The following is a 461,373-nucleotide window of genomic DNA, read 5'->3' on the forward strand; positions in this document are numbered from 1 at the left end:
CGATATGGAGTCCGGTATGAAATTACTGGGGGAATTAGTCCGCGAACTGGCTTAACAAGCTGCATTTTATTGGTGCTCAGAATTAATTTTCAATTTGCTCTAAAATTGCCGCCACTCTTCAATCAAAAGCATGAGGCTGGTACTTTCAAATCAGCCTGACGTCTGTTGTTGGAAGTTCATTGTTATGGGAATTCAAGCTTCCCCAAATCGAGGTCAGTAATGCAATCATCGCCAGCAAATTCGGACGCAACAAGGTCGAAATTAATTCCAACCTCAGCAGACAATTCAGTCCTCAGTCACGAATTACCGCTGATTAGTACCTGGATGACCTTTTTAATTGCCACTGCCTGTGGCTTGATTGTGGCCAATCTCTATTATGCACAGCCGTTGATTGGACCCATCAGTCAGGCATTGGGGTTGGACCCGAAAGCCTCGGGTTTGATCGTGACCTTAACGCAAATTGGGTATGGGCTGGGATTGCTGCTGATAGTTCCGCTCGGTGATTTGATTGAAAATCGCAAGCTCATTCTTGGTACCATGGTGCTCGGTACCTTGGCACTATTGTGTGCTGCGACTGCCAGTACGCCTCTGGTATTCTTGACTGCAGCTTTTTGCATTGGAGTCGGGTCGGTCGCGGTACAGATATTGGTTCCATTAGCTGCCCATATGGCGCCGGAGGCATTTCGCGGTCGTGTAGTTGGTAATGTTATGAGTGGTTTGATGATGGGTATCATGCTGGCACGACCTGTCGCTGGCTTTATCACGCAAATATCGTCATGGCATGTGGTGTTTTATGTGTCGACCATTGTAATGATCGGATTGGCGCTGGTCTTGTCTAAGGCCCTGCCGCAACGCCTTCCGGTAGCGAAATTGCGTTATAGCGAATTACTCAAATCCATGTGGTATTTGGCACTTCATACACCGCCTTTGCGTCGTCGCTCGATTTATCATGCGCTTATGTTTGCTAGTTTTAGCATGTTTTGGACAACGACGCCATTGTTGTTGGCAGGCCCAGAATTCCATTTATCACAAGCAGATATTGCGCTATTTGCTTTAGCAGGTGTCGCTGGAGCAATCGCTTCGCCGATCGCAGGTAGGGTCGCTGATAAAGGCTGGACACGGCCTGCGACTGCTGTCGCGATGCTGTGTGCTGCTACAGCGTTTTTGCTGACACACCTTGCACCTTATGGTTCACATTGGGCCTTGGGTTTATTGGTTGCCGCGGCAATTTTGTTGGACTTTGGCGTCGCTGGTAATCTGACTTTGGGGCAGCGTACTATTTTCTCGTTAGGGGCAGAACATCGCTCACGCCTCAATGGCATTTATATGGCGACTTTCTTCATGGGTGGTGCTGCTGGTTCCGCAATCGGTGCCTGGGCCTTTGCTTACGGCGGATGGTGGTTGGCTTCTTGTTTCGGTTTTTGTTTACCGATCCTGGGTTTATTATATTTTCTTTCTGAGCCTAAACAGTAATGGTAGGCTTAGCTCTAATGTTGCGATGCTGAAGGCTGATGCAACGACTGCGGCGCGGGTTGCTGAGGCCAAAGCGGACGGGGTGACACTAAATGCCTGTCAAAATACGATGGCTGGCATGAAACTTAAACCAGAAGATATGAACCCGGTAGTGACTTACGTGCCGTCTGGTGCTGGCGAGATTGTCAAGAAACAGCATGTGGGATATGGCTATTTCCGCCCGTGAATTTGCTACGTAATGACTGCTGTTGATCATAAAAAACGTTTAGAAATGGCAAAATATTGGGTGGAATCTAATCCCATGCAAATTCTGGAATTTTTCCAAGGCCTTTAAACACTGGTTTAGAGAACCAGTATCCCTGCATCAATTCGATGCCTAAACTCCGTAAGAAATCTCGTTCCGCGCGGGTTTCTATTCCCTCAGCAAGTACCTTGATGTTTAATGACTTACAAATGTGTACTATGCCACTTACAATAGCTTGTCTCGGCCGATTGGTATCGATACCTCGCACTAAATCCATATCAATTTTGACGATATCTGGTTGATACTCTGATAGTAAATTTAATCCTGCGTAACCAGCGCCAAAGTCATCAATCGCTGTATGAAACCCAAATCTTCGGTATTCCTTAAAGATATTGACTAAATGCGGGCGATCCTGGACACGTTCGCCTTCGGTTACTTCGAAAATGATTTTCTCGATTGGAAAATTAAATTTTTTTGCTGCCTCAAAAGTACTTCGAATACATACTTCCGGGCGATAGACTGCATTCGGTAAAAAATTAATAGAAAGAAACTCCTGCATGTTTAGCCGTGCAGCACCTTCTACCGCTTTGGAACGACAAAGTTGGTCAAAACGGTACCTATTATTATCGTTAATTTTAGCCAGAATACTAGCCGCAGATTCGCCATTTGGTCCGCGCACCAAAGCCTCATATGCATAAATATTCCGTGTAGCAAGATTCACGATAGGTTGGTACGCATATTCAAACTCGAACTCAAACGGTTCATCATTACGACAAGCAGTGCATACGTTGGTCTCCGCCGCATCATGTGGAAGACTGTCTGCTTTACCTCGATATGCCGTATTTTCATGAATTTGAATCATTGAAGCCTCACTAAATTTTCCAATAGAGCCAATATAGTTAATTTTAATTCTAGTTGCAGGCTGATTTAAATTGCAATGTTTTTATAAGATCATAAAGATGGTTCACGTACCTTTAATAAATTTTTCTCTACGCTGCAGCGAGTATTTAAAAATACCTGTCTTTGAAGTGACCGGGGTCACTTTTCACATTTATTAAATAAATTGATAAATGTGAAACTTCGCACTATATTGAAATAGTGAGTTTATATAAAACAGATTAATTTGTAAAAAGTTAACTCTATTGTTGTGTATAAAGAGAATTCCCCGTCAGTTCTAATAGTTAAAAAAGTTAAGCGGCGCGTAAAAGATCGCAGATCAGTTTCTCTTTAAATTATCGAATAAATTAACGAGCGATTCCCATGCAACGATTTGCACGACCTATATACGTTTCACAATTCGCTGATTTTCACATCGATATTGTGGCAATGTTCGATTCAAATTTGCGCCATACCTACGTCAATTCAGCGATCGAAAACTACACCGGTCTTAAACCACAAGATTACGTTGGAAAAACGAATTATGAATTAGGAATGCCAAAAGACTTGGTCACTCAATGGGACGAAGCACTGGAGCATGTGTTTCGTACCGGTGAATCAAGAGATCTTACATTTACATTTCCTGGCGTCGAAGGTAACCGTGATTTTCATTCTCGTTTGGTTGCAGAAAGAGACTCTTCAGGAAATGTTGCTTCAGTGATTTCTTTTGCTCGAGACGTTACTGAAGCTGAGCTCTGTTTTAGATCAGATATGGTCAATAAGTATGAGACCGGGCTTATACAAGCTATTCTTGACTCAGTGGATGATGCCGTCATTGGTAAGACATTAGATGGAGTGGTAACAAGCTGGAACGGTGCTGCCGAAGCTATGTTTGGCTACAAGGCAGAAGAGATGTTGGGAAGATCCATTTTGCGTTTATTTCCCCCAGACAGACTCGATGAAGAAAAATTCATTCTTGAAAAACTACAATACGGTGAAAAAATCGACCATCTTGAGACGGTACGTGTTCACAAAAGTGGACGCTTGATACACGTCACCGTCACAACGTCACCCATTCGTAACCTGGACGGAAAAGTTGTTGGCGCGTGCAAGATAGTTAAAAATGTAACGCCATTAATCGTTGAACGGCAGCGACTGGAACTAGCATTACTTGCAACCAATAGCGGACTATGGGATTGGGATCTTATCAACGGTACAGTGTACTTGTCTGACCTCTATCTTAAAATTACCGGTAGCGACAAACAACAGGAGATCCACGATTTTGATCACTTTAAACGAACTATCCATCCCAACGACTTAGAGCAAACGCTAAAAACCATCGACAAATATCTGGAAGGTCATACCGAACATATCGAGTTCGATTATCGCCTGGCTGCAAATTCGGGTCCCAAAGAAAGTTGGGTAACAACTCAAGCCCAAATTGTGGAACGTGACTTGCTCGGAAGGCCATCGCGTTTGGTCGGTACCATAACAGACACCACGGAAATCAAAAAGACCTATTCAAATTTGCTCGACCGTGAAAAACGTCTGACCCGTGTGATTGATGGCTCCGACCAAGGTTATTGGGACTGGAACATCCAGGAAAACTCCCTCGAAGTAAGCCCACGCTGGGCTGAAATGCTAGGCTATACGCTCGAAGAGGTTGATGTTGCCAATGGTGGCTATGAGAAATTGGTTCATCCAGACGATCTCGTTTCTGTCATGGAAACGGTACTTAAACATATCCAGGGCAAATTACCAAATCTTGAGCAAGAAATTCGTTGCCTCACCAAGACTGGCGAATGGAAATGGATATTAACTCGTGGTCGAGTTGTAGAATGGGATGACGGTAGAAACCCACTCATGGTATCGGGCACCCACACCGATATTACTGAACGAAAAAAATTAGAAATGTCCTTGCGGGAAGCGGCAACAGTTTTTGAGAATAGCTATGACGGTATTGTCGTAGTCAACACAGATGGGTTGGTTTCCCGCACAAATCCCTCTTTTAGCCGGATCACCGGATTTACTGCAGAAGAAGTAATTGGAAAATCGTACCAATCGCTCTTCGCCACTCCACTGAAGCGACGATTCTATGAACAATTATATTTATCGTTGAACAAACATAAATATTGGACTGGTGAATTGTGGGGACATCGAAAAAATGACCAAACCTATCCGTTATTACTTTCGATTTCTAGCGTGGTCGACGATAAAAATGGCATAGAACATTACATAGGAATTTTTTCAGATATCAGTCATTTGAAAGAACATGAAGCAGAGCTGGATCGAGTTGCTCATTACGATCCTTTAACTGGCACACCAAACCGAAGACTGTTGTCTGATCGATTGCAGCAATCGATAGTCAGAGCGGATCGTCAAGGTAAATCCCTAGCAGTATGCTATCTCGACTTGGATGGATTTAAATACGTCAATGATCATTTCGGGCATCAGGCTGGCGATGATCTACTGGTTGCGATTGTTAATAATCTTAAACAAGTACTGAGGGCGGAAGATACCCTTTCACGTCTTGGTGGCGATGAGTTTGTTTTACTTATCAATGGCTGCGAACGACCCGAGGAGTGTTCAATCATATTGGATAGAATATTAAACACCATCAAGATACCAATTACGATAGACAAGGCAGTTATCAGTGTGTCTGCAAGCATAGGTGTGAGTCTCTATCCTAACGATCATTCGGATGCTGACACCTTATTACGTCACGCAGATCAAGCAATGTACCGTGCCAAAGAATCAGGTAAAAATCGCTATCATCTCTTTGATCCGGACAGCGATCAAAAAGCGCAGCGACAACGTGAAATTATTAGTCGACTGCACAACGCGTTACAAAACGATGAATTGACATTGTACTTTCAACCTAAAGTTGATTTAAGAAACGGTGCTGTGGTTGGTGTCGAAGCGCTTATCCGCTGGCAACATCCAGAGCGCGGTTTACTTAGTCCGGCAGCCTTTCTGCCGCAGGTTGAAGGAAGCACCGCTGAATATCCTATCGGTAAATGGGTTATTTCCACCGCTATCCGTAAAGCTTCGCAATGGCTAATAGAAGGATTTCCATTAAAAGTCAGTGTAAATATTAGCGCGAATCAATTGATGCACCCAGAATTCTTAAATGATCTGCGTTTAGCTCTTGCCGAACACCCTGAGGTACCTGCATCGCATCTGGAATTAGAGGTACTTGAGAGTGTGTCAATCAGCGATGTAACGAGAACAGTTGAAATACTCGCTGAATGTCATAGGATTGGAGTGATGGTATCGCTAGATGATTTTGGGACTGGGTATTCATCATTAACTTACCTACGAAAATTACCGGTCGATACACTCAAAATCGATCAAAGTTTTGTTCGTGATATGCTGACTGATCCCGAGGATCATGGAATTGTTAACGCAGTAATCAACCTTGCAAAGTCTTTTAATAGACAGGTTATTGCCGAAGGTGTAGAAACGCTCGCGCATGGTAATGAGCTGTTGAGAATGGGTTGCCATTTAGTGCAAGGTTATGGGATTGCCAAACCAATGCCAGGCGAGGAAATTCAAACTTGGATCAAATACTGGCTCGCTCAACGAAATTGGGAGTGCATATAACCAGTTAATTACCATGTTTTTCAAAAAAAGCATCTTTTCAAGCATCGATGTGTGTTTATATGCGCTGATAGTCGGGCAAATGAATGTGAACCGTCAGGTTCGTATTAGCAGCCTGAGAAATTGAATTGCTCAAGCTTTCATAAATTTCTTTTTTATTCTAAGTACGCGTTTCCATATCCAAGGTATTTCACGCTTTGCTTTTTGTTCGGCATCGTTATCGTTGATTCTTTCGGTGGCATCAAGCAAAGTAACGCCTTTTACCGAAACTTCGTCAGACTTGAATTTCCCAGGTGTTTTGTCAACCTCGTCTTTAAGTATGCCATTGCTTAGCTGGTAAGCAGCAATAGCGGCTGCAACGGCAGGGTTGCTGCCTGTTTCGGTTGCGTAGTCCATTGAGTTGATCGTTGCTATCGCTGCATGGTCCACTGGCGGTGATATTGTGATGTGTGTTGTGTAAATTTGCACGGACTGCGCTGCCGTGTTAGTAGGATTAATAATATTGCCTGTTGTTGCTGAAATTGACTGCGTGATACTTGGACTGGTGACTACGGTGTTCGGGGTGGTGATAGCATTGGTGTTTACTTCATTGAGAACACTAGCATGACTTTCAGTGTTAATCGCGTCAATGAAGGCTTCGTTATTTAGTGTGGATTTTAGTTCAGCGTTGAGCAAGGCTTCGGTAGTATCGAATGTCGCAGGAGTGCGTTGATCGATGACGCTTCGATTATTGCTGGTATTGGCATTTGTCGAGGCCGCAAGACTTTCAAGATGTTTTAGCGCATTTTCCTGAGTGCTATTTAACGTGATAATTTGTTTTTGTACTGATAGTTGTTGTGTGTTTTGTTGTAGGGCAAGGGTCGACAACTCAACAATGCTATCGCCTGTCTCGGTTGTGTTCACTGCACTTGCTTGTTCTACAGCATTGGGGTTGAGTGTCACAACGCTGGCTTGTTCCGGTGCAATTGCCGGTGCAACTGGGGGCAATGGTGGTATAGATGAAATGCTCATTTGAGATTCTCCGCAGACACTACTGTAACGGTTAACGGCAATCGTTGCTGATAGTTGAACCGGCTTGCCAAAAACATTCAGGTAACGTCGTTTGTGATTAAAAATGGCGGTCAGCGTGCTGCGATTTTAGCTGCTTGAATGATAGTCGGTTGAAATTATTTCTTACTTAAATCTGGTTCGTTTTAGCCGATTTTGAGCATGCATAATTCACATTGCGTGCAACTTTTGGTTCGGAATTCTTTGAAAAGCCTGATTGTCGCGAGTTCTTCGTGAGCGTTGAGCGTTTTGGCAGTGGGTGACCCGCCGATGATGACTGATGATTCGGGAACGTCAGGCAATGGCTATTGGGAGGTGAGCGTCGCTACTCTGATGAATCATGCCGGGCAAACAAGCATTTATCAGTTGCCTCTGATAGATGTCAACTTAACCGCAAAGTGAGTTCATTTAAATGTTGGTGCTCACTATGATTTAAGCGAAAACAATACTTTGTTGCTTGCAGGGGTGCATGACTTGCACAATACTCAGGCAGCACAAAGTTCGGTAATGACTTATCTTGGCTTGCAAATGCAGTTTTGATTTGATGTTATCCGCTGGACTCCATACCTAGGTAGTCAAAAAAATCAAATAGCGGACTTATTTTTTATTTTTGCCAGCAGGCCGGTTCTCGACATTGACTTCTTGAATCGCTTCAGCGAATTCAGAAATATCTTCAAAGCTCTTATAGACTGAAGCAAAGCGGATGTACGCGATTTTGTCGAGACGTTTGAGTTCGCGCATCACCAGTTCACCGAGTTGCACTGACATGATTTCACGTTCACCGCTGGCGAGCAGTTTTTCTTCTATGCTTTGTACGGCGTTATCAACTGCTTCGGCCGATACCGGACGTTTGCGCAGAGCCAGCATCAGGCTGGCGCGTAATTTGGAAGATTCATACTCGCTGCGGCTGCCATTTTTTTTAACTATGACGGGCATGATCAATTCTATGCGTTCATAGGTTGTGAAGCGCTTATCGCAATGAGCGCAGCGGCGGCGGCGGCGCATAACATTGCCTTCTTCAGAAACGCGAGTATCGATCACCTGGGTGTCGTCGTTATGGCAGTAGGGGCATTTCATGTAGGTACGTTAGTCTCTTTAATTGTTGTGTCGCATGTTACTTAATAAAACGCCACTCATCGAGTGGCGTTCATCAGTGACGAATTGCTTTACATTATTTTACTTCGCGTAGACCGGGAAAGCACTAGTCAGTTTTTTAACTTCTGCTTTAACGCGTTCGATTGTCGCTGCATCGTTAGGATTGTCCAGAACATCAGCAATCAAATGACCAACTTTGATCGCTTCTGCTTCTTTAAATCCACGTGTGGTGAACGCTGGGCTACCAAGGCGAATGCCAGAAGTGACCATCGGTTTTTGTGGGTCGTTAGGAATGCCGTTTTTGTTGCAAGTCATGTGAGCAGAGCCCAAAATCGCTTCTGCTTCTTTACCGGTCAAACCTTTTGGACGCAAATCAACCAGCATTACGTGAGATTCAGTGCGACCAGAAACGATACGCAAGCCGCGTTCTGTCAATGTTTGCGCCAGTGCTGCCGCATTTTTGACGACTTGTTCCTGGTAGGCTTTGAATTCTGGTGTGAGCGCTTCTTTGAACGCCACTGCTTTACCAGCAATCACATGCATCAATGGACCACCTTGCAAACCCGGGAAAATCGCAGAGTTGATTTTCTTTGCAATCGCTTCGTCGTTCGATAAAATAATGCCGCCGCGTGGGCCGCGCAAGCTCTTGTGTGTCGTGGAAGTCACAACGTCAGCAAATGGGACTGGGTTAGGGTACACGCCAGCGGCGATCAGGCCTGCATAGTGTGCCATGTCGACCATGAAGTAAGCGCCGATTTCTTTGGCGATTTTGCTGAAACGTTCAAAATCAATACGCAGGGCAAATGCGGATGCGCCAGCGATGATCAATTTTGGCTTTGTTTCGCGTGCCAGTTTTTCCATGGCGTCGTAGTCGATGTCTTCATTTGCATCCAGGCCATAAGAAACGACATTGAACCATTTACCAGACATATTCAATGGCATGCCATGAGTCAGGTGACCGCCTTCAGCCAGGCTCATGCCCATGATGGTGTCGCCCGGGTTGAGTAATGCAAAGAAAACGCCTTGGTTGGCTTGTGAGCCAGAATTTGGTTGTACGTTAGCAAAATTTGCACCGAACAATTGTTTCAGGCGGTCGATCGCCAATTGTTCTACAACGTCAACGTGTTCGCAACCGCCGTAGTAGCGTTTGCCTGGATAACCTTCAGCGTATTTGTTCGTCAGTTGGGAGCCTTGGGCTTCCATGACCGCTGGTGAGGTGTAGTTTTCGGATGCGATCAGCTCGATATGTTCTTCCTGGCGATGGTTTTCCAGTTGAATGGTTGCGAACAATTCCGGATCAATATTGGCGAGGGTATGATTTTTGGCAAACATGGCTTTCCTGATTTTCCTGTTAATGTAAAAAACTAGATCGGTGATTGTTTTCTATGAGGTGTCAGTCGGACGTGGTCGTAGAGTGGCAGCCTCACAAATTTACCATCAGGCTACCCAGGCGCACGGCTGAGGTCTTACGACCCCGAAATCTCACGCTTCCCGATGGATCTCCATCTTTTGTTGACGATCAGGTAATAGGTCAATCAACGGTTTCGCCAGTCACGTGAGACGAAATGGTGCGCAGATTTTACGTGATGCCTTATGAATCGGCAAGCGGGTAGACCTAACTTTTGTTTAGTTGTGGAATCTACTTATCCAAGTTGACGCAAAATCGCCCCTTAACCATTTTGGCGTTGCTTAGGTCGAGCAGAAGTCCTGCTGTGATGCACAAAAGCACTTAGAATAGAGGGCATCGTATTTCAGAGGATTTGCACGTTACTATCGTGTAAGTTTACTTTGCTGGTTGCTTATTGTCTTAAAGGAAATTGTATGATCGTATTAGTTACTGGTGCAAGTTCAGGTTTTGGCGAGGAAATAGCAAGAAAATTCGTGCGCGAGGGACATAAAGTCATCGCTGCAGCGCGCAGGGTGGATCGTCTGGCTGCACTACAAGCTGAGTTGGGCGAAAATTTAATGCCTGTTGAACTCGATGTGACTCATAAAGCATCGATCACGAAAGTCTTGGCAGAGTTGCCAGCCACATGGAAAAATATCGATGTTTTGGTCAATAATGCTGGCTTGGCTCTTGGTACTGAGCCAGCGCATCTGGCATCTCAGGACGAATGGGATACGATGATAGACACCAATTGTAAAGGTCTGGTGACCATGACGCGCGCAATTTTGCCTGATATGGTTGCCCGCAATGCTGGCATGATCGTCAATATTGGCTCTATTGCAGGTTCGACAGCGTATCCCGGTGGCAATGTGTACGGCGCAACCAAGGCATTTGTGGATCAGTTCACTAAAAACCTGCGTGCCGACATGGTCGGTACTGGCGTCAGAACCACCAATATCGCGCCTGGTTTGTGTGGCGGCACCGAGTTTTCGAATGTGCGTTTCCGTGGCAATGATGAAGCGGCTGCCAAAGTTTATGAAGGTACAGTGCCCTTGACAGCGATCGATATCGCAGAAACCACGTATTGGATCGCCACTTTGCCTTCGCATGTGAACATCAATTACATAGAAATGATGCCGACATGTCAGGGTTTTGGTCCTTTGAACATTAAGCGTCAGCCAGTCTGATTGTTAAATTCATCCCCAACGAGTGAATGATTTTTCCTTATACTCAAGGGAGTACCCTTAAACTTCTGGCGATCGCTCCAATATTTACAAGGGCGAAAGAAGTAAAATGCAGGATACTCCCGTCAAATGAATAAATAATGCGAGAAAATTTTATCTGGAATGCCAGGGTGTATTATGAAGACACCGATGCTGGTGGTATCGTTTTTTATGCCAACTACCTTAAATTTTTTGAACGTGCCCGTACCGAATGGTTACGTGCCTCAGGCGTTAATCAACAACAACTGGCGCAAGAATTTGAGGTGATGTTTGTCGTTAAAGCAACTGCAGTCGATTATCATGCACCAGCGCGTCTTGATGATGAACTAAGGCTCACGGTTGTGGTCGAAAAGCTGGGACGTGCTTCCGTGCAATTTATTCAGGAAGCATGGTGCGGCGATCGTTTGTTGGTTTCAGGCAAAATTAAAGTCGGATGCGTTGGTGCTACCAGTTTGCGTCCAGCTGCAATTCCTGATGTTATATTGGCAAAGATTTCTGTATAGTCGCTACGCGCGCTGGAAATTCGCTGATCTTTTTTGAAACTGCGATGTTCCGCCATTTTTACTTTCATTTGTTTTTAATCTGATTTTATGACCGCTACACAAGACCTTTCATTCTTAAGCCTGATTAGTAACGCATCCATTCTGGTGCAATTGGTGTTGCTGCTGTTACTCGGTGTTTCGCTGACCAGTTGGACGTATATTTTCAGCAAAATGTTTGCGATCAAAAAGGCCCGCGCTCAGACTGAACACTTTGAACGTAATTTCTGGTCGGGCGGCAATCTGGTTGAGTTATACCAGGAAGCGGCGAATAGTCGACGCAATGCAAGTGGCAAGATGGGGGCTTTAGAGAGAATTTTTGAAGCGGGTATGAGCGAATACCAGAAGGTCAAAAACGCCAATAAGGCTTCACTCGATGCCAGTGCTATGCTCGATGGTGCTCGCCGTGCGATGCGTGCTGCCTATCAGCGCGAAATGGATATGTTGGAATCGCACTTGTCTTTCCTTGCATCGGTTGGCTCGGTTTCGCCTTACATCGGTTTGTTCGGTACCGTGTGGGGGATTATGAATTCTTTTCGTGGGCTGGCGAATGTGCAACAAGCGACACTGGCCGCGGTAGCGCCTGGTATTGCTGAGGCCTTGATTGCGACAGCGATTGGTTTGTTTGCTGCGATTCCTGCAGTTTTAGCATATAACCGCTACTCGCATGAAATTGACCGCCTGGCGATACGCTTCGAAACTTTTATCGAAGAATTCTCCAATATTCTGCAACGTCAGTCACGTTGATCATTGAGGCAGCATGAGTTCTCTGCGTGGCGAACGTAAACGCAAATTTAAAGCCGAGATTAACGTCGTTCCTTATATTGACGTAATGCTGGTATTGCTGATCATTTTTATGGTCTGCGCACCGATGACGAACCCAAGTGTGATTAATTTGCCGACGGCAGGTCAATCGACGCAACCGCCATCTTCGTATATTGAAATTTCTATTGCCAAAAATAATACGTGGGCAATCGGAATTAAAAGTAAGGCTGATGGCAGTGGTAGTAATCCTTCTGACGATAAAGAGGAAACATCGGATCGTGATAAATTGATGCAAAAACTGCGTGAATATCACGAAGCAAAACCTGATTTGGCTGTATTGGTTTCGGCAGATAAAAAGGTCGAATACGACAATGTGGTCCAGGTAATTTCTGACGCGAAAAAGCTTGGCTTCAATCGCGTTGGTTTGGCTACAAAATAATCAAGGATGGCTGCTTCTTTTTTCCCCCCGCGTTTCACTTTGCTGCTGATGAGTATTGTCAGTGGATCAGGTTGGGCGCAAGAAGCCGCCATTTTGGAAAAAACGCAAACTCTTGTTAGCAACGCTAAAGAAGTAGTTGTTTCAGGTGGTGCTTCTAACAGCGCTACTAATGATGCGACTGATCAGGCGAAGGCTGATGTCAGCAGCGATGCTCTAGTTGATGAAGCCGGGAAAACCTCACCTGGCAAATCCTTACGTATGAGTGGTAGTTTTCGTTTGGTGACGGAAAAAAATGAGTGGTCGGTTCTTTTGCGTGAACATATTCCTGAATTTGTAAGCAATCCTGAACCGCAAAATATTACTCCATCATTGCTCCGCAGGATGCGTCAGGATATCGGCGATATTCTGGCGACAGAGGGTTATTTTTCTCCTCAAATTCAATTTGAAAATCTGGATGAAGTAGCGCTCAGGGATGCCAGATCCAGTGCCGAAAAAGTGATTAATGTGCATATTGATCCCGGCCCAAGGACGAAAATAACAAGCGTCAATATTCAATTTACCGGCGCCTTGAATGATGCCGTTCAAGCGCAAGATCAGAGTGCAATAGCGCGCCGTGAAGAAGCCTTGAAAACCTGGAAGTTGACTGTTGGAAAGCCATTTACTGAAGATGCCTGGAGTCAATCCAAAAATCTTTTGACGGAAAATTTGCGCACCAATGTTTATGCTTCAGCGAAGCTGATTGATAGTGAAGCAAATGTTGATGCTGATGCCCACAATGCTGATCTTGTTTTGGAAGTTGATAGTGGTCCTGTTTTTACTTTTGGGGCGCTTCAGGTTACTGGCTTGAAACGTTATCAACGTTGGATATTAGATCGTTATCAACCACCGCGTGAAGGTGAGTTGTATTCACGTGCGCGGTTACTTGAATTTCAGCGGGCTTTGCAGAACTCACCTTATTTTGCGTCGGTTGCAGTAGCCATAGAAGCTGACCCTGAAAAGGCAAAAAGTGTTCCCATTGAGGTCAACCTCGTTGAGCGTAAGCCGCGTGATTTGAGTTTTGGTCTCGGTTATAGTTCTAACACAGGGTTTCGAGGTGAGATCGCGTATCGCGATCGGGATATATTGGGACGGGCATGGGATTTGCGAAGTGCAATCCGGATAGAGCAAAAGCGTCAGGTTGGCTTCGCGGATATTTATTTACCCCCTTACGATAACAAACTTGATTCGTTTGGTGTCATTTCTGATCGTGAAAATGTTTCTGACGTACTGACAGTTAAAAATGCGGTGGGTATTAAACGTACATCAACCAATGGTCATGTTGAACAACGGTTGGGGCTTAATCTGGTTCGGGAAAAAGTATCGATTGAGAGTGAACCAACACAAATTAATCGAGCGCTGGTGGCAAGTATAGGCTGGACCTGGCGCGATGTGGACGATACATTTGCCCCGCGTAAAGGTGAAATTTATCAACTTGATTTAGCTGGTTCGGAAAAAGCCGCCCTGTCTGACCAGCGATTCTTCCGGGTCTATGGAAAATATCAACGTTGGATACCTGTTGGCACAGCAGATAGCATTATTTTACGTGCAGAAGCCGGGCAAGTGTTTTCAGACAGTATTGAAGGTATTCCGGAAGATTATTTGTTCAGGACGGGCGGCAGTTCTACCGTGCGCGGTTACTCTTATCAGAGCCTGGGAATTCAGCAGGGACTAGCGGTCACAGGCGGTCGCGTTATGTCCGTTGTCAGTGCAGAATACGTGCATTGGCTGGATCGCACCTGGGGCATCGCTACCTTTGTTGATGCGGGTGATGCCTCAGATAGTTGGCGCGACCTGAAGATGTATCAGGCATTCGGGGTAGGTGGCCGTTATCGTACGCCTGCTGGTCCGATTGCCCTGGATCTCGCTTATGGTAAGCAGACTAAGAAATTACGTTTAGATTTTTCTATTGCGATTGCTTTCTGATATGGAACAAAAAGTGTCTCCGCAAGCGCCTGATAATGAGTCCCCAATTGCTGGGCGCAGACGCTTTTCTGTTCTGAAATTACTATTCGCGACATTTTTTTTAGTGCTCTTATGTTTGAGTATATTGCTGGCCTGGGCAATTAAAACTGAAAGTGGTACTCAGACCTTATTTTCTGTCGCGCATTCTCTGAGCGCAGGATCTTTGCAGGCCACTGGTGTCAAGGGCTCAGTCGGTGATGAGCTGGAATTCGAGAAGTTATCATATCATTCAACTGATTTAAAAATTGAAGCGAGTGGTGTTCATTTAATCTGGCGGCCTTTCGCTCTGTGGCATAAACAGGCGTTGATCGATCGACTGCATGTCAGCGCATTGCTTATTGCCACGGTACCAAGTAATTCCCCCGCTAGTCTGCCAAATGACTTGCACTTGCCGCTCAGCTTATCAGCAAAGGATCTTGCAGTAGGTGAATTGCTGATTGCTGATTTGACGCCTGGTGGCAAGCAAACTGATAGTCTGAAACTGAGTGCTCTAACCGGAGAAATGAGTTTTGATCTACACCAGTATCAGGCCAGGCTGGCATTCAATTCGCCATGGGGGCGCATCCAGTCTGACTCTTTGAACCTAAATGCGCAAAGACCGTTTGCGCTCAAAGGTAATGCCAATTTGCAGGGTCAGGTCACCCCTGAGATTCCGGCAATGTATGTGCTAGCGAATGCAAGTGGTAATTTGCAAACGCTAAAGCTCTCACTGCAGGCGCAACTCAACGAACAAACGAAGCAGCCGGATGGTTTATCTGCTGCCGTATCTGCCGCAGAATCTTCTGCATTAACTGGCCATGCAAACGCAACCATCGCACCATTCGATGAGCAAGTTTTGAAGCAATTGCAGATTGATGTTGAACACTTTAATCCGGCGGCTTGGCATGCCAGTGCACCAGTCGCAGATTTGCGGATTTGGGCGGATGCACATCCTGATCTCAAGCTAAAAAAACAAACTGATGATCTGATTGGATCACTGCGTGTGACTAATACAGCGGTTGCCACTTTAGATAAAAATGCCTTACCAATAAAAGGCATGAGTAGTCAGTTTGAGTGGCGCGGCACGCGTTTGCGTCTCCCTGATTTGCAAATCCAATTTGACGGTGATGGTGCTGCACGCGGTGATGCGCAAGTCAATTGGCATGCAAAGCAACCCCAAGCCGAAGCGCGAATTCAATTGTCGAATATCGACTTGCTGAAAATCGATCAACGTTTACGCCATACCCAGATCAATGGCGAAATTACTGCGCAAACCAAGGAGAATATTCAGGTTCAGGCACAATTGCACGACAAAGGAACTCTGCTTAATTCGGAGTTGAATTACGATATTCAAAAGCAGTTGCTGACCCTTAAACAAATTAAGTTGGCATCGCAAGATTCGCATGTTGAAGGGCAGGGTGACATCTCATTTGCTGGCAATCAGCCATTTCATTTTAAAGGAAGTCTGGTTAATTTTGATCCTTCAAAATGGATAGATGTGCCTGCTGGTCATCTCCAAGCGGAACTCACCACCTCAGGTCAACTACTGCCACAACTCCAGGTTGCATTGAGTTTGCCGCACTTACAAGGGCAATACGCAGGGCAGACCGTGCAAGGAACGATGGGTGTGCAGTGGCAAACCGCCCAACTAAAAGTGCATCAGATGGATTTACGCTGGGGTAGCAATCATCTGAATGCACAAGGGGCTTGGGGCAATGTAAGTGATGTGCTTAAGTTACAGTTGGATGCGCCGCAATTAAACGAATTGAATGCATTGCTCGCGAATCAGCAGATGACAATCAATGGTGATCTTAAGGCGAATGTTGTTTTAGAGGGGAAGTTTTCTGAGCTTGCTGGTCAGCTTAATATGCAATCTGGAAAACTTCAGTTTTCAAAAAAGCAGCAGGAATATTCTCTCGAAAATTTACTTGGAAAATTGAGCTTGTCGCACGCCAGTAATGGTGTTTTTGATGGCGAAATCAGTGCACACCATGTGAGATCAGATACAAAGCTGACCTCGGAATCTGAAGATAAAATTGAACAGATCAAATTGGGATTAAAAGGTCGCCGCGACGCACATCAAATTGCTTTACAGTTGCAGTTGCCGGGGCAGCAGAACGTACAAGCACAAATCAATGGTGGATTGCAGCCACCACAGCACGGTAAGGAAAGCCCGTGGGGCTGGACTGGCCAATTACAGAGTTTGGGATTAAATGGACAAACCAGTGCTCGCTTGCTGAACCCAGCGCCGGTCACTATTTCTGCACAGGCGGTGCACGTGGGCAATGTCCAACTCGAGAGTGGCCTGGTTAATGTCGAAATGGAGCAGTTTGACTGGACGCCAGATTCATTGAAAACAAGAGGACGAATTTCTAATGCAAAAGTGACTGATTTACTCAACTTCATTAAACCTCAATACGCTGTTACTGGCAGTCTGAAATTAAATGCTGATTGGAATATCCAGCTTGCTGATACGGTACATGGAGAAATTAATCTACAAAAGCAAAGCGGAGATCTGCGTTTTAACGATCCTGACGGCACCGGAACACCGATTCCATTAGGTATTCAGGACTTGAAAATGCAGGTACGCATTGGAGGTCTGGTTGCGGGTACAGATGGGCAACGTATGAGTTTGAGTTTGAATGCGGATGGAACTCGCTTAGGTCAAGTTCGGATGCAGGCCGATTCTCTCTTGAGCAGGCAAAATGGTCTGTGGAGTGTTTCGTCTGCTGCGCCGCTGGGCGGCACCATTAACGCGGTTGTTCCCGATCTTGAATGGGTAGGTTCCTTGATCAATCCGGGTTTGGTGTTGAAAGGTAAATTAAATCTTGACGCCAAATTGAGTGGAACTTTGAGTGCGCCGCATTATCACGCTAACGTTGCTGGTAAAGAGCTGGAAGTGGCATTTGCGTCTGAAGGACTGTTACTGCCGAATGGTGTGTTAGATGCACAAATCGATGATGCCCATTTAAAACTGGCGCGCTTGCAGTTTTCAAATACAGTAACCATGCTGCCACAACATGAACAGTTCAGGGACTGGGATGCGATTGGTAAGCGCGGTGAATTTAATGCTAGTGGTGAGCTAGATATTGGCAAGGAAACCGGCTCAATCAAAGCGGAATGGAAGCAATTTCCAATGTTGCAACGTAAAGACCGATGGCTGCAAGTATCGGGTCAGGCCAGTATAGTAGAAGCAAATAATGTCTGGAGTCTGAATGGCAAGGTTGTTGCTGACGGTGCTTATTTTAAACTACCTAAATTGCCGCCTCCAAGTTTGTCGAGTGATGTGAACGTTAAAAGAAAATCTGATAAGCCAACTGACAGAGAGGCAGCAGCCAATGCCTCCAAAAAAGGTTTAAAAACCCGCATTGACGTTAATTTTGATATGGGGCCTCGTTTTGTATTTGTTGGACGGGGTTTGGATACCGGATTAGCCGGAAGTTTGCGGCTGCGTTCATTTGATGGAAGTCCATTACAAGCGACCGGATCCATCAATACGGTAAAGGGCGCTTACGAAGGATATGGACAGCAGTTGACAATAGATCGTGGCAATTTGAATTTTCAGGGGCCACCTGCAAATCCCGGCTTGAATATTCGTGCCTTGCGGAAAGGCTTACCAGTTGAGGCTGGGGTCGAAGTAGTCGGTACCGTAGTGGCGCCACAGGTGCGACTGGTTTCCGAACCTGATGTGCCAGACACAGAAAAATTAAGCTGGCTGGTCTTGGGTCGCGGTTCTGATCAGTTGGCTGGTGGCGATGCTTCGCTATTAATGTCTGCGGCGACCGCGATATTTGGCGGTGATGGCAGTCGTAATGTTCCTAAAGACATTGTACAGGGTCTGGGTTTTGATGAGTTTTCGATTGGAAATTCTAGTGGTGCACCTTCATCGCATGTTCCGGGGCAGACCGTCGCAGGAACAACTTCAACTTCCACTAGTTCGTCGGGTAGCGACCAGGTAGTGAGTGTCGGTAAACATCTGATGCCAGGTTTGGTATTGGCAGTAGAACGTGGTCTTGGTGATGCCAGCGGAGCGGTCAAACTGAGCTGGCAACTCACGCGTAGAATCACGATAGTTGGCCGTACCGGTAGTGAATCTGCAGTCGATATTAACTACACATTCTCATTTAATTGATCGCGACACAAATGCGGTGTTAATTTGGCGTAAATGCGACAAATTATGGCTAGATGTCGCAATAGTGACGTGCAATTTTTCTCTACACTGCGTGCATATGTTCGAATCAGTTCTTCGTGATTGATTCGCTTCCATGGTTTCCCTTACTTTTAATGACGACTATGCAAACAGCAACGAAGCAATTATCTGCGGCACCCGGGGCGGAAGATGTTACCGGTTTCCGTGTATTGGGGGCGATCAGCTTTGCCCATTTTCTTAATGACATGATCCAGTCGCTGATTGTGGCGATTTATCCACTTTTAAAGGGGAATTTCAATCTGAATTTTGCTCAGATTGGACTGATCACTTTGACGTATCAGATCACGGCATCAATTTTGCAACCGGTGGTTGGGCTTTATACCGACAAACATCCTAAACCTTATTCACTGGCATTGGGGATGGGCTTTACTCTGGTCGGCTTACTATTATTGTCGGTTGCGCCGAACTACGGGTTAGTGCTGCTGGCTGCAGCCTTGGTTGGTACTGGTTCATCAATTTTTCACCCCGAGTCTTCACGCGTTGCGCGCATGGCTTCCGGTGGACGTCATGGTCTGGCGCAGTCTATCTTTCAGGTGGGGGGTAATGCTGGTAGTTCTATGGGACCGTTGTTGGCAGCGTGGATCATTATTCCACGTGGTCAAGCCAGTATTGCGTGGTTCTCAGTGGCAGCCATGTTGGCGATAGGTATCTTATGGCAGATCGGTAACTGGTACAAACGTAAGCGTCAGGAAGCCAAAGCCAGGCCAGCCCAGGCATCCCATTCACACGTCATCTTGGCGCGCAACAAAGTGCTATTTTCTATTGCGATTTTAATGCTGCTCATCTTCTCAAAATACTTTTACATGGCAAGTTTAAGCAGTTATTTTACGTTCTACCTGATGAGCAAGTTTCACTTGTCGGTACAAGACGCGCAGATCCATTTATTTGTGTTCTTATTTGCCGTGGCAACAGGCACAGTGCTTGGTGGCCCGATAGGGGACAAGGTGGGACGTAAGCTGGTGATCTGGGTTTCTATCCTTGGCGTGGCACCATTCACCTTGTTGTTGCCCTATGCGAATTTATTTTGGACTGGCGTGCTGTCGGTTGTCATTGGTTTGATATTGGCATCGGCATTTTCTGCCATTCTGGTGTTTGCGCAAGAACTGGTGCCAGGGAAAGTAGGTACGATTTCTGGTTTATTCTTTGGTTTCGCGTTCGGTATGGGGGGGATAGGCGCAGCCGCCTTGGGTAAGTTGGCGGATATGACTGACATATATTTTGTGTATCAGGTCTGTTCGTTCTTGCCTTTGTTAGGATTGGCAGCGGCCTTTTTGCCTAATCTGGAGAAACTACCGCACAAGGTAAGTTGAAGATTGAAGAGCTCAGTCGCTAATTAAAAAGCGATGTTGTAGAATCAAAACGTGTTGTGGGATTCCACTGCACGTTTTTTATTTGTCTCTATAGAAAGCAAAAAATGTCCATTGCATGGAACGTGTTTACCCCGTGGTCTGCTTTGATAGGCGGGGTTGTGATAGGGCTCGCCGCCGCCGCATTGATCCTGCTGAACGGAAAAGTTGCCGGTATCAGTGGCATCTTGGCGGGCGTATTGAAACCATTTAATCGTAATGGCTACTGGCGTATCAGTTTTTTGCTGGGACTGTTGATTGCACCTATCGTATATAGCTGCTTCGCACCATTGCCGATACTGCAGATAGACGCTAGTGTGGGACGTTTGTTAATAGCGGGTTTTTTAGTCGGGATTGGGACGAGGTATGGCGCGGGCTGTACTAGCGGTCATGGTGTGTGCGGGCTATCTCGCTTATCTTTACGCTCTCTCGTAGCGACCACGACGTTCATGGCCGCTGGATTTGTCACTGTGTTTGTGATCCGTCATGTATTGCATAGTTGAGAAAATTGAGAAAAGAAAATGACTTATTTCACTTCCTTATTTGCTGGACTCCTGTTTGGTTTAGGTTTGATTGTTAGCGGTATGGTTAATCCCGGTAAGGTACTAGGTTTTCTTGACCTGGCGGGAGCCTGGGATCCGTCCTTAATGCTTGTCATGCTAGGTGCTATTGCTGTTGGATTGTTTGCATTTGTGATCGCAAAAAAAAGGGTGGTAAGCTTTTTTGGAGAAAAAATAGATTTGCCTACGAATACTGCAATAGACCTGCGTTTAGTTGGAGGTAGTGCATTGTTTGGTATCGGTTGGGGACTTGCAGGCTTTTGTCCCGGTCCAGCTTTGGTTGGACTTAGTATGGGATTGCCCTCTGCTTTGATTTTTGTCGCGGCCATGATTGCTGGTATGTTGTTGTTTGAATTCATAGAAAAAATACGTGCACCTCAATAATCAAGGCACGCACTGTCATTTCCGGGATAAAAAAAGAAGAAGGAGATCGTATGAGCAGACTGGATTTTCATATTGCTGATCCAGTTGCTGACCGTGCCAGTCTGATTCAAATCAATATTGAATATATGGAATGGGTGGCAGCGAGGATGCAGGAGGTCTGTGGTGTTTCTCTCGTCGTTGTCAGCGGGCTGTCGATTCCAGATTACGTGGAAAGCGCTCTGGATAAGATTTGTTTTGAAAAAGCGCCACGTAGCGTTTTTTATTTGGTTAAGCAAGATGAGATAGTTGTTGGCATGGTCGGTTTGCGTTCGCTCAGTCTGGATGTTGCTGAAATCAAGCGCTTATATATACGTGGGGCTTTTCGGGGTCAGCATTTTGGAAAACAATTGTTGAATAAAGTGGTGAGCGATGCTAAAGAGTTTGCTTATGCTAAGCTAAGACTTGATAGTGCGCCGTTCATGAAAAACGCGCAGCAACTTTACCGTTTAACAGGATTTATTGAGCGCGGACCATATCCCGGAACTGAAGTTCCCGAAGCCTTGCACGCGCATTGGCATTTTTTGGAATTGAATTTATTGGGCAAAAAATGAATGTAGAAATCATTGACTTCCCAGAGACGTTAGTTGCCGCTATCGAACATCGCGGCTCGCCCGATCTTGAACATGAGAGCGTGCGCCGTTTGATCGCGTGGCGGATTGAGTATCGTTATCCGCCAGAACGCTATCGCACGTTCGGTGTGCATTACGACGATCCTTTTACTACAGCGCCAGATTTATACCGCGCCGATTTTTGCATTTCGGTGGAACAAGAAGTACCACTGAATTCATATGGTGTCGTCAATAAAGTTATTCCTGGTGGGCGTTGTGCAAAGGTGCGTCATGTTGGTTCGCGAGAAAACATCGGTGCAGCACGATATTTATCTGAAACCTGGTTACCAGCAAGTGGTGAATCACTAAGAAGTTTTCCGCTCTTTTTTCATTATGTTAATGTGGGTCCAAACGTGAGTGAATCAGAGATGGTGACGGATGTCTATCTTCCTCTACGCTGAATTTTAATGTTGGTATATTGCACCTTAGCGTGCCCAAGTTGAGTCACTCAAATGTTCGTCCATTGCTTTACCAGGCGCGCATTCTGCGGAAAAATAAGAGCCAGCGAGGCCGCCAATTGCACCGCGTCTTTGGTATTCACCGAGATAGTAGTTTAAGGCAGTTTTCTTTGCGGTTTGATCTGGAACACCCAATAGTTTTGCCGCACGATAATTCCTTTGTACCGCTTCACATTCCGTTTTTGCTTCATTGTACTCACCGCGTACATGCATGCTTTCATGCGTAAAAATATTGAGGCTAACGATTTCTTCGCGATTTGCTTTTTGCGGATGGTGCAAGTAATCCATTAGACGATTACACCATGGATATTGGAAAACGATTTTCCCGGTGTGAGGATCAGCATGACCAGCTGCAAAATAATTTTGATCTACAAAGGTGTCAAAAATAGTGTTGCAATGGACTTTTGCTGGATGGAAGTCGGCTATTTCCGTTGCTTTGATTGATAGCAAACGTTCAAAACGCCAGTATTGAAATGGTTGCCAGGCAAATGCTAAAGCTAGTGTGCCATACAGAATTAAGAACGGAATCGATATCTTGCTTGAAATCGGGTGATCATAACCAGTAGGTGTGATTAAGGTGCTTAAACATTCGCGCACCATCATCCAGCAAAAGAATAACGAGCCAGCTATCCACAGCATGTTTTTCTTAACCTTTATATATGGCTTATTTATCTATGCACTTGACTTAAATAGTAGATCGATAAATTTATTATAGATCGTGGACGGGCGCGGATAAAAATATTAATTTATACTTTTAAAATATTAATCGCTGGCTATTTGCGTATTTGACATATGAGCATTTGCAAGGCAAAGTAAAGAAATCCTTTTTTCGTCGATCTAAGTTAGACAGGAGTCAGACATGCCCGTATATCGTTCACGCACTACCACCCACGGCCGCAATATGGCGGGCGCACGCGCTTTGTGGCGTGCCACCGGCATGAAAGATGGTGATTTTGAAAAACCAATTGTTGCGGTGGTGAATTCATTCACACAATTTGTTCCTGGTCACGTGCATTTGAAAGACCTTGGGCAAATGGTGGCGCGTGAAATCGAAGCAGCTGGTGGTGTTGCCAAAGAATTTAATACCATTGCCGTCGATGACGGGATCGCGATGGGACATGGAGGTATGTTGTATTCCTTGCCATCACGCGAATTAATTGCTGACTCGGTCGAGTATATGGTCAATGCACATTGTGCAGATGCGATGGTGTGTATTTCCAATTGCGACAAAATCACCCCTGGCATGTTGATGGCGGCGATGCGACTGAATATTCCCGTTGTGTTTGTTTCTGGTGGCCCGATGGAGGCAGGTAAAGTGTTGGAAACACTGCATCCAAAACAAACCGGCGAACAAAAAATCATGAAAATCGACCTCGTTGATGCCATGATTAAAGCAGGTGATTCTAAGGTCAGCGATGAGGAAATTGGTAGAATCGAACGTTCTGCTTGTCCGACGTGCGGTTCTTGCTCCGGCATGTTTACGGCTAACTCTATGAACTGTCTGACAGAAGCACTGGGCTTGTCTTTGCCCGGTAATGGCACAATTTTGGCAACGCATGCTGATCGTAAAGAGTTGTTCTTGCGTGCTGGCCGTCTGATTGTGGAGTTGGCGAAGCGTCACTACGAGCAAGACGATTATTCCGTCTTGCCGCGCTCGATTGCTAACAAGGCGACCTTTGAAAATGCTATGGCGCTGGATGTGTCTATGGGGGGCTCAACCAACACCGTCTTGCATTTGCTGGCAGCCGCCAATGAAGCAGGTGTTGATTTTACGATGGCAGACATCGATAGAATCTCACGCAAAGTACCGTGCCTTTGCAAAGTCGCGCCGATGACTGACAAGTATCACATTGAAGACGTGCATCGTGCTGGTGGCATTATTTCTATTCTTGGTGAACTGGCGCGTGCTGGATTGTTGGATACATCCAGACCAACCGTACATAGCACAACGATGGCAGATGCTATTGCAAATAATGATATTGCGGTCACAGATGATGCTGCAATAAAAACCTTATTTATGGCGGCGCCAGGTGGCGTGCCTACTCAGACCGCATTCTCGCAAAACAAGCGTTTTGATAGTCTTGATACAGATCGTGAGGCAGGCTGTATTCGCGATAAAGCCCATGCCTATTCGCAAGATGGCGGGTTGGCGGTGTTGTACGGCAATCTGGCTGAGAAAGGTTGTATTGTCAAAACAGCGGGCGTTGATGAAAGTATTTTGAAATTCACCGGCAAGGCGCGTGTATTTGAAAGTCAGGATTCTGCAGTCGAAGCGATTCTTGGCGATACCGTACATGAGGGTGATGTCGTTATTATTCGCTATGAAGGACCAAAGGGCGGTCCAGGCATGCAAGAAATGCTGTACCCAACGTCGTACATCAAATCTAAAGGTCTGGGTAAGGCGTGTGCTTTGTTCACCGACGGTCGTTTTTCAGGCGGCTCTTCTGGTTTGGTTATTGGTCATGCTTCGCCAGAGGCAGCAGAGGGTGGGGCGATTGGATTGGTAGAAGAGGGCGATATCATCGAAATCGATATTCCTGAGCGTCGTATCCATTTAAAAATCAGCGATGCCGACTTGGCCGCACGCCGTGTCGCAATGGAAGCGCTTGGCGATGCTGCGTGGCAGCCTGTCAATCGTGAACGTTATGTTTCTCAAGCCTTGCAAGCCTATGCTGCCTTGGCGACATCTGCTGATCGAGGCGCAGTGAGGGATATTACGCAATTGAAACGGAAATAAGTACGGTTGAATAACGTACATTCATCCATCTTTAGTGCATGTGGGCGAAGTAACCTTAGGGCGGGTGTAATCCGCCAAATCAATGCAATCACTATCACAGCGCAGGTTGCCCTCACCCTGCCTGTGATGTGCATCATTTGAGCTTTTCAGATTGAATTGGAAGCAATTCTCAGGCAATCCGGTAAGATTTGCGCAGGTCGTTTATACTTCTTCTTTTGGTGATATTTTTTTTGTCATCCTTACTATTTTTAATACTAACAGCGTATTGTTAGCCCGTCACTTGGAACATTTGCCACAATTTGTCAGTGACTTGCGTGCCGCAAGGCTGTTTAAAAGAAGAATTCGCGAGAACCGTATGTTAAGCAACAACCCGCCTGCAGAAAACCAAGAGCAGGTTTTGGAATTTGTCGATTCCTGTCAATTGCCTACAACCTGGGCTAATTTTCATATGCATGCTTTCTTTGAACCAGCAACCGGCAAAGAGCACATTGCCCTGACGCTGGGTGAGGTTGCTGATGGGCAGCCAGTATTGGCGCGTATCCATTCAGAGTGTTTGACTGGTGATGCCTTGTTTAGTCAGCGTTGTGATTGCGGCCCGCAGCTGGAAATGGCTTTGCAAAAAATCGCACAAGAAGGTCGTGGTGTTTTGCTGTACTTGCGTCAGGAGGGCCGTGGTATCGGCTTGCTCAATAAAGTACGGGCCTATCACTTGCAAGATGATGGCGCTGATACCGTTGAGGCAAATCAGCTCTTAGGTTTTGCCGCCGATTTGCGCAACTATGGTTTGTGCGACCCTATGCTTAAACATCTGGGTATTCAATCTTTGCGTTTGATGACAAATAATCCGCGTAAGCTGGCTGCGATGGCAGGCTTAAATGTGACGGTGGCGGAACATGTTCCTTTGATTATTGAACGCAATCAATACAATAACCGTTACCTCAATACCAAAGCTAATAAGCTGGGTCACTTGATTCAGCCAGATTTATAGTCCGAACAGCTAACTTAATATTAAAAGCCAGTTCAAATTTGCTGGCTTTTAATATTTCAAAATGGGGTAGCCGACTTCTGAATCTGTTTAAAGTTTTGCGTCAGATCTCTATTTTTTCTTGCAGTTCCTGAAATTCTTTACTGGCTTCCGCTAAGACCTGATCGAGTGACTCCTGAGTTAGTCCCAGACTCTCCCAGGACAATGCGGTAATTTCAGGAGTGCTGTGATCGGGTTCGGCATTGCCATTCAGAACATGTGCAATACCGTTGGCGACATGGACGATGGTTGCCAAAAATCCCTGACCGGGTTTTTCGGGGTGATGATGTCCTGCAATCGCAAGGATCATTTGTTCTGAAAAATTCCACTGGCGTGCCAGTGCTTCGCCGACCGCGGCATGATCAATTCCTATCACATGTTTTTCGGCTTTATATTGCGTGCATTGATGTTCTGCCTGCCAGGCAAGTACTTGCTCGAAGTCTGCGCCATGGTATGTTGCCAGCACTAAGGTGCCGACATCATGCAAAAGACCGGCTGTAAATGCCACGTCCTGATTGAAACTCAGGCGGCGTGCCAAAATTTTGGCGATGATTGCGACAATGTTGGAATGTTTCCAAAATTCTTTGTGACTAAATCCAGCGCAATTGTTTTCCGGAAAGCACCCGGTTAGTGCCGAGGTGACGATGATTTGTCTTACTGTACTCAGACCGAGCAAAGAGATCGCCTGCTGTATCGTCGTGACCTTGATCATCGTCGAGTAGTAAGCGGAATTGGCATAGCGCAGGGTTTTTGCCGTTAGAGCAATATCATGCGTAACTTTTTGTGCTAACTCATGGGTATCGACATCTTCTTTGTCGATATTGTTCAAAATTTCCATGACTACAGCAGGCAGGGTGGGTAAATCTTTGACTTCTTCGATGATTTGTTGAATGGCAATAATCGGCATGTCTTACTCCTTGATGTACATGCCTAGTATTGCCTAAAATGTTCTATAGGTGATGGTTGTGTAGTTTTTACTACATGCTCTTGACAGCGCTGTGAGCTTATTTTTTATACTTTTGAATCCAGACGTTTCTCGCTAATACTGATTTTGGCTCTTTCTAACATATCGATGGCTGCTGGTCCGCGTAATAAGGTAACGGCTACCGCAAGAGCATCAATGTAGGTTAAATGAGCGAGGCGTGAGGTCATTGGCGTGTAGATGTCAGGGTCTTCTTCCACATCAACACTGATGTGGACATCTGCATATTCAGCTAAGGGGCCGCCGCTGGCGCAGAGTACTAAAATTTTGGCACCAGCTTGTTTTGCCAGTTGTACGCTATTAATCAGGTCGCGCGTGCGACCAGTGCGCGAAAAGGCGACGACCACGCAATCACTATTGAGCAGTGACGCCGATTGTGCTTGCAAATGGGCATCGCAAAATACCGTCGTTGGAATGCCGAAGCGGAAAAATTTGAGTTGTGCATCAATTGCCAGCGCACCAGAGTAACCGAGCCCATAGCATTCAATTCTTCGAGCGCGTGCCAGTAAGCTGACCGCAGCTTCAAAAGTTGCGGTGTTAGCGTTGTTGCGTGCCTCCATCAATGTGGCAATAGTGCGGTCGAATACCTTTGGCAAAACATCTTTTACATGGTCAGCCTGATTCACATCCAGATGCAGATAGGGAATACCTGTGGCTAAACTTTTGGCGAAAGCTAATTTAAAAGTTTTAAAGCCGTCAAAGCCAAGGCTTTGCGAAAAACGCGCAACGGTCGGTTCGCTGACATCGCAAGCTTGTGCCAGAACCCGTATCGACATTTCGAGCGCATCGTGCGGCTTTTGCAACAGAAATTCTGCCACCTGGCGCTCAGCGCGGCTTAAGGCTGTGCTAGCGGTGCGGATACGTGCCAACAGCCCTTTTTCAGAAGGGGTGTTTGAGTTCTTGTCGGAAAAAGGATTTGCCATGGTGTGAGTTTCGCGATCAGGACTAATTCAACAATAAGCGATTGGCTGCGAATTGGCGCTAGCCCTGATGCTGCTTAGTTACATCAATAGTTACATCAATAGTTACATCAATAGTTACATCAATTTTGTACAAATTAAGGTGCTAATTATGGGCACCAAAAAACGTCAATGGTACAGCCTGCTTCACGCAATAAAGCAGCCACTGGCAAATTATTTTGTGTTGCATGCTCTAGCACCTGACGTTTCTCTGCACCAGTGATGACCAACCATATTCTTTGCGTATCCAGCAGTCGCGGCAGAGAGAGTGACATGCGGCTCTGACGCGTTTGTGGATGGACGGCTGCTAGACAAGTCAAGTTGTCGTGTTGCGTAGGTGCGCCAGGAAACAGTGAGGCAATGTGGCCATCAGCGCCCATACCCAGCAATACCGCACTGAAAGCCTGTGGTAGCTGTGTTTGCAGTCTATCATCGATAGCAGCGGTCGCTACTTCTGGCGAGGTACTGGCGTTTTTTAACGATACTAACTGCCAGTTTTTTTTCTCGGCTGACTTTTGCAGGCAACGGCGAAACAAGCCTTCATTGCTTTGCTGATCCGCGTCGCTGACCCAGCGTTCATCGGTAGCTACCAATTTGATTGGATGACGTTGGCTTGTTTGCGCCAGCAAATCATCCAGGCGTTGATAAATGGGCGCCGGTGTGGAGCCGCCAGCCAGCGCAAAACAAGAGCCTTCAGGTGCAGCTTGAATGATGTCTAACCATTGCTGGCTGAGCGCATCACTGAGCGCGCTGAAGTTATCAAAAGTGTGAAAATTCATATTGGACATATTGATCAATTCTCTACGTATTCTTCGCCCCAGGCGGCACCGTGTTGCGCTAATAAATAGCTGGCAGAAGAAGGACCCCAGCTACCTGCGATGTAGGATTTCAAACCTTCATGGTCGTTTTGCCAGGCATTCATGATTGGATCTATCCATGCCCATGCCGCGCTCAATTCATCATCACGTACAAACAGCGTCAGATCACCATGCATCGCATCGAGTAACAGGCGTTCATAAGATTCGACGCGGCGGGAATTCGATGCTTCTGCAAAGTCCAGATTCAGTGCGACATCAGACAAACGAATGCCTTCGCCAGGCTCTTTGGCTTTCATAAACAATTGCACGCTTTCTTCTGGTTGCAAAGAAATGACCAGACGATTCGAGCGCATAGGTCCTTGTGATTGGCCAAAAATGGAATACGGAATTGGTTTGAAATTAATCGTGATTTCTGCGCTGCGGGTTGCCATACGTTTGCCAGTACGCAGATAAAACGGCACGCCAGCCCAACGCCAGTTATCAATCTCGGCGCGGATCGCGACAAAGGTTTCAGTGCGACTGGCTTGTGGTACGCCAGGCTCAGTCTGATAGCTTATCACTGGTTGGCCATCGACTGCGCCAGCGCGGTATTGTCCACGCACGGTTTTTTTACTGACTTCGTCCGGAGTGAATTTATGTAAGGCTCGCAGCACTTTTACTTTTTCATCGCGGATCGCATCTGGGTTCGCGTTGACTGGCGGCTCCATCGCAACGATGGAAACTAATTGCAGCAAGTGATTTTGCACCATGTCGCGCAGAGCGCCAGTGTGGTCATAAAAGTCGCCGCGTGATTCGACGCCAACTTGTTCTGAAATTGAAATTTGTACGTCTTGTATCCACTTGCGGTTCCATAATGGTTCGAGGAACGAATTTGCAAAGCGTAATGCCAATAAGTTTTGCACCATCTCTTTGCCGAGATAGTGATCGATACGATAAATCTGGTTTTCGTTCAGATAATTACGCAGAGACTGATTGATTTCTTTGGCGGATTGTGCGTCTCTGCCTAATGGTTTTTCAACGACGACGCGCGCATTGCCTTCGACCAGACCGTGTTTGGATAATTGCTCAACGACAGGAATAAAAATATCTGGACCCGTTGCCAGATAGAACAAGGTTGCATTTGTGTCGGAGGTGTTGAGCGAAGACTTCAATGATTGAAAATCTTCCGGCACCCGGGCATCGATCTTTGTGTAATGTGTCAATGCCAGAAACGCCGTCAGTTTTTCAGGCGTAGAACCACTCACTTTGGACGCATATTCGCTAATGCTGTTGCCAACACGTGAGCGATATTCATCATCTTTCAGGCCTTCACGTGCCGCGCCGATAAATTTGAAATCCTCATCCAGTCGGCCATTGACAAACGCGCTGTATAAAGCAGGGATGATCTTGCGCTTAGCGAGATCGCCTGTGCCGCCAAATAAAACAAATGTGGTCATACTGACTCCGTGATGTGTTCTAAGTTGTTCTGTTTTGAATCCAGATGTTCTTGCTATCGAAAGAGCGGATGACCGCTATTTGATTACCATTATTCACACTGCAAAAGGACGTGGCAGAAACTATTTCTCATTCTCCCAGCGTTTTGATTATGCCAGAAAAACTTCAGAAATGTAGTTTCATTACGATAAATTTGATTGTTTTGCATAAAAAAACAGCTATTAAATAAATTTCTGAAAGTTTGTTACGAAAAATACCTAATTATGCTATCTTTCTACCCATCGTATAAGTATTTTTGACAAGCTTTATTATTTCAACCCCTCAGGGGTATAGGTGAGTTTATGACAACATCTCCTTCCGTCGCGTTGCACCCGGTCATCAACCAGGTCACACAACGTATTATTGAGCGCAGCAAAACCCTTCGCAGTGCTTATCTTTCCCAGTTAGAAAAAATGCGTGGCCGTGGCCCGCGTCGTGCCAGTTTGTCTTGTGCCAATCAGGCGCATGCAAATGCGGCGATGGATAGTGGTACTAAAATTTGGCTGAATCAGGCACAAAAACCTAACATCGGCATCGTTACCGCCTACAACGACATGTTGTCTGCGCATCAACCCTACGAGTCGTATCCGCAACAAATCCGTCAGACTGCGTTGCGCTTTGGTGCAACCGCGCAGGTGGCGGGTGCGGTGCCAGCGATGTGCGATGGCGTGACGCAAGGTCGTCCTGGTATGGAATTGTCCTTGTTTTCCCGTGATGTGATCGCGCAGGCGACGGCGGTTGCTTTGACACATGATGCTTTTGACGCGACCTTGTGTTTAGGTATTTGCGACAAGATCGTGCCGGGGTTGTTGATCGGTGCTTTGGCGTTCGGACATTTGCCAACCATTTTCATCCCCGCAGGTCCGATGGGTTCTGGTTTATCGAATAAAGAAAAAGCTGCTGTGCGTGAGCGCTATGCGCAAGGGAAAGCCACCAAAGAAGAATTATTGGCGGCTGAAAGCGCGGCTTATCATAGTGCAGGTACCTGTACTTTCTACGGTACGGCAAATAGTAATCAAATGTTGCTTGAAGCCATGGGCTTACATTTGCCGGGTGCGGCTTTTGTTCATCCTTCAGATCCATTGCGTCAGGTATTGACCGACGCCGCCGTCGAGCGCGTCTTGCAAATGACCGAGCAGAGCGGCAATTACAAACCTATCGGTCAATTGGTGAATGAAAAAACTATTGTCAATGCTGTCATCGCATTGCTGGCAACTGGCGGCTCCACCAATCATACAATTCACTGGATTGCCGTTGCTCGCGCTGCTGGTATTCTCATTGACTGGCAGGATTTTGATGAATTGTCATCTGTCATTCCTTTGCTGACACGTATTTATCCAAACGGCACTGCAGACGTGAATGCATTTGAAGATGCAGGCGGGCCAACTTTTGTGATTCGCGAATTGCTGTCCGCTGGTTTGATGCATGGTGATGTGATGACCGTGTATGGCGATCATGGTCTGCATTCACATACCTCGCGTCCAGTCCTGACTGAAAATAATCAAGTCCAATGGCAAGCTTTGCCAGCGCACTCAACCGACACGTCGGTTGTACGTAATGTGACTGAGCCATTTGCCGCTACCGGTGGTCTGCGCTTATTGCAAGGCAATCTGGGGCGCGCAATCGTCAAAGCATCGGCAGTGCCTGAAGAAGCGTGGATAGTCAAAGCGCCAGCGAAGATTTTTGAATCGCAAGATGCACTGGTCAAAGCATACAAAGCCGGTGAATTGAATATAGATTTTGTTGCGGTCGTGATTTTCCAGGGGCCGCAGGCGAATGGCATGCCTGAGCTGCATCAATTCACACCTATCCTCGGAAGTTTGATGTCGGCCGGTTATAAAGTTGCCTTGGTCACAGACGGTCGCATGTCTGGTGCTTCCGGACGTATTCCGGCAGCTCTGCATGTGAGCCCGGAAGTTGCTCAAGGTGGGCCATTGGGCAAAGTACGTGATGGTGACTTGGTTGAATTGAATGTCCACACCGGCGAATTGCGTGCCTTGGTCGATGAGCAAGAATGGGATCAACGCACGGTAAGAACATTAAGCAAAGACGAAACTTTTGGTTATGGTCGCGATTTATTTGCAGCGCAACGTCGCGTAGTAACAGCGCCTGAACATGGTGCTTCGACTTTGTTTATCGATTAATTTTGGAGAGATTATTATGGCATTCACGAAACAAGACATCATCACTCAACTGGACCAAATCCGTGTATTACCAATTTTGGTGACCGATGACGTGGATCAGGCAATTCGTTGTGTGACTACCTTGGCAGAAAATGGTTTGCCAGCGGTTGAAATTACTTTACGCACACCAAATGCGATGACAGTGCTGCGTGAAGTGGTTAAGGCGTGTCCAACCGTCACCGTTGGTGCAGGTACGATTTTGACCCAAGCACAATTGGATGCCGTGAAAGAAACTGGCGCCGCCTTTGGTATTAGCCCAGGCATTACGCCAGCGCTGGCAAAAGCGGCGGCAGAATCAGGCTTGCCTTATTTCCCGGGTGTTGGCGGTGCGAGTGATTTGATGTTGGCACTGGAGCATGGTTTTGATGTAGTTAAATTGTTCCCGTCCGATATCGTCGGCAGCACCAAAATGGCAAAGGCGTTGGGTGGTCCATTCCCTGATGTACGTTTCTGCCTAACTGGCGGCGTGACCGTGGAATCAACGCCTGCTCTGTTGCAGCAACCAAATGTCTTGTGTGTTGGTGGTTCCTGGATGTGTCCGGCATCGCTGATCAATGCTGGTGATTGGACTGCGATTGCGACGCTGGCAGCTGCGGCCGCACAAGCAGGTAAGAAATAAACTTATTTGTCATTTTTGTTCGTCATTTTTTATCCGACCTGGGTGGAATATTTTTAAGAGACGCCGTTAGTTAAGATTCCAAAGGGTAATCCTGGCGATGACGGCAATATTCCTCCCATTTTTGCAAAAACTAAAATTCAAAGTGTAAAAGCAAGATCATGGCTACTTCCGTTTCGCGTACTCCGATTTGGTGTTTGTTGCAGCAACGTGCAACCAATTTGCCTAATTTAAAAGAATTATTTCGCGCTGACCCGCAACGCTTTACGCATTTTTCGGCGTCAGCATGCGGGATTATGCTCGATTATTCTAAGCAGCGAATTGATACGACGGCGAAGCTGAATTTGCTGGCACTCGCGCGGCAGCAGGATGTTGAAGCGAGACGCGATGCGATGTTGCGTGGTGAAGCGATTAACCATACTGAGAATCGCGCAGTGCTACACACGGTCTTGCGTTTGCCGAAAGGTGAGTCATTTGATTTGAATGGCGTCAACATTGCGGCGGATGTCCATCAAGTGCTGGCGCAGATGCGCACCTTCAGTGATGCGGTGCGCGAAGGGCGTTGGCTTGGTTATACCGGCAAAGCGATACGCACCATCGTCAATATTGGGATTGGTGGTTCTGATCTGGGGCCGCAAATGGCATGTATCGCCCTGGCACCTTGGTCGCAAAAAAACCTGTCCTTGCATTTTGTCTCGAATGTCGACGGTCGTCACGTTGCAGACGCCCTCGCTAATGCTGATCCGGAAACAACCTTGTTTGTGGTTGCATCAAAAACCTTCACGACGATGGAAACGCTGACCAATGCGCGTACCGCACGTGATTGGATGCTGGCGCATGGCTGCCCTGTAGATCAAATTCGTCAACACTTTGTTGCATTGAGTACCAACGTGCAGGCTGCTTCTGAATTTGGTATCGCCCCTGAAAATGTGTTCCCGTTCTGGAATTGGGCGGGTGGTCGTTACTCGATGTGGAGTGCGATCGGTCTGTCGATTGCTTTGTACGTTGGCGCAGATCGTTTTGAAGAAATGCTGGCGGGTGCGCATGAAATGGATTTACATTTTGCGCAAGCGCCGTTAGAGCAAAATCTGCCAGTGTTAATGGCATTGATTGGGGTCTGGAATATTAATTTCCTGGGTTTGCAAGCGTTGTCGATTGCACCCTACCATCAACGTATGACGCGCTTACCGGCGTATTTGCAGCAGCTTGAAATGGAAAGTAACGGCAAGTCGGTCACGCGTGAAGGTCATCGCGTTGATTACACCACGTCACCTATTCTATTTGGCGAAGCAGGGACTAATGGCCAACATGCTTACTTCCAGCTATTGCATCAAGGTGCAACGATAATTCCGACTGATTTTATTGTTGTCGCCGATGATGACGCTGGTTTGCCTGGGCACAATCAAGCCTTGCTGGCAAATTGTTTTGCACAATCCAAAGCCATGGCTTGGGGCAAGAGTATGGAAGAGGTTCGTGCAGAATTGGGTGATTTGCCAGAAAAAATGCTGGCACCGCGCGTATTTGAGGGCAATCGGCCAACCTCAACGGTACTCCTCAATGAATTGACGCCGCGTAGCCTTGGTGCTCTGATCGCGCTGTATGAGCATAAGGTGTTCGTGCAATCCGTGATCTGGGATATCAATGCGTTTGATCAGTGGGGCGTCGAGTTGGGCAAATCACTGGCGCAGCAATTGATTAGTCTTGATCCTGCCGCAGTCAAAGAAGAATATGATAGCTCAACCAAAGGCCTGCTCATGGCGGTTAAGCGTAGTCAAAAGTATAAAAACGCTGCGTAGATGCCCATATCATCCAATCTCATTGCATAGCTGCGTGGGGAACGGAAAGTCGGTATTTGAACGACTTTCCGTGGTCTTCTTCACCTGGCGTGTTCTGTGATCTGTGTCGTTTGTTGTATTAATTGTTGTATGTAAGCCTCACGTCAATTCACGGTTTTATCCTGGGATGCCTGAGGAAATTGCGTGCGCAATGTAATGCATCAAGAATTTTCATCTTTCCTTGATTACTCCTACCGTAGAATTTCGTCAGCATGAATACTCACCTCCAACCTCAACACAAAATGAACGATAAAGACGACGATAAAGACCAAAGCTTGCGCGAAGATATTCGCCGCCTTGGGCGCCTGTTAGGTGATACGGTAAGAAATCAACACGGTGACGAAGTGTTCGATTTAATTGAGCAAGTACGACAAAACTCGATCCGCTTCCGACGTGATGCGGATGAGGCGGCGCGGACCGAGCTGGAGTCGACCCTGGATAGTCTGACCAATGATCAGACGACACAAGTGATTCGCGCATTCAGCTATTTTTCGCATTTGGTGAACCTGGCAGAAGATCAGCATCATATTCGCCGTACCCGTGCCCATCAGATTGCTGGCTCTGCACCGCGTGCGGGTAGTCTGGCACATACGATAGAAGCACTTTATAACACCGGACACACCACGCAGCAGCTCGTTGACTTTTTTCAGACTGCACAGGTTGTGCCGGTATTGACCGCGCATCCGACCGAGGTTCAGCGTAAGAGTATTTTGAATTGCCAGATGGTGATTACGCGATTGCTTGACGAGCGTGACCGTATGCAATTGACTCCAGAAGAAGCGGCAGCGAATGAAGAAGCATTAGGGCGTGCGGTACTTACGCTGTGGCAAACCCGCATGCTACGCACTTCCAAATTGTCCGTGCTGGATGAAGTAGAAAATGGCTTGAGTTTTTACGACTACACGTTTTTACACGAATTACCGCAGTTGTACGCCGGTCTGGAAGATTTGCTGGTCAGTAAAGATCCTGCATTTAAGCAGACAGAGTTGCCGAGTTTTATGAAAATGGGTAGCTGGATCGGTGGTGATCGTGACGGTAACCCGTTTGTGACAGCGACAATACTCGAAAAAACACTGGCGATGCAAAGCACCCGTGCATTTAAATTTTACCTCGATGAATTGCATACCTTAGGCTCTCAGTTATCGATGGCGACTTTGTTGGTTAAAGTGTCTGACGCGTTGCAGGCCTTGGCGCAGCGTTCCCCCGATCACTCTCCACATCGTTCTGATGAACCATATCGCCTGGCGATCAGCGGCATTTATGCACGTGTTGCAGCGACGTATACGCATTTACTGGGTTTGTTGCCAACGATTGCGCCTAGCGGTGATGCGCCGGTGTATGCGACAGCCGAAGAGCTGGCAGCGGATCTTGATATCGTTCACCAATCTTTGTTGGAGCACGGTTCTGCAGCGATTACGCGCGGCCGTCTGCGTCACTTGCGTCGTGCTGTAAGAGTATTTGGTTTCCATTTGGCACCTGTCGATTTGCGTCAGAATTCTGATGTGCATGAGCGCGTCGTCGCTGAATTATTGCAAGCAGCGAATCCAGCAGTAAGTTATCTGGCGATGTCGGAAGAAGAGCGTATTGCGGCCTTGATTGTTGAAATCAGTTCTGCCCGACCATTGGCTTCGCCGTATCTGGTGTACTCCGAAGAAACGCAATCTGAATTAGCGATTTATCGCGCAGCAGCAACCGCAAAAAAACGTTACGGTGATGGCGCAGTTCCAAATTGCATTATCTCCAAAACCGACGGCGTGTCGGATATGTTGGAATTAGCGCTATTGCTCAAGGAGTCTGGCTTACTGCATCCGGCAGAAGGGCGTCTCGACGTCAATATTATCCCGCTTTTTGAAACGATTGAAGACTTGCAAAATAGTGCGCCAGTAATGGATAGATTGTTTGCTATTCCTGCTTACGCACGCCTGCTGGCTAGTCGTGACAATGCGCAGGAAGTGATGTTGGGTTATTCCGATAGTAATAAAGATGGCGGTTTTCTGACTTCTGGCTGGGAATTGTATAAAGCTGAACTTGATCTGGTGCAGGTGTTTTCCCGTCATCAAGTGCGACTGCGTTTATTCCATGGTCGCGGTGGTTCTGTAGGTCGTGGCGGTGGCCCCAGCTATCAGGCGATTCTCGCGCAACCCGCGGGTGCAGTACAGGGGCAGATTCGCCTGACTGAACAAGGCGAAGTGATTACCGCTAAATACGGTAATCCGGAGGTAGGCCGTCGCAATCTCGAAGTATTGGCTGCTGCCACGATGGAAGCCAGTATGCTTGCAGATGCTGAACAGCCGCCTAAGCCAGAATTTTTATCAGCAATGGAAGAGCTGTCTGCGCATGCATTTAAAGCCTATCGCGATCTGGTTTATGAGACAGAAGGTTTCGAGCAATATTTCTGGGAGTCGACAGTGATTTCAGAAATTGCCGGATTGAATATTGGCAGCCGTCCGGCATCACGAAAGAAATCGACTGCGATTGAAGATTTGCGGGCGATCCCTTGGGTATTTAGTTGGTCGCAATGTCGTTTGATGTTACCGGGTTGGTTTGGTTTTGGTGCTGCCGTTCAGCATTACTTAAAAACACACCCGGAAGATGGCCTGCAAACCTTGCAAGCCATGTTCAAAGAGTGGTCGTTCTTCTCGACCGTATTGTCCAACATGGAGATGGTGTTGGCGAAGAGTGACATAGGGATTGCGAGTCGCTATGCGCAATTGGTCAAGGACGATGCTTTACGCGCACGTATTTTCCCGCGCATGGAAGCAGAACATGCGTTGACAATCGAGGTGTTAAAGGCGATTTCTGGTCAGGATGAGTTGCTGGCTGCGAATCCATTGTTAGCACGTTCTATCAGAAATCGGTTCCCTTATCTTTCACCATTAAATCACGTGCAAGTGGAGTTGTTAGAGCGTTTCCGTAACGGTGATGAGGATGAGCGCGTTCGTCGTGGTATTCATTTATCGATTAACGGTATCGCTGCCGGTTTGCGTAATAGTGGTTGAGGCTGGGTATTACGTTTCTCAATCTCGTCAGACGAAAAAACCGCAATACTTTAGTGTTTGCGGTTTTTTTTTACATCGTAAAAATTTAGAAACCTGCTTGCAGACCAACACTAAAATTGTTTGCGGTGGTGCTGGTAGTGGTAGTCATATCCACTTTGCGAGATGAGATTTCTGCTCTTAATGCCATGCGCGGAGTGATTGCGTATGTGGCCCCAAAGCCAAAGACAGGTTTAGTTGAGTTCAATGACCCGTTGATTGGCCACCCACCAGCGTAACCGTTGGTCTCTGCCTTTGTAAATGCAATGCCAACTTTAGCAAAACCTTCCACTTTTTCCATGATCTGGTGGCGATAGACACCAGAGAGATCAAATCCTTTCGCCTTGATCGACGCAGCAGCTGGACCGGTTGCTGTGTAGCTGCTTGCGTGAATAGTGCCTAAAGACGTGTAGCTGGCTTCTGTGCCCCAGTTCGCGTTGAAATGATAGCCGCCTAACACTGAGAAAGAAGTGTCATAGGTATCGCAAAAACTTGCTTGAGAGCAGCTGGTTTCCCAGCGTGCCTGACCCACTGTACCGCCTACGTATGCTTGTGCCATAGAATTGGCACTGAAAGTGAATGCGACGAGCGCAACGACGGCGGACATGGTTTTTGTGTTGAACATGGTAGACCTTGTGTAATAAGAATTTTTCCCTGAGAGAGCTCTTGATTGAAATAGTCGTAATCGTAAAATCTCAGGCGGGTTGCATTGTAACAAATTGGTTTTTTTATTGCACGAACGTTCGTTTCTTTAATGAATTGTGCTGACGTAATCATTTATTGTTATTTATGCAATAAAGATCTGTTATTTAGAATGATTGCGTAATTGCGCTTGCCGTAAAAATTTAAATGTAATTTTTGAGCAAAATAAATTAAAGAAGCAGTTAAGGCTTGCCGTTATCACTCATATAGATAAGGGGAATTGTCATGGAAGTTACTGATATTGCTAATGTTGCAACAACACTGGCACAAGTAGGAACGAGTGATGCCGTCAATATTGCCGTGTTAAAACGTGCTAACGATATTGAGGCGCAAAATGCTGCTGCGTTGATTTCTGCAATTCCAACCCCAACCCCGGTCGCAACGACGCCGTCGGTCTCTAATTTACCTCTTAACTTGGGGCGAAATGTTAATACAACGGCCTAAGCTGACAGCTACCTTCAAACTTTACATCCGGGTAGTAAAGCCAGTTAGCTAAACATGTTATTTTTTATGCAGCGCACTTTTGTGCGCTGTTTTTATTTCTAGAATGATTTTGAACAAGCAAAGTTTTTGTTGTTCGGCCATAATCTTGGCACTTTATAGCAAGAGGAAAAAATAATGAGTCAGGAAACATGGTCTTGGTCGGATCGACTGAGTTTGAATTACGAACCGATGGACGATACCCACAGAGAGTTTGTGCAACTGTGTGGGGCACTGGCTGAGGATAATCCCCCCACCTTTATCCAACGACTCGATGCCCTGATTGAGCATTCGATAGCACATTTTGAGCAAGAAAATAATTGGATGACTGAGACCGGATTTCCACCAGCTGGTTGCCACAAGCAAGAGCATGATGCGGTGTTGGAGGTGATGCGCGAAGTACGTCAGCGAGTACTGGACGGAGACACTGACTTGGCACCTCGACTGGCAGAAGAATTGCCGCATTGGTTTGAGCACCATGTCGACACCATGGATAATATGCTCGCCAGATTTATGGCGGCGAATCCTGAGAAATTGTCGGAATCTGAAATCGTAGAAAGCAGTCAGTCAGTCTGAGACAGGATCGTCTGATACGAATTATGCGGCGGTGACGGTGATTTCTATATCGCCTAGCTGTACAACTTGTCCGGCACGAATTTTTGCAGTTTTGCGTAATTCTTGCTGACCGTCAACGCTAACGTCGCCGCTGGCAACGATTTGCTTGCCAGCGCCACCACTTTCGCAGAGTCCAACCAGCTTTAAAAGTTGGTTTAATTCCACAAATTCACCTTCCAGGCTGAAGTCTAATTTTTGCATGGTCGCTCCGACAGAATATTAAAAAAGGGCGAAGAATACACCAAAACACATCGCTTAGTCGCTATCTTTTGGCATCTTTCGGTCAACGGAGGATGAATCTCAGTCTCCAGGTATGTTCACTGCACGCGTGTTTTAGCTGAAGGCACGGCACACACTCAGTGCATCAAAACTCAGATATGTGTGATCATCATAGGTAAAACCTAACATAGCGCTTGAAAATTTACCCAATCCTAGTACGATGCAGATGCAGTATCTGCAAAAATGAATCTAAGCTAAAAGTTTTTGCGTATATATCATTGTTGGGCAAAACGTATTTTTTTTGCGATGCGTGTAAGTTTATTCGTTTTGCTTCGACTATAGAGTGTAGTTGGCGTGTTTTTTAATATGTTATCTATCAAATCTATTTAATCTATCTCATCTACTCAATTTACGGAGAATCAAATGAATAACAAAGCAATGATCGCAGTCGCACTGGCAGGCTTGGTTGGATCTTCTATGGCAATGGCAGCAGATGCACCAAAAACAGAAAAATGCTACGGCATCGCCAAAGCCGGACAAAATGATTGCGCCACTAAAACTGGTTCGCATTCTTGTGCAGGTCAAGGCAAGAAAGACAATGATCCAGCTGACTGGAAAAAAGTACCTGCAGGCACTTGCGAAAAAGCTGGTGGCAAAACTGACACAGCTAAAGCTTCTTAATATCAGCTCTTTGGTGAATGTCTTTCCAGACTATTAATCTCAGTCGCCCCCACCAGGCTCTTTCAGGAGCTGGCGTGGGGTTGCGAACACCGCATTATCGTGAATTTCTTGATTTATCTGTCGCTGTGGATTGGATCGAAGTTCATTCCGAAAACTATTTCGGTGAAGGCGGCTACGATTTATTTGTACTTCAAACGTTGCGCCAACAATATCCGGTAAGCCTACATGGTGTTGGTCTCGGGTTGGGGTCGGCGCAAGGCTACCGCCAACAACATATTACAAAGTTAAAACGTCTTATTGAACGTATCGAGCCCAGTTTGGTGTCTGAGCACTTATGCTGGGGAGCGATTGCAGGTCGTAGCTTGAATGATTTGCTCCCGTTGCCATTGATGCGCTCTGCCTTGGATCTGGTTTGCGAACGGATCGACGATCTGCAACATCAATTGCAAAGACAAGTCTTGATCGAAAATGTCTCAACCTATGTGCGGTTCGCACAAGATGAAATGTCAGAGGCAGAATTTTTGCGGCAACTGGTTAAACGTACTGGTTGCGGCGTTCTGCTCGACATCAATAATTTATATGTGAATGAAGTCAATCACGGTGAGGATGCACGTGCAGCCTTGCAATGTATGGCGTCACTACCTGCGGGAACAGTGGGCGAAATTCACCTTGCAGGTTTTTTGGAAACGGACGACTGCCTGGTGGATAACCATGGTAGTGCCGTCAGTGCACCTGTCTGGTCTTTGTTTTCTGAAGCGTGTGCCTTGCTAGGAAATGATATTCCAGTGCTGATTGAATGGGATACAGATATTCCCGCTTTATCGGTGTTGTTGGCAGAATCGGAAAAAGCACGTCAATTTCAATTGAACGCGCAGCAGCCGTTGACGGCGACGGCATAAAATGATGAAGTTAGAACAGATACAAGCCGATTTTGCGCAAGCATTGATGGATCCCGACTTCATGGAGAGTTTGGCCCCGCAACTTCAGGTGTCAGCACGTCAGAGCGAGCGTTTCGCTTATTACCGCGGAAATATGGCTGGCATCTGGGCTTCTGCATTAAAAAATGCTTACCCGGTTTTGTTGCAGCTCGTCGGTATCGATTTTTTCGAGGAAATGGCGAAAGCCTATGGGCGTGCTTATCCTTCGCAGTCAGGCGATTTAAATCAATTTGGCGCACAGTTGTCTGATTTTCTGAGTGATAGCGATTTTATTTCTGATTATCCGTATTTCGAAGATATCGCCCGGCTTGAATGGCAATTACATTGCGCATATTATGCGGCGGATGCGCAGGTGCTTAGTCTGCGCGATGCGGTCATGGCTGCTGAACAATCGGGGCAGGATCTTGCGTCTGCGATTTTAATACCGCATCCGGCGGTTGGTCTATTCGTGTCGCCCATGAGTGCCGTGGAGATATGGCTTGCGCATCAGGAAGGCGAATCGATGGAATTCCCAGCTGTCATGCAAAAAGAAAATTTCGCTTTGATATCGCGCCCGCAATGGCAAGCGTTGGTGTCACCTTTAAGCAAGGCTGATTATCTTGCCCTGCAATCCTTATTTCAAAAAACAAGCGTTGGGGATGCTTTAGAGCTGGCGCTGAGTGAGGATGCTCAATTTGATATTGGTGCAGCTTTGCAGCGCTGGTTTTCGGACGGTAGTTTTACACAAATTAATTTTTTATCAGGTCTATGAATTGAATGTAAGAATTTAGTGACGAAGCCGACTCAATAATATCAATCAACTTGGAGAATCTGATGCACTATTTTTTACGCTTACATGCACTTAGCCAGCTATTTGATGAGCAAATACAGCGCTGGGGCGGAAGTCTGGTTAGCTTAGGTTTGCGACTTTTTATTGGCTGGCAATTCTTTAAAGCTGGTTTGATAAAAGTATCGGATTGGTCTGTCACGCTTTCCTTATTTAGTGACGAATATACAGTGCCAGTTTTGCCACCGGAGGTTGCTGCAGTGATGGGGGCGGGTGGTGAGCTATTTTTTCCGGTATTGCTAGCGTTAGGACTTTTCTCACGTCCAGCTGCCTTGGGTTTGTTGGCAGTTAATGTGATGGCGGTGATTTCTTACCCGCAGTTATTTCAGTTCGAATGTCCCGCTGCTATCAACGATCACTTTTATTGGGGAATTTCTTTGCTGGTTTTAGTGGCATTTGGTCCAGGTAAATTTAGCCTTGACGAGTTTTTTAAAGCTAAACGTACTTAAGCTTAGTTAGATTAGATCGCAGATCTGACTTAGAGCTAATATGCCGTAGATAAGCAGTTACGCGGTCGACGCCTGCATGGCTTGCAGATTTTGTTCAAATTTTTCTAAGCCTTCGATTAATGTAGCATGGAGTTCAATCGCTTTATTTAAATTGGATTCCTTTCCTGCTATTTCCATGTTCTCACCGATCATCGCAATGACTGATATACCTAAATTAGCGCTTGCGCCTTTGATCTGATGTCCAAGTGCCTTCACTTCAGCGAAATTTTTTTGATTAATTGCCACTTGTAAATGGTTTGTCAGTGGTCGCGTTGTTTCTAGAAACAGATTTAAAATTTCAATGTGCATACCTTTATCGTCGCCCAACATATCGACTAATCTGCTTTGATCAATCATGGGGGCGGCTTGAGCCGGTTTACCTATCACTGAATGTTCGGTGGAATCTACATCAGATATGATATTTGTTGTCCTCAAATATCTTGTTAACACAGCTTTTAATTCAGATTTATTGACTGGTTTTGATAAGTAATCATCCATTCCAGCTTCTATACATTGCGGCTTTTCTTCGCGCATTGCATTTGCCGTTAGTGCAACGATAGGAATGTGTTTCCCGCTATTACTTTCAATTTTGCGGATGCGTCGTGTGGCTTCAAAGCCATCCATGATTGGCATGTGGCAATCCATGAGTATCAACGCATATTTTCCTGTGCGCGACATTGTCACGCCTTCTTCACCATTGTTTGCAATATCAGACCGGTAACCTAATTGCTCCAGGATACTGACGGCTACTTTTTGATTGATTAGATTGTCTTCGACGACCAGAATTTTTTCACGGTAATTTTCGATGATTTTGTTAGTAAAAATTTGGTCTTCATTTCTTCGTAAAGGCGTTCCTGGTATTGCACGTTGCCTACGGTTTTGCCCCTGCTGAATAGCGGCAAAGAGGCTGCTGTATTTTATAGGCACCGGAAGTGACGTCGCATATTCCGGTCCTTTAATATGAAGATCTTGAATACCTTCACTATCTAGCAGAATGATATAGGTGTCTGGATGTTTTTGTTTGAGTTGTTCAAGGAGAATTTTGTTAGTTTCGATTAGTTGAGAGTCAAACAGACAGACATGAATCTCCGAAAACTCCTGTATGTGCTGAGAAAATTCCTCTGGATGCTCGGCTATTGCTGCCGATATGCCATAAGACATGAGATATGCTTTGACGCCTTGGGATAAGCCATCGCCACGACAAAACGCAAGGACCTTGATTTCTTTTTGCTGACGATGGCGTTGCGAGATAGTTTTGCTATTAACACTCACTAACGGAATGTCAAACCAGAACCGGGAGCCTGAGCCTGGCTGGCTTTCAACACCAATTTCACCATCCATTAATTCGACGAGACGCTTGCAAATAGATAGGCCTAAACCTGTACCACCAAAACGTCGTGTGATTGAGTTGTCTGCTTGCGTAAATGGCGTGAATAGGGTGGGGAGTATTTCTGGTGCTATGCCAATACCAGAGTCGATAATTTCGAAGCGAATCAAATGGGTGCTGAGCGTTTTTCCTTGAGAAGTGACATTGACAGTGATGTCCCCATTTTCTGTAAATTTGATCGCATTTCCGATCAAATTTAACAAGATCTGGCGTAGTCGACCCGGGTCGGTGCTGACGATTTCAGGTAGCGTGGGTTCGATAAAACTAATGATGCGAAGATGTTTTCTTTTGGCTCTTTCTAACAAAACTTCAACGCTGGCTTCAACGACATTGAGCAAGTCACATTCGGTTTGCTCGATTTGCATTTTTCCAGCTTCAATTTTTGAGAAATCTAAAATGTCATTAATGATCGCCATCAGCGAGTTGGCAGATTCATCAATAACTTTAGTAAATTCTCTTTGCTTGGGATCGAGTGCGCTGTCTAGCAATAAATTGGTCATGCCGATGACGCCGTTCATTGGTGTGCGAATTTCATGGCTCATGGTGGATAAAAATGCGCTCTTCGCATGATTGGCTTGTTCAGCACGAATTTTAGCAATTTCTAATGCGGATTCATAATGATCACGAATACGCATCAGCCAAGTGAGCAAAGCTGCACAGACCAGAACGAAACACGCGAGTGCAATACCGGTCCATTTTAAGTTGCGTGAGCTTTCGTACCATTTGGCGATGGCATAGGTTTCTGATATGGCGCTAATGGCGACGATGGGGTAGCTGTGGGGCGAGCGGAAATTGATGATATAGGTGTTTTGCGACGAAAAGCTGTCTGATATTGTTAAACGGACTTGCCCATATTCCGTTTCGCTTTGTAAAAGCTTGAATATCGGTAAGTCGGGGTAAGACTTGCCGAGCGAAAAATGTTCATTTGGTGTTGTGTTGAGTACTTTGCCGCTGTAATCGAATATCGTCACAAAATTGATTTTTGCGCCTAGCATGCTATTGAAATCAGCCAATAAATATTGTGGGTTTACCATGGTGAGCATGATGTAATCCTGCCCTTTGACCGTGACTTGCTTGGCAAAAGGAACGCAATGCGTGCCGTTCAGGTTTTCTTCTTTGGCGACGCCATTGGCGTCTAGCTCATGAATGTCACGGATGAAGACTGGTCGTCCTGCTTCCAGCGCACTGCCAGGGGTATCTTTAAAACCCATCCATTGAAGGTCAATATGTTTGCCCAATTCAGCACGGTTCGAGCTGGCTAAAACTGTTCCGTCTTTACTTAAAATGGATATCGATCGCAGATGCGTGGAGTTGTTGACCGTTGCGTCAATAATTTTTCGTACTTCCATGTCGCTAACACTGGTACTGGAAGCTTGCCCACTATTTTTGAATATGCCAGCAATGACGTTTAAGGAATTATCAATTGACGATAAAGTTCTGGTGAGATGACTCTCCAGCATCTTCGCCAATAATTCACCGCGAACATTGGTTTCCTGGATTGCGAGTGCTTTGTCGTGATTCAGTAAATAGATCGTAGCAAATAAAATGCCGACACTGAAAATCACACCGGAAATCATCCATAAAGGAAATTTGCGTAAGATGCGAAGTATCTGTGTGTTGGCTTGCATTTTTGGTTATTCGTTTCGTAGATAGAACTTGCGCAAATTGCCTCGACCAAGAGTGGTGAAGAACACAGTAAACATGCACTATGTTGAAAACTCAGAGCCACAAGGTTGCGAATCCCAGTTTTGTGTGCCCCGTACTTAATTGGTCACGACGATGGGATCCAATTTATGCTTGCTCGCTATGGAGTGTAATCTACCATCTCTTTTAATTTTATCAATAAAAGAATTGATGCGGGCTAAGAAGGCTGGATCACCAGGGGCGATAGCGTAGGCATAATCCGTCATGTGAAATGGCTTACTTGGAGAGATCATTCTTGCCCAGTCAGTGGTCTCCAACATCCGGCGGCTATAAGGGAAGTCCGTCATAAAGACATCTGCACGTCCTGATTCGACTTCCTGCTCGCGCGTGAGCGGGGGTGCCACGACTAGTAACTTTGCTTGCTTCAGCGTTTTTTGCATGATGGATACCATCAAGGTGCCATCCTGAGCGGCAACGATGCGCCCTGGCTTATCAATGTCATCCCAGGATTGGATCGTGTCGTTGGCTTTTGATTTGATCGCATATATGTCGCTACGCAAATAGGGTTGCGAGAATTCAAGCTGTGCAATTCTCGCTGGTGTAATGCCCACTGCGTGCATGGCGATATCACATTTGTTTTTTAACAGATTGTCGATCAGCTCCGGAAATGAACTGTCTATGTATCTGATTTTTACACCGAGATCTTTTTCAAGTTCGACGGAGATATCGATGTCGATACCGGTCAAGGTTTTGGTTTTAGGATTCTTGAAGGTAATACCGTAATAGTCAGGCCAAATGCACACCTTGAGTTCGCCTGATTGCAAAATTTGCTGTAGCTTCGTTTTTTGATAGTTTGGTTGCCCGGCAAGGGAAACACAACTTATTGCACTTAACAGGGTCGCGATAATAAAAGCTGGAAGATTTGTTTTCACGGTGCTGGCCCTAATGGAGTCAAACAAAGATAAGCGTGGTAAGCATTTGATGTGAATGCTTATCAAATAAGTTCAGTGTGACGACAAATTGGTATGATGTGCAATTAAATTTTGGTTAAATACATGCAATTATCTAACTTGTTTTACAGAAATTCTCATTCTTAACATTGTTGCAGTAAAGATAGAAAAAATTACTTACTGCTGAGCCTGAAGGCTGATAAACAAAGTGAACGTGGATTTGCCGAGGTTCACTTTGTTATTGCTGTCTAGTTTGACATAGCCTCAATGACTACACGATTAAACGTGACTTTGGTGAATAGCCACCTGATGTACCGCCGGAACTGGCCAGCCAGCCTCAGCGCAGGCTGCTGCAATGGCTTTGTTTGTATCAAAGTAGACTTGCCAGTAATCTTTGTTGTTGCAGTACGGACGTACGGTAATCAGGCTGCCAGCTGCATTGAATTCCAGAATTTCTATCGTCGGTTCTGGTGTGCCGGTGATGTTGGTGACTTTCGCAACGTGACGTTTTAAAACCTCAATTGCCTCTAACGGATTGACGCCATTGGCAATCTGACATTTCAGATCGACGCGGCGATGTGGGTTGGAAGAGTAATTCACCAGGTTGTCGGAGAAAATTTTGCTGTTTCCGACGTAGACACGCAAGTTGTCACCGGTTGTCATGGTGGTAGAAAACAAGCCAATTTCTGTGACTTCGCCAGTCTGGCCGCCTGCACTAATTGCATCACCGACTTTGAACGGGCGCAAAATGACAAGAAAAATACCCGCAGCGAAGTTCGATAGCAAGCCAGACCACGCGACGCCAATCGCCACGCCACCAGCAGCGATCAAGGCCGCAAAAGATGTCGTTTGAATTCCGCACACATCCAGAATAGCCATGACCAAAGCAATGCGCAAAGCGACACGTAATGATGATTCGCTGTAGCTAATTAATGTTGGATCAACTTTACGCAGTGTCATTGCCCGGCGTAATAAATTGGTCAGCATGCCGATGACGATGCCACCGATAATCCAGATCGCGAGTGCGGACAGGATTTTTATTCCAAACGGAATGAGATACATATTTACAAGTTGTTCGGCTTCGATGTTTGGCATGGTTGTCCTTTTAAAAAATGGATCTGAGAGATATATTAATATCGGTTTTTGTGAATTTATTGTCAATGTAAAATATGTAAAGCATTGATAAAAACAATATTAATTTGCACTACCTGAGTGGGTATGACTATGTGTATATTTTGTAGGTGAGCGCACAATGTTATTCTTAAAATATATTGATTTTTTTATTTCAATGTTTTTCAGCTATTGATTCGATAGCTAAATACCATTGGGAAACCCTGGGTAATAGGTGCAAACTTGTCTCATTCCAGAGAGTTGCACTGGACAGATTACTAAGGAGTTCAACATGGAAACGATGAATAATTTACCTCGCCAGAACAGTATCGACATTGGCATCAATGATGCAAACCGTATGCAAATTGCCCAAGGGCTGTCAGTTTTGCTGGCTGACAGTTACACCTTGTATCTGATGACGCATAATTTTCATTGGAATGTCACTGGGCCGCACTTTAATACGCTGCACACCATGTTCATGGCGCAATATACTGAGCAGTGGAATGCGCTGGATTTGATCGCTGAGCGCATCCGTTCATTAGGTCATCACGCGCCAGGAACGTACAAAGAATTCGTTCGCTTGTCATCCATTGCAGAAGTGGAGGGCACACCAAAAGCCATGGATATGGTGCGCTATCTGGTGAAAGCGCAAGAAGCGACGGCAAAAACAGCGCGAAACCTTTTTGGGTTTGTGTCAGAGGTCAATGATCAACCAACGGCAGACTTGTTGACCCAACGTTTACAGGTGCATGAAAAAACTGCTTGGATGTTGAGAAGTTTGCTTGAAGATTAATCTTTGTTTCTTGGGATGAGGCGATATTTAGTCTGTCAAATGTCGACGCATCCATAAGCTTAGAGCGTCGACCATCGCCACCAGAATCAGCATAGCGATAATGACGGTGGCGGCGGTTGGCATTTGAAAAAGAGATAGATGATATTTAAGCATTTGCCCCAGGCCGCCGGCACCTACGACACCTAAAATGGCCGCAGCACGGATATTATTTTCCCATCGGTATAGCGTGTAAGATAGAAGTTGTGGAAGGGCCTGAAATAAGCTCGCGTACAAGAAAGCCGTGGTAGCGCTGCTACCATTGATGCGCAGCGTGCTTTCACATTCTTTTGGTAGGTTTTCCAGGGTTTCGGCAAATAAGCGACCTAGTACTCCTGATGTATGTGCTGCCAGTGCAATCGTTCCGGCAAACGGACCTAGGCCCGCTGCGATAAGCATGACCGATGCCCACACCAATTCCGGTACCGCTCTAAAGAAATTCAAAAATAAACGAGTACCATGTTTTGCGATAATTCCAAAGCGACCGCTAGCGGGAACTGCCAGAGCCAGTCCAAACGCTGCAGCAATCGCTGTGCCTAAGGCTGACATCGCCAGTGTTTCTAAGGTGGCTAACGATACCTTGTTTAACAGGTTTGAGCTAAGATCTGGCGGCGCGAACCCAAGCAAGAATTCTTTGCTGCTCCGCATTGCTTCGTTACTGAATAAGTTGTTCCAGTCAATATTCACACTTAGAAAGCTGGCGACTGTTAAAACAATCAGTGCCAGTAGCGCTAGCGCAGTTTTTAGCTCAATCATTGCTGGAGGCTGCGGCATATCTGCGTACTCGTTGAAGTTGGAGTTAGTATGCTTCATTCCAAACCTCTGCGAAATAAGTAGCTAATGATATCGGCAACTCCAACTAGCAACACAAATACGATGAGTATGGTTGATACTTCACCACCTGCCAACATTTTCATCGATTCATCCATGCGTTGCCCTAGCCCTCCAGCGCCGACAAATCCCATCACAACCGAGCCTCTGATGGCACATTCCCATCGGTAAATCGTGTATGAAATTAGCTCAGGCGCCGCATTCGGTAAGGTGCCATAGAAAAAAGCCTGCATACGCGAGCAACCATTTTCAAGTAAAATTTTAGTTGCTCGAGGTTCGCTAGCTTCGATAATTTCTGCATATACTTTTCCCAGCATGCCGCTATAAGTCAGCGCGATGGCCAGCACACCGGCGGTAGGGCCGAGGCCAACAATGCGGACGAGCAGTAGTGCCCAAACCAGTTCGGGCACGCTGCGCAATAACACCAATATCCAGCGCACAATTTGCCTGATTAAACGTGCAAGCCAGTGCGTCTGATGTCTTCCCAGACTCGAAATTGACAATTGCTCATTGACGATGAAAGTCATTGGAATTGCTGCCAACATCGCCAACACACTGCCAGTAGTGGCCATCGCGATGGTTTGCCAGGTGGAACTGATGACCACATCTAAAAATTCAGGATCATGGGCGGGCGGGAAAAAATTCCCTAAAAATCGACTCGTCGCATAAATACTTTGTGCATCAAGTAGTAACCAAGGTTTAAATTCAGTCAATACCAATGCTGGCCACAGTAGTATGGTAAAAACCAATCCAGTCATCACGCGAGAACGCCACGCAGGATCATTAAAAAGGGGGGGGTGCCGCTTTAGCTGGTTATTTTGCATGAGTTTTTAGCTTCAGTAGCACACTGGCTTGTCTATGTGACTGACTAAGGGATATGCATCCGTCTTCATTTCCGGCAGCGTGTTCTGATACAAGTCAGCAATCATTTGGTCGGTAACCTGACGACTGTCGAATTGAATTTTTCCTTCACGCAAACCAATAATTCGGGTGAATTTGTTGCGGGCGTGGTCAACCTGATGCAAGCTGCAAATGAGGCTTGCATTTCGTGTGCTGGCTTCCTGTTGCAGTGTCTCAAGCGTTTGTGCGGCGAGTTGTGGGTCAAGCGCGGATAGTGGTTCATCGACTAATAGAAGCTGAGCGTTGGACAACAGCAAGCGTGCAAGTCCACAACGTTGACGTTCCCCGCCGGATAGTTTGTCGACCCGTGCATATAGCTTATCTTGCAGATTAAAGCGCGATAACGCCTGATAGGCCTCAAGCGGCGCCACGGGTTTGATGAGGTTTCTGAGTGCTGTTGCAAATGACCACTGCGGAAGTTTGCCGGCCAGTATCGCAGTGACGACGCGTTGGCGCGCTGGCAGTGGTGGTGTTTGCGGCGCTAAAAATAATTGTCGCCGCAAATCGTGGCGCTCGCTGCTTGACAGCTCCCAGGGTGATTTCTCGTTAAAAGTAATCACCCCGGAACTTGCCTGATGTGCAAAGGCCAGGGTGTGCAGTAGGGTGGTTTTTCCTGCGCCAGACGGCCCTATAATGGCAATTTGCTCACCGCGTGCTATCGTTAAATTGATATCATGAAGAGCAAACTTGCTATTATTTTTTAACGCTGGTTGCTTACCTTCAAAAACTGCGGCAACCGCATCTGGATGCTGAACAAACAGGTTTTGCAAACGCAGTTGTGGCGCTGTCATTACTTTAGCAGTCCGGCATTATGGGCGGCAGCCTCGATCGCTTTGTAGTTCTCTGTCTTCGTTGGAATGAATCGTTTGGTACGCTGTAGTTCCAGAATTTCTTTGTCTTGTGGCGAAGCCGGGTTCAGTGTTAAAAATGCTTCCGTAATTTTCTTTTGCATTTCAGATGGCATATCTGCACGTACCGACCAGTTGTAATCAAAGTAACCTGGGGTGGTGTAAAACACGTGTACTTGCTTGGTGTCGATTTTGTTTTGTGCGATGAGTTTTTCCCAGACGGAGATATTCAATGCGCCCGCATCTACCTTGCCACCTGCGACTGCTGCAACCGTGGCGTCATGTGCGCCAGAAAATGCAATGCGTTTTAAATCAGTGTCGGGATTAATTTTTGCCGCCAACAAATACGAGCGCGGCATTAAATGTCCTGATGTGGAAGATTCAGAGCCAAAGCTGAATGTTTTACCTTTCAGATCCTCTAGCTTGTTAATATCGCCTTTACTGGTAATAAAGACAGATTGAAACTTCTCATCTTCCTCTCGCTGTACCAGGGGCACGATCTGTCCTCTGCTACGTACGTTAGCCTGAACGAAGGTAAAGCCGCCAAACCAGACCATATCTAACTTGTGATTAATCAGGCCTTCAACTGAAGCGGCATAGTCGGTTACTGGGATAAATTCGACTTTGACGCCTAATTTTTTCTCCAGATAAGCGCCCAAGGGCTTAAATTTTCTTTGTAATTCTGTAGGCGCTTCGTCAGGAATCGCGGAAACGCGCAGCACTTGCTGCGCCATGCTCAGGTTGCAAATGAGCCCGCAACTAAGCAATGCAGCAGAAATAAGGGAATGAAAACGTCGACGCGGCATATTGGCGTTTGGCATGGTGTGTCCGAGTTGAGATTAAAGTAGAGAGTTTATCTCGAAATTGACGAGCATGAATACCGATGGTCAAATTGCTCGGATTGATTGCTGTGAATTGAATGAGAAGCGGCTGTGACTAAGGAATGGTTGCTTTTTGTTCTTCTAAAGGCTGGTAGCTCAAAAAAACGGATCTGTTTCTGCCACTACGTTTAGCGTTGTATAAAGCATTATCGGCAGTGTCTAAAAGGGCATGTGGGTCGCAAGTATCGGTGCCAGAAAAAGTGCTGTAACCGATACTGACAGTCACTTGCTGATCAATGTCAGATTCTTCGTGAAGAATATGTAGATCCCATATTGCTAGTCTTAACTTCTCTGCAAATTGTGCTGCAGATTCTTGCTGCATATTTGGCAGCATTAATACAAATTCCTCACCTCCGAAGCGTGCAACCACATCACTCACACGCTGTAGCTGTTTTTTTAAAGCTGTTGCAACCGCTATTAAGGCTTTGTCACCTGCAATATGTCCGTAGTAATCGTTGAACTGTTTGAAAAAATCAATGTCGACCATGAATATTGATATTGAACTGCTTTGTCGTACGGCTTGGGCGAGCGCCATCTTATAATGTTCGTCAAAAAAACGACGATTGTAGATGCCAGTTAGTCCATCGGTAGTGGCTTCTTTTTTAAGTAATTCAGAGTGAGTTCGTAGAATTTTTTCGCGTTTTATCGAAGTTGACGAATCTGCGACCTGAATAAGACAGTGCCGTTCCTCGCCAATATTGATAGGAGTGAGCGAAATAGATTGCTGTATGCGTTTATCACGTTGTTCGAAATTGCGCTCATATAACGGCAAGGGAGAGCGATGTAGTGCATTCGATAATACAACTGGTAAACCATAATTAATTGCATTGGAAATAGCAGAAATTAATGCTGAACTTGGTGGCTCAGAAAAAGCCATAGAAATATCTTTACCTAAGGCGTTTATCGAGGGGACTCCACTGTGCTTTTCAACCCAGCCATTCCAGAGAGTAATGGTTTGTTGTCTATTAACAACAATTAGCCCTAGATTGATTGAGTCGAATATCTCTTTGATGTCCGTTGATGAATTTGAGAGCAAATCGGACATTAAATAGCTCCTAAAAAACGCTCTATTTCTACTACTAGTTTCGCTAAGGATGTAGAGCCTAAAACAAAAATCAAATGCCCCTTGGAGCGGCGTTTTTCGATCACGAGATCGATATGCAGCAGCAATAAGTAAGCATCATCCTCTCCAGCGTTAATACGCTGAACGATCTCGTCAATTGTCGAGACAGAATAATCAGGTAAAGAACAATCCATCGGTATGCTTAGCATATCTGCCATGGCTGAAAGGCATGCATTGAGGATGATATTGCCTAATTCACACATGGCTTCTTGTTCAAACTCGGCCAGATCTTCTATGCTGATTTGTGAATTCATCATGTCGCGCACAATTTCTAGCGCATGGTCTTCGGCAAATAGTAATATTGCCTCTGCCTCAAAGACACCGGTAAAGGTTTGATGTACGGCACCAAACCTATCAGTGTCTAAGCCAATTACTTCTTTATTAATTTCGGACGATTTGCGAATTTCAACAGAGGGGACAGAGAGTTGTACTTCATCTCCGACAATTTCCGAGAGACTGGCCGCTGCTCTTCCTGCGCCCACGTTGAACACTTCGGCTAACGCGTCAAGATGAAGTTCGCTTAAGGAGTCCATTATTAACTCATAAAGTAGTTGACGACGATAGAAATAGATTTATCCGTAACTGGCTTAGCTACAAAAATTGAACCAATGGAATTCGCACGCGTTTGCATTGTGTCTTGCACGTTGGCGGAAAAAATTGCGATGCGCATATGAGGATGCAGTTGCAATATCTGTTCTGCTGCATCGGTACCAAGTATTCCAGGCATATTGATATCCATCGTGCAGAAATCCAGATGTTGTTCTTGGGTCATTTTGATCGCATCCTCTCCGCAACCGGCTTCAAAAACTTCCCAATCAGGTTGCACTGCTTTGATATGGGCGCGGATTACCATGCGTGAAACTTTGCTGTCATCAACAATGAGTAATTTTTTCATAATATATTGCGATGTTTTATAGATTGTTGTTAGTGTTATCAAGTTTTATCTGAGTCATTCTACCTCACAGCTTCGACATTTCAACATGTAAAAATCTTCAATTAATGTTTCTTGAGTTTGCGCCATAAGGTTGTCCGGCTGATTCCGAGATAGGCAGCTGCGGCTTCACGGTTATGATTGAATCGTTCCATTACTTGTTCTATGGAAATATTTTCCTCAGAAGAGGTTTTTTTGTCTGAAAACTCGTTCTCAGTGTTGACCGACGAATAGCTCGATGAAATCAGTTCCGGACAAGTTTTTCGGACAAAGTTCAAAGTCAGTGCCTGCAAAGGTTCTGCGCTCAGAAACAGCGCTAGTCTTTCCATCATATTTCGTAATTCTCTGACGTTGCCAGGCCATGAATATTGTTCCATTAGCGGTCTGCAAGTGTTGATTTCTGCATGTAGATTGACATGCGGGCGTGTTCCCAGATTTGCCAGTGCCTGCTTGAGCGACCATTCCGCCAAAGGCAGGATGTCTTCATGGCGATCTCGCAGTGGGGGCAACTGTAATCGCAAAATCGCCAGACGGTAGAATAGGTCAGCTCTGAAGCGACCTTCTCGAATGCGGCTTTCCAGATCACAATGGGTCGCGCTGATGACGCGAACATCAACGGGAATGGGGCGTACCCCCCCAACTCTGACGATCTCTCTTTCCTCTAGCACCCGAAGCAAGCGTGTTTGCAAATTGATGGGCATTTCGCCGATTTCATCTAAAAATAGGGTGCCGCGATGTGCTGCCTCTAATAAACCTGCATGACCACCGCGACGTGAACCGGTGAATGCACCGTCTTCATAACCAAATAACTCTGATTCCAGCAAACTCTCAGCGATAGCGCCGCAATTAATGGCGATAAAAGGAAACCGCGTCCGAGGGCTTTCTTTGTGAATTGCTTGCGCTGCAAGTTCCTTGCCAGTTCCGGTTTCTCCCTGGAGCAGAACGGTGCTCGTTGAACGGGCATAGAGTTCGATTGCGCGTCGAGTGGCTTGCATCGCCATTGAGTCGCCACGCAAGTCTTTGATGCCATGTCTGGCACGCGGCGCATCGGTGGATGGGCGGCGACCTTTGGCAGATTCTAAGGCAGTTAGTCGCGCCAATTCCAGCGCGTCGTCGAATGCCTGGCGTATTGAGCTCGCGGAATACATAAAAATGCCCGTTAGTCCGGCTTCTTCCGCCAGATCGGTAATTAAACCAGCACCAACAATAGCTTGTATACCGCTCGCTTTCAGCTCACCGATTTGCGCTCTGGCATCTTCTTCGGTGACATAGGTTCTTTGCTCGATATTGAAGCCAAAGGTGGTTTTGAAATCAGCTAGTTCGGGCATGGTTTCCTGGTAAGTGATAATGCCAATCTCGCTTGACACTTTGCGTGCCCTTGCTAAACCTTGCATGACATCAAAACCACTGGCTTTTGCAATAACAACCGGTACCGGTAACCGGTTTTTGAGATACGCACCATTTGAACCCGCTGCAATGACCACGTCGCAACGCTCGGTTTGCAGGCGTTCGCGGATGTGTTGAACGGCGTCTTCAAAGCCCATGTGTAAAGGGACGATGTTTGCATTGGCGTCGTATTCCACCATGATGTCCCGAAACATATCGAACAGGCGTGAGATCGATACTGTCCAGATGATGGGTTTGTCTTGGGGATCGCGTTGGCTGGTGGGATGCTTCATGTTAAATTTGTCGGCGTAAAAGGCGTTGTCAGATATGTTTCATTATATGTTTCATTTTATGTTGCATTTTATGTTTCGTGAAATTTATATGAAACGCTAACTGAAACATTAAGTGAAACGAAATATCCAGTTTATCCAGCTGGTAGCGTAGAGAATTTAGATATAAGTCCTTGATTTTTATAATCCCACGCCTATTCTACGGCGCAGCATGCTGTGCTTGGCACGCAGATTGCATTAAGAGCACGGAATTCTGTTCATTCATTGAGGTCAATGTTCTGAAACTGGTAGGACGAAACCTAATTAACCTGAAAGATAATCACACTATGAGCAACTACTCCGCAGGTGCTGCCTTCCGCAAGGCGATGCAAGAAGAATCTCCGTTACAAGTGGTCGGCGCGATTAATGCAAACCATGCTTTGCTGGCGAAACGCGCTGGTTTTAAAGCGATTTATTTATCTGGCGGCGGTGTGGCGGCAGGTTCGCTGGGGTTGCCAGATTTGGGCATCTCTAATCTGGATGACGTGCTGACTGATGTGCGCCGTATTACTGATGTGTGTGATTTACCTTTGTTGGTCGATGTTGACACAGGCTTTGGATCCTCCGCGTTTAATGTTGCGCGTACCGTCAAATCGATGATCAAGTTTGGCGCGGCAGCAATGCACATAGAAGATCAGGTCGGTGCAAAGCGCTGTGGTCATCGCCCGGGCAAAGAAATTGTTTCTAAGCAAGAAATGGTTGATCGTATTAAAGCGGCCGTTGATGCACGTACTGACGAGAACTTTGTGATTATGGCACGTACTGATGCCTTGGCAGTCGAAGGTCTGGAAGCCGCGATTGAACGCGCGCAAATGTGTGTCGAGGCGGGTGCTGACATGATTTTCCCGGAAGCGATTACGCAGCTCGATATGTACAAGCAATTCGCGAACGCCGTTAAAGTGCCTATTCTGGCTAATATTACAGAATTTGGTTCCACACCTTTATATACCGTTGAAGAATTGAAGTCTGCTGATGTTGGTTTGGTGTTGTATCCACTCTCAGCGTTCCGCGCGATGAATAAAGCCGCTGAAAACGTTTATACCGCGATTCGTCGTGACGGCTCGCAAAAAAATGTGGTCGATACGATGCAAACCCGTATGGAATTGTATGAGCGCATTAACTATCACGATTTCGAACAAAAATTAGATGCCTTGTTTGCGCAGCAAAAAGCGAAGTAATTTTCAGATGAGCATGCTCATTGAAGAGATGTGTGTTGGCATCTTCTCTTTTGAGCGTAAATAAAGATACATCCTTGGCCTCTGAGTCTCTGTGTTGAGAGGTTTATTTAAAATTTGGAGATAGTTATGACAACCGAAACTACAAGCACATTTAAACCAAAAAAATCCGTTGCCTTGTCCGGCGTGACAGCAGGTAACACTGCTTTGTGTACCGTTGGTAAAACGGGTAACGATCTGCACTATCGTGGTTACGATATTTTGGATGTGGCAGATGCTTGCGAATTTGAAGAAATCGCTCACTTGCTGGTGCACGGCAAGTTACCTAATGCTGCTGAGCTGGCAGCTTATAAAACAACGTTAAAAGCCTTGCGCGGTTTGCCAGCAAATTTGAAAGCTGCATTGGAAACTTTGCCAGCGTCTTCACACCCTATGGATGTGATGCGTACTGGAGTTTCCGTTCTGGGTTGCACTTTGCCAGAAAAAGATGATCATAACTTGCCTGGCGCACGTGATATTGCCGATCGTTTGATGGCGTCCCTTGGTTCTATGTTGCTGTACTGGTACCACTTCAGCCATAACGGCAAGCGTATCGAAACTGAAACTGATGATGATTCTATCGGCGGTCATTTCCTGCATTTGTTACACGGTAAAAAGCCGGGCAAATCGTGGGAAAAAGCGATGCATACATCCCTGATTTTGTATGCCGAACATGAGTTCAATGCATCCACATTTACTGGTCGCGTGATCGCTGGTACGGGTTCTGATATGCATTCCGCTATCACTGGCGCGATTGGTGCTCTGCGCGGTCCTAAACACGGTGGTGCGAACGAAGTAGCATTTGAAATTCAAAAACGTTACGACAATCCGGATGAAGCAGAAGCGGACATCAAAAAACGCGTAGAAAACAAAGAAGTGGTGATTGGTTTTGGCCACCCTGTGTACACGATCTCTGATCCACGTAATAAAGTGATCAAAGAGGTGGCGCGTAACTTGTCTGTTGAAGCTGGCTCTACCAAAATGTTTGATATCGCTGAGCGCCTGGAAACAGTGATGTGGGACATTAAAAAAATGTTCCCGAATCTGGATTGGTTCTCTGCCGTTTCTTACCACATGATGGGCGTGCCAACAGCGATGTTTACGCCGTTGTTTGTGATTGCCCGAACTTCTGGCTGGGCTGCGCACATTATCGAGCAACGTATCGACAACAAAATCATTCGTCCAAGCGCCAATTATGTCGGTCCTGAAGATTTGAAATTTGTACCGTTGAACGAACGTAAATAAGTAAAAATATCTCATCTCAACCGCAGAGCCCCTGGCGATACTAATTGACGGGTTGCCTCTGCGGTGTCATTGGTTTCTATCGTCCCCATAGTTTCCATAGCCTCATTACTCTGAGCGAGCACAATATGAACACACAATTCCGTAAGTCATTACCTGGTACTAAGCTCGATTATTTCGATGCGCGCGCCGCTGTCGAGGCGATTCAGCCAGGTGCGTTTGATACCTTGCCATATACGTCCCGCGTTTTGGCTGAAAATTTGGTACGTCGTTGCGATCCCGCGACCCTGACTGACTCTTTAAAGCAACTGATCGAACGCAAACGTGAGCTGGATTTCCCATGGTTTCCAGCGCGCGTTGTTTGTCACGATATTCTCGGTCAGACAGCGTTGGTTGATCTGGCTGGTTTGCGCGATGCCATCGCTGATCAGGGTGGGGATCCGGCGCAGGTTAATCCAGTTGTGCCAGTACAATTAATTGTTGATCATTCACTGGCCGTCGAATGTGGCGGTTTTGATCCTGATGCGTTTGAAAAGAACCGCGCGATTGAAGATCGTCGGAATGAAGATCGCTTTCACTTCATTAATTGGACTAAGCAAGCGTTTAAAAACGTTGATGTGATCCCGCCAGGCAACGGCATCATGCATCAGATCAATCTGGAACGCATGTCGCCAGTGATTCACTCACAGCAAGGCGTGGCGTTCCCGGACACCTTAGTTGGTACGGATAGTCATACACCGCACGTGGATGCGCTTGGCGTGATTGCGATTGGTGTCGGCGGTCTGGAGGCAGAAAACGTCATGCTTGGTCGCGCGTCATGGATGCGTTTGCCAGACATCATTGGTGTTGAATTAAGCGGCAAGCCGCAGCCAGGTATTACCGCGACTGATGTGGTGTTGGCCATGACTGAGTTCTTGCGTAAATCCAAAGTGGTCGGTGCATACCTTGAATTTTATGGTGCTGGCGCAGCTGCATTGACCTTGGGCGACCGTGCGACGATCTCCAACATGGCACCCGAATATGGTGCAACTGCGGCGATGTTCAGCATCGATCAGCAAACTATTGATTACCTGAAATTGACAGGTCGTGAAGATGAGCAAGTGGCTTTGGTTGAAACTTATGCCAAGGTAGCTGGCTTGTGGTCTGATACTTTGTTGAAAGTAGAATACGAACGCGTATTGACGTTTGATCTGTCAACCGTCGTCAGAAATATGGCAGGCCCATCGAATCCACACGCACGTGTAGCGACGGCTGATTTGGCTGCAAAAGGCATTGCGGCCGCATGGGAAAATGTACCAGGCCAAATGCCTGACGGTGCGGTGATTATTGCGGCAATTACCAGTTGCACGAATACATCCAATCCGCGCAACGTGATCGCCGCGGCTTTGTTGGCAAGAAACGCCAATCGCCTTGGCCTGACGCGCAAACCTTGGGTCAAGTCTTCTTTAGCGCCTGGATCTAAAGCAGTCACGATGTACCTGGAAGAAGCGGGCTTGATGACTGATCTCGAAAAGCTGGGTTTTGGCGTTGTTGCCTATGCCTGCACGTCTTGCAATGGGATGTCGGGTGCTTTGGATCCGGTGATCCAGCAAGAAATTATCGATCGCGATTTGTACGCAACGGCAGTCTTGTCTGGTAACCGTAATTTTGACGGTCGTATTCATCCTTACGCAAAACAAGCTTTCCTGGCGTCGCCGCCTTTAGTGGTTGCCTATGCGATCGCTGGTACGATCCGTTTTGATATTGAAAAAGATGTGTTGGCTGTTGTTGATGGCAAAGAAATTCGTCTCAAAGATATCTGGCCTGCTGATGAAGAAATTGATGCTATCGTTAAATCCAGCGTTAAGCCAGAAATGTTCCGCAAAGTGTACGAGCCTATGTTTGCGATTCAGGCAGCATCTGCAAATACCGTGAGCCCGCTGTATGACTGGCGTCCACAAACCACCTATATTCGTCGTCCGCCATATTGGGAAGGTGCCTTGGCAGGCGAGCGTACCATGAAAGGCATGCGTCCTTTGGCGGTATTGGGCGACAACATCACGACCGATCATTTGTCACCATCGAATGCGATTATGCTCGATAGTGCTGCAGGTGAATATCTGGCGAAAATGGGCTTGCCAGAAGAAGATTTCAATTCTTACGCAACCCACCGCGGTGATCATTTGACAGCGCAACGTGCCACGTTTGCGAATCCTACGCTGAAGAATGAAATGGTGCGCGATGCTGATGGCAAGGTCAAAGCAGGCTCTTTGGCGCGTATTGAACCAGAAGGTAAGGTAACTCGCATGTGGGAAGCGATTGAAACTTACATGGAACGCAAACAGCCATTAATCATCGTCGCTGGCGCTGATTATGGCCAGGGTTCTTCACGTGATTGGGCAGCTAAAGGGGTGCGTCTGGCGGGTGTGGAAGTGATTGCAGCGGAAGGCTTTGAACGTATTCATCGCACGAATCTGATTGGCATGGGCGTATTGCCACTCGAATTTAAGCCAGGTGTGAATCGCCTGACATTAAATCTCGATGGCTCTGAAACGTATGACGTCATTGGTGAGCGTAAGCCACGTCAAGATCTGACCTTGGTTATCCATCGTAAAAATGGTGAACGAGTTGAAGTAGCAATGACCTGTCGTTTAGATACCGCTGAAGAAGCGTCGATTTACGAAGCAGGCGGCGTGTTGCAACGCTTTGCTCAGGACTTTTTAGAGTCAACCAAGGCTGCTTGATTTGGTATCGGGAACGATGTTTTCAGTTTTAAAATACGAAAGATGAAAAATGGCTCATCCAGCTCAAATTAAAATTCCTGCGACATATATTCGCGGCGGTACTAGTAAGGGTGTATTTTTCCGTTTGCAGGATTTACCGCTTGCAGCGCAGGTGCCGGGCTCTGCACGTGATGCGATGTTGTTGCGGGTAATTGGTAGTCCCGATCCTTATGGTAAGCAAATTGATGGCATGGGAGGGGCGACCTCGTCGACAAGCAAAACAGTGATTTTGTCGAAAAGCACGCGCGCAGATCACGATGTCGATTATTTGTTTGGTCAGGTAGCGATTGATAAAGCATTTGTTGACTGGAGCGGTAACTGCGGCAATTTATCTGCCGCGGTTGGTTCTTTTGCGATCAGTGCTGGTTTGGTAGAGGCAGATCGTATTCCGCAAAATGGCGTGGCCGTGGTACGGATTTGGCAATCGAACATAGGCAAAACAATTATTGCGCATGTTCCCGTCACCAATGGCGAAGTGCAGGAAACGGGCGACTTTGAACTGGATGGTGTCACTTTTCCCGCGGCCGAGGTACAACTTGAGTTTATAGATCCGGCTGCAGACGAAGAGGGGGCTGGTGGTTCTATGTTCCCGACCGGAAATCTGGTCGATGACTTAGATGTGCCAGGGGTTGGGGTATTGAAGGCAACGATGATTAATGCAGGTATTCCGACTATTTTCGTCAACGCAGAAGCGATTGGTTACACTGGCACCGAGTTGCAGGATGCGATCAATGGTGATGCTAAAGCGTTGACCATGTTTGAAACCATCCGTGCGCACGGCGCAGTACGCATGGGTTTGATCAAGCATATTGATGAAGCAGCACAACGTCAGCACACACCAAAAGTCGCGTTTGTAGCGCCTCCTGCGGATTACGTATCTTCAAGTGGTAAAGCGGTTTCTGCAAACGACGTTGATTTACTGGTTCGTGCCATGTCTATGGGGAAATTGCATCATGCCATGATGGGTACGGCAGCGGTAGCCATTGGCACTGCTGCGGCGATTCCCGGCACCTTGGTCAATCTGGCGGCGGGCGGTGGTGAGCGCACAGCAGTACGTTTTGGCCATCCCTCAGGAACTTTGCGGGTCGGCGCGGAGGCAACCCAGCTCAACGGTGAATGGGTCGTAAAAAAGGCGATCATGAGCCGCAGCGCACGGGTTCTGATGGAAGGTTGGGTAAGAATTCCTGCTGATAGTTTTTAGTTCTGGTAATCACGGAATATTACCAATCAGATCGCTCGCGAACATCGCTCTAATTTGGCGATGTTCGCTTTTTTTGCGGATTGGGGTTTTGTTGCTTAAGCTTTCAAAGTCGCCAGTGCCGCTTGTAATTGTTGTTTTAATTCAGGATTGCTGAGCTCGCCGGTAGCAGTGTCGAAGTTGCTGTGGAAAGATGGGATCGATAAGCTAGCTTTTACCGTTGCACCAAAATACGGTAAAGAAGTCGTTGCGGCTTGCAACACTGATTTTGCACCGCCAGGACCAGGCGATGTTGACAGCGCAATCACTGGTTTTTCATTGAAAACCTTTTGTTGTATGCGTGAAGACCAGTCAAACAAACTCTTATACGCAGCGGTGTAAGAGCCGTTGTGTTCAGCGAATGAAATCAGGAGCGCATCTGCACCATTGATTTTTTCTAAGAAATTTTTAGCTTGCTGCGGATGTCCGTGCTCAGCTTCGTGATCCTGGCTATAAATCGGGGCAGCAAAGTCGTTCAGATCCAAAACTTCAACTTCGGCACCTTCGATCAGTCCTGCTGCGTGCGTGACAAGCTTTTTGTTGATAGATTGGCGACTGTTTGATGCTGCAAATGCAATGATTTTCATGAGCTTTCTTTCTGCTGCTACGTTGCGTTGAAATGATTGATATCTGACATTTCTGTCAGTAACTAATCATATCTGGCTATTATGGCAAGTAGAAGAATACCCCTGAAAAAATTAGGGTCTTTCATTTTCTACGCTAATTAGCAGTACTACATACTCATTAGCTGCATTAGCTCATCAATGCAGCTGTTAGTGCGCGAAGTTCTTCGTCAGATTCTTCGAGTATGCTGTTCAGCGTTCCATCACCAACGACAAAATCAATTTCTGAGCTGAAACGTTCTGATTCAGAATAAGAATTGAAATCCAGTGGAGATTGTGTGCTTGCCAGTTCATTTGCTAGTAATATCGTGTCACCTAAGGTTTCTGGGGGCATCGCACGTAAGCCAAACCACATTGCTTCCAAGGCCTCAATGACGGGAACGGGTACATACAGATTCTTAATGACGGCACGTCCGATCACTGCTTCTGTTGATTCTAAGTCAATAATAGTGTCCGAAAATTCAGGTAATTGTTCATCTTCGTCAAAAGAAGAGTCTTGCTCTAACAACGATGGAAATTCTTCGGCTCGTGATAACAGGTAAAAGTTTCCTACTTCATGAACGATGCCGATAAACATCGCAGTGTCGGCGTCCAATTTCGTAATACGGCGTGCAATGACTTGCGATAGCGCGGCAACTTGTGCAGTATGTTCCCACAACTTATTGGTGATGTTTCTGATGTTGCGATCTTTACTCGTGCCTGCTAACTGCCTGACGATCACTGTAGCCACAACCGCGCGGAGAGACCGAAAGCCAAGTCGATTAATGGCAGCTTTGACATTGGTGACATCGCTACCCCGGTTATAGGCGGCTGAATTGGCAATGGCCACCACGCGCGCTGCAAGCAAGGGTTCATTCATAATGAGCTTGGTTGCGATGTCTACTGCGCAATCAGGGTCATCTAATGCTTGCTGAATTTTGAGCGATGCAGCGACATTGGTCGGAAATACCAAATCGCCTCGGTTTGCCTGTTCGACTATGCTTTTGAGCGCTTTAGATCTGTTCATTGCAGAGGTCTGTCTAAGTTGGGTTAAGCATCGCTGAGGTTCTGTGCATTTTTTCTAAGAACCCCTCTCGAAGAAAATGTGTCCCTTCGTTGCTCATTGCACATTCTGAAAAAGAAAAATAGTCCGCCTTTATGCATCTACTTTAAAGAATGCGCCTGACTGTTTCATTTTGCTCGACTTAACCTATAAGGTCAATCGAGCATCAATATAAATTAAATCAGAAGCTTATTTTGTGGATTGTTGTTGTTCGGCAATCCATTTCAACATTTTAGTCTCAAGTAAAGATAATGGAAGGGTACCGTCACTAAGAATTGCATCATGGAAATGACGCAAGTCAAATTTGTTGCCCAAAGCCGCTTCTGCCTTATGGCGTAGTTCCATTATCTTCAGCGAGCCGATCTTGTATCCAAGTGCCTGTCCTGGCCATGCCATGTAGCGTTCTATGCATTGGCGAGACACGGCTTCACTATAGCCCAGTGTTTCTTGTAAATACTGAATACCTTGCTCACGGGTCCATCCCTTGGCGTGCATGCCAGTGTCGACGACGAGGCGGGTTGCGCGTAGCATTTCATCACTCAAATGACCGTAATAGGCGCTTGGGTCATTTTGGTAAATACCCATATCTGTTCCAAGAGTCTCGGCGTAGAGTGCCCAACCCTCAGTGTAGGCGTTATTACCACCAACTTTGCGGAATTTTGGCACGTCCAATTCTTGCAAGGTCGCCAGATGGAAGTGATGTCCTGGTTGTCCCTCATGCAAGAACAGCGTTTTCATACCAGTCGTTGCATAATCAGCGGGATTGTTAATGACTGCCCAGAACACACCCGGGCGGGAACCATCAATGGCTGGTGCTGAATAATGGTCTGATGCGGTTTCACGGCTGATTTCGGGCTCAGGGCGTATATCTAAGGGAGCCTTGGGAATGTGACCGAATAATTCCGGTAACTTTTGACGAACCTGGGCGTCAATTGCGCGGTAGGCGTCAAGAACTTCTTTTTCGGTTTTAAATGGACGATGCTGTGTTTGCTGCTCCATCCAGGCTGGCAAGCCTTTTGCGTCACCGGTATAGCCCAGACGTGGACCGAGCGTGACATATTCGCTTTGAATGCGGGCGACTTCTTTAAGGCCAATTGCGTGAATTTGCTCTGGCGTCAGTTGCGTGGTTGTCTGATCTTGTACCCATGCCTTGTACCATTGGTCGCCATTTGGCAGTGCTCCCCAGCCAGTGCTGGTGCGGGCGGCAGGCAGGTATTCATTGTTAAGGAATTCGTTAAACTTGCGTAAAGCTGGCAAGGCGAGTTGTTCGATAGCATTGCGATATTGTTCTCTAAGACGTGTTTTGTCTTTTTCAGTGAAGCTTTTTGGGAAATTTTTGATTGGTAGGTAATAAGCCTGATCTTCGGCTTTGTCTGCCAGTAGTTGTTTGTATTGTGGAAGTGTTGAAATCACCAACGCTTTTGGTAAAACAATCCCGCGACGCATACCAACACGCATGTTGATCGTTGCTTGTTTTAGCCACGCAGATAGTTGTTTCAGGCGATTTAAATATGCTTCATAGTTGGCTACGGTGTTGAGTGACTGCGCACTTTGTCCACTGGCAAACTGTGCCAGTGTTAAAGGAATACTATCCATTTGATTGATAGGCATCAGTATGTCGTCAAACTTTGCCATCTCGATGGCACCTTCGACTTCATGCTTAAGACAATCGTAGGTTACTTTGTCATTAGCGCTCAAACTTCCGTAATTGATCTGGCTTAATTGTTTTGCGATATGTCGCAAAACAAAGGTGTGTTTGGCTTTAACCGCTGGATTCAATGTTTGTGGTAGGCGGTCATCGTAACGATTATCGCCATTGTAGGTAGACGAAATAGGCTCAAATTCGGATTGCTGGTCGTAATAGTAGGCGGCCAGTTTGAGTAATTCCTGGCTGTTTGCCTGCGAAACGGTATGTGAGCTCGCTTTGTTGGATAATTCTGATGTTGCATAAGCCTCCAACTGTACACCCGCGTTCAGTATTAAGCTTAATACTAGTGGATTAAAGAGTGTAATTACAGGGCGAAGACGGCCAGTTTTGCTCATTGCTTGTTCCGTAAAATAAGATGGTGCCATGTCGCGGCAAAAAGTGTGGCGCTATTTTACGCGAGACGGATTAAAAATGGATGGCGTCGTGACGTGTGGCACTACACATCGGCACAGTGCAGTGATCGCACTGTGCCGATGTGTAGTGAAAGAGGGGGGCGTTGAGGTTAGTTTTTAACGAAAAATTAAAACTCTTCCCAATCATTGCCTTCAGGTGCAGCTTGTTTGACATTCGATTTGTTGCTTAATTGCGGGGTGCTGGCAGCCTTTTTATGATTCACCGATTTAGCGGGTGCTTTTTTTGTTAGTGTTCCGGTGTTGTTATCTGGACGATTTGCTGGCGTTTGCAATATATTGGTGAGCTTAAAGATGCTGACTGCCTGAGCCAGAGCGCCGGCTTGTTCTTGCATGCTTTCAGCGGCGGCAGCAGCTTGTTCAACGAGGGCCGCATTTTGTTGTGTCATCTCATCCATCTCGGCAATGGCAAGATTGACTTGTTCAATACCTGCGCTTTGCTCCTGGCTTGCCGCCGTTATTTCACTCATGATATCGGCAACATGTTTAATCGATGTCACAATTTCTTCCATCGTAACGCCCGCCTGACCGACCAATTCATTACCAAAATTCACTTTTTCGACAGAATCATCAATCAAACCTTTAATTTCTTTTGCTGCGCTGGCGCTGCGTTGAGCCAGATTGCGCACTTCGGTAGCAACGACCGCAAAGCCACGTCCTTGCTCCCCAGCACGGGCGGCTTCTACGGCGGCGTTCAAGGCCAGAATATTAGTCTGGAATGCAATGCTGTCAATAACGCCGATGATATCAACGATTTTTCCCGAGCTATCTTTAATTGAGCCCATCGTCGTTACTACCTGGCCTACTATGCTGCCGCCTTTGATTGCTACGTCGGATGCAGAGATCGCAAGCTGATTAGCAGTTTTTGCATTATCTGCATTTTGTTTGACAGTGGAGGTCAGTTCTTCCATAGAGGAAGCGGTTTCTTCGAGAGAGCTGGCTTGATTTTCTGTTCTGGAAGAGAGATCTGCGTTACCGGCAGCAATTTCTCCGGATGCAGTGGAAATCATTTCAGTACTTCTGTGTACCTGGCTGATAGTCATGACCAGATTATTATTCATATCTGCCAGGGCGCTAAGCAGCTGTCCGGTTTCGTCAGATGAGTTGACTTGAATTTTTCCTGTCAGGTCGCCGTCTGCCACTTTTTTTGCAACAGATACTGCAGCGTCCAGAGGGCGTGTGATTGAGCGAGCAATCCAAACTGCAAATGCACTGCTGATTGCCAAGGCAGCCAAACCTAAAATTAACATCAGGTTGCGTGAAAAGCTGATATTGCTCTTAATCTGATTGCCATTTTCTGTCATGGCAGCTTTTTGGATATCGCACAGATGGGCAATGTCGTTTAATGCTTGCCTTAAAGCTGGGAAAGTCGTGCTTTGCATCATTGCTGTCGCATCATCTTTTTGATCTAATTCGATGAGGTCAGCCGTTTTGCTAAATGCTGTGACAAAGCCTGCCATTGAGGTTTTGAGCTTTTCCAGGGATTTTTTCTCTTCGTCGGTCTGCGCTAATTGGCCGATTGTTTCGAGAAGTTCATTGATTTTCTTTTTGTTGGTATCAATCGCTGTATATAGTTTTGTGCGGCCGTTTTGATCCGAAGTTAAGATCATCTCAAGGGTGCGGCTCCCATTTTCCTGTATCAGAGAGGCAATTTCTAGCCCACTGGCAACACTGACCGCGTTATTGTCTAAAATTTCTTGGCTGCGCCGCGAAATTTCATTGAGCCGGACAATGCTGACGATTACCATGATGAGCATAATGATTAAGGTAAGACTAAACCCTATGCTAAGTCGTTTGCCTATGTTGAGATTGTTGAAATTCATAGTAATTTGCCTTCTGTCGTAGATGTTAAATCCGTTGATTCTGTTGAATCTGTTGCTTATATCTCAAATGCAAGCAACAAATTAGGTAATGAATCCATAGTCGAAGTATCAGCATCAAACTTTACAGTGAAATTCAAACTTCTGTTCATGTAAAATCATCAAGCTCTCGAAAAATAAGGAAATGTATGAAGCTTGCAACTTTAAAAGATGGCTCACGTGATGGTCAGTTGATCGTGGTCTCCCGTGACTTGAAGACCGCATGTATTGCCAATGGTATTGCGCCAAGCTTGCAGCGCGCCTTAGATGACTGGAACTTTATTGCTCCTCAATTGGATGAATTATATACGCGTCTGAATGCTGGCCGTGCGGTCAATAGCTTTGATTTTGTCGCTGAAAAATGTATGGCACCTTTGCCAAGGGCATATCAATGGGCAGATGGTTCATCCTATGTGAATCACGTAGAGTTGGTGCGAAAGGCACGCAATGCTGAAATGCCCGAGAGTTTTTGGCATGATCCCTTGATGTATCAGGGCGGTAGTGACGATTTTATTGGTCCCTGTGACGACATTGTGTTGGCGTCTGAGGAGTGGGGTATTGATTTTGAAAGTGAAATCGCTGTTATTACTGGTGATATCCCAATGGGAGAGAAAGTGCAGTATGCCGGTGAACATATTCGTTTGCTGATGTTGGTCAACGATGTTTCGCTGAGAAATTTGATTCCGTCAGAATTGGCAAAGGGATTTGGCTTCTTCCAATCGAAACCCGCTTCCAGCTTTTCGCCCGTGGCGGTAACGCCGGACGAGTTAGGCGAGTTTTGGAAAGACGGTAAAGTTCATTTGCCACTGCGCTCGACTTGGAACGGCAATCTGGTTGGGCAGCCAAATGCCGGTGTTGATATGGTGTTTTCATTTCCGCAGTTGATTACGCATTTATGCAAAACTCGCAACGCGCGCGCTGGTACCATTATCGGCTCTGGCACCGTGTCCAACAAGGATGCGAGCAAAGGTTTTAGTTGCATTGCTGAAAAACGTGCTCTGGAAATGATCGCGACGGGTGAGCCGGTAACGCCGTTCATGCGCTTTGGTGATACGATCAAAATTGAGATGCTCGATAAAAATGGCAAATCGATTTTTGGCGCGATTGAACAGAGTGTTGTTGAGACCGACTCCGTAAATTAATTAAACCATAACTTCGTTGCCGCTTGGCTTTAGCGGCACGAACGTCGCTTTAGTATTTGCGATCATGATTAATGAATTGTCCGACGTATTTGCGAATTAAGTCGCCGTAAAAATGCTTTTTTCCGGAGCCGCTTACATGCTTAAGGTGTCTCGTCAGGTTGTTTTTTTGCCGCTAGTTTTCGTCAGTACATCCGTGTTGGCGCAAATTAAGGTCGGTGTTGACTTGTCCATGACAGGCGCGGCGGCTTCCATTGGTTCCTCATCAAAAAAAGCAGTCTTACTTTGGCCTAAAGAAATTGCCGGCCAGAAGCTTGAGTACATCATTCTGGATGATGCCAGCGATCCCGGAAATGCAGTTCGCAATGCGCACAAGCTGATCAATGAAAATAAGGTCGATATCATTGTTGGTCCTAATTTGACTTCTGCGTCTTTGGCAATGCTTGACAGTCTGGCTGAAAGTTCTACACCTATGATTACCTTGGCGGCTGCTGCTTCTATCGTTTCTCCCATGGACGAGAAACGAAAATGGGTTTTCAAAATGCAGCAAAACGATAGTCATATGGCATCATTACTAACGCAAAATATGGCAGAGCGAGGTTATAAGCGTATTGCTTTTATTGGTTTCGCTGATGCGTATGGCGAGAGTTGGGCGAATGAATTTTCTAAATTTTCGGAGCTAAGAAAAATCAGTATTGTTGCCAATGAGCGTTATGCAAGAACAGATGCCAGTGTAACTGCGCAGATTTTAAAAATTATGACAAGTAAGCCGGATGCCGTTTTAATTGCCGGATCGGGTACGCCAGCAGTCTTGCCGCAAAAGACCTTGAAAGAGCGCGGTTACTCAGGACAGATTTATCAGACGCACGGTATTGCGAGTCAGGAATTTTTGAACCTTGGTGGTAAGGATGTTGAAGGAACCTTATTCCCAACCGGGCCAGCGGTTGTTGCGTCGCAATTACCAGCAAGTAATCAAGTAAAGAAAGTAGCGCTGGATTTTTCGAGCCAATTCCAGGCTGCTTATGCGAATGAACATAGTGTGAACAGTCTGAATCAGTTTGCTGCTGACGCTTGGGGTGCCTACATGCTGATGGCACGGGCAATCCCTGATGCCATTAAGTTGGCGCGCCCAGGTACGAAAGAATTTAGGATTGCATTAAGGAATATGATTGAAAACACGCATGATTTTGTTATCCCGCAAGGTGTTGTGAGCATGTCTGCGACAGATCATGTGGGGCTTGATCAGCGTTCGCGAGTGATGGCGCGGATACAGAATGGAAAGTTTGTGTATTTGAGCGGTGGCTAAGCTATCTGACATGTGATAGCTTAGCCACCAAGGTACACAAGCTGGTTATTGTCGGCCCATCTGGAAAAACACACTTTTCGCGCCACCTTGACCCACTGCAAAACCCAAGTAAATCGGTCCCATAAAGCTATTAAATCCAGCAAACAGACTCAGACTTTTTCGTAAAGAAGGAATCGAGATATCTTTGCCTGTATCCCAGACATTGCCAGCTTCGAATGATGATCCCAGGAAGAGACTTTGGCCCGCCATTTCAAAATTCACTGCACGCAATAAATAAGTGGCACTACCGTAAAGCATGTAGTTTCCACTGAACTGATCCTGTTGATAAGCCGATAGTTTTTGGAACCCGCCTAAGGTTGAGCCTATGCCTTGCAACGCGGTGCTTGACTGAAATAGGCCGGCGGCGCTCAATTTTAAATTAACACTGTGGCTACCGAAACTTTTCGCCCACTCCGTTGTGAACGATGTTTCCTGATAATTGTGGTCACTCTTATTTAAGCCAAAAAACACATTGCCAGCGACTTTGTAGCCATCCCTTGGAAAGCTAGGGTCACTCAATTGGTCAATGACAATCGATGTTTTGATACCTAATTGTTGCAAGCTACCAGATGGCAAATTGATGTTCGTCAGGGAATTATCGGAATTGAGCAGGAAGCCACCTAATTTGGGATGTATGTTGTACCGATTATAGTTAATGCCTATTCGAGCCTCTCCTAATTTACTTTCATCGCCAAGTCTGAATGCTATGTCTGTACCGGCTTTTTCGGAGCGTAAATCGTATTCGGCTACGCGCGTATTGTCCACGTATTGATTAACCGTCGTGTCGTTAAATTCGATATATGGCGAGATAAACATACCCTCGCGCTCAAACAGCGGTTGCCGCAATTCGGTATGTAATCTGGTTTCATTTCCAAAAGTGGCATCTGTTCGCCATTCTAGTCCGCTCTCGTTTAGCCATGGGCGTCGATGACCGACTTGCAAGCGAAATCCTCCGGCACCATCGAAGCCACTGGATAGATTTAGGCCGAAACGCAAAAAATGCGGGCCCCAATTACGGCCTCGCGCGTCCACTCGCACCCCATATTCATTGTCGCGTTGTACTAGCTCATGGCTGATGCTATCAAATTCGCGGGCGTTATTTAAAATGGCCAGCTTTCGATTAATCTCATCAGCGTTGTAGATGCTGCCGATTGGTATTCCTAATTGTCGTCGGATATCAACTGATGGAATTTGACTATTGTTATCTATATCGACAAAGCCTATTGTTATCGGCGGTAATTGCGGATGGGTACGCATATGTTGCGCGCTGACAAATACCGCGGTCGGTAAGGATAGAGCTTGCAATTGTGTCCGCATTTTTTCTGCAGCCTTCTCACCAATCAATGTGGCTTCTTCGGAGCGACCAAAGTCCATAAAGCCGATGTTGCCCAGATCCGGTTCAATCAGAATATCCTGCCGCTGGAGTAAGGCTTTTTGTGCCTGTACATTTTGTTCAGTCAAGATGTTAACCATTTGCTGACTGACGTTGAATAAAGTTTGTAGCTTATCTCTCGGAAGTAAAGGTGTTCCAATATTGACTGCAATAACGACGTCTGCCCCCATACTGCGAGCGATATCGACAGGCAGATTGCGTACCAGTCCACCATCGGACAGCAGGCGTCCGTCTATCTCTGTTGGCGCGAATACGCCGGGCGCGGCCATGCTGGCACGTATTGCTTTATGTATCGAGCCTTTGTTGAAGACCACCATTTCACCTGTCTCGAGGTCAGTTGCTACTGCGCGAAATGGAATTGGCAATTGATCAAAATTGATGTCCGAAGGTAAATGGGCGGTCCAATTTTGAATTAATTCTTGAAATTGGCTCGCTTGAACGACGCCGGCTGGGAGCCGTACGCCATTTTCACTCAAGCCTAAAGTGGCGCCTAGTGGGTACCGATCATCGTCCTCTCTGACTGATTGGGGAAGCGCTCGACGCTCGACCCGATCAAGCGCGATATCGTTGAGTTTTAGATTCTGCAATTTTTGCTCGATGTCAGAGGCTGAAAGACCAGAGGCATATAAACCACCAATAACCGCGCCCATGCTTGTGCCAGCGATACAATCAATGGGAATGTGCATGGCTTCGAGTTGTTTTAGTACTCCAATGTGGGCAAAGCCGCGTGCACCGCCGCCAGAGAGGACGACGCAGACCTTGAGTGGTTTGGTTTGCGTTTGCGGTGGGTTCAGTGTTTCTGATTTTGCGATAAATGCATATGAAAATAGTATGAAAATAGTCAAAATCTTGAAAAAACTGCTTTTCATGTGACGGTATTTGTGATTGAGCATAGAATTCTTGTCGTGGTCTCTATATACTGCTATATGTATATCAACTAAGCTTTACCGAAGTTTAATGGTATAAGCCAATTTACTCTCGCTACCTATGAACCTACATCAATTACGCTTTGTCCGGGAAGCAGTCAGGCAGAATTTTAATCTGACTGAGGCCGCAAAAGCTTTATTTACTTCACAACCTGGTGTTTCTAAGGCAATTATTGAGTTGGAGGAGGAATTAGGGGTCGATATTTTCACCCGACACGGCAAGCGTATCCGTGGGCTGACCGAACCTGGGCGTGCCGTTTTGAAGTCGGTTGAACTGATTATGCAGGAAATTGATGGTTTAAAACGCATTGGTAAAGAATATGCGGCGCAAGATAGCGGTAGTTTTACCATTGCTACGACGCACACCCAGGCGCGCTATGCCTTGCCTAAGGTGGTACAGGCGTTTATGCTGAAGTACCCCAAGGTGCGACTGTCTCTGTTGCAAGGAAATCCTAAACAAATCGCTGAAATGGTAATGCGCGATCAGGCGGATCTGGTGATTGCGACTGAATCAATTTCCGGCTTTGATGGTTTGATTTCACTCCCTTGTTATCAGTGGGAGCATGTGGTTGTAGTACCTGTAGATCATCCTTTGTTGAAGTTGAAAAATATCACACTGGAAGAAATTGCCCACTATCCATTGGTGACGTATGACGCGGCTTTTGCCGGGAGAAGTAAAATTGATCATGCGTTTCAGGTCCGTAATTTGAAACCAGATATTTTGTTGGAAGCGATCGATGCCGATGTGATCAAGACTTATGTTGAATTGGGTATGGGAATAGGGATTATTGCTGGCATGGCTTTTGATTCTGAGCGTGATAAGAATCTGCGCGCTATTCCGGTCGGACATTTATTTGGTATGAATGTGTCGCGCGTTGCGATTAAACAAGGGGCATATTTACGAAGTTACATTTACACCTTTATTGAGCTCTTGAATCCTACTCTGAATCGCAAGATGGTTGATAGTGCTTTGCAAGGTAACAAAGATAATTACGATTTATGAGCATGCAGCGTTTGCGTGATTGGCCGCGGACTGAGCGTCGCCGACTGAAAGTCATCCTAACCGATATTGACGATACGTTGACAACAGCAGGTAAGCTGAGCGCAGCAACGCTGCAAGTGTTGGATAGAGCCAAGCAGGCTGGTTGGTTGCGGATTGCCGTGACCGGCAGACCGACTTACTGGACTTTACCCTTACTGCGTTTGTGTAATTTTGATGCGGTAATTGCCGAGAATGGGGCGAGCGCATTCTGGCTTGATGAAGCAGGCAAACAGCAAGCAATGTTTTATGCGGAAGCAGAACTACGTCAGCAACATCGTCAACAGTTGGAGCAATTTGCGGTGATATTGCAAGCGCGTTTTCCAGAGGTGAAGGTTGCATCTGATGCACCTCAGCGCATCGGTGACCTGGCGTTTGATATAGGTGAAGAAATAATGCCTTTACCATTAGCCAGAACGGCAGAAATTGCGGACTTCATACGAGAGCATGGTTTGTATGCAACGACCAGTAGTATCCATGCGCATGCATCTGTTATGCATTTTTCTAAGCAGACCATGGCGCAGAAATTGTTGGCAGAAGTGTTTGATATTGCAGATCATCACGCGCGTGAATGCTGTGTGTTTGTTGGCGACTCGCCAAACGATGCAAGTATGTTTGCCCATTATCCATGGTCGGTGGGCGTGGCCAACGTGAAAAAATACCTGGACAGATTTGATGCACATCCGCTCTATGTTACCGAACAAGCGTGTGGTGCCGGATTTGTCGAATTGATTAACTTTTTATTAGATGAAGAAAATGACTGAAGAAACGATGCGCGAATATTATGCTCAACGCGCGCAAACCCTGGAGCAAGTGTATCAACGACCAGAACGTCAGGCAGATTTGCAAGAGATGCAGCAACGCGTCTGCGAATTACTGAAAAATCATCAGGTGCTGGAAGTCGCTTGTGGTACTGGTTACTGGACCGAGAAATTTGCGCCTCATGCGCAATCGGTGTACGCGACAGACATCAATCAACCTATGCTTGACTTGGCGCAAGCTAAAAACTATCCGGATGTCAAACCTGAATTTGCACTGGCAAACATTTATGATTTGCCAGATGCCAAAGAGGGGCAATATTCAGCTTGCTTTGCAGGATTCTTTTGGTCACATGTGAAGCGCGAAGAACAAGCCGCCCTGTTGGTAAAGTTAAGTAAGGGGGCGGGTAAGGGTAGTTTGTTGGTATTGATGGATAATAATTATATTGAAGGTAGCAGTACCCCTATTGCCCGTACAGATGCAGAAGGAAATACCTTTCAGTTTCGCATACGCGCCGATGGTGAACGGGTTTTGATCGTCAAAAATTTCCCGACTGATAGTGCTTTGCGTAAAAAATTCGGTCCATTGGTCAGAGATATCAGGGTCGTGCGGAACGAACATTACTGGTTATTGACCTGTATTCTGAAGTAAGTTGAGCTCAGTTTAATTGGTAATTTATTTTCAATCCTAGGCGTCTAGTATTGTTCCTCGAAACCGAGACGTGCTACATTGCTTGGGTTTTTAAACTTGGATAGAAGGAGTAGACATGGATTTGCAAACATGCACAGAGACAATTCGCACTAAAGTTGGTGATGATAGCGGTTTGAATGCCACCCTGAAATTTGATTGTGGTAGTGATGGCGTGGTTTTTGTCGATGCGACAGCGACGCCAAACACGGTATCCAATGAAAATAAAGAAGCTTCCTGCACAATTACCATTTCTTTGGAAAACTTGGCAGCTTTGTTGAAGGGTGAATTGAACCCTATGAATGGATTTATGATGGGCAAGTTGAAAGTTGCTGGCGATATGGGCGTTGCAATGCGCTTGCAAACAGTAGTCTAAGAACTTGTTACTTCAAGCCAGAATTCAAATCTGAATTCTAAAGCCGGAAAAAAACCGCAGAAATCTATCGATGCTGCGGTTTTTTATTGGAAAATGCTAAACCAGCGACATCGCGCCAACAATCAATGCAGAGGTGCCATCCGGGTATAGTGCATCAAAGCAACGGGTGCATGAATTGCAGAATAAATGCGAACGTTTGACGTGTTTGTAACGTAAGACCAATTGCAATTGTACCGTGATACAGTAAGGGCAATGTTCGCGCATCTTGCCTACCGATTGCACATCTTCAGCATAAAATCCGCCGTCTACAATGGCTCCATCGACCACATCTCTGGGGTCTACTTCTAGCAGGGTGAATTCTGGTGCGCGTTGATTTCTGCGTTCGCTGGAGAAGTGTGGCTGTGCTTGTATCACAGTGCTGCTAACATGATTCATGTTGAACTCCTGAAATGTTACTTGCGCCCTGACTTTGAGAATAATCCGGAGGCGCACCTCAATTTAGTAAAATTCGGATGGAATAACAAGGGATGCTTTGAAACTCATGGAACAAAGTAATAATGCTAAGGAATTACTTGTGCTGCCGCAAAGGTGGTCCTGCCAGATTCCTTCGGGGCAAACTATATTAGAGGCTGCGTTGAACGCAGGCATACGCTTACCGAGCTCGTGCCGAAACGGTGTCTGCCGCGCTTGTATGTGTAAGTTGCTTGAGGGAACGATTCAATATCGTATTGAATGGCCGGGCTTAAGTGCGGAAGAGAAAGCAGAAACCTGGATTTTGCCTTGTGTAGCGGAAGCGAACGGACACCTGGTCATTCAGGCGCCGCTTGCCATTAATGAGTTGGATGCGGATTAATGTCGATTAATGCGGAATAAATCGTGTTTCCGCATTGCTACACTGTTGTATTGCCTCACCCTTGCCATGCCAGCATGGCGTCATAGCCTCTTTGTCGGGGTAGGGAATCCCGTCATCGTTGAGTCTTGCCAGGCGTGTATCCCATGCATTAACGCCCGAAGTGCTCACCTCTAGCCTCACTATCCAACCACGGGTTTGTGGTTCATTATCAAGCGAATCGATCATGAAGTTACCAATGCTGTATATGATAGGTTTGCCTTTATATTGTTCGGTATCCTGAGTTACATGCGGATGTCCGCCTATCACTGCGTCGGCGCCCGCATCAATCATGAGATGAGCAAGCTGGTGTTGCCGCTCTCCGGATAATGGTTCATTTTCCCAGCCCCAATGCATGAATGGAATAACTACGTCGGCATGGTAGGTGAGGCGGGCATTTTTAATATCGCGGACCACCTGTTCATCGTCTTCACTCCAGGCGACGCCAGCTTCCGTTGCTGTTGCTTCAAAACTGCGCGGCATGAATTCGTCGTAACCTAATAGGGCGATCCTGATTCCTTTGCGTTCAAGTATCAGTGGCTTATGCGCTGCTTTTAAATTTCTGCCACCGCCAAAATAGGAGAATTTTTGTTGTTCTAAATGCCCTAACATTTCTGTGAAAGCGGCGCGACCAAAGTCTCCTGAATGATTGTTGGCGAGTGACACGGCATCAAAATGCTGATGAATCGTTGGTAGGGCGATGGGATTGCCGCGAAAAGTAAAAATTTTCTCCGCTTTGTCACCCGTTGTTGCAACTACACACTCCAAATTGCCAATACGGATATCAGTGCTCGCTAAGATGGCAGAATAAGCCTCTAGAGGATCTTTTTTTTCTGCGATCCACTGCGCTGGCACTCCGTCTAGAACAATGTCTCCAGCGAATAACATGCTGACTGTAGGTTTTGGTGTTTCGGCGCTGATGGCGAGGGTTGTGTTGCTTGTGACAATAAAACTTGAAACGATGACCAGTAGTCGTGCGGTTTGTTGCAGTGTTGAGGTAAGTTTCATATTATTTGTCCTGCAAAGTGCAATGATATTGTAGCTCGCGCTCTAGTGGCCCTGCATATAGGCGATTGAATGGTGTTAAGACAGATTCTTCGTTGCGTCGTTGAAAAGGCGGGTAATAACTTGCTTCGTGGATGGGGACGTCGCCGTGCGAGGTTTGAAAGTAAGCGTAAATTTTGATGTAGTTAATGGCATTCTGCTCGCCGTTCATTTCCATCTTTAATTTAAAGCGGCCACCGATATCAACTGGTTCAATTTGATAGGGATTGTCGGAGGGGTGCGCTTCGATAATCTGTGTCTCTCCCGCATATGTGGCGTAACAGCGCAGAAGTGGCGCGGCCTGTGCCGTACTTTGTAGGCCTGCAACACTCAAGGCTCCAAATAAGAGAAAATTCTTGATGGCAAAATTGAAGATTGCTTTTGATAAAGGAATTTGCATACTCGTACACGCGAGAAAATGTGGGTGCCGTATCATAACGCCAACTCAGTCTTCTATATGTTGGGTTTGTGAGAAATTGCTACTCATATTGTTAATTTTTCGCGATTGAAGCTTTGTCCGTAAGTCCTGAAATGTAGTGCCGGTCTAGAGGTTTTCGTCCAGATGTTGTCGCAGTGTCTTTTTCTTTTGTTTATTTCGGGTACAGTTTATCGTCTTGCCAAGCGTGTCCTTTCTAATCCCCGACCTTATTGGCATTCATCCACGATAGAAATTTTTTAAATGGTCAACGAATGAAACAAGAGATGGTGAACAATCCAGAATTTCAAACTTTGCTGACGCAGGTGTTAGAAGAAAAAATCCCATTTTGTCACTTGTTGGGCGTAAAGGTTGCCAGTCTTGATCCGGATCGTCCTCGACTCCAGTTTGATATGCGTGAAGAATTACTTGGTAATTTTGCGCAAGGCATGTTGCATGGCGGAGTGATTGCCTCAGTGCTCGATAGCGTTGCTGGCATCGCGATTCTGTTAAAAATGGCAGCGTTACATCCTAAAGAAGATGTCTTTTCTCAACTAAGAGAATTTGGCCTGATGAGCACGATCGATTTAAGAATTGATTATCTGCAACCAGGGAAGGGGGCGAGTTTTACAGCCAATGCAGAAGTGACGCGATTGGGTAAGCGTGTCGCGAATGTCTTGATGGATTTGCGAAATGAAAAAAACGAGCGTATTGCAACCGGTGCTGCTGCATTTATGTTGCACGGACGTACTTAAGTAAGATACCGCTTGGCTGTGCGCACCTTTGGATGCGCTCATGGAAATGCCTTATAGCTAACATTTAGTATCGATTTGATGCAGATGAGGTCGCCAATTTGGCTGAAATTGGACAAGTTGCGCTAAAAGTTGAATATATTTGTAGATATCTTCATTTTTTATTTACTTTCTCTTGCAGATTGTGCGTATAATCAACTAGTCGTTGAGATTCAAAGTGGTAGTGCAGTATCAGTCTGTCATTTCTTACTTGGTTGAAACGATCTATCGGGCAAATGCCCAAATTAACTGAAATAGGAAATAGTAATGGCAACAGGTATTGTTAAGTGGTTCAATGATTCTAAAGGTTTTGGTTTCATTACTCCTGATGAAGGCGGCGAAGATTTGTTCGCTCACTTCTCCGCAATCGTATCTTCCGGCTTCAAATCTTTGAAAGAAAACCAACGCGTTTCTTTCGAAGTAACGACAGGCCCTAAAGGTAAGCAAGCTTCCAACATCGCTCCTCTGTAATTAGAGAGTTGATGGGCTGATATAACAGCCTTGCAATAAGAAATCCCCGATTTGTCGGGGATTTTTTTTGGTCGTTGTAAATGTGTCTCGCACTTTTTAATAAAACAACTTTATACTGCGTAGCACATGGATGAAATCTTGAATAGTGAAGATGATGCCTTGCTGAAACATTTTTTACTTATTCTTGTTTCTGATCAATACCAATTTTTTTGATATTTGTACGCTGGCGTATTTGAGAAAAACTGATTGAGAGGGTAGTGATGATGAATTTAACGATCAGGCTGAGGTTGATTGGTACCATGACCTTTATGGCTATCATGCTGACTATTGGTGGCTTGATGGGTATTTACGGTGTACGTAATAGTAATGCAGTCATCCAGGAGCTATTCACAAATCAGTTACCTTCGGTCGATAGTTTAGAGCAATCCAGGGTCTGGCTATTGAGTTCCAGAACCGCACTTGATAGGGCGATTGCCCATCCAGATGCTACAGATGTATCGACAACGATAAGTAAGTCGGAAGAGTTCGTTGTTAAGTCTGATGAAAGTTTTAAAAAATATCTTGCTTTGCCGCAGGATGAGGCAGAAAAAAAATTAGCAACGGATCTTATTTCACTTCGTGATACCTATTTAAAAGAAGCTCACCAACCTATGTTGGCGGCAATTAAGGCGGGTAATAAAGAAGAAGCTGATCGGATTAATACTGAGGTTGTTCCGGTTAAATTTTCTATTTACTCGGCAAAAATTGGCGAGCTTGCCGAGCATCAGTTTGCAAGTTCAGCAGACTTACTAAAAAAAAGCCAAAGCGACTTCACGATTTTTATGTGGGTTGATATTTTAGGCGTCATCGCAGGCTTGACGGCGGTTTTTATATCCGCACATTTCTTGTTGCGTGCCATTTCTCATCCTTTGCAGCAGGCATTGGTTCAATTTACTGCCATTGGTGATGGCGATCTGACAAATCAATTGAAACCTGAGTCTAATGATGAAATGGGGCAGTTGGTCTCTGGCTTGGAAAATATGCGCCAGAGTCTGGTGCAAACTGTGACGATGGTGCGTCAAAGTAGTGGTTCTATTGCTATTTCAGCAGAAGAGATCGCCGCTGGTAATATGGATTTATCCTCCCGTACTGAGGCTCAGGCAGCTAGCCTCGAAGAGACCGCATCCTCTATGGAAGAATTGACATCAACCGTGCAGCAAAATGCAGATAATGCGCGGCAGGCGAATACTTTGGCGTTGACAGCGTCCGATGTCGCAAGCAAAGGTGGCCGGGTGGTTGGTGATGTTGTGCATACCATGTCTTCGATTAAAGAAAGCTCCAGAAAAATTGTCGATATCATCGGCGTCATCGATAGCATTGCATTTCAGACCAATATTCTGGCGTTAAACGCTGCGGTCGAGGCTGCCCGCGCGGGCGAGCAAGGTCGCGGTTTTGCAGTGGTTGCAAGTGAAGTTCGCAATCTTGCTCAACGATCAGCTGGTGCAGCCAAGGAAATTAAAGAGCTGATCAGTAACTCGGTAGATAAGGTAGAAGAAGGCTCGCGTCTGGTGGATGATGCTGGTAAAACCATGGATGAAATCGTGGTATCCATTAAAAGTGTTGCCGATATCATGGCTGAAATTACGGCTGCCAGCGCTGAGCAAAGTGATGGTATTCAACAGGTCAATCAGGCAATCACCAAGATGGATGAAGCCACACAGCAGAATGCGGCTTTGGTCGAAGAGGCCGCCGCTGCCGCAGGTAGCATGCGTGAACAGGCAAATAATTTGAATCACGCCGTGGGAATTTTTAAAGTGCAGGCGAGTGAAACTCATGTGCGTCAAGTGAATTCGACGCCAGCACCAGTGATCAAGCACGTGGCGAGTCAGTCTAAATCCGTAGCGAAACCAGTAACGGCGATTGCCAGATCAGAAGCACCGAAGACTAAACCGCGTGAAGTAAAACCAATGAAATCCAGCGGTGATGGTGATTGGGAGGAGTTCTGAGTAGAGCTATACAGAGCTATAGACCGAACAAAAGAACGGGCTGCGGCCCGTTTTTTTATGGATAGGAAGTTCAAACGACTATTTTTTCTTCCAATAGTAAGGGTTGCTATACGCTTGACGTAAGAAGTCAATGAACGCACGAATCCGCAAAGGAAGATGTCGTCGTTGCGCAAAAATGGCATAAATATCATTGCCTGGTGCGGTATATTCGTCCAGCACGGTGATGAGTTTTCCCGATTCAATTTCAGAGCCAACTTCCCACATCGAGCGCCACGCCAGTCCTTTGCCTGCCATCGCCCAGTCGTGTAAGACTTCGCCGTCATTGCAGACCATATTGCCATCGACTTTGATGGTCACGTTTTTGCCATGTTGGCGGAAGGTCCAGCCTCGTTGGCTGCCGTCACTACTAAAGGCTAAGCAGTTGTGGTCGCTTAATTCATCGATGCTTTTTGGTGCGCCATAGCGCTTAAGGTAGTTCGGTGCTGCGACCACCACGCGCTTGTTATCAGCTAATTTAACGCCAATTAAATTCGAATCAGTCAGCGACGCGATGCGGATGGCAACGTCAATGCCCTCTCCGATGAGGTCAACCACCCGGTCATTCAAACTCAGGGTCAATTTCAGATCTGCATGTTCGGTCAGAAATGAAGGAATTAAGGGCGCGACGTGTTGTCTTCCAAAGCCTGCCGGTGCTGAAACTGTCAGCGTGCCGCTCGCATGCGCACTACGCTCAGAGACCGAGGATTCGGCTTCTTCCAGATCGGCCAGTATTCGCATGCAATCATCTAAAAATGCAGCGCCTTCATTAGTGAGGGCAATTTTTCGCGTCGTTCTTTGTATGAGTTTGACCCCTAATCTCGCTTCCAGTGCGTCAAGACGACGACTGATCATCGCTGGCGCAACACCTTCTGCGCGGGCTGCAGCGGATAGGCTGCCGCGATTCGCCACTTCAGCGAAGGTGCTGATTTGTTTGAATTGATCCATGTTTTTCTCTGAACTTGTAAGTTGATCAATAATTGCTGCTCATTGTCGCTAATGTTGATAGTCTATACGGTTGATTGTGTGTCTATTTTTAACTAAAAGTAAAAGATAAAGTGATAAAACTAAGTATTTATGTTGGTTTTTATTGAATACACTACAGCGTATTGTCTGTATTGTCTGCATTGCCAAATTGAGGGATAAAAAATCATGGCTATCCATGCGATTGCTTTTGATGCGTACGGTACTTTGTTCGATGTGTATTCGATTGCTCAACTTGCGGAAAAATTTTTTCCTGGGCGTGGCACTGAGGTAGCGCAAATGTGGCGCAGTAAGCAGATTGAATATACCCAATTGCGTACCATGTGCAGTATGTACAAGCCATTTTGGGAAGTAACCCAGGATGCTTTGGTCTATGTTTGTAAAAAACTGGGTCTGAATTTAAGCCTGGATGCGCAAAATAGTTTGATGGGGCAATATGCACGCCTCGAGGCGTTTCCCGAGAATTTGGCAGCCTTGAAAACGTTGCGCGCTTCCGGTTTTAAATTATCTATTTTGTCGAATGGTACGACGCCGATGTTGCAATCAGCGGTCGATGCAGCCGGAATGCAGGGTATTTTTAGTCATTTGATGTCGGTAGAGGTAGTGCGCAAATATAAAACAGCTCCTGAGGCCTATCAATTGGGACCTGACGTGTTTGGTGTGCCAGCTAAAGATATTTTATTCGTATCGAGTAATGGTTGGGATGTATGTTGCGCCACCTGGTTTGGTTACACCACTTTTTGGGTGAACCGCGCAGGTGCGCCTTTGGAAGAGCTGGGTGTGGTGCCCCATGGTATTGGTAGCACATTGACTGATGTGATTGATTTTGTGGAAAAGTTTCGTAGTTAGAATTTAGTTTTCATTTTTATTCTTATTTTTAATTTTCGCTTGGAGATGGATATGACGCAATTGAACTTACCTGCAGGTATGCAAATTACTGGTGAAATCAAACCAGGTTTTGAGCAAATTTTGACGCCTGACGCGTTGACATTGGTAGCGAAACTGAGCCGTGCATTTGAACCGCGCCGTCAAGAGTTACTGGCAGCACGTGTCGAACGTGCAAAGCGCCTCGATGCTGGTGAGCAGCCTGACTTTTTGCCAGAAACTTTGCATATCCGCGAAGGCGATTGGAAAATTGCCCCTATTCCTAAAGCACTTGAATGCCGTCGCGTAGAAATCACTGGTCCGGTTGAACGCAAGATGGTCATTAATGCGTTTAATTCAGGTGCAGATAGTTATATGACTGACTTTGAGGATTCCAATACACCAAATTGGGATAATCAGATCAGCGGTCAGATCAATATGCGCGATGCAGTTCGTCGTACGATCAGCCTGGAGCAAAATGGCAAGTCCTACAAACTGAACGACAAAATCGCCACTCTCGTGGTACGTCCACGCGGTTGGCATCTCGATGAAAAACACGTGCTAGTCGATGGCAAACGAGTTTCAGGCGGTATTTTTGATTTTGCTTTATTCTTATTTCACAATGCCAAAGAACAATTGGCTCGCGGCGCTGGCCCATATTTCTATTTGCCAAAAATGGAATCACATCTGGAAGCGCGTTTGTGGAACGATATTTTTGTGATGGCACAAAATGAAATCGGCATTCCACAAGGGACGATCAAGGCAACTGTTTTGATCGAAACTATCGTCGCTGCATTTGAGATGGATGAGATCTTGTATGAACTGCGTGAACATAGCTCGGGTCTGAATGCGGGTCGTTGGGATTACATTTTCTCTTGCATTAAAAAATTCAAAAACGATAAAGACTTCTGCCTCGCTGATCGCGCTAAAGTCACGATGACAGCGCCATTTATGCGTTCTTATGCTTTGCTGTTGTTGAAAACATGCCACAAACGTAATGCGCCAGCAATTGGTGGAATGGCTGCGTTGATTCCGATCAAAAACGATCCTGAGAAAAATGAGATCGCCATGGGTGGCGTGCGTAATGATAAAGCACGTGACGCAACAGATGGTTACGACGGAGGTTGGGTTGCTCATCCGGGTCTGGTCGAGTTGGCGATGACGGAATTCAAAAAGGTGTTGGGTGATGCACCTAACCAAATTTCGAAACAGCGTCCTGACATCGAAGTGACAGCGAAAGATTTGTTGAATTTCCAGCCTGAAACGCCAATCACCGAAGCGGGTTTGCGCTACAACATCAACGTCGGTATTCATTATCTCGGCGCATGGTTGGCCGGCAATGGTTGCGTACCTATCCATAATTTGATGGAAGATGCAGCGACTGCTGAAATTAGTCGTTCACAAGTATGGCAATGGATACGTTCTGCCAAAGGTAATCTGGAAGATGGACGTAACGTGACAGCGGAAATGGTGCGCGCCATGATTCCTGAAGAATTGGTGAAGGTCAAAGAAGTTGCGGGTGATGGCCCAACGTATGACAGAGCTGCCGTCATTTTTGAAGAAATGTCGACTTCCGAAAACTTTGCAGAATTTTTGACTTTGCCTTTATACGAAGAAATCTAAAATATTTCATTACTAAAGTTAGTCAGTATCAATAAAAACAGCCCGAAAAAAACGGGCTGTTTTTATTGGTGGTGGCATACTGTCGTTTTATTTTCTACACTGTGTTGCGACGTCTTGTCCTGCAGTTTTTTGAAAGCGTATTGATCATGCCTCAGTCCACACCTATTTCACCAGAAACTGTCATTGCCCATACTGAAGAATGGCTGGAAAAAGCGGTTATCGGCCTCAATCTCTGTCCGTTTGCTAAAGCGGTACAAGTAAAAAAGCAAATCCGCTATGTGGTCAGCGAAGCGACGACACCAGAAGCTTTGCTGGAACAATTGCACAGCGAGTTGGAATTGTTGGCTGAAACGAGTTCGGAAAAGATTGATACGACGTTATTGATTCACCCTCAGGTGTTAACAGATTTTTTGGATTTTAATGACTTCCTCGACGTTGCTGATGGTTTGCTGGAAGAGTTGGAGCTGGATGGTATTTTGCAGGTGGCGAGTTTCCATCCTGATTTCCAGTTTGATGGTACAGAAATTGATGATATTGAAAACTATACTAATCGTTCGCCTTATCCTGTGATGCATTTGTTGCGTGAAGAAAGTATCGATAGGGCGGTAGAAGCGTTTCCTGATGCTGGCATGATTTATGAGAAGAATATCGAAACCATGCAAAAACTTGGTTTTGAGGGTTGGGATAAATTGGATCTTTCTTACTTGAATAAATAACCGCTATCAGTGCCCAGGCCGCGGTATTTCTAAGGTCGCTTTGATTTTTTTTGGGATTCGTTCCTGAAGTAGGTCTTGGACTCGAGTGATTTACGCGTTTGCAGCAAAAAAAGAATAGGGTTGCCACTTTTCTGCAATTAATTATTTATATCGATATATGAAAAAGTCATGTAGTGATTCTTGTTTTTTTGTAGTCGCCTTATCGTGATAAGCGATTTGTCACAAAATTGATTTTGAGTAGTAAATATTGGCAACTGGATTTTGTACTGAGGGGGAGTATAATTTTTTACCCTTATATATCAATGAGATATGGCGATAAATTAAATATACTCCCTGATTTTTATGTGTTTTTACACTCGTCGCAACGTACAAGATCTGTTTCTTGTGGACGCTGATGTGCGCGGATTGCTGCCGTCAGGCATGTTTTTTGTCATGTTGATTTTCAGTTTTCTTATTTGTTTGCCTCATTTTCTGTGGAAAATTCGCTTTGACTCTGAGCAATACCACGGATTCTTCAGAAATTTTGCCTAAAAGCTCCTTGTTATTTTGCAGGGCAGCATGTACAGTAAGAGGTTGATTTACCTCATTTCTCACCCTTAGTCTTCTATATCTATGGCTTTAATCGTCCACAAATACGGCGGTACTTCGATGGGTTCAACAGAACGCATCAAGAACGTCGCCAAGCGCGTCGCCAAATGGCATGATGCCGGTCACCAGATAGTTGTGGTGCCTTCGGCAATGTCTGGCGAAACAAATCGTATCATCGGTCTCGCTAAAGAAATTATGGCGCAACCTGATCCACGTGAACTCGACATGATCGCCTCGACAGGCGAACAGGTTTCCGTTGGATTACTGGCAATGGCCTTGCAGGCTATTGGTAAGCAAGCTGTGTCTTATGCCGGCTGGCAAGTTGCCATCAAGACCGACTCTTCTTACACCAAAGCACGCATTGCATCGATTGATGATGCAAAAGTAAAAGCTGATCTGGATGCGGGCAAGATTGTCATCATTACTGGTTTTCAGGGTGTAGATGAGCAAGGCAATATTACAACACTGGGGCGCGGTGGTTCCGATACATCGGCTGTGGCCGTTGCGGCCGCATTAAAGGCGCAAGAGTGCCTGATCTACACCGACGTTGACGGTGTCTACACTACCGATCCGCGCGTGGTCTCAGATGCACGTCGTCTGAACACGGTAACCTTTGAAGAAATGCTGGAAATGGCATCCTTAGGTTCCAAGGTTTTGCAAATTCGCTCTGTGGAATTTGCTGGTAACTACCGTATGCCTACCAGGGTTTTGTCATCCTTGACTGACCCATTAATGCCGCTGGAAGAAGAAGCAAAATCCGGCACACTGATTTCGTTTGAGGAAGATACACACATGGAACAAGCTACCATCACTGGCATCGCGTTTAACCGTGATGAAGCCAAAATTACCGTTCTGGGCGTGCCTGATCGTCCAGGTATTGCTTACCAGATTCTCGGCCCGGTTGCTGATGCAAATATCGAAGTTGATATGATCATACAAAACCAGTCGGTAGAAGGAAAAACCGACTTCACTTTCACTGTTCCACGCGGCGAGTACCAAAAAGCGATGGAAGTGCTCGAAGGTAGTGTTAAAGCGCACATCGGCGCAACCAGTATCGTCGGCGATTCCAAAGTGTCGAAAGTCTCCGTGGTTGGCGTAGGTATGCGTAGCCACGTAGGTATCGCATCCCAGATGTTCCGCACCTTGTCGGAAGAGGGTATCAATATTCAGATGATTTCTACATCTGAAATCAAAATCTCCGTTCTGATCGACGAGAAATACATGGAGCTTGCAGTGCGTGCATTGCATAAGGCATTTGGTCTGGAAAACTCTTAATCCTTACTTGTAACCGCGATCAGATCGATAGTTGGCGGTTTATTGCTACTGTAGTTTGAAAAAAACTATTTTTGTTGGTCGCAATAGTTGACCAAAGGCAGTTGAACCGCTATTATCTTGATCTCGATTACTACCGAGCTCTAGGGCAAGGTTTGTAATAGTGTGGAGGCGTGGCCGAGTGGCCGAAGGCACTTCCCTGCTAAGGAAGCATATGGGCTTAAACCTGTATCGTGAGTTCGAATCTCACCGCCTCCGCCAGTAATTCTGATTAAGCCCCTGATTCGTCAGGGGCTTTTTCTTTTTCTGCGTTTATCGGTATGCCGTTTAGTATGTCATCTTGCTATAGCTTTAGATGGACAGGATTGGACGGGTTTGGAGAGCCCTCAATTTTTCTTTCGAAATCAAATAGCGGCCTAGTAATCTCAATTGCCCACCATTCGAAAATTCCTCTCATTTCAATCTCCTCGTAGTCGCACCAGTTTTAACTATTTTTCTTTCCAAGAATCTTAAGGGCTTTAGATTCTGTGAATTTACATTTTTCAACCAGCTTAAAAAAATATTTGAAATCATTTGGATTTGTTGTTGATTCGTGGAATTTCCTTACTAGTTCTGCAATTTTCGTTTCACGTTCCTTCGAGTCACGCTTAGATAAATTCGGAAAAAGCAGCGATTTTTCATTATGACCTTTTGTTTCTTTCGGTTTTGCTGGGGTTGATTGCTCTACGTAAATATATGAGAAGGTAGCTGGACAGACGTTGCCATGTCAGGCCTGGCAGCAGGTTTTGGTGCAAGTATTGGCCCTGCTACAAGCGGTTTGCAAGGTTTTGATAAAGCTGCAGCCATTGCAGGGCGTGCAGCGATTGCCAACACGCTGACCCAAGGCGTTGCCATCGCAGCAGGCACCCAAAACAGCTTCAATTGGAGAAACGTCGCCGCTTCAGCGGTAGGTGCAGGTGTTGGTGCGCAAGCAACCAATATGTTAGGCTCAAGCTTTGGAGATTTAGACCAATTTGGTGGTAACGTGGCACGTGGCACCATCAGTGGTTTTGCAGCAGGCCTGACCAGCAGCGTCATGCGTGGAGGGCATATAGAGCTTACCCAAGTAGCGACGGATGCGTTTGGCAATGCGCTGGGGTCTAGCTTGGCGAACGGGAGCTTGAGTGGATCTGCGACGAGCAATCGCGGCGACTCCATCACTGGTTTGAATAGTGATATCAGTACCTACAACGGCATGACGGCGCAAGGGGCGTTGAATAGTTTAGATCCAATCGCATTGAACGCATCAAGCAGCCAAAGAATCTATCCTGGTTACGACTCTTCTGAATTGGCACGTTCAGGCTACAACGGCCGGTCAGTCTTCGTTGATACTCCGCTGGATAGAAACGGTTACTGGCGCTGCCAATTCTTGCTTTTAGAGGTCCGGCAGATCCGATGGTTTCTGAGGGGAAACTATGCGCGTGGAAAGCTGAAACGAGTAGGGACTGTCAGCTTTATACGCTGTCTGGCGGGCATTTTTTTGAATCTCAAAGCACTGAGGAAATGATTTTTCATATTCAGAAAGCGTTATTCTCGGTGCCAGAGGTAAGCTTAATTTCTGACGAATAATATTTCAATCACCAACGTTGGTTTATAGGATGCTGAATTTCCCTCTTTTACATGTTTGAACGAGTGTCATTTGGTAACTGATTAGTGTCATTGTCTGCGTCAATATACGGCGCTTCTATTGGTAAGATTAATTTGAATGTGGTGCCATGGATCCCTTGGTCGCTTAATACGCTGATTTTTCCACCAAGTAATCCAGTGACCAGATTGTGTACAATGTGCAACCCCATCCCTGACCCACCTTGACCCAGGCGTGTTGTAAAAAAAGGCTCAAACACTCGCCGTAAATTGTCGGGATGAATTCCTTTTCCGTTGTCCTGTACCTCAATTATGGCATGTTGATCTTCGGTAAAATTTGCCGAAATGCTGATCATGCCTGCGTAGTCTGAATCAAAGCCATGAACAATTGCATTATTGATCAAGTTGATCAGGACTTGCCCCAGAGCGCCAGGGAAGCTATCGAGAATAATGGCGTCGTTGACCTCCGTCTGTATGGTGCATTTTTTCTTTGACAAGGTTGGATTCATTGTCAGTAAGATTTCTGAAGTTAATTCTGCCAATGAAAATCTACGTCGTTTTGAGCTGGTCCGGTCTACGGCCACATGTTTGAAGCTGGTGACCAGATCACCTGCACGCATAAGATTGCGAGTCAGAATATCGGTAGCCATACTAATTTCTGAGACAAATTTCTTTAAGTCCGAACGTTTTAGACCCGTATCGATTTGCTCGACGAGTCTGTTTAGCATTTCTTCTTGTGTGCTTGCTACCGTTAAGCTGTTGCCTATTGGTGTGTTTAGCTCGTGAGCAACGCCTGCGACCAATGAGCCTAAGGCGGCTAATTTCTCCGATTGTACCAACTGATCTTTTGCTATGTTCAGGGTTTCAAGTGCGCTCTTGAGATCGAGATTAGCGGCTTGCAATTCTGCGGTTCGTTCTTCAACACGACGTTCCAGATTGGTATTCAGGTTCAAGATTTCCTTTGTTGCAGCGCGTAACTCAGTCACATCGTGAAGCACAGCTATCATCAGTTCATCGCCGCGCGATTCAAACAATGTGCAGTTAATCAGAATATCTCTGGTCTTGTTGTGCCCTAATTTTATCTGTGCAGGGTAATCGATGACCGTTGCGTTTTGTCTTAATAGTGAAACTAACTTACTTCTGTCGTCAGCAGAATTCCATACATTTAAATCCTGCGCCGTTTTGCCAATAATATCTTTTCGATGCATTCCCATCGCTTTTTCAAATGCACTATTGACCTCGATATAGGTACCGTCTTTCAGGCGCGATATCGTCATGCAATCAGGCGTGAGGCGGAACGCAGCGCTGGATTGTTCTGAGGCGATTAATTGATCAGTAATATCACGTGCGATCCAGACTGCGTGAGAATTGACATTGCCTTTGAGCGCGATTAAGGCGCAATTCACCAGACAGTCACGAATGCTGCCGTCTTTTGTTCTCATTTTTGCCAGATAGTCGCGCGCGTGACCTTTGGCCATGAGTTCTTGAACTAGTTCAACACGTTGTTCCGGAACTGCCCAGACGTTAAAGTCCTTGATTGGGTGTCCAATGACTTCATCGCGACTGTAACCGCTGATTGTTTCGAAGCCAGCGTTGGCTTCAACGATTTTACTATCGCTAATTCTGGTGATCACGATCCAGTCCGCACTGGTGTGGAAGACGCGCGTAAATTTTTCCTCACCATCGCCAAGTTCGGCAAGAATCCAATGTTTGAATGCTGGAGGCATAAAGCGAGAGAGAAGTCCCATATCTGATCTTTACACTTCTATAAATGAGGTTTCATTTCAGATGATCAAATCTTCATGAAAGATAAAGGTCGCAAGAAAATATTACTTAATAGTTTTGGAAATAATTTCCCGTGAGAAATGGCGAGTATGGATTGGATGCTTTATTAAAATTTCAAGCAAGTTTAGTCACTTATTTTATATAAATAAAAAAATACTGATGAAAAAAATTGTGAACCCAGTTTTCGCATCTTTTTAAAACTACCTACGCATCAGTAAAAACTCCGTTAGATTGTCATGGTGTTAGCGGCAGTGTTAGCCAAGTTGTATTCGTCAGTGGTATGATCGGGTTATTAAGGCATGCAGTATTTTTGAATGTATGCCTTGTTTTTTGGCGTTTTGTAACACTGCAATGCTTTAGTATTTGCAATGGTAAAAGCCTTATCTTGTCACAAAAGGCAAGTTCAGGAAGATAGCGCCGTATGCGAAGCTGTTGACCAAATACAAATGTCACCGGTTGAAGATTGAATTTGATGAGTGCACAAAATGCGCTCATTTCGTTATTTTGTGCAAATGGCATGAGATTTCGGTGATGGTCAGATGGATTCAGAGAATGAAGTTGTGTGTAAATAATAAAAATATCAGGGTTTTGTTTTGCGTATTGGCGTTGATTTTCTGCCCGCCAAGTTTTAGCGGGGAAAAAACGCAGCTGATATTTACTGACATTGTTGATCAGCTTCCCAGTTCAATTGTTGCCCAACGAGTTTTGCGTGCTGCTTATCAGCGTATGGGGATAGGCATTACTTTTCTTCTGGTTCCAAACCTGCGCACTAAGACTTTGCTCGAGAATCACGAGGTGGATGGGATGAGTTATCGTTTTTCTGATGCCCCGATCCAGAATTTAGTCAAGCTATCGGTTCCGATAACTAGCGAAGACCTTTGCGTTTATACGGTCGACAAAAAGTTTGTTGTGAATGGATACCAGAGTTTGCGTCCGTATTCGATCGGATATCTGAACGGTGCCCGTATTTTTGATGATAACCTCAAAGAGATGCGCACTGAAACTGCACCTAGTGAAGAATCTTTGTTAAGAAAGCTTTCAGCAGGTCGCACCGATCTCGTGGTTGAGTCGCGAGCCAGCCTTTGCACTGCAAAGAAATTAGGGCTCAACAATGTTGTTATGTTGGAGCCGTCACTTGAAAGTGTTCTGGGATATCATTGGCTGAGTCCCGCACATCAGAATTTAATTCCTAAATTGGAGCAAATTTTAAAAGAGATGGCGCGAGAGGGTACGATCAAGAAAATCCAGAGACAAGTTTGGGATGATTACAACGCTGATTGTGCTAACGTGAAGTAAATTTCGGTGATTTGATCATACCGGACTCAATGCAAAACGGGGTGATATTCACTCCGTTTTTGCATTGATGGATATACTGAGTTATTTACCGAGTTATTTAAGCGACTGCTTTGAGTGTGCCCGCAACCTCTGACATCGTACCCGTTTCGCGATAGCGGGTGTGCCACGCATACGCTTTTTCCAGCACGTGAGGCGTGTGTCCGCCGCGTAATTCCGCTTCCGCAAGATAGTCGAAGAGCATTTGTTTGTAAGGTTCGGCGACACAATGCTGGATAATTTTTTGCGCGCGTTCACGTGGTGCTAAGCCGCGCAGATCTGCCAGGCCAATTTCTGTGACGATAATGTCGACGTCATGTTCTGTGTGGTCAACATGCGTCACCATAGGGACGATGCTGGATATTTTCCCATCTTTGGCAATCGACTTTGTTGCAAACACAGATAAATAGGCATTGCGAGCAAAATCACCAGAGCCACCAATCCCGTTCATCATATGCGTACCAAGCACGTGTGTGGAGTTGATGTTGCCATAGATGTCCGCCTCGAGCGCAGTATTGATCGTTATCAGGCCCAGGCGGCGTATCACTTCTGGGTGGTTGCTGATTTCTTGTGGCCTGAGAATTAAGCGATCTTTGTATTTGCCGATGTTGTTGAAAACTTCGCGACTTTTTTGCGAAGAAAGTGTAATCGACGAACCAGATGCAAAATCAAGTTTGCCCGCATCAAATAAATCAAATGTCGAGTCCTGCAATACTTCAGAATACATCGTCAGATGTTCAAACGGGCTATCTATAAAGCCACTCATAACAGCATTGGCGATGGTGCCTATCCCAGCCTGCAATGGCATCAAGCTGTTGGTCAGGCGACCATCTCGTACTTCATCTTTGAAAAAATTGACCAGATGGCTCGCGATTTTGGCTGTGTCATGATCGGGAGGAAGTATTGTGGATGCGCTATCTGATTTTTGTGTGATAACGATGGCGACGATTTTTTCTGGCGGGATGGAAATCGCTGTGCTGCCTATGCGATCACTGACCGACATGATGGGAACTGGTTCGCGTCGTGGACGATGTTTTGGGATAAAAATATCGTGCAGTCCTTCGAGTTCCAGTGATTGTGTCAGATTGATTTCGACGATGACCTGATCTGCGAGAATTGCAAAGCTGGCGCTGTTGCCCACTGATGTGGTGGGGATGATGGCACCGGTTTCCGTGATGGCAATTGCTTCGATAATAGCCACGTCAATGGCATTGATCTGGCGCGTTCGTAATTGTTCTACGGTTTCAGACAGATGCTGGTCAACATACATCACTTCACCACGATTAATCGCAGCACGTAGTGTCGGATCGGACTGAAATGGCATGCGGCGACTCATTGCTCCTGCTTCAGTTAAGGTTTTGTCCACGTCGTTGCCCAACGAGGCACCAGTCATCAAGCTAATTTTTAAATGCTCTGTCTTCGCACGTTCAGCGATCGCTAATGGCACGACCTTGGCATCGCCTGCGCGCGTAAATCCGCTCATACCTATCGTCATGCCATCTTCTATCCATAAGGCTGCATGTTCTGCGCTACATACACGCTTTCTTAATTCCGGCAGGCGTATTCTTTGCTCTTGAATTTCCCGTGCTGTTTGTGTTAATCCGGTGTGTTGCGATTGCGTAGCTTCAGGCATTTTGCTTCCTTTGTATCTGGAAATCGATAGTTTCTTCACGGCTGATTGTTGATCTATTGTTTGTTGTTTGCATCTGTTTGATGTGCTTACGTCAGACAGTAATTAATCGGTATTAAAGCTTCAGGAATTTCGCTGTCTTGTAGAGATTCACGTAGTTCAATTTCTATGGTGCGACAAATGGCATCTAACGGAAGATCGTTTGTTTCGAGTCCAAATGGTTCTTCGATTTCATCACCTAAAGCATCGAGGCCAAAAAACGTGTACGCCACAATTGCCACCACAAATGGCGTCATAAAGCCGATGGAGTCGACCAGACCGAACGGTAGTAAGAAGCAATAAATGTAGGCAGTACGGTGAAGAAGTAGTGTGTATGAAAACGGTATAGGTGTATTGCGAATTCGTTCGCAGGCTGCGCCAGCAGCGGTAATGGCTGATAAGGTAGCATCCAAATTTGCAGCAAGACATCCATCGATACGATTTTCTTTTAAGCTCTGGCGCAAATCTTTTCCCATATTTAACATGAGTAAATCAGGTTTGTTTCTGGCCTTTGTTAGCTGATGCATTTCATCGGGCTTGAGCCATTGCTGCATTTCGCTTTTGATTTCTTGATTGCGCAAAAGATCTCTCAATGCATGGCAGTAAGCAATCGAGCGGAACACCATGCGCACGCGGATGTCATTGAATCCGTTGCTGGCGACCGCTGGGTCGGGATAATCAATCAAACTCTGGCATTGGCGCGATAAGTTGCGACTGCGCAGAAGTAGTTCCCCCCATAACTTACGTGCTTCCCAAAATCTGTCGTAAGCAGCGTTGTTCCGAAAGCCCAGAAAAATAGAAATTGGTAAGCCGATGAGGGTGAATGGAATCGTAGTGAGCGTGATTTTTAATTCGAACAGGTCACCATGAGACAGGGTAACGAGGGTGGCAATGAAGATGTTGATGATGAGCGCAGGAAGTATGCGTGGCAATACTGATCCGCGCAATAGTAAAAACAGGCGAAAGCCTGAGGGTCTGTCCCGGACGATCATGCTGCGCCCATTTGTATGATGTGGTTCAAATTCGCCCCGGCTATTACTAGCATATTAGTGAATTAAATCACTAATATGTTAGTAAGTCAAATCGTACGCTAGTTCAGTATGTACAATAGCGGTGTTGAAGCTGATATTAAGATTGATGCTAATGTCATCAGATTGAGTTGTTGAGAAAGCCAGGAGTCGTAATGAGTCACAAAATTGCATACCGCAATTTGCCACAATTGTTTTTAAAAGCGCGTGGAAATTTGATGGTGCATTTCAAGCCCATCCTTGGTCATTTTGGCCTCACAGATCAGCAATGGCGCATCTTGCGGGTGTTGGACGAGTACGGGCAACTGGAGCCACGAGAGCTATGTGATTTGTGCCAGATTTCCAGTCCAAGCATGGCTGGCGTGTTAAAGCGCATGGAGGAGTTGGACATGATACGGCGCAGCCCAGTCAGTGGCGATCAGCGCCGCGTTTCCATAGGATTGTCTGCTTCGGGAGATGTATTGATGACTGAAATGGCGCCACTGATCGATTTGCAATACAAGCACATAGAGCAAAGCTTTGGTCTGGAAGCAATGAACGAATTGGTTGCGACGCTGGAGAAGTTTAATGCAGCAGCTGAGGAAACGGTTGAGCATGTGGAGCTCAAGTAAATAATTTCATTTTAGAAATTTCCTCCGGAAGTGTCATTTGAGCGGGCGCAAGGATCCACGCGAAGCAGTGTCGTAAAAAGCAAGATTTTGTGAGATGCGTACGGGGATGGATGGACATCAGGAGTAAAAGGCACTACATTAGAACTTATGCAAGAAAGCCCGAACTGGCTCGAATAGATGTAAGCGCCAATCTATGGGTTGCACGTGTTTTGCTTCAAGTCTTGCCTGAGCCTTGCTCAAAAATCTGCGAAATTCTTATTGTTTTTGCGTGCCACTAACTGCCAGGGGAATATTATGTCTACTGAAGTTAAGAAGTTCCGACTCATTACTCGCAGTGACTTTGACGGATTGGTTTGCGCCGTGCTGTTAAAGCACCTCAATATGATTGACGAGATCTTGTTTGTCCATCCTAAGGATATGCAGGATGGTAAGGTCACTGTCACCAGTAACGACATTAGTACCAACTTACCTTACGTTGCAGGCGTTCATATCGCCTTTGATCACCACTCATCTGAAACCATCCGCAATAGCGGTGAGCGCACTAACCATGTGATTGACCCTGACGCACCTTCTGCTGCGCGGGTCGTTTATAACTATTACGGCGGTTTAAAGGCCTTCCCAAAATCTTGGGATGAAATGATGGCTGCAGTCGATAAAGGTGACTCAGCCCAGTTTAATCGCGAAGAAGTCCTGCATCCCAAAGAATGGGATTTGTTGAATTTTTTAATGGACGCCCGCACGGGGTTGGGGCGTTTTCGTGAATTCAGAATTTCAAATTATGCCTTGATGATGGAATTGATCGACCTATGTAAGTCGCAATCCATCGCTGAAATTATGCAACATCCCGATGTGAAAGAGCGGGTGGATTTGTATGCAGAGCACCAGGAAAAATGCAAAGAGCAGATTTTGCGTTGCTCGAAGATCCATCACAATCTGGTCGTTTTGGATTTACGGAACGAGCCGATTATTTATGCTGGTAACAGATTTTTAATCTATGCGCTTTTCCCTCACATTAACATCTCCATTCATGTCCTGTGGGGATTGAAAAACCAAAATACCGTCTTTGCAACTGGTAAATCAATACTAAATCGCAGTTCAAAAACCAATATTGGCGCGTTGATGTTGGAGTACGGTGGTGGTGGGCATGAAAATGCGGGTACTTGTCAGATCGAGAATGATTTGATGGAAGATGTTTTGTCGGCACTGGTCCATAGGATCAATGCGGATGGGTAGCGCGCTTGTTGTTTTTTTGGACGGGAGGGGGCGTTGATTGTTTAGCGATTGCGATTGTTTTGTGTTTGCTCGCAGAATCAATTTTTTGTCGATATATTTTATTATCACAAAAGTGCTTGTAAAAGTATTGAAGTGTTGTGTAAAAATTCTATAAAGAGTTTTTTTGTTAAGTACTATTGAAATTGATGTCAGATTCGCCTACTGTGCAATGCAACAAAAAACAATAAGGTATGCAATTGGAAAATCATCAGGATCACACTAAAAGCAGTCTCGCTGCTTTATCACTTGCCGCTATCGGGATCGTTTATGGCGATATTGGCACTAGTCCTCTCTATACAATAAAAGAAGTATTCTCCCCGGAACACGGTCTCGAGCTCAATGAATTCAACATCTTCGGTGTTATTTCATTGATCTGTTGGGGGCTAATTATCATCGTAGCATTGAAATACGTTACGCTGATTCTGCGAGCCGATAATCGAGGCGAAGGCGGTATCATGGCGCTGACAGCGTTGGCGCTTGAGTCGGTTGGAAAATCTTCAAAGCTCCATTTAACCCTATTTGTACTTGGTTTGTTTGGCGCAGCCTTGTTTTATGGCGATGGCGTGATCACGCCGGCCGTCTCTGTGCTCTCTGCGATTGAGGGGCTGGAGGTGGCGACCCCGGCTTTTGGCCCTTATGTGGTACCAATCACAGTAGTGGTCATTGTTGCGTTGTACGCAGTTCAGTACAAAGGTACTGCCGGGATTGGAAATTGGTTTGGCCCGATTATGTTGATTTGGTTTATTGCGCTGGCGGTGATGGGTGTTTATAACATCGCGAAAGATCCGGCGATTATCGGTGCTTTAAACCCCATGCATTCGATACGCTTCATGCAGGTGCATGGTTGGGTTGCATTTTTGGCTTTGGGTGCTGTTGTGCTGGCGTTTACTGGCGCTGAGGCGCTGTACGCGGATATGGGCCATTTCGGTAGTCAACCTATTCGTACCGCATGGTTTTTCGTGGTATTTCCGGCGCTGGGTTTGAATTATCTGGGGCAGGGGGCTTTGTTGATTGTTAATCCTGCTGCAGTGAGTAACCCGTTCTACCAGCAGTTGGGGGCTTGGAGTATTTACCCCTTAGTCGTCATCTCTGCGGTAGCGACGGTGATTGCTTCTCAGGCGACGATTTCCGGGACATTCTCAATGACAAAGCAGGCGATTTCTCTTGGAATTATGCCGCGTATGCAAATCATTCATACATCGGCGAAAGAAATTGGCCAAATTTATATTCCTGCAGTTAACTGGGCGCAGTTGGTCGTCGTTGTTGCCGCGGTTATTGGATTTGGTTCTTCTTCAAATCTTGCGTCTGCTTACGGTATCGCAGTGACTGGCACAATGTTAGTAACCTCGTTGCTTACTTTTTTTGTGATTCGCTACGGTTGGAAATACAATCCACTGTTGTGCTTCCTGGCGACTGGCTTTTTTGTGATGATTGATTTGGCGCTGTTTTCAGCCAATGCTTTGAAAATCTTTCACGGTGGTTGGTTCCCGCTGGTTTTGGGTGTGGTCATGTTTGTTGTGATGATGACTTGGAAGCGTGGTCGTGAATTGGTGTTTAACAATCTCAAAAAGCATGCGATTCCTTTGAATGACTTTTTGGAATCCTTGTTTGTTTCGCCACCGCAGCGTGTCGCGGGTACCGCTATTTTCTTGCGCGGTGAAGCTGATGGTGTGCCACATGCTTTACTGCATAACTTATCGCACAACAAGATTTTGCATGAAAGAGTGATTTTCTTAACTTTGCATAATCAAGAAATCCCTTGGGTTCCAGTGGCTGATCGTGTGCAGTTGACTGATCTTGGACATAATTGTTTCCAGGTGGACGTGAAATATGGCTTCAAGAATGAGCCTGATATTCCAAAAGCGCTGGATCTTTGTGCATCCAAAGGCTTAACATTCGAGCCGCTTGAAACTTCTTATTTCATTTCCAGACAGACTATCGTTTCCAAACCAGAGCGCGGCATGGCATTGTGGCGCGAGTGGTTGTTTGTGACCATGTCACGCAATTCGCGTGATGCCGCGGACTACTATCGCATTCCAACTAATCGCGTGATTGAAGTGGGTTCGCAGGTCGAAATCTAAAACTTTGGTATGGGGGCTTATCAAATCAAAACCCCTGTGCTATAATTTTGTTTTTCGCGGCTGTAGCTCAGCTGGATAGAGTACTTGGCTACGAACCAAGGGGTCGTGGGTTCGATTCCTGCCAGCCGCACCAGATTCAAGGGACTAGATGCAAATCTAGTCCCTTTTTTCTTTTTGTGTTTTTGATTTCCGTATTTGTGATCCTTTGCTGAGAGTATTTGCGAGTCGGTTGCTTCTTGCTGGTGCTTTTGTATAAATATTTTGGTGCTGTTTACTTAAGTGTTTCCAATCCTTTTGAGGTTTCAGTAAGCTTTTCCAAAGTTTTTGCGCTAAGGGGCTTCTCACGAGTGCTTGGGTTTGCTATAATTTTGTTCTTCGCGGCTGTAGCTCAGCTGGATAGAGTACTTGGCTACGAACCAAGGGGTCGTGGGTTCGATTCCTGCCAGCCGCACCAGATTCAAGGGACTAGATGAAAATCTAGTCCCTTTTTTCTTTTTTAGTTCAGAATTAAACGGGGCAATAAAAAGCCGCCAAAGTGTCATTGGCGGCTTTTGTTTTTAAGTCGGAGGTAGTGTTCATTCGGTCAAGATTAGTTGCCTGAGACTCCAATCCTCTGGCGCTTCCTGATTGAGTGCGCTGCGCTTGATTGGACCAATTTTGATACTGTCATCGAGTGAGTTAATCAGTCTGTGCAATTGCATCGTATCTGGGAGCATCGTGCCCAGAAAAGCAACTTGATCGAGATGTTGTATCAAAATGGTAGGGAAGTTTTCAATTTCTATTTCTTCTACCAGATGCGCACAGTCTTCTATATCTATCCAGGTAAAACATTTATCCGGATGTTGTGCCGCTAATTGGTTGAATGCGGAGCGATAAGCGGTGCAGGTGTCGCACCAGGCAGCGCACAGGCAGGCGACCAGCCAATTTTTGTTGGCGAGTTGGGTTTGCACCTGTTTCAGGTCATCGGAGTGGGTATAAGCAGTCATTTTTCAATTTTAACCTATCCAAGCGCTTGAGAATTCAGCCTTGTTGAGCGGTGAACACGGTAAAATACGTTCATGACTACGATTTTAGCAATAGAAACTACGACAGAACTCGCTTCAGCAGCTTTGTTTGTTGAAGATCAGATGTTCGTACGCGAATTATCCGGCGTTCAGACACATTCTCAGGGAATTTTACCGGCACTGCAAAGTCTGCTCGCAGAGGGGGGTGTTGCTTTAAGCGATTGCGATGCGATCGCCTTTGGCTGTGGGCCTGGTGCTTTCACTGGTATACGAACCGCCTGCGGGGTTGTGCAGGGTCTGGCATTTGGCGCAGATATTGGCGTGATGCCGGTGGTGAGTCTGCATGCAATGGCTTTAGCGGCGGCTGAAAACAGCAGCGTGAACGATTTCGTGTGCGTGCTTGACGCCCGTATGAGCGAGGTATATTGGGCGCATTACCAATTGAATGGCGATGCCTGGACAGAAATGAGTCCACCTACTTTATCGAAGCTCGACGATATTCAAGTCTCTGAGCAGCATGCACACGCCCTCGTGGTGTTGGGTAATGGCTTGGTGTTGCCATCGCAATTACAATCACACACTTCTGTGCAATTAATGCCGCATGCAAGACAAGTAGCGCAATTAGGCTTGCGGGGTTTTAAGGCGGGTTCGTGCGTCTCGCCTGAAGACGCGCAGCCTTTGTATTTGCGTAATAAAATTGCATTGACGACCGCCGAACGGGCAATTGCAAAAGAAGCGCAGTAATCGAATTATTTATAGAACAGAACTGACGTGAAAAGATCGAAAGTGGTGATTTTCCGGTGGAATATATATGCATGAATTTGTAAGGCTGGGATTTGCAGATATTGATCAGATTCTCTCTATTGAGGAGGCGGTTTATTCGCACCCTTGGACGCGCGGTAATTTTTCAGATTCCTTGATGAATGGCCATGACGCGTTTGGTTTGCGTGATGAGTCCAGTCAGATCATCGCCTATTTTTTGGTGATGCCAGTGGTAGACGAGTTGCATCTGCTTAATTTTGCGGTCAGAACGCAAAATCAAAAACAAGGTTACGCAAGTGCGATGCTGAAATACATGCGTGAATATGCAATTGAGCATGGATATGGGTCTATCTTGCTGGAAGTAAGGCGCAGCAATTATCGCGCCATCGAAGTCTATTTGAGTGATGGTTTTGAAGAAATTGGCCGTCGCAAGGGTTATTACCCGTTGGAAGGTGATGCGCGAGAAGACGCCATAGTGATGCGGAGATTATGTTAATGCACTCGAACCAAGCGACAGTTCGGATCAAAATGTTGACTGAGATGGGAATCGGACCTGTTTGGTTGCCGCGCTATGCGGAAGCGAGCGACGAGGTGGGCGGGGTTTCTGTATTAGTTGATGCTGGACCTGTGCATATTGAGAAGTCGTCTTTTGCGGCTGTGGTAGAGCCGAGTATTGATGCAGGTGGCGAGACAAAAGTAAATGGAGCCGCATGGCTTGATGAACTCCCAACTCCTGATGCGTCAGCATTGCCATTGTCCGTGGTGCAATCAGTGTCGGAGATGGGCTGGGATGATTTAGAGCAAGCAGTCACATCATGCCGTGCTTGTGGCTTATGCGCGGGACGACAAAAAACTGTATTCGGTGTCGGCGCACGTACGGCAGCGTGGTTGTTTGTAGGTGAAGGTCCGGGATCGGAAGAGAATATTGAGGGTGTACCGTTTGTCGGCGCTGCCGGACAATTGCTCGACAATATGTTGCTTTCACTCGGTGTACGCCGTGGTGATCGCACTTATATAGCGAATGTGGTCAAGTGCAGGCCAAACGATCAGAATGGCAACGATAGGCCTCCAGTCGCTGATGAAATTGCTTCTTGCTTACCGTATTTGCAGCGGCAAATCGCTTTGATTCAACCACAAGTGATTGTGGCTTTGGGTAAAACTGCAGCGATTGCTTTAACGGGATCTGATCCTGATACGCCCGTTACACAATTGCGTAATAAAGTACATATCGTAGCCGGGATTCCTATGGTAGCAACTTATCATCCAGCGTACCTGTTACGCAAACCAATGGAGAAGAGCAAAGCGTGGCAGGATTTATGTCTGGCTCAGCAAGCACTTGATGGAAAAGCCGCGTGACTTTCACCGTGCAACAGCAATTTCATATTGAGTGGGGTGGGTTACGCGATCCGCATGTGCGCGCCTTGGCATGGTTGTTGAGCTCACCGCATCTGCTTAATAACGATACGCCGATCTGGAATGGCGCGAATATTGCGCCGGCTTTGCCGGGTGCATCTGGTTTAAGTGATTTTTTGTATGCGCTTGATCGAGATCCTGCCGCTTTGTATGCGGCCTTAGCCCTACATCCAACCAGGCGTTTGGGCTTATATGCTGAAGCACTGTTAGCTTTTTATCTGTCGCAGTTGAGCAATTTGTATGCGCATGGCTTGCAAATTCACGATGAAAAATCGCGGACGATCGGCGAGTTTGATTTTTTGGTGCAGAACGGTCAAAGTCTCAGTCACTGGGAGCTTGCGACTAAATTTTATCTCTTCTTTCAAAACGACATTTTCGAGTCCGATAGCAAACATGCGGATTTATTCGATTATCTAGGCCCAAATCTAGCCGATACGCTAGGTGCTAAGATGCACAAGATTGTGAATCAACAATTGCGTCTGAGTGAGCACCCGCAAGCGCGCGTTCAATTGCCATTTCCTGTTGCTACTGCTCAAGCTTTGATCAAGGGCTGGTTGTTTTACCGTAAACCCTTAGCACTTGATGTAGCAAATCTGGTGGATGGCGTCGCAGCGGATCATTGTCGTGGCTACATCTGGCAAATGAGCGATTTTTACGATATGAAGGATTTTTCTGGTGTCATACTTGATCTCCTGATGTGGCTGGCGCCGGTTCAGCTCTCTGCCCACAAAGTTTTCAGTAAAGACCAGTTAATTGAACAAGTTGGAGTGCAATTTACGCTCGTTAAAACACCAGTCGTGCTGGCGATCACCGAAATGCAAAATGGCTATGCGAGAGAGGTTTGCCGCGGCATGGTTGTGCCTGATAATTGGTGGCAGCAGGCGGTTGATGCAAGAAAGCGCTTAGCGCCTCTTGCTTGACTACGCTTTGAAACGTTAATGCTTGTGTTCACCAATTAAGGCAATGGAATCAAATTCACGCTGGTTGGCCTGGTGCTTTTTCATTACCATAAACATCGTGCTCATTACAAATCCACCGAACAACACGATCACAACTTGAATATTCAGGTTTAGTGAAATCATGATTGCGTACACCGTCAACATCGTTAGTACGGATAAATTTTCATTAAAATTTTGTACAGCGATGGAATGACCAGCGCTCATCAAAACATGACCACGATGCTGCAAAAGAGCGTTCATCGGAACCACAAAGAAACCTGATAACGCACCTACTAAAATGAGCAATGGGTAAGCAACTTCTTTGCTATGAACAAAAATCATGGTCATTACTACCGCGCCCATCGCGATACCCATAGGCATGACTGATAATGATTTTTTGAGCGGTACAAATTTGGCGGCAGCACATGCGCCGATGGCAACTCCAACGGCGACGATGCCCTGCAAGATGGCTGCCTGGTTTAGTGGCATGTGCAATGAGGCTTCGGCCCATTTTAAAACGATGAATTGCAAGGTCGCACCTGCACCCCAAAACAGAGTCGTGACAGCGAGAGAAATTTGACCCAGCTTGTCTTGCCAAAGCTTCATGAAGCAATTCGAGAAATCAGCAATCAATTGCAGGGGTTGATGTTTTTGATGCGCATAACGTGCGCCGGTGTCGGGAATTCTCAAATTAAAAATCGCAGCCAGACCATAAAACCCGGTAATGACCGTCAATGCGGCTTCCATAGCGGTATTGATGGGTAAGTGAATCAGGGGCGATTTCATACTGAGTAGGATATCTGTCACATGTGGCGTTACTAACGCGCCACCGAGCACGGTTCCCAGAATGATAGAGCTGACAGTTAAGCCTTCAATCCAGCCATTGGCTGCTACCAAGTGTTCGGGTGGGAGTAGCTCTGTCAGGATTCCGTATTTGGCCGGTGAATACGCTGCGGCACCAAAGCCGACCACGCCGTAGGCAATCAGCGGGTGCACATGAGCAAACATGAGCGCGCAACCGGTAACCTTGATCATGTTCGTGATGAACATCACTTTCCCTTTGGGGAGTGCGTCGGCAAAAGCGCCAACAAAGGCAGCCAGCAAAACGTATGACAATACAAAGAATAACTTGAGGAGTGGGGTCATCCAACTCGGCGAGTTCATGCTTGCAAGTAAGGCCATCGAAGTGATGAGCAATGCGTTGTCGGCCAGCGATGAAAAAAACTGTGCCGCCATAATCGTATAGAAACCGCGTTTCATGCTTATGATTTGCCTGTTACAAAGTGTTATCGGTCAGCTTTATACCATGAAAAACTCAAAAACCATGTGAATTAGCACAAGCTTATATTTGAATACTGAGTAAAATACCAGTGTTTACTCGGTTTTTGGAAAAATATGGCGAAAGCAAAAACAAATTACACCTGCACTGAATGCGGTGGCATCGTTAATAAATGGGCGGGACAGTGCCCATCTTGCGGGCAGTGGAATACCTTGGTCGAAACGGTGATTGAGGCTGCAGGTAATCGTTTTTCTGGAAAACATCAAAGCCTGGCGCAAACGGCGCCTGTGCTGAATTTATCTGATATCGAAGCGTCGGACGTACCGCGCTTTGGCACCGGTATTGAAGAATTCGATCGGGTGTTGGGCGGCGGCCTGGTGCCAGGCGGCGTGGTGCTCATTGGTGGTGATCCTGGTATCGGTAAGTCAACCTTGTTGCTGCAGGCGCTCTCCAATCTGGCCAAGATCAAAAAAGTTTTGTATGTGAGTGGTGAAGAATCTGGGGCGCAAATTGCTTTGCGTGCGAATCGGCTTGGTCTTGATACCAAGGGTTTGGCTTTGCAGGCGGAAATTCAGCTCGAAAAAATTCTTAACACGCTGTCGGATCATAAGCCGCAAGTTGTGGTGATAGATTCGATACAAACCTTATATTCGGATGCATTAAGCTCGGCGCCCGGCTCGGTGGCACAGGTGCGCGAATGTGCGGCGCAATTGACGCGTGTCGCAAAGACCATGGATATCACCATGATTCTGGTTGGTCATGTGACCAAGGAAGGCGCGCTAGCTGGGCCGCGCGTACTTGAGCATATTGTTGATACGGTGTTGTATTTTGAGGGAGATACCCATTCCAGTTTCCGTCTGGTACGCGCCATTAAAAATCGTTTTGGCGCGGTCAATGAGTTGGGTGTATTTGCCATGAGTGAGCGGGGTTTGAGAGGTGTGTCAAACCCCTCCGCCTTATTTTTATCGCAGCATGATGCGCAAGTTGCAGGCTCATGCGTGATGGTGACGCAAGAGGGAACCCGTCCGTTGCTTGTAGAAATTCAGGCATTGGTGGATAGTTCCCACGCGCCAAATGCACGTCGCTTATCCGTCGGCTTAGAACAAAACCGGCTGGCAATGTTGTTGGCAGTCTTGCACAGACATGCGGGAGTTGCGGCATTTGATCAGGATGTGTTCATCAATGCGGTTGGCGGGGTCAAAATTGCTGAGCCTGCGGCTGATCTGGCAGTTTTATTGGCGATTAACTCGTCCATGCGCAATAAGCCTTTGCCGCGCAGTCTGGTCGTGTTTGGTGAAGTTGGTTTGGCGGGTGAGATACGACCAGCACCACGCGGTCAGGAGCGGCTCAAAGAGGCTGCAAAACTGGGCTTCACCATTGCCATGATTCCCAAGGCGAACGCCCCTAAGCAAAAAATAGAAGGCCTGACCATCATTGCGGTTGATCGTATTGATGAAGCAATGAGCAAAATACGTGATGTTGATGATGCGAATTAGCGTCTTTTGATTGGTGGTATGTCGGTCATTATTGCAATCGTTTGGCGGCAGAAATGCCGCTTCTTACTGCCGCTTCGATAGTGGCGGGGTAATCGCCAGCAGTATAATCGCCCGCTAACAATAGACCCGCCTGATCGGTCGTGTTTGTCGGGCGAGTAAGCGCAGGTGTGCAACTGAACGTTGCCCTTTTTTCTGTGATGATCTGATGCCAGAGCGGTAGTTTTAATGCAGGCAACTGAAAACTCTCAGCCAACTGGTTTGCAATCGCACTGGCAATCTTATCGTGTTCGATAGAGTTGGGGTTTTGTGGCGCACTGATTACGACTGCCAAGAGGCCAGCATGCTCAATGTGCAGATAGCCGCGATCAAACACATATTGCCCCCATTTTTCCTGTTGAGGCGCATCGCACAAGGCATACATCGCACCTGGTAGCCGTATATCGGCCGCGTACTTCAGGTAGCAGGTAGTAATCGCTTCAAATTCAAATTCTGGCAAGACGGTATCGCTGTTCGCTGACTTCAGCAGGCGTTTTGCGTTGCTGCAGTCGGTGGCAATGATAATGCCATCGTAATACGCATGCTCGTCTGATGTTTCTTGTTTGCTTAAATTGAGTTGCCATTTACCCGGCATACTCGCATGTTGACTTACCCCTGTGACTGCTTGTCCCAGACTCAGCTTACTGCCTTTACTCTGGATAAAAACTGCGGCTTGCTCGGGAAACAGTGCGGATAAATTCAACTGTGGAATCAACATGTCGGATGCTGCACGCTTGGCACCAAGACTATCTCGCAAAACGTTCAAAAATACCTGCGCTGATGCGCGTTCAGGTGGTGTATTGAGAGCAGCAACGCATAAGGGGTTCCACATCAACCGGCATAAGCGTTCGGTTTGATCAAAACGTTGCAGCAACTCGCTGACGCTGCAGTCTTGGTATAACTTCCAGCCCATCCAGCGTGCCGTCGACGAGAAGCGAGCGAGTGCTAGTTTGTCGGCTTTCTCTAATCCTTTTGATTGCCACAAAGCGATCATTAAATGCAGCGGGGCAGGGATGAATCCGGATTTTGGCGCAATGAATTGCATGCCATCTTCATGAGATGGGTAAATCATTTGCAAGGGCAGGCGTAAGCACGATCGCTCCATATCGATACCGACTTCGCGCATTATTTGCAGACTTTGCTGATAAGCGCCAAGTAGAATGTGCTGACCGTTGTCGACTTTGAGTCCATTTACTTCAACCGCGCGTGCACGTCCGCCGAGCGTGCGTGACGCTTCAAATAAACTAACCTGGTGTCCTTGCTTAGTTAATTGGACCGCGGCCGCACAACCTGCCCAGCCGCCGCCAATGACTGCAATGTGCTTACGTGAGGATTTAGCCACGGACGTAGGTTTTCCAGGCGAGCCACAGTTTCCGGATCGGCGTTAAGGAAATACGTTGATTTAGTACCTGAAAATGATCGCGCTGAATTTCTATTAAAAGAGTGCGATATATGGATGACATAATCAGACTCGTGCGCTGTGCGCGGCGATCTTCTGCTGGTAGTAAAGCGAGCGCTTCGTCATATAATTTTTGCGCACGTTCGTATTGAAATTGCATCAATGCCTCAAATTGCGGACTGTGTTTTGCATTCAAAATATCAGCGGCGGTGACTTTGAATTCTTGTAACTCGTTGACCGGTAGATATATCCGGCCTTTACGCGCATCTTCTCCAACGTCGCGGATGATGTTGGTCATCTGGAAAGCCAGCCCCAATTTTTCCGCAAATTCGCGGGTTTTGGGGTTGGTTATACCAAAAATGCTTGCGGACAAAATACCAACAACGCCAGCGGCATGCCAGCAATATTTTTGTAATCCGGTGAAATCCAGGTATCGCGTCTGGTTGAGATCCATTTCCATGCCGTCTATGATGGCAAATAAATGTTCTGACTGTAGCTGGTAGGTTGCCATATGCGGAAGCAGGGCTTTGGTTACCGGGTGAGTTGGCGCATTTTCCAGCATAGCTTGAAGCTCTTTTCGCCACCAGGCCAATTTTGTGCGAGCGAGCATATCATCGCTGCTTTCGTCGACGGCATCGTCAACCTCGCGGCAAAATGCGTAGAGTGCCGTGATGGCTTTTCTTCTTTCTGCTGGCAGAAACAGAAAGCTGTAATAAAAACTGGAGCCACTCTGGGCTGCTTTTTGTTGGCAATATTCGTCTGGAGACATGCTTTTTTATGTAAGTAATCGGCACAAAGCCGAGTAAAGTCGATATGCTAACAAACTTTGTGCAAACATGAAGTACTTGCCATGACATGGCTAAAATAAGTATCTTAATGTAATCGGATCGCAGAATTATGAATCCAAAATGCGCTAGCTCGTATAATAGTGGGCGCATTATATTATTGCTCAGATAAAAATGAGCTTGCTTTTGGTACAAAACTCTAAATTTGGACAAATATCTTGAATAAATCGAAAATTGCTGGAATTTTAAGCGGTGTGGCTATTGTACTCGCTGGCTGTGGTGGCTTCGTCTATACGACTGTTGGTGGCACTGTAACTGGTCTAGGCACGAGCGGTACAAATACCGTGGGCTTGAAAAATGAGGGTAACTATACGCAAGTCCTGAGTGCAGATGGTTCTTTTTCATTCACAGAAGCGAGTAACGCTCAATATACTATTTCTGTGTATCAGCAGCCTCGTTACGTGAACTGTTCTGTCGCCAACGGTACTGGTACCATGAACAGTTCTACTGGTGTTGCGAATGTCGCTGTCACTTGCGTTCCTAATGTTCAAATTAACGGCAATTTAAGTGGTCTGGCAGATGGTAGCAAACTGTATTTGATTAATAATATTACCAATCCGGCGACAAATGTGAGTACAAGTGCTGACAATACCCCAGCTGGTGCGATTTCTGCAAACGGAACTTTTGTTTTGCCAACCTGGGTTGTTAGTGGGTACAACTACAATGTCACGGTAGCACTGCCCCCGCCTGGGCAGTATTGTACCGTGGCAAACGGAACGGGCGTTGCTGACAATAATCCGAAACTCTCCCCCCCCTTGATCGGCGTTAACTGTGTTACTGCTGTTCCGGTAACTTTCACGGTAACTGGTTTGACAGCGGGTAATTCTGTCACTTTGACGAATACTTCAATCGCACGTAAGGAGGGCGATCCATTAACTGTTTCTACGATTGGTACTTATAATTTTTCCTGGAGTTTGTTAACCGGGATGAACTACTCTGTGGCAGTCACAACTCAGCCTAATGGTCAGACTTGCACGGTGCAAAATGGCAATGGTACTGCAAACTTAGCGAATCCTGGTGCATCTGCAAATATTGCAGTGACTTGTCAGTAGTTCTTAGTGTGTATGGTTCCGTTGTTTTACGGGACTAGTATTTATAATAAAAAACCGGACTATCAGCACATTGCCGCTAGTCCGGTTTTTATTTATCTATTTTTCAGACCGTGTTGGTTGAGCGTTAGCAGAGACTCTTAGAGCTCCTCTAAAACACCTTGGTCGTTAAAGTAGAAAATGCCTTCGTTTTTGAATCCCCATTTACCACCTTTGAGTCTGATGAAAGGCTCAAAGCTGAAAAAAGGAACATCAGCCAACAATGTCGTGTTATTGGTTTCAATAAATTGTCGTTGATCCCTGTCGGTGGCAATGCTGTGGCCAACATTGTTTCTATAGTCAAGATTGACAAATCCATTTTGTCGGATCCGCATATTTGCCCAGTCAAACAACTGGCCAAAAGTGGTTTGTGGTCGCACCAATTTCAGCATTTGCGCGTGCATTTGTTCCAAGAATCCTAAACCGTTCTTGAATTCAAGCAACTGGGGAGTTTTGGTTACTTTACCATTTTCGATGGCAAAGGAGCGTGCGCAATCACCCCAAGCCTTATTGTGAACTGGACTTAAATCAATGGTGATCAGATTTGAAATGCCAACGGGTTCGTCTCGCGGTTCGTATTCTCGACCTGAGATGGATACGCAACTGCGAGAGCCTAGTAGTACCAATGCAGGGCAGTTGTAGTACCAGGTATCTGGGTAGCCCTGTTCTGCCAGGAGTTCTTGTGCTTTCCTGGCGATACTTTTTTCGGTATCGTCAGCCGTAATGAGATTCTCTAGTCGTGCAAGAGTCGATTTTGCAGCAGTTTGCACCTGGCGGTGCTGAGAAATCTCGAGTTCAGTTGGCATGATGTTTTTTGTGTTTGACCTTTGCTTGCGCAGTGGCAATTATTTGCCGCTTCCTGCGACTGCGCCAACGCCTGCTTTGGTTACGTCGACGGCAGTACCAACAACCGCGCTTCCTACGTGCACAGTGGTTGAGACTGCGGCATCAGCGATCGCTAGCACTGTACAAGCGTTGAGGGATAGGATGCATGCCAAGAGGGGGAAAAGTTTCGCACGAGCGCGCATGGCAGTAGCCTTGTTTTGTTAAATTAAAAAAGTTGAGGTCTTGCTATAAAAATATAGTGATAGCGATATAGTGTTAGTGCTGTTTTCTTGGGGTGAAAACTCACAGAACTAGGTTGAACAATTTATGGCTGCTATTATGCTTTAAATTGGGATTAAGAGCATGATTCTTGTTCTTTTGATTGTGTTGCCACGCAATATGATTCTCCATTAACGAATTCTTGGCCTAAGTAATGCCAACTTTTTTCTTTCCTTTGCTTAGATTTTGTTTAGTTTTAAATGGACGGATGTTATGTGCCTGTCTCGGAGCAATAAGAGGTTATTTTTGCTACATGAAAATGGCGCGCCAGCACAAAATAAACCAGTCGCGCTTATCTAATTTTGGGCGGTGCCGGAAAACGTCCGCATTGACCTGGTCGGATTTTTCGGCAATTCTTAAACCTCCCTGTACGACCAGCCTTAATTCCCAACCAAGCCTCGTTGGCAGGCGCTTGCACAGGCTACTACCGGATAGCATTAGCTCTCTTGCACGTTGCGTCTGGAATTGCATAAGATGTTGCCATTGAGTGCTATCAGGCTTATGCCCGATTGACTCTGGGGGGATGCCAAAGCGCTTCAAATCTTCTTGGGGTATGTATATACGTTGCTTTTCCCAATCGATGCCGACATCTTGCCAAAAGTTAATCAGTTGAAGTGCGCTACAAATTGCGTCTGAGTCCTGCAGATTTTTTACATTTGCGGCGCCATATAAATGCAACATGAGATTGCCAACAGGATTGGCTGAGCGACGGCAATAGTCAAGCAAATCTTCGTAAGTCGCGTAGCGCGTTGTTGTTACATCTTGCTTGAATGCTGACAGTAAATCTCTGAATGGTTGTAGCGGCAATTGATGCTCTTTGATAGTTTCTGCTAAACGTTGAAAGACCTGCGACTTGCTCGGTAGATTTGCTTCTATGGCGTTAATCTCCCGCTCGTATCCTTCTAATGCCTCAATGCGCTCTTCTGGTGTCGCATTTCCTTCGTCGGCAAAATCATCTGCGGTGCGTGCAAATGCGTATATATTTCTTACTGCCGACCTCAGATTGGCGGGTAATAATAAGGATGCGACTGGAAAATTTTCGTAGTGTTCTACTGTCATATTCAGCGTTTAAATCAGAGTTTAATTATTAATGACTGAAAAGTCATTGGCAAAAAAGAGGTGCTTATCTATAATAACTAACTATTGAGTCAGTTATTTTGGTTTTCTGTCATGTTGCTCGAAAGTACTTCGACATCAACAGCCTGCATAGTAAAGGAAATTCCCGTGTCAAGACTACAATTCCCCTCGCGTGTCAGTGAGATTTTTTTTGCGCAAAAATCCTTTGCCTCCCAATGGTCACGCGCAGGGCTGGTACTGACAATGATTGCCACGCTGGCAGCTTGCTCAAAACCGACAGAAAAGACAGAAGATATTCGTCCGGTTCGGGCGATTGTGGTCAAAAGTGCCACCGCGGAAGCTGCAATGGAATTATCTGGGGAAGTGCGCCCAAAAGTCGAATCGCACTTGGGTTTTAGAGTTGGTGGCAAAATCATTAGTCGTAAAGTAGATTTGGGTACAGTTGTAAAACGCGGGCAGCTCCTGATGCAATTGGATCCGCAAGACTTGGCTCTGGCGCAGGTGCAGGCCAAAGCTGGTTTAGTTGCTGCGGAAAGTAACCGTGACCTGGCGCTGGCTGAATTGAAGCGCTATCAGGAGTTGCGTACTAAAAATTTTGTGGCAGCGACAGTATTAGATGGAAAAGAGGTCGCATTTAAATCTGCGCAATCAAGTTATGAGCAGGCGCTTGCTGCGTATAAAAATCAAAGCAATCAAACCGGTTACGCTAGTTTGGAGTCTGATGTTGATGGAGTGGTAACCAGTGTTGATGCCGAAGTCGGTCAGGTGGTGGCGGCTGGTACGCCGGTAGTTCGTGTCGCGCAGGCGGGTGATATGGATGTGATAGTCGGTGTCCCTGAGAATAAAATCAATGCTATTCGACAAATGACGGATATAAACGTCAGCTTGTGGGCGCAACCAAATAAACTCATGTCTGCTAAGTTGCGCGAGCTGTCGCCGATCGCCGATCCAGTCACGCGCACCTATATTGCTAAGGTGATTTTGCCTGCCGATGCTACTGATGTGCGTCTGGGGATGACTGCTACGGTCCGCTTTATTGCTCGCAACCCTAATCAAGTCATCAAAATACCGATGACGGCTTTATTGCAAAATAAAGGAAATTCCTCGGTGTGGATCGTGGAGCGGGGCGCAGTGAAGTTGGTGCCAGTGCAGATTGCGGGTACATCGGGCGAAGATGTCTTGATTGCAGCCGGTGTTTCCGGTGGTCAAACTGTGGTTACTGCTGGTGTTAATTTCCTTAAGCCAGGTCAACGTGTGACTATTCTCGGCGCTGATCTTGCGTCAGCAAATGACGTCAGTGCTTCTGCAGCTGGAGCGTCCAAATGAGTGAAAAATCTGGTGGCTTTAATTTATCTAAATGGGCTTTAGAGCATATACCACTCACGCGCTATTTGATGGTGGCGCTGTTATTGGGTGGAATATTTAGTTATGGTCATTTAGGGCAGGATGAAGATCCGCCATTCACGTTTCGCGCGATGGTGGTAAAAGCCATATGGCCAGGTGCGACCGCATTGCAAATGGCAGATCAGGTGACAGATAAGCTGGAAAAAAAGCTTCAGGAGACGCCCTATATAGACCGCATTCGTAGCTACTCAAAGCCAGGCGAAACCTTAATTACGCTGGAATTGCGAGAGTCAACCCCACCCAAGGAAGTGCAGCAGGCCTGGTATCAGGTACGCAAAAAAATTGGCGATATTCGTAGTACGCTACCGCCAGGGGTTATTGGGCCGATTTTTAATGATGAGTTTGGCGATACCTACGGTTCAATCTTTGCCTTATCAGGCGATGGATTCACGTATGAGCAAGTGAAGGAGTATGCCGATTTTGTACGTCAGCAATTCTTGCGCATCCCTATGGTATCGAAGGTCGAGTTATTCGGTGTTCAGGATGAAAAGGTCAATATCGAATTTTCGCAAAAGAAATTCTCGCAATTGGGTATTTCGTTTGATGCCATCGTATCTCAAATTGGTTCGCAAAATGGTATTGAAGCTACCGGTATATTGACCACCTCATCCAGTGATTTGCAGGTCAGGATTTCTGGCGCCTTAATGGCGGTGAAAGATCTGGAAAATCTGCAACTGCGTGCCAACGGGACGACTTTCCGATTGGGTGATTTTGCAACCGTAAAGCGTGAATATCAAAATCCGCCGCATGACAAAATGCGTTTCAACGGAAAGGATGTTGTTGGTCTTGGTATCTCCATGGAAAAAGGTGGAAATATCGTTGAGTTGGGTAAGAATTTACAAGCTACCGTGGCGCTCGTTAAAGCGAAATTGCCAGTCGGCATACAACTGGAACAGGTTACTAATCAGCCTGATGCGGTCAAGGCCTCAGTGGGTGAATTCATTCATACTTTAATTGAGGCTGTTGTCATTGTTTTGGCGGTAAGTTTTCTGGCTTTAGGTTTGCATACCAAGCCATTCCGTCTGGATGTCTGGCCTGGCCTCGTGGTCGGTTTAACCATCCCTTTGGTATTGGCGATTACGTTTTTGTTTATGCACATTTTAGAGATTGATTTGCATAAGATCTCTCTGGGTGCTTTGATTATTGCGCTTGGTTTGTTGGTGGATGATGCCATTATTGCGGTTGAAATGATGGTGCGCAAAATGGAAGAGGGCTTTTCTCGTTTTGACGCGGCAACTTTTGCTTATACATCGACGGCAATGCCGATGTTGACTGGCACGTTGATTACTGCAGCCGGATTTTTGCCAATTGGTTTGGCGAAATCTGCGGCTGGTGAATATACCTTTTCTATGTTCTCGGTCAATGCGCTGGCATTGCTGATCTCTTGGTTTGCAGCGGTTTTATTTACGCCTTACCTTGGTTATTTGTTATTGAAAGTGAAGCCGCATGCCGAAGGTGGTGAGCCCCATGAATTGTTTGATACGCCATTTTACAGTCGCTTCCGCACCGTGGTGTCGTGGTGTGTTGAGTGGCGCAAAACAACGATAGTGATTACGCTGGGTATTTTTGGTCTGGGTGTGTTTGGTTTTAAATTTATCGAACAACAATTTTTCCCGGATTCCAGTCGGCCAGAATTGATGGTGGAGATGTGGCTTCCTGAAGGCTCATCATTTAAGGCGACCGAGACGCAAACGAAGAAATTTGAAGCCTTCATTCAAAAGCAGGACGGGGTGGAAAGCGTTACTAGTTATGTTGGTAATGGTAGTCCTCGTTTCTATTTGCCACTCGATCAAATTTTGCCGCAAACCAATGTGACGCAAGTCGTGGTGTTGGCGAAAGATTTGAAGGCTCGAGAACAATTGCGATTAAAAATCACGCATATATTCAAAGTTGATTTTCCTGAGGTGCGTGGTCGAGTTAAGTTGTTGCCAAACGGCCCCCCAGTTCCGTATCCGGTGCAGTTCCGCGTTACTGGATTGGATGTCGCAGGTGTGCGTGCCATTGCTGACCAGGTCAAACAGGTAATGCGTACCAATCCCAATACGGTGGGTGTTAACGATAACTGGAATGAATCGGTCAAGGTCGTGCGTATCGATCTCGACCAGGATAAGTTGCGCGCACTTGGTGTTACTTCTCAAACCGTGATGCGGGCGGCAAATACCATTTTGACTGGTACCACAGTTGGTCAATTCCGCGATGGTAATAAATTGATTGATATGGTTGTGCGTCAGCCAATTGATGAGCGTTCAACGATTGAGGCACTTAGCAATGCGAACATGCCGACAGCTAATGGTAAATCGGTGCCCTTGTCGCAATTGGCGACCATTAAAATGGTGTGGGAGCCTGGTGTGGTCTGGCGTGAGCGCAGGGAGTGGGCGGTGACTGTGCAGTCGGATGTGGTTGATGGTATTCAGGGTCCGACCGTCTCCGCTCAGATCATGCCTCATCTAAGTAAAATTATTGCGAATTTGCCCCCCGGATATAAAGTTGAATTGGCCGGCGCTGCTGCCGATAGCGGCAAGGCGCAAGATTCTATCGCTGCAAATGTGCCTTTGGTGATCTTCATTATTTTCACTTTGCTGATGCTGCAATTGCATAGCTTCTCAAGATCTTTGCTGGTCTTTTTGACTGGGCCCCTGGGTGTTGCTGGTGCAGCAATGGCATTATTGATTTTGCAGCGGCCATTTGGTTTCGTTGCGCAATTAGGTGTCATTGCCTTGTTCGGTATGATTATTCGCAATTCCGTCATTTTGATTGATCAAATTGAGCATGATATTGGTGCTGGCGTTGATCCTTGGAATGCGGTAGTTGAGTCTGCGGTAAGACGTTTCCGTCCAATTATTCTGACGGCAGCGGCAGCCGTATTGGCGATGATACCGTTGTCGCGCTCTGTGTTTTGGGGGCCGATGGCGGTGGCGATTATGGGGGGCTTAATTATTGCGACTGGTTTAACTTTGTTATTTTTGCCAGCTTTGTATGCCGCTTGGTTTAAAGTGAAAAAGGGTGGGCATTCAATCTAGTTGGCTTGAATTCCAATGTGTTGCTTTCATGTTAAGCGCAGATCGAATACTTCAAAATCAGTCATTTATGAAAATTTTGGAGTATTTCTTAAAAAGCGTTAAAAAAATAAGACATATTGATTCAAAATCCAGTAGAATATCGGGCTGGAGTTGTAATGCCACATGCATAAGTTTCGGGCGACGATAGATGTTCGGGTCGCCCTTTGCTTTTGTACCGGCCTTGTCGTATGTATGCCGGTATGTAACATACTCATCCCGCGAGGATGGCGAAATTGGTAGACGCACCAGGTTTAGGTCCTGACGCCAGCAATGGTGTGGGGGTTCGAGTCCCCCTCCTCGCACCACAGAATTTTTACTATTTGGACGATTTTCATGGCAACTGCAGTCGAAACTTTAGATAAATTGGAGCGCCGCCTCACGATTTCTTTTCCAATCGCTGATGTGAAATCAGAAGTTGAAAAGCGTTTGAAGGTACGTGCACGTACAGCAAAAGCACCAGGCTTCCGCCCAGGCAAAGTGCCAATGAAAATGGTCGCTGCGCAATACGGCTATCAAGTCGAAAATGAAGTGTTGAATGATAAAGTTGGTCAGGCATTTGCTGCTGCGGCTAACGAAAACAACCTGCGTGTAGCGGGTTATCCTAGTATAGAGCCAAGCGCAAACGAAGGCGTAGCTGAAGGCACTTTGGCTTTCAATGCAACTTTTGAAGTGTATCCAGAAATCGTTGTTGGCGATTTGTCGGCTGCTGAAGTTGAGCAAGTTAAGTCAGAAGTGACTGATGCCGAAATCGACAAAACGATCGACATTCTGCGTAAGCAACGTGTACATTTCCACGTTAAAGGCGAAGAGGGTGCGCACGGTAATGGCGGTGCAGATCAATCTGCTCAAAATGGCGATCGCGCTACAGTTGATTTCGTCGGTAAAATCGACGGTGTTGAGTTTCCTGGTGGTAAAGCTGAAGGTTTTGCTTTTGTATTGGGCGAAGGCCGTATGTTGCCAGAATTTGAAGTGGCAACCATCGGTTTGAAAGCTGGCGAATCGAAAACATTCCCATTGTCGTTCCCAGAAGACTATCACGGTAAAGACGTAGCTGGTAAAACTGCTGAATTTACAATTACTCTGACAAAGTTAGAGTGGGCACATTTGCCAGAAGTTGACGCTGAATTTGCAAAAATGCTCGGCGTTGAAGATGGCGATTTGGTTAAAATGCGCGCCGATATCAAGGAAAACCTTGAGCGTGAAGTAAAAGGTCGTGTTAAAGCTAAGACTAAAGAAAGCGTCATGGACGCGTTGGTAAAGGCAGTTGCTTTTGACGTGCCAAAAACTTTGGTTGCGCAAGATGGTGAGCGTCTGGCTGAAATGACTCGTCAAGATATGGCTCAACGTGGTATGAACGTCAAAGACGTACCATTCCCGACCGAACTGTTTGCGGCACAAGCTGAGCGCCGCGTTCGTCTGGGTCTGATCCTGGCTGAATTGGTGAAGGCAAACAATTTGCAAGCAACTGCAGATCAAATCAAAGCGCAAGTTGAAGATTTTGCTCAAAGCTACGAAGATCCACAACAAGTTGTAAAATACTACTACAGTGATCGTAATCGTCTGGCTGAAGTTGAAGCCCTTGTATTAGAAGAAAACGTCGTTAACTATGTGTTGGGCAAATCAAAAGTGACAGAAAAAGTTCTGCCATTTGATGAGTTAATGGGTAATAACGCACAAGCTTAAGTTTAAAAAGGAAAACACATGACAGGCATCATCCGTAATTCGGCGTTGGATACAAATATGCTGGGCATGGTGCCTATGGTGATAGAGCAGAGTGGGCGTGGTGAACGCTCTTATGACATCTATTCCCGTCTCTTGAAAGAGCGTGTGGTTTTTCTGGTTGGTCCGGTCAATGATCAAACGGCAAATCTGGTGGTAGCTCAGTTGTTGTTCCTTGAGAGCGAAAACCCAGACAAAGATATTGCTTTGTACATTAATTCTCCTGGTGGTTCAGTTTCTGCTGGCATGGCGATTTACGATACGATGCAATTTATCAAGCCAGATGTATCAACGCTGTGTACTGGCTTAGCGGCTTCGATGGGTGCATTTTTGTTGGCTTCTGGTGCGAAAGGCAAGCGTTTTTCGTTGCCTAACTCTCGTATCATGATCCATCAGCCACTTGGTGGAGCGCAAGGTCAGGCATCTGATATTGAAATTCAGGCACGCGAAATTTTGTATTTGCGTGAACGTCTGAATGGTATTCTGGCTGAAAAAACTGGTCGTAGTCTTGACCAGATAGCAAAAGATACTGATCGTGATAATTTCATGTCAGCAGATGCAGCAGTTGAATACGGTTTGATTGATAAGGTGCTGACTCATCGCGCTTAATTGCTCAGAATTGGATGAACGCCCGCTCCTGAACAGGTCGGGCGTTTTTTTATTCGTTTCTATTATTTGGGAATTGTTTGCAAACTTAGTTCATGCAATGACTAAAATTGTTTTTGCAGGTAATATGCTTTCCATTCCGATCTAATTCATTTTGTTTTTTTCATATTCGCACTATGCCCGATAAAAAATCCTCCAGTGGTGAAAAGCTGCTCTATTGCTCCTTCTGTGGCAAGAGTCAACATGAGGTTAAAAAGCTGATTGCAGGGCCTTCAGTCTTTATTTGCGATGAGTGCATAGACTTATGTAACGATATCATTCGCGATGAAGTGTCTGAAATTGACAATATTGCCAGTGCAAAGACAGAGTTACCAACCCCGCAAGAAATTACCGATTTGCTGGATCAATATGTTATCGGTCAGGTCAATGCGAAGCGTATTCTTGCCGTCGCCGTGTATAACCACTACAAGCGCCTTAAGCATTTGGGTAAAAAAGACGACGTGGAATTGGCTAAAAGTAATATCTTGCTGGTAGGTCCTACTGGTTCAGGTAAAACCTTGCTGGCGCAAACTCTGGCCAGAATGCTGAACGTACCGTTCGTGATCGCCGATGCAACCACGCTGACTGAAGCTGGTTATGTGGGTGAGGACGTAGAAAACATCATTCAGAAATTGCTGCAAAACTGCAATTATGAAGTTGAGCGTGCCCAAAAGGGTATTGTTTATATTGATGAAATTGATAAAATTTCACGTAAATCTGACAATCCATCAATTACTCGTGACGTTTCAGGTGAGGGCGTGCAGCAAGCCCTGCTGAAATTGGTTGAAGGTACGATGGCGTCTGTGCCGCCACAAGGTGGCCGTAAGCACCCAAATCAAGATTTTATTCAGATTGATACCACCAACATCATGTTTATCTGTGGTGGCGCGTTTGATGGCTTGGCGAAGATCATTTCTGATCGCTCAGAGCGTAGTAGCATAGGCTTCTCTGCAAGTGTGAAGAGCCAGACTGAGAAAAGTGCAAGTCAAGTCATGCAAGATGCAGAGCCGCAAGATTTGATTAAGTTTGGTCTGATCCCCGAATTGGTTGGCCGTTTGCCAGTGATTGCCACTTTGAACGAATTAGACGAGGCAGCCTTGATCCAGATTTTGGTCGAGCCAAAAAATGCCCTGATTAAGCAATATGCCAAATTGCTTGAGATGGAAGGTACTGAATTGGAAATCCGTCCGGCGGCGTTGCAGGCGATTGCTAAGAAGGCGATTGCGCGTAAGACTGGCGCGCGCGGTTTGCGTTCTATTCTTGAGCATGCCTTGTTAGACGTCATGTACGATTTGCCTAGTCATCAAAACGTTGAAAAGGTCGTCATCGACGAAGGCACTATTTCAAACGGTGCTAAGCCATTGTTGATCTATCAAGATAAGCCAAAGGTATCCGGCGCGTAATTGTTGGCCGAGATCACTTAAATTTGTTAAAAAAAGGGGAATATTCCCCTTTTTTTTATGGTTATTGTGCGATTTAATTTGAATCGCAGTAGAATAAACTCAAATAAATTATAGCTTCAATCGCAAAGCTACCCGGAGATCCCCTCTGCGTGGCTTTTTTTATTGTTTTTCCAAAAGATGGGCTTGTGTTTTAGCCTTGTGCGCCAACATTAACAACTAGTATTTACGAAAGGTGCGCCATGACGACTACTCTGAATCCCGAGCAAATCCAACTGCCTCTGCTGCCGTTGCGTGATGTGGTTGTATTCCCCCATATGGTTATTCCGCTGTTTGTCGGACGTCCAAAGTCAATTAAAGCTTTGGAAGCAGCGATGGATCAAGGTAAAAGTATTATGCTTGCTGCGCAAAAAGCAGCGGCAAAAGATGAACCATCGGCTGATGACATTTACGAAATAGGCTGTGTTGCCAATATTTTGCAAATGTTGAAATTGCCAGATGGTACGGTAAAAGTTTTAGTGGAAGGTGCGCAGCGTGCACGTATTCATAAAATTCATGACTCCGACTCACATTTCACTGCTGATTTGACGCCTGTTGCTGCGGTTGAGGAAGATGATTCCGAAGTTGAAGCAATGCGTCGTGCCATTGTTCAGCAGTTTGATCAATACGTTAAGTTAAACAAAAAAATCCCACCAGAAATCCTGGCATCGTTATCAGGTATTGATGATGCAGGGCGTCTTGCGGACACAATTGCTGCTCACCTACCGCTTAAGTTGGAGCAAAAGCAAGTCATTCTGGAAATTTTCAGTGTTGCCAAACGCCTTGAACACTTACTTGGTCAACTTGCGGGCGAATTGGATATTCTGCAGGTCGAAAAGCGTATCCGTGGGCGTGTTAAGCGCCAGATGGAAAAATCGCAGCGCGAATATTATCTGAACGAGCAAGTCAAAGCGATTCAGAAAGAATTGGGCGAAGGTGAAGAGGGCGCTGATATCGATGAGCTTGAGAAAAAGATCATTGCTGCCAAAATGCCTAAAGAAGCACGTGATAAGGCTTTAAACGAGCTTAAAAAGCTGAAAATGATGTCGCCGATGTCTGCCGAAGCAACGGTCGTACGCAACTATATCGATACCATCGTCGGTTTGCCTTGGAAGAAAAAATCCAAGGTCAATAACGACCTCGCGAACGCCGAAAAAGTGCTTGAAGACGAGCATTATGGACTGGATAAGGTCAAAGAACGCATTCTGGAATATCTTGCAGTTCAACAACGTGTTGATAAGCTGAAAGCGCCAATCTTGTGCTTGGTTGGTCCTCCGGGTGTGGGTAAGACGTCGCTGGGTCAGTCGATCGCGCGCGCAACGAATCGCAAGTTTGTTCGTATGGCACTCGGTGGCGTACGTGATGAAGCTGAGATTCGCGGTCATCGTCGTACTTATATCGGCTCTATGCCAGGAAAAATTTTGCAAAGTCTGGCCAAGGTAGGTGTGCGCAACCCCTTATTCTTGCTCGATGAAGTTGATAAAATGGGTGCCGATTTCCGCGGTGATCCTTCTTCTGCTTTGCTGGAAGTGTTGGATCCTGAGCAAAATCACACGTTCTCGGATCACTACATTGAAGTGGATTTCGATTTGTCTGACGTAATGTTCGTGGCGACGTCGAATTCCTACAATATCCCAGCGGCATTGCTGGATCGTATGGAAGTGATACGTTTGTCCGGTTATACAGAAGACGAAAAAACCAGCATCGCACAACGTTATTTGTTGCAAAAACAAATTAAAAATAATGGTCTGCAAGAGGCTGAGATTAGCATTGCAGAAAGTGCGATTCGCGACATCATTCGTTACTACACCCGTGAAGCAGGTGTGCGATCGCTTGAGCGTGAGATTTCCAAAATTTGCCGCAAAGTTGTGAAAATGCTTTTGCTCAAGAAGAATGAGAAAAAAGCCACAATCACTTCAAAAAATCTCGACAAATACCTCGGTGTTCGTCGTTACGATTTTGGTGTGGCAGTCAAAGAAAATCAAATCGGGCAAGTGGTTGGTCTGGCCTGGACTGAAGTGGGTGGCGATCTGTTGACGATTGAGGCTGTAGCAATGCCAGGTAAAGGTGGTGTGATACGTACCGGTACTTTGGGTGACGTAATGAAGGAATCAATCGAGGCAGCTCGTACTGTGGTTCGTAGCCGTGCTAAACGACTAGGTATCAAGGCAGATGTTTTCGAGAAAAGTGATATCCACATTCACGTCCCTGAAGGGGCAACGCCAAAAGATGGACCATCGGCTGGTATTGCGATGACCACTGCATTGGTGTCCGTGTTTACGGGTATTCCAGTTCGCGCAGATGTGGCAATGACGGGTGAGATTACCTTGCGTGGCGAAGTATTGCCAATTGGTGGTCTCAAAGAAAAGTTGCTGGCAGCACATCGCGGCGGCATCAAAACGGTATTGATTCCAGAAGAGAATGCAAAAGATCTGGCAGAAATACCTGATAACGTCAAAAACAAACTGGAGATCGTGCCAGTGCGTTGGATCGATAAAGTGCTCGAAATCGCTCTCGAGCGCCAACCTGAACCACTGCCGGAAACTGAAGCAGAAGTGGCGGCTGCTCCGGCGGTTGATGCAACTAAAGATTTAACGGTTGTGAAGCATTAATTAACCACGAATATCTTTGTGAAGTCTAAAAGCGCCTGAATATATTTCGGGCGTTTTTATTTTCAGAATTTGTTTCTGTAACTGTGACTATTGGAAAAACTGCATCTGAGATACATTGGGTGTTTCTAACTTATAGGGCTATCCCAACTAATCAGCAGCTTGCTGTAAGGTGATGTGCATTAGTTTAAATCCGGCGATGTTGTGTTTTTGAGTTGCACACATTTATCAGATTTTCAGTATTGATGAGTTAGATGTCGGACCGTATGCAAACATTGAGCGTCAACTATGGGTGCGCTGCCGAGTAATTAAGTTATTATATAAGCTATAAATTACGACCAACAACAGGCGGTGCCAGCAGGTGAAGTTATATCAGCCAAAGAAATCATGAATGTAAAACACGCTCTTCTTTTTGTTATGCTCTTGTTAAGCGCAGCTTATGGTAAAGCTAACGAAATTTACCAGGAAGCTTCGTCCGAAAAAAATGAGACGCCTCCGAACATTGGTTGCTCTTCGCAACCTGGTGCAAACAGGGTAATACACAAGATTTTGCTCGGCCGACATGTGGATGGGCCGTTTTTTTATCACATTTGGTCTCAGTACGTTATTATTATTTCTCCGTCAATATTAATTCAGCATATTAAATCGCAAGTCGAAAAATATCCAAACGCTGGTTCATACTATGACTCGCTTCTTAAGAAGGTTGAAGCTGACATGCCGATCAAGGAAGATACGCACATAGAAAAGTATCTTCTTCAAGATTCTAATGTTATTAATGAAATTCAAGACATCATATTTGGACTCTTGAGTGAGGGTAAAGTGCAAGTGCGTATTCTCACATCCGCGTCAAAAGCACCGCTTCCGTTTATTCATGCGGTAGATAATAGGGTGGGAGACTGGATTTTTCGTTCATTTTGCACTCCAGACGGTGGTGAATTCTTCAATCACCTCTCTGGGAGCCCTACGATTAACTAGAGTTTTCAAACCTGTTGGCGTCGGCTCGTCAATATTCACTGAGAGTCAACACCTTAACCTATTCAGGTTCGTCAACGTCAGCAACGGGTGCAACTAAGTCGGTCAACATAAAAAATTATTGTCAATTTAGCTTCCGAAGTTAGTTTGTTGAGTAGGTGTAGTACGTGCCGCAATGCTGTTTGGGTGAATTGGATGGGGTGGTGTGTCAATCTTGTGATGATCAGTATTGAACTTAGTAAATGCCGCGGAATACCGTACGTTTAATTTTAATGTGTCGAAAAATTTCCGTACGGATACTTCCGATTTGACTTGGTGTATTTTTTTTTGTGACTTAAACCCAGTTCCGCATCAAACCAACAGCTAGACCTTCCAATGAAAAATCTGCTTCATGATCACTGATTTTAATGGTGGAATAATCGGGATTTTCCGGGATTAGCTCGATTTGGTTGCCGGTTTTTTTGTAGCGTTTAACGGTGACGTCGTCCCCCAGTCTCGCGACGATAATTTGGCCATTGCGGGCGCTGTCGGCTTTTTTGACAGCTAGTAGATCGCCATCCAGAATGCCGGCATCACGCATAGACATGCCGCGTACCTTGAGTAAAAAATCTGGTTTAGCTGAGAATAAAGCCGGGTCTACCTGGTAGCTTGCTTCTATGTGTTCGCTCGCCAAAATTGGTGAGCCCGCGGCTACACGCCCTACGAGTGGCAAGCTAAACTGTATGCTTGCAGGGTGCGGTAGGTTGAAGGATGGACCGGTGATGTGGTTCGATAATTCCGACTCTAACAGGCGTATCCCGCGCGAGGTGCCAGCGGCAATTTCTATTACGCCTTTTCTGGCGAGTGCTTGCAAATGTTCCTCTGCTGCATTGGTGGAGCGAAATCCTAGCTCAGTCGCAATTTCGGCGCGGGTCGGAGGGAAGCCGGTGTTCTGGATGGCGTCCTTGATGAGGTTCAGGATCTGCTCCTGGCGGGCGGTGAGCTTTAGCATGGGATGTGCCGCGCCGTAATAGCGCTGTATGTATAGACAGTCTGTATTTTTATACAGTGGAGCAATATGTGCAAGGGAATTTTTGATTTAATTGAGATTTAAGCAAAAATTCTTCAACGGTGTTGCAGCGCTTCTTATTGTGCTTGGTTTTATTTTCAGTGCGTACAGTGACTGTGAAATGTTGCATATATTCTAAAAAAGCCATGTTTTATGTGCTTTTACGATCTATGTGCCTGAATTAATTGAATAAATCAAAAAAGTGAGTTATTATCATCGGCTTTCCTCTTCCTGCACTCGTCTTGACGCCGAGGCAGGCTATTTTATTGTCCACAAGGAGAATATATGCGTCATTATGAAATCGTATTTATCGTACATCCCGATCAAAGCGAGCAAGTTCCTGCGATGATCGAACGTTACAAAGCTAGCGTTGTTGCACGTGGTGGTCAGGTTCACCGCGTTGAAGACTGGGGCCGTCGTCAACTGGCTTACATGATTCAAAAATTGGCTAAAGCACACTATGTTTGCATGAACATCGAGTGCGATGCAGAAACATTGCTTGAGCTGGAAACAGCATTCAAATTCAATGATGCTGTTCTGCGTCACCTGACAGTCAAAATGAAAAAAGCTGAAACAACTCCATCTCCAATGATGAAAGCTGTTCAAAAAGAAGACGCAGCTAAAGCACAGCGCGTTGAAGCACCAGCTGCTTAATTTTTGATTTGAAGAAGGTCGTATAAAAAGAAAGTGAACCAATTAAAACTCGTGGCGCGCATTGTTGAGAAATCAGCCTTGCGATATACGCCAGCAGGGGTGCCTATTGCAGCAGCAGTGCTGATACATGGTTCGCAGCAAACAGAAGCAAATATTGATCGAAAAGTAGAATTTGAAATAAATGCCCAGGCAGCTGGAAGTATTTCAAAACAATTTGATGATTTGCCTCTTGATGTTGAAATGGTGTTCACTGGATTTTTAGCACGTAAAAATCGCAACAGCAAAAGTCTCGTGTTTCACATTAATGAAATCGGGACGAATTTACTAGATTAGGAGCCTAAAATGGCATTCGGTAAAAAATTTGATAAAAGCAAATTGAAGCAAAAGCGTCAGCAACAAAATCCTTTGTTCAAACGCAAAAAATTCTGCCGCTTCACAGCAGCAGGTGTAGAACAAGTTGATTACAAAGACATCGACACATTGAAAGATTTCGTGCAAGAAAACGGCAAAATTATGCCAGCACGTTTGACAGGTACTAAAGCTAAGTACCAACGTCAAGTTGATACAGCGATCAAGCGCGCACGTTATTTAGCGTTGTTGGCTTACACAGATCTGCATAACGCGTAATTGACGACAAGTACTAGGAGAAAAATATGCAAGTTATTCTGATGGATAAAGTCGTTAATCTCGGCAATCTCGGTGATGTAGTTAAAGTGAAAGACGGTTACGCTCGTAACTTCTTGATCCCACAACGTATGGCTCGTCGTGCAACTGCAACTGCAATTGCTGAGTTCGAAGCGAAACGTGCTGAATTGGAAAAAGCAGCGGCAGCTAAATTGGCAGCAGCACAAGCTCAAGGCGAAAAATTGGAAGGTTCTACCGTCCAAATCACGCAAAAATCTGGTGTTGATGGTCGTTTGTTTGGTTCCGTTACTAACTTTGACATCGCTGAAGCGTTGGCAAAGCATGGCGTTACTGTAGAAAAAGCACAAGTACGTTTGCCACAAGGTCCGTTGAAGACTGCTGGTGACCACTCCGTTTCTGTTGCGTTGCATACAGACGTAGTAGTCAACGTTACTGTTTCAGTGATCGGCGAGCACGCTTAATAGCGGGTTCAATGCTTACTTTAAAAAAGCCGGGTTTTCCCGGCTTTTTTTATGAGTGTTAAAAATAATTTATATGATTTTTATGATGTTGTTTGAAAAAAACATCTCGTTATTCTCGTCATTTGTATCTAATAGTAACTCGATTTAGCAGGTATAATGCGCGCCATGAAAGCCGCTTCTGATCCACAAATTGACGCTATTCGCGTCCCTCCACATTCCATTGAAGCAGAGCAATCTGTTCTTGGTGGCCTCTTGCTAGATAATGCCGCCTGGGATCGTATTGCTGACTTTATTGGTGAGGATGATTTCTATCGCTATGATCATCGCATTATCTTTCAATGCATGGTTAAGCTTATCAATGGCTCCAAGCCTGCTGACGTCATTACTGTTTTTGAGGCCCTTAATAGCGCCGGTAAAGCGGATGATGTTGGTGGCTTAAGCTACCTGAATGCCCTTGCACAAAACACGCCATCTGCCGCCAACATTCGCCGTTATGCGGAGATTGTACGGGACCGCGGTGTGTTGCGTAAATTGATTACTGTCTCAGACGAAATCGCTGGCAATGCGTTTAACCCTCAGGGTAAAGAAGTGAAGCAAATGCTTGACGAGGCAGAGTCTAAAATCTTTGCTATTGCCGAAGAAGGATCTCGCGGCGCACAAGGTTTTCAGGCAATTCAGCCTTTACTGACGCAAGTCGTTGAGCGTATTGATGAGTTGTATAACCGGGATAACCAAAATGATATTACTGGTGTGCCGACCGGTTTCGTAGATCTAGATAAAATGACCTCGGGTTTGCAGCCTGGTGATTTGATTATTGTCGCTGGTCGTCCATCGATGGGTAAAACGGCGTTCTCGCTCAATATTGGTGAAAACGTGGCAATTGATAGCGGTTTGCCTGTTGCCGTGTTCTCCATGGAGATGGGTGGTGCCCAATTGGCGATGCGTATGCTGGGTTCCGTAGGTCGTTTGGATCAGAGTCGTTTGCGTGTTGGTAAATTAAGCGATGAAGATTGGCCACGTCTGACTCATGCGATCCAAAAAATGAACGATGCGCAACTATATATCGATGAAACGCCGGCGTTGAGTTCGATTGAGTTGCGTGCCCGTTCACGTCGTTTAGCGCGTCAGTGTGGTAAGTTGGGTTTGATTATTGTCGATTATTTGCAGTTGATGTCCGCCAACGTTGCCGGTGAAAATCGTGCGACTGAAATTTCGGAAATTTCCCGAAACTTAAAAGGTCTGGCAAAAGAATTGCACTGCCCGGTAATCGCGCTCTCCCAGTTGAATCGTTCATTGGAGCAACGCCCAAATAAACGTCCGGTGATGTCGGATTTGCGTGAATCCGGCGCTATTGAGCAGGATGCTGACGTGATTATGTTTATTTACCGCGATCAGGTTTATAACCCCGATTCGCCGGATAAAGGTACCGCAGAAATTATTATTGGTAAACAGCGTAATGGTCCGATTGGTAGTGTGCGCCTGACCTTCCTTGGCGAATACACCAAGTTTGATAATTATGTTGGTTCGTTGTCTGTCTACGGAGACAGTGAGTAATGCTGATTTGAAGCCGCTGAATTATTTGCAGCGGAAAATTTTAAGTGCATATGTATTTTTAACATGTGCAAGTTGTAACCCTATTAGTTTCTATTTTCAGTGAGAAAAAAATGTTTGGACGCTTGATGCCTACCGAAGGTAAATTCTTTGAACTCTTCAATCAGCACGGTGAATTGTGCGTTAAAGGGGCGAAGGAAATGCTTGCCTTGATGACCAATTTTGATGATCTCGAAAGTCGTGTTCATGCAATAGAAACGATTGAAAAGCAAGCAGATACGGTCACGTTCAATACAATAGAATTGCTGCATAAGACATTTATCACGCCAATCGACAGAGATGATATTCATAAGTTGATCACTAGGATGGACGATATTTTGGATCTGCTTGAGGATGCTGCGCAGACGATATCTTTGTATGACATACGTGAAATCACTCCTGAGGCGAAACGTTTGGCAGAACTATGCCTGGCTTGTGCTGAAAAAGTGAAAGCGGCAGTGGCATTGCTGCCAAACATGAGTAATTCGCGCGAAATTCTGACTATCTGCGAGGAAATTGATCGCATTGAATCTGATGCTGATCATGTCATGCGTGCAGCGATGTCAAAACTGTTCCGTGATGAGCCAGATGTGCGCAATTTGATTAAATTGAAAGCAATCTACGAAATTCTGGAAACAGTGACGGATCGTTGCGAAGATGTGGCCAATATTATTGAAGGCATTATTGTTGAGAATGCCTGATAGTGGTATCGATGTGCCGGGGTCGTACTATTAGCGATCCCGGTGCGAAGTTGTTGAAAAAAATTTTACCCTCCCATGAGGGTAAGTAAAATAGAGTTGATTTTCCCCATGCAAACCTTCCAGATCAGCATACAAGTTCTTGTTTTTTTGATTGCGCTGGCAATCTTGTTTGACTTCATTAATGGTTTTCATGACGCGGCTAATGCGATCGCTACCGTCGTATCTACCGGTGTTTTAAAGCCACAAACGGCCGTCGCGATGGCTGCATTCTTCAACGTGATTGCCGTCTTGTTTTTTCCTTTAACTGTAGCCGCAACCGTAGGTAAGGGGACGATTGATCCTGCGATTGTTGATCAATACGTGATATTTGGGGCTTTGACCGGCGCCGTGTTCTGGAACCTCGTGACCTGGTACTTTGGCATTCCTTCGTCTTCTTCGCATGCTTTAATTGGTGGTTTGGTAGGTGCAGCGGTGGCCAAATCCGGTACCGGAAGTCTGGTTGCTTCAGGTCTGGTAAAAACCATTGTCTTCATCGTGGTTTCACCATTGCTGGGCTTTGTGCTTGGCTCGCTCATGATGTTGATTGTTTCATGGTTGTTTGTGCGTTCCACGCCGATGAAGGTTGATAAGTGGTTTAGACGTTTGCAATTGTTGTCAGCATCCATGTATAGCCTCGGCCACGGTGGCAATGATGCGCAAAAAACCATTGGCATTATCTGGATGTTACTCATTGCTAGCGGCCATTTGGCACCAAATGACGGAATTCCCGTCTGGGTGATTGCGCTTTGTTATAGCGCGATTGGCTTGGGTACCTTGTTTGGTGGTTGGCGCATTGTGCAAACAATGGGACAAAAAATTACTAAGTTGAAGCCAGTCGGAGGTTTTTGTGCTGAAACCGGTGGTGCTATTACTTTATTTATCGCTACTGCAATGGGTATTCCGGTGTCGACTACGCATACCATTACTGGCGCTATTGTTGGTGTGGGGTCGGCGCAAAAAATGTCTGCCGTGCGCTGGGGCGTCGCGGGTAATATTGTGTGGGCGTGGATATTGACGATTCCTGCATCTGCTTTCGTTGCTGCAGTCGCTTGGTGGATAGGGCATCACGTACTTTGATTTTCACCTGAGCTGGCAAAAATAAAAAACCGCGTATGACGTTTTGTCTGTGCGGTTTTTTATATTGATGTTGAGTGCTTACATTTGTTTAAATAGGTGGACAAAGCTTCTCGATACCTCGAGCTTTTCGGTTGAGCCTTTGATCTGAACCAAATGCCGTCCGCGTAAGTCGCGTACCACGCCGGAAATAGCTTTGGCGTTAACTAAGGTGGAGCGATGAATTTGCCAAAATAAAGCGGGATCAAGTTCTTCTGATAGGTCTCGCACTGGTTTGCGGATCAGTGCCTCATAGCTCCCCGTTTGCACCCTGGTGTACTTTTCATCTGATTGGAAAAAGAGAATTTCTTCGACAGGGATTAAGCGTAACTCTTGTCCAATCGATGCTTGTATCCATTGCAGATAATTTGGTTTGCTGGCGATTCCCATTTGTTTCGCTAACTGGCTCAACATAGCGCTCATGTCGTTTGGCTGCGTATGACTATTCAGGCGCGATTTGAGGCGATCAACAGTTTTGCTGAGTCGATCAACATCGGCAGGTTTGAGTACATAATCAACTGCACCGTGATCAAATGCTTCTATCGCATATTGGTCATAGGCAGTGATGAAAACGATATGTGCTTTATTGCCAATTTCTTTTGCTGCCTCTAAGCCGGTTTTTACGGGCATACGTATATCCAGAAAGACCAGGTCCGGTTGGTGCTTTTCAACGAGCTGGATAGCTTCTTCACCATTTTTTGCTTCTTCTAGTATTTCCAGTTCTGGCCACACCTGTTCCAGGCGTGACTTAAGTTGGTCACGCATTAGTCTTTCATCATCAGCGAGAATTGCGGTTGGCATAGTTTTTAATTGGCTAATTCGTAAGGGATTTCTATAGTAACGCAAACTCCGCTTGGTTGATTGGGGGTAATAATCATTTGGCCTTTTTCTTTGTAAATAAGCTTCAGCCGTTCGCGAATATTTTGTAAACCAAGACCAGTACCGTTGCTAGGCATAGCGCCAAAGCCTAAACCATTGTCGCTGACGCTGACGCGTAATTTATTATGAGCAACTTCGGCGCGGAATTGTATGGTGCCGCCATCCTCTTTGCATTCTAAGCCATGCTTAATCGCATTTTCTACCAGAGATTGCAGCATCATCGGTGGGAACGAGGCGCTACGCAATCCTTCTGGCATGTTGAAATCGACATTGAGCCTCTCTTCCATACGCATTTTAAGTAAATCGAGATAAGACTTGATCATATCAGCCTCGCGGCCGAGATTCGTGGTGGTGGCATTTTCACGCATCTGTGGTAAAACGGCGCGGAGATAGCTGATCAGGCTGCGTTGCATTGCTGCCGCACGTGGTGGATCCGTTTCAATCAGATGTTCAACTGACGCCAGAGTGTTAAACAAGAAATGTGGTTCTACCTGAGCCTGCATCATTTGCATTTGTGCTTCGCTTACCTGACGCAGCAGTGATTCTCTTTCTGCTGCAAGGCCTGCTGCCTTGGCCTTTTCTTCGGCGCGGACTTTTCCACCCATCAGTACTTTCATGCCAAACAGGCCAAAAATTGCAAGGAGGACGAAGTTTACAAACCATTTGGAAGAGGTTTTTTTGTAGCTACGTACTTCTTCATCGGCTGCGTCTGCAACGGCATTGTTAATTTCGTCACCAATTTCTTTCGCGACTTCAGGGGGGAGCTTGATGTGGATATCATCTCCTGAGGTGTGTACTTTATTTGGCTCTGTTGTTGTTTCACTTGATGCTGATTCTGGTGGTGTCGCTGGCGTCGGGGGTGGGGGTGGGTCCACGCGTACTTTTGCACCGTTGCTGTCAATTTCGATTTGTTTTGCTTTGCCATCGCCATTGTTTTTTCGAATATGTATACCGGTGTCATCAATTTCTATGTTCGTGTCATCGTCCAGCGATTGTGGATTGCGTTTTTGCTTCTGAGCGTGCTTGTTGTTAGTGATAACAATGCTTTCTTTGGAGGTGAAAAGCATATCCTGGAGAATGGCACCCGCGGTCATGGTGATGATGGCAAAAAGAAAGAACTTCCACCAAGAGAGCTTAGTCACCCATGCTGCTGTTTTATCAAAACTAATACTCAGCCAAAGGCGTATTTCTTTGATAGCTTCTTTGATCGATTGCATGGTAGATGGGGTCATATCTTTTCGCCTCGTTTCTCTTGGTGCGCATAACTTATTGCTAGTTGTGAGCACCGTTGTTTCAAAAATATTATTGAATTCATTTGCCAGATGTTGTTACTGTAAATAATCAGGCTTGAATTCGCTATCGGTATGCGATAGTCGGCAAAATCTCGGGAGTAGAATGAAAAATAGGCGGCACGACTGTTGCGTACCGCCTATCTGCTCAAGCTTCAAAAGAAGTTCAGATGTTTTCTTTTTGCTTCAACCATGCATGAAGATCAGTTCTGGTGAGCGGTTTTGCATAGAAGTAGCCCTGCGCGAGATGGCAGCCGAAGCTGATCAGGGTGTCTGCTTGCATCTGATTTTCCACACCTTCTGCAATGATCGACAGGCCAAGATTTTGTCCAAGCTGAACAATCATCTTGGCAATGCTGCCTTCGTTTGTATCAAGCTGGATGTCATTGACGAATGCGCGATCGATTTTTAATTTGTCGACATCGAGTTTTTGCAAGTGACTTAAAGATGAAAAACCAGTACCGAAATCATCAATAGAAATGCTAACGCCCAATTGCTTGATCTGATGTAAGGTCTTGATCAAGAGATCGGGGTCTTTCATTGCCATCGACTCAGTAATTTCGAGCTCTACAAATTTAGGAGGGGCCTTCGTTTCTTCAAGTGCCTTGTGCAGTGTTTGCATGAACAATGGGTGGGAGAATTGCGCCTGTGATACGTTGATGGCCATTTGGAAATCGACATAGCCAAGGCTACGTAAATGAACCAGCTCATGGCAGGCACTGCGTAATACCCATTCACCAATATCAACGATCAGGCCCGAGTATTCTGCAATCGGAATAAATTGGTCGGGAGGGACAAATTTTCCGTCATCAGTTTTCCAGCGCAACAAAGCCTCTGCCCCTAGTACCTTGCCGGTGGTCATGTCGATTTGTGGCTGATAAACCAGGAATAGGCGTTCGTGTTCAAATGCGGCACGCAAAGCATGCATGAGTAGCACGCGTTCACGAATTTCTACGCCCATGTTGCGAGTGAAATATTCGTAGCCGCCACGTTGATGGGTCTTTGCCCGTTTTAGTGCAATATTGGTATCTTTCAGTGCTTCAGATGCGTCACCATCATAATCGTCAAGTTTTATCAAACCTATGGTAGCGGTGAGTTGGACGTCCTGAAGGTCGACTTCAAAAGGCGTGTTGAAAAGCGCCAATATATTTTCGGGGCAAACTTGATGCTGATCGCCCAGTAGTGCAAAGGTATCGCTACCAACGCGCGCGATTTGACACGTATTGCCAAATGCTTTAAGTAATCTCTTTGCTACTGCGGAAAGTAATAAGTCCCCGAACTGATGACCTAAGGCATCATTGGTTTCGGCAAAATGGTCAATATCGATTAGGGAGAGGGCGCTTCGTGTTTTGAGTTCCGATACCAATGTCTCATTGAGAGTTTGTAGAAGCTTCAGACGATTTGACAATCCAGTCAGCAGATCGTAGAACGCATAATTGTGTAAGCGAGAGTTCAGAACGACGTTATCCAGACCAACTGAGACATTGCTGCAAAATACATCAAGCAGACGTTTATCCATATCATTGAGATGTAATCCCGTATCCAGATATAAGGTAAAGTCTTTTTTGGCGACGTTGTTGAAGTAGAGCGCAGAAATGTCTGCCTCATACAAGCTTTTGCGTTCGTTGAGTGATCGGGTGACGATGTCGAGAATTTTTGTATCGGGTACCGCTGCAATTGGTTGATTTAGCAGGTCGGAAAATTGCGGAGTGGTCGCGATAATACGTAATTCGTCAACCTCGATATCTCTGCCGAGTGTATTTTGTTTTGCGCAGACAAAACCCTCTGCTGTTAAACCCAGTAAACCGTTGATTTGAGTTAAGACGCCAGATGCGAAGTTTTGCAATCCGTGCAATGCCATGAGTTCAGTACTGGCGTTGATAATCGTTTCTAGTCCGCGTCTGCTAGCACTAATAGAGCAAATCTGCTCGTAAGAGCGAATAGCGGATGTGACGGCTGTATAAAGCTTGGTACGGGTTAGTTCGGATTTGGTTTTGTAATCGTTGATATCGTAATCGCGGATCGCATCAATTTCCGGGGCATAACCTGGCTGGCCAGTTCTGAGGATAATGCGAACATCAGCCAGCTCTAATGTCTTTCTGATGTAATTAACCAGTTGCAACCCGGCATCTTCTTGCTCCATTACAACGTCAAGCAAAATAATTGCAATGTCGGTTTCAGTTTCCAGAATGCTGCGCGCCTCTGCGGCAGAGTAGGCGTGAAGAAAACTCAGTGGCCTATGTTGGATTTCAAGACTGCCGAGGGCAAAAGTGGTCGCCGAGTGGACATCCGGATCATCATCAATGATCATGACGCGCCAACTAGAGTCAGCCTTGGACGCAGCCGAAAACTCATCATGCTCTGGTTCGTCTAGAAAAACCAGATCGTCTTCGGAAGAGTGAATCGTTGAAGTCATCTGAAATGCTGCTCCATGCTTGGCATATATTCTGTGCAAGACCTATTTAATTGTTTCCGGTTGAACTATGACACTAAAAGTGACGGCAGCCAAGCCTCATGTATTCTTCTTTGGCAATAATAAAACACTATTTGCGCTTGAGAATACTCTACAGCACATTTATTTTTATGTCACATCTATCCCCATTGTCTCATTGCTTTGTTGGTTTGTGCATAGAGTGTTGGCAATAAGGCTGTTAAAATGATTTAAATTCCGTTTTTAATCTTGAATGCAAAATATTATGTCAGGCAACACTTTTGGTACGCTTTTTACTGTTACAACTTTTGGTGAGTCGCACGGGCCGGCGATTGGTTGTGTAATTGATGGATGTCCTCCGGGCATGGACTTGTCAGAGGCGGATATTCAGCCTGAACTTGATCGTCGCCGTCCAGGTACTTCGCGGCATGTAACGCAAAGGCAGGAGCCTGACACCGTGGAGATTTTATCGGGCGTTTATCAAGGTAAAACCACCGGCACTCCGATCGCTTTGCTCATTCGCAATCAGGATCAGCGTAGCAAGGACTATGGCAATATTACCGAGACCTTTCGTCCTGGTCATGCAGATTTTACCTACTGGAATAAATATGGCATTCGCGACCCTCGTGGTGGCGGTCGTTCTTCGGCACGTCTGACAGCGCCAGTAGTGGGTGCTGCAGCAATTGCAAAAAAATGGTTGAAGGAGAAATTTGGTACCGAGTTTAAAGGCGGGATGTCGCAACTGGGTGAAATTGTCATTCCTTTTGAGGATTGGCAATTTGCTGCTGGAAATCCATTTTTTGCGCCTACTTCAGATGCTAGTTTGATTGAGCGGCTAGAAACGTATATGGATGAGTTGCGTAAAGATGGCGATTCCATCGGTGCTCGAATTGATGTCGTTGCGACCAATGTGCCAGTGGGGTTGGGTGAGCCGATTTACGATAAGTTAGATGCGGAAATTGCGTATGCGATGATGGGCATTAATGCCGTCAAAGGCGTGGAAATTGGCGCAGGTTTTGCTTCTGTCGCGCAGCGTGGTTCTGAACATGGCGATGAGTTGACGCCGAATGGCTTCGTGACTAACAAGGCGGGTGGTATTCTTGGTGGTATTTCTACTGGACAGGATATCATCGTTTCTATGGCGATTAAGCCTACTTCATCAATACGAACACCTAAAAATTCTATCGACAAAGAAGGTAATCCTGCGCTTGTCGAGACCTTTGGTCGACATGATCCCTGTGTTGGCATACGGGCAACGCCAATTGCTGAGGCGATGCTGGCGCTGGTGTTGATGGATCATGCTTTGCGTCATCGTGCGCAATGTGCTGATGTCCCAAAGGCGCAATTTTCCTTCGTCAAATAATCGGGCCTCTTTGATTGCGGTTCTCCCTTATTGACGCTGGTCGCGTCTGTGAGGGAGTATCTTAGTTTTCGGTTTATAGATGATGATCGGTGGCGTGTTTCTAAAAAATATTAGTGGCGGTATCGGGTTCGAGAATTTTTAATTAAGCCACTTTTATTTAATTCGTGCGATCTATGTAACCAAAATAATTGTTGGTTATTTCAATTATGGCTTGAAGAAAGCCTATGAAAATTTGGTGATATTCAGCAAAGCTGATTTTTGTATTGAATAATCAAGTTCGTTTTTTGCGATTCAGCTTGGTTTTGCGTCGCACAATTGTGGCATAATCAAAAACGATTTTTTTTCTGTGAATTCTCAGGTATTCACGCAGTTCTGCCCATCCGTTTTACACTCGTTAGTATCTCTTTTCAGGCTTTAGATTATGCTTAAAACGCTTTATGATAAATTGTGGGAATCACATGTAGTTCACTCTGAAAATGACGGCACTGCGATACTATATATCGATCGTCATTTGCTACATGAAGTTACTAGCCCGCAAGCGTTTGAAGGTTTGAAAATTGCAGGTCGTAAGCCATGGCGCGACTCCGCTAACCTGATGGTGGCTGACCACAATGTGCCTACCACTAACCGTGCAAATGGCATAGATGATCCTACCTCGCGTCTGCAGGTAGAGACCCTGGACGGTAATGCCAAAGAATTTAGCCTGACTTATTTCGGTATGAACGATAGGCGTCAAGGTATCGTGCACGTTATTGGGCCAGAGCAAGGTGCCACTTTGCCGGGTATGACGGTGGTTTGTGGTGACTCTCATACTTCCACGCATGGCGCGTTTGCCTGTCTTGCGCATGGCATTGGTACGTCAGAGGTTGAGCATGTGCTGGCGACTCAGACCTTGATTGCAAAAAAATCCAAATCTATGCTCGTGCAGGTGGACGGTGCTTTGCCTGCTGGTGTCACTGCAAAGGATGTGGTGCTGGCGGTGATTGGTAAAATTGGCACGGCTGGCGGTACAGGTTATGCGATTGAGTTTGCCGGTTCCACTATTCGTAGTCTGTCGATGGAAGGTCGCATGACGGTCTGTAATATGGCGATCGAAGCGGGGGCCCGAGCAGGGATGATTGCCGTTGATCAGACTACTCTGGATTACGTCAAAGGTCGTCCATTTTCACCGGTGGGTCCGCATTGGGATAGGGCTGTTGAGTACTGGCGCACGCTGCATTCAGATGCGGGAGCGCGATTTGATATGGTTGTTACTTTGAATGCCGCTGAGATTAAGCCGCAAGTGACGTGGGGAACATCGCCTGAAATGGTGGTGGCGGTTGATAGCCGAGTGCCAGATCCGGATCTCGAAAAAGATGCAGTTAAACGCGATGCGATAGAAAAAGCGCTGGTGTATATGGCATTGACGCCGAACACCGCAATTTCAGATATCCGTATCGATAAGGTTTTCATTGGCTCGTGTACAAATTCCCGCATCGAAGATTTGCGTGCCGCTGCTACTGTTGTGCGTGGTAAATTCCGCGCTTCTAATGTGAAGCTCGCTTTAGTTGTGCCAGGCTCTGGTCTGGTGAAAGAGCAGGCTGAGCGAGAAGGTCTGGATAAAATATTCCGCGATGCCGGTTTTGAGTGGCGCGAACCGGGTTGCTCTATGTGTCTGGCAATGAATGCTGATCGATTGGAACCTGGTGAACGTTGTGCATCTACTTCCAATCGTAATTTTGAAGGACGACAAGGGCAGGGTGGTCGTACTCATTTGGTTTCTCCTGCAATGGCCGCCGCCGCGGGTATTCATGGTCATTTTGTTGATGTGCGAGCACTCGCATAATTTTTGCTAAAGGAAAAAGTAATGAAAAAAATCTTCGCAATCATGTCTTGTGTTGCTTGTGTCACTATTCTGAGCGCTTGCAATACCGTGCAAGGTTTGGGCAAAGATGTGCAAAAAGCGGGTGAAGCCGTTGAGAGTGTCGGAAAAAAATAAATCAAGCCATGGAAAAATTCAATTTACATAGTGGCTTGGTTGCGCCTATGGATAGGGCAAACGTTGATACAGATGCGATCATTCCTAAGCAATTTCTGAAGTCGATACAGCGGACTGGCTTTGGTCCGAATCTGTTTGACGAATGGCGTTATCTGGATCATGGTGAGCCAGGTATGGATAACAGCAAACGGCCATTAAATCCGGATTTTGTTTTGAATCAGGCGCGCTTTCAAGGAGCGTCAATTCTGCTGACCCGTAAGAATTTTGGCTGTGGTTCGTCGCGTGAACATGCGCCATGGGCGCTTGATCAGTATGGTTTCAGAGTCGTGATTGCACCAAGCTTTGCCGATATTTTCTTTAATAATTGCTTTAAAAACGGCTTGCTGCCTATCGTGTTAAGCGAAGTGCAAGTTGAGCATATTTTTAACGAAGTCAAAGCCTTCCCTGGTTATCGACTGACCATTGATCTGGAAAAGCAATTGGTGATTACAAATGCTGGAGTGAGCTACCCATTTGAAATCGATGAATTCCGCAAATATTGCTTACTCAATGGTCTGGATGAAATTGGATTGACGCTACGTCAATCTGACAAAATTCGCGCATTTGAAGAACGTCATATCGCGGTGCAGCCTTGGTTGGCAAATACGATCTAAAGCAAGGTTGAGGAAATAATAAGATGAAAATAGCAATTCTGCCTGGTGATGGCATTGGTCCGGAGATCGTTGAGCAAGCGGTTCAGGTTCTCAATGCTCTGGGTGAAACCTTTGAAATGGAGGCGGCGCCAGTCGGTGGCGCTGGTTACGAGGTCTCTGGACATCCTTTGCCCGATGCAACACTTAAGTTGGCGAAAGAGGCAGACGCGATCCTGTTTGGTTCAGTTGGCGATTGGAAATACGATAGCCTTGAGCGCGCTTTGCGCCCTGAGCAGGCGATTTTGGGTTTGCGTAAACATCTGAATTTGTTCGCAAATTTCCGTCCTGCAATTTTGTATCCAGAACTAGCTGAAGCCTCGACTTTGAAACCGGAAATCGTTTCTGGCCTCGATTTGTTGATTATTCGCGAATTGACTGGGGATGTTTATTTCGGTCAGCCACGTGGTGTTCGTGAGTGCCCGGATGGTCCTTTTAAGGGGCAGCGAGAAGGTTTTGATACCATGCGCTATGCAGAGGGTGAGGTGCGTAGGATTGCGCATGTAGCATTTCAGGCTGCACAAAAGCGCGATAAGCGTTTGACCAGCGTTGATAAAGCCAATGTCCTGGAAACTTCGCAATTCTGGAAAGACATCATGATTGATGTTCACAAAGAATACCCAGATGTCGCTTTGGATCACATGTATATCGATAACGCGGCGATGCAATTAGTGCGTGCTCCGAAGAAATTTGACGTTGTCGTGACTGGTAATTTGTTTGGTGATATTTTGTCTGATGCGGCAGCCAGTCTGACTGGCTCTATCGGTATGTTGCCTTCTGCATCTTTGGATTCGAACAATAAAGGTTTGTATGAGCCTTCGCATGGCTCGGCACCGGATATTGCAGGCAAGGGTGTTGCTAATCCTCTTGCAACTATTTTGTCTGCGGCGATGATGTTGCGTTTCTCTCTCGGTAAGCCAGAACAGGCAGATCGAGTTGAAACTGCGGTGAAGAAAGTATTGGCGCAAGGTTTGCGTACGCCGGATATCTATGTTGCTGGTACGACAAAAGTTGGAACGTCTGAAATGGGGGCGGCTGTGGTGCGTGCATTGGCAAATTGAGTGATTGTTGATGGGCAGGGTGGTCCTGCGTAATTAGAGGGAAACTTTAAGGGAAATATGATGAAGCTGGTAGGTTTGGTAGGTTGGCGTGGAATGGTCGGATCGGTTCTGATGCAGCGCATGCAAGAAGAAAACGATTTTGCTCATATTGAACCAGTATTCTTTTCCACATCGAATACGGGTGGTGTGGCACCTGCGATGGCAAAAAATGAAAAGACGCTGCAAGACGCAAATGATATTGAAGCTTTGAAGAAGTGCGACATTATTATTACCTGCCAGGGCGGTGATTACACCAATGACGTATTTCCTAAATTACGGGCTGCGGGCTGGAACGGCCATTGGATTGATGCAGCCTCCAGTTTGCGTATGAATGATGATGCAGTGATCGTGTTGGATCCGGTTAACTTGCCAGTAATCAAAGACGCTCTGGTAAAAGGGCAAAAAAACTGGATCGGCGGCAATTGTACGGTGAGCTGTATGTTGATGGGTGTCGGTGCTTTATATAAAGCTGGCCTGGTTGAATGGATGAGTACTCAGACCTACCAAGCAGCTTCGGGCGGTGGGGCACAACACATGCGCGAGCTGTTGACGCAATATGGCACGTTAAATGCAGAGGTAAAGCATTTGCTGGATGATCCTAAGAGTGCCATTCTGGAAATCGATCGTAAGGTGATTGCGAAACAACGTTCATTCTCTGAATCTGAAACGGCTAATTTTGGCGTGCCACTCGGAGGTTCATTGATACCATGGATCGATAAGGACCTTGGTGATGGCATGTCCAAGGAAGAGTGGAAGGGTATGGCTGAGACTAACAAGATTCTTGGGCAAGGCGTTGGTTACGGTACTGAAGCAATTCCAGTGGATGGTTTCTGTATTCGTATTGGCGCGATGCGCTGCCATAGCCAGGCATTGACATTTAAATTGAAAAAAGATGTCCCGGTCGATGACATTGAGGCAATGATTGCTGCGGACAATGAATGGGTGAAGGTTGTTCCTAATACTCGTGAAGCGAGTATCCGTGATCTGACGCCGGTTGCTGTTACCGGAACCATGAATATTCCGGTTGGTCGTATTCGTAAGCTGGCCATGGGTCCAGAATATGTTGGTGCATTCACGGTAGGTGATCAGCTTTTGTGGGGGGCGGCGGAGCCTTTACGTCGCATGTTGCGTATTTTGATCGACTAATTGCTAATTTCTGAAAAGTCGTCCTTCACTGGCTAGTTAAATTGAATAAAGGGAGGTTTACCTCCCTTTTTTTCGTCCTTATTTTTGTTGAATGAGTAATAATGTCTCAGAATTGTTAAATGGCAACAACATTTCTGGTTGCTTGAAGGCCTCTAAATGTCTGAATGTATTTACCCTGTTGTTAAATCGGGTTAAGCTTGCAGCGCTTAGTTTGTAATGCTATCGTGAAATAATATAATGCTTCATTCGGCAATACGAATAGACTATCCCAGCGAACTTTGTTCGCAAAATTCCCAATATGTCAGACAAAATGCATAAACAAAAAAGAACATCTGTGATTTCTCTGGGACACAAAGCCTTGAGTGTTGCTGTAACCTCAACTTTGCTTTTAATGTCAAATGCCCACGCCACTGGCATGGGACGACTAACTGTTCTGTCAGCTTTGGGGCAGCCTTTACGGGCGGAAATCGAGCTTACGTCTCCCAATAGGGATGAAATTGACACGCTGGTGCCGAAGTTGGCTTCTGCGGATGCATTTCGTCAGGCGAATATCGATTTCAATAATGCATTACTTTCTTTGCGTTTTGCGATAGAGCCCAAAGGTGCAGGTTACGTTATTAAGGTTTCTTCTGCCCAGCCGATCAATGAACCTTTCGTTGACATGCTGTTAGAAATTACCTCGTCTAATGGCAAATTGTTGCGTGAATATACGTTCCTGTTAGATCCTGCTGAATTAAGAAATTCTCAGTCGCCGCAGGTAACTAATCCAAATGTTGTTGTAAATAAGGGACAATTTTCCACGTCGAATCAAACGGAGGCGCGTCCGTCATCGTCTGTTGCTGCTAGTGCAAGTTCACAAGTTTTTGCTAAAAAAATTCCGTCTCAACCTGCGCAGTCAAACAAAGCGCCGTCTGACGAATATGCGGTCAAGCCTGGTGATACTCTCGGTAAAATTGCAGCCTCTTATAAACAAGATGGCGTTTCACTTGATCAAATGTTGGTTGGTTTGTACAGAGCTAATCCACAAGCCTTTGCCGGTAAAAACATGAACCGCCTTAAGGCTGGTCAGATACTCAGCGTTCCTGATGCTGAAACGGTGCGATCAACCGCTGGTGGTAATCCTGGTGCACACTCCGTCGTGGTTGCGCATGCGGCAGATTTCAATGCTTACCGTAATCATCTAGCTGACTATGTCGAGCATGCTCCTGCCGCTAAGCAGGTGCCTGAAAAGCAGAGCGCAGGTGGTGCAATTACTGCCAAGGTTAAGGAACTTCCAACGGCAACGAATGAATCAGCGGATAAATTAAAGCTTTCCAAAGCTGCCCCAAGTCCAACGGAAAAAGGTGGTAACGGTAAGGGTGTTTCTGAAGAAGAAAAGGTCGCCAAGAAAAAGGCAACTGAGGAAGCGGCCAATCGCTTGAAAGAGTTGGAAAAAAATGTCGGCGATTTGCAACGTCTTCTCGATGTAAAGAATAAAGATTTGGCGGCAAAAGAAGCTGAGTTGAATGCAAAGGGTAAAGATAAGCAAGTTGTTGCTAGTGGGGCTGCGGCATCAATGCCAGCACCAGCAGCTAAAGCTGTCGGTGCTCCAGCATCCTCTGCGGTAAATGTGGCGGCGAGTGCACCTGCAAGCTCAGCTGTCGTTGCGGCTGTACCCGCATCTGAGCCAAAAGAAAAGAGTGTGGCGAGTGCTGCTGATACTTCTGCAAGTGCCGCATCTGTCACTCCAGTGAAGCCTAAGCGTCATGTGGTTGCGCCGCCACCGCCACCGGAACCAAGCTTCTTTGATAGCATGTCTGACTGGTTATTGCCAGGCGGTGGCGTGTTGTTGGCGTTGCTTGCCGGTGCAGGTGTCTGGATGAATCGTCGTAAGAAAAAACTTCAGCAATTTGAAGATAGTATCCTGACTGGCTCCAGTATGAAGGCGAACTCCATGTTCGGCTCTACTGGTGGGCAAAGTGTGGATACCAATAATAGCGTTTTCAATTCCAATTTTGCACCGTCTGCCAGTCAGCTTGATGCGAATGAAGTTGACCCTGTCGCAGAGGCGGATGTCTATATTGCCTATGGTCGTGATTCTCAGGCTGAAGAGATTCTGAAAGAAGCGTTGCGTACACAACCTGATCGTCATGCGGTGCGTTTGAAATTATTAGAGATTTACTTTGCACGCAAAGACGCTAAGCTGTTTGAGCGCCTCGCAGGTGAGTTGTACGGGATGACAAGTGGTCAGGGCGATGAGTGGGCTCAGGCTGCCTCTATGGGGATTGTTCTTGAGCCCGGCAATCCTTTGTACGCTGGCGGTAAAGCAAAGACAGAAATGGTGTATGGAGCTGGTCTCGGTTCGCCAACCCAGCCACTTGAGGATCTTGATCCTGATGCATTGTTGGGTAACTCATTGTCTCGGGATATGTTGGATGCAATAAGCATTATCGATACTGCCTCGCACGGCGAAGCGAAAGAGTCTGAACACTCTGCTTCAGTTGCGTTGGATGAGCACGTTGCCGAAAGTCATGATGTTGGGTTAGATTTTGATTTGGGAATTGGTGAAGTCGAAGTTCCACAAATACCCGAATCACCATCGCATGATTCTACGCTGGGCGTTTCTGAGCAAATTCCTGAGGTAGATTTCGGTTCTATTGACTTTGATTTTGGTGAAAGTAAACCTGTTGATTCTGCGATAGAACAGCCAGTTCACCAATCTGCACACTTGGCATCTGATGGTGAGGATTTGCATGCGCTTGATTTTGCTGAACCTAAATCCGAAGTGCCTGCTTTTGATTCGCACTTCGAATCGGAAATCCCTGTTGTTGCTGAAGAGCTGAAATTGCCGCTTGAAGATGATCATCACGATGCACATGAGTCGATGCCAGAGGCTGCTTCCGCATTTGAGTTTGACCTGTCTGGTATTAGCCTTGATTTGCCTTCGGACGCCTCGCATGTCGCTGAAGTTGCTGCCGACCCGGTAGTTAGCGAATCTCCGGCAGTTAATGCTGAGATGGCGACTAAGCTTGATCTCGCAGTTGCTTATCACGAAATTGGTGATAAAGAAGGCGCGCGTGAATTGTTGGATGAGGTGTTGAAGGGTGGTACTGCTGAGCAAAAAGAAAGAGCTGGTACCATGCTGGCGCAAATGGCCTGAAAGTAATTGATTGCAATACTGCGGGCGCCATGTAATCGGCGCCCGTTTTTGTTTTTTGAATGAATGGATTTACTTGTGAAGCGTCTCGTTTTGGGTGTGCAATATGATGGGAGTGGTTGGCAGGGTTGGCAAACACAACCTTCGGGAAATACTGTGCAAGATGCGCTTGAGAGGGCCCTTTTTCAGTTTTGTGGAGCTGAAATTTCGACTGTTTGTGCTGGCCGAACTGATGCGGGGGTGCACGGGATTGAGCAGGTGGTCCACTTTGATACTCCACTTGAGCGTGCTTCGTATTCGTGGGTGAATGGTGTGAATGCTTTCTTGCCTGCGAGTGTGGCAGTTCAATGGGCTAAAGAGTTGGAGCTCGACGAGGATTCGCAGGATAACTTCCATGCAAGATTCAGTGCGAGAGCGAGAACTTATCATTATGTTTTGTACAATAGCACGATTCGATCGCCTATCTGGGCGGGGCGTGCTGGCTGGGCGTTTAGGCCTTTGGATGTGAGTCAAATGCGCATTGCTGCTGAGAAACTCCTTGGGGAGCATGATTTTTCTGCTTTTCGTGCATCAGGCTGTCAGGCGAAGACACCGGTTAAGCACATGTATTCGATTGAAATTCGTCAGCAGGGAGAGCTCATTGTATTTACTCTCAAAGCGAGTGCGTTTTTGCACCACATGGTTCGAAATATTGTTGGCTCCTTATTGTTTGTGGGAATGGCGCGTCGCGCACCAGAATGGTTGGCGGAAGTATTGGAAAGCAAGGATAGAAGTATTGCGGCGCCGACTTTTATGCCGGATGGCTTGTATTTGGCGAAAATCGACTATGAGGAAAAATGGGGTTTGCCTCAATCGGATATCATAGAATTGCCTGGATTCTTGTCTCTTTTGTAGTGCTTTATTGTTACTGAGCGTGATTTCTCAGATTTCCTCTCTGAAATCCGGTAAAATGATGTTTTGCAAAACCCGCACTGAAGGCGCTCGCCTGGGGACTATTGCCCAGACTGGAGCGCTTTTTTTTAGCTGGTCTTCGCCTCACCTTAGTATTTTTTTGTAATTTCAATGAATAACATCCGGAATTTTTCTATTATTGCCCATATCGATCACGGCAAATCCACGCTGGCTGATCGTATTATTCAATTGTGCGGTGGCTTGTCTGATCGTGAAATGGAAGCGCAAGTCCTTGATTCTATGGATATTGAGCGTGAACGCGGGATCACCATTAAAGCCCAGACTGCTGCTTTGCATTACAAGGCGCGTGATGGACAGGTGTATAACCTGAATTTAATTGACACGCCAGGTCACGTCGATTTTAGCTACGAAGTTAGTCGTTCCTTATCTGCTTGCGAAGGTGCGTTGCTCGTGGTCGATGCATCTCAGGGCGTTGAGGCGCAGACCGTCGCAAACTGCTACACGGCGATTGAGCTTGGTGTAGAAGTGGTGCCTGTACTTAATAAGATTGATTTGCCCTCAGCGGATCCTGAAAACGCCTGCTCAGAAATTGAAGAGGTCATTGGTATTGATGCCACTGATGCGGTACATTGTTCGGCTAAGACCGGTCTCGGTGTATTGGATGTACTAGAGTCTCTTATTGTTAAAGTACCGCCACCAAAAGGCGATCCAGAAGCACCTTTGCAAGCATTAATTATTGACTCGTGGTTTGATAACTACGTGGGTGTGGTGATGCTGGTGCGTATCGTTAATGGTACCTTGCGCCCAAAAGATAAAATTTTGTTTATGGCAACCGAGGCGCAGCATCTGGTTGAAAGTGTCGGTGTGTTTACGCCTAAGTCTTTGAGTCGCACTGAACTGTCTGCTGGTCAGGTGGGTTTTGTGATTGCCGGTATTAAAGAGCTGAAATCTGCTAAGGTTGGCGATACCATTACCGTGGCCAATAAAGCCGCCAAAGAGCCTTTGCCGGGTTTTAAAGAGGTGCAGCCGCAAGTGTTTGCTGGTTTGTTCCCGGTAGAGGCAAATCAGTATGATGCCTTACGTGACTCTTTAGAGAAATTGAAGCTCAATGATGCTGCTCTGATGTACGAACCTGAAGTGTCGCAAGCGCTGGGCTTTGGTTTTCGTTGCGGTTTCCTTGGTTTGTTGCACATGGAGATCGTTCAGGAGCGTTTGGAACGAGAATTTGATATGGATCTCATCACTACGGCGCCGACCGTCGTGTATGAGGTAGTCATGGCGGATGGTACCATTTTGATGGTGGATAATCCTTCGAAGATGCCTGATCCATCGAAGATTGAGGAGATACGTGAGCCTATCGTCACGGTCAATCTTTACATGCCGCAAGAATACGTCGGCTCTGTCATTACTTTGTGTACGCAAAAACGTGGTGTGCAATTGGATATGAGCTATCACGGCCGACAAGTTAAATTGACCTACGAAATGCCAATGGCGGAAATCGTGCTGGACTTCTTTGATCGTCTGAAATCCACTTCACGCGGTTATGCGTCGATGGATTACGAGTTTAAAGAAAATCGTGCTGCTGATGTGGTAAAGGTCGATATGCTGATTAACAGTGAAAAAGTCGATGCGTTGGCGATTATTGTTCATCGTGCCAATAGCCATTTCCGAGGTCGTGCAGTAGCCGCCAAAATGCGTGAATTGATCCCTCGTCAAATGTTTGATGTTGCGATTCAAGCTGCTATTGGCTCCAACATTATCTCGCGTGAAAACGTGAAGGCATTGCGTAAAAACGTATTGGCAAAATGTTATGGTGGCGATATTAGCCGTAAGCGTAAATTGCTGGAAAAACAAAAGGCTGGTAAGAAGCGTATGAAGCAAGTGGGTTCTGTTGAGATTCCACAAGAGGCATTTTTGGCAATTTTACAAGTGGATGAAAAATGAGTTTTCAATCAATTTTAGGAAATTTTGCTCTGATATTATTTGTGCTGACGATAAGCACAGGCATAGTCTGGTTTCTGGATACGTTTGTATTAGCTAAGCGCCGCCGTGCAGCAGCAGATGCGGCATTGGCAGCGTACGATGCGCGCAATGCAAAACTCAGTGCGGAAGGCATTAAAGTCGAGGAAAGCAAACGTCACGAAATTGAAGAAAATATTTTACGTCAACCACTCTGGGTTGAGTATTCAGGCAGCTTTTTTCCAGTTATAGCAATGGTATTCTTTCTGCGATCATTTTTATATGAGCCATTTAAAATTCCATCTAGTTCAATGCTACCAACTTTATTTGTCGGTGATTTGATCTTAGTAAATAAATTCACCTACGGTATTCGTTTGCCAATTTTGAATAAAAAGGTCATCGAAATAAATAATCCCCAACGTGGCGATGTGATGGTATTTAAATACCCTGAAGACCCTTCTGTCGACTATATCAAGCGCGTCGTTGGTGTGCCTGGTGATAAAGTTGTCTATAAAAACAAGAAATTGTTAATTAATGGCAATGAAATGACTTACCAGGCGATGCCGGAATTTCTGGATGAAGAGCATTTAAGTTATTTTAAACAATATTCCGAGAACCTGACTGGTGTTTCTCATCGCATATTAAACGATGAGCAATCCCCCGCTTTTGTAAGAGATCCGCATAATTTCCCTAAACGCGAAAATTGTACATACAATATAGATGGGTTTTCTTGTGTTGTTCCCGAAGGTGAATATTTCATGATGGGTGATAATCGCGATAATAGCCTTGATAGCAGATATTGGGGATTTGTCCCAGACCAGAATATTGTCGGAAAAGCCTTCTTTATTTGGATGAATTTAGGGAACATTAAACGGATTGGCAGCTTTCAGTAAATGACTTATTTAAACAAAATGGAGCGGATCAGCAATGAAGAAAAATCGTCATACTCAGCTTAAGTCGCAGCGCGGAATTTCCCTGATCGGATTGATTTTTTCTTTGGGGATGTTGGTGCTGGTAGCAATGGTAGCAATGAAAGTTGTACCAACTACGATTGAATATTTGTCGATAAAAAAGGCGATTGTCAGTGCAAAAGGGGCTGGTAGTTCTGCTCGTGATATCGAAAATGCGTTCAATAAGCAGGCCGAAGTGGGGTATATCACGTCAATCTCGGGCAAAGATTTAGTCATTGAGAGAAACGGTGATGATATTGATGTAAGTTTTTCTTACCAAAAAAAGATCCCTTTGTTTGGGCCAGCATCGCTATTGCTGGAATATGAAGGTACAACGGCGAAAAGTGGTATTGCCACCAAGAAGCCAGAATAAATAGATTGACGTATGAATCTTCAATTATTGCAAAAGAGGCTGGGTCACCAGTTTGGAAACCCAGCTTTATTGCAGCAGGCATTGACTCACCGTAGTCATAGTGTCGTACATAATGAGCGCCTTGAGTTTCTGGGCGACTCGGTTTTGAATTGTGTGGTTGCTTCTTTATTGTTTGATAGTTTTGCCAACATTGATGAGGGTGATCTGTCGCGCGTACGCGCCAATCTCGTTAAGCAACAGACTTTGTATGAAATTGCCCAAAGAATCGAGCTATCTCAGTTTCTTCGCCTGGGCGAGGGGGAATTAAAATCCGGTGGTTTTCGCAGACCATCAATTCTCGCAGATACCTTGGAGGCTTTGTTTGGCGGTATATTCCTTGATGCAGGCTTTGATGCTGCCAAAGCAGTTATACGTGCATTATATTCACCTATTTTAGAGTCGGTTGATCCAACCACACTGGGTAAGGATGCCAAAACCTTACTCCAGGAATTTTTGCAGAGCAGAAAAATCGCTTTGCCGCAATATAACGTGGTTGCTACACATGGTGCTGCGCATAATCAAGAATTTGAAATTGAGTGTTTGGTGCCTAAACTGGATATTCAGGTATTTGGTACAGGCGGAAGTCGCCGTGCTGGTGAGCAGGCGGCAGCAAAATTGGCATTGGAATCGGCAATTGAAGTGTTGTCCCGTACCCCGGCTTCTCGTAAAGCTAAGCCTCGTGCCGCGCAATTGAAATTGGCCGGCATTGCTACTTCGCAAAATGAAGTTGCCGTTGACTCAAAAAATGCGACTGATAAACAAAAGACTGCTGTAGACACTGACGTAATTAAAACTGCGGAAGATCTGCCAAACCCGAACCACCATCCAAAGACTGCTTGAGCACCCCATGAATGAAATTTTAGACAATCCAGATTTTCGTTGTGGGTACATCGCCATTGTTGGCCGTCCAAACGTCGGTAAATCTACACTGATGAATGCCTTGATTGGCGCAAAAGTAAGTATCACTTCACGTAAAGCGCAGACAACGCGCCATCGTATTACTGGCATTCAGACGAAAGACAATACGCAGTTTGTGTATGTTGATACACCTGGTTTTCAGACCCGTCACTCCAATGCCTTGAACCGCACTTTGAATCGTACCGTAACAACCACCTTGACCGCAGCCGACGTGATTTTGTTTTTGGTTGAAGCTGGTACTTTTGGTCCTGCTGATCAGCAGGTGATCGATTTACTGCCTAAAAATGTACCCTGTATTTTGGTGATCAATAAGTCGGATCGCGTCAAAGATAAAGCAGTGATGATGCCGTTTGCGCAGAAGATCGCCGCACTCTTTCCGTTTGCTGCGATTGTTCCGGTATCCGCAACCTTGCGTTTTCAGTTGGAAAATCTTGAAGGCGAAACAAGAAAGTATTTGCCTTTGAATCCGCCTATGTTTGCGGAAGATGATATTACTGACCGCAGCGAAAAATTTCTTGCCACTGAAATTGTTCGCGAGAAATTATTCCGGTTTGTTGGTGATGAGCTGCCCTACACCAGTACAGTTTTGATTGAAAAATTCGAGCAAGAAGGAAACTTACGCCGGATTTTTGTAGCGATTCTGGTTGATCGTGATGGCCATAAGTCGATGGTGATTGGGAATAAAGGTGCTCGATTGAAAGACATTTCTACCCAATCTCGTACCGATATGGAAAAGCTCTTTGGCGGGCCTGTATATCTGGAAATTTGGGTGAAAGTAAAATCCGGATGGGCAGATAATGAGGCCGGTTTACGGGCTTACGGTTACGAATAAGAATAACATGACTGCAGGGGAGAGCGCCGTCATTCAGATGCAGGATGCCGTATTGGATGCGGAGGACCCTACCGTTGATTCCGTCGCGCGCATCCCTGCAAAAAGGTCAATCCCCGTTTCTTCTAAATCTCCTATCCGAGAACGCCGAGTGTTGAATCAGCCAGGATTTGTTTTGCATTCCTGGCCGTATAAAGAAACTAGCGTGATCGTCGATGTGCTGACGCGCGACTATGGCCGTATCGCGTTAGTAGCAAAAGGTGCAAAGCGTCCGCATTCGCAATTGCGTAGTGTTCTTCAAACCTTTCAGCCTTTGCAGCTTGCATGGACTGGCAAATCCGAGATACGAGTGCTGACTTCTGCTGAGTGGGTTGGCGGTATGTTGCCGTTGGAAAAGTCGGCGTTGCTTTGCGGTTTTTACTTGAATGAATTGCTGGTCAAATTTCTGGTGCGCGACGAACCACATCCCATGTTGTTTGATGAGTATGTCTCGACCTTGAATCAGTTGGCGCATGATGAGCCGGCGTCGACGGTATTGCGTCAATTTGAATTATCTTTGCTGCGCGAATCAGGTTTGTTAAACGATCTCAGTTTTTGCACTAGTGCCAGGGCGCGTGTGCAGGCTGATGTCAGATACGTGATAGACCCTGAACTTGGTGCCAGGCCTGCATTGCAATCTGACGTGGTTCCTGTTGTCTCTGGGCAGACTTTAATCGACATGGTGGACGGGGATTATAGTGACCCGCAAACGCAGTTTCAGAGCAAGATGCTGATGCGTAGCTTGCTTGCCCATCACCTGCATGGTTCTTTTTTAAATACCCGCCAAATTTTGATTGATTTGCAAAATTTATGAACATCCATCAACAACGCCAATTGCTCGATTTGAGCGTGAGCCTGAATTCATTGGTGCAGGTTCGTGAAAAAATCGGCGCACAGTTTTTCGATCTTTCCCGCTTATCATTATTGGCTGAAGAAGCTGGCGCCGATTGTATTTCTTTATATGTTGATGAGTCGAACTGGTCGTCACTTGCAATGATTGTCGAGCAGTTGGCATGCCAGGTGATTAACACATTTGAATTGGAAGTGCCAGCTGCTGACTTCATGCTCAAACATTTAGAGACGAGTCCGGTGACGCATGTCTGCTTGGTTGATGTCGATGCATCTAATGCTGAGCAGTATGTTGCTCTTGATCTGGAACAGAATTTTTCTCAAGTTCAAAGTTTTGTTAAGCAACTACAAGCTCGTGGTATCTGTGTTTCAGCTTTTATTTTGCCAATACCTGCAGCGATTGCTGCTGTCGCGGAGTTGCGAATTTCTCGTGTTCGACTTGATTGTTCGTCTTATGTGGAGGCGGCAGACGACAGTCAGCGCACGCATGCATTGGCGCAAATTCAAACCGCGTTAGCTAATTGTGTTGGTCGTGGCATGGTTGTGGGTATTGAAGGTAAATTTGACTCGGCGCAGGTTCAGGCATTGGCAACAATTTCTGATATCTCCCAATTTCATTTGAATGAACTGGTCGTTGCTCATTCCTTGCAGTGTGGCTGGGAAAGTGCAATTCGCAATATCAAAGCGTCGCTGGTGAAATCGCGATTGAATCGCAGAGCTGATGGAGGTTGACGTGATCTATGGCGTTGGTACTGATATCGTTGAGGTCGCTCGTATCGAGCGTGCTTTGCAGCGTGGAGGTGATCGCTTTGCTAAAAAAGTACTGGGTGATGAAGAGTTGCTGATTTTTTTTCAGCGCCGTGATCAGGCTCTTGCGCGCGGCATACGTTATCTGGCAACGCGGTTTGCTGCTAAAGAAGCATTTTCTAAGGCCATAGGAACTGGCGTTCGTTTGCCAATGACGCTGCGAAACATGCAAACGCTCAATGGTGATCAAGGTAAGCCAGTAGTGGTCGTCAGTGATGATTTGGAAAAATGGATGTCTGTCCGAAATCTTACTGCTCATGTCTCGGTGAGTGATGAAGTTCAGCAAGTGCTGGCATTTGTCGTTGTTGAGCAAGCCGCAACAATATGAGCTCCATGGATACTGATAAATCATCATCGGAAATTCGTCAGCAGGTGGTTGATGCGGTGGCTCGATTGCCGCATTTACCCGGTGTGTATCGTTATTTTGATGCGCAAGATCAGGTGCTTTATGTTGGTAAGGCAAGGGATTTAAAAAAGCGCGTTACCAGTTATTTTCAGAAAACATTATCCAGTCCCAGAATTGCGATGATGGTGGAGAAAATCGTCCGATTGGAGACCACAGTAACACGCAGTGAAGCAGAAGCGTTGATTCTGGAAAATAATTTAATCAAGGCGCTACGCCCCCGCTACAACATTTTATTTCGCGACGATAAGTCTTATCCTTACCTGAAAATCACCTCTGAAAAAACGCCACGCATGACTTATTATCGAGGAGCAGTCGATAAAAAGCATCAGTATTTCGGACCTTTTCCATCTGGTTGGGCGGTCAAGGAATCAATGCAGATTTTGCAGAAAATTTTCCTGCTGCGTAGCTGTGAAGATAGTGTGTTCGCGAATCGCACTAGGCCATGCCTATTGCATCAAATCCAGCGTTGTAGTGGGCCATGTGTTGATTTGATTTCGCCGGAGGATTATCAGCAAGACGTCAGAAATGCTGCTGACTTTTTGCGCGGTCGTCAATTAGAAGTCATGCAGAACCTTGAAAAAAAGATGCTCGGATTCTCCTCCGAACTTAGATTCGAGCAGGCGGCTATGGTGCGCAATCAGATGTCGGCCTTATCTAAGGTATTGCACCAGCAAAGCATGGAAACCACTGGCAATGCTGATTTGGATGTGATTGCCGTAATCGTCGAAGGCGGACGAGCCTGTGTCAACCTGGCAATGATACGAGGTGGCAGGCACCTGGGCGATCGTGCTTACTTCCCTAGTCATGTGGATGATGTCAGGGCCGTAAGCGATGACACAATTGAGGCTGAGGTGGTGGCGGCATTTTTGGCGCAGCATTATGTGGATCAGTTCATTCCTTCAACCTTGGTGATGAATGTGGCTTTAGATGCGCCGGATCTGATGTTGGTACTGGCAGAGCAATGTGGTCATAAAATTCATTTATCATTTCAACCGCAAGAGCAACGCCGCGTCTGGTTGGAAATGGCAGTGAAGGGCGCTGAACTTGCTCTGGCGCGGCTTTTATCTGAGCAGGGCTCGCAGCAGGCGCGTACTCGCGCTATGGCGACCGCACTTGAACTTGAGACTGAAAACATTGATTTATTGCGTATCGAGTGTTTCGATATCAGCCATACGCAAGGTGAGGCGACGCAGGCATCTTGTGTTGTTTATCATCATCACGCAATGCAAAACAGCGAATACCGGCGTTACAACATCAAAGACATCACGCCTGGAGATGATTATGCTGCGATGCGCCAGGTGTTAACCCGTCGATATGAAAAAGTGAACGGAGAAGACCCCGCTGCACTGACAATGCCAGACGTGGTGTTGATTGATGGTGGAAAGGGACAGGTTGAGATCGCCAGACAAGTTTTTGTTGAACTGGGACTCGATACCAGTCTGATTGTCGGGGTATCAAAAGGGGAGGGACGTAAGGTCGGCTTGGAAACGCTGGTGTTTGTCGATGGGCGCGAAGAGAAAGAGTTGGGTAAAGAATCTGCGGCATTGATGTTGATTGCGCATATTCGTGATGAAGCGCACCGATTCGCGATCACCGGCATGCGTGCCAAGCGCGACAAGGCGCGACAAACCTCGCAATTGGAAGAGATTGAAGGTGTGGGGCCGAAACGCCGTCAAAGATTGTTGGTACGTTTTGGTGGTTTGAAAGGTGTCAGTGATGCCAGCGTCGAAGAACTAGCTAGTGTTGAAGGAATTTCTCGTCAATTAGCAGAAGAAATTTACAAGCGACTCCGTTAGATCAATATAATGAAGAGAAATATTCTAAATAATTAAGTCATGCCATTTAATTTTCCTATTCTTCTCACATGGTTGCGCGTAGCACTGATTCCTCTCGTGGTCGGTGTTTTTTATTTGCCTGATACGTGGCTCGATCCATTTCAAAAAGGACTTGCATCGACGCTGATTTTTATCGTTGCTGCGATTACCGATTGGTTTGATGGTTTTCTGGCTCGTCGTTGGAATCAGACGTCTTCATTTGGCGCATTTCTTGACCCGGTTGCGGATAAGTTAATGGTGGCAGGTGCTTTGCTGGTATTGGTGCAACTTGGTCGTGTAAATGCCGTGATCGCTTTCGTCATTATTGGTCGTGAGATTACGATCTCTGCTTTGCGTGAGTGGATGGCTATTATTGGTGCTTCAAAATCTGTTGCGGTTAGTTCGCTAGGTAAGATAAAAACTGCGGCGCAAATGGTGGCGATACCGATGCTATTGTATTACGACACGATTTTGGGGATCGATATGATATTGCCTGGTTCGTGGTTGTTGTTGATTGCAGCAGTCCTGACGGTGTGGTCTATGTTTTACTATCTGCGTAAAGCATGGCCTTTAATTAAAGAATCGACAGAGAATCTAAAGTAGCTTACTTGACAGTTTTTCGAAATACTATATAATTCTGGTCTTTCGTTGATGCGGGAATAGCTCAGTTGGTAGAGCGCAACCTTGCCAAGGTTGAGGTCGAGAGTTCGAGACTCTTTTCCCGCTCCAAGTTTTTTCAGCGAAATATGTAGTGTAAATGCGGGAGTAGCTCAGTTGGTAGAGCGCAACCTTGCCAAGGTTGAGGTCGAGAGTTCGAGACTCTTCTCCCGCTCCAAAATGGCGTAGTACCTGAAGTATCGGCAGTATAATGCGGGAGTAGCTCAGTTGGTAGAGCGCAACCTTGCCAAGGTTGAGGTCGAGAGTTCGAGACTCTTCTCCCGCTCCAGATTCTGAAGGGAAGCACGGCTTCCCTTTTTTGTTACAGTAGTTGATGTGCCGCGATTTAGCTTAGAGTAAGAATGTTTAAGTTAATAGCACCCCTGGCGGGGTAGCAAAGTGGTTATGCAGCGGCCTGCAAAGCCGTAGACGCCGGTTCGATCCCGACCCCCGCCTCCAGATTTAAGAAAGCGCTGTGAGCGCTTTTTTTTGAAAGAGCAAGCAATCTTAGATTGCATGTTGTAGTGATGGGCCCGAGTGGTGAAATAGGTAGACACATCGGACTTAAAATCCGCCGCTTCGTTAATAGCGGGCGTGCCGGTTCGATTCCGGCCTCGGGCACCATATCGACATCAGATGTAACGCAGAAAACCCTGCAAAGCTAGAGAAATCAAGGCTTTGCAGGGTTTTTGTTTTGTGGTTTTGTTTGTATCCAAAATATGGCGAGTTTCGCCTCCGCCTTGCTTCTCATAAATCTGCCATCTATTTCTTCTTGTGTATTATCATTCGAATAATTATTTTTTCGAGAATTTTGTTGGACCTTATTTTTGAAGCTTAAAGAGTTTTTTGTCTGTCCATAGAATGGATTGCCGTAATTTTTTTTATATCCGCGATTCGAAACAGTAACTTTTTTATTGGTGAACTCAGTACTTAATTATTCCCTGGCTGCATATTTATTAACATCCGGAGGTTAGATGGAAAGAAGTTCGAGGTTGGTATGTTGCTCATGCAATTTATCTTTTGAAATTTGTGTTGCAGAAATAAGGAGTGAGGCATGAGTTTTATGATTATTTTGGTGTCGTTGGCTTTGTTGATGATTGTTGCTTACAGGGGTTTTAGTGTCATTCTGTTTGCGCCGATTTGTGCTCTGATTGCTGTTGCTTTCACTGATGTCAGTTTAATTCCGCCGCTCTTTAATGGTATTTTCATGGAGAAGTTGGTTGGGTTTGTTAAGCTTTATTTCCCGGTCTTTTTGTTGGGGGCGGTATTTGGTAAGTTGATTGAGCTGTCTGGTTTTTCGAAATCGATTGTTGCGTCGGTGATTAAGATTGTAGGACGTGAGCGCGCGATTTTGTCGATCGTGTTGGTGTGCGCAATTTTGACTTACGGTGGTGTTTCTTTGTTTGTGGTGGTGTTTGCGGTGTACCCATTTGCGGCAGAAATGTTCCGGCAAAGTGACATACCAAAGCGGTTAATTCCGGGCACGATCGCTTTGGGTGCGTTCACCTTCACTATGGATTCTTTGCCTGGTAGCCCACAAATTCAAAACATTATCCCAACGACATTTTTTAATACGAATACCTGGGCTGCTCCGTGGTTGGGCGTCATTGGCGCTGTGTTTATTCTGGTGATTGGTCTGATGTATTTAAACTGGCGTCGTCGTCAGGCTGCGGTGGCTGGTGAGGGGTATGGTTCTGGTCATATTAATGAGCCGACTGAATACAAAGCAGAAAAATTGCCTAACGCCTTTGTTGCTGTGTTTCCGTTGCTGGTTGTTGGTGTGATGAACAAGATTTTGACAGAATTAATCCCACGTTATTACGGTGAAATTCATAGTACGACTTTGTCAGGTTCTGCTAAGCCTTTGGTGACAGATATCCACAAAATTGGCGCGATTTGGGCAGTTGAAGGAGCTCTGCTGTTGGGGATTCTGTGTATTTTGTTGTTTGCTTTTAAGACGGTGAAAAATCAATTTGCCGATGGCAGTAAAGCAGCAGTCTCCGGCGCTTTATTGGCCTCCCTGAATACTGCTTCGGAATACGGATTCGGTGGCATTATCGCTGCGATGCCAGGATTTGCCGTGATTTCAGATGCACTAAAAGCAATTCCTAATCCATTGATCAATGAGTCGATTACAGTCACAGTTTTGGCTGGCATTACAGGTTCTGCATCTGGTGGCATGAGCATTGCGTTGGCGGCGATGTCGGAGACTTTTATTAAGGCGGCAAATGCCGCACATATTCCTATGGAGGTGCTGCATCGGGTTGCGTCAATGGCGAGTGGGGGCATGGATACTTTACCGCATAACGGCGCAGTGATTACCTTGTTGGCGGTCACTGGTCTAACGCACAAGACGTCTTATAAAGATATTTTTGCCGTTACGCTCATTAAAACAGCAGCAGTGTTTGTTGTTATTGCGGTGTATTACCTGACTGGTATTTATTAAGTTAATTTATACGGTATTTCAGGTATAACTACATAGTCGATAACATCAAGTTTATCAATAGTTAAGCTGTCGGGAGCACTTCCTGGCAGCTTGGCGTTCAGTTGTGATACTAATGTGATGCTTATGTACTTTTATTGAGGGCAAGACGAAGGCAAATGATTTAATCCTTGCTTGTCAATACTGAAGCTTGCAATGCGTTTTCCTTGTGGGTCAATGGTGACTTTGACGATATAAATACTATCAAAGTCGCTGCTTTCCCATGTTGGCACGGTGGTGGGGGCGCCATTGTTTGTCGCTAAAATTTTACGCGCCGCTTCCTCTGCTAAGCGATGCTCCCACGCTACAAAAACCGTGGCATTGGCGTAAGCGGGCGAGAGTAATGCGGTCTGTAAGGCGTCGATGTCATCTAAACCAAATTGTGTATTGACTGGCATGCCAAGCGAAATTGCAGTTGGCTCTATCGTCGCAAGTGGACGGATGTAGTTGTATGGCGTGCCGCGATCGTTCTTTTGCGTGCCAGGGTTTGGTGCGAAAATCGCTGAGGGCATGTCAAATTTTTTCCGAAGAACTTCCGGCAATGCGAGTGAGCGATTCAGTCCTTGGCAATTTAGCTGACCAAGTCCAGCTTCTGGTTTTTCGCCATGTCGAATCATGACAATAGTTTCATCGGCGAAGCTGAGGTTGCTGAAAAAAAGTGCTAACAAAATTGTTGTTACGAGCGTCGTTGTTTTCATTGTTGATCCTTGAACTAGTTGATCTTCACTTGGTGTCGTCGTTTTCGCTTCGAATTATACATCTCTGCCTTTGCCCTCAAAAGTAATTAAAGTGGATCGCATAAGTGTGCATGGTTGAGCGGAAAAATAGATTCAACTCTCTACTGTTGAGCACATGTGGCGAGTTAATATGAGCAGTATTTTTTTCATTCACCGTTTACATTTTTCGTTGCTTTTTACTAATCGAGATAGTTTATGAAGTCTGACAACTCCCAGAAGCCTGAAGCTGTAGAAATTATTTGTAAGGATGGGGAGCGCCTTCAAGGACATTTTTTTAAGACGGGCAAGAGTGCTTCCGGTTTGCCGGTTTTGATTTGTCCGGCTACTGGAGTTAAGCAACATTTCTACATGCGATTTGCAAACTGGTTGTCTGAGCAGGGGCACGATATTCTCGTGTTTGACTACCGCGGTGTTGGGTTGTCATTGAGTGGCGATTTGGCTGACTCTAAAGCTAGTCTGACCGATTGGGGGCGACTGGATCAAGTCGCGGCTTTGGAATGCTTATTAAATCGTACCGGTCACGAACAGGCGGTATTGCTGGGACATAGTGCTGGCGGGCAAATGATGGGCTTGATGTCAAATCATGCGCGCATAGCGCGCGTTGTCGGTGTGTCTATTTCGACAGGATGGTTTGCTGGCTTGCGTTTAGCGTTCCGGCTTAAGGCCATGTGGGGCTTGCGTTTTTTTGTTCCTGTTGGCATTAAGCTGCTTGGTTATGGTCCGACGGCGATCATCGGTCTGGGAGAAAATTTGCCAGCGGTTGCTGCTTATCAATGGGGAATTTGGTGTGCAGCAGGAGGTTATGCGACGAATGCAACGAAAGGTAAGCCTGAGATTGATTTTCACAATCAAGTTCGTATGCCCATCATTGCATTTTATGCGGGAGATGATGACATTGCGAATGAGGCTACAGTGGACGATCTCATGCGTACGTTCCCACATGCCAGCAAACAGGTCTTTAAAATTCAACCTGCACAAGTTGGCTTAAAAAGTCTCGGCCATATTGATTGGTTTAGAAATTCTCATCAGGTGGTTTGGCCTTTATTGGCTAAGGCAATTAAAGGTGAGTAGTCACATCTGGTTGATGGCAGGCCGTCAAACTCTAATTTTTGCACGAAATCAATTACATCGCTTACCCAAGTCCGCTACAGGATTGCTGAATGTGGCGCAATTTCCTTCTTTTCATCGCTTAGTGCTGAACAAACGGGTGTTTACTCCCTTGTTCATCGCATCTAAGTCTTTCTGAATATTCAATAATCTCACCTGTAAATTTACGCAATCGAAGCGATTATTGCTTCGTGGAAATGACAGGAGTCGGCGATGGCCGAAGAAAGCGATCTCGAGAAAACTGAACCGGCCTCGTCGAAGCGCCTTGAGCAGGCGCGCGAAGAGGGGGATGTGCCGCGTTCACGCGAGCTCTCCACCTGTGCCATTTTATTTGCGGCTGGTGGCGCATTTTGGGTGATGGGCGGTGGTTTAGTCGGGCAATTGCAGCAAAGTTTGATCTCCGGACTCACTCTTGAACGTGCTGTCGCCTTTGATTTTAATTTACTGATATCTAAAGCTGCGGCGAGTTTGCTATCCGTTTTGATCGCGTTTGCGCCGGTGGCTGGGGTGTTGATCGTGGTTGCATTGGGATCGCCGGTTTTGATTGGTGGTTGGTTGTTTAGTGCAAAAGCAATTCAACCAAACTTTGGTCGCATGAATCCAATTTCCGGCTTAGGGAATATGTTTTCTGTGCGTGCCTTGGTCGAATTGCTTAAAGCTATAGTGAAAACGATTTTGGTTGGCTGGGTCGCCTGGATTGTCATTACACAACAAAAAGAAGCGATTTTTGCTTTGCCTATGGAAGATGTCTCTTCGAGCATTCCGCATGTTGGGCACATGCTGTTGATTTGTTTCATTTCTATTGTTGGTGCTTTGGTATTGATTGCGGCAATCGATGCACCTTATCAAATGTGGCAGTACGCAAATAAATTGAAGATGACGCGTCAGGAAGTTATTCAGGAATCGAAAGAAGCCAACGGTAATCCTCAAATTAAAGCCAAGATTCGTCAGCAACAGCGTGAAATGGCACGTCGTCGCATGATGGCAGAGATTCCTAAGGCTGATGTCGTTGTGACTAACCCGACCCATTTTGCGGTGGCGCTGAAATATACCGAAGGTGGAAATGGCGCACCTAAGGTTGTGGCTAAAGGTGCGGACGAAGTCGCAGCAAAAATTCGTGAGCTCGCTAAAGAGCACAATATTCCAATGCTAGAAGCCCCGCCATTAGCACGTGCCTTGTTTAAGCATACCGATCTGGGGGATGAGATTCCGGAAGCTTTGTATGGCGCGGTAGCAGAGGTCCTGGCCTACGTTTATCAATTAAGGACGTATCGTCGTGATGGCGGTTCTAGACCAGAAGAGCCGCGCGAATTAAAAGTACCAGAAGAATTAGATCCAAATAATCAGTTAGGAGTTGTTGAATGAATAGCCTGAAATTACCAATGTGGTTAAGCGGGCTCAATGGTCGGGCGCTGGCCGCACCTCTTCTGATTATCTTGATGCTGGCAATGATGATTTTGCCCTTGCCAGCATTCGCGTTGGATATCTTTTTCAGCTTTAATATCGCAATTGCGATCATCGTCTTGCTGACCAGTCTTTATACGGTGAAGCCGCTTGATTTCATGGTGTTTCCTACTGTTTTGCTGGTAAGTACCATGTTGCGTTTGTCGCTCAACGTGGCGTCTACACGTGTCGTTCTTACAGAAGGGCATACTGGTCCTGATGCGGCAGGTAAAGTCATTGAGGCGTTCGGGCATTTTTTGATCGGTGGAAATTACGCGGTGGGTATCGTTGTGTTCGTGATTTTGACCATCATTAACTTCACTGTGGTGACTAAAGGTGCAGGTCGTATTGCTGAAGTCGGCGCACGTTTTGCTTTGGATGCGATGCCTGGTAAGCAAATGGCGATTGATGCCGATTTGAACGCTGGCTTAATTGCCGAGCAAGAGGCGCGTCGTCGTCGTACCGAAGTGGCGCAAGAAGCTGAGTTCTACGGCGCGATGGACGGTGCGAGTAAGTACGTTCGTGGTGATGCGGTAGCCGGCATTATGGTGACAGTAATTAATATTGTTGGTGGTTTAGTCGTTGGTATGGTTCAGCATGATTTGGATTTTGCTGATGCGCTTAAAAACTATACCTTGTTAGCAATTGGTGATGGGTTGGTGGCGCAAATTCCTTCTTTGATTATTTCAACCGCGGCCGGTGTTGTGGTTTCTCGCGTCGCCAGTGATCAGGATATTAGTGGGCAGTTGATCGGGCAGTTATTTGCTAAACCCCAAGTAATGTTTATTTCTGCAGGGATTATCGGTGGTATGGGTATCATCCCAGGCATGCCTCATATTGCTTTTATTCTTCTGGCAGCAGTCATGGGCGGCTCTGGGTACGTAGTACGCAAGCGTATGGAGGTCGCCGCACAAGAGCCGACCAAGCAGGAGGCGCCGGTTATCCAGGCGCCGGAGATGGAAGAGGCGACATGGCAGGACGTTTTGCCTGTTGATACTTTGGGGCTTGAAGTTGGTTATCGCCTCATTCCTTTGGTCGATAAAGCGCAAGGTGGTGAATTGTTGCGTCGTATTAAAGGTATTCGCAAAAAATTTGCTCAGGAAGTTGGGTTCTTATCTCCTCCAGTACATATTCGCGACAATCTCGAATTGAAACCGTCCGCTTATAAAATTGCACTCAAGGGGGTTGAGGTTGGTTCTGGTGAGGCAATGAATGGTCAATTTTTGGCGATCAATCCTGGCATGGTGGCGGGCACTTTACCCGGTGTGCCGACAACTGATCCTGCCTTTGGTTTGCCAGCGGTATGGATTGATTCAGGAATGAAAGAGCATGCGCAGACTCTGGGTTATACAGTCGTCGATGCAAGTACTGTGATTGCAACGCATTTGAATCACTTGATCACTACCCATGCGGCTGAATTGCTGGGACGTCAGGAAGTTCAATTGTTGTTAGATCATTTGTCAAAAGAGATGCCAAAAATGGTCGAAGATTTAATACCAAAAATTCTGTCTCTCTCTACTTTGCAAAAAGTGCTGCAAAATTTATTACTGGAAGGTGTTCATATTCGGGATATGCGCTCAATCATTGAGGCTTTGTCCGAGTATGCAATGCATACGCAAGATGCGAACGAATTGACAGCACATGTTCGTGTGGTTTTAGGGCGTGCAATTGTTCAGCAAATTTTCCCCGGAACGAATGAGTTAACTGTAATGGCACTCGATAGTCGTCTTGAGCGTTTGTTAATGCAGGCACTCAATACGGGTGGTGCTGATGGTTCGGGTATAGAGCCTGGTCTTGCTGATACCTTGTCGAGCCAGGCTGAAATTGCGACCAAACATCAGGAGCAAATTGGCGTGACGCCAGTGTTGCTGGTGCCAGCGCCACTGCGCACACTTTTGTCGCGATTCTTGCGCCGTACCTTGCCGCAATTAAAAGTCTTGTCACACGCTGAATTACCAGAAACAAAAACAATTAAAGTTACTAGTCTTGTCGGAGGTCAGTCATGAACGTAAGAAAATTTACTGCCAATACGTCGCGTGAAGCGCTGCGCATGCTGAGAGAGGCATTAGGTGCCGATGCAGTAATTTTATCGAATCGTAATGTTGACGGTAAGGTCGAAATTTTGGCGATGGAAGGCGATGTGGTCAATGCTATTCCTCCGGCTGTGAGTGTTCGTAGCAGCATTGCCGAAGTGCCCGATGTGCCGCGTATTACTCCGCCTTTTCGTGCGGAGAGCAAGTCGTCTTCGGCACCTGCCTTTCAAGCAGTAATTGAGCAGCCACGGATTGCACCAGCGTTTGCCAGTGCTAATGAAATGTCAGACATGATGAGCGAAATTCGTTCTATGCGCACCATGCTTGAATCGCAATTGGCCGAATTGTCGTGGGCAAATACACAACAGCGTCAACCACAAAAAGCAGAAGTACTCAGAGAAATGCTAGCTACTGGTTTGAGTGCAAGTTTGTCGCGTTTTATGGTGGGAAAGATGCCTGATAATGAGTCGGCTCAAAGCGGCATTGAATGGATTAAATCTATTTTGGCGCGCAATTTATCTGCCATTGATAATGAGAGTGAGATTTTGGAGAAGGGTGGGGTGTACGCTCTGGTAGGTCCCACTGGCGTTGGCAAAACAACGACAACAGCGAAGTTGGCAGCGCGTTGTGTAATGCGTCATGGTCCATCAAAATTGGCATTAATCACGACTGATGGTTATCGTATTGGTGGCTATGAACAGCTGCGCATTTATGGGAAAATTCTGGGCGTGATGGTACATGCGGTAAAAGATGAAAGCGATTTGCGTATTGCTTTGTCCGAGCTCAAAAATAAACATACAGTATTAATTGATACTGTCGGTGTGAGTCAGCGCGACAAAATGGTGACAGATCAGGTTGCCATGTTGTCTGGTGCGGATGCTGAAGTAAAACGCTTGTTATGTCTGAATGCGACCTCTACTGGCGAGACCTTAAGTGAGGTGGTGCGCGCGTACCAAGGAACGGGTCTGGCTGGATGTATTTTGACTAAACTTGATGAGGCGGCGACCATAGGTGGTGCTTTAGATATTGCTATACGTCAGAAGCTGACTTTGTATTATGTTGCCAGCGGTCAACGCGTTCCTGAAGATTTACACGTAGCGAATAAACAGCACTTGATTGACCGCGCTTTCAAACTGAAGCGAGAAACTGCGGCATTTCGCTACCTGGATGAAGAATTGCCATTGTTGATGTCTGCCGCTGTTGCTACGTCTAAGGGGCAAATCTCGTCTGCTTCTGAGGAGGTGTCCTTTGGTTAATATTGATCAGGCAGAAGGTTTGCGTCGTATGTTGGCAGTACCAAAGCCGCGTGTGTTTACGTTTTTGTCAGCGCTGAAAGAGGACGATAAAAGTGCCATGTTGGTGAATTTGGGTGTCTCTTTGGCGCGCCAGGGGCAACAAATAATGATGTTGGATGCAAGATCGTCCGGAAATAGCGTCGGCGCATGGTTAAATGCGCAAAAAAGCAAGACCTTATTGGATGTCGCGCGACAACAGCGTACAATGCAAGATGCTATTAAAATAGTAGCGTCAGGACTGTCGGTAACGATGTTATCGCGTGAAGCGCATATGCTCTCTGGGTTGACGCCAGAAATTTCAAGGCAGTTAGCGAGAGTTTTTGATATCGTGACCCATCGTTCAGATTTGGTTGTTGTTGATAGCAATATTGACGCAGATGATGCTTTTCCTCTCGCTGCTTTAGATAGTAGCGAGGTGGTAATTCAGGTGTCTTCAGATCCGACGGCGATTAAAAACGCCTACGGCTTAATTAAGCGGATGAGTGGTCGATTAGGTAGGCGTTCTTTTAGTATTTTGGTTTCTGGGGTGTCCGAAAAGGAGGCAACTTTGATCTATACGAATATGGCGCAAGCTGCTAATCGCTATCTTGCCGTACCTTTGAACTATATTGGATATGTCCCGGAAGATGATCATGTCAGGAAGGCTGCCAGTTTGGGGCAGTCGGTGATTGATGCTTTTCCAAAAGCACGCGCATCGGTTGCTTTTTCTCGCTTGGCGGCACAGCTTGTTAATTCTGCTTGTTCTGTTATGTCTTTTGAGGGTGTGCCTGAGCTTGGTGTCGGTCTCGGAATTTAATTTACTATGTACACCGCTAGCGGAAAATCAGATAAAAATTTTCTCCTGAGGGAGCATGCGCCTCTGGTTAAGCGTTTGGCTTACCAGTTGAAAGCACGCTTGCCTCCGAGCGTCGAGGTGGATGATTTAGTGCAAGCTGGCATGATAGGCTTGCTAGACGCTGTTAATCGCTACGAAGATACGCATGGCGCACAATTTGAAACCTATGCGGTGCAGCGCATTCGTGGCGCAATGCTTGATGAATTACGTAATACCGATTGGCTGCCTAGAGGCGTGCGTCAAAGTATGCGTAAGATAGAAACTGCAATGAATGTCTTGCAGCAAAAACTTGGCAGACCCCCAACTGAAACAGAGGTGGCAAAATCTCTGAAATTGACGCTAGGCGAATATCAGGACATGCTAGGTGATAGCGGTGGACATCAACTTGTTTACTATGAAGACTTTCATGATGCTGATACCAAAGAACACTTTTTAGATCACTATTGCTCTGATAGCTCGGGAGACCCATTACAAGACTTGCTCAATGAGGATTTTCGGGATGCGGTGATCGGTGCGATTGATAATTTGCCTGAACGGGAAAAGCTGCTCATGGGGCTTTATTACGAGCAGGAATTAAATCTCAAAGAAATTGGCGCGGTCATGGGAGTCTCTGAATCCAGGGTATCTCAATTACATAGCCAGGCAGTTGCCAGGCTCAGGGTTTATTTAAGGGAGAAGGCGTGGACTGGGCTAGCGTAGCGGGATTTCTTCTGGTCGTGATTGGAATCGGTGCTGGCCAATTGATGGAGGGCGGTAATCTGGCATCTCTCTTGCAGCCTGCTGCATTTGTTATCGTCGTCCTTGGTACCATCGGTGCAGTCTTGTTGCAAAGTCGGATGACAACGTTTCAACGCGGCGTTTCTATGTTGCGTTGGGTTATTTCTGAACCACCAGATAACAGTCGGAAGAATGTTCAGGACGCATTGGTCTGGAGTGTTGTTGCCAGAAGAGAAGGTTTTTTAAGTCTTGAACGGTATATGGACACAGCCAAAGATCCATTTATCAGTAAAGGCTTACGTTTGGTTATTGACGGCGTTGATCCGGTGCGTCTCAAGGATATTTTGGATGTTGATATTTCTTTGTTTGAAATGGAGCAGCGTCAGGCGGCAAAGATCTGGGAATCTGCAGGCGGTTATTCTCCCACGATAGGCATCTTGGGTGCTGTACTTGGATTAATTCACGTGATGGAAAATTTAACTGATCCGGCAAAGTTGGGTGGTGGTATAGCGGTTGCTTTTGTGGCAACGATCTATGGCGTCGGCTTGGCTAATTTACTTTTTTTGCCTGTCAGTAATAAGCTCAAAGAAATTATTAGCAAAGAAATTGTTCGCAGAGAGATGTTGTCTGATATTTTCTACAGTATTGCTTTGGGTGATAGCCCTAGGGTTGTAGAAGAGCGAGTCGCTAACCACAAAAACTAGGCATTCATCCATGGCGAGAAGAAAATTTCATGAGGAACCTGACAACCATGAACGGTGGTTGGTTTCTTATGCTGATTTTATTACCTTGCTTTTTGCTTTTTTTGTGGTGATGTATGCTATTTCGTCTCTCAATGAAGGTAAATACCGTGTTTTGTCAAATTCACTCACTGGTGCATTTAGTAATGCTAAGCCAGTCTCTCCAACCTTGACGACGGCTACCCCCGAAGATTTACTCAAGCTAGCGCCGCTGCCGCTAGTGAAGCAAAGAGCGAGTGAGGCTTTGCGTAGAGAGCGCAGTCAAATGACCGAAGTTGCGCGCGATATTATGGCGGTACTGGAGCCTCTGGTCAGGGAGGGTAAAGTTCGCGTCACACAGACTAGTCGTGGCGTCACAATTGAAATTAATGCAAGTCTGCTGTTTCCCACTGGGGAGGCAAAATTAAGCGCGGACTCTATTCAGGCGTTGACCGCAATTGCTTCAGTATTGAAAATTGATACCCATGCGATACAGGTCGAAGGGCATACGGACAATATACCTATCAAAAATTCTATTTTTCCGTCAAATTGGGAGTTGTCTGCAGTCCGTGCGAGTACTGTAGCTCGTTTGCTAACTGAAAATGGCGTCGATGAAAATCGGGTAACAGCTGTCGGGCAAGGTGCAAAGCAACCGGTAGATTCAAATGACACTCCCGAAGGTCGATCTAGGAATAGGCGTGTGACCGTGACGGTGTTAGCTGTATTGCCTGAGCCTGTGGTGGATGTTCCAGTCAAATAAAAAGCCCAAATCACTTTGAGCTTTTGTATTATCGTTGCCTCGTTTTTGTTTTAGCGGGGCGCTGTGCCCTTGATGTTTGCTGAGCCTAGCGATGTCTGCCCACTTGGCCCATAAAGCGCGCCTGCGCTATTGCCGAGGCCGAGTACACCTAAAGCAGCCTGGTTTTGCGATAGCCGACGATTAATTAACAGGCCGTTGGTGCGATTGTCTTCTTTAGCTTGCTCTGAGACGCTCAATAAATCTTTCCAAAGTTGCGCCGTCGTGATGTTGTCAGGATATTTGTTCAAATAATCCTGCATTCCTTCAGGTTTATTGGCAAAACCGAGAGCGCTGAGATGGCTTCCTCGTGTTTTTTCAAGTTCTACAATGTGACGTAACAAATCACTTTTGTTTGCTGTGGTCTGATTGAGGGCGTTTAAATCGCCGTTAGATAGCGCTAACTGCTCTTTCTTGAGTAGTGCGGCAAGTGCATTCATCGCTTCGGTTTCTTCTGTCAGGCTTTGTTGGATAGCGATATCTTGTGCGCTTGCTTGTGTCATTTTTAACGTTTTCTTGAGTTGATCAAATCTTTAACAGACTCCAGAAGGCCATCGGCAACCTTTTCAGAGTTGACCTGAAAACGGCCTTCTGAAATGGCCAATTTAATTTCTTCGACTTTTTTTGTCGCAAATACAGAGCTGCTAGCTTGTGTGCTTTGCAGTGCTTGTAATTGTGATGATAGCGGCGACAACTGCACATTCGTACTTGGTGCGGCTGGTGTAGCTACCGTCGATTCTTGCGCAACATCGGCGCGCGCCTGCTGCGGACCGGTGGATGCCGGCGTCGTAGCGGTTTTATTTAGTATGTCATCAATTTTCACAGCGATACCCTCGATAGTGGGAATTATCTACTTCTACATTCGGGTTATCGGCTCGGTATTTTTAAACTTTAGTTATGTTGATGAAAAAATTGCGGCGCAGCCACTTATTTTCTGAGTTCAATTACTAATTTCAATGATTCCGCCTGCTTTTGCGACCCCACTCAGCGTAACACCATTTGCGGTTTTTGCTTTGGCTATTTGTCCTTCTGATGCATTGGTTATCGCTTGTGCATCAGTGGTTACCTCAAAGCCGTTACCTCTGCTAATGACCCGTACGGACTGTCCTTGTTGAATCACGGCAGGATTTTTAAGTGAGTCGAGGCGCAAAAGGGTGCCAGAAGATACTGATATTTGTATTGCTCTACCTATCGCTTGGTCGGGATTGTTGATAAATCCAACGGGTAAGTTTGAAATTTCGCCCTTGATTTTGCTGAGGTCGTCAATCGCCAGAACTTGTCCTTTTGTTAGGGAATGTGCTGCCACGTAGTATTCTGCCGTAATTTGAACGTTTGCTCTGAGGTAAATCGTCCATGCGCTTGGTGCAGTGCAGCGGACTCCAACGGTCGTCTTTCCCCATGCTTTGCTGCCAGTCGGCAGAAAAGGAACCAAAGCCTGGCATTCAGATAAATTCAGACGACTATCAACAGGACCGACTGAGATGTCAGCCACTCCTGGTTGTGCAGTCGATAGTTGCAGCAAATATTCACTAGCGATTTGCCTGATTCTCTCGTGATCTTGTCTGGACTCAGTCATTTCTGCTGCCATTGGATGCGAAATCGATAATGGCAAGCCAATCAGGGCCATGATGAATTTTGCTAAACGGTTCATAGTTACTTTCAGTAGTGCCAGCATTCCAACGCACTCAGTTTAGTCAATGTTACGGCGCTTGATCTAATAAATAAGGGGTATTTCTTGCCTTTGATTGTCGATTTGAATTGGTGGTGTCTCACCTATCATGCAGAGAAGAGAAAAGTATTATTTGAGTTTCTGATGAGGGAGATGGGTTGTGAGCAAGCTAGATGACTTGATGCAGTTTCAACAAACAGCCTTATCAGTTCGCGGGTTACGCCAGCAATTACTTGCATCCAATATTGCGAATGCTGATACCCCGAACTACAAGGCTCGCGATATTGATTTCAATGAAGTGCTCAAAAGCAAATTGCAAGTCAATGCGCATCAATCAGCAACTGCCTTAGCCAAAACATCAGACCAGCATTTAGATTCGACAAGGACCTTGGATGGCATTACTCCTCAGTTTCGCAATATGGTGCAGGGGAACGTGGATGGCAATACGGTTGATATGGATGTCGAGAGAAATGCATTTGCAGATAACGCGGTTCGATATGAGGCTGGCTTGACGATGATTAATATGCAAATACGCAATATGCTTGCTGCTATTCAGGGTTGAGTGGAATTAGATAAGAGTAATCGAGGATGATAAGGGGTAATTGTTATGTCGCTATTTAATGTTTTTAATGTTGCTGGTTCAGCGATGAGTGCGCAAGCTCAGCGTTTGAACGCTGTATCGAGCAACCTCGCCAATGCAGATAGCGTAACGAGTACCAACGGTACACCATACAAGTCAAAGCAGGTCATTTTTGCGGCTGTGCCTATGAGCGGAACGGCGTCTACTGGCGTTAAGGTGACGGACGTTGTTGAAGATGCAAAGCCTCCTAAATTGATGTATGACCCGTCTCATCCGCTTGCAGATGAAAAAGGTTATGTTGCATCGCCTAACGTAAATGTTGTTGAAGAGATGGTTAACATGATTTCAGCCTCCCGCTCTTACCAGGACAACATTGAAACAATGAATTCAGCAAAGGCCATGCTTTTGAAGACACTTACTTTGGGTCAGTGAGACCCATAAAGGAGATTTGAGATGTCGACTATACAGACAAATACGGTTGATCCTAGCTTGCTGGCAACCATGAATGGTGCAAAAGCACAGGCCAATTCGATTCAGACGGCACAAAATCAGTTTATGACTTTGTTAACCACGCAGTTGAAAAATCAAGACCCTTTGAATCCAATGGATAACGCGCAGGTCACTAGTCAATTGGCGCAATTGTCAACAGTTACTGGTATTAATCAAGTTAACGCTTCAATTAATGCGATGAATGCGAATTTTCAGGCGGGGCAGAGTTTGCAAGCCGCAAATATGATTGGTCATGGCGTATTGGTGCCAGGAAATTCGATTGAATTGACAAAGACAACGAATGCTGCTGGCGCGAGCACAACAGCAGGCGCTTACGGCCTCAATTTGCCGCAAAATATTTCGGGCGGAACTGTAACAATCACCAATGCTGCCGGTGCTGTAGTAAAAACAATTAATTTGGGTCAGATGTCGCAAGGCGTACAAACATTGAGCTGGGATGGTTCTACTGATGCGGGTGGCGTCGCACCAGAAGGTAAGTACAGTTACTCAGTTAAGGCGTCATCAGGGGCTTCGGCGGTCACGCCGACTAATTTGGAATTTGGCATGGTGTCGAGTGTTTCAGCTGGAGCTCAGGGGGTAAGCTTGAACTTAGCTAATTTAGGTTCTGTGGCAATGAATAGTGTGGTTCAGATTTTCTAATTGTTTTTAAATTTACGCGGTGATGTTTTGATCATTTATTGTTCCGCAGGAGAGTAATCATGGGTTTTCAACAAGGTTTGAGTGGCTTAAGTGCGGCGTCGCAGCAATTGGACGTTATTGGTAATAATATTGCAAATGCCGGAACCGTCGGATTTAAAAGCTCACAGGCGCAGTTTTCTGATGTGTACGCTAACTCGCTAAATGGTGCATCAGCGAATGCCATCGGTATTGGTGTGCGCGTAGCTGGAGTGGAGCAGCAATTCACGCAAGGTAACGTATCGACAACGAGTAATCCTTTGGATATTGCTATTAATGGAAATGGCTTTTTTCGGATGACGACGAATGGTGCGGTAACGTATTCACGCAACGGTCAATTTCAATTGGATAAAAACGGCTATATCGTCAATGCTCAAGGTTCGCAATTGACTGGCTATGCGGCAAATACGAATGGCGTTCTCTCGACCGGATCCCCAGTTCCTATCAACATTAATACCGCAGATTTAGCCCCAAACCAGACTTCCACGATCAACGCGGTGATGAATTTTAATTCCACCCTCAACGTTCCGGGGACAGTGTTGCCGGTAACGACACCGCCAGTGATTACTCCAACTGCGTTTGATCCAACTAACGCAACTACCTACAATAGTTCAACTTCAACGACGGTGTACGATAGCTTGGGTAATTCGCATGTGGTACAAACGTATTATGTAAAAGTCGATCCGATAACGATCCCAGGTGCATTTATACCGCCCACATTAACTAAGCCATCTTCTGCCTGGACAGTATATGGCACCGTTGATGGTAGTTTATTTGATAATGGTAATCTTGCTGTACCTGCAGTTAATGGTCAATTAACGAAACCAATTCCACCTTCAACCTCAATCGTTCCTGTGCCGTTGGCTACCTTGGGATTTAGTAACTTGGGAGCATTGGTTGGCGTATATGACGCTACCAACCCAGCTAATTGGGCATCCGCTTCTTTCTCTGCCACCAGTCCTAACGCGTTTAAAATGGCGGTACCGATTCCGTACAGCAGCGCTGTATCGCCGATTAACAGCGCTATTGATATCAAATTCGATTTCACCAGTAGCACGCAATATGGCTCACCCTACAGCGTCAGCACTATGAAGCAAGATGGTTTTGCCTCAGGTAAGTTGTCTAGTTTTAATACCGGCAAAGATGGCACGATTGTTGGTAGCTATACAAATGGACAAACAAAAGTGTTGGGGCAGGTTGTCTTGGCAAATTTTACCGACCCAAATGGCTTGCAATCACTAGGTGGTAATCAATGGGGGGAGACTGCAGCTTCAGGTCAGGCCTTGGTTGGATCGCCTGCGGTAGGAGCCTTGGGTACCTTGACATCTTCCGCTACAGAAGACTCGAACACTGATTTGACCGGCGACTTAGTAAGAATGATCACCGCGCAAAGGAACTATCAAGCGAACGCGCAAACCATTAAAACGGAAGATCAAGTGTTACAAACTCTGGTCAATCTTCGCTAATAGGTTATGGGATTTGATGTGCGTTTTTTTTCGCCAGTTTAAAGAGAGATTGATATGGATCGCTTAGTTTACACTGCGATGACCGGTGCGAGTCATATTTTAGAGCAGCAAGCAACAGCGTCCAATAATCTGGCCAACGCCACCACGACTGGTTTTCGTGCGCAATTTGATTCATTTCGTGCCATTCCAGTCATTGGTGGAGAATTACCAACCAGAACATTCGTGGTTGATTCTACCGTGGGTGCAAATTTCACTCCTGGACCTTTGCAGCCGACTGGTCGTGCATTGGATGTCGCTCTTCAAGGAGCCGGTTGGTTGGTCGTTGAAAAGCCAGATGGCTCAGAAGGGCTAACCAGAAATGGTAGTTTGAAGCTGGATGAAAATGGCGTATTGCAAACCCAAAATGGTTTGAATGTATTGGGTGAGGGCGGGCCGATCACTTTACCTCCGGGTACCCCGATTAGCATTGGAAAAGACGGAACTATATCGAGTATTCCTAGTGGTTCGTCACCGAATTCAATCCAAGTTATTGGTCGCCTTAAATTGGCAAATCCTCCAGCATCAAATTTGGTACGCGGTGATGATGGTTTATTCAAGACCAAAGACGGAAGCACAACTGATGCCGATCCGGCTGTTTCGGTGGCGTCTGATATGCTTGAAAGCAGTAATGTGAGTGTAGTCGATTCTATGGTGACGATGATAAATTTAGGGCGTCAGTTTGAAATGCAAATGAAATTGATTACCGATGCCGAGAATAACGCCACAAAAGCGACGCAGATCCTGACTATGGGTTAATGCATCTTCGTTGATAATGGCTTTAGACCAAATTAGCGCGGATGGCGCGCAGGAGAGTACAAATGATACGTTCATTATGGATTGCAAAAACAGGCCTTGACGCGCAGCAGACGCAGATGGACGTTATTTCAAACAACCTGGCCAACGTGAGTACGACCGCTTTTAAAGGTTCGAGGGCGGTATTTGAAGATTTGTTATATCAAACCATACGGCAACCAGGAGCTCAAAGCTCGCAGCAAACTCAATTGCCGTCAGGTTTGCAATTAGGTACGGGTGTGCGTCCAGTTGCTACTGAGCGTCTCTTTACTCAGGGTAATTTGCAGCAAACCGGGAATGCTAAGGATATTGCGATTCAAGGTGATGGTTTTTTCTCGGTCTTGATGCCAGATGGAACTACGGCATACACGCGCGATGGATCGTTTCAAACGGATAATCAAGGGCAATTGGTTACTGCAAGCGGCTATGTTGTTCAGCCAGCTATTACTATCCCTGCAAATGCTCAAACGCTTACTGTAGCGGTTGATGGTACTGTGTCCGTCACCCAGCCAGGATCTGTTGCGCCTGTACAGGTCGGATCTTTGCAATTGTCAACGTTTATCAACTCAACTGGTCTTCAGTCTTTGGGTGGGAATCTATATGCCGAGACTGCGGCGTCAGGCGCTCCTGCGACGAACGCTCCGGGATCAAATGGGGCAGGAACTCTTCAACAAAATTATGTAGAAACGTCAAATGTGAATGTGGCAGAAGAGCTGGTCAATATGATTCAAACTCAACGCGCGTATGAAATGAATAGTAAAGCAATTACAACATCGGATCAGATGTTGCAGAAATTGTCTCAAATGTAGATTTCTGGATAGGTGAAATGATGAAAAAAGCGATGTATTTATTTGGACTAATGCCTTTATTGTTGTCGGCTTGCGCAGTGACACCACCAACGATAGTGCATCAACCAACGACTTTGCCCCCGCAAACTGCAAAGCCGCAGCGCGAGGTTAACGGAGCTATTTTTCAAACTTCTACTTATCGACCTTTGTATGAAGATGTGAAGGCGCGCATGGTCGGGGATGTGTTGACAATTGCCTTGAGTGAAAAAACATCGGCAGGAAAAACATCTGCGAGTTCAGGAAGTAAAACAGGAGCCATATCCTATGCGACCCCGACCATTTTTGGTCTGCCTGGAACAACCGCAGCGCAGGGGGGCTTAAAAGTCACGACGGGTAATAAATTTGGCGAGGCAGGAGCTGAAAATTCATCGAATAATTTTTCGGGAACGATTACTGTAACAGTCATTGATGTATTGGCTAATGGTAATTTGTTGGTAAGCGGAGAAAAGCAACTTGCGTTTGATAAGGGCGCAGAGTTTGTACGATTTTCCGGCATAGTCAATCCGCAGACAATTGCGGCTGGCAATTCCGTGCCATCGACACAGGTGGCCGATGCGCGACTTGAATATCGTTCTACTTCACATGTCGACAAAGCTGAAGCAAACTCAATGTTGACTCGCTTTTTCCTGAGTTTCCTTCCAATGTAATTTGTATTGCAGAGATGAATAGGTTTTAAAATGAAATTGTTTTTTCGTTCACATGTAATTAGCTTGGTGTTGTTTTGCCAGTTGCTTTTCGGTCTGAGCTTTGCTCCCGAGTGCCGTGCAGAACGGATAAAAGACCTCGCTGGTGTGCAAGGCGTTCGGCAAAATCAATTATTAGGCTATGGTCTTGTGGTTGGTCTTGATGGTAGTGGTGATCAAACTACGCAAACACCGTTCACTGTGCAAAGTATCATCAGCATGTTGCAGCAGTTGGGGGTCGTGATCCCCACTGGTACGAGCTTGCAGTTGAAGAATGTGGCAGCAGTAATGGTGACTACATCGCTCCCACCTTTTGCTCAGCCAGGTCAAACTCTGGATATTACTGTTTCCTCGATGGGAAATGCTAAAAGCTTGCGAGGCGGTACTCTTTTGATGACACCGCTCAAAGGTGCTGATGGTCAAATTTATGCGATGGCACAAGGTAACGTGTTGGTCAGCGGCGTTGGTGCTTCCGCAAATGGCAGCAAGGCACAAGTCAACCATCTTGATGTTGGTCGTATTTCTGGCGGGGCAACGGTTGAACGTGCCGTGCCAAATGCAATTGCACAAGGGCCGACTATTCAGCTTGAATTAAATGCATCTGATTTTTCGACTGCAAGTCGAGTTGTTGACGCTATTAATCGTCGTTTCGGTGCTGATACTGCGGCAGCCATTGATGGACGTGCTATCCAGGTTAAAGCTCCGGCTAATCCTGATCAGCGAGTTACGTTTTTAGGAATGTTGGAAAGTATTGATGTCACGCCAGCACAAAATGTTGCCAAGGTCATCTTGAACGGGCGGACAGGTTCGATTGTTATGAATCAAGCGGTCACGTTGGAGGCATGTGCCGTTGCGCACGGAAACTTATCGGTCACCGTTAATACGGATAATTCTGTAAGCCAGCCAAATGCCCTTGCAGGTGGCCAAACTACGCCAGTTGCGAATTCCACCATTACGATTGCTAAAGACGCTGGTCAGTTGCAGTTATTGAAGGCTGGTGCATCGCTAGCGGATGTTGTGAAGGCACTCAATTCTATTGGCGCAACGCCACAAGACTTGCTGGCGATACTTCAGGCGATGAAAGCGTCTGGAGCATTACGCGCAGAGTTGGAAATTATCTAAGGATGAGCCATGATTCCTATTAATGATTCATCTGACAAAAGCCTGGCGATAGACAGTCGAAGCCTGGGTAATTTAAAGATGTCGGTAAAGGATAATTCTCCTGAGGCCATCAAAGCTGCGGCAAAACAGTTCGAAGCGTTGTTCATGAACATGATGTTGAAATCAATGCGTCAGGCGGGCGGCCAAAATGGTCCGTTTGATAATGAACAAACACGAACTTTTACTTCAATGCTTGATCAGCAATTGACACAAAATATGTCGAGTCGTGGGATTGGTCTTGCCGATATGCTAGTTAAGCAGCTCACAAACAATGCCGTAAGCCAGGCATTGAAGACAAATGATGAACCTCAGGGAAACATTGGAAACGCACGTGGGATCAATTCTTATCTCGATAATTTGAAGTTTGAACAACAGCCTGTACCTGCTGCAAAAAATGATTTTTCTGGCCCCGATCGTGTTCATGAGTTTCAGAAGAAATTAGAAGCGCATGCAGAAGAGGCGAGTAAAGTAACAGGAATTCCAGCCAAGTTTATGCTGGGACAAGCCGCTTTAGAAACGGGTTGGGGGAAAAAGCAAATTAAGACGGTAGATGGAAGTGAAAGTCATAATGTTTTCGGTATGAAGGCCAATAGTAGTTGGAAAGGTAAAACGGTAAGCGCAGTTACTACTGAGTATGTCAATGGCGTTCCGCAGCGTCGAGTCGAAAAGTTTAAGGCTTACGACTCTTACGGGGATGCCTTCAAGGATTATGCCAATATGTTGGTAAAAAATCCACGTTATGAAAATGTTATTGCCAATTCAAAAGATGCGACTAGCTTTGCTTATGGTATGCAAAAAGCCGGTTATGCTACCGACCCTCAGTATGCAAATAAATTAAGTCAAATTATCAAGAAAAACCTTTCAGCCTAAATGATGTTCCGGGCTGCCTGCACAAATTAAAGTTTTCTGGCTTTGTACCGAAAACCTATCAGTGACCTCAGTTTCAGCGTTTTGATAGGTTGGTAAATTTATAGGTTTAATTATGGCTGCAAATATTCTCAACCTCGGGCAATCCGCTTTGTCTGCCGCGCAACTTGGTATTGCTACGACAGGGCAAAATATTGCGAATGCGTCTACGCCGGGGTATAGCCGTGAGGTGTTAATTCAAAGCTCTGCACCATCCCAACTCATTGGTGGTGTTTATCTTGGCTTGGGCGTCAATGCCAATCAGGTTCAGCGTCAATACGATCAATATATTGCTCAACAAGTTAATTCGGCGACAACATCTAAAGCACAGGCTGATTCTTATCTTTCTCAGATTTCCGGTCTGAATAATATCGTCGCTGATCCTACGGCAGGTTTTACTCCAACCTTGCAGAAGTTCTTTACATCGATTCAAAATCTTGCCGCGAGCCCGAATGGCACAGCTGGTGCTGCGGCCAGACAAGCTGCTTTATCTTCAGCGCAATCACTGGTTGGGACACTCAATGGCTTGCAAAATCAGGTCTCGCAAATAAGTACGGACGTCAATGGTCAAATTGCTTCAACGGTGACGACCATCAATGGTTACGCTACTCAATTAGCGCAATTAAATGACTCCATTGGGAAAGCTCAGTCCACTTCAAATAGCTCGTTGCCCAATGATTTATTGGATCAACGTGATTATTTAGTGACCCAATTAAGCAAACTAACTTCGGTCAGTGTCGTTGGAGAGGGGTCGCAATATAACGTCTTCATCGGTAATGGTCAGCCACTAGTTTTGGGTAACCAAACCAATGCCTTGCAAGTGGTGCAATCGCCCACTGATCCAACTCGCAATGAGGTCGCTTATCAAGTCAAAGGCAAAGTTATACAAATTGCTGAGAATGGCTTGCCAGGAGGTACTTTAGGTGGGTTGATGGATTTTCGCGCCAACATGTTGACAGCAACGCAAAATTCAATTGGTAGGGTAGCCGTCAGTATTGCGAGTGCAATTAATCAGCAACAAGCTTTAGGCCAAGATTTGAATGGAGCAACTGGGACGAATTTATTTTCGATCAATTCAGTCGTATCAACGGCGAGTGGCTTTAATACAGGTAATGCGCAAATTAACGCCACGATAACTAACGTCTCTGCATTAACAACGAGCGACTATAGTTTGCAATTTTCTGGTGGGAAATATAGCGTTACGCGTCTGAGTGATGGAGCAACGACTACGCCTGTGGCTAACTTGCCAATTAATTTCGATGGCGTTAGTTTTCAGTTATCATCCACACCGGTTGGTGCTGCTCCCGCGAGTGGCGATCAGTTTTTAATACGTCCAACAGCAGCGGCTGCTGCTTCTATTTCTGTCGCGATTTCTGACCCCAATAAATTGGCTGTGGCAACGCCTTTTTCTACTTCTGCTCCCTCAATAAACACTGGTAACGGTGCGATCACGGCAGGCGTTATCAATTCTCCCGTAGCTTCAGGTAGCACTTCAATTAATGGGAGTATCGGTCCGGTGACGGTTGATGCGTCCTATAATAGCTCCAGTCTTGCTGGCGTCGTTAGTCTTACCTTTGCATCCCCAGCGAACACGATTTCTGGATTTCCTGCTGGTGCAAATGTTGCAGTGACAGTAGGTGGGGTAACGACGAATTACCCTAGTACTGCGCCTTTATCCACGACGATTCCCTACACAAGCGGAGCAACGATTAGCTTTAACGGAATGAGTTTTTCAATTAAAGATAATGGTACGGCGCCTGCTAATGGCGATACTTTTAAATTGGGTTCTACTATCCCAGTGGCAACTGCAAAACTGACGTTCAATTCAGCCACAAATACGTTATCTGGCTTTCCAACGCTTCCAGTTCCTGCGAACGTCACAGTGACGAACGGCGCTACTTCGACGACCTATCCTGGCGGAACAGCGGTGCCATATATAGCAGGTGCGAGCTATAGCTACAACGGTGTTACTTTTAATTTGTCTGGTACTCCTGCTAATGGAGATGTGTTTAATGTAGGGCCAAATACGACGGGTACTGGTGACAATCGCAATGCCTTATTGATGCAAAAAATACAAACACAAAATGGACTGGCAGGCGGAACTACGACTATACAGGGCGCTTTTGCACAGTTCGTCAGCCTAGTCGGGAATAAGACCAATGAAGTGAAGGCAACAAGTGCATCCGAAACGAGCATCTTAAAAAGTGCCACCGATACGCAGCAATCTATTTCAGGTGTCAATCTCGATGAAGAGGCATCCAATTTATTAAAATATCAGCAGTCATATCAAGCTGCTGGTAAGTTAATGCAAATTGCTGGTCAATTGTTCGCGACATTGCTGGCAATTGGGCAATAGGGGTAATCATGCGTATTAGTACAAATATGGTGTTCCAGAATAGTGGATCGCAAATCAGTGATTTGCAGTCCACTTTGAATCAGACGATGCAACAAATCTCTTCTGGTCGAAAAATTCTGACGCCTGCAGACGACCCGATTGGGTCAGCTCGTGCTTTGGTGATCACCCAAGCGGCTGCTATCAATGACCAATATAATATTAATCGTCAAGATTTGCAGGATAACCTAGGGGTTACTTCTGGTGTTTTGAATAATGTGGCCAACCTTCTCACTAGCTCAAAAACGTTGATCATTAGCGCTGGCAACGGCGGTTTAGCTGATAGTGATCGGGTTGCGATTGCAAATACTTTAAAATCCAATCTGGCATCCCTATTGAGTCTTGCCAACGCAACGGATGGTACCGGAAATTATTTGTTCTCGGGCTTTTCTACAACGACTGCACCTTATACTCAAACTGTCGGTGGCGCTAGTTATAACGGCGATCAGGGACAGCGATCTTTGCAGGTTGATACTGCTCGGCAGTTGCCATTGAGTGCGCCTGGTGAACAAATTTTCGGGAATATTCGTACTTCTGCAAATCAGTTTAGCGTTTTACCTGACCCATCTAACACGGGTACGGCAACTGCAACGGCGACAATTGATCCCGCGACGGCGGCTAGTTTGACTGGCAATAACTACACGATTACTTTTGATAACACTGGTGCAAATTTCAGTGTGATCAATACAACAACTGGTGGTTCCGTTGCATTGACCAATCCTATAACAGGTTTGCCTATTCCCCAGCCAGCCCCATATGTCAGCGGACAAGGTGTCAAATTTGATGGTATCAATGCGGTTGTAACCGGAGGTCCGCCATCAACGACACCAGCGCCTGGAGATAAGTTTACGATACAGCCAGGCAATCAGAATATTTTTGAAACGTTGACGGATGCTATTAATGCCTTGAATACTCCTACCGGCAATTCTGCGGCGAGAAAAACGTTAACAGCTGCGTTGACTCAGGCAAATAATAATATTGATGCATCTTTAGGAAATGTACTTAGTGTCACGGCTCAAGTTGGTTCCAGCCTTCAAGAGGTAGATAGTCTCAATAACGTTGGGGCGTCGACTAAGATAGCCTATGCACAATCGTTGTCGGCAATTCAGGATTTGGACTATGCGAAGGCAATTACTTCTTTGAACCAGCAACAGACAACCTTGCAAGCAGCGCAACAGTCATTTGTGAAAATATCTGGACTATCATTATTTAATTACATTGGCAATTAATCTCTTTAACTGGCGCCGACATTTGCACTCAGCATAGCGTATTCAGGTCGGCGCCACGTTCTTAAACTTTTTCCATCTCTTCAGAATCTAAGCCAATCACGTGGGTTTGTAATTGGCCTCGCTCATCATGCCACTCCCGAATAACGCACGGGTAGCCATCTTCATCCAAATCCACAACCTTGAAAAATTGACCGATCATTGATTCGATCAGGATTCTTTCGTCCTCCGGGAAGCTTTTAATAAATTTCGGATTTAGAGTAATGATGCGGACAATGTCGCCAACGGCAACAGATTGGTTTTTGCTATCAAGGATAGGGGAGGTCGACATGGCTTGGTATCTCAATATAAGTAGTCTGACATTGTACTGGCAATTTTGAGTCTGATGAAGAATGTGTTCTATCAGTTAATCAGGTTAATCAGGTTAATCAGATTTATTAGTTTAAAAAAAAGACTCACGCCACTTTATGTGGGGTAAGTCTTTTTAAAGTGCGTTAAGGTATCAGTGCATTGATTGGTTAGCCAAATCAGGATTGTTTAATGTTCTTTTCCCTGGCAATCCAGTAGAGCAGAATCGCAATAAACGCGTACGGAATTAAGGATAATCCGTCAGAATAAGCACCTTCAAAAAAAGGATTGTGTGCTGTCGACCAGTCACCAATTGCTTTATCGAAGTTTGTCAGAATACCAGCGGTAAATGCGATGACGATACCTGCCAATGCACCACCAGCAATATAGCCGGAAGAGAGTAAAACGCCAGAGCTGCGATCGCCAGCGGCTTGCATTTCTTCTTCGTTCAGGTTTTTGTATTGATCTAATTTGTTATTTCTGCGATCAACCAACCAACGTATCATGCCACCAACGAAAAGCGGTGCTGAGGAGGAGAGTGGCAGATAAACGCCAACTGCAAAAGCCAGAGATGGAATGCCAGCCATTTCTAATACTACTGCGATCATGACGCCGAACAAAACAAGTGTCCAAGGCAATTGGCGGTCCAAAATGCCTTTAATGATGTACGACATCAACACTGCTTTTGGTGCGTCATATTTTGTCACGCTAGTACCATCTGGACGTTGCTTGTAGGCGCCATTGATACCCGGATCGACGAGGTAGGCAACTTTGCCAGCATCATTGACCAGGTATTTACCTGCAGGTGCGCCTAGAGCGTCATTTTTATGCCAAACGCGATACGTTGCTTTGTCTTGTTCTGCTTGAGGGCCTTGCAGTTGCGCAGTTTCTGTTAATTTGGAAGCGTCAGTTGTCAGTGCAGGAGCAACTTGTGCTGCTGGAACGTAGACTGTGCCTGCGTCATTCAATTTCAGTAAAATAGGGCCGAGGATTAAGGCGGAAGATAAGGCACCAGCCAGAATCGCATACTGTTGCAGTTTTGGGGTAGCCCCCACCAGGAAGCCGGTTTTTAAATCTTGTGAAGTTGTACCTGCATTACTACAGGCAATACAAACAATCGCGCCAACAGACAAGGCTGTCACGTAGTATTTGCCCCCAGTCCAGCCCATCAATAAGAAAACCAGGCAAGTGAAGAGCAATGTTGCGACTGTCATACCAGAAATTGGATTCGATGAGGAGCCAATTTCACCAGTCAGGCGTGAAGAAACGGTAGAAAATAAAAAGCCGAACACCAGAATTAACAGCGCGCCCAGCAGGTTCATATGCAAGGGTGCCGCAAAAGTGATAACGGCAATGATGGCCAATGCACCGATTACTACCCATTTCATTGGGATATCTTGGTCGGTACGTAATACAGTGCCGCTGGTAATGCTATCCGCACCCTTTTTCAAGCCAGAGAGGCCGGCAGACATACTGCGCCAGATCGTTGGCATGGCGCGTACCAGACTGACTAAACCGCCTGTTGCAACCGCACCCGCACCGATATACAGCACGTAGGCGCTGCGAATATCGTGTGGGCTCATGTCTTTGATCAACATCGTCCCCGGAGAGAGCGGCACGCTAAGTGCATCGCCAAAGAACTTAATCATCGGGATCAGCAACAAGTAAGACATCACGCCACCTGCTGCCATGACAGAAGCAATACGTGGGCCGATGATGTAGCCTACGCCTAATAATTCTGGCGACACTTCAGCGCCTATCGAGCCACTTGCAAGAGGTGCGCCAAAAACGGTTTCCGGCGTGTCTTTCCAGCCTTTGAGTGCGACGTTCGCAATTTTGTAGATCAGACCTAAACCGAATCCGCTAAAGATAATGCGTGCGCGTTTGTTAGCATCATCTTGCGCGTGTGGATCGCTGGCTTCACCAGCAGCTTCTCTTGAGCTGTCCGTTGCGGCAGCTTTGAGAACTTCGGCGCAGGCGGTGCCTTCTGGATATTTCAGGGCACCGTGATTTTCAACAATCATCGTGCGGCGCATCGGGATCATCAATAGAATCCCCAATAAGCCACCAAGGCAGCCCACCAACATCACGCGTGAGATTTCCAGATCAAAACCCAGAATCATGATCGCTGGCATCGTAACTCCCAAACCAAATGCCAGTGATTCGCCTGCAGAACCTGCGGTTTGGGTGATGCTGTTTTCCAGAATTGTTGAGTCTTTTGCGCCTAATTTATTAAACAGGCGGAACAAAGTGATTGCGATCACAGAGACTGGAATGGACGCACTGACCGTTAAGCCAACTTTGAGCACCAGATAGAGTGATGACGCACCAAAAATCATTCCCAGAATGACGCCCATAATCAATGCGCGTGGCGTCATTTCCGGCAAATTTGCCGAGGCTGGAATATACGGCTTAAATGTTGACGGGGACATTTCTTTTGCCATGTGTGTACCTTGAATTGTTCAAAAAAGGGCGCAATCAGTTATTTTGAATGCGCCAGGCTACGTTTCGCCACTCTCGTTTCCATATCGGGGGAGTTAAGTGACAAAGTCTAAATATATTGCGGGTCGTGCATTATCCCGCTTTTAGCCGCGATTTTGCAATCAGGATTTCAGGCGTGTGGCTTTTCGTCATGCTCATGAAGTTCTGGCAGTGTTTTGATTGAGCGAATAATCGGATTTCGCCAAGCAAAAAAAGCCAGTAATAAGGCGACTATCCCCGCAAATCCTAACGAATAACGAAGCCCTAAATACTCACCCATCCAGCCACCGATCAATGCCCCGGGGCCGGCTGGGATTAAAATCAACCATCGCATAGTGCTTGTCATACGTCCCAACATAGGCTCGGGCGTGACCGCCTGCCGTAAGGCGAGGAAGTTGATGAAAATCAGCACGCCGCCAATAGAAAAGCACATCAACATCAAAGCAAAAGCTGCCACGCCCCATTGATTTTCAGGAGCCAGAGCGAGTATGCTCCAGCCTAATCCGCAAATGGCAATGCCAGTGACTAAACAGGGACCTGGTCCTAATTTACGACTGATACGATAGCCAAACACACTGGCGATAATGGTTCCGACACCCATGCCCATGTAGCTAAAGCCGACCGCTTGTTCAGATAAGCCTAATACGCGGGTCGCAAACAAAATTTGCACCACCAGAGCGGCGTTGTAACACAGTTGCCATGTGCCAACGGCGAAAGCTAGTGCAACCAGTAAGGGTTTATTGACGACAAAGGAGACACCTTCTTTTAAATCACGCCAGAAATGTGAATCTTTTTTGACGGGACGTTGTTCGATCACGTTAACGCCGCGCAATATCAGTGCGGAACTTAATAAAAGCATGGCATCAGCAATCAGTGCGAACGGCGCTCCGAGTAGTTTGATGAGTGCGCCAGCAGCAGCTGGTCCTGCGATTTCTGCGCCAGAGGTTGCTAGCGCATTTTTAGCATGTGCTTCGACCAGTCGTTCACGTGGCACAATTTGCGTCAATACAATTTGCGCAGCAGATCCGGCGGTGGTGTTGACCATGCCAATGATAAACCCGACGATGTACAGCCAGACCATATTCACCGAGCCTAGCCAGAATGCGACTGGAACACTGGCAACAGCAAGCGCGATCGCAGTCTCTCCCGCAATGTAGACTGGCAATTTTTTAACGCGATCCAGCCACACTCCTGATGGGAGTGATAGCAGCACAAAAGGGAGCGTCTCCATAAACGTCAAAATCCCCATCTGGCTGGCGCTGGCTTTGAGTAGTACCGCCGCGGTCAGGGGAAGAGCGAGCATAGTAATTTGAGCGCCAAAGGAACTGATCAGTATCGATGTCCATAAACGGCGATAAGTCAGGTCGCGCAATAAATCATTTGTTGGTACTGTTAAATGCTTCTGTAGCTTCTGTATAAAATTTGTCATATTGATGCTGCCGCCTTTTCGATCGTTAATCGACAATCTATTTTCGCAGATAATCTTGCGAAGAAGGCAATCCTATGTGTGTAGTTCTGATTGAATCGCTGACAGCGATTACAATGCGGGAGAATTTGTGCAAAACTATATGTTCGACGGCATTGAGGGTTTGCCGGAAAAGTTGCAAAAGTCTTGCGCAAATAAAGAGTTAATTTGTTTAGCCCTCTTTTAGCCCTCGAATCGCCAAAGTTCTCCATGAATAGCAAGCGAGGTCAAGGGCTAGTATGGATGGATGCCTTTTTTTAACCTTAGTTCCTCAATAATAAAAATATGTTTGCAAGACCTATTGTCATGATTGACTTTGAAACATCAGGGATGAGTCCGGAGCAGGGCGGGCGCGTCACTGAAGTGGCCGCTTTAAGAATAGCTGGTGGGGAAGTTGTCGATCGCTTTGTTTCGCTCATTAATTCCAACGTACGTATCCCGTATTACATTACTGAATTGACTGGTATTACTCAATCGATGGTCGATAGAGCACCACCGGTTTCTGAGGTCATGCCTGAGCTGTTAGACTTTATTGGAACCGATACACTGGCGGCGCATAATGCCAGTTTTGATGAGAAATTCCTTAAGGCGGAGAGCGACAGACAGGGGTTGTGGCCTGCGCATGACGGATTGGTTTGTTCGGTAAAACTGGCGCGACGGATTTTTCCAGGGATGCCAAGTTATTCGTTAAGCAAACTTGCGTCTTCGCTGGGAATCCGTTTTCAAGGAGCGGCGCACCGCGCAGAAGCAGACGCTGAAGTTGCTTCTAAGCTACTGATCTATGTTGCTCAACAAATTTCCGAGCGGTATGCTGCGGAGAGTGTGGATCCGCAACTATTGATTGAAATAAATAAGATGAGTGCTGCAAAGGTGCCATCTTTTCTAAAAAAGCAGTTTCAGCGCCAAGATTTAAACAAATCGCAAAAAAAGGTGGGCACAGTGCAAAAATTTCGACATTACAAAGGTGGCGTTTACGAATTGGTGTGCGAGGCCACCCAAGAGTCTGACCTTAGTCCTGTCATTGTTTATCGCTCACACAACGGTACTGTCTGGACTCGTCCCAAAGACGTTTTTTTTGAAATGGTTGAAGTTGATGGTGTGCGTGTGCCGAGGTTTGCACCGATAGAGATAGAATAGTCAGCGCTAGCTATAAATATTTAAATACGGAACTGATTTTACAATATTCACTTAAAAGTAATAAATCCGACAGGAGACATGCATGTCCACCAATTTAAAAGTAAACGGAAAATCCGTAACCTGCCAATCTGAAGCTGACACGCCATTATTGTGGGTGATACGCGATGAATTAGGTTTAACTGGCACCAAATTTGGTTGTGGCGCTGCTTTGTGTGGCGCGTGTACTGTGCATGTTGACGGTAATCCCGTTCGTTCTTGTCAGATCCCGTTAGCTAGCGTTGTAGATAAAAATATTGCCACAATTGAGTCACTTTCAGCGGATGCCAGCCATGCTTTGCAACGAGCGTGGATCGCGCATGATGTTCCGCAATGTGGTTATTGTCAGTCAGGACAGCTAATGAGTGCCGCCGCATTGCTGGCTATAAATAAACATCCTAGCGATGAAGATATTGATAATGCAATGAGTGGAAATATCTGCCGTTGTGGTACTTATTCCCGGATCAAATCGGCGATTAAGGCCGCTGCCGCAGAAGTCCGTCAATCTGCTTAAGTGCCTCAGATTGCACATTAATAAGTCTCGCTGCACATTTTTTACGGTTAATACTATGCATTAGCAGCAGAATTACGTACTTCTACGTCCAATTCCACGTCTTGTTTGTTGATCTTGCTTATTTGTGGTGTTGATTTCGCGTAAAATCGCATTCAAGATTAATTAGGCAGGAGATATGCATGAGTATTAAATCGGATAAGTGGATACGTCGTATGGCGGAGTCAACGGGTATGATAGAACCGTTTGAGCCTGGACAAGTGCGCGAGCAAGACGGTCAGCGTATTGTCAGTTATGGTACGTCTTCGTATGGCTACGATATTCGCTGCGCAGATGAATTCAAAATCTTCACGAACATCAATAGCACGATCGTTGATCCAAAAAATTTCGATGAGAAATCCTTTGTCGACTTTAAAGGCGACGTTTGCATCATTCCACCAAATTCGTTCGCGCTGGCGCGCACAATGGAATATTTCCGCATTCCACGCAGCGTGTTAACCATTTGCCTTGGCAAGTCCACTTATGCTCGTTGCGGCATCATCGTCAACGTCACGCCATTTGAACCTGAGTGGGAAGGCTATGTGACGTTGGAATTTTCCAATACGACACCATTACCAGCGAAAATTTATGCTGGCGAAGGCTGTGCGCAAGTCTTGTTCTTTGAAAGTGATGAGGTGTGCGAAACCTCATATAAGGATCGTGGCGGTAAATACCAGGGGCAGCACGGCGTTACGTTGCCAAAAACCTGATTTATTTCACATTAAATATAAAGAGCCCCACGTTGATCGCTTGGTAATTTTTTAAGTGATCAATCAGGGGCTCTTTATATTTTGGGCCCGATTTAAAAAAAAGCTCCAGCGTCAGGCTGGAGCTTTTTTGCAGGGAAAACTAAGATTTATTTAGTGCCGAACAAACGGTCACCAGCATCGCCCAACCCAGGAACAATATAACCGTGTTCATTCAAGCATTGGTCTATCGACGCGGTAATAATAGGTACGTCAGGGTGTGCATTTTGCATGACTTTGATGCCTTCAGGGGCCGCGAGCAAGCAAACAAATTTGATACTTGTTGCGCCACCCAATTTGAGGCGTGCAATTGCGGCAGCAGCAGAGTTGCCCGTTGCCAGCATAGGATCAACCACAATCACCAGGCGTTCAGCGATATCTTCTGGTACTTTGTAATAGTATTCAACTGGTTCCAGAGTTTCCGGATCACGGTACAAACCGATATGGCCGACACGGGCGTTTGGCAATAAATCCAACATGCCATCCAAAATGCCATTGCCTGCACGCAATACAGAAATCACACACAATTTTTTGCCGCTGATGGTCGGCGCGTCAATAGTTTGAATCGGTGTTTCGATTTTTGTAAATTCGATCGGCAGATCACGCGTCACTTCATAGGCCAGCATCTGGCTGATTTCACGTAATAAGCGGCGGAAATTGTCTGTTGGCGTATCTTTGCTGCGCATTAAGGACAGTTTGTGTTGTACCAACGGGTGTTTTATTTCTGTGACTAATTCATTCAAGATATTTCTCCAGCTAAATTTGAAGTGACCGCTATTTTACGTCTCCTAGCTAAGTTGTGGGGCTGTTTGCTTTTGAATAAGCGCGAATAGAGGGGTTTTTCTTCCTTTGCTTGCAGGATTGTTTGTTTTTTCTTCATTGATAATTAAGGGTAAGAAGTTCCGAAATGGCTAGGCCGGCTATTTTGGGGAACGGCTACCAAATCAGGAGTGAAGTATGGACAGCAATCAGACATTGTTAAACAAATTTTCTTTGGGAGGATTCTCTCTCGATCGCCTCGCCGATCAGAAAGAAGATTTCTCGTCTTCTCCTGATGCGCTTGAGTCGAATTCCCGGATAGACGTTAAAGGCATTCGCGAAGCCATTGCGCGTGTAGAAGCTGAGGCACGTGCAACCGTTGCTGCAGAAACCCGCCTTAAAGCAGAAACCCAAGCGCGTATGCTTGCTGAGTCGCGTGCGCAGGTTGAAGCGGAAACTGCAGAATTAGCTCAGAAAAAGCTTCAAATAGAACAAGAAGCTGTGCAAAGCAGTCAGGCCAGGTTGCTTGCTGAAAAACAATCCCAAACTGCCAGCGTGGCACGTATCGCCGCCAATGAGCAAGAAACACGCGACTTACAAGAACGCGCCGAAATGGAGAGCCGTGCCCGAGCGCAATCTGAGCAGCGTCAAAAATTAGAACAAGAAGCAAAAGCGCGTGCCGAGCTGCAATTTAAAGCAGAACAAGAAATCACCGCCAAGGCACAAGCGGCCGCTGTTAAATTAAGTAAGCAGACAGAAACTGCACGTTCATGGGCGGCAGAACGCGTCGCTGCGTCCGAAGACGCTCGTCAGCAAGCAGTGGAGCGCGCTCGTGCTGACGCACGTATTGCCGAATTAGCGCGTGAACGTGAACGTCGTGAGCGTGAAGCGCGCGAAACTGCCGAAGCACTGGTTAAAGTTCGTAGCGAAAGCTTACAAGTCAGTAAAGAACGCGAACAGGCCGATGCAATGGCGCTGGAATTTGCACTTAACCGTGCACCAATAGAAGCCCGTGCCCGTGAAGATGCTTTGGCTCGCGTAGCGATAGAACAAGAGCAAGATGCGATCGCTCAGGCGCGCATGGAATCTGAACGTCGTGCCGCCGAAGCAATTCAACTGCGCATGCAGGCGGAACAAGAATTGCATGTAGCTGCGACCCGCCGTGAACAAGCCGAATTAGCAGCGGCAGCTACTGCCCAGGCAAGACGTGAAGCTGAAGATAAAATTCGCCAGGTTACTGAATCACGTATTCGTGCCGAACGTGAATTGCAATCTACAGCAATGAGCCGCATAGAAAACGAACAGCAAGCGGACGCGCAAGCGCGCGCACGTATGCAAGCCGAAGCCGAGGCAGCTGAAGAAGCACGTCAGCGTCGTATCGCCGATCAGGAGGCAACCGATATTGCACGTCAGCGTGCAGCGGAAGAGCAACGCGCTGCTAAGCTCGCAAAAGAAAGAATTGAGATCGAAAAAGTCGCGATTGAAGCGGCGCGCCAGCAAGCCGATGCGGAACAACAAGCATTGAGTGCTAGTGCGTTCCAGGCTGAACTCTTAAAACGCGCCAATATTGCTTCTGAATTGAAGGCAAAGCGTGCCCAAGAACTCACCCAGGTTGAGCAAATGCGCGCCGAAGCAGAACAAAAAGCGGCTGCTGCCTTAGAGGAAAAGCTTCAGGCAGAGCGTCAAAGAACTGAAGAAGCGGAGGTACGTGCCAAAGCCGATCAAACTCATGCTGAACTCATGCGTATGCAAGAGGCTGCCGAACGTGCAGCGCGTATTGCCCAGGAAACTGAGTGTGCAGCAGAAAAAATTGCTTTAGAGCAAGCAATGGAGCAAGCCGACCTGCAACAAAAAATGGCCGAAGCAACGGTCAAACGGAGCAGGGATGTGACTGAACTGCTGCGCGTGCAACAGCAACGCGCTCAAGATGAGGCGAAAGCGATGGAGATCCTGGACGAAAAACTCGACGTTGAACGTCGTCGTGCTGACGCAGTTCAGCAAATGCTCAAAACAGCCGAGGAAAAGCTGGCGCTGGAGCAGGCTGCGCAGCTAGAAGCTGAGAACAAAAAGCGTGTTGAGGAGCAAATGAAAGCCATCGCGCAAGCCAAAGAACAGGCAGAACGCGAGCAAAGAATCGCGCTTGAAATGGCTGCAAAGGCTGAAAAAGAAGCCTTAGAACAGGCAGAAATTCAAAAAGAAATGCAACTCAAAGCAGCTTCCATGGCGGAGCTCAAAAGCCGCCAGGCGCTGGAAATGACCCGTGCAGAGCAGGTAAGAAATGAAGCCGAAAAGCAAGCTATTCGTGCAGCACAAGAAAAACTGGAAGCGGAACGCGCCACTGCTGAACAGGTCATTGCACGTGCGCACGCTGATCGCGAGCATGTGAATGTATTGCAAGCACGTCAGCAACAAGAAGCGGAAACCAGAACAACTCGTCTGGCCTTAATTCAGGCAGAACAGACACGTCTGCAAAAAATGCAAGAACATGCCGAGCTGCAAAAGCAGGCAGCGCAAGCGGCTCAAGAGAAAGTTTTGGAAGCAGAAGAGCTTGGTAAAACATTGAAATTGCGTGCGGAGTCCGAGCAAACGGCATTAACTTCTATTCGCGAGAAACTCGAAGCTGAGAAGCAATTGACAGCGGAGTTGCAAGCAAAAGCCAAAGTAGAAGAAGAACAACGTAATCAACATCTGACCTTGCTTGAAACTGAACGTAATTTGCGTGTTGCGACTGAGCTCAAGTTGGCTGAAGAGAAAAAATTAAGCGAAGAAAACGCGGCACAGGCGAAAGCCGAACAACTCGCTGCCGAAGCAGCTGCGGCCAGGGTTAAAGCGGCAGCCCAATTGACTCGCTTGGAACAAGAAAAGGCACAATCTCAACAGCAAGCAGCGTTAGCGCTGGAGCAGCAAGCCAAGTTAGAACAAGAAAAAGCAGTAGCGGAAAAATTAGCTGCCCAAGCCACCCTTGAGAAATTGGCAGCAGAAAAAATCGCCCACGCCGCTGCTCAGGCCACTGCTCAGGCTGAGCAAGAGCAAGCAATTGCAGCATCTGCCCGCGCTGTTGCAGAACAAGAGGCGAGTGAAATGGCAGCGGCAAAACTGGAGGCAGAAAGAGCGCTGCAAGCGCAAGCGCAGGCCTACGCCGCTAGCCAGCACAAAGCACATCAATTAGTAGTTGAAAAAAATCGTCGTATCGCTGAGTTAGAGCAAGTTGTTTTGCAACGTGTTGCAGATGATGCTGCGTTATTGGAAACGACAGAACAGAAACTCTCTGCTGAAAAAAGAGTTCAGCAAGAAGTAGAGAGCCGTTTGTGTAGCGAAACGCAGGCAAAAGAATTTGCTGAGGCAAACGCGCATGCAGAACATGTTGCGCGCCTCGCTGCTGATGCGACGCTTGCTGCACAACGTGCGTTGCATCAAGAGCTGGCGGCGCATGTGGATGCACAAAAATTGATGGCAGAATTGGCAAGCCAACGATTGCAACAAGAGCAGCAATTGCGTGCTGCGCAAGAAGAGCGTAATCAAGCAGAACAAGCCTTGATTGCTATGCTGGCTGAAAAGCAACAAGCCGAAGTGAACGCAATCGAGGCTGCACAAGCCCGCCTGGCTGTTGAGCAAGAACATGTCGCCTTAATTTATGCTCGTCATCAAAGCGATGAAGAAGCGAGATTAGCAGTGGACGCGTTGAATTCGGCAGAAAAACAATGGCTTGCAAAATCCGCTGAAGAGGCATTGATCAAACGGGAAGCCGCAGCAGCGCTCGAACAAAAAACATCTTTATTGCTTGAGTCTAGCCGTGCTGAACAGCAGCGCTTGGCGCTTGAGCAGCAATTAAGTATCGAACTTGATGCGAAACTTCATTCTGAATTGCAGGCACAATCCGCTGTTCAGCAACGATTAGAGGCAGAGCAGGCATTGGCTAAAGTTGTTGCAGAGCGTACCGAGCAAGAACAATTGGCGAATGCCGCCGCGCAACAACAATTAGCAACCGAACAGACGATTTTTGTGAAATCGCAGGAACACGCTGAAGCACAGCGCTTGGCGGCTAATGCAATGGAAGAAAAATTGCGTGAAACTGAAGCCTTAGCGGTTTTGGAAAATCGTCGTGCTGCAGCGGCTTTAGAAGAGTTAAGTGCTGTTCAGCAGAAAATTGTGGCTGAGCAAAAAGCACTGACAGAAGCGGAGCAGCGCCAGCAGGCGGAGCAGGGATATTTGCAATTAGCCGACATTCGCGCACAGGCTGAGCAGGACGCGAATGTTGCCATGCAGATGAAACTGAATGCTGAAAAAGAAGCGACAGAATTGGCATTGATGCACGCCGCAGCACAAATTGAAGCTTCAGAATTGGCACAAACAAAAGCAAATGAATTACTTTCATTGCAACAGTTAGAGTTGCAGAATGCTGAGCTTGCTCAGCGTGAAATCACGGCATTGGAGCAACAAAAACAGCGCGAGCAAGAAACTTTGCGTTTAAAGCAGCAGGCCTTGCAGGCGATTGAAGAAAAAATGGATGCAGAAGTATTGCTGCTTAAAGCATCCGAAGATCGTTTGCACGCAGAGGCTGAACTTGCTTTGCAGAGCAAAGAGCGCGCCCGTCTGGCTGTCGAAGCTGCAGCGTTCGAGCAAGAAAAATTAGCACTCGAACAGTCGTTAAGTATCGCCACAACGGCGCAGATAGAGCAAGCACAACAAGTAATTGCCGCCATGAATGAACGTATCGCCCAAGAGCAGGCGCTTGCGGAATTGGAAGCACAGCGATGCGCAACTGAACAAAAGTTAGCTCAGGATGTCGCCTTGCGTATTCAGGCTGAACAAACATTGCTGGCTGATTTGGCGCTACAGGAAGAACAAGAGGCCGCTTTTGCTGATATGTTGTTGCAACGTCGCGCGGAGCAAGCGGCTGCTAAACATGCACTGGAGCAAGCTCAGGAGCAATTGCAACATCAGGCAATGACAATGTCTGAAGAAGATTTGCAGCAACAAGCTTTGCAAGATCAGTTGCAAAAGCAGTTGCAAGAGCAAATTCGTCTGCTTCAAGAACAGCAATCGGTTGAAACTGAAAATTTAAAACAGCTCGCTCTCGAACAAGAATGTGCGTTGCAAGCCGAGGCAGAACAAGTGCGCTTGAAGCTTGAGGCTGAGCGTCAACAGGCAGAAAATGTGGCGAATGAATTGATCGCCAAATTGCGTCAAAAGCAGCAACTGACACAAGAATGGCGCATGCAAGTTCAGCAAATATTGGCTAATGCTCCTGTTGCTGTGGAAGATATCGATGTTCTGGCTGAGCCTGAAATAGTACAAGTTCAGGAGCGTTTCCGCTTCCGTATGCGTCCATCAGTACTTGCCGGCTTAATGATGTGTGCTGGTGTTGTTGGCGCAGTAGGGTTTGCCGGTTTCGGTAGCTATCTACCAGTTTCTTCAGCATTCGCAGTGAATGCACCAGCTCAGGTCCAACGTGCTCACGTTGTTGCTCCCTCAAAGGTCAATCCAAATATGCAATTGAGTTATGAACTGGCCGCGCCAGTGCAAGTAAAAAAAGCTGAAGTGCAGAAGTCAACCGATGAAAAATCAGTCAAAGGTAATGTAGACGAAAAAAGTAAATCAGAAGTTCAAATTGCTCTGGCTGGCTCAAAATAAACTAATGCGATCAAAGTAGGGCAAGAATAAAATCCCGTTATCGAGTGTGGTAACGGGATTTTTTTTGAATATGTTTTGAAATTTGTTGGCGCTTGCTGAAGTTTTTTGAGGCTGTTTTTAGACTCTACTTGAATTTGATTTCAGGAAAAATCATGACGGCTACGAAGCCTTTGTAGTCGTGATTGTAAATACGCATTCTACCGCGATGTCGGCGTACGATGCGGTCGACAATAGCGAGTCCGAGACCAGATCCGTTTGCCTGACTACGTGATGCGTCAGCACGTGTGAATGGCTTGAGAAGTTTGGTGAGATCATCACTCTTTGCACCTTCGCCATAGTCGCGGAAGCTAACCAGAACGCCTTGCTTTTTTCCTTTATTTTTAAGGCTGCACTGTATTTCGATGACGGTATTTAGATTGTCAGGATTTTTGCCATAGCGGCACGAATTTTCTATCAGATTGCTAAACATGCGCCGCAATTCAGTGGTGTTGCCAGAAATCATCTGGCCAGGTGCAATCGATGAATGGATGTGCAAGTAATTAACGCGGGAATACTCGTGGATTACTTGTTCCAGTAATGCGCTAATGTCGATCATGTCGAAGCGCAGACTATCAATCGGTTTTGCGTAATCCAAAAATTGGCTGATGATGGCATCCATTTGTGCCAGATCAGACTGCATTCCCGTGCGTGCCTGATCATCGAGTACTGCCATTTCGACCTCTAGTTGCATACGAGCCAAGGGTGTTCTCAGATCATGGGAAATACCCGCAAGAATGATGGTGCGATCGGTTTCAATCCTGGCAAGATCTTCTACCATATTATTAAAACTGGCATTTGTTTCGCGTATTTCTTTCGGGCCTATCTCAGGCAGTGGTTGCGGTTGCTTGCCTTGCGCCAAAAGTCGCGCCGCGTTCGTTAAGCGAGATAATGGATCGTTGATTAATTTGGATATAATCGCGGCGCCGAGCAGGGTAAAAATCAGTGTTGCTGAAGCCCAGCTAATGATTGGCAGGGTAAACGGCGGATCTAAGCGATCTTCTTCAAGTCGCAGCCAATATTGGTCGCCTTCAATGTCAAAGCTGACCCAAAAACCTTCTATTCCGTTGACTGATTTGGCAAAACGCGTTTCTTTGCCCATCTGAATTTTCATCAAATAGCTTAGCTCAGAAAAAAAAGCGCTAGTTTCTGGAGGGTCGGTTTTATCACCTTCATTTAAGGTGTAAATTCGTATGCCTTCGTTGTTTGCCAGATCGAGTAATAATTCTTTTCGTCGTTCAGGTGCCGAATGTGTGAGTGCGGCGCGAGTAATGGTGACGATGGATGTTATCTGTGTGGTAAGTTGTTGTGCGCGAGGGTAGCGCTCTAAAGTCCGGAAGCTCATAAACCAGACAGTCATGCTGGCCATCACAAGTGCAGCCAGCATGAAAAAAGTGCGCCAAAACAGACCGCTGCGTAGCCATTCAAGACTATTTAAATAGGAACGCATTTGCATCTGAAACCCGACGTTTAAGTTTTTTGTCCGTCAGGAATAAAGACGTAGCCGAGCCCCCACACCGTTTGAATGTATAAAGGATTTGATGGATCGGGTTCTATCAGTTTTCGCAAGCGAGAAATTTGAACGTCCAGACTACGGTCGAATACTTCATATTCTCGACCACGTGCTAGTTCCATGAGTTTTTCTCTGGATAATGGCTGGCGTGCGTGACGGGCAAACACCTTGAGTACAGAAAACTCCCCTGTCGTTAAAGACACCATCTCATTCTTTTTCTTGAGAGTACGTGTACTTAAATCGAGGGTAAACTCGCCGAATGTGAACGTCTGCGGGCCTTCGGAGGGTGCGCCCGGTAGTTCATCCGGCACTTTCCTCCGTAACACTGCGTTGATTCTTGCAACTAATTCTCTTGGATTAAATGGTTTAGGTAAATAGTCGTCAGCGCCCATTTCCAATCCAATAATACGATCAACTTCTTCGCCTTTAGCAGTCAGCATAATGATGGGTGTCCGGTCGCCAGCGCCGCGCAAGCGTCGACAGATTGCTAAACCGTCCTCGCCAGGGAGCATTAAATCCAACACAAGCATGTCGTAGCGCTCTCTCATCCAGAACTTGTTCATGGCTTGAGCATTCTCCGCGCCGACTACCTGAAATCCTTGTTCGGTCAGATAGCGACGTAGGAGTTCGCGCAAACGCAAATCATCGTCTACAACTAGGATTTTTGCTTTTGGGGAACTGCTAGCGGCAGTTGAGGGGGTGTCAGTAGTGGAATGATGAGTGTTCATATGAATATCTTACTGGCATCGTCCGTGCTTGGAAACCTGTTAATTGCTGGACTTACACATTGTTACATATTTTTCGATTTGTGAAAGATCAATTTAAGTCGCGTGATTTAGACTCTTGCGCCTAGCGAGACGTTTTATTTGAGTGCCTCATCTTACCTTGCTTAACGATTTTGCTCATTATTTATTGCTCTGCTGCACTTGTGTATCTAACTCTTGCATATACATAGGTAACATATTAACGAGCGGTATTTCTTTTTTAGTGGTGTGCGGTCAGCATTCTTCGGGTGTTTTTTCTTAGAATCTAGTGATGACGTAATGAATTTGCCTTCAGCCAGAATTCTTATTCTGCTAACAACTATCGTATTTTTCAACTCAGCCTATGCTCAAGAGAGTGGCTTTCGTGCGTCTGTATTGCTTAATAATAAAGAGTTAAGGGGATGGGTGCACTCTGACGACAGGAGTGCTAGGACTCGTTTTTTTTCTTCAAGAGAGTTTGGCGGGAGCTTCTTCCTTAGAGCTGGAGGTAAATCAACCGCAAATTCCCCGCAAAACGTCAAGCCTAAAGAGAAAAAAAGCAAATTGACGCCAGAGGAGCGTCGCGCGCTGCGTCAGCAGGTGCGCGACGTTGAGCAAGAATTACATCCACCTAAAAAATAAATTTGGTATGGATCGATATCCATTGAGTCCTAACGGCGGTGTTGTTTCATGATCTTCTGTTGTTCGCGCTGCCAGTCTCTCTCTTTTTCCGTATCGCGCTTGTCGTGTTGTTTTTTACCCTTGGCAAGGCCGATCTGACATTTGATGCGGCCTTTAACGAAGTGCATATTCAGTGGCACCATGGTGTAGCCAGAACGCTCTACTTTACCAATCAGCTTACTGATTTCGGCTGCATGGAGTAATAACTTCCGAGTTCGCACGGAATCTGGATGGATGTGTGTTGATGCGGTCGGAAGGGCGCCGATATGGGCGCCAAACAAGAAAATTTCACCATCGCGGACGATGACGTAAGCTTCTTTAAGTTGCAGTCGGCCTGCGCGTATAGCTTTGACCTCCCAGCCTTGTAGTACGACTCCTGCTTCGAATTGTTCCTCGATAAAGTAGTCGTGGAAGGCTTTTTTGTTATCAGCGATGCTCATTAGATGAAAATAGGTTACTTTTCCTTATCAATTTCCTCCAGGAGGATTTCGATGCGGGGATGACTCGGTTAAAATGCGAACTTGTGATTCTACCAAATGGTTACCCTGGATGGCAGTCGTACATAAAACAGTTTTTATTGGTTATAGCGCAGCGCAAATGTTTGCATTGGTGGAGCGCGTCGAAAATTACCCGGACTTTTTGCCTTGGTGTGGTGAGGTTAAGCTTCTCGAACGTACGGAAAGTGACTTGACGGCGACGCTTTCAATTAATTATCACGGCATAAAGCAAAGTTTTACGACTAAAAATATAAATCAAGCACCACATTCTATGCAAATGAATCTGGTGGAGGGACCATTTAAACAATTAAGCGGTCGTTGGCAATTCATCGAATTGCGTGCTGATGCTTGTAAGATAGAGTTTGATCTGAATTACGAATTTTCAAGTAAATTATTGGAACATTTGATTGGCCCCGTTTTTAGTAAAATAGCAAACAGCTTTGTCGATGCGTTTTGCGCGAGGGCGGAAGCAATTTATGCAGAATAACGAAATGATATCAGTTCAGGTGTGCTATTCAGATGGCGCAGGAGTCATTTTGTTAGAGGTTCGCGTGCCTTTGGGCTCTACACTACTTCATGCCGTTGAATATAGTGGTATCTTGAAACAATTACCTGAGATTAATCTGGCAACCCAAAAAGTTGGGGTTTTTGGTAAGTTGAAGTCATTGGAGTCGCAGTTGCATCCCAATGACAGGGTAGAAATTTATCGTCCTTTGCTTGCAGATCCGATGGAGGCGCGTCGTCGCCGCGCCGTAAAAAATGGGCGATAATCAGAATAGACAATCCGATTATTTAGCAACCTGAACTGGCTTTTTTGGTGTCAGCAAGCTCTTTTTCACGCTGTTCATCCGACATGTAGTTGCGTTCACCATTTTTATCTGTGGTAGAAATGCGTACGCCAGATTCTAGTGTTTTTTGATACGACTTAACCCGTTCGCAGTTTTTGCTTTTGTCGTTAGCAGCTTGCTGTGCTTCTGCCGCCTTTTTATCTTTTTCTGCTTGTTCAGCTTTGCGTTTGTTGTAATCCTCGTTTCGGCTGGCAATAGAATCAGTTTTCTGGCGAGGTGTATCAGCTGCCTTGCTGGAACTTGATGCATCGCCAGCGTCCGTATTGCTATCGATAAGATTTTTGCCTTTCAAAATACGATTTTTGGGTACGGTGGATGGTGGCGGGGTATCTGAAAACTGCTTATTCCCATGTTCGTCGACCCATACGTATTGGGCGCAAGCCGAAGCGCAGGCAAAGAAAGTGCTGATTAAAGCGAGAATTGTGCGTTGCTTAAGCATGTTGTTCTCTCGATGGTTATGAATAATGGATTAAAAGATGCAAGAGTTTTACACGTAGCGAGACGAGTTCGCAAGTTTTCTGTATAATTTGCTTTTGCGCCTATAGGAAATGCTATGCGTTTACTTCAAAAAGCACTCACATTCGATGACGTGCTCCTCGTTCCGGCATATTCGGACATCCTCCCGAAAGACACTTCGCTTGCTACAAAATTAACACGTGATATTCATTTAAATATCCCGTTAATTTCAGCGGCCATGGATACTGTCACTGAAGCACGGCTTGCAATTGCCATGGCTCAGGAAGGTGGAATCGGTATTATTCACAAAAATATGACAGCTAAAGAGCAGGCTCGCGAAGTGGCGAAGGTCAAGCGCTTTGAGTCTGGTGTGTTGCGTGATCCGATCACTATTCCACCAAGCATGAAAATCCGCGAAGTGATCGCTTTATCTCAGCAACATGGAATTAGTGGCTTTCCGGTCGTTGAAGGCAACGTTGTGGTCGGTATTATTACCAACCGCGATTTGCGCTTCGAAGAAGAGTTGGATGCTGAGGCGCGTGCCAAAATGACACCGCGTGATAAATTAGTCTACGTTGACGAATCGGCTGATTTGTCCGAGGCGAAGCGTTTGATGAATAAGCACCGCCTTGAGCGTGTACTGGTCGTCAATGCGGCATTTGAATTGCGTGGTTTGATTACAGTTAAAGATATTCAAAAATCGACTGAACATCCTTTTGCATCGAAAGACCAATTGGGTAAATTGCGGGTTGGCGCAGCCGTTGGTGTTGGTGTAGATAATGAAGAGCGTGTCGATTTGCTGTCGAAAGCTGGCGTTGATGTGATCGTTGTTGATACCGCCCATGGCCACTCTAAAGGTGTTCTGGATCGCGTTCGCTGGGTTAAAGATAATTATCCGCACATTCAGGTGATCGGTGGCAATATTGCTACTGCTGCCGCGGCATTGGCCTTGGTTGAGCATGGTGCCGATGCGGTTAAGGTTGGTATTGGTCCTGGTTCTATTTGTACTACACGTATCGTGGCTGGTGTTGGTGTTCCGCAGATTTCTGCAATCGCTAACGTGGCAAATGCACTTAAGGGTACTGGTGTTCCTTGTATCGCGGATGGTGGGGTACGTTTCTCTGGTGACGTATCGAAGGCATTGGCGGCTGGTGCATCTACTGTGATGATGGGTAGTATGTTTGCTGGTACCGAAGAAGCACCTGGCGAAGTCATTTTGTTCCAGGGTCGTAGCTATAAATCTTACCGTGGCATGGGTAGTCTCGGCGCGATGGCGGATGGTTCTGCTGATCGTTATTTCCAGGACTCTGCCAATAATGCCGACAAGCTTGTGCCAGAAGGGATCGAAGGGCGCGTTCCTTACAAAGGTAGCGTTTTGGCGATTCTGTATCAATTGGTTGGTGGTGTTCGTTCGTCGATGGGCTATTGTGGTTGCGCTTCTATCGACGATTTGCATACGAAGGCAGAATTTGTTGAAATTACTTCTGCTGGTATGCGCGAATCACATGTGCATGACGTTCAGATTACGAAGGAAGCACCAAATTACCGTGCTGACTAACATTAGCTAGCTTTGCCGGGGGTACTGCATGACGACAAGTTTGGAAGGATTCAACGCTACGACATCATTAGTGGTTAATACCGGTTTTGAACGGATGTTAACTGAAAAATTCGATGTCAAGATTGGTCGTTTTGAACGATTAGGTTTGCAGTTATTCTCGGTGGCAAATTGTTTTGTTACCTTTGGGCATGTGAGTGGTAGATCCGGCGGTAGTGGTCGCTCCATTACTGAAATGGAGGCGAGCTTTTCAGACAGTCTTCCTTTGTCCGATGAGTTTTTAGTCATTTCTGATCTTAGTGCGCATTCGTTGTTGGCGGAGCATAGGCACGTGATGGGCGACCCGTTTATCCGTTTTTATGTTTCATATCCAATCTATGGGCAAGACGCGAAATTGGTCGGTTGCATCAGGTTGTTAGATTATCAGACACGAGAGCTCACTGAAAATCAGCATTTGTTGTTGGCTGATTTTGCAACCATTATCGAGCGCGAGCTAGCACTTGGTGTAATTTATCAAAATCAAATCGAGCTGGTTAAACAAAATAGAAATTTAAAACGAGAGTCATTGATTGACCCTCTGTTGGGAACGTGGAATAAAGTTGCGATAGCCCGTTCGTTGAAGATTGAGATGGAACGGTGCAGTAAGGCACAAAAGCCGCTTTCGCTCTTATTCGTCTATCCTGATCAAATTGATGATTTGCGTGCAGTTCACGGTGCAGCATTGAGTGATCAGTTGTTAATTCGTACTGTCAGCCGGATCAGATCTTGTATTCGTCCGTTTGATGCCTTGGGACGGTTTGGCAGTGATCAATTGTTGATCGTTTTGCCTGGAGCATCACACCTTGTTGTCATGGCTGTGACGGAGCGGATCAGGTTGGCAATTATGACGCATCCAGAATTGGTAGAAAACGTAGAAACGACAATGACGATTTGCGCAGGTGTAGTGTCAACCGACACATACCCTGATGCAGATCCTGAACTATTAATCAGCCTAGCTGAAAAAGCCCTGCTATCTGCAAGGAGTGCGGGAAACAATACTGTTGTACAGGCTATGCCCGGGCAACCTGACCTGATAATTTGAATTATGCATTCTAAAATCCTTATCCTCGACTTTGGTTCACAAGTCACGCAATTGATCGCCCGTCGCGTCCGTGATGCTGGTGTATTTTCCGAAGTGCATCCGTATGACGTCAGTGATGAATTTATCCGCGAGTACGGCGCATCAGGCATTATCCTTTCTGGTGGCCCGAATAGTGTGACAGAAGGAGATACTCCACGTGCACCAATGGCGGTCTTTGACGCTGGGGTTCCTGTTCTTGGGATTTGCTATGGCATGCAAACCATGGCGGAGCAGCTGGGTGGTAAAGTGGAAAATGGCCTGGTACGTGAATTTGGCTATGCTGAAGTGCGCGCACGCAGCCACACAGCCTTATTGAACGGCATCAACGATTTCGTGACACCAGAAGGTCATGGCATGTTGAAGGTCTGGATGAGCCACGGCGACAAAGTGAATGAAATGCCGCCAGGATTTAAATTGATGGCATCAACAGACAATTGTCCGATCGCTGCGATGGCGGACGAAGAGCGCCGTTTTTACGCGGTGCAGTTCCACCCCGAAGTTACCCACACAGTCCAGGGTGAGGCTATTATTGGCCGTTTTGTGCACGAAATTTGTGGCTGTAAATCTGACTGGAACATGCCAGACTATATCGCCGAAGCCGTTGCTTCGATCCGCGAGCAAGTTGGGACGGACGAAGTGATTCTTGGCTTGTCGGGTGGTGTTGATAGTAGTGTTGCTGCTGCATTGATCCATCGCGCGATTGGCGATCAACTGACTTGCGTCTTTGTAGATCATGGTCTGTTGCGTCTCGATGAAGGCAAAATGGTCATGGAGATGTTCGGTAAAAACCTGGGCGTTAAAGTAATACACGTTGATGCGACAGCGCAATTTATGGGGCATCTTGAAGGCGTTACTGATCCTGAAGCAAAACGTAAAATCATCGGCCGTGAATTTGTCGAAGTATTTCAGGCGGAATCAGCCAAACTCAGCAATGCAAAATGGCTGGCACAAGGCACGATTTACCCTGACGTCATCGAGAGTGCTGGTAAAGGCAAAAAAGGGTCACACACCATCAAGAGCCATCACAACGTCGGTGGTCTGCCAGACACCTTGAATCTGAAATTATTAGAGCCTTTGCGTGAACTTTTTAAAGATGAAGTGCGTAAGCTCGGTGTAGCACTTGGTCTGCCACATGGCATGGTGTATCGCCATCCTTTCCCTGGTCCTGGCCTCGGTGTGCGCATCCTTGGTGAAGTCAAAAAAGAATTTGCTGATTTGCTGCGCAAAGCAGATGCGATTTTCATCGAAGAACTGCGCAATAACTTTGTCGATAAAAATGCAGAAAAGCTAGTCAGTTGGTATGACGCCACAAGCCAGGCATTTGCCGTATTCTTGCCAGTCAAATCTGTTGGCGTAATGGGCGATGGCCGCACTTACGACTACGTTGTGGCGTTGCGCGCTGTACAAACGCAAGATTTCATGACTGCACACTGGGCGCATCTGCCGCACGAATTATTAGGCAAAGTCTCTAACCGCATCATTAACGAAGTACGCGGTATCAACCGCGTGGTGTACGACATTTCTGGAAAACCGCCTGCGACGATTGAGTGGGAGTAAGGCTGTTTTTTAACCCATTGATTCTATTGAGTTAAATGAATGCCATTGATGATCTTGATTGAATCATCAATGGCATTTTTCATGGCATGGGGTCGATGCTGAATCGAAAATATAGCTGATACCATGTGACCGTTTCGGCATACGCCATGGTATCGATAACCGGGTGCATTGCAGCGCTTGTGTTGATGCCATCAATGTCCGTTTTCGGCACAAAGCTGACAGATTGCACTATTCTCACTGACGGAGATCATCTCGATTTAGGAATTCGCAAGGCATCAATAACAAGGGAAAGCGCTAGCGATGAACGACGACTTGCGTAGTAAAGGTGATATCCGGGGAAAGTGATTCCCCAGTCGTCCAGAACTGTAACCAGCCGACCTGCTGCAAGATGTTCCTGAACCATGTCCTCAGGAAGCCATGCCAGTCCGTGTCCAGCGACAGCGGCATCTGCCATGAGGTCGCTGCGGTTGAACAAAAGACGTCCCTCGACATGGACGTTAGTAATTTTTCCACCATTTTTAAATTCCCACGCCAGTAAGCCACCGTAGGTCGGTAATCGCAAGCCGATACAGTCGTGCTCACTCAGTTCCTGCGGTGATTGCGGCGGCGGATTTCGTTTTAAATAAGCCGGACTCCCTACCACAACCATGCGCATGTCCGGTGCAATTCGCAACGCAATCATGTTCTTTGCAACGTCGCCACCAAGACGAATACCAATGTCAAAACGCTCCGCCACAATATCGACAAAACGGTTGTCGCTGCTGATCTCGATCTTAATTTCCGGATAATTTGGTAGCCACGGCAATAGTCTTGGCCAAACAATAGATCGGACCGCGTGTTCAGTCGCTGTGATCCGAACATTGCCGACTGGTCTGCCTCGCATGTTGCCCAGGACGGCCAGTTCAGCTTCGATCTCGGCCAATCGAGGTTCGACAGTGCGAAATAATTGCTCTCCCGCCTCCGTAGGTGAAACGCTGCGTGTCGTCCGGTTAAGCAGCTTTAGATCAAGCCTGAGCTCTAGGGCACGGACAGTTTGACTCAGAGCAGACTGGGTAACTCCCATCTGAGCGGCCGCCCGGGTAAAACTCTTTGCACGCACGACCGCAGCAAAGGCAGCAAGGTCATCAAATCCTGCCATTAATTAGTTCTCCTAATAACTGCATGTCGTTTTAACAGTCTAGTCATTGAATGTCAACAGGCCTAAGCTTCGTGACATCAACAAATAACAGGAAAACGTCATGAAAACTCGTCAATTAGGTCGCAACGATCTTATTGTTTCTGAACTCGGTCGTGGCTGTATGGGCCTTTGTTTTAGACTTGGGCCCGCGTCGGATAAGTCTGAAGGCATTGCCATGATTCGCGGTGCATTTGAGCGCGGTGTGACCTCTTTCGACACGGCAGAAGTGTACGGACCGTTCTCGGAAGACCTTACTTCACTTGCTGATCGATAGGACAGAGAAATGACCCGTGTTCTTATCCTCGGCGCAAACGGTCAAGTCGCTCGCCACACAACGGCGCGCTTTCTTGCAAACTCGAATGCGAGACTTACTCTTTATTTGCGTCGTGCGAGCCGACTAAAGAACCCAGATCCAAAACGCGTGACGGTGGTCGAGGGTGATGTTCTTGACATGTCAGCTTTGATCAGCGCAATGCGCGATCAGGACGTGGTGTTTGCCAGTCTTGCTGGGGATTTGAACAAGCAGGCACAAAGCATCGTGGCCGCGATGGACAAAGCCGGTTTGAAGCGACTGATCTTCGTCAGCTCAATGGGCATCTATGGCGAAGTACCAGGCGAAAAATATCGCAGCATACTGGACCCATACCGCGACGCCGCTGCCGTCATCGAAGTATCAAATCTAGACTACACGGTTCTGCGTCCCGGCTGGTTTACGCAAAACCCGAAAATCGATTACCAAATCACGCAAAAGGGCGAGCCATTCCTCGGACACGACATATCGTTGAATAGTCTGTCGGATTTGATCGTCAAGCTGTCGCTGGATCCAAAGCTGTATGTCGGCTGCAGCATCGGCGTAAGTCAGTAATTCGCAGTTAAAACAATCATCGGAGAAATTAATATGCAAAAGCGAGAATTAGGTAAAAGTGGATTACAAGTGTCCGCTCTGGGGCTTGGCTGTATGGGCTTGAGCTACGGCTATGGACCAGCAACCAATACGGGAGAAGCAATCAAGCTGATCCGTGCAGGGTTCGAACGCGGCATCACCTTCTTTGATACTGCGGAAGCGTACGGGCCGTTCATCAATGAGAGCGTAGTTGGCCAAGCACTTGCTCCAATGCGTGATCAGGTTGTGATTGCAACCAAGTTCGGTTTTCGGAATGGCGATATTAGCAAAGGGCTCGACAGCAGGCCGGAACGCATTCGTGAGGTTGCTGAAGACGCCTTAAAGCGCCTACGCACAGACCGCATCGATCTGTTCTACCAGCATCGCGTTGATCCTGCTGTGCCGATCGAAGATGTGGCTGGCACAGTCAAGGAACTCATTCGTGAAGGAAAGGTGAAGCATTTTGGTATGTCCGAAGCTGGCGTTGACACTATTCGGCGCGCTCATGCAATTCAACCCATCACAGCGTTACAAAGCGAATATTCACTGTGGTGGCGTGAACCTGAGCAAGAGATTCTTTCACTGCTGGAAGATCTAGGTATAGGCTTCGTACCGTTCAGTCCGCTTGGTAAGGGTTTTCTGACGGGCGCAATCAACGGTGAAACGACATTTGGGGCGAACGACTTCCGCAATTCTGTCCCGCGTTTTGCACCAGAGGCACGTCAGGCTAACCAAGCTCTCGTCGATGCACTGGCAGGTATCGCAAAGCGCAAGGGCGTAACCCCGGCGCAAATGGCCCTTGCTTGGCTGCTTGCACAGAAACCATGGATCGTTCCTATTCCAGGCACCACCAAGCTGCATCGCCTTGAAGAAAATGCAGGTGCGACCGAAATCGAACTGTCAACCGAAGACCTGAGCGAAATTGAATCGGCAGTTTCCGGTGTTCCCATTCAAGGTGCGCGATATTCGGCGGACCGTCAAAAGCTGGTCGGTAAGTAAATTCGCCGAATTAAACCATTTCAATTCAACTACGAAGGGTTAGATTATGAACAAAGTGATTGTTGTCATAGGCGCCGGTTCAATCGGACAGGCTATCGCACGCCGTGTAAGTGCCGGAAAGCATGTGTTGCTGGCAGACCTGAAGCAGGAGAATGCGGACGCCGCCGCAAAGGTTCTTGCTGATGCTGGATTCGAAGTAACAACGGCTGTTGTCGATGTGGGCTCACGTGCATCGGTTCATGCGCTTGTTGAAACGGCTACAGCCCTCGGAAACGTAACGGGCCTGATTCATGCAGCCGGTGTTTCACCGTCCCAGGCCACACCAGCTACTATCCTGAAGATTGATCTATACGGCACCGCCCTGATTCTAGAAGAGTTCGGTAACGTAATCGCCGAGGGTGGCGCGGGAGTCGTTATTGCATCGCAATCCGGGCACCGCTTGCCTGGTCTTAGTACAGAGCAGAACACAGCGCTTGCCACTACTCCCACCGAGCAATTACTCGCGCTTCCGATGCTGCAATCGGATCAAATTAAAGACTCTCTGCATGCCTACCAGCTTTCGAAGCGGGGAAATTCTCTGCGGGTTATGGCCGAAGCAGTTCGGTGGGGAAAACGCGGCGCGCGCATCAATACCATCAGTCCGGGTATTATCTTCACGCCCCTTGCCAGGGATGAGCTGAACGGCCCTCGCGGAGAAGGCTATCGCCGTATGATCGACCTGTCTCCTGCCAAACGCGGCGGCACGCCCGATGAGGTCGGTGCCGTTGGCGCACTGCTCATGGGCGAGGATGGCGGTTTCATTACCGGTAGCGACTTCCTCATGGACGGCGGGGTGACAGCGTCGTATTGGTACGGCGAACTTGCCGCAAAATGATCGACTAAAAAAATTGGCGTTATTGAGCCAATTTTTCGTACTCAATAATGAATATATCCAATGAACCTAAAGGAAATTTCTTATGCAACTCAAACGCGTAGGCTCGCAGCCATCAATAAAAGGCCCTGAAGAATATTTCGCCGGGAACGTACGAATTGACATGCTCAATATCGCACCCGAGCCTTCCCGTGTCTCGTGTGCCAGTGTCACATTTGAACCTGGGGCCAGATCGGCGTGGCATACACATCCGCTCGGACAAACACTGATCGTCACCGCCGGATGCGGATGGACACAATGTGAAGGTGAACCGATCGTGGAGATCCGGGCGGGTGATGTAATCTGGTGCCCACCGGGTCATAAGCACTGGCACGGTGCCACGCCAACAACTTCGATGACACATATCGCAGTTCAAGAAGCACTCGATGGTAAAAATGTGAACTGGATGGAGAAAGTCACCGACGCACAATATTTTTCAGGCACGCCCACATCAGAATCGAATCCCGCTGTTTAATGCATAAATCTCCATCATCGAATTAATTTGAAAGGAATTTAAATGCAATATGTCACCTTGAACAATGGGCTCCGGATGCCGATCGTAGGCTATGGCGTTTTTCAGATTCCGGACCAGGTTGAATGCGAGCGCTGTGTTGTCGATGCCATTGGAGCCGGGTATCGGCTTATTGATACGGCAACTTCCTATATGAACGAAGAGGCAGTAGGTAAAGGGCTGAAAAACTGCGGTGTAACGCGTGATCAACTGTTCGTCACATCCAAGCTTTGGGTGCAGGATACTGGCTACCAGAATACGTTGACGGCCATCGACAAATCACTGCGCCGATTGCAGCTTGACTATCTAGATCTCTACTTAATCCATCAGCCGTATGGCGATGTGCACGGTTCTTGGCGTGCCATGGAAGAAGCCTACAAGGCAGGTAAGTTGCGCGCTATCGGTGTCAGCAATTTTCAACCGGATCGTCTGATGGATATCATCGCGTTTAATGAAATTGCGCCTGCGGTCAATCAAATTGAGATCAACCCTTTCCATCAACAGGAGGAAAGCGTGAGTTTTATGCGCGATAACGGCGTGCAGGCGGAAGCCTGGGCACCGTTTGCCGAAGGGCGTAATAATCTTTTCCAAAATGAAGAGTTGACATCGATTGGCGAAACGTACGGCAAATCAGTTGGGCAAGTCGTGCTGCGCTGGCTGTTTCAGCGCGGTGTGGTGTCACTGGCCAAGTCTGTTCGAAAAGTCCGAATGGAGGAAAATCTAGATATTTTCGATTTTGTGCTTTCCGAAGACGAAATGTTACGGATTGCAAAAATAGACGCAGCTAAAAGTAGTTTCTTTTCGCACCGTGACCCTGCAATAGTGAAGTGGATGAGCGAGCGAAGACTTGATTAAGCCAGCAAGCTGGAAATCTCCTCCGCCAGTATTTGTGGAAAATTAATGATCAGTCATATGGCACAGATGTTCTGCACAGCATTTTTGAATGTCTGCTTCGTGGGGAGTTCGATGTCCGTTGTGGGCACAAAGCTGTCAGTCGAAAAGCATTGTGCGTCGGCCGTCGCGATCTATGCCGCTTCCAGGTATTTTTGATATGGTATTTTGTATGGTATCGACACGCAGTGCAAACGCTAGCTGGTTGATTTTATAGCGTTTTAATGTGTTATTGATCATCGAGTGGGAATGAGGTTGTTTTTTAACCCATTGATTCTATTGTGTTAATGATGTGCCATTGATGATGTTGACTACATTATCAATGGCATTTTTCATGGCATAGGGCCGACACTGAATCGAAGATATAGCAAATACCATGTGACCGTATCGGCAAACGCCATGGTATCGACAACCGGGCGCATTGCAGTGCTTGTACTGATGCCATCGATGTCCGCTTTCGACACCAACCGGATGTTGGCAATGGCATTGAAACCCGTCGGCAGTTGAGTATTATATTTTTTTGATAGGACGCTTATGGCATCCCTGCCTTTTAGTCTTTGGTTATTCTTTGGATTTGCAGCATTAGCTTATCTGGCGCCCCCCCATTTTTGGAAGTAGTGAAGATCCAATTGCCGTCGACCTTTGAACAATTAGGCGAACCAAGTTTTGGCACCATATTTTCGCGTGATCCTAATAGCAGGGGAAGCTCACACCAAGGTATGCCTGCTATGCCAATTCAGGCTAGCAAAGATAAAAAAATATTCAACGCGTGATTTTCGAAGCGCGATTTGTGGCAAGCTTTATCTTATTTTTTACATTGAATGAAAGTCAACCATGGTTAGACGCCACATTGTGCCAATTGTGTGTACTTCGCTACTTTGCTCGCTAGCGCACGCCGAGGCGGACGACGGTGTTGTGCCATACCGGCCCACCGTATCCAATCCGGCGCAGTTGTCGTCTCCAGGGCAGTTGGAGCTCGAATTTGGTGGACTCAGCGCTAAGACTGGTGACGTGAGTCGCGGCAGCTTACCTTACCTACTTAAGCTGGCTTTTAATGAAAATTGGGGTGTGCTTTTAGGCGGCGAAGCCTGGGTTCGCAATGCCAACAACGGTGTCGTGGATCGTGGATTTGGTGATACAACCGCCGCACTTAAGCGGGCATTTTTGATCAGCGAGTCCACCGCGTTGGGACTTGAATTCAATGTAAAGTCGCCCACGGCGAACACGGCAATAGGTACCGGAAAGGTGGATTACGGCATCAACGGAATTGTTAGTCATGATTTTGGCCAAATTCAAATTGATCTCAACCTAAATGCGACGCACCTAGGTGGCACGGATGCTTTGGAAGGGGCTGTTCAAACCGGTTGGGCCGGATCGCTTTCCTATACCGTTGACGACAAATGGCAGTTGGACTTGGAAGTCTCAGGCACCAAACGACGCCTTGTGCCGAATACGGCACAATTTCTGGCTGCGGTGAGTTACAGCCCGACTAAACGCATGACCGTGGACATTGGTATCGTTAAAGGCTTAAATCCGTCATCGCCGGATTGGGCTATTTTCACTGGAATCGTGGTTCCAGTCACAAAATTTTGGTAGCCGCTCGATATCAGATTATTGGTCACTAGATGATTGACTAAATCATTCAAATACCAAACTTCTTAGCAGGATTTAATGTTGATAAGCATTGCTCGGTAATCTGATGTACGTTACTCGCGGCCGATTTTAGAAATAGAAACGACGGCTATTTGGAGAGAAATGGCAAAACTAATTTGGACCGCTCCGATGCGGTACTATTCAAAAAATGATGAGGCTACTTTCTTCGGACGGCTAAAATCAATCCCTGGTGTAACTGATGTTGCGGGAAGCGGTCGTGAGCTGACGATACTTCTGCGCTCCAAGCGTCTTGCGGCAGCTAGTCTTCGGGAACTGATTGCACTATATCGAAGATACGAAGGGAATATGACGGAACTTGCGCAGTTCGCGAACGAGTCCAACGCAAATTGGTTTCAGACTCTCACAGCATATTGGTACAAAGAAGTATTTGAATCTTAGTGTGGAGGTCACAGGAATCATATATACAAAAAAGAGAACAACGCAAATGAGCTGTGTCTTTCGAATTTCTGGTGAATTATTGGACATTGATGCTTTGCTGGCACAGTGCGCAATCCCTGTATGTAGAATGTGGAGAAAAGGTGAGCCACGCATCCTCAAAGGAAAATTTCATTCCGACTCCGGCGCCAACTTTATTGCAAGCGATGCTGACTTCGTTGAGTTTGACAATCAGCTTGTCGACGCAACTGCATTCCTCAAAGGGCATGCTTCGGAAATCGCGAAAATTATTGCGTTCCCTGGCCTGCAAAATGCGATTCTCGATTTTGCAGTTGCAACTAAGGATGGTTACACTACACAAAGTTCGTACTTACCACCAAAGTTTGTTCAACTGGTTGCGCGTTTAGAAATCGGTGTGGGAATTTCCCATTACCCTAGCGCTGATTAATGATAGCGAGGCCGAAGTCGGCCATGAGCAGTCATCCATTTACACCTCCGAATTGATATTGCTTTGCTAATTTTTGTATGGCAATATGCCTTTGATTCAAAAAATAAAAGGAAAGTTAATGTTGCTGGAAAATCGTAAATGGTTTCAGTTGATGGCCGGAGGAATTGGGTTGGTTGCGGCATGCCTTAGTTTTTGGGTCGCGCGGTCAGCATTTCCAGTCGATGTGTCTGAATCGGCTAAATTCGCGTTGGCTCTGCTTATGCTTGGGGCAATTTCCGGATTTTCTCGCCTGCTTACAACATTTCTACCTTTATTTCTTCCAAAAATATTTCCGAGTCTTGACTCTTAAATTAGGGCATTTAATGTTGGACAGGATGTCACCTGCCGGCCATGACCAGTCGTTCCTAGCTGCTAATCGTGTTCATTTTTAAGGACAATGCATGGCGCTGATTCATCATAAATCATTACCCGACCATTCAACTCTCTTGTCAGGGCGCGTCCCGCCCGACGATATCGGTTTCCAGTCTAACCAGCTTCAGATTTGGTACAACAATACGAATGAGAGCTGGGTTGGCGATGGAGAAGTACCCCATTGCCATACCTCAAGCGATGAGTGTTTCATTGTTCTCAAAGGGGCGATTGAAGTGGAAGTTGAAGGGGCACGAACGATTATACGTGAGCGGGAATTTTGCTGCTTCCCAGTTGGCGTATATCATGCGGTTACCAAAGTATTTCCTCCGGTCGAAACCTTGATGTTGCGAGCTCCTTCAGTCGAAGATAAGATATATCAACTTGCTCGGTCAAAGAATGGAGAGTAGATGGCTGCCTGCAGTCGGCCAAGAGCTGTCACTTACAATTATTTAGATCAATCCGCGCTTTGACGTCGGGCGTTTGCTAAACAAACGCTGATTGTGGCGGCAACGAGTAAAAGACAAACCGTGATTTCTATATTTTCGCGTCTCTATAAATGGCTCGCAGCAAATTCCTACGCTGAGTTTGCCGAGGTTAGGGCCTTTCCTCATGAACTCGCAGTAGTGTCACGAGCCACCGTCGTTAGACTCTCTAGCGGACAAAAGCATCCGCCGTCGTCGGACACATTTCAAGTCAATTTGAGGGGTGATACGCTTAGCATACCCTACCGCGTGTACTACGACAAAGAGCAACTGATTAAATGTATTGGATGTCGTGGGTCTGAGCAAATCGTTGCGCTCTGTCTCGGTAGTCGGCATTGTGATGGGTACATGCGCGAAAAATGTGTCAAAGAACTCCTCCTGCGAGATGAGTACTGGGTAGTCCCTTTCATTGTTCAACTTCTTGGTGAGTACGTAGTAGAAATCACCGTTCATATTGAGAAATTTCTACAGAGGGCAGATGATAATGAATACACAAATTTTCTTCACGAGAATACCAAATATTTTGAGAAGCTAGAACGTCGTGCCATAAGTTATTGGAACGAATATTACCGTCAACAATATCCTAAGTTGGATGAATATCCGGCGACCAGAGCAATCCGCACATTGAAGCGGCGTCACATTGCCGGTGGATAGCAGATTTCATCTCGCATTTCCCTCGGTATTTTGAATGACAGCTTTGTGGCGTAAGCGGTCACTCGAAAAACGCTTTTCGTCGAGCTGCGCGAGCTGTATAGCTTAGAGGGTTTCTTAGCATGGCATTTTGTATGGTATTGACACGCAGCGCAAATGCTAGTTGCTTAATTTCATATTGTTTTCCGGCTCTATTGATGACTAAGTGGGAGTGATTTGATGTCTGGCAACACCAGGTATTGATTGGCAGAGACACCCCAGAAGCCCGCATCGTTGCGGGCTTTTTGTGTTTGACGTGTTATGTTGATTCACGTTGGTTTAAAACTCAACCCAGTCCTTGTCAGTGTTTGCCATTTTTTCTCTTTTCTTTGGTGGCAGGGCGGGCACCATTTTGAGCTTTCTTTGATTTGGAGTGCTGGCTGGTTTAATTGCTGCCGCTTTTTTTAGTTTTAGGGGTTGTTGGCTTTTGGGATTTTTATCCAAATCATGGTTGATTTTAAATGAATGCACCAGTTTTTCGAGTTCAGCGGCTTGTTCATTGAGTGATTGTGACGCTGCTGCAGCTTCTTCGACCAAAGCGGCATTTTGCTGTGTGGTTTCGTCGATTTGGGCAACCGCCATATGGATTTGATCGATGCCGGCGGTCTGTTCCTGGCTGGCATTCGTAATTTCACTAATCACTGCTGATACACGTTGGACGCTGATGACAACTTCTTGTATCGTGGCGCCAGCTTCATCTACCATCTTCGCGCCATTGGCTACTTTTTCTACGGTGTCTGAGATCAGGGTTTTAATTTCTTTGGCGGCAGTGGCGCTGCGTTGTGCCAGGTTGCGGACTTCACTGGCGACGACTGCAAAGCCGCGACCTTGTTCTCCTGCACGTGCGGCTTCAACGGCGGCATTCAACGCGAGGATATTAGTCTGGAATGCAATGCCGTCGATGACGCTAATAATGTCGACGATTTTTTTCGATGAGTCATTGATAGCGCCCATGGTTGCGATGACGTCGCCCACCATTTTTCCACCTTTGCCGGCGACTTCAGACGCAGTGCTGGCAAGTTGATTTGCCTGGAGAGAATTCTCGGCATTTTGTTTTACGGTGCTGGTTAATTCTTCCATTGATGAGGCGGTTTCTTCCAGTGAGCTGGCTTGTAACTCAGAGCGTGACGATAATTCCATATTTCCAGTAGAAATTTCGGCTGACGCATTGGCTATTGTTTCCGCGCCGCGAGCGACTTTGCCCACAATGTCAGCGAAGTTGTCGCGCATGGTTTTGATGGCATAAATGAGACTGTTTGTTTGCGCTTTACTGACATCAATTTCTACTGTCAGATCGCCAGTAGCAATCTGCGCAGCCACTTTGTTGACGTAGCTTGGTTCTGCGCCAAGTTGGCGTAATAAAGAGCGGGTGATTAAGGTGCCTATGATTGCCGCGCATCCGATGGCAGCAAACGCCAGTAGTAGTATGAGGGAGCGCAAATTGGCGTAGGCCTCTGCCGCAGCTAATTCATCATTTTTATTTTTCTCACGTTGTAAATTGATAAATTGGTGAATGTGATCTTGCCACATGCCGGTTGCTGGATTGGCTACTTTTAATAAGAAGTCGACACCAGCTTGTTTGTCTTGTTTTGCGAGTTCAAGAAAGTGATTATTTTTGGGTCTGGCGTCATTCATGTCGCGCTCTATTTCGGCAACGAAGTCCAGACCTTTTTGATCCAGTGGCATTTTCTTTAAATCGTCAAATGCTTTGTTATATTCTTCTCTGGCGGCACCGATTTTAGCGAATTCGTGATCGTAAGTGGCCTGATCGGAAATCAGTGCCAGTGATCTGATGACGCGCGACACAACATGAACAGAATTGGACATGTCTTCAAGTAATGCCATTTTGACGGCATTGACTTCAGTGACATGTTTTAATTTATCATTGGTGACTGACATTCCATAAAGTCCGAGGGCTGAAATGATCGCTAAAAGAGCAAGGACTGACGCGTATCCGGTGATCATCTTTGCTTTGACTGTCAAGGCTGAGAATTTCATTTTTGCCACCATTGAATTAAATTAGTCGTAAGCAACTTATGATCTGCATTTCGCGACACTGCTCATGCGATGTTGCTGTATATCAATATGTCACAGGGAATGTAAAATGAAAGTGGAGAAATGTTAATTCAGTGATTGTGCAATCATCTTTTGCAATTGCCAGTGCAAAAGGTCTATGCGGCTTTGATGGGGTAGTGTCGATGGTTGAAATGTAAAATTTGATTTGCTAACTTTGAAAGTAGCAAAAAAACGCTTGATTAAAACGTTGGTGATGGAATGCTTAAACAGCACGAAAAGAAGAAGTAGGCAAGTTTGTTCTGCGGCTGTGGTATGATTCACGGTTCAGCGTAATTTATGTGGTTTTCTGGCATAAATTATTTCATCTGGCATTCATCATCCAAATTATTCCGGTTTGCATAGCAAAACAGCATTGATTTATCGTATTGGTGAGCCTGGACGGTCTTGTGGGCCATTAGATTCCTGGGAATAAGACGTGACCTATAGCGTCAAAGAAATTTTTTACACTTTGCAGGGCGAGGGCAATCATGCCGGGCGTCCGGCTGTGTTTTGCCGTTTTTCTGGTTGTAATTTATGGACTGGACGTGAAGAAGATCGTTCGTCGGCAGTGTGTCAGTTTTGTGATACCGATTTTGTAGGCACGGATGGTGAGGGTGGTGGCAAATTTAAGCAGGCGCAAGAGCTTGCGGCGACTATCAATGCTTTGTGGCCACAATCGTATCCTGCCAGTAAATACGTGGTATTCACTGGTGGTGAGCCGCTGTTGCAGTTGGATGCAGCGCTGATTGGTGCCATGCACGCTGTTGGCTTTGAAATTGCCATTGAAACGAATGGCACTTTGCCAGTACCTGAAGGGGTTGATTGGGTTTGCGTCAGTCCTAAGATGGGCTCGCAGCTTGTTGTGCACAAGGGTAATGAGATTAAAGTCGTTATCCCGCAATTTGGTCAGGATATGGCAGCATATGCTAATCTTGATTTTGAACATTACTTTGTACAGGCAATGGATGGTCCTTTGAGGGATGATAATCTGCGTCGTGCAATTGACTTCTGTAAACAGCATCCACAATGGAAGCTGAGTTTGCAGACACATAAACTTTTACAAATTCCGTAAGCTTTTCATGTTAACGATTACCCGAAAAATGGAATTCGATGCAGGTCATCGTATTCCCGATCACAGCAGCCAGTGTCGTAATTTGCACGGTCACCGCTATACCTTGCAAATTACCTTGACCGGTGAAGTGGTGCAGCAGGACGGTGAGTCCGATAATGGCATGATTATGGACTTTGGTGATATCAAGGCGCTCGCCAATAAACATCTGGTCAATTTGTGGGACCATTCCTTCATCGTCTATGAGAAGGATTACATTATCAAAAATTTCTTAGAGAAATTGCCTGGCCATAAAACGGTGGTAATCGATCGCGTACCCACTGTCGAAAATCTGGCGAAGATTGCTTTTGATATTTTGAAAGACGTTTATCAAGATCATTTTGGTCGCAACCTGAAGCTGGCTAAAGTCACTCTTTATGAAACGCCCAATTGCTGGGCTGAGATCGACGGATAATTTTGTGATGCAAGACAATAATCTGAATGCTGTTCCTGGTCATGTTGGTCATGCTGATCAGGCGGCTTCAGATATTTTTTTTATGCGCGCCGCTTGTGCGCAGGCACAGTTGGCGTGGAATGAAGGCGAGGTTCCTGTTGGCGCGGTGGTCGTGAAAGATGGTATTGTTATCGCTACTGGTTACAATAGGCCCATCGTTGATCATGATCCGACAGCGCACGCTGAAATTATGGCTTTGCGCCGTGCGGCTGAGGTGTTGGGTAATTATCGTTTACCTGGCTGCGAACTGTATGTCACGTTGGAGCCATGCGTCATGTGCGCCGGAGCGATGATGCATGCGCGATTGGCGCGCGTCGTATTTGGCGCGACTGATGCCAAAACGGGTGTTGCTGGATCTGTGCTGAATATTTTTGAGCAATCACAATTGAATCATCACACGCAGGTCAGCGGCGGCGTTTTGGCTGAAGAATGTGCGCAATTACTAAAAGATTTTTTTGCCAGCCGACGTCGTGAGGTCGCAGAAAAAAAACGTCAGGCTAAATCCGAAATTCCATCTATTTGAGTTTTCTCCATGCAAACCACGATTGCAACAGCAGCGACTCCTATTTCTCATTTAAAAATTGCCATTGTTGCGCCAAGTGGTGCGCCTCTTGATGAAGATGCGGTCATCCGGGGCATCACTTTTTTGCGTCAATGTGGCCATCAGGTTCACAGTTATTATCACCCCGAAGAAAAATTTCAACGTTTTGCAGCCAGTGATCAACTGCGTGTTGAGCAGATGCATGCGGCCGCCTCAAATCCTGATGTGGATGTGGTGATCGCTTTGCGTGGTAGTTATGGCTTTTCACGCATACTCCCGTATTTGAATCTGGATTTATTGGCGAAGAGTGGGAAGAAATTTGTTGGTTATAGCGATTTCACATTAATGCATCAGGCGATGTTGGCGCGCGGCGTGAAAAGTGTCGCAGGACCTATGCTGGGTGATTTTAGTCATTCTGATAATGTGTCCGACTATACGGTAAGCCAGTTTTTTGCCTGTTTATCTGGTACTCAACATAGCGTTGAATTTGTGAGTGAGGGTACGCCCGACCTGCAAATCCAAGGGCGTTTATGGGGCGGTAATCTGGCGATGTTGGTGCATACCCTGGGTACGCCATATTGGACGCAATTGGAAGACGGGCTTTTATTTCTGGAAGATATCGGTGAGCATCCTTACAGAGTAGAGCGCATGCTGTTGCAATTGCATTTTGCTGGTGTTCTGGCAAAACAGAAGGCAATCGTTCTTGGTGATTTTTCTGGTTATCGGTTGGCACCTCATGACAATGGCTACGACTTTGCTGAAATGTTAAAGTATGTACGCAGTATTCTTTCTATCCCGGTATTGACCGGTCTTCCATTTGGACATATTCGCGATCATGCCAGCCTGGTAGTTGGCAGTGATGTAACCCTGCAAGTTGAGCAAGAAAAAGCGACACTAACAATGCAATATTTATTTTGAACTTTTTACTTGCTTGACTATCTCAGGCTGGTAACTCATGTTTGTTTGAGGGCATATGCAAAATCGTTGATATTTTGCATATGCCCTCAATGTTTATGATCAACAATTTTTTTGCTGGCGTTTGATGCTGTCACATGATTTTCTTGAAACAACTCTATACAAAGGGACGGTTGCTTTTCGATTAATGCCTCCCCTATGATATAAGCCCTTTATTGTGCCGCGCCGTTTTGCTTGTGTGCTATTCGAGATTGCAAAAAAACGCTCTTAATATCTGCTATTTATCTGCTATTTGCTCATTTTGTTGCAAAAAAATGAAATCTACTTTTTCTGAAAAAATAATCATGTCAGACTCTAATAATAAATTTTCTCGGGGCATGCGCTATGCCGTTACTGCGGTCGTGATTGCTGGAGTTGTATCAGGTATTTGGTGGATTACACATAAGCAGCCAGCCGCAGCTGGTGGTTGGCAGGGAAAAGGCGGGATGCCAGTCGCGGTTGGTATAGCAGCGGTAGTCAAACAAGATGCGCCTTTGCAAATGGCGGCTTTGGGCACAGTAAATTCAACTTACACAGTCACAGTTCGGAGTCGCGTGGATGGGCAGTTGGAAAAAGTTCATTTTGTTGAAGGGCAGTTGGTTAAGCAAGGGCAACTGCTTGCTGAGTTAGATGCGCGTCCATATCAGGCAGCGTTGATGCAGGCAGAGGGACAGTTGCTGCGTGATCAGGCTTTATTGAAAAATGCCCAATTGGATTTGCAACGTTATCGTCAGTTATTGGCGCAAAATTCGATCGCTAAGCAACAGGTCGATACGCAAGAAGCCTTGGAGCAGCAATATCAGGGGACGGTCAAAAATGACCAGGGTATTGTCGAAAATGCTAAATTGCAATTAAGTTATAGCCGCATTACCGCGCCCGTAACTGGCCGCGTTGGTTTGCGCCAGGTGGATCCCGGCAATATTGTTCATTCTAGTGACGCGAATGGCGTGGTTGTGATCACACAAATCGATCCTATCAATGTTTTGTTCTCAGTCCCAGAAACAAGCCTGAGCAATGTTCTGGCTGCTTCACAAGAGGCAAATGGGCAATTGAAAGTGGAAGTATGGGACAGAGACAATAAACACAAAATTGCTGAAGGAATGTTATTAGCGATCGATAATCAGCTTAATACTGCAACTGGCACAGTGAATCTGAAGGCGAAATTTTCAAATGAAAAACAAAGCCTGTTTCCAAATCAGTTTGTCAATGTGCATTTGCAGTTAGGCGCCAGAACAAACGTTCTTACAGTGCCAACGCCGGCAATACAACTTGGTAAAGTTGGTAGCTATGTTTATATCGTCAACGAAGATTCCACAGTGAGTATAAGTAAAGTTGTTTCTGGCCCTGTGTCAGGTGACAACACGATTATCGAAAGCGGTTTACAGGCAGGTCAAAAAGTCGTAACCGACGGTTTGGATAAACTGCGAGAAGGCGCCAAAGTGAAGCTGGTTGACCGTAATGCCAAGCCTGATGCGGGTGGCGACGATGCATCGCGGGGGCATGGGAAGAATCGTAAAGGTGGAGCGAACGCCACTGGCAGTTCCTCTGCATCGGCTTCAGTACCTGCGGCATCCCACGCAGTATCTCAGTCAACATCAGCCCCAGTCACAAATTAAACGCAAGGAAATTGCATGAATCCTTCTCGCCCGTTTATTTTGCGGCCAGTCGCGACCACTTTATTGATGATCGCGATTATGCTCACAGGCTTGCTGGCTTGGCGTCTGTTGCCGGTCTCAGCACTTCCCGAAGTTGATTATCCGACGATCCAGGTTGTCACTCTGTATCCAGGAGCCAGCCCTGATGTGATTACTTCTTCGGTCACCGCACCTCTGGAGCGACAATTCGGTCAGATGCCTGGTTTGTCGCAAATGTCATCGTCCAGCTCCGGTGGCGCCTCAGTCATTACTTTGCAATTTAGTCTGGATCAGACACTGGATGTGGCGGAACAAGAAGTCCAGGCAGCCATCAATGCCGCAAGTAATTTGTTGCCGAACGATTTACCGAATCCACCGCTTTACAATAAGGTTAATCCGGCAGATACGCCTATCATGGCGATTTCTATCAGTTCGCCGACACTGCCTTTGACTAAAGTTGAGGATTTGGTGGATACGCGTCTGGCTCAGAAAATTTCACAGGTACCTGGTGTTGGTTTAGTGAGTATCAGTGGTGGTCAGCGGCCAGCGGTGCGGGTGCAGACAAATACGCAGGCTCTGGCATATCGTGGATTAACTCTGGAAGACATTCGTACCGCAATCTCGAATGCTAACGTCAATCAGGCCAAAGGTAGTTTCGATGGTCCGTTGCAAGCCTCGACTGTGGATGGTAACGATCAGTTGAAGTCGGCGGAAGAGTATAAAGATGTCGTCGTGGCTTACCAGAATGGTTCCCCAGTGAGATTGCGCGATGTGGCAAAGGTGGTGGAGTCAGCAGAAAACGTTCACCTCGCAGCATGGGCGGGTGCGACACCAGCGATCATTTTGAATATCCAACGTCAACCAGGTGCTAACGTTATTAAAGTAACGGATAAGATCAAGGCCTTATTACCTCAGTTGAAAGCTGGTATGCCTGGTGCTGTCGATGTCGAAGTACTGACCGATCGCACGCTCACGATACGCGCATCGGTTGAAGACGTGGAATTTGAATTGATGCTATCGGTCGCTCTGGTCGTCATGGTGATTTATATTTTCTTGCGCAATATTCCTGCAACGATTATTCCTGCCGTTGCTGTACCGCTGTCACTGGTAGGGACGTTTGGAGTAATGTACCTGACTGGTTTCTCGATCAATAATCTGACCTTGATGGCATTGACGATTGCGACTGGTTTTGTGGTCGATGATGCAATTGTGATGATTGAAAACATCGCCCGTTACATCGAAGAGGGTGAAGAACCGATGGCGGCCGCTTTGAAAGGCTCTAAGCAAATTGGTTTTACGATTATTTCTCTGACGTTTTCGCTGATTGCCGTGCTTATTCCTCTCTTGTTTATGGGGGATGTGGTAGGGCGTTTGTTCCGTGAATTTGCGATTACTTTGGCAGTGTCGATTTTGATTTCAGCGTTCATTTCTTTGACGCTCACGCCGATGATGTGCGCACGTTTGCTCAAGCATGTACCGGAAGAAAAACAGGGACGTTTTTACCATGCAAGCGGACAGTTTTTCGATAACATCATTGCGTACTACGGCAAAATGTTGCAGTGGGTATTGAATCGTCAAGCGTTGACCTTGTTGGTAGCGTTGGGCACCTTGGTATTGACAGCAGTATTGTACATATGGGTACCTAAAGGTTTCTTCCCGCTCCAAGATACCGGTGCGATTCAAGGTATCAGTGAAGCTTCGCAATCCATTTCCTTCCCTGCCATGGCAGTGCAGCAAGAGGCTTTGGCAAAGAAAATTCTGCAAGATCCAGCGGTGGAGAGTTTGTCGTCTTTTATTGGTGTTGATGGTGCAAATGCCTCTTTGAATAGTGGTCGTTTGCTGATCAATCTGAAACCGAAAGAAAGCCGTGACAATATCCGGACTGTCAATGACAGGTTGCAAAAAGTAGTAAGTGACATACCAGGCATGTCTTTGTATTTGCAACCAGTACAAGACTTGAGTATTGATGCACGGGTTAGCAGGACGCAGTACCAATTCACCTTACAAGCAACGAACCCAGAAGATTTATCCACCTGGACACCGAAACTCATTGAAACTTTGCAGAAATTGCCAGCTTTGGCAGATGTCGCCAGCGATTTGCAAGACAAGGGTTTGCAAGCCTATGTGAAGATCAACCGTGACACGGCTTCACGTTTAGGTGTGACGACGGCAGCGATTGATAATGCTTTGTATGACGCTTTTGGTCAGCGCTTGATTTCAACGATCTTCACCCAGACCAATCAATATCGGGTCGTATTGGAGGCTGATCCTGCCGCGCAAAAAGGTCCTTTGTCATTGAAAGGGATTTACGTTCCGACCTTGGCCGGTGGCCCGGTACCTTTGGATGCAGTCGCGACCATCGAGCAGCGTTCAGCATCATTAACAATCAATCATTTGGGACAATTCCCAACCGCAACCATTTCGTTCAATCTGGCGAAAGACGCATCTCTGGGCGAAGCTGTTGAAGCTATTCATCAGGCTGAGGCGCAGTTGGGAATGCCGGCGAGTATAGAAACGCGCTTCCAGGGTGCTGCGATGGCGTTCCAGGCTTCGCTTAGCAATACGCTATGGTTGATTCTGGCGGCGATTATCACCATGTATATCGTGCTGGGTGTTCTGTATGAAAGCTACATTCATCCAATTACGATTTTGTCGACCTTACCTTCCGCCGGTATTGGGGCATTGCTAGCCTTGTTGGTCAGTGGTACTGAACTGAGTGTGATTGCCATTATTGGTATTATTTTGTTGATTGGTATCGTGAAGAAAAACGCGATTATGATGATCGACTTTGCTCTGGAAGCTGAGCGTGATCATGGTCTGGCACCGCGGGAGGCAATCTATCAGGCTTGCTTATTGCGTTTCAGACCAATTCTGATGACGACGATGGCAGCATTGCTTGGTGCCTTACCACTGATGTTGGGTGGCGATATGGGGTCTGAATTGCGTGCGCCACTGGGCATCACAATGGTTGGTGGTTTGATGGTGAGTCAGGTGCTGACCTTATTTACGACACCGGTTATTTACCTGGCATTTGATCGTCTGGCGCGTCGGTTTGGTAAGGTCTCCACACCTGTTGTTGGTGATGAGGTCGAAGTATGATGTCCTCAGGACCGTTTATCCGACGTCCGATTGCCACCACGCTATTGACCTTGGCGATTTTTTTGGCGGGGATGCTGGCATTCAGATTGCTGCCGGTTTCTCCTTTGCCGCAAGTTGATTTTCCAACGATTTCAGTAAATGCGCGGCTCCCCGGTGCCAGCCCGGAGACCATGGCAGCAACTGTGGCGACGCCGTTAGAGCGTGCTTTAGGGCGGATCGCGGGTGTAACCGAAATTACCTCCTCTAGTTCCCTTGGCTCGGCGAACATTACCCTGCAATTTGATTTGGACCGTGACATCAACGGCGCGGCACGTGACGTGCAAGCGGCGATTAATGCTGCACGTTCTTTGCTGCCAACTGGCATGCCAGCCAACCCAACGTACCGTAAAGTCAATCCGGCTGATGCACCGATTATGATTATTGCACTGACGTCCGATTCTTTGACTCGAGGTCAGATGTATGACGCAGCCGATACGATCCTCGGTCAAAAGTTAGCGCAGGTGAGCGGTATTGGTAACGTGATTGTCGGAGGTGGTTCGCAACCAGCAGTGCGGGTGGCAGTCAATCCTTTGCAATTGAATCACTACGGTATAGGCATGGAGACGGTACGCGCAGCGATTACCACCACCAACGCCAATCGCCCAAAAGGTTTTATTGAAGATGAAACCCATCATTGGCAGGTGCAGGCGAATGACCAGGCAAAATTAGCGAAGGATTATTTGCCATTAATAGTGAGTTATAGCAAGGGTAATCCAGTTCGTATTTCCGATATTGCTGCCGTCAATGACTCTGTGTTGGACGTCAGAAATGCCGGTCTCTATGGTAAGCAACCAGCGGTTATGCTGATCTTGTTCCGTCAGCCTGGCGCGAATATTATCGAGACCGTTGATCGTGTTAGTGCTTTACTTCCTAGTTTGAAAGCGTCTATTCCTGCCGCGATCAACATGGATGTGGTGATGGATCGAACACCGACGATTCGTGCCTCCTTGTTTGAGGTGGAGCGGTCACTGGTGATTTCTATTGGCTTGGTAATTCTGGTGGTATTTCTGTTTTTACGAAATGGAAGAGCTACAGCGATTCCGGCAATTACTGTCCCCGTGTCTTTGGTTGGTACGTTTGCAGTCATGTATGTGGCTGGGTTCTCGCTGAATAATCTGAGCTTAATGGCGCTGACCATTGCGACCGGATTTGTGGTCGACGACACGATCGTTGTTCTCGAGAATATTAGCCGTCATATCGAAAATGGTATGAGTCCATTTAATGCCGCCATTAAAGGTGCGAAAGAAGTCGGTTTTACGGTATTGTCGATGAGCATTTCGCTCATTGCTGTCTTTATTCCTATTTTGCTGATGGGTGGCATTATCGGTCGCTTGTTCCGCGAGTTTGCGGTGACTTTGTCGGTGGCGATTCTGGTGTCGCTCATTGTTTCTTTGACGACGACACCAATGTTGAGTGCACTTTGGCTCAAACCGCATAGTGAAGCGAAACACGGAAAACTATTTCAGTTTAGTGAGCGCGTGTTTGAGTGGATGTTATCGGTGTACCACCGTTCCTTGAATTGGGCGCTAAAGCACGGTCCCATTATGATGGTGCTCTTGTTTGCCACGATTGCGTTGAACGTTTACCTTTACATTATTGTGCCTAAAGGTTTTTTTCCTCAGCAAGATACCGGGCGCCTTAGCGGTATGATACAAGCGGATCAAAGTATTTCGTTTCAGGCTATGCAGCTCAAGTTGAAACGTTTTATTGATGTCGTTGGTGCTGACCCTGCGGTTGATAAAGTCATCGGATTTACCGGTGGTGGACAAAGAAATACGGCAAATATGTTTGTTGCGCTAAAACCGCTGACCCAGAGAAGGGAAACGGCAGACCAGGTGATTGCGCGTTTGCGTAAGACTTTATCGAAAGAGCCTGGTGCGAGTTTGTTTTTGCAGTCGGTACAAGATATTCGTATTGGTGGTCGTGCCAGCAATGCGCAGTATCAATATACTTTGCAAGGTGACAGCCTGGATGAACTTCGGTTGTGGGCGCCAAAAGTAGAAGCGGCGATGCGCAAGTTGCCGATGTTGGCCGATGTGAATACCGATCAGCAAACGAAAGGTTTGCAAACGAGTTTGGTGTTTGATCGTGATGCCATGGCACGTCTGGGACTAACGCAAAATCAGGTTGATTCTGTACTCAATGATGCTTTCGGTCAGCGTCAAGTGTCGACGATTTACAATGCGCTGAATCAATATCACGTGGTGCTGGAAGTGGCACCCGAATATTGGCAAAATTCAGAAGGTCTCAAAAGCATTTATATGCAGACACCGGGTGGTCAACCGATTCCGATTTCCGCGTTTGCACGTTGGGAACCAACCACGACTTCACTAGCTGTTAATCATCAAAGTCAGTTTGCTGCGACAACCATTTCATTTAATCTGCCGCCCGGAACTTCTTTGTCAGATGCGACCAAGACAATTGACGGTGCACTGGCAGAAATAGGCTTGCCAACCTCAGTGCAAGGTAGTTTTCAGGGGAGTGCTAAAGGCTTTCAAGATTCACTCAGCAGTCAGCCATTCTTGATTTTGACTGCCCTGGTTGCCGTCTACATCGTGCTTGGCATGTTGTACGAAAGTGTCGTGCATCCGTTAACGATCTTGTCGACCTTGCCTTCTGCAGGTGTTGGTGCGCTGCTGGCTTTGATGGCAGTCGATTCAGAATTTAATATTATCGCTTTGATCGGTATTTTGCTTTTGATTGGTATTGTTAAAAAGAATGCGATCATGATGATCGATGTCGCCTTGACTGCGGAACGCGAACAGAAATTACCTCCTGAGGAAGCAATCCTGCAAGCTTGTTTATTGCGCTTCAGGCCAATTATGATGACAACACTTGCGGCATTGTTTGGCGCTCTGCCGCTTGCATTGGGGCATGGTGACGGTTCAGAAATGCGTACACCTTTAGGCATCTCAATCGTCGGCGGTTTGATCCTGAGCCAATTGCTGACTTTGTACACGACGCCGGTAGTTTATCTGTATTTAGATCGCTTCCGTCTCTGGTGTTTGTCTTTCCGTCGCGGCGGGCAAGTCGCTATTGAAAAATATTAGGATTTATTGCTATGTCGAAAAAAATGTTTAGAACAATGTGTAAACCTAAATTGATGGTCAGTCTGTTAGCGCTTGGTTTGTCAGCATGTGCAATTGGTCCTGATTACGTCAAGCCTAAAATCGATACACCCGCAAGTTTCAAAGAAGATGGCCGTTGGAAAACCGCGCAACCGATGGATGCTAGCCCACGTGATGCGTGGTGGGAGGTATATCAGGATGAGCAACTCAATAATCTGGTCAAGATTTTAAATGAACAAAGTCCGGGTATTGCTCAAGCTGAAGCACAATATCGTCAGACCAAAGAGTTGTTGAATCAGGCTGAGTCAAGTTTATTTCCGCAAATCACTGGTAATGCCGGGGCAAAGCGCGGCGTCAATGCTGGCGATGCCCCAGTGACAAAACAGTATTCAGTTGGCGTTGCGGCAAGCTGGCAAATTGATCTCTGGGGTAGTGTGCGACGCGCAATTGAGGCTGGTCAGGCCAAAGAAGAGGGGAGCGTCGCGCAATTGGCAGCGATTAAATTAAGCAGTCAGGCGCAATTAGTGACGGCCTATTTGCAGTTAGTGGTTGCCGATGTTCAGTTGAAGCAATTGCGCGACAGTGAAAACGCATTGAAAGAGACGCTGACTTTGACCAGTAATCAGTTTAAGGCTGGAATCGTTTCTGATGCCAACGTTGCGTTGGCAGAAAGCCAGTTAAAGACCGCGCGAGCAGCAACGATAGACAAGCAACTCACGCGCGCACAGTTGGAACATGCAATTGCCGCTGCCCTAGGTAAGCCTCCAGCAAGCTTCGCATTGGATGTATCGAAGTCGACACCGCATTTACCCCAATTGCCGTCGGTGCTGCCATCTCAGCTTTTGGAGCGTCGCCCGGATATTGCAGTCGCTGAACGTAACATGGCAGTTTCAAATGCGCAAATTGGTATTGCGAAGGCAGCTTATTTCCCCACCATTAGCTTATCTGCCAGTGGCGGCTATAACGGCAATGCATTTTCTGATTTGATTAGCGCTCCCAATCGTATCTGGTCCTTGGGGCCGCAATTGGTTGGTAACATTTTTGATGCAGGTGCCACCAAGTCTAAGACGGCGCAAGCAGTGGCGGTCTATGATCAAAGTGTTGCCAGTTATAAGCAAACCGTATTGACCGCGTTTCAGAACGTCGAAGACGGTCTGGTAGCCCAGAGTTTGCTTGAGCAGGAAGAGCGTTTGCAAAACGAGGCGTTGCTTGCAGCGCAACGCTCTGAGCTGATTACCAAAAACCAATATGCCGCGGGGACTGTGAGTTACATCAACGTTTTGACAGCGCAAACCACACGTATCAACGCTGAAGCAAATTTGTGGAACGTCAGAAATCGTCAGTACGCTAACAGCGTCGCATTCATTGCTGCAATCGGTGGCAGCTGGTAATCCTGAAGTTGAACTGTATTAAAAAGCCGCTTGCATTTTATCTGCAAGCGGCTTTTTTATTGAGGCTAAATTACTTTGCGGGATTAGTCACCAGCATAAATGTCGTTATCTTTTGTTTCACGGATAAACAAAGCGCCAATGACAAATGTCGTTAAGGCAATTACGATTGGATACCACAGGCCATAGTAAATATCGCCTTTGAATGCGACTAAGGCAAAAGCAGTCGTTGGCAGCAAGCCTCCAAACCAGCCATTACCAATATGGTATGGCAAAGACATGGATGTGTAGCGGATACGAGTAGGGAACATTTCTACCAGCATCGCTGCGATTGGGCCGTACACCATCGTGACATAGATCACCAGGATGGTCAGGAGCAATAACACCATAGGCTTATTGATTTGCTCTGAATCGGCTTTTGGTGGGTAGCCTGCTGCTTTAATCGCATCGGCAAGTTCTTTGGAGAATGCTTTGTCTTTCGCTGCGGCGTCTTCTTTAGATAAACCAGCTGAGCTATAAGAAGTGAAAACTTTGTCGCCAACTTTGACTGTTGCAGGTGTTCCGGCTGGTGCTACTTCATTTGAATAATTGACTGATGCTGCTGCTAATTTCGCCTTCACAATGTCACAGGAAGAGTTGAACTTCTTGGTGCCGGTAGGATTGAACTGAAATTGGCAATCTGCAGGATCAGCAGTGACCACGACCGGTGCATTTTTCAATGCTGACTCCAATGCTGGATTTGCATAGTGTGTCAGTGCACTGAAAATCGGGAAATAGGTGACTGCAGCAATTAAACAGCCTGCCAGAATGATAGGTTTGCGACCTATTTTGTCAGACAAGGTACCAAAGATAATAAAAAATGGTGTACCGATGACCAGAGAAGCTGCAATCAATAAATTGGCGGTAGCACCGTCGACTTTTAATGTTTGCTGTAAGAAGAACAGTGCATAAAATTGGCCTGTGTACCAAACCACAGCTTGACCTGCCGTTAAACCAACCAAAGCCAGAATAACGATTTTAAGATTTTTCCATTGGCCGAATGATTCGGTCAAAGGTGCTTTAGAGGTTTTACCTTCAGCTTTCATCTTTGCAAAAGCTGGTGATTCATGCATGGATAAACGAATCCATACCGACACAGCCAGCAAGAATACCGAGACCAAGAACGGCACGCGCCATCCCCATGCAGAGAATGCTTCTTCGCCGATTGCTTGACGTGTTCCCAGGATCACCAGTAGTGACAAAAATAAACCCAGCGTGGCTGTGGTCTGGATCCATGCCGTGTATGCGCCGCGCTTTCCGTGTGGTGCATGCTCGGCAACGTACGTGGCTGCACCGCCGTATTCGCCACCTAAGGCCAGACCTTGCAAAATACGTAGCGACACCAGAATCACTGGTGCAGCCATGCCTATCGTTTCAAAGTTCGGTAACAAGCCGACGCAGAAGGTTGAGCCACCCATGATCAGGATCGTCACCAGGAACGTGTATTTACGGCCTATCATGTCGCCTAAACGTCCAAACACCAATGCGCCAAACGGTCGCACAATAAAACCTGCAGCGAAAGCCAGCAAAGCAAAAATGAATGCTGTATTAGGATCGGTGCCAGCAAAGAATTGTTTGGCAATAATGGCTGCTAAAGAGCCGTAGAGATAAAAGTCGTACCATTCAAAAACGGTGCCGAGGGAAGAAGCGAAAATTACTTTTCGTTCTTCCGCGGTCATGCCACCTGACGCGGAAATAGGTGCGGTTGCCATGCTTGTCTCCTGATTATGTTTTAAAGTATGTTGGCAAAGCGTGCTTATCGAAATTATTAATCACAGTTTTTGCACAGGCTGAGTGTGCGAGTTGAAACTTACGCGATACTGTCTTGAAACTTACAGAAGCTTACAATGTGGCAATGAAACGACGCAGATTTGTGTTTATGCGGCATTTTTTAGCTCAAATAAAAAAATAAAATATTTTAGAACGGTCGTGCTATATTATGTTTTTAAGTCCAGAATCAGTTTGATGATTCGTTGGCGAAGGTGCTTTTCTGCTTTTTAAATTTACACATACTAAGATTGGAGACCCACATGTCTGATGCTGTCATTGTTTCTACCGCGCGTACTGGCCTGGCAAAATCCTGGAAAGGTGCTTTTAACATGACACATGGCGCCACTCTGGGTGGGCATGTGCTGGCCGCAGCGATTAGTCGCGCCGGGATAGCGGCTGACGAGGTTGAAGACGTGATTATGGGTTGTGCTACACCAGAAGGAGCGACTGGCAGCAATATCGCGCGTCAGATCGCTTTACGTGCCGGATGTCCGGTGACCACTGCGGGTATGACGGTCAATCGTTTTTGCTCATCTGGTCTGCAAACCATCGCTTTGGCAGCGCAGCGTATTATTGCTGGGGAAGGGGATGTCTATGCGGCGGGCGGTGTCGAATCAATCTCTTGTGTGCAAAATGAAGCCAATACGCATATGTTAGTTGAGACTTGGCTCAAGCAACACAAGCCAGAAGTTTATTGGCCTATGCTGCAAACTGCAGAAACAGTTGCTAAGCGCTATAACATTTCGCGCGAGCGTCAGGATGAGTATGGTGTCAGAAGTCAGCTCCGCGCTGCTGCTGCACAAGCGCAAGGCTTATTTGATGCCGAGATCGTACCGATGACAACAATTATGGGCGTGGCAGACAAGACTAGCGGCATGTTAACAACCCGTGAAGTGACCATTTCTTCCGATGAAGGCATTCGTGCAGACACCACTTTGGAAGCGGTTGCAAAGATTCGCTCGGCGGTTCCTGGTGGCGTGATTTCCGCTGGAAATGCGAGTCAGTTTTCGGACGGTGCTTCGGTTGCCGTGGTGATGAATAGCAAGCTGGCAGAAGCGAAAGGTTTGCAACCTTTGGGTATTTTCAGAGGTTTTGCGATTGCTGGTTGCGAACCGGACGAAATGGGTATCGGCCCAGTATTTGCGATTCCAAAGTTATTGAAAAAAGCCGGTTTAAAAGTCGAAGACATTGGCTTGTGGGAATTAAATGAAGCCTTTGCAGTACAGGTTTTGTACTGCGCAGACAAGCTTGGTATTTCTATGGATCGTTTGAATGTGAATGGCGGCGCCATTGCCGTTGGGCATCCTTACGGCGTGTCCGGTGCGCGTCTGACAGGTCATGCTTTGATTGAAGGTAAGCGCCGTGGCGTTAAATATGTGGTCGTTACCATGTGTATCGGTGGCGGGCAGGGTGCCGCTGGCTTATTTGAGGTCGTTTGATTAAATTTCGCTAAACTAAGCTGACGTGTTCATTTTGGCAGGTTCATGCAATGGCGGGCGGTCATTTTGCCTTGCATGAATCTTTTTACAGGTTTGCTATTTTCTCAATAATGCCATGCAATCAAAAATCCTTTCCCGACGCGACTTAGAATTTTTACTGTATGAGTGGTTGGATGTTGAATCATTAAACCAGCGTACCCGTTTTGAAGATCATAATCGCGAAACCTTCAATGCTGCCTTAGATACTTGCGAACAAATTGCGACAGAATTGTTTGCGACGCACAACAAGAAAAACGACCAGAACGAGCCGCATTTCGATGGCGAGGTTGTGCATATGATTCCCGAAGTAAAGCAAGCATTGAACGCGTTTCGCGATGCGGGCTTGTTGGCGGCAGGACAGGATTTTGAATATGGCGGCATGCAATTGCCGTGTGTTGTTGAAAAAGCCGGCTTTGCGTACTTCAAAGGTGCTAATGTTGGTACTGCCTCCTATCCTTTTTTGACGATAGGTAATGCCAATACCTTGCTTAAATGCGGTACGCCGGAGCAAATTAATTCGTTTGTCAAACCGATGCTGGAAGGTCGCTTTTTCGGCACCATGTGTTTGTCTGAACCGCAAGCGGGCTCTAGCCTGTCGGATATTGTTACGCGTGCTGAACCGCAAGAAGATGGTACGTATCGACTCACTGGCAATAAGATGTGGATCTCGGCCGGTGATCATGAATTATCAGAAAATATCGTTCATCTCGTCCTGGCCAAAGTTCCCGATGAAAATGGTCAATTAATCGCAGGAGTGAAAGGGATTTCATTATTCATCGTCCCCAAATATTTGCTCAATCTCGATGGCTCCAGCGGCGAACGTAACGATGTCGTATTAGCTGGATTGAACCATAAAATGGGATACCGTGGCACGACAAATTGCTTGCTCAATTTTGGCGAAGGTAAGTTTAAACCGCTTGGTAAAGCCGGTGCAGTTGGTTACCTCGTGGGTACTTTGCATCGTGGCCTTGGCAATATGTTTCATATGATGAACGAAGCACGTATTGGTGTCGGATTAGGTGCCGTGATGCTGGGATATACCGGCTATCTGCATGCGCTGGACTACGCACGCAATCGTCCGCAAGGACGTTCGCCGTTGAATAAAGATCCGTCTGCACCACAAATTCCAATTATTCAACATACTGACGTCAAGCGCATGTTGTTAGCCCAAAAATCCTATGTCGAAGGCGGCCTGGCATTGACTTTGTATTGCGCCAGGTTGGTCGACGAAGAACGTACAGCGACGACGTCAGAGGCACGTCAGCATGCAGCGATGATTCTTGAAATTCTTACTCCGATTGCTAAGTCCTGGCCTTCACAATGGTGCTTGGAAGCGAATAATCTGGCGATTCAGGTGCATGGTGGTTATGGTTACACACGTGAATACAACGTAGAGCAATTCTATCGGGATAATCGCCTGAACCCGATCCACGAAGGTACGCATGGAATTCAAGGGCTGGATTTGCTTGGGCGTAAAGTCGTCATGCAAGACGGCGCAGCACTCGAAGCCATGGGGGAATTGATGCACAAGACGTTGATGCGCGCCGCTAATCAGCCGGAACTGGTTGCGTACGGTAAAGCGCTGGCGCGGGCGTTGCAGCGTTTGGCTCAGGTCACCAAACAATTACATGCTTGTGGTGATACAAATAAAACCTTAGCCAATGCATCAGCCTACCTGGAAGTGTTTGGGCATGCGGTGGTCGCCTGGATCTGGCTGGAACAAGCGTTATTGTGCATAGGCAAAGAACACCATCACGATGCGGATTTTTATGCAGGCAAACTGCAAGCTTGTAAATACTTCTTCCATTGGGAGTTGCCTAAGGTGCATCCATTACTCGATTTGCTTGGCAACATTGATACCACAACTTACGAAATGCAAGACAACTGGTTTTAAACCTAATTAACTTAGGCGAAACTCACTTGGCAACATCTCATCACAATAACAATCGGAGAACAAGAATGAAAGCAGTCCGTACAGTTCAGGAATTATTTAGTCTTAGTGGCAAGACCGCGTTGATTACAGGCGGCTCGCGCGGCCTGGGTTTGCAAATGGCAGAAGCTTTAGGTGAGCAGGGTGCAAAAATCGTAATTTCTTCTCGCAAACAAGCTGAGTTGGATGAAGCGGTTGCACACTTGCAAAGTCGTGGAATAGAAGCGAGCGCGATCGCCGCTGATTTGTCGAAAGAAATAGCAGTAACCAGCTTAGTCGATGCGGCACTGGAAAAACTCGGACACATAGATATCCTGATCAACAATGCGGGCGCTACCTGGGGCGCCCCCGCGGAAGATCATCCTGTTGAAGCCTGGGATAAAGTCATGAATCTCAATGTCCGCAGCATTTTTTTATTGTCTCAGGCAGTTGGTAAACGTTCGATGATTCCACGCCGCTCTGGCCGTATCATCAATATTGCATCGATTGCTGGTTTGGGCGGCAACCCACCAGGTACCATGCAGACCATTGCTTACAACACATCGAAGGCGGCAGTCATCAACTTCACACGCGCACTGGCGGGTGAATGGGGTGTACATGGCATCACCGTGAACGCCATTGCACCGGGATTTTTCCCGTCCAAGATGACCAAAGGCATACTCGATCATCTGGGCGAAGAGAAGCTCGCCAAAGAAGCGCCGCTACAACGCATCGGCGACGACGAAGATTTGAAAGGCGCAGCCTTATTGTTTGCCTCTGACGCTGGCAAACACATTACTGGTCAGACGCTGGCGATTGATGGCGGTGTGTCGGCGGTGTAATGATGGAATCAACCAAGACTGTACAGGCTGATTTGCAACAGCCATCTCCAATTCTGAATCCTTTCTTGCATGATCTGGGCGTCGAATTTCTGGAAATGGAAAATGGCACCGCAAGATTATCGCTGGATCTCACAGAAAAACACATGAATAGTTGGCAAATTACTCATGGTGGTGTCATTATGACTTTGCTTGATGTCGTCATGGCGATGGCAGGGCGCTCTTTGCATGAAGATTTGAAAGGTGTCGTCACTGTTGAAATGAAAACCAGCTTCCTGCAACCGGGTGGTGTTGCCGGCGGTCGTATTGAAGCGCGTGGAAAAGCATTCTATCAATCGACCACGATGTGTTTTTGTGAAGGCGAAGTTTGGAATGGTGACCGGCTCATTGCTAAAGCGATGGGTACATTTAAATATTTACGTCGCCTCAAGTCTGGTGAGAATATGAAAAAATTATATGGCAGTGACTAATCTCATCGAACGAAAATCGACGAGTGGCTAAAGTCAACGTCAATCAACATTATCAAAATGAAAGATAAAAATGACCTCTACTTATCAACGCATTGTCCTTGCATCGCGCCCTCAAGGGCAGGTTGCCGCAGACAATTTTCGTTTAGAGACCCTGGCAATTCCTGAGATCAGCGAAGGCGAAGTCTTGATTCGCAATCATTTTTTATCCCTCGATCCTTACATGCGTGGTCGCATGGAAGATGCGAAAAGTTATGCAGCACCGCAGGCAATTGATGAGACCATGATAGGTGGCACAGTCGGCGAAGTCATCGCTAGTAAAAATCCACGCTTTGCCGTTGGTGATAAAGTTCTGGGCATGTTAGGCTGGACCGAAGTCGGTGTTTCTGATGGTGTGTTAATGCGTAAGTTAGACACGACCCATATTCCGTTGTCAGCTTACCTTGGCGCGGTTGGCATGCCGGGTCTGACGGCCTGGTACGGATTAACGCAGATCATGCAGCCTAAATCAGGTGAGACCGTTGTTGTCTCCGCTGCCAGTGGTGCGGTGGGTAGCGTCGTCGGTCAACTCGCCAAACAAATGGGTTGCCGCGTGGTTGGCATTGCCGGTGGCGCGGAAAAATGTGCCTATGTAGTCAAAGAATTAGGTTTTGATGCCTGCGTTGATTATAAAGCGGGCCAATTGCACGCCGATCTGACGGCAGCAACACCAGATGGTATCGACGCGGTTTTTGAAAATGTTGGCGGCGAGATTTTTGATGCCAGTCTGGCACGCATGAATCCCTTTGGTCGTATTGCTTTGTGCGGCATGATCTCAGGCTATAACGGAGAACAGATCAGCATCAAAAACGCACGTACCTTTTTGACCATGCGTTTGACACTGCGTGGTTTTATCGTCTCCGAACATATGGATCTGTGGCCGCAAGGATTGCAGGAATTAGGTGCGCAAGTGGCAAGTGGAAAATTGAAATTCAGAGAATCAGTTGCAGAAGGAATTGCTAGTGCTCCTGACGCATTTATCGGATTGCTCAAAGGTAAAAATTTCGGCAAGCAGTTAGTGAAACTGATTTAGTAATATCGATTTAATCTGTTCTATCTGGTGTGAGAAGCAAAGGTTTTAAGGTAAAAGGAAGTACATCAGCACGAAAATAAAATCAAACAGGAGACGCAATGCAAGTATTTAAAGACAGAGTTGCAGTGATCACTGGTGCGGCCAGTGGTTTTGGACGTGAGTTCGCTTTGATTGGTGCGCGCCTTGGCATGAAATTGGTGCTTGCTGATGTGCAGCAAGATGCTTTGGATAAAACCAAAGCAGAGCTAGAGCAGCAAGGAGCGCAGGTCTTGGCGCAGTTGTGTGACGTGCGCTATGCCGAACAAGTACAAGGGTTGGCAGATGCTGCAATGGAGCGCTTTGGTGCTGTACATCTGGTCTTTAATAATGCAGGTGTAGGATCCGGCGGTTTGATTTGGGAGAATACCCAGGCTGATTGGGAGTGGGTGTTAGGCGTTAACTTATGGGGTGTTATTCACGGCACCAGAATTTTCACTAATTTGATGTTGGAATGTGCCAAAAATGATCCTCAATTTGAAGGGCATATCGTCAATACAGCATCGATGGCTGGCTTGCTGAATGCGCCAGCGATGGGCGTCTACAATGTTTCTAAGCATGCTGTTGTTTCTTTGACGGAGACTTTATATCAGGACTTGGATTTAGTAGATGCGCCAATTGGTGCTTCTGTGTTGTGCCCTTATTTTGTACCGACAGGTATATCGCAGTCACATCGCAATCGTCCCGAAGATGTCAAAGGCGACGTGCCAACATCGAGTCAGCGTGCTGCGCAGGCAATCTCCGATAAGGCTGTGAGTTCAGGTAAAGTGACGGCGCAAGAGGTTGCTGAAAAAACCTTTAAAGCAATTAGTGATAAACAGTTTTATATCTTCTCTCACCCAGGTGCCCTGGGAAATGTTCAAGAACGCATGGAAGATATTGTCCTGCAAAGAAATCCAGGTGATCCTTACAAAGCTGCTCCGCATATTCGTGAAATGTTGCGCGCCAAATTAAAAATGTAAGCTCTGAAGTTGGGTCGAAACTTTTTATTGCGTAAGGTATTTAAAACGGAGTTGCAATGGCAGCCACAATCAATGTTGGTCAATTCGCGAAGCTGGATAATGGAATAAAATTACATTACGCCAGTGCGGGTGAGGCGGGTCGTCCTTTAATCTTGTTCGTGCACGGTTTTCCTGAATTTTGGTATGAATGGTCCGCACAATTGCCAGAATTTGGCGAGGATTATTTTGCCGTTGCACCTGATTTGCGCGGCTTTAATTTGTCGGATATGCCTACCGATCTGAGTGCGTACAAAGCCAGACATATTGTCGATGACCTGCGTTTGCTGATTGCTCATCTCGGATATGAGCAGGCAACGATCGTCGCGCATGACTGGGGTGGTGCGGTGTGTTGGAATTTAGCGATTGCCTTGCCAGAAATTGTACAAAAGCTGATCATTATTAATTCACCGCACCCGTATTTGTTTATGCAAGCACTGGCGCATGACCCTGCGCAGCAAACAGCCAGTGAATATATGAACTGGCTTCGGAAGCCTGGTTCTGAAGATGCGTTGGCTAAAGATAATTTCGCATTAATGGATGGCTTCTTTAATGGAATGGGGCAGGGGGAGGCTGCGTGGTTTAACGCGGCAACCCGTGCGGCGTATCATGCATGTTGGGCGCGAGGGTTAAGTGGTGGCGTCAATTACTATCGTGCGTCTCCCATGCATCCTGCAACGCCAAGCAATCGTGGCCCCTTACAACTTTCTCTCAATCCGGAAGATTTTCACGTCAAAGTACCGACCCGGATTATTTGGGGGGAGAACGATAAGGCCTTGCCTAAAAGCTTGTTAGATGGCATAGAGAACTTTGTCGATAACGTAAAAATTCAACGCATCGCTGATGGTTCACATTGGGTGGTGCACGAACAGCCGGAGCGCATCAACCGCTTGATACGGCAATTTCTGAACGATTAAAAAAGCAAAGAAAGGCTAGTCATGGCGCGCCAAGATTTTGCTTTTTTCCATAGCCTGCGCGTGCGCTGGTCAGAAGTGGATATGCAGGCAATTGTGTTTAATGGTAACTACCTTAATTACTTTGATGTCGCCTTGACCGAATACTGGCGTGCTACCGGATTGCCGAATGCGGTAACGCAAGCCGCCGATGGAAAGGAGCTTTTTGCCAGAAAAGCGAGTTTGGATTATTTTTCACCAGCGCGTTTTGACGATGTGCTGGATCTGGGCGTAAGGTGCAATAAATTAGGGCGTTCGTCGATGCAATTTATCGTGGAGATATTTCGGGGTGAAGCGCATTTGATTTCCGGTGAGCTTGTGTATGTCTACGCCGATAGCACTTTGCGTAAGGGCGTTGCAGTTCCAGATGAATGGCGTGAGATAATACACACTCTGGAAATCATCAAACCCTCGGGAGGAAATTGACATGACAACTTTGAATTCAGGCGTAAATATTGTCCTCGGAGATTGGAGTACTTTACAAAAAGACGCGCAGGCGGTGCGATATGCGGTTTTTGTCGTAGAGCAAAAAATACCCGCCGAGTTGGAATGGGATGTGATGGACGCACAATGTTTGCATGCCGTAGCCTATGATGCACAGCAACAATCCATAGGTACAGGACGTTTATTGCCAGACGGACATATTGGCAGAATGGCCGTGTTGGGAAGTGCCCGTAATTTAGGGGTTGGCGCAGATATTCTTCGCTTGCTGATGAGGCAGGCAAAGTTGCGTGGCGACACCGCAGTGCGTCTGAATGCGCAACAAACTGCCGAGAAATTTTATGCCAGAGAAGGTTTTGTGCGCGATGGCGAGATTTTTATGGAAGCAGGTATTGCCCATATATGCATGGCGCATCAGTTCAAATAATCAAGTTGCTTCAAATCTTTCAGGTTGATCTGATGCGTCCCTCGCTTTTCTTCGGGGAATGTCAGATTGACCAGCAGTTCATCATTCCTTTCTATGTTTATATCTGGCGAAAAGAATATCTGACGCCTTCACGTTCGCACCAGAAATTACGGCGTCGTTAAACTCAAAATCACCTTCAGTTTGAATGTTAATTCATTCTCAGTTCTGGCTTGACCTTCCTTCGTAACGATATTTTTTCCTCTTTTTGGTCATTCCATATTCATATTCGTAATATTGATATAAGAATGTTGAACACTGTGTCTTCGTGAACTATTGTTATTGGGAAAGATTCTTTTTGGTATTGAACGTCATCGAAAAAAAATTAATCGCTTGTCAAATGTGGATAGAAGAAGCGTTTTGAATGCCAGATAAATTTATTTGAATTTTTGTAACGATGTTATCAATTAAATATTGTTGTTATATAAAATTTTAGTATTATTAAATTCACTATTCTTATTTGAAACAAATTTGCGCTCATAGTTGCGTCTCTCGCTTAGGTCATAGTGTTTTGATGTGGAAAATGAATGCTCATTTGTTTGAATTGAATTACTTATTATTCTTTGTCTTACTTCTTCTGCCTTAGGATTAATCATGAAAATCGAAGATACAAAAGTGTCGACCCGCCTCATCGCAGGTTTTGGGCTAGTCCTCGGCTTTCTGCTGTTAGTACTTGGTTTAGGCATCATGAATTTGCAACAGATGCATGCGCGCATGGATCAAATCGTTAAATTTAATGATGAAGAGACCCGATTTGCGCGGGTCATGTATCTTTCCGTTACGGAGCGGGCTCTTGCGTTGCGTAATTTGATCCTATTAAAAGAAGATGAAGGGAAGAAGATAGAGCATGAGCGTATTTTGGATCAGCAAAAAAAATATCACGATGCAGCTGACCAACTGGAAGCTTTGTTGAAAAAAGACGCTGATCCAACAGCGCTGCAATTAAGCTTGCTGAAAGAAATGAAGGAGCAAGCAACCTTGTCCGAGCCTTACATCGCGAAAGGTATGGGGCTTGCTCTGGGTGGTCAACCTGAAGAGGCCTATAAGTATCTTCGTTATGAATATCGCCCAGTGCAAAAAAAGTGGTGGGATCTGATCAATGCATTTATTGACGACGAAGAAAGCCAAAATAAGGTGGCAGTCAAAGAAGCTGAGGATCAATATGTTTCTACCAGAAACACAATGCTTATCTTGGGTGTATTGGCGTTATTGGTAGGCACTTTAGCCGCGTGGTTAATCGTTCGTAGTTTATTGAAACAATTGGGTGGCGAGCCACGCTATGCAGTGCAAATTGCCGAAAAAATTGCCGCTGGTGATCTGGGTATGGAAATACGGTTAGACCATGGCGATGAGCATAGTCTGATGTATGCCATGAATGCGATGCGCAATGGTTTGTCGGATATCGTTGGCATGGTTCGCACTGGTACGGAGACTATAGCTACTGCTTCTAAGCAGATTGCTTCAGGCAACATGGACTTGTCTTCCAGATCAGAGCAACAAGCGGGATCGCTGGAAGAAACCGCCTCTTCAATGGAAGAATTAACCTCCACCGTGAAACAGAATGCAGATAGCGCGCGTCAAGCTAATCAGTTGGCGATGTCTGCTTCCGATGTGGCTGTCAAAGGTGGTCATGTTGTTAGTGAGGTTGTACAAACGATGGGATCGATCAACGATTCCTCGCACAAAATTGTCGACATCATCGGCGTCATCGATAGTATTGCGTTTCAAACCAATATTTTGGCGTTAAATGCGGCGGTAGAGGCGGCCAGAGCCGGCGAGCAAGGGCGTGGTTTTGCGGTAGTTGCTTCCGAAGTCCGAAGCCTGGCGCAACGCTCTGCCGAAGCTGCCAGAGAAATTAAGAAGCTGATTGATGATTCTGTCAATAAAGTAGCAACAGGCACAAAACTTGTCGATCAAGCTGGCGTTACTATGGAAGAAATCGTCACAAGCATACAAAAAGTGACGGGTATCATGAGCGAAATTATGCTGGCGACGCAGGAGCAAACGGCAGGCATAGAACAAATTAATGAAGCAATTGTCCAGATGGACGACGTTACACAGCAAAATGCGGCCTTAGTCGAAGAGGCGGCTGCAGCGGCTACCGCCTTACAGGATCAAGCTGACAATTTAAGTGATTTGGTCAGTACCTTCCAGTTGGCAGGTAATCAGCAAGGATCTGTGTTGGCAAACGCCACGCATGAAGCGGTCCCAAAAAGTGATGTACGTAAAGTTGTTCCTTTAGTCAAAAAAGCAGAATCTAAAGTAAAAAGTACACCACCGTTGAAACAGATTAAACGTCTTGCCAACACAAAGGCATCTAATTCTCATAATCAGGTGATGGAAGATTGGGATGAGTTTTAGCGAAGTCATTCAGTTAGATTTAGACGACTGAAAAAAACATCAGTCGTCTAAATATTAGAGGCAATGGTATAGCAACGCAATTTCAAGAAATTGACTGGAGTATTGGCCATGCAAACATCTCTCAACCTGGTAAATACTTTTGCCGATACCAAGACGGCAGAGGTGAAACGTGAGACGTTTGGTCGCTTTGTGACCAACGCCAATGCTCATACAGAAAATATCACTTGGCACAACGCCAGCGTGACTTCAGCTGTAAAACAGCATTCTTTGCAGCAAGTGTCTGTGACCTTGTGGTTGACGGGACTAAGTGCCTCTGGTAAGTCGAGTATCGCATGTGCGTTGGATGATTTATTGATAAGGCGCGGCTATCACAGCGCCGTGTTGGATGGCGACAATTTGCGACATCATCTAAACAGTGATTTAGGCTTTTCAGCCACAGACAGACGGGAAAATATCCGGCGTACGGCAGAAGTCGCACATTTATTTAATGAAGCTGGCATGATAGCTATCACCGCTTTAATTTCCCCGCATAAGGCGGATCGCGAGATGGCCCGAGCGATTATTGGTGAGCAGCGATTTTTGGAAGTGTACGTTAGTGCATCGGTTTCTAAATGTGAGGAACGGGACCCTAAAGGTTTATACGTCAAAGCGCGACAAGGAAAAATCCCTGAATTCACGGGCATTTCCGCTCCCTATGAAGCGCCGCAAGCTCCAGCATTAGAAATCAACACCGAAAACACGACTATCGAAGCCGCAGCTGAGCAATTGTTTAATTTTCTTGTGGGGCAAGCTTATCTCAAGTAGCGGAGCGCGGCCTATCATGGACAGTATTTCCGAATCTAAGCCAGTTTGTTATGACATCTTTAATGGTGATGCAGATGGGATTTGCGCCTTGCATCAACTGCGGATGGCATTCCCGCAAGAGGCCATTGAAGTTACCGGTGTCAAACGTGATATTGCTTTACTAGAAAAAATCCAGGTGCGTGCGGGTGATCATCTGACCGTACTCGATATTTCACTCGATACCAATGTGGATGCCTTGCGCCGACATTTAGACGCTGGTGCCTTCGTCACGTATTTTGATCACCATGAAGCAAAGTCAGCTTTTCAGCATCCACGTCTGGAAATGCATTGGAGTGCAGCAAGAGATGTTTGCACCAGCATTTTAGTCAGTCGTTTTCTGGAAGATCGTTATGTGATGTGGGCCATTGTTGCGGCATTTGGCGACAATCTGATTCACACTGCAAATGGCATGTGTATGCAGCAGGGGTTGACCTGGGTCGATCGGGGACAATTGCAGGAACTTGGCAAATTGCTTAATTACAATGCCTATGGTGAGCAGTTGTCCGATTTGCACGTACACCCAGCCGAGTTGTATCGCGAAGTGCATCGGTTTGCAAATCCATTCGATTTTATTCGCAGCTCTCCGCATTTTTTAGCTTTGCAATTTGCCTATGCAGAAGAGCTGACTTATTTAAATGATTTGCATCCGGTCGAAGTCAGAAAGCAAAGCATTATTTATATTTTGCCAGACGCTTCATGGTCGAGAAGAATTTCCGGACTGCTGGCAAATAAATTACATGAAGAACAGCGGGAATTTTCGTTTGCGGTGCTGACTCCTAAAACAACTGGCGGTTACGTTGTGAGCGTACGTTCCGCTCATCCCGAGGCGAAGCCTGCCAGTGAATTTTGTTCTTCTTTCCCGCAAGGCGGGGGGCGCCAATTAGCGGCGGGGATTAATCATTTAGAAGTAGCTGAGGTTGAACAGTTTTTCAGGCGTTTCTTTGAGTATTTTGAAGACATTTAGTACAGGCTGCTAAGACAGATAGCTGGCTGTGCTTTCGTTTAACTACACCATACAACGGAGTTAGTCATGCTTGATGCAGAAGTTATTACTCGTCGCCCAGAGATTGTGAACCAACAAAAAAGACCACGGCCAGTTTTGATGATACCGCTGCGGCGCTGCGGTAGCCACGCTCTACGTTTGCGCCTCAATAACAGCCCGCAATTTTATTCTCCCTATCCTTTGCATATTGTCGACTTCATGCCTTTACTGGCAAAGTACGGTGATCTTTCCGTTGACCGCCAATATTTTCAGCTTATTGTCGATGTCATCGGCTTGCAATCCGTCAGTATGGTGAAGTGGAAGGATATTGTTTTCGATCCGGTAGAGATTTTCGAAAAAATTCAGCATGAGCAGCGTAGCGTTCATCGCATATTAGGAGAGTTGTTGCTTAGGGCGGGTGAGCAACATGGTGCCTCGGTAGTGATGGATAAGTCTTTGGACAGTGTCCGCTATGCCGATGAATTACTCAGTCTCTTTCCTGACATGCTATTTCTCAACGTGGTACGAGATCCAAGGGCACAGGTGGCATCGATGAATCGCGCCATTATTCATGATTATGATTCAACCTTGAATGCTTTGACATGGGTGGAGGCACATACAATCGCGCGACAACTGGTGGTTCATTATCCTGATCGCGTTCTAACGATACGTTATGAGGATTTTTTAAATAACCAGGAAATCGTACTGCGCCGGATTTGTTTGTTTTTCGGTATCGACTTTTTGCCAGAAATGCTCGATGTATCACATTCAATGGAAGCGCAACAAATTTCGCAGTTATCGGCATTATGGGAAACCAATAGTTTTCCACCAGTGATGGCGAATAAAGATAAATTCAAACAACAATTAAGCATGCAGGAGATCGAAATTATCGAATACTTGTGTCGTGATTTTATGGAGTTGTATGGCTATGAAATGATGACCGAAGCTAAGATTCAAGTGACCGAGGGGATGGTCACTGCTGCAAAAGAGCAATCGGCCGCTGCACGTTTGCAAGCATGGGCTAATCTTAAGGAAAATAATTTTAAAGACTTCGTCTTGCGGCAATTCCGGGCAGATTATTTAGCGCAATTGCGTCTTAAACATAATTGACCACGAACGTCACTTAAGCGCACCTCTGAACTGACCGGTTCGGAGGTGCATTGTTTAAACTACTGCGATAAGAACCCCTGCAGTCAGTACAAGGGTGCCAGCGATACGTTCGGTGATCAATGCGTATTTTTCCTGCGTCGCCAGATGACTCGCCTTGCTTGCTAATATCCCGTATCCGAGTAAGATAAAAAATTCTGGAATGATAGAGCATCCGGCGAGTATCAACATTTGTATGCCGATCGGTTGCAAAGGGTCAATAAATTGCGGCAAAATCGCGACAAATGTTAGCATGCTTTTGGGATTGGTCAGCTGCAGCATCAAGGCTTTGCCAAAAATTGCCTTTCCCGATTCGGGCTGATCGTCGATACGAGAGAGCGTGATTGGCGATGGCCTGCCAAAAATCGCAGATAAACCCAGATATACCAGATAAGCCGCGCCAAGGTATTTAATCCCCATGAAGATGTAGGGAGATGCCAATAACGCGCCACCGAGACCGGTCGCCGAGAGAGTAAAAAATATCGCGTTACCGACCAGAATACCCAGCGTCACAAACAGCGATTTTTGCCACCCACGTGCAATACCATACGCCACCACCATCATCACCGCTGGTCCTGGTGATAAGGACATCGCTGCTTCGGTGGCGGTGAAAAGCGCCCAACTTTCAAATGTCATCGCCATCCGCTTACGCCTTTACAAATTGGAGTAAGGTATTGAGTACCGCTTCTGCTTGCTCTGACATCATTGAATGTCCACAGTTATCCAACATCACAGTTTTGCCGTGGGAGATGATCTTGGTCAGCGTAGCTGTCGCTTTCGGTGGCGTCATCATGTCTTTTTTGCCGATCAAAAATAAGGTCGGACATTGCACGGTTTGTGCTGCTGTTTCGCCATTTGTGTAGGCGTTGCAGGCGAAGAAATCGGTATAAAATAGTTTGTCAGGATTGATTTTGGACATTCTTTGCATCAGTCGCTGACTGCCGCCGAGCACAGAGAAACCTGGGCCGGGAAATGACGGCTTGTGTGCAATAGAAGTGTGTGACCAGATGTTGACCATATCGATCGCTGTCTGCTCCTCGTCACGCGCTGCATTGAGTAGCGTATCAGAAACTTTCATTGGATAGGCTGTCCCCAACAAGCACAAACGTTTTACGCGATCTTTCGCTTTGGCGCAGGTTTCCATAGCAATCAATGATCCCATGCTGTGCCCAACCAAGGTTGCCTCAGGGATGTGCGCTGCATCTAATAAAGCGATCAACCAGTCTGCCATCTGCTCGACGGAAGTCAGGGCAGCGCCCTTGCTGCGGCCATGTCCAGGCAGATCAACTGCAAGGACGTTATAGCCATGGTGTGCAAAATAACGGCTTTGCAGTGCCCAGACCGAGTGGTCATTTTGGGCGCCATGAATGAAGACAACAGTTGGTAGTTCTGGGTTCAGAGATTTGCCGCCAGTATAGGAATAGGCTTCTTGCTGATTGACTTGAAATAACATCTCAGGCTCCTTTCTGGGCTGCTTTCAAGCCACGGGTCAAATCTTCAATCAAATCGTCTACATTTTCTAGGCCGACGGATAATCGCATGGTACCTTCTGTAATGCCTGACGCACTGAGTTGCTCTGATGGGACACGGAAATGGGTGGTAGAGGCCGGGTGGATGACCAGTGATTTGGCATCGCCAACATTCGCCAGATGCGAGAAAATATTGAGTGATTCGACAAAGCGCTGACCTGCGGCGCGGTCACCTTTGAGATTAAATGAAAATACCGCGCCACAACCTTTTGGTAACAAGGTTTTCGCCAGTTCGTAATCAGGATGTGAAGGCAATTCTGGATAGGATACCGACGCCACTGCTGGGTGGGAAGCTAGGAACTCGACCACTTTACGGGTATTGGCGACATGTCTGTCCATGCGCAAGCCTAAGGTTTCTATGCCTTGCAAAATCGCAAAAGCATTGTGTGGGCTCATACACGCACCAAAGTCTCGCAAGCCTTCACGGCGCGCCCGTAAAGAAAACGCTGCTACGGTTGATTCTTCAGTAAATACCATGCCATGGAAACCGTCATAGGGTTCACATAATTCACCAAAACGCCCCGTTTTTTCATAGGCTTCTTGCCAGTCAAAGGTGCCGCCATCGACTAGCAAGCCACCGATGGCCGTACCATGACCGCACAAAAATTTTGTTGCTGAATGGAATACCAGATCCGCACCAAGATCAAAAGGACGAAGTAAATACGGTGTCGTAAACGTCGAGTCAACCATCAGTGGCAGATAGTTTTCATGTGCGATGGCAGCAACGGCAGGAATATTCAACACGTCTAATCCTGGGTTGCCTAAGGTCTCGGCGAATAATGCTTTGGTATTCGGACGAATTGCATTGCGCCACGCTTTCAAATCACGCGGATCGACGAAGGTAGTTTCTATGCCGAAACGTTTCAGGGTGTAAGCCAACAAATTTTGTGACCCACCGTACAAAGCACGCGAGGCAACAATATGTGAGCCTGCTCCAGCTATGGTTGACAGACCGAGATGCATGGCTGCCTGTCCGCTCGCAACGGCAATCCCGGCGACGCCACCTTCTAATGCTGCAATGCGTTCTTCCAGTACGGCATTAGTTGGATTTGAAATGCGCGAATACACATGGCCAGCACGTTCCATATTAAATAGAGACGCCGCCTGATCTGAATCCTTAAAAACGTAAGATGAAGTGAGGTAAATCGGCGTTGCCCGGGCGCCCGTTGCCGGGTCAGGTGCTGCACCTGCGTGCAAGGACAGGGTATCAAAGCCGGGATAGTGTGGGCCGCTCATAAACTGGTATCTCCAAATTGTGATGCCGCAATGCTACCATTAACGTCGCAAAATGAAATTGTGTTTTCGGTAGGAAAAAGTGTGAACATGCTGGATTTTTTGCATCGCTTACGATACATTGGAATACAGTTTCATAAAACACAGAAAACAGGAGGAGCATGCCATGAAAGTTTCTGAAATACTCCAGGTAAAGGGCAATATTCTTTTTACTATTACACCGGACACGCCGATCACTGAAGCCGTGAGTGTGATGGAAGAAAAAGATATAGGCTCTCTGGTTGTCATGGAGTACGGTGATCTCGCCGGTATTTTGACCTTCCGTGAGGTGATCCGTGCGATTCACTCCAATAATGGCGCGCTGGGGAATGGTACTGTGCGTAAATATATGGATGATCATCCGATTACCGTCACGCCCGAGACCGAAGTTAACGAAGTACGTCGCATGATGCTGGAAAAACACTCACGTTATCTGCCAGTCATGAATGCTAAAACCTTGCTGGGCGTGATTTCATTTTATGACGTCGCCAAAGCAGTGCTTGAAGCGCAAAGTTTCGAAAATAAAATGCTTAAAGCCTACATTCGTGATTGGCCAGCAGAACAGAATGAAGAGTAGCAAACAATGTTTTTTAATTGAACATAACGCCCGCACAGAGATTGTCGCGGGCGTTTTTTATTGTCTCAAATGAGGAATTACATATGCATATCGCCGTCGTAGGGGCAGGATTATCTGGTTTGACCGCAGCACGCCAATTACAATCGCAAGGTCACCATGTGACCGTCTATGAAAAAAGCGCTGGAGTAAGTGGTCGTATGAGTACCCGCCAAACTGAGTTAGGTGGATTTGACCATGGTGCACAATATTTCACGGCAAGTACAGATCGATTTAAAAAAGAAATTAGCGATTGGAAAAAATCTGGCTGGGTCACAGCCTGGGATGAGAAATTAGTTTCTCTCGATCATGGAACCGTAAAGCCTGCAGGGAAGTCAGCAACACGCTATGTCGCGACACCTGGTATGAATGCGTTGGGCAAACAACTTGCGCATGGTCTGGATGTCAGAAAAGAGCAGCAAGTTATGGCTTTAGAAGCTTATGGCGATCAGTGGCTTCTGAAAGTGCAAGCCGATACCGTTTGCATTCCTGCTTCTGCAGGTCCATTTGATGCAGTAATTCTGGCAATTCCTGCTGATCAGGCCGCAGCTTTGTTGCATGAGTTTCCAAAGTTTGAAGCGCAAGCAAATAAAGCGAAGTTGGCACCGTGCTGGGCGCTGATGTTGGGTTTTCAGACATCGCTAGACTTGCCCTATGGCGGCGCTTGGGTCAATCAATCTCGTTTGTCATGGATTGCCAGAGATACGTCAAAGCCTGAGCACAGAGCAGGGGAGCGATGGGTTGCTCATGCATCACAAGCCTGGAGCATTGAGCATCTGGAAGAAGAGCCGGAACGTGCCAAAGAAAAATTGCTCAAAGCATTTCACGAGGCAACTGGCTCCTGGATACAGCCTATCCATGCTGTCGTACATCGCTGGCGTTTTGCGCAAGCTGAACATCCATTGCCTCAAGACTGCATGTGGGATGCTAAGCGCAAAGTCGGCGTCTGTGGCGACTGGTTCGCAGCAGGGCTGGAAGGCAGTGGCCGGGTTGAAAATGCCTTCCTCAGTGCTTTGGCGTTAGCTAAAACGGTTAGCTAATTTCAATTTTGTTACATTTTTATTGCAAAATCTTGGCGAGCCCGCGTGCGGGCTTGCCAGCATCGTAGATAGTCCAGCTTTTACGAACGTGATCTGGGACATTCCAAACAGCAACCGTTCCAGCGCGGAATAGCACAGTTTCACCGGCATTGACTGTAAATTCTTTGCCTTGGTAGTTGAGGTGAACGCTGCCATCAAGAATGTAGACCGCCTCGTCAAATTGGTAATGCCATTCAAACGTCGAAGCGTCACACTCAAATATCCCAGAGCTGATTGTGCCGTCGCTAGATTTGAAAAATTCATTTGCCCGGAAATTTGGCGTACCAGACTTTACCCACGTCGGATCAACATGAAATGGCTTCAGGTGGAGTTTGACTGCTTCTGCACTTGGGGCTGGCATTTTCGACACATGACGGATTGCTTGGTAGGCGACAAATCCTGTCAGAGTAATGATGCTGCCAGCGATGGCGGCTTTGATTCTGGTCTTCATGCGCAATGTAACGAAATGTATAAACCGCGCATGATAGCGCGATATTTAATTTTTTGCTACTGCTGCAACTGTTTTTCGCCAGTCTGGAGTCGCCATAAGCTGGCATAACCAGCATTAAGTGAAAGTAATTCATCGTGTGTTCCGCTTTCAATAATGCGGCCTCCTTCCAGTAAATGGATGCAATCTGCCTGTCGAACTGTCGATAATCGGTGGGCAATGACGATCGTTGTGCGATGACGACTTACTACATCCAGACTGCGTTGTATCGCTGCTTCTGTTTCATTATCAACCGCACTGGTTGCTTCATCCAATATCAAAATTGGCGGATTTTTGAGGATGGCTCGCGCCAACGCTAAACGCTGACGCTGACCGCCAGACAATTTTTGCCCGCGCTCTCCAATCCGGGTCGCAAAACCCAATGGCAATTTGTTGATGAATTCGCTCGCTTCGGCAGCTTGTGCCGCAGCGGCAATTGCTTCGTCGCTGACGTGATCCATACCGTAAGCAATATTGTCAGCAATCGTTCCATCGGTTAAAAAGCTATCTTGGGCGACATAACCAATCACGCGCCGTAAATCTTGTAAGTTCAAGCTATCGGTCGGTATGCCATCAAGCAAAATCCGTCCATGTTGTGGTGTGTAAAACCGCAGTAGTAACTTCACCAGCGTTGATTTACCCGAGCCAGTGGAGCCAACAAAGGCAACTGTTTTGCCAGCGGGGATGCGCAAATTGATGTCTTGTAAAGTGATTTGGTCACCATAAGAAAAGCCAACATTTTCAAATCGCAGTTCGCCTTTGACCGTTGCTGGAGTCAGGTGTTGGCCTTCATAACTGATGCTGATCTTGGTATCGAGCAGATTCATAGCGCGGTCTATCGCAGACATGGACCGTTGATACATATCGGCTACATCTGCCAGTCCTGTCATTGGCCACAATAAACGTTGCGTCAGGTACACCAGAACAGAATACGCGCCGATTGCTAAATCGCCGTGCAGAGTCAGCCAGCCGCCATAGACCAGCGTAGCGGTAAAGCCAGCCAAAATCGCCATGCGAATGACAGGGGTGATTGCAGAGCTGATGGCGATGGCTCTGGCGTTTGCTTCGCGATAATTATTGCTGGCTTCGGCGATATGACTTTTCTCAAAATCCTCTGTCGCAAATGCTTTGATCGTAGCCAGACCGAGCAAATTATTATTGAGTCTGGCACTGACATCGCCTGCCGCTTCACGCACTTCCGCATAGCGAGGTGCTAAGCGCTTTTGAAACCAGAATGCACCAAACAAAATAGCCGGTACTGGCAACAAGGAAATTACTGCCAGTGACGGCTGCAGTGCAAAGAATACGGCACTCACCATAATGGAAGAACAGACGACCTGAATGATTTGATTTGCGCCGCCATTTAAAAAACGCTCCATTTGGTTGATGTCTTCATTTAAGATCGACATCAGATTCCCGGTGCGTTGATTTTCGAAATAAGCCATTTCCAACTTTTGCACATGGTCGTACGTATCAAGGCGCAAATCATGCTGCAAATTTTGCGCGAGTTTTCGCCATTTCAATGACAGCAGATACTCAAACCACGATTCGCCACCCCATATCAGAGCGTTGACGAGCCCCAAAAAAATCAATTGATGCCATGTGTCGACTATGCCGAATCCGCCTAGTACACGTTTTGCTAAAAAACTTTTATCGCCATTGACGACAATATCCACCGCAACGCCAATCAGGACTTCTGGCAGGATATCGAAAAATTTATTCAACACCGAATACAGTGCGGCAAGACGAAAGTCGGAACGATATTGCTTCGCGTAGTGAAGAAGTTTTTTCAGTGGGTGGGTTGTTGGCATAGTGGGTAGATGAAGATTCTTATTGGTGTGTTGGAAGGGTGGATTCTACCGTGACTAATACTTTGCTGCGGCAAACAGGTCTTGATGTTGGGTGAGCTGATTAACCTATATGCTAGCCTATATATCAGATTGACTTTACCGTTGATGAATGCATACTCCCCCTAATTTTTAAAAAAATGCCCACATGTCATAGAGATCATGCGGGCATTTTTTTATACAGGGTAGGAGTATGTTTTACCCTGTTTATTTTCTGCGGATTTGGCTTAGTCTTCGCGGCGCAGGTGAGGGAACAGGATCACGTCACGGATATTTGGTGAGTCGGTAATCAACATCATCAAACGGTCAATGCCGATACCGCAACCGCCGGTTGGAGGCAAGCCGTATTCGAGGGCGCGGATGTAGTCGGCGTCGTAGAACATGGCTTCGTCGTCGCCCGCTTCTTTAGCGGCAACTTGTGCCTGGAAGCGTGCTGCCTGATCTTCTGCATCGTTCAACTCTGAGAAGCCGTTCGCAATTTCGCGGCCTGTCATGAATAATTCAAAGCGCTCAGTAATGCCAGGTGTCGTGTCAGATGCACGTGCCAGTGGCGATACTTCGACAGGGTAGTCGATGATGTAGGTTGGGTTCCACAATTGTGCTTCAGCGGTTTCTTCAAACAAGGCCAATTGCAATGCGCCCAGACCTGCTGTGGCGAAAGGTTTGACGCCAAATTTCAACAATTCTGTTTTGATGAATTCTGCATCATGCAATTGTTCATTGGTGTAGTGTGGCGCATATTTATTGATCGCACCAACGATCGTCAGGCGTTCAAATGGCTTGGATAAATCCAGCTCTTTACCTTGATACGTCAATACAGCAGTGCCGTGCGCATCTTCAGCTGCTTTGCGAATGACTTGTTCAGTGAAGTCCATCAGCCATTTGTAATCAACGTAGGCTGCATAGAATTCCATCATCGTGAATTCTGGATTGTGGCGTGGCGATACACCTTCATTACGGAAGTTACGATTGACTTCAAAGACGCGATTAAAGCCACCGACTACCAGACGCTTCAGATACAACTCTGGTGCGATACGCAGGTACATTTCCATATCTAACGCATTGTGGTGCGTGATGAATGGTTTTGCAGCAGCGCCGCCAGGGATGACGTGCAACATTGGTGTTTCTACTTCCATAAATTCATGGCTGGCCATGAAGTTACGGATGGAGCTCATTGCGGCAGTACGCGCCTTGAATGTGCGACGTGTGTCTTCGCTCATGATCAGGTCAACGTAACGCTGACGGTATTTGGTCTCTTGATTTGCCAGACCGTGGAATTTATCTGGCAGAGGGCGCAAGGATTTAGTCAGTAAACGCAACGTTGTGACTTTGATCGTGAGTTCATCCGTTTTAGTTTTAAACAAAACGCCTTCGATACCGAGGATATCGCCCAGATCGTAGTGGCGGAAGGCTTCCATTTCTGCTTCGCCAGTCTTGTCGGTCGTGACGTAGAGCTGAATACGACCATCAGCACGGATACCGGATGCGTCTTGCAATGTCGCGAAAGCGGCCTTTTTACCTGCTTCACGCTTGAGCATCATACGGCCGCCAACGCTGACTTGCACGTTCAGTGCTTCTAATTCTTCACGAGCGATGTCGCCGTATTGCGCTTGCAAGTCTGCAGCTTTATGCGTAGGGCGGAAGTCGTTCGGGAAAGCAATGCCTTTGGCGCGAATGGCGTCGAGCTTGGCACGACGTTCCGCGATGATGGAGTTTTCATCAACCGGCAATTCGCTGGCAGTGCTTTGATTGTTTATTTCTGACATAAGATTTCTCTCAGTTTCTCAGTTTATTGGGCAGCTTGCCCATCGATTATTGTTGCTGGTGAGCGCGCCTGTCGCATTGATGTTTCTTATGCTGAGTGACTCGGCAATGCGCTCACGAATAGGTAGATCAAACGCCTTGCTTCAAGGATGCCGCAATAAATTCATCAATATCACCGTCGAGTACTGCTTTGGTGTTGCCTGTCTCGAAACCAGTACGCAAATCTTTAATGCGCGATTGGTCAAGCACATAAGAACGAATTTGATGACCCCAGCCGACGTCGGTTTTGGAATCTTCTAGATTTTGTTTTTCGCTCATACGTTTGCGCAATTCCAGCTCAAACAATTTTGCTTTCAACATTTCCCACGCTTCTGCACGGTTGCGATGTTGGCTGCGATCGTTCTGGCATTGCACAACAATACCGGACGGGCCATGCGTTAAACGCACCGCAGAGTCGGTCTTATTAATGTGTTGACCACCGGCACCGGACGCGCGATAGGTATCGGTACGTACGTCTGCTGGGTTGATATCGATCTCAAACGAGTCATCCACTTCTGGATACACAAACAAGCTGGAGAATGAAGTATGACGGCCATTGTTGGAGTCAAACGGCGATTTACGCACCAGACGATGAACGCCCGTTTCTGTGCGTAGGAAGCCATAGGCGTATTCGCCTTCCACTTTTAAGGTTGCGGTTTTGATACCGGCAACGTCACCATCGGATTGTTCCAGAATCTCAACTTTAAAGCCTTTGCGTTCGCAATAGCGCAGGTATTGGCGCAACAACATGGATGCCCAATCTTGGGCCTCAGTACCGCCAGCACCAGCTTGAATGTCGATAAAGCAGTTGTTTGGATCCATTGGATTGTTAAACATCCGGCGGAATTCCATGCCTTCAACCAAGCCGCGCAAATCTTGGGCGTCGATTTCGATTGCTTCTAAAGTATCGTCATCGGCTTCTTCACGTGCCATCTCGAATAAATCGTTGGCATCGCGTAAACCTGCATTGGCTTTGTTGAGCGTGTCAACAATCGCTTCTAAGGATTTTTTTTCTTTGCCCAGATCTTGGGCGCGTTTAGGATCATCCCAAACTTTAGGATCTTCTAATTCGGCGTTAACTTGTTCTAGTTTCTCTGACTTGATATCGAAGTCAAAGATACCTCCGAAGTTCAGCTTCGCGGACCGTCAGGTCGGCAAGCAGGGAGGACAGGCTATTGAGGCGTTCGGCTTCCATAATGTCGCTTTTCTAATGCAATAAAACCTTGCATTATAACCTCAGCTGCAAGGTAGTTGCCGATACTTTTGCCTATACTTTGTCAATACGCGCTGTCCTATCCTTGAAAAGAGGTGGGATTGTGTTTTACCAGAGCGAGCTGGCTACAGTTGGTTGAGCCTTTCGATGACTTTCTAGCCATTTTGCTAAATGTGTTTTAAAGCAAGAAGGGCAGATATGGTATTGCGTGATTTTGGCGGAACCGCCGCTGGGAAGGGACTCTTCCTCTTCCATTGAGATGGTGGTGTTGATTTTCTCGTGTTCTTTGTCGCTCCAGTTTTCATCCCATAAGGACTCGGCTCCACAGACATCGCAGGTAAGCTTATCGAAAACTTCTTCGGTATGCTCTAAAATCAAAACGGTTTTCATGTGTTTCATACTGCCTCCAGGTGGTAGGTGTAAAAAAATGCGTATAAACCGATCGGTTGATTTTACATCAGCAAAGCGGATGAAATATCTGCGCTTATAAAAAAAGCTGCGTCGAATGCGCAGCTTTTCATGGTGTTTTACATTTTACTCAGAACGCGTTAGTGAATCATTAACGACGCCCGGATTTTGCTGGTGCCGCTTTGGGCTTTGATGATTTGTAAGCCAGACCTGGGCGGGCGGGTGCTGTGACTGACTTTGCTGCCGTTGGCGTCTTGCCGTGGGTGACCGGCTTTTTACCAAAAGTATTGATCTTTGGCGCAGCTATCCTGCGGCCATTGGCAACGCCACTTTCTTCAATCGTGATTGGAATCACTGGTTGACGTGCCGGAATCAAATGGCGTGGGCCGCTGCCTATCAAATCGCGGCGCCCCATGCGTACCAGCGCTTCGTGGATGATTTCCCAGTTTTCTGGCGCATGATAACGTAGCAAGGCTTTGTGTAATTTACGAATTTTGCCCGAACGCGCTGTTTCTACTACCTCTGAATCTGCTGTCACTTTCTTGAGCGGATTTTTGCGTGTATGGTACATGGTGGTCGCCAATGCCATTGGGGTTGGCATGAAGGTTTGCACCTGATCCAGTTTAAAATCATTTTTCTTGAGCCAAATCGCCAGATTGACCATATCTTCATCGGTCGAACCAGGATGAGCGGCAATGAAGTATGGGATTAGATACTGTTCTTTGTTCGCTTCTTTGGAGTACTTTTCAAACATTTGTTTGAATTCATCGTAGCTGCCGATGCCGGGCTTCATCATTTTCGATAAAGTATCGGACTCAGTATGTTCTGGCGCAATCTTCAGCAAACCACCAACATGATGGGTGACCAGCTCTTTCACGTATTCTGGTGATCTGACGGCAAGGTCATAGCGTAAACCTGAGCTGATCAGGATTTTCTTCACACCGGGAATGGCGCGGGCTTTGCGGTAGATCGAAATCAATTTACTGTGATCAGTGCCGAGATTGGAGCAAATTGATGGATAGACGCAAGACAAACGACGGCATGATTCTTCGATTTTTTTTTCTTTGCAGGCCAGACGGTACATGTTGGCTGTTGGGCCGCCCAGATCCGAAATGGTGCCGGTAAAGCCTTTGACTTTATCGCGGATTTCTTCAATCTCACGCAAAATTGACGGTTCAGAGCGGCTTTGAATGATGCGACCTTCGTGCTCAGTAATCGAGCAAAACGTACATCCACCAAAGCAGCCACGCATGATGTTGATTGAGAAGCGGATCATTTCCCACGCAGGAATGCGGGCTTTGCCATACGCCGGATGTGGTGCACGTGCATAGGCGCGGTCATACACCCCATCCATTTCATCCATTGCTAATGGCAGCGGCGGCGGGTTGAGCCAGACATCACGGTCGCCGTGTCCTTGCACCAGCGCCTTGGCATTGCCCGGATTGGCTTCCAGATGGAATACTCTGGAGGCATGGGCATACATCACAGCGTCGTCTTTGACTTCATCAAACGAAGGCAGGCGGATTACTGACTTATGTTGCTTGTTCTTGAGCATCAGTTGTCGTTCTTCACGGCTCATGATGCGAATGGCTTGCTGTTGCACTACGTTGACCGCCGGGGCTTCAGACGTTACTATTTTGGCATCATCACCAGTTGCGCACTTCGCGTCTTTTTCTGGCGTCATTGCATAGGGGTCGGTATGCGCTTCGAGTTTGCCTGGAGTATCGATTTTGACCGAATTGATTTCAGTCCAATCGTCATCTGGCAACCAGCCACGCGGTACCATGAATGCAGTGCCACGTAAATCGCGGATGTCTTTGATTGCTTCGCCTTGTGCAAGACGATGAGTCAGATCAATTAATGCGCGTTCGGCATTGCCGAATAACAGAATGTCCGCTTTAGAATCAGGCAGCACAGAACGGCGAACTTTGTCTGACCAGTAATCGTAGTGCGCAATACGACGCAGGCTCGCTTCAATACTACCTATGACGACATTTGCATCAGGGAATGCCTCACGTGCGCGTTGTGCGTAAACCACCAACGCACGGTCGGGGCGCTTGGTGCGATCACCATCGGGCGTGTATGCGTCTTCTGAGCGGATTTTGCGGTCAGCCGTATAGCGATTTACCATGGAATCCATATTGCCCGCCGTGACGCCAAAATATAAATTTGGCTTACCGAGGACGCGGAAAGCATCGGCAGATTGCCAATCAGGCTGGCTGATAATACCAACTCTAAAGCCATGATGTTCAAGCAAGCGACCGATCAAGGCCATACCGAAGCTAGGGTGATCGATGTAGGCGTCACCCGTGACTAAAATAACGTCGCAACTATCCCAGCCCAGCTTGTCCATTTCGGCGCGTGACATGGGTAAGAAAGGGGCTGTGTTGCTCCCGCCGACATCAGAGCGGAAGCGCGGGAAAGAGAAAAGATTTTTTGGCAAAGGATTCATGGGCGCGATTTTACCGGAAAGCCGCTAGCCTTGCTTGCTGTATGAAGAATTTATGCTGAATAATCAAACGCTTGCGTAAGAATTTGCTCACAGCTGTGATGAAAAACCTAATTTATTTCGTAATACGTGAATGCTTTTCAGTTTTTGATATCAATATTGTTACGCATGAGTGCGTCAACCTCCGTGTTTTTATGGCGTGGGATCCATTTAAGGCGCACTGCCGGAAGCAGCGAGAGCAATGCCTGCGCCTTCTGCCTGTACTCAACGAGTCGTGCCGAAGCCTTTGCTTCTGGTCCTAAAACATCATGGATTACAACTTGACTATCACCTCTCAATAACACGCTTTCTGCTTGCGACGGGTTGACATGTTGCTTAATGAGTGTCAAGGCGGCAATCAGGGCTTGGTATTCTGCATCACTGCTGTCACCGTAGCCTATGTGTTGGGAGCGGCTAAAATGTTCGCCGTTTTTTCCTTTTAAGATACAAGCCAGGCGGCATGTACCTGGATTGGGTTTTGCTGATCCATCGAACCAGGCTAGCCAATCTGCATCTGCAAATAAATCGGCGTTCTTTAATTGTTTTGACATGACTATTTATTGCTTGTGCGCCGTTTTAATTGGCTGTCATTGGCTGTTGGTGGGCGCAAATTTTAACCGATCTGATAGAAGATGCCATATTAGCTATATTTTTTGCACCAATCAGTGCATAGTAGCTTGTATATGTCTGAAGCTTTTATCTCAAAGCGGATATTCACGCTCTATTTTTACTAGAAATATATTCTATGTTTATTCTCATTAAACAAGCATTTAAGCGATTTCTGACAAAGATTTTTGATGATGCTATTCGTGTTGAATATCAAAAAGCTGGTCTGATAAAGAAAAACATTGCGCTTGAAGGTGGTGATATATCTTACTTATGTAGTAATACTGGGTCTCTCGTAAATCAATCTGGTGGCGTGCTGTTGATGTTACACGGGTTTGGTGCGGAAAAAGACATCTGGTCTGGTTTTGCCAGACATTTGGCGACATCACTGCCTATGTTGATTCCGGATTTGCCCGGTCATGGTGAAAATAATCAGGATTTTGAGGTCGATTATTCGGTTCATAGCCAAGCCAACCGTGTGTATAAGTTATTACAGGCTCTTAATGTAAGCAAGGTTCATATTGTTGGTCATTCTATGGGGGGAGCAATCGCTTTGCGCCTCGCTCATCTATATCCAGAGATCGTCTCTTCGTTGGTCTTAATCAGTGCCGCTGGCGCTGAAATCAAGCCTGGCGTCTTAGAGAATATCGTTGATAGCCGCGATCTGAATCCTTTGGTGGATGTTAAAAATAAGGAAGATTTTCAACGCTTAATAGAATTTTGTATGAGTAAGCCGCCGTATGTGCCCAGGCCATTTTTTAATTTGCTTGCAGATAAAAAAATCGCACGTTTTGACATCGATAAAAAAATATTTGCCGATATCGCAGCAGATATTGACCAGAGTGGACATCTTGATAGTATCAAGGTGCCAGCGCTGATTATTTGGGGTGATCAGGATCAGATTTTGAATGTTGCCGACGCAGATTATTTAAATCGACATTTAACAGGAAGTTATAAAATTATATTGCCGGGAATCGGGCACGTGCCAATAATGGAGGATCCGCGCCAAACCGCGCTCCATGCGAAATACTTTTTAGAGCATCTTGCGCTTTAATCCGGTAGCACTTGTAGTTTCGTCGTTAATGGCATTTTTTTTGCTATTTTTTTCTGAATTTTGTATAACTGTGTAACAAATAGGCAATATGCCATTTCATTTTCGACGTACTACATAGAGAATGAAGCAGATCGCCATATTATTGCCTTACAAATTAGGAGTACAAGGTGTCAATTTCTTCATTGGGTGCCGGAAATTACCAGACCGTCGGTGCTTTAGGGGCAGCAACCAATACTGTATCGACTGCCACTGTCTCGCCCGCGTCTTCTGATAGCGTAGCCGCGACGTCAGCAACGTCATCATCGAGTGCAAACGGCAGTGCTTTGTCTGCTGCAATTGCGCAAGCTTTATCACAAATTAATCCAAACATTGATTTGACGACTTTATTGTCATCGAGCGGCCAGCAGTCTTCGTCTAACTTTACCAGCAGCCTATTGAACGCTCTACCGGGGTTAGCTAAACAAAATTCAGGTAATACTGATCTGTCGGCTTTGCTTGGTACTTCATCGGGTAGTACTGATAGCGTCAGTGGGGCGAATCTCGCACAGTTACTTGGTTTGTCTTCCGGACAGTCTTCTTCTGCGCCAGCACCGGTTAAGTTAGATAAGTCCAGTCCGACTTTTAGTCTGCAATCAAGCATTCAGCAATTGATTACGAATTTAGGAAATAGCGGCGGTTCTTCTGATAGCTTGTTTGGAACAAGCAATGATTCATCTGGCTCCTCAGCATCAGCATTACAAAGCTCTTTCAATAGTCTAGTGAAGAGCAGTGGTGGCAATCCTCATCAAGCTGACCTTCAGTCCTTTTTGAAATTGGTTGCCGCCAATGTTGAGGGAAGTGTTTCGATAGGAAGTCTTTTTAGTACAAGCGCCTGATTGAATGTGTTGATTGTGGCGTTGGGTTAGCTTTAGATTCTTCATTGCTTATTGTTCTTTCTTAAATGAGATAAGCCTGCAAATCTGAATTTGCAGGCTTTTTTTTGTTTTCAGTCGTCTATTTTTGATCGCGTGGTCGTGCGCAACGGGCATGTTTGTATTGAAATGCTCACTACTTTTTAGTCCTGATAATCTGACGATCACGGCTAAATTTTCAAAATATAACCGATGACTTCAGTCCCGTTAGGGATCATAATGTAATGCATTAAATATAATGATAAGGGGCAGGGTATGAGCGCATGGATGACCTGGGCGGTGCTGGCTGGTGTGGTCGTTATCTTGGAATTATTTAGCGGAACTTTTTATCTGTTAATGATTTCATTAGGCATGATTGCTGGGGCATTATCTGCCCTGATTGGTTTTGGCACTTCAGTTCAACTGATCGTGGCTGGCATTGTAGGATCAGTGGCGACGATAGCTTTGCACTCTAGTAAATATGGCTGGAAAGGGAATGTCGATGCGGCGCGAGATCCGAATGTGAATATGGATATAGGTCAGATTATCGAAGTGCCGCAATGGAATGAACAAGGAAATGGGAATTTTACGGCGCGTGCTTCCTACCGTGGAGCAATGTGGGATGTGGAAATGCATCATGGAAGTGGTGAACCTGGACAATATGTGATTCAGGAAGTGCAAGGTAGTAAATTGATCGTCAAGCTATCAACAAGATAGGTTCTTTTTTGAAGTAAGAATTTAGTCGAGCTTGGTATAAATTTCAAATAACAATAAGGTGGATATATGGAAAGTATTGGTAGCGTTGCTCTGGTGCTGTTTGTGTTGGCCGTCGTTTTTGTCTTTAAAACGATTAACGTCGTGCCGCAACAGCACGCCTGGGTGGTTGAACGATTGGGTAAATATCACAGCACCTTAGGTCCTGGTTTGAATATCGTTGTACCGTTCATCGATCGTATTGCTTATAAACATATCTTGAAAGAGATCCCTCTGGATGTGCCGCCGCAAGTGTGTATTACCCGGGACAATACGCAATTGCAGGTCGATGGTATTTTATATTTCCAGATTACAGATGCGATGCGTGCTTCGTACGGCTCATCGAATTACATCGCCGCGATTACGCAATTAGCGCAGACGACGTTGCGTTCTGTGATCGGTAAAATGGAATTAGATAAAACTTTTGAAGAGCGCGATCACATTAATACTACGATTGTTAGTGCAATTGATGAGTCAGCTGCAAACTGGGGCGTCAAAGTTTTACGTTATGAAATCAAAGATCTGACGCCACCAAAAGAAATTTTGCATGCGATGCAGGCGCAAATTACCGCTGAACGCGAAAAACGTGCTTTGATTGCAGCTTCTGAAGGCCGAAAGCAAGAACAAATTAATATCGCTACCGGTGAGCGCGAAGCGTCTATCGCCAAATCAGAAGGTGAAAAACAAGCGTCGATTAATCGTGCTCAAGGTCAGGCAGCGGCAATTTTATCGATTGCTGAAGCAAGCGCTGAAGCGATACGTAAAACAGCAGCAGCGATTCAATCACCTGGCGGTGAAGATGCGGTGAATTTGAAGGTGGCAGAACAATATGTTGCTGCTTTTGCGAATTTAGCGAAGACCAATAATTCCATCATCGTTCCTGCAAATCTGGGTGATATGAGCGGATTAATCGCAACGGCAATGCAAGTCGCCAAGTCTCAAAAAGGTGGTGTCGTTGAGGCACCAAAGCGAGTTAGCTAACGCCTTCAAATATTCAGTTGATCTGATTTTGATATAAGAAGAGCGGCGCCAGAAATTTCTGGAGCCGCTTTTTTGTATTCACTACGAGTGTTTTAGAAGTACTTAGCAGTAGTGGCAGTTATAGATCGACGCTTGAAATTGCGACAAAGTAGCATATCAAATTGACGATTTATCGGAGAATTTTTCTTGCAACTTTATAGCGCAAAAATCAGGAAAAAACGTATTTCTATCCAGTTTTTAAGCACTCAGTTAGATAGCGTCGTACATGTTATCTGTGGCCGTATCTAACTAATTCATTTTATCGCGCGCCGATTTTCGTTTCGCCAAATAAGGCTTTTTGATCACGCGGTTGAGAGCGCCAGTATTGTTTTGGTGCGTCTACTGATGCGCCAAGTTTGGCGGCAGCATGCCAAGGCCAGTGCGGATCGTACAAAATTCCACGGGCTATGCCTATCATATCTGCCTGACCATTGGCGACGATGCTTTCGGCTTGTTCGGCCTCGGTAATCAATCCGACAGCGATGACCGGCATCGAGGTGGTTTGTTTGATCTTGTCGGCAAATTCAACCTGGTAGCCAGGTATTAAAGGAATTTGCTGTAAAGGCGATACGCCACCACTTGATACATGGATGAATGAGCATCCACGTTGTTCTAATGCTTTCGTAAACACGATACTTTGCTCAACATCCCAGCCACCTGTGACCCAGTCGCTGGCAGAAATGCGTATGCCTAGCGTGTAATTTTCTGGCAGTGCAGCTTTTACAGCATCAAAAACTTCTAACGGAAAACGCAGGCGATTTTCTAAGCTGCCGCCGTATTCATCGTCACGTTGGTTGGATAATGGAGATAAAAATTCATGCATCAGGTAGCCATGTGCAGCGTGCAGCTCTATGGCGTCGATACCAAGGCGATGTGCACGAATTGCAGCATCGACAAATGCTTGCTTGACCCGATCCAACCCTGTTTTATTTAGGGCCAAGGGCGGCGTTTCAGTTGGCCCATGCGGAATTGGCGAAGGAGCTACGGTTTCCCAGCCGCCATGATCGGGAGAGATTAATTGTCCACCATCCCATGGCGCCTGGCTTGATGCCTTGCGACCTGCATGGGCGAGTTGAATCGCGATTGGCATCGTGGAATATTGGCGTATTGACGTCAATACTTTAGCAAATGCTGCTTCGGTTTCATCAGACCACAAACCTAAATCTGCGGGAGAAATTCTGCCTATCGGTTCCACGGCTGTTGCTTCAATGATTAATAAGCCAGCGCCTGAAAGAGACAGACCGCCGAGATGAATCAAATGCCAATCGGTGGCTTGGCCATCGACCGCTGAATATTGGCACATCGGGGCAATCACGATGCGGTTTTTTAATTTAAGATTTCCCAGTGAAATTGGGGAGAAAAGGGCGCTCATTGTTCATTTTCCTATCATGGTGAGGTCAATGCAGATGCTTAACAAACATTGCAAGGTTCTCACGCATCATAAGATAAATTATTTTTACGTGCTGAAGGGCGCCAATTTTGAGTGTGCCTGAGTTTTTTTGACAGGCAAGAAGAATGACACAAAAAACACGACTCAGATAACAATGGATTAACTCAAGCCCCTTTGTCCCTTTGTCCCCTCGTCAGGCAGTTGTTGAGATATTGCTGACGATGGAGAGGTTGAGGTTGTCCTGTGTCAAAGTGGCTGCCGCGGCAGGATTATTTTTAAGGGCATTTGCCCAATTGGTCGTTGTGTCAATCGAACTATTGTTTTGCGATTGTCCAATGGCGGCATATAAGGCGGCATTTGGGTTGCTAGTATTTACTGGAGTACTGATACTTGCCAAAATTGCCTGATTTTGTGCCGCTTGAAGAGATGTTTGGGTTGAAGAATTGCTATTTGTGTTCGTTGAGTTCGAGCTTGATTTTGAGGTGTTTACGCCTGCATTCACAAATGAGCTCAATAATCCAGATGCACTGTAGGTGTCATTGGACGACTGATTTCCATTAAGAAGGGAGACAATGCTCGACTCTGAAGCCAACGTGACTGCGGAATTCACTAAGCCTGCATTTGCCGTCGACGATATTGCCGCAGGCGCATTATTGGTGACAGTACTCGTCGTCGTGCTGGGCGTCGTCGCCGTGGGCGCACCCGAAGTACCCGTGCTGGCGCTGGCGAGTGGCGTTGCGGGTATGGATGAAATTGACATATACAATCCCCCTTGTCTGCCTAAATTATCGGCAACTTATTGTCCGACTTTAGCTTTTTATGCGTTTTTTTCTGAAAATCTAAAAAAAGATTTGTATCGGCTTTTTAAGTAACTGGCAAAAAGCCGAAATTGAAAAATTTGTGTTCTGCTGTTATTTTTTAACTGTGTTAATTTACGAAAATTAACGGAAATTTAGTTCTTTAGTGTTCGTTTGACGCAAATGGTGTTTATTTGCAATAAAGCCAATAGAGACAATAAAGATCTAGGCTAGTGTGGCCTACACTGTCTCCTTGATGAATTTTAAGATATGGAAATATTGGTATGAATGAAATAGTGAAGGTCATTGCTGCTCGTTTCCGATTTAGTTATGTGTGGATTATTGTTGGGATTATTTTTCTGGTTTTGCTTTCCGGGGCTGGTATCAGGGCGACACCAGCGATCATGATCCTTCCTTTGGAGCATGAATTTGGCTGGAGCCGTACAACGATTTCTTTGGTCATTTCGATCAATATTGCCTTGTATGGATTAATCGGTCCTTTTTCTGCTGCCGCCATGCAAAGCTATGGTATTCGGCGCATGATTCTGGGGGCATTAGGGTTGCTCGCCATTGGAACCTTTTTTAGTACGTTCATGACATTGCCGTGGCATATGATGCTCGCGTGGGGTGTGGTGGTTGGTGCCGGTAGTGGTGTCGTTGCAAATACCTTAGCCGCAACTATCGTCGGGCGTTGGTTTGAAACGAGGCGTGGTCTGGCGATGGGGCTTTTGACTGCCAGTGCAGCGACTGGACAAATGGTATTTTTGCCCTTGATGGCGTATATGGTTGATCACGTCGGCTGGCGTGCAGTGGCATTGATGGTGTCTGCTGTGGCGGCACTCGCGATTCCTATGGTGGCATTGCTATTGCCTGAGCGTCCTGAGGATGTCGGTATGAAGCGTTACGGCCAAGTTGACGACACGACGCAAAGTGCAATGACTGGCGGTAATCCATTCAAGGCGGCTTTCCAGGCATTGAAGCGCGCGGTCGGTATTCGTGATTTTTGGCTGTTGTTTTTCAGTTTTTTTGTTTGCGGTATGAGTACCAATGGGTACATCGGCGCGCATTTTATCGCTATGTGCAGTGACTACGGCATATTGGCTGTCGGCGGGGCGAGTATTCTGGCCACAATGGGTGTATTGGATTTGGTTGGGACAACTATGTCGGGCTGGTTATCAGATCGCTACAACGCGCGTGTACTTTTGTTCTGGTATTACGGCTTACGTGGTGTGGCCTTGATTTTTCTGCCTCAGGCGTTTGGCCTGAGCTATTTTGGCTTGCCAATTTTTGCCATTATCTATGGCTTGGATTGGATTGCAACTGTGCCGCCGACCGTCAGATTGGCTAATGACGTGTTTGGAAGAGCTGCAGCGCCCATCATTTTTGGATGGGTAGTGGTCGGGCACCAATTGGGTGCTGCAAGTGCTGCTTTACTGGCAGGCTATATGCGCAATAGTCTGGGAAGCTACACCGCCTCGTCTATCATGATGGGTGTTGCTTGCATTGTAGCTGCCGTGATGGTGTTGCGGATACACGGTCGCAAACAGGATAGTGATGATGCTATGCAAACAGCGGCCGTTGGATAAAAGTCAAATTTAAGATGTGCTTATATTTTTTTAAAATAGCACTCGTTTTTTTCTGTCGCCAAGGCGCTCAAGGTTTCATGCATTGGCGGCGAGTCTCGTTCTAGCTTAATTCTATGATCTTCGCTTGGCACACCATATCAAGCACAATGTAGCTGGCGATAATCCATGCTTGTTGCGGCTTCTCTAAGCGTTGATCTAGGGTCTTGGTAAAGAATTGCATAGAGAGTTTATCAACTCCGGCAAAGGGGTCGTCAAGCGCGATGACCGGACAGCCGACAGACAATGCGGCAGCCAACCAAACTTTGCGCCTGGTGCCCGTTGATAACATAAAAAACTGTTTTTCCAGATGTGGTGCAAGGCTTAATCCTTCGATCGCATGCTGGAGATTTTTTTCATGAAAGTCTGGATAGCTTTCTGCCAGAGTTGAGAGGTAAGTTTCTACGATCGCATTATCGAATTCGTGGCTATGCGCATCAACCCAAAACGCTTGTTTTCGGTAATCTACCGCATGTTGAATCGAATCAGTCTCAGCAATACACAACTCACCATTTGATATCGGCAATCTTCCTGTCAATAATTTGAGGAGGGTGGTTTTGCCGCATCCGTCGTCGCCTTGGATCAGCGTTATTCCTGGGTAAATTGTTGCAGACAAATCCGTAAATAATTTGTTTTCAGGATAATGAAAGCTTAGTTTGTTGATGGTCAATAGTGGTTCTTGTGACATAAGAGTGGTTTTTTATTGAAGTACAGTGTTACCTTGGTTGATAATGAAATAAGTAAAAGCTTGCGTTGTCATCGCCAGACCGATAAAGTAAATACTACATTATTGGATTGGTCTGTTTTCATATTGCTACTCATTCTTATCGCTTGTCCTTTTAATGAATTGATCGACTATGTCAGATGATATCCAGTTAATCGCAATCGACAAAGTCCGGATAGGGATGTTTGTGAAGCTTGACCTGAGCTGGTTTGAGCACTCATTCCCAATGAGCTCGTTCAAGATCACCAATCAGCAACAAATAAATGACTTATTGGCTTTAAAACTCAAGCATGTCCGGTATATCCCGTCAAAATCAGATATGGCGCAGTCTGCAAAAGAGCTAACGTTACCCCCAGTTCCAGAAACCGCAGAGGCTAAAGAACAGCAGATTAAAGTCTATGACAGTATTATCGAAGCCAAGCATGCGCGTTATGAAAAGTTAATGAAACAACGTGCCGAAATTGCCATGTGCGAGGAAAAATTTGTGCACGCGGCAACCGTCGTTAAAGGCATCAATAAGTTGATTTTTTCTCGCCCTAAAGAAACGCTTGCGGAAGCCAATAAACTGGTCGATAGCATCGCTGAGATTTTCCTAAACGCCAACGATACCGTCATGCATTTGATACAGCAGGCGGGCAATAATGAAGACGTTTATTTTCATACGCTCAATGTGTCCGTGCTCGCAATGATGCTCGCCAGCGAAATGAAATGCAACGAAAGTCAAATCAAAGAGATTGGCATTGCCGCTTTGTTTCACGACATAGGTAAAGTGAATGTGCCGGATAAGATTCTGACCAAAACAGAGCCGCTGACTAAACCAGAACAGAATTTTTTTGAATTACATCCGCAATACGGTATCGAAGTTGGCCGAAAAGCCGGTCTATCACCTTCTACGCTTGAAGTCATTGCTAATCATCATGAATTAATGGATGGTAGCGGCTATCCGCAAAGGCTCAAGGGTAATGCCTTAAGCTTGGCAACGCGCATTATCACTGTCGCCAATGTCTACGACAACCTATGTAATCCGGTTGACCTCCGCACTGCCCTCACACCGCATGAGGCGCTATCAGTGATGTACGCGCATAAACGCGGTCAATTCGATCCTGCTGTAATGGCAACGATGGTGAAAAGTCTGGGCGTATATCCACCTGGTACCATCGTAAAATTATCGAATGAGGTAATTGGCTTGGTGATGAATGTGAATATCGGCAAGCCTTTGCGTCCTTGTGTGCTGGTATACGACTCCGAAATTCCAAAGGACTCAGCAATTATTCTCGATTTGTCCGATGAAGCGAAAGATGTCAATATCAGCGGCAGCATCCGTCCTGGTTTATTGCCGCGAACCATATTTGAGTATCTGAATCCGCGTAAGCATGTAAATTATTATTTTGAGTCTAAAAACAAGCCTGCCGCTGGCGGCGCTTTGCCATCGAAACCACAATGAAAACGATGAGAGCCCGTTATGTCTGAGAATCTGCTATATCCGGAATCTGAGGGGCTATTGGGAGCTGGATTGCTCCAACACATTATTAATTATTCGCGTGAAGCAGTGATCGTCATATCATCCGAAGATTTGGCTATTTGTGAGGTAGCGCAAAAAACCTGTTCCATGCTTGGCCGCACGCGCGAAGATTTAATCGGCACACATCTGTCGACCGTTGAGTGTTCGCTACAGGATCTTTTTTTCTGGGACGACATTCGACAAACGCCAGAGTTTATTGATGCAAGAATTGCGGAAAGCGAATGGCTCACCAGTGATGGTCGCGTAATTCCTATCGAAAAACGCGTCAGCAGTTTTAATAGTCATGGTGACATTTTCTGGGTTATTCATGCCGAAGATATTACTAACAAACGTCAGGTATCCGAAGAGCAAATTCATCTTGCCTCGCAGTTGCAGAGTTCATTAGAAGCGACGGCAGAAGGGATCTTATCGATTGACCTCCGCGGAAATGTGATCAGCCTGAACCGCCGATTCATTTCAATGTGGAATATACCCGAAGAGGTTTTAATGGGGCGACGAGTAGACAACATTGTTGCTTGCATGCAGGCGCGCTGTGATGACTCAATTCATTTTTCAAGTAATTTACTGCGCTATAAAGCGGAATCTGAGACTGAAACTGCAGATCAGGTATGCCTGCTTGATGGTCGATATTTTGATGTGGTTTCTAAGCCTGAATTTTATCGTGATCAATTAATTGGCCGTGTATTTAGTGTGCGGGATATTACGGACATGAAGACGGTAGAAAATAATTTAATGCAGATGCGCGACGTGGCAGAACTCGCCAATCAGGAAAAAACCAGGATGCTGGACGCAGTACGTATCAGTGAGTCACGTTTGCGGCGTTTGGTTAATTCAAGTCTGGTTGGCATTATCGAGGGCGATAATTCAGGACAATTGGTTGAAGCGAACGATGTGTTATTGCACCTGCTTGGCTATGATCGTGAGGCGCTTGAGTCAGGGGCGTTGAATCTTTATTCCATGATACCCAATATTTACCATCACGATTATCGTTCGGCTTTAGATGAGATTGAATTGCATTCACAGGCGCAGCCTTTTGAAATTGAGTTGATAAACAGTGAAGGCGGACTGATTCCAGTCATGTTGGGAATGGCGCGTCTGGAAGGATCTGACGATGAGTGGGTAGGCTTTGTTCTTGATTTAACCGAGCAAAAAAAAGCTGACAAAATCAAGTCGGAATTTATTGCGGTAGTTAGTCACGAATTGCGAACGCCATTGACGTCGATTCGTGGCGCGCTCGGTTTACTCGAGCATAGTGTAGGCACTGATTTTCCACCCAAATTGATGCAACTGTTAAAAATTGCGCATAAAAATAGCCAACGCCTTGGTACTCTGGTTAATGACCTGTTGGATATAGAAAAACTGGTTTCCGGAAAAATGGATATCAGCATGGACAGAATAGATTTAATCAAATTGACGCAGCAAGCGATAGAAGCGAACGCTCCTTATGCGCAACAGTTCGACGTGAAATACGAATTTTCTGCGTTTCCTGAAAGCGCGTGGGCTGTTTGTGATGCAGATAGAGTGATGCAGGTGTATGCCAATCTGATGTCAAATGCAGCCAAATTTTCTCATTCCAAAAGCGTGGTATTTATTCGCATTATTGATCAGTCCGATATGTTCAGAATTGAAGTGGAAGATAAGGGGCAAGGTATTCCAAAAGAGTTTCATGATCGCGTATTTATGAAATTTGCACAGGCCGACGGTGGCAATACCAGAAAGCAAGGAGGCACCGGTCTTGGTCTGAATATATCCAAGACATTTGTAGAAAAGATGGGTGGCAATATTGGTTTTGACAGCACTGAAGGGCAGGGAACCACATTTTGGTTTACCTTAACAGCTGGGGTCAGGCGCCGCGGTGAGGGATAAGGATTTTATATTGTAGTGCCAAAAAATTTACCTGCCATAGCAGTAAACGTTAACACTAGCGCTCCCCAGAATAAAACTCGACCTGCACCGCGCAGCAGAGATGCACCTCCGCTGTAAGCTGCTAACCCGCCAAGTAATGCGAGAAAAAATAGTGATACGACTGCAATAGTCAAAATTAAATAACCTGTTGGTGCCAATAATGATGCACCTAGCGGGATGATGCCGCCAGCCATAAAACTCAAACTCGAAGCAACTGCGGCTTGTGATGGTCGCGCTGATAAGGCATCGGTAATCCCAATTTCGTCGCGTGCATGTGCGCCCAAGGCATCTTTTTCCATGAGTTGCTGCGCAACCAGGCTTGCGAGTTCATGATCCACGCCGCGATCAATGTAAATATCACGTAGCTCTGCATGTTCGGCGTCATATTCGTGTCTTAAAGCATGACGTTCAATATCGAGATCAGCTTGTTCAACATCCGCTTGTGAACTCACTGACACATACTCGCCAGCTCCCATCGACAGCGCACCACCAATGAGTCCAGCAAACCCGGCCACTATAAAGCTCTCATGACTAATATGGGCAGCGGCAACACCTAGTAGTAAACTTGATATTGATAACAGACCATCATTAGCCCCTAACACTGCAGCCCTTAACCAGCCTGATCTGTGTGTTCGATGGGTATGTGTTGTCATCGTGATTGGGTTAGGCAAAGAAACGTCGGCCAGGATGGCGAGATTTCGTACTTTAACTTTATTTGAAACTTTGCAACTTGTTATTACACAAGCTTACGAGACTTTTTATTACGCATTTGGTTCGCCTAATGCTTTGATTTCATCATGCAAAGCATTCTTTTCCAGCAAATGGGTTGGTAGGTTAACGAAGTAATGCATGTTCGCCATAATGTCTCGAAATATCTTGTGAAATATTTTTTTTTGTTCTTCTTCTGTTCCGCCTGCCTTGCTCGGGTCTTCAAATGTCCAATGTGCGGTTAGCGGGTGACCAGGCCAGTACGGGCATGCCTCCTCAGCTGTATCAGCGCAAACGGTAATAATAAAATCCATATGTGGCGCGTCAGGATTTGCAAATTCGTCCCAACTTTTGCTACGCAGTTGTGCAATTGGATATTCAGTCGTCTTGATTTGTTCAACGGCAAGCGGATGGATTTTACCGGTGGGTGCACTACCAGCAGAGTAGGCGCGAAATTTACCATGCCCCATGGTGCTCAACAATGCTTCTGCCATGAGACTACGTGCAGTGTTGCTAGTACATAAAAATAAAACGTTATAAACTTTATCGTTCATGATGAGCTCTTTGTTAGAAAATAAAATTGTTATTCATTTGTCGAGCTTTAAATGCAAGAATTTTGTTAATGCCGTTATATTTTTTACATTATCAGTGTGTTTTTTTGGCTTGCTATTCAGTGATGGAGTCGAGAAATTGTTTATATCATTGGTTTACAAGTAAATCGATTAGTCGGCTTCTCGGTATGTTTTCTTCTATAATTCCAACCCAATTTAGCATTACTGGCTGGCCAATATGAATCAGCATTATATTTGTCAGAATAATATTAAAAGATTATTTTTATATTATTTACATAATTAAAGGGAAACACAATAAAGAATTACGCTTTTATTGTAGTTCGTAAATTTAAAAAGATAAGGTTTGCAATGCGACTGCATTCTTTACATCTAATCCGGAGTGGAAATGGTTTGGCTTATTATTAAATATTTACTCACTTCGGCGGTTGTCGTTACGGTTTCAGAATTGGCAAAATGGAGCGATAAAATAGGTGGCCTGGTCGCGGCTTTGCCTTTGGTGACTCTGCTGGCTTTGATCTGGTTGCAATTAGAAAATCAATCGCAAGCAAAAATTGCTAATCACGCTTGGTACACGTTTTGGTACGTGGTTCCCACATTGCCGATGTTTTTGGCATTTCCTGTTCTGCTTCCACGCATAGGGTTTTGGGCAACTTTGCTCTCTTGTATCGCCATTGCTATCGTGTGTTTTGTTGTGTTTGCCATGATCGTCAGACGCTTTGGGATTGAACTCATGTAGTTCATTGGTATGTACGTATGTCTGCCGTTAAATTTGGTGGTTGGTGGGTATTCCATTCGGGCGGTAATGCCTCAGAACGAAGTGCGAAATGGGGTTTATTAATCACTGATTGCTTATGTTGCTTATGTTGCTTATGTTGCTTATGTTGCTTATTTTCTTATGTCGCCATGGTCACCACAGTTAATGCGGAACCATATTTTTGACAGAATTCAGGTGGCATACGACGCGCTTTGCCGGTGCTTACTTCGATGCATACCAAATGCCACTTTGCACGGAAAATCACAGCGTGGTCGGATTCTCTGACTAACTGAAAACGCCGTTGCATACTCAGTTTCTCATCGCTATCTGTCAGCCACGTCGCCAAAATGAGTTTTTCACTGAGCGTGGAGGGTAGTAAATAGTCATATTCGGCCTGACGTATCGCCATCGCTCTGTCCAGACGTTTGTAGTCAGTCAGGCTTAATCCTAAAGATTCAGAATGCGCCCATCCTATGGTTTCACACCACTGCACATAAACCGCATTGTTGGTGTGATTCAGTCCATCGATGTCTTGTAGAGCTGGAATACGTTGCAGCGTGAACGGTTGCGGAAAATCCCAATTTATCTTGGATTTACTATTGATATCTGTTGCATCCATTCACGTGTTCGCTGATGTGTTTGCAGGCTGATTAACGATTGCTTGTATTTCAATTTCAATTTTGTATTCTGGCCTGATCAATTTCGCACCCACCGTTGTTCTTGACGGGGTATGACCTTGTGGAACCCAGTCATCCCAAACAGAATTCATTGCGGCATAGTCACCGACAGAAGCTAAAAAAATTCTGGCAGAGACAATTGCAGTCTTGTCAGCACCTTCTTTTTCTAATAAACGATCGATGAACATTAAAATTTCCCGTGTCTGGCCAGTGATATCCAGCGAGGTATTTTCAGCGACTTGTCCCGATAAATAGAGTAACTTTGCCTGACCCAGATAGACGGCAGTCATCTCGCTGAAACGTGGTCCAATATCATGTCTGACGATTTTCATTTGCTCTCCGTTATTCTGAGTATATCAGGATGCTGTCTTTGATTTTTCGGGCGTCTCATTTTTACTCATCCATCCACCGCCAAGCGATTGAATCAGTGCTACGGTATCAGATAAACGATTTGCTTGTGCTTGTACCAAAGCTGACTTGGCTTGTTGATAGGCTTGTTCGGCGACCAATAAATTGGCAGTACTGATGTCACCCAGCGCAAACTGTTTGCGTGCAATGGTGACGCTCTTTAAGCTGGCTTGTTCCGACTTATACGCCGCTGCATAGGCATTAGTGTCATGTTGTATTGCTTGAAGTGAATCTGCAACGTTTTGAAATGCCCCCAAGACAGTAGAGCGGTATTGCGCTGCTGCCTGATCGTAGGCGGCCTGCGCGGCAGCTTGTTTATGTTTAAGCGCACCGCCGTCAAAAATTGGCTGGGTAATGTTGGCGGCCAGATTCCAAAATGCACCGCTAGCCTTGAACAGATCAGAGAAGTTCTCAGCAGCCGTACCATAGCTGGTTGCACCAATAGTAAAGTTCGGCAAACGATTGGCAGTAGCTACCCCAATCGCTGCACTGGCTGCATGCATTTGCTCTTCTGCAGCGCGGACGTCAGGGCGTTGCTCAACGAGTTTAGACGGCAAACTCAGCGGCAACTCAGATGGCAATTGCAAGTCAGTTAACTCAAATGTTGCGACGCGAGTGTCATTAGGATAGCGTCCCGCAAGCGCGAGAATCAAATCGCGTTGAACTGACAGTTGTTTTTCTAATGGCGGAAGTAATGCTTCGCTGGCAGCCAGTGCTGCTTCTTGTGCAGCGACGTCTGCTTGTCCAACCTGACCTAATGCCAGCTCGCGTTCAAACATTTGCAGTAATTGTTTTTGGTTGCGAATGACTTCCTGCGTTGAACGTATTTGACCACGCAACATCGCTTCTTGAATCGCTGCGTTTGTTACGTTGCTAGCCAGTGTCAAATAAGCCGCTTCCAATTGGAAACGTTGGTTTTGCTCTTGAGCAGTGCCTGATTCCACTTGACGCCTGGTGCCACCGAACGCGTCTATCGTGTACGAAACTGAAAGCGAAGCGGTTTGTACATCATAATAGCTTGCACCGGATGCTGCTGGACTTGCCAGTGGCTTTGCTACCCGTTGACGAGTGGGGGAGTATGATGCTGATACGCTCGGAAAAAACGCCGCCTCTTGCGCAGCGGTTGATTCTTTTGCAGCACGCAAAGCGGCTTGCGCTGCCTCTATCGTAGGGTTGTTTTTTAAACTCGCTGCTACCAATTCATTGAGGGACTGGTTGTGGAATAACTCCCACCATTCAGCAGGAATGTCGCGTCCCTCAACAAGTTTTTGGCTTTCCACCATATATTTGCGATTGACCTCAGCAGTGACTTTCGCATCTGAGTTTGCGGTTTTTACTAGGTAGGTCTCTGGTAGTGCTTGAGACGGACGTTGGTAGTCCGGCCCGACGGTGCATCCGCCTAAGCTACCCAAGCCAGCCACAATTGTTACGACCAAAGCCAGTTCGAGTGGGGTGCGCTTCAATTTCATGAAAGATAAAGATGTCGTCTTCATTATCGGCTCTGCCTTAAGTTTTTATGTTCTCTGCTTTCGACAAAGTGTTCTAGCGCAAAATAAAACGTTGGCAAAATGAATAAGGTCAATAGGGTGGAGATAATCAAGCCGCCAACGACGACAGTTGCCAGATCACGTTGCACGTCAGTACCAACGCCCGTTGCTAAGGCTGCTGGCAACATGCCAAAGGATGCGACCGTGGCTGTCATTAACACAGGGCGCAAACGTTCAGCTGCGCCTTTGATGACGGTGTTATGCAAGTTCAGCCCACTACCACGAACGCGGCGGAAGTTAGCGACCATGATAATGCCGTTCTGAACAGAGACACCAAACAGGGCAATGAAGCCAACCGCAGTTGCAACGTTTAGTGTTTCTCCGGTCAGGTGAATAGCGATCAAGCCACCTAGAGCAGCGAGTGGTACTACGCCTAGCACCAGGATCGCTTGGCGCAATTTGCCAAACTGGAAGAACAACAGTACACCCATCACCAGTAAAACGATTCCCAGAATGACGGTCAGTCTTTCCTGCGCACGTCGTTGGTTTTCGAATTGACCTGCCCACTCAAGGTGGACTTTTTCCTTATTGAATTTCACCTCAGCATCGATGCGTTTTTGTGCTTCTGCTAAATAAGAAGTCAAATCTCGACCACGATTGTCAATCCGGACGGTCACTTGTCGTTCGTTAAATTCATGCGAAATAGTACTTTCACCAGTTTGCATTTGTATCGTTGCTAATTGTGAAAGTGGAATTTTTGCTCCGCTGGAACTATTCAAAAACAAATTACCCAGAGACTCAATATTGGCTTTGCTCTCTTTGGGGAATCTGACTGTGACGTTATATGTTCGATCTTCCACAAATACTGGCGTAACAGGTGCTCCTCCAATGCCAGTTTGAATCAGCGCAGAAATGTCTTGTACATTGATACCAAATCGAGCGGCAGCTTCGCGATTGACTTTGATTGCTAACTGCGGAATTGGTGGCTCCTGAAACAAAGACGCAGAAGCGGTACCCCTGATTGATTGCAAAATATCGACAATCTGGTTGCCAATTCGACGATTCTCTTTGAGATCTGTTCCATAAACCCGCAGTACCAATGGGCTATGAGCACCACCGATAGCGTCGTTGACGCCATCAATAATAGGTTGGCTAATACCGATAGAAAAGCCGGGCATCTGTTCAAATCGTTTGGTGAGTCTTTCGATTAACTCTGCCTTACTTTCATGATCAGGCCATTCGTTATAGGGCTTTAATCCCACCGGAACTTCAATATGTGAAGGTGTCCAAGGGTCTGTACCTCCGTCACTTCGACCTAGCTGAGTCACGACATACGAAACTTCCGGAAATTCATGTATGGTGCGCCGCAATTCAGTTGCCATTTCATTGGCTTTGTCCAATGAAATGCCAGAAGGTAGTTGAACTTGTAACCATAAGGCACCTTCATCCAATTCAGGTAAAAATTCGCGACCTGCACTTGCACCCAAAATGACGACAGCCACCAGCGCAATAGCGGCAGCACTGTACGCAATAAAAGGTTGATGTAATAGATGATCCAGTATCGAACTATATTTGTCTGTGAGCCAGACCAATGGACGATTATGGAAAATTTTTTGCGGTTTGCGTAGTGCAGCAAACGCCAAACCCGGGATGAGTACGAGAGAGCATATTAAAGCACCTAATAGCGCATAACCAACTGTGTATGCCATTGGCGTAAATAGCTTACCCTCGGCACGTTGGAATGCAAACAACGGCAAATATGCAGTGATGATAATCAGTGTTGCAAAAAAAATCGGGCTGGCAACTTGACTCACGGTTTCTAAAATGTCTTCTTCATTGAGTTCTACGTCGGGTGCTTCCTCACGACGCCGCAAAATCGCTTCCATCACGACAATCGCACCATCGACAATAATACCGAAGTCGATTGCCCCTAATGAGAACAAGTTAGCTGGCATTTTGGTTGCGTACATGATGATGAATACGGTCACCAACGCAATTGGAATTGCCACGGCAGCAACGATGGCGCTGCGAGGGCTGCCAAGGAAGAGGATCAAGACGATGCAAACTAAGCCTATCCCTTCTATCACTGTATGCGAGACTTTGTGTACCGTTAATTTAACCAGATCATCGCGATCAATGTACGGCACAATTTTGATACCCATTGGCGTTAGACGCTTTTGCAATTCTTCGAATTTGGCATGAACCTTTTCCAGAACCTTTGAAGGGTTCTCATACTTGAGCATCAAAACGATGCCTTCTATGGTGTCAGGATTTGTATCTTTTCCTAAAATACCTTCCCGCTCTTGATGTCCAAATTGGAGTTTGCCTAAGTCACGAATTGAGACCGGCACGCCGTTACTTTGCGTGACGACGACGGAGCCCAAATCATCCAGAGAATGCACTTGACCAATGCCGCGAACGACATAGCTCTGCTCGCCACGAGAGATGCGTCCGCCACCGGCATTGGAGGTATTGGCGTTGATGGCAGTGACGACATCATTGAGAACGACGTTATACCGCTGCAGTTGGCGAGGATCAAGTTCGAGTTGAAACTCTTTGGTGAAACCACCAAAATTGTTCACATCTGCAATGCCAGGAACTTGTTTAAATGCTGGAGTTACTATCCATTTTTGCACCTCGGATAGTTCCATCAGGTTTTTTGTATCGGATTCTAATGTATAGCGAAATATTTCGCCTGCTGGACTTGATACAGGAGCGAGAGAGGCTTGGACGCCAGGAGGTAAAGTTACCTGAGCAATTCTCTCATTTACACGTTGACGGGCAAAATAATCTTCAACACCATCCTGAAAAACTAAGGTAATCAGTGAGAGCGCGAAAGTGCTGCTCGAGCGCGTGGCAGTTACTCCCGGCGTATTGCTCAATGCTCGTTCTATTGGTATTGTAATTTGCTGTTCAATTTCTTCTGCTGCTAATCCCGGCACTTGTGTCGTAACCTGCACGGTGACATCGCTAATGTCCGGATAGGCTTCAACGGCCATTTTTGTCCACGACAAATAGCCGTAAATACTCACCAATATGGCGATAACCCATGCCAGATGACGACGCCTGAAACATAAAGCGATTAACTGATTAATCATTGAGCAGCACTCCGCCACTGACGACAACTTTATCGCCTTGATTTAGTCCACTTAAAATCGCCGCTGAGTCTGATTCTTCATTGCCGAGCGTGACGGTTTTGCGAACGAAGGTCCATGGTGCCACTTCAACAAATACCGTGATGCTATCGTTGTTCATCAACAGCGCGGATGTAGGAACGCGGATTTGCTTAGCCTGAGGTATGGAAACCGAGACAGTTGCAAACATATTTGGTTTTAACAGTCCGTCTTTATTGTTGGCTTCAATACGTGTCTTATTGCGGCGCGTATCCGGCTCTAGAATGGAACTGACAACATCTACTTTGCCCTTAATGACTTTGTTAGGGTAGGCAGCGAGTCGAATATCAGTCGCCTGACCTTTTGAAATCGATTGCAATTGTGATTCTGGAACGTTGGCGGTCACCCAAACCGTCTCAAGGTTAGAGATCGTCATGATGGCGGCGGTTGCATCATTGATGTAAGCGCCGGGTGCATTGTTAAGCGCGGTGATTGTGCCTGAAACAGGTGCCGCAATATTTAATGCGCGGGACTTTTCACCTGCCTTATCAACGCCTAGCGTGTTTAATCTGTTACCAGCGCGCTTTTCTTCCGCGGCCGCTTGGGAGTAGTTACTTTGTAGTTGTTCCAAATCTTTGGCTGCGTTCGCGCCGGCGGCGTTCACGCCCTTACCGCGGTTCAACGCCTGACGTGCGAGTTCTAAAGCATCTTTAGCTTTATCGTAGTCAGAATAAGCTTGTGCCAAATCGCCTGAACTGATAACCGCAAGTAATTGCCCTTGTTTGACGGAGTCGCCCAACTTCACCTTGAGTTCCAACAGGCGCCCAGTCAAAGGTGGCAATACATTGACTGTTTTACTTGGGTTGGCTTCTACTACAGCGGGAAAATTTAATATGTGAGGGATGTCAGTCATTGTTACCGTCGCTACTTTCAGACGGGTGCGAAAAGGAGATTTTTCTGGAACGATCAGCTTTTCACCAGAGCGTACCAACATGGGCTCAGGGGTACTACCTTTATTGTTATCCGCATTTGCCGATGAGACCGCGAATATTGCACACATTGCTAATACTGGTAAAGCTCCGAGGGTGGCAACTTTTAGGGAGGTTTGACGGGGATGCGCGCTGAGTAAGGATATGGTTGTTTTTATGATTTTGATTGCAGTATTGCGCATGCAATTGCTCCTGGTTGAGTACTTAACTTCATTGTCGTTCTCTGTCGCATCAGGACAAAATGACATTGAGTTGCTGAAATCGACTATCTGCCACGGGCGGGGCGAGATGGTAAAAAATTACATTTTGTCGTTAATGTAAGTGACTTAATTTACTTGGTGATGACATAAATCGTAAGATGTAAGTGGGTAAAAATCTGAACTAACGGAGAAAATTGCCACCTATATCATTCACGGACAATCCAAAACAACAAATAAGATGATTTCTGACTGATTCAATTGAAATTGAAATAAACGTATTTGTTTTATTCGTTTTTGGCGCACATTATAGGCGAACCAATGAAGATTCTTTTAAATTAATTATCAAATTACTTTGCTCAAATAGCGCCTTGATTTGATGGTCTAAGGTAGACTTGTCGCATTTTCCCAACGCAATTAACGGTCAGCTATGAGCGATAACGTAGTTTCTAAGTTTTTTCCAAAAAAAATAGTCAGAAACCAAGAACAGATCGACATACAGATAGCAAAACATCATGTCATTTTAGTGCAGGCAAATGCCGGGGCAGCAAAAACAACCACGTTGGCACTACGGATCGGTGAAGCTTTAGCGAATAATGTGTCACCTGAAAAAATTCTGGCCTTGACCTTTACTGATGCTGCGCGTGAAGTGATGCGTTCACGACTTATTGAGCTCGGAGTAAACTATAAGATAGTTAATGAGATTCAAATATTAACATTTGAAGAATTTTCTCAAAAGGTCTTGCTTAGCATAGAAGGCGAGGAGGTAAAACAGATCGCTCAGACAAGGAATCTCAAGTTGTTTGCGTTGCAGGCCTTGGATCACGTAGCACAACAATATGGACAAAAATTCGATTTTTTACAGATAGAAACTCACAACATCGCAATCGCCCAGTTTCTGGAGGCGCAACTTAGATTAAAAGCGATGATGGTTCTGGATCCATATTTTGATCTGGATGAAATTGAAAATGTGTTCAGCCTTTGGGGCGTCACCCCGACCGAGTATCTGACCGCCATCGAATATGAGCGCATCCGCCGCGGGAAAAAAGATAGTCCGCTTTTCCGTGCAGAATTTGATGCCACCTACGATTTGGCTCAATACCTTCTCGCGTATCCAGGAATAGAGCAGCATTTACCTGATTATCGTTTGGTAATTTGCGATGAATTGCATGATTTAAATGAAGCTGCTTTTTGCATATTAAGTAAGCTGATAGCAACAGAGAGAAGGTGTTATTTTGTCGGCGCGGGGGATGAGCATCAGGTGATTCATGCAACGCTCGGAGCGAGCCGTGAATTTCTGGAAACTCGTTTTAAAGCCGCATTTCCAGCTCTAAAACATCTTCCGCTTACGATCACCTATCGCCACGACCCGCACCTGGCGTATGCAATGCGTGAATTTGCGGGAAAATCTATCGAGTCTTTTGTCACTAAGCGCACAGAAATACAGCTTTTAAATTACGGCGAACTTTCCGAATCAGCCAGTAAAACGCTGATTGTTGCGCTAAAAAAATGGGAGAAGGATGGAAACTCCCTGGAAGGATGCGCGATATTATTGCGGAATCGCGATCAATCAATAGAGATCGAAAATGCGCTGCGAATTGCAAAGATTGATTATAAAACCCCAGCCATGGCGAGTTATTTGCAATGGGAAGAGGTACTTTTTTTGCGCGGAATCATGGCAATTGTGCTCAATGATCTTTCATCGATAAAAAGTTATGAAGTGCGTAGCGGTGTGTTGGACGCATTGGCAACCTTTGGTGATTTGAGAATTCCTGCGTCTGAATTGGAAAGCGGTAAATATACGGTCGCAAAAAATCCCGAATTAATTTTTGATTTTTTCAAAAAATTTATACAGGATGCGAATGCTCTGCATATTAAGCTTTTGGCAAGTATAATTGCAGATATAAAGCAATCAGGTCCCGATACGAATGCTGCAGACGTATTAAATGATATTGTGATTCGCTTGAATCTGCAGGGGATTGCGCGGCGCTTATTTATCCGCGCCTATGATGCGAGTGTCGTTGAAAAATCCATTGCTGGCTTTATTGATGTGGCTAAACAATCAGGTTTGAATCTCAAGGATTTCGCGCAGTTATTGAATGAAGCTGAGACCTTTGCGACTCGCAAACGAGAGAAAGACTTTGTCATGCTTGATACGGTTGCGAATGTGAAGGGGCGTGAATTTGAACACGTGATTATTCCTAGCATGGAAAGCAAAGTTTTTCCTCACCTACTGTCGGATGCGAAGGATGAAAGAAATCTCTTCTATGTCGCTGCAACTCGTACTAAGTCGCGCCTTAGCTTGCTTATGCCTGAACAGGAGTCTTTGCGCAGTCCTTTCATTGCAGCGATGAATCTGGACTCCTTTAAAGCTGAGGCAAATAAAGCGTTGGCCAGAAATGCATCGCGAGAAACTTCAACAGTTGCCGGGCGACAGTATCTGAAAGTGCCTTTTCATGAAAAAGATATTGCTAAAGGACTTGGGGCTCGATTTGATATGGCGAGAAAGGCTTGGTATGTTGAAGCTGGTACCGACATCAAGCCATTTTCTGCATGGATGAAATGAAGCTGAATTGATTTAGCTGTATTAGCTCATCAAATAACTACTCATTGTTTTGGCGGGCTATACCAAAGACTGGCGTCGTTTAATGGCGTATTTTTGGGTAGAACCGGATTGCTTAGTCTTATCAATCGCCTACCTTTTAAGTTCAGCTTTTCAATCGCATTCATATTGTATTTATTGAAAATGCTGTCAAAGCTGCCATCTTTTCGCATGATTTGCAAACCTGTCTCAATGCGCTCTTTAAGTTGTTGATCTTTGAGATTGAAAAAGAAATAAACCGGAAATTGGTAATAAAAAGCTAAATTTTTTTCTATCGCGATTTCCGGATAGATTTCGTGGTAACGCTCATATTCACCCAAAAGCTCGCCAACGCCTCTGGGGAACATATCAAAGCGACGACCAGCGAGCATTTTGCTTAGTTGCGCGTAAGGAGCCTGAATAACCTCAATCCCATGTGCCTTATAGACAGGGATATCATTCCAATCGATGCCTTGACCGACCGTAAATTTTTTTAAGTCTTCTTCAGTCTTGATCTGGTCAAATTTGCTTTGATCTTCTTTTCGAATTAGAGGAATCCTGTATCCGAGTAAGCCTTTACGTAACGGGATACGAATAACCAAAAATTTTCGCTCTAATTCTTCAGAGGTAGGATTCCATATGACATTGACGCTGTGATCGTCACGTTCTAAATCTTCTACTGAGCGCTTTTTAGGGACGAAACTGCTGCTTGGGCCACACTCAAAGTCACCGTATTTTGCGCGTGTTTTTTCCAGAGCTGTGCGCAGAATCTCGATGACGTCATTGAAGCGCGTATCGTTTTCTATTTCGCCAGCAGGATAGGTAACTCTGGTCGTCGTAGCCAACACAAGCGATGGGTTGGCGAACACCAGCAAGATCAAGGTTATCTTTAGAAATCTGCTTAATGCAATCATGTTAAAACATATCCATAGATTTATTTTTGATAAAAATATCCTGGATATTTTTGAGCTAATAATTTACCTGCTATATCTCAATTATCATCAAGCGGCTTTATTCCGCTGATGTTTAGTCATTATTTATTCGCATAGACAGTTCGTCTAGTGCGGCATCCTGCCTGTAACTTATGTCATGTTGATGACGAAAGACAAGGTTTGTTAAACAATGCTGTTCAACTCTGTATGATAGCCTTCTGGTATCTTACCTGAAATATGCGTAAACACTGTTAAACAATGGGACATGATCATGGAATGTAATGGTAAAAAAGCATCTGGTTTCAATACGCAAATTATTCATGATGAATATCAGGCTCCAGCTGGGTTCGCGGCATTTACAGTGCCTATTCATCATGCATCGACGGTGCTGTTTGACAACGTTGCAGCGATGCGCGCAAGAACCTGGTTAGAAAAATCCTCATATACATATGGGCTGCACGGTACGCCAACCAGCTTTACCTTGGAAGCGCGACTAGCTCAGATTGAAGGTGGCAATCATTGCTTGTTGGCGCCAAGCGGTCTGGCAGCGATTACTTTAATTGATCTGACTTTTTTGCAAAGTGGTGATGATGTTTTAATCCCAGATAACGCCTATGGCCCGAATCGTGAATTGGCAAATTGGCTCAGTGGCAGTTTTGGCGTCAGTGCCAGATTTTATGATCCGCTGATAGGCGCTGGCATCACGGATCTGATTCAGAGTAATACCAAATTGATCTGGACTGAAGCACCTGGCTCTGTCTCAATGGAGGTGCCAGATATTCCTGCCATTTGTGCTGCTGCCCGTGAAAAAGGCGTGTTAGTCGCTCTGGATAATACATGGGCGGCAGGCGTCGCATTTTCTGCGTTTGATCATGGCGTAGATATCGTGATGCAAGCCTTGACCAAATATCAAAGCGGCGGATCGGACGTTTTGATGGGCGCGGTCATCACCAGGAGTAAAGAGTTAAATGCGCGATTGTTGACAGCACATATGCGTTTGGGTTTGGGCGTGGGGATGGACGATGCTTATCTGGTTCTGCGAAATCTGCCAACGCTGAAATTACGTTTTGATGCACATGATAGTTCCGCACGTAAGGTGGCGAGATGGTTGTCACAACGCCCTGAGATTACGAAGGTCTTACATCCAGCTTTGCCTGATTGCCCGGGGCACGATGTGTGGAAACGTGATTTTACTGGCGCTGGCGGTTTATTTTCTGTGCTGTTTGATGCCCGTTATTCGGAACAGCAAACAGATCGTTTTGTCGATCATCTGAAGTTGTTTAAGATTGGTTTTAGCTGGGGTGGGGCGCATAGTTTGTGTGTTCCTTATCGCATAGAGAAAATGCGCGGTAACTGGACTGACAAAGGCGTTTTGGTGCGATTTAATATCGGACTCGAAGATGCGGATGATTTGATTGCGGATATCGAGCAGGCACTGATGCAATTGTAGGTCAGTGATATTTTCAAAAAGTGAGGGAATTTTATTGAATTCCCTCACGTTCAATGAGGTTGTTGAGGTCCCCGCTTTTTATTAGCTGGTTTAAGCCTTGATTAAGGCTGTCGATGATTTCTTCTGCTTGCGGGTGCGTTTTGCTCACAGCAAATTGCAGAGCGTATTTGTTGGTTTCAGGGATACGTAGTATTTGATACTGCCGCTCATCAATTTGCAATAGTTCTAGCGCTGAAAAACCAGCAAAAACTTCTCGCATGTCGACCACAATATCACAGTAGGTCCTGTCAATTTTTTTGAGCAGGCTTGTGTAATTTGTGGCGCCGCTGTCAATCTTTTGGGGAGGGAGGTTGGTGTAGAGGGTTGAGGCACCATGCAAGGCGCATATTTTGTAATTATTTAAGTCGCTCAAGATTTTCAATGGCGGGGACGAAAAGCGTTTTTTTGAGTATAAATAGGATGGGGTCAGGCTCATATAGGGTTTCGAGAACAAGAAAGTTTGTTCACGATCAGGCGTCCTGAATACCGACATCACAATGTCGACATCAAGTTGCGACTGCGCCTGATAGAGGCAACGCGCCCATGGGAGAAGCTTAATATTAATTTTATTCGGAAATATATTTCTTAATATTTCTGCAGAAATTCCTTTCACGAACTGAGTTTGATTCGTCACGTACGACATTGGAGGCCAGTTATTGTCTCCTCCGCAGGCATTCAAAACCGCAGCGTTCGTCACTCCACATGTGCATGTCAAAAGCAGGCTGACAAAGATTGCGATGATTCTCATTTGAAAGTATGTGATCAGATATTACGGGTCGAGTGAAATTTCGGGTGAGCACTTTGTTATTTATTTAGTGTGCGATTTAATGATAGAGCAAGAACGAGGTACTGAAAATGTATTTCTGTTTTTGAGATGAGGTAATCGTATTAAGCTCATTGTCGCCAGAATGAAAAAAGGGGAAACTGTTTGTTCAGTTTCCCCTTTTTTTTGCATGTTTTAGCCTAACAACTACTCAACTGTTTGCTGTACGAAATATCGCGCAGCAAACACTCGATTAAGCTGACAACAATTGACGCAATACGAATGGCAGGATACCGCCATGTTTGTAGTAGTCAACTTCGATTGGTGTATCGATACGCAACAGGACTTTGACATCTTGTGTTTCGCCGTTTGCACGGTGAATTACCAGTGTGACTTCTTGTTGTGGTTTGATTTCGTTTTCGATACCTTTCAGGTCGAAAGATTCATTACCTGTGATACCTAAAGAGTCAACGCTGTCAGTACCGATGAATTGCAGTGGCAACACGCCCATGCCAACCAGGTTGGAACGGTGGATACGCTCGAAGGACTTAGCGATGACCGCTTTTACGCCCAACAGTTGTGTGCCTTTAGCAGCCCAGTCACGTGAAGAACCAGTACCATATTCTTCGCCGCCGAAGATCATGGTTGGTGTGCCTTCAGCAACGTATTTCATCGCTGCATCGTAGATTGCCATTTGTTCGCCAGTTGGTTGGAACAATGTTTCGCCGCCTTCAACACGGGAACCATCTTCCTTCGCTGGGATCATCAGGTTTTTGATACGAACGTTCGCAAATGTACCGCGCATCATGATTTCATGGTTACCACGACGTGAGCCGTAGGAGTTGAAATCTGCTTTCAGAACGCCGTTTTCTTTCAGCCATTTGCCTGCAGGGCTGGATTCTTTGATCGAACCAGCTGGAGAAATATGGTCAGTTGTGATGGAGTCACCGAATACGCCCAATGCACGTGCGCCAGTGATGCCGGTCGCCGCTGCTTTTGGCTCCATTGTGAAGTCAGCAAAGAATGGTGGTTCAGCAATGTAAGTAGATGTTGGCCAGTTGTAGACTTCGCCTTCCGCTACGCCTTTGATGTTTTCCCACAGTTTGCCTGGTGCGCCTTTAACGTCAGCGTAGTTGTCTTTGAACGTTTTGGAGTTCATCGCGAACTTCATCAGTTTTTGGATTTCTGCGCTGGTTGGCCAGATGTCGCCCAAGAAAATGTCTTTGCCTTTAACGCGACCAACTGGTTCTGTCATCAAATCTTTAGTCATGTTGCCAGCGATAGCATAAGCAACGACCAATGGAGGAGAAGCCAGGAAGTTAGAGCGAATGTTCGGGTGAATACGCGCTTCAAAGTTACGGTTACCAGACAAGACGGCAGATGCCACGATGTCGTTTGCAACGATTGCTTCGTTCATTGCTGGAGTCAAGTCACCAGCATTACCGATACAAGTGGTGCAACCGTAGGCAGTCACGCCAAAGCCCAGTTTTTCCAGGTATGGCAACAGGCCAGCTGCTTCCAGGTACTTGGTTACAACGCGGGAGCCAGGAGCCAGGGATGTTTTGATGTGTGGTGCTACTTTCAGACCAGCTTCAACCGCTTTCTTCGCCAGCAAACCAGCAGCCAACAATACGCTAGGGTTGGAAGTGTTGGTGCAGGAAGTAATAGCAGCGATCAACACGTCGCCATTTTTAACTTTAACGTTGTCGCTGTTGACGTAGACCGCTTCCAGATCTTCAGCTTTTTTGTTGAAGCCGTTTTCAGATGTTGGTTTGGAGAACAGATCAGCAAAAGTTGATTTAACGTGACCGATTTCGATACGATCTTGTGGGCGCTTAGGGCCAGCTAAAGATGGAGCAACAGTGGACAGATCCAGAGAGATTTCTGTGGTGTAGTCAATGTCGCCTTTTTTCGGAATACCGAACATTTTTTGGGCTTTGAAATAGCCTTCAAATGCATCGATTTCTGCTTTTGTACGGCCAGTGCCTTTGAAATAGTCGATGGTTGCTTCATCAACTGGGAAGAAGCCCATTGTCGCGCCGTATTCTGGCGCCATGTTAGCGATCGTTGCGCGATCCGTCAGAGACAGGGAGCGCGTGCCTTCGCCGAAGAATTCAACAAACTTACCAACTACTTTTGCTTTACGCAGCAATTCAGTAATCGTCAGAACCAGATCCGTTGCTGTACAACCTTCGCGCAATGCGCCAGTCAGGTTGACACCAACGACGTCAGGGGTCAGGAAGTAAACTGGTTGGCCTAACATGCCAGCTTCAGCTTCAATACCGCCCACGCCCCAGCCTACAACGCCGATACCGTTGATCATGGTGGTGTGGGAGTCGGTACCTACCAGTGTGTCTGGATAGTAAACTTCGTTTTTCTTCGCGTCTTTTACTTTGTGAACGCCGCGTGCCAGGTATTCCAGATTGACCTGGTGAACGATACCAAAGCCTGGAGGAACAACGCCGAATGTATCGAACGCTTGCATACCCCATTTCATGAACTGGTAACGCTCATTATTGCGTTCAAATTCCAGTTTCATGTTCAGATCGAGGGCTTTCTTTTCACGGAAATGATCGATTTGTACAGAATGGTCAACAACCAGATCAACAGGAACCAATGGCTCGATGTTTTTTGGGTTTTTGCCTTGTTTCGCAGCAACGTTACGCATCGCAGCCAGATCAGCCAGCAGTGGAACACCAGTAAAATCTTGCAGAACAACGCGAGAAACAACGAAAGGAATTTCATCGGTACGGGTTGCAGTTGCGCCCCAGTTAGCCAATTGCTTTACGTGTTCTTCAGTAACTTTTTTGCCGTCGCAGTTACGCAGAACAGATTCCAGAACTACGCGAATAGACACTGGCAAGCGAGAAATTTTTACGCCCAGATTTTTTTCCAGTGCTGGCAAAGAAAAGAATTTGCCTTTCTTTGTTTCTGAAATTTTAAAGTCTTTCAGGGTTTTGAATGCATCTTGATACGCATTTTGGCTCATGGCTGTTCCTTATTTACAAAAATCAATGATCAAAAATATGCTTACTGCTTTTATATTGAGCAATGTGTCACTCCACCGATTCAAACAACTCCTGATGTGAAGCGAGTTCCTTTGCCCGGTGAGACTTATTTTATTACTGCTCCAGCTTCGCTTGGTGCATCGGTCTGGGGTGCTGCTGGTGTTGCATCTGCTACCATTGGTACTGTGCTATGGCATTCATTGGCGAGTTGCTGACCCTTACGTGAATCGAGCAACAAACCTTTTGCCGGAATACCAATCCAGACAAATCCTGCTTTGGTGTTTTCAAAGCGATAAGCACCAGTGGTTGTGTCTACACGGTGCAATACGTAAAGGCGCTTTTTCCAGCGCATTGCGATGTTATCGATGTTGTCACCGTGAGTGTACATTGTCAGAGAGTTACCAAGCTCGCACGTGTACTCGTAGTTTTTATCCTCCTTCACGTCAGGTTCAATCTCATCTGGATCTTGTTCAACTGGGGTTGGTACAGCTTTTTTAGCTTTGCTGCTAACCTTAGTCTTAGCAGGTGCATTTTCCGCTTGAGCGGAGAGGGGTGCAAAAACGAAGCTGCTAGCGATCATCAAGCCTGCGATGCGGGATAAAAGGTGGTTCATTCGGGGTCTCCTTCAAGTAAAGCATATGCCATTTCTGGCAATGTTATTGCGCTTGATTTTGCGCGTTTCAATATCGACCAGAAATATCGGTAACTGGCGCGATCATGTAATTTTCCGGCATATTGAATTGGTGCCCACTGATTATTTTGCGCTGATAGCAAAATGTCAGTAGCTTCGCATATTTCTTTGTGCTGCGGCGCCATCGTTTGCACAATGGGTGCAATCTGGTCTGGATGTATGCTCCACATCCGTGTGTAAGCAAATTCATGTTTTGCACGAAATGCGTCATTTTCTACCACCGACAAATCCTTAATTTCGGTTGTAACGCTATGCGATGGCACTTTGCCAAAGCGGTGACATGCTGCTGCAATTTCAGTTTTTGCGCGGGCAACGAGCGGATGCTCAAATTGCCCCGGCGAATGCATCGCGGTCGATGAAATTGCGCCGAAATGAGATGATACAAAATCCATGATGCCGAACGATAAGCATTCGACCTGTGGAAGGGCGGCAATTGCCATGACGTCGGCAAGTGCTTCGTGTGTCTCAATTAATACGTGAATTGGCAAATGGTTTCGGCCTGCAGTAAATGCATAGTTATTGATCTGCTCTATCGCATTTGCTACCTGAGTTGCTGAGCTGACTTTGGGCAAAACTATGTAGGCAAGCTTTTTGGCGGCCAACGGGATGATGAGGGACAAATCCAGATCGAAAGCTTCATGGTTAATATCATGCACTCTGACGCCAATGCGTTGGTGCTGATTGTCACTGCTATTAAGCAATGTGCAAACTAATTTGGCGTGATTTGCTTCGTCACCAGTTGCTGCGCCGTCTTCACAGTCAAAAGTAATGTCAAAAATTGGCCCCAGTTTTTGCTGGAGTGCCATGGATTTGCGCATTAACTTTTCTGAGCCTGCATAGTGATCGCAAACCGGTAAAAACACCGGTGTTAACTGATCCTGAAATAAGGCGCGGGATGGATGCATCAGTTCTTTTTATGCGGGGTGGGAAGGGCGGTATTGTTGATCAATGCCGCCCCGGCCTGATATTGCTTAGCCTACCAGGTGTTTTACGCCATCACGCTCTTCTTGTAATTCTTTGAGAGTGATATTGATGCGTTCACGTGAGAATTCGTCGATTTCCAAGCCTTGAACGATCGTGTATTCGCCGTTTTCAGTTGTTACCGGGAAACCAAACATGGTGCCTTCTGGGATGCCATAAGAACCATCGGAAGGAACGCCCATTGTTGTCCATTTGCCGTTAGTGCCCAGAACCCAGTCACGGACGTGATCAATCGCTGCATTTGCTGCAGAAGCTGCAGAAGAAAGACCGCGCGCTTCAATGATTGCTGCGCCGCGTTTGCCGACTGTTGGCAGGAATACGTCTTTGTTCCATACCTGATCATTAATCAAATCTTTTACTGCTGCGCCGTCAGCTGTTGCAAAACGGTAGTCAGCGTACATGGTTGGAGAGTGGTTGCCCCATACGCACAGTTTTTCGATAGCAGAAACTGGCTTGCCGATTTTTGCAGAAACTTGAGATAAAGCGCGGTTGTGATCGAGGCGTAACATCGCGGTGAAGTTTTTCGCTGGCAGGGATGGTGCGGATTTCATCGCGATATAAGCGTTGGTATTCGCTGGATTGCCAACCACCAAAACTTTAACGTTGCGGGATGCTACTGCATCCAATGCTTTACCTTGTACTGTGAAAATCTGTGCATTGGCTTCCAGTAAATCTTTACGTTCCATGCCTGGGCCGCGTGGACGTGCACCAACCAGCAATGCTACATCGATGTCTTTGAATGCCGTCATTGGGTCGCTATGTGCAGTCATGCCAGCCAGCAATGGGAATGCGCAATCGTCGATTTCCATCATCACGCCTTTCAGCGCTTTTTGTGCTTTTTCGTCTGGAATTTCAAGTAATTGCAAAATCACTGGTTGATCTTTGCCAAGCATGTCGCCATTAGCAATGCGGAACAACAGTGAGTAACCGATTTGGCCAGCGGCGCCGGTAACAGCTACGCGCATAGGGGATTTCGCCATGATGCATCTCCGAAGTGAGGTAAAAAACGATGTTCAAACATGCTGATTTACGAGGTATAGTCTGTACATCAGCTTACGAATATTCAATGATACCGCCTAACTCAGCGCTCGTCAGCCAAATTTGCGGGCATTTTTAGCTTAAATCGCATTAAGTCGCGATTTCAACTTTACATTGCATGCGTTCACGCTATATTGCTTGTGTAAGTGTGGCAATGTGCGTCACTTCATTTGCATGCGCAAGAATAATTTCCCGGAAGTTTAGGTGCTGTAATGTGAAGTGTCAATGACTATCTTATGTCTTATATAAGACATATTACTTAGCAGTTTGTTGTAGACGGCGCAGGTGTTTTTGTGGTGAAATTGCGAACTATGACTTCAAACACGCCAAATGCAAATATCTCATCCGCGAACTCTGCGAGTTCTGGCGCCGGTGTTGCTGGTGCCGTCGTTAATTCATCGCCCACATTTAGTCCCCTGTATCAACAGATAAAATCCTTGATTACGCAAAGTTTACAGTCGGGTGAGTGGAAGCCAGGCGAGCTAATTCCTAGTGAAATGGAATTGGCAGCACGTTTTAAGGTGAGTCAAGGTACGGTGCGTAAGGCGATTGATGAGCTGTCGGCTGAGAATTTGGTGGTGCGTCGCCAAGGGAAGGGGACATTTGTTGCGACCCATCATGAAGCGCGTTCTCAATTTCGTTTTTTGCGATTGGCGCCGGATGAGGGTGTTCCTCATTATCCGGAAAATAAAATTATTGAAGTGCGGCGCTTGCGTGCGCCTGCTGAGGTGGCGCGGCTACTAGAAATTAAATCCGGTGATTCCGTGGTTTTTATCCGCAGGTTGCAATCGTTTTCAGGTGTTCCGACTATTCTGGATGATTTGTGGTTGCCTGGCGTGATCTTTAAGGGACTGACGGCTGAGCGTCTGAATGAATACAAAGGGCCAATGTATGGTTTGTTTGAAACAGAATTTGGTACGCATATGATACGTGCCTCCGAGCAGATCAGAGCTGTCTGTGCGGATGAAGTGGTGTCGGAATTGTTGAGTATTGCGTCCGGTACGCCCTTGTTAAATGTTGAACGAGTTTCTTTTACCTACGGTGATAAGCCAGTGGAATTGCGTCGCGGTTTATATCTCACGTCGCATCATCATTATCGTAATGAATTGAGTTGATTTTTGACGCTCTATGTGCGTGTGCACATGGTGATGTCTATTAATTTGGCGTTTTGGGTCTTTTCGCCTGACGCAATCTGGCTTTTGTATCTTGATGCTCAGCACATATTCATTTTTGGTATTAAGATGACGGTATTTTGAAAATACAGGCTCAATAATGTTGGTGCAATGCACCAAAATGAGCGAAAATTGCATGATTTTGTGTACAGACTAGTTAATGGGGAGATTATTTATGTCTGAAGTAGTGAAAAACAGGCCACGCTACGGTGTGATGCGCCTGATTGATGCAACTGGATACCGATTGCCGTTGGCTGGCGTCGTTTCTATCTTGCACCGTATAAGTGGGATGTTGATGTTTTTGTTGTTGCCCTTCATTTTGTTTTTGTTGGACAAGAGCCTGACATCAGAAGTTTCGTTTGCCGAATTGCAAGCATTCACGTCAGGGGTATTTGTTAAATTGGTTATCCTTGCATTGGTTTGGGCATTTTTGCATCACTTTTGCGCTGGCGTTCGTCACTTAATTATGGATCTTCACTATGGTCTTGATAAACATACTGCACGTAAATCTGCGGCAAGTGTTTTGACTGTCAGCGTTGCTCTGGCAGCGCTGGTAGGTTTGAAATTGTTCGGAGTATTTTAAATGGCAAATAACAATATTGGACCTAAGCGCCTGGTCGTCGGTGCGCAATATGGTTTGCGTGATTGGTTGGCGCAGCGCGTCACCGCAATTGTGATGGCGCTCTACACTGTCTTGTTACTGGTTATGTTTTTAACTGGACATAATTTTAACTACGAGGGTTGGGCGGGTATTTTCTCTCACCAGTGGTTTAAATTGGCCACTTTCTCAGTGGTGGTTTGTTTGTTGTATCACGCATGGGTTGGTATGCGCGATGTCTGGATGGATTATGTAACGCACAGCGTAGTTTTGCGTTTGGTATTTCAGGTTGCCACCATTTTGTGGCTGGTTGCTAGTGCTGGCTATGCCGCACAGATTTTGTGGAGAGTGTAAAAGTGGCCGCAATTAAATCCACAATTCCTACCCGTCGTTTTGATGCGGTAATCGTTGGTGCAGGTGGTTCTGGTATGCGTGCTTCGCTGCAATTGGCTGAAGCTGGCTTGAACGTCGCTGTACTGTCTAAAGTTTTCCCTACCCGTTCACACACTGTTGCCGCTCAAGGTGGTATTGGTGCTTCTCTCGGTAATATGTCCGAGGATAACTGGTACTGGCATATGTTCGACACAGTCAAGGGCTCTGATTACCTCGGTGATCAGGATGCAATTGAATTTATGTGTCGCGAAGCACCAAAAGTGGTCTATGAATTAGAGCATTTTGGTATGCCGTTTGATCGTAATGCTGACGGCACTATTTACCAGCGCCCGTTCGGTGGCCACACTGCTAACTTTGGTGAAAAACCAGTTCAGCGCGCTTGTGCTGCTGCTGACCGTACTGGTCATGCGTTGTTGCACACCCTTTATCAGCGTAACGTTCGTGCTCGCACGCACTTCTTCGTTGAATGGATGGCGATCGACCTGATTCGTGATGCCGAAGGTGATGTTTTGGGTGTTGTTGCGCTCGAAATGGAAACCGGCGAAGTGATGATGCTGGAAGCGAAGCAGACGATTTTCGCGACCGGTGGTGCTGGTCGTATCTGGGCAGCTTCCACAAATGCATTTATCAATACTGGTGACGGTATGGGTATGGCTGCACGTGCTGGTTTGCCATTGGAAGATATGGAATTCTGGCAATTCCACCCAACCGGTGTCGCTGGGGCGGGCGTGTTGATTACCGAAGGTGTGCGCGGTGAGGGTGGTATTCTGGTCAATAGCCAGGGTGAACGTTTCATGGAGCGCTATGCGCCTACATTGAAAGATTTGGCGCCACGTGATTTCGTTTCCCGCTCTATGGATCAGGAAATTAAAGAAGGTCGCGGTTGCGGTCCAAATAAAGATCACGTGATGCTCGATTTGCGTCACATCGGTGCTGACACAATTCAAAAACGTTTGCCGTCGATTCTGGAAATTGCCCATAAATTCGCGAACGTTGACGCGACTAAAGAGCCAATTCCAGTCGTTCCGACAATTCACTACCAGATGGGTGGTATTCCGACCAATATCTATGGTCAGGTAGTTGCTCCGAAAAATGGTAGTAGCGAAATCGTGAATGGCTTGTATGCGATCGGTGAGTGTGCTTGCGTATCAGTCCACGGTGCTAATCGTCTGGGTACTAATTCGTTGCTGGACTTGCTGGTGTTTGGTCGCGCTGCTGGTAATCATATCGTTGCAAGTAATCTCAAAGCACGTAGTAATAAAGATCTGCCTGCCGATGCAGCTGATCTGGCCTTGTCTCGCTTGTCTAAACTCGAAACAAGCACAGGCTCTGAACGTGTTCAAGATGTGGCTAATGCGATTCGTAAAACGATGCAACATCACTGCGGCGTGTTCCGTACTGATGAATTGCTGCAAGAGGGCGTCAAAGAAATTATGGAGCTCGATGAGCGTCGTAAGCATGTTTCTTTCAAAGATAAGTCCAAAGTGTTTAACACTGCCCGCGTCGAGGCATTGGAATTGGATAACTTGATCGAAACAGCGAAGGCGACCATCACTTCTGCAGCGGCACGTAAAGAATCACGTGGTGCGCATGCTCATCGCGACTATGAAAAACGTGATGATGAAAACTGGATGAAGCACACTCTGTGGTATTCCGAAGGTAATCGACTTGACTACAAACCTGTTGTCACTAAACCGCTGACAGTTGAAACGTTCAAGCCTAAAGCTCGTACATTCTAAATTGAGAAGATGTACTGCCTGGCAAGGCTGGGCAGTCAATTTATCGTGCGCCCCGGGTGGTGCACAAGGAAGATATCATGGCACGTACACTGAAATTTAAAATTTATCGATATGATCCGGACAAGGATGCCAAGCCTTACATGCAAGACCTGACGGTTGAGCTTAAGGATACGGACAAAATGTTGCTGGACGCGTTGCAGCGTATCAAAGCAGACGTTGATGACTCTCTTGCGTTGCGCCGTTCCTGCCGTGAAGGTGTTTGCGGCTCAGATGCGATGAACATCAATGGTAAAAATGGTCTTGCATGTACAACGAATTTAAATGAGTTGACAGAACCTATCGTATTGCGTCCTTTGCCTGGTTTGCCAGTCATTCGTGATCTGATCGTCGATATGACGCAGTTCTTTAAGCAATATGACTCGATCAAGCCATACCTGATGAATGATTCCATTCCTCCGGAAAAAGAGCGCCTGCAATCCCCTGCGGAACGTGAAGAGCTGGATGGTTTGTATGAGTGTATTTTGTGCGCTTGCTGCTCTACGTCATGCCCATCATTCTGGTGGAATCCAGACAAGTTCGTTGGCCCTGCGGGTTTGTTGCAAGCGTATCGTTTTATTGCCGATTCTCGCGATCAGGCAACTGGCGCACGTTTGGATAACCTGGAAGATCCATATCGCTTGTTCCGCTGCCATACCATCATGAATTGCGTTGATGTATGTCCGAAGGGTTTGAATCCAACCCGTGCAATCGGCAAAATCAAAGAACTCATGGTTCGCCGCGCAGTGTAATTAAAATAGAAACGGTACTGGTAAGCACCGTTTCTATTTCATGCAGTTCTTCGTCAGTGTTGAAGAGCTGCATGAAATAGAAAGCATTAAAAGAGAAAGTGATATGTCTAAGCTGGTAGAAGAATCTCATCAAAGTGATCCGGTCAAGCGTGCTCGTTTGCGCTGGCGCGCGCGTCGCGGCTTGTTGGAAAATGATCTGATATTAACGCGGTTTCTGGATGCCAATGAAGAGATCCTGACTGACGAAGAAGTGGATGCTTTTAGTCGCCTGATGGAGTTGTCTGACAATATCCTGATGGATTTGATTATGGCGAAGAAAGAGCCTGAGGGGGAGGTGGATTTACCTCATGTGCACGCTTTGCTTACCCGTCTGCGCGTAGCCTGACAATAAACGTTTTTTTTGTGTTTTTTTGATTAACGACTCACCTCTTATCTGAAGGAAGAGCCATGACTAATTCTGAAATAAAAGCAACCCTCTCATTCTCTGATGGTTCCCAATCCTTAGAGATGCCAATTTACAAGGGATCTATCGGTCCTGACGTGATTGATATTCGTAAATTGTACGGTGCGACTGGCATGTTCACTTACGATCCGGGTTTTATGTCGACCGCGGCATGTAATTCTTCAATTACTTACATTGATGGCGATAAAGGCGAGTTGCTGTATCGTGGTTATCCTATCGAGCAATTGGCTGTGAATGGCGGCGACTTTCTCGAAACATGTTACTTGTTGTTGAATGGCGAATTGCCAAATGCAACTGAAAAAGCTGAATTTGTTTCCACCGTGACTAAACACACAATGGTTCATGAGCAGATGCAATTCTTCTTCCGTGGATTCCGTCGTGATGCACATCCGATGTCTGTGCTGGTTGGTACTGTAGGTGCGTTGTCTTCGTTCTACCACGATTCTCTGGACATTAACGATCCGCATCACCGCGAAGTGTCAGCAATTCGCCTGATCGCTAAAATGCCTACGCTGGTTGCGATGGCATACAAATATTCCATTGGTCAGCCTTTCGTGTACCCACGTAACGACTTGTCCTACAGTGCAAACTTCATGCACATGATGTTCTCTACGCCATGCGAAGAGTACAAAGTGAATGAAGTATTGGTACGTGCTTTGGATCGTATTTTGATTTTGCACGCCGATCACGAGCAAAATGCGTCTACATCAACTGTTCGTCTGGCTGGTTCTTCAGGTGCCAATCCGTTCGCGTGTATCGCTGCTGGTATTGCATGTTTGTGGGGTCCTGCGCACGGTGGTGCAAACGAAGCTGCATTGAGCATGTTGGAAGAAATTGGTAGTGTTGATAACATTCCTGAGTTTATCGCTCAAGTAAAAGACAAAAACTCTGGTGTGAAGCTGATGGGCTTTGGTCACCGCGTTTACAAAAACTACGATCCACGCGCTAAATTGATGCGTGAAACTTGCTACGAAGTTCTGCAAGAACTCGGTTTGCAAGATGATCCATTGTTCAAGTTGGCAATGGCTCTGGAAAAAATCGCTCTGGAAGACGAATACTTCGTTAGCCGCAAGCTGTATCCGAACGTTGATTTCTACTCTGGTATCGTACAACGTGCTCTGGGTATTCCAACTTCCTTGTTCACTGGCATTTTCGCGCTGGCGCGTACAGTGGGTTGGATTGCTCAATGGAAAGAAATGATTTCTGATCCTGAGCAAAAAATTGGCCGTCCACGTCAATTGTTCGTTGGCGCAGCGAAACGTGACGTTGTTGCTATCGACAAGCGTTAAAAATAATGCTGCAGCCGTTGTATATGCTGGAATTTATGTGCGCACTGCAGCATTGAAAAAAGGCGAGTCATTGCGACTCGCTTTTTTTTTCTTCAGTAAATATGCTATGCTTCGGCTCGATAGTAAATTTTAGATGTTTTTTCGTTTTAGATTCAAAAAGTATATTGTTTCTGATGTGTGTTTTGATTCTGATGCGAGAATAGTTTGAAACAAGCCCTTCCCCACAACTTGATGTGCAATCCGCTAACCGGTCAGGCCGTGTCGCGGAAGGTTAGATTAACCCGCTAATCTCGCGAAACGCGAAGAAAGGTGAGCAAGATGATGCAACAATATAACGCTAACTCGTACTTGTTCGGCGGCAATGCGCCGTACGTAGAAGAACTTTACGAAGCCTACCTCAATAATCCTGGTTCCGTACCTGAAAACTGGCGCGCCTATTTCGACGCGATGCAGCATGTGCCAGCAGTCGATGGTTCTTCTAAGCCAGACGTCGCTCATGCACCAGTGATCGCTTCGTTTGCTGAACGCGCAAAACAAGGTCCAATCCGTACAGTCAGCGCCACTGCTGATGCGGAAATGGGTCGTAAGCGAGTCGCTGCTCAGCAGTTAATCGCCGCATATCGCTTCCTCGGCAGCCATTGGGCCAATTTGGATCCATTGCAACGCCAGGAGCGCCCTAGCTTGCCAGAGTTGGAGCCAAGTTTTTATGGCTTTACTGACGCTGATATGGATATTCAATTCAATATCAGCAACACTTATTTTGGTGCAGAAACAGCCTCTCTTCGCGATTTAGTCAATTCTTTGCGTGATACCTATTGCCGTTCTATCGGTGCAGAGTTCATGTACATCAGCGATCCGACTGAGAAGCGTTGGTTGCAACAAAAGCTCGAATCTATCCGTTCTACACCAAACTTCACACCAGAAAAGAAAAAGCACATCCTTGACCGCTTGACAGCGGCGGAAGGCTTGGAACGTTATCTGCATACGCGTTATGTGGGTCAGAAGCGTTTCTCACTCGAAGGTGGCGAAAGCTTTATCGCTTCGATGGATGAGACTATCCAACGTGCTGGCGAACGCGGCGTGCAAGAAATCGTAATCGGTATGGCACATCGTGGCCGCTTGAACGTGTTGGTCAATACCCTGGGCAAAATGCCGCAAGATTTGTTTGCTGAGTTTGAAGGCAAACACGGCGATGATTTGCCAGCAGGTGACGTTAAATACCACCAAGGTTTCTCTTCTGACGTATCGACTCCTGGCGGCCCAGTTCATTTATCACTCGCATTTAATCCATCTCATCTGGAAATTGTGAATCCAGTGGTTGAAGGCTCCGTTAAAGCCCGTATGGATCGTCGTGGCGACAAGGATGGCTCCCAGGTATTGCCTATCCTGGTACACGGTGATGCTGCGTTTGCAGGGCAGGGCGTGGTCATGGAAACACTGAACCTGGCGCAAACACGTGGCTACGGTACTGGTGGTACAGTGCATATCGTGATTAATAACCAGATTGGTTTCACTACTTCTGATCCACGCGATTCACGTTCCACTTTGTATTGCTCCGACGTTGTGAAGATGATCGAAGCGCCAGTGCTGCACGTCAATGCAGATGATCCAGAAGCGGTTGTTTTGGCGACGCAGATCGCGCTTGACTACCGTATGGAGTTCAAGAAAGACGTCGTCGTTGATATCATTTGCTACCGTAAATTGGGTCACAACGAGCAAGATACGCCAGCATTGACGCAACCGTTGATGTACAAAAAAATTGCGCAACATCCTGGTACTCGTAAGATGTATGCAGACAAGTTGTCTGCACAAGGTACGATCCCAGCCGATGGTGGCGATGCAATGGTGAAAGAGTTCCGTGATGCGATGGATGCAGGTAAGCATACACACGATCCGGTTATCTCTAACTTCAAAAACAAATACGCTGTGGATTGGATTCCTTTCCTCAACCGTAAATGGACTGATGCAGCAGATACCGCTGTGCCAGCGACAGAATTGAAGCGCCTGGCTGAACGTATTACCACAGTGCCTACAGGCTTCAAGCCACATAGCCTGGTCGAAAAAGTTCTGGGTGACCGCGCAACCATGGGTCGTGGCGAAATGAATTTGGACTGGGGTATGGGCGAACATTTGGCCTACGCGTCTCTGGTTTCTTCCGGCTATGCAATTCGTCTGACCGGTCAGGATGCTGGTCGTGGTACTTTCGTTCACCGTCACGCAGTATTGCATGATCAAAACCGCGAACGTTGGGATTCTGGTACTTACATTCCTCTGCAAAACATCTCCGACAACCAAGCACCGTTCACAGTGATTGACTCTGTTCTGTCTGAAGAAGCGGTATTGGGTTTTGAGTACGGTTACTCAACAGCAGAGCCAAACACACTGACAATCTGGGAAGCTCAGTTCGGCGATTTCGCTAACGGTGCGCAAGTTGTTATCGACCAATTCATCAGCTCCGGCGAAGTGAAGTGGGGTCGCGCTTCTGGTCTGGTAATGATGTTGCCGCACGGCTATGAAGGTCAAGGTCCAGAGCACTCATCCGCTCGTCCAGAACGCTTCCTGCAATTGTGTGCAGACAACAATATGCAAGTGGTTCAGCCGACAACTGCGTCGCAGATTTTCCATCTGTTGCGTCGTCAGATGATTCGTCAGTTCCGTAAGCCTTTGGTCATCATGACACCAAAATCTTTGCTGCGTAATAAAGATGCTGGCTCACCATTGTCGGAATTGTCTAAAGGCAGCTTCCACACAGTGATCGGTGAAGTTGATGAGAAAATCGACGCGAAGAAAGTGAAACGTGTTATTGCTTGCTCCGGTAAGGTCTACTACGATTTAGTGAATGCACGTAAAGAACGTGCTCAGTCCGATACAGCGATTATCCGTGTGGAACAGTTGTACCCATTCCCACATAAGAGCTTTGTTGCGGAGCTGAAAAAATTCCCTAACATGGTTGAATTGGTTTGGGCGCAAGATGAGCCGCAAAATCAGGGTCCATGGTTCCAGATCCAGCACAATATTTTTGAAAGCCTGGAAGAAGGCCAGAAATTGGCTTACGCAGGTCGTCCAGCAAGTGCATCACCAGCTGTCGGTTACTACGACAAGCACTATGCACAACAAAAAGCATTGTTGGAAACTGCATTTTCCAAACTCAAAGGCTTTGTCCTCACTAAATAAATGACGCGATGCTGCATCAGAAACTGATGCAGCATTTGGCTACCCGAATCGGAGAGTAAAAAATGGCAATTATCGAAGTAAAAGTTCCTCAGTTATCTGAGTCCGTTGCAGAAGCGACCTTGTTGACCTGGCATAAAAAAGTTGGTCAATCTGTCACTCGTGACGAAAATATGATCGACGTAGAAACAGATAAAGTTGTGCTGGAATTGCCAGCACCTGAAGCTGGTGTGATCACACAAATTATTAAAGGCGATGGCAGTACAGTCGTAGCTGGTGAAATCATTGCCATCATCGACACGGATGCTAGTGCGAAAGTAAGCCCGATGGAAGTTTCTGCTGCGCCAGTAGCTGTTGCAGCCGCAGCAGCACCAGTAGTGGCTGATGCAAAATCTTCCGCTGGCATCGCCATGCCAGCCGCCGCCAAAATTTTGGCAGAAAACGGTTTGTCCGCTGGTCAGGTAGATGGTTCTGGCAAAGATGGCCGTGTTACTAAGGGCGATGCACTGGCAGCAGTTGCTGGTAAAGCAGCTCCGGTCGTGGCGCCATTGGCAGCACCAGTAGCGTCTAAGCCAGCATTGCAACAAGTGGCAGCTCCAACCCTGGCGAGCCTTGGTGATCGTCCTGAAGAACGTGTTCCTATGAGCCGTTTGCGCGCACGTATCGCTGAGCGTTTGGTTCAATCTCAGTCTACTAACGCGATCTTGACGACATTTAATGAAGTCAACATGGCACCAGTCATGGAATTGCGCAACAAGTACAAAGATAAATTTGAGAAAGAGCACGGCGTTAAACTGGGCTTCATGTCTTTCTTCGTTAAAGCTGCCGTTGCTGCATTGAAGAAATACCCAATCGTTAACGCATCAGTTGATGGTAATGACATCGTCTACCACGGTTACTTTGATATTGGTATCGCTGTTGGTTCACCACGTGGTCTGGTCGTGCCTATTTTGCGCAATGCAGACCAAATGTCTATTGCTGATATCGAAAAGAAAATCGGTGAATTCGGTGCTAAAGCGAAAGACGGTAAATTGACTCTGGACGATTTGTCCGGTGGTACATTCTCCATCTCTAACGGCGGTACTTTCGGTTCTATGTTGTCGACACCGATCATCAACCCACCACAATCCGCAATTCTGGGCGTACACGCAACCAAAGATCGCGCAGTAGTTGAAAATGGTCAGATCGTTATTCGTCCAATGAACTACCTGGCAATGTCTTACGATCACCGTATCATTGACGGCCGCGAAGCTGTATTAGCTCTGGTTGCAATGAAAGACGCGTTGGAAGATCCTTCACGTCTGTTGTTAGATCTGTAATCATTGAACAACGGCTATCAACGTGAATATCGCTGACGAAATTCAACGTTTGCACGAACTGCATCAGTCAGGCGCTCTGTCTGATGCAGAGTTCGCGCAAGCCAAGGCGAAGTTGCTCGAGAAAGTAGGGTCGGGCACTTCTTCCAATCAATCCGAATCTTCTTTTAAATCTGCTTCTTTCTCGGGCGCAGATGATGCACTGAATCAATTGAATCGTTTTCGCCGTTCTACGAGCGATAAATGGTTAGGTGGTATTTGTGGCGGTCTGGGGAAATTTACGGGTCTTGATTCCTGGATCTGGCGTTTGATTTTTGTGTTCTTCGCGATGTTTGTAGGTTCAGGTGTCCTGGCTTACCTACTGGCATGGATTTTTGTGCCCGAAGAAGAGTGATATTTGCTGAAGATCTACATGTAAAGATAGTCGGCTATAAATAAATTCAGGAAAATTTCATGAGTAAACAATTTGATGTCGTCGTTATCGGCGGTGGCCCAGGTGGCTATATCGCGGCAATTCGTGCTGCACAACTCGGTTTTTCTACTGCATGTATCGATGCGTGGACTAACGAAAAAGGTGGTCCGGCACCTGGTGGTACTTGCACCAACGTAGGTTGCATTCCATCGAAAGCTTTGTTGCAATCTTCTGAACACTTTGAGCACGCTGGTCATGCATTCGCTGATCATGGTATTCAAGTGTCTGGTCTGGGTATGGATGTGGCGAAGATGTTGGGTCGCAAGAACACCATTGTTAAGCAAAACAATGACGGTATTTTGTTCTTGTTTAAAAAGAATAAAGTAACTTTCTTCCATGGTCACGGTTCTTTCGTTAAGGCCGATGCTGCCGGTTACGAAATCAAAGTTGCTGGCAAAGCCGAAGAAACGATTACAGGTAAGCACATCATCGTTGCGACAGGTTCTAACGCACGTGCTCTACCAGGTACGCCGTTTGATGAGGTCAACGTGTTGTCCAACGAGGGCGCGCTGAATATTGCTGAAACACCGAAAAAACTCGGCGTGATTGGCGCGGGCGTTATCGGTCTGGAAATGGGTAGTGTATGGCGTCGTTTGGGTTCCGAAGTGACAGTCCTCGAAGCTCTGCCAACCTTCCTTGGTGCAGTCGATGAGCAAATCGCTAAAGAAGCGCACAAACTGTTTGTGAAACAAGGTTTGTCTATCAACCTTGGCGTAAAAATTGGCGAAATCGTTAATAGCGGTAAAGACGTCACTGTTAATTACACCGATGATAAAGGCGCTGAACACAAAGCGGTGTTCGATAAGCTGATTATCTCTATCGGTCGCACACCAAATACAAATGGTTTAAATGCAGAAGGTGTTGGTCTGGCAATGGACGAGCGAGGCTTTATTGCTGTTGATGGTGACTGCAAAACAAACCTGCCTAACGTATGGGCGGTGGGTGACGTGGTACGCGGTCCTATGCTGGCACATAAAGCGGAAGAAGAGGGTGTTGCCGTCGCTGAACGTATCGCTGGTCAACACGGTCACGTCAACTTCAACACAATTCCTTGGGTCATTTACACATCACCGGAAATTGCTTGGGTTGGTCGTACTGAACAGCAATTGAAAGCAGATGGCGTTGCTTATAAAGCCGGTACTTTCCCATTCATGGCGAATGGTCGTGCACGTGCTTTGGGCGATACATCAGGTATGGTGAAATTCCTGGCTGATGCGACAACCGATGAAATTTTGGGCGTACATATTGTTGGTCCAATGGCTTCTGAATTGATTTCCGAAGCAGTGGTTGCAATGGAATTCCGTGCATCTTCAGAAGATATCGCACGTATTTGCCACGCACATCCATCGTTGTCTGAAGCGACGAAAGAAGCAGCTTTGGCCGTCGATAAGCGTTCATTGAATTTCTGATTTAATGTGGCAATATATGCTGAGTGCGCGTAAGTAAGCCTTAGCGAAATGGACGAGTCGGATACTCGTCCATTTTTGTTTCAAAGCCATTAGCCCGAGAACTGATCTTCGATAGCGTCGATTAAGTGCTTGAAATGATTCACCATTGCCACTGTAATTAGTTAAAGTGGCTTAAGTAAAATTACGCGCTTTGCGCAGAATAATGAGACCTGAAGCGATCGGCATTGTTCGCTCGTCAAGGTAACTTGAAAAAACAGACTATGGATGTTCAAGAGTTTTATCAGGATGCGTTAACACAACGCGGTTTCACAGCCGATGAGGCGCAGAAACGTGCCGTTGATCGCCTGCAAAAATCCTATGAGGATTGGGTGTATTACAAAGGAAAGCGTGCCAATAAACTGACGCGCATGATTACCCGTCCGGAAGTTCCACGGGGCGTTTATATGTGGGGTGGAGTGGGGCGCGGCAAGTCATTCTTGATGGATAGCTTTTATTCTGTAGTGCCGGTGGTTCGTAAAACGCGTCTGCATTTTCATGAATTCATGCGCTCGGTTCACCGTCAATTAGATGAGTTGAAAGGTGTTGCCAATCCACTTGACGAAGTGGCGCGTCAAATTGCAAAAAAATATCGCCTGATATGCTTTGACGAGTTCCATGTGTCAGACGTAGCTGATGCGATGTTGCTCTATAACTTACTTAAAGCCTTATTTGATAATGGTGTCTCCTTTGTGATGACCTCTAATTATCAACCTGAGACTTTATACCCCGAGGGTTTGCATCGTGATCGCATGTTGCCGACGATTGCATTGCTGAACGAGCGTCTTGATATTTTGAACGTCGATTCGGGGAATGACTATCGCAAACGCGCTTTGGAACAGGTGCAGGCTTATCTTACGCCACTTAATGCTGCGACGGACAAAGCACTGCGTGACAGTTTTGCACGCATTGCTGACACTAAAGATGAAGATCCACTCGTCGATATTGAAGGCCGCAATTTAAAGTCTTTAAGACGTGCTGGGGGTGTTATTTGGTTTGATTTTCATACTTTGTGTGGCGGGCCCCGTTCGCAAAATGATTATCTTGAAATCGCCAGTCGTTTTCATACTGTTATCTTGTCGTCGATTCCTGCGATGTCGGCTGCCATGTCGTCTGAAGCACGACGTTTTACCTGGTTGATTGACGTGTTTTACGATAATAAAGTAAAACTAATTATGTCGGCTGAAGTAGCACCGGAGTTGTTATATACTCAAGGTACCTTATCTAACGAATTTCACCGAACTGTATCGCGTATTATTGAGATGCAATCCAAAGAGTATATGGATGCCGATCAACGCCAACTTGCTGATTCACTGACTCATTGACTTGATGAAAATACTTTCAAAAATTTCTTATAATAATATGGCCAGATGTTTATTGGCCATAGGCATGCTTAACGCCAGTGCAAATGTACTCGCAGAAGATGGTAAGCAGGAGTTGGTTGAAATTGCGCAACTGGTTCATACACTCGATGAACGTTATCCTGCTGGTAGCATTCAAAGTAATGAAGTAGCAGAGATTGCCATCAAGGAAAGTCAGTCCGCAGAGGATCGTCTGGAAAACTGGTATGTGGTTTCGGAACATCACTGTTATAACACCTTCTTTGTGAATGATTGCCTAAAGCGGATAAAGGTTGAACGAAGAGAATATTTGCCGACGCTGCAACGTATTTCTTTGGAGTCTCAGGCTTTGCAGCGTTTGCTCAAAGTGATGGAGCGTGACCGCGAAACAGCCCAAAAACAAGCAAAGTAATTGCAGATGTATAGACGGGGATTCCCAATAATCGATAAGTCATGTGACGCCGCATACAATTTCGATACTCCGTCTAAATAAAAAGTTCGTTTTCTGTTTGGTCGATTTGCTATGTTGGTGAATCGAGACCCTCACCATGGAATGCGGCATAATATCGCTCTCCTCCTGTAAAGTTTTTTTTCATGTCATTTTCTACCCTAGGGCTTTCGCCCGAAATCTTGCTCGCTATTGGTGGGCAACACTACTCTGATCCGACGCCTATTCAAAGTGCGGCGATTCCACATATCCTCCAAGGGCATGACGTTATTGCTGAAGCGCAAACTGGTTCTGGTAAGACGTTAGCGTTTTGTGCTCCGTTGGTACAGTCTTTGAAGAAATCGGTACGGCCGAGAGTGATTCAGTATTTGATTTTGGTGCCAACCAGAGATTTGGCGACACAAGTTGCGATGACTCTGGAAGCCTTAACTAAAAATACAACGCCTTCTATTAAATTAGCGGTCTTGTTTGGTGGCGTATCAATTAATCCGCAAATGCTGCATTTGCGTGGTGGTGCAGATATTGTGATTGCGACACCAGGGCGCTTACTTGATTTAATCGATCATAATGCGCTGTCATTGTCTTTCGTCCGCTCCTTGGTGTTGGATGAGGCGGATCGTTTATTGGAATTGGGTTTTGCAGAAGAGTTGCAACGTATATTAAATCTGTTACCCGTCGCACGCCAGAATCTCTTATTCTCAGCCACATTTGCGCCACTACTGAACGAGTTGGCGACAAAACTATGTCAATCGCCGGTACGTATTCAGGTTCCGGCAACAGAAACGGCTAAGCCTGATATTCTTCAGCGAGCAATTTCGGTGGATGCGTCGCGTCGCACGCAGTTGCTACGACATTTGATTAAGATGGAAGGCTGGAAAAGGGTGTTGGTATTTGTGGCGACTAAATACTCTGCGGAGTTAATCGCGACCAAATTACGAAGATTAGATATTTCTGCCGAGCCGTTTCATGGTGAATTGAGTCAAGGTAAGCGAACGCAGGTGTTGGCCGATTTTAAGGCGTCCCGAGTTAAAGTAGTGGTTGCAACGGACGTTGCTGCGAGGGGTATTGATATCGAAGACTTACCGGTGGTCGTCAATTTTGACTTGCCACGATCCAGTGACGATTACACGCATAGAATAGGGCGCACAGGACGGGCTGGCGCAAGTGGCTTGGCATTGAGCTTCGTTACTGCTGATTCTCATTCACAATTTTCTTTGATCGGGCGTAAGCAGGGAGTGGATGTCAGGCTGGAATCGATTCCTGGTTTTGAGGCGCTGGAGTTGCCGATAAAGGCGGCGAAGATTTCGGATGTGAACGGCGGCGTCAAAGGCCTTCGCCCGAGCAAAAAGGATAAGCTGAGGGCTCTCGCTGCGCAACAGAGCATGTCGACGGGCAAAGAGGAGTAAACACCGCTGGCCTTGGTGGGTTTTGGCGCCCGGGAATTAATCCATTTCGGCTAAAGTTTGATGCACGAACGCGGATAAAATTAGTTTCGCTTGCGGTGTCACTTCGACGAATTCAAACCCATGGCGAAACTCAGCGCTGTTCTCCGTTGGAGCAATTGAGCGGAGTATCGTTTTTAAGGTTAAGTATTCGTCGGTTCCGGCGGCATTAACTTTGAATTTGATGATGCCAATGTCGCCTTTTTTTCCCAGCTGTTTTTTAATAATGCCGGAAGTCCCACCCATGCTCAGATCGCCTAACGTGGCAGCAGCTGTTTGTTCGGGATCGCCAATTGTCACCGATGCGATGATTTTCACGGTTGCGCGTGCGCCCTGACGTATTGTGGTTGCTCTGACTTGTTTGGGGTAGCTCAGATGTAAATAATCGTGTGGCGAATACACATATTTCACTAGGGATGCCGTAAATGCATAGGCTTTTTTGCCTGGAAATGCACGAATAATAAAGGTTTGACCTTCGCGTATTATGACTGCCTGACCATGAGCCATTGGTGCAGTCACCATTAAAGATTTACCTTTGACGTAGCCTATCAGTCTTACTGTGTAGCGGGTTGCAGCCTGATCATGGGTTTGTAAGTAAAAAACTTCGCCAACCGTCCAACGTACACTATCTAGCTCAATGACTGATTCTTTATTGAGTTCCTCTGGTGCTTTTTGTTGGGTAACTTCTTGCGCCGGTTTTTCTGGCACAACGACTTTGGAGGGAATGCTGTCCCAAAGTTTATCCGCTTCACAGTAGCCAACTTCCATCAGATGATTGAGTTGTTGTTGGTCTTCAACGTGGACGCCAGCATCAAATAATACCTTCCCATCCTGATTATATATTGTCCAATCGATGGTTTGCCCGACGCTGATTTCTGCATGCTTAAGAGGCATTAATCCGTGCACTTCACCCATTTTTTATTTCCATTTTTTATGTGTGAGATATTTTTGTTCTGAGTGGATATTACTCCAAAATGACGCAAAATTAACAAAGTCTACATTGTCTATGTTTTTGAATAATAGATTATGTGGATTTTTCTTGCTGGTTAAAATAAAAAAGACCTTAAAACTTTTTGTTTTCAGGTCTTTTTTGCAACACTAAATCGCCATGGCGAACATATTTATTTATTATTTGCTGCGGTTGCCTTTACGCAATCGACAAAATATCCGCGTTTGCCATCCACTTCAGCCTTGACCAAGCCATGGCAGTCAGTTTCAAAGCCAGGGAATTTCTCATTGAAATCGCGCACAAAACGCAAGTAGTCAACAATGGTACGGTTGAAGCGTTCGCCAGGAATCAAGAGTGGAATACCTGGTGGGTATGGCGTCAACAAGATCGCAGTAACGCGTCCCTCTAATTCATCGATTGAAACACGTTCAATTTCACGGTGCGCCATCATCGCAAAAGCATCTGATGGCTTCATTGCTGGTTGCATGTCAGATAAATACATCTCGGTCGTCAGGCGTGCAACATCGTGGCCTTTGTAGGCTTCATGGATGCCTTGGCACAAGTCTTTCAAGCCAGCACCTTCATAGCGCGGATTGGCCGCTGCAAACTCAGGCAAAATGCGCCAGATTGGTTGATTTTTGTCGTAGTCATCTTTGAACTGCTGAAGCGCAGTCAACAAAGTATTCCAGCGACCTTTAGTGATGCCAATCGTGAACATGATGAAGAATGAGTATAGACCGCATTTTTCGACAATAACGCCGTGTTCCGCCAGATATTTAGTAACGATCGATGCGGGAATGCCAGTTTCGCCAAATTTACCTTCGAGTGACAAGCCTGGAGTCACGATGGTGGCTTTGATCGGGTCGAGCATGTTGAAGCCAGCGGCTAATTTGCCAAAACCATGCCAATCGTCTTCGGCACGAATAATCCAGTCTTCGCGGGAGCCAATGCCGTCTTCTGCAAATTCTTCAGGACCCCAGACCTGGAACCACCAATCTTTACCCCATTCCTGGTCGACTTTACGCATCGCACGACGGAAATCCAAGGCTTCCAGAATCGATTCTTCAACCAACGCAGTGCCGCCGGGTGCTTCCATCATGGCGGCAGCGACGTCGCAAGAAGCGATAATCGAGTATTGTGGTGACGTTGAGGTGTGCATCAGATACGCTTCATTGAAGCTATCTTTATCGAGTTTGCGTGTTTCTGATTCACGCACTAAAATTTGCGATGCTTGAGAAATGCCTGCCAACAACTTGTGGGTTGATTGGGTAGAGAAAATCATCGACTCTTTTGCACGTGGACGGTCTTTGCCGATAGCGTGCATATCTTTGTAGAAGTCATGGAACGTTGCATGTGGCAACCATGCTTCATCAAAATGTAAAGTGTCGATTTGACCATCTAGCAAATCCTTTAATACTTCGACGTTGTACAAAACACCGTCGTAAGTGGACTGTGTGATCGTTAAAATGCGTGGCTTTTTATTTTTTGCTTCGCGAGCAAATGGATTGGCTTCAATTTTCCTTTGAATGCTCTCCATGCTGAATTCTTCCAGCGGGATAGGGCCAATAATGCCGAGATGATTACGTGTCGGCATCAGAAATACCGGAATCGCTCCACACATGATAATTGAGTGCAGAATCGATTTGTGGCAATTGCGGTCAACGACTACGATGTCGCCAGGAGCAACAGTAGAGTGCCACACCATCTTGTTTGAAGTGGACGTGCCGTTGGTTACGAAGTAGCAATGATCGGCATTAAAAATACGTGCAGCATTGCGCTCTGAAGCGGCGACAGGGCCAGTGTGATCCAGTAATTGACCGAGTTCTTCTACCGCGTTACAAACGTCAGCACGCAGCATGTTTTCACCAAAAAATTGGTGGAACATCTGACCGATTGGTGACTTCAGGAATGCGACTCCACCTGAGTGTCCAGGGCAGTGCCAAGAGTAAGAGCCATCATTCGCGTAATGAACCAGAGCCCGGAAAAATGGTGGTGCGAGACCATCCAGGTATGCACGCGCTTCACGGATGATATGGCGGGCCACGAATTCTGGCGTATCTTCAAACATATGAATGAAGCCATGCAGTTCCCGCAAAATATCATTTGGGATGTGGCGTGAAGTACGGGTTTCGCCGTACAGATAAATAGGAATGTCCGCATTTTTATAGCGAATTTCTTCCACAAAAGCGCGTAATGATTTTAGAGCGTAATCTGTCTCTTCGGATGTGCCGGCACCAAACTCTTCATCGTCGATGGATAAAATAAATGCAGACGCACGTGATTGTTGTTGGGCAAATTGCGATAAATCGCCGTAGCTGGTAACGCCCAGAACTTCCATACCTTCGGTTTCGATGGCATCAGCCAGCGCACGAATGCCCAGGCCGGAAGTGTTTTCTGAGCGGAAATCTTCGTCAATGATGACGATGGGGAAGCGGAATTTCATGGTGGTCTCCAAAAGACTTGGTACGGGGGAGACGCCTGGGCAAGTTAAATCAACCGCTTGCGCGCCGAAAAATTCAAAATAGAGTTTGCGTGAAATCGTCCTTGACGACATTTACGCCCGTCCTAAAAGTACCGAATTCTCTCAGATAAGTAGTAGCTTATGTGAAAAAATTGGTCATTTTTTTCATTCGGGACGCAATTTCATGTGAATGTCATGAAGTGAACAATCTCATCGTATGTTGCATCGCAAAATCTAAATTCAAGCAAATTTTATTTTGTTTGGAAATTAAACGTTTCTGTACGTCAAAATAAAAATGAGCGCAGGATGCGCTCATTTTTATTGGAGTAAGGACTAAAGTCTGACTATATTTTTATCCTGCATCAGAAACGATAACTCGCTGCTGAAAAAACTGTTACCGGTGTCTTTTGAAATACAAACGGGCTCTTAGTTACTTCAGATGAATACCGGCTGACCGAGGCGCCTGTTGTTAAGGACCAGTTGGCATCGATAGTCCAGTGCCAACTGGTGCTTAATTTCACATCAGTCAGGCCTGAGCTCGGCATGTATGGTAAGTAGCCGCTGTTGAAAGACTGTTGATCGTTAACGCCAAAATAGGACTGCATGTATGAAGCATTAGCCCAATTTGCTCTGATCGTTGCTGTTAACCGGTGTTGGTCGCTGATAGCTGTCGTGACGCGAGCTCCCAAACTGGTTTGCAAACCATTGTGATTTGTGCCGGAGCCATAGCGGATAGATGAAAGCAGGGAATAGTTTTGATTGATGTTGTAGTTAAGAAATGCGCCAGGTTCAATAGTGGTATCCACATCACCTAAACCTTGTAGCTTGGACGAAGATGACTCGTCCCGTGCTGGTTCTACACCCAATCGCAAGCCATACTGAATGGTAGGATCTTTGGAAAAGTTATAACCCAAGCCATTAATGCTGCTGAAAAACGCTCCATTTTTCCATTGTGCATCCAGCCAAGGATAGACTTTTGCTTTACGCTCGTCAGAGCCGGCATATTTTGGTGTAAACAGTACAATGCCACCTAAAGAAAAATTAACGTCTTTCGGCAGATAGAATTCAGGAATAGTTTGCACAAATTCAGACGTTTGCGCAAACGAGTTGCAACTGCATGCGACTAGGATAAGTCCTAAAAGCTTTTTCATTTTGATTTCTCTTTCTTATTTTAAATATGAAACCAAGCAAGTGAAGCCAATATTACACCAACACCTGCAACACCGTAAGAGGCGAAGTTCAGCCATTTTTTCTTGGTGAGTAGGGTGATCGCTGCAAGCGATATTGCTATCTGCACGGCTGTCATCGCTTGAGCCCAGCGATGGTGTTGGTGCAGTTCTAATTCAGAGGCTTCTTCCCATTTGCTTGATTCAGCTTCTAACTCTTCCGCTTTTTTCTTGATTTCTTCTTTTTCGGACTTGTAGCGTGCGACCTCTGTTTTATATTTTTCGGCATCCGTGCCAGGCAAGCTTATTGCTAACTCAGCCAGATTTTGCTTGTTGGACTTGGATTGGTAAAAATTCCACTGATTTGATGCTTCCGTTTTTTTAATCGCAGCTTCATTTTTGTACATCGCAGCATTGTTTTGTGTAGCACCACCTTCATAACCGAATAAAGCGCCAATTGTTGCCAATATTGCTGTCATTACAGCAATGCGGCTGGCAAATTGGTCGTTACCATGCGCTGCTGCATGTTCAACTTCGTGATCGTGCGGACCGTGTACGTGAAATTCATCGCTAGACATAAAAATCCTAAATTTTCTTATAAGTTACAAATGCGTAATGCAAATTTTGTGCTTCTGAATAATGTTTTTCTCTTGCAACTTCTTGCCAGTATTTTGTGTCGATCGCCGGGAAAAAAGCGTCACATGGATATTCCTGATCAATTTCCGTCACGAGCAAACTATCTGCCATGGTCATCGCTTGCAGATAAATCTGTGCGCCACCAATAATAAATGCGTCCTCGTTTTTCACTACAGACTGCGCTTGCTCCAAAGAGTTCACTATCTCAATGCCGTCATGATGCCATTCCGGATTTCTGGTGATGACAATATTACGTCTGTTCGGCAATGGTCGCCCGATAGACTCATAGGTATTTCTGCCCATAATGATTGGGTGACCACTAGTGCTCTTTTTGAAGTGAGCGAGATCCTCTGGTAAGTGCCAGGGAAGGCTATTGTTGATACCTATGCCTCGTTGTTTATCTATGGCAACGATAATACTTAATGATGTCATTGTAGTGAATTCCTTGTATCAAACTGCAACAGGTGCCTTGATATGAGGATGGAATTCGTAGTTGCTAAATTCAAAATCATCAAATTGGTAATCGAATAAACTTGCCGGCTGACGTTTGATGACGAGTTTCGGCAAAGGGAATGGTTTGCGCGCCAACTGCTCTGCAACTTGTTCCATGTGATTTGAGTATAAATGACAATCGCCGCCAGTCCAGATGAACTCGCCAACCCCTAGGCCGGTCTGTTGGGCGATCATATGTGTCAGTAAGGCATACGACGCAATATTGAAAGGCACGCCAAGAAAGATATCGGCACTACGTTGATAGAGCTGACAAGAAAGTTTTCCATCCGCGACATAGAACTGAAACAAAGCGTGACATGGTGGCAGCTTCATTTGTGGAATATCTGCGACATTCCAGGCTGAAACGATTAAGCGTCGTGAATCAGGATTCGACTTAATTTGATCGATTAATTGGGTGATCTGATCGATGTGTTTCCCGTCTGGGGTAGGCCAGTTCCGCCATTGGGATCCATAAACTGGTCCCAGATCACCATTTTCATCCGCCCAGTCATCCCAGATAGATACGCCGTTATCTTTCAGATACTTGATATTGGTTGAGCCAGCTAAAAACCAGATCAATTCGTGAACGATGGACTTTAAGTGCAATTTCTTGGTGGTGACCAGAGGAAAACCCTCGTTAAGGTCAAAACGCATCTGGTATCCAAAAACGGATACCGTGCCAGTGCCAGTACGGTCAGTTTTTTTTGTCCCGTGTTCTTGGACGTGACGCATAAAGTCGAGGTATTGGCGCATGGTGAATGAGGTATTGAAGATGTTGCAAAAGAAAAGAGGCGTTAGTATACCTTATGCACGTCTTTCATCTAATTCTATCGGTCATAAAAACCACGACTTTTGGATCTTTTTTTTGCAGTGCGCAAAAAAGTTCATGATGTATTTTACGCATTTGGTAATTCAATCGACGGGACTTTAAGCTGTTCTTCCTGCTAGCAAGGGACGTATTTTCTTTTTTCTATTTCCTCTGGCTGCAAACATGATGACGTTTTGAGTCTAATTACCCCTCGTTGAGCAGTGGATCTTTGCCATCCCTGTCGCCAGGCGCGATCAACGGCAACTTGATTTCAAATCTCGAACCGCGGTTCGGTACACTGGATACGTGGATGGTTCCGCCCAGAACATTGGTGATGATATTGAATGTGATACTTAAACCTAGCCCACTTCCACCTTGACCAAACTTGGTGGTGAAGAATGGCTCAAAAATCCGGTTGATAATTTCTGATGGAATACCTTTGCCATCGTCAGTAAAGATCACCATGACATAATCGCCCATCTTTTCTGCTGTGCAAAGCATGTGTCCTTCTGTGCGTCCTTCCAAGCCATGGATCACCGAATTGTTGACGAGGTTGGTGAAAACTTGCCCAAGTAAGCCAGGGTAGCTATCAAGCTGGATATCTTCTGGAATATCCAATTCTAGTGTAAAAGGAGTTTTCCGTAGGCTGGAGTGGAGCAGTGCAGTCAGCTCTTGCAACATGACTAGTAAGCCGAAAGTGCGTCTTTGAGCACTCGATTGATCGACCGCAACTTGTTTGAAATCTCCGACTAAATGCGCAGATTGTTGCAGGCCACGTAATAATAATTTAGTCGAATCCAAAGCGGTGACGGCATATCGTGTCAGGTCCGAGCGCCTAATTTGTCCGCCTTCTACCATTTGCAGCAGGTGACGGGTTTCTTCTTCCAGAGTACTGGCGACCAGTAAACAGTTGCCAAGAGGGGTGTTGAGTTCGTGGGCGACACCCGCAACCATGGAACCTAAAGCGGCCATGCGCTCTACGCGGGCAAGTTCGGCTTGTGCGGAATTAACGTTGTTAAGTGCTGCCTCCAGGTTTTGATTCACACTTTCAAGCTCTTGCGTACGTTGACGCACTTTGGACTCTAGTGTGCCGGAATATTCGAGCAGCTGGTGATTTTTTACTTCAAGTTCGCCAAACGAGCGTTTTAATGCTTGTCGGGTTGCTTCCAAGCTATTTGCAAGGTGACCCAGTTCATCTTCGCGATTGAGTGCAATCGGGTCATTCAGTTCGCCGTTAGCGAGGCGGTCAGACTCGTCCATGAGCATTCTGACGGGTTGTACCAGACGCCACTGAAGAACCAGCAAAATGAAAAAAATTGCCATGAATAAAGATAGCACTGCAGTTGTTACGTAGCGTCGGAAGTCCGAACGTAAACTTTCTTGCAGCAAATCTTCTGCCAGGGTCAGACGGACTTCACCGATAACTTGACCGCCATGCTTGATTTCGCGCGCCATCGTCGTAAATGGCCCTTTTTGGGTTTGGCGTCGTACGCTATTTTTAATAAATTCTTTTCTATCGGGGAGGGTGATAACCTCAATAGTTGCTACTCGTGGATCGGAATACACCACTTCGCTCGAGATATTCGCTATTTCTGGCGTAATTTGCCATAGCGGTTCGCTCAAAATGACTGACAAGATTTCGACCAGGCGATTATGATCTTCGGCGTTTCGCGCGCGAGCAGCGATTTCTATGCTGTTGATGTGATATGGAATTAAGAACGTCGCTGGAACAGTGAGTCCAAAAACTACCGCTAAAATGATAGCTAGTCTGAGAGTAATACGGCTGCGAATGGCAGAAAAAATGTATCTAAACCGCATTGCAATATCCTTGTGCGTCGCTGTTCTGTGGGGTGCTGCTAAAAGGCACGCTATGCGCTTCGCTTTTATGAACCTAGTCAGAAATATGCAATAGTTGCAACCAACTTGGGTATCAATGCGTAGACAATCTAGAAATACTAAGAGTTTTTCTTATTTTGAGCAAGAAGATGATAGTCCGTGCACTGACATGTAACAACAAAGTTTATTTTGACTCCTCTATCCACGCCATTTGTATGGCTTCCAATACTTTTTCTCCGCCTCGCAAGTGATCGTCGTCGAAACCGTCCAAATCAACTACCCAGTTATGTAAATCAGTAAAGCGCACCACCAGAGGACTGACATCCGGATATTTGTCGTACAAAGCGGCGGCAATTTCATGAATGTCAGACCATTGCATTTGTTGTCCCTTGATGAACCTCTTCGAAGCTCACATTAGTGATTTTCGCGCGCATGATTGATAGTGTACTTCGGAATTTCGATGGTGATGTCTTGTTGACCTAATTTAACCTGACAAGATAGTCTGGATGTTGCTTCCAGTCCCCAGGCAGCATCGAGTAAATCTTCTTCGTCATCAGTTGACCCGTTTAGTGAACGAAATCCCTCGCGTATAACGACGTGGCAGGTGGTGCAAGCGCACGACATTTCGCACGCATGTTCGATTTCCACGTCGTTTTCAACTAAGGCTTCGCATAGGGATTTTCCTTCATTAGCTTCAATAATCGCGCCTTCGGGGCAAAGCTGAGCGTGGGGTAGAACGATAATTTTTGGCATGCTATTCTCGATTTTTGTCTATGTAAGTGCTTTTATACCCAGATCAAGACTGCGCGCATCTGGATATTTGTCTGCGAATTAACGGTACTTGTTTTTGCTGATTAAGCAATGTCATCCAATTTTTTTCCTGCCAACGCGCTACGGACACTCTGATCCATGCGGCGAGCAGCAAATTCTTCCGTGCCGCTTGCTAAATCGGAAATGGCAGTGTGTAGCATCTCATGGTTGTCTTGCTGCATTTGTATTCTGACGGTTTGCATGAGCTGTGCAATCACTGCAAATTCCGCCTCTGAAACCAAATGACGGTCGGCGTCTAGCGCAGATTGTGTGGCGAGCAATATTCTTTCTGCTTCGACTTGTTCTTCGCGCAGCGCGCGCATTTGCATGTCGGCATCCGCAGAACTGAATGAATCTTGCAGCATACGTGTGATATCGTCATCGGCGAGGCCGTAAGACGGTTTAACATTAATTGTCGCTTCGACACCGGAACGCAGTTCCCTTGCTGAGACAGAAAGCAAACCATCGGCATCAACCTGATAAGTGATGCGGATACGTGCAGCGCCAGCAGCCATTGCTGGAATACCACGCAGTTCAAACCGGGCTAAAGAGCGGCAATCACTGACTAATTCCCGTTCACCCTGAACCACATGAATTGCCATTGCTGTCTGACCATCTTTGAAGGTGGTAAATTCTTGGGCACGTGCGCAAGGAATGGTGGAATTGCGTGGAATAACTTTTTCTACTAATCCACCCATGGTTTCTACACCAAGTGACAATGGAATTACATCCAGCAATAACCAATCGTCGCCCGGTGCGCGGTTACCGGCCAATAAGTTAGCTTGAATTGCTGCGCCAAGTGCGACGACTTTATCTGGATCGATATTGGCGAGCGGGGTGGTTTCAAAGAATTCGCCAACCGCTTTACGTACGTGAGGCATCCGCGTGGCGCCACCAACCAAAACCACACCATCAATATCATCGCTCGACAAGCCTGCATCGCGTAAGGCTTTGCGGCACGGTGTAATGGTTTTAACGACCAGATTTTGCGTCATTTCTGCGAATACGCTGGCAGTGATTTGCAAATGCACTGTTTCACCGGAATTCAGTTTGGCATCAATGAAGGTGCTTGGTTTGCTGGATAAAATTTCCTTGGCTTCACGTGCTTTGACCATTAGTAGGCTAGTATCTTCGTCGGATAGTGGCGCCAATTTGGATTCTTGTAATATCCAGCAAAACAGTCGATGGTCAAAATCATCTCCGCCTAGTGCAGAGTCGCCACCAGTAGACAACACCTCAAATACACCTTTGCTCATCTTTAAAATAGAGATGTCAAAGGTGCCGCCGCCTAAATCGTAAACAGCGTAAGTGCCCTCTGAGGCATTGTCCAGGCCATAGGCAATTGCCGCGGCGGTAGGTTCATTTAGCAAACGTAATACATTGATCCCAGCGAGTTTGGCCGCGTCTTTAGTCGCCTGGCGCTGTGCATCGTCAAAATATGCAGGAACGGTGATCACGGCGCCGACCAAATCGTCGCCAAGCGCGTCTTCTGCTTGTTGACGTAGCGTCGCCAAAATCTGAGCGGAAATTTCTACCGGGCTTTTAATACCAGCAATCGTTTTCAATTGAACCATACCAGGCTCATCATGAAAATCGTAAGGCAGATTCTCAGTGTAAGCGATATCTTTTAAGCCGCGCCCCATAAAACGTTTGACGGACACAATGGTGTTTTTGGGGTCGTTGCTTTGCTCTGCCTGAGCTTTAAAGCCTATGTGCGCATGACCATTCGGTAAATAGCGAACGACTGAAGGCAATAGTGGGCGGCCCTCTTCGTCGTTCAAAACTTCGGGGATACTATTGCGTACGGTCGCAACTAATGAATTGGTCGTGCCCAGATCTATACCTACCGCCAAACGATGCTGGTGAGGTGCGGTGGACATGCCTGGTTCGGAAATCTGCAATAAAGCCATGGTATCTGAGGAGGATGGCGAGCCATCAAATGGGCGCAAAAAAAAGCGCAAGGTTAATCGAAATTACTCTTCCAGTGCAGCGATATCAGCAATGAATTTTTCTAAAAACATGCAGGTACGAATCTCTTGTGCCGCGGTGGCAAAGTCTGGCTTGCTTAGCTCACTTCCGACCTGCAATAATTTCGCTTTTAAAGCGTTACGCAGCTCTTTTTCCAGTGCGTAAAGTGCATTTTGGTCATTCGCCTGGCGCGCATCGTCAAATGCCTCGCGCCATTCCATTTGCTGCATTAAAAAACTAGCAGGCATGCTGGTGTTGGATTCAGTTTGTAGATCTACACCTTGCAATTCACACAGATAAGTTGCACGCTTAAGCGGTTTTTTGAGTGTCTGATAGGCTTCGTTAGCGCGGGTTGCCCATTGCATGGCAACCCGTTTCTCAGCGTCACTGGCTTGGACAAATTTATCAGGGTGAACTTGATTTTGCACTTCGTGATACGCACGATCGAGCTGACTCATGTCCAGTGAAAATTGTTGAGGTAACTGGAAAAGCTCAAAATGGTTTTGCATAACAGTATTCTGACGGGCTAGATGCGGAAACTTTCGCCGCAGCCGCATTCGTCTTTGACGTTAGGGTTGTAAAATTTAAAACCTTCATTCAACCCTTCGCGTGCGAAGTCGAGTTCAGTGCCATCGATGTATGGCAAGCTTTTAGGATCAACGAATACTTTTACGCCGTGTGATTCAAATACTGAATCGTCCGATCCTACTTCGTCTACATATTCAAGTTTATACGCCATGCCTGAGCAGCCTGTGGTGCGTACGCCAAAGCGTAGGCCTATGCCTTTGCCGCGACGTTCCATGTAGCGAGTCACGTGTTTTGCTGCTTTTTCTGTGAGTGTAATTGCCATGCTGCTCCCCATCTTTACTGCGTCAATTCTTCGCTATGCTTTTTACGCCGCGCTATGCTTGTTTTTGTAATCAAGTACTGCTGCTTTGATCGCATCTTCTGCCAGAATGGAGCAGTGGATTTTGACAGGTGGCAATGCCAACTCTTCAGCGATGGCTGTATTTTTGATTTCCAGTGCTTGGTCCAGCGTTTTGCCTTTGACCCATTCCGTCACCAAAGAGGAGGATGCAATTGCTGAGCCGCAGCCGTAAGTTTTGAACTTGGCGTCTTCGATCACGCCATCTGCGCCAACCTTGATCTGCAATTTCATGACGTCGCCGCAAGCCGGTGCGCCAACCATACCAGTACCGACGCTGTCATCACCTTTTTCAAAGGCGCCGACGTTACGTGGATTTTCGTAGTGATCTAAAACTTTGTCTGAGTATGCCATTTTAATGCTCCTGAATATTTGTGCTCTGTGCCTTCTGATGAAACTATTTTCAGTCAGAAATTAATTAATGTGCCGCCCACTGAATGGTCGAAATATCGATGCCGTCTTTATACATGTCCCACAGTGGCGATAAAGCGCGCAATTTCTCGACTTTAGTTTTCAATAAATTGATGGAGAAGTCGATGTCTTCTTCTGTTGTGAAACGGCCAATCGTGAAGCGAATGGAGCTATGGGCTAATTCATCACTGCGACCTAAAGCACGTAAAACGTACGACGGTTCCAAACTGGCAGAAGTACATGCTGATCCAGAAGAAACAGCGATGTCTTTAATTGCCATGATTAGTGATTCACCTTCAACATAGTTGAAACTGACATTCAAATTATGCGGAACACGATGGTCCATGTCGCCATTGACGTAGGTTTCTTCAATTTCTTTGAGGCCATTCGCCAGACGATCGCGCATGGCGCGAATGTGGCTTAACTCGCTTTCCATCTCTTCTTTTGCCAGACGAAACGCTTCGCCCATGCCCACGCATTGATGTGGAGCCAATGTGCCGGAGCGGAAGCCGCGTTCATGACCGCCGCCGTGCATTTGCGCTTCCAGGCGTACGCGTGGCTTGCGGCGAATGTACAGAGCGCCAATGCCTTTAGGGCCGTAAGATTTGTGGGCAGAGAAAGAAACCAGATCAACTTTTACTTTTTCCAGATCGATTTCTACTTTACCTGTTGCTTGCGCTGCGTCGGAATGGAAGACGATGCCGCGTTCACGGCACAATTCACCGATTTCCGCGATAGGTTGAATGACGCCAATTTCATTATTAACCCACATGACGGAGACCAGAATAGTATCAGGACGAATTGCTTCTTTTAACTGTTCAATCGTGATCAGGCCATTGTCTTGTGGTTGCAGATAGGTCGCTTCAAAGCCTTGGCGTTCGAGTTCGCGCACAGTATCAAGCACTGCTTTGTGCTCAGTTTTTACTGTGATGATGTGTTTGCCTTTGGCTTTGTAGAAGTTCGCTGCACCTTTCAGTGCGAGGTTATTACTTTCTGTCGCGCCGGAAGTCCAGACGATTTCGCGTGGGTCAGCGTTGACCAGCGCTGCAACATTGCCGCGTGCTTCTTCAACCGCTGCTTCTGCATCCCAACCGTACATATGACTGCGTGACGCTGGATTGCCAAATTGTGCGCGTAAAAATGGGATCATTTTGTCAGCGACACGCGGATCAACCGGCGTCGTCGCGGAGTAATCCATGTAAATAGGGAAGTGTGGTGACTTCAGTGTGTCCAGCAGACTTTGTTCCAGTGGTGCGTTCATTCAAGACTCCAAATTTTCAAGAAGCTGTGTGATTGACATGCGACTGATGCACGACAATGACTTGGTTTTCCGAGATTTTCTGTTTTTGTTGATTGACCAGATCCTGTAGTGAAACTGAATCAAGGTAATCGACCATTTTAGCGTTGAGGGTGGCCCATAAGTCATGGGTCATGCAGTGCAGCCCATTGCTCAGGTCACTGCCGTGGCAGTTACCTTTGCCGCCGCATTGCGTTGCATCAAGAGGTTCGTCGACAGCGATGATAATATCGGCGACGGTGACGTTTTGTGCTTTGCGGGCGAGATTGTAGCCGCCTCCTGGTCCTCGTACAGATTCTACGATTTCATGGCGGCGCAATTTTCCGAATAACTGCTCTAGATAAGACAAAGAGATATCTTGCCGCTGACTAATTCCAGCGAGCGTGACTGGACCTTTGTCCTGGCGCAATGCCAGATCTATCATGGCCGTAACGGCAAATCGTCCTTTGGTGGTGAGGCGCATACTGTTGCTCCGGTGCCTGTGGTACAAAATTCTGTATGCCCTGAGTTGTTGAGCATTTTGGTCAAGTATAGCAAACTTGAGTGATCTTGTCAGGTACTGCCAGATTTTGGATTTTCAGAGGGAAAGAGATGTATCGAGGCGGTTCAGAATGTGTAGAAGTTGACCATTGATCTTGATTATTCCGATTCAAGATATAGTTTTTCTACTTTTTCTCTCGCCCACGCCGTCTTGCGTAAAAATTTAAGGCTGGATTTTACACTGGGATCAGAAATGAAGCAGCGTATCTGAATTTTTTCGGCTAATCCGTCCCACCCGTATTGATCAACTAATTGGACGAGGATATTTTCGAGGGTGATGCCATCGAGCGATTTTTTTTGCATTTGGTAGTTTTTGTTGCTGTTTTTTATGGACTGAACCAAAGTTCTGGCCGATTCAGTGGCAATTTATTGCTGTCTAAGAGCGGGTTACTCAATTCTATGATGTTCCGATGTCGAATATCGGCTTTACGTGTCGATTCCTTATGATATTTTTGGAAAATGTTTTCAAATTGTCCGCTAGCCAAAATATGTTCCATGCCATTTTTGAGATCCTTGGCAAGACCGGCTCGGCGCGGCGAAACAAAAAAGTAATAGGCCGTTGGGTAATGCAAGACGATATGATCATCGATCGCTATCTTCAAATCGGAATGACTGGTCTGCTCACCCCATATTTCAAATATTGCTCTTGGAAAATAATCAAAGCGATTCACTTCTAACATTTTGAATAGTGCCTCATAGGTAGATGAGGTGATGACATTGATCTTGTTGCTTTGCAAAATATCTGTATCTGGCCAATCGTGTACTTGACCGGCATCGAGTTTATTTAAATCACTCAATGATTTTATTGGTTTTAGTATATCTTTATTTTTGCTACTGACAAATGAGATGCGCCAGCCGAGCATTCCTTTGTCGAGAGGAATTCGGATGGGAATTAACTTGGATTCGCGTTCATTGGTCGACATCGTCCAAACTAAATCTAGTTCACCCGTTGGCGAAATGGTCTCATTGATGGCACGTGTTTGCGGGTAGGCGATGCTGCTTGGCGTTAGCTGGTATTTACCTGGAAATATTTGCAGTGCAGCTTTTAACACGTCAAGGACGTAGTCAATGTGGGGGTCTATTTTGGCCGTCGAACGCGGATAGTAGATGGTTTCACTGCTGTAGACGTTACTCATTCCCAAAATGAAAAATGATAAGACGAGAAAGCAATATGGCAGGAAACGTTTGGGCATTAGTAACTGGTATGCAAGTTTCGGTAAAATGTTAAATGAATTTTAGCTGAAAATGCCACAAATAATACGATTGAGTGATAAATAAAAAAAGCTGCCAGATCGATCTGGCAGCTAGTAGATGAAGTTGATTGTCTGGCTAATTCAAATATCGAAACTAATTCCCTGTGCTAACGGCAATGCGTTGCTGTAGTTGAATGTATTGGTAGCACGACGCATATATGCTTTCCACGCGTCGGAACCTGATTCGCGACCACCACCCGTATCTTTTTCACCCCCAAAAGCACCACCGATTTCTGCGCCAGAAGGGCCAATGTTGACGTTGGCGATACCACAGTCACTTCCAACAGCAGAAACAAAACGCTCAGCTTCACGCATATCTGTCGTGAAAATGGAGGAAGATAAACCTTGCGGCACTTCATTGTTCCATTCAATCGCTTGTTGCAAATCGGTGTAGCGTACGATGTACATGATGGGTGCGAAGGTTTCATGGTGCATCGCTTGGGTTTGTGTCGGCATTTCAACTAATGCAGGACGTACGTAATAACCGGCTTCACATCCGGAAACACTGGTACGTTCACCACCAAACACTTGTCCCTGTTCATTTTTTGCGGCTGCTAATGCAGTCTGCATCGCATCAAAGGAGGCGCTATCAATGAGTGGTCCGACCAAAGTGGACTTATCGCGTGGATTGCCAATTGGCAGGCCAGCATAAATTTTCTTCAGACGTGGTACCAGCGTATCGTAAATGCTGTCGTGAACAAACAGACGGCGCAATGTTGTGCAACGTTGCCCGGCGGTACCGACTGCTGAGAATGTAATTCCCCTTACAGCCATTTCAAGATCGGCACTTGGTGCTACGATCATCGCATTGTTGCCGCCAAGTTCAAGGATAGTACGGGTAAGGCGTTTGGCGCATACTTCGGCGACCTGGCGCCCCATACGTGTTGATCCCGTTGCACTGACCAGAGCGACGCGCTTATCTTCAACCATTTGTGCGCCGGTTTCACGGCCACCAATAATCAATTCTGCTAACCCGGCTGGTGCATCGTTGCCAAATTTTGCTACCGCCTTCATAAACAGGGCGTGGGTAGCGATCGCGGTTAATGGTGTTTTTTCAGACGGCTTCCATGTCACGCTATTGCCACAAACAAAGGCTAGTGCTGCATTCCAGGCCCACACCGCTACCGGAAAATTGAATGCAGAGATGACGCCAACAACGCCGATTGGATGCCATTGTTCCATCATGCGGTGACCTGGCCGTTCGGAGGCGATTGTCAGACCGTAGAGTTGTCGAGACAGGCCGACAGCGAAATCGCAGATGTCGATCATTTCTTGCACTTCGCCTAAACCCTCTTGCAAAATTTTGCCTGCTTCAAGGGTAACGATTTTGCCCAGCGCTTCTTTGTGTGTGCGCAGTTCTTCGCCGAACAAGCGTACCAGTTCGCCACGACGTGGCGCTGGCACTTGGCGCCAGTGTTGAAATGCACTTTGAGCACGCGCAATGCGCGCTTGGACTTCCTCTGCATTGTCGGCGCGTAAGCTGGCTAAAGTCTTTCCGTCAATCGGTGAAATACTGAATATGTCGGAACCCTGATAGTCGTTTAATTGAACGCCGAGGCCCGCGAGTAGTGTTTGAAGTGTGGAATTATCCATGATCATCGCTTCGGAAAGTAAGATGGCGGATACGATCCATCAAGGAGTCCGCCATACAAATATAAAAAAACTGGTTTAACTAAGTCTGGTTTTTGACCGGCAATACTATTCCAGTACTTTTAAGTACGGGTCAACGTACTGTTTAATTATACGGCGTAATATTTACCAAAGCGATTGGCGAGGAAATCAGATAAATTGGTTTGTTCCTGACGTACCAGACCATGCTGTGGCAATTTGCCAGTAACCACCAGATCTACCATCGCGCAGATGCCTGAAGCTGTGGTCAATTGAATCGCTGATAGCAGTTGTCCATTAACGTTTTGGGCGTAGATTTTTTTCGCGTAGGATTCTTGCTCCAGACGGCCAGCGCGCATACCGACAACGCTGACGAAAACCAATACCACGTCCTGTTTGGTCATTGGAATCGAGGTTTCTAACACATCTTTAAGGATAGGGCGGCGTTCTAATTTGCCCAATTCCAGATCGCGAATTAGCATTTTCACGATATCGCGGTGACCAGGGTAGCGTACAGTTTTGTAGTTCAGGTTTTGTACTTTGCCTTCCAGACTTTCACACAATGTGCCTAAACCGCCAGACGTGTTAAAAGCTTCATAGTCGATACCGTCGAGGGAGAAGTGTTCGATTTCTTCCAGTGCTGCAGTTTCACGTAACTGGCCATCAACGATGGCTTCACAAGGATTGCAATATTCGTTGATCAGGCCGTCAGTGCTCCAGGTCAGATTGTATTTCAGCGCGTTGTTAGGGAAGGTTGGCAGGGCGCCAACGCGCATACTGACATCACGCAGTGTTTCGAATTTTTTTGCCACGTCATTTGCTACGATGGAGATGAAGCCCGGAGCCAAGCCGCATTGTGGAACAAATGCGCAATCTGCACCTTCGGCAAGCTGCTTCACTACACGTGTGCTTTCTACGTCTTCAGTCAGATCAAAGTAGTGAGAATTTGCTTCGCGCGCAGCACCAGCGATGATTGGGGTGAGGAAATACGGACAAGCTGACAACGTCACTTTGTGACCACGAATCAATTCAGTCACTACAGCTTTGTCGCCAAGATCAGCATGGACTACCCGTGTATGAGGGAAACCTGCCTGTTCCACGTACTTGAGACGTTCTGGATCACGGTCTGCAACGGTTATTTCATAGTCACCAGTGTGTGACAATAAATTCAGGATTGCATCGCCGATTTTACCTGCGCCCAACAGAATGAGTTTCGTTGCCATGATTTGTCTCCGGAAAGTTGTGGTTATTTGATGTTTGAAAAATGCAGCTGGGCTGATTTTTATTCACACTCAAAGTGTTGTTAATTTTGTTCCTGAGATAAGTCTAGGCTTAAGTTTTGTCAGATAATAGTGTCTAAGTTATCGTCATACTGCATGAAGGTAATACAATCTGACCATGATTTAATACAAAGTGACAAGATGAGACCAGAACTCGATGAAGTGGACAATAAAGTATTGGCATTGCTGATGGATGATGCACGATTGCCTGTTACTACGATTGCAAAGCTAGTAGGGATTGCCAGAACAACCGTTATTGCACGGATTGCGGCTTTGGAAAAACGCGGGGTCATTGCCGGATATGGCGTTAAATTAAGTCAAAAACTGGTACAGCCGGCAGTCCGGGCTTACGTAGGTCTATCGGTAGAGGCGCGCTATGCGGCAGGATTGATTAAGTATTTACAGCATTTGCCGGAAACTGAGACATTATGTGCCGTTAGCGGTGCTATCGACTACATGCTGACTTTGCGTTGTGATACCACTGATACACTCGATCGCTTATTGGATCAGATCGGCGCCATGGATGGCGTGCGTCAAACCTCGACATCCATTATTTTGAGCAAACGCATTGATCGCAGTGCAATCTAAAATTAACTGGATCAGATCTGATCATCAAGAGTTGCTGGCGGGTTTAACCTGGTTTTTTTTAGCCACAACACTGGGCTTTTTTGGTGTCAAATTGTCAGAGAAGTGCGTGTTAGACTGCATTAATACCTGTAAATGAATTGAGGCGCGGTCAACGCCGCTTCTGTCTAATAATGACGATAGTTGTGCATTTTCGGAATTGGCAGGTGCAGCTTGTGCGCTTTCTGTTTGAACTTTTTCTGACTGCCCTTGTGGAATCGACAAAGACGCCACCGCATAGGCATTGCCGCACATTAAGGCGGACAGAACGCTGATGGAAAACAAGCTGCGAAGTATAGTTTTATTTAACATGATTGCCTGCGGTTATTCTAAGTGAAACCAACAAATAAGCGTGCTGCAGAAAAATTTTACGCGTCCGACAAAATCATAATGTCGATATTGATAAAATGGCAGCTAATTTAATTATATCAATTAAATAACTAAAGCTGACTTTTTGTGTGCGTTAAGCTTATTTTGCAAGATTTTACTATCAACTTGGTTCATTGCAAGTTTTTGTTCAAGATTTAAGCGTTTTGCTTCAATGACGATTGTTTGCATTGCCAATCCTGATTGCGCGATATCGTAGGCGATTTTCTCTTGCTCAGACATTTTGTGCGCGCTAATTGTCACGCTTGGGATGGAGGCGACTGAAGCTGCATTCAATGGGCGGACGTTGGCGCTAGCGATGATAGTGAAGGCAATGGCTGCCAGAGTTACGAGGCTGATAGTGGCTTTATTTAAGGTTTTCATGATTTTCTCCGATGTTCTTTCAGTGAGTGTTAAGTCAGTTGCGATGTCATCACTTTAGGGAAAAAGAACCAAGGGTGCGGCCAGATTGCGATGAAATGCGGGATTTGAGGCATGAACTTCATTAAATACCTCCTGAAATGTCCGCTCATCCGGATAAAATCGAGGACTAATCGCTTGTTGATATGCAGAATTTCAAATGGAATGTGAATGCTAAAAAAATCTTTGCTTGGCTGCTTGCTGATGGGATCGATGGCGTTCCCAGCGCGTGCTCAACTTCAAACCTGGGGTGAGTATCCGGCCGTGCCACGTCCGATTCCAATTACAGGAGTGGCAAATAGTCGCGATTTGGGGCAGATTGATCCCTTGCGTGCCTTGCAAAATCTTGATGATTTGGCGGTGCAGTCCTGGCTCAGAAGGCAAAACGATTTAAGTCGTCAATTACTTGACCGTATCGATGGCCGTGACGAGTTGCTTACTCGGCTACGAGATCTTGATGTTGCTTCCCGCACCACAAAAAACGTAACGACCACATCATTGGTGATGACAGTTGTCGCCCCACCTAAGCCAAAAAGAACGGCACAAATAGATTTAAAAATCACTGGGGGTTTGATTTATTCCCAATTTGCTACAGACCAACGCGTCCGGCTTATTTTGCGAAACGAGCCTATTGGCAGTGAGCGTGTGCTATACGTTGAAAATTCCGGCGAACATCTGTTACGCGTGGCAGCTGCGCCAGATGCCAAGCATCTTGCACTCATGTTAGAGCAGCCATCTGGTGAAGTGTTGATCCGTATCGTCAGTGTGCCAGATGGAGAGTTCACAGACGACCATATTTTCTGTGCGTCGGCAGGAAGTGTTGCAGAGCCATCGATGATCTGGACTGCTGATAGTAGCGCGCTCATTTATAGTCAAAGCCTCGCTACAAGTAGCCTCAATAAAACCGATATCTGGCTGCATGTGATTGGTCAGCCACAAAAAAAAGACAAAATCATTATCGGAGCGCAAGCGACTGGTACGTTCGCAAAAAGCCTGAAGATGAGTTCACTGGACGTACCAGTGATTACTGCGTTGACAGGAACCCCGTCAATATTGCTTTCCATTTCGCATTCTGAGGAAAAAACAGAGGGTAGCGTGGGTGGAAAGGGGCGTAGCTATTTCTATGTCAATCAATCTGAAATAAGAACAACAGAGATTCCCTGGAAAAATTTCGCAATGCCCGTCGATAAAGTTCAGTCGCTGATACAGGAAGGTGAGCAGTTATTTTTGCTCAGCAATAAAAAATCTGCTAACGGTGAAATACTCAAAATGGATTTAAGTAAGGCAAGTGACAAGCTGCAGTTGAGTCAATTTAAAGAGCTGGTCAAAGCGAGCGCAACTGAAATTAAAGACATTGCTGTCAGTAAAACTCATTTGTTTTGGCATGCGCTTGCCGCTGACGATAGCAGAAGCAAACTGTTTAAGCTTGATCTCACCAATGGCGCACTTGCTGAACTCACTTTGCCAGAAAGTGGTGTTTTAACACAATTACATGTGGATCATGATACTGAATTACTGAGTTTTAATTTGAAAACTGCAAACGCGAGTGCTGGTGCCTACACAATGACGCCGCAAGGAAAAACCACAGTCGTCACTGCTGCGGTGCCCATGCAAAGTGAAGTCGTTAAAGATGGAAATCCGGTTGAGATGAGACCTTTATTGATTCCTGCTGCGGATGGACGGAGTCTTAGCGTGGATCTGAGTTATCTGCGTGGTTTCGAAAAGAATGCCAAACATCCGGTCTTATTGCGGATTGCGCCAGGCACGGATGTCGCCACGGAATTTGGGGATATGGCATGGCTAGAGAAGGGGGGCGTGATCGCAAATCTGAATATCAATGTCGCTGGAACACACTCTGCAAAAGTCGTCGATGCCGTCAGCGATATCGCAACTGTTGCGCGCTATCTGGTCATGGAGAACTACGCTTCACCTAAGAAATTAGTGGCAGAAGAAATACAATCCGGTAACAGTGCGTTAGTCAAAGCGATGTTGCGTCAGCCAGATTTGTTCGCAGCCGTAGCCGCGCACGCTGTTGCCAGCGAGGAATTGCCAAAGGCGCCCGGACTGATAAAGTCGAAAATAAACACACCAAGAACGGCCTACGCGGAATTGCGTGCAGATGTTGCCTATCCGGCGGTCTTGTTGACTGCAGATGCAAAAAACACGAAGGCACCAATCTGGATGGCGGCCAAATTGGCTGCTGGCTTGCAAATTTTAAGCTCGAATAAAAATAAACCAGTGTTGCTGCAAACAATGGCCCAAAGTACGACGACGGAAGACGCGCTTACGCAAAAAGCGAATCGTTGGGCATTCTTTTTATGGCAAACAGGAGTGCAGGAATTTTCTTTAAAACCCCAGCAAATTTTTACCAGATGATATTTTTGATCGGTCATCGAACTGGTCGTGAAAATATTCAATGACGGCGAGATATACTGATTTGTGTGAGTTATATACTACGGCATCACTTTTTCACGCAAGCGTTCCACCGCCAAGTCTAAAAATGCACGCACGCGCTGTGGTGCTCGCCGTCCTTCGCGGTGAACGATATGGACGGGCAATGCGGCAGGTTCGAATTCCGGCAGCACCGTTTTTAAATTACCCGATTGCAGATGTTCTGCGACTTGGTAGGAGAGCAGGCGCGCTAATCCAAATCCGCTGAGGGCCGCGGTGATCGCAGAATCATTGGTGGTGGTGGTCATTCTCGCCTGTAGTTTTATGCTTCGCGGGGCACCGTTTTCGTTTAATCGCCACTCGATATTAGGTGTAACGCTGCTGGCTGAAATGATGCTGTGTCGATGCAAATCGTCCGGAGAGCTTGGAATCCCATACCGAGCGAGGTAGCCTGGTGCTGCGCAAATCACCCTTCTAACGTGTCCCACGCGAATTGCTTGCATGCTGGAATCTGGTAAATCACCGATGCGAATTGCCACATCGACTCCTTCATCTAACAGATTTACAACGCGATCTAAAAACAGGCATGAGGCACTGACTTCGGGATAAAGGTTTAAATATTCTGTGATGATGGGCGTAACGTATTTATTGCCAAATAAGACTGGTGCGGTGATGCTGAGACGACCTCTGGGAGAGCTATGCATGCCGCTGACAGATTCGTCGGCTTCAGCCATTTCTGCAAGAATTCTGCGGCAATCTTGAACATACCTTTCACCCGCTTCGGTGACGCGAATGGTGCGAGTGGTTCGCGTCAAAAGTCGAAGCCCAAGCTGCGTCTCTAAATCGTTAATGGCTCTGGTAACAGCTGGTGGTGACATATTAAGTTTGCGCGCTGCAGCTGCAAAACCAAGTGTGTCAACCACGGCGACAAAAACAGTGATCAGGTGAAATTTGCTCATTGCGCCTCAATTTATTCTGATAAATGAAATGATTGAGTGATTTTATCAGTGATTACAACAATTTTTAGGTGTAATTGTTGTGTAATCATCAGCTCAATTCGTGACTAAGGCTCTCATTTCAACACGCTTAGGTTGAAAAGTAATTGGCAGGCCGCGAGAAGAATCTTATGAAGAAAGTCGCGAATAACACCGGACGCTACGATTGATCTTATTATTATTTCGAAAAGTGGAATAGTGAATTCAATTTTTCGACTATTCCATATCGTTTGTTAACTGAATATAGTTCACTCATTCGCTGGAAACGCAGCGACAGCCCGGGTAAAAATGCTTTTAACCAAGCCATCTAAACCTATTTTTTTATCGAATAAAGGAAATTATCATGTCACGTATCTCCATCCCTAGCGTTGAAACTTCCGTCGAAGCATCTAAGCCATTGCTCGCTGCGGTACAAAAACAATTGGGCGTAACGCCTAATTTGATGAAACTGGTTGGTCATAGTCCCGCTGCATTAGAGGGCTATCTGTCCCTCAATGGGGCGCTGGCCAAGGGTACGTTGAATGTGCAATTGCGTGAACGTATTGCATTGGTGATTGCTGAATACAACGGATGCGATTACTGCCTTTCGGCGCACGATTATCTGGGACGTCATGTCGCCAAAATCTCAAGCACTGAAATCGATGCAGCGCGCGACGGTCGTTCTGAAGACGCACGCACAGAAGCAGCTTTGCAGTTTGCTTTACGTGTAGCTCAGTCCCATGGTCGCGTGAATGATGCGGATTTGGATACTTTGCGCCTCGCCGGGTTCGATGATGCTGCTGTCGTTGAAATCGTTGCCAATGTCGCTGTGAATGTTTTAACCAATTACATTAACAACGTGGCGCTGACAGATATCGATTTCCCTGTTGTACGCGCAAAAACAGCATAAAGAAATGGCTTGATGCCGGAGCGAAACCAACCGATGTTTTAAGCGTTGATTTCGCTCCTTATCGTAATATTGACGAAGTCTGCTTAGGAGTGAATATGAATCTCGATAATGCTGTTGAAACCCACGCCCAGTGGAAAACCAAGCTCCGTTCGGCCATTGTGAAACGTGAGCAATTGGACTTGGCTACCTTGTCCAGAGACGATTGTTGCGAGTTGGGGTTATGGCTGCATGGTCCAGGCAAAGCGAGCTACGGTAAGTTGTCATCGCATGCTGATTGCGTGCACAAGCACGTACTTTTCCATAGCGAAGTGAGCAAGGTTGCTAAGGCAGTAAATGCTAATCAATTTGAGCTCGCCGATCGCTTGCTTAACGCCGGAACATCGTATGCAAAAGCTTCGAGTGAATTGGGTGTTTCTTTTTTGCGTTTGCGTAAAGAGGCGGGTATTTAGAGGCTTTGGATACCAATCATTTTCATTGAATCGGGACGATCATGCGTCGCTGTCGCAGACCGACTTGTTTTCCACGATATAAGGTTTGGATAGTGGTATGAATAAATTCGAATACATTAGCGACGTGGCGTTTACTCCTGCCGTTAAAACAATACAAGAGCGCAAAGGCTCACGTCACGCTTATGCGAGAATGGAACAGAATGGCTCGTGGGAGTCAATGATCACCCCTGAACTCGAAAACTACATTGCTGTTCAGGCCAGTTTTTATATGGCGACGGTGAATGCCGATGGTCAACCCTATATTCAGCACAGGGGTGGACCTGCGGGCTTTCTTAAAGTGCTGGATGCTCACACTTTAGCCTTTGCGGATTTTAGTGGTAATAAGCAATTTATTTCGCAAGGTAACCTTTCGGAAAATCCCAAGGTCCATCTATTTTTAATGGACTATGCAAACAGGCAACGAATTAAAATTTGGGGAGAAGCGAAAGTCATTGAGGATGATGTTGCATTACTACAGAGATTGATGCCACAGGGCTACGCAGCAAAGCCTGAGCAGATTATCGTCATTAAGCTAATTGCATGGGATGCCAATTGTCCGCAACACATTCCGGTGAGATTTGACGGCGCGAAGGTAAAAAACGCTTTGGATGAAAAAGACGCACGAATCAAAGCACTTGAAACTGAAATCGCCTCGCTAAGGCAGAAATGATTGTTAAAGTAAGACCAGGATTTAATACATTGCTTGGAAAGCTGAGAAGTTCAGTGTGTATATTTTTAGTGTTTATTTTAAATCTGTTCTGAAAACGGACGGGGAAAGAACAATGTGGATGAGCATAGATCAAGCTTGTCCTGGTGTGATGTATCCCTTTAATTTGCGGTGGACGGAAACTCTGGGCGATAATCAATTTTTTTCTCAATCGTTAATCCAATTTTTAACAGCCGAGATATAGCGTTCACTGACCAAGACTTGATTGCCACAGCGGAGCTCCATTTTATAGCTGTTGTCCGGCATTATTTGCATTTTTACGATTTGATCTTTGCGAATAATAGTGCTGCGATGTATGCGCAAAAAGATGGCGGGATCCAAATGCTTTTCAAGTAAACTCATTGATGCCCGATATAGTGTCTTTTTATCCTTCAAATGAAGCTGCATATAATTTCCTTGTGCTTCTATCCAGAACACGTCTTCGAGTGCAATACGCTCGATGCTGCCTATCGACCGTACACTGATAAATTGCCAATAATCTGTGGTTTGCTTGGTAGTAAGAACAGATTCGCTATTTGCATAGGCGCGCAGCGATTTGGCGTAGTTGGCTTGTTGCTTGAGTTGCAGCATCGTCGACGCACGTTCTAATGCAAGTTGCAGGCGGTGATCATCTAGCGGCTTAAGTAAATAGTCGAGCGCATGCAAATCGAAAGCTTCGATAGCATGCTCATTGAATGCCGTAATAAAAATAATCAAGGGGGTTTTTTCTTTTGACGCCAGTTCGCGTGCCAAATCCAGTCCTGATTCACGTGGCATTTGAATATCGAGGAAAATCACATCGATTTCCTCGGTCGCTAAGACTAAACGCGCATCGGCAACATTGCCGGCTTGAGCGACGACGTGCCATTCAGCATGTTCACTTAGTGCATAGTAGAGATTCTTACGACCCAACTCTTCATCATCGACGATCAGGGTGCGTATGGCATTTTCCGAGGAGCTCATAGAATCCTTTCAGGCTTTTGCAGTGGTATATGAATAGTCAATTCAAAATACTCCTGAGTTTTTTTTGTATGCAGTATAGCCTGACCCTCGTACAGTAAATCTAAACGTGTCTTCGTCTGCCCCAGTCCCATGCCTAAGCCAGGATTTGGCGTACTTTGTTGTCCCAGGCTATTTTTTAAATGTATGCGTAGTTGTTCGCCATGGAGTGAAAAGTGCAAAAAAATGCTGCATTGTTGTTCATGGCAATCCAGGTCATGACGCAATGCATTTTCAATTAAGGGTTGCAACAGAAGTGGAGGGCAATCGCCATGCATGATGGTATCGCTATCTCCTTGTATATGTACTTGTAAGCGCTCTCCATAACGCAGATTTTGTAGCGCCAGATAGTCACGAACAAATTGTAATTCATCGCTAAAGCGCACCCAATCTTTGCTGCTGGCATTGAGTGCGTAGCGCAGTAAATCGCTGAGTTGTCGTATTCCGGAAAGTGCTATTGGTTTTTCATTTGAACGTACCAGAGCACTGATCGCGTTGAGCGCGTTGAAAATGAAATGCGGTTCTAATTGCTGCCTTATTGAACGTAAGCGTTGTTGTTCCAAAGCCAGATGTAAATTTAAATTAGCCGTTTCCGCCTTCTGTAGTATTGCAGCACGTTCCTGACCTTGATGCCATATACAGATGGCAGTTACGACCGCAAAAGTACCAGTAAACCAAGCAAATTCGAGAAACCAAGTGAAATGATCATACGTGGCCAACGATAGCATCCAGTTGTACCAGTTTAATTCTTCAGATTGCCGCAAGGTTCTTGATGCTGCATTGTAGAACATGTGCAGAGGGTAAAAGCAAAGCGCAAGCCCCACATAAAGACGAGCAATTTTTTGTGCACTATTGATGATCGACAAACAATTACGCAATGTAATGAATAAAACGCTACTCATCAGGATAAGTGGTACGTGGTTATCTACCCAACTGAGCCATAGGCGATAGAAATCTAAGTTTCGCCCCTCTTTAAGTAAGTCTTGAAAGTTGCCCGCAGCACCTACGGTACAAATACCAAACCAAATCGTTAAGTTAATGAGAAGCGCACTGAATATCTGTGTTGAGGACATTCTCGTTGTCGGCACTGCGGTTAATGTTGGCATTTGTTTGACGTTATGGTGAATGATGCATGGATTTAACCATGCTTGAGAAGCAGTATAGCAGTGGCTAATTGGGTTTGAATATAGCCAACTCTACCCTTTCATCACACGCTTTTCCTGCTTTATCACATCCCGCTTAACCTGGGTCTGATCGATTTGCATAATAGGATTTTTACTGATCATTGAGGTCCAAAATGAATAACAAGGTTTCTAAAGCGTTGAGATTTGGTCGAAACATCGTTTGCGCTTTGGGTGTGTTAAGCAGTGCGATCGGCGTGATGGACGTCGCTCATGCTGAGGCGCCCTTGGTACGTACTCAAGCACCCGCGTTTTATCGGACGATAGTAGGAAAGTGGGAAGTGACGGCGCTACTGGACGAAAACTCACCCTGGCCAGAAAGCCTTGAGGTCCTGTTCCCTGATTTGAGTAAGGAGCAAAAGCAAGCGTTGCGAGCAAAAACACATTTACAGCCACAGAATGATTTTTCAACGATTGCTTACTTAATTAACACAGGTACGAAATTGATTTTGATTGATGCCGGGGGGCGTGGTTCCGCGCCAACTTACGGACGACTTTTTAACAACATGAAAGCCGCCGGATATCGTCCGGAGCAGGTTGATGATATCTACATTACCCATATGCATGGTGATCATATTGGTGGCTTGTCAGAAAACGGAGTGCGTTCATTTCCAAATGCCTTTGTCCATGCTGATTACCGCGAACTGGCGCAATGGGAAAAGCCAGGAGAAAAAGGTAACGGAGGCGCAAAAACGGTAGTCGCCTTGCTGAAGCCATACATCGACGCCAAAAAATATCAAACCTTTGACGGCGACACGGAATTTTTCTCTGGATTTAGAGCAATTGCAAGTCACGGTCATACCGAGGGGCATAGTTTTTATGTCATCGAAAGTGAAGGGCAAAAAATGGTTTTTTGGGGCGACTTTGTTGTCAATGATAAGGTTCAATTTGAGCTGTTAGATGCGATTCCTCCAGGTGAGGCCGACCCCGCCAAAGGTATCGCGCTGCGTAAGCACCTATTTGCCGAGGCAGCACAACAAGCTTATTTAATTGGTGGTGCGCATTTCTCTTTTCCAGGGATAGGCCGAGTCCGTGATTTAGGTGGTAAATACATTTGGGTACCCATCGATTATGCAGCGATCCCTGCCGCAACTACGAAATAAGTCATTTTTATTGATAATCAAAATGTGAGACGGCTAACGATGATTACTATTACTGTCAATGGAAAAGAGCGGCGCATTCAGGCCGCGGCAGATAAACCTTTGCTGTGGGCTTTACGCGAAGATTTGGGTTTGACAGGCACCAAATTTGGTTGTGGCGCCGCTTTGTGCGGTGCATGTACTGTGCATGTCAACGGCGAGGCAGTCAGAAGTTGCGTACTGCCATTGCAAGCAATTCAAAAGCGTAAAGTTACCACCATCGAAGGTCTCTCGCCTGATCGTGCTCATGTTGTACAGCAAGCGTGGATCGCTCATCAGGTGCCACAGTGTGGCTACTGTCAATCAGGAATGATCATGGCGGCCGCTGCATTATTGGGGCGTACCTCGCAACCGACCGATGCACAAATCGATGATGCAATGACTAATCTATGTCGGTGTGGAACATACACAAGAATACGTGCAGCAATTCACAGCGCGGCGGCGGCTTTGGCGCAAACAACGTCAGAGGGGACATGATGAACGCTCCCTCAATGCCGTCACGTCGACTTTTTATCGGCTCCAGTGTGGTAGCTGGCGCCTGGATTTTAGGTGTGTCAAATATAAGTGCCAGCAACGATGCACAGGCACAAGAATTAAAGGTAGAGCCTGTCAAATCGCCGTTTGATTTTTGGTTGAAATTTACCGCCAGCGACGAAGTCATTGCCTATACAACCGTGACAAGTTTAGGACAGGGTACCTTTACGTCGATCGCACAAATTGTTGCCGAAGAATTGACGCTGTCTATGGAAAAAATTCATGTCGAACACGCTCCCGTGATTGCTGAATTTCATCAAAATCGTGGTGGTGTACCACCAGGTATAACGACTTTCGGTAGCAGGGGATTCATCGCTGCGCGCATTACGATTGGATCAGCTTGCGCTGCGGCGCGTGACATGTTGTTGCTTGCAGCTTCTCAGCTTTGGCAGGTGCCACTTGAAGAATGCATTTTGCAATCTGGCACTGTTTATCATCAATCAACCCGACGACTGCTTGCGTTTAGTCAGCTTTTTGATATTGCTGCGACACTCCCGGTGCCCCAAAAACCTAAAGTGAAAGAACCGAAGGATTGGCAAGTGTTAGGTAAATCGACGCCTCGTGCGGACATACCTTCGCGGGTTAATGGTTCTGCAATTTTTGGTATAGATGTTATGCCTCAGGGCTTGCTTTATGCAGCAGTGATGCATGCACCGCGTTTTGGCGAGAGTCTTGTTGGTGTTGATCAGCGCCCGGCACTCAAGTTGAAAGGTGTGCACAAGGTTGTCGTGTTGTTTAGCGCCGTTGCAGTGGTGGCGGATAGTTATTGGACGGCAACTGTCGCTTTGAAATTATTGAAACCGGTATGGCGTGCAAGCAATAAACCTGTTCTCGATTCTGAGCAAATGAGTGCGGCATTGTTGGATGCTGTAACGAAGGGGGATGGCTTGCCATTCCCAAGCGCACGTCGACAAAACGTTGATGGCACTGCAGCTGCATTAACAAAAGCGGCACATATAATCGATACAACTTTTGAGGCGCCGTTTTTGGCACATGCGACGATGGAACCTATGAATGCGACCATCGAAGTGAGTCGAAATCGCGCTCAAGTATGGATATCCACACAAAGTCAATCCGATACACAACGCGGTATCGCAGAAGCCTTGGGTTTGAAGGTTGAGCAAGTCACTTTGCATTCGCAACATGTCGGTGGCGGCTTTGGTCGCCGCTTAGAGCACGATTTTGCAATCGAAGCTGCGTTGATTGCAAAAGACATCGGTGCACCTGTGAAAACAATTTGGTCGCGCGAAAACGATACGCGAGCCGGTTACTATCGGCCAATGACGACAGCACGTTTGCGTCTCGCTTTAGATGATCAGTTTATGCCGATGGCACTGCGAACCGATATGGCAAGCCCATCCTTATTAGCTTACAGCAAGGTGACTAATGGCCCCGCGATAAAGGGTTATGACTGGAGCACAATCATGGGGTTATTTGGTCTGGCCTACCCGATTCCTACAATGGATACTCGTTGGGATAACATCGATTTTGGCGTACCTTGTGGATATTGGCGCTCGGTGGGTAATTCTCAGAACACGCTTTTCATTGAGCAAACCTTAGAATTGGCCGCACGTGCTGCTGGGGAAGATTCAATTGCATATCGTCGTCGTTTATTGCGTAATCACCCACGAGCTTTGGGTTTTATCAATCAGTTCGCCGAGCATGCGAAATGGGATGCGCCGTTGGTGCCAAACAGTTTTCGCGGTTTCGCCATGAATGGAACCGGGGAAGATTTATATAGCGCTCACATTGTCGAAATAGAAGTGCTTGCACCGGGTAAATTTAAATTGTCCAAAATATTTGCAGCGATCGATCCGGGAATCGTGGCTAACCCAAAAATGGTCGAAGCGCAGATGCAAGGCGGTACTTATTTTGGATTGAGCGCTGTCCTGTTTGGTGAGATTAGCTTTAAGAATGGTATGGTTGAGCAGGGAAATTTTGATACCTACCGACTCATGCAGATGGCCAACGCACCAACTATCGATGTGCTGGTCATGAGTCGGGGAACGGAAATAGCAGGCGTTGGCGAAGAAGGACCGCCATCTATTATTGCTGCCGTGGCAAATGCGCTATTAGCTGCCGGAGGCAAACCGATTGTGCGTTTGCCGGTTAACTATTCCGGCTGGGAATTGGCTTAGCATGTATTGATCTGAATCCAATGGCTCCCACGGATCGTCCTGGGAGCCACTTTCATTCACACTAAACCTCAGCTTACTTTAGCAAGCCGCGTAATTGACCGTGACGACGTGAATAGCTAGGCCGCCCAATGAAGTTTCTTTGTACTTTGCTTGCATGTCATAACCTGTTTGACGCATGGTTTCAATCGCATCATCAAGGGTTACTTTATGCGTGCCATCGCTACGAAGTGATAACGAGGCCGCAGTAATGGCTTTTACCGCACCCATGCCATTGCGTTCTATGCAGGGGATTTGTACCAATCCACCGATAGGGTCGCACGTCATACCCAAGTGATGTTCGATACCTATCTCTGCTGCTGCTTCAATTTGTTCATTGGTGCCACCTAATGCGGCAGTCAATCCGGCAGCTGCCATCGCGCAAGCGACACCGACTTCGCCCTGGCAACCAATTTCAGCACCAGAGATCGATGCATTTTTTTTGCACAGCATGCCAATTGCGGAGGCGGCGAGCAGGAAATTTCGAATTCCTTGTTCCGGATTGCTTGGTTTGCAGTCTTCAGCGTAGTAGCGCAATACGGCAGGAATAATGCCTGCAGCACCGTTGGTTGGTGCTGTGACGACACGACCACCTGCAGCATTTTCTTCGTTGACGGCCATGGCATACAAGCTCACACGGTGCAAGCCATCGTGTGGCAACACGTCGGTCGTTTCATTCGCAGTGCGCCACAATTTGGCCGCGCGGCGTTGTACATGCAGGCCACCGGGCAATTCACCTGTGAGTTGCAGGCCGCGTGAAATACAGCCTTTCATGACATTCCAGATTTTATCCAGGCCTGCATTTAATTCATCGTCGCTGCAATGGACGATTTCATTACCGCGCAGCATGGTCGTGATGGACAGTCCAGTGCGCTGGCCGTGTGCCAATAAATCCGCCATCGTTGAAAATGGGAAAGGTACAGGTTTGCTATCGACATCTTTACCCGCATCAGGGTTTTCTAATTCTTCTGCTGAATAGATAAAGCCGCCGCCAGTTGAGTAGTAGGCTTTTTCTTCGACGCTACCGTCTTTGTGCGTCAGGATGAACTTCATGCCATTTGGATGACCGGGCAATACTTCTTGTTTATGCCAGAGAATATCGACGGCAGGATCGAATGTGACCGGATATTCACCGAGCAAATGCATTTTATGCGTGCTATTGAGTAGCGCCAGTTTTTCTTCAACGCTTTCTGGTGCGACTTCTTGCGGGGTTTCGCCCATCAAACCCAACATGACTGCTTTATCTGTGGCATGACCAGTTCCTGTTAGGGCTAAAGAGCCGTAAAGCGCAACCTGGACTTTTTCAGCCTGGAACAGATTTTTTGATTCCAGCAAAAAACGGCGCGCCGCCAGCATAGGGCCAACCGTATGGGAACTGGATGGACCCACGCCTATTTTAAATAAATCGAATACACGCATGTCCATCGTTTGTTCCTCTTTGTCTCAAATATTAAATTTATTATGTATCGCTATTTATGCTGCCTTATTCAACTCCTTAGTTTCTATACGCACGTTTTTCAACATGTCTTCTACTAAGTGTTGTAAGCCTACCTTTGCTTGCCAGCCCCAGTCTGCACGCGCTTGATTGTCGTCCAGACTTTGTGGCCAGGACGCAGCGATCGCCTGGCGGCTGTCTGGTGCGTAGTGTATTTCAAATGCGGGCAAATTTTGTTTGATTGCAGCGGCTAATTCACGTGGATTGAAACTTAAACCCGCAACATTATACGAAGAACGTATAGAAAGTTTGGTGGCAGGTGCATCCATCAAAGAAATCGTGGCGTGAATCGCATCTGGCATGTAGATCATAGGCAATGTTGTTTCCGCTTCCAGGAAGCAACTGTATGCTTCACCACGTAATGCGGAATGGAAGATTGCAATCGCGTAATCAGTCGTTCCACCGCCCGGAGGAGATTTGAAGCTGATAATGCCTGGATAGCGGATACTGCGTACATCAACGCCATATTTTTCAAAATAATATTCGCACAAACGTTCACCCGCTAATTTGCTGATGCCGTAAATGGTGCTTGGATCCATCACCGTGTATTGCGGTGTGTTGACTGCTGGTGTGTTTGGACCAAAAGCGGCAATTGAAGAAGGCCAGAATACTTTCAATGGTTTGCCAGCTTCGCCACGGATGCGCGCCAACTCAAGGATGTTGAGCAGGCCATCCATATTCAGTTCCCAGGCTTTCAATGGCGCTTTTTCACCAGTTGCCGACAACAAAGCCGCCAATTGATAGACCTGTGTGACTTCGTATTTCTCAACAACTTCAGCAATACGTTCCGCGTTCAGAACGTCAATTACTTCGTAGATTGCTGCGCCATACAAGCTGTTTTGTGTGATGTCTGCCGCGATTACATTTGCGGCGCCATGTTGGTTGGCTAATGCTTCAACCAGCTCGCTACCGATTTGGCCGTTAGCGCCGATAACTAAAATTTTTTCCATGGTGTTTCCTGATAATCTGTAATAACGAATATAACGAATCTGATTGTATTTACTTAATTAAGCCCAATTCACGACCAGCTTGAGCAAAGGCGGCGAGAGCGGTATTGAGTTGTTCTATGCTATGTGCTGCGGACAATTGCACGCGCACACGCGCTTGTCCCATTGGTACGACCGGATAAAAGAAACCGGTGACAAAAACACCGAGCTCATAAAGACGCGCAGCGAATTTTTGCGCCACAGGTGCGTCAAATAGCATTACTGGAACAACTGGATGCGTGCCGGGTTTGATGGTGAAACCTAAAGCGACGATCTCACGGCGGAAGTGTTCGGTGTTGGCATGCAGGCGATCACGCAATTCTGTTGACGAAGACAAACGCTGCAAGACGGACAGAGATGCGCCGGCGATGGATGGAGCTAAAGTATTCGAGAACAGGTAAGGGCGTGATTTTTGGCGCAGCGTATTAATCACTTCTTTGCGGCCAGCAGTAAAGCCACCCATAGCTCCACCTAATGCTTTGCCCAGCGTGCCGGTGATGATGTCAATTTTGCCGATGACATTGTGATGTTCATGCGTACCACGACCTGTCGCGCCCATGAAGCCAGACGCGTGGCATTCATCGATCATGACTAAAGCATCATATTTGTCTGCCAGTTCGCAAATCTTGTCGAGCTGGGCAATCGTGCCATCCATTGAGAACACGCCATCAGTCACGATGATGCGATGACGTTTGTCGGCGGCTGCTTGTAATTGCACTTCCAGATCGGCCATGTCGTTGTGCGCATAGCGATAACGCGCTGCTTTGCACAAGCGAATGCCATCAATAATGGACGCATGATTCAATGCGTCAGAGATAATCGCGTCATTTTCATCGAACAGAGGTTCAAATACACCGCCGTTGGCATCGAATGCCGCTGCATACAAAATGCAATCTTCTGTACCGAGGAAGCTGGCAATAGCTTGCTCTAATTGTTTGTGTACTGTTTGTGTGCCGCAGATGAAACGCACAGAAGAAAGGCCATAGCCAAATTTTTCAGTCGCTTCTATCGATGCCTGCACCATGGATTCATCACCAGATAAACCTAAATAGTTGTTGGCACATAAGTTAATCAGTGTGCGGCCATCATCACAGACGACTTCTGCGCCTTGGCGTGAAGCAATAATGCGTTCTTTTTTGAACAAGCCTTGTTCGCGTAAGTTATCAAGATTACCAGCAAGATTGCTGATGAAGTGTTGTCTGGAAGTGTTGGTGCCCATGATTGTCTCCGGAATATAAGGGAAGCTAAACTAAAGCTGTTAAACTTATGCTAAATTATTTCCCAAACATCTTGAAATTTCGATATTGAGAACTAAAGTTCAATATATCGAATATTAATCGTACTTTTTTAATGGTGCAATAGTCTGTATGAAAAAAGTTTTGTTGAATACGCCTCCTGAAGTTGGCGCTACTTTGCAAAAAATGCGTCTGGAACGTGGATTGACTCTGGAAGACCTGTCGCGTACGGCAGGTGTTTCTAAGTCGATGTTGTCACAAATAGAACGTGAAAAAGCCAATCCCACCATTGCTGTGACTTGGCGCTTAGCCAATGCTTTAGGTGTTTCTATTGCGGAATTATTATCTTCTGAAGGGCCAAAATTAGACGAGATACGTTTATTGGAATCTCATGAAACACCAACTTTACCCGGAGAGCATGCTGGCTATACCTTGCGTATATTGGGTCCTATGGAATTAGCTGGCAAATATGAATGGTATGAACTCACGCTGGCTCCAGGTGGTGCGTTGGTCTCGAATTCGCACGACCCCGGCGCCAGTGAGCATTTGACGGTCTTGCATGGCAGCGTTGAGGTCGAAGTAGAGACGAGTCGTAGAAAAGTCAAAGTAGGGGCAACTGCACGCTACGACGCCGATAAAAATCATGCGATTAAGAATGTCGGTAAAACTGAAGCAAAGGCCTTGTTAGTTGTTATTCATCGTTAACAGTTGACACAGATAGGTTTTACTGAAAACTTTCAGTATCTTATTTATCCCCAATAAATTGTCCCTTATAAAAATAGGCCTCATGTGATTCTGGCCTATTGCGGCGGGGATGGTCGCACGTTTCTCTAGTTGACACTCCTGTACGCCCCATTCAATTTTTAAATTCTCGATGTGCTCGACATCGCCATAGTTTTTCGCATTTTCTTTGTTATTTTAGTAGTCAACTCCAGCGACTAACTTTCCCCTTGAAACATTTGCTTACTAAAAAAGAAGCCAAATTCCTCATTTTTGTTGCTTAATGAACATATTTCGTTGTTTCAATTGTTGCAATTTGTAAATAATACTTACACAATAGAAAGTTATTCTTTGTTAATGTTTATGTGTAATTTTTTTTGCATCTTGAAGATAAGATAAATTAGTTTTTCTTTTAGTTTATTTTGCAGTGGTAATTGGTTTTAAATCTTAGTGACCCCCAGGGCTTGTCTGCAATTGTTTCAATCGGTATTTCAAAAGACGGTTGAAACTCTTGTGAGAGGCCCTAATTTATTTTAAAGGGCAGTACGCATGTCTCAGTATAGTTTGTTGTCGAAAGAGCGCACCATTGCGAGCAATCATTTCAACCGGTGGCTAGTGCCTCCAGCAGCCTTGGCAATTCATTTGTGCATTGGTATGGCATATGGCTTTTCAGTTTTTTGGTTGCCGTTGTCAAGGGCGATTGGAATCAAGAACCCGCTCGCATGCCCGAAAGAAATGGGCTTGTTAGAAGAATTGTTTGCGAATAATTGCGATTGGAAGATTTCTTCTCTGACGTGGATCTACACCCTGTTTTTTGTTTTTCTGGGTAGTTCCGCAGCCTTGTTTGGCAAATGGCTTGAACATGCTGGACCGCGAAAAGCCGGAGTGGTTTCTGCACTTTGCTGGTGTGGAGGATTGGTGCTTTCAGCATATGGTGTTTATATTCACCAGATGTGGCTGATGTGGTTGGGATCCGGTGTTATTGGTGGTATTGGCTTGGGGTTGGGTTATATCTCACCAGTGTCGACGCTGATTAAATGGTTCCCAGATCGTCGTGGTATGGCGACAGGTATGGCAATCATGGGTTTCGGCGGTGGCGCGATGGTCGGTGCACCAATGGCTGACTATTTGATGCGAATGTTCGCAACGCCAAGTTCGGTCGGTGTCTGGCAAACGTTTTTGTGTATAGCCGCCGTGTACTTCGTGTTTATGATGGCCGGTGCTTTTGCTTATCGTGTGCCGCCTGCTGGATGGGTTCCGGCAGGATGGGTTCCGCCAGTTGCTAAGTCAAAAAATGCAATGATCTCCTCACGTCATGTTGATCTTGCGACCGCATGGAAGACCCCGCAGTTTTGGCTCATTTGGGGTGTGTTATGTCTGAACGTTTCTGCTGGTATCGGTATTCTTGGTATGGCTTCGCCACTGTTACAAGAAATTTTTGCCGGAAAGCTGTTAGGGGTCGATCTTGCTTTTAATGATTTAAGCACGGAACAAAAAGCGCAGGTTGCTACAATTGCTGCTGGCTTTACTGGTCTTTTGTCATTATTTAATATTGGTGGGCGCTTTTTTTGGGCTTCATGCTCCGATTACCTGGGACGAAAAGCGACATACTTTATTTTCTTCGTACTCGGTTTCGCTTTGTATGCTGCGATTCCTAGTGTTGGTAAAGCTGGTCATCTCGCGTTGTTTGTTCTTTCTTTCTGCATTATTTTGTCAATGTATGGCGGTGGTTTCGCGACTGTTCCTGCCTATCTGGCAGATATGTTTGGTTCGCAAATGGTGGGTGCCATCCACGGGCGCTTATTGACGGCCTGGGCTACAGCCGGCGTATTGGGGCCCTTGCTTATTACCTATATTCGCGAATATCAAATTGCGCATGGCGTCGCCAAAGCGCAAGCTTATGATGTGACGATGTATATTCTTGCTGGTATGTTATTGCTGGGATTTATTTGTAATTTATTGGTCAAACCTGTGGCGAGTGATAAATTTATGAGTGAGTCAGAATTGGCTGCTGAGCGTCAATTGGTCCGTACGCAAGAATCTGTATCGCAGATTAAAGTTGGTAGCGCACAATCAGCTTTTTCAAGTAGTCCGGTCCTATTGAGTTTATCGTGGGCGGGTGTGGGTATTCCAATGTTGATAGGTATTTGGCTTACGTTCCAAAAGGCGCAAGTTTTGTTTAAATAAATCGCTGCTTAGCAACGAATAGAAACAAAATAAAGGTAGAAATAATACAAAAGCGGCGGGTAGGCTGAAATTGGGAATGAAGGACGTATTTCAAACCAATAACGCCTCTCGCCGTTTTGATCGTCACTGATGGTGTAATGCATTAAAAATAGCAGGAGAAGTAATGAGTAAAAAGGTAATTCAGGTTTATGATCGTCCTGCAGGTGGCTGGGGTGCTCTAAAAAGTGTTGCACAACAAATATTTGAGCAAGGAATACCTGGAAAAGGCGCTCGTACTTTATTGTCAGCAAACCAGCCCGATGGTTTCGATTGCCCTGGATGTGCATGGCCGGATGCTGACCATACGTCGACCTTTGAATTTTGCGAGAATGGTGCCAAAGCAGTCGCCGCTGAATCTACCGCTCGTCGGGCCACACCTGAATTTTTTTCTGATTACACGGTACAACAACTAAGCGAAAAATCTGACCATTGGTTGGAGGCTCAGGGGCGCCTGACACATCCGCTCCAGTACGACAAAGCCAGCGATAAATATAAGCCAATTGCCTGGGATGCTGCGTTTGATTTGATCGCTGGACATTTGAATACCTTGCCGTCACCCAATGACGCGATTTTTTATACTTCCGGTCGAACCAGTAATGAAGCGGCGTTTTTATACCAGCTATTTGTGCGCGAATTTGGCACCAATAATTTCCCTGATTGTTCGAATATGTGCCACGAACCATCAGGTTTTGCTATGCGTGAAGCGATTGGTATAGGTAAGGGCACCGTACTATTAAGCGATTTCCAAAAAACTGACGCGATTTTTATCTTTGGACAAAATCCGGGTACGAATCATCCGCGCATGCTGGGCGAATTGCGAGCTGCATCGAAACGCGGAGCGGCGATCGTGTCGTTTAATCCATTACGTGAACGCGGCCTGGAGAAATTTCAGGATCCGCAAGCAATGGGGGAAATGTTGAGCGGGCAAGCGACCTCCATTTCTTCTGATTACGTGCAGCTAAAAATTGGCGGCGATCTTGCCGCTGTCAAAGGAATTATTAAAGCCGTACTAGAGGCAGATAGTGTCGCTCTTCGTAACGGTCTGCCGCGCATCATTGACGTGGCATTTATCGCTGAACATACGTCACATTTCGATACTTTTGTTAAAGATGTGGAGGCCGAATCCTGGGATGCGATCACGACCGAATCCGGTTTGAGTAAAACGCAACTACAAGCCGTGGCAAATACCTATATGTCGGCAAAGAGTGTGATTGCCTGTTGGGGGATGGGTATTACACAGCACAAGCATTCTGTTGCCACGATACGGATGATCGTTAATTTGTTGCTGTTGCGCGGAAATATTGGTCGGCCTGGTGCGGGCCCATGTCCGGTACGTGGACATAGCAACGTCCAGGGTGACCGCACCATGGGGATTAATGAAAAACCGAGCGCCAGCTTTTTGAAACGCTTGGGTGAGGTATTTGATTTTGTGCCACCCGTCGAACATGGCTATGATACGGTTGGCGCTATTGAAACAATGCTCGCGGACAAAAACAAAGTTTTCTTTGCTATGGGTGGAAATTTTGCTACCGCTACGCCAGATACAGAATTAACCCATCGCGCTTTAAAGCAATGTGCATTAACCGTTCATGTCACGACGAAATTAAACCGCAGTCATCTGATTTGTGGTCGCGATGCGTTAATTTTGCCATGTCTTGGGCGGACTGAAATTGATGTTCAGGCCAGCGGGCAGCAAGCAGTGAGCGTTGAAGACTCTATGAGTATGGTGCATCTGTCTTCTGGGATTAATCCGCCAGCATCGCCTCATCTTTTGTCAGAACCGATGATAGTCGCCCGCTTGGCGCATGCGACCTTAAAGCAAAAATCAAAAACTGACTGGATGGGTTTAGTTGCTAATTACGATAAAATCCGCGAAAAAATTGCTGAAGTATTTGTTGATTTTTCTGATTTTAATCAGCGTGTCAAAGTGCCGGGTGGCTTTCATTTGCGTAATACAGCGAGTGAACGAATCTGGATCACGGCGACTGGTAAAGCAAATTTTTATGCATATCAGGTACCACGCGATTTGCCGATACACAAGGCACGCCAGAATCAAGTCGCACCAGTCTTTAATTTGGCGACGATACGTTCTCATGACCAGTACAACACAACCGTGTATGGCTTAAATGATCGGTATCGCGGCGTATTTGGTGAGCGCAGAGTACTGTTTATCAATAAAGAAGATATCGCACAATTGTCTATGCAAGCCGGTGACTGGGTGGACTTAGTGAGTGTGGCAGAAGACGGGACTCGACGCGAGGCAAAACGCTTTATGTTGGTTGGGTACAATATTCCTCTTGGGTGTCTGGCGGCGTATTTTCCTGAAACGAATGGCTTGGTGCCTTTATCAAGTTTTGCGGATAATGCAAGAACGCCAACGTCCAAATCGATTCCTGTCATGCTCAGTGCGCATATTGAAGAGTGTCCGGCTTAAAAGATGGAAATTGCAATGACAAGCAATCCGGATGAGGCAGAACTGGCTATGCTAAAGCTTGCTGATATGGTCGTAACTGAATTGCATCACCATTCACGACCACAATCAGCGCTGAGTATTGCTAAACGTCTCAAGATCAGAATGAGCACGCTGATGCGCTGTTTGGCATATCTTGGTGACGCAGAAATCGATGGACAGCGTGGCTTGGGATGGGTGTTATTGCATCAGGATGACGATCGTCTGCTGTTGAGTTTGTCAGATCGGGGTCGCTCTGTGTGCGATGATAATGCGGCTCAGGCAGATGAGTCTGTTCGATGACGATAGATTCGGTCGTAGGGTAAAGGATCTCACTACAATCCGCTACTGTTGTGTATATGTAGTTGTAATACCTGATTGCCGAACGAAACTCATAAAATTCTGGGTTTTCACCGAATTAGCGTTGGTTTGAGGCTGTTAAGGGCGATATAATGGAAAGATTATTCGTCTAACTACTCAAACTTTTTCTGTCATTTTATGCAATACGCTTCTACTCGCGGGCATGCCGCAGAACAAACTTTTTCTGAAATCCTGTTAGGTGGGCTGGCGCCGGATGGTGGCTTGTATCTTCCTTGCGAGTACCCGCAGGTCAGCGCTGATGAACTCAATACTTGGCGTAAATTGTCTTATGCCGATCTGGCTTTTGCAGTATTGAGTAAATTTGCGACCGATATTCCTGCCGTCGATTTAAAAGCAATTACTGATAAGACCTATACCTCAGTCGTGTATTGCAATGCTCGAACTGGCGAGGATGCTGCACAGATAACACCTTTGCGCGTGTTAGAGTCATCAGAGCAAAGAAGTTTGCTATTGCAGGCTTTATCAAATGGCCCAACGCTGGCATTTAAAGACATGGCGATGCAATTGTTGGGCAATTTGTTTGAATATACCTTGGCAAAAAACAATGCTGAGTTAAATATTTTCGGTGCGACTTCCGGCGATACCGGCAGCGCCGCTGAATACGCGATGCGTGGCAAAAAAGGTATCCGCGTTTTCATGCTCTCTCCGCACAAAAAAATGAGCGCATTTCAAACAGCGCAAATGTTTAGTTTGCAAGACCCGAATATTTTTAATATCGCAGTCGAAGGCGTCTTTGACGATTGTCAGGATATGGTCAAGGCCGTCTCGAATGATTTGGGATATAAACAGCAACAAAAAATTGGCACAGTCAATTCCATCAACTGGGCTCGTGTTGTGGCGCAGGTTGTCTACTATTTCCGCGGCTATCTGAGCGCAACGACAAGTAATGACCAAAAAGTGTCATTCACTGTTCCATCCGGCAATTTTGGAAATATTTGTGCAGGCCACATCGCGCGCATGATGGGGTTGCCGATTGAAAAATTGGTCGTGGCAACCAATGAAAATGACGTGCTTGATGAATTTTTCCGCACTGGCATTTATCGCGTGCGCAAATCGGCAGAAACCTGGCATACCACCAGCCCATCGATGGATATCTCCAAAGCCTCTAATTTTGAACGTTTTGTGTTTGATTTATTGGGCGGTGACGCTGCTCGCGTCAAAGCGCTTTTCAACAAAGTGGAAACCCAAGGCGGATTTGACTTATCTGGTCAGCCGGGTAGCGACGGTGACGAATTTCAAAAAATCGCACAATTCGGTTTTGTATCTGGAAAATCGGTCCATGCAGATCGTTTGAAAACTATCTGCGCTGTAGAAAAGAATTACAGCATCACGATTGATACACACACCGCAGATGGTATTAAAGTCGCGTTAGAACACACGGAACCAGGCGTGCCTATGATCGTGCTGGAAACTGCTTTGCCAGCCAAGTTCAACGAGACAATCAAAGAAGCGCTGGGACGTGATGCTGAGCGTCCGGTGGGTTTTGAAAACATCGAATCTTTGCCGCAGCGATTTACAGTGATGTCGACAGATGTGACGAAAATGAAGGCATTTATCGCTGAAAAAACGGGGTTGTGAATTTTATCCCGTGATGGTTTTGGCTTACCGCGTAGGGCGGGTGCGATCCGCTCTTTTTCATGAATGACGGCGACAATGAATTTGGCGGGTTGCGCCCATCCTATAAATGTTGGGTCTGTGCTTAACTTTTTGCTTGCCTCATTCTGACAAAGCTATGAACCATTTCCTTTACCCTAAAACATATCGCACACCTGTGTGGCAACGATTGCTGATTACGGGCTTTGGACTCTTCTTTTGTTTTCTCAGTGCGATGCTGCTCACAACAGCGTTTGGTGGTGCTGAGTCGCTCATACCTTTTGGGCTGTTTTTTTTATTGCTAGGCTTGTTATTGCCAATCTTTGTGCTTAGCACGAAACTGGTTTTGTATGAGGATAAAATTGAGCAGGCTAATCTGTTTAGCAGTCGTGCACTATATCGGCATGAGATTCTAGGTTACCGGCGTCGGATAGTTAAAAATGCGACGATGATTGATTTGCTGCCGCATCGCCCTGAACAAAAAAAGATCACGGTATCCAGACAGTATGTGGATGATGCAAAGTTCATCGAATGGCTCAACGGCCTCCGTAATCTGGATGAAATTGACGAGCTGGCAGCCGCTAAAGAAATTGAACAAGACGTCAGTCTGGGCGCTACTCCGGAAGAGCGTACTGCCAAAATAAAACGTTGGCGCCAGATGCTCAATGTAGTGACGTATGGTTATTTTGCCGTGATCATACTGCTGTTCTTTATGCCTTTGTCTAAAAGCATCCTGATCATTTGCCTGATGGCGAGCCCTTTAATATGTATTGGTCTACTTGCGTACTCCAGGCATTTCACGATCATCGAGTTAGATAAAGCGAGTTTGTTGCGTAAGCTGAATTTGCAGCCGTTATTGATGTTTTCCTCGGTTGCTTTTTATCCTGTATTGCTAGGTATTCGCCCAGGTCTGGCGAGTTTGCCTTTGCATTGGCAAAAGCCTTTGGTGTTGGCATTGGTCTGCGGCATCTTGCTGACACTCTTGGTGATTAATTTTTCACGCGGAGCTAAAATCACGTGGGCAGGTATTTTTGCTATCCTGCCGCCATTAGTCGTCTATGCGGGCGGTGTTTCTGTTTTGCTCAATGCTGAACTGGACCACAAAGAATCTACCAGCTATCGTTTAACTGTGATCGGTAAACATATGACGACGGGGAAGGGTGCGGCAAATTATCTTGATGTAAGTAGCTCTGATGCGGAGTATCCCGGAGATACCTCATTCAAAGTTTCTCGTGAGTTGTATGACAGCATGCAGCAAGGTGGCCACATTTGTGCCAAGATCCATCCCGGCGCCTTTTCTATGGCCTGGGAAAATGTGGTCCCTTGTGAAAACAATCAGTAGTGTTGTATATGTCGGTAGGTAGGGTCTGGTGCAACCCGCCACGCTGGTGTAATTGCAATTGTAATCACATCGCGGGTTGCACCCGCCCTGCGAAAACGCAGACTTATGCCGTTTTGTTTTCTTCTAAATTCAGCAATTCGCGCATCATTTCCCGCATTTTAAATTTTTGCACTTTGCCAGTTATCGTCATCGGAAATTCACTGACGAAACGCAGATAACGAGGCACTTTGTAATGGGCAATCTGACCTTTGCAAAAGTCCCTTATTTCTTGCTCTGCCAATTGTTCACCCGGTCGAATGATAATCAGGGCACACAATTCTTCACCGTACTTTTGATCGGGTACGCCGATGACTTGTACGTCCTGAATTTTGGGGTGTCGGTATAAAAATTCTTCAATCTCACGTGGGTAGACGTTTTCGCCGCCACGAATCACCATGTCTTTGATACGTCCGACGATATTGACATAGCCCTCGCTATCCATTGTCGCCAGATCACCTGTATGCATCCAGCCTTCGGTATCAATGGCCTCAGCAGTTTTTTCGACATCGCCCCAATAGCCTTTCATTACGGAATATCCTAAGGTGCAAAGTTCACCCGTTTCTCCACGTGAGACTGTCTCGCCAGAATTAGGATCGACAATTTTTATTTGCAGATGCGGTTGCACCTGACCAACGGTAGAAACACGTTTTTCTAATGAGGTTTGGGTATTGCTCTGACAACTGACCGGGCTCGTTTCTGTCATGCCATAGGCAATGGTGATTTCACTGATGTGCATGTCCTTGATGACGCGCTTCATGATTTCAATCGGGCAGGGCGATCCCGCCATGATTCCGGTACGTAAGCTGGTTAAATCAAATTCAGCAAAGCGTGGATGGTCAAGTTCAGCAATAAACATCGTCGGCACACCGTGTAAGCCAGTACATTTTTCGTTCTGTACTGCCTCAAGCACTAGCAGTGGATCGAATGAGGCATTTGGATAGACGATGCAAGCGCCGTGCGTCAGGCACGCGAGATTGCCCAGCACCATACCAAAACAATGGTACAGCGGAACTGGAATGCACAAACGATCTGCAGCACTCAGGTGCATCGCCTCACCAACAAAAAAGCCGTTGTTAAGGATATTGCGGTGAGTGAGTGTGGCGCCTTTGGGAAAGCCCGTTGTACCGCTGGTAAATTGGATATTGATAGCATCGTTCTGATGCAGAGCTTGTTCTATGCTTGTAATACGCTGATCGTCAGCACGTCCAAGCGCCATGACATCGGAGAAGCGCAGCATACCTGCAACTTGATGTTCGCCCAGATGGATAGCGATTTTAAGCTGTGGCAATTTGGACGAGTTTAATTGTGCCGGCGGGCATTGGTTTAATTCTGGCGCGAGTTCAGAGATCATTCCAAGGTAATCGCTGCCTTTGAATTCGCACATGCTGATGAGTGCTTTGCAGCCGACTTTATTAAGCGCATATTCCAATTCTGACACCCGATACGCAGGATTAATATTGACCAGTATTACGCCAATCTTTGCAGTAGCAATTTGGGTCAGCAACCATTGTGAATTATTGTTAGACCAAATGGCGAGGCGGTCTCCGACCTGTAACCCTAGTTCTAGCAAAGCGCTTGCGAGGCGATTTGATTCGGTTTGTAGTTCTTGGTAATTCCAGCGAATATTTTCGTGACATGAGACCAGTGCTGGCTGGTCCGGAAAGCGCGTCACCATTTCATCAAAAAACTGTCCCAGAGTTCGTTCAATCAAAGGTTGTTCAGTACTGCCTGTATCGTGACTTAAACTGATGGCTTGCATGCAATATCCCTCTTTGGTCGTTGGATTTTTTCTCGTTTTTTTATGTGGTTTTGTTGATGTTATTCGTTTAAATATTCGTTTAATTATTCATTTAATTCTAGATCAATCTCTTCTATTGCATCGTGTTTTGGTTGTGTGGGACAAGTTTCATGCGAGGCTTAAACGCAGCTTCTGAAAAATTTTTTGACCGAAAACATTGATCAATAATCCGCACATCACCACAATGGCACCGATAATTTGCAGTGGTTTTAACGCTTCACCCAGAAGAATCCATGCCGCAGTTAATCCAACAACCGGTACAAGCAAAGTCAAAGGAGCTACCGTATGCGTCGGCAAAGAAGACAATAATTTCCCCCATAGGGTATATCCAATCAAGGTTGCAGCAAATGCCAGATAAACGATCGTTAGTCCGGAGGATATGCTCATGTTGATCAGGCTATGTTTTATGGCATCCATTCCTTCAAAGCAAATTGAGAGAAGAAAGAATGGAATAATTGGAATCAGGGCGCTCCATGAAACCAGACTCAGTACGGCAGTTTGACCTATTTTTTTATTGATCACGTTCCCTGTTGCCCACGACGCTGCGGCGCAAATTGTTAATCCAAACCCAGCGAGGGTGACCTGACTTACGCCGCCATTGATGCTAGCGCTGCCAAGTAAAATTAGTCCAAGGCTGGCCGTGAGCATGCCGATGAGATTACTTACCCGAAATTTTTCACCAAAAACCAAGGCTGAGAAACCGACGGTAAAAAAAGCCTGTGCTTGCAGTACTAACGATGCGAGTCCGGCTGGCATGCCAACCGCCATGGCTGAAAACAAAAATGCGAACTGCCCAAGACTGATGGTCATTGCGTAGGCAATAAAAAGGCGTAGGGGTACTTTGGGTCTGGGTATAAAAAATATCGAAGGAATAGCGACCATTGCAAATCGCAATGCGCCCAGCAAAAAAGGTGGTATGCCCTTGAGCCCGATCTTGATGACAACGAAATTCATACCCCACAAAAGAATAACGATACTAGCTGTCAGAATGTGGCGTGGACTAAGAGTTTGTTCTGGCATGGGGCAATTGTATGTTGATATTGATGAAAAATGCGTGTGCTTTGTTCTGAGTTGGCTTCGTTTGTGCTGTGCCGGTTACGCGTCTTTAAATTCACGTAACGTTTTGCTGTTTTTAATCATGTCATCGAACAGGGGGACATGACAGAATTGTTAGTAATTTCGTTTTCTAAGCGTACGCATGATCTGCCGTCTTTGCAAGATGTTACCCTGCTTATTGTGTCTGCCCCTGTTGAAATGCTCGTAAGAAATAGAGAATCACATTGTGTTAAACAGCTTTACTTGCGCGTTTTAGCCGACACGCCGCGCTACAGCCTCGCTGCTCTGCGTTCAAACTCACAGAAAATATTGCGCTTTTATTTAATTTAGCACTGATGCATGATATACAGGGAAGGTCGGTAATCGACATCAAATCTTATTGAAAAAACTTATCGAAATGGAGCCGTTTTGATCAAAATGCCTTGGATGGCTTTGCCTCTGAATAGGCAAAGGCAGAGGTCAAAACAATACCTCGCGATATTCTGAAATAGTCGTAATACTTGTAGTGGGTTCTTAAATTTTATTGTCCTATGAGATCTTATCCTTTTCGTATTTTTAATGTCTTCGCAGAGTCTACTTTTGGCGGTAACCCTTTATGTGTTTTTGAGCATGCTGATGGATTGTCGGATGCCGAAATGCAGGCCTTGGCTTTACAATTTAATTTGTCTGAAACTTGTTTTATTTTGCCATCCGATAAGGCGACTGCAAGAATGCGGATCTTTACGCCTGATACAGAAATGGCATTTGCAGGACATCCAAGCTTAGGTACGGCTCAGTTGGTGCAGGAATTGTACAAAGCCCCGGCGCACCTCACGCTGGAATGTAAGGCTGGCATCGTGCCCTTGCAGTTACATGAAAATGTGTGGACTTTTGCAGCTCCACAAGCGCCAAAAGTTTCGGCTTGTGAGACAGATAGTGCACAAATTGCACGTATTCTCGGGTTGGATATGAAGGATTTTTCCGGCGAGCCGCTGTGGGTCAACACTGGGTCTGATCAATTGCTTGTCCCATTGGTGGATGAGGACGCACTTTACCGTGCTAAGTTGAATAGTGCTTTGCTTGATGGTTGGCCAAAAAATAGTCTGGGTCGTAAGACCGTCTATCTTTTTACGTTTGATCAGATTCGGCGGGCAAATGCAACTCGAGTTCAAGTAAAGGCTCGTTATTTTTTTGCGCGTCCGGGTGGTGGCGTAGGTGAAGATCCTGCCACTGGATCTGCATGTGCCAACCTCGGTGGTTGGTGGATCGCGCAAAAGCGAAATGTCCCTGCGAGTTTGCACATAAATCAGGGTGGACAAATGCAAAGACCAAGTCACCTCTATCTGGATATACTTGAAGATATGACCATTAAAGTCGGTGGTAAGGTGCAAGAAATTGGACGTGGTGTGATCCAAATCTAGTAAAAACGCTTCAAAACCGCAGAAAGCACGGGAAGTGTAGGGCGAAATCCTTTAAAATAGCGGCTTCATTCAAATGCAGTTGGTGGTGCTCGCGCTAAGCGCCGGAGCCCAACCCTTCAGGATACCCCCTATGAGCATGTCTAATACCCTAGAAATCGTCGCAGAATTGCGTGCTGGCCGCATGGTCATCCTGGTTGACGAAGAAGATCGCGAAAACGAAGGCGATCTGATTATGGCGGCAGAATTTGTAACACCGGAAGCCATTAACTTTATGGCAAAATTTGGCCGTGGCCTGATTTGCCTGACGTTGACAGAAGAGCGTTGCGACGAGTTGAATCTGGCAATGATGACAACCCGTAACGGCACTTCTTACGGCACTAATTTTACGGTCTCTATTGAAGCAGCTGAAGGTGTTACCACCGGTATTTCAGCGGCAGACCGTGCGCATACAGTGCAGGTTGCGGTCAGCAAAAAGTCAACTGCTAACGATATCGTTCAACCAGGCCATGTGTTCCCATTGAAGGCGCAAAAAGGTGGCGTTCTGATGCGTGCAGGGCATACTGAAGCTGGTTGTGATTTGGCGGAGTTGGCTGGTCTGACGCCTGCATCCGTGATTTGCGAAATTATGAAGGATGATGGCACGATGGCACGTTTGCCAGACTTGCTTGAGTTCGCCAAAGAACATAACTTAAAAATTGGCACGATTGCCGATTTAATTCACTATCGTAGCCAAACCGAGAGTATCGTAGACCGCGTTGCGGAGCGCGATATGCATACCGTGCATGGCAGCTTTAAGGCAGTTGTTTATCGTGATAAACCTAGTGGCTCTGCGCATTTGGCCTTGGTGCACGGAAACATTACGCCCGAAAAAGAAGCCTTGGTTCGCGTACATCAACCGGTATCGATCCTGGATTTGCTGGAAAGTAAGGCAACGACGCATTCATGGAACGTTGCTGCCGCAATGAAAGCGGTACAGGCAGCCGATTCAGGCGTTATCGTTTTATTGAATTGCGAAGAAACTGCGGAGCAAATGTTTGATCAGTTTAAAGCGCTGAATGCACCGGAAACACGCCCTGTTGGTCGTGCTGCAAGTATGGATTTACGCAATTACGGTATCGGTGCGCAGATATTGAAAGACGTAGGCGTTGGTAAAATGAAACTTCTGGCAAATCCACGAAAGATGCCGTCCATGACTGGTTTTAACCTCGAGGTTGTTGGCTACCTGGATAAACCCTGCGCAGAATAAAGCTTAAAGTAAGTTGTTGTGCAGTAGCAGGAATGCAGTGTGATGAATACATCGCGTGAAAAATGCTGAGAATTTTTTAAGCTTTAAAAATTTCTAGCATCAAATAATATCGAATATTTTAGAATTGACGGAGCGCCTTGGCGCAAGAGGGAATATCATGACAGTTGGACACTATGAATCAAATCTGGATGGCGCTGGCGTACGCGTCGGTATCGTACAAGCCCGTTTTAACGAAACAGTAGGTAATGGCCTGTTGTCTTCCTGCCTGGCAGAATTGGCACGTCTTGGCGTGTTGAATGAAGATATTCTGCACGTCACTGTGCCAGGTGCTCTGGAAGTTCCATTGGCACTGCAAAAAATGGCTGAAACCAATCAGTTTGATGCGCTGATCGCTTTGGGGGCTGTAATCCGTGGTGAAACTTATCACTTTGAATTGGTCTCCAACGAATCTGGCGCTGGCATCACCCGCGTCGGCCTGGATGCAGGCATTCCGATTGCAAATGCGATATTGACTACAGAAAACGACGAGCAAGCTGAAGTCCGTATGCAAGAAAAAGGTGCAGATGCAGCTCGCGTAGCGGTTGAGATGGCGAATCTGACATTGGCTCTCGAAGAGTTAGCAGAAGCAACCGAAGACGTCGACTACGACGCCTGATTAGGCACAGTTGAAGGTAAGCCACGACCAGTTCAGGCTTAACTTCAAGATATTAAGAAACAAAGTGTGCCTGGGGTCATTGTATTTCAGGCCATCAACAGCACAAAAAAGCAAAATCAAGTAAGAGAAGAATATGAATAATAAAACGCAACACGCCAATCCTAGTAAAAGCCGCTCTCCGCGCCACCGTGCTCGTGAGTTTGCGCTGCAAGGCCTGTATCAATGGCTGCTCAATAATGAAGATTCCGGTGTGATTGACGCCCATATCCGTCAGGCACACGGTTTCGATAAGGCTGACCGTGAACATTTTGACGCGCTGTTGCATGGCGCTATTAATCACTCCATCGAATTGCGTGAAGAGTTTGCGCCTCTGATTGATCGCGGTATTAAAGAGCTGTCACCGATTGAACACGCCGCTTTGTTGATCGGCACATATGAGTTAAAAAATCATATCGAGATTCCTTACCGCGTTGTAATTAATGAAGCCGTTGAATTAACCAAGTCATTTGGTGGTATCGATGGTCATAAATACGTCAATGGCGTGTTGGATAAGTTAGCTGTAAAGTTACGCCCGAATGAGGTTGCTGCAAAATAAGTGCAGATGAATGAACATAATTTAACCGCCTTTTTCTATATAGGAAATCAGGCGGTTTTTTTACGACAGAATAGTTGTTGACTTACGTCTTTGGCAGGTAAATATGGAAAATAATCTCGCGTCTCGGTTGGCTCATATCGCTCCTTTTCATGTAATGGAGCTCATGAAGATGGCTGCTGCGCTGGAGTCACAAGGTCGCCACTTGATACATATGGGTATCGGCGAACCTGATTTTACAGCACCACAAATCGTGATCGACGCTGCTGCGAAGGCGATGGCTGATGGTCGTTTGCAATATACGTCAGCACTTGGTGTGCCGGCATTGCGTGAGGCAATTTCTAACCATTATGCCGAAAAATTTGGTTTAAATGTTCCCGCTTCGCGCATCATTGTGACCGCAGGCGCATCGGCTGCCTTATTGTTGGCTTGCGCGGCGCTGGTAGAAGCAGGACGCGAAGTACTCATGCCAGATCCTTGCTACCCATGTAACCGTCATTTTGTTGCCGCATTTGAAGGTAAGGCCAAACTGGTCGCGAGTGGTCCAGAGCACCGCTTCCAACTTTCCGATCAAATGGTACGTGAACATTGGACCTCCGATACTGCGGGTGTCTTGCTAGCTTCGCCATCGAATCCTACCGGTACTTCGATAGCGGTTGGCGAGTTGGTAAAAATTATCGCCAGCGTCAAAGAGCGCGGGGGCTTTACGATTGTCGACGAAATTTACCAGGGGTTGTCGTATGATGCTCCGCCTTTTTCTGCGCTTTCTCTGGATGATGATGTGGTAATCATTAATAGTTTTAGCAAGTACTTTAATATGACAGGCTGGCGCTTAGGTTGGCTCGTTGTACCTGAGCGTATTGTGCCTGAGTTGGAAAAGTTATCGCAGAATTTGTTTATTTGTCCATCATCTATTGCGCAACATGCCGCGCTAGCTTGTTTTAGCCCAGAAGCATTGACTATCTATGAAAAAAGAAAGGCGGAGTTTAAACGTCGCCGCGATTATATCGTGCCGGCACTGCGTGAACTGGGCTTCGGTGTTCCAGTCATGCCAGATGGTGCTTTTTATGTATATGCGGATTGTTCGCGATTCACCAACGATGCTGATGCCTTTGCTAAACAAGTGCTTAATGACGCTGGTGTGGTTATCGTTCCTGGTCTCGATTTTGGGCCAGCAACGGCAAGCTCCTATGTGCGATTGTCGTACGCCAATTCGATGGAGAATCTACAAGAAGCGATTGTGCGGTTGAGAAAATTTCTTGCGCAACCTGCTTAAGGCGAAAAAAAACTGCCCGTATTTTGATGTGCGGGCAGTTTTTTAATTGAAGCTTAATTTGTGACGTCAAATTATAAAGCTGCTACTTGATCCTTAGAATCTGTTTTCGCCTTCGCTTCGTTCGCATCTTCTTTTACTGTATGCGTAGCTTCTGTCTGGCGAGCGACCGGAGCAGGGCTGGTATTGGTGAATACCGTAGGAACATTTTTACCGGCAGAAACGTCTTTTAAGCGTTTGTACTCTGTCATTACTCTAGATCCATAGCCAGAGTCATTGTCAAAAGCACCTGCGCCCACATACATCTTTAAGCCCGCTTCGACTGAGCCCGCACGTGAGACGTAGTCTTTTAATATTAATGCTCCAACTTTGATATTGGCAACCGGATTTAAGGCGGCTTTAACGCCTCCCATTTCGTCGAATTTTTCCTGATGTACCTTGGACATGACTTGCATCAATCCTTGCGCACCTACTGGGCTTTCCGCGAACGGATTTAAGCCTGATTCGATCGCCATCACGGACAAAATCAGCAGCGGATCCAATTTGATGTCCTTGGCAGTCAAATAGGCGGCTGATACCAGCATGTTAGTTGCATCTGTAGCGACGCGGTAGCGTTTGGAAAGCCAATTCGTTACCCATTTTTGCTGGCGCTCGCTGCCCAGTAATTTTGCATCTTCTTCGGTATATGCTGCATTGTGCAGGGCGTTACCTGCGGCAGCCTTACCAGGCGCTTCCATGAGCATTGCAAGGCTTGGTGGTGGAACCTCTGCTTCGACCAGTTGTTCTGGTGTCGTAAATGGAGATAAATTCTTAAATTTATCAGCTAACTCAGGTTTGATGAACATTGTCGCCAGCAAGACGATAGCGGTGATACCTGAAATTGTCATTAAGTGGCGGATGATGGTGATGAAACCACTACTTGTATCACGTGCGACTGCATTGAACGCAGCACGCTTTTCTTCGGTGGAAAGTCCACCTTGTTGTACAGCTAAAATAAAACGTTGAATCATGTAACCCCCTGAATCATCGCGGTGCAATAGCTCAACTTCGAGCAGTTGCATAAGACTACTTCACGAATCAGAAACATCGCCCTCGTCGCATTTGCGATCTGAAGACGCCGGAGCTATTTATCTGTTTAAGTTCGTCACACTTGGTACTGGAGCATCCAGCGATAAATAACTTTATTTCGGGATAAGGCAGACGCCTTTTGAAAACAATCCTTACAATGTCATGTGGGGCCCGACCCCCGTGAATGATGTTACCGTTATTGGCGAGGTAGACTTTGCGTGTAAAGTGGCAAACGTCTAGATCTCTTCATCAAGTTGGGCGAATTGTAGGGGTGGTTTTATATCAAGTCAATACTATCAAATCAACGTTTAATAACTTTTGAATCTAAAGAATTGCGCTGCAATGCAGCAAAAACCAATAAAATCAAGTACTTGGCTAAATAAGCTTGACCAACTAGTTCAGACATACAAAAAAGCGAAAAATGATTAAATATTCCGATTTGAGGGATTTTATTTCTCAATTGCAAGAAATAAATGAGTTAAAACAAGTAGATATTCAAATTTCTCCTAATTTAGAGATGACGGAGATTTGTGACCGAACTTTGCGCGCTGAAGGTCCTGCACTTTTGTTCAATAAACCGACCGGACATAGTATTCCGGTTCTGGCAAATTTATTTGGTACACCACGTCGTGTCGCACTCGGTATGGGAGCAGATAATGTGAGTGAATTACGCCAAATCGGCCACCTATTATCTGCCTTAAAAGAACCAGAACCACCGAAAGGTTTTAAAGACATTCTTGGAATGGGCAGCCTCGTAAAAGCCGTGTGGGACATGGCCCCTAAGGAATTACGTGGTGCCAAATGCCAGGAAATTGTTTGGGAGGGTAACGATGTTGATTTATCGCGTTTGCCGATTCAACACTGTTGGCCTGGCGATGTCGCACCATTGATTACCTGGGGGTTGGTGATTACCAAAGGTCCTAATAAAAAGCGCCAGAATTTGGGCATCTACCGCCAACAAGTATTAGGGCGAAATAAAGTAATTATGCGTTGGCTCGCGCATCGCGGAGGCGCGTTGGATTTCCGTGAGCACTGTATCGTCAATAAAGGTAAGCCGTATCCAATTGCGGTAGCTTTGGGTGCTGATCCCGCTACTATATTAGGAGCAGTGACGCCGGTCCCTGACAGCTTGTCTGAATACCAGTTCGCGGGCTTATTGCGCGGTAGCCGCACGGAATTGGTTAAAGCGATTGGCAGCGAGCTCCGCGTGCCAGCATCCGCTGAAATCGTGCTCGAAGGGCATATCTACCCCGATGAATCGCATCCAAGTGGTTATGAGCACGCACTGGAAGGACCGTATGGTGATCATACTGGTTACTATAATGAGCAAGACTGGTTCCCGGTATTTACGATAGATCGCATCACCATGCGTCGTGATCCGATTTATCATTCGACTTATACCGGAAAACCACCCGATGAACCGGCGGTATTGGGCGTAGCACTGAATGAAGTGTTTATTCCGCTTTTGCAAAAACAGTTTAGTGAAATTACTGATTTTTACTTACCACCGGAAGGTTGTAGTTATCGGATGGCGGTTGTGCAGATGAAGAAATCTTATGCTGGTCATGCAAAGCGCGTGATGTTCGGCGTCTGGAGTTTTTTGCGTCAATTCATGTATACCAAGTTCATTATCGTTGTAGATGAAGACGTGAATATTCGCGACTGGAAAGAAGTCATCTGGGCGATTACCACCCGTGTTGATCCCAGTCGGGACACAACCTTGGTAGACAATACTCCCATCGATTATCTCGACTTTGCCTCACCCGTCAGTGGTCTGGGTAGCAAAATGGGGATCGATGCCACCAATAAGTGGCCGGGTGAGACAGATAGGGAGTGGGGTACAACGATCGTGATGAGCCAGGATATCAAAGGCAAGGTCGATGAGCTCTGGCCGCAATTGGGGTTGTAGTAAATAATTATCCTATGGTAGGGTATTGAAAACAAAGAACAATCAATTGCTTTGGTCATTCAATGCCCTCGATTGCCAGATCGAGTTGCAGAAATTAATAATGAATTAGTTTGACTATGCTATATGTCTTTCAAGTCAATTGCGAAATTCGAGCAATAGTCTTCATTTATGTCTAGATACGAGTTTTGTTATCAATTTCGCTTTGTGATGACAACTATCCGGTTTAATCTGTTAATCATAAGGTCTGGTAAATAACAATGAGTTTAAGAAGACAGTTATTGATAGCGATTTCCTTCATCGTGTTATTGGTCTTTGCCGGACTGCAGATGCTATCAGTGATGGCAACCCGCGATTTCTTGCAACAACAATTGTCATCTCATGCTCAAGATACAGCGGGTAGTTTGTCACATGATTTGGCGACGTCGTTGTCGAGAAACGATCTTGTGCTCGCTGAAGTACAATTAAGTTCAGTATTCGACCGTGGCTACTATCAAAAGATTATCCTGTTTGATGTGTACGGAAAAAAGCTGGTTTCCAAAGAATTGCCGCTGAAGGTTGACAATGTCCCTTTGCCCTTTTCCTCTTTGCTACAACTACAAACTCCGCCCGGAGAAGCCTTTATTTCTGAGGGATGGCGACAATTAGGAAAAATTGTCGTGATCAATCAACCTACGTTTGCTTATCAATTTCTGTGGGATTCGTTTAAACAACAAGCGGGGTTGATGCTGTTAATGTATTCCTTGGTGTTTTTTCTGACGATGTGGCTGTTGAAAATCATTCTGCGGCCATTGTCATTGATTGAGCATACCGCGCTTGATATTCAAAATAAGCGATTTAATCAAATTTTAGAACTCCCCAATTCCCGGGAATTTCGTCGTGTTGTGTCTGCAATGAACTCCATGTCGAGTAAGATTTCAGAGATGCTGAGTGCGGAAACCTCTAAGGCCGAAGCATTTCGCGCTGAGGCTTATACCGATAAAGTAACTGGTCTTGACAATCGCAAAGCGTTTGACTTGCGTTTGAATGCCTTGCTGCAAGAAGATGGGGGTTTTAGTTCTGGTTATCTTATAGTTCTTGAGTTTGATGGGCTCAAAGAATTTAATCACGAACATGGGTATCAAGAGGGTGATCAACTGTTGGCTGATGTGATTAAAATTGCTCTAAGTTGTTCTGAACTTCAGATTGGTATTTCTGGGCGAATTGGCGGTACGGCGTTTGGATTTGTGGGCTTCGATGTTTTGTCCAATGTGATAGATTCAGAATTCAAGGCACTACAGCGCAAGTTGATTGGTTTTATTGAACATTTTTCGGCCAAAAATTTATCTTTCAACCTTGGTTGCGTTCACTTTTCTGCAGGACAAACCAGGGGCGAATTATTTGCAAAAGTTGATCTCGCTCTGGAAACTGCAAGGCAGAATGGGCGTAACGTTGCGATTAATTTCAATCTTGCTGATGAAAATAAGATCGCAGAAGGTTCATCAGGTTGGCGGGCACTGATACAAAGCGCCTTAAGTGAAAAACGGTGGGCATTATTTACCCAACCCGTTTTTAATCTCACAGCTCAAGATGTTTTTCAGCATGAAATTTTTTCTCGGCTCATTGATCAACAAGGGAATTTTATTTCCGCAGCTTTGTTCTTGCCCATGGCGATGCGTCATCAGCTCATGACTGATATTGACAAGGCGGTCATAAGTCTTGTGATAGATCAGATGAATAGCCTCGGATATATGGAGGCAAATGTTGCGGTGAACGTCTCTGCCCAGTCTATTGAGAGTGAGTCATTCCGCGAATGGTTGGGCGAGAAACTTGTTAGCTCTCAGGATGCAGGTTCTCGATTGTCATTTGAGTTAAGTGAGTTCGGTTGCGGGAAAAATATGCCCTCCACAATGAGTTTTATTGCTTTACTGAGAAGCTACGGAGTTCTTGTAGGCTTTGATCATTTTGGGCTAGCGCCCGGTTCACTTGATCTTTTGCGTAAAGTTGTACCTGACTATATTAAACTCGATAGTGGCCTCGTCGATGCCGCGCTTGAAAGTGAACAAGCACAGTTGCACCTTCGTTCTGTGATTTTGTTGGCAAATGCTCTTGATGTGAAGGTGATTGCACAAAATGTAGAGTCTGCAAAAATCAAAGACTGGTTAATTAACGAGCGCATTATTTTTGGGCAAGGATACTTCTTGTCACCGCTGGCTCGAATGTGAATGATGCTTCGAGTAGATAGCTAAAAATCGCCGGATGAATCTTACATGGTTTTAAGATCTTGCCATCATCGATGGTGCTTTATCTTTCAATATCAGAGCTTGCTTTCTCTATCCATTTTTTCGATAACATCACGCCATAGGCGTACCGTTGAAGCGCCACCTTTTCTCGCTGTTCCGTTAGCTAGCCACAAATCGTCATCGTTAAAGCTATAAACTGGTATCAGATCTGTGCGTTCAGAGCCGTGTTTTATTTCCGGAATCAAGTTATCTAGTATCCATGGATCGCTATCTGGGGTAGGGTAGTAGGCGAGAACCATGTGCGTCTCGCCAATCTTAATTGCTCTGACATAGGTAATTCTCAGGCGCTCAATTGGGATGCCTAAGTCTTTTAAAGTCATATATTTAGCGATCGCATAATCCTCACAATCACCACCAAACGAAGCGACTAATTCAACTGGTGTAGCCCAGTAATCTTCTACACCCCAATGTTCTAAATCGCTGACATAAGGAATCTGATTATAAAAATCATTTGCCCTCTTTAACAGAGGCATTTCAAGTTGTACGTTTCTTGATCTTAATAATTTCCCAGTTAAATCGGGTCCCGCTGTTGCCTTCATTTGACGCACATTGGTTTGCATTATCTGAAGGCGATGGGGTGCTTCGGGGCCAAATTTTTTGGTCACAAATTCATATAAACCATTTGAGAAATCAACCAGACCAGCATTGCTTTCGCTTGAAATGGCTAATAAAAGCATTATGAGCGAGATTTGCAGCGCAATGGCAGCAGTTTTTAAAGATGACTTTGATGAAGCTTTAAACTTGCAGTGATAGTTCCAATGCAAATTCTTTTGCAAATGAGAAAAAGATATTTTCATTGAAGTATTCAGCGCAGGGATAAATCGTGAGAAGCAGACATTGCTCAGTCGAATTCATTTTCAATCTGATGCATTATCGTAGCATTTTGTTGGGCTAATTCTTCTTCGTTTATTGTCATAGCACCAAAAAAAGATAGAAAAAAGGGCGCAGTTTAAAAACTTGCGCCCTTGTTTTTGCTTACTTCAATTTTATTGAACTTTGGCTTTTTTTACTAAAGTTTGTTGGTAAGCTTGTACTTTTTGTTGTTGTAAGCCGTCGATGATTTGTGGTTTAACTTCCTCTAAAGTAGGGAATTTCAACGTGCGAACATCTTCCAATTTAATGATGTGGAATCCATACTGGGATTTTACAGGTGTTTCTGTAAATTGACCTTTTTGGAGTGCGATCATCGCATTAGAGAACTCTGGTACAAACGTTGCTGGAGATGCCCAATCTAAATCGCCGCCTTTGGATGCTGATCCTGTGTCTTTGGACTGCTTAGCCAGCTCTTCAAACTTAGCTCCCGCTTTCAACTTAGAAATAATCGCTTTTGCGTCATCTTCTTTGTCAACCAGGATATGGTAAGCATGGTATTCCTTGTCGCCAGCTTGTGCTTTAGCTTTGTCATATTCTGCTTTAACTTCTGCATCTGTCACTGGATTCTTTTTGACATATTCAATCATCAATGCGCGAATCAATAAAGATTGACGTGCGATTTCCAGCTGGTTTTTTACTTCAGGATTGGATGCTAAACCTGATTTTTCAGCTTCTTGCATCAACACTTCGCGGTTGATCAGTTCTTGTTTTACTTTTGCGCGCAAATCTGGTGTGTCTTGCTGTCCTTGGGATGTCAATTGTTTTACTAATGCATCGACGCGTGAGGATGGAATTGCTTTACCATTAACTACGGCGAGATTTTGAGCCATTGTTGGCAAAGCTGTTGCAAGAAGTGCTACCAGCAAAAGAGCAGGTTTAAAAGTCATTGTCTGTTCCTAAATAACAAAATAAAAAAAACGGATTATAAGTAAACTGCTTAGGTCGGTATCTCTGACGGCGCCAACGCGACAATCGCTAGTGCGTGGACGTCCGTATGCATCATATCGCCAATGGCATCATACACCAGACGATGCCGTGAAATGCGATTTAAGCCCTCAAATTGATGAGAAATTATTTTCAAATTGTAATGGCTCCCTCCTGAAGCTGCGCCAGCATGCCCTGCATGAGCGGCGGAATCGTCTTGTAATTCACATACAACCGGCTGTAAAGCATTTGTAAGACGATTTTTCAGTTGATCGAATCGTGACATTATTCAGCCTCCGTCATATATTTCGATAAAAATAAACTTTGAATAACAATGAATGCCGGCATGATTCCTACCATGGAGATCAGTTTGAAATTTGCCCATGTATCTGTTGAGAAGTTAAAAGCGACCCAGAGATTCAGTACGCCCATCAGGAAGAAATAAGCTGTCCAGGCAAGGCTCAGTTTGCCCCAGATTTGCTCGGGTAACTTGACCTGCGATTCCATCGCAGTACGGATCAGGTTTTTCTTGAAGACAAATTGTGCTAACAAGAAAGCGCCACAATAACACCAATATAATATAGATGGTTTCCATTTAATAAAGGTATCACTATGAAAATAAATAGTGGCTCCGCCGAACACCATAATAATGATGAACGAGATCCACAGCATTGCATCTACTTTTTGTCTGCGGATGAGCAAATAAGATATCTGGCCGATTGATGCAACTAAAGTGACTGCAGTCGCCAACATAATTGGTGCGAGCTCAGGTGAACTGACGCCACCTGAAACCAGACTGGAAAGATAGTTTTCAACGTAGGCTTGAGCAGTTGCAGTATGCCCTTCGCCCCATTTAAAGGTGACAAAAAATAAGATAACTGGAAAAACGTCAAAAAGAAATTTCATTAAAAACAGACTTATGCGAGTGGTTTAAATGTCAGGCTTACGAAATGTATGCTTTGCGTGAACCTGTTAGTGGTGAGTCGTCAAGAAGAACATGTGCAAAATGGACGTCGCAAATATTACACAAATTATTCAGGTGCGTCATGTCGTGATGTATGTTTCCGTATTTACGCCTTATTAGGATTCCTTATCAGCTTCAATTGGTTCAGGTGTTTCAAGTGTTTCAAGTGGCTCACCTTTAATTGATTAAAGCAATGTTGTTTTTGTACTACGAAGAGCAACTGACTTCCAAATTTTTGGCCCAGTCGGGTGGGAGTTTTGCGTATTCTTCATTCTCGATTTGCTCATCAAAAGGGTTTTCTAATATGCATAATAATTTGGTGATTTCAGAAAAATCCTTATTCTGTGCCTTTTCGATCGCATTTTGAGCTAAATAGTTCCTTAAAATATATTTGGGATTGCTCGCTCTCATTGCAATCTGTCTATCATCAGCATTGCTGTTTTCCATCGCAAGGCGCGCCCGGTAGCGGTTCAGCCAGTCTTTTAAGGCTTCTCTGTCTATAAATAAGTCGAGCAGGGCATCATCTTTTGGCGATATTTCATTCTCCAGGTGACTTAATTGACGGAAGCTTAGCGTGAAATCTGCATGATTCGCTTGCATCAAACTGAAGAAGTCTTCTCCAAGTTGTTTATCTGATTCATGTGCCATGCGGAAGCCAAACTTGGAACGCAATAAGCTCTCCCATTTAGCGACAAAGCTATTTGAGTATTCTGATAGCGCAGCTTGGGTATCTTCGACGCTGCCTATTAACGGAAGCATCGCCTGACCAAGTGCATGCACGTTCCAATTCCCTATACTCGGTTGCATCTTGTACGAGTACCGCCCTTGCTGATCAGTGTGATTGCAAATATGGGACTCATCAAACGCTTCCATAAAACCATACGGACCATAGTCAAGGGTAATACCTAAGATAGACATATTGTCCGTATTCATGACGCCATGCATAAAACCGACCGACTGCCAATGCGCCATCAGCTCAGCGGTTTTGTGTGTAATTTCAGCAAGCAGAGTTTGATATGGATTCTGCTGATCACGGCAATGTGGGAAATAATGTTCAATCACAAAATCGGCCAACGTTCTTAAATTGTCATGGCGGCGATTGTAATACCAATGCTCAAAAGAACCGAAGCGGATAAAGCTCGGTGCCAGACGGGTTACAACCGCTGTTGTCTCTGGTTGTTCGCGAAAAACGTAGTGGTCTGATCCAGTAATGCAAAGTGCTCTCGAGGTGGGAATATGGAGTGCATGCATGGCTTCTGAACATAAAAATTCCCTGATGGATGACCTTAGTACTGCTCTCCCGTCACCGGAGCGTGAGTACGGCGTTGCTCCGGCCCCTTTCAATTGCACCTCGATTCGCTGTTGCTGTCTGTTGATTGTATCTCCGAGCAAAATTGCTCGTCCATCACCAAGTTGACCAGCCCAGACGCCAAATTGATGGCCGGAATAGACGCTGGAGAGAGGATTGATTGTTGGTAGAGTTCTGTTTCCGGTAAAAATTTCAATTGCTTCTTGATCTTGAAAGTTGCGTGTTGAAACGTGGTGTTCGCCTGTTAATCGTTTACTCACGGCCACTAAATAAGGTGCGGGTAATGGAGTAGGGCGCAAGTGCGTATAGAAGTCGGGCGGGAGCGTTGCGAACAATGCATTCTGAAAAAAATTGTCCAGATGAAAGTCGGACGCATTTGTGTTTGGTGATGGCATGAGAGTCAGTTCTATTCGAGAATGCGCTCATTCTGCCAGAGTCTGTCAAATTATGTTTTTATCCGTTTGATCAACAGCGCGTCGTGCAAAAGAGTAAACGAATTATTGGGCTTCAGGAAATGAAAAAGGGTTTATTTCTTTTGAAAAATAAACCCTTTTTAACGTCGTTGTCGGAATGTAATCAACTCGTCATTAATTCACGTACTTTGCAACCATCGATCAGGAAGGATAGGCTGATTACCAATACTAATTCACCTTCAGCAGAGCGGGCAGTACCTGTTATTCCTGGTGTACTAATGCAAGTCAGAGGTTTAATTACGAGGTCGGCCGTTCCGTCCACCGAATCAACCGACAGAATGTAGGGATTAGGTGCTGCTATGACAATACCAACGCGTTCTGATGATGGTGAATAGCCTAGAGTTTTCCCCAATGACTTAACGGGTAAAGGACGACCTAAATCACGCAATACAGGTTGTCCGCCAACGCTTTCAAAGGTTTCTGGCAGTTCAACAACGCGCTGAACAGTAGCCATCGGTAAAGCAAGTGATGCACCATCAGTACGGACGACCATCGTTGGCACGATAGATAATTCGATCGGCAATCTGATGAGGAAGGTGGTGCCTTTTCCGAGCTCAGAGGCAATACGAATCGCTCCACGATGACGCTCAACCGCAGTTTTAACGACGTCCATGCCGACTCCGCGACCAGACACGCTAGAAGCAACTTCTTTCGTTGAGAAACCTGGTAAAAAGACGAGTTGGAACGCTTCGTCATCTGTGCGCGCATCATGTGAATTAATCAGGCCTTTGGAAATTGCCTTATCCCTGAGGCGTTGCGCATCCATGCCCTTACCATCGTCCGAAACTTCAATCATGACGCTGCTGGCTTCCTGCCATGCTTTGAGAGAAATTGTCGAGCGAGGTGACTTGTTCGAGATCAGGCGTTCCTCAGAGGTTTCAATTCCATGATCCAAAGCGTTGCGGAGCATATGCACGAGTGGATCGTAGAGACTGTCAACTACAACCCGATCGACTTCTGTCTCTGCACCGGTAATATTCAGATCAACTTCCTTGCCTAAATCTCGCGCCAACTCCCTGACCAAACGTGGAAATTTTTGGAACAAGCGTCCTACCGGTTGCATCCGGGTTGCTAAGGTTGCGCGTTGTAATTCGGTTGAGTAACGAGATGCGCGCGTTAGTGTCTCTGTGAGGGCTGACATTAATGGGGCAGCCTGGCCGTCGAACTTAAATTGACCTAGCTTTTCCAACAATACGGCCGCCTGATTTGCCGCTTGTACTGATTCGCCAGCGACTTCTAATAAGACGTTGAGCTTTACGGCGTCAATTCTGATACTTTCTTCTTTTGCCGGCGCATTTTGTTTAATATCTGCATTCGACAAAGAAGACTTGACTGCTTCATTTTCTTCCCTGATATTGGCTGGTTGAGGCGCTTCATAGGTTTCTACAACCGCTTCAGGTAAGGTTCCCGCGGGAGTGACCGCTCTATAATAAGCCTCCCAATCTATATTTCCGTCTTGATTCTGAGCGGCAGCCGGTGCTGGTGCGGCGACAGCTGTGGCTACAGGTGACGCTTTCGGTGCCGCAGTAACGGACGCGGCAGATTTCTTGCTCACACCTTTGCTTTCTATCGCATCGGTCAGCATTGCCTCTAATGATTTTGGCATTGTTGACAGCTGATCCGGTGCCACGCCGTTATTCAGTGCAGTTAATTGATCAGCGACGAAGCCACTGGCTTCAAGAGCTGCTTCAATCGCTTCAGGTGTAACCGCTACCTGGCCGGTTCTGAGTGCGTCGAACAAATTTTCGGTAAGATGGCATGCGGAGACCATCGCCGTGAGGTTCATGAAACCGGCGCCACCTTTGATTGTATGAAAAGACCTGAACACGGCATTGAGTGTGTTCATGTCGCCAGGGTTGCGCTCAAGTGAAAGCAGATGTTCTTCTACATTTGTCGCCAGATCGAGCGCCTCGACGACAAATTCTTTGAGCATGTCATCCATTAGAAACCCAAGCTATCAAGAAGATTGTCTACGTCATCCTGTTCCAATGCCGCATTGGGAACGGATGGACCTTCCATTAATTCTACGGCCTTCTCTTTCAAGTCTGAAGGAGCGTTGTCCAACAAAATCTGTGCCAGTTCGCGTTCAACAGCTTTGTTGATTGCGACAACTTTTTTAATTAACTGCCCAGTTAAATCCTGGAAATCCTGCGCCATCATAATGTCGAGTAAGCGAGCTTTCTCGGCATCAGTGGCAGTCATAACGACATTGGCAAAGGATTTTGAATCATGAGCCAATTCTTTGAATTCTTCGACGCTCATTTTGCCCGCGAATAAACTATCCCAGCGGGCGTCCATGGTTTTTGCTTTCTTTGCCAGTTCATCTTGTTCTGGCATGCCGAGATCGGTCGCATTCAACACCTTGTTTGCGGCTTGCTCAGTCAGCGTTGCGACGTATTCGAGTCTGTCTTTTGCATCTGCGACCTGAATCGCCACATCTGATAGGGAGCGGTCATACCCAAGCTGACGCATGGAATCATGTAACATGCGCACAACATTGCCCAGCCGGTCAAACATAGGCTTGCTGGCATCTTCATCGGTATTGTGTGGATTTAATTTTGGAAGCGGCTCACCAATAGGAGAGGAGGTGTTGGCGACTGCTTCAGGAGCAGAAGGGGGAATCGCGGCGGGTGGCGCATCTGTGTCTTGGCGTTGGCTCGCCATTTCTTCAAACAATGCGTCCAGATCATCTGCTGAATCGGTCATAGTTCTTCATTCTCCATAATCGCTGTGACTTTTGTGCAATTTTTCCACAAATATCATGGTCTGTCGTTAGTTCTTCGCAAATAAATGAAAAAATGATCTTATTTATCGCTTACACGTAACGGAATTGGTGAAATTTATTTATGTCAACCTGAGTCATTCTGGTTCAAGGAATGTGCAAGTTTGATCTGATACTATACTAGCAGGACTTTCTCGAAGAGTAACCTATGCTTTTGAAAATTGTCGTGCTTTTGTGAGATTAAACACAGATTTCACATTAATTTGAATTTTGACTGCGCAAGAAATTTTCCGGTGTCTCAATCGAGTATAAGCCTAACTTGCGAATTCGCTTTGCTAGTTTGAGTAGGGCTTTGTCTTTGGTGATTAAAAAATGGGCATCCGCATCCCGCGCGATTTCCAAAAATTTTTGGTCGTCTTTATCACTGCAAACAGGAAGTTTGATGTTGGAAAGCGTGGCAGGTGCAACACATTCGATCAGTTGATCAAATTGCGATTGGATGGTGAGCAAATTCTCTGCTTTGATCGGCAGATGCGGATATTTGAGTACCGCCAGCCATTCATCTCGGCATTCCGGACGCGTATAAGCCTTTAGGCTCCCTTTTTGTAGCGCTTGCAAAATTTCATTCCAGCGTTGGTCATGAAAAACGAATAAATCCAGGCAGACATTGGTGTCAATGACGACCCGCTTGGGTATGATAGTGTTCATTGTTTTTATAAAAGTCGATAACTATGCTCATTGTATTATCTCCAGCTAAAAGTCTGGATTATGAAACCCCCATTAACTCAACTATTTTTACCAAAGCAGATTTCCTCGACGAAGCAGCGGAGTTGGTAGAAATCGCAAAAGAATTATCGCAACAGCAATTAAGTGCTTTAATGGACATCTCGCCCAATCTGTCGCAACTCAATGTGGATCGCTTTAATGCTTGGAAGAAAAAACCGACAGGCAAACATTTGCGTCAGGCAATCTTTGCATTTAACGGGGATGTCTATGAAGGTTTAAATGCGCAGACCTTGAATCCTGAACAATTGAACTATTTACAGGAAAATTTAAGAATTTTATCTGGTTTGTACGGCATCTTAAGACCTTTGGATGTTCTTCAGGCTTATCGCCTGGAAATGGGCACGGCCTTAGCAAATCCGTATGGGAAGAACTTATACGCATTTTGGGGTTCTAAGATTACTGAGGGTTTAAATGTCTTGGCTGGAAAAAATGGCACCGACACTATATTGAATCTGGCTTCGGACGAATACTTTAAGGTGGTAAAGCCAGTGTTGTTTAATGGCACAATTGTCACGCCTGTTTTCCAGGATTGGAAAAATGGAAAATATAAAATCATCTCTTTTTATGCCAAAAGAGCTCGGGGCTTGATGGCGAGATATTGTGCAGAACGGGCGATTCAGGATGTCGAGGAGATTAAGAATTTCGATGCTGAGCAATATGTCTATTGTGAAGAGGAATCGACACCGAAGAACTGGGTATTTAGACGTCGCTTAGAAGACAATTAGATCAATACTGGCTTGATTTTCGTTTTAGAAATCAAAAAAACCGATCAAATGATCGGTTTTTTGTTAATAACTGGTGCAGCTTTGACAAATTACCAGAACTTCCACCAGGAGGATTTATTTTTGTCGACTCCTGAGGCATAGCTACTATCAGGGAAGTTCTTAACGAACACGCGGTTTGCATCGTCTCGTAAGTCATTCATACCCATTGCATTGTAGGCTTTAACCAGAATAAACAATGCTTCCTCGTTTGCTGGTGCGTCTGGATATTCCTTGATCGCTGATTGAGCACGGTTGGCGGCAGCCAGGTAGGCGCCACGACGCATATAGTAGCGAGCAACATGGACATCGTATTGTGCCAAGGCATTTACCAGGTATTTCATACGGAGCAGTGCATCTGGCGTATACTTGCTATCTGGGAATTGCGTTACCAATTGCTTGAAGGCGTCAAAAGAGTCGCGTGAAGCTTTGGGATCGCGTTCCGTGATGTCTTGACGGGCGATAAAATTAAGAATGCCAAGCTGATCGTTAAAATTAATCAAGCCGCGCAGGTAATACATGTAGTCCACGTTTGGGTGATTTGGATGTAGTTTGATAAATCGTTCAACAGCAGCGAGAGCCTGTGCCTGATCACCTTGTTTGTAGTAGGCATAAGCAGTATCCATTTGTGCTTGTTGCGCGTAGGTACCGAATGGAAAGCGCGATTCTAATTTTTCATAGTACTGAATTGCTTTTTCATATCCGCCGTTAGACATCTCGTCTTTTGCTTCAGCGTATAATTTTGATGCTGACCAGGTCTTGGTCTCATCAATTTTGTCACCAAACACGCCGCAGCCCCCTAAAGCAAGGGACGCGGTTACTGCCAAGACCAGCAATTTCAAAGATTTAATGTGCATAAATTTGTGCGTAAGCATGAAAACAATTTACGGATTATAGCCGATGACAAAAAATGTGAAACCAACTACAACAGTGATTTTGTCAGATTCTGACCTTGACATAGATGCGGAAGTAGTGAATGAAGATGTCGAAGCCGATGAAGACTTCTCTTCCGACGTCGAAAATATCGAATTAAAACTAACTTCCGCTGTCTGCGGCGAACGGTTAGACAAGACGATCTCTAAACTTGTTCCCCAATATTCGAGAAGTCGTATTCAACAGTGGATAGAAGATGGGTATGTGACAGTGGATGGTGTTCCTGGCCGTGGAAAAATGACGGTGTTGGGCGATGAGAAAATTATTATCGTTCCACAAGCAGCGCCTGATGAGGGCGCTTATGAACCTGAAGATATTCCCCTTGATGTCGTATATGAAGATGATTCGCTTATCGTCATCAATAAGGCGGCCGGGATGGTAGTGCATCCTGCCGCAGGGAACTGGTCTGGGACCTTGCTCAATGCGTTGTTGTTCCGTTGGCCGGAATTATTAGGTGTGCCGCGCGCAGGTATTGTTCATCGTCTTGATAAAGATACTTCAGGTTTGATGGTGGTCGCCAAAACCTTGATTGCTCACACAGATCTGGTGCGTCAACTGCAAGACCGTAGTGTCAAACGTGAATATTATGCCTTGGTCTGGGGTACCCCTAACGTATCTGGAACTGTGGATGCACCGATGGCAAGACACCCTCGTGATCGTATCAAAATGGCGGTTTCTCGTAGTGTTTTGGCAAAACCCGCCGTGACACATTTCCAGCGTATCGCAACTGGTATGTTGGAAAAATTTCCAAATAGCCTGGTCGCTTGTCAATTGGAAACCGGACGCACACATCAAATTCGTGTTCACATGCTTTCGTTAGGTTTTCCGCTGGTTGGTGATCCTTTGTATGGTAAGCAACATTTGGCAAGATTTTTCCCGCGCCAAGCCTTGCAGGCACGTAAGCTCGGTTTGATCCATCCTGAGTCAGGGGAGCATGTTGAATGGGAAGTGCCGGTAGCGGAAGATTTTCAGGCTTTGATCAAAGCTGCAGGGATTTCATTGCCATGATGACGAGGGGGCAGCCTATGTCGTTTGATATCTTGCTACCTGATTGGCGTGAGGTGCCGTCAAATGTACGAGCAATGTCAACATTGCGATCTGGTGGCTGCAGTACTGGTGTGTATGGGGATATGCATGGTACGTCCGGATTGAATCTTGGTGACCATGTTTCTGACGACATTGCGGCGGTTATGGCAAATCGCACAAAATTAAATGCATCATTACCTAACGATGTCATATTCTTATCACAAGTTCATGGCAATATAGTTGCTCAGGTCGAAACTTTGGTGCCTGGCATCTATGCTGATGCGGTTGTAAGTAGCACTCCTGGCCTTGTCTGTGCAGTATTGACTGCAGACTGCCTGCCAGTTTTGTTCAGTGATGCTACAGGATGTGTAGTCGCGGCCGCGCATGCAGGTTGGCGTGGGTTGGCATCTGGTGTGCTACAAAGCACGGTGCATGAAATGCGGTTGCGAGGGGCGGGTGAAATTTCTGCCTGGTTGGGGCCTGCGATAGGCCCGAAAAAGTTTGAGGTAGGTCAAGATGTTTATGATGTTTTCACCGGGCAAGATAAAGATGCGATAAATTCATTTGCTAAAATAGCATCTAATGATATTGTAGGTGCCGAACGGAAATATCTTGCTGATATCTATCAGTTGGCGCGAAACGTGTTGAATTCAGCGGGTGTCAACGATATTTCTGGTGGGGACTACTGCACGGTCACCGATAAACAGAAATTTTATTCTTACCGGCGGGATGGGGTGACCGGGCGGATGGCTAGTTTGATTTGGATTGCTCCGGATGATGTACTGAAGGGTTAGCTGGCATAGTGTTTTCCTTTGGAGGTTCCAGATCTATGCTTGCTTGAGTTTGTTGCGGTGCAACTGATTTTTCGAGCCGTTCTCGCTTGCGTTGCGGTGTACGCATCAGGTATAAAAGTATCGTGAGTGGAAAAACGCAGTACATGACGAAGGTCATGATTCCTGCGATGACTGACGGTTCTGTTATTGCCATTAATAAAACGACGTAAACCCAGGCGATAGCGACGATGTACATAAAATCAGTTGAAGTAGGTTTTAAATGGTTGCAAGTAAGTTGGAAAATTGGAAGTAATTAAGTTTTCTTTAATTTTAAAGCATGGAAGCTAAAGATTAACTCACAACGATACGCGAAAATCAGGAGGCACGCATGAAGACTTTCGATCCTCAAGCTATGTACTCCGAATGGATGTCACAGCTAGTGAATCAAACACCATGGCAAGAATGGATGAAGCCCGCGGCTTCGGTAGCAGAAATGCCTGTTCTTGACATGCTCAAAGAAGCCGGCGCAACAATCAAACCTGCGGTTCTTGCAAAGCTTCAATCCGAATATATGCAGGAATTTGGCCAGCTCTGGCAAAATTTTGCTGTATCTAAATTACCCGAACTTAAAGACAGACGTTTTTCGTCTTCCGACTGGCACACGCATGCAATGCATGCTTACAGCGCAGCCAGTTATTTGCTAAATGCCCGGTTTTTGATGGCGTTAGCAGAATCGGTTGAGGCTCCTGGTAAAGTAAAACAAAAAATTAGTTTTGCGGTGCAACAAATGATTGATGCCATGTCGCCCGCTAATTTTCTGGTCACAAATCCTGAAGCGCAAGCCAAACTGATAGAAAGCAAAGGCGAAAGTTTGGCGAAAGGCATTACTCAAATGCTTGCCGACATGCAAAAAGGTCGTATTAGCCAGACCGATGAGTCGGCATTTGAAGTAGGTAAAAATGTCGCTACGACAGAAGGCGTTGTGGTGTTTGAAAATCGGCTGTTCCAGTTGATCCAGTACACGCCTCTTACAAAAACGGTGCACCAGCGTCCGTTGTTGATGGTGCCGCCTTGCATCAATAAGTTTTACATCCTTGATTTACAGCCTGAGAACTCGGTCGTCCGTTACGCGGTCGAACAAGGGCACACTGTATTTCTGGTTTCTTGGGCAAATCCTGATACGAGTATGTCGGATGTGACATGGGATGATTATGTAGAGCAGGGCGCAATCAAAGCCTTAGAGGTGGTTCGGTCAATTAGTAAGCAGGATAAAGTCAATGCGTTTGGCTTCTGTGTTGGTGGCACTATCATTTCTACTGCGCTGGCCGTTCTGGCTGATCGCGGTGAGCATCCGGTAAGCAGCCTGACATTGTTGACTGCGTTGCTAGATTTTTCTAATACGGGTGTACTCGACGTCTTTGTTGATGAAATGCAAGTCTCTATGCGCGAGCAAACCATTGGCGCTGGCGGTTTGCTACCGGGGCGTGATCTGGCCAGCACTTTCTCTAGCTTGCGCGCTAATGATCTGGTCTGGAACTACGTTCAGTCCAATTATTTAAAAGGTGAGGCGCCACCCCCATTCGATTTGCTTTATTGGAATGCGGATAGCACAAATCTCCCAGGGCCGATGTTTTGCTGGTATTTGAGAAATACGTACCTCGAAAATAAATTGATGCAGCCTGGTGCACTGATTGTCGCAGGCAATAAAGTTGATCTTGGAAAAATCGATGCGCCGGTATTTATTTATGGCTCTCGTGAAGATCATATCGTGCCATGGCAAGCAGCATTTGCTTCTACGCGCTTATTGAATCTCAAGCAAAAAAATAGAAATACCTTTGTGTTGGGCGCCTCGGGACATATTGCTGGTGTCGTCAATCCACCTGCAAAGAAAAAGAGAAGCTACTGGCTCAATCCTGACGCGGTCGGCAAAGATGCTGATGTCTGGATGGCTGGAGCGACTGAATACCCGGGTAGTTGGTGGCCTGTGTGGTCAGAATTTTTGGCAGAACACGGTGGAAAAATGGTGAAGGTGCCAGCAAGTGCCGGGAATAAAGAATTTCCAGCATCCGAGCCCGCACCAGGTCGTTACGTGAAAGTAAGAGCAGATTAATTTTTGTTGTTTTGGCTTATCTATTAAAAACAGGAGAATCAGTATGGCAAAGCGTGTTGCGTATGTAACTGGCGGTATGGGTGGAATCGGGACTCCAATTTGCAGACGTTTGTGCAAAGAGGGTTACACCGTCGTTGCGGGCTGCGGCCCAAATTCTGCCCGCAGAGAAAAATGGCTGGCAGACATGCGTGCGGAAGGTCTTGATATTCATGCTTCCGAAGGTAACGTGTCTGACTGGGAATCAACGAAAGCAGCTTTTGACAAAGTAAAGGCTGAAATTGGAGAAATTGACGTGTTGGTTAACAATGCCGGCATTACTCGCGATGGCCAGTTCCGTAAAATGAGTAAGGCGGATTGGGATGCTGTCATGGATACCAATCTGAATTCACTGTTCAATGTCACTAAGCAAGTGATTGAAAACATGGTTGACCGTGGCTGGGGTCGTATCATCAATATCTCATCCGTGAACGGTCAAAAAGGACAATTTGGTCAAACAAATTACTCGACTGCTAAAGCAGGTATCCATGGCTTTACAATGGCGTTGGCGCAAGAAGTTGCTACGAAAGGCGTTACAGTAAATACCGTGTCGCCAGGCTATGTTGGTACTGATATGGTAAAGGCAATTCGTCCGGATGTATTGGAAAAAATTGTCAGCGGCATTCCAGTTAAACGTCTAGCTGAGCCTGAAGAGATCGCATCCATTGTTGCCTGGATTGCTTCTGATGAAGGTGGTTACGCGACTGGATCGGACTTTTCAATTAACGGCGGTTTGCACATGGGTTAATGTGGTCACGGCCGATTTGGCTGTAGATCATTTGATTCATAAGTTGTCTATTTTTTGCGGCAATATATTGATTTTAAGTAATTTAAAATACAATCATTGCTTCTTTTTTACTGCAATGCAGTAAAATAAGTCCATTGGAATGTATTGAATCTATTCATTCCAATGGATGTTCTACATTGCGAATATATAAAAACTAGCGCAATGCAAAAAAGGGGACAATCAAATTGGTATATTTTCAAGAAAATTGAAATGTATGGTTTGTCTGAATGAGTCTGGGTTTTGGATCTGAATAGTCCAAAACAAGATGTAGAAGTTATCAATTGAGATTTCAATGAATAGCGCAAAAAAAACAACGCAGCATTTGATTAAAAAATATCCAAATCGACGTTTGTATGACACTCAGACCAGTAGCTACATCACGCTTGTCGATGTAAAACAGTTTGTGCTGGATAATGACGATTTTGCCGTGATTGACGCGAAAACAGGCGATGATCTGACGCGCAGTATTTTATTGCAAATCATTCTGGAAGAAGAGGCGGGTGGTTCACCGATGTTTTCCAGTGTGGTTTTGTCTCAAATTATCCGCTACTACGGTCATGCTATGCAGGGCATGATGGGAAACTACCTCGAGAAAAACGTTCAAGCGTTTATCGACATCCAAAACAAGCTGGCAGAAAATTCTAAAGGTATCTACGAGGGCAAACCATTTAGTCCTGAGATGTGGACGCAGTTCATGAATGTCCAGGGCCCTATGATGCAAGGGATGATGGGAAATTACATCGAACAAAGCAAAAACCTGTTTGTACAAATGCAAGAACAAATGCAGAGTCAGGCAAAAAATATTTTCAATGTATTTCCATTCAATCCGGATGATGTGAATAAAAAGTAATTTATTTGCCGAACTATTTTAGTTAAGCTGCTGATTTTTCAGGAAAATTCGCTGAAGCTGAGGCAAGCTTGCATAGCAAAGGGTACAATAGCGGATTCGCTTTTGTACCTTTTTTGTTTTTACGCACCCTCTATGTCTATTACTGAAATACGCCGCCAAGAAACTGCCGTTACACCGAAGGTCGGATTTGTCTCCCTCGGTTGCCCTAAGGCTTTAGTTGATTCCGAACAAATTTTGACGCAATTGCGCGCTGAAGGTTATGACACCGCCAAATCTTATGACGGTGCCGATCTGGTGATTGTCAACACCTGTGGTTTTATTGATGCTGCGGTGCAAGAGTCTTTAGACGCCATCGGTGAGGCGCTTGCTGAAAACGGCAAAGTCATCGTTACAGGGTGCCTTGGCGCTAAAAAAGATGCTGATGGTAATGACATGATTCATACCATCCATCCTAAAGTATTGGAAGTGACTGGGCCGCATGCGGTGGGCGAGGTCATGGCAGCAGTACATAAGCATTTGCCTAAACCACATGAGCCTTTCATCGATTTGGTTCCTGCGCAAGGCGTTAAGCTCACACCTAAGCATTATGCTTACTTGAAAATTTCTGAAGGCTGCAATCATCGTTGTAGTTTCTGTATTATCCCATCCATGCGTGGCGATCTGGTATCGCGTCCTATCGCTGACGTGATGCTGGAGGCAGAAAATTTGTTTAAAGCGGGCGTCAAAGAATTGTTGGTAATTTCTCAGGATACAAGTGCCTACGGCGTGGATGTGAAGTTCCGTATGGGCTTCTGGAACGGTAAGCCTGTAAAAACCCATATGACTCAATTGGTCGAGTCGTTGGGTGAATTGGCTAAGCAATATGATGCTTGGGTCCGTTTGCATTACGTCTACCCATATCCACACGTTGATCAGATCATCCCGTTTATGAACAACGGTCATGTGTTGCCATACCTCGATGTGCCACTCCAGCACGCGCATCCTGATGTTTTGAAACGCATGAAGCGTCCGGCCAGTGGTGAGAAAAACATCGAGCGCATCAAGGCCTGGCGCGAAATGTGCCCGGAAATTACGATTCGCTCCACCTTTATTGCGGGCTTCCCTGGTGAAACTGAAGAAGAATTTGAATACATGCTGGACTTCTTGAAAGAAGCACAAATCGATCGTCTGGGTTGTTTTGCTTATTCTCCGGTCGAGGGCGCTACTGCCAATGAAATCGATGGTCAGTTACCAGATCATGTACGTGAAGATCGCCGTCGTCGCGTTATGGAATTGCAGGAAGGTATCTCAAAGCAGCGCCTGCAAGCAAAAATCGGCAAGACCGTGCGTGTATTAATTGATAGCTTGGACCGGAGTGGTGGTGTTGGTCGTAGTTCCGCCGACGCGCCTGAGATCGACGGTGTTGTGTACGTTAAACCACCGTTTGAGCCACATCGTAAGTTGAAAGTTGGTGAGTTCGTTGACGTGCGTATCACTGCGGCGGATGCGCATGATTTGTGGGGTGAGGCGGTTTGATGCTGTCGTTCCTTGGTAAAGTATCTTCAGCAGTTTCACGGTTGCGGGTTGCGTAAAAAAGGAGAGCTGGGCTCTCCTTTTTTTATGTGGACAACCAAATCAGGCTAAATTTATCCGCGTTCTCGCGCAATACGATTGACGCCATTCAAATGTTTGATGTTGCGCATAATCCTTGCAAGATGTGCGCGATCTTCTACTTGAATGGTGAAATGGATGTGGGTCATATCGTTGGCATCGCCATCTTCCATATTAACGTGACTGATATTTGCTTCTGACTCGCCGATTTCGGCAGCGATGCGCGCTAAAGCTCCGCGCTCATTAGTAACCGTGACCGCAATGCGGGTATCAAAACTGCGATTGACTTCATCACCCCAGGTTACGTCAATCCAACGATCAGGCTCTTTGATATGGAGACGTTTGGCATGCTCGCAATCGTCGGTATGCACCACCAGGCCTTGATCTCTTTTTAATTGACCAACAATGCCATCACCAGGGATAGGCATACAGCACGGGGCTAATTGTACTGATAAACCTTCGCTACCGTAGATAATGACGGGATCAGGTTTGTAATGATGTTTGTCGCCGTACTGCTGAAACGGAATAGAGGAGGAGTCGTCCTCAACCAGATCCAGGATGTGTCTTGCAACCAAGGCCGCCATCCGCTTGCCAATACCAATGTCGGTGTAAATTTCATCCATCGTTTTTGCGGTGGACTCATTGAGCAATTTATCTATCAGTGAAGATGGAAGTTCGGGATTGAGACTCACTGCTACTAATGCCTGCGCCAACAATTGTTTGCCAAGCTCAGTAGATTCGTTGAGGTTGATGGTGCGTAAATAATGTCGGATTGCCGACCGCGCCTTACCAGTACGCACATACGAAAGCCAATTAGGTGTCGGGCGCGAATTAGGTGAAGTAACAATCTCAACAATATCGCCGTTTTTTAATTCCGAGCGTAATGGAACTGGCTCGTGATTAATTCGTGTTGCAATTGCCTGATCGCCGATATCTGTATGAATATTGTAAGCAAAATCCAAGGCAGTTGCGCCGCGTGGCAGTGCAATGATTTTAGATTTGGGCGTGAAAACATAAACTGAATCTGGGAACAAATCAACTTTAACGTGTTCCAAAAACTCAGCCGAATCGCCAGTCTGCTTTTGGATATCGAGCAGGGACTGAAGCCACGCATGGGTGCGTTGCTGCAAATCGGTGAGACTGCCTTCTTCATTCTTATATAGCCAATGCGCTGCTACACCGGACTCTGCTACGCGATGCATGTCTTGTGTGCGAATCTGGAATTCAACTGGCGTACCGTAGGGGCCAATCAATGTTGTATGTAGCGATTGGTAACCATTGGTTTTAGGAATGGCAATGTAATCTTTAAACTTGCCGGGCATCGGCTTATAAAGCGCATGTAAAGAACCTAATGCGTAATAGCTTTCGCGAAAATTTTCGACCACAACTCTAAAGCCATAAACGTCGAGCACCTGAGAAAAGCTCAGATGCTTATCGTGCATTTTCCGATAAATGCCGTACAGCGTTTTTTCACGCCCGTAAACTTCGGCCTGTAAGCCGGCTTCTTTGAGTGTTTCTTTGACCGATTCCAAGATCTTGTTCACAACCTCGCGGCGATTGCCGCGTGCAGCTTTTACCGCTTTAGACAAGGTGCGGTAGCGCATAGGGTATAAATGTGAAAAAGCCAGATCCTGCAATTCACGGTAAATGTTATTCAAACCAAGACGGTGTGCAATAGGCACATAAACGTCCATAGTTTCGCGTGAAATCCGACGTTTCTTTTCGGGCAGCATCACGCCCAGAGTGCGCATATTGTGCAGACGGTCTGCCAATTTAACCAAAATAACTCGCACGTCGCGCGCCATCGCCAGCAACATTTTGCGGAAATTTTCTGCTTGTGCTTCGATCTGGCTTTGGAATTCGATTTTTTCTAACTTAGATAAACCATCGACCAGCGTTGCAACAGGTGCCCCGAAGCGTTCTATTAATTCTTCTTTTTTTACATCCTGGTCTTCCATGACGTCATGCAGCAGAGCGGCCATGATGGCCTGGACGTCAAGTTTCCAATCAGCGCAAATTTCCGCAACAGCGATCGGATGTGATATGTAAGGTTCGCCAGATTTGCGAACCTGTCCCAGGTGCATTTCGTCAGAAAAACGATAGGCTTCTTTAACAAGTTTGAGATCGCCCGGAGACATGTATTGAGCCAGTCGCTCGCTCAGTCCGGAAGTTGACGCTACACCAATGTTCGTCTGTGGGCTGCGCGCCGTATGCGCTTCGCCTGAGATCAGTGGGTGTTTTTTTGTGCTTACTTTTTTGCTGGTCGCACCAGTTTGACCTGTTGAACTTGCAGGCAGGTTAGGGGTAGTTTCAGCCGGTGTGGCAACTTGGGGTGAATTCAGAGATGAATTTGTTTCTGTGACGCTCATTCTGCTACTCCCGGCCGATGAATTTGATGCTTCGGTCGCAATGCCAATTACACTGGGACTTTTTTCAGCATCTCAATACCAATTTTACCTTGAGCGATTTCACGCAAAGCCGTTACCGTTGGTTTGTCTTTGGATTCGACTTTTGGTGTGTGACCTTGCAATAACTGACGTGCACGGTAAGTTGCGCACAAAGTTAATTGAAAACGGTTAGGGATCTGTTTCAATGCATCTTCAATGGTAATACGTGCCATGTTTTTTCCTAAATACAATAATAATATGGTGAATTAATTGGGGTTGGCATGAATGCCAAGTTGGGCGAACAGTTCGCTATTGCGTGTTGCCTGCTGCGTAAATCTGCAGCGCGTTGCTTTGACGATGGCGTTCAGTTCTGATAACGCAGTTGCAAAGTCTTGGTTAATAATAACATACTCGAACTCTGGCGAGTGCGCCATTTCGCCACCCGCTGCCAAAATCCGTCGCGTAATGATGTGCGGTTCGTCTTGCCCACGTTTTTTCAGTCGCTCTTCTAGTGCTGGAATTGACGGTGGCAGAATAAAAATTCCCACTGCGCCTGGAAATTGTTTGCGTACTTGTTGCGCACCTTGCCAGTCAATTTCGAGCAAAACGTCAGTGCCAGCGCGCATTTGCTGTTCGATCAAAATGCGAGAGGTACCATAATAATTTCCATGTACTTCGGCTGACTCCAGAAATTCAGACTGTGCTTTTCTCTTTAGGAAATCTTCGGCGCTGGTGAAATGATATTCACGACCATCTTGCTCGCCCGGACGCGGCGGGCGCGTTGTGTATGAAATTGACAGTTTTATCTGTGGTTCTTGCGCCAACAAAGCGTTCACCAAAGTTGATTTACCTGCACCGGATGGGGCTGCCACGATGAAAAGACTACCTGCTGTTGAAGTAATGGGTATCATTATCTGGCCTCTGTCGGGTTGATTGTATCAATGGTCAATTGCAAAATCGCAAATAAGTGTTAGTCGCGACAAAAACTAATGCAAATTCGCGTTCGCAAAAAAATATCGCGGGAGTATAAGCAAATGTCACACCTTATTCAAGGTTTTGTACTTGCTCTCTCATTTGTTCTATCAATAATTTTAAGTCCATTGATGCGTCTGCCAACTCCTTGAGTGCTGCTTTGGAGCCCAATGTGTTGGCTTCGCGATTTAATTCTTGCATCATGAAATCAAGGCGTTTTCCGACTTGTCCACCTTTTTGTATGATGTGCCGCGTCTCAGTCAGGTGTGCGGATAAGCGTGCGAGTTCTTCGGCAATATCAATGCGGATGCCATAGACGGTCACTTCTTGGCGGATTCTATCAAGCGCTTCTTCTCTCGTGACTGTTTGTCCGCTATTAGGGCCTGTTGTTGATGTTGTCAAACCGAGGGCTTCTTCAAGCCGGGAAATTGCTTTTTGTTGAAATTGTTGTAGTACCTGTGGCAATAATGGTTTGATTTTTTCAACAATTTCTTCCATTGCTGTAACGCAGCTAATGAGCACTTGTGCTAATGCTGCACCCTCGCGTTCACGACTGATGACAAAAGCATCTAAGGTGTTATTGATCGTGGAGACTATACTTGTCTGTAGGCTTTCAGCATTAATCTCTGCCTCTTCAATGACCCCTGGCCAGCGCAATAATTCATTGGCAGTAAGGGGATTCGCTTGGGGGAATTGGTTAAGTAACTGATTCTGAAAAAGTGCTAATTGATCAAGTAATTTGGAGTTAAGGGCTTTGCTGTTGTTTTCAGTGGTTTTTTTTCCGAAACTGAAGCGACATTCAACTTTTCCGCGGACGATTTTTCTCGAAATAGCGTCGCGAAAAAGCGATTCAACCGAACGAAAGTCGTCATTGATCCGAAATTGCAGATCGAGAAAGCGCGAATTAACGCTTTTTATCTCTATCGTCATCGTTCCGGCTTCTGTTTCTTGGGTGCTGGTCGCGTAACCAGTCATGCTGTAAATACTCAAGGTAGATCCTTTTTAGGTAGTGCTCGTTGGTACTGTTGGCACAAAAGAGAGGAATAAGTTGTTCTAAAGCAGGATATTCTTTACAAATACCTCAATTATCAACACAATCACTTCTGTATAAAGGATTGGAAGATCAATGGCTGCACAAAATAACGCCCCGTTGCCAGATGGACTGGAAATTGCCGGATATCGCATTGTAAAGAAAATTGCGTCTGGTGGCTTCAGTATCGTATATCTGGCATCAGATGAAGATGGAAATGCTGTTGCAATTAAGGAATATTTACCTAGTTCCCTGGCCTTAAGGCAACAGGGCGAACTGGTGCCAGCAATTTCAAATGAGAATTTACCAATTTATCGTATTGGTTTGAAGTGTTTTTTTGAAGAAGGGCGGGCTTTGGCACGCATTTCTCATCCCAATGTTGTTAGCGTCGTCAATTTTTTTCGCGCCAATGAAACCGTGTACATGGTCATGGCCTATGAATCGGGACGTTCTTTGCAGGAACACATTTTAAGACGGCGCGATAAAGGCGAAAAACCTTTGGTGTCAGAGCGCTTTATTCGCCGCATGTTTAATCAGGTGATGAATGGCTTGCGTGAGGTTCACACTAATAAATTACTACATCTTGATTTGAAGCCAGCGAATATCTATCTTCGTCTTGACGGTACACCTATCTTATTGGATTTTGGCGCCGCACGTCAGACGTTGAAAACGGATATTCCGAAGTTGTATCCTATGTACACGCCTGGTTTTGCCGCTCCTGAACTATATCAGAAGAACGGTAACCTGGGCCCTTGGACAGATATCTATAGTATCGGGGCATCGATTTTTGCCTGTATGATTGGTGCGCCGCCACAGCCCTCTGATCAACGCAGCATCAACGATAAAATGGAGTCGCATTACAGAAAGCTCGAAGGAACGTATTCCGCAGAGCTGATTGAAGTTGTGCGCTGGTGTTTGAAATTGGATCCGCTGGAACGTCCGCAAAGTGTCTTCGCTTTGCAGAAAGCGCTCGCTACCAAGGCACAGCCACAGCCAGAGTTGACGATGTTTGAAAAAGCCAGAATAAAAATTTCGAATTTATTTTCCAGAAAAGACAATTTAGCAGTCAGTGACCACACGACAATTCAGGAAAATACGCAGAATTAATTAGTTTGTTAATTTTATGCCTTGATGGCTTAATTGTAGAGATTGCGGTGCTTTGATACGTTGCTGTAGCGACATTGTCCGTGTATTGTTGGGATATGTTTTTCCTATCCGATTTTATTTTATAAATTTTAAAGCTGAATAGTTCATGCGTTTTTCCGTCTATCAAGAAAGTCATATCGGTGGCCGTAAGGTCAATCAAGATCGCATGGGGTATAGCTTTACCCGTGATGCAATTTTGCTACTATTGGCTGATGGTATGGGAGGGCATATCATGGGCGAAATGGCAGCCGCCATCGCTATGCAAACGATCGGTTCCCTATTTCAGCAGCAGGCACACCCGTTGGTAGGGCGTCCTGAACGTTTTCTGGAAGACAGTTTTTTAGCTGCCCATCAAGAAATCCATCGTTACCGTAATATTAATAATCTACCCGAAACTCCACGTACCACTATCGTCGCATGTTTGATTCAGAACGGTTACGCGTATTGGGCACATTGTGGTGATTCGCGTTTGTACTGGATGCGACAAGGGCAGATATTGCTGCGCACCAAGGATCACTCGCGCTTAGAAACCTTGATTGCACAAGGCAAAGTTGATCCCGCTGAACGTCATACCCATCCTGATCGAAACAAGCTTTTTAATTGTTTGGGCGCGCCAAATTCGCCGATTGTGGAACTCTCACGTCGTGCAGCATTGCAACCTGGCGATATTATTTTGCTGTGTTCAGACGGATTCTGGTCTATGTTGCCAGATCATATGCTTGCGCAGCGATTACATGAGCATACGATAGTTCGTGCTATTCCAGAGTTGATCCGCTCTGCGGTCAACATTGCTGGCAAACATAGCGACAACACTACTGCGTTGGCGATGATGTGGGAAGGCGATGATCACCTCGATGACTCATCCGTTATTTCTACCAATACCTTGCCAATTGGGTCAATTACTACGACGATTCAGGCTCCAATTGATGCCGATGTCATTGCTGAAAGCGTAGAACAAGATATTTTCAACGACGCGGAAATTGAAAAAGCGATTGCGGAAATCCGCAATGCGATTCACAAATCATCCCGCATCACTACTAAAAATTAAATTTATGTCAAATATTCAACGCCCTAGCGGTCGCGCAGCGGATGCGCTGCGCCCGGTGGTTATTAGTCGCCACTTTACCAAGCATGCTGAGGGCTCGGTATTAATCGAGTTCGGTGATACCCGCGTGATTTGTACTGCCAGTATTGAAGATAAAGTACCAGGCTTTTTAAAAGGTAAAGGGCAGGGCTGGATGACTGCGGAATACGGCATGTTGCCGCGTTCTACCCATACGCGCATGGATCGCGAAGCAGCTAAAGGCAAGCAATCTGGAAGAACGCAAGAGATCCAACGTCTGATTGGTCGCTCTTTACGCGCTGCTTTCGATCTCGAAGCATTCGGTGAGCGCACTTTGCACATCGACTGCGACGTTATTCAGGCTGATGGTGGAACACGAACAGCCTCTATTTCTGGGGCAATGGTTGCGGCTTACGATGCGTTTAGTCAATTGGTCAATAAGGGAGTGATCGATCGGGTGCCTGTAAAACACTTTGTTGCCGCGATTTCGGTCGGCGTTTATCAAGGTTTTCCAGTATTGGACCTCGACTACCCGGAAGACTCTGCTTGTGATACGGACATGAATGTGGTTATGACCGAAGATGGTCATTTTGTGGAAGTCCAAGGAACCGCAGAGGGCGTTGCATTTGATCGTCAGACCATGAACCAATTACTGGATCTGGCAGCAGATGGTATTAGCGATCTGATCGCATTACAAAAACAAGTACTTGGATTGTTGGAAGCCTGAATGAAATGACCATGACTCAGAAAATTGTTTTGGCCTCGAATAATCAAGGCAAACTCAAAGAGTTTCGCCAGATACTTGCACCTCTGGATATCAGTTTGCATGCGCAATCTGAGTTTGAGGTTCCGGAAGCGGATGAGCCGTTTCATAGTTTTGTAGAAAATGCACTGACAAAAGCGAGACATGCCTCACGCATCACGGGTCTGCCGGCCCTGGCGGATGACTCTGGTATTTGCGTCAATGCGCTTGGTGGTGCGCCTGGCGTGCTCTCTGCACGTTTTGCTGGAGAGCCTAAGTCCGATGTGCGAAATAATCAAAAGCTCGTCGCAGCACTTGAAAACATGGCTGATAAATCGGCGTACTATTACTGCGTGTTAGTTCTGGTGCGCTCCGCCGATGATCCACAACCTGTGATAGCTGACGGTATGTGGAAGGGTGAGATTATCGATCAGCCGCGGGGTGAAAACGGCTTCGGCTATGACCCTCACTTTTGGATATCCGCTTTGCAAAAAACAGTGGCTGAATTGGATTCCGCAGAAAAAAACCAGATGTCGCATCGTGGGCAAGCCTTGCGTGCATTAGTAGAAAAGTTGAGTTAATAAGTAGCAATGATTCCGATTAAGCCAATTCCTATTCATGCTAAGACCGTTACCGGAGCGAAAGAATCTCCGGATTTATCGCATATCCCACAAGATGTTGCGAGCAAATATCTGGCCCCCGGTCGTTTAAATCTTACTGCCTTGCCGCCTCTGGCTTTGTATATCCACTTTCCATGGTGCGTCAAAAAGTGCCCGTATTGCGATTTTAATTCGCACGAGGTCAAGGGCAGTTTTGATGAAGACGCCTATTTAAAGGCTTTGCGCGCGGATTTAGAGGCATCATTGCCATTGATTTGGGGCAGAAAAATATACTCAGTCTTTATTGGTGGTGGCACGCCTAGCCTGATGTCTGCCGCGGGACTTGATCGTCTGCTGTCAGATATCCGTACTTTGCTTCCCATCGACGGCGCGGCTGAAATTACCATGGAAGCCAATCCCGGTACTTTTGAGATGGAAAAATTCCGCTCGTATAAACAAAGTGGAATTAACCGTCTTTCTATCGGCATTCAAAGTTTTAATTCTCAACATCTCGCGGCACTTGGCCGCATCCATGACGGAGATGAGGCGAGACGTGCAATCGATATTGCGCGAACGCATTTTGATAATTTTAATCTCGATTTGATGTTCGCTTTGCCTGGACAAACACTGGATCAAGTACGTGATGACGTTGAAACGGCATTGTCATTTTCGCCGCCACATTTATCTCTGTATCATTTGACCTTAGAGCCAAACACGTATTTTGCAAAGTTTCCACCAGCGATTCCTGATGATGATCTCAGCACGGAAATGCAGGAGCTGATTCACCGTCGGATGGAAGCTGCAGGCTATCGCAATTACGAAGTGTCGGCCTATGCGCAAACGGGGCGTGAATCGCGCCATAACCAGAACTATTGGACCTTTGGTGATTATCTTGGTATCGGCGCAGGGGCACATTCAAAGCTGTCGTTCCCGCACCGTATTATCCGCCAAGCAAGATTCAAACAGCCCAAAGCGTTTATTGAGGCAAGTATGGCTGGCAATGCTGCACAAGAGTCCGTTGAAATTGATGTGAAAGATTTACCATTCGAATTCATGCTCAATGCACTGCGTCTGAATCAAGGCTTTCCAGTTAATCTTTTTCAAGAACGTACCGGTCTGATCATTAATTCTATCGAAAAAGAATTGTTCCTTGCCGAGAAAAAAGGACTTTTGCAACGCGATCATCAAACGATTGTGCCCACAGCAATGGGTAAGTTATTTTTGAATGATTTGCAGGAAATTTTCTTGCCAGACTCTGAATAGTTCGTTCCGAACTTGCGACGCCAATTTATGACCCCTTATTACTCACTAAAATAATGCTGGCCTTACATGAAAATTCAATGTTGGTTTGGCGTTGGTGCGGTGAATTAGTTGCCTTTAATGAATGAAGTAAAAAGTGTTGGCAAATTGAGCTTCCTCAGTCAGCGGGTATCATGAGGATTTTCGATTGAAGTGGTTGTAATCCCCGACTCAATACGATACATTTCGTTGCAATAGCCGGAAAAAATGTCACGCCGTCGTCACTTGTAAAATAAGAAATAAAGTATTTATGATTCGAGATTCAGGTTTCCCTACGTTCATGCCAGTCATGAACGCACTTCAACGATTAGTCGCAATACAACCTGATTTTGGCGCATTGCCAACAATCGAAATCATTGAAATTTTGCAGTCTTGGAAAGAGAGCGAGTTTTTCGACAAGTTAAGCCAGAATCTTTGGCTGGTTTCGTTTCCCGATCCGCAATTAATTCCGATTGATCTGCATACACGTTTGCCAGCACACCGCATCTGTTTGTGCATACCTGAAACAGCGTGTGCAAATAAAGAAAATCAAAGTCGGCTGAAGCATTTTTCCAGTAATGGTTTTCGCATTGTCGCTGATAATTTTGTATCTTCATTAGAATTAGCCTGGGGCGACACAAAATACTTTGCAATGGATGCTAAAGCGGGATTGCCGTTTTATGCCAAATCTTGGACTGCCAAGCTGAGTAGTGGGCAGCATTGGGCGAAAAATATCCCTGACACTGTGGTGCTTGAGCAAGCGCTGCAATCGGGGTTTAAAATACTGTCAGGCGATTATGCATTTAATCCGCCAGTGTCGAATAGATCGGCGGACAGTTCTGCTCGCACACGCTTATTAAAACTGTTGGGCTTGGTTTCACGTGATGCCGATTCGTCTGAATTAGAGGAATTATTTAAGCAGGATCCAAGTCTGTCTTTTATGTTGTTTAAGTTGGTGAGCTCTGCTGCGTTCGCTCAAACCGTACGGGTTTCCAGTTTTGGTCAGGCGATTACTTTGCTTGGGCGCAGACAATTACAGCGTTGGTTGCAGTTATTGCTATATACACGTCCAGAACAAAATGCTGGAGCGTTAAATCCTTTAATGACTAGGGCAGCATTTCGAGCCAGCATGATGGAGGGACTTTGCCAAAAGCGAGGCGGAAATAAAGACGAACAAGATGCCGCGTTTATGGTCGGTATGTTTTCGTTGCTTGATAAGCTTTTCGGTAGTAATCTCGCCGACGTTTTACAACCGCTGACTTTGAAAGATGACATCTTGGATGCCCTGTTGCAAAGAACAGGTCAGCTCGGTGTTTTGTTGCATTTGGTTGAATTGTCAGACAGAACAAATAGCGCAGAAGTTGAGAGCGCTTTGCATCGTGCAGAAATTGATGTTGGCGTATTTGAGGAATGTCTGGTGCAAGCCTATGGTTGGGTAAATCAGGTCTGTCGGGACGCGTGACGATGCCTATCGTTTCTGATTTACGTGATGTTGATTTAGGTGTTTCCTTGAGTGAGGCGATATTCGGCTTACAAGAAGAGGCGCTTGATCAGCAAATTAATTACCTGATCAGAAATGCTTTTGATGATGCGCATCTTAGTTTTGAGCGCAATTGTTCGCAACAAGAAGTTTGTCAAAACAATTTATGTTGCCAGGTATCAGCGGATACTTTCTATCTCCTGACTGGAAAGGAAGGTCGCTATACCGAATCTGATTTACAAAAATTAAATTACATCGCTGGCATGACTGCACGGCTGTTTGCGTTGCGTACCAAGCTCGAGCAGCAACATGCCTTGAGTGTGCGCGAGCACATGCTGCAAACGCAAATTCTGGATCAGATTCATGAATCTGTCATTATCATGGATCTGGCCGGGTTCATTCTAAGTTGGAATCGTGGCGCAGAAAAAATGTTTGGTTACGCCGCACATGAAGTGCTCGGTAAAAACATTTTGTTTCTATATGACGACGAAGAAATTGATCAAAGCCAGGACATGGATATCCTGAACGCCTTTTTGACCAACGGTGCGCAAGAAATGGAAGTGCGGCGTCGAAAAAAGTCTGGAGAGGTATTTTGGGCGAGTTTAACTTTGTCCATCATTACTGGTGTTGACGGGCAACCAGCGGGCATTGTGGGCTATCTTAGTGATATTACCCATCGCAAAGAAGCAGAAAAAAAGATCAATCAGTTGGCTTATTTTGATGGGCTGACAAATCTTCCGAATCGCAGCCTTTTTAAACAACTTGCTGACCAAACTTTGCAAATTGCTCAGCGCAAGCAGGTGAATGCAGCCCTGTTGTTTATTGACTTAAATCGTTTTAAACCAATCAACGACATGCTTGGGCATCGGGTAGGTGATGCACTTTTGAACGTGGTCGCACAACGACTGGTTCTAGCGCTTCGCGATCAAGATATCATCGCACGCCTTGGTAGTGACGAATTCGCGATTGCCTTGCCAGAGATTACGACGCACTCTGACGCCAGCGCCGTTGCACAAAAAATTATCGAAAGCTTGCAAGAGGCGTTTTACGTTGGTGGCCATGAACTGCGCATCTCGGCGAGCATAGGTGTTAGTATTTTCCCCAATGACGGCAGGGACGCGGAGGCACTTTTGCAATGTGCGGATATAGCGATGTATCAGGCAAAAAAAATCGGCGATAGCCAAATCGGTGGATTTGCGTTTTATGACCAGGACATCAACGTTCATATTGCAGAAAAACTTTTTTTTGAATCAGCAATTCGTAAAGCATTGCTCGCAGAAGAATTTTTTCTACAGTATCAGCCAAAAATTGATATCCGCACTAAACGTCTTGTTAGTGTAGAAGCCTTATTACGCTGGAACCATCCTGAGCGAGGTTTGATTCCGCCCGCGGGCTTTATTGGCGTTGCTGAAGAATCTGGTTTGATACAACAAGTCGATTCTTGGGTGCTGGATGCTGCATGTAAACAGGCAAAGCAGTGGCAATGGCAGGGGGTGCCGATGTTTAAAGTTGCCATCAATTTATCCGCCAAAGATTTTACCGAGGCATTGCCCGCAAAAATCGATGCCGCGCTCAAAAAGCATCAGATTTCTGCTCAGTGGTTGGAATTGGAAATCACCGAAAGTATGCTCATGCAAAATGTTGAAAATGTGATTTCCATTATGAAACAAGTTGTTGGGCTAGGAGTGAGTCTTGCCCTTGACGACTTTGGGACTGGCTATTCCAGTCTTTCCTACTTAAAGCGATTTCCCATTTCTTCGTTGAAAATCGATCGCTCATTTGTGCAAGGCATTCCGGACGACTCTAATGACTGTGCAATAGCAAGAGCGATCATCATGATGGCCCATCAATTGAAATTAAAAGTCGTCGCTGAAGGTGTAGAAACCCAGGAACAACTCGATTTTCTTCAAAACGCAGGCTGTAATGAAATCCAGGGTTACCTTTTCTCACGCCCAGTTGAGGCCACAGAAATACCAAACCTGTTAAATAAGCCATTTTTTGCGTGAATTGAGCCGAAGCACTTGTTCGTCCAGGCAACTCCAGCTATAATAGCAGGCTTGGAAGGTTGGCAGAGCGGTTGAATGCACCAGTCTTGAAAACTGGCGAGGTGTTATAGCCTTCGTGAGTTCGAATCTCACACCTTCCGCCAAGAACATGTTTAAAGTTGTCCAAGTTTGTACAAATAACCCGCGATTTCCTAGTGAATACGCGGGTTTTTTGTTTCCTAATGCTTTTTAGTGTCCATTGGCATCCAAACTTTTTGTTGGTAATCTTGTTGGTACATTAAATACCAACAAAATAGATACCAACAAAATGCCTAAACTCGCTACACCGCTCAATGACATCAAAGTCAAAAACGCCAAACCTCAAGATAAACCCTACAAATTAAGCGATGGCGGTGGCCTGCATCTGCTGGTGAATCCAGATGGCAACAAATATTGGCGTCTCGCTTATCGATTTGATACCAAACAAAAGACGCTGGCGCTGGGCGTTTATCCGGTCGTGACCCTCAAGGATGCACGTGAAAAGACCCTGGCTGCTCGCAAACTCTTGGATGCTGACATTGATCCTGCGAAAGACCGTGATCAGAAACGGCATGTTGCCAATGCCACCTCAGTCAATACCTTTGAGAAAATCGCACGTGAATGGCATCAACGGAAAACTGAGAGCTCTTGGCAGCCTCAGACCTCAGTACAGAACATGCGCTCTCTTGAGCGCGATTTGTTCCCCTACATTGGCAAGTTACCGATTAGTACGATCAAGACGCCCTTGATGCTAGACGTATTGCAGCAGATCGAGAAGCGGGGCGCTTTAGAGATTACAAGGCGCTTGGCCTCGCTTGCGAGTGCTATCTTCAAATACGCGACAGTCAAGGGTTTGATGGAGTATGACCCCATCGCTGCACTCAAGACCGAGCTGAAGCCACGCGTGAAAGGCCATCATGCAGCCATTAAGGTCGCAGGATTACCTGACTTACTCAAAGCCATCACTAAAAATGAAGGCCGTATGTACCCACCGAACCGTATCGGCTTACGCCTCATGCTACTGACCTTTGTTCGCACGAGCGAGCTCATCGAAACGCCGTGGAGCGAGATTGACCTAGAAAACGAACAATGGGTCATTCCTTGGCAACGTATGAAGATGGGTAAGAAACGTTTGTCCCCGCGCATGGTTGATCACCATCCTTTCTTGCCGCGCCAAGGCTGGGAATTGCTGCGTGAATTACATCAATATACTGGCGGTAGCAAATACCTGTTTCCTAATCGTCGGGATCACGAGAAGCCGCTCAGCAATGGAATGATCTTGCAGGCGTTAAAGCGCATGGGATATGGCGGCGAAATGACTGGGCACGGCTTTAGGGCACTTGCAAAGGGTACATTGAAAACCCTCGGCTACCCAATCGACCGTATTGAGCGCCAGCTATCCCATGCGTCTGGTGAAGCCTATGGCGGCTCATATGACCGCGAGGATTTTTTGGATGAACGTAAAGAGATGATGCAGCATTTTGCTGACTACTTGGAGCAGATTGAACGTGGGAATGTCGTGATAGGGGACTTTACGCGTGCGGCTTGAGTGCACGTTACTTAGAACGTCAAATACTGACTGGTAGGCTGATATATAAAATAGGCTCTAGCTTGAAAGTTACAGCTAGAGCAGATATAGACTTGCTTTCATTTGATATGGGGGCGCACGGAGTTCCGGCTAGAGCGCATATCCCAATCTGTTAGAATACAAATGCAATAAGTCCTTGAATTTCATAGGATTTATTGCATTTTCTCTAGTGAAAAAATATTCCATCATTAAAATAAGTTGAACTGATCTGGTAGTTTTGGCAGACCTTGGTTCACTTTTCCTCGAAAGGTAATGATTCTTTCGTACTGTTTGTCGGTGAATTGAAGGATATTGACTTTTCCTCCGCCCGGCAAACTACGTTCGACATATTTGCAATAGGTGTCGACTTGGGTTTGGCTAGAGCAAAATCGCATATACACAGAAAACTGCGCCATTTCAAAGCCCATATCGAGCAAGGCGTTTTGAAATTGAGTTGCCGCTAAGCGTTCCGCTTTCTCAATAACGGGAAGATCAAACATGACTATCATCCACATAATTCTATATCTCGATAACATAGTCAATCCACCTCATTTTCAACAAGTACGCCTATTTCTGTGGGGATTTTCGGATTTGGGATAAACAGTTTCTTTTCTTCGCCTAAAAATATTTTGGCGAGCGAGGTTGCTAACTTCGGTGTGCATACCATCACAGGACTGATCCCGCTGCTTGTTTGCATATCGTCATACATCGTGTTGATTAGCACCCGTTTTGTTTCTGCATTAATTTCAAATTTTCCTTGAGATGCTAACTGCCAAACTCTGTAATCGATCATCGGACGGAACGGCTCCATTAGATCATCAACAATTCGCATAGGATTACCCTCGTTGCAGTGATGTAGACCAATGGTTGGGTGTAGTCCGGCGGCGATCACTGAACGTGCAGTTGTTGCACGCAGTACGGTATAACCGTAATTGAGTAGCGCGTTAATGCCATCATCATTTTGGTCACGTCGGAATGTAGCTCCGAATAATAAAGTCCAATACCTTCTTGCACCTTGTGCTTCAATATTATCGGGATCTCCAGATTTTACTTTCTTAACTAGCGCTGAGAGCGGTATGTCGGGTTTCCCTAAGGTGGCAAGTACAGCAGACTGCTGTTGAAGTTTCGCTTTAACGATATCAGCCCAAATTCTTTTAATTGTTGGCTGAGACGCAGCTATTTGAGCGTCGAAGCGCTTAGCCTGAAGGTGATGCCCTCCAATTGGTACTAACATGCCAGCTGTATTATGATTAGCGCCACAAAGTACAAATGGTATCCCACGCTCGGCAAGAGCAACCAGTAGGTTATTTGTATAAGTTATTCCATGTGCGTTTGCAATCACTGCGATAACGTCATCAATGGGAATTCGTCCTAATTCTTGTAGATTGTCGCCATGTTGTTGGACAATTATGAAGCCGCGTAGTAGAAAAAGGTGTCTTTTGTTGTCAGCAATTTCTACGATGCGGCCGATCATTTTAGATACCTTATTTATGTAAAGCGCGAAGTTTGCCAGTCGGCGAGACAGTGCATAAGCATCCTTTCGCTTTTTGTAGCGTGCCTACCGATTTCGATATATACCCAAACGAACTTTCCTTATCACGATTCGAGAGCCGGAATCGAATAATTGAACTAAGTCTTTGATTTTAATGAATTTTATTTTCCTATTTTTTCTCTATGGATGAAAATATGGATGATAAAAAATTTGCTTAAATTCGATGTGTTTAAGGAAACTTTTTGCATGCCCTATATGCTTCAGAGGCATAAAATAGTAAATCAATATATTGATATTGTATAGGTTTTTACTCTGTTTTAGCATCATTTGGAGCAATTTCGGCATGCTTTTAAGTCCGTCATAAGGGCTGAAAATTGAATCTTTTTAATTTCCTCATCAAGCTTAACAATGTTGCATGCCTACACGAATGGCTTCCCGTTATTGGTGGGGAGCCCAAAACTGGTTCTTATCTAACTTCCAAAGTTGAAAACTGTTTTTTCCGCAAATGGTTAGCGATTGACCTAATTATTCGCTTCTTGTCCAAGGAGTCACTACACTACGATTGAACATTTCTCTACTCACTATTAACCGCTACCATGATCGCGTTGTGCCTGGCGAAAAGGTCAATCGGTGTCATATGCATCATGATTATTCTCATGAAACTAAATATGTGTGGGACGCGCTGGGGCGATATCTGGTAATTGTCAGAGTGGCGAAAATACAAGAGAATTTTTAGTGTCTAAATCGAATCAAGTATAGATATTTAATTAATTTAAGATTATTATAATAGTATGTGTTTTAAGCAACATGTGAAAAATTATTAAAAATCGAAACTTGAGGATTTAAGTGCGTGCAAGACCTAAACAAGTAAGCACTGTTACTGAAACAATCCCGCTTCATCAATGCCTAGCCAAATCAAGAAAATTGGATAACGGCAATGTTGTGTCCGGTCGACTGGTATTTAGCCATTGCCAAATTGTAGGGGAAGTCGCGAGAGCAATGATTCTTCGAATGCCAATTTGGTTGCGGAGTGCTCTATTTCCCGAGGGATCAGAATTAATTGCTGCAGCCCATGATATCGGAAAGGTTAGCCCAACTTTTCAGAAAAAAATATATTCTGCACTTTCGCAAAAAGAAGACGCAGTTTTGGCACTTTTGAAAAATGAAGATCCAACTCAAGAAAAGCTGTGGGGTGGTCATGCAGGGGTAAGTCAAGCTTCGGTTGCAACTGAAAATCCGAGTTTATACATTGCGGAAATTTTAGGTCAACATCACGGATTTTCGCCAAATTTGTCTATATACCAGGCGACAAGTGAAGTATTCGGTGGTGCTAATTGGCATTCGCAGCGAGTCGAATTATTAACTCAACTTAAGGTGGCCTTGGCCACAGACTTTCCCATCGTGAAAGATGCGTTACAGGCAAAAGTGCTAGCTGGTCTGACGACTGTTTCAGATTGGGTGGGCTCAGGTGCGTTATTCGAAGATCCCGAAGGAGATTGGAAATCTAATATTGATGTGGCGCTAGACGAGGCTGGTTTTGTATGCCCACAAATTAGACCGAACCTAAGTTTTCAAAAAATATTTGGTTTCGAGCCTAAAGACACACAACTCAAATTGATCGCAGCAGTAAATCAGCCTGGCGTATATGTGTTAGAAGCTCCAATGGGATTAGGTAAAACTGAAGCTGCCCTGTATGCAGCATATCAATTGCTAAAAAATAATTCTGCTACGGGTATTTATTTTGCGCTACCGACTCAGCTTACCTCTGAGAAAATACATGAGCGTGTAAATCAGTTCTTAAAAAAAATATTAGATGAAACAACGCTTCATTCACAAGCCCTATTGGTACATAGCAATGCTTGGTTAAATATGGGTGAGGAAGCAAATCCTGGTGGTACCTGGTTTGCACAAGGCAAGCGCGGAATTTTAGCGCCGTTTGCCGTAGGTACCGTTGATCAGGCTTTGATGGCAGTGATGAATGTAAAACATGGTTTTGTTCGAACCTTTGGCCTAGCCGGTAAAATTGTCATACTCGATGAGGTACATTCCTATGATAGTTTTACTGGGACGATTTTAGACGCATTGGTAAAAGCATTACGTCAGTTGCAATGTACTGTAATCATTTTGAGCGCTACGCTGACACAAGAACGGCGCAAATCATTATTAGGCTTGAGCACGTCCTGTAATACGTCATATAAACCCTATCCGCTCATTACGGCGCAGCCGAATGAAGCCCTATTTGTTGAAATAGAGACGGCTAAAATACCTGATGTGATGGTTCATATTGGCCATGCGACAGAGATTGCGGCGATAGAAGAAGCAATATTGCGGGCTGAGCAAGGACAGCAGGTGTTATGGATAGAAAATACAGTAAATGAGGCACAAGCTGTATTCCAATTATTAGCGGCACGTAGTATTGGACTTGGAATTGCATGTGGTTTATTGCATTCGCGCTTTCTCAAGATAGACCGGGCGTGTAATGAAGATATCTGGGTGAGAGTCTTTGGAAAAAATGGGGCGAAAGCGCGCGCGGCACAAGGTCGAATATTAGTCGGAACACAAGTTCTAGAGCAATCCCTAGATATCGATGCTGATTTTTTGGTCAGCCGTATCGCACCCACAGATATGTTGTTGCAGCGCTTGGGTAGATTATGGCGACACACCGAGACGGTCCGTCCTGCAATAGCAAAACGAGAGGCTTGGATATTGGCTCCAGATTTAGCTACTGCAATCATTTCACCCGAACAGACATTTGGATCAACAGTCAAAGTGTACGCACCTTACGTTTTATGTCGCAGTTTAGCAGTGTGGAAAAGCATTGACGACTTGAGTTTACCTTCACAAATTCGGGAGTTGATCGAGGCAACTTATGCCCCTAAAGCTGAATGTGATGATATGGCTAAACATCTTCAACAACTAAAATTAAATCGAAAGAAACTCGAGGGGCTGGCGTTAGTCGGTCTATCCATAGCGGGTTCAACACAGGCAGAAGAAACAGCACAAACCCGCCATAGTGAACTTGAAACAACTGAGGTACTTTTGGTTCGATCGATTCAAGTTGCCCATCAGGGTGTCTATGTTACTTTGCTGAATCGAGAAAAAATCCTAGTCCCCCAAAATGGCCGATCTTTAGGACGAAAAAAATGGCGTGAATTGACCATAACATTAATGCAAAATACCTTAAAAGTCGCTGACTACCTTGCCCCAATCGCTATCGATAGGAAGCACATTTTATGGTTAGGCGACTATTTTTACTTAGGTAAGCCTGAATTCAACGAAAGCAATCAATTACGTGTTGCCTTAGTGGATGAGAGCGGAGCTATACGCTCACTACAGGAAGGCTTAGCGAGTGAAAAATATACACTTACTTATGATGAACGTATTGGCTATCAAGCAAAAAAGACGTAGCTAATCTTATAAAGTTGCATCAAACATGATTTTTAAGCAAACATAAAGAGTTGGCATAGCGCAATTTTTGAATCGATCCAATGAGAATTGGAGCAGATATTAGCAAATTAATTGATTCATATATGACGCGTTTTAGGTCATAAAAATGGTAACTAAATATGCACACTGAGAAATACTTCAATTTAATAGATGAGCCATGGATACCCATTGTCGATGTGGGTAGAGTCAGTTTAAAACAAATATTTCTTGAGCCAAGTTACCGAGCAATAGGCGGAAATCCGGTTCAAAAAATTGCACTGACAAAATTACTGCTGGCAATTGCTCAAGCGGCGTCTACGCCAGAAACTAACGAAGCATGGCAAAACTTGCGACCTGAAGGGTTGGCAAAAAAATGCTTACTTTATTTGGAACAATGGCATTCGCAATTCTATTTATATGGGGACGCCCCATTTTTGCAGATGCCAGCCATTAAACCTGCATTCGTTCAAAAATTTGGCGCGGTATTAACCGAGATTTCAACTGGAAACACGACAGTGCTCACGCAGTCGCAGGTAGAAAAATCATTATCAGATGCAGATAGGGCATTACTAATTGTCCAATTGATGGGCTTTGGTTTAGGTGGAAAGAAAACGGACAACTCCATAGTGCTCACTAAAGAGTATCAGGGTAAGTGCAATGAGAAAGGTAAACCCTCCACCGGAAAACCAGGCCCTTCAATTGGTTTTTTAGGTTTTTTGCATAGTTTTTTGCAAGGAAGTTCATTGCAGGAAACGTTATGGCTTAATTTATTTACACAGCAACAAATAGCCGATATCGGTATTTATCCTGCAGGCCTAGGAATAGCACCTTGGCAGCAAATGCCGGAGGGAGAGAGTTGCGAAAATGCCGAAATGCTTAAATTGAGTTTAATGGGTCGTTTAGTACCGTTGTCGAGATTTTGCTTATTGAACGAACATGGCATACATTATTCAGAAGGAATTTCACATCTTGGTTATAAAGAGGGCGTCGTAGACCCTAGTATTGCAGTTGACCGTTCAGGGAAAGAAACAAAAGCACTCTGGACTGATCCAGAAAAACGTCCATGGAGACAACTCACTGCACTGTTAAGTTTTCTGTCGTCAAGCGATAACCGAGGAGCGGATTGCTTTCAACTACGATTAACTACTAACAGAGCAATTCCCTTAGTACGTTCTCTCGAAATTTGGTCTGGTGGATTGCGGGTAAGCAGTAATGCTGGGGAGCAATTTGTTTCAGGTTCGGATGATTTCGTTGAGTCTTCGATTCAACTTCCTATCAATTCATTTGGGGAAAAGTGGTTTAGTCACTTTCAAACGGAAATGAATGAACTCGATAAACTTTCAAAAATCATTTACGGTTCGACCCTTAGCTATTTTAAAAGCCAGAATATGGAAGCGAAAGGACAAGCTTCAATGGCAAGTAACTTATTTTGGCAACTATCCGAACGCAAGTTTCAAGCTCTTATCGATATGTGTACAAATGTTGATAGCACGAAAATACGAACATTATTCGCGCAGTTTGCGTATAAAGCTTACGACACTCATTGTTCTAGCGATACTTCCCGTCAACTAGATGCATGGGCTAAGCATAGACCAAATCTAGGCGTTTATTTAAAAAATACCAATCAGGAGCGATGATGAGCGAACAAACTCAAGCACCAGTTAATACCTATAACAATAGAGCTGCTAGTTTTGTTGAGTATGTTATTGGTCGATGCCAGACTGATAATGGTCTACGGGCAGCGCTCAAGCGAGCTGATAATCCAGCAACTGAATATCAAAGTTGGGAAGTGTTGGCGGGTTTTAAAATTAACTTGGAAAACGAAGACGAACGTATTCCATATGCAGCAATTGCTGCGACTATAGCCCGTGTAAAAATTGGGAAAAATGGTGCTGTACAAATCGGACAAGCGATAGCGTGCTGCTATGAGGATGGTAATAATAGTGAGCAGGCCAAAGCAAAGCTACGTCGTTTGCTTGCATGTAACTCTGTATCCGAAGCTTGCCGTATCTTACGACCCCTATTTAGTTTGATTGAAGCGAAAGGGCTTGCTTCCCTTGATTATGCGCGATTGCTCGATGATTTACTTTGGTTTGGCCACGAGGAACGACAAACTCGCATAAAAGCACGGTGGGCGCAGAGTTTTTACGGCAAAGAAATTGAGGAGAAAGTAGATGCATGAAAACCCTATTGCGTTTGCAAGCGTACTAAAATTGAGCCGTGAAGACATTAAAATTTTACAAGTAAAAGACGCATACGCGTTACATAAAGTGGTTTACGGTTTATTTGAAGATATTCGCACTGAGGCCGAAAAAAACAAAAGCGTTGCAAGTGGCATCTTGTACGTCGATAAAGGCGGTGATTTCAATACGCGGCAAATTCTCTTGCTCTCGAATCGCAAGCCGCATCAGACACCACAGTTTGGTAAGGTCGAAACAAAGCCGGTATATGCGAATTTTTTACAGCATACCGATTACGCTTTTCAAACTACCTTGAATCCAACTCAACGTAATAATCTTAGTCGGAAAATCGTACCAGTACGTGGGCGCGAAGCGATAACAACCTGGTTCGTACAGCGTGCCATTACGTCTTGGGGCTTTAGTGTGATGGTTGAAGATTTGCAAGTTGAGCAATGTAACGTACAAAGCTTTGAAAAGTTGGGAGAGACCGTGACGCATGGCAGCGCGACGCTTAAGGGACGCCTCACCGTGACTGATCACGAACGTTTTAAGCAAAGTTTTTGCAAAGGTATTGGTCGAGGCAGAGCATTTGGTTTTGGGTTATTACAAATTGTGCCTTTATCAGCTATTTAATTTATCGAACTTCAGGATTTTCAAATGAAAAATCAATTTACAAATCTCCGTATCGAATTTCACATTCTTCAATCTTTCCCAGTAACTTGTCTTAACCGTGATGACGTTGGTGCACCGAAAACTGCTATCGTCGGCGGTGTGCAGCGTGCACGCGTGAGTTCTCAAGCATGGAAGCGCCCGATACGGATGGCGATGCAAGAGTTGGGTATCACTCATGGAACAAGAACAAAATTAATCAGTAAATTAGTCACTGAGGCTTGCCTGAAGAAAGGCGCGACAGTTGAACAGGCAATCACTTGTGGCGACAAAATTGAAGGTATTTTCATTAAGAAAAAAGAAGAAAAGAAAGCAAAAAAAGGCAAAGACTCGGCAGTTGATGTAGAAGGTGACGATACTTCCTTAGAAGCGAGTGCTGATAAAACAGATACTTTACTTTTTTTAAGTCCAAATGAAGTAGCAATTATTGCGCAAGCCTGCGCTGATAATGGATTCGATCCAGATAAAGTGATTACTCAGAAAGATGCGAAAAAGCAGGCAAAAGAACTCGCAGATCTAATTGGCAAAGTAAATGAAGCCATAGATGCGGTAGACATTGCCTTGTTTGGTAGGATGGTTGCCCAAGCGGCTGATTTAAATATCGATGGTGCAACCACATTTTCACACGCCATTTCCACACATAAAGTGAGCAATGAGGTGGAGTTTTTTACTGCGATGGATGATGTAGATCCGACACCTGGATCAGCGCATATGGGAAGCTTGGAGTTTAATTCTGCCACCTATTATCGCTATGTCAGTTTAGATCTTGGACAACTGAATCAAACATTAGCTGGGCATTCATTGCCAGAAGCGGTCGAGGCATTTACGAAAGCTCTATTTGTTGCTGTACCAACGGCAAGGCAAGCGACCCAATCTGGTGCATCTCCATGGGCGTTTGCCAAGATCTTTGTTCGTAAAGGTCAAGGTTTACAAGTTCCATTTGAAACTCCAGTCAAAGCAGAAGCTGGCGGTGGTTTTATAAAAAACAGTATCGATGCCATGTCCACCTATTTGGCTAAACAAGAAAAGTTGCACGGTAGCCTATTTGGTAAGCAAGCTGAGTACACTTATTCACAAGACGCTGATTTAACTGTGGATGATCTCATTGCAGCATTAAAACAGCACTCAACAGCGGACGTTGCAGAAAATATCCATGCATAATCCCTTTCTTTTACTCTGGTTGGAAGCCCCTCTGCAAGCTTGGGGGGCTGACTCCAAATTTGGCCGACGCGAGACGCAATCTTTCCCAACGAAATCAGGGATATTGGGTTTGCTGTGTTCTGCGCTGGGTGCTGGTGGCGAGCAATGTGCGCTTTTGGAAGAGTTTTCCAACCTAGATCAAACGGTCATTTCGTTTGTCCGCACCACAGAAATTCGCGGTGAACGCGTTAAGCAAGCGCGCGAACCAGTCCTACGTGATTTTCATATGGTGGGTAATGGTTACGACAAGCAAGATCCTTGGGCGAGTATGCTCATTCCGAAAACCAGTGAAAGGAAGCCAGCTGTTGGCGGTGGCGCAAAATTGACCTATCGTAATTATTTACAAGATGCTGCATTTGCTGTTGTAATCGAGGTGCCATTTGAACGATCTGAACAAGTCATACAAGGATTGCAATCGCCAACATGGGCTGTTTATTTAGGGCGTAAAAATTGTGTGCCAACCGATTTTATTTATCGAGCTTGTTTTGTCGAACAAGCGCAAGCACTAGAGCATGCTACGGTAATTGCACGAGAAAAAAATCGAATCGAAGATTTTCGCGTATTACATGGCGCGCTTAGCGATAGCGAAGCCGATGAGATCTTTACCCTTAATGACGTGCCTGTGCAGTTTGGTGACGATAAGCGCTATCGTGATCGACAGGTGAGTCTGATTTATGCTTGACGATACTTCGGGAATAAAATCGCCGTCAAAGCGTCTTTTGATCAAAGTGACGCGTGATACTTTGCCTCTAGTTAAAGATAAGTATCCTTTTCTTTATCTTGAGCGGGGGCGGTTGGAAATTGATGATGCTAGTGTGAAATGGATAGACAGCGATGCCAATGTTATTCGCCTGCCTATTGCCACGCTCAATTGCTTATTACTTGGCCCAGGCACTAGCGTAACTCATGAAGCTGTTAAGGTGATCGCTGCGGCAAATTGCAGTGTTTGTTGGGTAGGAGAGGATAGTTTATTATTTTATGCCCATGGGCAAACACCAACATCTGATACGCGTAATTTGCGTGAGCAAATGAAATTATCCGCAGACCCCAAAAAATCATTAGAAGTCGCAAGACGCATGTTTTCAATGCGTTTTCCCAGTGCAGATTTGAAAGGAAAATCTCTCAAAGAAATGATGGGAATGGAGGGGTATCGTATCCGGAATTTGTACGAACAGAAGGGGCTGGAATATGGTGTGGGTTGGAAGGGGCGAAATTACATTCCGGGAAAATTTGAAATGGGTGACATGACTAATCAAGTATTGACCGCTTGTAATGCGGCACTGTACGGTATCTTATGTTCGGCAATACACAGCATGGGGTTTTCGCCACATATGGGATTTGTACATTCAGGTAGTCCTCTACCTTTTGTATATGATTTGGCTGATCTTTATAAAGAAAATCTTTGCATCGACTTGGCTTTTTCGCTAACGCTGAGCATGGCCGGTCAGTATAACAAACACATGGTGTCGGCTGCTTTCCGGCAGCGTGTAATCGCAGCCAATTTGTTAGGTAAAGTTGCTCAAGATATTGAAAGCATTCTGGAGATAAAAAATGCTAGTCGTGATTGCCAATGATTTGCCACCTGCAGTCCGTGGTCGTATGAAGCTCTGGTTTATTGAGCCTAAACCTAACGTGTTTATTTCTGGCGTAAAAGATAATGTAGCAAGAAAAGTGGTGGCTTACTTATATAAACATTGTCCGGCAGATAGTGGAGTAATGGTATTTCGGCGAATACCAGAAACTCCTGGCTATGACATCAGTGGGATTGGCGACACGAAGCGAAATTTAACTGAAATATCGGGGTTGCAATTGGTAATAGAGAAACAAAATTCACTTTGCGATTCGTAGTACATAGAAGAGATTTAGATTTAAGATTAATTTGGTCAAACCATGAACACACTATATAAGGTGTTTTATGTGCGTTCTTTAACAAAATATAGGTGTCTTCCCCACGGCCGTGGGGGTGTTTCTATAACAACGAAGTTCAAGTTGGACAAGAAAGAGTCTTCCCCACGGCCGTGGGGGTGTTTCTATTGTCTGGAACCTGGTTAGGTTGAAGAACAGGTCTTCCCCACGGCCGTGGGGGTGTTTCTTAAAGGTAGCACTAAACCTCAAACCTATATGGGTCTTCCCCACGGCCGTGGGGGTGTTTCTTTAAGTCTCATTGGCTCGTATCAATATAAAGGGTCTTCCCCACGGCCGTGGGGGTGTTTCCCATATGCGAAAGGATCGAGGTTATGAGATTGCGTCTTCCCCACGGCCGTGGGGGTGTTTCCCAGTCGGACACGCTGGAGGTTGCTGCGGATCGGTCTTCCCCACGGCCGTGGGGGTGTTTCTCATTATGGGACGTTTTTATGACGAGGACGCAGGTCTTCCCCACGGCCGTGGGGGTGTTTCCTGGTGTTCCTACGTTTTCTGTCAATGGTGCGAGTCTTCCCCACGGCCGTGGGGGTGTTTCTGATTGGCGTAGTCCTGCGGAATTTGCGGGACTGTCTTCCCCACGGCCGTGGGGGTGTTTCTCAGACAGTCTGGTCGACGCCGTATCTAAGTAAGTCTTCCCCACGGCCGTGGGGGTGTTTCCCTGACGCGAACTTCGTCAAAGTCAAAGCGCCGGTCTTCCCCACGGCCGTGGGGGTGTTTCTTATGTCAATTTGGGGTTGATTACCAAGGGAACGTCTTCCCCACGGCCGTGGGGGTGTTTCCAGATCCGCATCGTGATTGATATGCCGCGTCTTAGTCTTCCCCACGGCCGTGGGGGTGTTTCTAGACTATCATTCCGTTATGCGTATTTATCTCAGTCTTCCCCACGGCCGTGGGGGTGTTTCCCGATAAGGCACTGATTGCATGTACATCAAATAGTCTTCCCCACGGCCGTGGGGGTGTTTCCATTATGACGATATGGTCAGCGTCACAATCGAAGTCTTCCCCACGGCCGTGGGGGTGTTTCCGTTGCAATGGTATGCTTTGATCCGTCAGTAGCGTCTTCCCCACGGCCGTGGGGGTGTTTCTCCAAGCCCTTGACGAGGTGATAGAGGAAGCGAGTCTTCCCCACGGCCGTGGGGGTGTTTCTTGATTAAGTCCGACATTTTTGATCGTTGTTTGGTCTTCCCCACGGCCGTGGGGGTGTTTCTACATGATGGTCTGGCTGAAATCAATTGGATTGGTCTTCCCCACGGCCGTGGGGGTGTTTCTAGCGCGGAGAACGTTTGCATGGTTCATATCCGGTCTTCCCCACGGCCGTGGGGGTGTTTCCATGCAAGGCTGCGGCCAAGCCGACCAGTCAATGTCTTCCCCACGGCCGTGGGGGTGTTTCTAGAAGCAATCAACATGATGGCAAAGCGCAAAAGTCTTCCCCACGGCCGTGGGGGTGTTTCCGGGTGAGTAGATCGGCGCAGCGTACTCTTGACGTCTTCCCCACGGCCGTGGGGGTGTTTCCAGGAAGCAAAAGATAAGATCGCAGCAGCCGCAGTCTTCCCCACGGCCGTGGGGGTGTTTCCACGTATTCGCTGTCATACCTGGTACGTGGTGGGTCTTCCCCACGGCCGTGGGGGTGTTTCCTCATCAGAAAACCACCCTAAGCAATGTAGTCCGTCTTCCCCACGCCCGTGGGGGTGTTTCCACGATCACGTCAACGCAGATTGCAGCTAATACGTCTTCCCCACGCCCGTGGGGGGGGGCATCGAGGGATGCAATGTCGTCTATCACGTCGTCTTCCCCACGCCCGTCGGGTTGTTTCCAAACCGTTCAAAAAATAATGGCGCTATTGCGTTCCATGCGATAACTATTCCCATGCTTGTATATATACAGTAAAAGTGTTTAAATATAATGCATGAATAAAAACTCCAAATTCGCTACTAGGAACTTTTCTCTTTCTGATCTTTGCGTGCTGGCGGACATTTCTATTCGTACCGCACGATATTATGTCCAGATCGGATTGGTGGATAAACCCGAAGGTGAGACACGTGCCGCTCGATATGATAGTCACCATCTAGAACAACTCCTGCTTGTTAAAAAATGGACTTCTGCAGGGGTATCCCTTGATCGCATTAGACAACTATTGCATGGCGAAGAGTCACCAGTTCCGGCAAAGCCACGCTTGCCAGGCAGCATCGAAGTTTGCAGCCATTTGACTGTCGCTGATGGTATTGAGATAGTCATTGAGCCTGGCCGTGCAGGATTGTCATCAGAGCAGATGCGCAGATTCGTGCGCGGTGTGATGCAGCTATATCAAGACCTCGATTCAGAGGGATGATTGCGACGCCTCAAAAAGCCGATCACGGTTTTACAAAATTGGTTTACCCCTAAGGAACAACAATGAATATGCTGCCTCGTGCTAGTCTTAAAACACCTCATGGTAAAGAATTCAATTTAGATAGTATTCGCATGACTGGTGATATGCGTGGTCAGATACTTAATATGCAGATTGTTCAAGAGTTTTGCAATTCAACGTCATCACATGCTGAAGTAAACTATACCTTCCCATTGCCATGGCGTGCTGTCTTGATGCACGTTGATGTGACTCTCGGAGAAAAAAAACTCACTGGCATTGTAGTCAGAAAAAAACAGGCAGAAGCCGATTACGAAGAAACGATATCGACCGGTGATACAGCCATCATGTTGGAGAAAAATCCTGACCATAGTTACAGCTTAAATCTCGGAAATCTCGCTCCGCAAGAACATTGCACTATCTGCGTTCACTACGCACAGGTTTTGCAATTCGAACAAAATTGCCTACGCTTGCTAATCCCAACTGTCATAGCGCCACGTTTTGATAATAGCCATGCTGATGTGTCAAAACAATCTAATTTTCCTGAGCACCTAATTCCTCGACATACTCTGGAGGCAGAGTATCCATTCGATATTGAACTACGTTTGCATGATGCACTGACAAAGGCGAAGATTACCTCACCAAGCCATCCAATAGCAGTAAAGAGTGCGGATGGCATTTGTTGTGTTTCATTAAATCGCCAAGGAACCTTAGATCGCGATTTTGTGCTGGCGCTGGAAGATTTGCCAACCAATTCTTTGCTTGTTATGGGGGCTGATTATCGCTATCCAGAGCAGTACGCAATGTTGGCGAGTTTTCGCGTGAACATTGATCAAGAAATTAAACCACCTATCTCTCTCAAAATATTGGTTGATTGTTCAAGCTCTATGGCGGGCGATAGTATTGCAGCATCTCGAAGAGCTTTACGTGTAATCGTGGACGAACTGAAAGAAGGAGATAGGTTCTCGCTTAGTCGTTTCGGTTCTCATGTCGAGCATCGGTCGCGAGCGATGTGGAAAGCAGCGCCAGCGAGTAAACTAGCAGCCCAACGCTGGGTCGGGAATCTAGAGGCGAATTTGGGTGGCACTGAAATGGAAACAGCGTTGCAGTCGACCTTCGATCTCAATGATATGAATAATAGTGACGTCTTGCTGATTACTGATGGAGATATTGCCAAAGTCGACAGCGCTATTGCATCCGCTAAAAATTCTGGGCACAGGTTATTTATCGTTGGCGTAGGCAGTAGCCCTTCAGAAAGTCATTTGCGTCGTCTGGCAAGTGCAACAGGGGGCGCGTGTGACTTTGTGACGGCAGTTGAGGCGGTTGAGCCAGCGGTGATGCGTATGTTTATCCGCCTTCGTTCCCCAAGCATCCCAGCATTGGATTGCATCTGGCCGGAAAATAATGTGCCACTATGGACTTCAGGTTTTAGTGAAAGCGTGTTTGATGGAGATACTTATCAACTGTTCGCCTTGTTTGAACAACGACCAGAAGGTAAGCTGATTTTGTGTGGAAACACTCTGGGAGAGTCTAAGCGAGACGAAATTGCCTTTGTTGATTTCTCACAGGCTTCTACCACCGATAATCAACTTTCACGAATGGCGGCCCAAGTGCGGATAACGCACATGTCGATAAGTGGAAATGAGCTTGACTGCAATAAATCTGATATAGAAAAAATTGCCCTTGATTATCAACTTGTGAGTGAGCGCAGCAATTTCCTGTTGATACACGAACGGGAATATATGGAAAAGGCAGGCGAGATGCCGTCACTTTACCTTGTGCCTCACATGTTACCAGCAGGGCATAGCGGAATTGGCCATGCAGGATTAAATAATAGTGGTCGGAAGGATTTTCATCCGATGAGAAAGGCTGCAGTTTTCCGTCGGGAACTGACAAGCCTTCATACTGACGTAGCAACGAGTGAAGCAACATACGATATTCCTGCGTTCCTCAGAAAAGCTCCAGGAAACGTTAGTATGAAAAATTTTTACGTCCCATTTTCTCTTAATTATGGAAGTGTAAAAGATGAATCAGGACGTAAGTCCAATACCAATTACTGGTCGGAGCAGATGGGAGAAAGAAAGCTATCTCCATGGGGACTTTTCTCCTGGTTGAACATAACACCGACACACAAATGGCCTGTCAGTTTCAATGAATTACGAAAAATCGATTTGAGTGAAAATGTGCTTGAATGGTTGGAGTTTGTTCTTATGCATGACTTTCCTCAAGCATCGGAGAAGATGATCGTAGCCAGCTTTTTGCATGTAGTATCACAAGTGGAAATTTTTCAAGTGCTGCTTGAAAATGAAAAGTCAAAGGCTGGATTTCGCCAGATTATCAATCGCCTCGTCGGGAAATTAAACCTAGTACCACGATCTCAACCTAGAACAGGCCTTGAAATTAATTTGATAAATGGAATTCAGCGTGTCCTTGATGACGTGCAAACACTAATTTGGCCAGCAGAAATTGGTGAGTTGGCTTTGGGATAGTAATGTTAAAAATAATAAGCGATCTGGCTAGCCGTTCGCTTATTTTTACATGTAACCTTTGTGTAGATGCCTATATTCCAATTTAATTCATGTGAGCGTGTTTGACTGAAGTTACCTTGTCATCAATGAAGTTGATTTCGCATATATATCGATCAAATTGAAATGCACCATTGAACACCACTAAGAGAGTATGTTCTGGCGGGTTGATGTCAAAAATTTGAGTCATTTTTTTGTTTGCGCCATTAGCTAGCGCTTTTTCTTTTAATCCGGAGATCGGCGTGCCTGCGGTTACAGTGGAGCAAAATTGTTTTTCATTTTTATCAGCCTCGCGGTTGCTGACAATACCTATCGTGCTAAAGATGAGGATAACAAAAAAAAGTCCAAATAAAGTGCGGAGAATTGTGGATTTTAATTTCATGAATCTTTAATTGTAATAATTTCGATTTAATCTGACCAACTACCAATTGAAACGGTATGGCAGTCAGATCGCTACTAATAGAGTTTAGCACTTCGTCTGGCAACCCATAAATCATGCGCTATCTGCATCCTCATCCATTGCTCAGCGGTGCTTCCAACGTGGGCTTCAAGAGCTACTGAAATCTCAGCGTTAAGGCTAGCCTTCGCTTGAAGAATCTTAGAAATCGTATACCGGCTAACATTTAACTTTTTTGCCAATGCTGCCTGGCTTATACGTAACTCTGGAAGAACGTTTTCTTTCAGAATTTCGCCTGGGTGTGTCGGCTTTCTGTTTGGATCTCGCTCTATGGGTTTATTTTTCATATCGCTGACCTCGTTGTACTCAGAGTTGAAAGATGAACACGATCTTATACTGAAAAGCAATATTAATAAACGAGAAATCAATCAAGCCTGTCTTCAAATTTCTTTTGAATTTGTGCGCGCTCATCTTTAGCGCGTATCAAGGCCTCAACACAATATTGATCGAGGCGGAGTAGGGTGGCTTCCTTGCGTAGCTCGGCGATGGATTCTTCGTCACTAAAGGCCTGTTTGTAGGGGCGTTTACTTGATAAGGCATCGTACACGTCTGCAATTGCAACGATCCGGCTCTCAATCGGTATTTGCTCAAGCGTTAAATGCTCAGGGTAGCCAGACCCATCACCGCGCTCATGGTGGAATGCGACGATGTTGCGCATTACCCGGAATGCCAGATCGGATTCAAGCTCCAACGCCGTATTCATCTTGTCGATAATTTGTATGCCAATTTCGACATGTGAACGCATAACATCCCACTCATGCTCTTCCAGCCTTCCTGGTTTTAGCAAAATATTATCTGGAATGCCGATTTTTCCAATATCGTGAAGCGGCGCAAACAGAAAAACGTATTCAATGAATTCATCCGTTAAATTAAAGCGATCTGCAACTGCTAATGCCATTAAGCGTGAATACGCAGCTACTCGCTCCAGATGCTGCCCTGTTTCGACATCTCTCATTTTGACCAGGTCGCTTGCAATATGAACCGTTCCAACTAAGTCGTGAGCAAGCTTGATGCGCAGCAGGAAAAGTTGAGAAACCAGGTCTGCTAATGTTTCTAGAAAGAAGATATCAGGAGGCTTAAACGCGTTTTCTGTTTTTGAATCAAAAAATAAGAATGCCGCAAACTTGCCTCCCTGGTAAATCGGGACAGTAAAACTGGACTGATAGCCCCTATTTAATAACCAGGACGAATGCGTAGAATGTCGATTAAGGCTGGTTTTGATATTTTCTATTACACGTGATTGCCCAGTGTTGACCAAATCCAGCAGCGATGGAACATCCGCCAATCTGGCTTCATATCGTTGTAGTTGTTGCGCGTCATGATTGCTACTGGTAAATGTCTTAAGTAAATCGGTCTTTTTTTCGTAGAGAGCAATCGCCATGCGATCAATAAACGTATAGCGGCTGGAGATGACGTTATGAATCGAAGATAGATTATCACCTAAGGAATCAAACGAATTCTTAGTCGATAAGTCTAAATTCGGAACTTGAGATTTGTCCATCTTTGCCTCTCGTTAAAAATCAGAGCTAAGCTTATTACTTGTCAGAGATAGATAATATGCCCACTGAACAAGGCTTGTTCAAATTTGTTTAGCTTGATAATGCTTCGATAACATAGCTTGCCTTGTTCCAATGAATGACGGTAAACGCAGAGAAGATTTTTTAAGAGGCCATTGGCAATACAGGTTTTTGCTTTGGTTTTTGAAAATATTTCGGCTTATATGTACGTTTTTCCTCTGGAATTATGCCACTCTAAAGTTGGCTATTTCCTGTTGCAAGGTCGACGCCTGATCGGTTAAAGCACCTGCTGCTGCGCTGGTTTCCTCCACTAAAGCCGCATTGTGTTGGGTATTTTCATCCAGCTCCTGGATCGCACTACTGATCTGACCCAGTCCTAGTGACTGTTCTTTCGTTGCAGCAGAAATCTCACTTAAAAATACGCTGATTTGACGGGCGTTTTTCACCATCGTTTCCATTGTGGTACCCGCTTGTTCAACAACTTTGGTACCCGTAGATATTTGCTCAACACTGCTTGAAATCAAGGTTTTGATTTCGTCTGCTGCCGCCGCGCTGCGTTGGGCCAGATTGCGTACTTCACTGGCAACTACCGCGAAACCACGCCCTTGTTCGCCCGCGCGGGCTGCTTCTACAGCAGCGTTTAAGGCGAGAATATTCGTTTGAAACGCAATACCATTGATCACGCCAATAATTTCGTTAATCTTGGACGACGAGGCATGAATATCGCGCATCGTACTAACGACCGTTCCTATGACGATGCCGCCTTGCTCTGCTACCTTGGCATTTTCTGTTGCAAAGTTAGCTGCGGCGACGGTTTGTTGCGCGCTATTCTCGACAGTAGAACCTATCTCTTCCATCGTGGAGGATTGTTCTTCTAGCGACGCTGCTGCTGATTCCGCACGTGAGGATAAATCCAGACTGGCAGCAGAAATTTCACTACTGGTTGCATGCAAGGCGCGGGCTGAGTGACGTACAGTTTTGATCAATGCATGTAAGGCATCATAAGTATGGCGAAGATCAATAATAACTTGCGCTGGTTCGTCTTTACCCCATGGCATTGCTGGCGCTGTACGTAAGTCACCATCGCTCATTTCTTTGAGATGTTTGCTAATTAGTTTTAGTCCGCCGCTGGTGACTAAATAAAAGGTATAAAATCCATACAATGCAGCAAGAATAGTTAGTCCTAGCATGGTAGAAATCAGATAAAGCTTGCGCTTCATTCCAGAAACACGGTCAGCCAAAACCTCGTCGAGCGCATTGATTAATCGATCGGTCAGGCCATATTGACCTTCAATCGTTTTATTCGCTGCAGCAAGGTAAGTAGCCTGCACTTCTGGTGCATAGTCCTGGTTTTCAATCACACTTTTTCTAGCCACCGCAAAAAATGCGGCAGTATCATTGAGTACCTGCTTGGCGTTAATTTTTTCACCAATTTTGCTGTCATTCGCGCTCACCTTCGCGAGGTCGGCAAGCATATTATCGCCTTGGAATTCGGCGATCGGAATCAAACCATTGAGCGTATTTAGCTGCTCTTTCGTGATGCTGCCAGCTTTGAGAATGCCAACTCCCAGCCCGCGCATTTTTCCTGAACTTTCGATAATGTCTGGCGCGCGTGCAAAGACCGCATCCATTAAGTAAAAGCTGACTATTTCAGGGTCTAAAGTCAAATTCGAGCCATCAGTAACTTGCCCCATTAAATTAACCAAAGATTGCACGTAGGCCGTATGAAGTTTAAATACTTCTGCTGGCGATGCAGCTGGAATTTTGGATAAGGCGTCCTGTGATTCGGCATACGACTTTTCTACACCAAGCTCTTTACCATAGCGTTTTTCAATCTCGTCTAACTTTTGCTGTTCTTTATGTAGCTTCTCAGACAAGGAGGCAAGCGTTGCTGGTGCAGTCCCTGATACGGCCGCGGCCAATGAGTCTCTGCGAACCTGTTGTGCCAAATTGAGTACAGGGAAAATTTGACGGTTATATTCTATGCCGATACGTTCTTTTTCTGAGAACGCAATGCTTTCAAACATATTGGCGAAGTATATCCAGGTCAACACTGACAAGGGAATGACGAACATCAAACAAATCAAAATTGCCTTTGATTTGAATTGCAAATTACCCATCAATCTCACACCTGTTCACATAGGAACCATCACCAATGGATATTAAATCCCATCTTTAGTTATCAAGGCATGGGGCAAGCTCGCTATCTGGGGCTGGTGAGAAATCAGGTGCGATTTAGCTTGATGTGCGTTGCTTACAATATTAAACGTGGTGTCAGTGTGCGACGGGAATGTGAGACATGGCAGGAGAATTGCGCCTAGAATATGGGAATACGGGGAATATTCCGTATTTTTTGGGTCTTTGGTCGAACTTTGAAGGAAAACTTCTCAAAAAATCTGACCAAATTATTTTACAGGCACGTTGCAGGGATGAATTCAGGGTCTCGTGCAAAGGTCTCTCTTAATTTATTTATGCACAAAACTTCAATATTTTTTGGAACGATTATGCGTTCTTTTTTCATGGTTATATCACTGGCGTGTGTGTTTGCCACAAGATCAGTCGAAGCGCAGTCTGATTCAAACTCATATTTGCGGGAAGAGGTATTGGTTACCGAGCGCGCTTTTGCTAAAACAATGGCCGATCGCAATTTTGATGCGTTTCTTGCTATGGTAGACGAAGAGGCAATATTTGTTCAGCAAAACAATTCCTTGAGAGGGCGCGATCAAGTCGGGGCGGCGTGGAAGAAATGGTTTAAAGAAAAGAATGCGCCTTTTTCTTGGGAGCCAGAACGTGTTGAGGTTTTAGAGAGTGGTACTCTGGCAATGAGCATGGGGCCGGTGTTTGATAATGAAGGCAAACAGGTTGCTACCTTTAGTTCAATCTGGCGCCGCGATAAATCAGGGAAGTGGCGCATCATCTTCGACAAAGGAAATGATATCTGTTCATGTGAGCCTGAAAAAAAATAGAAAAAAATTATAAGTTCCGATACCCAGTTGTTATAGTCTGTACTTTGTGAGTTCCTCCTGGAATTTAGTTCCCCAAATCAGAAAGTTGCGATTAGCAAAAAACCGGGCGAAAGATTGATGCGAGAGCATGGCATAAGTAAGTTTTGAATTAAGTCTACAGAGGCCCTGCTTGTTATTGACTCGCCGTGTTATAAAATTAAGATCAAATTCTGATTTATGTTGCGCGTTTTTCCCAGGATTGATTTTAAGGCGTGGTACAAGTCGATGTGCACTTTGAATCGAATGGACATCTGAAACATTGGACGCCCACGTCCAGAGCATGAAGTTGTTCTCTCAAGCCATTGCGACTATGTGTGCCTGCCGCAGTGAGATTGCTGCAGTGAGATTGCTGTATGAACCAGACCAAATAGCAATTAACCGGCAAATTGAAATTTTGTTGATATTCGATAAGACATTTCCAGGCAAAGACTACATATGATTTCAGCACCGATAGGTCAAAATGAGGCTGAACGCCTTGAGGCACTCAGGGAATATCAGGTATTGGATACACCCGATTCAGCCGATTTTGACGACTTTACACGTCTGGCATCTGAAATTTGCGGTACACCAATTGCTTTGATTTCTCTTGTAGATGCCGATCGGCAATGGTTTAAAAGCAAAGTGGGGGTGGATGCGTCCCAAACGCCGCGTGATATTTCTTTTTGCGGCCATGCAATTCATGGCGGAGAACTGTTCGAGATTCATAATGCACTGGAAGATGATCGTTTTCGTGATAATCCTTTAGTGGCTGGCGCGCCTGATATCAGATTTTATGCGGGGCAACCTTTAATTTCATCCGGTGGTTTTGGTATTGGCACTTTGTGCGTAATAGACCGAGTCCCGCGTAAGCTCAATGAACATCAGCAAGACATGCTTAAAGTTCTGGGTCGGCTCGTGGTTCAGCAATTTGAGTTTCGTCTTGGCGAAAAAAAATTAGCGACTGCGTTGTCTGAGCAGCAGATGCAAAATGAAACCTTGAAAAACCTCGAGGGCCGGCATCGGCAACTATTGTATAAACTACAGGTGGGGATTGTAGTTCATGGACCAGACTCCAAAATAACTTTTAGTAATCCACGTGCCTCTGAATTGCTTGGATTAAGCGAAGATCAAATCCAAGGAAAAGTTGCCATCGATCCTGTCTGGCGTTTTTTGAATGAAGCAGGGGATCCACTCAATCTGGAAGATTATCCAGTCAACCGTGTGATGCGAACTAAATTGCCATTTAAGGAGAGTGTTCTTGGCATTGATAGTCCAGCGCATGGCGCTATTGTATGGGTCTCTGTCAGTGCATTTCCAGAAATGGATGAGCACGGTCACTTGAAGGAAATTGTTGTTAATTTTCACGATATTACCCAGCAAAAGCTCGAAGAAAAAAAACAACTTGCGATAACTCAAAATCTGCATGCCATTACCAATATGCGACAAGCAATATTGAATAGTGCTAATTTTTCGATTATCTCAACGGATCTGAACGGCCTCATTCAAACATTTAACCAGGGTGCGGAGCACATGTTGGGATATACGGCCAATGAGGTGGAGGGGGTAAAAACACCAGCCATATTTCACGATCCAAACGAGGTCGTTGCCAGAGCTAAGATATTATCGGAAGAGCTGAAAACATCGATAGAGCCTGGTTTTGATGTCTTCGTTGCCAAAGCGCGAATGCTGCGTGTTCCAGACGAACAAAACTGGACCTATCTCCGCAAAGACGGCTCACATCTACCAGTAATGCTGTCAATTACAGCTATCCGGAATAATGATGGTCAAGTGACAGGTTATCTTGGGATTGCGGTTGATATAACGGAACGGGTATGCAATGAACAGAAGCAAATTCAACTCACTAATGAACTGAAAATTAGTGAGGAACATTTACGACTTCTCAATCTTTCGTTAGAAGAGCGTGTCGCAGAGCGTACAGAAAAACTGGAAAGCACTTTAACAATATTGCACCAGTCCAGAGAGGCACTAGCATTGAGCGAAGCTAAAGCGATGCTAAGTACCTTGATTGCGAGTGTGACACACGAATTAAGTACACCGATTGGCAATAATATGCTGGCATCAACAACCATGACCAGTATTCTTCGACAAATGCAGCAGGCGATAAGCGAAGGAAGTCTGAAGCGGTCCGATCTTGTGAAGATGCTTTCCGATTTGGATTCCTGTGCCACTTTGGTAGAACGTAATTCAGACAGAGCAGAGCATCTGTTAACCAGTTTCCGTCACGTGGCCGCAGACCAGGCAAGCGAGCAGCGCCGCGTCTTTGACCTGGCGAATGTGATTAATGAAATTCTCGATTCTATGGCGCCCAGTCTGAAAAGGCACTCGCATCAGATCGAAATGAATATTGCCGATAATGTGATGATGGACAGTCTGCCCGGACCGTTGGGCCAAGTTATCATTAACTTGGTCAATAATGCATATTTACATGCATTTGAGGATAGAAGTAATGGTCTGGTGACGATCAACGCAATTAAAACAGAAGATCATGTGACTTTGATCATCGCTGACAATGGCATCGGAATCCCGGAAGAAAATTTACAAAAACTGTTCCAAGCATTTTTTAGTACGAAGATAGGCAAGGGGGGGACAGGTCTTGGGATGTCCATCGTGCGTAATTTAGTCACTAAGACTCTGAAAGGTGACCTTGCTGTTCAGTCTAAAATTGGTTTAGGAACCAGAGTCGAGATTACTCTACCTCTCGAATTGCCTCTTGAAGGTGCCGAATCTTCATCCTAATTTAAGTGGAAAAGCGTGTTCTTTATATAAAAAAGCCCAATGCTTCAGCATACTTTAAACCCAGCGATTACTGAGCACGAATAGATGTAAAAGAAAGACCGCACTTTGTGTGATACGGTCTTTCCTTTGTTTAATACGAAAGGATGATTACAGAAAGCTCTGGTCGACCCCGGAGCTTTCTTTCGAGCCTGGATTTAGTTGAGTGTCTCTTTCAGTATGCGGCCTTCAGAGCCAGAAGGTGGACGTACTCTCAGCAAATGCGCCAGAGTTGGGGCAATGTCGACCACTTCGGCGTAGTCTGTATAGGCACCAGGTTTAACCCAGTTTTTACCCATAATCATCAGAGGAACATTCGTATCGTAGCTGTACGGTGATCCGTGAGACGTACCGTGATTGCCGCTACCGAAATACCAGTAAGGCTTAGTTACGACCATAATGTCACCAGAGACTTGACGGTTCCATCCTCGCTGCATTAATTTGGCAATCCGGGTCGCTGGTAATGCGCCTTGTTCCAGTTGCGTGCGTGTGTATGCGTCTGCAATGCCTGGGTAACTGACTAAAAAACGTGCCGCTGCGGTTTCGACTTCTTCGCGTTTCAGATTTTTTTGCGCAATCAATTGATAGTCGAGTAAGACGACTGGACCAGACCATTTAACCGCCAGTTTGTCTGTGCCAAATCGCTCGGTCAGATGTTGGTTTAATGCTGACATCAGATCCTTGGCATTGATCCGCTGTGCATCACGTTTGATTGATTTCGAAAATTCTGGTGTGTTCGGGAATCCATGGTCAGCAGTTAATACGACCACCGTATTCTCTAAGCCTACTCGTTTATCGAGGTAAGTAAAGAAGTTCGCCAGCAAACGATCCAATCGTTGCAGGTGGTCATGGGACATACGACTTTCCGGTCCGAACGCGTGGTTCACGTAATCATGGCTTGATAAACTAACACCCAATACGTCGGGAACGCCAGCAGGGTTGCGACCCAAGTTTTCGCCTTCAACTGCGGCGCGTGCGAAGTCCAGGGTCATTTCATCAACGTAAGGTCCGGTTAACAACTTGCCATAATATTCGGCATCTGGTTTGCCTGATTTGCTGTCGTATTTGAACGGGAAACGATCTTTAGCGTCGCTAACGATTGCATCGTCAGCATCGTTTGCATATGCCGAGTCAGCGAGTAATGGTTTCCATTCCTGACCATAGAAGCGGTCTTGTGGCCGGTTTGCCTGATATTGCTGAACCCAGTTAGGGTGGCTTTGCATGTAGTAGCTACTTGATGCAAATGCGCCGCTTTTTTTCATATACATGTAAGCGGTACCGGTTTTGCCAGCGAGCAGAATCGCGCCGCGGTCTTTGCCGGATACGGTGATCACTTTAGCTCGGTTGCCAGTGCCATAACGTAATTCGTCGCCAAGGGTGCTTACTCTTAAATTAGTCGGTGCAGTACCATCGTCAGGTTTGGTTTCGTCACCAATGTATTGATAATTACCGTCTTGCGTACAGTACATGCTTTCGCGGCTACGTGTGTCTACCCATTCATTGGCGATGATGCCGTGTTGATATGGGTATGCGCCAGTCAGCACGGCGGCGTGACCAACGGCGGTGACCGTGACGCCGTGTGCCTGATGAGCATCGCTATACCACGCTCCTTGATCCAATAAACGACGGAAACCACCTTGTGTATATTGATCACGATACCGGGTTACTTGTTCTTGAGGCAAACCATCAACGACGAGAACCACAACAAGTTTCGGTTGGCTTGGTTTTTCTAGTGCAACTGCCGCCGTAGTCGTCATGCTCGTACTAGCGACTAGGCTACTAATCAAGAGTAATCGGCTTAAAGAGGGAATGCCATTGGTAGGGTGATTTTTCATTGTCTCGTTTGGAAAATTAAAAATATATATAGTTTGCTGACATCGATGTAAAAGATGCGCTGGTTCATTCTGCGTCGGATCTGTCGAGTAAGAGTCTGAGCTGAGAAAGCAGGTTAAGCCATGTAAAGAATATCTGAAAATTATTTCAGCATGATGATATGTCAGCAATACGTTGGTTTATATATAGGATGAGGCATAGATATAGGATGAGGCATAGGACGTGGAAAAAATTTGGTTTGTTGTGAAGTGCAAACTATTATTACTTGGTCGAAATTTAACATAAATCAACTTTTAATTAACAAGCATTGCTGCCATTATTGATTTAAGGCAATAAATCGCAAGCGCAGTGATGATGTCTGTAACTACATCTGATCTCTCTCATTTTTTCTTGTTTTATAAGTAAATTTTTCGACAACAAATTGATTGATTTAATGACAGTTGGTTTGTCGATCTACTGGAAATTTGTTTCGAAAAATGTGGTTTCTTTAAACTTCTCCAAGGAAATAATCATGAACGTGTCCGACCTTAAAATACGCACCCGTCTTGGAATTGGATTTGGCTTAATCCTCTTACTGTTGATTGGCGTTGCCGGATTAGGCATCAATGCCATGAACAGGACTGATAATGCGCTTCACCATATTGTTGATGTCAATGTCAAAAAAATGGTGTATCTGGAAGATATGGCCAGTTCAGTGCATATCGTTGCCAGGGTGATGCGCACGGTTGCGTTGCTATCTGACGAAGCTGAAGCAAATATCCAAAAAGAAAAAATTGCTATTGCCCGCAAAATTTATAACGACGCTTTTTCTGCTTTAGAAAAAATGCCATTAGACGATACAGGTAAAGCGTTTATTGTCAAAATTCAGGAAGATCAAACAAAAACCCGCGCGCTCAATGATAAGTTCATAGAGATGGCGAAAACTGATAAAGACGCCGCAGTTAAATTTTTATTGAAGGACGTGGTTCCGGTGAATAACGAGTGGCAAAACCAAATGCACGATTTTACTGAGCTACAACGAGAAAAAAATAAAAGAGATGAGGAGTTAGCTGCACAAAGCTATCGTAACGCGCTGGTATTTATGCTGGTATTAACAGGCCTCGCTGTTGTTGCAGGCACTGGTATTGCGTGGTTCGTAACACGCTCAATCACGGGGCCAGTTTATGCTGCAGTGAAAATTGCCAAGAAAGTAGCGTCAGGTGATTTGACTAGTCATATTGAAGTAAATTCCAGAGACGAAATGGGAGAGCTTTTGCAGTCTCTGAAAGAAATGAATGGCTCGTTGCAAACTATTGTTAGTGAGGTTCGCTCAGGCACTGACAATATGGCGGCGGCTACTAGTCAAATCGCTAGTGGAAATTTGGATCTATCGTCGCGTACTGAACAACAGGCAAGTTCACTCGAAGAAACTGCATCTTCGATGGAAGAATTAACTTCGACGGTGCAACAAAATGCCGACAATGCCCGTCAAGCTAACAGCCTGGCGCAAACGGCGTCTGATGTCGCAAGCAGAGGTGGTTCCGTGGTTTCGCAAGTGGTTGATACCATGAGTTCTATCAATGAATCCGCTAAGAAAATCGTTGATATTATCAGCGTGATTGATGGTATCGCGTTTCAAACCAATATTCTTGCCTTGAATGCTGCGGTTGAGGCGGCTCGGGCAGGTGAGCAAGGGCGTGGTTTTGCAGTGGTCGCAGCGGAAGTCCGAAATCTGGCGCAACGGAGCGCAAGTGCGGCCAAGGAAATCAAAACACTGATAGGCGATTCGGTCGAAAAAGTGGATGCTGGTACTAAGCTGGTAGATCTGGCAGGAACGACGATGCAGGAAGTGGTCGATAGCGTCCGCCGTGTGACGGATGTGATCAGTGAAATTACTGCTGCAAGTCAGGAGCAATCAACAGGCATTGAGCAGATTAATCAAGCCATCACAGAAATGGATAATGTGACGCAACAAAATGCAGCGTTAGTCGAAGAGGCTGCTGCCGCGGCGGGATCGCTTCAAGACCAGGCAAGAAAATTGGCACATGTCGTCAGCGTATTTACTATCGATGGCGGCCCGGCACTGGCCTCGGTTCCAACCTATGCAAATCATGTAGAGCACGAAAACCGTATATCTCGTGCAAGACCCGTGCTTACAAAATCACTACGCCCAGCGTTTTAAATAAGGTAGTCACAGCGTCAATTTTAAAAATATTTTTCTGAAAAGAATCAAGTTTAGCGATCTTCCCGGGATTTTGTGCATTTTTATGCGACAGCCCGGGATTTTTTTGCCCTTTATCGTCATCGGCAAAATACTTACTGTGCCGGACTCTGAACCGTGCAGCCAGACTGACGGTTGAAGGCGGAAAAGTAATGAGTTGTATCAACTGCTGTAATCGTGTGGTCTTATTTGCGTAGTAAGTTTACGTGCTTATCTGATGCTAATGGATTCGCTTTTTTTTGGGGGCTTCTGCAAGAATTCAAATGAGCTGCTATAGTGCTTATAAATCGACATACAAACTAGACTGTATGTTTATTTTTAGCTTTGTGTTGAGCTTTCAAATACTTTCAAATACTTCTAAATATTTTTAAATACTTTTAGATGCTTTTATTGCATTAATTTATCAAAGGAAACATAAATGAGTGATTTAATTCAAAAGCTGCAATGGCGCTATGCAACCAAAAAATTCAATGCTGCCAAAGTTGTTCCACAAGAAAAAGTGGATAAAATTTTAGAAGCAGTGCGCTTAACAGCAACTTCCAGCGGTTTGCAACCATATGAAGTCTTGGTTGTGACAAACGCCGAAATCCGTGAAAAAATCAAACCAGTTGCCTGGAATCAGGCTCAGGTCACAGAAAGTTCTCATTTGTTGGTTTTCGCAGCATGGGATAACTACACAACTGAACGCATCAACATGATGTTTGATTTGACTAATGATGTGCGCGGCTTCAAAAACGAAGGCTGGGAAAATTATCGCAATATGTTGCTGAGTACTTATCCTACCCGCGATGCAGAAATCAATTTCCAGCACGCAGCACGTCAGGCTTATATCGGCTTAGGTACCGCATTGATCGCTGCAGCAGAGCAAGAAGTTGACAGCACGCCGATGGAAGGTTTTGATCCAGCGGCTGTGGATGAAATTTTGGGCTTGCGCGCAAAAGGTTTGCGTAGTGTTGTTATTTTGCCGATTGGGTATCGTGAAGTAGAAGGCGACTGGCTGGTGAACTTGAAAAAAGTGCGCCGTCCAACAGAGCAGTTTGTGACTGAGGTCAAATAAGTCTGAATTAGATTCAGAGTCGCAATATAGAAAGTAGAAAGCTGACAGATAATTCTGGCAGCTTTTTTCATTTCAAGTCCAGGTAAATGCGATTACGCTATGTCAATGCAAAATTTAATGCGCAACGTTACCATTGACTTTATTGCAGTTGCGCCCATGTGAGATAGGTGTACAAACCTTATCAAAAAAGGGGATTTATGTGGTGGTTGTTATTCATCCTTGTTTTATTGCTGCTGGCTTTTGAAGTCCCGCGTGCGCGTTTGCGCTACGCCTTGTCGCAAGCATTTCCGTTGCCCTATTCAAAAATCCTGCGCAAAAACTTGCCTGAATATTCTAAGATGCCTACTGATTTACAGATGCAATTAAAGCGTCGGATTCGGCAGTTTTTATTTCAAAAGACGTTTGTTGGTTGTGGTGGATTAATCATCACCGATGAGATCAAAGTGACTATTGCAGGTAGAGCTTGTATGTTGCTTTTGAATCGTTCTAGCGAGGTTTATCCAAAACTGACGCATGTTTTGGTCTACCCATCCGCATTTGTCGCACCGCGAACGCAAATGTTGAATGGCGGGGTAGTAACTCATACTAATCAGGGATTGAGCGGCGAATCGTGGAGCGACGGCCGTGTCATATTGGCTTGGGATCAGGTCATTCATCACCCAGGGGATTCTAGTCACGGTCAGGACGTGGTGATGCATGAATTTGCCCATCAACTTGATAGCGAATCTGGATCTACGAACGGCGCGCCTGTGCTACCTGATGCGGAAGCTTATCGCAGGTGGTCGCAAGTGATGGAAGTGGAGTACACGAAGTTATTGCATGCGATAGAACATCATCACGCAACCGTCATTGATCCTTACGGTGCGACCAATCCAGCAGAATTTTTTGCAGTCACGACTGAAGCGTTTTTTAAGAAAAGTACAGAGTTGGCGGTATATCATCCCGCGTTGTATGAACAACTCAGAAGCTACTATCAGGTTGAGCCTAGGGATTGGTCTTGAAGTTTGAATGGCGAATTTTGTAGGGCGGGGCGACCCGCCAAGTCCATCGATAACGTCAGAACGGCGCGGGTTGCATCTGCCCTGCAAAAATCACGGATTTAACGGGTCGTACATTAACTGCATCAAACGACAGCTTCTAAAAACTCTTGTTGCTCCAGCCAATCAGCTTCAGTAGTTTCCAGCTCTTTGACGAGATACGCCTGATCAAGCAAGAGTGCTTTGAGCTTTTCTTTGTTAGCATCGCTATACATGTCACTATCTTCAAGCTGTACGGCGATGGCTTGCTTTTTAGTGTTGAGTTTTGCCATTTCCTCTTCTAAGCGCTTGATGCGATTTTCGATGGGCTTACGCAAGTTGGCGAGGCGTTGGCGTTCATCAGCATCGCGTTTGCGTTGTTCTTTATCATCAACCTTCGCAACTGGAATAGGTTTAGCTTGCGGCAAAGCTGTATCTTTGGCTTTGGCTTTTTCCGGTAGCGCAGGAGCGGCTTCTTTTTCTAACTTGCTTTTGAAGAGCCACTCTTTATAATCATCCAGATCGCCATCAAACGGTTGCAATTGACCGTCAGCGACGATGATAAATTGATCGGTTGTGGCGCGCAGCAAGTGGCGGTCATGTGATACGACGACCAGAGTGCCTTCAAATTGGGCCAGCGCTTCGGTAAGCGCTTCACGCGTTTCTAAATCCAAATGGTTGGTGGGTTCATCAAGCAACAGCAGGTTAGGGCGCTGCCAGACGATCATCGCTAACGCGAGACGGGCTTTTTCTCCGCCCGAGAAAGGTTTGATCGGGCTGGTGACCATTGTGCCAGGGAAGTTAAATCCGCCGAGGAAGTTACGCAGTTCTTGTTCACGCACGTTGGGAGCGATATGTGCCAAATGCCATAAAGGCGATTCGTCATGGCGCAGCATTTCAACCTGATGCTGCGCGAAGTAGCCGATCGATAGACCTTTACCGGTTTGCATCACGCCAGATAAGGGGGAGATGTCACCGACGATGGTTTTGATCAGTGTCGATTTACCTGCGCCATTCACACCCAAGAGGCCGATACGTTGACCGATTTGGAGTGAAAATTTGACGCCGTTCACAATGCGTCTTTCGGTAAAACTGTGATCAGTTTCAGACTCAATGCGGTAGCCGCAATCGACATCTTCCATCACCAACATAGGATTTGGTGCACTGAGAGGCTCGCGGAACTCAAAGGAAAATTCAGCTGCTGCACGCAATGGTGCCAATTCTTCCATCTTCGCCAATGCCTTGATACGGCTTTGCGCTTGCTTTGCCTTGGACGCTTTCGCGGCAAAGCGGCTGATGAAGGATTCCAGATGTGCACGCTTGCGGTTTTGCTTTTCGATTGTGCCTGCTGCGAGAATTAATTGCGCTGCACGTTGACGCTCAAAAGCCGAGTAGTTACCTGAATAACGTTTGAGTTTGCGTTCATCGATATGTACGATCACATTAGCGACGCCGTCAAGGAAGTCACGATCATGCGAAATAATGATCAAGGTGCCGGCGTAGCGTTTGAGCCAGTCTTCCAGCCAGATAATCGCATCCAGATCCAAATGGTTGGTTGGTTCATCGAGCAGCAATAGATCTGATTTGCACATCAATGCTTGCGCCAGATTCAGGCGCATGCGCCAGCCGCCTGAGAAACTGGCGACTGAACGCTCCAATTGATCGAGTTTGAAACCAAGGCCGATCAGCAATTGTTCTGCTCGTGAGCGAACCGTGTAGGCGTCAGCATCTGCCATAGAGCCATACAAGTCACCGATCGCAATGCCGTTTTCATAGCTTTCTGGTTGCGCTTCTAATGCCGCTAACTCCGCTTCAAGTTTGCGCAAAGTAACGTCGCCATCGATGGCGTAATCAATCGCTGAGCGCTCTAATGGTGGTGTCTCTTGCGCAACGTGGGCCAACTGCCACTTTGCCGGGAATTCTATGCTGCCCTGATCTGGATGCAGCTCACCGCGCAACATAGCGAACAGACTGGATTTACCTGCACCATTTGAGCCAATCAGGCCAATTTTATCGCCAGGGTTAAGGGTGACATCGACGCTGTCAAACAGGGGCTTGGTGCCTCGCGCGAGGATGACTTGCTGCAAACGTATCATATAAACTTAAAAATTAGGGGGTATATCGCTTTTTGCTGAATATATCAGCATAAAATAAGCGGCTCAAAAATATACTAGTGGTGAGTATATTTGAATAAAAAACGGGCAAAAGATGTTTTTGCCCGTGTCACATCAGTTGTTGCTGCAATTTTACAGGTTTATGCGCTGAAGTTCGCTAAATCCCGTGCTTCAACTAAAAACACCATATCATCGCCAGCACTGGTGGTCAGCCAGGTCAGGTTCAGATCAGGAAACGCTGCTTCGGTAAATGCACGTTCGTTGCCAATTTCTACCATCAATAAACCATCTTCTGTCAGCCGTTCAGAGGCACCAGCAACAATTTTTCGTACTAGATCCATACCGTCGTCGCCACCAGCTAAGGCAATTTGTGGCTCGTGTAGATATTCTTTCGGCAACTTCGCCATGGAGCTTGAATTCACATAGGGAGGGTTGGTAATGATCAAGTCGTATTTTTTGTTTGGTACGTTGGTATAGAGGTCTGACTCAATCAAAGTGATACGATCTTGAAGTTCGTATGTCTCCACATTACGTTTCGCGACTTCCAGGGCATCTTTGGAGATGTCCGCCGTGTCTACATGGGCATTCTGGAACATATCAGCCAACATGATAGGCAGGCATCCAGAGCCAGTGCAGAGTTCAAGGATGTTAGTAATCGTATCCGGGTCGTTGACCCACGGAGAAAAATGTTCCGGAATCAATTCTGCAATAAAGGAGCGAGGCACGATCACACGTTCATCAACGTAAAAATTATAAGTACCCAACCATGCTTCATTGGTGATGTAAGAAGCAGGGACGCGATCTGTGGCGCGACGCTCAATGACGCGCAGGACAGCATCAATTTCATTGGTTAATAATTTGGCGTCCAGGAAAGGATCAATTTTATCCAGTGGTAAATGCAGGGTATGAAGTATCAAATACGCCGCTTCATCTAGTGCGTTGGCGCTGCCGTGACCAAAAAATAGTTTCTCTTTATTAAAGCGCGACACCGCATGGCGTAGCAGATCACGAATCGTAATAAAGGTATTGGCGGGTATAGTCATGTTAAATTCCTGGTGCGCAAATTAAGTCAGCAGATTTTCTAATGTGCGACGGTAGATGTTTTTGAGTGGATCGATGTATTGCACTTCAATGTGCTCATCAATCTTGTGAATACTGGCGTTCGGTGGACCAAACTCGACGACTTGTGGGCAGATTTTGGCAATGAAGCGTCCGTCAGAAGTGCCGCCGGTCGTTGATAATTCTGTTTCCAGTCCTGTCTCAGCTCGGATAGCGTCAGCTAATGCATCGCTTAAATCGCCTTTGGGTGTTAAGAAAGGATGACCGCCGATAGTCCACTTTAAATCATAATCGAGGCGGTGCTTATCCAGTATCGCATGGACGCGCTGTTGCAAGCCCTCAGCAGTGCTTGCTGTACAAAAGCGAAAATTAAAGTCAATCACTGCATCGCCAGGTATGACATTGGAGGCGCCGGTTCCTGAGTGAATATTTGACATTTGCCATGAGGTTGGCAAGTAGTATTCATTGCCATGATCCCAAACTTCAGCCACTAATTCCGCCATTGCCGGAGCGAACAGGTGAATAGGATTTTTGGCTAATTGTGGATAAGCGATATGTCCCTGAACACCTTTGATGGTTAATTTTCCGGACATTGTGCCGCGGCGGCCATTCTTGATGGTGTCACCTAATGCGCCAACAGAAGTAGGTTCGCCAACGATGCAATAGTCCAGTTGTTCACCGCGCGCTTTGAGCATGTCGCAAACGACTACAGTACCGTCTGTCGCCGGACCTTCTTCATCACTTGTAATTAAAAAGCCTATCGAGCCGTTATGCTCTGGGTGGGCTGCAATGAATTCTTCAACAGCGACAACGAAAGCAGCGATCGAGGTTTTCATATCAGCCGCGCCGCGTCCAAACAGCTTGCCATCGCGATGTGTTGGCGTGAAAGGCGCTGAGTGCCACTGTGCTACAGGACCCGTTGGCACGACATCTGTATGACCGGCAAATACAACTAAAGGTTGAGCAGTGCCGCGACGCGCCCAGAGATTGGTCACATCGCCCGATTGTATGGTTTCACAAGTAAAACCTAATGGTTCAAGCAATGAAATTAAAGTGCGTTGGCAACCCTTATCTTCAGGCGTGACTGAGTCCAGGGCGATTAACTGCTCAGTTAATGCTAGCGTTTTGCTCATTATTTATTTTCAAAAATTGTTTTAAACTGGTCTGCTGAAAAACCGACTGAAACGTGACTGATGTGGTCGGTATTCTTCATTTGTAATACCGGACGTTTGATCAGGGAGGGGTTGCTCAGGATCAGTGGGATCGCAGAGTCTGCTTCTGCCGCCGATGCTTTTTGCGCATCAGATAGCGCGCGCCACGTTGTTCCCTTACGATTAATCAATATGTCGAGCGGAACAAATTGCAGCCATGCCTGAACCGTGGTTCGATCCAAGCCTTGTTTTTTGAAATCGTGAAATTCAAAATCCAGGCCTTGCTCTTGCAGCCAGACCCGGGATTTTTTAACGGTATCGCAATTGGGAATGCCGAAAACCGTGATTTGTCGTGACATTGTTGAAGTCATTGATTACGTTAGCTTACATGTTTAAAGTAAATTCAGTAAAAGAAGCTTCTTCTTTTACTTCTGGCTCTGGCTCTGGGGCGGGTGCCAGACTGGTTGATGCCTCATTATTCAACAGCCACAACAAGTTATTGGCGGAATCTGCATTTGCCAGACCTTCTTCTTTAGTGATTAATCCAGCTTTGATGAGATTCATAAGGGCGCGTTCAAACGTTTGCGAGCCTGGAGACAGGCTCTTTTCGATTGCTTCCTTGATCTGGAAGATATCACCTTGTTCAATCAGTTCAGAAACATAGCGAGTGTTAAGCATAATTTCTACTGCCGGACACCGACCACCATCGACTGCACGTATCAGGCGTTGTGAAACGATGGCGCGTACTGATGAGGCCAGATCCAACAATAGGGCAGTCCGGTTTTCCATCGGAAAGAAACTGATAATCCGGTTCAGTGCCTGGTAGCTGTTGTTTGCGTGCAGGGTTGCCAGAACCAAGTGACCCGATTGTGCATAGGCGATCGCCGCCATCATCGTTTCTAAATCACGAATTTCGCCGATTAAGATACAGTCAGGTGCTTGACGCAAAGAATTTTTTAACGCGATTTTAAGACTGTCAGAATCACTACCAATCTCGCGTTGATTAACGATCGATTTTTTACTTCGGAACAAGTATTCAATCGGATCTTCTAAGGTCAAAATATGGCCAGTGCGCACTTCATTGCGATAATCGAGCATCGAAGCAATTGAGGTAGACTTACCAGAACCCGTTGCACCTACCACGAGTATCAATCCGCGCTTTTCCATAATCAGTTCGGACATTACTGGGGGCAGGTTTAAGCTGTCTAGTCGTGGGATATCTCCGGGAACAAAACGGAAAACGGCAGAGAACGTTCCACGTTGGCGGAACGCGGACAAGCGGAAACGTCCGATGCCAGGCGCACCAATACCGACATTCAACTCATTTTCTCGTTCGAGCGTTTCGAGGTGTTCAGGAGAGACAACTTCAGACAACAATGAAAGAATGTTAGCCTGATCCATTCTTTGTTGGTTAATAGGCAATAAATTGCCATTAATTTTCAAATGAACCGGGGAGTTCATTGCGAAAAACATGTCGGAAGCATGTTTTTCTTTCATGAGCTGAAACAAGCGCTCCATTGCTGCCATGATGCTTCCTTTGCACTCAAAAATATCTGATTGATTGAATTCTTTAATTGATTCTCGACGATTTAAGCGCCGCGCAGCAATTCATTAATACTGGTTTTGGAACGAGTTTGTGCGTCAACACGTTTTACAATTACTGCACAATACAAGCTGTATTTGCCATCTGCTGACGGTAAACTACCAGACACTACAACAGAGCCAGATGGGATGCGGCCATAACTTACTTCGCCAGTTGCACGGTCAAAAATTTTGGTTGATTGGCCAATATATACGCCCATAGAAATGACAGAATTTTCTTCGACAATCACACCTTCAACGATCTCAGAACGTGCACCGATAAAGCAGTTGTCTTCGATGATTGTAGGATTAGCCTGCATGGGCTCTAATACGCCGCCAATACCAACGCCGCCAGACAAATGGACATTCTTGCCGATTTGTGCGCAGGAGCCCACGGTTGCCCACGTGTCGACCATGGCACCTTCATCAACATAGGCACCAATGTTAACGTAAGACGGCATCAATACAACGTTCTTGGCGATAAAACTACCGCGGCGTGCGACGGCGGGTGGGACTACGCGGAAACCACCTTTAGCAAAATCCTCAGCGGTATAATTTGCAAATTTAGTTGGTACTTTGTCAAAAAATTGCATGTGATCGCCAGATGGCATGCAGATGTTATCTTCAAGGCGGAATGATAATAAAACTGCTTTTTTTACCCATTGATTCACATGCCAGCTACCGTCAATCTTTTGAGCAACGCGCAAACTACCGCTATCTAATTCACTCAATACATGAGCAACGGCTTCACGGATTTCTGCCGGTGCAGATTTAGGAGATAAATTGGCACGATCTTCCCACGCGTTATCGATCAGTTGCTGTAATTGTTGTGTCATGTTGAGTCTTTTTAAGTAAAATAAAAACGGTGTTGTTGCAGTGTAGTTTATTTGAATAAATGGATGATACTAAAAAGTTATATAAGCATCTATTGCACTTATTGATTCTTTAAAAGGTCTTTGCAAAAAGCGACAATACGCTGAGCTGCCTCGAGGCATTCTTCCACTTCTGCGACCAAGGCCATGCGAATACGGTTTTGTCCCGGATTCATTCCATGCGCCTCTCGCGCCAGATAACTTCCCGGCAAAACCGTCACATTATATTGTTCATATAAACGCCTGGCGAATTCAGTGTCACTGATGCCATGAAGGTGGTCGACTTTTGCCCACAAATAAAAAGCCGCATCTGGAAGGTCAACGTCTAAAACTTCTTTTAGTATAGGTGTGATTTGCGCAAACTTCTTAATGTACTTAGTCCGATTTTCTTGTACGTGAAGCTCGTCGTTCCAAGCGAGCGCTGAGGCCGCCTGTATCATGGGGCTCATTGCGCTACCATGGTAGGTTCGATATAACAAAAAGTTTTTGACGATTTCAGCGTCCCCAGCCACAAAGCCAGAACGCATGCCTGGCACATTGGAACGCTTTGACAAGCTTGATAGAGAAATAAGTCTGCGATAGTCTGCTCGGCCCAATAGCTGTGCCGCTTGCAAGCCACCTAAAGGCGCGTCTTCTTTAAAATAAATCTCAGAGTAGCATTCGTCGGCGGCAATGACAAAGCCATAGCGATCCGATAGGTCGAATAATTCTTTCCAATCATCCAAATTTAATACGGCTCCAGTAGGATTCCCTGGTGAGCATACAAATAGGAGTTGAACGCGTTTCCAAATTTCTTCAGGAATACTGCCGTAATCAGGCGCAAAGTTGCGCGAAGGATTAGCGTTAGCGAAATACGGCTCAGCACCCGAAAGATAGGCCGCACCTTCGTAAATCTGGTAGAACGGATTGGGACAGATGATTAATGGGGCGCCATTTGCGCATTGTTCAGTATTAATAATCGTCTGAGCTAGAGAGAATAAGGCTTCCCGTGAACCGTTGACCGGTAAAATTTGCGTCGCCGGATTAAGTGCTGGAATGCTATAGCGTCTTGTTATCCATTGAGAAATAGAGGAGCGTAAGGCTTCCGATCCTGCCGTAAGAGGGTAGTTCGCCAGCCCATCCATATTATCAACGAGTGCTTGCTTAATAAATTCCGGAGTTGGATGCTTGGGCTCACCAATCCCCAGACTGATTGCTTTGAATGATGCATTGGGCTTGGTATCCGCAAACAAGCGTTTCAGTTTCTCAAATGGATAAGGTTGCAACTTTGCGAGATGAGGATGGAAAGTCATTTTGGGTTTCTATCTATTTTTATTTATTTTGTGCAAGCTCGTTGCCAAATAAGTTGTTCCTTAAGTGATTCACGCATTATATCCTCACGGACATTCCTGCGAGAAATCCTTTGGCTTTAAATGTGGGAAGATCTTTGGCGAAACCAATGATACAGCGCTGTTTGTTTTTCTTCGTGAGCGTTGATGATTTCTAATGAGTCTTTATAAATCTTATTAAGTAAGCATGGAATGCGCGGCGTAGTGGTCATATAAAAAGTACATGTGGATACAAATAGGTCTAAAAAAATTACAACTACCCACTTGTTCTCAGTTTTTGATCGATTACTATACCGTGTTATTTAGTTATTACATGCGTGCTTGAGTTAAAATTGCCCGCGTAAAAAAAGATGTGTGAACTTTTACCCTCTTTTAAAGGCGGTAATGTGATTTCTATTCAAAATAATCACATACTTTGAAAAGTATGGGTGTTTTAGTGGTTAAGAAAATGGTTAAGAAAATGGTTAAGAAAACGGTTGAGAAAAGAGGATGAAATGATAAAAGTAAAAACCTTAATGTTAAGCTCGTTAGTTGGGCTTGTTATAGCAGGTTGCGGTGGCTCATCTAATGCGCCAATAGGTGGCACCCTGACAGGGTTGGCAGGCGGGAGTACATTAACGCTATTGAATAATAATGCAAATCCGTTAACTCTTGGCGCGAATGGTTTTTTTACGTTTTCTTTGTATCTTCCATCTGGATCTGGCTACAATGTCACTGTTAATTCCCAGCCAATAGGTCAGACGTGTTCAGTAACAAATGGTACTGGAACAGTAAGCTCAAATGGTGCGGCCGTTACTAATGTTGCTGTGAATTGTGTTGCTAATTTACCGAACAATAATATTGTTTTTGGAAATTTGACTGGATTGCCGGCTGGTAAGCAGGTTGTTTTAACGAATGCTCAGGATACGTTGACACTAACAGTCAACGGAGCATTTGCGTTCCCGACCGCTGTACCAATTGGCGGCTCCTATCTGGTGTCTTTAAAAAGCCAGTCTCCGGGGTTGAACTGTACAACGGCTAATGTTTCCGGCACGATTCCAGCCACAGGATTTATCACTCAGGTTGTGGTTTCTTGCTAAGTAAATAAGTAAATAAGTAAATGGTTAAATTGACTCACATTGTCATATATGTCGATGTGAGTTTTTTTTCTTGCGCTGGTTGTTGCACGTTTATTGTTTTTCTTAAGTAATACATTTCACTCGCATATCAACTGCAAGTAGTAATTTTATTTTTTGTTATGGGAAGTTGCTCCGTAAATATCATAATTTGCCGATCAAATGGTATGATGCCAAAATACTAGCCAAGCCTCTATATGTCATTTTTTGTTTGTCCGAAAAATGAAGGTAGATATGACTGCAAAAGATAATTAAATTTCATTAAGTGCGATTAACTTCTATTAAATTGTCGGGATTCAAGTCTTTCGTGGATCCCACTCACTTCCAGGTTCCTGGCCAGTTGGTCGGCGTTGTCGGTCCTAATGGTTGCGGAAAATCCAACATCATCGACGCGGTGCGTTGGGTGCTGGGCGAATCAAAAGCGTCCGAGTTGCGTGGCGAATCCATGCAGGACGTTATTTTTAATGGTTCGACGCATAGAAAACCAGCTGGACGCTCTTCCGTTGAGCTCATCTTTGATAATAGTTTGGGTAAAGCTGCTGGTCAGTGGAGCCAGTACGGTGAAATTGCCGTCAAACGCACCTTAACACGCGATGGCACTTCGACCTATTACATCAATGGTCAGGCCGTACGTCGTCGTGATATTCAAGATATTTTTCTTGGAACAGGTTTGGGGCCCCGTGCCTACGCGATCATCGGCCAGGGTATGATTTCTCGCATTATCGAAGCGAGGCCTGAAGAGTTGCGCGTGTTTCTCGAAGAGGCGGCCGGTGTCTCACGTTATAAAGAGCGCCGCCGCGAAACTGAAAATCGCATTCACGATACGCATGAAAATTTGGTCCGTGTTGACGATATCTTGCGCGAGTTAAACGCCAATCTCGAAAAGTTGGAAGCGCAGGCTGTCGTTGCGAATAAATTTCATGAATTGCAGTCTGATCAGGAAGAAAAGCAAAAGTTATTGTGGTTGCTGCGTAAAAAAGAGGCGGCCAACGAGCAGCAAAAGTATTTTTCTGAAATTGAGAAGACCCAGCTGGATTTAGAAGAGCATACCGCCAAATTGCGGCATGTAGAATTAGAGCTCGAGCAAATGCGTCAGGCGCATTATGCCGTCGGTGATCGCATGCATCAGGCACAGGGGCACTTATATCAGACCAATGCAGAGATTGGCAGTCTTGAAGCACAGATTAAATTTGTCGTTGAATCGCGTAGCCGTTTGCAATCACAATTGCACTCATTGACCGCGCAACGAGATCAATGGCAAACACAAAGCCATCATCTGCAAGATGAATTGGCTGAAGCCGAGATTCATGTCGAAGAACTGGCCATGCGTGCCGAACAAGCAGCAGAGGTGGCACATTCTCAGGGCGATACGTTACCTGCGATGGAGCAGGTATGGCGCGAGTCGCAACTGAAGACGACAGAATCACGCGCCAAAATTATGCAGATGCAACAACAGATAGAACTTGAATCTGCACATCAACGCAACGCTTCAAATATTCTTAACTCTCTGGCGTCGCGCAAAGAGCGCTTACAGCAAGAAAAGCAAGGTCTGGCCATGCCAGATTCCAGCCATTTGGAGAATTTATCTTTCCAGCTGGAAGAGAAAAAGCAAATGCTCGAAGAGTTGTCTATGCAACTCGAAGAGGCGCAACAGCAGTTGCCAGTGTTAGAAGAAGGTCGCAAATTTGCTCAAACGCAGGTGAATCAGGATGCGGCTGAATTGGCGCAACTGGAAGCCCGTTTGCTAGCGCTCAAACAATTGCAAGAAAAAGTACAGACGCAAGGTAAAGTGCAACCATGGTTGGAAAAACACGAGCTCGGCGGCTTACCAAAACTTTGGCAAAAACTGCACATTGAAGCCGGTTGGGAAACTGCACTCGAGTCTGTTCTGCGTGAGCGTACAGCCTCTTTGGAAATGTCCAATCTTGATTGGGCGAAAGCCTTTTTTAGCGATGCTCCCCCTGCAAAGCTCGCAGTGTATAGTCCGCAGATTTCTGGCGAACAAATTCTCCCTACACCTGGCTTAAAGCCATTTTTAAGTCTGCTTCAATTAAACGATGCTGGCGTGCGTGGCCTGATGCAAGATTGGTTGCACCAAGTTTATGTTGCCGAAGATGTGACTGCTGCCTTTGTAGATAGAGTCAAATTACCCGCTGGCGCATCATTTGTGACCAAACAAGGGCATGTGATTTCACGCTCGAGTGTACGCTTCTACGCCTCAGACTCTGAGCAAGACGGTGTGCTGGGTCGCCAGCAAGAAATAGAAAATATCGGCAAGCAATGCCGTGCTAAGCAATTGCTTGCTGATGAGGCAAAATCCGGTGCGATTCGAGCTGAGGCTGCTTATACTCAGGCAGCCCATCAATTGCAAGATCTGCGTCAGCGAGTCAGTTCTTTGACGCAGAATACCCACAGTCTTCAAATCGAATACATGAAACTGGCTGAAGTACAAGAACGCTTTAATCAGCGTAGTACGCAAATCAGTACCGATTTGATGGAAATTGCTACGCAAGAAGCGGAACAACAGCAAATCCGTGCAGAGTCTGAACAAAAGTTTGAAATGCTCGACTTGGAACTGGCCGAACTTCAAGAATCACATGAGGACGGACAGACCGCGTACCTAGAAAAAGAACAGCAACTCAATAACGCACGTCAGCGTTTGCGCGAGCTTGAATTAGCGGCACAAGAGGCATCTTTTGCGGAGAAATCTCATCGCAGTAAGATGGAAGAAATGCGCAGAAATATTGCGACCGCGCTGGAGCAATCTGCTCAACTATTTGCCAGTATGCAACAAGGACAGTTAGAGCTGGAATCCATGAATGATCAAGCTGCGCAAGCTGGTCTTCAAGAATTGTTGGATAGACGCAGTGAGCAAGAGCGCGCGCTGGCTGATGCGAGACATGAATTGGATCAATTGACGCAAAAACTGCGTCAACACGAAGACAGTAAAACGCAAACCGAACGTGGCCTCCAGCCACAACGCGATCGTATTGTCGAGTTACAACTCAAAGAACAGGCTGCTCGTCTGGCGCAAGAGCAATATGCGGAGCAGTTGCGGAATTTTGAGGTTGATGAAGATAAATTATCCGAAAAACTCCATGCAGATTTGAAGCCGTCCTATTTGCAAGGTGAGGTGACGCGCCTGACGAATGCCATTGCCGCATTAGGTGCAGTTAATATGGCTGCACTGGATGAGTTAGCGCAAGCAAAAGAGCGTAAAACGTTCCTTGATTCACAGCATGCTGATTTGACGGAAGCCATCACAACCTTGCAAGATGCGATTCATAAGATCGATATCGAGACACGCGAATTGTTGCAGGATACCTTCGACAAGGTTAATCATCATTTCGCTGAATTGTTCCCGATCTTGTTTGGCGGTGGTCAGGCAAAATTAATTATGACTGGCGATGAAATTCTGGATTCAGGTGTGCAAGTGATGGCGCAGCCGCCTGGCAAAAAGAATGCCACGATTCATTTGTTGTCAGGTGGCGAAAAAGCGCTGACTGCAACGGCACTCGTATTCTCAATGTTTCAGCTCAATCCTGCACCGTTCTGTTTGCTTGATGAGGTTGATGCTCCTTTGGATGATTCGAATACCGAACGCTTCTGTAAGATGGTGAAACGGATGTCCTCCAATACCCAATTTTTATTTATCTCCCACAACAAAATTGCAATGGAAATGGCGCAACAATTGATTGGCGTTACCATGCAAGAGCAGGGGGTTTCCCGAATTGTGGCGGTAGACATGGAGTCTGCTGTCAATTTTGCTACTGAGGTTCAAGCGGCATGACCGATTTTCAAATAAGTTTATTAATTGCTGGCGGCACATTGGTCGTTGGAGTCGTAATTTTTAACAAATGGCAAGAATATAAGGCAAAAAAGACAGTTGAAAACGCCTTTGCGGATGGACACGATGATGTATTGCTCAATCCTGACGCTCCCGTCGATGCGACGCAGAGACAAGAGCCAGTGTTCGCAGACAAAGAGCTGGATATCGAACCAGTCGTAAAAAAATCGCGTCCATCCGCTCCTGTTCAGGAGGAACTGCTTGGCGCGTCAAAAGATACAGGTTCGGAAGAAGTGCCTATGCCGCACGACGAGCCAGTTGCAGAGCCATTAACTAGTTCTTTGCTACCAGTGCTGGCGCGAGAATTGCCAGTCGATGAATTAATTGACTGTGTTATTCCTTTAGAATTCGATACGCCAATTCGCGGTGAAAAGATTTTGAGTGAAATCGCTGATCTCAAATATGTGGGTAAGAAACCCGTCCATTTTATCGGGCAAAGAGATGATGGCGAACGTGACGTGATCGCGACAGGTGGCGCTTACACTGCTATATTTGCTGGCATTCAGATGGTGAGTCGTAGTGGTCCGTTGAGTGAGCTTGAATATTCCGAGTTCATCATGAAACTGCGTGTCATCGCTGATAACTTAAATGCACATCCAGATATTCCTGACATGAATAAAGTGATTTTACATGCTCGTGAATTACATCAATTTGTCGCTGAACACGATGCACAATTAAGTGTCAACGTCGCAGCAAACGGTGCACCGTGGGCATTGAATACATTATTGGCTGCGTTAGAGAAAATGGGGTTTGATCAACGACCTGACGGACGCTTGATGATGCCTGATGGGGATGGCGGCAGCTTATTTACCCTTTCTACCAATGTTGGTGTGAGCGAGGTTATGACCTCACGTTTGACATTGTTATTGGATGTGCCATGCGTTGCTCCATCACGCGATAGTTTTGGTGCTATGGCAGCATGTGCACGTTCGCTCGCTACGCGACTAGGTGGCACTGTCGTGGACGACGGCAATCAGCCAATTTCCATGGCTGCGCTGGATGAAATAGCTGGTCAAGTCAATGAGTTCTACGGTGCTATGGCTGAGGCGCAGATTCCGGCAGGGTCCTTGCGTGCCCAGCGTTTGTTTAGCTAAACAGGTAATCTAGTTTCATGCAAAATGATTTGTTTGGCGACGGTGAATCAAATACCGTCGCGAATACGCTGACGCCAGAAGCGCAGCGTGCTGCTGTGGTTCGAGCAGAGCTTGAACGCCATAGCTATGCTTACTACGTCCTGGACGCACCGACTATACCGGATAGTGAGTACGATAAGCTGTTCCGCGAGCTACAGCAGTTGGAAGAGCAATTCCCTGAATTAAAAACGCCTGACTCTCCTACCTTGCGGGTAGGTGGAGCTGCGCTTGCTGAGTTTGGTCAGGTTCAGCACGCCGTGCCAATGTTATCCTTAAATAATGCGTTTGAGGATGAGGATATTCAGGCATTTGACCGACGCGTCTCTGAAGGCTTAAATGCTAATAATGCTATCGAGTATGCGATTGACCTCAAGTTTGATGGTTTGGCGATTAATTTGCGCTATATAAATGGCGTATTTACACAGGCAGCGACGCGGGGTGATGGCTTTACCGGCGAAGATGTTACGGAAAATATTCGCACTATTCGCAGTATCCCCTTACGTTTAAACACAAACAACCCACCAGTAGTATTGGATGTACGCGGTGAAGTGTTGATGTTTAAAAATGATTTTGCTCATTTAAACCAGCGTCAGCGTGATGCCGGCGCAAAAGAGTTTGCAAATCCACGTAATGCGGCGGCAGGGAGTTTGCGACAGTTAGATTCGAAAATAACAGCTCAGCGCAACTTACGATTTTTTGCGTATGGAATTGGTTATCTCGAAGGTGCAGAGGCACCTGAATCTCATCGTGAACTTTTGCAATGGTATCAAGTGATGGGCATTCCAGTCTGCGATGAAAATGCGGTGGTCACAGGTGCTGCCGGTTTACTTGATTTCTATCGCTCCATCCAAACCAAACGTCCTTCACTTGCGTACGAAATTGATGGTGTGGTCTACAAGGTCAACAGCTTTGCGCAGCAAGAGGAGTTAGGTTTTGTTTCACGTGCTCCGCGTTTTGCGATTGCGCACAAGTTTCCGGCAGAAGAGGCACTAACGGTAGTACAGGGGATTGACATTCAAGTTGGACGTACCGGTGCTTTGACGCCGGTTGCACGTCTGGCGCCAGTATTTGTTGGTGGCGTGACGATCACTAATGCGACACTGCACAATGAAGATGAAATTCGACGCAAAGACGTTCGCATAGGCGATACCGTCATCGTACGGCGTGCTGGGGACGTAATTCCGGAAGTGTTAGCGGTCGTGATCGAGCGCAGACCCGAGCCTGCGCCATCGATGTTTGAGATGTTAAAAAGCTGCCCTGTTTGCGGTTCCCATGTTGTGCGGGAAGAGGGAGAGGCAGTGGCGCGATGCACCGGAGGTTTGTTTTGCTCGGCACAACGAAAAGAAGCTTTACGACATTTTGCTTCGCGCAAGATGATGGACATCGATGGACTGGGTGAGCGTTATATCGACAATCTGGTGGAGTTCGACTATGTGCGCGGTATTGCTGACCTTTATAAATTAAGCCTGGCTGATTTGCTGGAGATGAAGCGTCGCGCAGACGAGCGTGAAGGCGTTATTCCTGAAACAGTTCAGCAAGGAAAAATTGCGACCAAGTGGGCAGAGAATCTTATTGATGCGATAGCCGCAAGCAAACAACCTGCATTGGACCGCTTTTTATTTGCGCTGGGTATACGCCACGTGGGCGAATCAACCGCAAAAACACTGGCGGAGTGGTTAGGTAGCCTTGAATTAATACGTCATTCGCCGTTAAGTTTATTTCTTGTTTTGCCCGACGTAGGTCCTGTTGTCGCTGAAGCAATAGCTGATTTTTTTGCTGAAGAAAAAAATCAACAAGCGCTGGATGAGCTATTGAAAGCCGACGTAAGACCGGGAGGTGAGCATCCGCCAAGTGCAAAATTACGGCAGTACCTCCAAAGCTCCGTGTTGTTAGCTACTCTTGGAATTCCAAAATTAACCACAACCCGTTGCAAACAATTGCAAGACCGCGGCCTGACGCTGGTAAATTTGGCAGAAATCGGAGATGATGGTTTTGTGCAACTTGGTTTGCCTGCCGACGTCAATGCCGCGCTGCTGGAATGGCTCTCGGCGCCAAAAAATAGACAACAATTGCTTCAACTGGAAAATTTGCGCTTGCAGTTATTAGCGCAAATTCCCGAGGTGACCGACGCTGAAGGCTCGTTGAGCGGAAAGACTTTTGTATTGACAGGCACCTTGCCGACACTGAGTCGGGAGCAGGCAAGCGCTTTAATTGAAGCGCAGGGCGGTAAAGTATCCGGCTCAGTGTCTAAAAAAACCAGCTTTGTCGTCGCAGGAGACGAGGCAGGTAGTAAGCTGGTAAAAGCACAGGAATTAGGTATTACCATATTAACCGAAGCGGATTTGCTTCACATTGTTCACGGAGCTGAGAAATGAGAAAAATAAAAAAAGCGGTTTTCCCTGTCGCTGGTTTGGGAAGTCGTTTCTTGCCTGCAACCAAAGCGCAACCAAAGGAAATGTTGCCTATCGTTGATAAGCCTCTGATTCAATACGCGGTGGAAGAAGCGGTAGAGGCAGGTATCACAGAAATGGTGTTTATTACCGGTCGTAATAAGCGTGCGATAGAAGATCATTTCGATAAAGCCTATGAACTGGAAAGCGAATTGGAAGCAGCAGGTAAAGAAGCGCTGTTGGATCTGGTGCGCAATGTTATTCCAAAAAACATTAATTGTATTTATATCCGTCAACCGGCGGCATTAGGTCTTGGCCATGCGGTTTTGTGCGCCCGTCCGGTGATTGGCGATGACCCATTCGCAGTCTTGTTAGCTGACGACCTGATGGACTCTGATGTAGGTGCACCATCTGTCATGGCTCAAATGGCAAGGCAATATGAACAAGAAGGCGGAAGTATTATTGCGGTGCAAGAAGTGCCGCGCGAATTCACGCGTCAATACGGTATTGTCAGCGGTACGGCGTATAAAGATCGCCTGGAACGCGTACAAGCAATTGTCGAAAAACCGATGCCTGACGTAGCGCCATCCACATTGGCGGTTGTTGGCCGCTATATTTTGTCTGGGCGCATTTTCTCTTATCTGGAAAACCTCGGCAAAGGTTCTGGCGGCGAGATTCAATTGACTGACGGTATCGCAGCGATGTTGAAAGATTTTCCTGTCTATGCGTATCGCTCTGAGGCAACTCGTTACGATTGCGGTTCTAAACTCGGCTATCTTAAAGCCAGCGTTGCATTGGGTTTGAAACATAGAGAAACGAGTGCTGAATTTTCTGAGTTTCTTAAATCAATCAAATAAGCATTTAATCTTGAGCTAAAGGCGTTCGTCTGGCACGAATTTTTGTAACGTTCGCTGTGCTGAATTAAAAATATGCGGTCAAGATGTTGAATCTGATCGCATTTTTTTATTTGTGTTTATACTCTAATGCATCAACCGCATCGACTAATTTTTTAAGGTGTTTAAATGATTCACCCAATACTAAAAATGGGCGATCCGCGTTTATTGCGTATCGCAAAAAGCGTCGCCACATTTGATACGCCTGAATTGCATCAGATTATTGCCGACATGTTTGAAACGATGAAGGCTGCAAACGGTGCTGGTTTAGCTGCGCCACAGATTGGCATTGATTTGCAACTCGTCATTTTTGGCTTTAAAACAAACCTGCGCTATCCCGATGCACCGTTGGTACCAGAAACTGTGCTGATCAATCCTGTCCTGACACCTTTGTTGGATGCAATTGAAGATGGGTGGGAAGGGTGCTTATCTGTGCCGGGCATGCGTGGCGTGGTGCCACGATGGTCAGCATTGCGTTACGAGGGATTCGACCAATATGGTCAAGTAATTTCGCGCGAAGTAGAGGGTTTTCATGCTCGTGTCGTGCAGCATGAGTGTGATCATCTGAATGGAATGTTGTACCCTATGCGCATCAAGGACTTTAGTCAATTTGGTTTTACAGAGGTCTTATTTCCTGAATTGAATCCTGAGGATGACGACTAAAACAAAAAAGAGAAGATGCATTGCTACATCTTCTCTTTTTTTGATCGGATCGACTGGGAATTCTTTCAAGGCGACCTTAATGTTAATTCATAAAAATGAATGAATTTCTATTTTATTCATCGATTTCTCAAATCAAAACATTTCATCTTCACGCAAATAACGCCATTGGCCTTCAGGGAGATTACCCAATCTGACTTTTCCAATGCGAACCCGTTTCAGGCCTAATACTTTTAAACCGACCATCTCGCACATGCGGCGAATTTGGCGTTTCTTGCCTTCACGCAGAATGAAATTGAGCTGATCTTCATTTTGCCAGCTGACTTTGGCAGGCAGTAATTTTTTGCCATCCAGGCTCAAGCCGTGATTGAGGCGTCGCAAGTCTTGATCTGGTAATTTCCCAGTTCCACTATACGCTACGCGTACCAGATATTCTTTTTCAACGACCGTATTTTCACCGATCAAATGTTTGGCGACGCGACCATCTTGTGTCAAGACCAGGAGTCCGACGGAATCGATATCGAGTCGTCCGGCTGGAACCAGGCTGCGCAACTGTGTTGGATGAAAAGTCGTATCGACACTATCCTCGGACCAGCGGTTTTCTGGCTTGATGAGAGCAACGGCGGGTGTATAGCCATCTTCTGCTTGTCCGCTGACATAACCGACAGGTTTGTTGATAAGGATGGTGACACGTTTGGATTGCTCAGCCGCAGCTTGCCGTTCCACGGTTACTTTTTGGTGTGGTAAAACTTTGCTACCCAGTTCATCAATGACTTTGCCGTCAACCCGCACCCAACCGCGAGCGATCCATTCATCGGCTTCGCGCCGCGAGCATAGTCCCAGTTCGGACATGCGTTTTGAGAGTCGTACTAATTCTGTCATTTTTTAAATATCTTGCTGTGAAATTGAAACTAGCTATTTCAATATATTTTAATAAAATCAAATAGGTCGCGAGCTTACACCCTAAACTCTTAAAGCATCAAGCAAATCAGTTTCAAATTGAATTTGGGTTCGCGCCCCTTGCAATGCCGCGCCATCAACGATGAAGACGTCTTCAACGCGCTCACCCAGAGTCATGATCTTTGCTGTGTGCAAATTGATCTTGTATTTAGTTAATATTTCTGCGACAGCGTAGAGAAGACCATTTCGATCGTTTGCAGAAATGGAGAGCAGATAAAATTGCCCCTTGTCATCCGGGCGTAAATCCACGGTCGGCACGATAGGAAAGCTACGTGACATGCGCGATAAACGCCCTCTATTTGGCGGAGATAAAGGCGTCTGCTTGGCAAGTACTGCACTCAGCTCATGTTCTATCAGGTTGATAATGTCACGATATTGATGGGCAAATGTTGGCTCGGTTACCATGAAGGTGTCTAACGCGTAACCATTTTTGCTAGTATGTATTTTGGCGTCCAGGATGCCAAAATTTTTACTGTCAAAATAGTTGCATATCCGTGCAAACAGATCGGGTTGGTCTTTGACGTAGACCGTCACCTGCAATCCTTCACCAATGGGTGAAAGACGGCATTTGACGACCGGTGTGGCACTGTCAATTTTGTCGTGTAAAACGCGGGTTTGCCAAGCGATATCGGATGCGTCATGGCGTAAAAAATAAGCCACATCTAGTTGTTGCCAGAATTTTTCATGCGCATCAGGAGCTATACCAACTAAGCGTAAAGCTTTTAATGCTTCTTCTTGTCGGTTTTTGAGTTCACGGTCTTTAGATGGTGCTTCTCCGCCTAGAACGCGTAAAGTCATGCGATATAAATCTTCGAGCAATTTGCCTTTCCAGCCATTCCATACTTTGGGGCTGGTGCCACGTATATCTGCCACCGTCAGAAGATACAGTGCGGTCAGGTGGCGCTCATCTTTCACCAAGCTAGCAAATTGCTTGACGACATCCGGATCGGATAAGTCTTGCTTTTGAGCGACATGCGACATCGTGAGATGGTTTTGTACCAAAAAAACGATGAGTTCAGTGTTGGCGCGGGTTAACCCGTGGTCGTAGCAGAATTTTTTGGCATCTGCCATCCCCAAAACGGAGTGATCGCCACCGCGCCCTTTTGCGATGTCATGAAACAAAGCAGCAATATACAAAACCCAGGGCTGAGTAAAGTTGGCCATCAATTGGCTGCAGAATGGGTATTCGTGCGCGTGTTCTGGCATGGTAAATCGTCGCAAATTACGTACGACCATCAGAATATGCTGATCAACTGTATAGGCATGAAACAAGTCATGCTGCATTTGGCCGATAATGCGCCGGAAATTTGGCAAATATCTGCCAAGAATGCTCATTTGATTCATGCGGCGCAAAGCATGGGTAATGCCCTGCGGGGACTGCAAAATTTGCAAAAATAAAGAACGATTGAAAATATTGTGCCTGAACTCCGCATCTATGAGTAAGCGCGCATGCCACAACGCACGTGACGTTCGGGCGGTCATTCCTTTTAATTCGCTATGTCTTGCCAGAACTAAAAATACTTCCAGAAGTGCAGAGGGTGAAGACTCAAAGGTGTCATCCCGTGCAATGTCAATAAAGCCATTCACCTCATTGAAATGCTCATTAATAGGGCGTGGTACTGATGGCTGCGGGAATAACACGGCCTCAATATTTTGCAAGAGAATCAGATTGAGCTGAGTGACTGCCTTCGCCGCCCAATAATACCTTTGCATCAGATATTCACTAGCGCGACGTGACTCTGTCGTTTTAAAACCAAACGATTCCGCGATCGGAGTCTGTACGTCAAAAATCAAACGATCTTCTCTCCGACCTGCGTGGATGTGCAGGCGAATTCGTATATCTTTGAACGCACGCTCATTACGTTTGAGTTGGCGTGCCTCTGTATCAGTGATCAGGCCGCGGTCAGCTAATTCGCGCCATGAGTTACCCAGGTGGGCCGCTTTTGCGACCCATAAAATTACCTGTAGATCTCGCAAGCCACCTGGGCTTTCTTTGCAATTTGGTTCTAGACTATATGGCGTGTCTTCGTATTTGACGTGCCGCTGTTGTAATTCCAGGAGTTTTTCCTGAAAAAACTTTTGCGGATTCATTACCGATGAATAGCGCTCTTGTAATTCCCAAAATAGTTTTCGGCTACCTGTCACTAAGCGCGCTTCGAGCAGGCTAGTCTGCACCGTTATATCGGCGCTAGACTCTTGCAAACATTCGTCTACGGTGCGGATACTATGTCCAATATCTAAGCCGATATCCCAGAATAGTTGCACCAGATTTTCGAGCTTTTCTTTCTCTGCTGGCTCTGGTGCTTTGTTCAGCAGAATCAGGACATCCACATCGGACTGTGGAAATAGCTCACCTCGCCCGTACCCGCCAACGGCGACCAGAGAGTATTCTTTAGGTAGTTGAAAATGCTTCCAGACTTTTTCCAGAACCTGATCAACATGTCGACATAAGTCGTGCAGCAGCTGTTCAGCTTTGTGATCTGCGTTGAAGGCGCGAATAATTGCAGCCTGACCTGTCTTGATTTCCTCTTTGAATGCGAGAGCGGGTGAGAGCATTATCCAGCTCAGCCTTGATGATTTTTGATGAAATCTGGCAGTTCAGGATAGCCTTCTGACATGGTCAAAACTTCGTAGCCAGTCTCGGTCACCAGTACAGTATGTTCCCATTGTGCCGACAGGCTGCGATCTTTGGTGCGTATGGTCCAGCCATCGCCCATTTCACGGATCTCACGACGACCCGCATTGATCATTGGTTCAACTGTGAAGATCATGCCAGCTTCGAGGCGTTCCATGGTACCTGGCTTGCCGTAGTGCATGACTTGTGGTGCTTCGTGGAAAATTTTGCCGATACCATGACCGCAAAATTCGCGCACGACGCTGTATCCTGCTTTTTCCGCGTGTTGTTGAATCACATGACCGATGTCACCCAGATGTGCGCCGGGTTTGATCTTGGCAATCCCCAGCCACATGCACTCATAAGTGATTTCACTCAGACGTTTGCTCAGAATAGAGGGTTCGCCGACTAAAAACATACGGCTAGTGTCGCCGTGGTAGCCATTTTTAATGACCGTGATGTCGAGATTGACGGAGTCGCCACTTTTCAAAACTTTATCGCCTGGAATGCCGTGGCAAATTACGTCGTTGACTGAAGTGCAAATAGCTTTTGGATATGGTGTGTACCCAGGTGGGCAGTAATTCAGCGGAGCAGGGATGGTGCCTTGCACATTCGTCATGTACTCATGACAAAGCTGGTCAATTTCACCTGTAGTGATGCCAACTTTAACGAATGGCGTAATGTAGTCCAGAACTTCAGACGCGAGTTTGCCAGCGATACGCATACCTGCGATGTCTTCTGCGGTTTTAATTGAGATGGATTCCATAATTTTTCTTCTTTGTAATGGTGGCGGCCGAACTGCTCGAAAAAGCTTGTTGCTCATGATTCGATGCAATTTTAGCTGTTCAGCAAAATGAACAATGCCGCTTGTGTAAATGCCAAAGGCTACTAAAAGCAGAATTATAGACGAGGAAGCGGTCGTTCGCAGCTCAGTGTGAAACTTCTTGCTTGAGAAAATCTATAGTTTCATAGTAGAATAGATGGTTAGCTTGTAAAAGAACGGAATTTCCGAGCAAGTTAATTAATTTCTTATCAATCGAATCCGGTCGAAAAGGGTGTTTTTAGATACGTATCTGAAGATCACTGGCTGGATTCAAGACCTAACCCTGGAGTTATTATGTCTGTAACAATGCGTGAAATGCTGGAAGCTGGTGTGCACTTTGGTCACCAAACTCGTTTTTGGAATCCAAAAATGGCACCGTACATTTTCGGTCACCGCAACAAAATTCATATCGTTAACCTGGAAAAGACTTTGTCTATGTACCAGGAAGCGATGAAGTACATCCGTCAATTGTCCGCAAATCGCGGTACAGTATTGCTGGTTGGTACTAAGCGTCAATCTCGTGAAATCATCGCTGCTGAAGCACAACGTGCAGGTATGCCTTTCGTTGATCAGCGTTGGTTGGGCGGTATGCTGACAAACTTCAAAACAGTAAAAACTTCGATCAAACGCTTGAAAGATATGGAAGTATCTGTTGAAGATGGTTCCGTTGAAAAATTGTCCAAAAAAGAAGCGTTGATGTTCCAACGTGAAATGATCAAGCTGCAAAAGTCTATCGGCGGCATTAAAGATATGGGCGGCATTCCTGATGCAATTTTCGTGGTTGACGTTGGTTACCACAAAGGCGCGATCACTGAAGCTGCTAAATTGGGCATCCCAGTTATCGGCGTTGTTGATACTAACCACTCTCCAGAAGGTGTTGCTTACATCATTCCAGGTAATGATGACTCTTCTAAAGCAATTTCCTTGTACGCTCGTGGCGTAGCAGACGCGATCCTCGAAGGCCGTGCAAACGCGGTTAACGAAGTTCTGGAAGCTGTTAAGCCAGGTTCTGATGAGTTTGTAGAAGTTGAGCAAGCGTAATAGTTTGTTCAGGTAAATAAGTTTTGGATTGCTTCGGTAATCTAAAACAAAAAATGGGGCAACAGTCGTTCGCCCTTTTTTTTAAACAAAATTTGATGATCGTGCTTTTTAGCACTACTGAATTAGGAGAATGACATGGCAGCGATTACAGCAGCTTTAGTTGGTGCTTTGCGTGCAAAGACTGATGCACCAATGATGGAATGCAAAAAAGCTTTGACAGAAGCTGAAGGCGATATGGATCGTGCGGAAGAGATTCTGCGTGTAAAACTGGGTAGCAAAGCTTCTAAAGCTGCTTCCCGTGTTACTGCAGAAGGCGTTGTTGCTTCTTATATCTCTGGTGGTGTTGGTGCTTTGGTTGAAGTTAACTGTGAAACAGACTTCGTGACTAAGAATGACGACTTCCTGGCTATGGCTAACACTGTCGCTAAATTGATCGCTGAACACAATCCTGCAGACATCGCTGCATTGGGCGCATTGCCACTCGAAGGCAAAACAGTGGAAGAGGTGCGTGCTGCTTTGGTTGGTAAAATTGGCGAAAACATGTCTTTCCGTCGTTTTGCACGTTTCGAAACACAAGCTAAATTGGTTTCTTACCTGCACGGCACACGTATCGGCGTTATCGTTGAATTTGATGGTGCTGACGAACAAGTTGGTAAGGACGTCGCGATGCACATCGCTGCGATGAAACCAGTATCCTTGTCTACTGAGCAAGTTCCAGCAGATTTGATCGCTAAAGAGCGTTCAGTTGCTGAGCAAAAAGCAGCGGAATCTGGTAAAGAAGCCAAATTCGTTGAGAAAATGGTAGAAGGTGCTGTTTCCAAATTCTTGAAGGAAGTATCTTTGTTCAATCAGCCTTTCGTTAAAAACGACAAGCAAACAGTTGAGCAGATGCTGAAATCTGTTAATTCTTCTGTCAAAGCGTTCACTATGTACGTTGTTGGTGAAGGCATTGAAAAGAAAGTGGATGACTTCGCTGCTGAAGTTGCTGCGCAAGTTGCAGCGGCAAAACAAGCGTAATAAGTCGTTATTAAAAAACGGGCCGAAAGGCCCGTTTTTTTAAGCACGCAGAATATTTTTTAAAAGTTATTTGGTTTGTGTATATTCAATCTTTAAAATATTGACTGAATTCCCTTTAGCGTGCCTTTGCTGTGCCGGTAGTGGTCGGACTTAAGTGTATCCAAATCAAATAGCATTTTTGCTGTTCATCATTTTATTTAACTTTCCAGAAGGAGTCCTATCATGACAAAACCTGCTTACAAGCGCGTGCTCTTGAAGCTCTCTGGCGAAGCCTTGATGGGCGATGACCCATTTGGCATCAATCGTGCCACCATTGAGCGCATGGTGGCCGACGTAGCAGAAATTTCTCGCTTAGGCGTGGAATTGGCCATCGTTATCGGTGGTGGCAATATTTTCCGTGGCGTAGCACCTGGTGCGCAAGGAATGGATCGTGCAACGGCGGACTATATGGGGATGCTGGCAACCGTTATGAACTCTTTGGCTTTGGCAGACGCCATGCGTCAAATTGGTATTACTGCACGCGTGATGTCGGCGATTGCGATTGATCAGGTGGTTGAGCCGTATGTGCGTCCCAAAGCCCTGCAGTATCTTGAAGAAGGCAAGGTTGTGGTATTTGCTGCAGGTACAGGTAACCCATTCTTTACTACAGATACAGCCGCTGCCTTACGTGGATCTGAAATCGGTGCTGAAATCGTGTTGAAAGCGACGAAGGTAGATGGTGTGTACACTGCGGATCCGAAAAAAGATGCTAACGCAACCCGTTTCTCAACCATTTCTTTTGATGAAGCTATTTCTCGTCATTTGCAAGTGATGGACGCGACTGCATTCGCATTGTGCCGTGATCAGAAGTTGCCGATCAAAGTTTTCTCTATCGTTAAACCCGGTGCGTTGAAGAATGTCATTATGGGTGAAGACGAAGGCACACTTGTCCACGTATAATGCAGGATTTGTGATTTAATGATTTAATTTTGATAAGGGTCTTCATTTTTTAAATGGAGATCCTGCATTGATGTACAGGAGGACAGAATGGCAGTAGCAGACGTTAAAAAAAATAGCGAACAAAGAATGCAAAAGTCGATCGAGACTTTGAAATCCGATTTGGCCAAAGTGCGCACTGGTCGTGCCCACACTGGTATTCTGGATCACGTCATGGTTGATTACTATGGTTCGCCAACCAACATCACTCAGGTCGCGAATGTGACCTTGATTGACGCCCGCACTATCGGTGTTCAACCTTGGGAAAAGAAAATGCTGAACGCGATTGAAAAAGCGATTCGCGATTCCGATCTGGGTTTGAATCCATCGAGCCAAGGCGACATGATTCGTGTGCCAACACCACCGTTGACAGAAGAACGTCGTAAAGAAATGGTGAAGCTGGTAAAAACAGAAGGCGAAGGCGCAAAAATTGCGATCCGTAATATTCGTCGTGATGCCAATGAAACGCTGAAAAAAATTCTCAAAGATAAAGAGTGCTCTGAAGATGATGAACGTCGCGCGCAAGATGATGTTCAAAAATTGACTGATAAATTTGTCGCCGAAGTTGATAAATTATTGCTCGAAAAAGAAAAAGAAGTGTTGACGGTTTAAATCCGGCTTTTTACTCTTTATCTGGTATTTGATTGTGCCTGTAAGCACAAAAGAGCGCCCTATGAAAAACACACTTCCTTGTAGATTTGACTCTATTTTTTCTACAAGTTGTGTGTGTTTTTTATTTTCCGTGGGAGTGTCATTGGTGCGAACCGTATCTTTGACGTTCACGGTTATTCCTCTTGCGATTCGCAATTTCTTCTCTCTTATTTTCCTGCCAATTTTGATTTCGATGTTTAGTCAGCTTTTGAGTGATCTCGATGATTCATGTCTGGACGAGGGCAGTGAGAGCCATTTGACCATCAAGTTTAAAACGATGCGTGAATCATCTATCACGCTGACGATGCAAACGTCCTGATAGAAAGTCATTGATGTTAAAAACCCGTATTATTACCGCATTGGTTTTGTTGGCAATATTGTTGCCGATAATGTATCTCGGGAATTTCTGGGCCTTTTCAGCCGTTGTCGTGGCTTTTTTTGCCGCGGCAATTTGGGAGTGTCAGCGCTTATTTAAAAAACCCGGACCATTTTTGATGTCGGCAATCTGGACGGTGTTTTTTGGGTATTTGCTCTTTCATTTGAATAGCTTTTCTACACCTCTGCTATTTGCATTGTGCGTTGCCTTCTGGGTATTAAGACTAACGCCATTGTTGGCAAAGGGATTGCCTGGTTTTGGATTTTCAAATGGCTTGCTGAGTACTCTTTATGGGATTAGCATCTTCGGCTGTTTTATTGCTATCGCAGTGCTGTTTCAACGTTCCCCCTTGTACTTGCTGTCAGTCATGGTGATTGTTTGGGTGGCAGATGTTGGTGCTTATTTTGCTGGCAAGGCCTTTGGTAAGCATAAACTTGCACCAACGATCTCACCTGGAAAGTCCTGGGAAGGTGCTATTGGTGGTTGGTTAGCTGTGCTGGTTCTGGCTGGACTTTCAACATTGGTTCCACAATTGCAGGACACCTTTGCTGCACAATTGTTTGCGCGTAAGGGTTGGATGATTGCGGTCGCATTACTTAGTGTAATTTCTGCAGCAAGTGTGGTTGGTGATTTATTTGAGTCTATGCTGAAGCGTCGTGCGGGTATGAAAGATAGTAGCAATTTGTTGCCTGGCCATGGCGGTGTCCTGGACAGAATCGACGCGTTGATTCCTGTGTTGCCTTTAGCTGTACTTTTAGATTTATGGCGCTAGTATCATGAATAGTAAAAAAAATAAACAACAAGTCTGCATTCTGGGGGCGACTGGCTCCATTGGTGTTTCAACCTTGGATGTGATTGCCCGTCACTCTGATAAATATGATGTGTATGCCTTAACGGCACATACCCAGGTTGAAAAATTAGCTGCACAGTGCGCTCAATTTCATCCCAAAGTAGTGGTGGTCGGGTCTGCAACTGCAGCAGATGGTTTGCGTCAGTTACTTGTAGCGAGCGGCCAGGCTAATATTCAGATCGAATTTGGTGCCGCTGCACTGTGTGCAGTAGCCTCCGCACCAGAGTGCGATATTGTGATGGCGGCGATAGTTGGTGCTGCTGGTTTGCCAGCGTCTCTTGCAGCAGCAGAGGCTGGTAAGAAGGTGCTGCTGGCGAATAAAGAAGCGCTGGTCATGTCGGGCAATCTGTTCATGAATGCGATTAAAGCGCATGGCGCTTCTTTGTTGCCTATTGACAGCGAACATAACGCCATCTTCCAATGCTTGCCACGCTCGTTTGATGGACAACCTGATCAGCATGGTGTTCGCAAGATATTGCTGACGGCATCCGGTGGCCCCTTTTTATATCGTGACATCCAAACCTTAAGCTCTGTCACTCCCGAGCAAGCAGTTGCGCATCCGAACTGGGTGATGGGCAGAAAAATTTCTATCGACTCCGCCACAATGATGAACAAGGGCTTGGAAGTGATCGAGGCGCATTGGCTGTTCAATGTTCCTGCGGATCGTATCGATGTGGTGATTCACCCTCAAAGCGTGATTCACTCGATGGTTTCGTATAACGATGGTTCGGTGTTGGCGCAATTGGGTAATCCAGACATGCGTACGCCAATTGCCTATGGGTTGGCTTATCCGGAACGCATCGATTCTGGTGTTGATGCTTTGGATTTAATCAAAGTTGGGAAACTTAACTTTGAGGCGCCGGATTTCAATCGTTTCCCTTGTCTTGCTTTAGCTTATCAAGCGCTGCAGACAGGTGGTTCAGCACCGACAATTTTGAACGCGAGTAATGAAATTGCCGTTCAGGCTTTCCTGGATGGAAAGATAGGATTTACCATGATTCCTCAAGTCATTGAGCAAAGTCTGCAAAAGATTGTTGTAACCGAGATGACGGATCTTGAAAGTATTTTGGCGGCTGATGCGGAAGCGCGAAGCGTAGCTACTAAACTCGTTTCCCAATGAAGCTCATACAAACAATACTTGCATTTTTAGTCGCTTTAGGGGCCTTGGTCACTATTCATGAATTTGGCCACTATCTGGCGGCCAGATTGTGTGGCGTTAAAGTACTTCGCTTCTCTGTGGGTATGGGGAAAGTGATTTTTTCTCGCAAACTAGGAAAAGATCAGACCGAATGGGCAATTTCCATGTTGCCCTTGGGCGGCTACGTCAAAATGCTCGATATGCGTGAGCAGGGTGATATACCAATACCGCAAGAAGATTTGGCGCGTGAATTTTGCCGTCAATCTGTTTGGAAGCGCATTATTATTGTCGCTGCAGGGCCGGTTGCAAATTTTCTGTTGGCGATTGTTTTGTATGCGGGATTGTTTATACATGGTATTCCTGAACCAATTGCAAAAATCCGAGTCCCATCAAACAATTCTGTCGCCTACGAAGCAGGTTTGCGCCATGGGGACCGGATTTTAAGCATTAATGGTCTCGCGGTGCAAAGTTGGAGCGAAGTGCAGTGGAAATTGATGCAGCGTGCTTTGGCAAAAGGTGCTGCTGAACTTGTTGTTGAACGTCAGGCAAGCGGGGCGTCAAATGGAAAAGAAAGTCGCGTTGTTGATTTACCTTTGCAGCAGTTGAGCGCTAAAGACTTGGAAGGGGATTTCTTATCTAAGCTAGGATTCTCTCTTGCACGACCTGCGGCAATAATTGGCGAGATACTTCCTGGCGGCCCTGCTCAGTTGGCGGGATTGCAGCAAAATGATAGGGTGCTGGCGGTTAATGGAGTCGCGGTTCTTGATGGATTGTCGTTCACGGAGATGGTAAGTGCATCACCTGGCACCCCGTTGAAGCTACATATTCTCAGAAATCAGTCTGAATTTGATATAGTAGCAACCCCTGAGCCAGAGAGTAATGCTGGCACACGTGTCGGGCGCTTGAAAGTTAAGTTAATGCTGGCACCAGAAATGACCGTTGTCAGTGCTGGTCTCTTTGATTCGGTATTGAAGGCGGGTCAAAAGACTTGGGATACTAGTCTGATGAGCTTTAAGATGATCGGGAAAATGCTGGTTGGCGAAATTTCTTTAAAGAATGTGACTGGGCCATTAACTATTGCTGACTATGCGGGTCAGACATCAAGAACTGGTGTGATTAGCTACCTGAGTTTCATGGCATTAATCAGTATTAGCCTTGGTGTAATGAATTTGCTGCCCATACCAGTGTTAGATGGTGGGCATTTGTTGTATTATTCGCTGGAAGTTTTGACGGGGAAACCTGTTTCAGAACGCTTTGGCGAAATTGCCCAACGTGCAGGCTTAGCACTGTTGATGGCAATGATGGCGGTAGCTTTTTTTAATGACATAGTCAGACTAATGTCATAATAGTCGGCTTGATGATAAAAAACTCATTCCAGATAGCAATATTGAGAGTATTGAAAGAACTTTACACCCAATGAAATTACATATCGAGCATTTCACTTTGCCACATTTTCGTCGTCATACTGTAGCTTTGGCTGCGTTGGCTTTATGTTCCGGCAGCGCTTTTGCGATACAGCCATTTACAGTTAAAGATATTCGTGTTGAAGGTTTGCAAAGAACAGAGGCTGGTACCGTATTTAGCTATTTACCCGTAAAAGTGGGTGAAGTATTTGATGATGCTAAAAGTACGACTGCAATTAAGTCTTTATACGCCACAGGATTTTTCAAAGATATTCAGATTGAAGAACAAGACGGCGTTTTGGTTGTCTTACTGGAAGAACGTCCAACTATTGCTGGCGTAGACTTTACTGGTACCAAAGAATTTGAAAAAGATGCTTTGATTAAGGCGCTGAAAGATATCGGTATTGGCGAATCGAAAATTTTCGACAAAGCTACGGTTGATCGCGCTGAACAAGAATTGAAAAAACAATACTTGTCTAAAGGCCTGTATGGCATGCAAATTACAACAACCATCACCCCAGTAGAGCGTAACCGCGTCAAAGTTACGTTCGCAGTGGACGAAGGTGAAATTGCGAAAATTGCTCAAATCAAGATTATCGGCAATAAGGCGTTTTCTGATGGCGAATTGCGTGACGTAATGGCGTTGAACACGCCAACCTGGTTCTCTTGGTACACAAAAGCAGATCAATATTCTAAGCAGAAATTGTCGGGCGATATCGAGGCTATACGCTCGTTCTATCAAAATCGCGGCTATCTTGAGATGCAAATTCTCTCAAGCCAGATTGCGATTACAACTGACAAAAAAGAAATCTATATCACTATCAATCTGGTTGAGGGCGAGAAATACACGGTCTCCGACGTGAAGCTCGAAGGTGAAATGTTTGGTCGCGAGGACGAGTTGGCCTCATTGATGTTGTTGAAGAAAAATGACGTCTACAATGCTGCTCGTTTAACTGAAAGTACGAAGCGTATTTCTGAGCGTTTAGGTAATTTTGGGTACGCGTTTGCTAACGTGAGTGCAAATCCTATCTTAAACAAAGAAAAGAAAGAAGTTGCTTTCGCCGTCGCTGTTGATCCTGGCAAGCGTGTCTACGTTCGCCGCATTAATCTTGCGGGAAATACAAAGACGCGGGACGAAGTAATCCGCCGCGAATTCCGCCAATTTGAAGGTTCGTGGTACGACGGTGAAAAAATTAAAGCATCACGTGACCGTGTTGAGCGTCTGAGTTACTTTGGCGATGTCAAACTGGAAACGCCAGAGGTAGCGACCAGTGCTGATGAAGTTGATATTAGTCTGACAGTCACGGAAAAACCAACTGGTAATTTGACATTTGGTGCAGGTTATTCTAATGCGGAAAAATTAACGCTGACTGGCTCGATTTCACAAGCCAACGCATTTGGTAGTGGAGATACCATCGGCTTGGAAATGAATACCAGCCGCATGAACCGTACTATTGCTTTGTCACATTTTGACCCTTACTTTACTGATGACGGCATTAGTCGTAGCTTAGAAGGGTATTTACGTACGACACGACCAATTATCGGCAGTATTGGTGACTATAAAGTACAAACAACCGGTGGCAACATTCGTTTTGGTGTTCCTTTTTCTGAGGTCGATACTATCTTCTTTGGTATTGGTGTTGAACGAACCACAGTTGATGCCTATCTGAGCAGTCCTTCACGCTATTTGAAATATATAGCGACGTATGGCAAGAATGTTTCTAAAGATCCTACCGATCCACTCTATGGGGTAGGTTCAGCAACGACAAATGCCTTCCCGTTTACGGTCGCATGGCAAAGAGATAGTCGTGATAGCGTCATGACTCCATCTGTAGGACGTTATCAGCGTGCCAATCTGGAGGTGGCAGCTATTGGCGATATGAAATATTATCGTGCAATCTATAATGCCCAATATTTCAAGCCAGTTTACCGCTCCGTTGTGTTGGCATTAAATGGCGAATTTGATTACGGTCATGGCCTCAACGGCAATCCATATCCTATTTTCAAGAACTTTTATGCCGGTGGTATTGGCTCGGTTCGCGGCTATGAACCATCCAGTCTTGGTACTAAAGACCCTAATGGCGATTCGTTAGGTGGTGCAAGTAGAGTCATAGGTAATATAGAATTACAAGTTCCGTTTCCAGGTGCAGACAAATCCTTGCGTTGGTTTACATTCTTGGATGGCGGACAAGTTTTTGACGAAGGCCAAAAAATGCAATTCAAAGATTTGCGCTTTGGTACCGGTATTGGTATAAGTTGGATTTCTCCGGTTGGCCCGCTGAAGCTCAGTTTCGGGCGTGCGTTAAATGCTAAGCCGGAAGATAAAAAGCAAACCTTCCAGTTCCAAATGGGTACAGGTTTTTAATTGCGGCGCCGCAATTTTTGCGTGCTTTAGTTCGAGTTACGGAGATTATTTTGAGTCAACATCTTACCCCGTCCAAATTGTTTCGTCGTTTGATGGTTTGTGCGGCATGTTTTTTTAGCATTGCACAGGCGAATGCGCAAGATTCGAGAGTGGCTATTTTTGATTCTCAGCGCGTCATGCGTGAGTCAGCACCTGCGAAGGCAGCCGAAGCGAAAATTGAACAAGAGTTTTCCAAGAGAGGCAAAGAGTTGCAAGACCTGACTGCTAAGATTAAAGTGTTAGCAGAGAAGCTAGATAAGGATACACCTGTACTTTCAGAGTCAGATCGTATTAAGCGGCAGCGTGAATTAACCGATTTGGATCAGGACATTAAGCGTAAGCAGCGTGTGTTTAACGAAGATCTTAATCAACGTAAAAATGAAGAAATAGCAGCCTTGGTTGATCGCGCAGTGAAAGCTGTCAAAAAGATTGCAGAGGCGGAGAAGTATGACATCGTATTGCAAGATGCCGTTTACTCTCATCCCCGCGTCGATATTACCGATAAGGTTCTTAAAGAACTCTCTAAATAAACAATGACCACGACGAGCACTCGGCTGGGAGAATTGGTCGATCGCTTCGGTGGTCAATTAATTGGATCTCCTGATATAACAGTGACCGGCATTGCGCCTTTAAGCGATGCCGGAGACCTGAACATTACTTTCCTCTCCAATTCAAAATTACGTGCGCAAGCAGCTTCGACCAAAGCTGCAGCTTTAATCTTGACGGAGATGGATCACGCGCAAATTGCGGCTCAGTATTCGGGGGCGTGCATCATTGTGTCGAACCCTTATGTCTACTTTGCACGTGCGGCCCAATATTTTGCGGCGCTGAAGGCAATTCCTCCTGTCCTGGGTGTACATCCAAGCGCTTGGGTGAGCCCGCATGCAATTGTGCCAGCGTCGGCGAGTATTGGGCCGCATGTCAGTATTGATGCTGAGGCGGTGATCGGTGAAGGCGCCGTGATTAAGGCAGGAACGGTGATTGGGCGTGGCGTCACTATTGGCGACAATACTTTATTGCATGCTAATGTGACCGTTTATGACTATTGCGTGGTTGGGGCTGAATGCGTTATTCATTCTGGTGCGGTGATCGGTGCCGATGGTTTTGGATTTGCCAATGATCGGAGTCAATGGGTCAAGATTCCGCAAACCGGACGCGTAGTCATTGGCGATCGTGTCGAAATCGGCGCTAACACTAGTATAGATCGTGGTGCTTTGGCTGACACCATCATTGAAGATGGCGTGATACTCGATAACCAGATTCAGATTGGTCACAATTGTCATATTGGTCAAAATACTGCGATGGCAGGATGTGTGGGTGTTGCTGGTAGCGCCAAGATCGGAAAAAATTGCACGTTTGGTGGTGCGGCAATGGTGCTTGGACATTTGACGATTGTTGATAATGTCCACGTGTCTTCCGCAAGTATGGTGTCGAGATCCATTCTTGAGCCAGGCCAATACACTGGTTTTTATCCTCTCGCAAAAAATGCAGATTGGGAAAAATCCGCAGCCATCGTCAGAAATCTCTCGGGTATGCGTGAAAAAATTCGCCAATTAGAAAAAACAATCAAAACATTGACTGAAAAATCATCATGAAAAAAACACTCAACATTAACGAAATTAAAGAATATTTGCCCCATCGCTACCCAATGTTATTGGTGGATCGCGTGTTGGACTGGGAAGATGGTAAGACCATCACCGCCATCAAAAACGTTACGGCGAATGAAGAATTTTTTAACGGACATTTTCCGAACAAACCAGTGATGCCGGGCGTGCTGATGATCGAAGCTCTGGCACAAACAGCAGCGCTATTATCGTTTTTAACAATGGGGCAAAAGCCTGACGAGAAGACGATCGTGTATTTCCTGGGGATCGACGGTGCGCGTTTTAAACGCCCGGTTGAGCCAGGCGATCAATTGAAAATGGAAGTAGAAATTCTTAAAGTTGCTCGTGGTATTTGGAAATATAAAGCGAAAGGCACAGTAGATGGTCAACTTGCATTAGAAGGCGAGTTGATGTGTACTATGCGCACCACTGATGACAATGCGGAGAAATAATGCTGATCCATCCAAGCGCGCTGATCGATTCCAAGGCAAACCTTGATAGCTCGGTAGAAGTTGGCCCATATTCGATTATTGGCCCTCATGTCAGTATTGGAGCCGGGACCAAAATCGGCTCGCACGTTGTCATCAGCGGTCATACGACAATAGGCAAAGACAATGATTTCCATGCTTTTTCTTCGATTGGTGGCCCGCCACAGGATAAAAAGTATGGCGGTGAGGTTACCTATCTTGAAATCGGTGATCGCAACCTGGTCAGAGAATTTTGTACATTCAATTGTGGTACGGTACAAGATCGCGGCATTACGCGCATCGGTAGCGATAACTGGTTTTTAGCTTATGTTCATATTGCTCATGACTGCACGGTCGGCAACAACACGATCTTTTCCAATAATGCTGCGTTGGCTGGTCACGTGGAAATTGGTGATTGGGTGATCATGAGCGGATTTTCAGCGGTGCATCAATTCTGCAAGATTGGTGCACATGCATTTGTCGGGATGAATACCAGCCTGACCCAGGACGTGCCGCCTTTTGTTCTGCTTTCCGGCAATCCAGCGGTAGCACATGGTGTCAATCTGGAAGGATTAAAACGTCGTGGGTTTGATCGTGAACAATTAAATGCAATTCGCCAGGCCTACAAAGTAATCTATAAATCGGGATTGACATTGGATGAGGCCAAACTGGCACTTGATCAGCAAATCGCTGGCTTGTCTCAGGAGGTTGCGGTGCACGTAAAATCACTACGTGACTTCCTTGATACGTCTACGCGTGGCATTGTTCGCTAGTTGCCTATGTCGTCTACTCATCAGTCAAAGATAGCGATGGTCGCAGGGGAAACCTCCGGCGATATGCTGGCGGCACGTTTGTTATCAGGCTTGCGTCCACGCTTGCCAGATGCTCATATGCACGGTATTGGCGGGCCCCATATGGCGGAGTACGGTTTTGCCAGTGACTGGCCTATGGATAAGCTGTCAGTGCGCGGTTTATTCGAAGTACTGGTGCATTACCGTGAAATCAGTGGGATACGCAAGCAGTTGACGCAACAGTTGTTGATTGAAAAGCCTGACGTATTTATCGGTGTCGATGCGCCAGATTTCAATCTGGATATGGAAGTTAAGCTTAAGCAAGCCGGCATTCCAACTATGCATTACATCAGTCCCTCAATCTGGGCTTGGCGTGGTGGCAGGATTAAAAAAATCGCCGCAGCGGTTTCGCACATGTTGGTGATATTCCCATTCGAAGAACAGATTTACAAAGATGCAGGTATCCCTGCGACGTATGTCGGGCATCCCTTAGCGCAGGTGATTCCACTGGAAATTGATACCAATGCAGCGCGCGAAGAATTGGGACTTGATCCCAGATTTAAAGTGGTAGCGATATTACCCGGTAGTCGTATTTCTGAAATTAAATACAATACTGAAGCTTTCATACGTACCGCAAAGATTTTGCTGGAACGCGATCCGCACCTTCAAATCGTCGTCCCTATGGCTGGTAATAAGCAACGTAGCTATTACATTAAATTGGTCGTGGCGGCGAAGCTCGAAGGGGTTCCAGTCTTGTTGATCGATGGCAGGTCTCACACCGCTATCGCGGCGGCAGATGTTGTGCTAGTGGCATCAGGCACCGCTTCATTAGAGGTCGCACTGTTCAAAAAGCCTATGGTGATCGCATATAAGATGATGGAAGCATCGTGGCAGATCTTGAAGCATATGGGCTACCAGCCATGGATAGGTTTGCCCAATATTCTTGCACGTGATTTTGTGGTACCAGAATTTTTGCAATCTGCGGCAACACCATTAGCAATGGCCGATGCGCTTTGGGAGCAATTAAATAGTGATCAGTTGCAAAGTAGTCTGAAAGAACGATTTACAGAAATGCACCATACCTTGCTGCGCGATACTGCTAATATATCCGCACAGGCTGTTATTGATGTAATCGCTCAGCATCGCTAGTTATTTTTCTAAGTTTCATTGCACACGGGTCACTTTTTGATCTGAGCAATTGACCTTACTATCCTGGCAGCTACGGCTGCCATTTATTTTTTATCTGGTCTCATTATGTACGTAGATTCCCATTGTCATATTAATTTTCCGGAGTTAGCCGGACGCATGCCTGAAATTTTGCAAAAAATGGAAGACAACGGTGTGAGCCACGCATTATGCGTTTCTGTTGATTTACCGGATTTTCCACAAGTGTTAGCGTTGGCAGAGCAATATCCGCATATTTATGCCTCGGTCGGTGTCCATCCGGATTATGAGGAAACACCTGAGCCCAGCGCAGAACAATTGGTAGAGCTGGCGCAGCATCCGAAAATTATTGCCATCGGAGAAACTGGTCTGGATTATTTTCGACTAAAAGGTGATCTGGAATGGCAAAGAGAGCGCTTTCGTCAGCATATACGCGCTTCCAGAATCTGCCGGAAACCCCTGATCATTCACACGCGTGCAGCATCTGAAGATACGATTCGTATTATGCAGGAAGAAGGTGCAGGCGTAGAGCATGGCGGGGTGGCAGGAGTCATGCATTGTTTTACAGAATCTTTAGAGGTAGCGCAGGCTGCTGTTGCAATGGGCTTCTATATTTCATTTTCCGGCATATTGACTTTTAAGAGCGCGAAAGATTTGCAGGCGGTTGCAAAAGCCTTGCCATTGGACAGAATTTTGATCGAAACGGATTCTCCATATCTAGCACCAGCTCCGCATCGTGGCAAAATGAATGAGCCAGGTTTTGTACGTCATGTAGGAGAATTTTTAGCGGATATCAAAGGTATTTCAGTGAATGAAGTGCAGAAAATCACCACGGAAAATTTCTTTAATCTTTTTCAGTTTGCAGCTTAAATTCACAGGATATCTAATTGAAAACGATAGGGTGGTAAAGATGAAAATGATAGTTAACTTTATTGCGTTGAAACCGTTTGGCCGATTGCTTGCGAAAACGATCTGTGGCTTATTTCTTCTGATTGGCGTTCATCACGTAGTGTTAGCTGCGAGTAGTTCTTATGATGATTTTATCTTTGCTGTCAAATTTAATGATCCTGCAACAGTCAGTGGTTTGCTGCAGCGTGGCATGGATCCAAATTCGGTTGACGAGTTGCGCGGCGAATCAGCGTTAATGATTGCGATCAGAGAAAAATCAATGAAGGTGATTGATACTCTTTTGAGTGCGCGCGATATTAAACTTGAACAACATGCTCGCAATGGTGATACGGCGCTGATGTTGGCAAGCTTTTTCGGGAATGTAGAGGCAGTAAAAAAATTGGTTGCAGCTGGTGCTGAAGTGAATCAACCTGGCTGGGCTGCCGTGCATTACGCTGCGGCAAGCGGTAGCGTTGAAACACTGAATTTTTTATTGGAGCATGCCGCATATATTGATTCTGAGTCTCCAAATAAAACAACGCCACTGATGATGGCACTAAATTTTGGAAAGTACGACACAGCAAAAATTTTGATTGATAGCGGTGCGGACATAAGCCTTAAAAATGACGCTGGCATGACAGCGCTCGATTTTGCTAACAAAAGTGAGCGAAATGATCTAATTTTGTTGTTAAAAAATCGTATCTCTACCTCTCAGAAATAGTCTCTGTGACTTTGGTCATTTATTAATGATTTAGTGAATTTTAGAGGTTAAAAATATAAAGATTATTTTGCATCGCATCATATTGTGAACAGGTCTCTCCCTGTGTTAAAGTGCGGGCTTCTTCTCATTGGAATTCGTTCTGTGGATGGTTATAGTTGTCGATCAAACGTCGACCACAACACTGCAATGTAACCGCAGATGTCCTGCTGCTACCTTGCTAAAATGTGGGTAGTAGTTCTCCCGGCATGCGCTGGCTTTTCTACCTGATTCGTCGATATCGAACCGTCGTTTGGCGTGCAAATTTTTGCGTGATCATCCGGCAATAATTTATCCCGGAGTTACTGATGAAGCCTAAGTAACTGAGGAGGTAATTTGTTGCATATGAATGATGCTTTTTTGATGAAACGCTTGCTGCAAGGTGGTATGCATGTTTGAACTATTCAAGCTCCAGACGCGTGACGATGTGGTCGTCGATGATAAAGGTCCTAATCGTTGGGACTGGGCTTTACTACCTTTGATCCTGGCTTTACTCAGTATTTTCGCTTTTGCAGCAATGCAGATGAGCCGACCATTCTCAGTTGGTGAAGCATTGCAAGTTTCTCTCGATCCTTGGTACCTTCCTTACTATTTGCTCAGAACTATTTTGCGCATGTTTACTGCGCTGGGATTTTCTCTTTTATTCAGCTTCGTATTTGCTGCCATTGCGGTGAAGTACGCCGCTGCTGAAAAAATCATGATCCCAGCTTTAGATATTTTGCAGTCCGTACCAATTTTAGGTTTTCAGGCGATTACAATCGCTCCTTTTATTGCCTTATTTCCGGGAAATCTACTTGGTGTTGAGTGTGCAGCCATGTTTGCCATCTTTACTTCGCAAGCGTGGAATATGGCGTTCAGCCTCTATCAATCAATGCGGACGGTTCCTGCTGAACTGCAAGAAGCTGCGCATATTTTTAGATTATCTTCCTGGCAACGTTTCTGGCGACTTGAATTGCCGTTTGCGATGCCTGGCTTGCTTTGGAACATGATGATGTCGATGTCTGGTGGTTGGTTCTTACTGGTAGCGGCTGAAGCGATTTCTGTGGCTGGTCAGGACATCAAATTACCTGGTATTGGTTCGTATATAGCGGTCGCCATCGAAGCCAAGGATGGTTATGCAATTGCGTGGGCAATTGCTGCAATGTTGACGGGTATTCTTCTCTACGATCAATTATTTTTCCGTCCATTATTGGCATGGGCAGATAAATTCCGCTTTGAAGAATCGCAAGGCGAAACGGCGCAGCAATCGTGGTTACTGGATTGGATGCGTAATAGTAGTTGGGTGCGTTCGTGGACAGAGAGTTTCTGGGCATTTTTGAGCCGTGGTTTAGGGTGGTTTAGTGTTACTTACGATGGTACTTCTGAGCGCGCATTGAAAAAGCCGATGAGCCCTATGTGGTCCCGTATTTGGGATGGGCTACTGACTGTCGTCACCTTACTCGCAATTTTCCGTCTGATCAGTTTTATTCACAGTGACGTGGGGATGAGTGAAGTTATCCGCGTCTTCGGGCTTGCTACGATTACGCTGGTTCGCGTAATGCTGTTAATTGGCCTTGCTTCATTGGTATGGGTGCCGATTTCAGTCTGGATAGGCTTACGCCCCCAATATTCGCAAAAAGTCCAGGCTGTTGCACAATTCCTGGCCGCGTTCCCAGTTAATCTCATGTTCCCACTGGTCGTGTTTGTGATGGTGTCGTTAAATCTGACGCCAAACATCTGGCTAAGCCCCTTAATGGTATTTGGTACACAGTGGTATATCTTGTTTAACGTCGTTGCCGGTGCGGCTACGATTCCAAATGAATTGCGACTGGCTGCTGATAACCTGGGTTTGAAAGGTTGGCTGAAATGGAAACGGGTTTATTTGCCTGCGATCTTCCCTAGTTATATCACTGGTGCTATTACTGCCAGTGGTGGCTCATGGAATGCCAGTATTGTGGCGGAATATGTGACCTGGGGTAAAACTACGCTGGTCGCCGATGGTTTGGGTAGTTACATCAAACAAATGACCGAAACCGGTGATTTTCATCGCATTGCTTTGGGTATTGGTGTGATGTGTATTTTTGTTACCTTATTGAATCGTTTTTTCTGGCGTAAATTGTATTTGTTGGCGGAAGATCGTATTCGCTAATGATCATGATGTGGATCAATTTGTGATCACTATTTAATTGCTTAAAACCCTTTGCCGCTTACGTAGACGGAATGTCGTCCGAAAGAAATAAAGATGAATCAAAATTTATTGATAGACCTGCAGCAGGTCGCTAAGTCCTTCAAAGCAACAGACGGCAAGTCCCGTTTGATTCTGGATAAAGTAGATTTTCAATTGAAAGAAGGCGAAATCGTTGCCTTGCTTGGAAAATCGGGTTCGGGTAAGTCCACCTTGCTGCGCATTATGGCCGGCTTGATTCCCGCGGACAAAGGTAAGGTTGCTTATCGCGATAAGGCTATCTTCGGACCGGTCGCAGGGGTGGCGATGGTATTCCAGTCATTTGCTTTGTTTCCTTGGCTGACAGTGCAACAAAACGTTGAATTAGGGCTGGAGGCACAAGGTGTGCCAGCCGAAGAACGTGAGGAACGCGCCGATGCCGTGTTAGAACTGATCGGTCTTGCTGGTTTCGGTGGTGCGTTGCCACGCGAGTTGTCCGGTGGTATGAAGCAACGTGTTGGTATCGCCCGTGCACTGGTGACCAATCCTGATATTTTGTTGATGGATGAAGCTTTCTCGGCGCTCGACGTATTGACCGGTGAAACTCTGCGCAATGATATGTTGGAATTGTGGGATGAAGATAAGATATCGACGAAAGGTATTTTGATCGTTTCGCATAACATCGAAGAAGCGGTGGTGATGGCAGACCGCATTATCATTCTGTCCAGCGATCCGGGTACGATCCGCTGTGAAGTCAAAATTGATTTGCCGCGCCCACGTAATGTTGAGTCGGCGGAAGTACGGGCATTGATCGATGAGGTGTATGGTTTGATGACGATGCGCACGACGCACGAGGCCAGTTCCGAAGTACCAAGTTCTAAACATCTTGGCTATCGCTTGCCAGATACTGACGTTAGCCGTATCGAAGCGATT

The 461,373-nt window shown here is 46.0% G+C and carries 398 protein-coding genes, 10 tRNA genes, 1 CRISPR repeat array and 1 riboswitch (2 of these 410 running past the window's edge); of the genes, 262 read left to right on the forward strand and 146 right to left on the reverse strand.

What is annotated here, in order from left to right:
• The 3 genes from H8K32_RS00315 to H8K32_RS00325 all read left to right on the forward strand — a co-directional run.
• A protein-coding gene (locus H8K32_RS00315; protein WP_186910476.1) for an aminotransferase-like domain-containing protein crosses the window boundary here: on the forward strand, window positions 1–55 show its 3' end. It extends 1,391 nt beyond the left edge of the window; the window shows 55 of its 1,446 coding nt (coding positions 1,392–1,446); its start codon lies beyond the left edge, outside the window; its stop codon occupies window positions 53–55.
• A 269-nt stretch (window positions 56–324) separates the two neighbouring features.
• On the forward strand, window positions 325–1,473 hold the full coding sequence (locus tag H8K32_RS00320) for an MFS transporter (RefSeq protein ID WP_246447049.1): 1,149 nt from the start codon (window positions 325–327) through the stop codon (window positions 1,471–1,473).
• A gap of 25 nt (window positions 1,474–1,498) precedes the next feature.
• On the forward strand, window positions 1,499–1,699 hold the full coding sequence (locus H8K32_RS00325) for a DsrE family protein (protein ID WP_186910478.1): 201 nt from the start codon (window positions 1,499–1,501) through the stop codon (window positions 1,697–1,699).
• Between the two features lie 67 nt (window positions 1,700–1,766).
• Here H8K32_RS00325 and H8K32_RS00330 read toward each other — a convergent pair whose 3' ends face one another.
• The gene (locus H8K32_RS00330; RefSeq protein WP_186910479.1) at window positions 1,767–2,579 is read right to left on the reverse strand and encodes an EAL domain-containing protein; all 813 of its coding nucleotides are present in this window, start codon (window positions 2,577–2,579) and stop codon (window positions 1,767–1,769) included.
• A 398-nt stretch (window positions 2,580–2,977) separates the two neighbouring features.
• Between H8K32_RS00330 and H8K32_RS00335 the strand changes: the two genes are divergently transcribed.
• A complete protein-coding gene (locus H8K32_RS00335) occupies window positions 2,978–6,196 on the forward strand; it encodes a PAS domain S-box protein (RefSeq protein ID WP_186910480.1) in 3,219 nt (1,072 codons plus the stop codon).
• Window positions 6,197–6,325: 129 nt separating this feature from the next.
• Here the strand turns inward: H8K32_RS00335 and H8K32_RS00340 are convergent, their stop codons facing one another.
• The 3 genes from H8K32_RS00340 to glyA form a co-directional block, all read right to left on the reverse strand.
• Complete coding sequence (locus tag H8K32_RS00340) at window positions 6,326–7,204, reverse strand: hypothetical protein (RefSeq protein ID WP_186910481.1); 879 nt, start codon at window positions 7,202–7,204, stop codon at window positions 6,326–6,328.
• Window positions 7,205–7,837: 633 nt separating this feature from the next.
• Window positions 7,838–8,317: a transcriptional regulator NrdR gene (gene nrdR, locus H8K32_RS00345; protein WP_186910482.1), complete on the reverse strand. Its 480-nt coding sequence runs from the start codon at window positions 8,315–8,317 to the stop codon at window positions 7,838–7,840.
• A 99-nt stretch (window positions 8,318–8,416) separates the two neighbouring features.
• Entirely contained in the window at window positions 8,417–9,667 is a 1,251-nt protein-coding gene (gene glyA / locus H8K32_RS00350) for a serine hydroxymethyltransferase (protein WP_186910483.1), read from the reverse strand.
• 105 nt (window positions 9,668–9,772) lie between these two features.
• A riboswitch (ZMP/ZTP riboswitch) is annotated at window positions 9,773–9,900 on the reverse strand.
• Window positions 9,901–10,156: 256 nt separating this feature from the next.
• Here glyA and H8K32_RS00355 point away from each other — a divergent pair.
• From H8K32_RS00355 to H8K32_RS00405, 11 genes are all read left to right on the forward strand, one after another.
• Window positions 10,157–10,909, forward strand: coding sequence for an SDR family NAD(P)-dependent oxidoreductase (locus H8K32_RS00355; protein ID WP_186910484.1), 753 nt, complete (start codon window positions 10,157–10,159; stop codon window positions 10,907–10,909).
• A 137-nt stretch (window positions 10,910–11,046) separates the two neighbouring features.
• The gene (gene ybgC, locus H8K32_RS00360; RefSeq protein ID WP_186910485.1) at window positions 11,047–11,448 is read left to right on the forward strand and encodes a tol-pal system-associated acyl-CoA thioesterase; all 402 of its coding nucleotides are present in this window, start codon (window positions 11,047–11,049) and stop codon (window positions 11,446–11,448) included.
• An 87-nt stretch (window positions 11,449–11,535) separates the two neighbouring features.
• Window positions 11,536–12,231, forward strand: coding sequence for a protein TolQ (gene tolQ / locus H8K32_RS00365; protein WP_186910486.1), 696 nt, complete (start codon window positions 11,536–11,538; stop codon window positions 12,229–12,231).
• A gap of 13 nt (window positions 12,232–12,244) precedes the next feature.
• A complete protein-coding gene (locus tag H8K32_RS00370; RefSeq protein ID WP_186910487.1) occupies window positions 12,245–12,688 on the forward strand; it encodes an ExbD/TolR family protein in 444 nt (147 codons plus the stop codon).
• Window positions 12,689–12,694: 6 nt separating this feature from the next.
• A complete protein-coding gene (locus H8K32_RS00375; protein WP_186910488.1) occupies window positions 12,695–14,650 on the forward strand; it encodes an autotransporter assembly complex protein TamA in 1,956 nt (651 codons plus the stop codon).
• 115 nt (window positions 14,651–14,765) lie between these two features.
• Window positions 14,766–18,800 (forward strand): translocation/assembly module TamB domain-containing protein, encoded by a 4,035-nt coding sequence (locus H8K32_RS00380; protein WP_186910489.1) that lies wholly within the window; start codon window positions 14,766–14,768, stop codon window positions 18,798–18,800.
• A 161-nt stretch (window positions 18,801–18,961) separates the two neighbouring features.
• The gene (locus tag H8K32_RS00385) at window positions 18,962–20,188 is read left to right on the forward strand and encodes an MFS transporter (RefSeq protein ID WP_186910490.1); all 1,227 of its coding nucleotides are present in this window, start codon (window positions 18,962–18,964) and stop codon (window positions 20,186–20,188) included.
• A gap of 104 nt (window positions 20,189–20,292) precedes the next feature.
• Window positions 20,293–20,727: a YeeE/YedE family protein gene (locus H8K32_RS00390; protein WP_186910491.1), complete on the forward strand. Its 435-nt coding sequence runs from the start codon at window positions 20,293–20,295 to the stop codon at window positions 20,725–20,727.
• A gap of 18 nt (window positions 20,728–20,745) precedes the next feature.
• Window positions 20,746–21,168: a DUF6691 family protein gene (locus H8K32_RS00395; RefSeq protein WP_186910492.1), complete on the forward strand. Its 423-nt coding sequence runs from the start codon at window positions 20,746–20,748 to the stop codon at window positions 21,166–21,168.
• 50 nt (window positions 21,169–21,218) lie between these two features.
• Window positions 21,219–21,758, forward strand: coding sequence for a GNAT family N-acetyltransferase (locus H8K32_RS00400; RefSeq protein WP_186910493.1), 540 nt, complete (start codon window positions 21,219–21,221; stop codon window positions 21,756–21,758).
• The gene (locus tag H8K32_RS00405) at window positions 21,755–22,216 is read left to right on the forward strand and encodes an AraC family transcriptional regulator (protein WP_186910494.1); all 462 of its coding nucleotides are present in this window, start codon (window positions 21,755–21,757) and stop codon (window positions 22,214–22,216) included. Before H8K32_RS00400 ends, H8K32_RS00405 begins: the two co-directional genes overlap by 4 nt.
• 24 nt (window positions 22,217–22,240) lie before the next feature.
• On the opposite strand, the gene H8K32_RS00410 is transcribed toward H8K32_RS00405, so the two are convergent.
• On the reverse strand, window positions 22,241–22,912 hold the full coding sequence (locus H8K32_RS00410) for a hypothetical protein (protein ID WP_186910495.1): 672 nt from the start codon (window positions 22,910–22,912) through the stop codon (window positions 22,241–22,243).
• A 220-nt stretch (window positions 22,913–23,132) separates the two neighbouring features.
• On the opposite strand from H8K32_RS00410, the gene ilvD reads away from it, so the two are divergent.
• Complete coding sequence (ilvD, locus tag H8K32_RS00415; RefSeq protein ID WP_186910496.1) at window positions 23,133–25,010, forward strand: dihydroxy-acid dehydratase; 1,878 nt, start codon at window positions 23,133–23,135, stop codon at window positions 25,008–25,010.
• Between the two features lie 355 nt (window positions 25,011–25,365).
• Window positions 25,366–25,998 carry a GTP cyclohydrolase II gene (gene ribA, locus H8K32_RS00420; protein WP_186910497.1) on the forward strand — a complete coding sequence of 211 codons (633 nt, stop codon included), beginning with the start codon at window positions 25,366–25,368 and terminating at the stop codon, window positions 25,996–25,998.
• A 100-nt stretch (window positions 25,999–26,098) separates the two neighbouring features.
• Here the strand turns inward: ribA and H8K32_RS00425 are convergent, their stop codons facing one another.
• The 4 genes from H8K32_RS00425 to zwf all read right to left on the reverse strand — a co-directional run bounded on the left by H8K32_RS00425 (window position 26,099) and on the right by zwf (window position 30,229).
• Window positions 26,099–26,941 (reverse strand): HDOD domain-containing protein, encoded by an 843-nt coding sequence (locus H8K32_RS00425; RefSeq protein ID WP_186910498.1) that lies wholly within the window; start codon window positions 26,939–26,941, stop codon window positions 26,099–26,101.
• A 104-nt stretch (window positions 26,942–27,045) separates the two neighbouring features.
• Window positions 27,046–27,939 (reverse strand): SIS domain-containing protein, encoded by an 894-nt coding sequence (locus tag H8K32_RS00430; protein ID WP_186910499.1) that lies wholly within the window; start codon window positions 27,937–27,939, stop codon window positions 27,046–27,048.
• 146 nt (window positions 27,940–28,085) lie between these two features.
• On the reverse strand, window positions 28,086–28,754 hold the full coding sequence (gene pgl / locus H8K32_RS00435) for a 6-phosphogluconolactonase (RefSeq protein ID WP_222612971.1): 669 nt from the start codon (window positions 28,752–28,754) through the stop codon (window positions 28,086–28,088).
• A gap of 14 nt (window positions 28,755–28,768) precedes the next feature.
• Window positions 28,769–30,229, reverse strand: a complete 1,461-nt coding sequence (zwf, locus tag H8K32_RS00440; protein ID WP_186910501.1) for a glucose-6-phosphate dehydrogenase — start codon at window positions 30,227–30,229, stop codon at window positions 28,769–28,771.
• A gap of 339 nt (window positions 30,230–30,568) precedes the next feature.
• On the opposite strand from zwf, the gene edd reads away from it, so the two are divergent.
• The 4 genes from edd (at window position 30,569) to ppc (ending at window position 37,899) form a co-directional block, all read left to right on the forward strand.
• Window positions 30,569–32,410, forward strand: coding sequence for a phosphogluconate dehydratase (gene edd, locus H8K32_RS00445; RefSeq protein WP_186910502.1), 1,842 nt, complete (start codon window positions 30,569–30,571; stop codon window positions 32,408–32,410).
• A 16-nt stretch (window positions 32,411–32,426) separates the two neighbouring features.
• Window positions 32,427–33,068, forward strand: a complete 642-nt coding sequence (gene eda / locus H8K32_RS00450) for a bifunctional 4-hydroxy-2-oxoglutarate aldolase/2-dehydro-3-deoxy-phosphogluconate aldolase (RefSeq protein WP_186910503.1) — start codon at window positions 32,427–32,429, stop codon at window positions 33,066–33,068.
• A gap of 158 nt (window positions 33,069–33,226) precedes the next feature.
• On the forward strand, window positions 33,227–34,861 hold the full coding sequence (pgi, locus tag H8K32_RS00455; RefSeq protein WP_186910504.1) for a glucose-6-phosphate isomerase: 1,635 nt from the start codon (window positions 33,227–33,229) through the stop codon (window positions 34,859–34,861).
• Between the two features lie 251 nt (window positions 34,862–35,112).
• A complete protein-coding gene (ppc, locus tag H8K32_RS00460; RefSeq protein ID WP_246447051.1) occupies window positions 35,113–37,899 on the forward strand; it encodes a phosphoenolpyruvate carboxylase in 2,787 nt (928 codons plus the stop codon).
• 85 nt (window positions 37,900–37,984) lie between these two features.
• On the opposite strand, the gene H8K32_RS00465 is transcribed toward ppc, so the two are convergent.
• Entirely contained in the window at window positions 37,985–38,560 is a 576-nt protein-coding gene (locus tag H8K32_RS00465; RefSeq protein ID WP_186910505.1) for an outer membrane beta-barrel protein, read from the reverse strand.
• A gap of 302 nt (window positions 38,561–38,862) precedes the next feature.
• Here H8K32_RS00465 and H8K32_RS00470 point away from each other — a divergent pair, with 302 nt between their 5' ends.
• Both H8K32_RS00470 and H8K32_RS00475 read left to right on the forward strand, forming a co-directional pair.
• The gene (locus H8K32_RS00470; protein WP_186910506.1) at window positions 38,863–39,081 is read left to right on the forward strand and encodes a YjfB family protein; all 219 of its coding nucleotides are present in this window, start codon (window positions 38,863–38,865) and stop codon (window positions 39,079–39,081) included.
• Window positions 39,082–39,255: 174 nt separating this feature from the next.
• The gene (locus H8K32_RS00475) at window positions 39,256–39,693 is read left to right on the forward strand and encodes a hemerythrin domain-containing protein (RefSeq protein WP_186910507.1); all 438 of its coding nucleotides are present in this window, start codon (window positions 39,256–39,258) and stop codon (window positions 39,691–39,693) included.
• A gap of 21 nt (window positions 39,694–39,714) precedes the next feature.
• Here H8K32_RS00475 and H8K32_RS00480 read toward each other — a convergent pair whose 3' ends face one another.
• Window positions 39,715–39,933, reverse strand: coding sequence for an RNA-binding S4 domain-containing protein (locus tag H8K32_RS00480; protein ID WP_186910508.1), 219 nt, complete (start codon window positions 39,931–39,933; stop codon window positions 39,715–39,717).
• Between the two features lie 441 nt (window positions 39,934–40,374).
• Here H8K32_RS00480 and H8K32_RS00485 point away from each other — a divergent pair, with 441 nt between their 5' ends.
• From H8K32_RS00485 to H8K32_RS00500, 4 genes are all read left to right on the forward strand, one after another.
• Window positions 40,375–40,632, forward strand: coding sequence for a BufA1 family periplasmic bufferin-type metallophore (locus H8K32_RS00485; protein ID WP_186910509.1), 258 nt, complete (start codon window positions 40,375–40,377; stop codon window positions 40,630–40,632).
• A 74-nt stretch (window positions 40,633–40,706) separates the two neighbouring features.
• Window positions 40,707–41,531, forward strand: a complete 825-nt coding sequence (gene bufB, locus H8K32_RS00490; RefSeq protein WP_343067913.1) for an MNIO family bufferin maturase — start codon at window positions 40,707–40,709, stop codon at window positions 41,529–41,531.
• A gap of 1 nt (window position 41,532) precedes the next feature.
• On the forward strand, window positions 41,533–42,321 hold the full coding sequence (locus H8K32_RS00495; RefSeq protein WP_186910511.1) for an HvfC/BufC N-terminal domain-containing protein: 789 nt from the start codon (window positions 41,533–41,535) through the stop codon (window positions 42,319–42,321).
• A 62-nt stretch (window positions 42,322–42,383) separates the two neighbouring features.
• A complete protein-coding gene (locus H8K32_RS00500; RefSeq protein ID WP_186910512.1) occupies window positions 42,384–42,845 on the forward strand; it encodes a DoxX family protein in 462 nt (153 codons plus the stop codon).
• A gap of 57 nt (window positions 42,846–42,902) precedes the next feature.
• On the opposite strand, the gene H8K32_RS00505 is transcribed toward H8K32_RS00500, so the two are convergent.
• The 3 genes from H8K32_RS00505 to H8K32_RS00515 all read right to left on the reverse strand — a co-directional run bounded on the left by H8K32_RS00505 (window position 42,903) and on the right by H8K32_RS00515 (window position 47,960).
• The gene (locus H8K32_RS00505) at window positions 42,903–45,899 is read right to left on the reverse strand and encodes an ATP-binding protein (RefSeq protein ID WP_186910513.1); all 2,997 of its coding nucleotides are present in this window, start codon (window positions 45,897–45,899) and stop codon (window positions 42,903–42,905) included.
• Window positions 45,900–46,034: 135 nt separating this feature from the next.
• Window positions 46,035–46,847, reverse strand: coding sequence for a substrate-binding periplasmic protein (locus H8K32_RS00510; RefSeq protein WP_343067914.1), 813 nt, complete (start codon window positions 46,845–46,847; stop codon window positions 46,035–46,037).
• 297 nt (window positions 46,848–47,144) lie between these two features.
• Entirely contained in the window at window positions 47,145–47,960 is an 816-nt protein-coding gene (locus tag H8K32_RS00515) for a mechanosensitive ion channel family protein (RefSeq protein WP_186910514.1), read from the reverse strand.
• 307 nt (window positions 47,961–48,267) lie between these two features.
• Here H8K32_RS00515 and H8K32_RS00520 point away from each other — a divergent pair, with 307 nt between their 5' ends.
• A complete protein-coding gene (locus tag H8K32_RS00520) occupies window positions 48,268–48,768 on the forward strand; it encodes a Dps family protein (RefSeq protein ID WP_281388275.1) in 501 nt (166 codons plus the stop codon).
• Window positions 48,769–48,795: 27 nt separating this feature from the next.
• Here H8K32_RS00520 and phnE read toward each other — a convergent pair whose 3' ends face one another.
• The 8 genes from phnE to prpR all read right to left on the reverse strand — a co-directional run bounded on the left by phnE (window position 48,796) and on the right by prpR (window position 55,997).
• Entirely contained in the window at window positions 48,796–49,617 is an 822-nt protein-coding gene (gene phnE, locus H8K32_RS00525) for a phosphonate ABC transporter, permease protein PhnE (RefSeq protein WP_186910515.1), read from the reverse strand.
• The gene (locus H8K32_RS00530) at window positions 49,614–50,393 is read right to left on the reverse strand and encodes a PhnE/PtxC family ABC transporter permease (protein ID WP_246447052.1); all 780 of its coding nucleotides are present in this window, start codon (window positions 50,391–50,393) and stop codon (window positions 49,614–49,616) included. Before H8K32_RS00530 ends, phnE begins: the two co-directional genes overlap by 4 nt.
• Before the next feature lie 78 nt (window positions 50,394–50,471).
• The gene (locus H8K32_RS00535; protein WP_186910517.1) at window positions 50,472–51,326 is read right to left on the reverse strand and encodes a phosphonate ABC transporter ATP-binding protein; all 855 of its coding nucleotides are present in this window, start codon (window positions 51,324–51,326) and stop codon (window positions 50,472–50,474) included.
• Window positions 51,326–52,204: a putative selenate ABC transporter substrate-binding protein gene (locus H8K32_RS00540; RefSeq protein WP_246447053.1), complete on the reverse strand. Its 879-nt coding sequence runs from the start codon at window positions 52,202–52,204 to the stop codon at window positions 51,326–51,328. Before H8K32_RS00540 ends, H8K32_RS00535 begins: the two co-directional genes overlap by 1 nt.
• A gap of 115 nt (window positions 52,205–52,319) precedes the next feature.
• A complete protein-coding gene (locus tag H8K32_RS00545; RefSeq protein WP_186910518.1) occupies window positions 52,320–53,309 on the reverse strand; it encodes a GGDEF domain-containing protein in 990 nt (329 codons plus the stop codon).
• Window positions 53,309–53,920, reverse strand: coding sequence for a chemotaxis protein CheC (locus H8K32_RS00550; RefSeq protein ID WP_186910519.1), 612 nt, complete (start codon window positions 53,918–53,920; stop codon window positions 53,309–53,311). The genes H8K32_RS00545 and H8K32_RS00550 overlap by 1 nt, the downstream gene beginning before the upstream one ends.
• Before the next feature lie 2 nt (window positions 53,921–53,922).
• Window positions 53,923–54,282, reverse strand: a complete 360-nt coding sequence (locus H8K32_RS00555) for a response regulator transcription factor (RefSeq protein WP_186910520.1) — start codon at window positions 54,280–54,282, stop codon at window positions 53,923–53,925.
• Between the two features lie 101 nt (window positions 54,283–54,383).
• Window positions 54,384–55,997: a propionate catabolism operon regulatory protein PrpR gene (prpR, locus tag H8K32_RS00560; RefSeq protein WP_186910521.1), complete on the reverse strand. Its 1,614-nt coding sequence runs from the start codon at window positions 55,995–55,997 to the stop codon at window positions 54,384–54,386.
• A gap of 323 nt (window positions 55,998–56,320) precedes the next feature.
• Here prpR and prpB point away from each other — a divergent pair, with 323 nt between their 5' ends.
• The 4 genes from prpB to prpF all read left to right on the forward strand — a co-directional run bounded on the left by prpB (window position 56,321) and on the right by prpF (window position 62,452).
• Window positions 56,321–57,211 carry a methylisocitrate lyase gene (prpB, locus tag H8K32_RS00565; RefSeq protein WP_186910522.1) on the forward strand — a complete coding sequence of 297 codons (891 nt, stop codon included), beginning with the start codon at window positions 56,321–56,323 and terminating at the stop codon, window positions 57,209–57,211.
• Window positions 57,212–57,337: 126 nt separating this feature from the next.
• The gene (gene prpC / locus H8K32_RS00570; RefSeq protein ID WP_186910523.1) at window positions 57,338–58,492 is read left to right on the forward strand and encodes a bifunctional 2-methylcitrate synthase/citrate synthase; all 1,155 of its coding nucleotides are present in this window, start codon (window positions 57,338–57,340) and stop codon (window positions 58,490–58,492) included.
• Between the two features lie 125 nt (window positions 58,493–58,617).
• Window positions 58,618–61,212 carry a Fe/S-dependent 2-methylisocitrate dehydratase AcnD gene (acnD, locus tag H8K32_RS00575; protein ID WP_186910524.1) on the forward strand — a complete coding sequence of 865 codons (2,595 nt, stop codon included), beginning with the start codon at window positions 58,618–58,620 and terminating at the stop codon, window positions 61,210–61,212.
• Window positions 61,213–61,261: 49 nt separating this feature from the next.
• Window positions 61,262–62,452, forward strand: coding sequence for a 2-methylaconitate cis-trans isomerase PrpF (prpF, locus tag H8K32_RS00580; RefSeq protein WP_186910525.1), 1,191 nt, complete (start codon window positions 61,262–61,264; stop codon window positions 62,450–62,452).
• Between the two features lie 95 nt (window positions 62,453–62,547).
• On the opposite strand, the gene H8K32_RS00585 is transcribed toward prpF, so the two are convergent.
• The 4 genes from H8K32_RS00585 to H8K32_RS00600 all read right to left on the reverse strand — a co-directional run bounded on the left by H8K32_RS00585 (window position 62,548) and on the right by H8K32_RS00600 (window position 68,094).
• Window positions 62,548–63,075, reverse strand: coding sequence for an NADPH-dependent FMN reductase (locus tag H8K32_RS00585; RefSeq protein WP_186910526.1), 528 nt, complete (start codon window positions 63,073–63,075; stop codon window positions 62,548–62,550).
• Window positions 63,076–63,241: 166 nt separating this feature from the next.
• Window positions 63,242–64,117 carry an HDOD domain-containing protein gene (locus tag H8K32_RS00590; protein ID WP_186910527.1) on the reverse strand — a complete coding sequence of 292 codons (876 nt, stop codon included), beginning with the start codon at window positions 64,115–64,117 and terminating at the stop codon, window positions 63,242–63,244.
• A gap of 225 nt (window positions 64,118–64,342) precedes the next feature.
• Window positions 64,343–66,196 carry a DUF885 domain-containing protein gene (locus H8K32_RS00595; RefSeq protein ID WP_186910528.1) on the reverse strand — a complete coding sequence of 618 codons (1,854 nt, stop codon included), beginning with the start codon at window positions 66,194–66,196 and terminating at the stop codon, window positions 64,343–64,345.
• Between the two features lie 185 nt (window positions 66,197–66,381).
• Window positions 66,382–68,094: a methyl-accepting chemotaxis protein gene (locus tag H8K32_RS00600; protein WP_186910529.1), complete on the reverse strand. Its 1,713-nt coding sequence runs from the start codon at window positions 68,092–68,094 to the stop codon at window positions 66,382–66,384.
• A gap of 185 nt (window positions 68,095–68,279) precedes the next feature.
• Here H8K32_RS00600 and H8K32_RS00605 point away from each other — a divergent pair, with 185 nt between their 5' ends.
• Window positions 68,280–69,272, forward strand: a complete 993-nt coding sequence (locus H8K32_RS00605) for a fumarylacetoacetate hydrolase family protein (RefSeq protein ID WP_186910530.1) — start codon at window positions 68,280–68,282, stop codon at window positions 69,270–69,272.
• A gap of 136 nt (window positions 69,273–69,408) precedes the next feature.
• On the forward strand, window positions 69,409–70,575 hold the full coding sequence (locus H8K32_RS00610) for an ABC transporter substrate-binding protein (RefSeq protein WP_186910531.1): 1,167 nt from the start codon (window positions 69,409–69,411) through the stop codon (window positions 70,573–70,575).
• 45 nt (window positions 70,576–70,620) lie between these two features.
• Here H8K32_RS00610 and H8K32_RS00615 read toward each other — a convergent pair whose 3' ends face one another.
• Entirely contained in the window at window positions 70,621–72,876 is a 2,256-nt protein-coding gene (locus tag H8K32_RS00615) for a patatin-like phospholipase family protein (protein WP_186910532.1), read from the reverse strand.
• Between the two features lie 118 nt (window positions 72,877–72,994).
• Between H8K32_RS00615 and H8K32_RS00620 the strand changes: the two genes are divergently transcribed.
• The 4 genes from H8K32_RS00620 to H8K32_RS00635 all read left to right on the forward strand — a co-directional run bounded on the left by H8K32_RS00620 (window position 72,995) and on the right by H8K32_RS00635 (window position 75,794).
• Complete coding sequence (locus H8K32_RS00620) at window positions 72,995–73,936, forward strand: CysB family HTH-type transcriptional regulator (RefSeq protein ID WP_186910533.1); 942 nt, start codon at window positions 72,995–72,997, stop codon at window positions 73,934–73,936.
• The gene (locus H8K32_RS00625; protein ID WP_186910534.1) at window positions 73,933–74,736 is read left to right on the forward strand and encodes an HAD family hydrolase; all 804 of its coding nucleotides are present in this window, start codon (window positions 73,933–73,935) and stop codon (window positions 74,734–74,736) included. The genes H8K32_RS00620 and H8K32_RS00625 overlap by 4 nt, the downstream gene beginning before the upstream one ends.
• Window positions 74,729–75,382 (forward strand): class I SAM-dependent methyltransferase, encoded by a 654-nt coding sequence (locus H8K32_RS00630; RefSeq protein WP_186910535.1) that lies wholly within the window; start codon window positions 74,729–74,731, stop codon window positions 75,380–75,382. The genes H8K32_RS00625 and H8K32_RS00630 overlap by 8 nt, the downstream gene beginning before the upstream one ends.
• Window positions 75,383–75,497: 115 nt before the next feature.
• Window positions 75,498–75,794, forward strand: coding sequence for an SCP2 sterol-binding domain-containing protein (locus tag H8K32_RS00635; RefSeq protein ID WP_186910536.1), 297 nt, complete (start codon window positions 75,498–75,500; stop codon window positions 75,792–75,794).
• 96 nt (window positions 75,795–75,890) lie between these two features.
• Here H8K32_RS00635 and H8K32_RS00640 read toward each other — a convergent pair whose 3' ends face one another.
• Complete coding sequence (locus H8K32_RS00640; RefSeq protein ID WP_186910537.1) at window positions 75,891–76,229, reverse strand: hypothetical protein; 339 nt, start codon at window positions 76,227–76,229, stop codon at window positions 75,891–75,893.
• A gap of 106 nt (window positions 76,230–76,335) precedes the next feature.
• On the opposite strand from H8K32_RS00640, the gene H8K32_RS00645 reads away from it, so the two are divergent.
• Window positions 76,336–76,647, forward strand: a complete 312-nt coding sequence (locus H8K32_RS00645; RefSeq protein ID WP_186910538.1) for a 2Fe-2S iron-sulfur cluster-binding protein — start codon at window positions 76,336–76,338, stop codon at window positions 76,645–76,647.
• Between the two features lie 6 nt (window positions 76,648–76,653).
• Here H8K32_RS00645 and H8K32_RS00650 read toward each other — a convergent pair whose 3' ends face one another.
• On the reverse strand, window positions 76,654–77,691 hold the full coding sequence (locus tag H8K32_RS00650) for a CapA family protein (protein WP_186910539.1): 1,038 nt from the start codon (window positions 77,689–77,691) through the stop codon (window positions 76,654–76,656).
• A gap of 1 nt (window position 77,692) precedes the next feature.
• The gene (locus H8K32_RS00655; protein WP_186910540.1) at window positions 77,693–78,127 is read right to left on the reverse strand and encodes a hypothetical protein; all 435 of its coding nucleotides are present in this window, start codon (window positions 78,125–78,127) and stop codon (window positions 77,693–77,695) included.
• A 290-nt stretch (window positions 78,128–78,417) separates the two neighbouring features.
• Between H8K32_RS00655 and H8K32_RS00660 the strand changes: the two genes are divergently transcribed.
• The 3 genes from H8K32_RS00660 (at window position 78,418) to H8K32_RS20515 (ending at window position 81,389) form a co-directional block, all read left to right on the forward strand.
• On the forward strand, window positions 78,418–78,897 hold the full coding sequence (locus tag H8K32_RS00660) for a thioesterase family protein (protein ID WP_186910541.1): 480 nt from the start codon (window positions 78,418–78,420) through the stop codon (window positions 78,895–78,897).
• Between the two features lie 303 nt (window positions 78,898–79,200).
• A complete protein-coding gene (locus tag H8K32_RS00665; RefSeq protein ID WP_186910542.1) occupies window positions 79,201–79,404 on the forward strand; it encodes a cold-shock protein in 204 nt (67 codons plus the stop codon).
• A 260-nt stretch (window positions 79,405–79,664) separates the two neighbouring features.
• Window positions 79,665–81,389, forward strand: coding sequence for a methyl-accepting chemotaxis protein (locus tag H8K32_RS20515; protein ID WP_222612983.1), 1,725 nt, complete (start codon window positions 79,665–79,667; stop codon window positions 81,387–81,389).
• Between the two features lie 78 nt (window positions 81,390–81,467).
• Here H8K32_RS20515 and H8K32_RS00675 read toward each other — a convergent pair whose 3' ends face one another.
• The gene (locus tag H8K32_RS00675) at window positions 81,468–82,373 is read right to left on the reverse strand and encodes a LysR family transcriptional regulator (protein WP_186910543.1); all 906 of its coding nucleotides are present in this window, start codon (window positions 82,371–82,373) and stop codon (window positions 81,468–81,470) included.
• 201 nt (window positions 82,374–82,574) lie between these two features.
• Here H8K32_RS00675 and H8K32_RS00680 point away from each other — a divergent pair, with 201 nt between their 5' ends.
• The 6 genes from H8K32_RS00680 to H8K32_RS00705 all read left to right on the forward strand — a co-directional run bounded on the left by H8K32_RS00680 (window position 82,575) and on the right by H8K32_RS00705 (window position 89,018).
• Entirely contained in the window at window positions 82,575–83,258 is a 684-nt protein-coding gene (locus H8K32_RS00680) for a haloacid dehalogenase type II (RefSeq protein WP_343067919.1), read from the forward strand.
• A 51-nt stretch (window positions 83,259–83,309) separates the two neighbouring features.
• The gene (gene aceB, locus H8K32_RS00685; protein WP_186910545.1) at window positions 83,310–84,896 is read left to right on the forward strand and encodes a malate synthase A; all 1,587 of its coding nucleotides are present in this window, start codon (window positions 83,310–83,312) and stop codon (window positions 84,894–84,896) included.
• Between the two features lie 146 nt (window positions 84,897–85,042).
• Window positions 85,043–85,612, forward strand: coding sequence for a DUF1415 domain-containing protein (locus H8K32_RS00690; protein WP_186910546.1), 570 nt, complete (start codon window positions 85,043–85,045; stop codon window positions 85,610–85,612).
• A 612-nt stretch (window positions 85,613–86,224) separates the two neighbouring features.
• Window positions 86,225–87,475, forward strand: coding sequence for an aspartate kinase (locus H8K32_RS00695; RefSeq protein WP_186910547.1), 1,251 nt, complete (start codon window positions 86,225–86,227; stop codon window positions 87,473–87,475).
• 164 nt (window positions 87,476–87,639) lie between these two features.
• A tRNA-Ser gene (locus H8K32_RS00700) sits at window positions 87,640–87,733 on the forward strand.
• A 502-nt stretch (window positions 87,734–88,235) separates the two neighbouring features.
• Window positions 88,236–89,018 carry a hypothetical protein gene (locus tag H8K32_RS00705; RefSeq protein ID WP_186910548.1) on the forward strand — a complete coding sequence of 261 codons (783 nt, stop codon included), beginning with the start codon at window positions 88,236–88,238 and terminating at the stop codon, window positions 89,016–89,018.
• Window positions 89,019–89,127: 109 nt separating this feature from the next.
• Here the strand turns inward: H8K32_RS00705 and H8K32_RS00710 are convergent, their stop codons facing one another.
• Window positions 89,128–90,843, reverse strand: coding sequence for a PAS domain-containing sensor histidine kinase (locus H8K32_RS00710; protein ID WP_186910549.1), 1,716 nt, complete (start codon window positions 90,841–90,843; stop codon window positions 89,128–89,130).
• 493 nt (window positions 90,844–91,336) lie between these two features.
• On the opposite strand from H8K32_RS00710, the gene H8K32_RS00715 reads away from it, so the two are divergent.
• Entirely contained in the window at window positions 91,337–92,176 is an 840-nt protein-coding gene (locus tag H8K32_RS00715) for a substrate-binding periplasmic protein (RefSeq protein ID WP_186910550.1), read from the forward strand.
• 97 nt (window positions 92,177–92,273) lie between these two features.
• Here the strand turns inward: H8K32_RS00715 and H8K32_RS00720 are convergent, their stop codons facing one another.
• Entirely contained in the window at window positions 92,274–93,845 is a 1,572-nt protein-coding gene (locus H8K32_RS00720; protein WP_222612972.1) for an acetyl-CoA hydrolase/transferase family protein, read from the reverse strand.
• Window positions 93,846–93,931: 86 nt separating this feature from the next.
• Window positions 93,932–94,873, reverse strand: coding sequence for a bestrophin family protein (locus tag H8K32_RS00725; protein WP_186910551.1), 942 nt, complete (start codon window positions 94,871–94,873; stop codon window positions 93,932–93,934).
• Between the two features lie 191 nt (window positions 94,874–95,064).
• On the opposite strand from H8K32_RS00725, the gene hpaR reads away from it, so the two are divergent.
• The 5 genes from hpaR (at window position 95,065) to H8K32_RS00750 (ending at window position 99,327) form a co-directional block, all read left to right on the forward strand.
• Entirely contained in the window at window positions 95,065–95,520 is a 456-nt protein-coding gene (gene hpaR, locus H8K32_RS00730; RefSeq protein WP_186910552.1) for a homoprotocatechuate degradation operon regulator HpaR, read from the forward strand.
• Window positions 95,521–95,814: 294 nt separating this feature from the next.
• Window positions 95,815–96,753, forward strand: a complete 939-nt coding sequence (locus tag H8K32_RS00735; RefSeq protein WP_186910553.1) for a DHH family phosphoesterase — start codon at window positions 95,815–95,817, stop codon at window positions 96,751–96,753.
• Window positions 96,754–96,983: 230 nt separating this feature from the next.
• Entirely contained in the window at window positions 96,984–98,873 is a 1,890-nt protein-coding gene (locus tag H8K32_RS00740; protein WP_186910554.1) for a potassium transporter Kup, read from the forward strand.
• Window positions 98,874–98,929: 56 nt separating this feature from the next.
• Window positions 98,930–99,006, forward strand: a tRNA-Arg gene (locus H8K32_RS00745).
• 244 nt (window positions 99,007–99,250) lie between these two features.
• Window positions 99,251–99,327, forward strand: a tRNA-Arg gene (locus tag H8K32_RS00750).
• Between the two features lie 121 nt (window positions 99,328–99,448).
• Here H8K32_RS00750 and H8K32_RS00755 read toward each other — a convergent pair.
• Window positions 99,449–99,859 (reverse strand): thioredoxin family protein, encoded by a 411-nt coding sequence (locus tag H8K32_RS00755; RefSeq protein ID WP_186910555.1) that lies wholly within the window; start codon window positions 99,857–99,859, stop codon window positions 99,449–99,451.
• Window positions 99,860–99,931: 72 nt separating this feature from the next.
• Between H8K32_RS00755 and tsaB the strand changes: the two genes are divergently transcribed.
• The 4 genes from tsaB to H8K32_RS00775 all read left to right on the forward strand — a co-directional run bounded on the left by tsaB (window position 99,932) and on the right by H8K32_RS00775 (window position 102,972).
• Window positions 99,932–100,621, forward strand: coding sequence for a tRNA (adenosine(37)-N6)-threonylcarbamoyltransferase complex dimerization subunit type 1 TsaB (gene tsaB, locus H8K32_RS00760; protein WP_186910556.1), 690 nt, complete (start codon window positions 99,932–99,934; stop codon window positions 100,619–100,621).
• Window positions 100,622–100,688: 67 nt separating this feature from the next.
• Window positions 100,689–101,135, forward strand: coding sequence for a ribosomal protein S18-alanine N-acetyltransferase (gene rimI, locus H8K32_RS00765; RefSeq protein ID WP_186910557.1), 447 nt, complete (start codon window positions 100,689–100,691; stop codon window positions 101,133–101,135).
• Window positions 101,135–101,995 (forward strand): uracil-DNA glycosylase, encoded by an 861-nt coding sequence (locus H8K32_RS00770; RefSeq protein WP_390312459.1) that lies wholly within the window; start codon window positions 101,135–101,137, stop codon window positions 101,993–101,995. Before rimI ends, H8K32_RS00770 begins: the two co-directional genes overlap by 1 nt.
• The gene (locus tag H8K32_RS00775) at window positions 101,992–102,972 is read left to right on the forward strand and encodes a DUF1853 family protein (protein ID WP_186910559.1); all 981 of its coding nucleotides are present in this window, start codon (window positions 101,992–101,994) and stop codon (window positions 102,970–102,972) included. Before H8K32_RS00770 ends, H8K32_RS00775 begins: the two co-directional genes overlap by 4 nt.
• 15 nt (window positions 102,973–102,987) lie before the next feature.
• Here the strand turns inward: H8K32_RS00775 and lplT are convergent, their stop codons facing one another.
• A complete protein-coding gene (gene lplT / locus H8K32_RS00780; RefSeq protein ID WP_186910560.1) occupies window positions 102,988–104,250 on the reverse strand; it encodes a lysophospholipid transporter LplT in 1,263 nt (420 codons plus the stop codon).
• Between the two features lie 135 nt (window positions 104,251–104,385).
• On the opposite strand from lplT, the gene radA reads away from it, so the two are divergent.
• Window positions 104,386–105,765, forward strand: coding sequence for a DNA repair protein RadA (gene radA, locus H8K32_RS00785; protein ID WP_186910561.1), 1,380 nt, complete (start codon window positions 104,386–104,388; stop codon window positions 105,763–105,765).
• A 28-nt stretch (window positions 105,766–105,793) separates the two neighbouring features.
• On the opposite strand, the gene hpnE is transcribed toward radA, so the two are convergent.
• Both hpnE and hpnD read right to left on the reverse strand, forming a co-directional pair.
• Window positions 105,794–107,143: a hydroxysqualene dehydroxylase HpnE gene (gene hpnE / locus H8K32_RS00790; protein WP_343067915.1), complete on the reverse strand. Its 1,350-nt coding sequence runs from the start codon at window positions 107,141–107,143 to the stop codon at window positions 105,794–105,796.
• Window positions 107,136–107,969 carry a presqualene diphosphate synthase HpnD gene (hpnD, locus tag H8K32_RS00795; RefSeq protein ID WP_186910562.1) on the reverse strand — a complete coding sequence of 278 codons (834 nt, stop codon included), beginning with the start codon at window positions 107,967–107,969 and terminating at the stop codon, window positions 107,136–107,138. Before hpnD ends, hpnE begins: the two co-directional genes overlap by 8 nt.
• Before the next feature lie 234 nt (window positions 107,970–108,203).
• Between hpnD and H8K32_RS00800 the strand changes: the two genes are divergently transcribed.
• The gene (locus H8K32_RS00800; RefSeq protein WP_186910563.1) at window positions 108,204–109,097 is read left to right on the forward strand and encodes a hypothetical protein; all 894 of its coding nucleotides are present in this window, start codon (window positions 108,204–108,206) and stop codon (window positions 109,095–109,097) included.
• Window positions 109,098–109,234: 137 nt separating this feature from the next.
• Here H8K32_RS00800 and H8K32_RS00805 read toward each other — a convergent pair whose 3' ends face one another.
• The 3 genes from H8K32_RS00805 to hpnC all read right to left on the reverse strand — a co-directional run bounded on the left by H8K32_RS00805 (window position 109,235) and on the right by hpnC (window position 111,296).
• Window positions 109,235–109,903, reverse strand: coding sequence for a M24 family metallopeptidase (locus H8K32_RS00805; protein ID WP_222612973.1), 669 nt, complete (start codon window positions 109,901–109,903; stop codon window positions 109,235–109,237).
• 75 nt (window positions 109,904–109,978) lie between these two features.
• A complete protein-coding gene (locus tag H8K32_RS00810; protein WP_186910564.1) occupies window positions 109,979–110,161 on the reverse strand; it encodes a hypothetical protein in 183 nt (60 codons plus the stop codon).
• 325 nt (window positions 110,162–110,486) lie between these two features.
• Window positions 110,487–111,296, reverse strand: a complete 810-nt coding sequence (hpnC, locus tag H8K32_RS00815; protein WP_186910565.1) for a squalene synthase HpnC — start codon at window positions 111,294–111,296, stop codon at window positions 110,487–110,489.
• 165 nt (window positions 111,297–111,461) lie between these two features.
• Between hpnC and H8K32_RS00820 the strand changes: the two genes are divergently transcribed.
• The 8 genes from H8K32_RS00820 (at window position 111,462) to H8K32_RS00855 (ending at window position 123,164) form a co-directional block, all read left to right on the forward strand.
• Entirely contained in the window at window positions 111,462–112,640 is a 1,179-nt protein-coding gene (locus H8K32_RS00820) for an efflux RND transporter periplasmic adaptor subunit (protein ID WP_343067916.1), read from the forward strand.
• Complete coding sequence (locus H8K32_RS00825; protein WP_186910567.1) at window positions 112,637–115,738, forward strand: efflux RND transporter permease subunit; 3,102 nt, start codon at window positions 112,637–112,639, stop codon at window positions 115,736–115,738. The genes H8K32_RS00820 and H8K32_RS00825 overlap by 4 nt, the downstream gene beginning before the upstream one ends.
• 257 nt (window positions 115,739–115,995) lie before the next feature.
• A tRNA-Leu gene (locus H8K32_RS00830) sits at window positions 115,996–116,082 on the forward strand.
• 28 nt (window positions 116,083–116,110) lie between these two features.
• Window positions 116,111–117,460 carry a trigger factor gene (gene tig, locus H8K32_RS00835; RefSeq protein ID WP_186910568.1) on the forward strand — a complete coding sequence of 450 codons (1,350 nt, stop codon included), beginning with the start codon at window positions 116,111–116,113 and terminating at the stop codon, window positions 117,458–117,460.
• Between the two features lie 18 nt (window positions 117,461–117,478).
• Window positions 117,479–118,105 carry an ATP-dependent Clp endopeptidase proteolytic subunit ClpP gene (clpP, locus tag H8K32_RS00840; RefSeq protein WP_281388283.1) on the forward strand — a complete coding sequence of 209 codons (627 nt, stop codon included), beginning with the start codon at window positions 117,479–117,481 and terminating at the stop codon, window positions 118,103–118,105.
• 173 nt (window positions 118,106–118,278) lie between these two features.
• Window positions 118,279–119,544, forward strand: a complete 1,266-nt coding sequence (gene clpX / locus H8K32_RS00845) for an ATP-dependent Clp protease ATP-binding subunit ClpX (RefSeq protein ID WP_186910569.1) — start codon at window positions 118,279–118,281, stop codon at window positions 119,542–119,544.
• Between the two features lie 239 nt (window positions 119,545–119,783).
• A complete protein-coding gene (gene lon / locus H8K32_RS00850) occupies window positions 119,784–122,192 on the forward strand; it encodes an endopeptidase La (protein WP_186910570.1) in 2,409 nt (802 codons plus the stop codon).
• Window positions 122,193–122,540: 348 nt separating this feature from the next.
• On the forward strand, window positions 122,541–123,164 hold the full coding sequence (locus H8K32_RS00855; RefSeq protein WP_222612974.1) for a hypothetical protein: 624 nt from the start codon (window positions 122,541–122,543) through the stop codon (window positions 123,162–123,164).
• Between the two features lie 331 nt (window positions 123,165–123,495).
• On the opposite strand, the gene lexA is transcribed toward H8K32_RS00855, so the two are convergent.
• Window positions 123,496–124,152: a transcriptional repressor LexA gene (gene lexA / locus H8K32_RS00860; protein WP_186910572.1), complete on the reverse strand. Its 657-nt coding sequence runs from the start codon at window positions 124,150–124,152 to the stop codon at window positions 123,496–123,498.
• Between the two features lie 342 nt (window positions 124,153–124,494).
• On the opposite strand from lexA, the gene rpsF reads away from it, so the two are divergent.
• The 7 genes from rpsF to H8K32_RS00895 all read left to right on the forward strand — a co-directional run bounded on the left by rpsF (window position 124,495) and on the right by H8K32_RS00895 (window position 129,376).
• Window positions 124,495–124,863, forward strand: a complete 369-nt coding sequence (rpsF, locus tag H8K32_RS00865) for a 30S ribosomal protein S6 (protein WP_186910573.1) — start codon at window positions 124,495–124,497, stop codon at window positions 124,861–124,863.
• A 33-nt stretch (window positions 124,864–124,896) separates the two neighbouring features.
• Window positions 124,897–125,196, forward strand: coding sequence for a primosomal replication protein N (priB, locus tag H8K32_RS00870; protein ID WP_186910574.1), 300 nt, complete (start codon window positions 124,897–124,899; stop codon window positions 125,194–125,196).
• Window positions 125,197–125,205: 9 nt separating this feature from the next.
• Complete coding sequence (gene rpsR / locus H8K32_RS00875; protein ID WP_186910575.1) at window positions 125,206–125,490, forward strand: 30S ribosomal protein S18; 285 nt, start codon at window positions 125,206–125,208, stop codon at window positions 125,488–125,490.
• Between the two features lie 26 nt (window positions 125,491–125,516).
• Window positions 125,517–125,969 carry a 50S ribosomal protein L9 gene (gene rplI / locus H8K32_RS00880; protein WP_186910576.1) on the forward strand — a complete coding sequence of 151 codons (453 nt, stop codon included), beginning with the start codon at window positions 125,517–125,519 and terminating at the stop codon, window positions 125,967–125,969.
• 165 nt (window positions 125,970–126,134) lie between these two features.
• Window positions 126,135–127,523 carry a replicative DNA helicase gene (locus tag H8K32_RS00885; protein ID WP_186910871.1) on the forward strand — a complete coding sequence of 463 codons (1,389 nt, stop codon included), beginning with the start codon at window positions 126,135–126,137 and terminating at the stop codon, window positions 127,521–127,523.
• Window positions 127,524–127,633: 110 nt separating this feature from the next.
• Window positions 127,634–128,260, forward strand: coding sequence for a DUF47 domain-containing protein (locus H8K32_RS00890; RefSeq protein WP_186910577.1), 627 nt, complete (start codon window positions 127,634–127,636; stop codon window positions 128,258–128,260).
• Window positions 128,261–128,368: 108 nt separating this feature from the next.
• Complete coding sequence (locus H8K32_RS00895; protein WP_186910578.1) at window positions 128,369–129,376, forward strand: inorganic phosphate transporter; 1,008 nt, start codon at window positions 128,369–128,371, stop codon at window positions 129,374–129,376.
• Window positions 129,377–129,454: 78 nt separating this feature from the next.
• Here the strand turns inward: H8K32_RS00895 and H8K32_RS00900 are convergent, their stop codons facing one another.
• The 3 genes from H8K32_RS00900 to H8K32_RS00910 form a co-directional block, all read right to left on the reverse strand.
• Window positions 129,455–130,213, reverse strand: coding sequence for a LytR/AlgR family response regulator transcription factor (locus tag H8K32_RS00900; RefSeq protein ID WP_186910579.1), 759 nt, complete (start codon window positions 130,211–130,213; stop codon window positions 129,455–129,457).
• A gap of 5 nt (window positions 130,214–130,218) precedes the next feature.
• Complete coding sequence (locus H8K32_RS00905) at window positions 130,219–131,523, reverse strand: sensor histidine kinase (protein WP_186910580.1); 1,305 nt, start codon at window positions 131,521–131,523, stop codon at window positions 130,219–130,221.
• A 223-nt stretch (window positions 131,524–131,746) separates the two neighbouring features.
• Window positions 131,747–133,996, reverse strand: a complete 2,250-nt coding sequence (locus tag H8K32_RS00910) for a bifunctional diguanylate cyclase/phosphodiesterase (RefSeq protein WP_186910581.1) — start codon at window positions 133,994–133,996, stop codon at window positions 131,747–131,749.
• A gap of 280 nt (window positions 133,997–134,276) precedes the next feature.
• On the opposite strand from H8K32_RS00910, the gene aroC reads away from it, so the two are divergent.
• The 24 genes from aroC to H8K32_RS01030 all read left to right on the forward strand — a co-directional run bounded on the left by aroC (window position 134,277) and on the right by H8K32_RS01030 (window position 156,421).
• Entirely contained in the window at window positions 134,277–135,374 is a 1,098-nt protein-coding gene (gene aroC, locus H8K32_RS00915) for a chorismate synthase (RefSeq protein ID WP_186910582.1), read from the forward strand.
• Between the two features lie 421 nt (window positions 135,375–135,795).
• Window positions 135,796–137,199, forward strand: coding sequence for a 3-isopropylmalate dehydratase large subunit (gene leuC / locus H8K32_RS00920; protein ID WP_186910583.1), 1,404 nt, complete (start codon window positions 135,796–135,798; stop codon window positions 137,197–137,199).
• 21 nt (window positions 137,200–137,220) lie between these two features.
• A complete protein-coding gene (locus H8K32_RS00925) occupies window positions 137,221–137,352 on the forward strand; it encodes an entericidin A/B family lipoprotein (RefSeq protein ID WP_186910584.1) in 132 nt (43 codons plus the stop codon).
• Window positions 137,353–137,360: 8 nt separating this feature from the next.
• Window positions 137,361–138,005, forward strand: coding sequence for a 3-isopropylmalate dehydratase small subunit (gene leuD / locus H8K32_RS00930; protein WP_186910585.1), 645 nt, complete (start codon window positions 137,361–137,363; stop codon window positions 138,003–138,005).
• A gap of 23 nt (window positions 138,006–138,028) precedes the next feature.
• On the forward strand, window positions 138,029–139,102 hold the full coding sequence (leuB, locus tag H8K32_RS00935) for a 3-isopropylmalate dehydrogenase (protein ID WP_186910586.1): 1,074 nt from the start codon (window positions 138,029–138,031) through the stop codon (window positions 139,100–139,102).
• 57 nt (window positions 139,103–139,159) lie between these two features.
• Window positions 139,160–140,287, forward strand: a complete 1,128-nt coding sequence (gene asd / locus H8K32_RS00940) for an aspartate-semialdehyde dehydrogenase (RefSeq protein WP_186910587.1) — start codon at window positions 139,160–139,162, stop codon at window positions 140,285–140,287.
• A 310-nt stretch (window positions 140,288–140,597) separates the two neighbouring features.
• Entirely contained in the window at window positions 140,598–143,426 is a 2,829-nt protein-coding gene (locus H8K32_RS00945; RefSeq protein WP_186910588.1) for a motility hub landmark protein FimV, read from the forward strand.
• Window positions 143,427–143,501: 75 nt separating this feature from the next.
• On the forward strand, window positions 143,502–144,317 hold the full coding sequence (gene truA, locus H8K32_RS00950; RefSeq protein ID WP_390312448.1) for a tRNA pseudouridine(38-40) synthase TruA: 816 nt from the start codon (window positions 143,502–143,504) through the stop codon (window positions 144,315–144,317).
• A 168-nt stretch (window positions 144,318–144,485) separates the two neighbouring features.
• Window positions 144,486–146,279: a translation elongation factor 4 gene (gene lepA, locus H8K32_RS00955; protein WP_186910590.1), complete on the forward strand. Its 1,794-nt coding sequence runs from the start codon at window positions 144,486–144,488 to the stop codon at window positions 146,277–146,279.
• Window positions 146,276–147,187, forward strand: coding sequence for a signal peptidase I (gene lepB, locus H8K32_RS00960; RefSeq protein ID WP_186910591.1), 912 nt, complete (start codon window positions 146,276–146,278; stop codon window positions 147,185–147,187). Before lepA ends, lepB begins: the two co-directional genes overlap by 4 nt.
• Window positions 147,188–147,221: 34 nt before the next feature.
• On the forward strand, window positions 147,222–147,617 hold the full coding sequence (locus H8K32_RS00965; protein ID WP_186910592.1) for a DUF4845 domain-containing protein: 396 nt from the start codon (window positions 147,222–147,224) through the stop codon (window positions 147,615–147,617).
• Window positions 147,618–147,629: 12 nt separating this feature from the next.
• The gene (rnc, locus tag H8K32_RS00970; RefSeq protein ID WP_186910593.1) at window positions 147,630–148,496 is read left to right on the forward strand and encodes a ribonuclease III; all 867 of its coding nucleotides are present in this window, start codon (window positions 147,630–147,632) and stop codon (window positions 148,494–148,496) included.
• Between the two features lie 7 nt (window positions 148,497–148,503).
• Entirely contained in the window at window positions 148,504–149,406 is a 903-nt protein-coding gene (gene era / locus H8K32_RS00975; protein WP_186910594.1) for a GTPase Era, read from the forward strand.
• 7 nt (window positions 149,407–149,413) lie between these two features.
• The gene (gene recO / locus H8K32_RS00980; RefSeq protein WP_186910595.1) at window positions 149,414–150,256 is read left to right on the forward strand and encodes a DNA repair protein RecO; all 843 of its coding nucleotides are present in this window, start codon (window positions 149,414–149,416) and stop codon (window positions 150,254–150,256) included.
• Complete coding sequence (locus H8K32_RS00985; RefSeq protein ID WP_186910596.1) at window positions 150,253–151,023, forward strand: pyridoxine 5'-phosphate synthase; 771 nt, start codon at window positions 150,253–150,255, stop codon at window positions 151,021–151,023. The genes recO and H8K32_RS00985 overlap by 4 nt, the downstream gene beginning before the upstream one ends.
• A 1-nt stretch (window position 151,024) precedes the next feature.
• Entirely contained in the window at window positions 151,025–151,426 is a 402-nt protein-coding gene (acpS, locus tag H8K32_RS00990) for a holo-ACP synthase (RefSeq protein ID WP_186910872.1), read from the forward strand.
• 5 nt (window positions 151,427–151,431) lie between these two features.
• Window positions 151,432–153,300: an excinuclease ABC subunit UvrC gene (uvrC, locus tag H8K32_RS00995; protein ID WP_390312442.1), complete on the forward strand. Its 1,869-nt coding sequence runs from the start codon at window positions 151,432–151,434 to the stop codon at window positions 153,298–153,300.
• A gap of 39 nt (window positions 153,301–153,339) precedes the next feature.
• Window positions 153,340–153,921, forward strand: a complete 582-nt coding sequence (gene pgsA, locus H8K32_RS01000) for a CDP-diacylglycerol--glycerol-3-phosphate 3-phosphatidyltransferase (protein ID WP_186910598.1) — start codon at window positions 153,340–153,342, stop codon at window positions 153,919–153,921.
• Window positions 153,922–153,971: 50 nt separating this feature from the next.
• A tRNA-Gly gene (locus H8K32_RS01005) sits at window positions 153,972–154,047 on the forward strand.
• Window positions 154,048–154,077: 30 nt separating this feature from the next.
• Window positions 154,078–154,153, forward strand: a tRNA-Gly gene (locus tag H8K32_RS01010).
• A gap of 35 nt (window positions 154,154–154,188) precedes the next feature.
• Window positions 154,189–154,264 (forward strand) — tRNA-Gly (locus H8K32_RS01015).
• Between the two features lie 96 nt (window positions 154,265–154,360).
• Window positions 154,361–154,434: transfer RNA gene (locus tag H8K32_RS01020), tRNA-Cys, on the forward strand.
• Between the two features lie 72 nt (window positions 154,435–154,506).
• Window positions 154,507–154,599 (forward strand) — tRNA-Leu (locus H8K32_RS01025).
• Between the two features lie 430 nt (window positions 154,600–155,029).
• On the forward strand, window positions 155,030–156,421 hold the full coding sequence (locus tag H8K32_RS01030; protein ID WP_186910599.1) for a GntP family permease: 1,392 nt from the start codon (window positions 155,030–155,032) through the stop codon (window positions 156,419–156,421).
• Between the two features lie 131 nt (window positions 156,422–156,552).
• Here H8K32_RS01030 and H8K32_RS01035 read toward each other — a convergent pair whose 3' ends face one another.
• Window positions 156,553–157,155, reverse strand: coding sequence for a hypothetical protein (locus H8K32_RS01035; RefSeq protein ID WP_186910600.1), 603 nt, complete (start codon window positions 157,153–157,155; stop codon window positions 156,553–156,555).
• A gap of 234 nt (window positions 157,156–157,389) precedes the next feature.
• On the opposite strand from H8K32_RS01035, the gene H8K32_RS01040 reads away from it, so the two are divergent.
• From H8K32_RS01040 to motD, 8 genes are all read left to right on the forward strand, one after another.
• The gene (locus H8K32_RS01040) at window positions 157,390–158,265 is read left to right on the forward strand and encodes an alpha/beta hydrolase family protein (RefSeq protein ID WP_186910601.1); all 876 of its coding nucleotides are present in this window, start codon (window positions 157,390–157,392) and stop codon (window positions 158,263–158,265) included.
• A gap of 249 nt (window positions 158,266–158,514) precedes the next feature.
• Window positions 158,515–159,666 carry a flagellar biosynthesis protein FlhB gene (gene flhB, locus H8K32_RS01045; protein ID WP_186910602.1) on the forward strand — a complete coding sequence of 384 codons (1,152 nt, stop codon included), beginning with the start codon at window positions 158,515–158,517 and terminating at the stop codon, window positions 159,664–159,666.
• Window positions 159,663–161,750, forward strand: coding sequence for a flagellar biosynthesis protein FlhA (gene flhA / locus H8K32_RS01050; RefSeq protein ID WP_186910603.1), 2,088 nt, complete (start codon window positions 159,663–159,665; stop codon window positions 161,748–161,750). The genes flhB and flhA overlap by 4 nt, the downstream gene beginning before the upstream one ends.
• Window positions 161,747–163,033 carry a flagellar biosynthesis protein FlhF gene (flhF, locus tag H8K32_RS01055; protein WP_186910604.1) on the forward strand — a complete coding sequence of 429 codons (1,287 nt, stop codon included), beginning with the start codon at window positions 161,747–161,749 and terminating at the stop codon, window positions 163,031–163,033. Before flhA ends, flhF begins: the two co-directional genes overlap by 4 nt.
• Entirely contained in the window at window positions 163,026–163,868 is an 843-nt protein-coding gene (locus H8K32_RS01060) for a MinD/ParA family ATP-binding protein (RefSeq protein ID WP_246447055.1), read from the forward strand. Before flhF ends, H8K32_RS01060 begins: the two co-directional genes overlap by 8 nt.
• A 6-nt stretch (window positions 163,869–163,874) precedes the next feature.
• The gene (locus tag H8K32_RS01065; RefSeq protein ID WP_186910605.1) at window positions 163,875–164,606 is read left to right on the forward strand and encodes an RNA polymerase sigma factor FliA; all 732 of its coding nucleotides are present in this window, start codon (window positions 163,875–163,877) and stop codon (window positions 164,604–164,606) included.
• Window positions 164,588–165,328, forward strand: a complete 741-nt coding sequence (locus H8K32_RS01070) for a flagellar motor protein (protein ID WP_186910606.1) — start codon at window positions 164,588–164,590, stop codon at window positions 165,326–165,328. Before H8K32_RS01065 ends, H8K32_RS01070 begins: the two co-directional genes overlap by 19 nt.
• Window positions 165,329–165,338: 10 nt before the next feature.
• Window positions 165,339–166,103 (forward strand): flagellar motor protein MotD, encoded by a 765-nt coding sequence (motD, locus tag H8K32_RS01075; RefSeq protein ID WP_186910607.1) that lies wholly within the window; start codon window positions 165,339–165,341, stop codon window positions 166,101–166,103.
• Between the two features lie 50 nt (window positions 166,104–166,153).
• Here the strand turns inward: motD and H8K32_RS01080 are convergent, their stop codons facing one another.
• The 3 genes from H8K32_RS01080 to flgA all read right to left on the reverse strand — a co-directional run bounded on the left by H8K32_RS01080 (window position 166,154) and on the right by flgA (window position 167,790).
• The gene (locus H8K32_RS01080; protein WP_186910608.1) at window positions 166,154–166,642 is read right to left on the reverse strand and encodes a flagella synthesis protein FlgN; all 489 of its coding nucleotides are present in this window, start codon (window positions 166,640–166,642) and stop codon (window positions 166,154–166,156) included.
• A gap of 2 nt (window positions 166,643–166,644) precedes the next feature.
• On the reverse strand, window positions 166,645–166,962 hold the full coding sequence (gene flgM / locus H8K32_RS01085; protein WP_186910609.1) for a flagellar biosynthesis anti-sigma factor FlgM: 318 nt from the start codon (window positions 166,960–166,962) through the stop codon (window positions 166,645–166,647).
• 117 nt (window positions 166,963–167,079) lie between these two features.
• Entirely contained in the window at window positions 167,080–167,790 is a 711-nt protein-coding gene (gene flgA / locus H8K32_RS01090) for a flagellar basal body P-ring formation chaperone FlgA (protein ID WP_186910610.1), read from the reverse strand.
• 199 nt (window positions 167,791–167,989) lie between these two features.
• Between flgA and flgB the strand changes: the two genes are divergently transcribed.
• From flgB to flgL, 11 genes are all read left to right on the forward strand, one after another.
• Entirely contained in the window at window positions 167,990–168,370 is a 381-nt protein-coding gene (gene flgB, locus H8K32_RS01095; protein ID WP_186910874.1) for a flagellar basal body rod protein FlgB, read from the forward strand.
• 45 nt (window positions 168,371–168,415) lie between these two features.
• Window positions 168,416–168,820 (forward strand): flagellar basal body rod protein FlgC, encoded by a 405-nt coding sequence (gene flgC / locus H8K32_RS01100; RefSeq protein ID WP_186910611.1) that lies wholly within the window; start codon window positions 168,416–168,418, stop codon window positions 168,818–168,820.
• Between the two features lie 21 nt (window positions 168,821–168,841).
• On the forward strand, window positions 168,842–169,537 hold the full coding sequence (locus H8K32_RS01105) for a flagellar hook assembly protein FlgD (protein ID WP_186910612.1): 696 nt from the start codon (window positions 168,842–168,844) through the stop codon (window positions 169,535–169,537).
• 59 nt (window positions 169,538–169,596) lie between these two features.
• Window positions 169,597–171,039, forward strand: coding sequence for a flagellar hook protein FlgE (gene flgE / locus H8K32_RS01110; RefSeq protein ID WP_186910613.1), 1,443 nt, complete (start codon window positions 169,597–169,599; stop codon window positions 171,037–171,039).
• Between the two features lie 54 nt (window positions 171,040–171,093).
• Window positions 171,094–171,834 carry a flagellar basal-body rod protein FlgF gene (gene flgF, locus H8K32_RS01115; protein WP_186910614.1) on the forward strand — a complete coding sequence of 247 codons (741 nt, stop codon included), beginning with the start codon at window positions 171,094–171,096 and terminating at the stop codon, window positions 171,832–171,834.
• Between the two features lie 62 nt (window positions 171,835–171,896).
• Entirely contained in the window at window positions 171,897–172,679 is a 783-nt protein-coding gene (flgG, locus tag H8K32_RS01120; protein WP_186910615.1) for a flagellar basal-body rod protein FlgG, read from the forward strand.
• Window positions 172,680–172,696: 17 nt separating this feature from the next.
• Window positions 172,697–173,365, forward strand: coding sequence for a flagellar basal body L-ring protein FlgH (locus tag H8K32_RS01125; protein WP_343067917.1), 669 nt, complete (start codon window positions 172,697–172,699; stop codon window positions 173,363–173,365).
• A gap of 30 nt (window positions 173,366–173,395) precedes the next feature.
• The gene (locus H8K32_RS01130) at window positions 173,396–174,523 is read left to right on the forward strand and encodes a flagellar basal body P-ring protein FlgI (protein WP_186910617.1); all 1,128 of its coding nucleotides are present in this window, start codon (window positions 173,396–173,398) and stop codon (window positions 174,521–174,523) included.
• Window positions 174,524–174,532: 9 nt separating this feature from the next.
• A complete protein-coding gene (gene flgJ / locus H8K32_RS01135) occupies window positions 174,533–175,432 on the forward strand; it encodes a flagellar assembly peptidoglycan hydrolase FlgJ (RefSeq protein WP_186910618.1) in 900 nt (299 codons plus the stop codon).
• 112 nt (window positions 175,433–175,544) lie between these two features.
• The gene (gene flgK, locus H8K32_RS01140) at window positions 175,545–177,824 is read left to right on the forward strand and encodes a flagellar hook-associated protein FlgK (RefSeq protein WP_186910619.1); all 2,280 of its coding nucleotides are present in this window, start codon (window positions 175,545–175,547) and stop codon (window positions 177,822–177,824) included.
• A gap of 8 nt (window positions 177,825–177,832) precedes the next feature.
• Complete coding sequence (gene flgL, locus H8K32_RS01145; protein ID WP_186910620.1) at window positions 177,833–179,089, forward strand: flagellar hook-associated protein FlgL; 1,257 nt, start codon at window positions 177,833–177,835, stop codon at window positions 179,087–179,089.
• A gap of 61 nt (window positions 179,090–179,150) precedes the next feature.
• Here flgL and H8K32_RS01150 read toward each other — a convergent pair whose 3' ends face one another.
• The 3 genes from H8K32_RS01150 to H8K32_RS01160 all read right to left on the reverse strand — a co-directional run bounded on the left by H8K32_RS01150 (window position 179,151) and on the right by H8K32_RS01160 (window position 183,344).
• The gene (locus H8K32_RS01150) at window positions 179,151–179,417 is read right to left on the reverse strand and encodes a hypothetical protein (protein WP_186910621.1); all 267 of its coding nucleotides are present in this window, start codon (window positions 179,415–179,417) and stop codon (window positions 179,151–179,153) included.
• A gap of 196 nt (window positions 179,418–179,613) precedes the next feature.
• Window positions 179,614–181,866, reverse strand: coding sequence for an OPT family oligopeptide transporter (locus tag H8K32_RS01155; protein WP_246447056.1), 2,253 nt, complete (start codon window positions 181,864–181,866; stop codon window positions 179,614–179,616).
• A 179-nt stretch (window positions 181,867–182,045) separates the two neighbouring features.
• Window positions 182,046–183,344 (reverse strand): MFS transporter, encoded by a 1,299-nt coding sequence (locus H8K32_RS01160; RefSeq protein WP_186910623.1) that lies wholly within the window; start codon window positions 183,342–183,344, stop codon window positions 182,046–182,048.
• Window positions 183,345–183,686: 342 nt separating this feature from the next.
• On the opposite strand from H8K32_RS01160, the gene H8K32_RS01165 reads away from it, so the two are divergent.
• From H8K32_RS01165 to dcd, 3 genes are all read left to right on the forward strand, one after another.
• A complete protein-coding gene (locus tag H8K32_RS01165) occupies window positions 183,687–184,517 on the forward strand; it encodes a DUF1653 domain-containing protein (protein ID WP_343067918.1) in 831 nt (276 codons plus the stop codon).
• A gap of 82 nt (window positions 184,518–184,599) precedes the next feature.
• Window positions 184,600–185,067 carry a (2Fe-2S)-binding protein gene (locus H8K32_RS01170; RefSeq protein ID WP_186910625.1) on the forward strand — a complete coding sequence of 156 codons (468 nt, stop codon included), beginning with the start codon at window positions 184,600–184,602 and terminating at the stop codon, window positions 185,065–185,067.
• 179 nt (window positions 185,068–185,246) lie between these two features.
• A complete protein-coding gene (gene dcd, locus H8K32_RS01175; protein ID WP_186910626.1) occupies window positions 185,247–185,813 on the forward strand; it encodes a dCTP deaminase in 567 nt (188 codons plus the stop codon).
• 146 nt (window positions 185,814–185,959) lie between these two features.
• On the opposite strand, the gene upp is transcribed toward dcd, so the two are convergent.
• Entirely contained in the window at window positions 185,960–186,592 is a 633-nt protein-coding gene (upp, locus tag H8K32_RS01180) for a uracil phosphoribosyltransferase (protein WP_186910627.1), read from the reverse strand.
• Between the two features lie 214 nt (window positions 186,593–186,806).
• Here upp and H8K32_RS01185 point away from each other — a divergent pair, with 214 nt between their 5' ends.
• Window positions 186,807–192,242, forward strand: a complete 5,436-nt coding sequence (locus H8K32_RS01185; RefSeq protein WP_186910628.1) for a hypothetical protein — start codon at window positions 186,807–186,809, stop codon at window positions 192,240–192,242.
• A gap of 124 nt (window positions 192,243–192,366) precedes the next feature.
• Here H8K32_RS01185 and H8K32_RS01190 read toward each other — a convergent pair whose 3' ends face one another.
• Together H8K32_RS01190 and ompR are read right to left on the reverse strand one after the other, a co-directional pair.
• Window positions 192,367–193,734, reverse strand: a complete 1,368-nt coding sequence (locus H8K32_RS01190) for an ATP-binding protein (protein ID WP_246447057.1) — start codon at window positions 193,732–193,734, stop codon at window positions 192,367–192,369.
• Window positions 193,735–193,748: 14 nt separating this feature from the next.
• Window positions 193,749–194,519, reverse strand: coding sequence for an osmolarity response regulator transcription factor OmpR (gene ompR / locus H8K32_RS01195; RefSeq protein ID WP_186910629.1), 771 nt, complete (start codon window positions 194,517–194,519; stop codon window positions 193,749–193,751).
• A 315-nt stretch (window positions 194,520–194,834) separates the two neighbouring features.
• Between ompR and H8K32_RS01200 the strand changes: the two genes are divergently transcribed.
• A complete protein-coding gene (locus H8K32_RS01200; RefSeq protein ID WP_186910630.1) occupies window positions 194,835–195,176 on the forward strand; it encodes a hypothetical protein in 342 nt (113 codons plus the stop codon).
• 29 nt (window positions 195,177–195,205) lie between these two features.
• Here the strand turns inward: H8K32_RS01200 and smpB are convergent, their stop codons facing one another.
• A complete protein-coding gene (gene smpB / locus H8K32_RS01205) occupies window positions 195,206–195,655 on the reverse strand; it encodes an SsrA-binding protein SmpB (protein ID WP_186910631.1) in 450 nt (149 codons plus the stop codon).
• Window positions 195,656–195,764: 109 nt separating this feature from the next.
• Between smpB and H8K32_RS01210 the strand changes: the two genes are divergently transcribed.
• Both H8K32_RS01210 and H8K32_RS01215 read left to right on the forward strand, forming a co-directional pair.
• The gene (locus H8K32_RS01210) at window positions 195,765–196,199 is read left to right on the forward strand and encodes a type II toxin-antitoxin system RatA family toxin (protein WP_186910632.1); all 435 of its coding nucleotides are present in this window, start codon (window positions 195,765–195,767) and stop codon (window positions 196,197–196,199) included.
• The gene (locus tag H8K32_RS01215; RefSeq protein ID WP_246447058.1) at window positions 196,189–196,482 is read left to right on the forward strand and encodes an RnfH family protein; all 294 of its coding nucleotides are present in this window, start codon (window positions 196,189–196,191) and stop codon (window positions 196,480–196,482) included. Before H8K32_RS01210 ends, H8K32_RS01215 begins: the two co-directional genes overlap by 11 nt.
• Window positions 196,483–196,504: 22 nt before the next feature.
• Here H8K32_RS01215 and H8K32_RS01220 read toward each other — a convergent pair whose 3' ends face one another.
• Complete coding sequence (locus H8K32_RS01220) at window positions 196,505–196,999, reverse strand: DUF4124 domain-containing protein (RefSeq protein WP_186910633.1); 495 nt, start codon at window positions 196,997–196,999, stop codon at window positions 196,505–196,507.
• Window positions 197,000–197,113: 114 nt separating this feature from the next.
• Here H8K32_RS01220 and guaB point away from each other — a divergent pair, with 114 nt between their 5' ends.
• The 3 genes from guaB to guaA are packed head-to-tail and all read left to right on the forward strand — an operon-like array spanning window position 197,114 to window position 201,248.
• Window positions 197,114–198,574: an IMP dehydrogenase gene (gene guaB, locus H8K32_RS01225; RefSeq protein WP_186910634.1), complete on the forward strand. Its 1,461-nt coding sequence runs from the start codon at window positions 197,114–197,116 to the stop codon at window positions 198,572–198,574.
• A gap of 28 nt (window positions 198,575–198,602) precedes the next feature.
• The gene (locus H8K32_RS01230; protein WP_186910635.1) at window positions 198,603–199,652 is read left to right on the forward strand and encodes a GGDEF domain-containing protein; all 1,050 of its coding nucleotides are present in this window, start codon (window positions 198,603–198,605) and stop codon (window positions 199,650–199,652) included.
• A 3-nt stretch (window positions 199,653–199,655) separates the two neighbouring features.
• Window positions 199,656–201,248, forward strand: coding sequence for a glutamine-hydrolyzing GMP synthase (guaA, locus tag H8K32_RS01235; protein WP_186910636.1), 1,593 nt, complete (start codon window positions 199,656–199,658; stop codon window positions 201,246–201,248).
• A gap of 247 nt (window positions 201,249–201,495) precedes the next feature.
• Here the strand turns inward: guaA and H8K32_RS01240 are convergent, their stop codons facing one another.
• Window positions 201,496–202,386: a LysR family transcriptional regulator gene (locus H8K32_RS01240; RefSeq protein WP_186910637.1), complete on the reverse strand. Its 891-nt coding sequence runs from the start codon at window positions 202,384–202,386 to the stop codon at window positions 201,496–201,498.
• Window positions 202,387–202,486: 100 nt separating this feature from the next.
• On the opposite strand from H8K32_RS01240, the gene H8K32_RS01245 reads away from it, so the two are divergent.
• The 11 genes from H8K32_RS01245 (at window position 202,487) to H8K32_RS01295 (ending at window position 210,663) form a co-directional block, all read left to right on the forward strand.
• A complete protein-coding gene (locus tag H8K32_RS01245; protein ID WP_186910638.1) occupies window positions 202,487–202,699 on the forward strand; it encodes an aldo/keto reductase in 213 nt (70 codons plus the stop codon).
• A 9-nt stretch (window positions 202,700–202,708) separates the two neighbouring features.
• A complete protein-coding gene (locus H8K32_RS01250; protein WP_186910639.1) occupies window positions 202,709–203,290 on the forward strand; it encodes an NAD(P)H-binding protein in 582 nt (193 codons plus the stop codon).
• A gap of 33 nt (window positions 203,291–203,323) precedes the next feature.
• Window positions 203,324–204,307, forward strand: a complete 984-nt coding sequence (locus H8K32_RS01255) for an aldo/keto reductase (RefSeq protein ID WP_186910640.1) — start codon at window positions 203,324–203,326, stop codon at window positions 204,305–204,307.
• A gap of 46 nt (window positions 204,308–204,353) precedes the next feature.
• Complete coding sequence (locus H8K32_RS01260; protein WP_186910641.1) at window positions 204,354–205,181, forward strand: SDR family oxidoreductase; 828 nt, start codon at window positions 204,354–204,356, stop codon at window positions 205,179–205,181.
• Between the two features lie 82 nt (window positions 205,182–205,263).
• Complete coding sequence (locus H8K32_RS01265; protein ID WP_186910642.1) at window positions 205,264–205,692, forward strand: (R)-mandelonitrile lyase; 429 nt, start codon at window positions 205,264–205,266, stop codon at window positions 205,690–205,692.
• Window positions 205,693–205,734: 42 nt separating this feature from the next.
• Window positions 205,735–206,583, forward strand: coding sequence for an aldo/keto reductase (locus tag H8K32_RS01270; RefSeq protein WP_186910643.1), 849 nt, complete (start codon window positions 205,735–205,737; stop codon window positions 206,581–206,583).
• A gap of 870 nt (window positions 206,584–207,453) precedes the next feature.
• Complete coding sequence (locus tag H8K32_RS01275) at window positions 207,454–208,215, forward strand: transporter (RefSeq protein WP_186910644.1); 762 nt, start codon at window positions 207,454–207,456, stop codon at window positions 208,213–208,215.
• Between the two features lie 502 nt (window positions 208,216–208,717).
• Window positions 208,718–209,116 carry a hypothetical protein gene (locus H8K32_RS01280; RefSeq protein ID WP_186910645.1) on the forward strand — a complete coding sequence of 133 codons (399 nt, stop codon included), beginning with the start codon at window positions 208,718–208,720 and terminating at the stop codon, window positions 209,114–209,116.
• A gap of 85 nt (window positions 209,117–209,201) precedes the next feature.
• Window positions 209,202–209,465: a hypothetical protein gene (locus H8K32_RS01285; protein ID WP_186910646.1), complete on the forward strand. Its 264-nt coding sequence runs from the start codon at window positions 209,202–209,204 to the stop codon at window positions 209,463–209,465.
• A 91-nt stretch (window positions 209,466–209,556) separates the two neighbouring features.
• Window positions 209,557–209,934 carry a cupin domain-containing protein gene (locus H8K32_RS01290; RefSeq protein ID WP_186910455.1) on the forward strand — a complete coding sequence of 126 codons (378 nt, stop codon included), beginning with the start codon at window positions 209,557–209,559 and terminating at the stop codon, window positions 209,932–209,934.
• Window positions 209,935–210,357: 423 nt separating this feature from the next.
• Complete coding sequence (locus tag H8K32_RS01295; RefSeq protein WP_186910647.1) at window positions 210,358–210,663, forward strand: hypothetical protein; 306 nt, start codon at window positions 210,358–210,360, stop codon at window positions 210,661–210,663.
• Between the two features lie 315 nt (window positions 210,664–210,978).
• Here H8K32_RS01295 and H8K32_RS20520 read toward each other — a convergent pair whose 3' ends face one another.
• Complete coding sequence (locus H8K32_RS20520) at window positions 210,979–212,697, reverse strand: methyl-accepting chemotaxis protein (RefSeq protein WP_186910648.1); 1,719 nt, start codon at window positions 212,695–212,697, stop codon at window positions 210,979–210,981.
• 493 nt (window positions 212,698–213,190) lie between these two features.
• Here H8K32_RS20520 and queE point away from each other — a divergent pair, with 493 nt between their 5' ends.
• The 8 genes from queE to H8K32_RS01340 all read left to right on the forward strand — a co-directional run bounded on the left by queE (window position 213,191) and on the right by H8K32_RS01340 (window position 225,042).
• A complete protein-coding gene (gene queE, locus H8K32_RS01305) occupies window positions 213,191–213,826 on the forward strand; it encodes a 7-carboxy-7-deazaguanine synthase (RefSeq protein WP_186910649.1) in 636 nt (211 codons plus the stop codon).
• Between the two features lie 7 nt (window positions 213,827–213,833).
• Entirely contained in the window at window positions 213,834–214,277 is a 444-nt protein-coding gene (gene queD, locus H8K32_RS01310) for a 6-carboxytetrahydropterin synthase QueD (protein ID WP_186910650.1), read from the forward strand.
• Between the two features lie 7 nt (window positions 214,278–214,284).
• Window positions 214,285–214,839, forward strand: coding sequence for a tRNA adenosine(34) deaminase TadA (gene tadA / locus H8K32_RS01315; RefSeq protein WP_186910877.1), 555 nt, complete (start codon window positions 214,285–214,287; stop codon window positions 214,837–214,839).
• Window positions 214,840–214,848: 9 nt separating this feature from the next.
• Window positions 214,849–215,775 (forward strand): LD-carboxypeptidase, encoded by a 927-nt coding sequence (locus H8K32_RS01320; RefSeq protein WP_186910651.1) that lies wholly within the window; start codon window positions 214,849–214,851, stop codon window positions 215,773–215,775.
• Window positions 215,776–216,116: 341 nt separating this feature from the next.
• Complete coding sequence (locus tag H8K32_RS01325) at window positions 216,117–217,427, forward strand: MdtA/MuxA family multidrug efflux RND transporter periplasmic adaptor subunit (RefSeq protein ID WP_246447060.1); 1,311 nt, start codon at window positions 216,117–216,119, stop codon at window positions 217,425–217,427.
• Between the two features lie 15 nt (window positions 217,428–217,442).
• Window positions 217,443–220,544 (forward strand): MdtB/MuxB family multidrug efflux RND transporter permease subunit, encoded by a 3,102-nt coding sequence (locus H8K32_RS01330; RefSeq protein WP_186910652.1) that lies wholly within the window; start codon window positions 217,443–217,445, stop codon window positions 220,542–220,544.
• The gene (locus H8K32_RS01335; protein ID WP_186910653.1) at window positions 220,541–223,633 is read left to right on the forward strand and encodes a multidrug efflux RND transporter permease subunit; all 3,093 of its coding nucleotides are present in this window, start codon (window positions 220,541–220,543) and stop codon (window positions 223,631–223,633) included. The genes H8K32_RS01330 and H8K32_RS01335 overlap by 4 nt, the downstream gene beginning before the upstream one ends.
• Before the next feature lie 35 nt (window positions 223,634–223,668).
• Window positions 223,669–225,042 (forward strand): efflux transporter outer membrane subunit, encoded by a 1,374-nt coding sequence (locus H8K32_RS01340; RefSeq protein WP_222612976.1) that lies wholly within the window; start codon window positions 223,669–223,671, stop codon window positions 225,040–225,042.
• 83 nt (window positions 225,043–225,125) lie between these two features.
• Here the strand turns inward: H8K32_RS01340 and H8K32_RS01345 are convergent, their stop codons facing one another.
• Entirely contained in the window at window positions 225,126–226,790 is a 1,665-nt protein-coding gene (locus H8K32_RS01345; RefSeq protein ID WP_186910655.1) for an MFS transporter, read from the reverse strand.
• Window positions 226,791–227,108: 318 nt separating this feature from the next.
• Between H8K32_RS01345 and H8K32_RS01350 the strand changes: the two genes are divergently transcribed.
• The 13 genes from H8K32_RS01350 (at window position 227,109) to H8K32_RS01410 (ending at window position 240,800) form a co-directional block, all read left to right on the forward strand.
• A complete protein-coding gene (locus H8K32_RS01350; protein WP_186910656.1) occupies window positions 227,109–228,287 on the forward strand; it encodes an acetyl-CoA C-acyltransferase in 1,179 nt (392 codons plus the stop codon).
• Between the two features lie 115 nt (window positions 228,288–228,402).
• Window positions 228,403–230,220 carry an acyl-CoA dehydrogenase gene (locus tag H8K32_RS01355; protein ID WP_186910657.1) on the forward strand — a complete coding sequence of 606 codons (1,818 nt, stop codon included), beginning with the start codon at window positions 228,403–228,405 and terminating at the stop codon, window positions 230,218–230,220.
• A gap of 65 nt (window positions 230,221–230,285) precedes the next feature.
• Window positions 230,286–231,077 (forward strand): SDR family oxidoreductase, encoded by a 792-nt coding sequence (locus tag H8K32_RS01360; protein ID WP_186910658.1) that lies wholly within the window; start codon window positions 230,286–230,288, stop codon window positions 231,075–231,077.
• Window positions 231,077–231,544: a PaaI family thioesterase gene (locus tag H8K32_RS01365; protein WP_246447061.1), complete on the forward strand. Its 468-nt coding sequence runs from the start codon at window positions 231,077–231,079 to the stop codon at window positions 231,542–231,544. The genes H8K32_RS01360 and H8K32_RS01365 overlap by 1 nt, the downstream gene beginning before the upstream one ends.
• Before the next feature lie 70 nt (window positions 231,545–231,614).
• Entirely contained in the window at window positions 231,615–232,613 is a 999-nt protein-coding gene (locus tag H8K32_RS01370; protein ID WP_186910659.1) for an NADP-dependent oxidoreductase, read from the forward strand.
• 98 nt (window positions 232,614–232,711) lie between these two features.
• Window positions 232,712–233,611, forward strand: coding sequence for an SDR family oxidoreductase (locus tag H8K32_RS01375; RefSeq protein WP_186910660.1), 900 nt, complete (start codon window positions 232,712–232,714; stop codon window positions 233,609–233,611).
• 56 nt (window positions 233,612–233,667) lie between these two features.
• Window positions 233,668–234,564 (forward strand): alpha/beta fold hydrolase, encoded by an 897-nt coding sequence (locus H8K32_RS01380; protein WP_186910661.1) that lies wholly within the window; start codon window positions 233,668–233,670, stop codon window positions 234,562–234,564.
• Window positions 234,565–234,585: 21 nt separating this feature from the next.
• A complete protein-coding gene (locus H8K32_RS01385) occupies window positions 234,586–235,026 on the forward strand; it encodes an acyl-CoA thioesterase (protein WP_186910662.1) in 441 nt (146 codons plus the stop codon).
• Window position 235,027: 1 nt separating this feature from the next.
• Complete coding sequence (locus H8K32_RS01390) at window positions 235,028–235,468, forward strand: GNAT family N-acetyltransferase (RefSeq protein ID WP_186910663.1); 441 nt, start codon at window positions 235,028–235,030, stop codon at window positions 235,466–235,468.
• Window positions 235,469–236,098: 630 nt separating this feature from the next.
• Complete coding sequence (locus H8K32_RS20525; protein WP_186910664.1) at window positions 236,099–237,865, forward strand: methyl-accepting chemotaxis protein; 1,767 nt, start codon at window positions 236,099–236,101, stop codon at window positions 237,863–237,865.
• A 108-nt stretch (window positions 237,866–237,973) separates the two neighbouring features.
• Window positions 237,974–238,669, forward strand: a complete 696-nt coding sequence (gene cysC / locus H8K32_RS01400; RefSeq protein WP_186910665.1) for an adenylyl-sulfate kinase — start codon at window positions 237,974–237,976, stop codon at window positions 238,667–238,669.
• Window positions 238,670–238,685: 16 nt separating this feature from the next.
• Entirely contained in the window at window positions 238,686–239,672 is a 987-nt protein-coding gene (locus H8K32_RS01405) for an acetyltransferase (protein ID WP_186910666.1), read from the forward strand.
• Window positions 239,673–239,738: 66 nt separating this feature from the next.
• Window positions 239,739–240,800, forward strand: coding sequence for a sulfotransferase family protein (locus tag H8K32_RS01410; RefSeq protein WP_186910667.1), 1,062 nt, complete (start codon window positions 239,739–239,741; stop codon window positions 240,798–240,800).
• Window positions 240,801–240,854: 54 nt separating this feature from the next.
• Here H8K32_RS01410 and H8K32_RS01415 read toward each other — a convergent pair whose 3' ends face one another.
• From H8K32_RS01415 to H8K32_RS01425, 3 genes are read right to left on the reverse strand one after another with little or no spacing between them, the layout of a single operon-like run.
• The gene (locus H8K32_RS01415) at window positions 240,855–241,478 is read right to left on the reverse strand and encodes a LysE family translocator (RefSeq protein WP_186910668.1); all 624 of its coding nucleotides are present in this window, start codon (window positions 241,476–241,478) and stop codon (window positions 240,855–240,857) included.
• A 4-nt stretch (window positions 241,479–241,482) separates the two neighbouring features.
• Window positions 241,483–242,289: an alpha/beta fold hydrolase gene (locus H8K32_RS01420; protein WP_186910669.1), complete on the reverse strand. Its 807-nt coding sequence runs from the start codon at window positions 242,287–242,289 to the stop codon at window positions 241,483–241,485.
• Between the two features lies 1 nt (window position 242,290).
• Window positions 242,291–243,601, reverse strand: a complete 1,311-nt coding sequence (locus H8K32_RS01425) for an O-acetylhomoserine aminocarboxypropyltransferase (protein ID WP_186910670.1) — start codon at window positions 243,599–243,601, stop codon at window positions 242,291–242,293.
• 163 nt (window positions 243,602–243,764) lie between these two features.
• On the opposite strand from H8K32_RS01425, the gene H8K32_RS01430 reads away from it, so the two are divergent.
• The gene (locus H8K32_RS01430; RefSeq protein ID WP_186910671.1) at window positions 243,765–244,214 is read left to right on the forward strand and encodes a CBS domain-containing protein; all 450 of its coding nucleotides are present in this window, start codon (window positions 243,765–243,767) and stop codon (window positions 244,212–244,214) included.
• An 83-nt stretch (window positions 244,215–244,297) separates the two neighbouring features.
• The gene (locus H8K32_RS01435; protein ID WP_186910672.1) at window positions 244,298–245,290 is read left to right on the forward strand and encodes an NAD(P)/FAD-dependent oxidoreductase; all 993 of its coding nucleotides are present in this window, start codon (window positions 244,298–244,300) and stop codon (window positions 245,288–245,290) included.
• A 19-nt stretch (window positions 245,291–245,309) separates the two neighbouring features.
• Here the strand turns inward: H8K32_RS01435 and H8K32_RS01440 are convergent, their stop codons facing one another.
• From H8K32_RS01440 to H8K32_RS01470, 7 genes are all read right to left on the reverse strand, one after another.
• The gene (locus H8K32_RS01440) at window positions 245,310–245,780 is read right to left on the reverse strand and encodes a cupin domain-containing protein (RefSeq protein ID WP_186910673.1); all 471 of its coding nucleotides are present in this window, start codon (window positions 245,778–245,780) and stop codon (window positions 245,310–245,312) included.
• A gap of 56 nt (window positions 245,781–245,836) precedes the next feature.
• On the reverse strand, window positions 245,837–247,627 hold the full coding sequence (locus tag H8K32_RS01445) for an ABC transporter ATP-binding protein (RefSeq protein WP_186910674.1): 1,791 nt from the start codon (window positions 247,625–247,627) through the stop codon (window positions 245,837–245,839).
• A 263-nt stretch (window positions 247,628–247,890) separates the two neighbouring features.
• A complete protein-coding gene (gene lysS / locus H8K32_RS01450) occupies window positions 247,891–249,429 on the reverse strand; it encodes a lysine--tRNA ligase (protein ID WP_186910675.1) in 1,539 nt (512 codons plus the stop codon).
• Between the two features lie 127 nt (window positions 249,430–249,556).
• Window positions 249,557–250,661 (reverse strand): peptide chain release factor 2 gene (gene prfB, locus H8K32_RS01455; protein ID WP_186910676.1). Its coding sequence is split into 2 segments (ribosomal slippage): window positions 249,557–250,579 and window positions 250,581–250,661, totalling 1,104 coding nucleotides; the frame shifts between segments, so codons are not numbered across the junction.
• A gap of 126 nt (window positions 250,662–250,787) precedes the next feature.
• Window positions 250,788–251,078, reverse strand: coding sequence for a hypothetical protein (locus tag H8K32_RS01460; protein ID WP_186910677.1), 291 nt, complete (start codon window positions 251,076–251,078; stop codon window positions 250,788–250,790).
• Between the two features lie 160 nt (window positions 251,079–251,238).
• On the reverse strand, window positions 251,239–253,455 hold the full coding sequence (locus H8K32_RS01465; RefSeq protein ID WP_222612988.1) for a YgiQ family radical SAM protein: 2,217 nt from the start codon (window positions 253,453–253,455) through the stop codon (window positions 251,239–251,241).
• A 221-nt stretch (window positions 253,456–253,676) separates the two neighbouring features.
• Window positions 253,677–254,126: a ribonuclease HI family protein gene (locus H8K32_RS01470; protein WP_186910679.1), complete on the reverse strand. Its 450-nt coding sequence runs from the start codon at window positions 254,124–254,126 to the stop codon at window positions 253,677–253,679.
• A gap of 194 nt (window positions 254,127–254,320) precedes the next feature.
• Here H8K32_RS01470 and H8K32_RS01475 point away from each other — a divergent pair, with 194 nt between their 5' ends.
• The 4 genes from H8K32_RS01475 to H8K32_RS01490 all read left to right on the forward strand — a co-directional run bounded on the left by H8K32_RS01475 (window position 254,321) and on the right by H8K32_RS01490 (window position 257,859).
• On the forward strand, window positions 254,321–255,235 hold the full coding sequence (locus tag H8K32_RS01475) for an alpha/beta fold hydrolase (RefSeq protein WP_186910680.1): 915 nt from the start codon (window positions 254,321–254,323) through the stop codon (window positions 255,233–255,235).
• A 167-nt stretch (window positions 255,236–255,402) separates the two neighbouring features.
• Window positions 255,403–256,110, forward strand: a complete 708-nt coding sequence (locus H8K32_RS01480) for a hypothetical protein (RefSeq protein ID WP_186910681.1) — start codon at window positions 255,403–255,405, stop codon at window positions 256,108–256,110.
• 291 nt (window positions 256,111–256,401) lie between these two features.
• Window positions 256,402–256,842 (forward strand): NfeD family protein, encoded by a 441-nt coding sequence (locus H8K32_RS01485; RefSeq protein WP_186910682.1) that lies wholly within the window; start codon window positions 256,402–256,404, stop codon window positions 256,840–256,842.
• 66 nt (window positions 256,843–256,908) lie between these two features.
• Entirely contained in the window at window positions 256,909–257,859 is a 951-nt protein-coding gene (locus H8K32_RS01490; protein WP_186910683.1) for an SPFH domain-containing protein, read from the forward strand.
• 298 nt (window positions 257,860–258,157) lie between these two features.
• Here the strand turns inward: H8K32_RS01490 and H8K32_RS01495 are convergent, their stop codons facing one another.
• Together H8K32_RS01495 and H8K32_RS01500 are read right to left on the reverse strand one after the other, a co-directional pair.
• Window positions 258,158–259,270: an NADH:flavin oxidoreductase/NADH oxidase gene (locus tag H8K32_RS01495; protein ID WP_186910684.1), complete on the reverse strand. Its 1,113-nt coding sequence runs from the start codon at window positions 259,268–259,270 to the stop codon at window positions 258,158–258,160.
• Window positions 259,271–259,481: 211 nt separating this feature from the next.
• Window positions 259,482–259,790: a hypothetical protein gene (locus H8K32_RS01500; RefSeq protein ID WP_186910685.1), complete on the reverse strand. Its 309-nt coding sequence runs from the start codon at window positions 259,788–259,790 to the stop codon at window positions 259,482–259,484.
• A 70-nt stretch (window positions 259,791–259,860) separates the two neighbouring features.
• Here H8K32_RS01500 and H8K32_RS01505 point away from each other — a divergent pair, with 70 nt between their 5' ends.
• Both H8K32_RS01505 and H8K32_RS01510 read left to right on the forward strand, forming a co-directional pair.
• Complete coding sequence (locus H8K32_RS01505) at window positions 259,861–260,160, forward strand: hypothetical protein (protein WP_186910686.1); 300 nt, start codon at window positions 259,861–259,863, stop codon at window positions 260,158–260,160.
• 209 nt (window positions 260,161–260,369) lie between these two features.
• Complete coding sequence (locus tag H8K32_RS01510) at window positions 260,370–261,671, forward strand: MFS transporter (RefSeq protein WP_186910687.1); 1,302 nt, start codon at window positions 260,370–260,372, stop codon at window positions 261,669–261,671.
• Window positions 261,672–261,771: 100 nt separating this feature from the next.
• Here H8K32_RS01510 and H8K32_RS01515 read toward each other — a convergent pair whose 3' ends face one another.
• On the reverse strand, window positions 261,772–262,395 hold the full coding sequence (locus tag H8K32_RS01515) for an ABC transporter ATP-binding protein (protein ID WP_186910688.1): 624 nt from the start codon (window positions 262,393–262,395) through the stop codon (window positions 261,772–261,774).
• A gap of 169 nt (window positions 262,396–262,564) precedes the next feature.
• Between H8K32_RS01515 and H8K32_RS01520 the strand changes: the two genes are divergently transcribed.
• Window positions 262,565–263,875 (forward strand): HD-GYP domain-containing protein, encoded by a 1,311-nt coding sequence (locus tag H8K32_RS01520; protein ID WP_186910689.1) that lies wholly within the window; start codon window positions 262,565–262,567, stop codon window positions 263,873–263,875.
• A gap of 18 nt (window positions 263,876–263,893) precedes the next feature.
• Entirely contained in the window at window positions 263,894–265,819 is a 1,926-nt protein-coding gene (locus H8K32_RS01525; RefSeq protein ID WP_186910690.1) for a PAS domain-containing sensor histidine kinase, read from the forward strand.
• Window positions 265,820–265,824: 5 nt separating this feature from the next.
• Here H8K32_RS01525 and H8K32_RS01530 read toward each other — a convergent pair whose 3' ends face one another.
• Window positions 265,825–266,511, reverse strand: coding sequence for a VIT1/CCC1 transporter family protein (locus tag H8K32_RS01530; RefSeq protein ID WP_186910691.1), 687 nt, complete (start codon window positions 266,509–266,511; stop codon window positions 265,825–265,827).
• 108 nt (window positions 266,512–266,619) lie between these two features.
• Window positions 266,620–267,120: an arsenate reductase ArsC gene (locus tag H8K32_RS01535; protein ID WP_186910692.1), complete on the reverse strand. Its 501-nt coding sequence runs from the start codon at window positions 267,118–267,120 to the stop codon at window positions 266,620–266,622.
• A 403-nt stretch (window positions 267,121–267,523) separates the two neighbouring features.
• Here H8K32_RS01535 and H8K32_RS01540 point away from each other — a divergent pair, with 403 nt between their 5' ends.
• The gene (locus tag H8K32_RS01540) at window positions 267,524–267,874 is read left to right on the forward strand and encodes a DUF3147 family protein (protein WP_186910693.1); all 351 of its coding nucleotides are present in this window, start codon (window positions 267,524–267,526) and stop codon (window positions 267,872–267,874) included.
• A 157-nt stretch (window positions 267,875–268,031) separates the two neighbouring features.
• Here H8K32_RS01540 and H8K32_RS01545 read toward each other — a convergent pair whose 3' ends face one another.
• From H8K32_RS01545 to H8K32_RS01565, 5 genes are read right to left on the reverse strand one after another with little or no spacing between them, the layout of a single operon-like run.
• Entirely contained in the window at window positions 268,032–268,511 is a 480-nt protein-coding gene (locus H8K32_RS01545; RefSeq protein ID WP_186910694.1) for an acyl-CoA thioesterase, read from the reverse strand.
• Entirely contained in the window at window positions 268,512–268,901 is a 390-nt protein-coding gene (locus tag H8K32_RS01550; protein ID WP_186910695.1) for a RidA family protein, read from the reverse strand. It lies immediately after the preceding gene.
• Window positions 268,902–268,925: 24 nt separating this feature from the next.
• Window positions 268,926–270,470 (reverse strand): efflux transporter outer membrane subunit, encoded by a 1,545-nt coding sequence (locus H8K32_RS01555; protein WP_246447062.1) that lies wholly within the window; start codon window positions 270,468–270,470, stop codon window positions 268,926–268,928.
• On the reverse strand, window positions 270,470–273,562 hold the full coding sequence (locus H8K32_RS01560) for an efflux RND transporter permease subunit (RefSeq protein WP_186910696.1): 3,093 nt from the start codon (window positions 273,560–273,562) through the stop codon (window positions 270,470–270,472). The genes H8K32_RS01555 and H8K32_RS01560 overlap by 1 nt, the downstream gene beginning before the upstream one ends.
• Window positions 273,555–274,748, reverse strand: a complete 1,194-nt coding sequence (locus H8K32_RS01565) for an efflux RND transporter periplasmic adaptor subunit (RefSeq protein WP_186910697.1) — start codon at window positions 274,746–274,748, stop codon at window positions 273,555–273,557. Before H8K32_RS01565 ends, H8K32_RS01560 begins: the two co-directional genes overlap by 8 nt.
• 445 nt (window positions 274,749–275,193) lie before the next feature.
• Between H8K32_RS01565 and H8K32_RS01570 the strand changes: the two genes are divergently transcribed.
• Window positions 275,194–277,329, forward strand: a complete 2,136-nt coding sequence (locus H8K32_RS01570) for a DUF5710 domain-containing protein (RefSeq protein WP_186910698.1) — start codon at window positions 275,194–275,196, stop codon at window positions 277,327–277,329.
• Between the two features lie 41 nt (window positions 277,330–277,370).
• Here H8K32_RS01570 and H8K32_RS01575 read toward each other — a convergent pair whose 3' ends face one another.
• Window positions 277,371–278,258, reverse strand: coding sequence for a type 2 periplasmic-binding domain-containing protein (locus H8K32_RS01575; protein WP_186910699.1), 888 nt, complete (start codon window positions 278,256–278,258; stop codon window positions 277,371–277,373).
• Window positions 278,259–278,547: 289 nt separating this feature from the next.
• On the opposite strand from H8K32_RS01575, the gene H8K32_RS01580 reads away from it, so the two are divergent.
• Window positions 278,548–279,726, forward strand: coding sequence for a cystathionine beta-lyase (locus tag H8K32_RS01580; RefSeq protein ID WP_186910700.1), 1,179 nt, complete (start codon window positions 278,548–278,550; stop codon window positions 279,724–279,726).
• 31 nt (window positions 279,727–279,757) lie between these two features.
• Here the strand turns inward: H8K32_RS01580 and H8K32_RS01585 are convergent, their stop codons facing one another.
• The 5 genes from H8K32_RS01585 to H8K32_RS01605 form a co-directional block, all read right to left on the reverse strand.
• Window positions 279,758–280,513, reverse strand: a complete 756-nt coding sequence (locus H8K32_RS01585) for a substrate-binding periplasmic protein (protein WP_186910701.1) — start codon at window positions 280,511–280,513, stop codon at window positions 279,758–279,760.
• Between the two features lie 268 nt (window positions 280,514–280,781).
• Window positions 280,782–283,517, reverse strand: coding sequence for an aconitate hydratase AcnA (gene acnA / locus H8K32_RS01590; protein ID WP_186910702.1), 2,736 nt, complete (start codon window positions 283,515–283,517; stop codon window positions 280,782–280,784).
• Window positions 283,518–283,642: 125 nt separating this feature from the next.
• Window positions 283,643–284,149: a hypothetical protein gene (locus tag H8K32_RS01595; RefSeq protein ID WP_186910703.1), complete on the reverse strand. Its 507-nt coding sequence runs from the start codon at window positions 284,147–284,149 to the stop codon at window positions 283,643–283,645.
• Window positions 284,146–285,132 carry an HpcH/HpaI aldolase/citrate lyase family protein gene (locus H8K32_RS01600; protein ID WP_186910704.1) on the reverse strand — a complete coding sequence of 329 codons (987 nt, stop codon included), beginning with the start codon at window positions 285,130–285,132 and terminating at the stop codon, window positions 284,146–284,148. The genes H8K32_RS01595 and H8K32_RS01600 overlap by 4 nt, the downstream gene beginning before the upstream one ends.
• A gap of 66 nt (window positions 285,133–285,198) precedes the next feature.
• On the reverse strand, window positions 285,199–286,188 hold the full coding sequence (locus H8K32_RS01605; protein ID WP_186910705.1) for a malate dehydrogenase: 990 nt from the start codon (window positions 286,186–286,188) through the stop codon (window positions 285,199–285,201).
• A gap of 369 nt (window positions 286,189–286,557) precedes the next feature.
• Here H8K32_RS01605 and H8K32_RS01610 point away from each other — a divergent pair, with 369 nt between their 5' ends.
• The 14 genes from H8K32_RS01610 to H8K32_RS01675 all read left to right on the forward strand — a co-directional run bounded on the left by H8K32_RS01610 (window position 286,558) and on the right by H8K32_RS01675 (window position 302,286).
• Complete coding sequence (locus H8K32_RS01610; RefSeq protein ID WP_186910706.1) at window positions 286,558–287,361, forward strand: GntR family transcriptional regulator; 804 nt, start codon at window positions 286,558–286,560, stop codon at window positions 287,359–287,361.
• Window positions 287,362–287,593: 232 nt separating this feature from the next.
• The gene (gene sdhC / locus H8K32_RS01615; RefSeq protein ID WP_186910707.1) at window positions 287,594–288,001 is read left to right on the forward strand and encodes a succinate dehydrogenase, cytochrome b556 subunit; all 408 of its coding nucleotides are present in this window, start codon (window positions 287,594–287,596) and stop codon (window positions 287,999–288,001) included.
• Window positions 288,002–288,370, forward strand: coding sequence for a succinate dehydrogenase, hydrophobic membrane anchor protein (gene sdhD / locus H8K32_RS01620; RefSeq protein ID WP_186910708.1), 369 nt, complete (start codon window positions 288,002–288,004; stop codon window positions 288,368–288,370). It begins immediately after the preceding gene.
• A 2-nt stretch (window positions 288,371–288,372) separates the two neighbouring features.
• Window positions 288,373–290,148 carry a succinate dehydrogenase flavoprotein subunit gene (gene sdhA, locus H8K32_RS01625; protein ID WP_186910709.1) on the forward strand — a complete coding sequence of 592 codons (1,776 nt, stop codon included), beginning with the start codon at window positions 288,373–288,375 and terminating at the stop codon, window positions 290,146–290,148.
• A gap of 77 nt (window positions 290,149–290,225) precedes the next feature.
• Window positions 290,226–290,936 carry a succinate dehydrogenase iron-sulfur subunit gene (locus tag H8K32_RS01630; RefSeq protein WP_186910710.1) on the forward strand — a complete coding sequence of 237 codons (711 nt, stop codon included), beginning with the start codon at window positions 290,226–290,228 and terminating at the stop codon, window positions 290,934–290,936.
• Window positions 290,937–291,039: 103 nt separating this feature from the next.
• Window positions 291,040–291,321, forward strand: a complete 282-nt coding sequence (locus tag H8K32_RS01635) for an FAD assembly factor SdhE (protein WP_186910711.1) — start codon at window positions 291,040–291,042, stop codon at window positions 291,319–291,321.
• A 62-nt stretch (window positions 291,322–291,383) separates the two neighbouring features.
• A complete protein-coding gene (gene gltA, locus H8K32_RS01640) occupies window positions 291,384–292,688 on the forward strand; it encodes a citrate synthase (RefSeq protein WP_186910712.1) in 1,305 nt (434 codons plus the stop codon).
• Between the two features lie 318 nt (window positions 292,689–293,006).
• Window positions 293,007–295,862 carry a 2-oxoglutarate dehydrogenase E1 component gene (locus tag H8K32_RS01645; protein WP_186910713.1) on the forward strand — a complete coding sequence of 952 codons (2,856 nt, stop codon included), beginning with the start codon at window positions 293,007–293,009 and terminating at the stop codon, window positions 295,860–295,862.
• Between the two features lie 62 nt (window positions 295,863–295,924).
• Window positions 295,925–297,178, forward strand: coding sequence for a 2-oxoglutarate dehydrogenase complex dihydrolipoyllysine-residue succinyltransferase (gene odhB / locus H8K32_RS01650; protein ID WP_186910714.1), 1,254 nt, complete (start codon window positions 295,925–295,927; stop codon window positions 297,176–297,178).
• A 22-nt stretch (window positions 297,179–297,200) separates the two neighbouring features.
• Window positions 297,201–297,569, forward strand: a complete 369-nt coding sequence (locus H8K32_RS01655; RefSeq protein WP_186910715.1) for a PspC domain-containing protein — start codon at window positions 297,201–297,203, stop codon at window positions 297,567–297,569.
• A 59-nt stretch (window positions 297,570–297,628) separates the two neighbouring features.
• A complete protein-coding gene (gene lpdA, locus H8K32_RS01660) occupies window positions 297,629–299,056 on the forward strand; it encodes a dihydrolipoyl dehydrogenase (protein WP_186910716.1) in 1,428 nt (475 codons plus the stop codon).
• Window positions 299,057–299,316: 260 nt separating this feature from the next.
• Window positions 299,317–300,417 carry a cell division protein ZapE gene (zapE, locus tag H8K32_RS01665; RefSeq protein WP_186910717.1) on the forward strand — a complete coding sequence of 367 codons (1,101 nt, stop codon included), beginning with the start codon at window positions 299,317–299,319 and terminating at the stop codon, window positions 300,415–300,417.
• Window positions 300,418–300,481: 64 nt separating this feature from the next.
• Window positions 300,482–300,844 (forward strand): hypothetical protein, encoded by a 363-nt coding sequence (locus tag H8K32_RS01670; protein WP_222612977.1) that lies wholly within the window; start codon window positions 300,482–300,484, stop codon window positions 300,842–300,844.
• Between the two features lie 182 nt (window positions 300,845–301,026).
• A complete protein-coding gene (locus H8K32_RS01675) occupies window positions 301,027–302,286 on the forward strand; it encodes a DEAD/DEAH box helicase (RefSeq protein WP_186910719.1) in 1,260 nt (419 codons plus the stop codon).
• A 36-nt stretch (window positions 302,287–302,322) separates the two neighbouring features.
• Here H8K32_RS01675 and H8K32_RS01680 read toward each other — a convergent pair whose 3' ends face one another.
• The 19 genes from H8K32_RS01680 to H8K32_RS01770 all read right to left on the reverse strand — a co-directional run bounded on the left by H8K32_RS01680 (window position 302,323) and on the right by H8K32_RS01770 (window position 320,705).
• Window positions 302,323–303,237: a flagellar brake protein gene (locus H8K32_RS01680; protein WP_186910720.1), complete on the reverse strand. Its 915-nt coding sequence runs from the start codon at window positions 303,235–303,237 to the stop codon at window positions 302,323–302,325.
• A 206-nt stretch (window positions 303,238–303,443) separates the two neighbouring features.
• Window positions 303,444–305,714 (reverse strand): arginine/lysine/ornithine decarboxylase, encoded by a 2,271-nt coding sequence (locus H8K32_RS01685; RefSeq protein WP_186910721.1) that lies wholly within the window; start codon window positions 305,712–305,714, stop codon window positions 303,444–303,446.
• A 380-nt stretch (window positions 305,715–306,094) separates the two neighbouring features.
• A complete protein-coding gene (locus H8K32_RS01690; RefSeq protein ID WP_186910722.1) occupies window positions 306,095–306,883 on the reverse strand; it encodes a MipA/OmpV family protein in 789 nt (262 codons plus the stop codon).
• 20 nt (window positions 306,884–306,903) lie between these two features.
• Window positions 306,904–307,476 (reverse strand): DUF4337 domain-containing protein, encoded by a 573-nt coding sequence (locus tag H8K32_RS01695; RefSeq protein WP_186910723.1) that lies wholly within the window; start codon window positions 307,474–307,476, stop codon window positions 306,904–306,906.
• Window positions 307,477–307,483: 7 nt separating this feature from the next.
• Complete coding sequence (locus H8K32_RS01700; RefSeq protein WP_186910724.1) at window positions 307,484–307,966, reverse strand: dihydrofolate reductase; 483 nt, start codon at window positions 307,964–307,966, stop codon at window positions 307,484–307,486.
• An 18-nt stretch (window positions 307,967–307,984) separates the two neighbouring features.
• Window positions 307,985–308,779, reverse strand: coding sequence for a thymidylate synthase (locus tag H8K32_RS01705; protein WP_186910725.1), 795 nt, complete (start codon window positions 308,777–308,779; stop codon window positions 307,985–307,987).
• A gap of 259 nt (window positions 308,780–309,038) precedes the next feature.
• Window positions 309,039–310,652, reverse strand: coding sequence for a sensor histidine kinase (locus H8K32_RS01710; RefSeq protein ID WP_186910726.1), 1,614 nt, complete (start codon window positions 310,650–310,652; stop codon window positions 309,039–309,041).
• Window positions 310,653–310,854: 202 nt separating this feature from the next.
• Window positions 310,855–311,049 carry a Fe-S cluster assembly protein IscX gene (gene iscX, locus H8K32_RS01715; RefSeq protein ID WP_186910727.1) on the reverse strand — a complete coding sequence of 65 codons (195 nt, stop codon included), beginning with the start codon at window positions 311,047–311,049 and terminating at the stop codon, window positions 310,855–310,857.
• A gap of 35 nt (window positions 311,050–311,084) precedes the next feature.
• On the reverse strand, window positions 311,085–311,423 hold the full coding sequence (gene fdx / locus H8K32_RS01720) for an ISC system 2Fe-2S type ferredoxin (RefSeq protein ID WP_186910728.1): 339 nt from the start codon (window positions 311,421–311,423) through the stop codon (window positions 311,085–311,087).
• Window positions 311,424–311,524: 101 nt separating this feature from the next.
• Window positions 311,525–313,390, reverse strand: a complete 1,866-nt coding sequence (hscA, locus tag H8K32_RS01725; protein WP_186910881.1) for a Fe-S protein assembly chaperone HscA — start codon at window positions 313,388–313,390, stop codon at window positions 311,525–311,527.
• A 63-nt stretch (window positions 313,391–313,453) separates the two neighbouring features.
• On the reverse strand, window positions 313,454–313,957 hold the full coding sequence (gene hscB / locus H8K32_RS01730; protein ID WP_186910729.1) for a Fe-S protein assembly co-chaperone HscB: 504 nt from the start codon (window positions 313,955–313,957) through the stop codon (window positions 313,454–313,456).
• 17 nt (window positions 313,958–313,974) lie between these two features.
• A complete protein-coding gene (iscA, locus tag H8K32_RS01735) occupies window positions 313,975–314,298 on the reverse strand; it encodes an iron-sulfur cluster assembly protein IscA (RefSeq protein ID WP_186910730.1) in 324 nt (107 codons plus the stop codon).
• Between the two features lie 42 nt (window positions 314,299–314,340).
• The gene (iscU, locus tag H8K32_RS01740) at window positions 314,341–314,727 is read right to left on the reverse strand and encodes a Fe-S cluster assembly scaffold IscU (protein WP_186910731.1); all 387 of its coding nucleotides are present in this window, start codon (window positions 314,725–314,727) and stop codon (window positions 314,341–314,343) included.
• Window positions 314,728–314,791: 64 nt separating this feature from the next.
• The gene (locus H8K32_RS01745) at window positions 314,792–316,045 is read right to left on the reverse strand and encodes an IscS subfamily cysteine desulfurase (protein ID WP_186910732.1); all 1,254 of its coding nucleotides are present in this window, start codon (window positions 316,043–316,045) and stop codon (window positions 314,792–314,794) included.
• A gap of 16 nt (window positions 316,046–316,061) precedes the next feature.
• Window positions 316,062–316,544, reverse strand: coding sequence for a Fe-S cluster assembly transcriptional regulator IscR (iscR, locus tag H8K32_RS01750; RefSeq protein WP_186910733.1), 483 nt, complete (start codon window positions 316,542–316,544; stop codon window positions 316,062–316,064).
• A 176-nt stretch (window positions 316,545–316,720) separates the two neighbouring features.
• On the reverse strand, window positions 316,721–316,924 hold the full coding sequence (locus H8K32_RS01755; protein WP_186910734.1) for a VF530 family protein: 204 nt from the start codon (window positions 316,922–316,924) through the stop codon (window positions 316,721–316,723).
• A gap of 23 nt (window positions 316,925–316,947) precedes the next feature.
• Window positions 316,948–317,673 carry a transporter substrate-binding domain-containing protein gene (locus H8K32_RS01760; protein ID WP_186910735.1) on the reverse strand — a complete coding sequence of 242 codons (726 nt, stop codon included), beginning with the start codon at window positions 317,671–317,673 and terminating at the stop codon, window positions 316,948–316,950.
• 282 nt (window positions 317,674–317,955) lie between these two features.
• On the reverse strand, window positions 317,956–319,467 hold the full coding sequence (gene amaB, locus H8K32_RS01765; protein ID WP_186910736.1) for an L-piperidine-6-carboxylate dehydrogenase: 1,512 nt from the start codon (window positions 319,465–319,467) through the stop codon (window positions 317,956–317,958).
• 146 nt (window positions 319,468–319,613) lie between these two features.
• Entirely contained in the window at window positions 319,614–320,705 is a 1,092-nt protein-coding gene (locus tag H8K32_RS01770) for a saccharopine dehydrogenase family protein (protein WP_186910737.1), read from the reverse strand.
• A 198-nt stretch (window positions 320,706–320,903) separates the two neighbouring features.
• On the opposite strand from H8K32_RS01770, the gene H8K32_RS01775 reads away from it, so the two are divergent.
• Window positions 320,904–321,350, forward strand: coding sequence for an Lrp/AsnC family transcriptional regulator (locus H8K32_RS01775; RefSeq protein ID WP_186910738.1), 447 nt, complete (start codon window positions 320,904–320,906; stop codon window positions 321,348–321,350).
• Between the two features lie 24 nt (window positions 321,351–321,374).
• On the opposite strand, the gene H8K32_RS01780 is transcribed toward H8K32_RS01775, so the two are convergent.
• Together H8K32_RS01780 and H8K32_RS01785 are read right to left on the reverse strand one after the other, a co-directional pair.
• Window positions 321,375–321,698 carry a hypothetical protein gene (locus H8K32_RS01780; RefSeq protein ID WP_186910739.1) on the reverse strand — a complete coding sequence of 108 codons (324 nt, stop codon included), beginning with the start codon at window positions 321,696–321,698 and terminating at the stop codon, window positions 321,375–321,377.
• A gap of 120 nt (window positions 321,699–321,818) precedes the next feature.
• On the reverse strand, window positions 321,819–322,136 hold the full coding sequence (locus H8K32_RS01785) for a hypothetical protein (protein WP_186910740.1): 318 nt from the start codon (window positions 322,134–322,136) through the stop codon (window positions 321,819–321,821).
• A 207-nt stretch (window positions 322,137–322,343) separates the two neighbouring features.
• Between H8K32_RS01785 and H8K32_RS01790 the strand changes: the two genes are divergently transcribed.
• Window positions 322,344–324,548, forward strand: a complete 2,205-nt coding sequence (locus H8K32_RS01790; protein WP_186910741.1) for a prolyl oligopeptidase family protein — start codon at window positions 322,344–322,346, stop codon at window positions 324,546–324,548.
• A gap of 77 nt (window positions 324,549–324,625) precedes the next feature.
• On the opposite strand, the gene H8K32_RS01795 is transcribed toward H8K32_RS01790, so the two are convergent.
• Window positions 324,626–325,522: a LysR family transcriptional regulator gene (locus H8K32_RS01795; RefSeq protein WP_186910742.1), complete on the reverse strand. Its 897-nt coding sequence runs from the start codon at window positions 325,520–325,522 to the stop codon at window positions 324,626–324,628.
• A gap of 379 nt (window positions 325,523–325,901) precedes the next feature.
• Here H8K32_RS01795 and H8K32_RS01800 point away from each other — a divergent pair, with 379 nt between their 5' ends.
• The 3 genes from H8K32_RS01800 to H8K32_RS01810 all read left to right on the forward strand — a co-directional run bounded on the left by H8K32_RS01800 (window position 325,902) and on the right by H8K32_RS01810 (window position 327,605).
• Entirely contained in the window at window positions 325,902–326,447 is a 546-nt protein-coding gene (locus H8K32_RS01800) for a carboxymuconolactone decarboxylase family protein (protein ID WP_186910743.1), read from the forward strand.
• A 95-nt stretch (window positions 326,448–326,542) separates the two neighbouring features.
• Window positions 326,543–326,896: a CZB domain-containing protein gene (locus H8K32_RS01805; protein WP_186910744.1), complete on the forward strand. Its 354-nt coding sequence runs from the start codon at window positions 326,543–326,545 to the stop codon at window positions 326,894–326,896.
• A 97-nt stretch (window positions 326,897–326,993) separates the two neighbouring features.
• Window positions 326,994–327,605, forward strand: a complete 612-nt coding sequence (locus H8K32_RS01810) for a pyridoxamine 5'-phosphate oxidase family protein (RefSeq protein ID WP_186910745.1) — start codon at window positions 326,994–326,996, stop codon at window positions 327,603–327,605.
• 204 nt (window positions 327,606–327,809) lie between these two features.
• Here the strand turns inward: H8K32_RS01810 and H8K32_RS01815 are convergent, their stop codons facing one another.
• Both H8K32_RS01815 and H8K32_RS01820 read right to left on the reverse strand, forming a co-directional pair.
• Window positions 327,810–328,604 (reverse strand): LytR/AlgR family response regulator transcription factor, encoded by a 795-nt coding sequence (locus H8K32_RS01815; protein ID WP_222612978.1) that lies wholly within the window; start codon window positions 328,602–328,604, stop codon window positions 327,810–327,812.
• Complete coding sequence (locus H8K32_RS01820; RefSeq protein ID WP_246447063.1) at window positions 328,601–329,746, reverse strand: sensor histidine kinase; 1,146 nt, start codon at window positions 329,744–329,746, stop codon at window positions 328,601–328,603. The genes H8K32_RS01815 and H8K32_RS01820 overlap by 4 nt, the downstream gene beginning before the upstream one ends.
• 191 nt (window positions 329,747–329,937) lie before the next feature.
• On the opposite strand from H8K32_RS01820, the gene H8K32_RS01825 reads away from it, so the two are divergent.
• The 3 genes from H8K32_RS01825 to H8K32_RS01835 are packed head-to-tail and all read left to right on the forward strand — an operon-like array spanning window position 329,938 to window position 333,632.
• Window positions 329,938–330,924: an MBL fold metallo-hydrolase gene (locus H8K32_RS01825; RefSeq protein WP_186910746.1), complete on the forward strand. Its 987-nt coding sequence runs from the start codon at window positions 329,938–329,940 to the stop codon at window positions 330,922–330,924.
• A gap of 39 nt (window positions 330,925–330,963) precedes the next feature.
• The gene (locus H8K32_RS01830; RefSeq protein ID WP_186910747.1) at window positions 330,964–331,437 is read left to right on the forward strand and encodes a (2Fe-2S)-binding protein; all 474 of its coding nucleotides are present in this window, start codon (window positions 330,964–330,966) and stop codon (window positions 331,435–331,437) included.
• Window positions 331,437–333,632, forward strand: a complete 2,196-nt coding sequence (locus tag H8K32_RS01835; RefSeq protein WP_186910748.1) for a xanthine dehydrogenase family protein molybdopterin-binding subunit — start codon at window positions 331,437–331,439, stop codon at window positions 333,630–333,632. The genes H8K32_RS01830 and H8K32_RS01835 overlap by 1 nt, the downstream gene beginning before the upstream one ends.
• Window positions 333,633–333,710: 78 nt before the next feature.
• On the opposite strand, the gene H8K32_RS01840 is transcribed toward H8K32_RS01835, so the two are convergent.
• From H8K32_RS01840 to kbl, 3 genes are read right to left on the reverse strand one after another with little or no spacing between them, the layout of a single operon-like run.
• Window positions 333,711–335,093: an L-serine ammonia-lyase gene (locus H8K32_RS01840; protein WP_186910749.1), complete on the reverse strand. Its 1,383-nt coding sequence runs from the start codon at window positions 335,091–335,093 to the stop codon at window positions 333,711–333,713.
• Window positions 335,094–335,141: 48 nt separating this feature from the next.
• Window positions 335,142–336,113 (reverse strand): NAD-dependent epimerase/dehydratase family protein, encoded by a 972-nt coding sequence (locus H8K32_RS01845; protein WP_186910750.1) that lies wholly within the window; start codon window positions 336,111–336,113, stop codon window positions 335,142–335,144.
• 49 nt (window positions 336,114–336,162) lie between these two features.
• Window positions 336,163–337,368 (reverse strand): glycine C-acetyltransferase, encoded by a 1,206-nt coding sequence (gene kbl, locus H8K32_RS01850; RefSeq protein ID WP_186910751.1) that lies wholly within the window; start codon window positions 337,366–337,368, stop codon window positions 336,163–336,165.
• Between the two features lie 148 nt (window positions 337,369–337,516).
• Between kbl and H8K32_RS01855 the strand changes: the two genes are divergently transcribed.
• The 6 genes from H8K32_RS01855 (at window position 337,517) to H8K32_RS01880 (ending at window position 346,095) form a co-directional block, all read left to right on the forward strand.
• Complete coding sequence (locus H8K32_RS01855; RefSeq protein ID WP_186910752.1) at window positions 337,517–338,089, forward strand: helix-turn-helix domain-containing protein; 573 nt, start codon at window positions 337,517–337,519, stop codon at window positions 338,087–338,089.
• A 564-nt stretch (window positions 338,090–338,653) separates the two neighbouring features.
• Entirely contained in the window at window positions 338,654–340,291 is a 1,638-nt protein-coding gene (locus tag H8K32_RS01860) for an OFA family MFS transporter (RefSeq protein WP_186910753.1), read from the forward strand.
• A gap of 163 nt (window positions 340,292–340,454) precedes the next feature.
• Window positions 340,455–342,764 (forward strand): FdhF/YdeP family oxidoreductase, encoded by a 2,310-nt coding sequence (locus H8K32_RS01865; RefSeq protein WP_186910754.1) that lies wholly within the window; start codon window positions 340,455–340,457, stop codon window positions 342,762–342,764.
• 15 nt (window positions 342,765–342,779) lie between these two features.
• Window positions 342,780–343,082: a hypothetical protein gene (locus tag H8K32_RS01870; protein WP_186910755.1), complete on the forward strand. Its 303-nt coding sequence runs from the start codon at window positions 342,780–342,782 to the stop codon at window positions 343,080–343,082.
• Between the two features lie 195 nt (window positions 343,083–343,277).
• Window positions 343,278–344,738 (forward strand): threonine synthase, encoded by a 1,461-nt coding sequence (gene thrC / locus H8K32_RS01875; protein WP_186910756.1) that lies wholly within the window; start codon window positions 343,278–343,280, stop codon window positions 344,736–344,738.
• A 154-nt stretch (window positions 344,739–344,892) separates the two neighbouring features.
• Entirely contained in the window at window positions 344,893–346,095 is a 1,203-nt protein-coding gene (locus H8K32_RS01880; protein WP_186910757.1) for a hypothetical protein, read from the forward strand.
• A 103-nt stretch (window positions 346,096–346,198) separates the two neighbouring features.
• Here H8K32_RS01880 and H8K32_RS01885 read toward each other — a convergent pair whose 3' ends face one another.
• Both H8K32_RS01885 and H8K32_RS01890 read right to left on the reverse strand, forming a co-directional pair.
• Window positions 346,199–347,893, reverse strand: coding sequence for an AMP-binding protein (locus H8K32_RS01885; protein ID WP_186910758.1), 1,695 nt, complete (start codon window positions 347,891–347,893; stop codon window positions 346,199–346,201).
• 147 nt (window positions 347,894–348,040) lie between these two features.
• A complete protein-coding gene (locus H8K32_RS01890) occupies window positions 348,041–348,952 on the reverse strand; it encodes an EamA family transporter (protein WP_186910759.1) in 912 nt (303 codons plus the stop codon).
• Between the two features lie 566 nt (window positions 348,953–349,518).
• On the opposite strand from H8K32_RS01890, the gene H8K32_RS01895 reads away from it, so the two are divergent.
• From H8K32_RS01895 to H8K32_RS01915, 5 genes are all read left to right on the forward strand, one after another.
• Window positions 349,519–350,388: a PhzF family phenazine biosynthesis protein gene (locus H8K32_RS01895; protein WP_186910760.1), complete on the forward strand. Its 870-nt coding sequence runs from the start codon at window positions 349,519–349,521 to the stop codon at window positions 350,386–350,388.
• Window positions 350,389–350,518: 130 nt separating this feature from the next.
• Window positions 350,519–351,634, forward strand: coding sequence for a bifunctional 3,4-dihydroxy-2-butanone-4-phosphate synthase/GTP cyclohydrolase II (ribBA, locus tag H8K32_RS01900; RefSeq protein ID WP_186910761.1), 1,116 nt, complete (start codon window positions 350,519–350,521; stop codon window positions 351,632–351,634).
• Window positions 351,635–351,791: 157 nt separating this feature from the next.
• A complete protein-coding gene (ribH, locus tag H8K32_RS01905) occupies window positions 351,792–352,289 on the forward strand; it encodes a 6,7-dimethyl-8-ribityllumazine synthase (protein WP_186910762.1) in 498 nt (165 codons plus the stop codon).
• 133 nt (window positions 352,290–352,422) lie between these two features.
• A complete protein-coding gene (gene nusB, locus H8K32_RS01910) occupies window positions 352,423–352,884 on the forward strand; it encodes a transcription antitermination factor NusB (protein ID WP_186910763.1) in 462 nt (153 codons plus the stop codon).
• 103 nt (window positions 352,885–352,987) lie between these two features.
• A complete protein-coding gene (locus tag H8K32_RS01915) occupies window positions 352,988–354,157 on the forward strand; it encodes a pyridoxal phosphate-dependent aminotransferase (RefSeq protein WP_186910764.1) in 1,170 nt (389 codons plus the stop codon).
• 71 nt (window positions 354,158–354,228) lie between these two features.
• Here H8K32_RS01915 and H8K32_RS01920 read toward each other — a convergent pair whose 3' ends face one another.
• Window positions 354,229–355,215, reverse strand: a complete 987-nt coding sequence (locus tag H8K32_RS01920) for a transglycosylase SLT domain-containing protein (RefSeq protein ID WP_390312379.1) — start codon at window positions 355,213–355,215, stop codon at window positions 354,229–354,231.
• 431 nt (window positions 355,216–355,646) lie between these two features.
• Here H8K32_RS01920 and ubiD point away from each other — a divergent pair, with 431 nt between their 5' ends.
• Both ubiD and H8K32_RS01930 read left to right on the forward strand, forming a co-directional pair.
• Window positions 355,647–357,131, forward strand: a complete 1,485-nt coding sequence (gene ubiD, locus H8K32_RS01925; RefSeq protein ID WP_186910885.1) for a 4-hydroxy-3-polyprenylbenzoate decarboxylase — start codon at window positions 355,647–355,649, stop codon at window positions 357,129–357,131.
• Between the two features lie 338 nt (window positions 357,132–357,469).
• Window positions 357,470–359,332 carry a bifunctional diguanylate cyclase/phosphodiesterase gene (locus H8K32_RS01930; RefSeq protein ID WP_186910765.1) on the forward strand — a complete coding sequence of 621 codons (1,863 nt, stop codon included), beginning with the start codon at window positions 357,470–357,472 and terminating at the stop codon, window positions 359,330–359,332.
• A gap of 92 nt (window positions 359,333–359,424) precedes the next feature.
• Here the strand turns inward: H8K32_RS01930 and H8K32_RS01935 are convergent, their stop codons facing one another.
• From H8K32_RS01935 to H8K32_RS01970, 8 genes are all read right to left on the reverse strand, one after another.
• Window positions 359,425–360,207, reverse strand: coding sequence for a transglutaminase-like cysteine peptidase (locus H8K32_RS01935; protein WP_246447064.1), 783 nt, complete (start codon window positions 360,205–360,207; stop codon window positions 359,425–359,427).
• Window positions 360,208–360,396: 189 nt separating this feature from the next.
• The gene (locus H8K32_RS01940) at window positions 360,397–361,170 is read right to left on the reverse strand and encodes a peptidylprolyl isomerase (RefSeq protein WP_186910766.1); all 774 of its coding nucleotides are present in this window, start codon (window positions 361,168–361,170) and stop codon (window positions 360,397–360,399) included.
• A 50-nt stretch (window positions 361,171–361,220) separates the two neighbouring features.
• Complete coding sequence (locus H8K32_RS01945) at window positions 361,221–361,493, reverse strand: BolA family protein (RefSeq protein ID WP_186910767.1); 273 nt, start codon at window positions 361,491–361,493, stop codon at window positions 361,221–361,223.
• Entirely contained in the window at window positions 361,493–362,113 is a 621-nt protein-coding gene (locus H8K32_RS01950; protein WP_186910768.1) for a septation protein A, read from the reverse strand. Before H8K32_RS01950 ends, H8K32_RS01945 begins: the two co-directional genes overlap by 1 nt.
• 265 nt (window positions 362,114–362,378) lie before the next feature.
• A complete protein-coding gene (locus H8K32_RS01955; protein ID WP_186910769.1) occupies window positions 362,379–363,875 on the reverse strand; it encodes a protein adenylyltransferase SelO in 1,497 nt (498 codons plus the stop codon).
• Window positions 363,876–364,056: 181 nt separating this feature from the next.
• A complete protein-coding gene (locus H8K32_RS01960; RefSeq protein ID WP_186910770.1) occupies window positions 364,057–365,895 on the reverse strand; it encodes a chemotaxis protein CheA in 1,839 nt (612 codons plus the stop codon).
• The gene (locus H8K32_RS01965; RefSeq protein ID WP_186910771.1) at window positions 365,895–366,659 is read right to left on the reverse strand and encodes a protein phosphatase CheZ; all 765 of its coding nucleotides are present in this window, start codon (window positions 366,657–366,659) and stop codon (window positions 365,895–365,897) included. Before H8K32_RS01965 ends, H8K32_RS01960 begins: the two co-directional genes overlap by 1 nt.
• Window positions 366,660–366,933: 274 nt before the next feature.
• The gene (locus H8K32_RS01970; RefSeq protein WP_186910772.1) at window positions 366,934–367,383 is read right to left on the reverse strand and encodes a putative toxin-antitoxin system toxin component, PIN family; all 450 of its coding nucleotides are present in this window, start codon (window positions 367,381–367,383) and stop codon (window positions 366,934–366,936) included.
• Between the two features lie 23 nt (window positions 367,384–367,406).
• Between H8K32_RS01970 and yaaA the strand changes: the two genes are divergently transcribed.
• Window positions 367,407–368,186: a peroxide stress protein YaaA gene (gene yaaA / locus H8K32_RS01975; RefSeq protein WP_186910773.1), complete on the forward strand. Its 780-nt coding sequence runs from the start codon at window positions 367,407–367,409 to the stop codon at window positions 368,184–368,186.
• An 89-nt stretch (window positions 368,187–368,275) separates the two neighbouring features.
• Here the strand turns inward: yaaA and H8K32_RS01980 are convergent, their stop codons facing one another.
• A complete protein-coding gene (locus H8K32_RS01980) occupies window positions 368,276–369,079 on the reverse strand; it encodes an outer membrane protein assembly factor BamD (RefSeq protein WP_186910774.1) in 804 nt (267 codons plus the stop codon).
• Window positions 369,080–369,122: 43 nt separating this feature from the next.
• Between H8K32_RS01980 and H8K32_RS01985 the strand changes: the two genes are divergently transcribed.
• From H8K32_RS01985 to rimO, 6 genes are all read left to right on the forward strand, one after another.
• Window positions 369,123–370,163, forward strand: coding sequence for an RluA family pseudouridine synthase (locus H8K32_RS01985; RefSeq protein WP_186910775.1), 1,041 nt, complete (start codon window positions 369,123–369,125; stop codon window positions 370,161–370,163).
• A gap of 17 nt (window positions 370,164–370,180) precedes the next feature.
• Window positions 370,181–370,975, forward strand: coding sequence for a peptidoglycan editing factor PgeF (gene pgeF, locus H8K32_RS01990; RefSeq protein WP_186910776.1), 795 nt, complete (start codon window positions 370,181–370,183; stop codon window positions 370,973–370,975).
• 367 nt (window positions 370,976–371,342) lie between these two features.
• The gene (phaC, locus tag H8K32_RS01995; RefSeq protein WP_246447067.1) at window positions 371,343–373,064 is read left to right on the forward strand and encodes a class I poly(R)-hydroxyalkanoic acid synthase; all 1,722 of its coding nucleotides are present in this window, start codon (window positions 371,343–371,345) and stop codon (window positions 373,062–373,064) included.
• Window positions 373,065–373,107: 43 nt separating this feature from the next.
• Window positions 373,108–373,848, forward strand: coding sequence for a 3-ketoacyl-ACP reductase (locus H8K32_RS02000; protein ID WP_186910777.1), 741 nt, complete (start codon window positions 373,108–373,110; stop codon window positions 373,846–373,848).
• A 331-nt stretch (window positions 373,849–374,179) separates the two neighbouring features.
• Window positions 374,180–374,737, forward strand: a complete 558-nt coding sequence (gene phaR / locus H8K32_RS02005; protein WP_186910778.1) for a polyhydroxyalkanoate synthesis repressor PhaR — start codon at window positions 374,180–374,182, stop codon at window positions 374,735–374,737.
• A gap of 132 nt (window positions 374,738–374,869) precedes the next feature.
• On the forward strand, window positions 374,870–376,252 hold the full coding sequence (gene rimO, locus H8K32_RS02010; protein WP_186910779.1) for a 30S ribosomal protein S12 methylthiotransferase RimO: 1,383 nt from the start codon (window positions 374,870–374,872) through the stop codon (window positions 376,250–376,252).
• 110 nt (window positions 376,253–376,362) lie between these two features.
• Here the strand turns inward: rimO and H8K32_RS02015 are convergent, their stop codons facing one another.
• The 4 genes from H8K32_RS02015 to H8K32_RS02030 form a co-directional block, all read right to left on the reverse strand.
• Window positions 376,363–378,696, reverse strand: a complete 2,334-nt coding sequence (locus H8K32_RS02015) for a RelA/SpoT family protein (protein WP_186910780.1) — start codon at window positions 378,694–378,696, stop codon at window positions 376,363–376,365.
• A gap of 47 nt (window positions 378,697–378,743) precedes the next feature.
• Window positions 378,744–378,947, reverse strand: coding sequence for a DNA-directed RNA polymerase subunit omega (gene rpoZ / locus H8K32_RS02020; protein ID WP_186910781.1), 204 nt, complete (start codon window positions 378,945–378,947; stop codon window positions 378,744–378,746).
• 33 nt (window positions 378,948–378,980) lie between these two features.
• Window positions 378,981–379,625: a guanylate kinase gene (gene gmk / locus H8K32_RS02025; protein WP_186910782.1), complete on the reverse strand. Its 645-nt coding sequence runs from the start codon at window positions 379,623–379,625 to the stop codon at window positions 378,981–378,983.
• Between the two features lie 133 nt (window positions 379,626–379,758).
• Window positions 379,759–380,661 (reverse strand): YicC/YloC family endoribonuclease, encoded by a 903-nt coding sequence (locus H8K32_RS02030; protein WP_186910888.1) that lies wholly within the window; start codon window positions 380,659–380,661, stop codon window positions 379,759–379,761.
• 151 nt (window positions 380,662–380,812) lie between these two features.
• Here H8K32_RS02030 and H8K32_RS02035 point away from each other — a divergent pair, with 151 nt between their 5' ends.
• The 9 genes from H8K32_RS02035 to H8K32_RS02075 all read left to right on the forward strand — a co-directional run bounded on the left by H8K32_RS02035 (window position 380,813) and on the right by H8K32_RS02075 (window position 390,597).
• Window positions 380,813–381,823, forward strand: a complete 1,011-nt coding sequence (locus H8K32_RS02035; protein WP_186910783.1) for a serine/threonine protein kinase — start codon at window positions 380,813–380,815, stop codon at window positions 381,821–381,823.
• Between the two features lie 145 nt (window positions 381,824–381,968).
• On the forward strand, window positions 381,969–382,910 hold the full coding sequence (locus tag H8K32_RS02040; protein ID WP_186910784.1) for a PP2C family protein-serine/threonine phosphatase: 942 nt from the start codon (window positions 381,969–381,971) through the stop codon (window positions 382,908–382,910).
• Between the two features lie 4 nt (window positions 382,911–382,914).
• Entirely contained in the window at window positions 382,915–383,652 is a 738-nt protein-coding gene (gene rph / locus H8K32_RS02045; RefSeq protein WP_186910785.1) for a ribonuclease PH, read from the forward strand.
• Window positions 383,653–383,663: 11 nt separating this feature from the next.
• On the forward strand, window positions 383,664–384,248 hold the full coding sequence (gene rdgB / locus H8K32_RS02050; protein ID WP_186910786.1) for an RdgB/HAM1 family non-canonical purine NTP pyrophosphatase: 585 nt from the start codon (window positions 383,664–383,666) through the stop codon (window positions 384,246–384,248).
• 9 nt (window positions 384,249–384,257) lie between these two features.
• Window positions 384,258–385,529, forward strand: coding sequence for a radical SAM family heme chaperone HemW (gene hemW, locus H8K32_RS02055; RefSeq protein WP_186910787.1), 1,272 nt, complete (start codon window positions 384,258–384,260; stop codon window positions 385,527–385,529).
• A 286-nt stretch (window positions 385,530–385,815) separates the two neighbouring features.
• Complete coding sequence (locus H8K32_RS02060) at window positions 385,816–387,006, forward strand: HDOD domain-containing protein (protein WP_186910788.1); 1,191 nt, start codon at window positions 385,816–385,818, stop codon at window positions 387,004–387,006.
• On the forward strand, window positions 386,955–389,030 hold the full coding sequence (locus tag H8K32_RS02065) for a putative bifunctional diguanylate cyclase/phosphodiesterase (RefSeq protein ID WP_246447069.1): 2,076 nt from the start codon (window positions 386,955–386,957) through the stop codon (window positions 389,028–389,030). The genes H8K32_RS02060 and H8K32_RS02065 overlap by 52 nt, the downstream gene beginning before the upstream one ends.
• A 53-nt stretch (window positions 389,031–389,083) precedes the next feature.
• Window positions 389,084–389,173, forward strand: a tRNA-Ser gene (locus tag H8K32_RS02070).
• Between the two features lie 164 nt (window positions 389,174–389,337).
• Window positions 389,338–390,597 carry a tyrosine-type recombinase/integrase gene (locus H8K32_RS02075; RefSeq protein WP_186910789.1) on the forward strand — a complete coding sequence of 420 codons (1,260 nt, stop codon included), beginning with the start codon at window positions 389,338–389,340 and terminating at the stop codon, window positions 390,595–390,597.
• Between the two features lie 227 nt (window positions 390,598–390,824).
• On the opposite strand, the gene cas2 is transcribed toward H8K32_RS02075, so the two are convergent.
• Together cas2 and cas1 are read right to left on the reverse strand one after the other, a co-directional pair.
• Window positions 390,825–391,151 carry a CRISPR-associated endonuclease Cas2 gene (gene cas2 / locus H8K32_RS02080; protein WP_186910790.1) on the reverse strand — a complete coding sequence of 109 codons (327 nt, stop codon included), beginning with the start codon at window positions 391,149–391,151 and terminating at the stop codon, window positions 390,825–390,827.
• A gap of 2 nt (window positions 391,152–391,153) precedes the next feature.
• Window positions 391,154–392,089, reverse strand: a complete 936-nt coding sequence (gene cas1 / locus H8K32_RS02085) for a type II CRISPR-associated endonuclease Cas1 (protein ID WP_186910791.1) — start codon at window positions 392,087–392,089, stop codon at window positions 391,154–391,156.
• Window positions 392,090–392,953: 864 nt separating this feature from the next.
• On the opposite strand from cas1, the gene cas3 reads away from it, so the two are divergent.
• The 10 genes from cas3 (at window position 392,954) to H8K32_RS02135 (ending at window position 406,338) form a co-directional block, all read left to right on the forward strand.
• The gene (gene cas3 / locus H8K32_RS02090) at window positions 392,954–395,515 is read left to right on the forward strand and encodes a CRISPR-associated helicase Cas3' (protein ID WP_186910792.1); all 2,562 of its coding nucleotides are present in this window, start codon (window positions 392,954–392,956) and stop codon (window positions 395,513–395,515) included.
• A gap of 158 nt (window positions 395,516–395,673) precedes the next feature.
• Window positions 395,674–397,170 carry a type I-E CRISPR-associated protein Cse1/CasA gene (gene casA, locus H8K32_RS02095; protein ID WP_186910793.1) on the forward strand — a complete coding sequence of 499 codons (1,497 nt, stop codon included), beginning with the start codon at window positions 395,674–395,676 and terminating at the stop codon, window positions 397,168–397,170.
• The gene (gene casB, locus H8K32_RS02100; protein ID WP_222612980.1) at window positions 397,170–397,715 is read left to right on the forward strand and encodes a type I-E CRISPR-associated protein Cse2/CasB; all 546 of its coding nucleotides are present in this window, start codon (window positions 397,170–397,172) and stop codon (window positions 397,713–397,715) included. Before casA ends, casB begins: the two co-directional genes overlap by 1 nt.
• Complete coding sequence (cas6e, locus tag H8K32_RS02105) at window positions 397,708–398,346, forward strand: type I-E CRISPR-associated protein Cas6/Cse3/CasE (protein WP_186910795.1); 639 nt, start codon at window positions 397,708–397,710, stop codon at window positions 398,344–398,346. Before casB ends, cas6e begins: the two co-directional genes overlap by 8 nt.
• A gap of 24 nt (window positions 398,347–398,370) precedes the next feature.
• A complete protein-coding gene (gene cas7e / locus H8K32_RS02110; RefSeq protein ID WP_186910796.1) occupies window positions 398,371–399,543 on the forward strand; it encodes a type I-E CRISPR-associated protein Cas7/Cse4/CasC in 1,173 nt (390 codons plus the stop codon).
• Window positions 399,536–400,264, forward strand: coding sequence for a type I-E CRISPR-associated protein Cas5/CasD (gene cas5e, locus H8K32_RS02115; RefSeq protein ID WP_186910797.1), 729 nt, complete (start codon window positions 399,536–399,538; stop codon window positions 400,262–400,264). The genes cas7e and cas5e overlap by 8 nt, the downstream gene beginning before the upstream one ends.
• Complete coding sequence (gene cas1e / locus H8K32_RS02120) at window positions 400,257–401,156, forward strand: type I-E CRISPR-associated endonuclease Cas1e (protein ID WP_186910798.1); 900 nt, start codon at window positions 400,257–400,259, stop codon at window positions 401,154–401,156. Before cas5e ends, cas1e begins: the two co-directional genes overlap by 8 nt.
• Window positions 401,134–401,430, forward strand: coding sequence for a type I-E CRISPR-associated endoribonuclease Cas2e (gene cas2e, locus H8K32_RS02125; protein ID WP_186910799.1), 297 nt, complete (start codon window positions 401,134–401,136; stop codon window positions 401,428–401,430). The genes cas1e and cas2e overlap by 23 nt, the downstream gene beginning before the upstream one ends.
• 94 nt (window positions 401,431–401,524) lie before the next feature.
• Window positions 401,525–403,200: direct repeats of the CRISPR family, unit length 28 nt; unit sequence GTCTTCCCCACGGCCGTGGGGGTGTTTC.
• Between the two features lie 211 nt (window positions 403,201–403,411).
• A complete protein-coding gene (locus H8K32_RS02130; protein WP_186910800.1) occupies window positions 403,412–403,834 on the forward strand; it encodes a helix-turn-helix domain-containing protein in 423 nt (140 codons plus the stop codon).
• Between the two features lie 62 nt (window positions 403,835–403,896).
• Complete coding sequence (locus H8K32_RS02135) at window positions 403,897–406,338, forward strand: VIT and vWA domain-containing protein (protein WP_186910801.1); 2,442 nt, start codon at window positions 403,897–403,899, stop codon at window positions 406,336–406,338.
• Between the two features lie 82 nt (window positions 406,339–406,420).
• Here the strand turns inward: H8K32_RS02135 and H8K32_RS02140 are convergent, their stop codons facing one another.
• The 4 genes from H8K32_RS02140 to H8K32_RS02155 form a co-directional block, all read right to left on the reverse strand.
• Complete coding sequence (locus H8K32_RS02140) at window positions 406,421–406,756, reverse strand: hypothetical protein (RefSeq protein WP_186910802.1); 336 nt, start codon at window positions 406,754–406,756, stop codon at window positions 406,421–406,423.
• A gap of 74 nt (window positions 406,757–406,830) precedes the next feature.
• Window positions 406,831–407,118: a HigA family addiction module antitoxin gene (locus H8K32_RS02145; RefSeq protein ID WP_186910803.1), complete on the reverse strand. Its 288-nt coding sequence runs from the start codon at window positions 407,116–407,118 to the stop codon at window positions 406,831–406,833.
• A 77-nt stretch (window positions 407,119–407,195) separates the two neighbouring features.
• On the reverse strand, window positions 407,196–408,212 hold the full coding sequence (locus H8K32_RS02150; RefSeq protein WP_222612981.1) for an HD domain-containing phosphohydrolase: 1,017 nt from the start codon (window positions 408,210–408,212) through the stop codon (window positions 407,196–407,198).
• 360 nt (window positions 408,213–408,572) lie between these two features.
• Complete coding sequence (locus H8K32_RS02155) at window positions 408,573–410,468, reverse strand: methyl-accepting chemotaxis protein (protein ID WP_186910805.1); 1,896 nt, start codon at window positions 410,466–410,468, stop codon at window positions 408,573–408,575.
• A 204-nt stretch (window positions 410,469–410,672) separates the two neighbouring features.
• Here H8K32_RS02155 and H8K32_RS02160 point away from each other — a divergent pair, with 204 nt between their 5' ends.
• Window positions 410,673–411,314: a YybH family protein gene (locus H8K32_RS02160; RefSeq protein WP_246447073.1), complete on the forward strand. Its 642-nt coding sequence runs from the start codon at window positions 410,673–410,675 to the stop codon at window positions 411,312–411,314.
• Between the two features lie 540 nt (window positions 411,315–411,854).
• Window positions 411,855–414,089, forward strand: coding sequence for a PAS domain S-box protein (locus tag H8K32_RS02165; RefSeq protein ID WP_246447075.1), 2,235 nt, complete (start codon window positions 411,855–411,857; stop codon window positions 414,087–414,089).
• Between the two features lie 194 nt (window positions 414,090–414,283).
• Here H8K32_RS02165 and H8K32_RS02170 read toward each other — a convergent pair whose 3' ends face one another.
• Complete coding sequence (locus H8K32_RS02170; RefSeq protein ID WP_186910807.1) at window positions 414,284–415,960, reverse strand: alkaline phosphatase family protein; 1,677 nt, start codon at window positions 415,958–415,960, stop codon at window positions 414,284–414,286.
• Between the two features lie 509 nt (window positions 415,961–416,469).
• Here H8K32_RS02170 and H8K32_RS20535 point away from each other — a divergent pair.
• The 3 genes from H8K32_RS20535 to H8K32_RS02185 all read left to right on the forward strand — a co-directional run bounded on the left by H8K32_RS20535 (window position 416,470) and on the right by H8K32_RS02185 (window position 420,216).
• Entirely contained in the window at window positions 416,470–418,119 is a 1,650-nt protein-coding gene (locus H8K32_RS20535) for a methyl-accepting chemotaxis protein (protein ID WP_186910808.1), read from the forward strand.
• A gap of 457 nt (window positions 418,120–418,576) precedes the next feature.
• Window positions 418,577–419,215, forward strand: coding sequence for an NAD(P)H-dependent oxidoreductase (locus H8K32_RS02180; RefSeq protein WP_186910809.1), 639 nt, complete (start codon window positions 418,577–418,579; stop codon window positions 419,213–419,215).
• A gap of 197 nt (window positions 419,216–419,412) precedes the next feature.
• Window positions 419,413–420,216 carry a M90 family metallopeptidase gene (locus tag H8K32_RS02185; RefSeq protein ID WP_186910810.1) on the forward strand — a complete coding sequence of 268 codons (804 nt, stop codon included), beginning with the start codon at window positions 419,413–419,415 and terminating at the stop codon, window positions 420,214–420,216.
• A 122-nt stretch (window positions 420,217–420,338) separates the two neighbouring features.
• Here H8K32_RS02185 and H8K32_RS02190 read toward each other — a convergent pair whose 3' ends face one another.
• From H8K32_RS02190 to dapC, 7 genes are all read right to left on the reverse strand, one after another.
• Window positions 420,339–422,327: an ATP-binding cassette domain-containing protein gene (locus tag H8K32_RS02190; protein ID WP_186910811.1), complete on the reverse strand. Its 1,989-nt coding sequence runs from the start codon at window positions 422,325–422,327 to the stop codon at window positions 420,339–420,341.
• A 158-nt stretch (window positions 422,328–422,485) separates the two neighbouring features.
• The gene (prmB, locus tag H8K32_RS02195) at window positions 422,486–423,388 is read right to left on the reverse strand and encodes a 50S ribosomal protein L3 N(5)-glutamine methyltransferase (protein WP_186910812.1); all 903 of its coding nucleotides are present in this window, start codon (window positions 423,386–423,388) and stop codon (window positions 422,486–422,488) included.
• A gap of 21 nt (window positions 423,389–423,409) precedes the next feature.
• On the reverse strand, window positions 423,410–424,537 hold the full coding sequence (dapE, locus tag H8K32_RS02200; RefSeq protein ID WP_186910813.1) for a succinyl-diaminopimelate desuccinylase: 1,128 nt from the start codon (window positions 424,535–424,537) through the stop codon (window positions 423,410–423,412).
• Window positions 424,537–424,914, reverse strand: coding sequence for an arsenate reductase (locus H8K32_RS02205; protein ID WP_186910814.1), 378 nt, complete (start codon window positions 424,912–424,914; stop codon window positions 424,537–424,539). The genes dapE and H8K32_RS02205 overlap by 1 nt, the downstream gene beginning before the upstream one ends.
• Window positions 424,915–424,939: 25 nt before the next feature.
• Window positions 424,940–426,082, reverse strand: a complete 1,143-nt coding sequence (locus H8K32_RS02210; RefSeq protein WP_246447077.1) for a PilT/PilU family type 4a pilus ATPase — start codon at window positions 426,080–426,082, stop codon at window positions 424,940–424,942.
• Window positions 426,083–426,144: 62 nt separating this feature from the next.
• The gene (gene dapD, locus H8K32_RS02215) at window positions 426,145–426,972 is read right to left on the reverse strand and encodes a 2,3,4,5-tetrahydropyridine-2,6-dicarboxylate N-succinyltransferase (RefSeq protein ID WP_186910815.1); all 828 of its coding nucleotides are present in this window, start codon (window positions 426,970–426,972) and stop codon (window positions 426,145–426,147) included.
• 98 nt (window positions 426,973–427,070) lie between these two features.
• Window positions 427,071–428,300: a succinyldiaminopimelate transaminase gene (dapC, locus tag H8K32_RS02220; RefSeq protein ID WP_186910816.1), complete on the reverse strand. Its 1,230-nt coding sequence runs from the start codon at window positions 428,298–428,300 to the stop codon at window positions 427,071–427,073.
• Window positions 428,301–428,830: 530 nt separating this feature from the next.
• On the opposite strand from dapC, the gene H8K32_RS02225 reads away from it, so the two are divergent.
• The 6 genes from H8K32_RS02225 to def all read left to right on the forward strand — a co-directional run bounded on the left by H8K32_RS02225 (window position 428,831) and on the right by def (window position 438,377).
• Window positions 428,831–429,415, forward strand: a complete 585-nt coding sequence (locus tag H8K32_RS02225) for a hypothetical protein (RefSeq protein ID WP_186910817.1) — start codon at window positions 428,831–428,833, stop codon at window positions 429,413–429,415.
• Window positions 429,416–429,716: 301 nt separating this feature from the next.
• Window positions 429,717–433,241, forward strand: a complete 3,525-nt coding sequence (gene smc / locus H8K32_RS02230) for a chromosome segregation protein SMC (protein ID WP_186910818.1) — start codon at window positions 429,717–429,719, stop codon at window positions 433,239–433,241.
• Window positions 433,238–434,392, forward strand: a complete 1,155-nt coding sequence (locus H8K32_RS02235; RefSeq protein WP_186910819.1) for a cell division protein ZipA C-terminal FtsZ-binding domain-containing protein — start codon at window positions 433,238–433,240, stop codon at window positions 434,390–434,392. The genes smc and H8K32_RS02235 overlap by 4 nt, the downstream gene beginning before the upstream one ends.
• Before the next feature lie 17 nt (window positions 434,393–434,409).
• On the forward strand, window positions 434,410–436,806 hold the full coding sequence (ligA, locus tag H8K32_RS02240) for an NAD-dependent DNA ligase LigA (RefSeq protein WP_186910820.1): 2,397 nt from the start codon (window positions 434,410–434,412) through the stop codon (window positions 436,804–436,806).
• On the forward strand, window positions 436,803–437,678 hold the full coding sequence (gene galU, locus H8K32_RS02245) for a UTP--glucose-1-phosphate uridylyltransferase GalU (RefSeq protein WP_186910821.1): 876 nt from the start codon (window positions 436,803–436,805) through the stop codon (window positions 437,676–437,678). The genes ligA and galU overlap by 4 nt, the downstream gene beginning before the upstream one ends.
• A gap of 165 nt (window positions 437,679–437,843) precedes the next feature.
• Window positions 437,844–438,377: a peptide deformylase gene (gene def / locus H8K32_RS02250; RefSeq protein WP_186910822.1), complete on the forward strand. Its 534-nt coding sequence runs from the start codon at window positions 437,844–437,846 to the stop codon at window positions 438,375–438,377.
• A 132-nt stretch (window positions 438,378–438,509) separates the two neighbouring features.
• On the opposite strand, the gene H8K32_RS02255 is transcribed toward def, so the two are convergent.
• The 3 genes from H8K32_RS02255 to map form a co-directional block, all read right to left on the reverse strand.
• Entirely contained in the window at window positions 438,510–439,256 is a 747-nt protein-coding gene (locus H8K32_RS02255; protein WP_186910823.1) for a pseudouridine synthase, read from the reverse strand.
• 81 nt (window positions 439,257–439,337) lie between these two features.
• Window positions 439,338–441,890, reverse strand: a complete 2,553-nt coding sequence (locus tag H8K32_RS02260) for a [protein-PII] uridylyltransferase (protein ID WP_186910824.1) — start codon at window positions 441,888–441,890, stop codon at window positions 439,338–439,340.
• A gap of 8 nt (window positions 441,891–441,898) precedes the next feature.
• Window positions 441,899–442,714, reverse strand: a complete 816-nt coding sequence (gene map, locus H8K32_RS02265; RefSeq protein ID WP_186910825.1) for a type I methionyl aminopeptidase — start codon at window positions 442,712–442,714, stop codon at window positions 441,899–441,901.
• Window positions 442,715–443,065: 351 nt separating this feature from the next.
• Here map and rpsB point away from each other — a divergent pair, with 351 nt between their 5' ends.
• The 17 genes from rpsB to H8K32_RS02350 all read left to right on the forward strand — a co-directional run.
• The gene (gene rpsB, locus H8K32_RS02270; protein WP_186910826.1) at window positions 443,066–443,812 is read left to right on the forward strand and encodes a 30S ribosomal protein S2; all 747 of its coding nucleotides are present in this window, start codon (window positions 443,066–443,068) and stop codon (window positions 443,810–443,812) included.
• 135 nt (window positions 443,813–443,947) lie between these two features.
• On the forward strand, window positions 443,948–444,829 hold the full coding sequence (gene tsf, locus H8K32_RS02275) for a translation elongation factor Ts (protein ID WP_186910827.1): 882 nt from the start codon (window positions 443,948–443,950) through the stop codon (window positions 444,827–444,829).
• A gap of 222 nt (window positions 444,830–445,051) precedes the next feature.
• A complete protein-coding gene (gene pyrH / locus H8K32_RS02280; RefSeq protein ID WP_186910828.1) occupies window positions 445,052–445,768 on the forward strand; it encodes a UMP kinase in 717 nt (238 codons plus the stop codon).
• An 87-nt stretch (window positions 445,769–445,855) separates the two neighbouring features.
• Window positions 445,856–446,416: a ribosome recycling factor gene (gene frr, locus H8K32_RS02285; protein ID WP_186910829.1), complete on the forward strand. Its 561-nt coding sequence runs from the start codon at window positions 445,856–445,858 to the stop codon at window positions 446,414–446,416.
• A gap of 371 nt (window positions 446,417–446,787) precedes the next feature.
• On the forward strand, window positions 446,788–447,603 hold the full coding sequence (locus H8K32_RS02290) for a phosphatidate cytidylyltransferase (protein WP_186910830.1): 816 nt from the start codon (window positions 446,788–446,790) through the stop codon (window positions 447,601–447,603).
• A gap of 4 nt (window positions 447,604–447,607) precedes the next feature.
• Window positions 447,608–448,801 carry a 1-deoxy-D-xylulose-5-phosphate reductoisomerase gene (gene ispC, locus H8K32_RS02295; RefSeq protein WP_186910831.1) on the forward strand — a complete coding sequence of 398 codons (1,194 nt, stop codon included), beginning with the start codon at window positions 447,608–447,610 and terminating at the stop codon, window positions 448,799–448,801.
• A complete protein-coding gene (gene rseP / locus H8K32_RS02300) occupies window positions 448,798–450,165 on the forward strand; it encodes an RIP metalloprotease RseP (protein WP_186910832.1) in 1,368 nt (455 codons plus the stop codon). The genes ispC and rseP overlap by 4 nt, the downstream gene beginning before the upstream one ends.
• A 70-nt stretch (window positions 450,166–450,235) precedes the next feature.
• Window positions 450,236–452,587 (forward strand): outer membrane protein assembly factor BamA, encoded by a 2,352-nt coding sequence (gene bamA / locus H8K32_RS02305; RefSeq protein ID WP_186910833.1) that lies wholly within the window; start codon window positions 450,236–450,238, stop codon window positions 452,585–452,587.
• Between the two features lie 92 nt (window positions 452,588–452,679).
• The gene (locus H8K32_RS02310; protein ID WP_186910892.1) at window positions 452,680–453,156 is read left to right on the forward strand and encodes an OmpH/Skp family outer membrane protein; all 477 of its coding nucleotides are present in this window, start codon (window positions 452,680–452,682) and stop codon (window positions 453,154–453,156) included.
• Window positions 453,157–453,159: 3 nt separating this feature from the next.
• A complete protein-coding gene (gene lpxD, locus H8K32_RS02315) occupies window positions 453,160–454,221 on the forward strand; it encodes a UDP-3-O-(3-hydroxymyristoyl)glucosamine N-acyltransferase (protein ID WP_186910834.1) in 1,062 nt (353 codons plus the stop codon).
• On the forward strand, window positions 454,218–454,682 hold the full coding sequence (gene fabZ / locus H8K32_RS02320) for a 3-hydroxyacyl-ACP dehydratase FabZ (RefSeq protein WP_186910835.1): 465 nt from the start codon (window positions 454,218–454,220) through the stop codon (window positions 454,680–454,682). The genes lpxD and fabZ overlap by 4 nt, the downstream gene beginning before the upstream one ends.
• Entirely contained in the window at window positions 454,682–455,470 is a 789-nt protein-coding gene (gene lpxA / locus H8K32_RS02325; protein ID WP_222612982.1) for an acyl-ACP--UDP-N-acetylglucosamine O-acyltransferase, read from the forward strand. The genes fabZ and lpxA overlap by 1 nt, the downstream gene beginning before the upstream one ends.
• 6 nt (window positions 455,471–455,476) lie before the next feature.
• Window positions 455,477–456,637, forward strand: coding sequence for a lipid-A-disaccharide synthase (gene lpxB, locus H8K32_RS02330; RefSeq protein WP_186910836.1), 1,161 nt, complete (start codon window positions 455,477–455,479; stop codon window positions 456,635–456,637).
• A gap of 105 nt (window positions 456,638–456,742) precedes the next feature.
• Complete coding sequence (locus tag H8K32_RS02335) at window positions 456,743–457,522, forward strand: TatD family hydrolase (RefSeq protein ID WP_186910837.1); 780 nt, start codon at window positions 456,743–456,745, stop codon at window positions 457,520–457,522.
• Window positions 457,523–457,562: 40 nt separating this feature from the next.
• Window positions 457,563–458,261 (forward strand): ankyrin repeat domain-containing protein, encoded by a 699-nt coding sequence (locus tag H8K32_RS02340; RefSeq protein ID WP_246447079.1) that lies wholly within the window; start codon window positions 457,563–457,565, stop codon window positions 458,259–458,261.
• A 427-nt stretch (window positions 458,262–458,688) separates the two neighbouring features.
• Window positions 458,689–460,425, forward strand: coding sequence for an ABC transporter permease (locus H8K32_RS02345; RefSeq protein WP_186910838.1), 1,737 nt, complete (start codon window positions 458,689–458,691; stop codon window positions 460,423–460,425).
• 93 nt (window positions 460,426–460,518) lie between these two features.
• Window positions 460,519–461,373, forward strand: the 5' portion of a protein-coding gene (locus tag H8K32_RS02350; protein WP_186910839.1) for an ABC transporter ATP-binding protein. It continues 450 nt past the right edge of the window; the window shows 855 of its 1,305 coding nt (coding positions 1–855); the start codon lies at window positions 460,519–460,521; its stop codon lies beyond the right edge, outside the window.

The organism is Cognatundibacterium jejuense (assembly GCF_014284255.1).
GTDB classification, from domain to species: Bacteria; Pseudomonadota; Gammaproteobacteria; order Burkholderiales; family Burkholderiaceae_D; genus Undibacterium; species Undibacterium jejuense.

Bases quoted from the DNA above. Each gene is read 5' to 3' on its own strand.
- nusB (WP_186910763.1), top strand. From the start codon at position 352,423: ATGAATAATAAAACGCAACACGCCAATCCTAGTAAAAGCCGCTCTCCG.
- H8K32_RS01285 (WP_186910646.1), top strand. From the start codon at position 209,202: ATGCCTTTGATTCAAAAAATAAAAGGAAAGTTAATGTTGCTGGAAAAT.
- H8K32_RS01390 (WP_186910663.1), top strand. From the start codon at position 235,028: ATGACAACTTTGAATTCAGGCGTAAATATTGTCCTCGGAGATTGGAGT.
- H8K32_RS01815 (WP_222612978.1), bottom strand. From the start codon at position 328,604: ATGAGCTCCTCGGAAAATGCCATACGCACCCTGATCGTCGATGATGAA.
- H8K32_RS00625 (WP_186910534.1), top strand. From the start codon at position 73,933: ATGAGCATGCAGCGTTTGCGTGATTGGCCGCGGACTGAGCGTCGCCGA.
- H8K32_RS00660 (WP_186910541.1), top strand. From the start codon at position 78,418: ATGAAACAAGAGATGGTGAACAATCCAGAATTTCAAACTTTGCTGACG.
- H8K32_RS01795 (WP_186910742.1), bottom strand. From the start codon at position 325,522: ATGAGCAAATTTCACCTGATCACTGTTTTTGTCGCCGTGGTTGACACA.
- H8K32_RS00405 (WP_186910494.1), top strand. From the start codon at position 21,755: ATGAATGTAGAAATCATTGACTTCCCAGAGACGTTAGTTGCCGCTATC.
- H8K32_RS01030 (WP_186910599.1), top strand. From the start codon at position 155,030: ATGAGTTTTATGATTATTTTGGTGTCGTTGGCTTTGTTGATGATTGTT.
- hpnD (WP_186910562.1), bottom strand. From the start codon at position 107,969: ATGTCTCCAGACGAATATTGCCAACAAAAAGCAGCCCAGAGTGGCTCC.
- H8K32_RS02000 (WP_186910777.1), top strand. From the start codon at position 373,108: ATGGCAAAGCGTGTTGCGTATGTAACTGGCGGTATGGGTGGAATCGGG.
- H8K32_RS01080 (WP_186910608.1), bottom strand. From the start codon at position 166,642: ATGACACAAGCAAGCGCACAAGATATCGCTATCCAACAAAGCCTGACA.
- H8K32_RS00610 (WP_186910531.1), top strand. From the start codon at position 69,409: ATGCTTAAGGTGTCTCGTCAGGTTGTTTTTTTGCCGCTAGTTTTCGTC.
- H8K32_RS00885 (WP_186910871.1), top strand. From the start codon at position 126,135: ATGAAAGCCGCTTCTGATCCACAAATTGACGCTATTCGCGTCCCTCCA.
- H8K32_RS01275 (WP_186910644.1), top strand. From the start codon at position 207,454: ATGGTTAGACGCCACATTGTGCCAATTGTGTGTACTTCGCTACTTTGC.
- rpsB (WP_186910826.1), top strand. From the start codon at position 443,066: ATGTCTGTAACAATGCGTGAAATGCTGGAAGCTGGTGTGCACTTTGGT.
- H8K32_RS01845 (WP_186910750.1), bottom strand. From the start codon at position 336,113: ATGGAAAAAATTTTAGTTATCGGCGCTAACGGCCAAATCGGTAGCGAG.
- H8K32_RS00505 (WP_186910513.1), bottom strand. From the start codon at position 45,899: ATGCAAGCCAACACACAGATACTTCGCATCTTACGCAAATTTCCTTTA.
- H8K32_RS01635 (WP_186910711.1), top strand. From the start codon at position 291,040: ATGTCTAAGCTGGTAGAAGAATCTCATCAAAGTGATCCGGTCAAGCGT.
- H8K32_RS01360 (WP_186910658.1), top strand. From the start codon at position 230,286: ATGAAAGCAGTCCGTACAGTTCAGGAATTATTTAGTCTTAGTGGCAAG.
- H8K32_RS01520 (WP_186910689.1), top strand. From the start codon at position 262,565: ATGTCAGATGATATCCAGTTAATCGCAATCGACAAAGTCCGGATAGGG.
- rph (WP_186910785.1), top strand. From the start codon at position 382,915: ATGTCAAATATTCAACGCCCTAGCGGTCGCGCAGCGGATGCGCTGCGC.
- lepA (WP_186910590.1), top strand. From the start codon at position 144,486: ATGAATAACATCCGGAATTTTTCTATTATTGCCCATATCGATCACGGC.
- rdgB (WP_186910786.1), top strand. From the start codon at position 383,664: ATGACTCAGAAAATTGTTTTGGCCTCGAATAATCAAGGCAAACTCAAA.
- H8K32_RS02310 (WP_186910892.1), top strand. From the start codon at position 452,680: ATGGTTTGTGCGGCATGTTTTTTTAGCATTGCACAGGCGAATGCGCAA.
- H8K32_RS01435 (WP_186910672.1), top strand. From the start codon at position 244,298: ATGCATATCGCCGTCGTAGGGGCAGGATTATCTGGTTTGACCGCAGCA.
- H8K32_RS01340 (WP_222612976.1), top strand. From the start codon at position 223,669: ATGTGTAAACCTAAATTGATGGTCAGTCTGTTAGCGCTTGGTTTGTCA.
- H8K32_RS01595 (WP_186910703.1), bottom strand. From the start codon at position 284,149: ATGAACCACCTTTTATCCCGCATCGCAGGCTTGATGATCGCTAGCAGC.
- H8K32_RS01445 (WP_186910674.1), bottom strand. From the start codon at position 247,627: ATGCCAACAACCCACCCACTGAAAAAACTTCTTCACTACGCGAAGCAA.
- amaB (WP_186910736.1), bottom strand. From the start codon at position 319,467: ATGGATAATTCCACACTTCAAACACTACTCGCGGGCCTCGGCGTTCAA.
- tig (WP_186910568.1), top strand. From the start codon at position 116,111: ATGGCAACTGCAGTCGAAACTTTAGATAAATTGGAGCGCCGCCTCACG.
- H8K32_RS02145 (WP_186910803.1), bottom strand. From the start codon at position 407,118: ATGAAAAATAAACCCATAGAGCGAGATCCAAACAGAAAGCCGACACAC.
- H8K32_RS01745 (WP_186910732.1), bottom strand. From the start codon at position 316,045: ATGAACGCACCACTGGAACAAAGTCTGCTGGACACACTGAAGTCACCA.
- ppc (WP_246447051.1), top strand. From the start codon at position 35,113: ATGAATACTCACCTCCAACCTCAACACAAAATGAACGATAAAGACGAC.
- H8K32_RS01375 (WP_186910660.1), top strand. From the start codon at position 232,712: ATGCAAGTATTTAAAGACAGAGTTGCAGTGATCACTGGTGCGGCCAGT.
- H8K32_RS20515 (WP_222612983.1), top strand. From the start codon at position 79,665: ATGATGAATTTAACGATCAGGCTGAGGTTGATTGGTACCATGACCTTT.
- iscU (WP_186910731.1), bottom strand. From the start codon at position 314,727: ATGGCATACTCAGACAAAGTTTTAGATCACTACGAAAATCCACGTAAC.
- ilvD (WP_186910496.1), top strand. From the start codon at position 23,133: ATGCCCGTATATCGTTCACGCACTACCACCCACGGCCGCAATATGGCG.
- H8K32_RS02065 (WP_246447069.1), top strand. From the start codon at position 386,955: ATGTCTGGTGCAAGCCTATGGTTGGGTAAATCAGGTCTGTCGGGACGC.
- H8K32_RS01915 (WP_186910764.1), top strand. From the start codon at position 352,988: ATGGAAAATAATCTCGCGTCTCGGTTGGCTCATATCGCTCCTTTTCAT.
- H8K32_RS01675 (WP_186910719.1), top strand. From the start codon at position 301,027: ATGTCATTTTCTACCCTAGGGCTTTCGCCCGAAATCTTGCTCGCTATT.
- rimO (WP_186910779.1), top strand. From the start codon at position 374,870: ATGTCTATTACTGAAATACGCCGCCAAGAAACTGCCGTTACACCGAAG.
- uvrC (WP_390312442.1), top strand. From the start codon at position 151,432: ATGGATACTGATAAATCATCATCGGAAATTCGTCAGCAGGTGGTTGAT.
- H8K32_RS01385 (WP_186910662.1), top strand. From the start codon at position 234,586: ATGGCGCGCCAAGATTTTGCTTTTTTCCATAGCCTGCGCGTGCGCTGG.
- H8K32_RS02180 (WP_186910809.1), top strand. From the start codon at position 418,577: ATGAGTGATTTAATTCAAAAGCTGCAATGGCGCTATGCAACCAAAAAA.
- phnE (WP_186910515.1), bottom strand. From the start codon at position 49,617: ATGAAGCATACTAACTCCAACTTCAACGAGTACGCAGATATGCCGCAG.
- def (WP_186910822.1), top strand. From the start codon at position 437,844: ATGATTCACCCAATACTAAAAATGGGCGATCCGCGTTTATTGCGTATC.
- H8K32_RS01510 (WP_186910687.1), top strand. From the start codon at position 260,370: ATGAATGAAATAGTGAAGGTCATTGCTGCTCGTTTCCGATTTAGTTAT.
- H8K32_RS00645 (WP_186910538.1), top strand. From the start codon at position 76,336: ATGGAACAAAGTAATAATGCTAAGGAATTACTTGTGCTGCCGCAAAGG.
- H8K32_RS00735 (WP_186910553.1), top strand. From the start codon at position 95,815: ATGTCTACTGAAGTTAAGAAGTTCCGACTCATTACTCGCAGTGACTTT.
- map (WP_186910825.1), bottom strand. From the start codon at position 442,714: ATGGAATCCATCTCAATTAAAACCGCAGAAGACATCGCAGGTATGCGT.
- H8K32_RS02340 (WP_246447079.1), top strand. From the start codon at position 457,563: ATGAAAATGATAGTTAACTTTATTGCGTTGAAACCGTTTGGCCGATTG.
- glyA (WP_186910483.1), bottom strand. From the start codon at position 9,667: ATGTTTGCCAAAAATCATACCCTCGCCAATATTGATCCGGAATTGTTC.
- H8K32_RS01430 (WP_186910671.1), top strand. From the start codon at position 243,765: ATGAAAGTTTCTGAAATACTCCAGGTAAAGGGCAATATTCTTTTTACT.
- H8K32_RS01535 (WP_186910692.1), bottom strand. From the start codon at position 267,120: ATGAACGATAAAGTTTATAACGTTTTATTTTTATGTACTAGCAACACT.
- H8K32_RS01570 (WP_186910698.1), top strand. From the start codon at position 275,194: ATGAGCGATAACGTAGTTTCTAAGTTTTTTCCAAAAAAAATAGTCAGA.
- H8K32_RS02205 (WP_186910814.1), bottom strand. From the start codon at position 424,914: ATGTCACGACAAATCACGGTTTTCGGCATTCCCAATTGCGATACCGTT.
- H8K32_RS00740 (WP_186910554.1), top strand. From the start codon at position 96,984: ATGCAATTGGAAAATCATCAGGATCACACTAAAAGCAGTCTCGCTGCT.
- H8K32_RS01220 (WP_186910633.1), bottom strand. From the start codon at position 196,999: ATGCTTAAGCAACGCACAATTCTCGCTTTAATCAGCACTTTCTTTGCC.
- H8K32_RS01830 (WP_186910747.1), top strand. From the start codon at position 330,964: ATGATTACTATTACTGTCAATGGAAAAGAGCGGCGCATTCAGGCCGCG.
- flgL (WP_186910620.1), top strand. From the start codon at position 177,833: ATGCGTATTAGTACAAATATGGTGTTCCAGAATAGTGGATCGCAAATC.
- motD (WP_186910607.1), top strand. From the start codon at position 165,339: ATGGCGAGAAGAAAATTTCATGAGGAACCTGACAACCATGAACGGTGG.
- H8K32_RS00695 (WP_186910547.1), top strand. From the start codon at position 86,225: ATGGCTTTAATCGTCCACAAATACGGCGGTACTTCGATGGGTTCAACA.
- H8K32_RS01695 (WP_186910723.1), bottom strand. From the start codon at position 307,476: ATGTCTAGCGATGAATTTCACGTACACGGTCCGCACGATCACGAAGTT.
- sdhD (WP_186910708.1), top strand. From the start codon at position 288,002: ATGGCAAATAACAATATTGGACCTAAGCGCCTGGTCGTCGGTGCGCAA.
- H8K32_RS00425 (WP_186910498.1), bottom strand. From the start codon at position 26,941: ATGCCGATTATTGCCATTCAACAAATCATCGAAGAAGTCAAAGATTTA.
- H8K32_RS01130 (WP_186910617.1), top strand. From the start codon at position 173,396: ATGAAATTGTTTTTTCGTTCACATGTAATTAGCTTGGTGTTGTTTTGC.
- H8K32_RS00705 (WP_186910548.1), top strand. From the start codon at position 88,236: ATGTCAGGCCTGGCAGCAGGTTTTGGTGCAAGTATTGGCCCTGCTACA.
- H8K32_RS02030 (WP_186910888.1), bottom strand. From the start codon at position 380,661: ATGACTGGTTACGCGACCAGCACCCAAGAAACAGAAGCCGGAACGATG.
- H8K32_RS01260 (WP_186910641.1), top strand. From the start codon at position 204,354: ATGAACAAAGTGATTGTTGTCATAGGCGCCGGTTCAATCGGACAGGCT.
- H8K32_RS01160 (WP_186910623.1), bottom strand. From the start codon at position 183,344: ATGACAAATTTTATACAGAAGCTACAGAAGCATTTAACAGTACCAACA.
- H8K32_RS01770 (WP_186910737.1), bottom strand. From the start codon at position 320,705: ATGGCAACGAAACTCATTCTGTTGGGCGCAGGTAAAATCGGCGATGCA.
- H8K32_RS00470 (WP_186910506.1), top strand. From the start codon at position 38,863: ATGGAAGTTACTGATATTGCTAATGTTGCAACAACACTGGCACAAGTA.
- tsaB (WP_186910556.1), top strand. From the start codon at position 99,932: ATGACTACGATTTTAGCAATAGAAACTACGACAGAACTCGCTTCAGCA.
- era (WP_186910594.1), top strand. From the start codon at position 148,504: ATGAATGAAATTTTAGACAATCCAGATTTTCGTTGTGGGTACATCGCC.
- H8K32_RS01370 (WP_186910659.1), top strand. From the start codon at position 231,615: ATGACCTCTACTTATCAACGCATTGTCCTTGCATCGCGCCCTCAAGGG.
- H8K32_RS01280 (WP_186910645.1), top strand. From the start codon at position 208,718: ATGAGCTGTGTCTTTCGAATTTCTGGTGAATTATTGGACATTGATGCT.
- H8K32_RS01885 (WP_186910758.1), bottom strand. From the start codon at position 347,893: ATGCAAGCCATCAGTTTAAGTCACGATACAGGCAGTACTGAACAACCT.
- flgA (WP_186910610.1), bottom strand. From the start codon at position 167,790: ATGAACCGTTTAGCAAAATTCATCATGGCCCTGATTGGCTTGCCATTA.
- H8K32_RS00910 (WP_186910581.1), bottom strand. From the start codon at position 133,996: ATGACTTCAACGATTCACTCTTCCGAAGACGATCTGGTTTTTCTAGAC.
- dapE (WP_186910813.1), bottom strand. From the start codon at position 424,537: ATGAGCAAAACGCTAGCATTAACTGAGCAGTTAATCGCCCTGGACTCA.
- H8K32_RS01035 (WP_186910600.1), bottom strand. From the start codon at position 157,155: ATGAAAACAACGACGCTCGTAACAACAATTTTGTTAGCACTTTTTTTC.
- galU (WP_186910821.1), top strand. From the start codon at position 436,803: ATGAGAAAAATAAAAAAAGCGGTTTTCCCTGTCGCTGGTTTGGGAAGT.
- flhB (WP_186910602.1), top strand. From the start codon at position 158,515: ATGGCCGAAGAAAGCGATCTCGAGAAAACTGAACCGGCCTCGTCGAAG.
- H8K32_RS00965 (WP_186910592.1), top strand. From the start codon at position 147,222: ATGAAGAAAAATCGTCATACTCAGCTTAAGTCGCAGCGCGGAATTTCC.
- H8K32_RS00475 (WP_186910507.1), top strand. From the start codon at position 39,256: ATGAGTCAGGAAACATGGTCTTGGTCGGATCGACTGAGTTTGAATTAC.
- H8K32_RS01950 (WP_186910768.1), bottom strand. From the start codon at position 362,113: ATGAAATTTCTTTTTGACGTTTTTCCAGTTATCTTATTTTTTGTCACC.
- H8K32_RS00650 (WP_186910539.1), bottom strand. From the start codon at position 77,691: ATGAAACTTACCTCAACACTGCAACAAACCGCACGACTACTGGTCATC.
- H8K32_RS00905 (WP_186910580.1), bottom strand. From the start codon at position 131,523: ATGACCCCATCTACCATGCAATCGATCAAAGAAGCTATCAAAGAAATA.
- H8K32_RS01930 (WP_186910765.1), top strand. From the start codon at position 357,470: ATGGCAACCCGCGATTTCTTGCAACAACAATTGTCATCTCATGCTCAA.
- H8K32_RS00720 (WP_222612972.1), bottom strand. From the start codon at position 93,845: ATGCCTGAAGCTACGCAATCGCAACACACCGGATTAACACAAACAGCA.
- H8K32_RS00385 (WP_186910490.1), top strand. From the start codon at position 18,962: ATGCAAACAGCAACGAAGCAATTATCTGCGGCACCCGGGGCGGAAGAT.
- H8K32_RS01380 (WP_186910661.1), top strand. From the start codon at position 233,668: ATGGCAGCCACAATCAATGTTGGTCAATTCGCGAAGCTGGATAATGGA.
- H8K32_RS02035 (WP_186910783.1), top strand. From the start codon at position 380,813: ATGGCTGCACAAAATAACGCCCCGTTGCCAGATGGACTGGAAATTGCC.
- lpxB (WP_186910836.1), top strand. From the start codon at position 455,477: ATGTCGTCTACTCATCAGTCAAAGATAGCGATGGTCGCAGGGGAAACC.
- H8K32_RS02225 (WP_186910817.1), top strand. From the start codon at position 428,831: ATGATAAAAGTAAAAACCTTAATGTTAAGCTCGTTAGTTGGGCTTGTT.
- H8K32_RS01465 (WP_222612988.1), bottom strand. From the start codon at position 253,455: ATGTCACGCGCCGAAATGGACAAGCTGGGCTGGGATAGTTGCGACGTT.
- cas7e (WP_186910796.1), top strand. From the start codon at position 398,371: ATGAAAAATCAATTTACAAATCTCCGTATCGAATTTCACATTCTTCAA.
- H8K32_RS01105 (WP_186910612.1), top strand. From the start codon at position 168,842: ATGTCGACTATACAGACAAATACGGTTGATCCTAGCTTGCTGGCAACC.
- rpoZ (WP_186910781.1), bottom strand. From the start codon at position 378,947: ATGGCACGTATTACCATTGAAGATGCATTGAAACAGATCCCTAACCGT.
- dapD (WP_186910815.1), bottom strand. From the start codon at position 426,972: ATGACACAACAATTACAGCAACTGATCGATAACGCGTGGGAAGATCGT.
- H8K32_RS00585 (WP_186910526.1), bottom strand. From the start codon at position 63,075: ATGAAAATCATTGCATTTGCAGCATCAAACAGTCGCCAATCTATCAAC.
- cas2 (WP_186910790.1), bottom strand. From the start codon at position 391,151: ATGTTATCGAGATATAGAATTATGTGGATGATAGTCATGTTTGATCTT.
- pgeF (WP_186910776.1), top strand. From the start codon at position 370,181: ATGTCGTTTGATATCTTGCTACCTGATTGGCGTGAGGTGCCGTCAAAT.
- H8K32_RS01420 (WP_186910669.1), bottom strand. From the start codon at position 242,289: ATGTTATTTCAAGTCAATCAGCAAGAAGCCTATTCCTATACTGGCGGC.
- radA (WP_186910561.1), top strand. From the start codon at position 104,386: ATGGCGAAAGCAAAAACAAATTACACCTGCACTGAATGCGGTGGCATC.
- H8K32_RS00355 (WP_186910484.1), top strand. From the start codon at position 10,157: ATGATCGTATTAGTTACTGGTGCAAGTTCAGGTTTTGGCGAGGAAATA.
- H8K32_RS00620 (WP_186910533.1), top strand. From the start codon at position 72,995: ATGAACCTACATCAATTACGCTTTGTCCGGGAAGCAGTCAGGCAGAAT.
- H8K32_RS01250 (WP_186910639.1), top strand. From the start codon at position 202,709: ATGACCCGTGTTCTTATCCTCGGCGCAAACGGTCAAGTCGCTCGCCAC.
- H8K32_RS01410 (WP_186910667.1), top strand. From the start codon at position 239,739: ATGCTTGATGCAGAAGTTATTACTCGTCGCCCAGAGATTGTGAACCAA.
- yaaA (WP_186910773.1), top strand. From the start codon at position 367,407: ATGCTCATTGTATTATCTCCAGCTAAAAGTCTGGATTATGAAACCCCC.
- H8K32_RS02060 (WP_186910788.1), top strand. From the start codon at position 385,816: ATGATTCGAGATTCAGGTTTCCCTACGTTCATGCCAGTCATGAACGCA.
- H8K32_RS00410 (WP_186910495.1), bottom strand. From the start codon at position 22,912: ATGCTGTGGATAGCTGGCTCGTTATTCTTTTGCTGGATGATGGTGCGC.
- H8K32_RS01680 (WP_186910720.1), bottom strand. From the start codon at position 303,237: ATGGGTGAAGTGCACGGATTAATGCCTCTTAAGCATGCAGAAATCAGC.
- lexA (WP_186910572.1), bottom strand. From the start codon at position 124,152: ATGCTAAAGCTCACCGCCCGCCAGGAGCAGATCCTGAACCTCATCAAG.
- H8K32_RS01540 (WP_186910693.1), top strand. From the start codon at position 267,524: ATGGTTTGGCTTATTATTAAATATTTACTCACTTCGGCGGTTGTCGTT.
- H8K32_RS01755 (WP_186910734.1), bottom strand. From the start codon at position 316,924: ATGCAAAAAAAATCGCTCGATGGCATCACCCTCGAAAATATCCTCGTC.
- sdhC (WP_186910707.1), top strand. From the start codon at position 287,594: ATGTCTGAAGTAGTGAAAAACAGGCCACGCTACGGTGTGATGCGCCTG.
- H8K32_RS01690 (WP_186910722.1), bottom strand. From the start codon at position 306,883: ATGAAAAAGCTTTTAGGACTTATCCTAGTCGCATGCAGTTGCAACTCG.
- leuD (WP_186910585.1), top strand. From the start codon at position 137,361: ATGGAAAAATTCAATTTACATAGTGGCTTGGTTGCGCCTATGGATAGG.
- asd (WP_186910587.1), top strand. From the start codon at position 139,160: ATGATGAAGCTGGTAGGTTTGGTAGGTTGGCGTGGAATGGTCGGATCG.
- H8K32_RS02260 (WP_186910824.1), bottom strand. From the start codon at position 441,890: ATGCTCTCACCCGCTCTCGCATTCAAAGAGGAAATCAAGACAGGTCAG.
- lpxA (WP_222612982.1), top strand. From the start codon at position 454,682: ATGCTGATCCATCCAAGCGCGCTGATCGATTCCAAGGCAAACCTTGAT.
- H8K32_RS02075 (WP_186910789.1), top strand. From the start codon at position 389,338: ATGCCTAAACTCGCTACACCGCTCAATGACATCAAAGTCAAAAACGCC.
- H8K32_RS20520 (WP_186910648.1), bottom strand. From the start codon at position 212,697: ATGAAATTCTCAGCCTTGACAGTCAAAGCAAAGATGATCACCGGATAC.
- H8K32_RS01920 (WP_390312379.1), bottom strand. From the start codon at position 355,215: ATGCAACTGCTCGAAGTTGAGCTATTGCACCGCGATGATTCAGGGGGT.
- H8K32_RS00690 (WP_186910546.1), top strand. From the start codon at position 85,043: ATGCCTCAGTCCACACCTATTTCACCAGAAACTGTCATTGCCCATACT.
- clpX (WP_186910569.1), top strand. From the start codon at position 118,279: ATGCCCGATAAAAAATCCTCCAGTGGTGAAAAGCTGCTCTATTGCTCC.
- H8K32_RS00600 (WP_186910529.1), bottom strand. From the start codon at position 68,094: ATGAATTTCAACAATCTCAACATAGGCAAACGACTTAGCATAGGGTTT.
- ribA (WP_186910497.1), top strand. From the start codon at position 25,366: ATGTTAAGCAACAACCCGCCTGCAGAAAACCAAGAGCAGGTTTTGGAA.
- eda (WP_186910503.1), top strand. From the start codon at position 32,427: ATGGCATTCACGAAACAAGACATCATCACTCAACTGGACCAAATCCGT.
- H8K32_RS02290 (WP_186910830.1), top strand. From the start codon at position 446,788: ATGTTAAAAACCCGTATTATTACCGCATTGGTTTTGTTGGCAATATTG.
- H8K32_RS00770 (WP_390312459.1), top strand. From the start codon at position 101,135: ATGCACTCGAACCAAGCGACAGTTCGGATCAAAATGTTGACTGAGATG.
- clpP (WP_281388283.1), top strand. From the start codon at position 117,479: ATGACAGGCATCATCCGTAATTCGGCGTTGGATACAAATATGCTGGGC.
- H8K32_RS01705 (WP_186910725.1), bottom strand. From the start codon at position 308,779: ATGCGCCAATACCTCGACTTTATGCGTCACGTCCAAGAACACGGGACA.
- H8K32_RS00515 (WP_186910514.1), bottom strand. From the start codon at position 47,960: ATGCCAAACATCGAAGCCGAACAACTTGTAAATATGTATCTCATTCCG.
- tolQ (WP_186910486.1), top strand. From the start codon at position 11,536: ATGACCGCTACACAAGACCTTTCATTCTTAAGCCTGATTAGTAACGCA.
- H8K32_RS01820 (WP_246447063.1), bottom strand. From the start codon at position 329,746: ATGCCAACATTAACCGCAGTGCCGACAACGAGAATGTCCTCAACACAG.
- H8K32_RS00985 (WP_186910596.1), top strand. From the start codon at position 150,253: ATGAACATCCATCAACAACGCCAATTGCTCGATTTGAGCGTGAGCCTG.
- H8K32_RS00590 (WP_186910527.1), bottom strand. From the start codon at position 64,117: ATGAACAGATCTAAAGCGCTCAAAAGCATAGTCGAACAGGCAAACCGA.
- H8K32_RS01670 (WP_222612977.1), top strand. From the start codon at position 300,482: ATGCTTAACGCCAGTGCAAATGTACTCGCAGAAGATGGTAAGCAGGAG.
- H8K32_RS01505 (WP_186910686.1), top strand. From the start codon at position 259,861: ATGCTCGACTCTGAAGCCAACGTGACTGCGGAATTCACTAAGCCTGCA.
- H8K32_RS00370 (WP_186910487.1), top strand. From the start codon at position 12,245: ATGAGTTCTCTGCGTGGCGAACGTAAACGCAAATTTAAAGCCGAGATT.
- hpaR (WP_186910552.1), top strand. From the start codon at position 95,065: ATGAGTCACAAAATTGCATACCGCAATTTGCCACAATTGTTTTTAAAA.
- H8K32_RS01325 (WP_246447060.1), top strand. From the start codon at position 216,117: ATGTCAGACTCTAATAATAAATTTTCTCGGGGCATGCGCTATGCCGTT.
- acnD (WP_186910524.1), top strand. From the start codon at position 58,618: ATGAACACACAATTCCGTAAGTCATTACCTGGTACTAAGCTCGATTAT.
- thrC (WP_186910756.1), top strand. From the start codon at position 343,278: ATGCAATACGCTTCTACTCGCGGGCATGCCGCAGAACAAACTTTTTCT.
- H8K32_RS01710 (WP_186910726.1), bottom strand. From the start codon at position 310,652: ATGCGGTTTAGATACATTTTTTCTGCCATTCGCAGCCGTATTACTCTC.
- cas5e (WP_186910797.1), top strand. From the start codon at position 399,536: ATGCATAATCCCTTTCTTTTACTCTGGTTGGAAGCCCCTCTGCAAGCT.
- H8K32_RS00545 (WP_186910518.1), bottom strand. From the start codon at position 53,309: ATGTCCGATTTGCTCTCAAATTCATCAACGGACATCAAAGAGATATTC.
- H8K32_RS00465 (WP_186910505.1), bottom strand. From the start codon at position 38,560: ATGTTCAACACAAAAACCATGTCCGCCGTCGTTGCGCTCGTCGCATTC.
- H8K32_RS01460 (WP_186910677.1), bottom strand. From the start codon at position 251,078: ATGAAACACATGAAAACCGTTTTGATTTTAGAGCATACCGAAGAAGTT.
- cas2e (WP_186910799.1), top strand. From the start codon at position 401,134: ATGCTAGTCGTGATTGCCAATGATTTGCCACCTGCAGTCCGTGGTCGT.
- H8K32_RS00710 (WP_186910549.1), bottom strand. From the start codon at position 90,843: ATGGGACTTCTCTCTCGCTTTATGCCTCCAGCATTCAAACATTGGATT.
- phaR (WP_186910778.1), top strand. From the start codon at position 374,180: ATGAATAGCGCAAAAAAAACAACGCAGCATTTGATTAAAAAATATCCA.
- H8K32_RS01775 (WP_186910738.1), top strand. From the start codon at position 320,904: ATGAGACCAGAACTCGATGAAGTGGACAATAAAGTATTGGCATTGCTG.
- H8K32_RS02135 (WP_186910801.1), top strand. From the start codon at position 403,897: ATGAATATGCTGCCTCGTGCTAGTCTTAAAACACCTCATGGTAAAGAA.
- rpsR (WP_186910575.1), top strand. From the start codon at position 125,206: ATGGCATTCGGTAAAAAATTTGATAAAAGCAAATTGAAGCAAAAGCGT.
- H8K32_RS02040 (WP_186910784.1), top strand. From the start codon at position 381,969: ATGCGTTTTTCCGTCTATCAAGAAAGTCATATCGGTGGCCGTAAGGTC.
- H8K32_RS01200 (WP_186910630.1), top strand. From the start codon at position 194,835: ATGAATTTGCCTTCAGCCAGAATTCTTATTCTGCTAACAACTATCGTA.
- H8K32_RS01065 (WP_186910605.1), top strand. From the start codon at position 163,875: ATGTACACCGCTAGCGGAAAATCAGATAAAAATTTTCTCCTGAGGGAG.
- H8K32_RS01170 (WP_186910625.1), top strand. From the start codon at position 184,600: ATGTCCACCAATTTAAAAGTAAACGGAAAATCCGTAACCTGCCAATCT.
- H8K32_RS01855 (WP_186910752.1), top strand. From the start codon at position 337,517: ATGAAAAAAGTTTTGTTGAATACGCCTCCTGAAGTTGGCGCTACTTTG.
- H8K32_RS01245 (WP_186910638.1), top strand. From the start codon at position 202,487: ATGAAAACTCGTCAATTAGGTCGCAACGATCTTATTGTTTCTGAACTC.
- H8K32_RS01265 (WP_186910642.1), top strand. From the start codon at position 205,264: ATGCAACTCAAACGCGTAGGCTCGCAGCCATCAATAAAAGGCCCTGAA.
- H8K32_RS01955 (WP_186910769.1), bottom strand. From the start codon at position 363,875: ATGCCATCACCAAACACAAATGCGTCCGACTTTCATCTGGACAATTTT.
- guaB (WP_186910634.1), top strand. From the start codon at position 197,114: ATGCGTTTACTTCAAAAAGCACTCACATTCGATGACGTGCTCCTCGTT.
- H8K32_RS02190 (WP_186910811.1), bottom strand. From the start codon at position 422,327: ATGATACGTTTGCAGCAAGTCATCCTCGCGCGAGGCACCAAGCCCCTG.
- H8K32_RS01330 (WP_186910652.1), top strand. From the start codon at position 217,443: ATGAATCCTTCTCGCCCGTTTATTTTGCGGCCAGTCGCGACCACTTTA.
- H8K32_RS01700 (WP_186910724.1), bottom strand. From the start codon at position 307,966: ATGACATCATTAAGTATTATCGTTGCCATAGATAAACAACGAGGCATA.
- H8K32_RS00630 (WP_186910535.1), top strand. From the start codon at position 74,729: ATGACTGAAGAAACGATGCGCGAATATTATGCTCAACGCGCGCAAACC.
- iscR (WP_186910733.1), bottom strand. From the start codon at position 316,544: ATGCGCCTCACCACCAAAGGACGATTTGCCGTTACGGCCATGATAGAT.
- H8K32_RS02345 (WP_186910838.1), top strand. From the start codon at position 458,689: ATGTTTGAACTATTCAAGCTCCAGACGCGTGACGATGTGGTCGTCGAT.
- H8K32_RS02255 (WP_186910823.1), bottom strand. From the start codon at position 439,256: ATGACAGAATTAGTACGACTCTCAAAACGCATGTCCGAACTGGGACTA.
- ispC (WP_186910831.1), top strand. From the start codon at position 447,608: ATGAATAGTAAAAAAAATAAACAACAAGTCTGCATTCTGGGGGCGACT.
- ompR (WP_186910629.1), bottom strand. From the start codon at position 194,519: ATGAACACTCATCATTCCACTACTGACACCCCCTCAACTGCCGCTAGC.
- fdx (WP_186910728.1), bottom strand. From the start codon at position 311,423: ATGCCAAAAATTATCGTTCTACCCCACGCTCAGCTTTGCCCCGAAGGC.
- H8K32_RS01860 (WP_186910753.1), top strand. From the start codon at position 338,654: ATGTCTCAGTATAGTTTGTTGTCGAAAGAGCGCACCATTGCGAGCAAT.
- flgE (WP_186910613.1), top strand. From the start codon at position 169,597: ATGGGTTTTCAACAAGGTTTGAGTGGCTTAAGTGCGGCGTCGCAGCAA.
- prpF (WP_186910525.1), top strand. From the start codon at position 61,262: ATGGCTCATCCAGCTCAAATTAAAATTCCTGCGACATATATTCGCGGC.
- H8K32_RS01970 (WP_186910772.1), bottom strand. From the start codon at position 367,383: ATGAACACTATCATACCCAAGCGGGTCGTCATTGACACCAATGTCTGC.
- H8K32_RS00725 (WP_186910551.1), bottom strand. From the start codon at position 94,873: ATGATCGTCCGGGACAGACCCTCAGGCTTTCGCCTGTTTTTACTATTG.
- H8K32_RS01545 (WP_186910694.1), bottom strand. From the start codon at position 268,511: ATGGATGCAACAGATATCAATAGTAAATCCAAGATAAATTGGGATTTT.
- phaC (WP_246447067.1), top strand. From the start codon at position 371,343: ATGAAGACTTTCGATCCTCAAGCTATGTACTCCGAATGGATGTCACAG.
- H8K32_RS01255 (WP_186910640.1), top strand. From the start codon at position 203,324: ATGCAAAAGCGAGAATTAGGTAAAAGTGGATTACAAGTGTCCGCTCTG.
- fabZ (WP_186910835.1), top strand. From the start codon at position 454,218: ATGAAAAAAACACTCAACATTAACGAAATTAAAGAATATTTGCCCCAT.
- dcd (WP_186910626.1), top strand. From the start codon at position 185,247: ATGAGTATTAAATCGGATAAGTGGATACGTCGTATGGCGGAGTCAACG.
- H8K32_RS01940 (WP_186910766.1), bottom strand. From the start codon at position 361,170: ATGACTTTTAAACCTGCTCTTTTGCTGGTAGCACTTCTTGCAACAGCT.
- H8K32_RS00480 (WP_186910508.1), bottom strand. From the start codon at position 39,933: ATGCAAAAATTAGACTTCAGCCTGGAAGGTGAATTTGTGGAATTAAAC.
- H8K32_RS00825 (WP_186910567.1), top strand. From the start codon at position 112,637: ATGAGTGAAAAATCTGGTGGCTTTAATTTATCTAAATGGGCTTTAGAG.
- H8K32_RS01495 (WP_186910684.1), bottom strand. From the start codon at position 259,270: ATGAGCGCCCTTTTCTCCCCAATTTCACTGGGAAATCTTAAATTAAAA.
- H8K32_RS00605 (WP_186910530.1), top strand. From the start codon at position 68,280: ATGAAGCTTGCAACTTTAAAAGATGGCTCACGTGATGGTCAGTTGATC.
- H8K32_RS00325 (WP_186910478.1), top strand. From the start codon at position 1,499: ATGCTGAAGGCTGATGCAACGACTGCGGCGCGGGTTGCTGAGGCCAAA.
- acnA (WP_186910702.1), bottom strand. From the start codon at position 283,517: ATGAGCCAAAATGCGTATCAAGATGCATTCAAAACCCTGAAAGACTTT.
- H8K32_RS00500 (WP_186910512.1), top strand. From the start codon at position 42,384: ATGCACTATTTTTTACGCTTACATGCACTTAGCCAGCTATTTGATGAG.
- aroC (WP_186910582.1), top strand. From the start codon at position 134,277: ATGTCAGGCAACACTTTTGGTACGCTTTTTACTGTTACAACTTTTGGT.
- H8K32_RS01270 (WP_186910643.1), top strand. From the start codon at position 205,735: ATGCAATATGTCACCTTGAACAATGGGCTCCGGATGCCGATCGTAGGC.
- H8K32_RS00375 (WP_186910488.1), top strand. From the start codon at position 12,695: ATGGCTGCTTCTTTTTTCCCCCCGCGTTTCACTTTGCTGCTGATGAGT.
- cas1 (WP_186910791.1), bottom strand. From the start codon at position 392,089: ATGATCGGCCGCATCGTAGAAATTGCTGACAACAAAAGACACCTTTTT.
- H8K32_RS00635 (WP_186910536.1), top strand. From the start codon at position 75,498: ATGGATTTGCAAACATGCACAGAGACAATTCGCACTAAAGTTGGTGAT.
- H8K32_RS02160 (WP_246447073.1), top strand. From the start codon at position 410,673: ATGGGAATACGGGGAATATTCCGTATTTTTTGGGTCTTTGGTCGAACT.
- H8K32_RS00595 (WP_186910528.1), bottom strand. From the start codon at position 66,196: ATGAGCAAAACTGGCCGTCTTCGCCCTGTAATTACACTCTTTAATCCA.
- H8K32_RS01550 (WP_186910695.1), bottom strand. From the start codon at position 268,901: ATGAAAATCGTCAGACATGATATTGGACCACGTTTCAGCGAGATGACT.
- queD (WP_186910650.1), top strand. From the start codon at position 213,834: ATGTTAACGATTACCCGAAAAATGGAATTCGATGCAGGTCATCGTATT.
- flhF (WP_186910604.1), top strand. From the start codon at position 161,747: ATGAACGTAAGAAAATTTACTGCCAATACGTCGCGTGAAGCGCTGCGC.
- H8K32_RS00390 (WP_186910491.1), top strand. From the start codon at position 20,293: ATGTCCATTGCATGGAACGTGTTTACCCCGTGGTCTGCTTTGATAGGC.
- pgi (WP_186910504.1), top strand. From the start codon at position 33,227: ATGGCTACTTCCGTTTCGCGTACTCCGATTTGGTGTTTGTTGCAGCAA.
- H8K32_RS02170 (WP_186910807.1), bottom strand. From the start codon at position 415,960: ATGAAAAATCACCCTACCAATGGCATTCCCTCTTTAAGCCGATTACTC.
- H8K32_RS01800 (WP_186910743.1), top strand. From the start codon at position 325,902: ATGTCACGTATCTCCATCCCTAGCGTTGAAACTTCCGTCGAAGCATCT.
- H8K32_RS01610 (WP_186910706.1), top strand. From the start codon at position 286,558: ATGACTTCAAACACGCCAAATGCAAATATCTCATCCGCGAACTCTGCG.
- H8K32_RS00320 (WP_246447049.1), top strand. From the start codon at position 325: ATGACCTTTTTAATTGCCACTGCCTGTGGCTTGATTGTGGCCAATCTC.
- ribH (WP_186910762.1), top strand. From the start codon at position 351,792: ATGACAGTTGGACACTATGAATCAAATCTGGATGGCGCTGGCGTACGC.
- H8K32_RS01155 (WP_246447056.1), bottom strand. From the start codon at position 181,866: ATGTCCCCGTCAACATTTAAGCCGTATATTCCAGCCTCGGCAAATTTG.
- H8K32_RS01415 (WP_186910668.1), bottom strand. From the start codon at position 241,478: ATGGCGATGACATTTGAAAGTTGGGCGCTTTTCACCGCCACCGAAGCA.
- H8K32_RS01585 (WP_186910701.1), bottom strand. From the start codon at position 280,513: ATGAGAATCATCGCAATCTTTGTCAGCCTGCTTTTGACATGCACATGT.
- prmB (WP_186910812.1), bottom strand. From the start codon at position 423,388: ATGACTATACCCGCCAATACCTTTATTACGATTCGTGATCTGCTACGC.
- leuB (WP_186910586.1), top strand. From the start codon at position 138,029: ATGAAAATAGCAATTCTGCCTGGTGATGGCATTGGTCCGGAGATCGTT.
- H8K32_RS00895 (WP_186910578.1), top strand. From the start codon at position 128,369: ATGCAAACCTTCCAGATCAGCATACAAGTTCTTGTTTTTTTGATTGCG.
- H8K32_RS00615 (WP_186910532.1), bottom strand. From the start codon at position 72,876: ATGAAAAGCAGTTTTTTCAAGATTTTGACTATTTTCATACTATTTTCA.
- H8K32_RS02335 (WP_186910837.1), top strand. From the start codon at position 456,743: ATGTACGTAGATTCCCATTGTCATATTAATTTTCCGGAGTTAGCCGGA.
- ligA (WP_186910820.1), top strand. From the start codon at position 434,410: ATGCAAAATGATTTGTTTGGCGACGGTGAATCAAATACCGTCGCGAAT.
- hemW (WP_186910787.1), top strand. From the start codon at position 384,258: ATGATTCCGATTAAGCCAATTCCTATTCATGCTAAGACCGTTACCGGA.
- H8K32_RS01515 (WP_186910688.1), bottom strand. From the start codon at position 262,395: ATGTCACAAGAACCACTATTGACCATCAACAAACTAAGCTTTCATTAT.
- H8K32_RS00395 (WP_186910492.1), top strand. From the start codon at position 20,746: ATGACTTATTTCACTTCCTTATTTGCTGGACTCCTGTTTGGTTTAGGT.
- H8K32_RS01810 (WP_186910745.1), top strand. From the start codon at position 326,994: ATGAATAAATTCGAATACATTAGCGACGTGGCGTTTACTCCTGCCGTT.
- H8K32_RS00640 (WP_186910537.1), bottom strand. From the start codon at position 76,229: ATGAATCATGTTAGCAGCACTGTGATACAAGCACAGCCACACTTCTCC.
- H8K32_RS01805 (WP_186910744.1), top strand. From the start codon at position 326,543: ATGAATCTCGATAATGCTGTTGAAACCCACGCCCAGTGGAAAACCAAG.
- H8K32_RS01945 (WP_186910767.1), bottom strand. From the start codon at position 361,493: ATGTCACGATTCGATCAACTGAAAAATCGTCTTACAAATGCTTTACAG.
- H8K32_RS01190 (WP_246447057.1), bottom strand. From the start codon at position 193,734: ATGCAAATGCGTTCCTATTTAAATAGTCTTGAATGGCTACGCAGCGGT.
- H8K32_RS01935 (WP_246447064.1), bottom strand. From the start codon at position 360,207: ATGAAAATATCTTTTTCTCATTTGCAAAAGAATTTGCATTGGAACTAT.
- H8K32_RS01685 (WP_186910721.1), bottom strand. From the start codon at position 305,714: ATGAAATTCCGCTTCCCCATCGTCATCATTGACGAAGATTTCCGCTCA.
- H8K32_RS00900 (WP_186910579.1), bottom strand. From the start codon at position 130,213: ATGCCAACCGCAATTCTCGCTGATGATGAAAGACTAATGCGTGACCAA.
- H8K32_RS01965 (WP_186910771.1), bottom strand. From the start codon at position 366,659: ATGACCGATTCAGCAGATGATCTGGACGCATTGTTTGAAGAAATGGCG.
- H8K32_RS01980 (WP_186910774.1), bottom strand. From the start codon at position 369,079: ATGCACATTAAATCTTTGAAATTGCTGGTCTTGGCAGTAACCGCGTCC.
- leuC (WP_186910583.1), top strand. From the start codon at position 135,796: ATGCTTAAAACGCTTTATGATAAATTGTGGGAATCACATGTAGTTCAC.
- flgJ (WP_186910618.1), top strand. From the start codon at position 174,533: ATGATTCCTATTAATGATTCATCTGACAAAAGCCTGGCGATAGACAGT.
- H8K32_RS01645 (WP_186910713.1), top strand. From the start codon at position 293,007: ATGATGCAACAATATAACGCTAACTCGTACTTGTTCGGCGGCAATGCG.
- H8K32_RS01960 (WP_186910770.1), bottom strand. From the start codon at position 365,895: ATGGATGACATGCTCAAAGAATTTGTCGTCGAGGCGCTCGATCTGGCG.
- H8K32_RS01890 (WP_186910759.1), bottom strand. From the start codon at position 348,952: ATGCCAGAACAAACTCTTAGTCCACGCCACATTCTGACAGCTAGTATC.
- H8K32_RS01185 (WP_186910628.1), top strand. From the start codon at position 186,807: ATGGACAGCAATCAGACATTGTTAAACAAATTTTCTTTGGGAGGATTC.
- H8K32_RS01525 (WP_186910690.1), top strand. From the start codon at position 263,894: ATGTCTGAGAATCTGCTATATCCGGAATCTGAGGGGCTATTGGGAGCT.
- hpnC (WP_186910565.1), bottom strand. From the start codon at position 111,296: ATGACAGTAGAACACTACGAAAATTTTCCAGTCGCATCCTTATTATTA.
- H8K32_RS00530 (WP_246447052.1), bottom strand. From the start codon at position 50,393: ATGACTGGATTGGTTTTTACCATACTACTGTGGCCAGCATTGGTATTG.
- H8K32_RS01475 (WP_186910680.1), top strand. From the start codon at position 254,321: ATGTTTATTCTCATTAAACAAGCATTTAAGCGATTTCTGACAAAGATT.
- H8K32_RS01790 (WP_186910741.1), top strand. From the start codon at position 322,344: ATGCTAAAAAAATCTTTGCTTGGCTGCTTGCTGATGGGATCGATGGCG.
- H8K32_RS00400 (WP_186910493.1), top strand. From the start codon at position 21,219: ATGAGCAGACTGGATTTTCATATTGCTGATCCAGTTGCTGACCGTGCC.
- H8K32_RS00655 (WP_186910540.1), bottom strand. From the start codon at position 78,127: ATGCAAATTCCTTTATCAAAAGCAATCTTCAATTTTGCCATCAAGAAT.
- frr (WP_186910829.1), top strand. From the start codon at position 445,856: ATGGCAGTAGCAGACGTTAAAAAAAATAGCGAACAAAGAATGCAAAAG.
- pyrH (WP_186910828.1), top strand. From the start codon at position 445,052: ATGACAAAACCTGCTTACAAGCGCGTGCTCTTGAAGCTCTCTGGCGAA.
- H8K32_RS01560 (WP_186910696.1), bottom strand. From the start codon at position 273,562: ATGATTAATCAGTTAATCGCTTTATGTTTCAGGCGTCGTCATCTGGCA.
- H8K32_RS01320 (WP_186910651.1), top strand. From the start codon at position 214,849: ATGCAAACCACGATTGCAACAGCAGCGACTCCTATTTCTCATTTAAAA.
- H8K32_RS01985 (WP_186910775.1), top strand. From the start codon at position 369,123: ATGACAAAAAATGTGAAACCAACTACAACAGTGATTTTGTCAGATTCT.
- H8K32_RS00925 (WP_186910584.1), top strand. From the start codon at position 137,221: ATGAAAAAAATCTTCGCAATCATGTCTTGTGTTGCTTGTGTCACTATT.
- rplI (WP_186910576.1), top strand. From the start codon at position 125,517: ATGCAAGTTATTCTGATGGATAAAGTCGTTAATCTCGGCAATCTCGGT.
- H8K32_RS01125 (WP_343067917.1), top strand. From the start codon at position 172,697: ATGATGAAAAAAGCGATGTATTTATTTGGACTAATGCCTTTATTGTTG.
- H8K32_RS01580 (WP_186910700.1), top strand. From the start codon at position 278,548: ATGGAATGTAATGGTAAAAAAGCATCTGGTTTCAATACGCAAATTATT.
- lysS (WP_186910675.1), bottom strand. From the start codon at position 249,429: ATGTCAGAAATAAACAATCAAAGCACTGCCAGCGAATTGCCGGTTGAT.
- recO (WP_186910595.1), top strand. From the start codon at position 149,414: ATGACTGCAGGGGAGAGCGCCGTCATTCAGATGCAGGATGCCGTATTG.
- hscB (WP_186910729.1), bottom strand. From the start codon at position 313,957: ATGCAAAACCATTTTGAGCTTTTCCAGTTACCTCAACAATTTTCACTG.
- H8K32_RS00555 (WP_186910520.1), bottom strand. From the start codon at position 54,282: ATGAAAAAATTACTCATTGTTGATGACAGCAAAGTTTCACGCATGGTA.
- lpdA (WP_186910716.1), top strand. From the start codon at position 297,629: ATGAGTAAACAATTTGATGTCGTCGTTATCGGCGGTGGCCCAGGTGGC.
- H8K32_RS00520 (WP_281388275.1), top strand. From the start codon at position 48,268: ATGGAAACGATGAATAATTTACCTCGCCAGAACAGTATCGACATTGGC.
- H8K32_RS00755 (WP_186910555.1), bottom strand. From the start codon at position 99,859: ATGACTGCTTATACCCACTCCGATGACCTGAAACAGGTGCAAACCCAA.
- H8K32_RS02130 (WP_186910800.1), top strand. From the start codon at position 403,412: ATGAATAAAAACTCCAAATTCGCTACTAGGAACTTTTCTCTTTCTGAT.
- ybgC (WP_186910485.1), top strand. From the start codon at position 11,047: ATGCGAGAAAATTTTATCTGGAATGCCAGGGTGTATTATGAAGACACC.
- rpsF (WP_186910573.1), top strand. From the start codon at position 124,495: ATGCGTCATTATGAAATCGTATTTATCGTACATCCCGATCAAAGCGAG.
- iscX (WP_186910727.1), bottom strand. From the start codon at position 311,049: ATGCAATGGTCTGACATTCATGAAATTGCCGCCGCTTTGTACGACAAA.
- pgl (WP_222612971.1), bottom strand. From the start codon at position 28,754: ATGAATTTTCACACTTTTGATAACTTCAGCGCGCTCAGTGATGCGCTC.
- H8K32_RS01165 (WP_343067918.1), top strand. From the start codon at position 183,687: ATGATTGACTTTGAAACATCAGGGATGAGTCCGGAGCAGGGCGGGCGC.
- H8K32_RS01840 (WP_186910749.1), bottom strand. From the start codon at position 335,093: ATGGACATGCGTGTATTCGATTTATTTAAAATAGGCGTGGGTCCATCC.
- H8K32_RS01485 (WP_186910682.1), top strand. From the start codon at position 256,402: ATGAGCGCATGGATGACCTGGGCGGTGCTGGCTGGTGTGGTCGTTATC.
- H8K32_RS01555 (WP_246447062.1), bottom strand. From the start codon at position 270,470: ATGAAGACGACATCTTTATCTTTCATGAAATTGAAGCGCACCCCACTC.
- H8K32_RS01565 (WP_186910697.1), bottom strand. From the start codon at position 274,748: ATGCGCAATACTGCAATCAAAATCATAAAAACAACCATATCCTTACTC.
- dapC (WP_186910816.1), bottom strand. From the start codon at position 428,300: ATGACTTTCCATCCTCATCTCGCAAAGTTGCAACCTTATCCATTTGAG.
- flgF (WP_186910614.1), top strand. From the start codon at position 171,094: ATGGATCGCTTAGTTTACACTGCGATGACCGGTGCGAGTCATATTTTA.
- H8K32_RS00665 (WP_186910542.1), top strand. From the start codon at position 79,201: ATGGCAACAGGTATTGTTAAGTGGTTCAATGATTCTAAAGGTTTTGGT.
- H8K32_RS01150 (WP_186910621.1), bottom strand. From the start codon at position 179,417: ATGTCGACCTCCCCTATCCTTGATAGCAAAAACCAATCTGTTGCCGTT.
- H8K32_RS00335 (WP_186910480.1), top strand. From the start codon at position 2,978: ATGCAACGATTTGCACGACCTATATACGTTTCACAATTCGCTGATTTT.
- H8K32_RS01895 (WP_186910760.1), top strand. From the start codon at position 349,519: ATGAGATCTTATCCTTTTCGTATTTTTAATGTCTTCGCAGAGTCTACT.
- H8K32_RS20525 (WP_186910664.1), top strand. From the start codon at position 236,099: ATGAAAATCGAAGATACAAAAGTGTCGACCCGCCTCATCGCAGGTTTT.
- iscA (WP_186910730.1), bottom strand. From the start codon at position 314,298: ATGGCAATTACACTCACAGAAAAAGCAGCAAAACACGTGACTCGCTAC.
- H8K32_RS01365 (WP_246447061.1), top strand. From the start codon at position 231,077: ATGATGGAATCAACCAAGACTGTACAGGCTGATTTGCAACAGCCATCT.
- casA (WP_186910793.1), top strand. From the start codon at position 395,674: ATGCACACTGAGAAATACTTCAATTTAATAGATGAGCCATGGATACCC.
- H8K32_RS02140 (WP_186910802.1), bottom strand. From the start codon at position 406,756: ATGAAATTAAAATCCACAATTCTCCGCACTTTATTTGGACTTTTTTTT.
- H8K32_RS01295 (WP_186910647.1), top strand. From the start codon at position 210,358: ATGCGCGAAAAATGTGTCAAAGAACTCCTCCTGCGAGATGAGTACTGG.
- H8K32_RS00675 (WP_186910543.1), bottom strand. From the start codon at position 82,373: ATGGATCAATTCAAACAAATCAGCACCTTCGCTGAAGTGGCGAATCGC.
- gmk (WP_186910782.1), bottom strand. From the start codon at position 379,625: ATGATACCCATTACTTCAACAGCAGGTAGTCTTTTCATCGTGGCAGCC.
- kbl (WP_186910751.1), bottom strand. From the start codon at position 337,368: ATGGGCACCAACACTTCCAGACAACACTTCATCAGCAATCTTGCTGGT.
- aceB (WP_186910545.1), top strand. From the start codon at position 83,310: ATGACGCAATTGAACTTACCTGCAGGTATGCAAATTACTGGTGAAATC.
- H8K32_RS00540 (WP_246447053.1), bottom strand. From the start codon at position 52,204: ATGCCAAACGCCAATATGCCGCGTCGACGTTTTCATTCCCTTATTTCT.
- flgB (WP_186910874.1), top strand. From the start codon at position 167,990: ATGCAGTTTCAACAAACAGCCTTATCAGTTCGCGGGTTACGCCAGCAA.
- H8K32_RS01350 (WP_186910656.1), top strand. From the start codon at position 227,109: ATGTCTGATGCTGTCATTGTTTCTACCGCGCGTACTGGCCTGGCAAAA.
- H8K32_RS01210 (WP_186910632.1), top strand. From the start codon at position 195,765: ATGGCAGTCGTACATAAAACAGTTTTTATTGGTTATAGCGCAGCGCAA.
- zapE (WP_186910717.1), top strand. From the start codon at position 299,317: ATGGATGTTCAAGAGTTTTATCAGGATGCGTTAACACAACGCGGTTTC.
- H8K32_RS01825 (WP_186910746.1), top strand. From the start codon at position 329,938: ATGAATAACAAGGTTTCTAAAGCGTTGAGATTTGGTCGAAACATCGTT.
- H8K32_RS01490 (WP_186910683.1), top strand. From the start codon at position 256,909: ATGGAAAGTATTGGTAGCGTTGCTCTGGTGCTGTTTGTGTTGGCCGTC.
- H8K32_RS02210 (WP_246447077.1), bottom strand. From the start codon at position 426,082: ATGGCAGCAATGGAGCGCTTGTTTCAGCTCATGAAAGAAAAACATGCT.
- H8K32_RS01240 (WP_186910637.1), bottom strand. From the start codon at position 202,386: ATGGCAGGATTTGATGACCTTGCTGCCTTTGCTGCGGTCGTGCGTGCA.
- H8K32_RS00430 (WP_186910499.1), bottom strand. From the start codon at position 27,939: ATGGCAAATCCTTTTTCCGACAAGAACTCAAACACCCCTTCTGAAAAA.
- H8K32_RS01405 (WP_186910666.1), top strand. From the start codon at position 238,686: ATGGACAGTATTTCCGAATCTAAGCCAGTTTGTTATGACATCTTTAAT.
- H8K32_RS01530 (WP_186910691.1), bottom strand. From the start codon at position 266,511: ATGACAACACATACCCATCGAACACACAGATCAGGCTGGTTAAGGGCT.
- H8K32_RS01880 (WP_186910757.1), top strand. From the start codon at position 344,893: ATGAACCATTTCCTTTACCCTAAAACATATCGCACACCTGTGTGGCAA.
- H8K32_RS01290 (WP_186910455.1), top strand. From the start codon at position 209,557: ATGGCGCTGATTCATCATAAATCATTACCCGACCATTCAACTCTCTTG.
- cas6e (WP_186910795.1), top strand. From the start codon at position 397,708: ATGCATGAAAACCCTATTGCGTTTGCAAGCGTACTAAAATTGAGCCGT.
- pgsA (WP_186910598.1), top strand. From the start codon at position 153,340: ATGCCATTTAATTTTCCTATTCTTCTCACATGGTTGCGCGTAGCACTG.
- H8K32_RS00550 (WP_186910519.1), bottom strand. From the start codon at position 53,920: ATGGACTCCTTAAGCGAACTTCATCTTGACGCGTTAGCCGAAGTGTTC.
- edd (WP_186910502.1), top strand. From the start codon at position 30,569: ATGACAACATCTCCTTCCGTCGCGTTGCACCCGGTCATCAACCAGGTC.
- flgK (WP_186910619.1), top strand. From the start codon at position 175,545: ATGGCTGCAAATATTCTCAACCTCGGGCAATCCGCTTTGTCTGCCGCG.
- H8K32_RS01230 (WP_186910635.1), top strand. From the start codon at position 198,603: ATGACGACAAGTTTGGAAGGATTCAACGCTACGACATCATTAGTGGTT.
- H8K32_RS01040 (WP_186910601.1), top strand. From the start codon at position 157,390: ATGAAGTCTGACAACTCCCAGAAGCCTGAAGCTGTAGAAATTATTTGT.
- flhA (WP_186910603.1), top strand. From the start codon at position 159,663: ATGAATAGCCTGAAATTACCAATGTGGTTAAGCGGGCTCAATGGTCGG.
- zwf (WP_186910501.1), bottom strand. From the start codon at position 30,229: ATGACCACATTTGTTTTATTTGGCGGCACAGGCGATCTCGCTAAGCGC.
- nrdR (WP_186910482.1), bottom strand. From the start codon at position 8,317: ATGAAATGCCCCTACTGCCATAACGACGACACCCAGGTGATCGATACT.
- H8K32_RS01785 (WP_186910740.1), bottom strand. From the start codon at position 322,136: ATGAAAACCTTAAATAAAGCCACTATCAGCCTCGTAACTCTGGCAGCC.
- H8K32_RS01440 (WP_186910673.1), bottom strand. From the start codon at position 245,780: ATGAAGACCAGAATCAAAGCCGCCATCGCTGGCAGCATCATTACTCTG.
- H8K32_RS01215 (WP_246447058.1), top strand. From the start codon at position 196,189: ATGCAGAATAACGAAATGATATCAGTTCAGGTGTGCTATTCAGATGGC.
- rimI (WP_186910557.1), top strand. From the start codon at position 100,689: ATGCATGAATTTGTAAGGCTGGGATTTGCAGATATTGATCAGATTCTC.
- cas1e (WP_186910798.1), top strand. From the start codon at position 400,257: ATGCTTGACGATACTTCGGGAATAAAATCGCCGTCAAAGCGTCTTTTG.
- lon (WP_186910570.1), top strand. From the start codon at position 119,784: ATGACGACTACTCTGAATCCCGAGCAAATCCAACTGCCTCTGCTGCCG.
- H8K32_RS00890 (WP_186910577.1), top strand. From the start codon at position 127,634: ATGTTTGGACGCTTGATGCCTACCGAAGGTAAATTCTTTGAACTCTTC.
- H8K32_RS01345 (WP_186910655.1), bottom strand. From the start codon at position 226,790: ATGGCAACCGCACCTATTTCCGCGTCAGGTGGCATGACCGCGGAAGAA.
- H8K32_RS02015 (WP_186910780.1), bottom strand. From the start codon at position 378,696: ATGAGCGTCACAGAAACAAATTCATCTCTGAATTCACCCCAAGTTGCC.
- H8K32_RS00945 (WP_186910588.1), top strand. From the start codon at position 140,598: ATGCATAAACAAAAAAGAACATCTGTGATTTCTCTGGGACACAAAGCC.
- lepB (WP_186910591.1), top strand. From the start codon at position 146,276: ATGAGTTTTCAATCAATTTTAGGAAATTTTGCTCTGATATTATTTGTG.
- smpB (WP_186910631.1), bottom strand. From the start codon at position 195,655: ATGAGCATCGCTGATAACAAAAAAGCCTTCCACGACTACTTTATCGAG.
- H8K32_RS01575 (WP_186910699.1), bottom strand. From the start codon at position 278,258: ATGATTGCATTAAGCAGATTTCTAAAGATAACCTTGATCTTGCTGGTG.
- flgG (WP_186910615.1), top strand. From the start codon at position 171,897: ATGATACGTTCATTATGGATTGCAAAAACAGGCCTTGACGCGCAGCAG.
- H8K32_RS01865 (WP_186910754.1), top strand. From the start codon at position 340,455: ATGAGTAAAAAGGTAATTCAGGTTTATGATCGTCCTGCAGGTGGCTGG.
- H8K32_RS01600 (WP_186910704.1), bottom strand. From the start codon at position 285,132: ATGCATCCATCCCGCGCCTTATTTCAGGATCAGTTAACACCGGTGTTT.
- prpB (WP_186910522.1), top strand. From the start codon at position 56,321: ATGAGCAACTACTCCGCAGGTGCTGCCTTCCGCAAGGCGATGCAAGAA.
- rseP (WP_186910832.1), top strand. From the start codon at position 448,798: ATGAAGCTCATACAAACAATACTTGCATTTTTAGTCGCTTTAGGGGCC.
- H8K32_RS00330 (WP_186910479.1), bottom strand. From the start codon at position 2,579: ATGATTCAAATTCATGAAAATACGGCATATCGAGGTAAAGCAGACAGT.
- cysC (WP_186910665.1), top strand. From the start codon at position 237,974: ATGCAAACATCTCTCAACCTGGTAAATACTTTTGCCGATACCAAGACG.
- H8K32_RS01630 (WP_186910710.1), top strand. From the start codon at position 290,226: ATGGCACGTACACTGAAATTTAAAATTTATCGATATGATCCGGACAAG.
- H8K32_RS02155 (WP_186910805.1), bottom strand. From the start codon at position 410,468: ATGGGTAATTTGCAATTCAAATCAAAGGCAATTTTGATTTGTTTGATG.
- H8K32_RS02235 (WP_186910819.1), top strand. From the start codon at position 433,238: ATGACCGATTTTCAAATAAGTTTATTAATTGCTGGCGGCACATTGGTC.
- odhB (WP_186910714.1), top strand. From the start codon at position 295,925: ATGGCAATTATCGAAGTAAAAGTTCCTCAGTTATCTGAGTCCGTTGCA.
- guaA (WP_186910636.1), top strand. From the start codon at position 199,656: ATGCATTCTAAAATCCTTATCCTCGACTTTGGTTCACAAGTCACGCAA.
- H8K32_RS00810 (WP_186910564.1), bottom strand. From the start codon at position 110,161: ATGCGCGCTCGTGCGAAACTTTTCCCCCTCTTGGCATGCATCCTATCC.
- tsf (WP_186910827.1), top strand. From the start codon at position 443,948: ATGGCAGCGATTACAGCAGCTTTAGTTGGTGCTTTGCGTGCAAAGACT.
- H8K32_RS00340 (WP_186910481.1), bottom strand. From the start codon at position 7,204: ATGAGCATTTCATCTATACCACCATTGCCCCCAGTTGCACCGGCAATT.
- rnc (WP_186910593.1), top strand. From the start codon at position 147,630: ATGAATCTTCAATTATTGCAAAAGAGGCTGGGTCACCAGTTTGGAAAC.
- H8K32_RS02185 (WP_186910810.1), top strand. From the start codon at position 419,413: ATGTGGTGGTTGTTATTCATCCTTGTTTTATTGCTGCTGGCTTTTGAA.
- H8K32_RS01870 (WP_186910755.1), top strand. From the start codon at position 342,780: ATGACAAGCAATCCGGATGAGGCAGAACTGGCTATGCTAAAGCTTGCT.
- H8K32_RS01470 (WP_186910679.1), bottom strand. From the start codon at position 254,126: ATGTCAAAACAATTAAAGAACGCCGATTTATTTGCAGATGCAGATTGG.
- H8K32_RS01425 (WP_186910670.1), bottom strand. From the start codon at position 243,601: ATGAGCGGCCCACACTATCCCGGCTTTGATACCCTGTCCTTGCACGCA.
- lpxD (WP_186910834.1), top strand. From the start codon at position 453,160: ATGACCACGACGAGCACTCGGCTGGGAGAATTGGTCGATCGCTTCGGT.
- hscA (WP_186910881.1), bottom strand. From the start codon at position 313,390: ATGGCTTTATTGCAGATTTCCGAACCAGGCATGTCCACCGCACCTCAC.
- flgC (WP_186910611.1), top strand. From the start codon at position 168,416: ATGTCGCTATTTAATGTTTTTAATGTTGCTGGTTCAGCGATGAGTGCG.
- lplT (WP_186910560.1), bottom strand. From the start codon at position 104,250: ATGAAACGCGGTTTCTATACGATTATGGCGGCACAGTTTTTTTCATCG.
- H8K32_RS01780 (WP_186910739.1), bottom strand. From the start codon at position 321,698: ATGTTAAATAAAACTATACTTCGCAGCTTGTTTTCCATCAGCGTTCTG.
- ribBA (WP_186910761.1), top strand. From the start codon at position 350,519: ATGAGCATGTCTAATACCCTAGAAATCGTCGCAGAATTGCGTGCTGGC.
- prpR (WP_186910521.1), bottom strand. From the start codon at position 55,997: ATGAAGCATCCCACCAGCCAACGCGATCCCCAAGACAAACCCATCATC.
- H8K32_RS00485 (WP_186910509.1), top strand. From the start codon at position 40,375: ATGAATAACAAAGCAATGATCGCAGTCGCACTGGCAGGCTTGGTTGGA.
- prpC (WP_186910523.1), top strand. From the start codon at position 57,338: ATGACAACCGAAACTACAAGCACATTTAAACCAAAAAAATCCGTTGCC.
- gltA (WP_186910712.1), top strand. From the start codon at position 291,384: ATGACTAATTCTGAAATAAAAGCAACCCTCTCATTCTCTGATGGTTCC.
- H8K32_RS01835 (WP_186910748.1), top strand. From the start codon at position 331,437: ATGAACGCTCCCTCAATGCCGTCACGTCGACTTTTTATCGGCTCCAGT.
- tadA (WP_186910877.1), top strand. From the start codon at position 214,285: ATGCAAGACAATAATCTGAATGCTGTTCCTGGTCATGTTGGTCATGCT.
- H8K32_RS00495 (WP_186910511.1), top strand. From the start codon at position 41,533: ATGATGAAGTTAGAACAGATACAAGCCGATTTTGCGCAAGCATTGATG.
- bamA (WP_186910833.1), top strand. From the start codon at position 450,236: ATGAAATTACATATCGAGCATTTCACTTTGCCACATTTTCGTCGTCAT.
- H8K32_RS20535 (WP_186910808.1), top strand. From the start codon at position 416,470: ATGAACGTGTCCGACCTTAAAATACGCACCCGTCTTGGAATTGGATTT.
- H8K32_RS01335 (WP_186910653.1), top strand. From the start codon at position 220,541: ATGATGTCCTCAGGACCGTTTATCCGACGTCCGATTGCCACCACGCTA.
- H8K32_RS01355 (WP_186910657.1), top strand. From the start codon at position 228,403: ATGCAATCAAAAATCCTTTCCCGACGCGACTTAGAATTTTTACTGTAT.
- H8K32_RS00535 (WP_186910517.1), bottom strand. From the start codon at position 51,326: ATGACAGCGCCACAACTGCGTTTGCAAAACCTGTTTGTTCAGCATCCA.
- casB (WP_222612980.1), top strand. From the start codon at position 397,170: ATGAGCGAACAAACTCAAGCACCAGTTAATACCTATAACAATAGAGCT.
- H8K32_RS01605 (WP_186910705.1), bottom strand. From the start codon at position 286,188: ATGGCGAAATCCCCTATGCGCGTAGCTGTTACCGGCGCCGCTGGCCAA.
- H8K32_RS02150 (WP_222612981.1), bottom strand. From the start codon at position 408,212: ATGGCGATTGCTCTCTACGAAAAAAAGACCGATTTACTTAAGACATTT.